Here is a 453,844-nt window from a genome sequence, read left to right as displayed (position 1 = left end):
GCCAAAGACGCCGTAGTAGTTGAACTGGGCGTCTTTTTGCCAGGCACCGCGGCTCATGCTGCGATGGGTATTGGTTTGGCTATCCACGCCGCTTTCCAGTTTTACCGCCTGCCATTGCCAGGTGCCCATCACGCGGCCGCCGACGGTGCGCCGATCCAGCTGCATCGTCATGCCGGAAGCCATGCCCATGCCATGATGGCCGCTCATGCCGCCATGCCCCGGAGAGCGCAGGCTGGTGTTGTCCATGATGTGATTGGCATGGTGGTAATAGACCTGCGCCTCCAGCTTGTCGAACACCTGCCCGAGGTTGGATTTCTCAACGCGCATGCCCAGGCTTTCGCGTTTGAACTGCGAGCCTTCCATGCTGCGGCCCGCATAACGCGCTTCACCGTTGCCGCGGCCCATGGTCACCTCCAGCAGGGTATCGTTGTCGGGCGTCCAGCCCAGCGCCAGATCGCCGTTCCATTTATCCCAGCGCGAGGGAACCCGGGCGTGATCGCCATCCCGGTAGTCGTCGGAGCGCGATTTATTGGCCATCAGCCGCAGGTAGCCTTGCTCGGCGCCGAGGCTGGCGTCGATATTTTCGTCCCAGCGGCCGTTGGAGCCGGTCAGCACGCTGGCGTTGGCCTTGACGCCGGGTTTATCGAAGCGCGGGCGTTCACGCTCGAAGCGCACCGTGCCGGCCGAAGATCCCGGCCCCCACAGCACCGTTTGCGGCCCTTTGGTGATGGTCAGCAGGTCGTAGCTTTCCGGCGAAATGTAGGAGGTGGGCGCATCCATCCTGGCGGGACAGGCGCCCAGCATCTCTGATCCGTCGGTGAGGATTTTCAACCGGGAGCCGAACATGCCGCGAAACACCGGATCGCCGTTGGTGCCGCCGTTGCGGATCTGGGCAAATCCCGGGACGGTTTTCAGGTAGTCGGCGCCGTCGCTGGCCGGCACCGGCTGCCGCGGGGTTTTCGGCGAGGTGACGATGGTCAGCGGGGAGTAGAGCGGCGCGCTGACGGTGATGACCTCGTCGTCATTGGTTTTGGCGGCGCCGTCGTGCCGAGGCGGTTGAGCGGCCTGGCCCTGGAAGGCCGCCAACAAAAATAGCGGCATGGCGGCGGCGATGGAGCGGCTTACGGCGTTCTTTTTATAATCTGCAGCGAGTGTGGACATCATCTTTCCTTAATGTAAAAACGGTTTCCGTCGGTGGCGGTAAATAATTCAGGCACGGGGCGGCCTGGCGATAAACGCCACCGTAAATACGGGGTCAATCCAATTCGCTGACTGGAATAACCTTAAGAATAGGGCGTGCGACGCTATTTTATTCAGGCGAATTAAATCGGCCCGGTTGAAACCTTCAACGGAAATAATAGGGCGACGGTACGGCTATTTTTAAATCAGCGGGAAAGACGCGGGCGGGGCGCGGGGCTGTAATTCGGTATGAATGACGTGGGCAAATAAAGGGAATAGGGCGTATATCGGCGGCGGGCGGGAGGTGAGCGACCCGGACCAGAACAGCGGCGCGCCGCTCAAATCCAGCAGCGGCGCGTGGATCAGCAGCACGCAGTAGCCGCAGGCGCTGTCGTCCATCATCATCGCCATGGTGTGGCTGCCGGCGCCAGCGTGCGCCTGCGGCGGCACCGGCTGATGGTGCATCGGCATTTCCATGCCGCAATCCGCCATGACGGTCGTTTCAGCGCTGCCGACGCGGGCATGCTCCAGGGATCGCGAGACCACCGGAGCGATGAACAGCATCAGAATAGCAAAGATCCCTAACCAGGCGGGCGCCAGGCTTCGCGATGCATTGGTCTGAATTAACGACACATTTAACCTAAATACAGGGTTAACATAGGGTAGGTAATTGTACTGGTTTATGCTGCAAATGTTAAAACATTTTATGCCGGGTCAACGGCGTGTAGATTAATATATTTTTATGTTGTCTGAATAATGAGCCGATTAATTTTTCCGGCATAAAATATGCCCGGAAAAATAAGCGGGAGAGCGGCACATTGACGCTCTCCCGGCAGAGATTAGCGGTTTTGGCCCGCCATCAGCACGTATTTCACATGCACATATTCTTCGATGCCATAGTGGCCGCCTTCGCGACCATAGCCGGAATGCTTGATGCCGCCAAACGGCACCGAGGCGCTGCCGACCGAACCGGAGTTCAGTATCACCATTCCGGCCGCCAGCCGTTTCGACAGGCGGAACGCCCGGCCGAGATCGCGTGTCCAGGCGTAGGCCACCAGGCCATATTCGCTATTGTTGGCATTGCGGATGGCCTCCTCCTCGTCGCTGAAGCGGTAAATCGCGAACACCGGCCCGAAAATCTCGGTGTTATGCACGGCAAACGTCTCGTCCAGACCGCAGAGTATGGTTGGCGGGTAGAACAGGCCACCTTTCTCGTGCGGCTTTCCGCCCAGCCGCACCGTGGCGCCTTTCCCGACCGCATCATCGACCAATGAAACGACTTTATCCAGTGCCGCCCGGTTGATGAGCGGGCCGACGACAAACTCCTGTTGCATCCCCTGATCAACGCGAATTTTGGCCACTGCGGCAGCCAGTTGATCGAGGAACCGTTCGTAAATGCCATCCTGAATGAAAATGCGATTAGGTGAAATGCACACCTGGCCCGAGTTGCGCAATTTGGCGCTGACCAGAGCGGCGACCGCTTCTTCGATCGGACTGTCGTCGAAAACAATAAACGGCGCGTTGCCGCCCAGATCCAGGGTCATGGTTTTCAGCGTGGCGCCGCAGGCTTGCGCCAGCAGTTTGCCAACGCGGGTTGAGCCGGTAAATGAGATTTTGTGTATGCGCGGATCCTGGGTAAAGGCTTCGCCGATGGCGTTGGCATCGCCGGTCACCATCTCAAAAACCCCTGGCGGAATGCCCGCGCGCCGGGCGTATTCCAGCAGTTTGTAGGCGGTTAACGGGGTTTCCTCCGCCGGCTTGATGATCATGGTGCAACCAGCCGCCAGCGCGGTAGCGATTTTGCGCGTGATCATCATGAACGGAAAGTTCCACGGCGTGATGGCGGCCGTGGGGCCCACCGGTTCTTTCATCACCAGCACCGAAGCATCGGGATCGTGGGAGGGCAGAATATCTCCGTTCAGGCGCTTGGCTTCCTCGGCATACCATTCGATAAAGCCCAGTCCATACTCGATCTCCCCCAGGGCTTCGCTCAAGCATTTGCCGTTCTCTTTCACCATGATTTCGGCGAAAATTTGCCGGTCCGCACGGACCAGCTCGTACCAACCGCGCAACAGATCGCTGCGTTGTTTTGCGGTTTTAGCCGCCCAGGCCGGAAATGCGTCGCAGGTACGGGTAATGGCCGCCGCCACTTGTTCGTTATTCATAAACGGGGCTTGGCCGACGATGCTACCGTCGGCAGGGTTGATGACTTCAATCATTAGGCGTGATTCCTCAGCAGGTTGACGCCACCGATAATGCGGCGTTAGCTTTTTAGCCACAATCGATTAAAATCACCCGATTGTTGAGAAAAACTAAATGGTCAACGCTGATGCGCGATCTCCCGCCGTTAAATGCATTGCTAGCCTTTGAGTACGTGGCCAGAACGGGCAGCGTACGAGCCGCCGCCGAGGGCATGTCGGTGACGCCTGGCGCGGTAAGCCGGCAAATTCGCCTGCTGGAAGCGCATTTCGGCACCGCGCTTTTTCAGCGGCATGGGCGCGGCCTGGTGCTGACCCCGCCCGGCAGCGTCTATTTCCAGCAAATCAGTGAGCATTTCGCCGGCCTGCGCCGCGCCGGGCAACAGCTTTATCGCAATGCCGGCCGCGCGGTGATTCGGCTGCATTCCTTCACCACCTTTGCCACTCGCTGGCTTATCCCCAGGCTGTCTAACTTCCAGCTGGCCAATCCTGATATTGACGTGCGGTTGACGACGGCGTCCGAGTGGGACGACGGGGTAGACTGCGACGCGGCAATTCGACTGGGTGAGGGCGACTGGCCACCGAATCGCGCCGCGGCGTTAGTCAAAAACCTGTTGGTGCCGGTTTTCCGCCCTACGGAGGCGGGCGGGGCGAGGCTGGCGTTGGCGGATCTGGCGCAACAGACGCTGCTGATGGTGCGCGGTCGCCCGGATGACTGGCGACGGTGGTGCGAAGCCTACGGTGTGGACATGGCGACGTTGACCCGGCGGCGCGACATGGAAAGCTCGGCGTTAGCCTATCAGGCTGCGCTGGCAGGGCAAGGCATCGCACTGGCGCAGCGAGTGCTGGTCGAGGATGAGCTCAACGCCGGCACGCTGATGGCGATGGACGAAAATCAATGGGACTGTGGAAACCTGACCTATTATCTGGTGTGGAACCCGGCCAGCCCGAAAGCGGCAACCATCATGCGATTGGAAGCCTGGCTCACCGAACCACACAGGTGACGATGTCACTGATTAAATAAAGGGCGTTGCCCTTGGGCAACGCCCGCAGCGGCTTATTTTGCGCTGACGCGCCAGACGCTGTTGCCGACGTCGTCCGCCACCAACAGCGCGCCTGATTTGTCGATTGCCAGCCCGACCGGGGCGCCGCGCAGCTCTTTTTCATCGTCAGAGACAAAGCCCGTCACCACCGGCCTGGGGGTGCCGACCGGCTTGCCTTGCTCAAAAGCGACGTAGGCCACCCGATAACCGCTCAGCGGCGAACGATCCCAGCTGCCATGCTCACTGATAAAGGCGCCGCCACGATAGCCGGCCGGCAAGTTTTCGCCGGTATAGAACAGCAGGCCAAGCGGCGCCACGTGCGAGCTGATGGCATAGTCCGGCTTGATGGCTTTCTCCACCAGATCCGGGCGCTGCGGTTTCACGCGATGATCGATATGCTGCCCGAAATAGCTGTAAGGCCAGCCATAGAAGCCGCCGTCCTGCACCGAGGTGAGATAATCGGGCACCAGGTCGGCGCCAATCTCGTCGCGTTCATTGACGATGGCCCACAGCTTGCCGGTCCGCGGCTCCCACTGCAGCCCGGTAGGGTTACGCAACCCGCTGGCGAAAATGCGGCTGGCGCCTGAGGCGGTATCGACTTCCAGCACCGCCGCGCGGCGATACTCAACCGCCAGACCGTTTTCGGTAATGTTGCTGTTGGAGCCGACGCCGACATACAACTTTTTACCGTCCGGGCTGGCCAGCAATGCCTTGGTCCAATGGTGGTTGATGGTGCCCGGCAGGTCCGCCAGCACTTTGCCGGGATCGGTAATCTGCGTTTCCCCTGACTGATAAGGATATTGCATGATGTTGTCGGTATTGGCGACGTACAGCGTATTGCCGACCAGCTGCACGCCGAACGGAGAGTTAAGGTGCTGCAGAAAAGGGTGTTTTTCCCATTGCCCCTCGGCGGTTTGCCGCAGCAGGGTAATGCGATTGCCGCCTTTGCCGCCCTTGCCGGATTGGCCTTTGACCAGCCCGCCAATCAGCTGTTTGGGCGTAGTGACGGCCTCGGTGCCGGGCCCGTTGGACTCCACCACCAGGATGTCGCCGTTGGGCAGGGTCAGCAGCTGGCGCGGGTGCAGCAGGCCGTCCGCCACTTTTTCAATTTTCAGGTCTGCGGCGACCTTGGGCATTTGATCCGCCTGCCAGCCTACGCCTTTTGGCACCTGCATGGGCGGCATTAAAAAGTTCTGCGCCGCAGGCAACTCGGGATCCGGCCCTATCTGCCGCTCAGGATCGATAGCCGCTTTATTGTCGCAGCCGGCCAGCATCAAGGTGGCTGAGATGGCGATCGCCATGGTGGTTATTTTCATGTGGAATCTCCTTATTTTGCGCGCGCGCCGACGGCCAGCAGTATGTTGGCGATGCTCAGTAAAACGACAACGATTACCGACAGAACAACGCCTTGCGGTACAACGGCGTAGGCGTCCCGGCTATGCACGAAGGCGTTGACGATGGCGAGCGCGATAGCCAGCAAATTCAGCCAGAAATGGAGCTTTACCGGCGAGGATGGCGGCCGGGATGCGCCAACCCATACCTGAACCAGATTTATCAGGCGCGGGATAATGGCCAGGACCAGGCCGATAGCGATCAGCCAGCTGGCGGCCTGTACCCAGAGGATCTCCGCATTGCAGGCATAGATGATGTCGAAAATCATCGCCGCCGTAAAAAATCCATAAGGCAGCGGATTCAGCCATTCATAAACCGCTAGCGCGAATGCTGAGTGCCGTGCTGTTGCTTGCGTCGTCATTCAGGTATCTCCATGAAAATGATTTTTAAAGGATTGCAGCCTTTAAAGCATTGTTCACTTTCGCGGGTTTGAACAATTTGCGACGATTTTTTAGCACCGGATGTTAAACATTTAGCGTTTAAATTTAACTTACGCGGACATAAAATAACCTTATTCGCTATTCACATTGATTCGGCTGGGGAGTTGTCTAATGAAGACGGCGGGGGGCAGAGACTGGGTCAGGCTCCAGCGCGATGATGAAACCGGCATCGAAAGCGTACACGCGCATTTTCGCGGCCACGCTTACGATCCGCACGATCACGACGAGCTCCTGGTAGGCGTAACGCAGCAAGGCTTGCAACGCTTCAATTGCCATCGCGCGTTGCACACCAGCCGCCCCGGCCGAGCCATTCTCATCGAGCCCGGCGCGGTGCATGACGGCCACGCGCCCGAGGCCGAGGGCTTTACCTATGCGATGCTCTATCTGCCGCAGGCCTGGGTATCAGACCTCATGCAGCGCCGCGGCCTGGGCGATATCTCTGCGATCGAAGCGGCTTTTCGCAACACGCTCGCCGACGATCCCTTGCTGAGCACGGCGATACAGCAGGCTTTTTTTGCCGTTCATCACCGGGAAGGCCGCCTGGCGCGCGATCAGGGTCTGGACCACCTGATGACGCTTTTGGCGCGCCATATTCATCTGCGGCCAGCGTCTCAACGGAACGATTCCCTCGTTCAAATGAATCTGGTCAGGGATTACCTGCACGAGCGGATGGCCGATGATATCGGGCTGGAGGCGCTTTCGCGTTACTCGGGCATCGATCGATTCCGTCTCAGCCGGCAGTTCAAGCAGGCTTTTGGGCAATCGCCGCATGCTTATCTGGTGCGCCTGCGCCTGCGCGCCGCGCGTTTGCTGCTGGCTCAGGGGACTGAGCCCGCCGTGGCCGCGCTGCAGGTGGGGTTTGCCGACCAAAGCCACCTGGGGCGTTGGTTCCAACGCGCCTACCGGCTGTCACCGGCGGCCTATCAGCGCCAGTGCACAAACGTTCTATACCGATCGGCGCGCGATCTCCGAACATGCTGTTTTAAGTATGACGGAGAGTGATACAAGATGTTCGATACCAAAATTGCCTTTATCGTGCGTGATGATCTGCCGGCCTGGCAAAGATTGAACGTGGTGGCGTTTCTCGCCACCGGCATTGCGGCCGCAGCGCCTGAAATCATTGGCGAACGCTATGTGGATTCGCTGGGGCGCCAGTACGGCAGCATTTCCGGCCAGCCCATGCTGATCTTCGAGGCGGATCTGGCCAAGCTGCAGGGCGCGCATCGCAAGGGGCTGGAACGCGAGCTGACGCTCATTCCTTATGTGCACGCCATGTTTTCAACCGGGCATGATGAAGCCAATCGGCAGGTGTTCCTTGCCGAACGGCCGGACAATCTGGACCTGGTCGGCCTGGCAATCCATGGCCCCAAAAAGGCGGTAGATAAGGCCATCAAGGGAATGGCATTGCATCGGTAAGCGGGGATTGAGGTAGGCGGCTGCCATGAACAGAGCCGGGCGGCCGCCGAGATGTTGTGACGACGTCACGAAATTATGTTAAATAAAGGACGTTTTAGCCGGTTCCTACGCAGCGCGATCAAAAAGCAGGGTGATTTCGTCGCATCAGGTAAAAACATGTCCGTTCATCACAATGTAAATACAGTGGCTATAGGCGGAAAAGCTATGCGATCGCGGCCGGCATCCAGACTTTTGATTATCGAACCTGCAGGAAAGGTTTTACTGTTCAGATTCACGCACGGTTCGGACGCGCTGGCGGGAAAATCATATTGGCCTAGTGGAAGCGAAGCTACAAAAAGCGACATTTAGTGGGGGGCTGAGTAGCCCCCCTCTGATACTGTATATATTAAATAATGCCTCCAAAAATGATGGAGGACTCATTTTTATCACAATGCAAAAATATTTATATAACAGTCTGTAATACTGTTTTTTTGAGTTGAAATCCATTGCAATAAATTAGAAATTATAAGTCAGCTTGTTTATCCTGCATGCGACACTGTGAATAATCTCATATCTTTTATTTTTCAACTGAATAGCCCTAAAAACATCACTCATGTGAGCCTTCCCCCTAGAGAGATAGTAATAAGATCATATTCAGCCGTTGGATTCAAATTTCTGAATATTTCATTGTATTGTAAAGAATAGTTATTAATTAAGTCACCTGGCAGCTTAATTTCCACAGGGGGCAAAGGATACCCTTGCAGTAAGTGAAATACTTTTGTGCCTATTGATGGTCTGTTTTCCTCACTATTAAAATATAAAGTTACACCATTAGGTACATAAATTACTCCAGAACCATGCCTTATAAAATCTCGGCGCGGAGTATATCCCCCATGTGATAGTATTAGAGCTTTTCGAGCATTAAAATTCAGAGATTTGATAACTACATTTTTAATTGACAATTAAATATTCTCCAATGTGATTTTATTCTAAATTACGAGGGTAGTGGAGGCTTTTACTCTCAGAATAGTTTGTCGGGTAGTATTGAATTCACGGGCCACGTCACTCACAGTTATCCCCATGCTGAGCCGTTCTAGGACCGATTTCTTCTGTTCATCATTCAGCACAGAGGGGCGTCCGAAGCGTTTCCCTGATGCCCTGGCCCGTGCAATACCAGCGTGTGTGCGCTCGATTAGCAGATCCTTCTCAAATTCCGCTACGGCAGAAATCACCTGCATGGTCATTTTCCCTGCCGGGCTGGTGAGATCCACGCCGCCCAGTGCCAGGCAATGAACCCGAATATCTGATGCAGCCAGCTGTTCCACCGTTTTTCTGACGTCCATAGCATTTCGTCCAAGACGATCCAGTTTGGTGACAATCAGCACATCGCCATTTTCCATTCTGTCGAACAGACGGGTAAATCCCGGTCGCTCGCTGGCAGCAACGGAGCCACTGATGTGCTCCTCGATCAGACGCTGGGATTTGACGGCAAAACCAGCTGCTTCAATTTCTCTGCGCTGGTTTTCCGTGTTCTGTTCCAGAGTGGAGACGCGACAGTAAGCAAAAACGCGTGACATAATGAAATTTCCGTCCGAAAAGGATGTACGGATTATAATGCATGTCCGAAACAAATTTCACTTACTTTCGGACAGTGTTGAGATCCAGTGTACGAAACCGAACGGTTCCGGACATTATCAGGCTGCCAGCGCCAGTCGTTGATCCATGTTCAGCTCGATACGGCCATACGGATTAACATGGTGATATATCAATGGAGTCAAACCACGCCAGTCTTCTTCGGTCATTCGCTGCTGCCAGACCGGTTCCGACAGCACATTCTGGATCAACAACGTATTGATGTAGACCAGACTGATTTGCAACAGATGCAATGACAGCATCGATATTTCCTGATCCGCTGTCCGGTTGCTGGTAAATTCACCGTGCTCGCCATAAAAAATAAAATCATTGGCGCTGTTCCAGTTTTCCACGACGTTGAGACCCGCATTAATTTCACAACGCAGCGACTCATCCTGCAAATACCGGCAGAGGAAGATGGTCTTAATCGCTTTGCCCAACTCCGCTAATGCCTTATAGGTTGGGTGCTGGATGTTATTGCGGGTGAATCGCCTCAATATTGCCTCGGGTTCGGCCGTTCCTGTTTTCAGTGCCGCTGTATATTTGATTATCTCGTCATACTGTTGTGCAATCAGCTCCCAGTCGATCCCACGGGTTAAAACCGGGGTCAGGTGCGGGTACAACGGTGCATCTTCTTTTTCACACACATACAGTTTCTGTCGGGCGATCGCTTTCAGACGGGGCAGTAAATCGAACCCCAGCACATCACTGAACGCAAAGGCCACCTCACTTTGCCCATGGCTGTCCACATACTGGTGGTTGATTTCCATGTCGGTACAGTGACGCAGCACGCCCTCCATCATGGCGGCCACCTCCGATGAGGAACAGCGACGCAATTGCGAATAAATACATGTTGAGTGTGTATCCACATGCCAGTAAATCATTACGCCACGCCCGCCATAGCGGGCATGCCATTCTGTCATCATATTCTGATCATAGGCACCAAACTTCCGGGAGTCTGCGGCACAGGATGTTGTCGCATTCCCCCAGATGGCAGACTGGCGAATACGGAAAATACCGTTCACGATATGTGAAATCGCTGAGCGCAAAGCATCTTTTTGAATAAATCGCCGTTTAACGTAACGCAATTCATCATAATTGACGCGAGGTTGCTGACTGGCGATGCGTTTCAGTCCTACATTGGTACCGAGGCCAAACAGACATAACAACAGGCGACGTTGCAATACCTCAGGTTCAAGAACTTCCCGACTGGCAGATGTACGAAATAACGACGAGAAATGTTCCCGTAAATCCACCTCCTTGAGGATGTCTATCAACTCCAGATCAGCCCAGCGCAGGCCAATCTCCTGTTTCAGCGCCGCTGTGTTGGGTGGCTCAATCTGTTTACCCAGCGGCGTCAGGTGGATACGATTTTTTCCCTGTTCCCTGATGCGAAGTTTGGGATTATCTGGCAGCCCATTATTTAGCGTACCGAGCCAGTGGCGCATCCTGTCTTTGATTTGAGTAATAAAGGTTGTCGCATCACTGGGAGCCTGTAGCAGGGAATAATAATAGGCCCGATTAGTGGCAAAGTCGGCCGGGAGATCCTCTGCCGGATCACGATAACGGTCTGCGCCTGTTACCCAAATTTCTTTGTTACGCAGACTTTTACGTAAAGCCCGTAAAACACAAATTTCATAATTGATACGATTGATCCGTTCTTCACCGGATTTGCCCTGGATGATGACAATATCCCGCCATTTTTTCTGAATAATACCGTCAACAGGCACATCACCCACCGCATAGAAATGCTGATTGCTGGCTCTGTTTGCCTTAATAATCTGAATGGCATCAATAACAGGTCGATGCAGGGCATTGCCAGACTGAAACTCAAGCCGATCCAGCACCGGCATCAACATCCGGCGATAGTGGCTACCGTAAGAAGAACGCATGGATTCCTGTACTTCCTGCTCGGTATCTACTCCCAGTGTTTTGAATTCATCGACCAAATTTTGCAGCATTTTCTGTGAGACAACAGGATAGACAACCTCCTTTATGACGCCGTCCGGCTGGTCAACGGTAGCCTCGGCCATACGGAACAGCAGACGCGCCTTACCCCGGACTTTTTTAAACGCCGCAAACTGCTTTTTATCGACCTTTTTTTCTGCCCGTGTGCCGAGGTTATGGATCAGCACCATCAACATTTCAATCAACGCATCGGTCAGCTGTTGCCAGCGACGCCAGCAAAACATGGCCACCATACTGTAACGGATCGCCGAAGGGTGGCGACGAAGCTCCCTGATTGACTCACTGGAACACCGTTGTTGAAACTGCACGATGAATTTAGGGGATATTCCCTGAAAAATATTCGACTGTAGCGCAACGCAATCAAGACATTTTAGCTGAGAGATGACGGAGAGGACGTTTTCCAGACTGGGTCTTCCCGGGTCAGCTTTGAGGCCGCTCAATGTGACTCCGACCACTCTGGCAGTGCCAGGTTCTTCGGCCGACAGTAAATGGTTGATGGCCACCTTACTGTCGAGTGAAAGTCGGGTAAATATGATGTTTTGCTGTTCTGTTTCGAACTGGTGTACGGCTGAACGAATAATCCGCTCCAGGTGATCGGCTGCTGGACGCTCAATCTGCTGCGCCTGACACCAGTCAGTAACAAGTTCACTGCCGTGTACAGCCTGCGGATTTAACGGGAGGATAAATTCGGTTAACCAGGCGGTGAGCTGCGCTATATCGGTTTTGTTGGGGAGTCTGACGCCCAAATAGCGACGAATATTTTGTCGGTGCCGCTGGGCCTGCCGCCCCTGAAGAGGGTAGTTTTCAAGGGATACAGAAGTGCATCCGATCTGTTCAGCAATAGCATGCACAATACCTGGAGGGAATTCGTTTATTGATTCCGGGTAATGGCCCTGTACCTGTCGGAATTTCAGTTGAATGGCAAATCCTAAACGACCCGTATCGGTCATACCAGGGAGCAGGGAAAGCTCGTCAGCAAGCAAACTCCACACGTCCCTGTCATCAAACGTCTGATCCTGTGACAACATTCCAACTCCCTGAATCATCAATGGCCATCGCTATGGCAACCATTTCACAGGTGAGTAATTTTTACGCAGATCCAGTTCAAAAAAGTCAGATGTCGCATTTTGCAGCTTCGCTCCCACTGGGCCTAGTTGACAATTCGCCCGTCGTGACAAACCCAAAGAAGAACCAATGCCAGGCAAAATCATATCCTTTTGCAAAAATTTTCCGGCACACGGCGTCGTAACGCAAAGCTGAGCGGGAAATCAGACAAAAGGGGGGCAGTTTGGAGATCAGAAATTGTTGTACGGTAAACTTGTTTTTTGAACAGGCTAAGTTATCGCAATAGGGTGTACCAAAATGAAACACTTAACACGGCTATTGGGGAAAAGTTGGTTTGTCTGAAAAAACCGATACTTCAGGCTAAGGCCATTAACTGGAACAGCTGCAGGTGCATCTGTTCCAGATTATTTGTTTATTAAACAACTTGCTTAACAAGATCCACTAAATCAGAAACCGGTTCAGTTACTGGCTTGAGGACAGGGGACCAATTTCCTACTTCATCAATAGTACGACCCCATCCATCAAGGACGCCATCAACTGCATCCCCCACAATCGGAACAGAGTCGAGTAATCCTCCACCAGAGACCTCATTAATTTCTTCTGTATTCAGTTCACGAATATCATTCATCATCATATTCCCCCTAGTTAACTCATGGATAATAGCTGTGTTGAACGATATATATAATCAATCGTATCGCTGAACACATCTTCGTTTACAGATAGGAACAAACCGAATCAGTATGATTATAGCCAATGGGGAATAGTTTTCATGTTGAGGGTATACAAGCAGAAATAGCATTCTGATTTTTTTAGGAAAATATACTATTTATTTTCACTCTACGTCTTTCTTGTTAAATGTTTTAACTCCGTTTAATCTCACGCCAGCACGACTGTCCTGGATAGCTGTTGACTGGGGGTATCCAGGTACTTCCTGATGTTCTGTCCCGGTTGGCAGCCCTCGACTTCGGTAACTACAGTTGATATGACTTATTTATCAGCAACAACCGGAGTGTCCATGCTCTTTCGCCGTGAAGTCAGTGACCATCAGCAGGCCCACCACGACGGTCAGGTTCTGCTAATGACCGGATGGCCCCTGTGGGTCACCCTGTCTGCCACCGCAGCGTTGATGACAGGGATGGTGCTGTTCCTGCTGTACGGCTCCTTCACCCGCCGCGTCACCGTCAGCGGCGAAATCATCACCTGGCCACACACTGTGAACCTGTTCGCTCCGGCGCAGGGCGTGGTATCCCGCCTTCTGGTCAGCACGGGACAGGTGGTGGAGTCCGGTACGCCGCTGTACCGGCTGGATACCAGCCAGGTCTCCCCGGACGGCAACCTTTCCGCCACCACGCTGGCCCTGCTTCAGGGGCAGCTCCGCCAGGCCGATGAGGTGATAGCCCAGCTGGAGAAAAACAAAAAAGCGACGCTGGATGGCCTGCAGCAACAGCTGGAGCAGACGCAGCAGGCGCTCAGCACCTCCGATACGATGGTGGAATCGGCTCTGGAAGGGATGCGCGTGATGCGTAAAAACATGGATAACTATGACCACTACCGCCTGCGGGGTTTGATTACCAGCGACCAGCAGAATAACCAGCGCTACCTCTACTACCAGCAGCAGAGTGTCTGGCACAGTCTGAACGCCCAGCGTCTGCAGCAGAATCAGCAGCTCCTGTCGCTGCGCAGTGACAAGGTGACCAAGGCGGCGGATTTTGACGGCCAGATTGCGCAGTACCGTATTCGCCGGGAGGACACGGCACGCCAGCTGGCAGAAGCAACCGCCGGGGGGGCTCGCCTGATTACCGCCCCCTCGGCCGGGCTGATATCGTCTCTCAGTGTGACAGAGGGCCAGATGGTCAGCAGCGGCGACAGCCTGGTGCAGATGGTGCCGGTGAAAAATCCGGTCAGGCGCCTGGTGCTCTGGCTGCCGGGAGACAGTATTCCCTTCGTGCATCCGGGGGACCCGGTCAATATCCGCTATGCAGCCTATCCTTCCGATAAATACGGGCAGTTTCCCGGCACCATTGACACGGTGTCCTCTGCGCCGGTTCCGCCAGGAGAACTTGCCGGCCAGGGCAGTGCGCCGCGTCAGCCTGACGGGAAGGTGGCAGACGGCTGGTTCAAGGCCGTGGTGAACATTAACGCTGACGGGATGGTCCGCCAGGGCCGGCGGCTTCCTCTGACTGCGGGGATGCAGGCACAGGCCACGTTGTTTCTGGAAAAACGTCCGCTCTGGCAGTGGATGTTCACCCCGTACTATTCACTGAAAAACAGCCTTGCAGGACCCGTACATGACCCGAAATGACCTGAGCGCGCTGGCGGCCCGCCTGCACTTGCCACTGCGTCACCGGGTGCCGGTGATTTTGCAGACCGAAGCCGCAGAGTGCGGGCTGGCCTGTCTGGCGATGGTGGCCGGCAGTCACCGTCTGCCGGCAGACCTTCCGGCGCTGCGCCGCCTGTCCGGTTTTTCATCGCGGGGCGCCACGTTGCGGGCAATAATGCATGTCGCGGCTGCCACCGGGCTGAAATCCCGCGCCCTGCGTCTGGATATGGAAAATCTGAAGGACCTGAAGACACCCTGTATCCTGCACTGGGACCTGAACCATTTTGTGGTGCTGGTCAGGGTGCGCCGTAATACCGTCATCATTCATGACCCCGCCGCCGGAAAACGGGTTATGGGGATGAACGAGGTGTCTTTGCATTTCACCGGCGTGGCGCTGGAGCTGTGGCCGTCCGGTGAGGCGGCAACCGTTTCATCCCCAGAGCCGGCAGTGTCCCTGTGGTCGCTGACCGGACGCATCAGCGGGCTGGGCGTCACCCTGACGAAACTGTTCTGTTTCTCCGTATTGATTGAATCGGCAGGGCTGTTGCTGCCGGTGGGGATGCAGCTGACCATGGACCACGTTATCCCGGCTGCCGATATCAGCCTGCTGACGCTGATATGCCTCGGTCTGCTTCTCTCTGTCTTGTTCAGTACCACCGTCAGTTTGCTGCGTGCGCAGACCTCACTGATGCTGAATACCCTGACAGATGTCCAGTGGAAAGCCCGGCTGTTTGACCGGATGCTGTCACTGCCGCTGGATTACTTTGAAAAGCGGCGTCTGGGGGATATTCAGTCCCGGTTCATCTCGCTGGACACGTTGAGAACTACCCTGACCACAAATGTGGTCAGCAGTATCATCGATGGCCTGATGGCGGTGGGATTACTCATTATGCTGACGCTGTATGGCGGCTGGCTGGTCCTGGCGGTGCTGGGGATTACGCTGGTGTGGTGTATTTTTCGTCTGGCTACCTATACCCCTTACCGCCGGGTATCGGAAGAGCAACTGGTCAAATCAGCCCGCAGTAGCTCGCATTTTATGGAGACGTTGTACGGCATCGCCACCCTGAAAGCACTGGGACTGTCGGCATCACGTTCACAGCACTGGATGAACCTGAACATTGATACAGCAAACGCCACGGTACGCAGGACGCGCTATGAAATGCTGTTCAGCGGTGGCAGCACGCTGATTGGCAGCCTCGGACAGATACTCATCCTGTGGCTGGGGGCTGACCGGGTGATTGACGGACAAATGACGCCGGGGATGTTTGTGGCCTTCATGACCTACCGCACCCAGTTTGCCGGACGGGCGGCAAACCTGCTGAATATGTTACTGCAGCTGCGTATGCTTTCCCTGCATAAAGCCCGCGTGGCCGATGTCGCGCTGGCAGAGCCGGAAACCACCGCCACTGGCCCGGTCAGGCCGCTGGTCCCTGCCGGCGAACCGGCCGCCCTCAGCACGCAGGGGCTGGCCTTTCAGTATGACCCGCTGTCCCCGCCGCTGTTCAGCCATCTGGCGCTGGATATTGCCGCCGGCGAGAGCGTGGCCATCACCGGGCCGTCCGGTCAGGGGAAGACCACTCTGATGAAGATTCTGGCGGGGCTGCTGAAGCCGTCTGCCGGCGAGGTCCAGGTAAACGGCATCAGCATTGCGGCCTCCCCGGAAAACTGGCGGGCCAGTATTGCCTGCGTACTGCAGGACGATACCCTGTTTGCCGGGTCGGTGGCAGAGAATATTTGCGCATCAGACAGCCAGCAGGATACAGCCTGGATGGAACAGTGTGCCCGATTGTGCTGTATTCATGACGATATCTTGCGGATGCCGATGGGGTACCAGACGCTGGTCAGCGAGCTGGGCGGCAGCCTGTCGGGTGGGCAGAAACAGCGCCTGCTGATTGCCCGGGCACTTTACCGCCGTCCGGCGGTGCTGTTTCTGGATGAGGCAACCAGCCATCTGGATGAGGAGAATGAGGCGCGGATAAATGCCGCCATCCGGGAGCTGAAGGTAACCCGGGTGATGATAGCGCACCGGCCATCGACGATTGCCAGTGCTGACCGGGTTATCCGGCTAGGGCCTTGAAGGGGTGTAAAGGTGGTCGGCGCTTAATCCATTCGTGTGCGGGGAAAGCATCCGGGTATCATTTTTCGGTGGGCTCTGAATGTGTAGAGTCGCTAAAAATACATGCTGTTACCGTCGCAAAGGCGTTGTGCCTTTTGCACATGTCGGCACTGTGACTTCTGTGGCGACACTTTGTTTTTCAGGTGGGTATCAGGGGTAAATCCAGACTCAGTAACCCTCCCCTCGGGTAGTTGCCCCGAGAGGGGGAGAACCAAGGGCGGTAACCCGGGGTGTTTAGTCATTACTATCGCCCGGAGGGAGTGATGGCCGCCGGAATATATCGCCTGACAAAATAGAGTCCAGTATCTTCTCAACAGACAAGTTTAAGATAGTGTTATCCGGGTCAATAAGAGTAGGGGGCAGCTCACCTAAAATCCGACCAATATCAATAACACCGCCGGCCACCAATTCGGTTTCTACGGCACTCAGTTCGCGAAAAGCATTCATTGTTTCCTCCTGCTTTTACTGGCACACAGATACGATGATTAATCAGGGTAACGCCAGGTGACCAGCACCGGGCGTTACCTCCCTTCACGACAGGTTCGTAATTCACTGCACAATGACTGAAAGGAAATTAAAGTATAGATAATTATTAGTAATGTGCTGCCAAATGGGATCCTACGCCGGGTAATAACTACGATTAGTTGAATGTAAAAAACTGAAAGAAAAGGGCACGGTTGCAAAGTTCGCGGTGAGTAGCCTGATGTGTTGTTGAAAGCCTTAAATTTCAAATGCTCTGCTCACCAGGCGCATCTCGCCCAGGGGATCACCGTAATAAAATCGTGAGGCCTGTCCTTTGCGCAGTGCACGCATCACCTCAATACCCTTGATTGTGGCGTAGGCCGTCTTCATCGATTTAAATCCCAGCATGGCGCCGATTATCCTTTTCAGCTTGCCGTGATTGCATTCAATGACGTTATTCCGGTACTTAATCTGTCGGTGTTCAACGTCAGACGGGCATTGACCTTCGCGTTTGAGTAGCGCAAGCGCACGGCTATAGGTGGGCGCTTTATCCGTGTTGATAAATCGCGGGATCTGCCACTTCTTCACGTTATTGAGGATTTTACCCAGGAACCGGTATGCGGCTTTGCTGTTACGACGCGCGGAGAGAGATAAATCGACGGTGCGGCCCCTGCTGTCGACGGCCCGGTAAAGATAAGCCCAGCGGCCATTCACCTTCACGTACGTTTCGTCAATGTGCCACGGACAAAGATCGGAAGGGTTACGCCAGTACCAGCGCAATCGTTTTTCCATTTCAGGTGCATAACGCTGAACCCAGCGATAAATGGTGGTGTGATCGACATTCACACCGCGTTCGGCCAGCATCTCCTGCAGCTCACGGTAGCTGATGCCGTATTTGCAGTACCAACGCACAGCCCATAGAATGATGTCACGCTGAAAATGCCGACCTTTGAATGGGTTCATGCGCTGCTCCGTCAGCAAAAGGTGGCCATAATTTTATCACCTCCACATTTTTGCAACAGTGCCCTGTCACGTCCGGTTCCGTGGGAGCTCAGGGGGGAAGTTCCCTTGGACCCGATAACCCCTATCAAAATCAGGTAGATACACAAATGTCTAAACAGGCTCACATCCCCCCACAACGCTTATCCAGCGATACAGCTGCTGATTGTTCCTCAGATTCAGCCGTCTCATCGCATTGCGCTTATGCGCACTCACCGTCTTTTCGCTTACTCCCAATATTCGCCCTATACATGCCCCAGACATTCCACGGGCTACATACCGTAATATCTCCCTCTCCCGTAGCGTCAGCTGTACCCCGATACCCGATACCTCATGGCACCGCTGCAATACCCCTCGGCAGTGCCTTTCCAGTTGCTCATGTGCCCGGGGCAGATCAACTCGCCGGTCCCAGTAGTGCAGCCACGGCTGCTCCCATAATGCATTTCCCTCCTTGTCATCCATGAGGCACAGGCATCGTATCCCTCCCACACCGTCAGCTGCCAGCTTGAACGGCAGATTAAACGGCGCCCCCGGCGTAAAAAAAACCAGCGCAGGTTGGCGCAACTGCGACGAGGCACTGATAAACCGGAGCTCGATGTTGTGCATCTCAAAATGCTGGCAGATCGTCACCTGCAGCCCCGCCGCATAAAACCGGTTATTGTCCAGTATCATGACCGTCAATGTCGTGCTCATTGCCCTTCCTCCTTGCTGGGCACCGCAAAGCGGCGGTCATCAGGGAACAGGTAGCCGGCCTCACGGCGGTGTTGCGTTGCCTGCGCCACTTTTCCTTGAGCACGCTCGATGGCAATGAGATTGGCGTACACATTGCGGTCGATACGCGCTGCCAGATAGCGCTGCGCCCACTGGCGATAACCTTCAAGCCGTTGAGGGCCCCGGGTACGGTTGAACGTCAGTAGACTGTGGACCTGACTGTCAAATGCCCCGCGCTCGGTGTTTATGATGGGGTCGTAACGCATAGCCTGAGCCGTCTCGTCCGGTACCTGCCGGCCCTGTCGCTCAAACCGGATCAGCGCCCGCCCGCTGTTCAGACCCGGCAAAAAACAACCGGCCACCACAACCAACATTATGGCCGGTAGTCCCCACCGGGCTGTGTTCGTCACAGGGCGCGAGAGTGCCATTGCGCCGGCCCTGGGCAGTGTCTGTCGGTCAAGCAGCGCCTGCAGCAGAATAAACAGCAACCAGTGCGGCGTTGACAAGTAAAACGGATATTCGGTCTGTGCATGGATGCCTAGCAGGACCAGCGCCAGGACCAGCGGAAATTCGCGATATCGCGGTGACCGAAAACCCCTGACCTGCCGCAGCAATATCCACGCAACCACTCCGATGGCAGTGACAGCACCGCCGTCAACCAGCCAGTACAGCTGTTCACTGCCGGCGCGCGGAGGCTGTTTGTCGAGGCCGATCTGGCCAGCCTTGTCGCAGAAATCGTTCAGCATGAGCTGCACGCTGTCCACGGTCATTCCTTACTCCCCGTCCGGTTCAGGGAGGGGGGCGGTGGACAACACTCTCCACTGCCCGGCAATGTATTTCCGGAAATCATGAAAGAGTTTTGAATAGTTATCGCGGCTGCGCCATACCAGCCAGAGCGGCATCTCCGGCAGCTGCCAGTCCGGCAGCACGGGCGTCAGGGCCCCGGCCTGCACGTGCTGCCGGGCCAGCCAGTCCGGCAGGGCCAGGCACACGCCGGCCCCCGACAGGGTCATCTTCAGCAGGGCGGGGAGGTTGTTGGAAGCCAGACTGGTGGTGTTCGCGATGGTCAGCTCAGCGGTATCGGCCCCTCTGGTGAAGGTCAGGGGATAGCGCAGAAACGGGTGAGCAACCTTCATGATCCGGTGGCGATTCAGATCATCCGGGATATCCGGTGCCTGGTGTTTACGGAGATACTCCGGGCTGGCATACAGCGCGAACCGGACATTCCCGATGGACTGGTGCACCAGCTCAGGCGAGTCGGACATCCCGCTTTTTAACACCAGGTCATCAAATTCCGGTGATGCCACGGTGAGCTCCGTCCGGTCACGGGACAACAGCTGAATTTCTGCGCCCGGATTGCGGCACATGTAGTCAAAGACCCAGTGACAGGCTGCGAGCTCACAGAGCACCGACGGGGCGGAAAAGCGCATTTTCCCCCTGATGCAGTCATCCCGGTTACTGATCTCAGAAGACAGCTCCTGCCAGGACTGCCGGATTTCTTTGGCCCGGAGATAGGTCACCTGCCCGGCGGCGGTGACGTCCACCTTATGGGCGTTTCTGCTGAGCAGTATGACGCCCAGCGTCTCTTCCAGCCGGGAAATGGACTTGCTGACCGCTGCTATGCTGCAGTGGAGTTTCCGGGCGGTAGTGGTAAAACTGCGCGCTTCCACGACCGTGATAAACACCACCCAGTCGCGCATAATCCGGTTACTGATATCTCTCATGGATCCCTCCTTTATCAATAAGTGATTGGTTGCTGCCCCTGTACGGCGGCCTGCCGGGATGACTTCCTGTCAGCGCCGCCTGCCGGTTTCAGGGGGACTGGCTGTTATCGATGCGCAGCTGATACACCATCGTGGCGCCTGGCGGTACCTTGGGCGGATAGCCGGTGTCGCCGTACGCCAGCTCAGGGGGCACCACCATCGTCATCGAGCCATGATCCTGCAGGTGGCTCATCGCTTCCCGGAAGAGTGGCGGAAAGGCCGATAACGGCTGCGACAGCACTTTACCGCTGAGACCCATGTCCTGGATCACCGTACCGTTCGTCAGTTGCTCTTTCACAATCACATCGACGATGGTATCCGCAGTCAGCGCGCCTTTTCCGGCGTAATCCACCCGGTACCAGAAGCCCATATCCGACTTCTTGACCCCTTTCTGTTTGCTGAACTTGGCCAGGTAGTCTTTGCCCTCCAGCTGCTGTACGCGCAGTTGTTCGGCCCGCGCAGCCCCGGCGGCGTTGTCTGCCTCGGTCTTCAGCTGCTCCAGCTGTGCCTGCGGCAGCAGCAGGTGGCCCGATACGCTGTCAAACACCCCGGCGAACAGCGCAGTCTTTTCAACCGGGACGCCCTGGCTTTTCCGCTCATCCAGCAGCGCCAGAATATCACCGCCCAGCGCACTGCCGGCGGCGTAGGAGAGGCGCAGCTGTGCATTCTGCTTCAGCTGTTCCGCGGTAACGGCCCAGGGGTGTTGCTCTTGCCGGGTCGGTAACTTTTTCTGCCCGGCCAGCTCCTGTTCTTTATCCCTGATGATCCCCCGCAGGCTATCCTGCGCCTTCCGGTCCGCCTGCCGTTGCGTATCGAGCGTCTGCTGTGCGGTCTCGGCTTGTTGTCTGAAGGCCGCTGACTGCCGGCGGGCAAGCTCTGCGTCCTGTTTCGCGCCGGCGAGGTCCTTTTTCATCGTTTTTAGCAGGAATGCGGTACGAGCCTCATCCGGCGTTGCACGCCAGGCTCGCCCCAGCTCTGCGGCCCACTGCCGCAGTAGCGTCGGTTCCGCCAGCGCCGGCGTAGTGGTCACGGGGGCGGCCTTTTTTTCTGCCCGCAGCCGTGTCACCTCCTGGTGCAGGGCATTCAGCTCCGCCTGCAGGCGCGCCAGCTGCTGCTCCCGCGCCTGGAGATCTCTGCGCAGGCTGAATGAGCCGCCGTCACGCTGCAGGAGGGGGCGGGGCGGCGCATCCGGTTTTTTCCGCGCCGCTACCGCGGGCCGGCTTTTTTTCTCCGTGTCGTCGGCCGGCTTTTCCGCCGCCGGAGGCGTGTGCCCCTGTTGATATTTTTCTGCGAACTGCAGCAGGGCGGGCATGCCGTCATCCGCCCGCGCCACGCCGGCAAACGTCAGGATCAAACAGCCGGTACCTATCCATCTTCCCGCTCTCATTTCACCTGCCCCGCCAGCCCGGTTAACACCGCATTGTCCACCCCGGCGCACAGGTAGCTCACTTTATACCGGTACAGGGCGTCCACCGTATCCTGGGTGTCACTGTTCACCCGGGTACGCAGCCCCGCATATTGCGAGGCACCGCTCATCAGGCTGTCGAAGGCCTGTTTGTAATGCTGGTACTGCTTGACATCAATATTGTGCAGCGCACTCAGCTGTTTGTGGCACAGCTGCAGCCGGTCTTCTTCACGCTGTCTGCGTGCGGCGTCGTCGGCTACCCGCTGCGTGGTTTTGCTCTGCCCGGTAACCGAAAGGGGATTCAGTTTCTGTTTCTGGCAGGCGGTAATACTCAGTGCCAGCAGGCACACAATAGCGGTACGGACCGTGAATACGGTGGCTTTCATCATCGTTTTTTCCTTGTTCCTGGCACAGTCCTGCATCTGGCCGGTCAGGTGGGCACGCTGTCCTGATGACGGGGCGCTGTGCGGCCCACCACGCGATATCGTCCCAGGGGATAACCGGATACCAGCGCAGGGATTTCTTGCTGGTGATTCTGCTGGCGATGACCCGTCCCCGGGTGGCTAGGCCAAGTAACAGCAGACGGGACTTGTAAATACTGATGCCATGGACATCAGCAATCTGTCGGGTGACAGGCCATTCGGCCGGTGGGGGTAACGGACTGCCTGCTGCCGGTGCGGCCAGTCTGAATAACGTTCTTAATATTTCCCGCTCCAGATTATCCGGGCTGGAATATATTGCCGAATAATGCATTTCCATCACCCCGCCCTCACGCTCTTTCCGTTCTGGAGATAATAAATCAACCAAAACAAATAAAAGTTTAGATTTCCATTTGGTTAATAAACCTCTGATTGCTATTTGTCTGGAACCTTTATCACACCCACCAATACATCAGGAAAGCCGGCTGCGGCCTGTTTTACTGATATTGAGTCATTATCGTGGCGTGGTTGTCTCGACATATTGTATCGGAAGAAAGTCGTTTTCACTGGTTAATTTTGTTGGTGCGCGATTAATTGAAGTGAAATGTTGAGTTGTTGCTTTTAACGATCCAATATTCTTTATATTGCCTGCAAATTTGTGGTGTTCAGAGTTATGTTGCGTTTTTCCTTGTCTTACTTGTTTTTTATTTACTAAATCCATTTGTTTTGTGAGTATTTGCGATGACAAATGTCTGGAATATTCTTTGTGGCAATATGGTTGGTGAGTGTTCTAAATGTTGAATCGCACCCCATATTCCGGTGATTTATTCCCTGACTTTGTTAATGAAAAGAAAAGTAATTTTCACAAAACAGAAAACAAGGAAATTAATAAATATGTCCGTAAAGTTAAATAAAGCGGCGCTTGCCGCACTGGTGGCGTTTGGTCTGGCGGCAAATATGGCCAATGCCGCCGATCAGGGACACGGCAAAGTCACCTTCACCGGTTCTGTCGTGGATGCGCCGTGCTCCATCCACCCGGATTCTATCGACCAGACCATTCCACTGGGCCAGATTTCCAATGCGGCACTGAAAAATGGCAGCACATCCATCGCGCGCCCTTTTTCCATCAAGCTGGAAAACTGCACCTTCGGTACGCCTGCCACCAAGAATAAGGTAACCGTCACCTTTACCGGTTCGGAGTCTGATGCCGTGGCAGGGCTGTTGGCTACCACCGGCCAGGCCAAGGGTGTGGCCGTGGCCATCACTGACAATTCAGGTGGCGTGGTTAAGCTGGGCAAAGCCACCAAAGAACAGCAACTGCAGGAGGGCAGCAACACCCTGAGCTTTGCGGCATATGTGCAGGGGGCGGCGGGCACAAAGGATAAACCGGCCGTTATCACCGAAGGTGACTTCCAGTCCGTGGCGGACTTCACGCTGGCCTATAACTGATCACTTCAACGTCTGATATCACTGCAATGCATGCGGCGGCTCACATGCATTGCAGATGACGGTTAAACAGCGAAAGGAAGACTGTGAAAAATAACCGGAAGAATGTGCTTTTTTGCTTTCTTTTTACGGCGGCATTCGCTGCGCAGTCGGCGCCGTTTCAGGGCAATCACGGGCGTGTCAGCATGCAGGGGGCGGTTATCGATTCCGCCTGCGCCATTGCGGTTGAAAGCCGGGAGCAGACCATTGATATGGGCAGGGTGCCGCTGTCGGATATTATCCGCAACGGGCAGGGGCGCAGTAAAGACTTCGCAATTAAACTGATTAATTGCGTCCTGGAGCGACCGGGGAAAATAAACTGGCGCCAGTTCAGGATTGTGTTTGACGGTGATGCGGATGGCGCATTATTCGGTGTTCACGGGCAGGCTTCCGGCGTGGGGTTACAGATAACCGCCGATGACGGACGCGTTATCACGCCGGGGGCAGTCGTCCCGGCAACGGATATTGTTCCCGGCGACATGCTGTTAAATTATACCCTGAAACTGGTTGCGAACCGCCATGCCCTGAAGGCCGGTGATTATTCTTCGATAATACGATTTCGGCTGGATTATTTCTGACTGCGCTGCGGTGCCGGATGCGGTACCGGATTATGAAAGTGGATATAACGGAATAATAATATGAAACTGTCGCCAGGCGGGAAATTCGTACGCATTCAGACGTCGGCATTATGTGTAGCTCTGGCACTGGGATGCCCGGTCACCGTCGTTTATTCGGCAGAGAATATTCAGTTTAATACCGATGTGCTGGATGTTAACGATCGAAATAACATTGACCTCAGCCAGTTTTCCCGTGGCGGCTATATTATGCCGGGCAATTACGGGATGGTGGTGCATGTCAATAAAAGTGAATTGCCGGAACAACCTGTTCCTTTTTACGCCCCGGAGGACGACCCGAAGGGCAGCCGGGCCTGTATCGGAAAGGCGCTGGCCGGTCAGCTGGGCTTCCGGGACGCCGTATTGAAAAAACTGAATTGGTGGCACCACGGGGAGTGCCTGGATGAACGCAGCGTTCAGGGGATGTCTGTCCGGGGGGAGCTGGCCACCTCGTCGCTGTACCTGAGCATTCCGCAGGCGTTTCTGGAATACACGGCCGATAACTGGGACCCGCCGTCCCGCTGGGACGACGGCATTCCGGGGGTGTTGTTTGACTACAACGTCAACCTGCGCACCCAGAAACAGCAGGATAGCGGTGCCGGGAGCTATGCGCTCAGCGGCAACGGCACGGCCGGCGCCAACCTGGGCGCCTGGCGACTGCGCGCGGACTGGCAGGCCAACCTTGACCACCAGACCGGCTCGCAGCGCCCGACGCAGAAGCGGCTCGACTGGAGCCGTTACTACGCCTACCGGGCCGTCACCGCCCTGCGTTCGAAGCTGTCGGTGGGGGAGAGTTCTCTGGATTCCGGCATGTTTGACACCTTCCAGTTCACCGGCGCCAGCCTGGTATCGGACGACAACATGCTGCCGCCCAACCTGCGGGGCTATGCGCCGGAAGTGAGCGGGGTAGCCCGCACCAATGCCCGGGTGGTGGTCAGCCAGCAGGGGCGGGTGCTGTACGAGACCACGGTGGCCGCCGGGCCGTTCCGCATTCAGGACATCAGCAACTCGGTCAGCGGCCGGCTCGATGTGCGGGTTGAAGAGCAGGACGGTACGGCACAGGAATTCACCGTCAATACCGCGAATGTCCCTTACCTGACGCGCCCGGGCTCCGTCCGCTTTAAAGTGGCGGCGGGGAAACCCTCTGATTTTGACCACCGTCTGCAGGGGCCGATGTTCGGTACCGGAGAGTTTTCCTGGGGGGTCAGTAACGGCTGGTCGCTGTACGGCGGCGCGCTGGCCGGCGGCAACTACAACGCGCTGGCGCTGGGGACCGGGCGCGACCTGCTGGCGCTGGGTGCGCTCTCCTTCGACGTGACGCAGTCTCGGGCGAAGCTGCCGCAGGAGAAGGCGGCGCTGACCGGGGGCTCGTACCGCCTGAGCTACTCGAAGAACTTCGATGAGTACGACAGCCAGGTGACCTTTGCCGGCTACCGCTTCTCCGAGCGCAACTTCATGAGCATGAGCGGATATCTGGACGCCCGTCAGTACGGGCAGCGGGCGGGGAGCGGCAAGGAGATGTACACCGTCTCCTTTAACAAAAACTTCCGTGACCAGGGGCTGAGCGCCTACCTCAACTACAGCCATGAGACTTACTGGGACCGGCCGGAGAGCGACCGCTACAACCTGACGCTGTCGCGCTACTTCGACCTGGGGCGGCTGCGCAACCTGAGCCTGTCGCTGTCGGCGTACCATAACGAATTCAATGGTACGAAAGACGACGGGGGCTACCTGTCGCTGTCGGTGCCGTGGAGCGACCGCGCCACCGTCAGCTACAGCGCCACGGCCAGCCGTTCGGACACTACCCACCAGGTGGGGTACTACGACCGGGTGAATGAACACGATAACTATCAGCTGAGCGCAGGCGCGTCCCGCCGCGGCGGCAATGCGGCGGCGTATTACAACCATGAGGGCGATATTGCGCAGGTCAGCGCCAATGCCGGCTATCAGGCGGGCAGCTACAGCGCCCTGGGGCTCTCCGCGCAGGGCGGGATGACGCTGACGGCGCAGGGCGGGGCGCTGCACCGCAGCGGCGTGAATGGCGGCACCCGGATGCTGGTCGATACCAGCGGCGTGCCGAATGTCCCGGTCCATGGTTACGGCAGCACCAGCCGGAGCAACGCCTGGGGCAAGGCGGTCATCAGCGATATCAGCAGTTATTACCGCAACAACGCGAGTATTGACCTGAACCAGCTGGGTGACAAAGCGGATGCCACCACGTCGGTGGTACAGGCCACGCTGACGGAGGGGGCCATCGGCTACCGGAAGTTTGACGTTATCGCCGGCGACAAGGCGATGGCCATCCTGCGGCTGGCCGACGGCAGCCGGCCGCCGTTTGGCGCCACGGTCATGAATGCCCGCAAGCAGGTTACCGGCCTGGTTAATGACGGCGGCAGTGTGTACCTGACCGGCATCAACGCCGGTGAAAGGATGACGGTGCACTGGAGCGGCGCAGCCCAGTGTGAGGTGCGTTTACCCGCTCCGTTGCCTGCCGGCATGTTAGAGAAGGCGCTATTACTGCCCTGCCATCCCCTGCGTGCCGGGGAGGCACACACCTTAAAAGAGAGAACAGAGTAATGAAACAACACATCAGCGGCAGAGACGCCGTGCGCTCCACCCCGGTGAAATCCGCTGCGGCGGGGCTGTTGCTGGCGGCGCTGGTTGGCCAGCAGTGCCAGGCGGCGATAGCACTGGACCGTACCCGGGTGGTTTTCGATGGCGCCATGAACTCGGTGAGTCTGGACATCAGCAACCAGAACAAACAGCTGCCGTACCTGGCGCAGGGGTGGCTGGAAGACGAGAAGGGCAACAAAATCACCAGTCCGCTGACGGTTTTGCCGCCGGTACAGCGGATTGAGCCGGGCAAGCCGAGCCAGATAAAAATCCAGGCGCTGCCGGCGGCCAGGCAACTGCCGCAGAACCGGGAAACGCTGTACTACTTCAACCTGCGCGAAATTCCGCCGAGAAGTACCAAGCCCAATACCCTGCAGATTGCGCTGCAGACCCGCATCAAGCTGTTCTACCGCCCGGCGCCGGTCGCGGTCGACAAGAATGCCCCGCCGCCGCAGGAGCAGCTGACGCTCAGCCGCCAGGGGGACAGGTATACCGTCAATAACCCGACGCCGTATTACATCACCCTGGTGGATGCGGGCAGCCGTAAGGGCGCCGCCGGGGCGAAGGATTTTGAACCGGTGATGGTGCCGCCAAAGGGAACGCAGCCGCTGTCGGTCAGCGCCGCCGGTTTGGGGAGCAGCCCCGTGCTGACGTACGTCGATGACTACGGCGGCCGTCCGCAGCTGACCTTTAACTGCGCCGGGGAGTCATGCCGCGTGGTGCCGGATAAAGCACACCAATAACCACCGGACAGGATTTATTACAGGAGTGGAGGGCTATATGACCACAGGAACAGCTAAATGGCCGGTAGTGCAGACGGCGCTGGTCGCCGGAATGCTGCTCTGCCTGCTGCCCCCGGCGCAGGCCGTGGATAACGGGCAGGTTGAAGGGGCGCACGGCCAGCTGTACGTCCATGGCGTCCTGACGGAGAGCGCCTGCCGGCTGGCGATGAACAGCGCGCGCCAGGACGTGGCGCTGGGCGAGACCGGAACGGGGCGGCTGCGTTCGCCGGGCGCGCAGGGCCACCCGGTGTATGTCGAGCTGCGGCTGGAAGACTGCCTGCCGGGGCAGGCCGCGGTGCGGGATGACCGTACCGGCGGGCTGACGCGGGCGGCGGGGCAGCCGGCGGTCTCGGTGAGTTTTCAGGCGCCGCGCGACGCGGACAACCCGGCGCTGGTAAAGGCGCAGGGGGTCTCCGGCCTGGGGCTGCGGCTGGAAGACGAAAACGGCCAGGACGTGCGCCTGGGCGAACGCGGGAAGCCCCTGTCGCTGACGCCCGGGCAAAACACCCTGCGTTATATCGTGACCCCGGAGCGTACCCCGGCGGACCTGGTGGCGGGCAGCTACCGCGCCGTGGTGGATTTTCACCTGAGTTATGACTGAGGCGGGCCGTATGGGCAAAACAGTAACAGGGCGGAAGCGACGCTACCTGCTGGCCGGGGTGCTGTGTGCTGCCCCCTGATGGCGCAGGCCGTCACCAACGTGACGGTGAAGGTCACGGTGACCGCGCCCCCCTGCACGGTGAACGATAACAAGGCCATTGAGGTTAACTTTGGCGATGTGATGACCACCCGGGTGGACGGCACGAACTACCGCAAACAGATCGGCTACAGCCTGTCGTGTGAGGGCGGGGGAGGCAAGGCGATGAAGCTGCAGGTGCAGGGCACCGCCGCCGGGTTCGACAGTGCGCTGTTGGGCACCTCGGTCTCCGGGCTGGGTATCCGGCTGCAGAACGGCAGCAGCAACCTGTCGGTGAACGGCTGGGTGAACTTCACCTATCCGAACAAGCCGGCGCTGTGGGCGGTCCCGGTGCAAAAATCCGGCGTGACCCTGGCCGGTGGTCAGTTTTCCGCCGCCGCGACGTTGAAAGTGGCGTACCAGTAAAAGGAGCCGGCAATGAAAAAACACGCAATAACCCGCATCGCCCTGCTGATCGGCATCACCCTGCTGGCCGGCCCGGGCGTGATGCCGGCGGCACAGGCGACGCCGGGGGAGGTCGCCATGAATTTTCATGGCACGCTGGTTTCGCCGCCGCCCTGCACCATCAGCGAGGGTAACCAGATTGACGTTAATTTTGGTGAGCGCATCGGGATTAAAAAGATAGATGGAGTGAACTACCGGCGGACGCTGAACTACCGGATAACCTGCGAAAAGGGCAGTAGTGCCTGGGTGCTGAAACTCACGCTGGGCGGAAACGCGCCCAGTTTTGACAGCAACGCGCTGAAGTCAAACAGGACCGGGCTGGCTATCCGGATGTACCAGAACGATAAACCGTTCCCACCCAACAGCACGCTGACCATCAACCTGAACAATCCGCCGGCGCTGGAGGTGGTGCCGGTGAAAGATTCCGCAGCCGCACCGACAAAAGGCAGTTTTGATGTATGGGCAACGTTGAAAGCCGACTACCAGTGAGGAAGGGTTTTATGATTCGCCAGACTATCAGGCAGCGCCTTCAGGGGCGTCTGCGCGCCGGAATTATCGCACTGCTGTGGGCACCGGTACTGGCTGCCGGTCCGTTCGTCAGCGCGCAGGCGGCCGGCGGAACCTATGTGCATATGTATGGCGCGCTGGTTTCGGAGCCGTGCGTCATTCCGCCGGGAGAGGATGAAATCACCCTGGGCTTTGGCACGGTGGTGGAGAAGTTTTTGTATAAGTACAGCCGTACGCCGGCGCAGCCTTTTTTCATTCATTTGGCGGAATGTGACCTGTCGCTGGGCTCAACGGTCAGGATGACCTTTTTGGGCACGGAGAGCGCGGCTCTGCCGGGGTTGCTGGCCATGGATGCAGGCAGCGGTGCCAAAGGGATAGCGATAGGCATCGAAACGCCGGAGGCAAAGGCGGTAAAAATCAACAAGGCGAGCGATAAATTTGCGCTGCAGGCCGGGGATAACCGCATCCCGTTCAGAGCCTGGGTGCAGGGTGAGCCGCAGGCGATTACGCAGCAGAAGATAACCCCCGGGGCGTTCAGCGCCACGGCGACCTTTGCGCTGGAATATGAATAAGGCGGCAGTCTTCTACTCGGATGAAATTTTACAGGAAGCACCATGTGATAAACGTACAGAGAATGTCCGGCGGCCCTGCCAGGCCTTGCCGGGTATACGGTTTGGGACAGACAGGTCCGCCTGGCCACAGTGGGCAATAACCTCATCGTGAGCGACGTTTTTTGATCTGGCCTGCAACGAAAATAATGACATTCCGTTGCAGGTGCGGGCGTACGCAACACGGTGATGACAGCGGGCCAACGGCTGCCCGGAATTAAACAAAACGTGTTGTGGGCCATAAGCACAACAGATTGGCTTTATGCCAAAACTACCCCCCGTGTAGGGATGCTCTTCATCATATCCATCTACATTTTTGAGAGATTACATGCCTAAGCCAAAAATCTTAAACCTATTATTCGTAACCTTATCGTTGTTCACCTTTAACGCTGCAGCGGCCCCCACGGTTGTGCCCCATATTGACTCTTTGGAAATTGTTTATGCTAACAAATGGAGTCCTTTAAATTACGCTGACGTTAAAGTGTCGTATCCAGACAACCCCGGGGCAGCATCCATCCGACTTGACGCCGGCGGGTTCGGATTCGGCTGGTACTATTCAGACGACCTAAGGTGGGATCCAGAGATGTCCCCGGATTCACGGTATAATCAAGACTTTAACGTAATTTTGCCTAAACCTATGACCTTTGGCGAAGCTACAGAATATGCGCGTAAACAAGGCGCTCTGGATACATGGTATTACCTCTATCTGCCCCATTGGGGGATGCCACTCGAAGAAATGTGCATTTGTATCCGGAACAATAATCATTGCATAACAAGGCAATTGTGCTCTGGTGGTGTTAACCCTCCTATAATAAAATGCGACATGCCTGCAACAATTGAAATTACGCATCCCACTACCCAGGCCGGTCGTGATTCTTCCGAAAACAAAAATATAAATATATCATGTACGCAACCTGGGAATGTAATAATATCACTATCCAGGAGCACAGTGGATCTTGGCGGCGGAATAACCAGCTCGCTGAGTATGAATGTTGGGACGGGAGGCGTGTTCTCTGTTATTAAAGGGAACAACCCTTTAACCATAACCAGCAACCTGCATGTGCCTTCCGGTACTTCCCCCGGCAACTACCAGGGCAGCACAACGCTGACGCTTGAATACCCGTAAATTGTCTTTATCAAAGTGGCCCCTGCCGGTCTTGTGGTAGGGGCTTTTTTGGGTTCAGCATGCTTTACTAGGGAACGTTGCTTTGATTTTCAGGACGAACGGTCTGTGTACTCGCAGGCTGACTTGGTTTCACGACTCATTGAAAATGTTAAAAAGGTACACATAATGTATATTATGTTAAATTGAATCGAAGGATACGCACCGGGCCGTTCCTCCAGGCTCTGCCTCTCCTCACCTTCAATCTCTTGCCAGTTTCTTCTGCAGAATTTGCTCAGGCGCATCCTTGCCCGTGGTCCTGGTTTAGACCTTTCTGATCTCACTCATCGATCGCCGTGCCCTGATGAAAACGCAGCTGCCAACGACCGCCGCTTGCTGATGGCGATAGCAGCCAGTTTGACGAACGCGCTGTGCGACGAACCACCTTGCCGTCGGCATCACGTTGAAAACTTTGATACCTCAACAACGCAACGCCCTCGGCAATCATCGCCAGCCTGAACACTCCTCGGCGAAAATCTGCGGATGGTCAATTTCCATTTGCAGCGCGGCAACGGTTTGTCGTTTGTCATAGCACTGTCCCGAACGGCCGGTTTCTGCATTCGTCGACGATATTCGCATCGCAACGCGTCGCCGGCAGATGGAGCCGAGCCTCCAGTGATTGCAGTACGGGCAAAATCCCGGTGGGATCGGTCAAAACGCCCTCCTTTTTTGATCGCGCTACGTGAAATCTGAAATGAATTGGCTATCATATACTTGCAGATTTCTCCAAAACGCACCGTAAAAACCCCCTAAATCAGCCGATACATCAGCACTTCATCACTGTAGCCATCGGTATTCTTTAATGCCCGGGGTTCTTCGCCGTAGCAAGTAAAGCCGACGCGCTGATACAAGCTGATGGCCGACCGGTTTTCTTTTACTACCGAAAGCGTAATCTGTACTACCTGCGGGTCCAACCGCGCGAGCAATTCCGTGATAAGCCGTTCGCCTATCCCCAAACCTCGGTGTTTATCACTGACGTAAAGCCCCCAGATATAGCCTTTGTGTCGGGTTTTTGCCGTTTCCCCCTGATTAAAACCAACAGTGCCGACGAGCGAATCGTGCTGATAGGCACCGACAACCAGCCTGTTTTTGAGCCGGTTGGCAGTATCCTGACGGCTTCTGGCCAACTCTTCCTGGTAAAGCATGCCGAAAGCCTCAGGGGCGTTTTGCAACGCGCTCAGGCGAAACGCCAGAAAATCATCCGCGTCATCTTCATCTAATTGCCTAAATAATATGGAGTTATTCACTTATACGCACCATCTGGAATTTAACATAATACAGTGACATTGTCACCAGCCATGGTGCTTGCCGCTCTGCGCCAGCGCGCCGTCACCTGCCCGGTTCCCTATTGGCCACTGTCATGAGGCTGTTTTTTGCTGGGTTCCCGCAAAGTATGGCGAATGATTGAAATGCTCGATCAGGATTTCGGTCAGCGCACGTATCCTGCGTGCAGGATACTGCCCTGGCGGACGGATGATATAGGCGCCCGCCGGCGGAGGTGAATGCCGCGCCATCAGTGGGATAAGCTTTCCCGCGGCGATATGTTCGTGGGTAAGGCAATCTGGCAGATAAGCGATGCCGAGCCCGGCGAGTGCCGCTGCCACCAGAGCTACCCCGTTGTCGGCTTTGAAGCGCCCCTGGGGATGAACGGTGATGGTCTTGCCGCCATCCGTAAGCTGCCAGGCCTCCGTGCCTTGCATCAGCGCCTGGTGGGCGATCAGTTCTTCAGGCTTTTCGGGTTGGCCATGGGTCTTGATATAGTCTGGGCTTGCGACCAGCCGGCCATAAATTGGACCAATGCGTCGCGCAATCAAATTGGAATCCGCTAGATAACCCACCCGTATCGCACAGTCGTAACCTTCCGCGATCAGGTCGACGAAACGGTCGCTGTAGCTGGTTTGAATGTGAAGCAACGGATGCCGGCGCGCCATTTCCGCTATCACGGGTGCGAAGTGCGTCGGACCAAAGGAAATCGGCACGGCGACCCGCAGGCGGCCACGCAGCTCGCCATCGGGAGAAATCGTCTCTTTGGCCACCTCGATCTCAACGCAGACCCTGGCGGCATAGTCCCGAAACGCGGCCCCGGCTTCTGTAAGAACCGTTCCCCGGGTAGAGCGCGTAAGCAACTGGGTACCCAGCTCCATTTCAAGCCGCGCTAGCCGGCGGCTGACGATCGACTTGGACACGCCGAGCCGAAGCGCCGCGGCAGAAATGCCGCCGGCATCGGCAATGTCGACGAATGTCTGCAGTTCTTCAATGTTCATTCAGCGTTCCCCATCGTGCAACACGACTTTCCACAGAATGGCACTACCCTATCAAATATGCGGGCAGCACAATACTGATTCCAGAAAACGTCGCCGCAGGTGCATGTTGCTGGAAGCCCCATCCCACTAAAACAACAGAGGAAACCAACAATGACCTTTCGTAATGGCCTTGATTCGCTTCTCCGCCCCGAAGACTCTGTACTCGTTTTGATTGACCACCAACCTTACCAACTGGCTAACCTGAACAGCCACGAGCCGCAGATGGTTGTCAATAATGCGACGGCGCTGGCGAAGACCGCCAAGACCTTTGGCGTTCCGACAATCCTGACTAGCGTGATTGCCGATCGCGGCGGGGTGATCTTTCCTCAGATCACGGAGGTGTTTCCCGAACAGCAGGTCATCGACCGAACCTTTATCAATACCTGGCAAGATCCGAAAGTGGTCGATGCGGTCAAGGCGACCGGCCGCAAACAGCTGATCATCGCGGGTCTGTGGACCGAGATATGCGTTGCGATGCCGGCGATACAGGCGCTTGGCGAAGGATGGGATGTGACCGTCGTTACCGACGCCTCGGGCGGAGTGTCCGTCGAGGCCCATGAAGTCGCTATCCAGCGCATGATCGCCGCCGGCGCGAACATAATGACCTGGCTGGCGGTCGCGTCCGAGTGGCAGCGAGACTGGGCCCGTACCGAGCATGCGGCTGCTCTGGCGGATATACTGAAATACCATGTGGGTGGCAGCGGCATCGCCTTGCTGTGGGAGCAACAGTTGCTCAACACCCCGGCGCCTGGCACCGGGCGCTGATGCCGGTAAGATAGGTCGACAAGCCTGGCATGCGCGCCCTGTTCAACAAGCGACAGCTCGCCATTCCAGGCTTGTTCCGAATGACGCGATGCCGAGCCAGGCGCGGTTGCTGATGTTCCAACGGGAGAAAACCATGAAAGCGGCGGTCTATGACGAATGCGGAGCACCCGAAGTTCTGAACTACAAAGAGGTTCCAGACCCTAAACTGAGCGCGTCGGATATATTGATCGACGTGGAGGCCATCTCCATAGAAGGCGGCGACCTTTTCAATCGGCGATTAACGCCGCCGCCAAAACCTGATTACATCGTCGGCTATGCCTCTGCCGGAACGGTTATTGCGGTGGGGAACAAGTCACCTCACGCAAGGTCGGCGATCGTGTGACGGGGTTTGCAAGTGACGGTTCGCATGCCTCCCTGCGCGCCCTGCCCGTTAATCAAACCTGGCTGGTGCCAGACGGCGTCGCTTTAGCTGAAGCAGCCGCCGTGCCGATTTCATTCGGCACGGCCTATCACTGCCTCTTCGCGCGGGGCGCGCTTCAGGCCGGTGAAACCGTGCTGGTTCAGGCGGCCGCGGGCGGTGTCGGCCTGGCTGCGGTGCAGCTGGCGAAAAATGCCGGAGCCAGGGTTATCGCCGTCTCAAGCGGTGCTGATAGATTGTCAACGCTACAATCGCTGGGTGTTGATCACGTGATAGATCATCACCGCAGCGATGTCGCTGAAGCCGTGCTCGAATTAACCGCCGGCGAGGGCGCCAAGCTGGTTGTCGACCCGGTTGGTACAACGCTGCCCGCCTCTTTGAGGGCGCTCTCATCGGATGGCCGGCTGGTGTTCGTGGGCAATGCCGGAGGCGGGGATCTCACCCTCGACCTCTGGCCTGCACTGCAGGCAAATCAGGCGCTTTTCGGCGTTTTTATGGGCACAAAATTCACCGTTCCGCAAGTCAGCGCCACTGTGGATACCCTGCTTTCGCAAGTCGCCCAATCGAAGTTCAGGGTTTTCCTGGACAAGCAATTTCCGTTGGCTTCAGCGGCCGCGGCTCACGCCTACGCCGAATATGGCAGGCCATTCGGCCGGGTTATCTTGCTGCCGCGCCAGGGAGCCTTGGCTTAGCGGCGCTTCAGGGCCATTTTTGCCGGTGCCGCTGCGGTTTTGTTGCCCGAGTAGATAAAATAGAGGGCAATCCCCAGACAGGCGACGGCACCAAGGCGCGTCGGCGAGAAAGGGATCGCTTCATTACCCAACCAGCCGAAATTATCGATAATCATGCTCATCGCCAGCTGGCCGAAAATCACCGCCACGGTCGCCACCGCCGCACCGATGCGCTGAACGGCCAGCACCATAATAACGATATAAGGCACGCCGCATAACGCGCCAAGCAGCTGCCACTTAGGCACGTCCACCAGCGTGACGGCCTGCTTGGGGGCAAAAAAGAAAATCAACAGGCCGGTAACCAAAGCGCCCAAGGCGAAGGTCAGAAAAGCGCTGCGAAACACGCCGACCTTATTCGCCAATTGCCCATTGATCGCCGCCTGAATGCTCAGAACCGCCCCGCCGATAAACGCCAACGTTATCATTAAAATAGTCATAAACTCACCTCAGCCTTTCGCCACCAGCATCAGAGCGGCAATAATAAAAACAAGCGCAATCATTCGCTTGCTGTCAATTTTCCGATAGCCGGCGCCAAACAACGCATAGTGATCGATAATCAGGCTTTTGAATACCTGGCCGGCCAAAATGCCAATCATCGTCATCGCGATGCCGATGTGGGGCACCGCCACGGTCAGAATAACCACGTAAACCGGCCCCAGCACGCCGCCCAGCAGCTGCCATCCCGGCTGTGCAAAGAACGACGGGCTGTTGCGTGGGCTGAAGAACAGCATCAACAGGAATGTCAGCGCGGCGCCGACGCCAAAAATGCTGAACGTCGCCCATAAGTCGCCAACCTCGCTGCCCAGCGGCCCTAATAACCCGGCCTCGACCGACAATCCCATCCCGCCGGCAACGACGAGCAATATCAATAAAAGTTGCATAGAAACAAGCCTCTCGTGAATTCGCCGTGATGATAAGGCAACGTGGAGTATTGAAAAACGGTATAATTCAGGAAACACCTTTGCAGGATCCGAGATAATGCATGATTCCAGCACCATTAATTTTCGCGCCCTGTCATTTTTTATCAGCGTCTTCGAAGCGCAAAGCTTCTCCGTGGTGGCGCGGCGGGAAGGCGTCTCCGCCTCGATGATTTCACGCGTTATTCTTCAGCTTGAAGACGCGCTGGGCCAGCAGCTGTTTTATCGAAATACCCGAGCGGTGATCCCGACTGAAGCCGGCCGCTTATTCGTCGAGTATGCCCGCGCCATGACCGAGCAGCTGAGTGAGGCGCGCAAAGAGCTGCTGGACAGGTCACTGGAGCCTGCGGGCACCGTCAGGATCAACGCGCCGGTTTTCTTTGGCCAGCGTCATATCGCCCCTTGGTTGCCGGCCCTCTCCCGCCGCTACCCACGCCTGGCGATTGAGCTGACGCAGACCGACGACTATATCGATCCGCACCGCGAAGCCTCGGACGTCATTTTCCGCATTGGCGCGCTGACCGATTCCTCTTTCCATGCCCGGGTTTTCGGTACGCAGCGTTATCATCTGGCGGCTTCTCCGGCCTATCTGCAACGGCACGGGGAGCCGGCCGCCCCGGCCGATTTGCATCATCACCGGTCGCTGGTCTACCGCGGCTCGTCAGGCCCGAACCGTTGGCTGTTCCGGGAGCCCGACGGCGCCTGGATCCACTCGCCGATTTCTGCGTTGCTCATCTCCAACAATGCGGAATCGTTATTGACCGCCGCGCTTGGCGGCATGGGGATGGTGCTGTTTCCCGACTGGCTGATCGGCGACAGCATCAAAAAGGGCGAGTTGGTCCGGTTGATGCCGCATTACCAGGCGGCAATCAACACCGAGCCGCTGCAGATCGCCGCCATATATCCTCATGCCCGCCATCCGCCGCTCAATGTCCGGGCGGTGATCGACTATTTTGTCGAGGTTTACGGCGCGCCGCTTTATTGGCAGTTCGACTGAGTCTGCGGCTGCGCGGGGCCCGATTAACGCATCCGGCCAACGATTGACCCGATTTCATCGAATTGTGCCCTGAGTTCATGTCACAGCCTGGAACAGGGTATTGAAGATCGGGTTATTATTCCGGAAGATGGTGAAAGCATGATTTTCTGATAAACCGCCGCGGCCGGTTGTCAGCCGGTTTCATCAGGGCCGTAAAGCGGCAGAAAATAACGACGGCGAGGTTAAACATGTCCGCACTGAAAGTTGCTGTAATTGTTACCGATGGGTTCAGTCCATTTCATTTCTCAGTGCCCTGCATAGTGTTTGGTTCCGCCATGCCGGAGCCGGATTTGTTCCAGCTGGATATCTGCACCGAAAAACCGGGCGAGGTGATGTCCGATATAGGCTTGCCCCTTCACGTGGAACAGGGGCTGAAACAGCTTGATGCCGCAGACATCGTTATCGTGCCTTACTGGCGCCATCCTGATGAAAGGCCCTCTCAGGCGCTGCTCGATAAGCTAGTAAGCGCATGGCAACGCGGGGCCGAGGTGGTTGGCCTCTGTCTGGGCACCTACGTGCTGGCCTATTCCGGCTTGCTGGACCAGCATCGGGCCGCCACGCACTGGGAATTCGAAAGCGACTTCCTCGGGCGCTTTCCCGCGGTTCGTCTCGACAGAAACGCGCTGTATACCAATGATGAACGTCTTATTACTTCAGCCGGCACCGCGGCCGGGATCGACTGCTGTCTGAACGTCATTCGTGATCATTACGGCAGCGCAATCGCCAACAGGGTAGCGCGGAGGATGGTTATTCCCCCCTACCGTGAAGGTGGGCAAGCCCAGTTCATCGAGCGCCCCATTCCTGTTACAACCCGGGACAGCAACATGAATGCGTTGATGGACTATCTGCGACGCAATCTGGATAAGCCGCACGATCTCGACTCACTGGCCCGGTTTGTCAGCATGAGCAGGCGCACGCTGACGCGTCATTTTCTCAAGGCCACCGGCACCACGCCTGGAGAATGGCTGACCGCAGAACGCCTTCAAAGAAGCCAGGAGTTGCTGGAAACCACGGCCAACAGCATTGAAAGCGTGTCCGAACTGGCCGGGTTTCAGTCGCCAATTTCGTTCCGGCAGAGTTTTAAGGCTAGATTCGGTGTCAGCCCACGCGAATGGCGCCGGGCGTTCCGTGGACCGACACCGCTCAATCAGGAAAAGATCTCCGACGCCGCTAAAGCTCATCACCGTCGGTGAGTTTCATTATCGGCTACTCTGCAACCGGCCGCCGCCCGAGGGCCGCAGCCCCCTTTTCATCGCCGGGCGCTATTCTACGGCAATCGGCGTTTCCACCAATTTCGGTGATTGGTCTCCTTGCAGCGCCTTGATTTTTTTCTGATACTCGCCCACCTGTTCGGCATCTTTAAGCAAGGTGTAGCTCAGGTCGAAATCGGTGCTTTGTCCCGGCTGCAGCTGTTTGATGCGCCCCTGTTCCCGTTCAATTTTCACCGGATACGCATAGTTGGTACCCGGTTCGATGCCGGTTACGTAGCCCTGGCGCTCGGTGTCGGTATTTTTCCACAGCGTCAGCAGCGGCAATTGCCGGGTATCAAAACCTATCGCCACCCCGCGGTCTCCGCGCCGGTTATGCAGCATGGCGAGCGTTTTGCCTTGCGCATCCGCGTAGGGTTCGATGTTAAACACCATTTCGTCAAAGCCTTTGGTCGGCCCTTGATAGGTCGCCCAATTCTTCAGCCCGGCCCTGGCATAGTCATTAAACGGTGAAATTTGTTTGATGGGCGCGCTGAAGACGGCTCCTTCTTCCAGCAACGGCTTGCCAAAATTGCTGTGGTAAATAATTTGATAGTCACGCGGGTAATCCGCACGGTTAGTCACACGATCATGAATCGAAAACGTCGGCGAGCCCGGGGTATAGCGCAGTTCGGTCCAGGTTTCCAAATTGCTCTTTTTGAAGGTGTTTTCTTTCAGCAGTCCGCGAATGCGGATTTCATGCGGGGCCGCGTCGGCGATGTCGACAACCACTTTGGAGGCCGGCGTATTGCCGGCGCGGCCGTGCAACGTATACAGCGTGCCGTTTTCGACGCCGGGATGCCCGGTCCATTCATAGCCACAGCGCACCATCATTTCATTAAAGCCGTCCAACCACCCCAATCCGTTGCGACTCTCCAGGTTGATATAAGCGGGATTGACCACCTCGGTGACCGGCGAATCCCAGCCCAGACGGGCGTCAAAACCCTCAACATGCAGAATATCCATCCCCCGGGTGGGGCTGAGGGTAATGGTCAGCCCCGAACTGGTTAAGGTGAGTACCTTGGAGCCCTCCTGTTTACCGCCGCGCAGCACCTGTTGTTGCAGGCTGAAACGAGGCCCGGCAATGTTCAGCTTTTGGCTATCGGTCTGCCAGTTGCCTTGTTCTATGCCTTTTTCAGTATCGGTCAATACAAAGGTCTGAGCGTTTACTGCGCATGAAATCAACGAGATAACTGCAGAGAGTGAAACCAACTTCTTCATGATGTCGTCCTTATCGTTAGCTGAAAGGTTTAAGCTATAACGATTAAAAAATAGAACTCTACCGCCCATGAAAAAGAGATGCCGCTCACTCTTCCGGCAACAATCAATTAACCTTTAGGAATAATGCGATGAAAATCGATTAAATATGAAAAAAATAGATTGTATGTGCAAAATTAAGTGATCTTCATCACCCAGTACCTTGAGTTTGCTGTAAGGTTTCAGCTAGTGAGCCGAGGCATGGGGTTCCCTGATTGAAGGGACAATCTAAAGGATGCATTCTCAGGTTTGTGGCCAATGATACCCATGGCCAAAAAATCTATTAAGGGGATAAGCTGCGCAGTACCAATGCGGAAAGCAGCACCGCCGCCTCGCTGGCGGTATCCAGGTTGTATTGCAGCTGTACCGGGTTGATATAGGGCCGCATCGTCAGATAGATGGCGCCGGCGGTTTCATCCAGCGGGGTCTTGCGTTCGAACTCGCCCGATTCACGCCCTTCCCGCAGGATCTGCTCGATGACGCGCAGCAGCCGGGCTTCATGCTCCTGCGCCGAAGGCCATTGATCGCGTGCGGCCACGGCGGCGATGTCATAGAGCTTGCGGTCATGGAAGAATAAGTCGCTGCCGGTCTCTGAGAGCGTTCGGAACAGGCGCCTCAGCTTCTCTGTGGCGCTGGGCGCATCCGCGATCGCCGCGTTGACCACCGCCATGATCATCGCCAACCGGTTGCTGCAGATCACTTCGCCGATGGCCTGCTTGGACTCAAAGAATTTGTAGATATAAGCCTTGGAGAAACCGATAGCCTTGGCCAGGTCGGACACCGTGGTTTTTTCGTACCCGTAATGCCCGAAATAGGCCGTGGCGGCCTCCACGACCTGATCGCGAATGCCGTGATCCACGGGGCCGCGCGTGCTGAGTGCGTTGTTTTTTCTCGTCATGCCCCTAGCTTAACGCGGCATACTTTGATTGACAACGAGTGACCGATTTATAAATTAGTCAATCGTTGTGCCCGCCTTCACTCAGGGCGATATCGGCAGATAACCGCCATCGCCGCGGTCGCTATAGCGTGCCGGAATTTTCGCGCACGAACGCCTCGTAGGTGCGCAAAGGTTTCCCGAGCATGGCCTGCAATCGTGCCACTGCGCCTTCATCAGCTTGCATGCCGTGCTGCTGAATGCCCGCCATCATCAGGCTCATGTCGTAAGCCAGCCAGCCGGGGCCGTACGCTGCGAGTTGTCTTTCAAAAGCGGTGACGTCATCCCCTCCGTAGGCCACCTCACGCCCCAGGGCAGCGCCCCAGATCTTCGCCACCGATGCGCCGGTGAGCGCCTGCGGCCCAATCAACTCCAGCGTGACTCGGTCCAGCGCGGAAGATGCGCTGTCGCGCCGCAGCAGTTCTGCCACGGCGATATCCGCTATATCGCGCGCATCGATCATTGATACGCCCGCAGAGCCGATGGGCATCGGATACATCGAATGGTCCCGGATCCCCTGCTTAACCAGCAGATCGTTTTGCATGAAGTAAGCCGGGCGCAGAATGGTAGCGGGTAGGTCATGACTTTCTATCATGCGTTCAACCGTATGCTTGCCGGTAAAGTGCGGTACGTTAGTGAATTTGTCGGCATGGATCACCGACAGGTAAACGATGCGCTCGATGCCGGCCTCGCGTGCGAGGTTCAGTGCGATCAGCGCCTGCGTGATCTCATCGGGCGTAACCGCATTGAGCAGAAACAGCGTACGCACCGATGACAGCGCGACGCGCATCGAAGCGACATCGGTGAGGTCGGCAACGATCTCCGTGACCCCTGCCGGGAACCGGCGTTTACCTGGCTGGCGCACAAGGGCCTTGACCTCGGCGCCGGCGTCGGCCAGCCCCTGAATGATGAGTGAACCTATAGTGCCCGTGGCACCCGCAACGAGAATGCTCATGTTTGACTCCTGTGGAAAAGAGGTAGGTTAACGAGAAAAATCTGCAACGACCTTCCCGGTCCGGGAAAGGGTGCGATTGCGTTCTATTGCTGCCGGAATATCAGCAAAACCCACTACGTCGCCAATCCTGGACTGAAGCGTGCCGCTGGCGACTTCGTTGGCCAGTTTCTCCAGCAATGCGGGATCCGGTTTATTCATAAACCAGAGGCCACGGCGGTTTGCGGGCGTGCGGGCCAGAATGTCCGGTGATGCGGTGCTGACCACGACGCCGTCCTGCGCCAATACTTGCCAGGAGCGGTCCAGCACCTCCCCCCCGACGTAATCAAGCGCCAGGTTTATATTCAGGGCAATGTCCTCGAAACGTTGAGCCTGATAGTCAATGACGTGATCGGCGCCGAGGCTGCGCACAACGTCCCGATCGGCAAGGCTCGCCGTCGCGAAGATCTCTGCACCTGCCTGGCAAACTGCACGGCGTAAGCGCCCAGGCCACCCGCCGCGCCATGAATGAGGATCCGCTGGCCCGGATAGAGCGGCCCTGCGTGTTGCAAACTGTTCCAGGCAGTGACGGCCGCAACGGGTATGGCGGCGGCGCGGACATCGTCCAGCCCCTCAGGTACGGGCGAAAGGCTCGTTTCATCGAGCGCCACGAATTCGGCGTACGCGCCCAGACCGGCCATTGCCCCCATAACGCGGTCGCCCACGCGGAAACGGGACGTATCGGGACCGACTGCGTCGACAATCCCAGCCATTTCGGCGCCCAAGATGATGGGTAACGGCAGCGGGAAGGCATTTCGTACATGCCCTTCACGTACTTTCCAATCGATACTGTTCACGCCTGCGGCGCAAACCCGAATCCGAACCTGACCTTGCCCCGGCGCCGGTTTTTCGACGCTGGCCAGTTCTGCGGCATCAGCGCCGCCATAGTGTCGGATCAACACCGCACGTTGCAGGTTGTTCATTGCAGTTTCTCGCATATTGTCGGATAACGAGACAGTATTCTGTTGCAATAAAAAAACAAAGATCATAAAAAATAGACACCTTGTTTTAAAAATGAAACACCATGAATCTGAACGCGCTGTCTGACTTTATACTGGTCGCCACCAATGAAGGATTAGGAAAAGCCAGCCGTGCGAGTGGCATTTCCAAAGCCACCTTATCGCGACGGATCGCCGACCTGGAGGAACAGCTGGGCGTGCGGCTGATCGAGCGCAGCGCTCGCGGCCTAAAGCTTACCGAGGCCGGCGAAATGCTGATGTCCCGAACCGAAGGTCTGCTGAGTGAGGTCAACGAAGCCATGACGGCGGTCGGAGACGGCGTTTCAACGCCTCGCGGCCGCTTGCGAATCGCTGCGCCGGTGCTGTTTTCCCAGCTGGCGATGGGCCGCATTGGCGCAGAATTCTGCGCCGCCTATCCGGAAATCGAGCTTGAAGTCGTGGCGGAAGACCGCATGGCAGATCTCGTTGAGGAGCAATTTGACGTCGCCATTCGGATCAACCCCAGTCCCGACAGCCGTTTAGTCGGGCGTTGCTTCGCCAAAGACCGGTTGGTTGTCGTGGCCGCGCCTGACATTGTCCGGCCGCAGCCCGGTGCCGTCCGGACAGTTCCAGGCATCGTAACCCTGGGTTTCCAGCCTACCCGATGGGTGCTGGATGAAGGGCGGTTGATCCTGGAGCCACTCCCGAGACTGCGCTTCTCTTCGTTATTGATGGTTCGCGATGCCGCTGTCGCTGGCGGTGGAGCCGCCCTCATTCCGCAGTCCATCGCCTGGAATCAGCTTGCCCGCGGCGATTTGGTTCAGTGGGGCACCGTGTCGGGTGCCGATCGCACGCTTTGGGTTCTGCATACTTCCCGGCGGCTCGCGGCGCCGAAGGTGCGCGCTTTCGTCAATTTTCTGTGCGACAGATACCCGGATATGTCGCTTGTCCTGACGGGCTAGTTGCGTCGGGCAGCTGTTGTCAGTGCCGGCGACTGGCGCATAATCTATGCCATATCACCATAAAATACGGGAGTGACCATGAAAAGAGAGGCGTTGTTCAGCTATGCGCGGGAACATTTTAATTCTGAGCCGGAATATCTCTGGAGCAACCTTCCGGGCTATGCCGTACTTCGTCATCACGACGGAAAAAAATGGTTCGGCATCGTGATGAACGTGCCGGGAACAAAGTTGGGTCTGAAGACCGACGACGACGTAGATGTGCTCGAAGTTAAAGTCAGGCCGGAGCATATCGGCTCGTTGCGTAAAAAAGACGGCATTTTACCCGCTTACCATATGAACAAAGAGCACTGGATCAGCCTGCTTCTTTCCAGCCCACTCGCTCCAAAAGAAATACACGAGCTGCTCGCCGACAGCCATGAACTGACAAGAACATAGGCGCGCGCGGGGATCTTTTCCCGCCCTCACTTTTCGTTCACAACCCGAGGGATCGCGGGTTACACTACCCGCCTGATCGAACGCCTCAACCCGGGTTATCCTCACGCGATGAGAATGTCACGCCTCCGACAGCAGCGCCTTACCGCCTGCACCGCCATTCTCGCGGTGCTGCTGCTGTTTGTGGCGCCGACGGTGTCGAAATCGCTGATGCATCATCAGGGGATGGGCAGCGCAAACCCGGCCGAAGCGGCCAGCGCCGTAACGCCGGCGGACGATGCCCCCGCCATGTCGCATATGGCCCACTCACACCCCATGGCCATGCCGGATCCGCCCGCCGGGACCGGCCATCATGCGATGGGGATGGGCGAAGACATCGCCTGCGGTTATTGCGAACTGTTGATCCACGTGCCGCTGCTGCTGTGGCTTTTTGCGCCGCTGCTTTGGCTGATGACGCGCATCGCTCAGGCGCCCCGGCCGGTGCGGCTCCTGCCGCCTTCGATACGCCGTTTAGCCCTGCGCCAGCGCCCCAGAGCGCCGCCCGCCCCGCCGTTTTTCTTCGTTTCCTGATACTGGGTAAATCCGCCCGCTTGATTGCGAGGGGTCTGCCTGCGCACACCTTTTGAAAAACGAGAACGGCCATGTCTTCTTTCGCCACACCGGCCGCGCCGCAGCGCGGTGCAATGCTTAACCTCATCCGACGACTGCATTTTTATATCGGTCTGTTCGTCGCCCCTTTTATCTTGATTGCCGCCCTCACCGGCACGCTGTACGTTCTGACCCCGCAGCTCGAAAACGCGCTGTATCGGGACGCGCTGTTTACCCAGCCGCAGGGCCAGGCCAAACCGCTGGCCGGGCAGATCGCCGCCGCTCGCCGTCACGTCGGTCCCGAAGCGCGAATCTACGCCATCCGGCCTGCGCCGGAGGCGACGGATACCACGCGAGTGCAGTTCGTCGACCCCGCGCTCGGCGCTTCAGAGTCGCGGGCGATATTCGTGGATCCTTACACTCTGGCTATCCGGGGCGATATGGCGGTATACGGCACCTCCGGCGTATTGCCGCTGCGTACCTGGCTGGATAAGCTGCACAGCAGCCTGCTGCTGGGCGATCCGGGGCGCAATTACAGCGAGCTCGCCGCATCCTGGCTGTGGGTGGCCGCGCTGGGCGGCGTAGCGTTGTGGCTGGGCACGCGGCCTCGCCGCAAAGCCAGGCGCGTTAACGGCCGCTTCGCCGTCAGCCGGCATTGGCACATCACGCTCGGCATCGTGCTGCTGGCCGGGCTGCTTTTCTTCTCGGCAACGGGGTTAACCTGGTCGCAGTGGGCCGGCGGCAATATCGACGCCCTGCGCTCTGGCCTGGGCTGGCTGACGCCGCAGGTCAACACCAGCCTGCGTGACGATGCCGCCACGCCCGCCGATCCCCATGCGGAACATCGGGGGGCGGATATGGCCGGAATGGTGATGCCGGTCAACGCCGCGAACGGCGACTGGGAAAAGGCGCTGCAGGCCGCCCGCGCCGCCGGCATCGATGCCGCCAGGGTGGAATTGCGCCAGCCTAAAGGGGAAGGCAAGGCCTGGACGGTAAGCGAAGTGGATCGCAGCTGGCCCACCCAGGTTGACGCCGTGGCGCTGGCCCCCCGCCATTTTTCGGTTATCGATCAGGTCCGGTTCGATAAATTCCCTCTCATCGCCAAACTGACCCGCTGGGGGATTGACGCCCATATGGGCGTCTTGTTCGGCCTTGCCAACCAGCTGATGCTGGCCGCCTTTGGCCTTGGCCTGTGTGTGATGATCGGGTTGGGATACCGCATGTGGTGGCTACGCCGCCCTGCGGCGGGGGAAGCGAATCCGGTGCATACGCTGTTCGCCGCCTGGCTGGCGCTTTCGGGCGCGGGGCGTTGCGTTACGCTGCTGGTTGCGTTAACGCTGGGCTATGCTCTGCCGCTGATGGGCGGCAGCCTGCTGGCATTTATGTCGGCCGATGTTTTGCGCTGGCGCAGCGGGCGCGCCGCACCGTTATCCGCCCGGCAATCGGCGGCGCGCAAATTCCTGCTCGCCGTGGCGACCGTCGCCGTGATTATCGGCGGCATATTGGGCAAAGCCATCCTCGGCGGCATGGTTGATCAGTATCAGGTGCCGTTCGGCGACTGGAGCGCACAGATGTATGTGATGCAGAGCATGATGGTGCTGCTCTATACGTTGGTGTTTACCGGGCTGCTGTCGATACCCTTGTGGTATTTCTTCCTGGGAGAAAACCAAGCGCGGTAAGGCGGCGTTGTGGTATTGCGGATCCTTGCGCCGGCAGCTTGTCGCTGCCGGCGAGAGCCGGTCTTCAGCGGGCCAGCTCCACCCCGTCCAGTTCGGAGATCGCCAGGCAAATGACCTCGGTGACGGCATCCACCGTGTAGGCGGTGTTAGCCGGGATCATCAACATTTCATGAGACTGCAACGTTTGTTCGCCAATCTTGAGCTCACCGCTCAGAACCATCAGCTTGACCCAGCCCGGATGCAAGCGGGCTGATTGGTGGCTGCCCGCATCAAGTTTCAACAGCGCCGTATGTCCTTGCCCCTCACGTTTCAATATGTGGTAATGCACCCCAGCGTAAGGCATGTTCTCGTAGTGCAGTGACGCCAGCGTTCTTTTATGCATGATAGTTCCTCGTAACCTGTGAATGGGTGTTCCTCTCCCGGGACGCGGCCAAGACGCAATATTGTCCTTACTGCCTGGCCGTCGCTGCCGAAAGCACATGCTCCGTCAACATCTTTGCAAACTGATTAAACTGGCCTCTGACGCACTGATGCGCTTGCCTGATTCAGAGCCTGCTAATAAATATATAGGACCTGCGCCATAGGCGCAAAAATCCCGTCGGCGAGATCCCTGCCCCATCCTGCCGCTGCGCGAAATCTGAGATAAATCGCCGCCAGAGATGCCGGCATTTTTTAATCAGGAGCCGGTATATCCAATACAAATATTACGTATATAACCCGGCTGTCGCGACGCGCCCGGGCCGACAAAACCGAATATTTATTTTCTATTTCTGTTATTTACGGAAAAAGTCCCCTCAAGAATAAAACAGATTAACTTCATGCTCGAACCGGCGGCGGGGAGGATTTTCGTGCCATGTTAAACAATTGTTATGTTTTAACGGGCGAACGAACGGTCAATAAATCAACAACCTATTGATTGCCATAGGAAAAATCTAAACAAATCAACACAAAATAAGCTATTGAGTCCCAGACTAAAAAGCCATATATTGGTCGCGTTTTTCACAGGGTAACTATTTTCTTAATTTTATTAATTCAATCAGGGCGTACTGATACCCCCGGTTGTAGGAGAGATATGATGACGGATAAAGTCCGTATTGACACTTTAGTTGCGAATTCATTAAATGGAAACAATGAAACCTATTTGGCAAGACAGGCCGAATTTGAGTCTAATGTCAGGAGTTATCCACGCAAACTGCCGTTGGCAATTGCGCAGGCTCAGGGCGTCTGGATCACTGATGTTGAGAATAATCAATATCTTGATTGCCTGGCTGGGGCGGGAACGCTGGCGCTTGGCCATAACCACCCTGACGTATTGCAAAGCATCCAAAATGTCATTACCAGCGGCTTGCCGTTACATACCCTTGATCTGACCACGCCGTTAAAAGATCAATTCTCCGATTACCTGCTCTCGCTGTTGCCAGGACAAGGCAAAGAGTATTGCCTGCAGTTCTGCGGCCCTTCCGGCGCCGATGCGGTTGAAGCCGCGCTGAAGCTCGCCAAAAAATACACCGGCCGTTCCGGCGTGATCAGCTTCTCCGGCGGCTACCACGGCATGACCCACGGCGCGCTGTCGGTCACCGGCAACCTGTCGCCGAAAGAAGCGATCAACGGCATGATGCCGGAAGTGCAGTTTATGCCTTATCCGCACCTGTACCGCTGCCCGCTGGGCATCGGCGGCGAAGCGGGCGTCAAGGCATTGACCTACTACTTCGAAAACCTGATCAACGACGTCGAGAGCGGCGTGCGCAAACCTGCCGCGGTGATCCTGGAAGCGGTTCAGGGCGAAGGCGGCGTCAACCCGGCCCCGGCCGAGTGGCTGCAGCGCATTCGCAAAGTCACCCAGGAACACGGCATTTTGCTGATTATCGACGAAGTTCAGGCTGGTTTCGCCCGCACGGGCAAGCTGTTCGCCTTCGAGCACGCCGGCATTGAGCCAGACATCATCGTGATGTCCAAAGCGGTCGGCGGCGGCCTGCCGTTGGCGGTATTGGGCATCAAGAAGCAGTTCGACGCCTGGGAACCCGGCCACCACACCGGCACCTTCCGCGGCAACCAGCTGGCGATGGCCACCGGCCTGACCACGCTGAAGTACCTCAAGGAAAATCAGGTCGCCGATAAGGTCGCCGCCCAGGGCGAATGGCTGAAAGCCCGGCTGGCCGAGCTGCAGAAACGCTATCCGGTCATTGGCAACGTGCGCGGCCTGGGCCTGATGATCGGCATCGAGATCGTGAAGCCGAACGAAGCCCCGGACCACATGGGCAGCTACCCTGCCGACGGTGCGTTGTCCGCCTTGCTGCAGAAAAAATGCTTCGAAGCCGGTCTGATCCTCGAGCGCGGCGGCCGTAACGGCTGCGTGCTGCGTCTGCTGCCTTCGCTGCTGATCACCAACGACGAATTGGGTATTTTCCTGGATAAATTTGAACACGCCCTGTTAGCCGCAGGCATCAAACCGGTGTGATGGAGTAAGAGCTTAATGTCCAAGTTAAACCCTATTCTGGCGGCCTCGGCGCAAAGCACCGAGGCATACCAGCAGGCGATCGCCCAGAGCAGCCAGGCGGTGGTGCAGTGGCTGCAACAACCCGAGATGTATCAGGGGAAAACCGTTGCCGAACTGCGCGAACGCATCCAGCTGGATTTCAATCCGCAGGGCCTGGGCAACCAGGCGGCTATCGAACGCGCGATCGAGTACTTCCTGAAGGACAGCCTGTCGGTGCATCACCCGCAGTGCGTCGCGCACCTGCATTGCCCGAGCCTGGTCGTCAGCCAGGCCGCCGAAGTGCTGATCAACGCCACCAACCAGAGCATGGACTCCTGGGATCAAAGCCCCTCGGCCACCCTCATCGAGATGAAGCTGATCGAATGGCTGCGCACCCAGGTCGGTTATCAGCCTGGCGATGCCGGGGTGTTCACCAGCGGCGGAACCCAAAGCAACCTGATGGGCCTGATGCTGGCGCGCGACGCCTTCTTCGCGCGCCAGGGTCACTCTGTTCAGCAGGACGGTTTGGCGGGTGACCTGCGGAAGATTAAAGTGCTGTGCTCGGAAAACGCCCACTTCTCGGTGCAAAAGAACATGGCGCTGCTCGGCCTGGGGTATCAGTCCGTTACGCTGGTGAAAACCGATCAATTCGCGCGGATGGACCTGAACGATCTGGCCGAGAAAGTGGCGCAGGCGCAAGCCAATGGCGAACAGATCCTGGCGATCGTCGCCACCGCGGGCACCACCGACGCCGGCGCTATCGATCCGCTGCGCGCGATCGCCGCCCTGGCGGCGGAACACCAGATCTGGGTGCATGTGGATGCGGCCTGGGGCGGCGCGCTGCTGCTGTCTGAAAAATACCGCGACTATCTGGACGGCATTGAGCTGGTGGACTCCATTACGCTGGACTTCCACAAGCAATTCTTCCAGACCATCAGCTGCGGCGCCTTCCTGCTGAAAGAAGCCCGCCACTATGAGCTGATGCGCTATCAGGCGGCCTACCTGAACTCCGAGTTCGATGAAGCTCAGGGCGTACCGAACCTGGTCTCCAAATCGCTGCAGACCACCCGCCGCTTCGACGCCTTGAAGCTGTGGATGGGGCTGGAGGCGCTGGGCCAGAAGCAGTACGCCGAGATCATCGATCATGGCGTCACGCTGGCGCAACAGGTTGCGCGCTATATTGCCGATTGCCCGGCGCTGGAGCTGGTGATGCAGCCGCAGCTGGCCAGCGTGCTGTTCCGCTATCGTCCGCAGCGGCTGGACGTGTGCGGCAGTTCGGCGGTGGCGTTTGTCAACCAACGCATCGGCGATGCCCTGCTGGAATCCGGCCGCGCCAACGTCGGCGTGACCGAGTTCAACGGCGTCACCTGCCTGAAGATGACGTTGCTGAACCCGACGGTCACTCTGGAAGACATCAAGCTGCTGTTGGCGCTGGTCGAAACCACCGCCGAGCAGTTGCCGGCCGCGTAATCCCTCCGCGCTGCCCTGCTCTCTGGCTAAAAGCCGATACCCGCTGCGGGTATCGGCTTTTTTGTCGTAGCGGAAATATATCTATGCATAATAGATGACGGCAGGCACAGCATTTGCACTTATACCTTGCATCAGCCGCCGCCCCAGGTTTTCTTTGGCTCAGGAGTCCGCGACATGGCTGAACCCGATCTTAACTTGCTGTTCGCTCTCGAGGCGTTGCTGACGGAGGCCAGCGTTGTCGGCGCTGCGCGGCGCCTCGGATTGAGCGCCTCGGCCATGAGCCGCACGCTCAGCCGCCTGCGCAATGTGACCGGCGATCCGCTGCTGGTGCGCGCCGGGCGCACTATGGTGCTGACTCCCTATGCCGAAGCGATACGCGAACGAACGCAAACCGCGGTGTTTGAAGCCCGCGGCGTGCTCCGCCCCGACGCCTCGGCATTGAGCCCGGCCGAGCTGGAACGCACGTTTATCCTGCGCACCAACGACGGCTTTGTGGAAGCCTTTGGCCCGGCGCTGATCGCCGCGGCGGCCAAAGCGGCGCCCCGGGTGCGGCTGCGTTTCGCCCCCAAACCGGAGAAAAGCTCAGCGCCGCTGCGCGCGGGCCAGGTCGATCTTGAAATCGGCGTGCTGGGCGATATGGGGCCGGAAATTCGCCTGCAGGCGTTGTTCAGAGACCGGTTCGTCGGCGTGGTCAGAAAGGGGCATCCGTTGATGGCGGAGGCGGAGATCGCCGCCGGGCGCTATGCCGGCTGCGGGCACGTTGTCGCTTCGCGCAGCGGCAGAATAACCGGGCCGGTGGACGAGGCACTCGCTGAGCTGGGGTTGCAGCGCAACATCGCCGCCGTAGTGCCGAGCTTTCCCGCTGCGCTGGCCGTGGCTCAGGCTTCGGATCTGGTGGCGTTGGTGCCCGCCTCTTTCCTGCGCCATCAGCCGTCAGACCGGATCTGGGTATTTGAGCTGCCGGTAAAAACGCGGGGAATTACCGTTTCACAGATGTGGCATCCGCGCGTGGAGGCCGATCCCGCTCATCGCTGGCTGCGCCAGCTGGTGCTGGACGTTTGTCGCCCGCAGCACCGTTAATCGCCGTCACCTTGCCCGATGCCGGACAGAAACGCCGGGGTTAAGGGTTGCCCGCCGTCAGCCGATCGGCGAACATAATGGAAATTCTGCCTGACGCGGTGCGACTTTCTATGCCACTCCCTCTCCAGCCCGTCTTTGACGGGCACAACGATCTGCTGCTTAAGCTGTGGCTGGAACATGCCGCCGACCCGGTCGACGCCTTTTATTCCCGGGTGGAAAACGGCCACCTGGATTTTCCGCGCATGCGGCGCGGCGGTTTCTTCGGCGGCCTGTTCGCGGTGTTCATTCCGCCGGCGAGCTATATCGCCCAGATCAGGAACCAGCCCGAGTCCGAGGTGCTGGCGGACTACGATCCCCTCGCCATCACCGAAGCGCAGATCGCCATCATGCATCGGCTGGCGCAGGCCTCCGAAGGGCGACTGCGCATTTGCCGCACGGTGAAGGACATCGAAAGCTGCCGGGTCAACCGGCAGATCGCCGCGGTGCTGCATATCGAGGGCGCCGGCGCGCTGGATCCCGCGCTTTCGCGCCTCGAGCATTTTCATGCGCTGGGCGTGCGTAGCATCGGGCCGTTCTGGAACCTGCCGAACGCCTTCGGCGAAGGCGTCAGTGGGCCGTTCCCCGGTTCACCCGACACCGGCGCCGGCATGACGCCGGCCGGCAAAGCGCTGATCCGCGCCTGCAACCAACGCCGCATCATGATCGACGTTTCGCACATGAACGAGAAAAGCTTCTGGCAAACTGCGGCGCTGAGCGATGCGCCGCTGGTCGCCACCCACTCCAATGCCCACGCGCTGTGCCCGCAGCCGCGCAATCTGACCGACGCGCAGTTGAACGCCATCGCCCGAAGCGCAGGGTTTGTCGGGGTTAACTTCGGCACCGCCTTCCTGCGCGCCGACGGCAAGCGTGACAGTGCAACGACCTCGTTGACAGAAATTGTTAAACACGTTGAGTATTTGATCGCTAAACTTGGTGAAGATCGCGTGGGCTTTGGCTCCGACTTCGACGGCGTCAACGTTCCGCAGGCGCTGGGCGATGTCGGCGGGTTACCGCAGCTGATGCAGGCGCTGTCGCAGGCCGGATTCGACCGGCGGATGCTGGAAAAGCTGGCCTGGCGCAACTGGCTCGGCGTGCTGGCGGCCACCTGGGGCGAATAAACTTTTACCCTTTAAAGGTTGCGAACTCCATCACATTTCGTCAACATCGGCGCGCCGGATGCGATCGCGTCTCATTCGGCACGATATACCACGATTCACACAACAGGAGCACTGCTTATGACCACCTGGACTAAACCTGAGTTTGTTGACCTGCGCTTGGGCCTGGAAGTGACGCTGTACATTTCCAACCGTTAATCGCCCGTCCGCCCGCCTTTCGTGCGGGCGTTTCTTTCCTTACTTTTCCTGGTTTCTACATGCAGATAAAAGTTCTCGGTTCCGCTGCGGGCGGTGGTTTCCCCCAGTGGAATTGCAACTGCAAAAACTGTCAGGGCGTGCGCGACAACAGCATCAAAGCCTCGCGCCGGACGCAGTCCTCCATCGCCGTCAGCGACGACGGTAAAAACTGGGTGCTGTGCAACGTCTCACCGGACATTTGCCACCAGCTGCTCGCTTCGCCTGAATTGAATAACCCCGACGTGCTGCGCGGCACCGGCATCGGTTCGATCATCCTGACCGACAGCCAGATCGACCACAGCGCGGGCTTACTCAATTTGCGTGAGGGATGCCCGCACCAGGTCTGGTGCACCGCTGAAGTGCATGACGATCTCAGCAGCGGCTTCCCGCTGTTCACCATGCTGTCCCATTGGAACGGCGGCCTGGTCCATCACCCGGTCACGCCGCTGGCGCCCTTCCAGGTGGCGGTATGCCCGAGCCTGCGTTTTACCGCCATTCCGCTGTTGAGCAATGCGCCGCCTTACTCCCGCTATCGCCACCGGCCGCTGCCGGGCCATAACGTCGCGCTGTTCATTGAAGACGCCGCGCGCGGCAGCAACCTGTTGTATGCCCCGGGGCTGGGCGAGCCGGACGAGGCGCTGTTGCCCTGGCTGCAGCGCGCCGACTGCCTGCTGATCGACGGCACCCTGTGGCGCGATAACGAGCTGGCCAACGCCGGCGTCGGCCGCAATACCGGCAAAGACATGGGGCATCTGGCGCTGGCGGAAGAACAGGGGTTGGCGGCATTGCTCGGCACCCTGCCGGCCAAACGCAAAATCCTGATCCACATAAACAACACCAACCCGATCCTCGATGAAGACTCCGCGGAGCGTCAAAGCCTGACCGACGCCGGCATAGAAGTGAGTTGGGACGGGATGAACATCGAACTGTAGGTATTGACCATGACAACACAACCATCCCCCTCTCCGCGCAGGCGTTCGAAGCGGCGCTGCGGGCCAAGGGCGCCTATTATCATATTCATCATCCGTATCACATCGCGATGCACAACGGCGAGTCGACGCCCGAGCAGATCCAGGGCTGGGTCGCCAACCGGTTTTATTACCAGACCAGCATCCCGATCAAGGACGCGGCGATCATGGCCAACTGCCCGCAGCCGGAAACCCGCCGCAAATGGGTGCAGCGCATTCTGGATCACGACGGCTACGGCGGCAGCGAAGGCGGCATCGAAGCCTGGCTGCGCCTCGGCGAGGCGGTGGGCCTGAAACGCGAAACCCTGCTATCCGAGGAGCTGGTGCTGCCGGGCGTGCGTTTCGCGGTGGACGCCTACGTTAACTTTGCCCGCCGCGCCTGCTGGCAGGAGGCGGCCTGCAGCTCGCTGACCGAGCTGTTCGCTCCGCAGATCCACCAGTCGCGTCTCGACAGCTGGCCGCAGCACTACCCGTGGATCGATGCGGCGGGCTACGACTATTTCCGCAGCCGCCTCGGCCAGGCCAACCGCGACGTGGAACATGGGTTGGCGCTGGCGCTGGAGTATTGCGACAGCGTGGAAAAACAGCAGCGCATGCTCGAGATCCTGCAGTTCAAGCTGGATATTCTGTGGAGCATGCTGGACGCCATGAGCATGGCCTATACCCTGAACCGCCCCCCGTACCACAGCGTGACCGCCGCGCGGGTATGGCACAACCAGAGGCTGGTGTGATGACCCTCGATCCTGAACAAACCCCGGTCTTCCGTCGCGGCTATCGCCTGCAGTGGGAGCAGGTGCAAAACAGCCACGTGATCCTTTATCCGGAAGGCATGGCTAAACTGAACGAAAGCGCCGCCCTCATTTTGCAACAGGTGGACGGCAAGGCAACGTTGAATGACATCATCGGCCAGCTGAACGCCCGCTTCCCGGGGGCGGAAGGGCTGGCGGAGGACGTGCTGGAGTTTTTCCAACGCGCCTACGAGCAAAAATGGGTGATCTTCCGTGACTGAACCAAGCGCAACGCCGGCGGTGAATCCCCCGCTTTGGCTGCTGGCGGAGCTGACTTACCGCTGCCCGCTGCAGTGCCCCTACTGTTCCAACCCGCTCGACTTCGCCGCGCAGGAGCAAGAGCTGACCACCGAACAGTGGATTGAGGTGTTCCGCCAGGCGCGGGCGATGGGCAGCGTGCAGCTGGGCTTCTCCGGCGGCGAGCCGCTGGTGCGCAAGGATTTGCCGGAACTGATCGCCGCCGCCCGCGACCTCGGTTTTTACACCAATCTGATCACCTCCGGCATCGGCCTGACCGAGAAAAAGCTGCAGACCTTCGCCGACGCCGGGCTGGATCATATCCAGATCAGCTTCCAGGCCAGCGACGAAACGCTGAACGCCGCGCTGGCGGGCTCCGCCAAGGCGTTCCAGCAAAAGCTGGCGATGGCCAAAGCGGTCAAGGCGCTCGGTTATCCGATGGTGCTCAACTTCGTGCTGCACCGGCATAACATCGATCAGATCGACCGCATCATCGAGCTGGCCATTCAGCTGGACGCCGACGACGTCGAACTGGCGACCTGTCAGTTCTACGGCTGGGCGCACCTCAACCGCGAGGGGCTGTTGCCGACCCGCGAGCAAATCGCCCGGGCGGAAGAGGTGGTGAAGCGCTACCGCGAAAAAATGGCCGACGGCGGCAATCTGGCCAACCTGCTGTTCGTTACCCCCGACTACTATGAGGAACGGCCAAAAGGCTGCATGGGCGGCTGGGGCGCCATTTTCCTGAGCGTGACGCCGGAAGGCATGGCGCTGCCCTGCCACAGCGCCCGCCAACTGCCGGTGAAGTTCCCGTCAGTGCTGGAGCACGACCTGCAGCATATCTGGTATCACTCCTTCGGCTTTAACCGCTACCGCGGCTATGACTGGATGCCGGAGCCCTGCCGTTCCTGCTCAGAGAAAGAAAAAGACTACGGCGGCTGCCGCTGCCAGGCCTTTATGCTGACCGGCGACGCCGACAACGCCGATCCGGTGTGCTCCAAATCCGCGCATCACGGCACCATCCTGGCGGCGCGCGAGGCGGCAAACCGCACGCAGATCGGCATCGACCAGCTGCGTTTCCGCAACCGGGTCAACTCCCAACTGATTTTCAAGGGCTAAGGCATGTCGCGAAGCACCGCAACGCTGCGCCTCGATAACGGGCTGCGGGTCCGGCTGATCGGCGATCCGCAAGCCGGCCGTGCCGCGGCGCTGATGCGCATCGAGGTCGGCAGCCTGGACGAACCGCCCACCTGGCCGGGCCTGGCGCACCTGCTGGAGCACCTGCTGTTTCGCGGCAGCGAGGGCTTTGCCGCCGAGGAAGGCCTGATGCGCTGGGCACCCGCCCACGGCGGGCGGCTGAACGCCACCACCCAGGCGACCCAGACCGCTTTCTTCTTTGAGGTGGACGCCGAATGGCTTGAGGCGGGCGTGGCGCGCTTGATCGATATGCTCGGCGCCCCGCTGCTGGCGGCCGAGGCGGCGGACCGGGAGGCCGAAGTGATCGACGCCGAATACCGCTTGCTGCGCGCGGATGCCGAAACCCGCTGTGAGGCCGCGCAGCGCCAGGCGTTTAGCGGCATTGACGGCCTGCATCGTTTCCATATCGGCAGCCGCGCCGCCTTTGGCGCCGATGCGGCGGCCCTGCGGCGCGCGCTGCGGCAGTTCCATCGGCAAGGCTACCGCGCCGCCGGCATGACGCTGTGGCTGCAGGGGCCGCAGCCGTTGCCGCAGCTGGCCGCCATCGCCCGGCGATTCGCCGGGGGCATCCTGGGCGGTCCGGTTACGCCCCGCGCGCCGCAGCCGCCGTTGACCGCCCGGGGAGATTATCGCCTTGGCCTGGCCGGCGCGCCGCAGCTGCGCCTGACCCTGGCGTTGAATCGCGCCCCCTGCCGCGGCGCGCTGCGGCTGCTGGAGAGCTTGCTGCTGGATGAAGCCCCCGGCGGTTTGTTGGCCTGGCTGCGTGCGCAGGAGCTTTGCGATGCGGTACGCCTGACGCATGAGCGCTGCGGCGATGAACGCTGGCTGCTGAGCTGGATCTTTACCGTCAATCGGGGCACCGCCGATGAGGCGGCGACCCTCGAGCGCGCGCTGTTCGGTTGGCTGCACCAGCTGGCGGGCCTCGGTGACGCGCCGCTGGCGCATTATCGCCAATTGGCGAATCGGGCTTTCGACCGCCTGGCGCCGCTAGAACAGCTGAGGGAACGGGCCTTTGGCCTGCCGCCGGTGGAACACACCGCCGGCTGGGCGCAGCAACTTTCGGCGCTGCTCACCGCCCCGCTGAGCCGTTTGACGGTGCGCCCAGAGCCTGGCGCCGCGTCCCGCGAGGTTCAGGGGCTGCCTTTGTCGCTCACGGCGTTGGAAACGGCGCCGCAGCCGCCGAGCGACGTGCCCCGCTTCCATTTCTTCTCGCCGTCGGCCACGCCACCGCAAGCGCCGCAGCTGCCGCAGGAGCGCGCGCCGCTGCGCCATCGGCTAGCCGGAGCACCGCGGCCGGTATTGCTGCTGCGGCCGGTGCCGCAGGCGCCCTTCAGCGACGAGCAGGGTTATCGCCTGCAGGCGGCGCTGCGCACCACGGCGGCGACGCTGGCGCACCGGCACGGCCAACTGAGCATTGAGCGCTTCCAGGGCGTGTGGCAGCTGCAGCTCGCCGGAGATGATGCCTTGATGTGTCACGGCATGAGCGCCATCAATCGCGCGCTGTCGGCGCTTTCGCCCGCCGTGCTGCGCGATGCCGCGCGAACCTTGCGGCGGGAGCGGCTGCGCGAACAGGGCGACATCGCCATTCGCCGGCTGCTGGCGCAGCTGCCGGCGGCCTTGAGCGCCACGCCGGCGGCGCTGAGCTGGCGCGCCACGCTGATCGGCGGCCATGCGCCCTTGCAGTCGTCGCTGTCCCGGCTACTGAGCGACTTCCCCTACCCGATCACCGCCGCGCCGCAGGCGATGCGCGGCCACGCCCCGGTCAGGCTGTCGGAAAGCGGCGACGAAAGCGCGCTGCTGTTATTTTTCCCGCTGCCGGAAATCACCGCGTCGGGGCGCCTGGCGCTGCGATTGTTGGCGCAGCTGTACGCGCCGCATTATTTCCAGCGGCTGCGCGTCGAACGGAATATCGGTTACGTGGTGCAATGCGCCTTCCACCGCTGTGCGGACATCGAAGGTATTTTCTTTGGGTTGCAGTCACCCCGGTTTACCCTCGAGCAACTGCATCGGTTCACCCTCGAGTTTCTGCAGGATATGACCGCGACGCTGGCCTCATTAAACAGGACCCAGTGGGATCGGGCCAGACAGACCCTGATGCAGAGCCTGCGCCAACGCAGTGACGACCCCATCCGGCGGGCGCGTGAAACCGTGCTTGAAAACAGCGAGTTAGAAGCGGAATTAGCGCAATTTTCCCGCGAGGCGCTGCAGTTTTGGCAGCGCAGGATTTTCACTTCCCGCTAAAAGTCACAACAATTCTTTCCGGCAGCAACATATCCTTAACCACCTAACGAATCAAATGGTACAATCTGCGGCATTCATCGTTTGATTGCCGTTTGCCGCCTTTCTCATTTCCGGAAAGAAGGCCAAACGGCTATTACGCTTGGTAAACCAAAAGCCAGAAACATTATTTTCGGAGAGTGCCAGAATATGTCTGATTCAACTACCCGGCCGGGTATAAAACGTAAGCTATGGTGTTGCCTGCTGGGGATCATCCTTGCGGCTACCGGCCTGTTCTTCGCCATCGCCGGCGGAAAACTGGTTTCGCTGGGCGGCAGCAGCTACTTCCTGATCGCCGGTATCGTCACCCTGCTGTCGGCCATTCAATTCTTCCGCGGCAAATCCTCCGCGGTGTGGCTCTACCTGCTGGTGTTTATCGGCACCCTGATTTGGTCGGTGCTCGACGCCGGCTTTGATTTCTGGCCGCTGGTATCGCGCCTGATGGTGCCGACCGGCCTGATGCTGCTGGCCTTCCTGACCTGGCCCGCGCTGCGCAAGCCGGAAGGCAAAGCGCCGCTGGCCAAGCCGTCTTACCTGCTGGCCGCCGTGCTGGCCGTCGGCATGGTCGGCACCTTCTACCAGATGTTCCAGCCGCACCCGACCGTCGCTTTCAGCGGCCAGCCGCTGCCGCTGATCCCGGTAGATAAAGCCAAACAGCAAAAAGACTGGGACAACTACGGCAATACCCCGGGCGGCAGCCGCTTCGTGGCGCTGGACCAGATCACCCGCGATAACGTGAAAGATCTGAAGGTGGCCTGGACCTTCCATACCGGCGACACCCCGCTCAGCCCGGACGGCAACGGCGCCGAAGACCAACAAACGCCGCTGCAGATCGGCAACCGCATCTTCCTGTGTACCCCGCACAACAACGTGATCGCCGTCGACGCCGACAGCGGCAAAGCGATCTGGAAGCGCGAAATCAACGCCAAATCCCAGGTCTGGAACCGCTGCCGCGGCCTGGCCTATTTCGACGTCAACAAGCCGCTGCCTGAGCCGACCGTGCCGGGTTCCACCCCTGCCGCGCCGGTGGCGCTGGCCGCAGGCGACAGCTGCCAGCGCCGCATTCTGATGAACACCATCGACGCGCGCCTGGTGGCTATCAACGCCGACAACGGCGAGTTCTGCCAGAACTTCGGCCGCCAGGGCGTGGTCGATCTGAAGGCCGGCCTGGGCGACGCCGCCGATCCGAAATATCAGCTGACCTCGGCGCCGACGCTGGCCGGCACCACCGTGGTGGTCGGTGGCCGCGTGGCCGATAACGTGCAAACCGACATGCCTGGCGGCGTGCTGCGCGGCTTCAACGTGATCACCGGCGAAATGCGCTGGGCGTTCGACCCGGGCAATCAGCAGCCGAATGCGGCGCTGAAGCCGGGCCAGACCTTTGTGCGCAGCACCCCGAACTCGTGGGCGCCGATGTCCTACGATCCGGCGATGAACACCGTATTCCTGCCGATGGGCAGCTCCTCCGTCGACCTGTGGGGCGCCAACCGCAACGCGCTGGATCATAAATACAGCGCTTCCATCCTGGCGCTCGACGCCACCACCGGTAAGGAAAAATGGGTTTACCAGACCGTGCATAACGATCTGTGGGACTTCGACCTGCCGATGCAGCCAAGCCTGATCGACTTCCCGATGAAGGACGGCACCACCAAGCCTGCGCTGGTGATCGGCGCCAAAACCGGCCAAATCTTCGTGCTGGATCGCCACACCGGCAAGCCGCTGACCGAAGTGAAAGAGCTGCCGGTGAAAACCCGCAACATTCCTAACGAACAGTATTCCTCCACCCAGCCGTTCTCGGTGGGCATGCCGTCGATTGGCGCGGACAAGCTGACCGAGTCCGACATGTGGGGCGCCACGCCGTTCGATCAGCTCATGTGCCGCATCAGCTTCAAATCGATGCGCTACGACGGGCTGTTCACCGCACCGGACACCGACGTTTCCCTCAGCTTCCCGGGCTCGCTCGGCGGCATGAACTGGGGCGGTCTTTCCACCGATCCGAACAACCATTACATCTTCGCCAATGACATGCGCCTCGGCCTGTGGGTGCAGATGATCCCGCAGAAAACCGACGCCAATACGCCGGCCAGCAACGGCGGCGAATCGGTCAATACCGGCATGGGCGCGGTGCCGCTGAAAGGCACGCCGTATGCGGTCAACAAAAACCGCTTCATGTCGCCGCTGGGCATTCCATGCCAGAAGCCGCCGTTCGGCACCCTCTCCGCCATCGATCTGAAAACCCAGAAGGTGGTGTGGCAGGTTCCGGCCGGCACGGTGCAGGATACCGGGCCGTTCGGCATCAAGATGCGCGCGCCGATGCCGGTCGGCATGCCGACGCTGGGCGGCACCCTGGCGACCCAGGGCGGCCTGGTGTTTATCGCCGGCACGCAGGACTATTACCTGCGCGCGTTTGACTCGTCAACCGGCAAGGAAGTGTGGAAAGCGCGTCTGCCGGTCGGCAGCGGCGGCACGCCGATGAGCTATGTCTCACCGACCACCGGCAAGCAGTATGTGCTGATCTCCGCCGGCGGCGCCCGCCAGTCGCCGGATCGCGGCGATTACGTCATCGCCTACGCGCTGGATAAATAACCTTAGCGCTACCATCGCCAAGCCCCCGTCGCCACCATGGGGGCTTAATGATATGGTCACCCCCACCCTGTGAGCGGTACGCTGACAGGGTGTTTTTCTTTCTGAAGGGGATCATAATGCAAAACGTTACGCTCATCGGTATCGACCCCGGCAAGCGCTCGTTTCATGTCCATGCTCAGGATAAAAGCCGGGCATGCTTTACTGCGTAAGAAGTTTTCCTGTACGCAGCTAGCTGGGTTGGCGGCGCGCCGCCAATAGCCGAATTCGTTCCAAGAAATCCTTTGTCGTTGTTCCCCATAGCTCCGGCACAACATCGTTCCCCCAGCGCGAAATAAACTCATCATCAAGCGTATCAGGGTATGCGGCTTCAAATTCAGCCACATCTGCAATCAGCGTATTGATCTGTGATGGAGGATTGTCCTTAAGATAGAAGTCCATGACACCTGAAAGGGTCGTTGCTCCAGTGATTTCATAGCTATCCTGCCCGAAATAAATTTGTATCAGATGCTCGAGTGCGGAAAAGTTACCCATTATTTTCATGGTGCGATCTCAAAAAGTGGGGTGGGCAGTGAGGATGCAATAGGGTTTGCCGTGGAAGACTTCAAAGCGTATCCGCTCATCATGTTTTTTCCAAGATTAGTTATTTAATTTTGTTAGTTCACAGACTTACCCCCATCAGAGATAGTGCAGTGACCGCCTCTCAATATAATAATGAAGGTAATTAACATAATGATATATAGCAAAAAACTGGCAATCATCGCGGCGCTGTTGGGCTTTTCGGCCGTGGTTGACGCCGCGCCGGGCGTCGATATCGTGGCGAACGAAACCCCCATCCATACGGTGAAAAACGCCGACGCCGTCGCCAAGATCCCCGCCGGATTCAAATTTGTCGAGCCCGGCACGCTGACGGTGGCGATCTCGCTGCTAGGCAGCGGGCCGCCGTTCGGGCTCTACGCCCGCGACAACAAAACGGTGATCGGCAGCGAATCGGACATTGCGCGGCTGGTGGCCGATGGCTTGGGCCTGAAGCTCAAACTGGTGCCGACCTCGTGGGAGGACTGGCCATTGGGGGTGAGTTCCGGTAAGTACGACGCGGCCATCTATAACATCACCGTGACCAACGAGCGCAAAACCAGGTTCGATTTCGCCACTTACCGCCAGGATACGCTGGGCTTCTACGTGAAAAGCGACAGCAAAATCACCGCGATAACTTCGGCGCCGGACATCGCCGGCAAGAAGATTATCGTCGACTCCGGCACCAACCAGGAGGCGGTGCTGCTGGCCTGGGATAAAGAAAACCGCGCCAAGGGCCTGGCGCCGCTGCAGCCGGTGTATGTTACCGACAAAGCGGCGTCCACGCTGGCCATTCAGTCCGGCCGCGCCGACGCCACCTTCGGGCCGAACGTTTCCGGCGCCTACCAGGCCAAGCTGACCGGCAAAACCCGCCTGGTGGGCATCGTGCCGGGCGGCTGGCCGAAAACCGCCAACATCGCCGTCACGCTGAAGAAAGGCAATGGGCTGGCGGCGGCGGTGCAGGCCTCGCTCAACGGCGCCATCGCCAACGGCAGCTACCTGCGGGTGCTGGAGCGCTGGGCCGAAAGCGACGAGAAAATTGCGCATTCGGAAATCAATCCGCCGGGGCTGGGGGACTGAGGCGAAAGAAAAGCCCCGCCTGGCGGGGCTGGTTGCGGCATAGCTAAGGGCTGGCGGCGGCGAACTGCGCCAAATTGGCCTGGGTGATGGTTTTATACGGCACCCACAGGTAAGGCTCGGTCGGCTGTTTGTCCAACAGCGCTTTGGTTACCTTAACCGCGCCGATCGCCTGTCCTTTGGCGTCCTGGAAGATGGTCAGCGCCATGCCGCCGTTTTTGATAAACTGCAGGCCGTCCGGCGTGCCGTCGATGCCGGCCACCAAAATGTTTTTATTCTTCGCCTGGTTGAGCGCCATGATGGCGCCGATGGCCATTTCGTCGTTGTTGGCGGCGATGGCGTCGATCGGGCTGCCGTTGAGCAGCCAGCCGGAGACCACATCCACCGCTTCGTTGCGTTGCCAGCGCGCGCTCTGTTTCTCCAGCACCTTCATGTCCTTATATTTGGCGATCACCGCCTCCACCGCCCGGGTGCGTTCGCGCGCCTCTTCGTTGGACAACGCGCCCATCAGGATCGCCACGTTGCCGCGGTAGTTCATGCGCTTCGCCAGCGCCTCCATCTGCATTTCTCCGCCCACCGCGGAGTCGGAGCCGACGTAGGCCATCTCCTGCTCCAGCTTCACCTCCGGCTTGCGGTTAACGAAGATCAGCGGAATGTCGGCCCGTTTGGCCGCCGCCATCATCGGCTGCACGCCCTGGGTATCCACCGGGTTGAGGATGATGGCGTCGACGCCGAGGTTGATGAAGTCTTCCACCTGCTGCACCTGCAGCGCCACGTCGCCTTTGGCGTCGACAAACTGGCCGTCCATTTGCTGCTGTTTCAGTTCGTCGGCCATTTGCGTACGCAGGATGGAGACGAAGTTAAGATCGAAATTAGCCAGCGCCACCCCGACGCGATAGCTCTTCGCCTCGGCGCCGAAGCTGATGGCGATACACAACATTATCCACAGTAGGGTTTTGATTTTCATAACGATGTCCCGTTTGTTATCACGTTGTTATTGTTATGCCGGGCACAGGCGCATGCCCGGCGTCACGCTGGCTTACAGGGTGAAATGCTCGCGGAACTGCCGCAGCGCTTCGGTGCTGTCGCCGGCGGCCCAGCCCTCCAGCGCCACCACGCCCCGGTAGTCCATCTCCGCCAGCGCGCGGGCGATGGCGCGGTAGTTGATTTCCCCGGTGCCGGGTTGGCGGCGCCCCGGCACGTCGGCCACCTGGATCTCGCCGATCGCCGGGCCGCAGCGCCGCATCAGCGCGATCAGGTTGCCTTCGCCAATTTGCGCATGGTACAGGTCGAGATTCATCTTCAGCCCCGGGCTGCCGACCGCTTCAACCAACGCCAGCGTATCGCTGGCCCGGGCGAACGGCGTGCCCGGATGGTCGACCTCGAGGTTGAGGTTTTCCAGCGTAAACACCCGCCCGCTGCGTTCACCCCACTGCGCCAGCCGCCGCAGGGTGTCTGCCGCCTGCAGCCACATTGCGCCGCTCACCCGTTCGACCGGCCGCACCGGCAACCCCTTCCCGTCCAGCCCGGTGCCGTGCAGGTTGAGGTTGGGGCAGTTCAGCCGCTGCGCCACCGCCAGCGAGGCTTCCGCGCTCTGCAGCAGTTCGGCGATCCGATCGTCATCGGTCAGGTTGCCGCCGAGATAGCCGGTCATCGAGGTGAAGCGCGCGCCGGTGGCCGCCAGGGCATCGATGTCCTTATCGGCCCAGCCCCAGATTTCAACGCCAAATCCCAATTCGGCGATGCGCTGTACCCGTTCGACGAACGGCAGCTCGAGAAACACCATCTCGGCGCACACCGAGAGCTGATAACCGGCCATCAGCGCCCCCCAGCCGCACCGGGCTGCCCTGTTGAACCGACTCGATGCAGGCCAGCGCAATTTCCAGCGCGTTGCGCGCATCCTGCCCGGTGGCGCGCGGCCGCTCGCCCTGCCTAATGCAACGGGCGAACGCCGCCAGCTCGGCCGCGTAGGCCTCGCGCAACAGGTCGGTGTCCTGTCGCGAGGTGTCGATGGCGATGCCGCCGGCGTGATAGCGCACGCAGTTGTTGAGGTTGATGTTGCCGGCCTGCAGCATTCCCTTGCTGCCGAACACCTCGCCGCGCACGTCGTAACCGTATACCGCCTGGAAGCTGGCTTCGGCGGTGGCGATGGCGCCGTTATCGAAACGGATCGTCACCACCGCGGTATCGAGCAGCCCGCGCGCCTTGAAGTCCGGCCGCACCAGCGCATCCGCCAGCGCGTAGACCTCCACCGGGCGGCTGCCGGGGTTGAAATGCAGCAGCGTATCGAAATCGTGGATCAGCGTTTCGAGGAAAATGGTCCACGGCGGGATCGGCGTGGGGTCGCGCAGCTGCGGATCGCGCGTTACCGAGCGGGATAACTGCGTCACGCCGTTCTCGCCGCTCTCGATCGCGGCGATCGCGGCGGCGAAGCCGCCGACAAACCGACGGTTAAAACCGACCTGCAACACCACGCCCGCCCGTTCGGCGGCGGCGATAGCCCGATCGGCCTCCTCCAGCGTGATGGCCATCGGCTTTTCACAGAACACGTGTTTGCCGGCCTGCGCGGCGGCGATCACCCATTCCGCATGGGTGCGCGCCGGGGCGGCGATGACCACCGCGTCAATCTCAGGATCATCCAGCAGGTTCTGCAGGTCGCCGTAGGCTTTGGCCACGCCCAGCCGCGCCGCCAGATCCGGCGCGGCGCCGGGCATCGGGTCGGCCACCGCGGCCAGCACGGCGCCCGGTACCCGCCAGGCCAGCGACTCGGCGTGAAAACTGCCCATGCGGCCGGCGCCGATCAGCCCGACGCGTACATTGTTGCTTAGCTCACTCATAAGATCTCCCGTTGGTGGTTATGGCGTTGATAGGTGTTCGCCCTGGAGCTATTGCAAGGCGGATGCCAACGGCACTGGCCGGGATTCTGTGAGACGTTGCACAAATAGCGGCGACAAAATGGAAACAAAATGGACATGTCAACTTTGCATGTCCATAAAATGAACATTCCAATTCGTACCGGAGAACCAGATGGACGCCGCGGGACTCAAACCCATCAAAGACGAAAGCGACCCGATCTTCAGCCTGCCCGAGGGCGCGGAGGCCGCTGAGTGGGACAACCTGCTCTGGCAAGGCTGGCGCGCCTTTAACGCCGGGGAGCGGCCGGGTTGGATACGCGCCTCCATCCTGAGTTCCTGGCAGCGTTCGCGCCAACGGGGCATCGATCCCGACGACTTCGTCTATTGCGCCCCGCCCGCCGACGCGCTGGCGGCGATCCTGGCGGCCAACGCCGACCTGATCGCCGTGGCGCGCAGCGTGATGGAAAACCTGCTGGCCTATAACCCGGACGGCCACATCAACCTCACCGACGCCGACGGCGTCACCCTGCATTACTGCGGCGCCGACATCACGCCGGTCGGCAGCATCCTGCGCGAAGAGGTTCAGGGCACCAACTGCACCGCTCGCTGCCTGCTGGAACAACGGCTGGTCTACGTGTTGAGCGGCGAAAACTGGAAGATTGGCCTGCGTCAGCGCCACCGCCAGTGCGCCGCGGCGCCGGTGCGCAATACCGAGGGAGCGATGATCGGCGTGCTGACGTTGACCGCCACGCCGGACAACTTCAACGCCCATACGCTCGGCACCGTGCAGGCGGCGGCGGAGGCCATCGGCCAACAGCTGCAGCTGCGGCGGCTATTGGCCGAGCAACAGTCGATTTTGGAAACCCTGAATGAAGGGGTGATCGTCTGCGACGCCGCCGGGCGGCTGACCATCGTCAACCGCTATGCGCGCCAGATTTTCGGCGATCTGGAGCCCGGCGGCGGGCATATCGATGCGCTGTTGCGGCCGCAGTCCGCTTCGCTGCTGACCATGCCGTTCTGCAACGATCGCGAGATGACGTTCTGCCCCGACGGCAAACGCCCCCTTTCCTGCCTGATTTCGCTGATGCCGGCACCGGACAACGGCCGGGTGCTGTCGCTGCGCGAAGACCGACGCATCCGCGCCATCACCCGCCGCGTGATGGGCGTCAGCGCCAGCTACACCTTCGAAATGATCCGCGGCCATTCCCCCGCCATTCAGCAGGCGATCGCCCAGGCGCGCACCAGCAGCCGCAGCCACAGCACGGTGCTGCTGCGCGGCGAAAGCGGTACCGGCAAAGAGCTGTTCGCGCAGGCGATCCACAACGCCAGCGCGCGCAGCGGCGAGCCTTTTGTCGCGGTCAACTGCGGCGCGCTGCCGCGCGATTTGGTGCAGAGCGAGCTGTTCGGCTATGTCGACGGCGCCTTCACCGGCTCCCGTCGCGGCGGCTCGGCCGGCAAATTCGAACTGGCGGACGGCGGCACGCTGCTGCTGGACGAGATCGGCGAAATGCCGCTGGAGGCGCAAACCAGCCTGCTGCGCGTGCTGCAGGAAAACGAAGTGCTGCGCATCGGCGCCGCGCAGCCGGTGAAGGTGGACGTGCGCATCGTGGCGGCCACCCACTGCGATCTGGCGCTGGCGGTGGAGAGCGGCGCGTTTCGCCGCGATCTGTATTACCGGCTGAACGTGATCTCCATCGCCATCCCGCCGCTGCGCGAGCGCCAGGACGACATCGCCGGGCTGATCACCGGCTTTATTCGGCAGCTGTGCGCGCGCATGAAGAAAATCCCGCCGCAGGTATCGCCGGCGGCGATGGCGCGCCTGCAGGCCTGGCGCTGGCCCGGCAACGTGCGCGAGCTGGAAAATCTGGTGGAGCGGATGGTCAATCTGTGCGAGGGACTGCTCATTGACGTCGAGGATTTGCCGGCCGAGATGATCGCCGCTACGCCGCCGCTGCCGGCCGCGCCCGCGCTGCGGTTGGAAGACAGCGAGCGGGCGCATATTCTGCAGGCCATCGAGGCGCACGCCGGCAATCTGCGCCGCGCCGCCGATCAGCTCGGGCTGTCGCGCACCACGCTGTACAACAAAATTAACCGCTGGCGCATCGATGTGCGCCAGTTCCGGCAGTAACCCCGCTCGGCGGGGTTATTCCAGATAAAACACCGGCTCCAGCGTTTCGCTCAGCGGGCTGTTGTCGGGGTTGCCGGGCATCAGCTCGCGCATCGAGAGCCACCAGCGCCGGCAAACGTCGGTGTCGGCCACCGCCTGCCAGCGCGCCTCGGACTCGATCTCCACCACCGCGAACAGCAAATGACGCCGCGCATCGAGAAAAATACTGTAGCGATGCGCGCCGTGCTGCTTCAGGGTTTGCGCCAGCTCCGGCCAGATGGCGGCGTGGCGCTGCCGATACGCCGCGTGCGCGTGCGGGTACACCGGCATCACGAAGGCCTTGCGGATCATAACGCTCGTTCCGCGTCCAGCGCCGCCTGCCACGGCGTCACTTCAAACCGTTTCCCCAGCGCAATCAGCTGCGGCGTGCTGATGGTCTGCCGCATGCCGCCCATCGACAGCACCTTGACCAGCACCTGCGCCGACTTCTCGGCGGTGTCGATCAGGCCGAAGGCGTCGTCCAGCGACGGGCCGCTGGCGAAAATGCCGTGGAACGGCCACAGCACCAGCGTGTGGCTGCGCATCTGTCGCGCGGTCTGCTCGCCGATGCCGTCGGTGCCGGGCACCATCCAGGGCACGATGCCGACGCCGTGCGGGAACACCACCAGGCATTCGGTGCTGCCCTCCCACAGCAGGCGGGTAAAGCTGGCGGCGTCCAACTCCAGCACGTAGCTGAGGGCGATCAAATGGGTGGCGTGGCAGTGCATGATCACCCGATCGGCGCCGTCGGTCAGCGTTTTGCGCACGCAGTGCGACTGGAAGTGCGACGCCAGCTCGGAGGTCGGCAAACCGCCGTGGCTCAAGCCCCAGTGAATGCTGTAGGCGTGGCCGTCTTCGCTGACCCGCAGCAGCGCCAGGCTGTCGGCGGGATCGAGCTGCACGTTGCGGAAAAACTTGCCCGAGCCGGTGACCAGAAACCAGCAGTTGGCCAGTTCGACGGCCGGCTGGCTCAGCTCGACCCGGCGCGGCTGCGGGGTGAAATCGCCCTGATACGGCCGCACTTCTTCGTCCAGCAAGCGCAGGCTGATATTGCCGCCGTTGCGTTCATCCCAGCCCTTCAGCCACATGTCGGCGGTGGCTTTCACCATGCCCTGCACAAACCATGAAGAAAGAATACCTTGCATGCTGCCCCCTTAGCGTTGATTGAGTTGTTCGTAACGGCGGACGTCTTCCAGCCAGCCGGCCCCGACGGGCACGTCGTGACGCAGGCAGTAACCTTCCCAGATAGCCTGCCACGGCAGCGACTTCTGCTCTTCCAGCAGCGCCAGCCGCGCGGTGTAATCCCCCGCCGCCTCCCGCTGCCGCAGCAGCTCGACCGGCTCCAGCAGCGCCCGCAGCAGCGCCTTGCGCACGTTGCGGGTGCCGATCACCCAGGCGGCGATGCGGTTGATCGACGCGTCGAAGAAGTCCAGGCCGATGTGAACCTTGTCGAACAGCTGATGGCGCACGATCTCCTGGGCGATCGCCTGGGTTTCGTCGTCCAGCAGCACCACGTGGTCGCTGTCCCAGCGCACCGGGCGGCTGACGTGCAGCAACAGCCGCGGCACATACAGCATCGCGGTGGAAATCTTGTCGGAGATCACCTCGGTCGGATGGAAATGGCCGGCGTCGAGCGTCAGCGCGATCTGGCGGCTGGCGGCATAGCCCAGACAGAATTCGTTGGAGCCGACGGTGTAGCTCTCGGCGCCGATGCCGAACAGCTTGCTTTCCACCGCGTCGATGTGGTGGCGCGCATCCAGCGGCTCCGCGAGCACCTCATCCAGCGCGGTCATCAGCCGGCGCCGCGGCGCCAGGCGATCGACGGTCAGATCCTTCATGCCGTCCGGCACCCAGATGTTCATTACCGACGGCGTGCCGAGCTGCTCGCCAAAGTGGGCCGAGATGCGCCGGCTGGCCTGGCAATGCTCAATCCAGAAGCGGCGGATGGCCGGATCGGCGTGCGCCAGCGTGAAGCCGTCGCTGCTGAGCGGGTGCGAGAAGCAGCTCGGGTTGAAATCCAGTCCCAGGCCCTGGCTTTTGGCCCATTCCACCCAGTGGCTGAAGTGTCTGGGCTCAATGGCGTTGCGCTCGACCGGGCGCTCGCTTTCCAGATAGATCGCATGCAGGTTCAGCCGTTTCGGGCCGGGGATCAGTGAAAACGCCCGCTCCAGATCGGCGCGCAGCTGCGCGGCGTTGGTGGCGCGGCCGGGATAGCCGCCGGTGGCCTGGATGCCGCCGGTCAGCGCGCCCTGCGGGTTTTCGAAGCCGCGCACGTCGTCGCCCTGCCAGCAGTGGACGGAAATGGGCAGGCGATCGAGCAGGTCCAGCGCGCGCGCAACGTCGATGCCAAGATCGCTGAAGCGCTGTTTCGCCAGGTCAAACGCCTGTTCAATGGATCGGGTCATAAGCAAGGTTCCTTTGTCGACAGGCTGATAGCCTGGAATCGGTTGCGGTTGGCGACGAGTTCGCTGTCGGGATTGGGCGAAAACACCGCCGGCGTAAAGTTGCGGGCGACGATGCGGCGGAAAGCGGCGACGTCCGCCACCTCCCCCAGCGCGATCAGCTGGCAGCCCATATTGCCGAGGATCGAGGCTTCGACCGGGCCGGCATGCAGTTCGATGCCGCAGGCGTCGGCGCACAGCTGGTTGAGCAGCCGGTTCTGGCTGCCGCCGCCGACGATATGCAGGCGGCTGAAGGCGCCGCCGCGCAGCGTCTGCAGCTCCTCCAGCACCTGCCAATACAGCAGCGCCAGGCTGTCGAAGATGCAGCGCGCCAGCGCCGCGGCGCTTTGCGGCGCCGGCATGCCGTGGCTGAGGCAGGCGTCCTGGATCTCGCGCACCATGCTGGCCGGATTGATAAAACGCGGGTCGTTGGGGTCGATCAGCGCGCGGCAGCCCGGCAAGCGCGCCGCCTGGTCGATCAACGGCGGCAGTTCGGCTATCTCCAGCTCTTCGCACACCCGCTGCAGCAGCCACAGCCCCATGATGTTCTTCAGCACCCGAAAACGCCCCTCCGCGCCGCCTTCGTTGGTGACGTTGGCCGCCAGCGCCGCCGCGTCGGTATAGGGCCGGGCGCTTTCAAAGCCCATCAGCGACCAGGTGCCGGAGCTGAGGTAGGCGGCTTGCACGTCCTGCAGCGGCGCGGCCAGCACCGCGCTGGCGGTGTCGTGGCTGGCGACGGCGATCACCGGGATCCGTCTGCCGGCGGCGCTGCGCCAATGCCCCAGCTGATTGCCCGGCGGCGTCGGTTTGCCGAACCACGCCGGCCGCGCGCCGGCCCATTCCAACAGCGCCGCATCCCACTCGCCGCTGCGGATGTTCAACAGCTGACTGGTGGTGGCGTTGGTGTATTCCCAGTTCAACTGGCCGGTCAGCCGATAGTGCAAATAATCCGGCATCATCAGCAAGTGAGCGACGCGCGCCGCCTGCTGCGGATGGCGCTGCGTGAAAGCCCGCAGCTGATACAGGGTGTTGAACGGCAGAAACTGAATGCCGGTGCGCCGGTAGATCTGCGCCGCGCCCAGCGCCCGGCTGGCCTGCTGCATCAGGCCGTGGGTGCGATCGTCGCGGTAGGCCACCGGCAGCCCGACCCGCTGCCCGTCGGCGTCCAGCAGCACATAGTCCACGCCCCAGGTGTCGACGCCGATGCTGTCCACGCCGATGTTCTCGGCGTCGAGCCGCTGCAGCCCCTGCAGGATCGCCCGCTCCAGCGCATCCACATCCCAGCAGTCATGGCCCTCGATGCGCCGCAGGCCGTTGCCGAAGCGCACCACTTCCCGCAGGGTGATTTCCTGTTGCTCCGGCCGGTAGCGGCAAAGCATCACCCGGCCGCTGGAGGCGCCGAGATCTATGGAGACAATATGGCGAAGTGTCATGGGCTTGCTCCTGATGAATCGATGGCGACAGTTTAAAACCCTGGGGAAACGGCACCTTATCGCCACTGCCAGTCTGGCGCCCGCGGCTGGCAATCAGGCAAAGATGAACGTGATGCGCTTCACGCTTTGCGCTTTTGGCCGCGGTGTGACCCGGCGCGCAATTTTGTCTTTTTCCGGCGCATTCTTGAAAAAATGACCGCCGGAGCGGCGCTGACGCGTCGTAATTTCAAGGCGGCCCGCCGACGCCTCCTCTAGTATTTGTTGCAAAATGGTTAACGGAGATGAAGAGATGGCAATGTTGCGCGGCAGTGACTTTTTCGCTTCAAGCCCTTACCCGGTGACGATCGAGCCGCGGGTCCCGCAGTCCGGCTTTCCCGAGCATCACCATGATTTTTACGAAATCGTGATCGTCGAGAGCGGCGCAGGCACCCACGTGCTCAACGGCCAGCCTCAGCCGCTGTACGGCGGCTGCATCTGTTTTGTCCGCGACAGCGATCGTCACCTCTATGAACAGACCGACAACCTGCATCTGACCAACGTGCTGTATCGCGGCCCCAACGCCTTTCGCTTTCTCTCCGGGCTGGATCAGCTGCTGCCGCAGGCGCAAAGCGCCCACTGGTGCATCAGCAGCAAGCTGCTGGAGCAGGTGCGCGCGGTGGTCACCCGGCTGGCGCAGACGCCCGCCGCCTTCGGCCTCGAACATCTGGCGCAGCAAGAGCTGTTGTTCATGCAGCTGCTGGTGTTGCTGCGTCAGGGATCCGTCGCCGCGGCCGCCGACGATCCCGAGGGCCGGCTGCGCCTGCTGCTGGACTGGTTGGCGGAGCACTACAGCGACGAAGTGGACTGGGATTGGCTGGCCGATCGCTTCTCGCTTTCGCTGCGCACCCTGCACCGCCAGCTCAAGAAGCACACCGGCAGCACGCCGCAGCGCTACCTTAATCGGCTGCGGCTGCTGCAGGCGCGCCAAATGCTGCGCCATGAGGATACGCGCATCACGGATATCGCCTACCGCTGCGGATTTGGTGACAGCAATCACTTTTCCACGCTTTTCAAGCGCGAGTTTGGCTGTTCACCCCGTACTATGCGACAAAACGACTTCTGACCCCGAGGTGTCCCGGTGAACTCCCCGCTGCTGCTGGCCAAAACAGATTATCTGCCCTCTGAGCTGATGCCGGTGGCGGTCGCCGATCGGGCGCCTCAGCCCTCGTTTCCGCCGCACACCCACGAATTCAGCGAGATAGTCATCGTCTGGCGCGGCAACGGCCTGCACGTGCTCAACGACCGGCCCTGGCGGGTCACCTGCGGCGACATCTTTTATATCCGCGATCGCGATTGCCACAGCTACGATTCGGTCCACGATCTGGTGTTGGACAATATTCTGTATTGTCCGGAGCGTTTCCGGTTGGCTATCGACTGGGCGGAGCTGCTGCCGCCCGACGTTCGGCAGCACCAGTCCCACTGGCGGCTGACCACCCGCGGCATGGCGCTGACGCGCGGCGTGATCCAGCAGCTGGCGCAGGAAAGCCGCAAGACCGACCAGCTGTCGATCCAGCTGACCGAAGCGCTGTTCCTGCAGCTGGCGCTGATCCTGCGTCGCCACCGTTACGCCCCCGAACAGCACGGCCAACTGCCCGAGGGGGAACAGCTGGATCTGCTGATGGCGGCGATCCAGGGCGATAACGGCGGGCGCTTCGAGCTGGGGGCGTTCTGCTTGCAGCATCGGCTGGCGGAGCGCGGGCTGAAGCAGCTGTTCCGCCAGCAGACCGGCATGACCATCGGCCACTATCAGCGCCAGCTGCAGCTGTGCCGGGCCAAATATTTGCTGCGCCGCAGCGACTGCCTGATCGGCGAGGTCGCCGCCCGCTGCGGCTTTGACGACAGCAACTACTTTTCGGTGGTGTTCACCCGGGAAACCGGCGTCACCCCCAGCGCCTGGCGCCAACGTTTTGAACGGGGCCGGCGCCCGACGGCGGAGGTGAAGCTGTGATCAGCCCGCCATGCCGAGGCCGACGATGTTGGCCGCCAGGATGATCACCAGGCAGCCGACGCTCAGCACCGCCACCGGACGTCGGCCGGCGTTGTTCCACTCCTTCAGCAGCAGGCCGACCAGGCCGCCGCACAGCACGTAGAAACTCATGTGCAGCATCCAGCTGATAAAATCATACTGCGCCGGAATGCGCGCGTGCCCCCAGGCGTAGAAGAAGAACTGCAGGTACCACATGGCGCCGCCCAGCAGCGAAAACAGCAGGTTGGCCAACAGCAGCGGTTTGGCGCGCGAGAAATCGACCCGCACCGACAGCTCCGGCTTGATAGCCAGACGTGCCAGGCAGTAACCCAGATTGATCAGCGCCCCGCCGCCCATGATCACCACGTAGCTGGGCAAGGCGACATACAGAGGATCGATGCCCAGCTGCGCCGCCGCCTGATGCATCGGCTTGGCCGCATCCATGGCGAACGACATGCCGGCGGAAAAAATCCCGCACAGCACCGCCAGCACCAGCCCCTTGCGCAGGTTGAACTCTTCGGCGCAGATGCCCATCGCCCGCTCCTTCAGCACCCCGGCCCAGCTGACGATCGCCACGCCGACCAGCGCCACCAGAACGCCCAGCAGCGTCATCAGCCCGCCGGCGGAGCCGAACAGCGCAACGAAGCGGCCCTGCAGCAGCGGCGTCATCAGCGTGCCGACCACCAGGGTGATGCCGATGGCGATGCCGATGCCCATCGACATGCCCAGATAGCGCATGGTCAGGCCGTAGTTCACGTTGCCGATGCCCCACATGGCGCCAAACAAAAACACCGGCAGCAGCGTGCTCGGGCTGAAAGAGCGGTAGTACTGCCAAAAATCCGGCAGCAGCAGCCAGCTGACGGCCCACGGCAGGATCAGCCAGGACATCAGCCCGCCGATCGACCACATGGTTTCCCATGACCATTGCCGCACCTGCTTGAACGGCGCATAAAAACAGGCGGCGCTGGCGGCGCCGACCAGATGCCACAGTATTCCCAACAGAATGACGTTATTCATTGTCATGCCTTCCTTCGTAGCGTGTAAGAGGACAAAAAAACGACACGAAGGAGTCTATCGGGCTTGCCTGCCCGCCAACCTTAGCCTGACTGCCAGCTCTGACGTAAGTTGGCAAAATACAAGGGGTGACGCCGGGCGGGATCACAGTTCCCCGCACTGACGCGCGGGCAATGCGAAAAATGGCGGCGGCGATCGGCGCGATCCGCGCAGGGCTGCCAGCCGCGCGCCTTCGGTGGCACTGGCGCAAAGGTTATTAACATCAGGAATTCATTAATCTGACAATTCGTTAATCACCATCCCCTGTGGAGCCCTGCCATGAATAATCCTCAAAAACGCATGTATATCGACGGCGAGTTCACCGTCGCCCGCAACGACCGCTGGATCGAGGTGATCAATCCCGCGACCGAACAGACCATCCTGCACATTCCGCAGGGCGACGCCGCCGACGTCGAGCGGGCGATCGACGCCGCCGCCCGCGCCCAGCCGGATTGGGAGGCGCTGCCGGCGGTGCGGCGCGGCCAGTGGCTGCGCGATATCGCCGCCGGCATTCGCCAGCGTGAGGCGGCGCTGAGCGCGATGATCGTCGCCGAAGGCGGCAAGACGGCGGCGCTGGCGAAAATCGAAGTGCTGTTCACCGCCGACTACCTGGACTACATGGCCGAATGGGCGCGGCGCTATGAGGGCGAAATCATCCAGAGCGACCGCCCTGACGAAAACATCTTTATTTTCAAGAAGCCGATTGGCGTCACCGTCGGCATCTTGCCGTGGAACTTCCCGTTCTTCCTGATCGCCCGCAAGGCGGCGCCGGCGCTGCTGACCGGCAACACCATCGTCATCAAGCCCAGCGAGCTGACGCCGGGCAACGCGGTGATGTTTGCCGAGATCGTTCACCAAATCGGCCTGCCGAAAGGCGTGTTCAATCTGGTGACCGGCTACGGGCCGGAAGTGGGCCAGGCGCTGGCGGCCAGCCCGAAGGTCGGCATGGTCAGCCTGACCGGCAGCATCGGCGCCGGGGTCGCCACCCTGCGCGCCGCCGCCGACAACGTCACCAAGGTGTCGCTGGAGCTGGGCGGCAAAGCGCCGGCGATCGTGATGGCCGACGCCGATCTGGAGCTGGCGGTACGGGCCATCGTCAGTTCGCGGGTGATCAACAGCGGCCAGGTGTGCAACTGCGTGGAGCGCGTTTACGTGCAGCAGGCGATTTACCCGCAGTTTATCGCCCGGCTGACCGAGGCGCTGCGGCAGGTGACCTTCGGCGATCCGCAGCAGCGGAGCGGGCTGGACATGGGGCCGCTGATCAGCGCCGCCGCCTTGCAGCGGGTGGAGGACAAGGTGGCGCACGCCGTCAGCCAGGGCGCCGAGCTGGTGTTGGGCGGCAAGCGCGAGCCGGGAACCGGCTATTTCTTCCCGCCGACCCTGCTGACCCGGGTGCGGCAGGATATGGCGATCATGCATGAGGAAGTGTTCGGCCCGGTATTGCCGGTGGCCACCTTCGACACGCTGGACCAGGCGATCGCTATGGCCAACGACAGCGAGTACGGCCTGACGTCTTCGATCTTCACCCGTGACCTGAACGTGGCGATGACCGCGCTGAAGCGGCTTAAGTTCGGGGAGACCTATATCAACCGGGAGAACTTCGAGGCGATGCAGGGTTTCCACGCCGGCTGGCGCAAATCCGGCATCGGCGGCGCCGACGGCCGCCACGGGCTGGAGGAGTATCTGCAGACTCAGGTGGCCTACCTGCAATATCGATAGTCCCGCCCAGGCTAAAACCGCCCGGGCGGCGGTTTTAGCCGTTCGGGGCCGCCAGGCGTCGTTTATCCATCCTGCGGTACAGCGTGCTGCGCGAAATGCCGAGCGCCTTCGCCGCCAAACTCAGGTTGCCGTCGGCCTTCCTGATCGCCTCCTGCAGGTCCGGCGCGCCCGGCGCCGGTTTCGGCGGCGCGGTTATCGCCGGCGGCAGATCGTCGGGGGTGATGACGCCGCGGTCATCGGCCAGCGCCAGCAGCACCTTCAGGGTGCTCAGCAGCTGGCGCACGTTGCCCGGCCACGGGTAGCGCGCCATCAGGGCCAACGCCTCGGGCGACAAACGAATGCCGCGCCGCTCGCCGCCCAGCTCTCGCCACAGCTGCAGAATGAAGCGCTGCGGTTCCGCCCGCTCCCGGAGCGGCGCGACGTTCAGGCTGTATTCCTGAATGCGGTACAGCAGATCCTCACGAAACGCCCCCGCCTGCACCCGCTGGGCAAGATCGTGGTGGGTGGCGCAGATCAGCGAGAAATCGACGGCATAGGCGCTGCGGCTACCCAGCGGCGTCACCGTTTTTTCCTGCAGCACCCGCAGCAGCCGGGTTTGCAACGTCAACGGCATATCGCCAATTTCATCGAGGAACAGTACGCCGCCGTCGGCCTCCCTGATTTTGCCGAGATAGCCTTTGGGGTTGGCGCCGGTAAATGCGCCCGGCGCATAGCCGAACAGTTCGGATTCGATCAGCTGTTCCGGCAGCGCCGCGCAGTTGATCGCCACGAAGTTGCCGCGGCTCCAGCGGCTTTCCCGGTACAGCCGACGGCTAAAGTGCTCTTTGCCGCAGCCGGTCTCGCCGGTGATGCACAGCGCCAGCCCGGCGTTGAGGATGCGCAGCGCTTTCTGATGCTGTTGATCCTGTTTTTCCGCCGGCTGCGCGCGCGCGCCGACGGCGACTGAACCGCGCGGCGGCGCTTCCAGCAGCGAGTAGTAATGGCGGTCGTTGCAGGCCTGCGTCCGGCGCGGCGCACCGGACGGCTGCCGGGGCAGCAGCGGAAACAGGCTGGCGAAGCCGGTGGCGCCGAACGACGCCGGCGACAGGTTGAATTCCCGCATGGCGAGCCGGTTGGCGGCGATCAGCACCTCATCGCGGAACACCAGCAACAATTCCTGCGCGCTGCCGAGGCTGCGGGCGTCGGCATGCAGGCTGAGCGTCCAGTCGTGCGCGGAGACCAGGCTTTTCACCCAGCGGTGCTCGATATGCCTGACCGCCTGCAGGACCAGCGCTCGCGCATCGCGATAAGGATTTTGCGCCGGCGCCGAAATATCCAGCACGCCGGCAATCAGGCCGTCGGGGCGGTAAATCGGCGCCGCGGTGCAGTAAAGCCCGGCATTCTGCTTGAGAAAGTGCTGGTCGCCGTTCACCTCGCAAAACTCGCCGAGCGCCAGCGCGGTGCCGATGGCGTTGGTGCCCCGCACCTGCTCGCCCCACAGGTTGCCGGGCGCCAGAGCGAAACGCGACGCCCGATGCAAAAAGTCCGTATTGCCGCAGGTTTCCAGCACCAGCCCGGCGGCGTCGGAGATCACGACGATCGACGGCTGGCGGTTGATTTCCGATCCCAGTTGCTCGATGAACGGCCGCGCCAGCTGCGGCACCCAGGCGTTTTCACCGCGCAGCTCGCTGAGCAAGGCCGGCTTGATAAAGGGGATGTGGTCGTCGGCGCGCGTCAGGCCGTAACGCCGGCTGCGCTGCCAGGATTCGTTCAGCGGGCTCGGGAGAAGCCGGTTATCACCGGCCGAAGCCTGGCCCGGGCGGGCCGCTCGCTCTTTCTGCAACATGCGCTTCTCCACCGAATAAGAATGTTGCAAGTTTGTATCACGACCGTGTATCAGGTGTTGCGACACGGGACACAAAAAATAACCGCCGGGCCTGGCGGATCGGAACGGCGAGGTAACGAAACTATTTTAACGACAAATCAATCGATTGATATTAAAGCATTTGCTGAAATGAAGAGATAGGTGAAATCAATCTGGCATAGGGAATGCTTATGACTCACTGCGGCGACATGTCGCATTCGCAGGCGCAGCCCAATAGCGTCGGTTATCTTCTGCAGAGAGGTGCACAACATGAAATATGTCCATCCCGGTTTGCCTGGCTCGCTGGTTTCCTTCAAAAAGCGTTATGGCAATTACATTGGCGGCAAATTTGTCGAACCGGTTGCCGGCAACTACTTCACCAACACCTCCCCGGTGACCGGCCAACCGATCGCCGAGTTCCCGCGTTCGGACGCCAAAGATATCGAGCTGGCGCTGGATGCGGCGCATGCGGCGGCCGACGCCTGGGGCAAAACCAGCGTGCAGGAACGCGCCAACCTGCTGCTGGCCATCGCCGATCGCATCGAGTCGCGGCTGGAAATGCTGGCGCTGACGGAAACCTGGGACAACGGCAAACCGATCCGCGAAACCCTGAATGCCGATCTGCCGCTGGCGGTCGATCACTTCCGCTACTTCGCCGGCTGCCTGCGCGCGCAGGAAGGCAGCGCGGCCGAGATTGATCAGAACACCGTGGCCTACCATATCTATGAACCGCTGGGCGTGGTCGGCCAGATCATCCCCTGGAACTTCCCGCTGCTGATGGCCGCCTGGAAGCTGGCGCCGGCGCTGGCGGGCGGCAACTGCGTGGTGTTGAAACCGGCGGAGCAAACCCCGCTCGGCATCAGCGTGCTGATGGAGGAAATCGGCGATCTGCTGCCGCCGGGCGTGCTCAACGTGGTGCAGGGGTTCGGCGCCGAAGCCGGCGAGGCCCTGGCACGCAGCAAACGCATCGCGAAAATCGCCTTTACCGGTTCCACCCCGATAGGCCGGCGCATCCTCGCCTGTGCGGCGGAGAACATCATTCCCAGCACCGTCGAACTGGGCGGCAAATCGCCCAACATCTACTTTGAAGACATCATGCAAGCCGAACCGGAGTTTATCGACAAAGCGGTTGAAGGGCTGGTGCTGGGCTTCTTCAACCAGGGCGAAGTCTGCACCTGCCCTTCGCGCGCGCTGATCCAGGAATCCATTTACCCGCAGTTTATCGAGAAAGTGCTGGCGCGCATCGCCACCATTCGCCAGGGCGACCCCTTTGACACCGACACCATGATCGGCGCTCAGGCCTCGAAACAGCAGTACGACAAGATCCTGTCCTACATCGACATCGCCAAAAACGAAGGCGGCAAGATCGTCGCCGGCGGCGAACGCGTGACCCAGGGCGATGAACTGCAAAACGGTTTCTACCTGCAGCCGACGCTGATTACCGGCAACAACAGCATGCGTTTCTTCCGTGAAGAGATTTTCGGACCGGTGATCGGCGTGGCCAGCTTCAAGGACGAGGCCGAAGCGCTGGCGTTGGCCAACGACACTGAGTTTGGGCTGGGAGCCGGGCTGTGGACCCGCGACATCAACCGCGCCTATCGCATGGGCCGCGCCATCAAGGCCGGCCGCGTCTGGACCAACTGCTACCACCTGTACCCGGCGCACGCCGCGTTCGGCGGATACAAAAACTCCGGCATCGGGCGCGAGACCCACAAGGCGGCGCTGTCGCATTATCAACAGGTGAAAAACCTGCTGGTGAGTTACGACGCCAAGCCGCTGGGGCTGTTCTGATCGACGAAGGGCCACCGCTGGCGGTGGCCCTTCGTTGGCGGCGGCCGCAGTTACGCGGACAGGTCGATCACCATGCGGCCGCGGATTTTCCCCGACTTCATTTCTTCGAAGATGTCGTTGATGTCGCCCAACGGACGCTTGGTGACCTTCGGCGTCACCTTGCCTTCGGCGGCGAACTGGAACGCCTCTTTCAGATCTTCGCGGGTGCCCACCAGCGAGCCGACCACCTGAATGCCGTCCAGCACCAAACGCGGAATGCTCAGATCCATGTTCTCCGGCGGCAGCCCCACGGCCACCACTTTACCGCCGGCGCGCACCGCATTCACCGCCGAGTTGAAGGCCGATTTGGCCACCGCGGTAACGACCGCGGCATGGGCGCCGCCCACCTGCCGCTGGATAATTTCTTCGGCGTTTTGGTGCTGCGGATTGATGGTCAGGTCCGCGCCGATTTCTTTGGCGAAGTCCAACTGGCCGTCGTTGACGTCAATGGCGATCACCTTGGCGTTGAACACGTTCCTGGCGTACTGCAGCGCCAGGTTGCCCAAGCCGCCGAGGCCGTAGATGGCGATCCACTGGCCTGGCTGGATGCCGGAAATCTTCACCGCCTTGTAGGTGGTCACCCCGGCGCAGGTGATGCTGCTGGCGGCGAACGAGTCCAGGCCGTCCGGCACTTTTACCGCGTAGTCCGCCACCACGATGCACTCTTCCGCCATGCCGCCGTCTACGCTGTAGCCGGCGTTTTTGACCGCGCGGCACAGCGTCTCGTTGCCGCTGACGCAGTATTCGCAGTGGCCGCAGCCCTGATAGAACCAGGCGACGCTGGCTCTGTCGCCAACCTTCAACGAGGTGACGCCGTCACCGACCGCGCTGACCACCCCAATGCCTTCATGGCCGAGCGTAATGCCGGGAACTTCGCCAAAATCGCCATTTTTAACGTGCAGATCGGTATGGCACACCCCGCAGCACTCCATCCTCAGCGCCGCTTCGCCGTGCTTCAGCGGGCGAAGCTGTTTGTCCTGAATGTCCACGGTATGGTTTTTGGTCACTACGGCAGCTTTCATGGTGGTTTCCTCAGCTGAAATGAAAAGGTCACCTGTAACTGTAGTGACTGAGTCACCAGAGGGCAAATCGGGTATTTTTATGTAAAAACAAATAATTAAATATGAAAGATTTTGTCGTTTCCTTGAGGGGCAACCCACAGAGCGGCCAATTGACAAAGACGGGTGCGGCATCCGATGATAGCGGCAACGTTAATTTGCCGGCGACCCTACGATGAAAACCGCCCCTGCCGTTACCATTCATTACTGTTCACAATGCAACTGGCTGCTGCGCGCCGGCTGGATGGCGCAAGAGCTGCTCAGCACCTTCGGTGACGATCTCGCCTCCGTCACGCTGATGCCCGGCACCGGCGGGGTGTACCAAATCAGCGTCGGCGGCGTGATGATCTGGGATCGAAAAATAGACGGCGGCTTTCCCGATGCGGCGCAGCTGAAACAGCGCCTGCGCGACCACTGCTTTCCCGATCGCTCGCTCGGCCATAACGACGGCAAAAGCGCCAAGCATTGAGCCCGCTTAGCGGCCGGGGGCCTGAACCTCTCCCCGGCGCGGCGCCGGGGAGGATTTCAATTCGGCTGCTGAGCGCGCATGAAGCGGGAGCGCCAGGGTTTCAGCACCCACAGCGCCAATCCTGCGGTGATAAAGTCCAGCGCAATCGCGCAGCCGAAGACCACATGCCAACCCTGAGTGTGCTGATACAGCAGCGCCGCCAGAGGGCCGCCGAAAATCGAACCTATGCCCTGCGACATATACAGCCAGCCGTAGTTGGCGGTCGCATTTTGGCTGCCGAAGGTGTCGGTCAGCGTCGAGGGGAACAGCGAGAAGATTTCCCCCCAGCCGAAGAACACCACGCCGGACAACAGCACAAACAGCAGCGGATCCTCACGGCACATCAGCCACAGCGTCATTGCGCAGCCTTCCAGCGCGAAGGCGATGAACATGGTCTTTTCCCGCCCATAGCGGTCGGAGATAAAGCCAAACAGCGGCCGCGTCAGCCCGTTGGTAAATCTGTCGATGGTCAGCGCCAGCGGCAGCGCCGCCATGCCGAACACCACCGCGCCGCTGATGCCGAAGTCATGGGCGAACACCGCCATTTGCGAGGTCACCATCAGCCCGGACGTGGACATCATCGCCATCATCAGGAACATCAGCCAGAATAGCGGCTGCCGCAACATTTCCCGCGAGGCGAACTGTCGCTTGCCCTGTTCGAGCCTGACGCTGCCGGGCAGCGAAGCGGCATTGGCCGGCACCCTCAGCCCCTGGCTCGCCAGCAACCCGACCAACGCAAACGCGCCGCCGAAGACCATCATCGTCTGCTCCACGCCGTAGCTGCCCAATGAGAGGGAAATGGGGAATGTGGTCAGGATCGCCCCCATGCCGTAGCCCGCCGCGACCGCCCCGGCGGCGAAACCGCGATTGTCGGGGAACCATTTCACCATCAGCCCGACGATGCCGACGTACACGATGCCGGTGCCCAGGCCGCCCAAACAGCCGTAGACCACATACAGCGCCAGCAAACCGTTGACCTGCGATGACAGCACCCAGCTGAGCCCGGCCAGCAGCGTGCCGAGGGAAATCAGCCGGCGCGGGCCGAAGCGATCGATCAGTTTGCCCTGGAACGGCGAAAAAAAGGTTTGCAGAATAATCAGCAACGAGAACGTCACCTGCAGTTCAGGCAACCCCACGCCCAATTTCGCCGTCAGCGGCCCGGTCAGCAGCGTCCAGACATATTGCGGGCTCGATATTGAAGCCATGCAAATCAACCCGAGCAACAGCTGGGTCCATTTGCCGTATTTGCTCGCCTGCAGCGATTCGGTCAGTACCGTCATTATTTATTTCTCCCCGAGTGCGAATGTCATTACCGCGCCGCAGCGGCGGAGCCGATGCGATTGGCGCTTTATCGTATTTTTGACGTCGTGCGGCGATAGCCGCAGAAACTCAGGAAGCAGCAATCATGCCACCCCGACGACAGGGGAAATAAACAAGCCAGATATCAATTAGTTATATTAATATTTAATTATAATTAAATGGCCATTAATAAATTCGTTAAATATTCCCAGCCATAATGCACCGCCGTAGTGCCGAAATAGTCAATTGACGCACCAGTATATTCGTTAATTCGGGCCATTAATGAATTAAATAAATAGCTTTATTATTCCGCTCGCTTTATTTAACCCTTAATTGCCGTATCCCTGTGCGCAACGCCGCCCTCCCTCGGCGCGCCCTTTCCCCTTCATGCCGGTTGATTTCTCCCGGCCCATCTGAGCTATACTGTGGGCCCTTTGGTAACAAACTCAGATAACTATGGAACGTTTGATAGAAAACGCGATGTACGCCTCACGCTGGCTGCTCGCCCCGGTCTATTTCGGCCTGTCGCTGGCGTTGATCGCCCTGTCGATCAAATTCTTTCAGGAAATTCTCCACGTCCTGCCCAATATCTTCGCGGTGGCCGAAGCGGATCTGATCCTGACCCTGCTGTCGCTGGTCGACATGGCGTTGGTTGGCGGCCTGCTGGTGATGGTGATGTTCTCGGGTTACGAGAACTTCGTCTCGCAACTGGATATCAACGAAGGGAAAGAGAAGCTGAGCTGGCTGGGGAAAATGGACGCCACCTCGCTGAAAAACAAAGTGGCGGCCTCCATCGTCGCCATCTCCTCCATTCACCTGCTGCGGGTGTTTATGGACGCCAAAAACGTGCCGGACAACAAGCTGATGTGGTACGTGATCATCCACCTCACCTTCGTGCTTTCCGCCTTCGTCATGGGCTACCTGGACAAGGTCACCCGTTCCAAACCCTGACCCCTTCCCGCACCCGGCCGTCGCCGGGTGACTTTCACCTCGCCTTCTCGCCGCATCGCTTTTTCATCTGGCACATTCAATGATAATTTTATTATAATGTTATTACACTCCACTTAGACTGATGCCGCCAGCCTGGCCGGCGTCGCTCCGCTGACAGGACCGGAATCACCCATGCCGCTGAATGGTAACCCACTGCAATTTCAGGATATTCAATCTATCCTGCCTCATCGGTACCCCTGTCTGTTGGTCGATCGCGTGCTGGCCGCAGGCACCTGCGTCGCAGAAGGACGCCTGAGCGCCATCAAAAACGTCACCGCCAACGATCCGGCGCTTTGGCCTGCCGGCGGTGCCTTTCCGGGGGTATTGATGGTCGAAGCGCTGGCGCAGAGCACCGGCCTGCTGGCGCATTATTTCCTCGGCGCGCTGCAGGAAGGAGAGCACTATTACTTTGCCGCCATTCAGCGGGCGCGGTTTTATCGGGCCGCGCGCCCCGGCGATCGGGCCCATCTGGCGGTGACCTTCGTGCGCAAGCGCGGCGCGATCGCGCGCTTCCGCGGGCTGGCCACCGTTGATGGCCGCCGGATCTGCTGCGCAGATTTTATGTGCGCCCGCAAATAGACCCACAGGAGCCACAGCAAAACCATGTCTCTGGTTGACAGCTTACTCAGCACCCTCGATTTCTCGCCGCGCGGCCAGGTGATCGCCCGCCTGGAAGACGCCTGCGGCGAGATTATCGTCTCTGACCACAAAGACTACCGCACGCTGCGTTTCGACGGCATCTGCGAGCAGAGCAAAATGAGCCTCAGCAATCCGGCGCTGCCGATCCACAACTACATCAAGGCGATGCTGATGGCGGTCGCCTGGCAGCCGCCGGCGTCGGCGTTGATCCTCGGCCTGGGCGGCGGCAGCCTGGTGCGCGCGCTGCACGCCAGCGATGCGCATATGCGGCTGGAGGTGGTCGAGCTGCGCGCCGCGGTGGTGTCGGTCGCCGAACGTTACTTTACCCTGCCCGGCGCCGATGCCGTCGCGCTGCACACCGCCGATGCGGTGGAGTTTGTGCGCACCGCGCATGGGCGGCGCTATGACCTGATTTTTTCCGATCTCTACTCGGCCTTCGCCATGGATCCTCAGCAGGGCAGCCAGAGTTTTCTGGAGAACTGCGCCGCCCGACTGAACGATGGCGGCTGGCTGGTGTTGAACTATCATGAAGTGCCCCATGCCGATACCCTGCTGTATCACAGTCTGCATCGGGTTTTTGACAGCGTGCTGTTCTGCGTCGCACCGAGCGGCAACGTGATCATTTACGCGTCGCCGGCGCGCGTCACCTTGCCGCTGAGCCAACTGCGCGAGCTGGCGCGCGCCAGCGGGGAAATCTTCGGCTGCGATCTGGGCTACCTGTCGCGCAAAATAGAACGGCTGCATTTCAACTGAGCACCGGCAATGCAGCGCGGTTGGCCGATTCGGTCACGTGGTATTATCATTTAATTATCATTCTCTGGAGGACCCTGATGGAAAAGAAAACGGCGCGGCTGACCATACTGATCGACCCGGACAAGAAAAAAGCCCTGGAAGAACTGTGCCTGCAGCAGGATGTCACGCCCTCCCAGGTGGTCCGCCAGCTGATCCGCGATTACCTGCAAAAACATCAGGTGGATTACCCCAGCCAGCCGACGCGCGCCAATCCGCGCGTCGACAACGCCTGACTGTTTACCCAGCCGGCGAGCGCTTCCCCCGCGGGAAACCGTGGCGGCTGGCCGAATAAGCGATCCCCAACCCGATCAGCGCCATCGCCAGCGCCGCCCAGGGGAACGACAGCACGCCGAAATGCCCCAGCAGCAGGCCGCCCAGCATGCCACCCGCGGCTATCGCGCCATTCCAGATAACCACGTTCATCGACAACGCCGCGTCTGCGCCTTCGCCGGCGCTGTCCGCCAGCGCAGTCTGCAACAGCGTGGCCGCGCCGCCGAAGCTCAGGCCCCAGAAGGCGACCGCTCCCCATACCAGCTGCGGCGAGCGCAGGGATAACCCCAGCAGCAGCGTGGCGGCGGCGAAAACGCCGAGGCTCAGCAACACCGACCGGCGCAGATGACCGTCGACGGTGCGCCCGGTCAGCCAGATGCCGCCCAGCGCCGCCAGGCCAAACACCAGCAGCACCGCGTCGACATCGGCGCTCAACCCGGCCGGGGCCACCAGGGGCGCGACATAGGTATACAGCAGGTTATGCGCCAGCATCCAGCACATCACCACCGCCAGCACCGGCCGCACGCCGGGCGTGCGCCAGACGCGGCGCAGCGGCAGGCGCCTGGCGCCGGCTTGCCCCGGGTAGTCCGGCACCTTCAGCACCACCCACGCCATTAATATCACCGACAGCAGCGACATGGCGCCGAACGCCGCGCGCCAGCCGATGGCCGCCCCCAACCAGGTGCCGAGCGGCACGCCAAGGGAAAGCGCTACCGGCGTGCCGACCATCGCCACCGCCATCGCTTTGCCCTGCTGCGGCGGCGCTACCATGCGGCGGGCGTAACCGGCCAACAGGCTCCAGGCCAGCCCCGCCGATGCGCCGGCCAAAAAACGCGCCAGCAGCGTCAGGGCAAAGCTGGAAGACCAGGCGGTAATCGAGTTGAAAATCAGAAAGCCGGCGATGGTCAACAACAGCACGTTGCGGCGCCGCCAGCCCTGGGTGGCGAGCGTCAACGGGATCGCCGCCAGCAAGGATCCCAACGCATAGGCCGTCACCATCTGGCCGGCCAGCGCCGGCGATACCTGCAGACCCGGCGCAATTTGCGGCAGCAAGCCGGCGGGCAGCGTCTCGGTCGCGATGCAGATGAAACCGGTCATGGCCAGCGCCAACAGCGCCGCCAGCGGGAAATGCGCGTCTTCACGCGGCGGCGATAACGGGTCACAACAAGGGGAAGTCTGGCTCATGGCGCCTCTTTATATACCGATCGGTATAAATATGGGTAAATTTAAGCCGCATCGGATAAATCCCCCCCTGACGCGGCCGTTACGGGCCAATTGATTTATATATCGATTGGTATAATAATGCTAAGCAGACGGCATCAGGCTGTCAATCACATTTATAGCGATCGGTATAAATATTGGGAGGCCGCTATGGCACAAATGGGACGCCCACGCCGGTTCGACCGCGATGAAGCGGTACGACAGGCGCTGCACCTTTTCTGGCAGCATGGCTACGAATCCACCTCGCTGGCTCAGCTTAAGGCGCATATCGGCGGCGGCATCACCGCACCCAGTTTCTACGCGGCCTTTGGTTCCAAAGAAGCGCTGTTCCGCGAAGCGGTAGCCTGCTACCTCGACAGCCACGGCCGGGTCAACGACGCGCTGTGGGATGAATCGCTGCCGCCGCGCCGGGCGATTGAAATTTCGCTGCGGCGGTCGGTCAACATGCAGTGCGGAGCGGATCATCCCAAGGGCTGCATGGTGGCGCTGGGGGTGATGGCCGGCGGCGCAGAGGACGCCGCGGTGCTGCAGCCGCTGGCGGACTCGCGCCGGCGCACGCTGAACGGTTTTATATTCTGCGTCGAACGCGGCATCGCCGCCGGCGAACTGGCGGCCGACGTTCAGCCCGCCGTGCTGGCGACCGTTTTCGACAGTTTCCTGCTCGGCGTTTCCACCCTGGCCCGCGACGGCGTCAGCCACCAGGCGCTGGACGATGCGGTAACCCGCCTGCTGTCGGTATGGGATGCGCATCGCCCGAACGACTAGCCGGCGACATATCAGGAATGCTGCTAATGTTGTCATCACTACACCATGACCGAGAGGGATCAGGATGTTCAGCCACATTACCGTTGGCGTCAGCGATTTGGACGCTGCAGCCGCATTTTACGACGCCATCTTGCTGCCGCTGGGGCTGCGGCAGCGCGAAGTGACGCCGGATGACGGGCCCGCGGCCCGCTGCTGGATTATTCCCGGCCAGACCTTGCCCCGTTTCTATGCCTATCAGCCGTTTGATCGCCGGCCGGCCAGCGCGGGCAACGGCAGCATGGTGGCGTTTCTCGCGGCCGATGAGCAGCAGGTGCGGCAAGCCTACGCCGCCGGAATGCAGGCGGGCGGCGGCAGCGAAGGCGAGCCCGGCGAACGCCCGCACTACGGCAAAGGCTATTTTGGCGCCTACCTGCGCGATCCCGACGGCAACAAGGTTCACCTGGTTTATCGCGGCGATCTGGCCGCCGAATAACGCGTCATCAGCGCCCGGCCGCCGAGGGTAATGCCCAACGCGGCCAGCGCCAGCAGCGCCGCCGCGCCGTAGGTAACGCGCATGCCGCCGGCAACCGCCGCCGCTTCGGCGGCGTTGATGTCACTGCCGCCGCACGCCAGCACAAACAGCGCGCCCATCGCCGAGGCGCCGGTAATGCCCCCAGATTGCGCGCCAGATTGAGCATCCCGGCGATCGCCCCGCGCCGCTGCGGAAACAGTTCTTTCATCAGCGCCGTATTGTTGGCCACCTGAAACAGCGCGTAGCCGGTGGTGAGCAGACACAGCGGCGCGATATAGCCCCAAATCCCCTGCCTGGCGGCGGTCATCGACAGCATGCCGACGCCGCAGGTCAGCGCCGCCAGACCGATAACCGCGATGCGCTGCGCGCCCCAGCGGTCCACCAGATAACCGGCGGGCACGCCGGTCAGAATGGCCATCGCCGGGCCCGCCGCCATCGCCAGCCCGACCTGCATCGCGCTCAACCCGATACCCCGCGACAGGTAGAAAGGACCGACAACCAGCGTGGTGGTCATCACCGTCATCACCAGCGCGCTGCTCGCCAGCCCCGCCGCCAGCGCCGGGTGGCGTAACATCGCCGGCGCGATCAGGGGAGACGCCGCCCGCCGCTCCACGCCGACCAACAATGCCCCCGCCAGCGCGGCGGCCGCCAACAGCGCCAGGTTGAGCGGGCCAAAATGACCGCGCCCGAGCGTCATCGCCAGCGAGTAACAGAGCAAGGCGACCCCAGCAGCGCGGCGCCGGCGCCGTCGAAATCCGCCGGTTTTTCCGCCCGCCGCAGGTTGGGCAAAAAGCGCCGGCTTAACAGCCAGGCCAGCAGCCCCAGCGGAACGTTGAGCAGGAATATCGCCCGCCAGCCGAAAACGCCGATTAACGCCCCGCCGAGCGACGGCCCCAGCGCGGTGCCCACCGCCGACATGGTGCCGAGCAGCCCCATCGCCCGGCCGGTTTTTTCCGTTCCCAGCGTCTCGCCCGCCAGCGTCATGGCGATCGACATCATCGCCGCCGCGCCCAACCCCTGCGCCACCCGCGCCGCCAGCAGCAGCCAAAGATTCGGCGCCAGCGCGCCCAGCAGCGAAGCGCAGGTGAACAAGGCGATGCCGGCCAGCAACAGCCGCCGGCGGTTCATCCGGTCCCCCAGATAACCGACGCCGATCACCGCGGTAGTGACGGTCAACAGGTAGCTGAGGATCACCCACTGCACCGCCTGAAACGAGGCGTCGAACGCCAGCGCCAGCGCGGGCAGCGCGACGTTGGCGATGCTGATGCCGAGCGAAGACAGCAGCATGCTGAGGGAAAGGCTGGCGAGAATGCCGCGGATCGCCCGCGGAGAAGAGTTTAACGACATGATGGTGCCTCCTGAAATACGCTGTCTGCAGCCTATGTCAGGAGGCGGTATGGCGGAAGACGCACGGGATGCAGTTAATCAATGCATGCGGCGCCATGCCAAACGCGCGCGGCGTATTACCAGGCGGCGATTTCCGCGGCGGTGAGCGGCAAGGTTTCGGTCGCGCCGGTGCGCGCCGCCGTTTCGGCCGCCTCCAGCACCGCCATGACCGCCAACGCCTGCAAAGCGGTGACCGGGTTGGCCCCGTCGCCGCGCAGCGCGTCGCGCAGCCGAATATAATATTGGCGCTGGTCGCCGTCCGGCGTCGGCAGCGTGCGCACCGGCTCGGTGCCGACGAACAGGCTCAGCGCGTCGTCGTCTTTGCCCCAGCCGGCCGATCCCGGGATCACCCCGGCCAGCAGCTGGCTTTCCTGGCCGTCGGCCCGTGCCTTGACCACGCTGCCCTGATCGCCATGCACCGTAAAGCGCGATACGCCGCCGGCGACCAGCATGCTGCCGTGCAGGATCACCTTATGCGACGGATAATTCAGGATCACGTGCGCCCAGTCGTTGACTTCGGCGTTGGCGCGCAGCGTGGCGATATTGGCCTGAACGCTGAGCGGCAACCCGAACAGCTGCAGCGCCTGATCGACCATGTGCGGGCCCAGATCGAACCACAGCCCGCTGCCCGGCAGATTCTGCTCGCGCCAGCGCACCCGCACTTGCGGGCGATAGCGGTCGATATGGGACTCGAAATGCGATACCTGGCCAATCAGCCCCTGCTCGATCACCTGCTTGACGCCGAGATAATCGCTGTCCCAGCGGCGGTTCTGGAATACCGACAACAGCCGGCCGTGTTTTTCCGCCAGGGCGATCAGCTCGCGCGCTTCGGCCAGATCCAGGGTAAACGGCTTATCCACCACCACGTCTTTGCCCGCCGCCAATGCCGCTTTGGCCAGCGGCGCATGGGTGGCGTTCGGCGAGGCGATAACCACCAGATCCACCTGCGGATGGCGGATCGCCTCCAGCGGATCGGCGATCACCTGCACCTGCGGCAGGTCGGCGTGCACCTTGTCGGCGTCGCGCGACGACACCACGCTCAGTTCCAGCCCCGGCACCGCGTTGATCAGCGGCGCATGAAAAGCCTTGCCGACAAAGCCGTAACCTATCAGCGCCACCTGCAGCGGCGCGGCGTTATCATTCATCATGGTTCTCCTCTAGCGGTCGTCGGCGACGACACAAAGTTCAATCGGCAATTGGTCGTCCAGGCTGTCCCATGGACGATCGGTAAAGATGCGTTGGATCTGCGACAGTTCGGCTACCCGGTGCGGCTCGCAGCGATCCAGCTTCATATGGTCGGTCACCAGCCAGTGCTGACCGCTGGCGGCCAGCATGGCGCGTTTTACCGCGGCATCGGCCTCTTCGCTGGCGCTGAGCCCCAGCTGAGCGTGCACCGCACAGACCCCCAGCAAGGCGATATCCGCGCGGTAGCGTTCCAACAGCGACAGCGTGGCGCTGCCGGCGAACAAACGCTGGCGCGCGTCCCACTGCCCGCCCAGCAGGATAAGCTGAATCTCTGGCCGGTCGCTCAGGCACTGGGCGATGTCCAGCGAAGCGGTGATCACCGTCGCCGGGCCGCGCAGTTCACGCGCCACCGCCAGCAGTGTACTGCCGGCGTCCAGCATCAGCGTGCTGCCCGGCGGGATCTGCGCCGCCACCGCGCGGCCAAGGCGCCGCTTGGTTTCCGGCAGCAGCGCCTCGCGCGCCTGCCGCTTCATCTCCGGCGGATCCAGCGCTATCGCCCCGCCGTGATTCTTTTGCGCCAGCCCCTGGCGCGCCAGATCGGCCAGGTCGCGGCGCACGGTATCGACGGAAACCCCGATGGCGCCGGCCAGATCGGCCACCGCCGCCTGCCCGCGCTCGCTGAGCAGATCCAACAAATAACGCTGTCGCGCCGCTTTGTGCATGCTTCGACTCCGCAATAACAGGCTTAAAAATGCAATATACAGCAGAAAACAGCAAAAAAGATATCGCCGCCGCAGCGCATTTAACATCAAGCAGCGAAAAAACGCCGGGAAGATAATCGATTCGACACCAACAAGGAGATGTTATGAAAATCGATCTGATGTTCGATAACGCAGCCACCAGAGCTGTGCAGTACAACGCCCGCGCCTCGGTGGAAGACTTTGACGCCTGCATGACGGAATACGCGGCGCTGGCGCGACAGGCCAGGGAGCAAACGCCGGGGATTTACGACCTGCATTACGGCATGGGGGCCGCCGAGCGCCTCGATCTGTTCCCGGCCATCGGCCAACCGGCGCCGCTGCTGGTGTTTGTCCACGGCGGATATTGGCACTCGCAGCGCAAGGAAGAAGCCTGCTCGATGGCCGCCGCCTTCGCCCGCCGCGGCGTCGCGGTCGCCACCCTGGAATACACCCTGGCGCCGGAGGCCACGCTGGCCGAGATCGTGCGCGAAGTGCGCAGCGCCATCGCCTGGCTGTATCACCACGGCGGCCAGTACGGCATCGACCCCGAACGCATTTACGTCAGCGGCAGTTCGGCCGGCGGCCACCTGAGCGGCATGCTGATCGCCGACGACTGGCAGCAACGCTACCGGGTGCCGGTGAACGTGATTAAAGGCGCGCTGGCGCTGAGCGGCCTGTACGACCTGCGCCCGCTGTGCGATACCTATATCAACGGCTGGCTGCACCTGACGCCCGAACAGGCGCAGAGCCTCAGCCCGCTGTTCATGCTGCCGCAAAAGCAGCATGCGCCGCAGATCCTGCTCGACGTCGGCGCCAAAGAGACCCAGGGTTTCAAAAACCAGACCCAGGCCTATTACGCCGCCTGCGTCGAACAGGGGTTGAACGTGCAACTGTTGAACGACCGCCACAGCAACCATTTCAGCCTGGTGAACGAGCTGGCCAATCCGGACAGCGCGATGTTCCGGCAGGTTATGGCGATGATCCGCTCAACGCAGCGGTAACCTGGCGGTAAAACCGCAGCCTGGCGGTGACGGTCATCACCGCCAGCGCGGCGAACAGCGCGCCGCAGAGCAGACAGCCCCGCAGGCCGAGCGCATCGATAAACCAACCGCTGACCACCGCTCCCAACGCCACCCCCAAATTGATGAAGGCGATATACAGCCCGGTGACGAACTCCGGCGCCTGTGGCGCCTGCGACGTCAGCCAGACTTGCGTCACGATCAGCCCGCTGGTATGCGCGGCCCCCCAATACAGACAGATGACGATCATCGGCCCCATCTGCGCATCGGCGTAGCGATACAGCAGCAGGTAGGCCGCGGCCAGCGCCAACGGATGCAGCAAGGCGGTCGCCGTTTTATGGCGCTGCAGCAGCCTGCCGGCCAGCAGATTGCCGGCGACGCCCCCCAGACCGAAAATCACCAGCAGCAGCCCGATAGCCGCCTCGCTGACGCCGGTTTCACGGCTGAGATACTCGGCGGCATAGGCGTAGACGGCGAACATGGCGGCAAAAATCAGCACGCAGGTGCCGATGCTCAGCCACAATGCGCCGCTGCGCAGAATAGCCAGCTGCTTGCGGTAGCTGAGCCGCTGCGCGGCCACGTCCGGCAAACGCAGCAACAGCCCCGCCGCCGCCAGCAGGTTAATCAGCGCGCAAAAGCGAAATGAGGCTTCGTAGCTGATTTGCCCGGCGATCCAGTGGGTCAGCGGAATGCCGAGCACCATCCCCATGCTGGTGCCGACAAACGCGTAGGCGGTCGCCCGGGTTCGCTGTTCCGGCGGGTAGAGCGAAGCCGCCGCCACCATCGCCAGCGAAAAATAAATGGGGTGAAACAGCGCCGGCGCAATGCGCAGCAGCATCAGGGCGGCGAAACTGTCCACCTCGGCGGACCACGCGGCGGCGATCGCGAAAACGCACAGGGAAAGCAGCAGCATTCGCTTGCGGTTATAGCCTGAGGCCAGCAGCACCAGCGCCGGCCCCAGCAGTGCGATGGTCAGTGCGAACACCCCGACCAGCCAGCCGGCCTGGGCGGTTGAAATGCCATAGCGTTCGATAATCATCGGCAGAATGCCGACCACGCCGAACTCGATGCAGTAAACGCCGAACAGACCCAGCGCGAGGAAGAAAATCGGCGGCAACAGTTTCATCGCCGCCCCCCGATAGCCGTATAAACCGCTTGGCATAGCTCCCCGACGAAGGCGCCCGACATGCCCTCCAGAGCGGTATTGGTGAAGGCGACCACGCTCAATTGCCGCCGCGGATCGACGAACCAGGAGTGGCCGTAGGTTCCCCCCATGCGCCAACTGCCGGCCGACTCCGGCGTTTGCGCCGCCCGTGGATCCTTCAGGATGGTGATGCCCAGGCCAAAGCCGCGCCCCGGCCAGAACGGCATCGACAGGTCGCCGATCTGATTGCGGGTCATCGCCCTGACCCATTCGGCCGGCAGCACCGGAGCGCCGCCCTGGCGCAGGGCTTCCAGCAAACGCAGGAAATCTTCGGCCGACCCCACCATGCCGGCGCCGCCGGAGGCGTAGGCGTCAGCATCCAGCGCCCGCGCCGGAGACAGCCTGAAACCGGCCGTATGCTCGAGAAACGGCAGGCGATCGGGCTGTTGCAGCGGCCGGGGCGCGGGATGATGGTTAGCGTAAGCCACCGTCAGCCGCCGCGCATCCGTGGCGATAAACCCGGTGTCCCGCATCGCCAGCGGCCCGGTCACCAACTGCGCCACCGCCGCCGCCAACGGCACGCCGCTGGCCTGTTCCATCACCGCGCCCAGCACATCGGTGGCTATCGAATAACGCCACTCGGTTCCCGGCGCCGACAGCAGCGGCGCCGAGGCAATGCGCTGCAGATTCTCCGCCAGGCTGAGCCGATCGTCATCCATGCCGTCCGACACCCCGGCCTGCGCGTAGGCGCCCTGTTCCGGTTGGAAAAAACGGTAACTCAGCCCGGCGGTGTGGGTCATCAGGTGGCGCACCGTCATGGGCGGCTCGCGGCCGTCCGCCGTTCGCGGCCGGAAAGCCGGCAGCCAGCGCGTGACCGGATCGTCCAGCCCCAAACGCCCCTGCGCCATCAGCGCCAACGCGGCGGTGGAGACGATCGGTTTGGAAACCGACGCCAGCCGGAACAGCGCGTTGGCGCGCATCGGCAGGCCCGCTTCCCGATCCGCCATGCCCGCCGCGCGGCGGTAGAGTATCTCGCCGCCCCGGGCCACCAGGACCACCGCCCCGACCAGCCGCCGCTGCTCCAATGCCCGCTCCACCGCCCGGTCAATAATCTCGGCGTCCAATGGGTATTCACTCATGATTCACACTCCAGGTAGATAGTCATTCTGCCGCTACCGAGAATAGAGTTTGGCGATTAGCGGAAAAACAGGCTAGATTTCCCTTCATAACGGACTATGGTGTCCGCAATGAGGAAAACCGATGGATAATCTGGCCGGCGTCTCCGCCTTTGTGCAGGCCGCCGAGACGCTCAGTTTTGTGGAGGCCGGCCGCCTGCTGGGCGTTTCCGCTTCGGCTATCGGCAAAAGCATTGCCCGGCTGGAGACGCGTCTGGGCACACGGCTGTTTCACCGCAGCACCCGCAGCATGACGCTGACGGCGGAAGGCACGCTTTTCTTGCAGCGTTGCCAGCGCATTCTGGGAGAAATGGCGGCGGCGGAACAGGAACTCAGCGATGTGCGCAGTGCGCCGCGCGGCAGGCTGCGCGTCAGTTTGCCGCTGGTCGGCGGTTTGCTGAACCCGGTGCTGGCGGAGTTCACCCGGCAGTATCCGCAGGTTGAGTTGGAGGCCGATTTTTCCGATCGGCGGGTCGAGGTGATCGAGGAAGGCTTCGACGCGGTGATCCGCGTCGGCGACACCGAGGATTCCCGCCTGATGAGCCGCCAACTGGGGGTTTTCCATCTGCAATTGGTGGCGTCGCCGGACTACCTGCGGCGGGCGGGGGTCCCACGGCGGCCAGCAGACCTGTGCGGCCACGCCTGCCTGCTGTACAAGTTCCCCACCACCGGCAAGGTCGAAAGCTGGCCGGTGGAAGGCTGGGATAAACTGCTCGGCGCAGGCCTGGGCTCGCGCATGGTATGCAACACCGTCGATACGCTGATTTATCTGGCGGAACAGGGCCAGGGCATCGCCTGCCTGCCCGATTTCGCGGTGCGGCGGGCGCTGGAGCGGCAGCGGCTGCAGCCGGTGCTGGGCGACCACTGCCGACACAGCGGCAGCTTCAAAATTCTTTGGCCCTCCAGCAAACACCTGACGCCGCGCCTGCGGGCGTTTATCGACATCATGAGCGCCCGCCTTTTCCCCGCCGGATCCGGCTGAGCGCGCTAGAGCAATTTCAGCATTGCTTTGCACAAAATTAGCTAAAGCGCAGGCCGCCACGCCGGCGACCGGCTTTGGCGGCGACGCGGAACGGTGGTGATATTCCATTTTGGAATATGAAAGTCCCGTTCGTTCTTTCGGGGCGACGAAAATCGCCACACAATGCCTTTCAACCCGCAACCCTCGTGCATAACCGCATATAAAATCAGGTTTTAACCCCTTGTCATCGCCGATAACCGCCCGATTCGCTCATCAGATATTGCACAGCCGGCCGGATGAAGCCGCCCTGTCAGCCGCCCGCCGCGGCGTGAAAGACTATTTCGCCTGCGCACTGCCGATTGCCCGCGGCGCGTTGAGCGATGCCGGCCTGGCGGCGGTCGCCGCGGTGTTTCCGCCGAACGGCAGCGAGAACCGCGCGCTGCGCTATGGCTATGTCAGCCACTCGCTGGACTTCGATGATTATCATCCCGCGCTGCGCGGCCATCCGACCACCGTGGTGCTGTCCGCGCTGCTGGCGTTGAACGACAACAGTGACGATGTCACCGAATTGTTGTCCGCCTATGCCATCGGCGTGGAAGCCGCTGGCCGACTGGGGTTAGCCGCCGGCACCCAGCATTACACGCTGGGTTTTCACAGCACCGCCACGCTCGGCGCGGTAGCCGCCTGCGCCGCGGCGGCGCGTTATCTGCAGCTCGGCCAACGGCAAACGCAGATTGCGCTGGGCCTGGCGGCGACTCAGGCGGCGGGCCTGCGCAGCCAGTTCGGTTCGGCGGCCAAGCCGCTGCACGCCGGATTGGCGGCACGCAGCGCGGTCAACGCCGCCCTGCTGGCTCAGGCCGGTTTTATCGGCCAGCCGGAGGGGGTGCTGGACAGCTTGCTGAGTTCTCACGGCGACGGCCGGCAGCAGCCGGAGCTGCTGACCGCCGATTGGGGCGCGCCCTGGCGCATTCTGCAGCCGGGGCTGGAGTTCAAGCGTTATCCGACCTGCGGCGGCACCCACAGCGCGGCCGAGGCGGCGTTCGCCCTGCGCGCCCGCCTGCAGGACATGGGGCTGTCTGCCGCGGCTATCGCGCATATTCAGGTCAGCTTCCCGCCCGGCGCCGACACCGCGCCCTACATTCGCCGACCGGCCACCGGCGTGGAAGCGCGCTTCAGCCTGGAATACGTAATAGCCGACGCGCTATACCACGGCGAGGTCCCGCTGACGCACTACGGCGAACGGGAGGTTGATGAGGCCGTCGCCGCCCTGGCCGCTAACGTCGAGCGCCACGCCGATCCCGCAGCGCCGCCGGACGCGCTGGATCCGGAGCTGCGCTTCCATCGCCTGACCCTGACGCTGCAGGACGGGCGACAGTTAAGTGACGTCGTCACAAGAAAGCAAACCGCCGCCCGCCCGACGGACCTCGACGCCAAGCTGCGCGCCATTCTGCAGCTGCTGCCGGGCCTCGACGGCGAAAGCGTTATCCGCGACTGCGCCCTGGCGTCCCCCGGCGCGCTGCCGCGACTGATTGCCTTGTTAAATTAATAATAAAATAGGAATAATTATGAGTACTTCACCTTCAACACCATCGCGTCAACTTCGTCTCGGTCTGTTTGTACAGGCGCTGGGGCACCACGTCGGCGGCTGGCGCGCGGCAGGCGCCAACGGTTCGCCGACCGATATCGACTGGTTCACCTGGATCGCCCAAAAAGCCGAAGAAGGCACCTTCGACATGTTCTTCGTCGGCGACGCGCTGGCGACCAGCGTGCACCGCCTGCCCTCGACGATGTCGCGGCTGGAGCCGCTGACGCTGCTGGCGGCGCTGGCGGTCAACACCCGCCATATCGGGCTGGCGGCCACCGCCTCCACCACCTTCGATCAACCCTTCCACCTGGCGCGCGCCATGGCGTCCATCGACCATATCAGCCACGGTCGCGCCGCCTGGAACGTGGTGACCTCGTTCTCCAGCGATGCGGCGCGCAACTTCAGCCGCGACGATCTGCCTTCGCACGCCGAGCGCTACGAAGTGGCGCGGGAGTTCCTCGAAGCCAGCTGCAAGCTGTGGGACGGCTGGGAAAAAGACGCCATCGTGCGCGACAAGCAAAATGGCGTGTACGCCCTCGACGAGAAAATCCACGCCGCCAACCATAAGGGCAAGCATTTCTCGGTGCAGGGCCCGCTGAACATTTCCCGTTCGCCGCAGGGGCGCCCGGTGATCATCGAGGCCGGCTCTTCCCCGGCCGGGCAGCAGCTGGCGGCGGAAACCGCCGAGGTGGTGTTCACCGCCGCCGCCACGCTGGAAGAAGGACAGGCCTTCTACCGCAGCCAGAAACAATACGTCGCCGCCGCCGGCCGCAACCCGGATCACCTGCTGATCCTGCCGGGCGTGATGCCGATCATCGGCCGCACCAAAGCGGAAGCGCAAGAAACCTGGTATCAGCTGAATCAACTGGTGGATATCGATAACGGCATCGAGCAGCTGTCGGCGCGCTTTGGCTTCGATCTCGGCGATTACCCGCTGGACGGCCCGGTGCCGGACGTCGGCGCCACCGAAGGCGGCCAAAGCCGGGTGAAACTGCTGACCGATCTGGCGGCGCGGGAAAACCTGACGCTGCGCGAACTGGCGGCCGTCGCGGCCGGCTCTCGCGGCCACCGGGTGGTGGTGGGCACCGCCGAAGAGATCGCCGACGATTTCCAGCTGTGGCTGGAACAGCAAGGCGCGGACGGCTTCAACATCATGCCGGCGGTGTTGCCGAATCAGCTGGAGCTGTTCGTCGAGCTGGTGATCCCGGAGCTGCGCCGCCGCGGCCTGTTCCATGAGGAATATCAGCATGCCACCCTGCGTGAAAACCTGGGCCTGCCGGAACCGGCAATCAACTTCGCCAACGTAAAATCGGCTTAAGCCGCAGGGGAAACCATGATGAAAAACACCTTCAAACGCACCGCATTGTCCCTGCTGTTGGCTTCCGCCACCCTGGCGCCGTTGGCCGCCGGCCATGCCGCCGAAGGCGATGTGCCCTTCAAGGCGGCGGTGAAAGCCAGCGCCGATCCGGCGCTGCACGACAGCCTGCCCGAGGCGATCAAAAAGGCCGGCTACATCGTCGCCGGCACCAACCCGAACACCCCGCCGACCACCTTTTACCAGGCGGACAACAAAACGCTGGCCGGGCGCGAGATCGACGTGATGAGCGCGATCGCCGATCGCCTGGGCGTGGCGATCCACTGGAAGGACACCGGCGGTTTCGACAACATCATCCCGGGCCTGAAGTCCGGCCGTTACGACGTCGCGCTGGCCAACATCGACGCCAACAAGAAGCGCTTCCAGCAGGTGGACTTCGTCGGCTATTACAACGCCTCCAAGCTGGCGCTGATCGCCCGCAAAGACGCCGCGCTCGGCCCTTACACCGAGCTGGCCCAGCTGTGCGGCCAGACCGTCGGCGCCGGCGCAGGCACCTCGCAGATCACCCGCCTGCAGCAGGCCAGCGATCAATGCGTCGCCGCCGGCAAGCCGGCGATCGCCATTCCGATCTTCCCGGACCGCCCGGCCGGGGTGCAGGCGGTGATCAGCGGCCGCGTGCCGATGTTCTTCGGCCCGTATGAAGGGCTGCGCTATCAGGCCACCCACGTCAAGCCGCTGGCGCTGGCCGGCGACATCAACATCGACGGCACCACGGTGGCCATCGCCCTGCCGAAAGGCTCCGAACTGGTGAAACCGGTGCAGGCGGCGCTGAACTCGCTGATCGCCGACGGCAGCTACCAGAAAATCCTCGACGGCTGGGATATCGGCTTCGGCGCGGTGAAAACCGCCGGCATCAATGAAGAGATCGCAAAATGAGTGGGCAACACCCTGACGACGACGCGGCGCTGAGCATCGTCGGCCAGCGGCATTACGGGCGCTGGTTCAGCGCCCTGATCGTGCTGTTGATCGTCGGCCTGATCGCCAATTCAATGCTGCACAATCCGCGCTTCGAATGGTCGGTAGTGGCGGAAAACCTCACCGAGGCGTCGATTCTCAACGGCGTGGTCATGACGCTGAAGCTGACGGCGATCTCGGTGGTGTTCGGCTTCGCCGGCGGCGTGCTGCTGGCGCTGATGCGCCTGTCGGCCAATCCGGTGCTGGTGGCGGTAAGCTGGTTCTACACCTGGTTCTTCCGCGCGGTGCCGATGCTGGTGCAGCTGTTCCTGTGGTACAACATCGCCGCGCTTTATCCGCGCATCAGCCTGTGGCTGCCGTTTCTGGGCGAAGTCGCCAGCGCGCCGACCAATACCATCATCAGCACCTTCAGCGCGGCGGTGATCGCGCTGGTGATGCATCAGTCGGCCTACGCCGCAGAGATCGTGCGCGCCGGCATCCAAAGCGTCGGCAGCGGCCAGCTGGAAGCCGCCAAAGCGCTGGGCTACCGCCGCGGGCAAATCCTGTGGCGCGTGGTCCTGCCGCAGGCGATGCGCACCATTTTGCCGCCGGCGGGCAACGAGGTGATCGGGCAGCTGAAAACCACCGCGGTGGTGTCGGTGATCGCCCTGCAGGACGTGTTGTATTCGGCGCAGATCATTTATCAGCGCACCTACGAGGTGATCCCGCTGCTGCTGGTCGCCACCCTGTGGTACCTGGTGATGACCTCGATTCTGTCGATTGGCCAGTACTACGTGGAGCGCTATTTTGGCCGCGGCACGCAGGCAACGCGCAGCGGCGGGTGGTTCCGCAGCCGCAAAGCCCCTCAGGGAGGTGAACAATGAGCGCATCGATCCACATCAATCAGGTGCGGAAATCCTTTTCCGGCACCGAGGTGTTGAAAAACATCAGCCTCTCCATCCCGGCCGGTTCGGTCACGGTGATCCTCGGCCCTTCCGGCTCGGGAAAATCCACCCTGCTGCGCTGCATCAACCATCTGGAGAAGCTGGACGCCGGCACCATTCGCGTCGGGGAGCAGCTGATCGGCTACCGGCAGAAAGGCCGGCATCTGTACGAGCTGAAAGAATCCGAGGTCGCCGAGCAGCGCAAAAGCATCGGCATGGTGTTTCAGCAGTTTAATTTGTTTCCGCATCGTACCGTGCTGCAAAACGTCAGCGACGCGCCGCAGCTGGTGAAGAAGGAAAAAAAGGCGGTGGTGCAGGAGCGCGCCAAACAGCTGCTGACGCGAGTCGGGCTGGCGCACCGCATCCACGCCTGGCCGCGCGAGCTGTCCGGTGGCCAACAGCAACGCGTCGCCATCGCCCGCGCGCTGGCGATGAATCCGCAGGTGCTGCTGTTCGATGAGCCGACTTCCGCGTTGGATCCCGAACTGGTGGGCGAAGTGCTGCAGGTGATGAAGGATCTGGCGCATTCCGGCATCACCATGGTGGTGGTCACGCATGAAATCGGCTTCGCCCGCGAAGTGGCCGACCAGATTATCTTTATGGATCAGGGAAAGGTGGTTGAAACGGGCAGTGTGCAACAGGTGCTGGATGCGCCGGAGCATGAAAGGACGCGCAACTTCCTGGCGACGGTATTGTAACGGAGCGCCGGGGGGATAGCGCCCCCCGGCGTGCAAATTCAGCCGTTGTTCTTGCGGCCAATGGCGGAAAACAGGTTGAACAGTTCACCCAGGCCGTAAATCGTGCCGAGCAAAACGGCCACCATTACCGGCACCAGGATCACCACGGTCGCCAAACTCTCAATCATCTCTAACATCTTGTCTCCTGGTTTATAGGCAAAGCAAACCTGCGCCGGCAGAAAACCCGCCGACAGTCAGTGCAAATGTTGTGGGGAGCACTACAGAAACGTGAGCTACATCACACTTGATGCGAGCTAATGTAACTTACACAATTACATTAAAGCAATGCAAAAAATGCTCTGCGCAACAGGCTGATTTGAGAGGGGATTTACGGCGTAACCGCTTGTGATGCTGCGGTACAGGGGTAGCATCGCTCTACCCCGGCGGCCATATCGGCGATGCGGGTTTCCGCCAGGCCGAGCAGATTGTCAACCCGGACGGTGGCGCTTCAGTTTTCGATGCGGATTTCGTCTACCCGGTCAGGATAAAACGCCAGACGGTCTTTGATCGCCACCACCGCGTTGTAGGGCATTTCATAGCTCCAGACCGCGTTTACCGAACGCTGCCCGCCCGCCGCAATGGAAAAATAGCTGCACTCTCCCTTATACGGGCAATAGGTGGCGTATTCGGTTTTTTGCAGCAACGCCATGTTCACGTCGCCGCGCGGAATATACAGCACCGGCGGGTAGTTGGCCTCCTGCAGCGCCAGCGCGTCGCGGCTGTCGGCCAGGGTCTGGCCGGCCACGCTGACGATCACCCGCCCGGGCTGCGGAGCTATGTCGATGGGATGGTCCGGGCCGGGAATTTTCACCGGTTTGCCGGATGCCGGGGTCAGTTCAGACATCGTCGCCTCCAGGTTGGCGCCCTGCGCCTGCAGGGCATCCCCCCAGTATAGTCAACGACGCTCAGCGCGTTCGTTCACCGCTGCGCCGGCGTTAAAACAGCAATTGGCTGGCTCCTCCCAATCTTTGTCCGCGGTTTAACGGTTCATCGGCGGCTGTGCTTTTTTTGCCCATTACGCCAATGGCTAAAAATAAGGCATCACAAAATTAAGAATTTTTACCTGTTCTATTTTCTTGCGGAGGAATACATTCATCTCAACTTCTACCGACGGATTAATTGAAAGGTTTTTTTAACCGTTAATCGGTCAATTTATCAGGAAAACTCTATGAACATTAAACGTGCCGCCGGCGTGTTGGTTGTCGTAATGGCAACGCTTTCCGTAACCGCATGTGGACATATGTCCAACCGCGATCGCAATACCGCCATCGGCGCCGGCGTGGGCGCAGTGGGCGGCGCCGTTCTGACCGACGGCAGCACCCTGGGCACCCTGGGTGGCGCGGCGTTGGGCGGCATCATCGGCCACCAGACCAGCCGTTAATTCCACCGTTAAAATAAAGCCGCAGGCCGGTTATTCTTTGCTTGAAAAAGAATCGGCCTGCGGTTTATTTAGTCGACCGCACCCTATTCCCCACCCGCTATTAACACGCATACCGCTTATTTTATTTTCACTTTTAATATACGCATAAAAAAGCATCAGGCGTTTTCGAAGCCTGAAGGTTGTCTCGTGCAAGGTCAGTCTTTTTTTAGCACCGCCGCCAGCAACGACGTGAAAACGGCCCCTGCCCGCGTGCTGCTCTTCCCGTTTAATGTCCTTAAAGCGCGCCAACGCGGCGGCTGCGCTACTGGCCTGTTCCCGATGCCCACTCGCCAGCAGGCGCGCTTATGCGGCTCAAATTCGGTTGCGGCACCTACTTTTTATCATTTTTAATCCGCCGCCGAGAGGCCGCGCAATGCCGTAATCTCGCCACGCATTTCTTATCTTTATTTCTTGACTTGCATTATGTCGGGATTATAGTTTTTACATTAAAAAGAAACAATGTTTCATATTTGAAACCGGCGGTGATTAAGATAATAAACACTTAAGACAAACTTGTCTCACAGATAAAACAAAGCTGACTTCGCCCCTATTATCATTAGGGTGGGACCGGTACGTCACAAAGAAACCATTAAATAGTCAAATTATTCAGGGGAAAGCCATGCGCAAAATAGTTCTCGCAATTTGTCTAGCTTCACCAATAAGTTACGCCGGCAGCGCCGTTTCGCCGCCGGAACGGGAAAATACCTCCGCTCCCGCCGTTAAAAACAAATCGCCCTTCCCCCATCTGCATTGGCAAAGCGCCGACAATAAGAAAAACCTGGATATCGGCGGCGCATTGCGCGCCAATTATCGTTATGAAGACTGGGGCAGCAGTAATTATCGCCACCCGCCGCATTTGCGCTTTGACGCCTTTCGCATCGATACCAGCGCCAATTATAACGACGCCTTTTTCGATTCCGGGTTCTGGTTCCAGGACCGGAGAAAATACGCCATCGACCGCGCCTATGTCGGCTATCGCCTGACCGGCAATTCGGCTATCCAGCTCGGCGCGCCGTTCAAGCCTTTCGGCCTGATGCCCTATCCGCAGTTCGGCTGGTCCTACGGCATTCCGTTTTATCTCGGCTTCGGCGTCAATACCGGGCTGGGCGCCAGCTACCAATACCACGACCGTAACTGGACGCTCGACGCGGCCTATTTTCCGCGCATGATGCCGGCGGACGTGCGCTATGCGCCGGAGGTGGGCAATTACGACGATCTTAAAAACACCCAATACGGCTCGCAGCATCTGCAAGCCAACGAGAAGCGCGATCAGGTCAACCTGCGCCTGACGCGCGCCTTCCAATCGGGCGACTGGCGCAACGAAGTCGGCGGTTCGCTGGCGGCTTCCCGTCTTTACAATCATGCCACCGATGATAACGGCAGCTTTTGGGCGGCGGGCCTGCACGCGCTGGTGAACAACGATCCCTGGCATCTGTCCAGCCAGCTCATTCGCTATTCCTACCGCGCCAAAGGCCCCGCCGGGGCAGACAACGCGACGATCCTGATGGGCGGCAACGGCCTGACCCCGGCCTATTTGATCCCGGCGCAGGCCACCACCGCGTCGATAAACCTGGCGCGCGACGTCGAGGTGCCCTGGGGAGCGGTTAAAAAGCTGCGCTTTTATAATGACTACAGCGTGCTGTGGAAAGATAAAGACGGCGGGTCGGACTCGAAAATGAACACCCTCGGGGTGCAGATATTCGCCATGCCGGTGATGATCTGGGTGGATTTGACCTGGGCGCAAAACGCCAACCCCTGGGGCGGCGCGGAAAACGCTACCGGCTGGACCCGCGCCCAATCGCCGGGCAGCGATAAATGGTATTTCCGTTCCAACGTGAATATCGGCTATTACTTCTGATGTGGCCGCCGGAAGCCCCTCCGCCGAGGGGCTTCCAGGGTTACCCCTTGACCTGCGACACCACGTTCAACGGTTGGGCGTCCGGCAGGATGTTCATGTGCTCCAGCACCTGCGCCATGATCTTGCCGAACACCGGGCCGGCCACCGAGCCGCCGAAGTGCTTGCCGGCTTTCGGGTTGTTGACCATCACCACCAGCGCCACCTGCGGATCGCTGGCCGGCGCCACGCCGGCGGTGTAGTTGATGTAGCCGCCGTCATATTTGCCGTTGGCGCCCATTTTCTCGGCGGTGCCGGTTTTGATCGCCAGCCGGTAACCCGGCACCGCCGCGCTCACCCCGCTGCCGCCCGGCAAGGCGTCGCTCTCCATCATGTGCACGACGGTTTTGACCGTGTCGGCCGGCAGAATGCGCTGCCCCATCACCGGCGGCGTCACCTTGGTGATCGACAGCGGGCGGTAAACGCCATAAGAACCGATGGCGGCGTATTCGCGCGCCATCTGCAGCGGCGTTACGCGCAGCCCGTAGCCGAAGGAAAAGGTCGCGCGTTCGATATCGGCCCAGCGTTCGCGGTGCTGCGGCAAATAGCCGCTGCTCTCGTTGCCGATGCCCAGATCGGTCGGCCGGCCCAGGCCGAAGCTCTTGTACACCGTCGGCAGCACCGTGGCCGGCAGCGCCAGCGCGATATGCGACACCGCGATGTCACTGGATTTTTGCAGTACGCCGGTAATGGTCAGCTTCGACCAATGGCCCACGTCCTTGATCAGGTGGCCATTCACCCGGTACGGCGTGGTGTCCAGCACGGTGTCGGGCTTGATCAGCTTGTGCTCCAGGCCGACCATCACCACCACCGGTTTCACCGTTGAGCCGGGTTCAAAACTGTCGCTGCTGCAGACGTTGCGGATGTCCTTCGCCGGCGTATTGGCGTAGTTGTTGGGATTAAACGACGGATAGCTGGCCATGCCGAGGACCTCGCCGGTATTGACCTTCACCAGCACCGCACAGCCGGAGTCCGCCTGGTTGGCGATCACCCCGTCGCGGATCTGCGCAAACAGCACGTACTGAATAAACTTGTCGATGCTCAGCGTCACGTTCGGCGGCGGCACCGGATCCACGTTCTTCAGCACCCCGATCACCGCGCCGCTGCCGTCTTTCTGATAGACCCGCAGGCCGTTCTTGCCCTGCAGCAGATGGTTAAAGCCCAGCTCGATGCCTTCCAGCCCCTGGTTGTCCTGGCCGACGATGCCGATCAGCCCGGCGGCGTCCTGGCCCATCGGGTAAAAGCGGCTGAAGTCCTGTTCGGTGCTGACGCCGGTCAGATGCAGCTTGCTGATGTAGGCGGCGTTGTCGTCCTCCACCTTGCGCGCCAGATAGACGAAGCGTTTGCGGGCATTGTTCTGAATGATCTTCTGCACGTCCGCCAGCGGCATCTTCAGCACGTTGGCCAGGCTCTGCCAGCGTTCGTCGCCGGTGTCGGTGCGGGTGTCGATAATGTGCTTCGGATCCAGCACGATGTCGCGGGAAGAAACGCTGACCGCCAGCGCCTCATCGTTGCGATCGGTGATCATGCCGCGGTTGGTCGGCAGCACCTGGGTGCGGATCGAGCGCTGGTCCGCCTGGTCGGCCAGCTGTTGGTGCTCCAGCAGCTGCAAATAGCCGACCCTGAACGCCAGCAAAAAGAAGCAGACCAGCATGCCGGCGCAAATCCAGCCGAAACGTAATGTGGAGTAGTTTTTACCGCTCTTTTTAGTCGATGGCGCCACTGTTGTGTTAACCCTGCGTTTTTATTCGGTTTATGGTGTTATTTCAGTCTACCCTGACGGAAATATTCAGAAGATTGCAGTTTGTAAGAAAGTAAAACCAATGCCGTTTAGCCCTGCACGTCCGCACTGTCGTTTAACTGCGGTTTAACTTGCGCCGGGTTACCGGGCTGCGGCGCATTGGCCGGGTCGAAAATATGATCGAGGATCGCCCGCGCGGTCGGCCCCGCCACCACGCCCTCGCCGCCGCCGTTTTCCAGAATCAGCGCCATCGCCACCCGCGGCTGGTCATACGGCGCGAACAGCGTATAGAAAATATGGTCGCGCAGGCGCACCGGGATCATTTTGGCGTTGTAGGTCTGGTTCTCCTTCAGGCTGAAGACCTGCGAAGTGCCGGACTTGGCGGCGATGTGATACGGCGCGGTATGGAACAGCTTATAGCCGGTGCCGTTCGGCAGGTTGGCCATGCCGTACATGCCGTTGCGCACGATGCCCCAGTACGGCGATTTGGCGTCGCCGATCTGCGCCTCTCGCGCCGGCGGCTGATAGCGGCTGACCAGATTGCCCCGCTGCATGGAATACAGCAGGTGCGGCGTTTTGACCCGCCCGTCGTTGATCAGCGTGGTCAGCGCCTTGACCATCTGGATCGGCGTAGCGACCCAGTAGCCCTGCCCAATGCCCACCGACACGGTGTCGCCCTGATACCAGGGTTTTTTATGCACTTTCTGCTTCCAGTCGCGGCTGGGCAGCACGCCGCGGTACTCTTCATGCAGATCGATGCCGGTCAGTTGGCCGTAGCCGAACCGGCTCAGCCAGCTGTGGATGCGGTCGATGCCCATTTCGAACGCCACCTGGTAAAAGAAGGTGTCGGCCGATTCTTCGATGGCCTTGGTCACGTTCAACATGCCGTGGCCGGTCTTCAGCCAGTCGCGATAGCGCCGCTGGGTGCCGGGCAGCGTCCAGGTCGGCGCGCCGAAGAAGGTGGTGTTGGGGGTGATCACGCCGGCGAACAGCGCCGATGTGGCCATGTAAGGCTTCACCGTCGAAGCCGGCGGGTACAGCCCCTGGGTGGCGCGGTTGATCAATGGCAGGTTCGGGTTGCTCAGCAGCGATTTGTAGGCCTTATAGCTGATGCCCTTAACGAAAGGATTGGGGTCATAGCTGGGGCTGGACACCATCGCCAGAATGCCGCCGTCGCGCGGGTCTTCCACCACTACCGCCGCGCGCTGGCCCTTCAGCACCGATTCGATGTACTGCTGCAAATGCAGATCCAGCGTCAGGTAAATGTTTTTGCCGGCCTGCGGCGGCTGCTCCTTCAGCAGGCGGATCACCCGCCCGTGGTTATCCACCTCCACCTCCTGATAACCGGTGGTGCCGTGCAGCTCGGACTCGTAATAACCTTCGATGCCCTGCTTGCCGATATTGTGATCGGCGGCGTAGTTTTCGCTCAGCCCCGCCTTATCCAGCCGCTTCAGGTCGCCGTCGTTGATTTTGGAAACATAGCCCACCACGTGCGCCAGCTGCGCGCCGTATGGATATTCGCGCTGCTGATAGGTATCGATGGCGACCCCGTCAAAACGGTACTGATTGACGGCGAAACGCGCCACTTCGGTGTCGTTCAGCCCGGCTTTCAGCGTCACCGGCTTATAGCGGCTGTTGTGGTGCATCTCGTCGCGAAAGGCGCTGATGTCCTCCGGCGTCAGATCGACGATCGGGGTTAATGCCTGCAGCAATGCGGCCATGTCGTCGATTTTGCTCGGGGTCACTTCGATCTGGTACAGGGTGATGTTGCGCACCAGCGGAATGCCGTTGCGATCGAAAATCAGCCCGCGGCTGGGGGCGATCGGCAGCATTTTGATGTCGTTCTGGTTAGAGCGCGTTTGGTAGAAGGCATGCTGCTTAACCTGCAGCCGATACAGGTTAACGATCAGCGCGCCGAAGCAGAAAATCACCAACGCCAGCGCGATGCCGGCCCGGCGGATAAACAGCATTTCTTCGGCGGAATGGTCGCGAATTTTTTCTTTTAATAGGGCCATGCGGTGCCGGATACCTTCTTGCGTCACATTTTCCCTGCTAAATCAGGGAAGTGAAAAGCCGGCAAGCATAGCGTTATTGGTTCGGCCCCCCCATTAAAAGGTTGCTAATGAAATGGCATAAATGTTTCAGCATGTTGGAATGTTACCGATGGCCGATTTTTAGCCGGTTCAGGCATTGAGCGGGCCTTTATTCCGGTGCTACAATGTGACGCAGATCACACCAAACCCACTTATTGCTCCGCATTCACCTACCGGCGCCCTGCCGGAATGCGGCTTTTGTTACCAAGGATCGAGTTCGATGAGTACCATTGCCACCGGTTTTATCATGATGCGCTGGGAGTTGCTGAGCGCCGTCATGATGTTCATTGCCAGCCAGTTAAACGTCGTTTGCCGCAAAGCCAGCCGCAACGGCATGGCGTTCATGTTCAGCAGCCTCGGGCTGTTCACCACCTTCTGGTTCGTGATGGGGCTGATGGGCATCAGCTTCAGCCTGGAAGCCTTTACCCAGTTCTGGTCCAACGCCTGGGACATGTACGTGGAAGTGGTCAGCAATACCCCGACCGACTGGCCGATGCCTTAACGAACGCTCAGACCGGCGGCCGGCTTTCATGCCTGGCCTGTCGCCGGACATTGTCTGTCGCTCATCACATCCCATTATTCCCGAATGGTTCAGTAAATAAATAAAATATAACCTGATGGTCTGAGCGCTGTCGGGGAGTATGCTGACGCCATGTAACGGCATAAGGCCAATCGGCCTGCTCCGCTCTTTCCGTTTTTATCCTCATTAATCCAGGATCCGGCTTAATAACCCACCGATGACAGGCTGGCTGATGGATACGCCCAGCGCCCCATCAGGAAATATCATGATTTCTCCTTCTGCCCGCATCGCCGCCAACAGCGTGATCGAACCGGGCGTGATTATCGGCCCCGGCGTCAGCATCGGCCCCTTTTGCGTGATTTCCGCCGGCGTGGAGATTGGCGCAGGTACGGCGATAGCCTCCCATGTGGTGATCAATGGGCGAACGCGCATCGGCCGCGACAACGTCATTGGGCAATTCTCCTCGATCGGTGAAATGAATCAGGATCTGAAACCGACCGATGACGATGTTTCGCTGATCCTCGGCGACCGCAATCGCATCGGCAGCCGCGCCACGCTGCATCGCGGCAGCCCGCAGGGCGCCCGATGCACCGCCCTCGGCAATGACAATTTGTTGCTGGATAATGTGCACATCGCCCATGATTGCCGGGTCGGCGACCGCACCCGCATCGGCAACAACAGCGGCCTGGCCGGGCACGTAACGCTGGGCGATGCGGCCTGGATCGGCGCACTGTGCGGGGTGCATCAGTTTTGCGTTATCGGCCCGCACGCGCGGTTGGCCGACGGCGCCTTTCTGGTGCAGGACCTGCCGCCGTTTATCGATGGCGGCGGCGGCGGCCACGCCAGGCCGCAGGGAGTACATCAGCTGGCGCCGGCATTTCAAACCGCCGACGCGCAACAGCAACGGGTGATCCTCAGCCTGTACGATATGCTCTACCAGCGCTCGATGGCGCTGGAAGACGTCAGGGAGCAGGTCGCCAGGCTCAGCGTGGAATACCCGTTGCTGCGCCTGTTCGCCGCGTTCTTTTCCCAATCGACTCGCGGCGTGATCCGTTGAAAACGGCGCATTACGCCTTATGGCAGCGCACCGCCGCCCCGCTCGGGCTGGCCCGCAGCGCCTGCGGCCGTTCGCAGCCTTCGCCGGCATAGGGGCAGCGCTCGCGGAAATAGCAGCCGGTCGGCAGTTGACGATTGCCCGGCAACTCTCCCTTGCGGTCTTCGATGGCGCTGTCGCTCAACGCCCGCCCGGCGCGCGGCACCGAATCCAGCAGCAGCCGGGTATAGGGATGCTGCGGCCGGCGCAGCACCTGCTCGCTGCGCCCCAACTCCACGATTTGCCCCAGGTACATCACCGCCACCCGGTCGCTCATGTGCCGCACCACCGCCACGTTGTGCGAGATCAGCACGTAGGTCAGGTTGCGCTGCCGCTGCAGCTCGACCAACAGGTTGAGGATCTGCGCCTGTACCGAGATATCCAGCGCCGAGGTCGGCTCATCCAGCACGATGATGTCCGGCGCCGAAGACAGCGCGCGGGCTATGGAGATACGCTGCCGTTGCCCGCCGGAAAACTCGTGCGGCAGCCGGTCGAGGGTTTCCGGCCGCAGCCCCACCTGCCGCGCCAGCTCAGCCGCCAACGCCTTGCGCTGCGCCGCGCCGCTGCGTTGCCGCACGTAGACCGGCTCGGTGATGATGCGCCACACCGGCAGGCGCGGATCGAGCGACGACTGCGGATCCTGAAACACCATCTGCATGCCGCCGCCGCTGGCGCGATCGTGCAGCAGTTCGCCGCTGCTCGGCTTCAACAGCCCGATCAACAGCTGCGCCAGCGTGCTTTTGCCGCAGCCGGACTCGCCGACGATGCCCAGCGTTTCGCCGCGCATAATGTTCAGATCCAGCCCGTTGAGCGCATGCACATACTCGGTCGGCTTGCCGCGCCAGTTGTAGCCGGCGGGAAAACGCAGCCGCACGTCGCGCAGTTCCAACAGCGGTTCAATATTCATTGCGCACCTCCAGACTGACCCGTTGCGGATGCCAGCAGGCCGCGCGCCGTTGCGCATCCTCAGCCAGCGGCGTTAACGCCGGGGTTTGCCGACAGCGTTCGTCGGCGTGGCGACAGCGGTTGCTGAAGGCGCAGCCCGGCGGCAGCGCGCTCAGGTTGGGCACCGTGCCCGGAATGGCCTGCAGCATGCCGCGCGGTTCGGCGCGCTCCGGCGCCGCCTGCAGCAGCCCGATCGAATACGGGTGGGCCGGATGGTTGATCACCGCCGCGGTCTCGCCGCTCTCGATCACGTGCCCGGCGTACATCACGTACAGCCGGTCGCACAGCTGCGACACCACCGCCATGTCGTGAGTGATGAACAACACCGCCGTGCCGCTGGCGCGCGCCTTCTGCTGCAACAGCCGCAGCACCTGACGCTGCACCGTGACGTCCAGCGCGGTGGTGGGCTCATCGGCGATGATCAGCTCCGGTTCGCAGGAAAACGCCATGGCGATCAACACCCGCTGGCGCATGCCGCCGGACAGTTCGAACGGATAACGCTCCATCACCCGTTCGGCGTCGGCGATCTGCATCTCGCGCAACAGCTGGATAGCCTTGTCGCGCGCCGCGCGCGCCGGCAGCCGCTGATGCAGGCGGATCACCTCGCACATCTGGCGGCCGATTTTGCGGGTGGGATTCAGCGCGCTCATCGGCTCCTGAAAAATCATCGACGCCCGCGCGCCGCGCAGTCGGCGCATCTGGCGTTCGCTGGCGTTGAGCACGTCGACGCCCAGCAGCTGCACCGCGCCGCCGGTCACCCGATACCCCTCTTCGGCCAGCAGCCGCAGGGTCATCATCGCCGTCACCGACTTGCCCGAACCGGATTCGCCCACCACGCCGACGATTTCACCGGCGTTGACCTGCAGCGAAACGCGATTCAGCGCCCGGACGCTGCCGCCGTAGACCGGAAACTCCAGCTGCAGTTCGTTGATTGACAGTATCGTTGCGTCGTTCATCAGCGCCCCCGGGTTTTAGGATCCAGCAGGTCGCGCAGACCGTCGCCGAACAGGTTGAAGCCGGTGGCGGTGATCAGGATCGCCGTGCCGGGAAAGGCCGAATACCACCACTGGTCCAGCACATAGTTGCGGCCGTTGGCCACCATGGCGCCCCACTCGGCGGTCGGCTGCTGAGCGCCGAGGCCGATGAAGCCCAGCGTGGCCGCCATCAGGATGGCGGTGCCGATATCCAGCGACGCCTGCACCACCAGCGGCGGCATGACGTTGCGCAGCACGTGCCAGGCGATCAGATGCCGGCGCGAAGCGCCAAAGGTGCGCGCCGCCTGCATATAGGCCTGATGCCGCAGCGTCAGCGTTTGCCCGCGCGCCAGCCGCACGTAAAAGGGGATGCGCACCACCGCGATCGCCAGCATGGCGTTGAACAGGCTGGGCCCGAGCGCCGCCGCCAGCGCCATGGTCAGCACCAGCGACGGCACCGACAGCATGATGTCCATGCAGCGCATGATCAGCGCATCCACCGCGCCGCCCATCACGCCGGAAAAACAGCCGAGCAGCGAGCCGATGCCGCCCGCCAGCACCACCACCGCCAGCCCGGCGGCCACCGATTGGCGGCTGCCGACCAGCACCCGGCTAAACAGATCGCGGCCCACTTCGTCGGTACCGAACCAGTGCTCGGCGGAAGGCGGCAGCAGCCGGGCGGCCAGGTCGATGGCGTCCGGGTTGTGCGGCGCCAGCCACGGAGAAAACAGCATCAGGAACAGCACCGCCGTCATGATCGCCGCGCCCAACAGCGTCAGCGGGCTGCGGCGCACCCGGTACCAGCCGCGGCGCATGCCGCCAAAGCGCGGCGCGGTTTCCGCCGCCAGCGGCCGTTCGATTTGAGACATGGTCATTACCTCTCGCGCCCCATTCTTGGGTCAATCCACAGATAGAGCAGATCGACGATCAAATTCACCACCACGTAGGCGAAGGACACCACCACCGCGAAGCCCATCACCGCCGGGAAATCCAGCGCCTGGATAGAGTCCACCACGTAGGCGCCCATGCCCGGCCAGGCGAACACCGTCTCGGTCAACACCGCGCCGTACAACAGATCGCCCAGCGCCAGCCCCAACACCGTCACCGAGGGGATCAGCGCGTTCGGCAGCGCATGGCCGAGGATCACCCGCCAGCGCGACAGCCCGTTGGCGCGCGCGGTGCGGATATAATCTTCGCCAAGCTGCTCGAGCATCGCCGAACGGATCTGCCGCGCCACCACGCCCAGGTGGACGAAGGCCAGCGTCATCGCCGGCAGGATCAGGTGCTGCAGGCTGTTCCAGAAAACCTCGCCGTTGCCGCTCAGCAGCGAATCCAACAGATAAAAGCCGGTGATGTGGCTGGGCGGGTCGAGCCAGTCGTCCAGCCGCCCGCCGCCGGGCAACAGGTCAAGCTGGCCGTAAAACAGAATGATCACCCCCAGCCCCAGCCAGAACGCCGGGGTGGAGATGCCGGTGACCGACAGCAAACGCACCAGATGATCGGGCCAGCGGTTGCGATATACCGCCGACAGCACGCCCAGCGGCACGCCCAACGCGATCGCCAGCAGCAAGGCGCAGAACGCCAGCTCCAGCGTCGCCGGGAAAAACGCCCGCAGGTCGTCAAGCACCGGCCGGCCGGTGCGGATCGAGGTGCCCAGGTCGCCGTGCAGCAGCGCCGTCAGATAACGGCCGAACTGCACGTACAGCGGCTGATCCAGCCCCAGCTGCCGGCGCATGTGCTGAACTATCTCCTCGCTGGCGCGGTCGCCGGCCAGCAGCCGCGCCGGGTCGCCGGGGATCAGGTGCGAGATGACGAAGGTGATCACGCACACCCCGAACATCACCAGCACCAGCCCCCAGCAGCGCTGGCGGATAAGTCTCCAAACGTTCATGACTGATTTCCCCTGGCGGAGGGGCGGCCAAACGGCCGCCCGAAATGCGTTACTTGCTCATCTGGCCGACGTTGAACACCTGCTCCAGCATCGGGTTATACACAAAGCCCTTCACCTGTTTGTTCATCGCCACCTGGTAGTTCTTTTGGAACAGATAAACGTAGGCCGCCTGATCGATAACGATTTTCTGCGCCGCCTGATAATCGGCGGTGCGTGCCTGCTGATCGGACACCGCTACCGCCTTTTTCAACAGCGCATCCACCTGCGGATTGCTGTAGAAGGCGCGGTTGCCCGGCAGCCCTTTTTTGTCCGACTCGAACCAGTAGTTCATGAACATGTAGGGGTCGGCGAAGTCCGGGCTCCAGTTGCCGATGGCGATGTCGTAATTGCCCTGGCCGATGCGATCGCGCAGGGTGGCGTTGGCCAGCTTCTCCAGCTTGACGTTGATGCCGACGCTCGCCAGGCTGGCCTGCACCGACAGCGCTATCGCCTCCCAGTTGGGATCGTTGACCGAATACAGGAAGCTCAGCGAGGCCGGCAGGTCTTTGACCTTCGCCAGCTCCGCCTTGGCCTTGGCCGGATCCAGGCCGTACTGCTGCGCGCCGGCATCAAAGCCCCACATGCCTTCAGGGATCGGGCCGCGCATCTGCTTGCCGTTGCCGCCGAGTATGCCCTTCACCATGCCCTGATAATCCACCGCATAGGAAATCGCGCGGCGCAGATCGACCTGGTTCAGCGGCGCCTTGCCGTTGTTCAGGTACAGGTAGGTCACGCGCAGCGACGGATACTCGTTCACCGCCACCTTGTCTTCGCTCTTCAGCGCCGCCAGTTGGTCGATCGGCAACGACTCGGCGATGTCCAAATCGCCGCGCGTCAGCTGCAAACGGCGGGTGGCGCTTTCCCCGATGATTTTCACCGTCACCCGTTTGAACGCCGGTTTGTCGCCGCCGTAGTGCGGGTTCGGCACCAGCACCAGTTGCTGGCCCTTCTGCCAGCGATCCAGCCGGTACGGGCCGGAGCCGGCGGTATGGTTGGCCAGCCAGGCTTTGCCTTCGTCGGCGGGATTGGCCTTGGCGATCGCCGGATTGACGATGCCGGCGCCGTCGTTGGCCAGCGTATAGAGGAACGGCGCGAACGGCGTTTTGAGGGTGAATTTCACCGTCAGCGGATCCACCGCCTCGACCTGCAGATCTTTCGGGAAGGCTTCCGACGGCCCCTGGCCAATCTTCATCAAGCGTTCGAACGACCATTTCACCGCGGCGGCGTTCACCTCGCTGCCGTCGTCGAATCGGTTGCCCGGCCGAAGCCTGAAGGTCCATTCCCGTTGGTCTTCCGAGGCGCTCCAGCTCTCCGCCAACTGGCCCTCGACCTGGGTGGAGCCCTGGCCGCCCTCGGTTTTGTACTGCACCAGCCGCTGATAGGCCGGATAGGTCACCGTCCAGTCGTTGTTGTCGATGGTGACCGCCGGATCCAGCGTTTGCGGATCGGCCGCCTTGCCGATCGCCAGCATGTCTTTCGGCACCGCCGCCTGCGCCGCGCCCATCGCCGCCATGCCCAAGGTCACCGCAGCCGCCAGCGCGGCATATTTGATTCGGTTCATAACTCAGCTCCTGATGTGTGAAATGCCTGTTGTTTTAGTCGGGGGAAAAACAGCCGAAACGATCGGCCAACAGCGGGTAATCGCCGGCGTTGGGCAGCTCAAAGTGCCACCATTCGCTGGCGATGCCGCGGAATCCGCCGGCGGCCATCACCGCGCTCAGCAATAGCCGATTGCGTTGCACCTCTGGCGAAAAATCGGGGTAAAACGGGTGGGAACGCGCGCTCATCTCATCGAAGCCGGTGCCCATATCCAGCGCCATGCCCGCGGCGTCCTGCAGCGTGACGTCGACGGCCACGCCGCGGCTGTGATGAGAGCCGACCTCCGTCGCGGTGACATACTGCGAGTCCGGGCAGGCCAGCCACAGCAGCGCCTGCGCCTGCTGCGGGCGGTAGGCGTCGAACACCCGCAGGGAATAGCCGGCCAGCTGCGCCACCCGCAGGCAGCGCGCCAGCCCCTGCGCCGCATCGGGATGCAGCAGGCAGCGGCTCTCGCGGTAAATCGCCCGCCCGGTCAGGTTATCGGCGCTGGCGTATTTCAAATCGATGCACAGGCCGGGAAAGCGAACGGCCAGGTCCACTAACGTTACATTGTCACTCATTGCGTTATCCCATGGCGGTTAAGATTCAAATTGCCCCAGCTCTTTCTGCAGGCTGCGGTTGTTGGCCAGCCGTTGCTCCACCGCTGCGCCGCCCTGTTCCAGCACCGAAGACAACAGCAGGTTGAACAAGCAGCTGAGCGGCGCCAGCGAATCCCAGAACTGCCCGGTGTCGGTTTTCACCTGCAGCAGATCCAGCGGATAATCGCGCGCCCACGGGCAGTAGATATCGGTGATCAGCGCCAGCCGCAGCCCGCGCGCGCAGGCCGCCCGGCAGTATTTTTGCGCGATGGTGGAATAGGCGCGGGTGTCGGTCAGCACCAGATAAGGCGCGCTGAATTCGGAGTTAAGCGACTCCACGTAGGTGCCGGACTGCCCGTCGGCGTAGTAAACCCTGGGCCGCAGGTATTCCAGGTGGCTGTAGAAGGCGTTGGCGATGCCGCGCGTCGACTGAATGCCGACCACAAACACCGCCTCCGCCTGCGCCAGCTGGCGGCCGACCTGGGCGAAAGCTTCGCTGCCCGCCAACTGATAGACGTGTTCGATCGCTTCCAGCTCCAGCGTCAACGCCTGGCGCAGCTTTTGCGGCTGCGGCTGTGCGCGCCGCTGCCGGTAGGCGCCCAGGCGATCGGTAACCCCCCACGGCTGGTACAGGGCGGCGCCCTGTTCACGCAGCGTGCGCTTCAGATGTTCGAGGTTTTGGTAGCCCAGGCTGCGCAGATAGCGACCGACCGAAATGCCGCTGGTGGCGGTGCTGCGCGCAATGCTGTCGGCGGTTTCAAACGGCACCTGCGCCAGGTTGGCCAGCAGATAACCGGCAATGCGCTTGCCGGTCGGGGTCTGCACCGCAAAAGACGCTTCTATCTGTGCGATCACATCAGGATGGTCTGCCATAGTTCGCCCGCTGTTGTTGAGTTGTCACCAAAGCCCCTTTGTTACCCGAATAACAAAGGGGGATGATGACAATGCATGGCCTGTGCCAAATGCGAAGCTGGGGGGAATGAATCACGCTCGGCGGCGTACGGCGGCGCAGAGAAGGCAGACTCTGCGTTCACAACACAGTCATCAGCTGATAACTATTGCACAACAATTGGGCGACACCCGGCGAAACGCACCACCGCGTGCCACAGATTTTCAATTTTATGACAGCGCCTGCGAAACCAATGCAAAAGTCTGCACGCCGTCGGCATCCGGGCTATGAGGCGTTCCGCGCACCATGAGCGTCGGCGTATCGATGCAAGGCAGGCCGCGCTGCGTCAGCCAGTCGCTCAGGCCGCCGTTCGGCGTATCCACCCGCACAAACTGCCCGGCGCAGGCCTGCAGCAAGGCATCAGTCAGCACGACCGCCGCCTGAAGCCGCGGCGCGATCACCGGGCCGATAAGCTGTCCATAGCCAAAACGGCGGCGTATGGCGAAGCCGAGCATTTCGCCCTGCCGCTCCAGCACCAGCGCCTGCTCGTTGCCACTCAGCAACGCCTCGAACAGCGGCCGGCGCTGCATGCCGCTGGCGGCGGCGTCCAGTGCCGCCAACGCCGCCAGATCACGCGGCAGCGCCGGCCGCAGGCTCTGGCCGGCCGCTAAAGGCCGGGGCGCCCGCTGCGGCAGCTCGGCGCACTGGTGCTGCGCCAATGGCCCGAGCGCGGCGAACCCCAGCTTTTGATACAGCGGCCTGCCCTGTTCAGACGCCGCCAGATGCAGATGACAGGCGGGCACCGACGCCATCAAGCGGCTCATCATCGCCTTGGCGATCCCCTGGCCGCGCCAGGACGCGGCGACAATCACCAGCCCCAGCGTGGCGCGCGGGCCCCAACGCCAATGCAGCGCACAACCGATCGTTCGCCCATGGCCTACGGCAACCACACCGCCGCCCAAGGCCCAGGCCTGCCGCCAGTCTTCCAGCCGGTGCGGCCAGCGCACCTGTTGCGACAGTTCAAAGGCCGCGGCCAGGTCCGCCTGCGTCATCTCTCGCACACCGAACGTCATAAAAGTTTTCTCCTGCCCTACGCTGATTTTCGTTATAGCACCACGATCGCGCGGCCGCTGGCAACCGGCAAACTTGCGGCGAACGCCATTAGCCGTTAGGGTTAATTGTGACTTGCGTCACACTTCTGACGATGCCGCGACGGCCGCCGCCCGCGCGGCCGCCTAAGCCCGAGACAAAGTAATCCGTCTGTTTATCAACGAGCTGTATGCGATAAAACGGAGATGAAATGCTAACGCCAAATCAGCACCTGCTAATTTTCACCGATCTGGACGGCTCGCTGCTGGATCACGACAGCTACAGCTGGCGGGCGGCGCAGCCCTGGCTCGATCGCCTGGCCGCGGCGCAAACGCCGCTGATTATCGCCACCAGCAAGACCGCGGCGGAAGTCGCCCCGCTGCGCCAGCGCCTCGGCCTGCAACAGCAGCCGTTTATCGCCGAAAACGGCGCGCAGACGGTGTTCCCTGCCGGCTGGCGCGAGGCGCCGCTGCACGCCGGCGCAACCTACCCCGAAATTTGCGCCATTCTGGCCGCGCTGCGCGAACGGACCGGCTTCGCCTTTCAGGGCTTCGCCGACGCCGACGACGCCAGGGTCGCCGAATGGACCGGCCTATCGCCGGCCGAAGCGCATCTGGCGCGGCGGCGCGCCGGTTCCGAGCCGCTGCGGTGGTCCGGCACCGATGAACAGCTCGCCGCCTTTCGCACCCTGCTGGCGTTGCACGACCTGCGCCTGACGCAGGGCGGCCGCTTCCACCACGTCATGAGCCGGCAGGTCAGCAAAGGCGAGGCCGCGCGCCGATTGGTCAAACGCCTGCAGCACCGACGGCGCCGCCCCTTGACCACGCTGGCGCTCGGCGACGGCCCCAACGATATCTCGCTGCTGCAGGCCTGCGATCTGGCGGTGCTGATCCGCGGCCGCCAGGCCAAACCGCTCGCGCTGCCGGGCGAATTTCCCGGCCGGCTGTACCGCACGCGCCGACAGGGGCCGCAGGGCTGGAGCGAAGGACTGGACCATTTTCTGTCAAACGGGGGATCTGACCATGAGTGAGTTCTATCAGGACGGCATCATCACCAACTTCCACAATCTGGCGCAGCGCGACCTGGCCGAGCTGGAGTATGAGCTGCAGGTATTTTCCGGCCGCAACAGCATGGGGCTGATACTGCCCTCGCTGTATTCCGAACTGCAGGGGCCGGCGCTGGACAAGATCGTCGACATTCTGGCGCAGGTGCCCTATCTGGAGGAGATCGTCATCGGCCTGGATCGCGCCAGCCCCGAGCAGTTTCAACACGCCCGCGCGTTTTTCTCGCGCCTGCCGCAGCGCCACCGCATCCTGTGGAACGACGGGCCGCGCCTGAGCGCGATCGCCGCGCAGCTCAGCGCCGAGGGCCTGGCGCCCAACGAGCCGGGCAAGGGCCGCAACGTGTGGTTCTGCGTCGGCTACACTCTGGCTTCGCGGCGCACCAGCTGCGTGGCGCTGCACGACTGTGACATCGTCACTTACGATCGCCGCATGCTGGCGCGGCTGCTGTACCCGCTGGCCAATCCGCAGTTCCACTACGATTTCTGCAAGGGCTATTACGCCCGGGTGGCCGGCGGCAAGCTGAACGGCCGCGTTGGGCGGCTGCTGGTGTTCCCGCTGTTGAAATCGTTGCAGAAGGTATACGGCAACTCGGAGTTTCTCGACTACCTGCGCAGCTATCGCTACCCGCTTTCCGGCGAGTTCGCCATGCGCACGCACATTCTCAACAACCTGCGCATCCCCAGCGACTGGGGACTGGAGATTGGCGTGCTGTCGGAACTGCACCGCACCACCGCCACCAGCCGCATTTGCCAGGTGGATATCGCCGATAACTACGATCACAAGCACCAGCCGATGTCGGAAGACGACCCGCATAGCGGCCTGCAGCGCATGGCCGGCGATATCACCAAGGCGCTGTACCGCAAGCTGGCGATCCAGGGCGTGCCGATCACCAGCGATTCGTTCCGCGTGCTGCGCGCCACCTACTACCGCACCGCGCTGGACATGATCGACGCCTTTGAGCACGACGCGAAAATGAACGGCCTGGCGTTCGATCGCCACAGCGAAGAGTCGGCGGTCGAGCTGTTCTCGCGGGTGATTTCCCAGGCCGGACACGCGTTCAGCGAAAGCCCGGGCGACAAACCCTTCGTACCCAGCTGGAACCGGGTGCAGTCCGCCTTTCCGGATATTCTGCAGCGGCTGTACGACGCGGTGGAACAGGACAATCAACAATAACCCCAGCCCGCCGCCCGGCGGGTTTTACGTTTTCTCACGCATTTCCCCCACGCCGGCTGATTAGCGGTGTTATTATTAACCTGCTCAATAATTCCCTTCTAAATTCAAAGTGGTACGACAAGTTGATGGAAGCGTGGAAAGTCAATCTGATCTCAGTCTGGCTCGGCTGTTTCTTCACCGGGCTGGCGATGAGCCAAATCCTCCCTTTTCTGCCGCTGTATGTCGAACAGCTCGGCGTTACCGGCCATCAATCGCTCAGCCTGTGGTCCGGCCTGGTGTTCAGCGGCACTTTTCTGGTTTCGGCGCTGGTTTCACCGCTGTGGGGCAGCCTGGCCGACCGCAAAGGCCGCAAGCTGATGCTGCTGCGCGCCTCGCTGGGGATGGCGGTGGTGATCGCGCTGCAGGGCCTGGCGACCAACGTCTGGCAGCTGTTTGCGCTGCGCGCGCTGATGGGGCTGACCTCCGGCTACATACCCAACGCCATGGCGCTGGTCGCCACCCAGGCGCCGCGCGATAAAAGCGGCTGGGCGCTGGGCATGCTGTCCACCGGCCAGATCACCGGGGTGATCGCCGGGCCGCTGCTGGGCGGGCTGATGGCCGACCATCTCGGCCTGCGGGTGGTGTTTTTCGTCACCGCCGGGATGATGTTCGTCAGCTTCCTGATCACCTTGTTCCTGATTAAAGAACGGCGCATCAGGGTGAAAAAGGCCGATCAGCTGAGCGGCAAGGCGGTGTTCCAGTCGTTGCCCTACCCGGCGCTGATCGTCACTCTGTTCGTTTGCACCCTGATGATCCAGCTGGCCAACTCGTCCATCAGCCCGATCCTGACGCTGTTCATTCGCGAGTTATCCGGTGATGTCAGCAATATCGCCTTTATCAGCGGCATGATCGCCGCCGTGCCCGGCATTGCCGCACTGATTTCCGCGCCGCGCCTCGGGCGGCTTGGCGACCGTATCGGCACCGCGCGCATTCTGATCGCCGCGCTGATGCTGACCACCCTGTTGTTCGCCGTCATGGCCTGGGTGGAAACCCCGCTGCAGCTGGGCATTCTGCGCTTCCTGCTGGGCTTTGCCGACGGCGCGCTGATGCCGGCGGTGCAGGCGCTGCTGCTGCGCTACTCTTCCGATCGGGTCACCGGCCGAATTTTTGGCTACAACCAATCGTTTATGTATCTGGGTAACGTCGTCGGCCCGCTGTTGGGCTCGGGCATCTCGGCGCTGATGGGATTTCGCTGGGTGTTCGCCGTTACGGCGCTGCTGGTGCTGATCAATGCGCTGCAGCTGCGCCGCCAGATAACGGCGGTGGAACGGGCGCGGGAGCGACAAGACGGGAAATAAGCGGGTTACCGTAGACAGTACTGGGACAATGACGCCCAATCAACCGTGCCAGTACTGCCTAAGGCGGGCCGTAGCCTACTAGAGGAAACGTCATTTGTGTATTTTAGTAATTAAATAAAGCGGTTTATTTATATCGGGCCGCCGGATAAGCCAGCGGCCAGAGGCGGGTTACTCACCGGGGCCAAACCCGGCGATAAACAACACGCCAAGCCCGGCGAACTGCTGTTCCATATGATCTCCTTGTGGCATCAACGCCCCTGCCGCATCTGCAGCGGAGCGAATCCGTAGGCCGCCTTGAAGCGGTTGCTGAAATGACTGGCGGAGCTGAAGCCGCAGTCCAGCGCAATCTGCGTGAGCGGCAGCCGGCTGTGGCGCAGCAGTTTTTCCGCCTGCCGCAGCCGGGCGCGCATCACGAACTGGTGCGGCGCCAGGCCGGTATCGTGCTTGAACATCCGCGCGAAGTGGAACTCGCTCAGCCCGGCCTGCGCCGCCAGATCCGCCAGCAGCAGCGGGTGGTCCAGATGGCCGTCGATATATTCTTTGACGCGTTTCGCCACCGCCGGCGCCAGGCCGCCGCGCACCCGCGGCAAGGTCCATTGCAGCTGGGTATAGCGCTGGATCATGTGCGACATCAACAGGGTCGAGGCGCTGCTCAGCGCCAGCTGATTGGCGCGATCGCGCCAGTCGCGATTGAGCAAGAATTGGCGATACAGCAGCGTAATCTGCGGATCTTCGGCAAACGCGCGCTGTTCGACGTTGATTGACGCCGGGCTGCGATCCCAGGTTTGCTCTGCCAGCTGGCGCAGGTGGGCGTCGGTGCAGTAGAGATGCACGAAGGACAGATCGCTGCGCACGTCCCAGGTGGATTCATACTGCCGCGGCATGATGCAGAAGCGATCCGGCCCGCCGCCGTTTTTCCAGCCGCCCGGCACTTTTTGGTAGCACTCGTAGCCGTCGGCGACGTACAGGCTCAGGGTGTGGTGATCGGCGCTTTCCTGAGTGATGCGGTCGTTGCAGTTGGACCAGGCCGCCAGCTCTACGCCGGAGCCCAGCCGGATGCTGTCGTGCAACTGCGCCTTGTGCTTGCTCAGCGTTTCAAACGCCTGATATCTGGACATTGCCGGCCCCGTTTTCCTCAATCTCTGCAGTGTAAAGAGTGGCGCCGCCGCGCACCAGTCGCCACCCCACGCTTTTGCCAAAAAAAGCGCAAGAATATGCAACTGGGCGCAAAGCGCTGAAAGCGACGGCGCAGGCAACGGCGGATACTGCGTTCATCTGTTTTTAGCGGAGTCGATTATGAACGCGCTGTTGTACCTTGCCGTGGTGTTGATTTGGGGCACCACCTGGATTGCGATTACCCTGCAGCAGGAAGGCCCGGTGGCCATTCCCGTCTCGATCGGTTACCGCTTTATGATCTCCGCCGCGGCCATGTTCGCCGTGCTGCTGCTGGCGCGCCGCCTGCGGCGCATCGCCGTGCGCGACCACCTGTTCTGCATGCTGCAGGGCTGCTGCGTATTCGGTTTCAACTTCTACTGTTTCTACCACGCGGCGGTCTATATCAGCAGCGGGCTGGAATCGGTGATTTTCTCGATGGCGGTGCTGTTCAACGCCGTTAACGGCATGCTGTTCTTCCGCCAGCGCCCCAGCGCCAACCTGCTGCCGGCGGCGGTCTTGGGCCTGACCGGCATCGTTGCGCTGTTCTGGCAGGATCTGGCGGCGAGCCGGATGGCGCCGGAGCTATTGAAAGGCATCGGCCTGAGCGCGCTCGGCACCTACGGCTTTTCGCTGGGCAACATGATCAGCGCACGCCACCAGCGGCGCGGGCTGGACATTCTCTCCACCAATACCTACGCCATGAGCTACGGGGCGATCCTGATGGCGCTGATAGCGCTGGCGCAGGGCGCCTCGTTCCAGATTGAATACAGCGGCCGCTATATCGGTTCGCTGCTGTATCTGGCGATTTTCGGTTCGGTGATCGCCTTCGCCGCTTATTTCAGCCTGCTGGGGCGCATCGGCGCCGGCGCGGCGGCCTACAGCACCCTGCTGTTCCCTCTGGTGGCGCTGACCATTTCGACGATTTACGAAGGTTACCAGTGGCACCTCAATGCGGTGATTGGCCTGTGCCTGATCCTGCTGGGCAACCTGGTGATGTTCGCCAAACCGGGCATGCTGTGGCGACGTCGTGCGGCATAAGCGGGACTGCGCGATGGTGCAGTTGCCCGCTTATGCTGGTGCACTATAGTGCACAGGGTTATTCAGCCCTTTAAAAATCAACAGGTTAAAAGTTGGCATGGTTTCTGCCTGTTCTCCCTGACGTTTTTCAACAAGGAGATCAGACAGATGCAAGAAAGCAGCACCCTAAACCTGAAACGCAGACAGCTGTTGAAACTCTCCGGGGCCCTGGCCGGCGGCGTAGCGCTGGCGGGGCTGAGCCGCAGCTCGCTGGCGGACGCCATGCCCGGTTCGCCCGTCTTTACCGCCCCCACCGCCGCCAACCCCATTCGCATCAACTTCAACGAAAACCCGCTCGGCATGTCGCCCAAGGCGCAGGCGGCGGCGCGCGACGCGGTGGTAAAAGCCAACCGCTACGCCAAGGACGAGATTATCGCCCTGCGCAGCAAGCTGGCCAGCCAGTATCAGGTGCCGGAGAGCGCCATTTTGCTGACCGCCGGTTCCTCGGAGGGGATACGCGCCGCCGTGGAAGCCTACGCCACGCTGGACACCCAGCTGGTGATCCCGGCGCTGACCTACGGCGACGGCGAACACTTCGCCAAGATTGCCGGTATGAAAATCACCAAGGTGCCGATGCTCGACGGCTGGCAGTTCGACATCGAAGGGCTGAAACGGGCGGTGGCAGAGTACGGCGGCCCTTCGCTGGTGTATCTGGTCAACCCCAACAACCCGACCGCCACCATCACTCCCGCCGATCTGATTGAACCCTGGATCGCCAGCCAACCGGCCGACACGATGTTTATCGTCGATGAGGCTTATGCCGAATTCGTTAACGATGCGCGCTTCCGCTCGGTCGGGCCGATGATTAAGCAAGGCGCGGGCAACGTGATCCTGCTGAAGACCTTCTCCAAGATCTTCGCCATGGCCGGCATGCGCGTCGGTTATGCGGTGGCGCAGCCGGCGGTGATTGCCCGCCTGGCTAACCGCGTTGCCGGCGAGAAGATCAACTTCTGCGGCGTGGATGCGGCGCTGGCGTCGCTGGAGGACCAGGCTTTCATCACCTACAGCAAAAAGAGCAACGACACCTCGCGGCAAATCCTGCTGCAGGCGCTTAACGCGCTCAACCTGAGGTGCCTGCCTTCCGAAGGCAATTTCGCGTTCTTCCAGCTCGGCGTGCCGCTGGCGCAGTTTCAGCAGCAGATGAAACAGGCCGGGATCCTGGTGGGCCGCGCCTTCCCGCCGGCCGACGGCTGGTGCCGCATCTCGTTCGGCACGCCGCAGGAGATGACCTTTGTCGCTAAAACGCTGCACGAATTCCGCAGCAAGGGCTGGGTGTAAACGGGGAATATTTGCGGGCGGCTGGGAGCTTCACGCTTCTGGCGTTGCCCGCAGCATGGGGAGTAAGGCTGGGGTTATTGTCTACGGTTTTATGTAACAAGACGAACATTTTAAAATTAGCAAATCGAACTCAGATTAGTAATCTTTATAACTAATTTTTAAGCAACGATACAAACTCTTTAAATGCTTCTATTACACTTTCTTCACTTGATAATTCTCTTCGCTCATTAATTATATAGTTCCCGGTTTCAACATCAATGTTCTCCAGCATACAAGATGCATCATCCCATACGCTGAAGCGTGCAATCTTCGTATCATCATCTATATCAACAACCAGAGTATCTGTAAAATCATTAACATTGTACTTAACTTCATAATGGCTATTAGACAAGATCCAATCACTTATTTTTTTGAGCATGTTGAAATTCCTGATTCTGTTTTATGGGCCTTACCTCAATGTTTTTCACAGTCGGCATTTCTGGTACTGCTCGTCCCTTACGTTTGGCTAATCGACCCTCCAACGAGTCCGGAGCAACTATTTTTGTCCAGCCTTCATTGGTCTTGATTAAAGATCGTTCAGGCACTTCGAATTCAACGTACATAGTACCCGGTTTAGCTTGTTTTCTAAACGCATCAATATCTGCAGGTGATGCTACATGCGTTGTTCCCGTTGTACTTTGCACAACCTTACCTGTGGAAACCATTTTTTCGTATTCTGCTGGTCCCATCCAGCGACCAACAGTAACCTCTGTCACCCCCAGCGGATCCACCCACATCAGCGGGTTCGGCGCATACTGATACAGGTTCAACCCGCCACGCGGCCCGATCAGATCCTGGGTGGTAAAGCGCCCTACCTCCGGCTCGTAGTAACGGAACAAATTATAGTGCAGGTCGCTCTCGACGTCCTGGTACTGCCCGGCGTAGCGCAGCGGTTGATCGTACTGCGCGCCATTGCGCCTGGCCGCGCCCTCTACCGTTTGCCCCTGCAGCTTGCATTTGCTCTCCCTCTATTATCACATTTCAAACATCTTCATCCTTTACGTCTTGACTCAATTAATTGTAACTGTTTAGAGAAATCAATTGGATAAAGATGAGTACTATTTTTTGCAAAATTTTCAAGCAAGGATGCGTTATCCTTTTTCACCACATGATGATTTATATATGAATAGTCATCATCTATATGCCCCCCATATATAATAAAAAACCTCTCAGCAGACAATGTCTCGCCAAAATAAACTTTAAATATATTCTCCGCACTATTATTATAACCTTTTATAGCATCAAGTAGTGAGACGGAAAATACGCGCTCAGGTTTATTATCCAATAGAAAATAAACACCCACTCCGTTATATACATTGTTATATATGGTTTTTACAACATCTTCACTTAAATCACCATTAATCAAAGCCATATCGATGAAGTAATTATTATCATTGATTTTTACATCCTCTTTTTTTATTATATGCTTTTTAAGATCCATTAATCCTATCTTACCTACTGCACGTTTTATTGCTTTTAACTTATCACTTACACTAGTCGTGTAATAATCATCCTCGAAAAATAAAATCCTTTTTCCCTTGAAGGAGTTTATTATACTATGTAAACTTTCGATGTATAAATCATACTCTGATGATGAAAATACATAGGTTAAAGATAAACCGGCATTATTTGCATCGACACCAATTCTTTCCAGGCTCGTCTTACCGTTCGTGGCTAGTTCACTTTTCATTAGAAACACCGATCCCCTTTATATTTATTCGTATTTCTTGGATGGCCTTTTTCATAAGAGAAATGCTCCCCTTTAGTACCATGATAGTGCGGCTTTTCGAACGTATCAAAATAATGTGTCGAAGACCAATGCCATGAAGAGCATCACATCAGTCAGTGATCTGATTACCATGAAACAAGCGTAATGTCTTTTATGAGCCCGATACGCTTCAGGTACTCATCACCAACCAACATAGGTCTATAAGAGAAGCCTTTGAAATCATCTGCCTTCTTTGCTAAAACTCCTCCTCCACCGTCCTTGAGTCCCTGCAATAAACACAGTGTAGTGGTCAATGTTAAATCAATGACTTCATAGGTTGGAAGCGTCAACCAAGCATGAATATTGATTGTGGGTTCATGATGACCATTTTCTAATTTATTTTTAATATCATCATCATCAAAACGAAAGATCCCTTTCGGACTGCCATCATCTACCCAACCCAATGTGTAAAAAACAGGACAAGATAACCAATCCTCAATAACGGATTTGGCTGCTAGATGGACCTGAAGGCATTGCCCAACAAGCTGTTCATAACTTGTAAACCCCTCAAGGGCCGGTTGCAGTACTTTATTCATGTGTCGCAACCTTTTATCATTCAGGAGTCCTTTCCCCTCCATTTCAACAAACGTAACCGGATACTCGAACCCTAATCTCTCAGTTCTTTGGAGCGCATTTTCCCATTCTTTTTTGTACATCGCCTCTCCCTCATACATTGACACTCATTCAACTAGTACTCACCAGTCCCCTTGGTTCTACGCAAACAACTCACCAATAAAATCAGAAAAGGAATCAGCCACTTCCTCTAGTTCCTTTTCATCCATTAAAAATACAAAAACCCTGCCAAATGAATCATCTTCTTTCTTAAGCGACAAAAGAAAGCTGTTCCCACCCTCATCATAAGCAAACGGCACCATATCCTTTAGTTCAGCAAAGGACTCCGTAAGATCTTGATAAATTACCTCAATCGGCAAGTCACCATACTTTATTGGGTTAAAGCCACCTAACATGAAGATATTTCCCTCTTCGTTATCAATGGGATAACCACCATTATTCTTGAGAAAGAAATCTTTAAAAGAATCAGGCAAATCGTTATTAAAAAGCGCATTAAAGGAATCCATCTCCTCTACTGACAGCGTTTTTTCCGAGTCTGAGAGATACATTAACAGTTTCCTCCAACAAGTTTACGGACGCGATTTCTCGCAGGGAAGGTATATGCTTTTCCAGTTGCCGCCTTATACTGACTTACCCCCCCTACATGGGAGATACCTTGGTGTGCTTTTTGTTTCACTAGCTGCATGGTCCCCATATTAGTCTCGTGATTATAATCATCCAGGTGATGCCAGACATAACCACTCGGTGTTGTTTTCTGGTTAAGCCCTGCTTTTATGTTAGCCGCAGTGAAGTCCTGAAGGTAGTCCCCTGTATATTCAATTTTCACAATGGGGTTAACTCCTTCCCTTAGATTATACAGGGCATCACTCCCTGAATAATCGAGTCCTCCGGCAGGTGTCTTAACAACACCACTAAATCCCCGATCCTCCAATTTTGCTATAGGATCAACAGCCAATCCTAGCGGGTCAATCCACCCCAACGGGTTCGGCGCATACTGATACAGGTTCAACCCGCCGCGCAGCCCAATCGGATCCTGGGTGGTGAAGCGCCCCACCTCCGGCTCGTAGTAACGGAACAGATTATAGTGCAGGCCGCTCTCGTCGTCCTGGTACTGCCCGGCGTAGCGCAGCGGTTGATCGTACTGCGCGCCATTGCGCCTGGCCGCGCCCTCTACCGTTTGCCCCTGCAGCTTGCCGAAGGTGTCGTATTGCCCGGACCAACGCAGGTTGCCCGCCGCATCGCTCACTTCCAGCGGCGCGCTGTTCAGATCCGTGTGGTACCAATACATCTCCGCCGAACGGCTGTCGCCCGCCTGCTCCAGCGCCGCCAACGGGCTCCACGGGCTGGCCGGATCGTAGCTCCAGCTGCGGCGGCTGCCGTCTGCCCGCTGTTCCTGCAGCAACCGGTAGCCCTGCCACACAAAGCGCGTAGTCTGCGCCGCTTTCCCCTTGTAGCTGACCGTCTTGCGCGTGCGGCGCCCCAGCGCGTCGTAGTGATACTGCGCGTCGAACTCGCCCTGCGGCCCGCGGCCGCGCGCCTGTATCAGCCGGTTATCGGCGTCGTAACGGTAGAACAATTTCTGCCAATGCATCAGGCGGTTGTCGGCGATCGGCGCCAACGGCAGGTGCGCGTCAATGTCGTTCTGCGGGCGCAGGTAAAAACACCCTGAAGGCCAACTCGATTATTGCTCTTGTGGTTTATTTTTTAAAGAGCGTAAATATATTCAAAAATCTAAAACGACTTTCTTTACTCCTGATATATCAGGTTCTTCCTTATCAATTTCAAGACGATAAATAAAATCTTTCAAATCGTAAGCAGCTAGTGACAATCCTGCAATTACGTGATTTTCATCATATAAAGGATCTGCTTCATGATCCCAGAACCAAATTTGCCCAACCATTTTCCCAGTTAGGCAAAGACATATTTGATTGCCGCCATCTGATGATGCTATAGGCAGCCATTGTTCTCTAAGATCATCCTTATACATTTCAATGAACTCAAAGATATCACCTCCCCCCCCTTCTGAGTTACTTAATCCATAAAAGTATTCCAGTGAATCATATCCATCTTTACTTGCCCATGGAGACGCTTCAATTCCTTTATAAACGATTAAAGAGTCAAACTCAGCCCCTTGGCTAAAGTTAGCCAGAAAATCACAATATTCCTTCGGCAAAATACCTGAGTACCCTTCAAGTCTTTTTAATAAAGGATTGTCTACCCCATTCGGTAGCTTACTCAGAGAAACACCAAGTTTCTCTAGCTTTTTCAACATTTTTTTCCATTCCTCATATCTGATGCAGACCCTATATGTGGTACGTTCCCATGCAATCCACGAGGTACCAGTATTATCTCTGTATTACTAAGATGGTGTGGCGTTAGTTTATTTTTACGCAATAATTTTTGTGCAGCACTTTGCGTAATTCCCTTTTCTTTAGCTATTGCTTTGTATACCTTAGGAAAATCCTTTTCAGTGCCATCCAGAACATTATTTTCAAAAGTTATGCTTCCTTTTGACCATGGAGAAAAATCTGGCCGCCCATTAGAGAATGGTATTGGCTGATTATTTGTAACGGCATTTACCGCTGGCTTATAAGAATACCAATTACTTTCACCAGGGACGCCGTCCCAATGGCCATTTGTCCTCGGAATTCGAGTTCCAGATAACCCAAACGGATCCACCCACCCCAACGGATTCGGCGCATACTGATACAGGTTCAACCCGCCGCGCAGCCCGATCGGATCCTGGGTGGTAAAGCGCCCTACCTCCGGCTCGTAGTAACGGAACAGATTATAGTGCAGGCCGCTCTCGTCGTCCTGGTACTGCCCGGCGTAGCGCAGCGGTTGATCGTATTGCGCGCCATTGCGCCTGGCCGCGCCCTCTACCGTTTGCCCCTGCAGCTTGCCGAAGGTGTCGTATTGCCCGGACCAACGCAGGTTGCCCGCCGCATCGCTCACCTCCAGCGGCGCGCTGTTCAGATCCGTGTGGTACCAATACATCTCCGCCGAACGGCTGTCGCCCGCCTGCTCCAGCGCCGCCAACGGGCTCCACGGGCTGGCCGGATCGTAGCTCCAGCTGCGGCGGCTGCCGTCTGCCCGCTGCTCCTGCAGCAGCCGGTAACCCTGCCACACAAAGCGCGTAGTCTGCGCCGCTTTGCCCTTGTAGCTGACCGTCTTGCGCGTGCGGCGCCCCAGCGCGTCGTAGTGATACTGCGCGTCGAACTCGCCCTGCGGCCCGCGGCCGCGCGCCTGTATCAGCCGGTTATCGGCGTCGTAGCGATAGTGCTGCTCATAAATGCCGTTGCGCCGGCTGATCAGGTTGCCCCAGGCGTCGTAACGGTAGAACAACTTCTGCCAATGCGTCAGGCGGTTGTCGGCGACAGGCGCCAGCGGCAGGTGCGTTTCCACGTCGCTGTTGGGGCCTTTTTCCCCCAGCAGGTTATCCGCCATGTCGTACACCAACCGGCTACCCGGCTTGCCCTGCGCGGGTTCGCGATGCTGCAGCAGGCGGCCTTCGGCGTCGTAGCCGTAGTGCACCTCGCCGCGCAGCGCATCGCTAACGCCGGCCAGCTCGCCGCGCCCGGTATAGCGGAATGCCCGCCACAGCGCGCCGTCTTCCGGCCGGGTCAGCTTGTCGTGGCCGAAGGCGCTGCTTTGCCAGCTGCGGCGCCCCATTTCGTCATAGCGCCGCTGTTGCTGCAGCGCGCCCTGGCTGCGGCCGGTTTCCCGGTGCAGGCGATCGCGGGTGAACTCGCTCACCACCTGCTGGTTGAATTTGATGGCGCTGGCGTGGCCGGAACCGTAATACAGCCACTGCAGCCGGTCGCCCTGCGGCAGGGTCAGCGCCTGCAGGTTGGCCAGCGCATCCCACTGGTACTGCAGCTCGCCGTTTACGCCCTGTTCGCTGAGCAGCCGCCCGGCCGCGTCGTAGCGCATGCTGACGCTGTCTTCCTCGATGCCCTGCGTCACCCCAAGCGCCGTCGGGGTGCGGCTCAGCCGGCTCAGCCGCCCCATGGCGTCAAAGCGATAATGCCATTCCGCGCTGGCGTTGCCGCGCCACGCCAGCTGCCCGGCTTCGTCGAAGCGAAAGCGCTGCACGCGCTGCGTCAGTTCGCCGGCGCCGCCCGGCAGGCCGACCTCGCGATGTTCTTCCAGCAATCCCGCCGCGCCGTAGCGGTAATAATTGCTGACCTGGTCCGGCCGCTGTTCGGCCAGCACGCGGCCCACGGCGTCGTAGCTGAATCGATATTCGCCGCCGTTGCCGTTTTCCAACCGCGTCAGCCAGCCCTGCGGGCTGTAGTGGTAACGGCGGGTGCGGTCGATGCGGTCGGTCACGCTGCTCGGCAGGCCCAGCGCGTTGTATTGCCAGCGGGTCAGGCTGCCCAACGCATCCTGATGCTCGGCCAGCTGGCCGCGCTCATTCCAGTTGAAGCGCTCTTCGCTGCCGTCCGGCTGGATCAGGCTATGCAGCCGCCCGCCGTGGTCCCATTGGTAGCGGGTCACGTGGCCTTCGGCATCGGTCTGCGCGCTCAGCTGGCCCTGAGAGTCATAGGCGTAGGCGGTCACGCTGCCGGAACAGTCGGTATAGCGCGTCAGCAGCCCGCGCGCGTTCCACTCCAGCTTCACTTCGCCGCCCAGCGCATCGATCACCCGGCTCGGCAGGCTCTCTTCGTCATCCGGGTAGTGATAGAGCGTGGCGTTGTCCAGCGCGTCCACATAGCGGGTCGGCCGGCCCAGCGTATCCCAGTGCTGGCATTCGCGGCTGCCGTCGGGATAGGTGACGGAGAACAACCGGCCGCTGTTGCGGGAATACTGATAGGTCGTTTTGCGGCCGAGCGGGTCGGTTTCACTCAGCAGGCGGCCGTAGGCGTCCCATTCGCTCTGGCGCTGGGCGCCGCCGGGCAGCAGCACGCTGCACAGCTCGCCGTTTTGATAGATAAAACCGTAGCGCCGCTGGTCGAAGTCGGTGAACTGCGCCACGTTGTCGTCGTCATCCAGCTGCCAGTCCGCCCGCTTGCCGTCTTCGCGGGTGGCGCTGCGGCGGCCACCGGCGAAATCGTAGCTGAAGTCCAGCCGTTCGCCGGCGCTGTTGCGATACGCCACCACCCGCGGCACACCCTCAATCTCCTGCCACAGGTATTCGTTCAGCAGCCCGGCGGCGTCCTGGTGGCTGGCCATCAGGCCGTCGCGCCAGCTGAAACGCCGCGTCACCTCGCCGGCGCGGTTGCTCACCGTCACCAGTTGGCCATGCTCATCGTAGCCATAGTGCGCCAGCGGCAGCTCGCCTTCGGCGGTTTGCAGCGCCACCTCGCTCAGGCGACCGTTCAGGTAGCGGCACGCCAGGCGTTGCCCGCCGCTGTCCACCAGTTCGAGCAGCCGGCCGTCGTCGTCGTAAAACAACGAGCTGGCGTTGCCGATGGCGTCGGTGACCATGCTGAGGCGGCTGGGCTGGTCGCCCGCCAGCGGCGGGTAGTGATAAATCTGTTCGCCGACGTCAAACAGCTGCCAGCTGCCGTCGGCGTTGTGCATCAGCCAGCACTTTTCGGCTTCGCAGTAGGTTTTGTGCCCGCGCGCTACCATCGGGAAGGCAACATAGTCACCGGAAGGCGCGCGCCACACCAGGCCGTCCTGCCAGGTCTGCAGGCTGCTCTCCCAGAACAGGCTCCAGCCGCGCCCCAGCACGCTGTCGCCGGGGTTGCCGCTGCGCCAGTAACGTTGCCAGGCCACCGGCAGGCGCGACGGCAGCACGAAATCGAGTTCGTCCTCGCCGTCGAGGAATTTTTGGCCGCTGACGATATCCACCGGCCGGGCGATGATGCCGGCCGCGGCGGTGGCGGTCATCAAGGTGCCAAAACGGCAGGCGACGCGCCCCAGCTTGTTGATGCCGGGCAGCTTGCCGAGCATCTTGCCCAATGCGCCCAGCTTGCCGACGGCGCCGCCCACGCCGCCCACCAGGCCGGCGAACAGCAGCGTCAGGTCGGAAGCCTTGTACAGCCAGTCCGGCACTTCGGGTTTAATCGGCAGCGTGGTCACCGTGCCGCCGCCGATGAACACGTTGGGCGAGCCTTCCATCACCTGCGCGTCGCAGTTGGTTTTATCCCCCACCCGCGCGGCCGGCTGGCCGTTGATGCTGACCTTGTCGGAGCCCTGCGCCATCTGCATGCTCGGGCCGTCGTCGCTGCACGCCACCTGGCTGACGGTGGCGATGGCCGCCGGTTTGCCGTTGATGAAGACGTTGGGCGAACCGGTGACAATCTTGCCCTTCGGCGTCAGGCTGCCGGCCCCGGCGTCGGCAATGCCGTCACGCGCCGCGGTGGCCGCCTCGCCGGTGAGATAGCCCACCGCCAGGCTGGCGCCGATCAACAGCACGCCCACGCCCACGCAGGATGCCGCCAGGCCGGCGACGAACAGCGCGCCCGCCGCCACCGCGCCGGCGGCGGCGATCAGGCCGCCGACGAGGGTGCCGGCGATCATCCCGGCCAGGGCGTGCGAATGCCCGATGGTATCGCCGACGCGCGCCGCTTCGGTCATGGTAAGTTCCTTTTACGCAGGGTCATCATGATTCAGGCCGCCCGATAGCTGTTCAGCACGTGCTGCAGCAGCGCGTCGTCCTGCGGCGACAGCTTGCGCGCCATCGCCAGGGTAAACACCAGCACCCGGCCATCCGCCTGCGCAAATACCGCCTGGCTTTGCCAGATGCGTTTGCCGTCGCGCAGGTAGCTGGCGCGCACCCATTCTCCGGCCAGCAGGTCGCCGCCCAGCATCGCCGGTTCGCGGCTCTTGAACGCCCAGCCCTTCAGGCTTTGGCCCAGCGCTGCCAGCTGACGGCTGACGTAGCCGTCGAGGGCTTCCGCCGGTTGCAACGCATCGCGGGAAATATTGATCGAGGGGGAAACGTCATCGCCGGCCAATAGCACGTTGACGGTGCGGTCGGCATAGCCTTCCGGCAAGGCAACGCTGCCCTCGGTAAAAGCGCAGCGGGAGAGATCGGACATGCGAGGATCCTTTTGCATAAATAATGCTTAAGCATCGCATAACTTAGCCCTGAAATAAAACCGTCATGCCATGCCAATATTGAACGGCGTGACCACGTTCACCCTTGAGAATGCCGGTCCGGCGACTTCGCCCGAAATAAACCCGTGGTATTGCAGAATTATCTGAAAGGTACTGCGCGCATCTCGCTGTAAATCATGGTCGATTACCGCGTCGATTTTCTCCTGCGCCAGCAGCTGGCGATTCTCGCGATCCAGATCGTGGCCGATAAACACCTTTAACGGCCGCCGCAGCCGTTCGAACGCCGCCACGATGGCGGAATTGCCGCCGCCGACGCTGTAGACGGCGTGGATATCCGGGTAACGCCGCAGGGTATCCGTCACCCGCTCCAGCGTCGGCGCGTGCACTCCCAGCCCGCCGCTGATCTCCAGCACCCGCAGCTGCGGCGCCCGCTCCCGCAACCATTGCCGAAAGCCGCTCTCGCGCTCCTCTTCGCCGCGAAAACCCTGGCTGCTGAGCACCACCGCCACCCGCTGCGGCTCCGGCGGCAGCCAGCGCGCCAGCAGATAGGCCGCGGTGCGCCCGGCGGCGCGGTTGTCCATGCCGATATAGCTGATGCGCCGGCTTTGCGGCAGGTCGGTCACCAGCGTCACCACCGGAATGCCCTGCTGCCAAAGCCGGTCGACGGCGTCGTTCAGCCGCTGTTCATCGCTCACCTTGAGGATCACGCCGTAAGAGCCCAGCGTGCGGCAGCGCTCCAGCGTATTCGCCAGTTCTTCGGTGCTCGCCTGCTCGAAAATATGAAAGCGCAGCGTAACGCGAAACGGCGCAAAGCCGCCTAGCTGGCTGCAAAGCGCGTCGCTCACCAGCTGGCTGAAACGCTGCGGCGTATGCAGCACCACGTCGATCGTCAGGGTGCGGCCGCTGGCCAACAGGCTGCGCTGCTGGCTTTCCAAATCCTGCAGCGCCTGCTCGATGCGCCGCAGCGTTTGCGGGTGCACCTTGCCGCGCTGGTGCAGCGCGCGATCCACCGTCGCTTTGCTGACGCCGGCCTGCGCGGCGATCTGCTTGATAGAGAATTTCATTGCGCCTCCGCATGAGGTCTTTTTGAGGTTTTAGTGAGGTTTTGTTAACCAAATGTAGATGCTAGGGTTATCGATAGCAAGACCACACACAAAAACAACCAATTGATTTTTAAAATTAAAAATCAACGGAGGCTAATGCGATGAGTGAAGATGTAAATAAAATGTTTTCCGGTAACTATTACGTCGTGACCGGCGGCACCCAGGGGCTGGGCGCGGCGGTGGCGCAGCTGCTGGCGGAGCGCGGCGCCGCCGGGCTGATGCTGTGCGGGCGTAACCGGCAGGCCGGCGCGGCTCAGGTGGATAAGCTGCGCGCGCTCGGCTGCAACGCCCACTTTATTGCGGCGGACATCGCCGATCCGGCGGCCTGCCGCAAGGTGATCGCCGAGGCGGAGCGCAGCTTCGGCACCTTGCACGGCCTGGTGAACTGCGCCGGCATGTCCGACCGCGGCACCATCCTCGACACCACCCCGGAGCTGTTCGACGCCATCTTCGCCGTTAACATCCGCGCGCCCTTCTTCCTGATGCAGGAAGCGATCAAAGTGATGATCAAACATCGGGTGGCCGGAGCGATCGTTAACATCGTCACCATTACCGCGCACGGCGGCCAGTCGTTCCTCGCGCCGTACGCCGCCTCGAAGGGCGCGCTGATCACCCTGACCAAAAACGTCGCCTTCAGCGCGATGCGCAATCGCATCCGGGTCAACGGCCTCAATATCGGTTGGATGGATACGCCGCACGAAAATGAAATTCAGCGTCAATACCATGACGCCAATGACGACTGGCTGGCTCAGGCCGAGCGGGAACAGCCGTTCGGCCGGTTGCTGAAACCGCGGGAGGTGGCGCGAGCGGTGGCGTTTATGCTGTCTGAAGAGTCCGGCATGATGACCGGCGCCGTCGTCGATTTTGACCAGGGGGTGATCGGCTGCGGCGACGGCGGCTCACCGAAACCAGAACGGCCGCTGAGCCTGTAACGGGGGGACCACCATGAATAACACGCTGTTTTTGCACCCGGATCGGCTGTCGGTCAGCGAGTTTGCGGCGTTATGTGAGCAACCGCTAACATTAAGCGATTATCCGCTGGCCGCCGATGCGCAGAAAAAGGTGCTGATTTACCGCGCTCAGACGCTGCTCGACAGCGCCCAAACCGACAAAGTCGCGGTATTCAGCGAACTGCACCGCGCATTGTCCAGCGGCCCCGGCGTGCTGGTGATTAAAAACGCCTACCCGGATCTGGCGGTGATTGCGCGCCATAACCGGGTGTTCGAGGCGATTTTTCAGGCGGAATCCGCCAACGGCGGCGGTGGCGATCACTTCGCCGCCGCCGGCAGCAACGGCCGCATCTGGAACTCGCTGCAGAAAGCGGCGGAACAGGATGCGGACGCCTTTATCGACTACTACGCCAACCCGACGCTGGCGCTGGTGAGCGAGGCCTGGCTTGGCCCCTGGTACCAGATGACGGCGCAGGTCAACGTCGTGCGCCCCGGCGGCAAAGCGCAGCAGCCGCACCGCGATTATCACCTGGGCTTTCAGGAAAACCGCGACGTGCAGCGTTTCCCGCTGCCGCTGCAGCAGCTGTCGCAATATCTGACGCTGCAGGGCGCGGTGGCGCATTCGGCGATGCCGCTGGAGTCCGGCCCAACCCAGCTGCTGCCGTTCTCGCAGCGCTATGCGGGCGGTTACCTGGCCTGGCGCCAACCGGCGTTTATCGACTATTTCCAGCGTCATGCGATCCAGCTGCCGCTGGAACAAGGCGACGCGCTGTTTTTCAACCCGGCGCTGTTCCACGCCGCCGGCGACAACCTCACCGCCGATCGGGTGCGTATCGCCAACCTGCTGCAGATCTCGTCGGCATTCGGCAAACCAATGGAGACCGTTAACCGGCTGCGCCTGCTGCAGGCCATCTACCCGGCGCTGCGGCAGCGCCATCGGCAGGGAGGCCTGGGCGAAGCCGGGCTGGCGGCGCTGGTGGCCGCCGCCGCCGACGGGTATTCCTTCCCCACCAACCTCGACAGCGATCCGCCGATCGGCGGGCTGGCGCCGCAGACCCAGCAGCAGCTGTTGCTGCAGGCGCTGGACGAAGACTGGGACGCGCCGCAGTTCACGCAGCGGCTCGAGCGGCAACGGCAGCTGCGCAGCGCCTGACGCCGCGCCGTCGTCTGGCTTTCGGCGGCGGCGCTATTGCGGCTATACTCGGCTCTTGTCCGTTTTCATCAGGAGTTAAGGATGCTGAAATTGACCCGCTGCGCGCTGCTGTTCGGCGCGCTGGCCGCGTTCACCGCCGCGGCCGCCGACCAAACGCCGAAGTACGGCCCCGAGCTGCAGGGCTTCCACTACCCTTACCCGCTGCAGCAATTCAGCTTCAGCTCGCAGGGGCAGCAGTTGAAGATGGGTTACATGGACGTGCCGCCGGAGGGGGAAGCCAACGGCCGCACCGCGGTGCTGATGCACGGCAAAAACTTCTGCGCCGCCACCTGGCAGGACAGCATCAAGGCGCTGAGCAAGGCCGGTTACCGGGTCATTGCGCCGGATCAGATCGGCTTTTGCTCCTCCACCAAGCCGCAGCATTATCAGTACAGCTTCCAGCAGCTGGCGCAAAACACCCGCGACCTGTTGCAAAACCTGAAAATCGGCAAGGCGATAATCGTCGGCCATTCCACCGGCGGCATGCTGGCGACGCGCTACAGCCTGATGTACCCGCAGGCGGTCGAACGGCTGGTGATGGTCAACCCGATCGGGCTGGAAGACTGGAAGGCCAAAGGCGTGCCGTGGCGCAGCGTCGATCAATGGTTCGAGCGCGAGCTGAAAACCTCTGCCGAAGGCATTCGCAGCTATGAGCTGAAGACCTATTACGTCGGGCGCTGGAAACCGGAGTACGATCGCTGGGTGGACATGCTGGCCGGGTTGAACAACGGGCCGGGGCACCGGCTGGTGGCCTGGAATTCGGCGCTGATCTACGACATGATCTTCACCCAGCCGGTGTACTACGAATTCAAAGATCTGCAAACCCCGACCACCCTGATGATCGGCACCGCCGACACCACCGCCATCGGCAGCGACGTCGCCCCGCCGGCGGTCAAGGCGACGCTCGGCCACTACGAGGTGCTGGGCAAACAGGCGGCGAAGCTGATCCCGCACGCCACGCTGGTCGAGTTCCCGGGGCTGGGCCATGCGCCGCAGATGGAACAACCCGAGCGGTTTAACCAGGCGCTGCTCAAGGCGCTGCGGCCTTAGCCGACGGATTGGCGATGCCGGCCCGCCGCGGCTAAACTTTGAGCAGTGATTGCACTGCAGGAGACAGCCATGCGACACATTATCGTCGGCGCGTTCATCAGCCTTGACGGAGTTATGCAGGCGCCGGGCGGACCGGAAGAAGACCTCACCGGCGGTTTCCGCTTCGGCGGCTGGACGGTGCCCTATTGGGACGACGCCATCGCCGAAGCCATGGGCGAGACCTTTGCCCAGCCTTTCGATTTGCTGTTGGGCCGCCGCACCTACGACATTTTCGCCGCCTACTGGCCGCATATCGCCACCGAGCCCGACGCGGAAGGCTTCGAGCGGCTCACCGCCGATATCGCCAGGACCTTCAATCAGGCGACCAAATACGTCGCCACCCATCACGGCGAGACGCTGGGGTGGCAAAACAGCCAGTGGCTGGGGCGGGACATCGTCGCCCGCCTGCACGAGCTGAAAAACGGCCAGGGGCCGGCGTTGTTGGTTCAGGGCAGCAGCGAGCTGGTCCAGCTGTTGCTGGCGCACGATCTGGTGGACGAGCTGCGCCTGCTGACCTACCCGCTGATGCTCGGCGGCGGCAAGCGGCTGTTTGGCGACGACGCGGCGCCGGCGGCTTTCAGGCTGGCCCGCTCCATCGTCTCGCCCACCGGCGTGATCCTCGCGCACTATCGGCGCGACGGCGATGTCGCCACCGGCTCCTTTGCGCTGGAAACCGCAGAGGTTGAACAGTGAAGTGACAAAAGGGCCGAATGGCCCTTTTTCTGATTCTTATCAGCCGATCAGGCAAACAAAATATCGCTCTGCTCCACCTGCCCGACCACCTGGATCTTGAAGTCGGCGGCATAGCCGTGGTTTTGGGTGTTCAGCAGCAGATCGGTGGTGCCGCTGAAGGCGTCGAAGTTGAGCTGGATCTCCCCTGACCGGCCGCTGAATCCGCTGTCGGCGTCGATAAAGCGCAGCTCGCTCAGGCTATCGTTGAAGCGCAGACCGGAGAGATCGATCTTGTCGATGCCGTGTTCGAAATCCTCAATCACGTCGAACGCCGTCGGGGTGGACTCTTTGGCGCTGAGATAAACAAAATAATCGGTGAAGTTATTGGCGTCTTTGCCGCCCCACAAATGATCGGCGCCCAGCCCGCCGTACAGCACGTCGGAACCGGCGTTGCCCGCCAGCAGGTTGTCCTGATCGTTGCCGATAATCACGTCGCGGCCGCTGCCGCCAATGGCGTTCTCGACGATCGCGCCGCGGGCGATGGCCACGTTCTGCTCACCGCCGCCCACGCTGGAAAAGGCGCCGTCGTTCAGATTGATCGTCTGCTGTTGGCCGTAGCCGGAGAAATCCAGCGTGTCGTTGCCGCCGGCGTCCCACACCGCAAAGTTGACCGGCTGGCCGTTATCCGCCGTCGCCGTCAGAAAATCGCGCCCGGTGTTGGAATTGAAGCCATAGACGGTATCGCCGGTGCGGGTGCTCATATTGGCGCCGTACAGTTTCTGGATGGCGGCGATGTCATCGACCATCGGGCCGTAGCCGTAGACCCCTTTGGCGTCCGCGCCGGTGTAGGAGGCGTCGAAATAGCTCATGATCGAGTATTGCAGCGAGTCCTGGTAGTACTCGGCGTCATGTTGGTAACTCGGGTTGCCCCGCGCTGCGTCGTAGGCCCCCGGGTGCGACAACCCCAGCGCATGCCCCAGTTCGTGGGTAAACGTCTGGCTGCTGAAGTCGCCGGAAACCGGTGCCTGGTGGGTGGCGAAGTTCTTGTTGAACCACACCGTGCCGGCGTCGCTGTTATCCGCGCCGGGCCGTGAAGTGGGCGGATAGTAGGCATAGGCGTTGATGGCTTTCTCACCGCTGCCTGCCGCCACGCTGCCGTCGGCGCGCAGGGTAAAGTAGGCGAAGGTGATGTCCGCCCGGTGATTGAGATCGGTCGACGGCGCTTCGGTAAAGGTGACGTTCGCCACGTCGGCCCAGGCCTGCATCGATTTCAGCGCCTGCGCCTGCGCCGCCTGGGTCAACGGCTGTAGCCCCTTGTCGCCGTCGCCGGTCTGGCCGATGCGGTCTAGCGCGCTTTGCGTCAGAAACGAGTAGGTCAAATCCACCGACTGGTGATCAACCCGATCGCCGTTATGCGTCAGGCCGCTGCGCGTCAGCTGATCGGCGGCGCGGTCGAAACCGTAGTTGTCGCGGTTTTTGCCGAGGTTAGCGATCGGTTCGCCGCCGCGCTGGTTGCTGTAAAGGTTGGCGTTGCCCAGCGTCAGCACCGCGCCGTAGCCGAAGCCGTCGTAGATGCTGCCGGGCTGGTGATAGTAGAACCGATCGTTATGATCGTCGGGGGATGTGGCGGCCAGGCTGGTGAACTCATCGTCATCTTGCAAAATGTCATGCTGGTTACGGCTCATTGCATTCTCCTTGTACACAACGGAACCCACGGGATCGGTAAGACTATTCATCAGTACCTCTAATGCAAGCTTGCGCTTACGGATGTCCAGTATAGTCAGCGGGCCAGGAAATGCGGCTGCAGCGCCGGGATTACAAGGTTAAAATTCGCTGGCCGGCTCGAAATAAACTGCCGACACGACAATGAATTAATAAGAGTACATTAACAAAAGTCTGATAATGGCTCGTTTTTCAGCCGCATTTTCTCAATGTTCACTCAGAATAAACGAGGTTTAAAATGGCCTGCCCTTCGCTCACCGGCGCCCCGGTAACGTGCTAAGGTGTGTACGGATAGCCGAAAGGAGTGACCGATGCCGACCTTTTTCCCTGCGCGCGCGTTACGCCGCGCCCCCCTGACAGGAGTCGTTATGAGCTTATTGTGCAGCAGTGCGCTGGGCAGTTCACTGCCGTTGCCGGAACCTTCCGCGCTGAAAGGCCATTGGCGGCTGAGCGCCATCGACGGCGGCGGCGTAGCCTGCGACGTCGAGCTGAGCGACGAAAAAGTGGCGGACACCAACGCCTATCGCTTCAGCGCTTCGCCGCAGTGCCTGCAGCCGCTGGCGCTGAAAGAAGCGCCGGTCGCCTGGCGGCCGACGCCGGACGGCATGACGCTGACCAACGCCGACGGCGGCATGGTGGCGTTTCTGGCGCTGACCGCGCCAAAACGCTATGAATTGGTCGACCGCAACGGCCCTTCACGCTTTATGCTGACCCCGCGCTAACGGCGCTCAGGCCATCAGCAGCCCGAGCGCGGCGCCGCCGGCCAACACCCACAGCGGGTGAATGCGCTTGCTCATGCTCAGCGCGGTGGCCAGCGCAACGATCGCCGCCAGCGGCCAGTTGGGCGCCGAGGCTTCGGCGATCAACACCCCGCTGGCCGCCACCAACCCAACGGTCAGCGGCACCAGCCCGGCCTGTACGATGCGCCGCCACGGCCGATCCTTGAAGCGCCGCCAGGCGCCCATCACCAACAGCGTGACGATCGAAGACGGCCCGAATTTGGCGACTGAAGACACCAGCAGCCCCGCCCAACCGGCGACGTGCCAGCCGACCAGCGGCACGATCATCATGTTCGGCCCCGGCGCGGCCTGCGCCATGGCGAACAGCGCGCTGAACTCCCGGGCGCTCATCCACTGATGCACCTCCACCACCTGCCGCTGCATCTCCGGCAGTATGGTCATGCCGCCGCCGAACGCCAGCAGCGAAAGCTCGGTGAAAATCATCGCCAGCGCGATCAGTACGCCGATCATGACGGCATCCGCCACATCAGCAGAATGCTCAGCGGCGCCAGCACCAGCATGGTCGGCAGCAGCGGCAAGCGCAGCCAGGCGATGGCGACCAATGCCAGCGCGACAATCGCCAACGCCGGCCATTTACCGCGCAGCGGCAGCAGCATTTTCAGCCCGGTGGACAGCAGCAGCCCGGCCGCCGCCGCCGCCAAGCCGGCAAAAACGTGCTGGACATGCGGGTCGTCCTGAAAGCGGGCGTACACCATGCCCAACCCCACCACGATCGCCGTCGGCGCGCTGATCAGCCCGAGCAAGGCGCACAGCGCGCCGCGCAGGCCGCGGAACTCCATGCCCACCGCCACCGACAGGTTGATCACATTGCCGCCGGGCAGAAACTGGCACAGCCCGAGCAGCTCGGTAAACTGTTCGCCGCTCAGCCAGCGCCGTTGCTCCACCAGCATGCTGCGCGCCAGCGGCAGCACGCCGCCAAAGCCAATCAGGCCCAGCCACAAAAAACCCAAAAACAGCTCGCCGTTGCCCGGCTTGCCCTGCGGGCGGTTGTTTAACGCATTCGCATCAGACATTGCAGTTCCACATCGCTTATTTTTGATGGCTGGTATCATGCGCGCCGCCATGCCATGATGTCTAATGCATTTCAGATAAACCAAGGATACCCTGAAGGTATGGCAGCCATTGAACTGCGGCGCCTGCGGGCGTTCGTTACCGTAGTGGAAGAAGGCAACATCACCCGCGCCGCCGAGCGGCTGTTTATTCAGCAGCCGCCGCTGACCCGCTTGCTGCAGGGGCTGGAAGACGAGCTGGAGGTCAAGCTGCTGCAGCGGCTGCCGCGCGGGGTGCGCGTTACCGAAGCGGGCAAGGTGCTGTTTGACGAAGCGCGCACCCTGCTGGCCCGCGCGGAACATCTCACCGAGGCGGTGCGCCGCGCCGCGCGCGGTGAACAGGGGCATATCGCCATCGGCTTCACCAGCTCCGCCGCGCTGCATCCGTTCGTGCCCAACCTGCTGCGCCGCTACCGCGACATTTTGCCGGGCATCGCCACCCAGCTGGAAGAGGCCGGCAGCGGTGAATTGATGGACGCCCTGGTGGATCAGCGGCTCGACGTCGCCTTCGTGCGCTCGCCGGCCAGCGGCATTCCCGGATTGACCGTCGAGCCGGTGCTCAGCGAACCGATGATCGCCGCCCTGCCGGTGGGCCATCGGCTGGCGGTGGAAAGCCCGGCGCCGCTGCCGCTGGATGCGCTGGCCCACGAAGCCTTTATTCTCTACCGTCGCCCGGCCGGCCAGGGGCTGTACGACGCCATTCTGGCCGCCTGTCACCGCGCCGGTTTCAGCCCGCGCATCGTGCAGGAAGCGCCGCGCCTGCCGGCCACCCTCAGCCTGGTCGGCGCCGGTTTGGGCCTGTCGATCGTACCGGCCTCCATGCGCCGGTTAAGCGGCGACGGCATCGTTTACCGCGCCATTGCCGCAGATGCGCAGCTCAGCGCCCCGCTGTATCTGGCGCTGCGCAGCAACCAGACCTCGGCCATGGTTGAACGCTTTCGCCAATTGGTGGCCGAGACGGCTCTGGCCGATTACTCCGCCTGACTGGCGATGCGCGTCAGGTGGATCACCAGATACAGCAGTTCGTCGTTCGACATCTCCATCTGCAGCAAATTCTTCACGTAATCGCGGATCAATAACGCCCCGCGATAGGCATGCGGGTACTCCGCGGTCACCTGAGAGAAGATAAAGTCGTCTTTCGAGCGCACCTGCTGGCCTTCGATCATGCGTTGAATGAAAAACTGCATATGCAGCAAAAAGCGCGCGTAGTTCAGGGAATCCGTATCGATATCGATGCGAAAGTGATACTTGATGATGTTGAAAATGTCTTTCAGCATCTTCACCGCCAGCAGCGTATGCTCCATGTTTTGCACGTCGGTCTGGCCGTTAACCAGATGAAAGGCGATATTGCCCGCCTCTTCTTCCGGCAGGGTGATCTTCAGGCGCCGGTTGATGTGCGCCAGCGCCCGCAGCCCCACCGCAAACTCCTGCGGATAGAAGCGTTTAACCTCGAACAGCAGCCGATTTTGAATGGCGATGCCCTTGTGATAGCGCTCGATGGCGAAGCTGATATGGTCCGCCAGGGTGAAGAAAATCTGTTCGTTGATTCTGCCGTTAAGCTGCCGGTTGGCTTCATTGAGGATCATCTGCACGATCTCGATGTGCTCTTCCGGCGCGCTTTCAATCAGCCGCAGATAATCGCGGCCCTTTTGGCCGTCCTGCACCACATAAATTTTCTCAATAACGGCCGGATCGAGAACGTCACCCGCTTTGCTGTTAAAGCCGATACCCTTACCCATCACGATAGCTTCGCGGTTATCGTCGTCCGCCGTTAACACCAGACTGTTATTGAGCACCTTAATGACTTTCATCGTCTCCGCCGCAACCCTCTGTTTTATCGGTCAAGCCGGCCATTGGCGGCAATCAGCCGCTGATACCAGCCAAAACTGCGTTTCCTGATGCGCCGCAAATCCTTCAGATCCTGCTCTCCGCGGTTCACGTAGATGAACCCGTAACGCTTGGCGTACCCCTGATGCGTGCTGACCACGTCGATAGCCGCCCACGGGCAGTAACCGAGCAAGTCCACGCCGTCGTTGATCGCCAGCAGCATCTGTTCGACATGCCGGCGCATAAACTCGATGCGATAATCGTCGTCGATTGTACCATCGGCCTGCAACTCATCCGGCGCGCCGATGCCGTTTTCGGTGATTAATATCGGCAAATGATAGCGTTCATAGGTTTTGCGCAGCGTCAGCCGCAGCCCGACCGGGTCGATCACCCAGCCGTAGCGTGTTTTGCCGACAAACGGATTCTCCGCCGCGCGATACACGCCCGGTTCACCCAGCATGATTTGCTGATCGCCGGCGCGCGCGCTCACGTCCGAGCCGTCGCCGCGGCTGGCGGCGATGGTGGCGGTGGAATAGTAATTGATCGCCACATAATCCGGCTTTCCCGCCTGCAACAGCGCCGCATCTGCCGGCGCCATCTCCGGCGCCAGGCCGCGATCCTGCAGATAGCGCCAGGCCAGCGGGTTGTAACGGCCGTGCACCGCCACGTCGAGAAAGCTCCAACAGCGCAGCGTTTCCCAGTTGTGGGCGGCGATGGCGTCCAGCGGATGGCAGGTTTCCTGATACATCGAGGTGGTGTTGATCGCCGGGCCGATTTTCCCGCCGGGGCAGCGCTGATGGCACAGGGCCATCACCCGGGCCTGGGCCACCAGCATATGGTGACTCTGCTGATACAGCACCCGTTTGGCGGGCAGCGCGCCGCCCTTGGGCATGCCGATGGCCCCGGGGTGCAGGATCATGGTGTTCTGTTCATTGATGGTCAGCCAGTATTTCACCCGGTCGCCGAAGGCGTCGAACAGCACGCCGGCGTAGGCGACGAAAGCGTCGATGGTAGCGCGATTCGACCAGCCGCCCTGTTGCTCCAGCACGTAAGGCAGATCGAAATGGTACAGCGTCACCACCGGCTCTATGCCATGCGCCAGCAGCACATCGATCAGCTGGCGGTAAAACGCCAGCCCGGCCGGGTTGACCTCGCCGGTGCCCGCCGGCAGCACGCGGGTCCAGGCGACCGAGAAGCGGTAGGCCTTCAGCCCCAGTTCGGCGAACAGCGCCACGTCTTCGCGAAAGCGGTGATAGTGATCGCTGGCGACCTGAAAATCCGCCGTCCCCTGCGGGTGATCGAGCATATCAACTATCGACGGACTTTTGCCGTCTTCATCCCAAGCCCCTTCCACCTGATAGGCGGAGGTCGAGGCGCCCCACAAAAAATCGGCGGGGAAATCGTTCAGCCGTTGATAAATCATGCCTGCTCCTTGCGCGTATTCAGGGTAATAATCAGGTCGCCCGCGCCGACCGCGCCCGGCTTATGTAGCTTCTGCCGCGGGAACTCGTCGCTGTTGACCACCAGCACCGGCGTCGTCAGGTCGTAACCCAATTTGGCGATCGCCGCGATATCGAAGCGCACCAGCTCATCGCCCACCTTGACCCGATCGCCGATCTGCAGCCCGGATTCGAAGTGCCGCCCGCCGAGGTTGACGGTGTCGATGCCGATATGCAGCAGCAGTTCGACGCCGTTGTCGCCCTTGATGCCCACCGCGTGTTTCGATGGCAGGAAGGTCACCACTTCGCCGTCCAACGGTGCGCGCAACACGCCTTCCCGCGGCACCACAGCCACGCCCTGACCTAATAATCCCTGAGAAAACACGTCGTCGTTGACCTGCTCCAGCGCCACCAGTTGGCCGGTCAGCGGGCTGAAGATCGCGGCTTCGCCTGCCCGCTCCGCCGCCTGCGGCATCGCGTCGCCCTCCTCCTGCGGATCCTCAAAGCCGAGGATCCAGGTCAGGGCGAAGGTCACGACGATAGCGATGGCGCAGGTAATCAACGCGTGGACGATGTTCATCGGGTTCTCGCCGATAAACGCCGGCAGCGCCGCCAACCCCGGAGAAACGAACGCGTAGCGCACCAGGCCGCTCAGCCCGGCATAAATGCCGGCGCAGCCGCCGCCGATCATCGCGGCGATCAACGGTTTGCGCAGCTTCAGCGTCACCCCGTACAGCGAGGGCTCGGTGATGCCCAACAGCGCGGTAAACCCGGCGGAAGACGCCAGCTGACGCAGATTTTTATTCCTGGTGCGCAACGCCACGCACAGCGTCGCCGCGCCCTGCGCGATGTTGGACGCCAGCATGCCCGGCCCGTTAATCATCTCGAAGCCGTTCCGGGTCAATTGCCCGGTGGCGATCGGCGTCATCGCCCAGGCGGTACCGGTGATCACCAGGAACGGTTGCAGCCCGCCCATCAGCATCGGGATCAGCCAGCTGGCCTTGCCGTCGATGATCGCCGCGCCGGCGGCCACCAAATCGTTGAGGAAAATGCCGAACGGCCCGACCACCACCAGCGCCAGCGGCGCGGTGACCAGCAGGATGATCATCGGCTTGGTGAAGAATTTTATCATCGTCGGCGAGACCTTCTCGGCGAATCGTTCGATATAGGACATCAGCCACACGGTGAAGATTATCGGCAGCACCGAGCCGGCATAGTCCGCCAGCCGCACCGGAATGCCGATAAAGTCAATCGCCGCGCCCGCCGCCAGCATCTGCGCCAAATTGGGGTGCAGCAAGGCGCCGGCGATGGTCATCGCCAAAATCGGATTGCATTCGAACTTGATCGAGGCGCCGTAGGCCAGCAGCACCGGCAGGAAGAAAAAGGCCGCGTCGGCGACGGTATCCAGCAGGCGGTAAGTCGGGCTGGCGGGATCTATCGCCCCGGTCAGCTTGAGGATCGCCAGCAGCGCCTTGATCATCCCCGCCCCGGTGATCGCCGGTATCACCGGGGTGAAGGTGGTGGAGATCACGCTGATAATCCGCGAAACAACCCCGCCTTTCGGCCGCGGTTGCCGGCGGCCCGCCGGTGGCTCGCCGAGCTCTTTTTGCAGCGCGCGGAAGGTTTGCTGCACATTGTTGCCGACCACTATCTGGAACTGGCCGCCGCGCTCCACCACGCTGATCACGCCCGGCAAGGCTTCGATCGCCTTCGCCTCTACCTTGCCGTCGTCGTTGAATTCCATGCGCAGTCGGGTCGCGCAGTGCGTCAGTTTGCTGACGTTGCCCTTGCCGCCGACACGCGCCAGTATTTCCAAGCCAAGTTGTTGGTAATCCATCGTTTTCCCCGGTAAAAAAACAAAAAAAAAGACCAAAATGGAAATGCGCCTCGTCACAAGGAGAAGTGCATTCCTATTTTGGTCTTGCCTGCCTGAGCAGTAACACGCCGCAATAAAAATGGTTGTGCGGCCTGGCTGGCCGCGGCAAAAGTATCGCCATACTCGCCAATATTCAGCAATAGCCTTAAGCCAGCTTTGTGAATGTCATCACGCTTTAACGAAAACGCACTGCAATGTGGCCGCGCGCCCCGTTTTGGCGCAATGCCCTATTGCCAACCGAAAAATATAACAATAAAAATAACCACCGCACCGCATAAAAATGAGCTGCGTTGATTGTTCATTTATTTTTAATGGCGATTATTTTAATTGATCGCCGTGATTAATTTAAATTCCAGCCAATAATTAAACCATCGTTAAACCAGCAACGAAAGCAAACAAATAAAATCTGCCGAGATAAAAATTAATCACTAGGATTTAATGGTCGCCGCCATGAGTGTCGGTAACGAAAATCATTTTAATTAAAATCAAACCGTCCCTGCCGTCTGCCTTTGGCGGACGTTCGGTATTATACTGGAGAAAAGAGATATGTTATCGCGTCGTGATATATTAAAGGTCTCCGCCGTGAGCGCGGCGGCCGCAGGCGTTATGGGCAGCATGATTAAATCCGCCGCCGCCGACGACCATCGCAATATCGTGCCCCCCAGCGGCTATCAGCCGCCTGCCGATGCGCAGCATCTCTATAAATACAAGTTCACCGACAGCAAAAAACGCAGCCTGCCCAGCGGCTGGGCGCGCGAGGCCACCGTCGAGCAATTTCCGATCTCCGAGGGCGTAGCCGGCGTAGACATGACGCTGGAGCCGGGCGGCGTGCGCGAGTTGCACTGGCACGCCATCGCCGCCGAATGGGCATTTATGCTGGAGGGGCACGCGCGCATCACCATTATCGATCCGCAGGGCAACTGCGAGGTGGCGGATTTCGGCCCCGGCGACGTCTGGTACTTCCCCAAGGGCTATGGCCACTCCATCCAGGCGTTGGCGGACGGCGCGCATTTCGTCCTGACCTTCGATAACGGCCACTTCTCTGAATTCGGCACCTTCAGCATTACCGATTGGGTGGCGCATATGCCGAAAGAGGTATTGGAAAAAAGCGTGAACATGCCGGCGGCGGTATTTTCCAAAGCCAAACAGGGCGAGGCCTATATTGTCGGCGGCGCGGTGCCGCCTGCATTGCCGCTGCCCGCCAACGACGGCGGCCTGAATAATTCCCCGCTGACTCGCCGCTATGAATTAATGAAGAAAAAGCCCTTCTTTGAAAATGACGCCGGCAGCGTGCATTTGGTTTCTTCGAAGGAATTCCCGATTTCCACCACCATCACCGGCATTATCGAAATCGTTAAGCCCGGCGCGGTGCGTGAATTGCACTGGCACCCGAACGCCAACGAATGGCAATATTATATTTCCGGCAAGGGCCGCATGACGGTATTCAGTTCGCACGGCCATGTGCAGACCGAGGAATATGCGCCAACCGACGTCGGCTATGTGCCGCAGGGCTTCGGGCATTATATCGAGAATATCGGCGATGAGGATCTGAAAGTGCTGATCGTGTTGGATAACGGCATTTACCAGGACATCTCGTTATCCGACTGGCTGGCGAAAACCCCGGCCTATCTGCTGGCGGACAACTTCAACAATCGGCCTGACGACTGGCGGGATCGGCCGAAAGACAAGCTGGTGATGTCGCGACGTCGCAGCTGATCCCGCTGGCGAGGGGGCCTGCCGCCCCCTCGCCGTGCCGTTACTGTTTGCGCTGTTCAGCCACCTGCCCGGCGGTGACCGTCCCCTGCTTGTCGCCAAAGTGGCCGACCACAAAGTTGGCGACCGCCGCCACTTCCTCGTCAGAGTAAGCGTTGCCGAACTGCGGCATCACCTCATGCTGTTCGCCAATGCTGATGCGCGTGCCTTTGAGAATGGCCTGCACCACGCTGCGGCCCTGCGGATCGTTCACCGCGGTGCTGCCGACCAGCGACGCATATTTGCTCTGGCGGCCCGGGCCGTTCCACTGGTGGCAGCCGCTGCAGTCTCCGGCGAACAGCCGGCGGCCGAGAGACCGATCCTGCCCGCCCGGCAACACCGGGCTGGAGCCCAGGGCGCCCTTCGGCTGCAGGTTGACCGCGGCGGCGCTGTCGCCGGCGATCGGTTCGATATCGCGCAGGTATTTCACCAGCGCCAGGTTATCCTCCGGCGTCAGGAACTGCAGGCTGTTCTCCACCGCTTCCGCCATCGGCCCGGCGGCGCTGCTGCGCCCTTCGGCATGCCCGGTCGCCAAATACTGCGACAGCTGCTGTTCGCTCCAGCCGCCGATGCCGGTCTGTTTGTCCGGGGTGATGTTGGCGGCGAACCAGCCCTGGATCACCTCGCCGCTGAGGTGCTTGCTCTGGTTGATGCCAAACGCCAGGTTGCGCGGCGTGTGGCATTCGCTGCAGTGGCCCAGCGCCGTCGCCAGATAGGCGCCGCGATTCCACTGTTCATCCTTGTTGAGATCCGGTTCGAAGCGTTTTTCATCGAAGAACGCCAGGTTCCAGAACTTCATGCCCCAACGCTGGTTGAACGGGAACGGCAGATCGTTGTGCGGATTGGCCTGTTTCACCGGCGGCAGGCTGAACAGATAGGCCTTGATCGCCAGCACGTCGTCGCGGCTCAGGCCGGTATACGACGTGTAAGGCATCGCCGGGTACAGGTTGCCCTGCGGGCCAACCCCCTCGCGCACCGCACGCACGAACTGCTCGTCGCTCCAGTTGCCGATGCCGGTCTCCGGGTCGGCGGTGATGTTGGTGCCGTAGATCGTGCCGAACGGCAGCTTGAAGGCGAAGCCGCCGGCAAACGGCGTGCCGCCCGGTGCGGTGTGGCAGGCCACGCAGTCGGCGGCGCGCGCCAGGTATTCGCCGCGCGCCAGCTTATCGGTAATGCCGGCCGGCGCGCCGGCGATCGGCGCCGCAGGCTCCGGGCCGGTCGGCCGCAGCAGGGTGTAGAGCGCATAACCGCCCGCGATCACCACCACCGCGACAATCAGCCATAACAGCCCTTTCAAGGCGTTGCTCATCGCATCTCTCCCTAGTCCAGCGCCTTGGCGGCCTGATGGATGGCGGCGCGAATGCGCACGTAGGTCGCGCAGCGGCACACGTTGCCGCTCATCGCCGCGTCAATGTCCGCATCGCTCGGATTTTTGCTTTGCGCCAGCAGCGCGCTGGCGCTCATGATCTGTCCGGACTGACAGTAGCCGCACTGCACCACGTCCAGATCGACCCAGGCCTCCTGCACCGCCTTGCCCGCCGGCGTTGCGCCTATGGCTTCGATGGTGGTGATTTTCTTGCCGACCGCGGCGGAAACCGGCGTCATGCACGAGCGCACCGGCACCCCGTCCAGATGCACGGTGCAGGCGCCGCACATGGCGATGCCGCAGCCGAATTTGGTGCCGGTCAGCCCGGCTTCATCGCGCAAGAACCACAGCAGCGGCATATGGGGATCGCCGTCGAAGCTCAGCGGCTGGTCGTTTACGGTTAAGGTCATCATGCGGTTCTCTCCTTGTCAGACGCCGGCGTCGCGGTTGGGTTGATGTAACGGCAGGCTGAGCGAGGTGCGCGGCCGCCCGAGCAGCGCCAGCGCATTGCCGACCGCCGGCGCGATGGTCGGCACGCCCAGTTCGCCGACCCCGGTCGGCTTCTCGCTCGAGGGCACGATAATCACCTCGATCTCCGGCATTTCATCGATGCGCAGCGGGCGGAAATCGTTGAAGTTGGATTGCTCGATCACCCCGTCTTTCAGCGTGATGTTGCCGTACAGCGCCATGCTCAGGCCGTAGCCGATGCCGCCTTCAATCTGCGCGCGGATCACGTCGGGATTCACCGCCACGCCGCAGTCCACCGCGCACCACACCTTGTGCACCCGCGGAATGCCGCCTTCGCCGATAGACACTTCCGCTATCTGCGCCACCCGGGTGTCGAACGCCTTGGCGACGCCCACCCCGCGCGCGCGGCCGTCCACTACCCTGGCGCCCTGCCAGTTGGCGGCCTTGGCCACCGCCCGCAATACCCCGGCTTCGCGCGGCGCGTCGCCCATCAGCGCCAGCCGACCCTCGACCGGATCCTGCCCGGTCTCCTGCAGCAGCTGATCGATGAAGCTCTCCACCGCATGGCCGGTATGGGTGCTGGCGACGGAACGCAGCGAGGTGGTCGGCACCTTGCCCGGCACGATGTGCGCGTCGCAACGGAAGGCTTCGAAGGTATAAGGCAGCTCGCTGGCGCCCTCGACCATCATCAGATCGAGGCCGTTGACCACCAGCGCGGTCATCGCACTGTTGAGCGTCCAGGAATGCCCCACCACGGTATCGGTCCAGCCCACCACTTTGCCGCCGCGAATGGCGCCGCGCAGCCGGTGCAGGATCATCGGCCGGTACCAGCCGTTGCGGATGTCGTCCTCGCGCGTCCATACCACCTTCACCCCGTGCCCGGGGCCGATAGCCTTGGCCGCCGCCGCCATGTCCGCCGCCAGATCCGGCCCCAGCGTCGGGTTGCCCAGATCGATGCGTCGGCCGAAGCTGCCGCCGGCCAGAATGGTGTCGATTTGCACTTTTTCCGGCGGCAGCTGGAACAGATCGCACAGCTGCTTGTGGTCGAGAGTCTGGATCTGGCAGCCGTAGCGCGCCCTGACGCTTTCGCCGTCCCAGAACAGGTAACCGTCCAGCGGCTCCATCGGCGCATGCGCCACATACGGGAAGGTATATTCGGCTTCGATCACCCTGTCGGCCTTATCGAAGATCTCGTCCGGTTTGCCATGGCTCTTCGCCAGCACGCCGGTTTTTTGCGCCACCCGGCGGAACTCGGCGTAGATTTCCCCGGTGTTGCGCCGCTCGGCCTGCGCGTCATCCCACTCCACCCGCAGCCGATCGCGGCCCTGGATCGCCGCCCAGGTATTTTTGGCGTACACCGCCACCCCGGTGTCGGTCTGCTTCACCGCCACCACGCCCGGCACCGCCAGCGCGCGGCTGGCGTCAAACGACGCCACCCGGCCGCCAAAACGCGGCGATTTCTTGATGGTGACGGTCAGCATGCCCGGCTCGTGGATGTCCTGCGAGAACTGCGCGCTGCCGTTGGTTTTCGCCAGCGAGTCGACGCGGTGCAGCCCGCCGGCCTTGCCGATCAGGGTGAAATTGGCCGGGTCCTTCAGCGGCAGGCTGGCGGGATCGGGCGGCGGCAGCGTGGCGGCCAGCGCGGCGAATTCGCCGAAGCCCGCTTCCCGGCCGCTGGCGGCGTGGCGGATCCTGCCCGCCTGCACGGTGATTTCCTGCGCCGAGGTTTTCCAACTTTGCGCGGCGGCCTGCACCAGCAGCGCGCGCGCCATGGCGCCCATGCGGCGCATCTGCTCATAGGCGTTGGCCACCGAACTGGAGCCGCCGGTGCCCTGGAAGCCGAACGACAGGTTCTTGTAGACGCTGGTGTCCACCGGCGCGGCGACGACGCGCACCTGCGCCCAGTCGGCGTCGAGCTCTTCGGCGACCAGCGTCGCCATGCCGGTGTAGACCCCCTGGCCCACTTCGGTGTGTTTACTGATCACGGTGACGATGCCGTCGGCGCCGACCTGCACGAAGGCGTTGGCGTCCAGCGCCGGGGCGCCTGGCGCAGCTGCGGCGCTCGTTCTGGCCAGCGCGCCGGTGGACGGCAGATACGCGCCGATCACCAACGCTCCGGCGCCGACGATAAACCGCCGCCGCGAAAGCGGGACTTGCGATATTGTCATTGCTCATAGCTCCAAAATGCCGCACTGCGTCAATGCGTACGGCGAGAATCATTTTTTTATGGGAATCGTCGGCTGCGCTCGCGGGTGAACATTGAGCAACAGGTTAATAGTTAGCGTAGCCTATTATTCAGGCAGATTAATGTCAGGAGGGAATTTTCCGTTGTGGGATCGTGCTGTGCCGGATCGTCGTCGAAGCGATCCGGCGCCGGTTAATGCGGGCCGCAATCGGCCAAACGATCGAGCAGCGGCCCCAACGCCGCGCGCGAATGCTGCTGGAAACCGCTGACGCTCTCGGCGCTCAGCAGCGCGTCCAGCACCGCATATTCGGTGGCGTCCGCGGCGGCGGCGAACAGCGGCTCCAGCCGTTCATCCGGCAGCGCCGCGCCCTGCAGCCGGGTGGAAAACGCCAGCGCGATATCGCCGGAGCCGTGCCCCCAATGGCTGCCGACCCGGCCCAGCCCCGCGCCGGCGCGCTTGGCGATGCGGCCCAGTTGCCGGCTGTCCAGCACCCGATCGCAGGCGATAATGATGATGATCGACCCGGCGTCCACCTGCGGCGGCGGATCCGCCAACTCGGCGGCCAGCGCCGGCCCCACCCGCACGCCGCTCAGCGTGAGCGAGTCGAGGGTGCCGAAGTTGGCCAGCACCAGCACCCCCAGCGTCGCCCCCAGGCCCGGGCAGTAGCGCGAGGCGGTGCCGATGCCGCCCTTCAGGCCAAAACTGCTCATGCCGCGCCCGGCGCCGACGCTGCCGCGATCAAAACGGCTCGAGAGATTATCCAGCGCGCTGAACACGTGCTCTTCGCGCACCGCCATGGCCTGAATGTCGTTCAAATAACCGTCGTTGCACTCCAGCACCAGCGGATTGAGGGTGGCGCCGCCGCGGCCAATCTGCGGATAACGTTGGCAGCTGCGCCGCACCATGGCGTTGAACAGCGTGCCGACGGCGAAGGTATTGCTCAGCAGGATCGGCGTTTGCAGCACCCCCAGCTCATTGAGCTGCACCAGCCCCAGCGGCTTGGCGAAGCCGTTGAGCACGGCGCTGCCGCAGGGCAGCGGCTGGCCGAACAGCTCACCCGGCGGCATGATGGCGGTGACCCCGGTCTGGCAGTCGCCTTCGTTCAGGGTATGATGCCCCACGCTCACCCCGGCCACGTCGCTCAGGCTGTCGGTCGGGCCGGCCGGATAACGCGCGCCCGGCAGGCGGCGGTGTCGCCGCCAGTAGCCCAGCAGATTCTCCAGGCCCTGTCGTTCAAACGCATGGCTGTCTGTCATGGTTCCCTCCTCAGGCATGACCCAGTATGGCGCCAGAATATCGCGCAATGCCGCGCGCCGTAAATTGAAAGCCGCGGGCGGCGAGAAAAATAACCTTGCCCCGTCACGGCTCAGCGGTTGCACCAATTTGCGTCAGCCCGCCGCCTTCACCCCGCCCGCCGCCGCGCCGGCAGGTTGGTACGGAAATTGCTGCTTCCGGTAATAGCCATCAGGAGAACAACCAAATGAAAGCAATCGTCATTGGCGGCGGCATCGGCGGCCTGTGTGCCGCCATCGCCCTGCAGCGGGCCGGTATCGACAGCGAAGTGTATGAGGCGGTGAAGGACATTCGGCCGGTTGGCGCGGCCATTTCCATCTGGCCGAACGGCGTGAAGTGCCTGAACTACCTGGGCATGAAAGAGCCGCTGCGCCGGCTGGGCGGCCCGATGCGCTACATGGCTTATCAGGAATACCTGCACGGCCGGACCCTGACGCGTTTCAGCCTGGATCCGCTGATCGCCGGCGTCGGCGAACGCCCCTACCCGGTGGCCCGCGCCGAGCTGCAGGCCATGCTGCTGGATACCTACGGCCGTGACCGGGTACGTTTCGGCAAACGGGTGTGCGGCATAGAAGAAACGCCGGACGGCGTGACCGCCTGGTTTGAAGACGGCAGCCAGGCCAGCGGCGATTTCCTGATCGCCGCCGACGGCACCCACTCGGCGGTGCGCCCTTACGTGCTGGGCCACGCGGTGGAGCGCCGCTACGCCGGCTATGTCAACTGGAACGGGCTGGTGACCATCGACGAATCCATCGCGCCGGCCGACCAGTGGACCACCTTTGTCGGCGAAGGCAAGCGGGTATCGCTGATGCCGGTGGCCGACAACCGTTTTTATTTCTTCTTCGATGTGCCGTTGCCGACCGGGCTGGCGGAAGACCGCAGCACGGTGCGCGCCGACCTGCAGCGCTACTTCGCCGGCTGGGCCGACCCGGTGCAGAAGCTGATCGCGGCGCTCGATCCCGCCAGCGTCAACCGCATTGAGATCCACGATATCGAGCCCTTCGAACAGCTGGTGCGCGGCCGCGTGGCGCTGTTGGGCGACGCCGGTCACAGCACCACCCCGGATATCGGCCAGGGCGGCTGCGCGGCGATGGAAGATGCGGTAGTGCTGGCGATCGCGCTGCAGACCAACTCGCTGGGCATTGAAGACGCCCTGCTGCGCTACCAGGATAAACGCAGCTATCGGGTGAAGGATCTGGTGCTGAAAGCGCGCAAGCGCTGCGACGTGACGCACGGCAAAGAAATGGCGATCACCCGCAGCTGGTATGAAGAACTGAAAACCGAAACCGGCGAACGCATTCTCGCCGGCATGCAGGAAACCATTTTGGGCGGGCCGCTGGCCTGAGCCTGCCGTGCGGTTATGCAATCCGCCCCGCGCGCAGTTCGATAACCCGGTCGGCAGAGGCGATGGTTTCCGGCCGGTGGGCGATCAGTAAAATCGGCAGGCCAAGCTGGCGCAATGCGGCGCTGACCCGCATTTCATTGGCCACGTCCAGATGGCTGGTCGCTTCGTCCAGGAGCAGCAGCTTCGGCCGCTTGTAAAGCGCCCGCGCCAGCAACAGCCGCTGCTTTTGGCCGGCGGACAGGGTGCCGCCCATCTCGCCGACCAAAGTTTGATAGCCCATCGGCAGCCGCGCGATCTCATCGCTCAGCTGCGCCAGGCGTGCGCATTCGGCAAGCAGCGCCATGTCTGCCTGCGGCGCGAACAGGGTCAGGTTGTCGGCTATCGAACCGCGAAACAGCTGGTCTTCCTGCAGCACCACGCCGATCTCCCGCCGCAGCGCCGGATAGCCCGGCTGATGATGCGCCACCCCCAACAGGCTCAGCACGCCGGCGGTAGGCCGGTAGAGCCCCAGCACCAGCTTGGCCAGCGTGGTTTTTCCGCCGCCGGACGGCCCCACCAGCGCCACCACCTCGCCGGGCATGACCTGCAGCGAGACCTGCGACAGGATCTCCCGCTCCCCCGCGGCATAGCTGAAACTCACCCGATCCAGCCGCAAAACGGCGCGGTCGGCCGAGGGCGCGGGCGCGCGCTCATCCCCGCCCGCCGCCGCATCCTCGCGGGCGGTCAGCACGATATCGGCCAGCCGCTGGTTGTAGACGTCGAGCATCCGATAGGCGAACACGTTGTCTATCAGCCCGTTGATGCTGGCGGAAAATCGCCCCTGAAAAGACAGGTAAGCCACCAGCATGCCCACCGAAAACTGCCCGGCCAGCACCGCGCCGGCGCCCTGCCACAGCACCGCTGCGCCCACCAGGCTGCCGAACGAGGTATGCATGATGCCATACACCATCATCAGTTTGCTTTCGCGCAGGTGGGCGTTGCGCCGGGCGACGTTCAGGTTGCGCCACGCCGATTCCCGCCGCGCCAGCGCCCCGTTCACCCGCAGGCTCAGCACCCCGCGCAGGCTTTCCAGAAAGTGACTCGACTCCTGGGTATCGGCGCTCCAGCTGTCTTCCGCCGCCTTGCGCAGCGTGCTGAACCAGCATAGCCGCAGCAGACCGTAAATCAGGGCGGCCCCCAGCGCGATGGCGGTAAGCTTCGCGCTGTATAACAGCATCATGCTCAGCGTGCCGACCACCAGCAGCAGATCGAGAAAGGCCTCCAGCAGCGTGGTGGTGAGGGTTTCCTGGATGGTGTCGACGGCGTCGAACTTGGCGCTGATGTCGCCCATATTGCGCGCCTCGAACCAGCCGATCGGCAAACGCAGCAAGTGATGAAAAACGTTGGCCGTCCACTGCAGGTTGAAATTGACCGCCATGCTGAGGGTCGCCCACTGGCGCGCCAGCTCCAACAGCATCTGCATCACCGCCAGCAGCAGCATGGCGATGACGATCAGGCTCAGCAGATTGGCGTCGAGCGCTACCAGCACTTCGTCGATCACCAGTTGGTTGATCAACGGGCCAAGCAGCGCGAACGCCTCCAGCGCCAGCGCAAAACAGAAAATCCTCGCCAGCGCCGCCTTCAGCCCCTGAGTTTGGCCGATCAACGCCGTCAGGCGAACCTTTCGCCGGCGATCGCGGATGTCGAATTGGTGGGTGGGCGTCAGCTCCAGCGCCACGCCGGTAAAATGACGGTTCGCCTCCCGCAGGCTCATTTTCACCAGGCCGCGGGCCGGATCGTGCAGCTCGATGCGGGTGCCGCGCACCCGCTTCAGCACCACAAAATGGTTCATGTCCCAATACAGAATGCAGGGCGTCGCCAGCAGCCGCAGTTCCTCCAGCTCCAGCCGCACCGCGCGGCCGGCCAGGTTCAGCCGTTCGGCGCAGCCGGTCAGCTGCGTAAAGGTCATGCCGAGCTGCGAGGCGTTAAGCTGCTGGCGCAGCGTGGCTAAATCGACCCGGTGCCCGTACCAGCCGGCAATCATCGCCAGGCAGGCCACGCCGCACTCCGCCGCTTCGGTCTGGCGGATCAGCGGCAGGCGCTTGCGCCATGCCCAGTTAAGACTTTCCTTGTCGTGGCGCATCACATTCTCCCCTTCAGGCTCCACAAGGGTTCCAATAGCCATTCATACAGGCGGCGGCTGTCCAGCTCGACGTCCGCCGCCACCGCCATACCGATGCGCAGCGGCTCCTGGCGGCCATAGGCGGTAATGGCGGTTTTATCGAGCGCCACCGTTACCCGGTAGTGCCCTTCGTTTTCTTTCCAAACCATCGGGTTTTGCGGCATGGCGTCGGCCGCGCTCAGGCTGGCGCGAGTGATGGCCTGGATATGGCCGTACTGCACGCCAAACTTTTCGTAGGGAAACGCGGCGAATCGCAGGCCGACGCGCTGCTGCGGTTTGATAAATCCCGCCGCCTTGCTCGGCGCATAAAGCTCCACCTGCAGACGCGCACCTTCAGCGACCATCATCAATAAGGCATCGTGCTGTTTGACCGTTTGCCCGACGCGGGCCAGCACCGCAACTATCTGCCCGTCCACCGGCGCGGTCAGGGTATTTTCCGCCTGGGCGGCCAGTTCAATCTGCTGCTGGTGCAGGCCGTGCAGCTGGCGCGCCAGTTCGGCATCCCGCCCCTGCAGCTGTTCTCGCATTGCCTGCAGCTCCGAAGCCGCGGCGGAGAGATCGCGTCTTAGCCGCAGCTGTACCTGCCGCTGGATTTCCACCCGCTCCAGCGCGGCGGAGAGTTCGATCCGTTTTTGCTGCAGTTCGATCGCGGAAACGTACTTTTTGGCACTCAGCAGCCGGTAGCGGTCCATCACCGAACGCGACAGCTTCGCCTGTTGTTGCGACAGCGCCAAGGCGGAAGCGGCGCTGCCCAACTCGTCTTCCAGCTGCGACATACGGCGCCGAATGCCGGCCTGCTGCGAGGCGCCGGCGGAACGCTCCTGCGCCTGCTGCTGCTCCAGCATCCGGTATTGCTGGTTTAACGATGCCGAGACAGCGGCCAGCGCGCCCGCGCCGCGCCCGTTGAAATGCTCGCCGCTGAGACGATACAGCGGCTGGCCGGCCTTTACCGACTCGCCCTCCGCCGCCAGCCCGGCGCTAACCTGCCCGCCGCTGCGGGCCATCACCTTGATCAGCCCGGTAGAAGGCATCACCACCCCCTCCAGCCGCGCCTTGCGGGTGTACTGGCCCAGCAGCAGGAACGCCGCGATGGCCAGCAACAGCGCCACGCTGGCGCAGGCGTAGGCGGTTAAGCTGAGGCTGGGGGGAATAATCACCTCGCCTTCGGCATTGCTGGCCTGTGCAGCGAAATATCCCTCACGGTAAAGCTGCGGCGGACGTCCTGTCATGGCAATGACACCTTAAGGCCGGTTTATAAACCGGCGGTTATTTTCCTTTCCCCGCACGGATACACCAACATGGCGCAACATAAAGGCATGTTATTGTAGCGACTATGCCTGCCGACACGCGGAACATAATAATATAACCATACTTTCGTTTTTCAATGCGCCAGAAAAAACAGACAACCACGAAGACCAGGCCGCATTAAAAATGGCCACTTAGGGTTAAATCACCAAGCCATACGAAATCAACTATATTTCAAGCCAATGATCACCTGAAGTTTATAAATTAAACTCAAACATTCAACAACCACTTAAGCCATCATAAAATTATAATGACTTGCTTTTAGATTACGGCTTAGCCGAAAAAAAAGACTATTGCCATAACAATAACACAAATAGAACAGAGTAATGCGTCACCGGAAAAATCCTTTAACGAGCCCAAATAAGCATTGCTATTTTCATTCAGTATATCAACGGCTTGATTTTCATTTTCAGCCTCCACTTCCACAGGGTGCTTTCTAAACCCCTGCAGCTTCAGCTCCTTGATTACCTCCCGTGTAACCCCTTCTTTTTTCACCACCCTGGAAGCGCCACTCTTTATAAAAACAACATATCTATTCATCGCATACTCCATAAAAGCACGAATTTTCTGGCCTATCCCGATCCTGCCAGCCACCCGACACCGCAGCCAATTGGCCGTTTAAAATTCACTCCATCAATATTATTCCATGGATTTATTGTGTTTTTTTGGAAATCCCTGTGACGGCAAAAGTAAAACATACTGACAATAGTCCATCACTTTCTTGCACTCATTAATGCAATAAAACAATAAAAGCGTATTTTCAATATAGCAACCCATCATATTGGAATAAAACCCAGAATAATATACCTACTCTAATTACATGTAGATGCTATCGATTTAGCTAATTGAACGCCAGGCAAGCTCAACGCCCAGGATGAATAACCCGATAAAGAAAAGGCGGCGAAACAGCTGCGGGCGGCAATGGCGGCGCGCGATGCTCCCCAGCCACATGCCGGCCAACGCCGGTACCAGCGCCAGCAATGAGCTGCCCAGCGCCGCCCCCGGCAACGCCTGGTGCCACGCCAGCCCCGCCGCCAACGCCAGCGTGGAAACGGTAAACGACAGCCCCAGGGCCTGCACCAGATCGTCGCGCGCCAGTCCCAGCGCGTTCAAATAAGGCACCGCAGGAATAACGAATACCCCGGTGGCGCCAGTCACCAGCCCGGTCAGCAAGCCACACAGCGGCCCCAGCCAGCGCTCGGCCGCCGGTGCTGCGCGCCAGTCAAAACGGCTGGATCCCAGCAGCGCGTAAAGGATAAGGCAAATACCCAGCGCCAACGGCGCCCAATGGCCGCCGCCGGAAAGCGTTCCGGCGCTCACCAAGGTGCCTGCGGCGATCGACAGCATCATCAACCACAGCCTGCGGCACAGCGCCCGCCACTGCGGCCCGCACATCAGCTGCCACAGGTTGGTGATCAGCGAGGGAATCAGCAGCAAGGCCGCCGCCTGCCCCGGCGGCATCAGCAGGCTCAGCAACCCCATCGACACCGTGGGCAGACCGAGGCCAATCGCGCCTTTTACCGCGCCCGCAAGGACAAAGATACCCGCCAGGGCGAAAACTTCAGGTAACGTTGGCGTCATGCGTCTATCATTCCTTCATTGCGAATCAGTGGCCTGATTGTGCGCAGCCCTGGCCGGCCGCACAATGCGGCAATGGCTGAGCCGGCCTGTGGCAAAGACAGAGGGAAAAGGATGCATTTTGATTTTACCGATCTGCGGCTGCTGGTGGCGGTGATCGAAGCCGGCAGCATCACCGCCGGCGCCGAACGCACCGGTCTGTCGCTGCCTTCGGCCAGTGCGCGCATCCGCGGGCTGGAACAGCAGGCGGGCGTGCAACTGCTGGCGCGCGGTGCGCGCGGCGTGCGGCCGACGCCGGCCGGTGAACGGCTGCTGCCGCATGCGCGCCGGCTGCTGCGACAGCGCGAACGGCTGCGCGGCGAAATGGCCGAGTTTGCGCCCGGACAACGCAGCCGGCTGCGCATAATCGCCAACACTGTCGCCGCCGAGGCCTTCCTGCCGGAGCTGCTGGCGGACTTCCTGGTGCAACACCCCTATACCGACATTGCGCTGGAGGAGCTGCCCAGCACCGCCATCGCCCAGGCGCTGGTCGAACAAACGGCGGATATCGGCATCGTTGCCGATCACGCCGACCTGCGCGGGTTGGAAAGTTATCCGTTTCGGGCCGACCGCCTGGTGCTGGCGCTGCCGCCGGGCCATGACCTGTGCGGCCGCGCCAGCGTCGGCTTTGCGGAAAGCCTGCGTTATGAATTCATCGGTTTATCCGCGGACAGCGCGCTGCAGCGGCATCTGGAGCAGTTGGCCATGCGCAGCGGCGGCTCAATGCGGCTGCGGGCGCAGGCCGGCAGCTTTGAGGTGATTTGCCGCATGGTCATGCGCGGCGCCGGCATCGCCGTGGTGCCCGAAGAGCTGGCCCGGCAACTGCCGGGCATTCGGCAGCAGGTTATCGCGCTGGAAGACGACTGGGCCACGCGCCGGCTGTCGATCGCGGTGCGCAAGCTGGCGCAGTTGCCGCTGCCGGCGCAGCGGCTGGTGGCTTTCCTGCAGCGGCCGTAACGCCGTTAATGGCTGCCCGGGTTGGCGCGCAGCCGCGCCACCTGCGCCTCCACATCACGCCAGGCCGGTTTGTCGCCGGCGTAGCGCTGGCGCAGATAGTTCACCAGATCGGTCACCTGCCGATCCGAGAAGCTGTCTTTAAAACCCGGCATAAAGCCCAGCCCGGCGGTGGCCGGCTTGGAGATCCCCTGCAGGATCACGTTGATCAGGTTATCCGGCCGCTCACTGAAGATATTGGTGTTGGCGGCCAGATCCGGGCTGACGCCGAACAGCTGCGGCCCGCCGGCGGCGGCGCTGTGGCAGGCCTGACAGGCGCCCTGAAACAGCCGCTCGCCGGCCTGCTGCGAAAACGCCGGCTTAACGCGGGCGGCCAGCTGCGCCTGCGGCTCCACATTCAGCGGCGCCGGGTCGCTCAGTGAAATCAGGTAGTTGGCCATCGCCCGCACGTCGGATTCGGGCAGCGTCGCCAGCTCGCCGACCACCGGCCCCATCGGCCCGGCCGCCACGCCGTGTTCGCTCGAGTGCCCGCTGCGCAGGTACTGGAACAGCTGTTCTTCGCTCCAGGGTTTATCCGCATTGGCCAACTGATTCAGCGCCGGCGCTTCCCAACCGTCGACCATCGCGCCCGCCAGAAAACCCGCGCCGCCCTTTTCAGCGCCCAGCAGATTGCGCGGCGAGTGGCAGGCTGCGCAGTGGCCGAGGCCGTTGACCAGATAGGAGCCCCGGTTCCACTGCGCGGTCTGGGCGGGGTCGGGCTGAAACTCGCCCTGCCGCAGAAACAGCGCGTTCCAACCGGCCATCAGCGGCCGCATGTTGAACGGAAAACGCATCTGATTGGCCGGGTTGCTTTGCGATACCGCCGGCTGCGACATCATATAGGCGTACAGCGCCTGCATGTCGCCGTCGGTCATTTTACTGAACGCGGTATAAGGAAACGCCGGGTACAGATGGCGGCCGTCGCGGCTGATGCCCTGCCGCATCGCCCGCTCAAAGGCGGTAAACGACCAGTTGCCGATGCCGGTTTCGACGTCCGGCGTGATATTGGTGCTGTACAGGGTGCCGAACGGCGTTTCCATCGCCAGCCCGCCGGCGTTGGTCGCCCCCTCGGCGGCGGTGTGGCACACCGCGCAATCCCCGGCGGCGGCCAGCTGACGGCCGCGCTCCAGCGTGGCGGCTGACCAGGTGCCCGCGCCCGGCGTGGCGACCGGCGCGATTTCGGCGCGCCAAGGCAGCGCGGCGCCGGCGATGCCCAACACCGCGCCGAACAGGCCGGCCGCGCCGCCGAACCACCATTTGCTGCGCCGGGATTTGGCCGGCGGCGGCGCCTGCCGGGCGCTGTCCGGGCCGTTCAGCGCCTCACGCAGGCGATCCGAGGTGATCGGCAGCTCGCGAAACCGGATGCCGGTGGCGTCGAACACCGCATTGGCGATGGCCGCCGCGCTCGGCACCGAGGCCGATTCACCGGCGCCCAGCGGCGGATCGTACGGGCGCGGCATCATCACCACGTCGACTTCCGGCACCTCGGGGAAAGTCAGGATCGGATAGGCGCCCCATTCCTTGCTGGACACCGTCGACTCTTCGAAGGTCACCCGCTCCTTCAGCACCCGGCTGGTGGACTGGAGCACGTTGCCGTGGATCTGGTGGCGCACGCCGTCGGGATTCACCATCATGCCGGCGTCATGCCCCACCACGATGCGCGTTACCGCCACTTCGCCGCTGGCTTTGTCGATCGCCACGTCGGCCACCCAGGCCGCCCAGGCGGCGCCGAAACCGGGGAACTTGCTGTGGATATAGCGCGCATAGGCAAAGCCGCGCCCGCGCAGCACCCCGTCTTCCGCCGGGGTCTGCATCGGTTCGGTGTGCGGCGTCCAGCCGGCGCGTTCGGCGGTGCTGCGCATCAGTTCGCTGGCGCGCTCGTCGCTGATATAGCGCAGCCGATACTCCAGCGGATCGACGCCGGCGGCATGCGCCAGCTCGTCGATGTAAGATTCGTGCGCGAAGGTGTTCGGCAGCGCGGAAACCCCGCGCATCCAGGAGGCGCGCACGATCGGCGCCATGTCTTCGATGCTGACGCGCAGCGCCGGATAGTCGTACGGCGGCACCGAGGTGCGGTCGCCCATCTCATAGGCCACCGGCAGCGGCTCTACCCGGCCGGTCAGCAGCAGCGCCAGCGTCGGCGCGCCGTTGGAGGGGTAATAGGTGCGGAAATCGTAACCCACCGGATGGCCGGCGGCGTCCAGCCCGCCGTCCACCTCCATCAGCTGCGCGGTGCCCTTCGGCTCCCACAGGTGCTCCTGCTCGCGCGTGAGCTGCACCCGCACCGGCCGCCCCACCGCGCGCGACAGCAGCGCCGCGTCGGCGCAGACGTCATCGGCGCAGTTGCGGCCATAGCAGCCGGCGGCCTCCATGCGAATAATTTCTATCTGTTGCTCGGGGTACTCCAGCAGCCAGGCCAGATCGGCGCGCAGCAGATGCGGGTTCTGGCTGCCGGACCACACCTGCAGCCGCTCCGGTCGATAGTCCGCCAGTGCGCAGGAAGGCCCGATCGAGGCATGCAGCTGATACGGCCACAGGTAGCTGCGGGTCAAGCGCCGGTCGGCCGCCGCCAGCGCCGCATCGACGTCGCCGGTGTCGTGCACCACCCGGGTCGAGCGCGGATTGTCGCGCAGCGCCTGCGCCACGTCGGCCAGCTGCGGCAGATTGCGCCGCCAGTCCTTCCAGCTGACCTGCAACGCCTGCGCCGCCTTGATCGCCTGCTCTTCGCGCTCGGCGACGATGCCGATGAAATCGCCGATCGTCACCAGCTTGACGATGCCGGGAATATGGGCGATCGAAGCTTCATCCACCGCCAGCAGGCTGGTGCCGACGAATTCGCCGCTGTCGTAACCGGCGTACGGCGGGCGCACCACCCGGCCATGCAGCATGTTCGGCAGGCGCATGTCGTGCACGTAGGTGGATTCGCCGGTGGCCTTGGCCGGAATATCGACCCGCGCGGCGCTGGTGCCCACCAGCCGGTATTCGGCCTGAGGTTTGAGCGGCGCATCGCCGGAAATCGCCAACTCGACGTGCCCGCCCGCCACCAGCTCGGCGTAGCCGAGCGTCTGCCCCTGCGGGTTGCGGATCCGTCCCTCTTCCAGCGTCAGCTGCTCTGCCGGCAGGCCAAAGCGCTGCGCCGCCCGCTGCAACAGCCAGCGGCGCGCTTCGGCGGCGGCGTTGCGCAGCGGCACGGCGGAAATCTGCAGCGTGGCGCTGGCGATGGTGGCGCCCTGATTCGGCGCGCGCTCGGTATCGCCCAGCACCATGCGCACCTGATCCATGCGCAGATACAGCTCTTCGGCGACTATCTGCCCCAGCGCGGTGCGTACGCCGGTCCCGAGATCGACATGGCCGTTGAAGGCGTAGATTTCGCCGCTGTCGCACAGGGCGATGAACAGCCCCTGCTCTTTGGGTTTCAGCGTCGGCGTTTGGCCTTTCGGCACCAGGCCCGGCGGCGGTTGAATGCTGTCGATAATCAGCAGCACGCCGTCGCGCTGCAGCAGCTCGGCCTGGGTCGGCAATGGGGAATGGGCGTCAGTCATCGGGCTGGGTTTCCTCATCGCGGCAGAGAATGATGGCGCGCTGAACCGCACGCAGAATTTCGATATGGGTGCCGCAGCGGCACAGATTGCCGGACAGCGCCTGGCGGATCTCCGCGTCGCTCGGCGACGGGTTGCGATCCAGCAGGGCCTTGGTGGTCATGATCATGCCGTTCAGGCAGTAGCCGCACTGGGCCGCCTGTTCTTCGATAAAGGCGCGCTGCACCGGGTGCGGGTGTTCCCGGTCGCCCAGCCCTTCCAGCGTGACGACCGCGCGGCCGGCAATGCCCAGCGCCGGGATCACGCAGGCGCGCGCCGCCACGCCGTCAATCAGCACCGTACAGGCGCCGCACTCGCCCAGGCCGCAGCCGTACTTGGGGCCGTTGAGCGCCAGATCGTTGCGCAGCACCAGCAACAGCGGCGTGTCCGCCATTACCCGGGTATGGATGTTTTCGCCGTTCACCGACAGCATCAGCGGATGCTCCGTCAGCGTTTTTATCGCGCCCTCCCTGGACGATTGCACTTCAGATATCGCCATGTCGCGTCTCCGCCTGCGCTCTGGTTGTCTTTTGTGGGCCGAGAACCGCGCCGCCGACCGCCAGACAACCGAAGTTGCGATGGCGAGTCAGCCGGGCTGCGGATCCTCCAGCATTTTATTGAGCAGGAATATCAGCGCTATACGTTCGGCCGGATTCAGGGTGCCAAAGGTCAGTTCTGTGATCTTCGCCGCATGCGGCAGCGTTTCAGCCAGCAATGCCGCGCCGGCGTCGGTCAGCCCGACCACCACCTTGCGCCGGTCGATCGGATCCGGCATGACGGTGATCAGCTCGCGCGCCTTCAACCGCTCGACGATGCCGCGAATGGTGGCCTGATCGACCGCCGTCACCTGCACCAGCTCGGTCAGCGAACTCGGCCCCATGTCGCGCACCGCGCACAGGGTGATGAACTGCACCGCGGTCAGCTGCGAATCGCCGACGTTGTGCTGAAAAATAGCCACGTGGCGCTGATAAACCTTGCGCAGCAGGTGCCCGACCTGTTCGGTAAAGTGATAGTTTTCAGGCTTGCCGCTCTCTGCAGCCGGGTATTCGGGGGGCGTCATTGCGTTACTCTCACCGTCTATGGAATTCACCGAGAATAGTACAAACCCCCGCGGTTAACAGCAACGGTTAACCCTGGCGCACCCGCGACGCCGCCGGCGCCACCACCTCGCCGTCCGCCACCACCGTCTGGCCGTCGAGCGCGATATCGCAGCGGCGCAGCGCAATGTCCATATGGCAAGGCGTTTTGCGCGTGCCGCCGACTTCGGTATTCGGCCCGGTGGAGAACAGGAAATTGCCGTAAAACGCGCGCGCATCCATACACATGCCGTCGTTTTTATCGTGCAGGCCCATCGCCGTCCACTGGGCGCGCGGCTGCAGCCCCCAGCCGATGTGCGAGATGCCGTACACCTCCGGATCGTTGAAATACTTCATGTATTCCCGCAGATACTCCGCCTCGAAGCCGCCGTGAATGCGGGTCACGAAGCCTTTTTCGATCTCCAGGGTGATGCGTTCGCGCGCATAGCTCTTGAACGGCAACAGAATGTCGCCCACCTCCAGCACCAGCACCCCTTCCGCCTGCTCTTCGTTAGGCCAGGTGAACAGGAAACCGCTCGGCCAGTGGTCCCAGCGCCCCGGTTCATCGGCATAGCCGTATTCGGTCACCGTCGGGTACTGCCCCAAAGGCGCGCGAAAATCGCTGCCGGCGGCGGATTTCACCTGCATCAGCTGCGCCTGCTCCAGCACCGCCGCGGCGGCCAGCACCCGCGCCTTGTCCTCAGCATCAGGCAACATCCGTGCCAATACCTCCGGCGGTTCGACCGCCAGCAAAATGCGCGTGCCGGTTTTCAGGATCTGTTCCTGCTCCGGCGAATGCAGCAGCATCATGGTGTCGACGATCAGATCGGCGGCCTCCAGCGCGCGCTGCGCCGCAGGGTTGCCGGTCAACGCGGTGTCGCCGCAGTAGGCGGTCATGTCGTTGCCCATCGCCCGCGGGTGGTTGAACGACGGCAGCTCCACCGCATACACCTTGGCGCCGAGCCGCAGCGCGGCATCGGTGGCGGCGCGCACCGTGCGCGCATCGGAATAGTGGCTTTTCAGGATCGCCACGCTCTGCGAAGCATCGACCTTCGACAGCGTTAGCACCTGTTCGAACAGTTGAACCAGCTGACTATCATTGACCGCCATGATGTATCTCCTGTTGCGTCAAGGGTGACCGACGGCCCACGGGCGGCCGGCGATATTTTGCACGAATTAAAGCGAACACACTCTTTTATCATATAAGACCAAAATTCAACGGGAAGCAAGACGTCGCTCGCATCCATAAGAAAGTCCTATTTCACGCCCCATCAATCCTGTGATTACCCTGAGATTAACAGAAGTTAACCGCCAATTAGCGTGAGCAAGATCTAATTTAACACTTGTGCAACTTTGCGTTATTTAGCGTATACACTATAAATCAGTCGTCCGACACCGCGTTGGGCGCAAGAGTGAAAAAGCCAACAGACAGGGGAAACATGATGAGCAAACAACAACGCATCGCCGTGGTCGGCGCAGGTTTGGGCGGGGCCGCCGCCGCCGGGCTGCTGCAAAAAGCCGGCTTTACCGTCGATCTGTATGAGCAGAGCCCGGCGTTTTCTCGGCTGGGCGCCGGCATCCACATGGGGCCGAACGTGCTGAAGATTTTCCGGCGCCTCGGCATCGAACAGCCGCTGGAGCAGATGGCTTCGCACCCTGATTTCTGGTTCAGCCGCGACGCGGAAAGCGGCGATTACCTGTCGCGCATCGAGCTGGGCGCCTTCGCCCGCAAGGAATACGGCGCCGCCTATGTGACGGTGCACCGCGGCGATCTGCAGGCGCTGCAGCTGTCGGCGCTGCAGCCCGGCACGCTGCACTTCGGCAAGTGCCTGAGCCAGATTGAAGACCGCGGCGACGGCGTGATGCTGAACTTCGCCGACGGCAGTTCGGCCCAGGCCGATATCGTGATCGGCGCCGACGGCATCAACTCGCGCATTCGCGAGCACCTGCTGGGTGCGGAAGCCCCCACCTACAGCGGCTGGGTCGCCCACCGCGCGCTGATCCGCGGCGAGACGCTGGCGAAGTACAACCTGAGTTTCGAAGACTGCGTGAAGTGGTGGTCGGCGGACCGCCACCTGATGGTTTACTACACCACTCAAAAACGTGACGAATATTATTACGTCAGCGGCGTGCCGCACCCGGCCTGGGATTTCCAGGGCAGCTTTATCGACAGCAGCCGCGAGGAGATGTTCGACACCTTCGCCGGCTACCACCCGATCGTACAGGCGCTGATCGAGTCCAGCGAACAGGTCACCAAATGGCCGCTGCTCAACCGCAAGCCGCTGCCGCTGTGGAGCGAAGGCCGGCTGGTGCTGCTGGGCGACGCTTGCCACCCGATGAAACCCCATATGGCGCAGGGCGCGGCGATGGCGATCGAAGACGCCGCCATGCTGACCCGCTGCCTGCAGGAAACCGGGCTGAGCGACTACCGCACCGCCTTCCAGCTGTATGAGGCCAACCGCAAGGAGCGCGCATCAAGGGTGCAGGCGGTATCCAACGCCAACACCTTCCTGCGCACCCAGGAAGATCCGGCCTGGGTCTACGGCTACGACCTGTATGCGCAATCGCTGAAATCGGAGAACGCCGCATGAGCACTTTCCTGTATGGCGCCAATGTGCAAGCCAACGGCATCCGCCAGCACTACCTGCGCTACGGCGGCCGCGGGCCGACGCTGATCCTGATCCCCGGCATCACCAGCCCGGCGATCACCTGGGGCTTCGTCGCCGAACGGCTGGGCGAAAAATACGACACCTACGTGCTCGACGTGCGCGGCCGCGGCCTCTCCTCCAGCGGCCCGGAGCTGGCCTACGATGCCGAAACCTGCGCGCAGGACGTCAACGCCTTCGCCGCCGCGCTGGGGCTGCAGAGCTACGCCCTGCTCGGCCATTCGATGGGCGCGCGCTTCGCCCTGCGCGCCGCGGCGCTGCAGCCGGCCGGCGCACGGCGGCTGGTGCTGGTCGATCCGCCGGTGTCCGGCCCCGGGCGGCGCGACTACCCGGGCAAGTGGCCGTGGTACGCCGATTCGATCCGCCAGTCGCGCCAGGGGATGGACGCCGAACAGATGCGCGCCTACTGCCCGACCTGGAGCGAAGAGCAGCGCCGGCTGCGCGCCGAGTGGCTGCATACCTGTTACGAGCCCGCCATCCAACGCGCCTATGACGATTTCCACCAGGTCGACAGCCACGGCGACTACCCGCGGCTGACCATGCCGACGCTGCTGATGATCGCCGGCAAAGGCGGGGTGATCCTGCCGGAAGATCGCGAGGAAATCCGCGCGCTGCAGCCGGAAATCGCCATCGTCGAGGTCGAGAACGCCGGGCATATGATCCCGTGGGACGACGTTGACGGTTTCTTCCGCGCCCTGGGCGACTTTCTGGATTAATTGAGGAATGCCAATCATGAGCAACAACTACCGTATCGGCCAGATAGTGCCCAGCTCCAACACCACCATGGAAACCGAGATCCCGGCGATGCTGACCGCGCGCCAGCTGATCCGCCCGGAACGTTTCACCTTCCACTCCAGCCGCATGCGCATGAAGCACGTCAACAAAGAGGAACTGGCGGCGATGGACGCCGAATCCGATCGCTGCGCGCTGGAGCTTTCCGACGCCCGGGTCGACGTGCTCGGTTACGCCTGCCTGGTGGCCATCATGTCGATGGGCCTGGGCTACCATCGCGAATCGCAGGCCAGGCTGGCGCAGGTGACGCAAAACAACAACGCCGCCGCGCCGGTTGTCAGCAGCGCCGGCGCGTTGGTCAACGGCCTGAAGGTGCTGGGCGCCAAACGCATCGCGCTGGTGGCGCCCTATATGAAGCCGCTCACCCAGATGGTGGTGGACTACATCCAGCACGAAGGCATCGAGGTCAAGGTGTGGCGCGCGCTGGAGATCGCCGACAACCTCGAGGTCGGCCGCCACGATCCGGCCAGGCTGCCGGGCATCGTCGCGGAGATGGACCTGAGCGACGTCGACGCCATCGTGCTTTCGGCCTGCGTGCAGATGCCTTCGCTGCCGGCGGTGCCGGCGGTTGAGGCGCAAACCGGCAAACCGGTGCTCACCGCCGCCATCGCCACCACCTACGCAATGCTGACCGCGCTGGAGCTGGAGCCGATCGTGCCCGGCGCGGGCGCCCTGCTTTCCGGCGCTTACTGAGGAGGCACCATGAGCGAATCGCTTGCCGATAACTACAGCGGCGTCTGGGGCCGGCGCATCGGTTTCGGCCAACGCCCGGCGCTGCTGGCGATCGACTTCATGCAGGGCTACACCACGCCGGGCGCGCCGCTGTTCGCGCCCGGCGTGGTCAGCGCGGTCGACGAAAGCGTGGCGCTGCTGGCCTGCGCGCGCCAGGCGGGAATTCCGGTGATCCACACCAATATCCGCTATCATGCAGGCCATTTTGCCGATGGCGGCATGTGGGTCAAAAAAGCGCCGGTAATGAAAGACATGGTCGAAGGCAATCCGTTGGCGGCGTTCTGTCCGCCGGTGGCGCCGCTGGCCGATGAAGTGGTGCTGAGCAAGCGGTACGCCAGCGCCTTTTTCGGCACCGCGCTGGCGCCGCTGCTGGTGGCGCAAGGGATCGACACCTTGCTGTTGATCGGCTGCTCCACCAGCGGCTGCATCCGCGCCAGCGCGGTGGATGCGGTACAGCACGGCTTTCGCACCATCGTGGTGCGCGAGTGCGTCGGCGATCGCCACCCCGGCCCGCATGAGGCCAACCTATTCGACATCGACAGCAAGTACGGCGACGTGGTGAGCAAACGGGAGGCGATCGATTACCTGAAACGGCGCTGAACCGGGCTTCACCTGCAACAACAATAACGAAGGCGCGAAAAGCGCCTCACGCGACCGCCCGAAACAGGCCGGCGCAACGCAAACACAACAGGCACCTCCTCCGGAGGCCACAACGCACCACCTGGAGACATCATCATGGCCATTGTTGACACCCCGTCAGCGGGGAAAGCGGGCGCAGAATCGCTGCTGCTGTACCGCAAAATCACCTGGAAGCTGATCCCGTTCCTCTGCCTGTGTTATCTGGCGGCCTACCTTGACCGCATCAACGTCGGGCTGGCCAAGCTGCAGATGACCGACGCGCTGCAGCTGAGCGAAGCGGCCTTCGGCCTGGGCGCCGGGCTGTTTTTCGTCGGTTATATCCTGTTCGAGGTGCCGAGCAACCTGATCCTGCAGCGCGTCGGCGCCAAGGTGTGGATCGCCCGCATCATGATCACCTGGGGGCTGCTGTCCGCCGCCACCATGTTCGTCACCACCCCCAACCAGTTTTACGCCATCCGTTTCCTGCTCGGCGTGGCGGAGGCCGGCTTCCTGCCGGGGGTGCTGTATTACCTGACGCTGTGGTTCCCCACCTACCGCCGCGGCCGCATCATCGCGCTGTTCATGATTGGCCTGCCGCTGTCTAGCGTGCTGGGCGGGCCGATTTCCGGCTGGATCATGGGCCACTTCGACATGCGCCACGGGCTGCACGGCTGGCAGTGGCTGTTTCTGCTGGAGGGCATTCCCAGCGTGTTGCTGGGCGTGCTGACCTTCTGGGTGCTGCCGAACACCTACCAGCAGGCCAAATGGCTGACGCAGGAAGAAAAAGGCCGCATCGCCGAGGATCTGGCGCGCGACGACGCCGAAGCCAGCCACAGCAAGCACAGCTTCCGCGACGGTTTCTTTAACCTGAAGGTGTGGATGCTGGGCGGCATCGACTTCGCCATTTTGCTCAGCGCCTACGCCATGGGCTTTTGGATGCCGACCTTTATCAAAACCGCCGGCGTGACCGACATCACCACCATCGGCTACCTCACCGCCATACCGAGCGTGGCCGCCCTGTTGGGCATGCTGTTGATCGGCAGCAGTTCGGATCGGCTGCGCGAACGGCGCTGGCACATTATCGTGCCCTTTATCGTCGGCGCGATGGCGATGGCCGGCAGCACCTTCTTCACCCATAATCTGGTGGCCACGGTGCTGCTGTTTTCCGTCGCCCAGGCGGCGATCATCGGCGCGGTGCCGGTATTCTTCAGCCTGCCGGCCACCTTCCTGCGCGGCACCGCGGCGGCCACCGGCTTCGCGCTGGCCTGTTCGCTGGCCAACATCGCCGGGCTGGTGAGCAATTCGCTGATGGGGCTGGCGCTGGATCTGACCGGCAAAAGCGGCGGCGCGCTGTGGGCCTTCGCCGGCTGCCTGCTGCTCAGCTCGCTGCTGGTGGTCGCCCTGCCGGCCAAGGTGGTGAATCGCTGATCCCGGCCACTGACGGGCGAAGCCATCGCGGAAGTGGTGAATAGCCTGCATTGCGGCATTGCCGACGGGAGCCGGTGGAATTGCTGGTGTTTTGTCGGCATCCCGCTCAGCGTTGTCTGCGAGGCAAAAAAAAACCGGAGCCGCGGCGGCTCCGGTTTTGCGGCTATCGCAGGCGATTACTCGTCTTTCAGCCCGCGGTTGATCAGCATGGGTTCGATGCTCGGCTCTTTGCCGCGCCAGTCGACGTACAGCTTCTCCAGATCCTGGCTGTTGCCGCGCGACAGCACCATGTCGCGGAAGCGCTGGCCGTTTTCCGCCGTCAGGCCGCCGTGCTCGCTGAACCACTGGAAGGCGTCGTCCGCCAGCATTTCGGTCCACAGGTAGGCGTAGTAACCGGCGGCGTAGCCGTTGCCCCAGATATGCTGGAAGTAGCTGGAACGGTAACGCGGCGGCACATAGCTGAGGTCGACCTTGTCTTTCTGCAGCGACTCGGCTTCGAACTTGTCGACGTCCTGCTGCGGCTGGTCGGCGGTCAGCATATGCCAGTGCATGTCCAGCAAGGCGGCGGACAGCAGTTCGGTCATGTCATAGCCCTTGTTGAACTTGTCGGCCTTCTTGATTTTGTCGACCAGTGCCTGCGGCATCGCTTCGCCGGTTTGGTAATGCCTGGCGAAGTGCGCGAACACTTTCGGATCGCTGGCCCAGTGCTCGTTGAACTGCGACGGGAACTCGACGAAGTCGCGCGCGGTGTTGGTGCCGGACAGGCTCGGGTATTCCTGATCGGCGAACATGCCGTGCAGCGCATGGCCGAACTCGTGGAACAGGGTGATCACGTCGTCATAAGACAGCAGCGCGGGCTGGCCCGGCGCCGGCTTGGTGAAATTGGCGACGTTGTAAATCACCGGCCGGGTGCCGTTGAGCTTCGACTGATCGACGAAGTTGCTCATCCAGGCGCCGCCGCCCTTGTTGTCGCGCTTAAAGTAGTCGGTATAGAACAGCGCCAACGATTTGCCGTCTTTATCGAACACCTCATAAACCTTGACGTCCGGCTGATAAACCGGGATGTCCTTGCGCTGCTTGAAGCTGATGCCGTACAGCAGGTTGGCGGCGTAGAACACGCCGTTGTTCAGCACGTTATCCAGCTCGAAGTAAGGCTTGATCTGCGACTCATCCAGATCGTACCTGGCCTTGCGCACCTGCTCGGCGTAGAACTGCCAATCCCAGGCCTCGACCTTGAAGCCGCCTTTCTGCCGGTCGATCACCGCCTGAATGTCTTTGGCCTCGCGCCCGGCGCGCGCGGTGGCCGCCGGCACGATGTTGCGCATAAAGCTCAGCGCCGCATCCGGCGTTTTGGCCATCTGGTTTTGCAGTTTCCAGGCGGCGTAGTTCGGGAAACCCAGCAGCCTGGCCTGCTCGGCGCGCACCTTGGCCAGGCGAGAGATCGTCTGGCGAGTATCGTTGCCGTCGCCCTTTTCCGCCCGCGTCCAGGAGGCGTCGAACAGCGCCTTGCGCGTCTCGCGATCTTTCAGGCTCTGCAGGTCCGGCTGCTGGGTGGTGTTCTGCAATACCAGCAGCCACTGCTTGTCCAGCTTGCGTTCGCCGGCGGCCTGCGCCGCCGCGGCCAGTTCGCCCTCGGACAGCCCGGCGAGCTTAGCCTGGTCGGTGACCGCCAGCGCGCCGTTTTTGCTCGCCGCCAGCAGTTTGTTGGTGAATTGGGTGCTCAGCGTCGCCGCTTCCTGATTCAGCGCCTTCAGCTTGACCTTATCGGCATCGGACAGATTGGCGCCGGCCAGTTCGAAGTTCTTGTAAGTCACCTCCACCAGGCGGCGCGACTCCGCATCCAGCTTCAGCGCGTCGCGCTGCTGATAGATGGCCTTGATGCGCGCGAACAGTTTGCCGTTCAGCATGATATCGTCGTTCAGCGCCGCCAGCTTCGGCGAGCTTTCCTCATCCAGCTTTTGCAGCGCGTCGCTGGTGTTGGCCGAGGTCATGGCGCCGAACACGTTCATCACCCGCGTCAGCAGCGCGCCGGACTGCTCCAGCGCGATAAAGGTATTCTTGAAGTTGGGCCTGGCCGGGTTATTGGCGATTTTTTCCACCTCTTCCCGCTTTTGCCTGATGCCCGCGTCGATGGCCGGCGCATAGTCGCTTTCTTTGATCAGGTTGAACGGCGGCGCCTGGAACGGCAGGCGGCTCTGATAGAAGAACGGATTGGCGTTCTTTTTATTCTCGTGCTGATTGGCTTCACCGGTCACGTTAGCCTCCTTCGCCTGGCCGCTGGGCAGTGCGCTGTGGTCGGCGTGCGGGTGGGTTTCTGCCGCCTGAGCCTGCGTGCCCAGCGCCATGCCGATCGCCAGCACCAATGTCGATAAACGCATCAAATCGAAACTCCTCCATGTTCACAGAATAAGTTCGCGGGGAGCGGACGCCCCCGCCGAGTCACATCCTAGCTTAGGCGCAGTTATCAGTTTGAGCAAAAACAAGTGATTAGAAGTCAAACATCCGAGCCAGACCTTGATTTATGCCCATAGCAGGCCACAATCTCTCCGGCCACCGCCACCGCGATTTCCGCCGGCAGCTTGCCTTTTACGTCCGGCAGGCCGAGCGGGCAGCGCATGGCGGCGATCGCCGTTTCGCCGAGACCGCGCTGGGCAAGCTTATATTCGAAGCGTTTGCGCTTGGTCAACGAGCCGATCAGGCCGAAATAGCCGGCGTCGCCGCGCCGCAGGATGCGTTCCGCCAGCGCCAGATCCAGCGCGTGGTCGTGGGTCATCACGATGAAATAACCGCCCGCCGGCATGGCGTCGACCTCCTCGAGCGGATCTTCGCTGACGATGCGGCTGACCCCGGCGGGAATTTGCGCCGGGAATTGCTCCGCGCGGGCGTCTATCCAGCGCACCCGGCACGGCAGCGTGGCGAGAATGTTCACCAGCGCGCGCCCGACATGGCCGGCGCCGAACAGCGCAATCTGCGGGCGCGGCGGGATCAGCGGTTCGAACAGCACGCGGGTGGCGCCGCCGCAGCACTGGCCGAGCCGGGCCGCCAGCGGGAAACGCTCCAGCCGCAGGCGGCTGACGCCCTGCCGCAGCATGTCGCGCGCGATCGCCAGCGCCTGAAACTCCAGGTGGCCGCCGCCGATGGTATCGACCGCCCCTTCGGCGGTCACCAGCATTTTGGTGCCGCGGTTGCGCGGCGTGGAGCCAAGCTCATCCACCAGCGTGACCAGCACGCAGGGTTCGCCGCGTTGCCGCAGCGCGGCCAGCGCCTCAATCCATTCATCCATCGCCGTTCTCCCGCACCGCGGTCAGCATCTGCTGTACGCCCCACAGCACCCGTTCCGGCGTGGCCGGCGCGTCGATGGCGGGCTGCCGGCGATAGTCCGCCAGGCTGGCCACCGCGTCCTTGATGGCGCACCACACCGAGATGCCCAGCATAAACGGCGGTTCGCCCACCGCCTTGGAATGAAATACCGTGTCTTCCGGGTTTTGGCGGTTTTCCAGCAGCCGAACGCGCAAATCGGCCGGCACGTCGCCAATCGCCGGGATTTTGTAGCTGGCCGGGCCGTTGGTCAGCAGCTTGCCCTGCTCATCCCACACCAGCTCTTCGCTGGTCAGCCACCCCATGCCCTGCACAAAACCGCCCTCCACCTGGCCGATGTCGATCGCCGGGTTCAGCGAATCGCCGACGTCGTGCAGGATGTCGGCGCGCAGCAGCCGGTATTCGCCGGTCAGCGTGTCGATCACCACCTCCGCGCAGGCCGCGCCATAGGCGAAGTAGTAAAACGGATGGCCGCTGGCTTGGTCGCGATCGTAGAAAATTTTCGGCGTGCGGTAGTAACCGGTGCTGGCCAGCGAAACCTGATTGAAATAGGCCTGCTCGACCACCTGCTCAAAGCTGAAGTAGCGCTCGCCGACCCGCACCTGGCCATTGCTGAACGCCACCTGGTCGGCGCTGACGGCATGCTGTTTGACCAGCATGTCCACCAACCGCCGTTTGATGATCTGCGCGGCGTTTTCCGCCGCCTTGCCGTTCAGATCGGTGCCGGACGAGGCGGCGGTCGGCGAGGTATTGGGCACTTTGCCGGTGTCGGTGGCGGTGATCTGAATGCGCGCGATATCCACCTGAAACACCGCGGCGACAATCTGCGCCACCTTGGTGTTCAGCCCCTGGCCCATTTCGGTGCCGCCGTGGTTGAGCTGGATGCTGCCGTCGGTATACACCAGCACCAGCGCGCCGGCCTGGTTCAGGAAGCTGGCGGTAAAGGAAATGCCGAATTTGACCGGCGTCAGCGCCAGCCCTTTCTTCAGGATCGGGTTCTGCGCGTTGAAATCGCGGATCGCGGCGCGGCGCGCCCGATAGTCGGCGCTCTGCTCCAGCTCGGCGGTGATCTCCTGCAGCAGGTTTTGCTCCACCGGCTGATGGTAATGGGTGACGTTGCGCCGGTCTTTGCCGTAGTAATTGATTTTACGCACCGCCAGCGGATCGCGCGCCAGATAGCGGGCGATGCAATCCATGATTTCTTCGATGGCCATCATGCCCTGCGGCCCGCCGAAGCCGCGGTAGGCGGTGTTGGAGGCGATGTGGGTCTTGCAGCGGTGGCCGACGATCAGCACGTCCTGCAGAAAATAGGCGTTGTCGGCATGGAACATCGCGCGGTCGACGATCGAGCCCGAGAGATCGAGCGAGTAACCGCAGTTGCCCGCCAGATCGATTTTCACCCCGTTCAGCAGGCCCTCGTCGTTGAAACCGACGTCGTAGCGAATATAAAACGGGTGACGTTTGCCGGTGATCAGCATGTCGTCGCGGCGGTTGAGGCGCATTTTGACCGGCCGGCCGGTAAGATGCGCGACGACGGCACACAGGCAGGCCGGGCCGCCCGCCTGGGTCTCCTTGCCGCCAAAGCCGCCGCCCATGCGGCGCATGTCGACGGTCACCCGGTGCATCGGCAGATTGAGCACCGAGGCTACCAGCTTCTGGATTTCGGTCGGGTTTTGGGTCGATGAATAGACCAGCATGCCGCCGTCCTCGGTCGGCAGCACCGAGGCGATTTGGGTTTCCAGATAAAAGTGTTCCTGGCCCCCGACGTGCAGCTCGCCCTGCAGGCGGTGCTGCGCCTGCGCCAGCGCGGCATCGGCGTCGCCGCGCTGATGGCGGTGCGCTTCCTGTACCAGATAGCCTTCGCGCAATGACCGGGTGACGTCCAGCTGCGCCGGCAGATCCTGATACTCCACCCGGATCGCCTGTGCGGCGCGCCAGGCGATTTCCGGATCCTCGGCCGCCACCACCGCAATCACCTGGCCGAGGTACTCCACCTCATCTTTCGCCAGCAGCGGGTCGCCCTGGGTCAGCGGCGCGATATCCAGCTCGCCCGGTACGTCTCGCCAGGTAATGACCCGCACCACGCCGGGGAAAGCCGCACAGGCGGAAACGTCCAGTTTTTCGATCCGCGCATGCGCCCGCTCGCTCAGCTTCGCCGCCAGGTGCAGCTGATTGGGGAACTCCAGCCGATCGTCAATGTAGTGCGCCTCGCCGCTGACGTGTTTGTCGGCGCTTTCATGCTTGCGGCTGCGGCCTGCGCCGCTGCTCAAGCCCTGGTGGAAAAGCGCGGCCAGCTGTTGCTGGCTGTACTCGATGCGTTTAGCGTGGCTCATGGGCGGTCACCTCGATTGCCGTTTGCGGCGCCGTCAGCGCGATAAAATAGCGGCGCAGCAGGTTTTGCGCCACCAACAGCCGGTAAGCGCTGCTGGCGCGGAAATCGCTCAGCGGGGTGAAGTCCTGCGCCAAGGCCTGCGCCGCCAGCTCCACCGTGGCCCTGCGCCAGGGTTGGCCCACCAGCCGTTGTTCGCAGCGCAGCGCGCGCTGCGGCGTGGCCGCCATGCCGCCGAACGCCACCCGCGCCTCGCGCACCACCCCCTGTTCGATGGTCAGATTGAATGCGCCGCACACCGCGGAGATGTCATCCTCCCGCCGTTTGGACACTTTCCAGGCGCGGAAGTCCGCCGGCGCGTCGGCCGGCAGCGAGATGCTTTCGATAAATTCGCCGGGCTGCAGCGCGGTTTGCCGATAGCCGAGGAAGAACTGGCGCAGCGGCAGCGCGCGCCGCCGTTCGCCGCAGCGCAGCATCAGCTGCGCATCCAGCGCCAGCAGCAGCGGCGCGCCGTCGCCGATCGGCGAAGCGTTGGCGATATTGCCGCCCAGCGTGCCCTGATTGCGGATCTGCTGCGAGGCGAAGCGCGCCAGCAGCTCGCCAAAGGCCGGATGGTAACCCTCCAGCAGCGGGTACAGGTCGCTCAGCGTCGCCCCGGCGCCGATCGTCAGCCTGCCGTCCGCGCGCTGCGTCCGCTTCAGCTCGGCCACCTGGCCCAGCGCGATCAACAGCGGCAGATCCTGATGGCGCTGGGTGATTTCCAGCGCCAAATCGGTGCCGCCCGCCAGCAGTTTGGCCTGGGGGTGTTGCCGATACAGCGCCGCCAGCTCGTCGAGGGTCTGCGGCATCAGGCAGCGCTTGCCGGCCGCCTCCTGCGATTTGGCGGGCTCGATAGCCTGCAGCTGCCGCAGCGTCCGTTGCCGTTCCAGGTCGAAGCCGTCGGGGGTTTGCCGTTCACAGGCCTGCTGCGCCGCCGCCAAAATGGGGCGATAGCCGGTGCAGCGGCACAGGTTGCCGGCCAGCGCCTGCTGCGCCGCTTCGCGCCGATAATCGGCGCTATTTTTTTGCAGGCAGAACATCGACATTACGAAGCCCGGCGTACAAAACCCGCACTGCGAGCCGTGGCAGTCCACCATCGCCTGCTGCACGCCGTGCAGCCGGCCGTTTTGTTTCAAATCTTCCACGGTAATCAGCTGCCTGCCGTGCAGCGCGCTGACCAGCGTCAGGCAGGCGTTGACGCTGCGGTAGCGCAACTCGCCGTCATGCGGCTCCGCCAACACCACGGTGCAGGCGCCGCAGTCGCCCGAGGCGCAGCCTTCTTTGGTGCCGCAACGCCCCAGATCGCGGCGCAGGTAGTTGAGCAGCGTGGTGTTCGGGTCGAGCGCCGCCTCGCTTTTCAACCTGTTATTGAGCAGAAACCGGATCATGCCGCCTCCTCGCGCGCAGGCGCCTGATACACCACCTTGCCGTCGACGTAGGTGCGGTAAATGTTGCGGTCGTCCCCCAGCGTCATCAGCACGAACAGCTGGTCCGCCAGCGCGGGGCTGTTTTCATGCCGCAGCTTCTGCAACGCCGATACCGCCGGATCCAGCACCACGAAATCCGCCTCTTTGCCGGGGGTGAAATTGCCGATCTTGTCGTCCAGCGCCAGCGCCCGCGCACCGCCCAGGGTAGCGTGGTAAAACGCCTCGCAGGCGGAGAGCTTGTAACGCTGCAGCTGCCCCACTTTATAGGCCTCGCCCAGCGTCTGCAGCATGTTGAAGGTGGTGCCGGCGCCCACGTCGGTACCGATACCCAGCTTCACCCGCTTCTGCCAGGCCTTTTGCAGGTTGAACAGCCCGCTGCCGAGGAACAGGTTGGAGGTGGGGCAAAAGGCGATGGACGAGCGGGTTCGGCACAGGCAGTCCCACTCCTGTTCCTCCAGATGCAGGCAGTGGGCGAACACGCTTTTGCCGCCGGTCAGCCCGTAGCGGTGGTAAACGTCCAGGTAGCTGCGGCTTTCCGGAAACAGTGCTTTCACCCAGGCGATTTCATCGGGGTTCTCGCTCAGGTGGGTGTGCAGATACGCGTCCGGAAACTCTTCGCGCAGCCGCTGCACCTGCGCCAGCAAGGCCGGCGTGCTGGTCGGCGCGAAGCGCGGCGTAATGGCGTAGCTCAGGCGTTGCCTGCCGTGCCAGCGTTCGATCAGCGCCCGCGTTTGGCGGTAGCTCTGTTCCGGGGTCTCCAGCAGCGCCGGCGGCGCATGGCGATCCATCATCACCTTGCCGGCGATCAGGCGCATGTTCAGCGCCGCCGCCTGGCTGAACAGCGCCTCCACCGACTGCGGATGCACGGTGCCGAACACCAGCGCGGTGGTGGTGCCGTTGCTCAACAGCTGCCGCAGAAAGAAGGCGCTCATTTCACCGGCGTGTTTTTCGCAGGCAAAGCGGCTTTCCGTCGGGAAGGTGTAGTTTTTCAGCCACCCCAGCAGTTGGTCGCCATAAGCGCCTATCATTTCGGTTTGCGGATAATGAATGTGGCTGTCGACAAACCCCGGCACGATCAGCTTGTCGCGATAATCGGTCACCGCAAAACCCGGCGGCAACAGCGCCTCGCCCTGCCGCCAGCTGCCGTGCCAGACGATCGTCCCCTCGTTCAGCAACAGCAGGCCGTCGGGAATATGCCGCAGCTGCGCGTCCAGCCGCTGCGGTTCATCCACGCAGGCGGCGATATCGAAAAAATTGCCACGGATAGCCGTGGTGAATTGCATGCTCATTTGCCGTTCCTTTTCTGGCGACCAGCGCACAGCATCCGGCTGAGTGAGCTCAGCCCGACGAAATATGGCGGTCTTTTAACGATCGCAGGTGTTGATTCAAGAATAGCAAGCGGCGTGCCAGTTGGTTTTTTATTGTAATTTTTTTATTTAAAACAATGAGATATTAATTATTCGAAAAATATTGTCCGGCGAAAGAAATAAGAGAAATATAAGCAAACGGTTGCCTTGAAATAGCAACCGTTTGCTTAATTGGCTTAATCCGCGGGTTGCACCAATAATGGGCAGGAATAGCCCAACCGGAACAGAAAGCGGTTATTTCAATAACACTTCATAGCGCGGGTTGAATTCATCGAACAGCGGCAACGCCGCCGCCCCCAGCGCCGCCGTATCGGCGCCGGTGGTGCCCAGCCGCACCCGCAGGCCGTCGAGGTATTTGCTGCGCACCGAACGGTGCAGCGGCGTCAGCCGTTTAATCAGCTGCCCGACCAGGCTTTCCGGCATCAGGCCGCCGATAATCACCGCTTCGGCGTCGAACATGCATTCGATGATGTTGATCGCCTGCCGCAGCGGCGGCGCCGCCAGACCCAGCCAGGTATCGAGCTTTTCCTGCGGCAGCGCCAGCAGATCCTGCGGCATGGCGCGCATCGGATCCAGCCCGCAGCTCTCGTAGGCCGCCTGCAGCGAAACGTAACGCTCCAGGCAGCCCCGGTTGCCGCAGTAGCAGTCTTTGCCGCCCGGTTGCACAATCATGTGGCCGACCTCACCAGCATTGTGCGCATGGCCGGTGTAAATTCGCCCGTCGGTGAAGATCCCCGCCCCCAACCCGGTGCCGAGATACAAATAAATAAAGGAATTGAGCCGCTTGGCCACGCCGTGCAAACGCTCGCCGATGGCGGCGACGGTAGCGTCGTTTTCCAGCGTTACCGGCAGCCCGCTCTGCGCCGCCAGATCGGCCACCACGTCGGTATTCTCCCAGCCGTTGAGCGTGGTCGGCCCCACCGAGGAAATCCCCTCCACGCCAAACGGCCCCGGCATCACCACGCCGATGCCGAGCATTTTGCCCCACGCCAGATCCGGCTGCTGGCGCATTTCTTGCAGTACATCACAAATCAGTTTCAAGGTGGCGGCAGGCTGGGGCTTTTGCACCATAATCAGCCGGTGGAAGCGAACGCTGCCTGATAAATCGACGACGATGATCAACAGCGTCTGGTGATCCAGATGGATGCCGATGGAGTACGCGCTGTTCGGGTTCAGGGTCAGCGGCGTCGCCGGTTGGCCCCTTCCGCCGGCGCGGCGCGGCAGGTGCGAGGAGAGAATGCCGGCCCGTTCCAGCTCCGTCGCGATATTCGAAACGGTTTGCGGCGTCAGTGACGTCAGCCGGGCAATTTCGGCGCGGGTCAGCTCGCCGTGCAAACGAATAGCCTCTATCACTACGCGCCGGTTATGTGCGCGAGCATGTTCAAGGTTAGTGCCGGATGTCGTCATAACTGCCTATGCAGAAAGGGAAATCGTCTTAGCAGTATGGTGCCCTCCATTAAAGCAATCAAATTGATTTAAGTAACCGGCGCCTGGTTTGCCCAAGGGTTCCGGTTCAACGCTTGTTAACACCGGAGAACGCACGAATGAAAAGCCAACCCCTTGCCGCCACGGCGGTCTGTACCCTGTCCGCCCTGGCGTTCGGCGCTTCCTGCGCCAACGCCGCCCCGACGCGCATCAACGCGCTGTTCATGACCCAGGCGGCCTACAGCGAAAACGACATCCGCGCCATGACCGCGGACTTCAGCAAACAGCACCCGGATATCGCCGTTAATCTGGAGTTCGTGCCCTACGAAGCGCTGCACGATAAAATCGTCGCGGCGCGCGGCGCCGGCAGCAACGGCTACGACGTGGTGCTGTTCGACGCCATCTGGCCGGCCGAATTCACCAAATTCGGCCTGCTGCAGGACGTCACCTCGCGCATCAGCGCCGCCGACAGCGGCAAGATCTTCGACGGCGCCATGACCACCGTCACCTATAAGGACAAGCGCTGGGGCATGCCGTGGATCCTCGACACCAAATACCTGTATTACAACAAAGCGATGTTGGCCAAGGCCGGCATCAGCGCCCCGCCGAAAACCTGGCAGGAGCTGGCGCGGCAGGCGGAAATCCTCAAGCAGAAAAATCTGGTCAAGTACCCGCTGGTATGGAGCTGGTCGCAGGCCGAAGCGCTGATCTGCGACTACACCACGCTGGTGTCGGCCTTCAAGGGGCAGTTCGTTCAGCAGGGGAAAATCAGCTTCTCCTCCCCCGGCTCGCTGCAGGCGGTCAACTACATGAAAGACTCGCTGGACAAGGGACTGACCAACCCGAACTCGCGCGAATATCTGGAAGAGGACGTGCGCAAGGCCTTCTCCAACGGCGACGCCGCCTTCGCCCTCAACTGGACCTATATGTACAACATGGCCAACGATCCGAAACAGAGCAAAGTGGCCGGCGATGTCGGCATCGTTCCGGCGCCGGGATCGGTCGACGGCCAGGTCGCGGCGGTGAACGGATCGATGGGCCTCGGCATCGCCAAGGCCAGCGCCCATCCCGATCAGGCCTGGCAGTACATCAGCTACATGACCTCGCAGCCGGTGCAGGACAAATACGCCAGGCTGAGCCTGCCGATCTGGAAGTCTTCCTATGATGATCCGGCGGTGCAAAAAGGCCAGGAGCCGCTGATCGCCGCCGCCAAACAGGCGTTAAACGTGATGTTGTCACGCCCGGAAACCGCCGATTATTCAAGGATGTCCAACGGACTGCAGCAGAATCTGCAGCAGATCCTGCAGGGCAAGGTCACGCCGCAGGAAGGGCTGGACGCGGCGAGCGAAAGCGCCGCGCGGCTGCGTTGAGGAATGAGCATGCTCACACTGCCTCAACGTGAGCGGCGTCAGGCATGGGTGCTGCTGGCGCCCATGCTGCTGACGATGCTGCTGCTGACCGCCTGGCCGCTGTGCCGCACCCTGTGGCTGAGCTTTACCGACGCCGCGCTGGTCGGCGACGGCGTGGCGCCCGCCTGGGTCGGCGCGGACAACTTTCTGTATGCCCTGACCGACCCGGACTTTCGCGCCGCGCTGTGGCGCACGCTGTATTTCACCCTGGTGTCGGTGGCGTTCGAAGGCGTCATCGGCGTGCTGGTGGCGCTGCTGCTCAACCAACAGTTTCACGGCCGCAACCTGCTGCGGGCGCTGGTGATTTTGCCCTGGGCGCTGCCGACCATCGTCAACGCCACGATGTGGCGGCTGAACTTCAATCCGGACTACGGCAGCATCAACGCCCTGCTGACCCAGCTGGGGCTGATCGGCCAGTATCGCAGCTGGCTCGGCGATCCGGCCTCGGCGCTGAACGCGGTCATGCTGGCGGACATCTGGAAGAACTACCCGCTGATCACCCTGCTGACGCTGGCGGCGCTGCAGTCGATCCCGGACGATCTGCATGAAGCGGCGCGGCTGGACGGCGCCTCGGCCTGGCGGCGATTCCGCGCCATCACCCTGCCCGCCATCCTGGCGCCGCTGGCGGTGGCGCTGGTGTTGCGCACCATCGACGCCTTCAAGGTGTTCGACATCGTTTACGTGATGACGCGCGGCGGCCCGATGGACAGCACCAAAACCCTCGGCTTCTTCGTCTATCAGGAGTCGTTCAGCTACCTGCGCGCCGGCAGCGGCGCCGCCTACGCGGTGCTGATGACCTTGCTGTGCGGCCTGCTGATCGCCCTGTACCTGCTGATGCTGTTCCGCCAGCGCGGAAGGAGCCTGAATGATGAAGCGTAATATTCGGCGGCTGTTGCGTTACGGCGCCGCGCTGCTGCTGGCGGCGTCGATTCTGGCGCCGATGCTGTGGCTGTTTCTGATGAGCGTCAGTTCATCCGCCGATTTGGCCCGGGTGCCGCTGGAATGGCTGCCGCGCCGCTGGGATTTCTCGCGCTATCTCAGCCTGCTGTCGCTGCAGCCCGGCCAACCCGGCGCGCTGTTTCTGCATGCGCTGTTCAACAGCCTGCTGGTGGCCTGCGGCGCCACGCTGATCTCGCTGCTGCTGGCGATCCCGGCGGCGTTCGGCTTTTCGCGTTACCCGGGGCGCGACGCTTGGCTGTTCGCCAGCCTGGCGATTTACATGGTGCCGCAGGTGGCCTTCGTGCTGCCGCTGTACTTTATCCTGCAGCAGCTGGCGCTGCTCAATACCCATCTCGGGTTGGTGCTGGTCTACTGTTCGCTGATCCTGCCGTTTCTCACCTGGATGCTGAAGAACCAGTTCGACGCCCTGCCGATCGATATCGAACAGGCGGCGCGGCTGGATGGCTTGCGCCAGTGGCAGGTGCTGCTGCGCATTACCCTGCCGCTGGCCAAGCCGGCGCTGGGCGCTTCGGCGCTGTTCGGCTGGCTGCTGGCCTGGGACGAATTTTTCTACGCGCTGCTGTTTACCAGCAATATTCAGGCGCAGACGCTGCCGGTGACCATCGCCGGTTTTACCGCCGGGCGCGCCACCGACGACGGGCTGATCGCCGCGGTCGGCATTTTGGCCGCCGTTCCGCCGCTGTTTATCGCCCTGTGGCTGCAAAAGACGCTGGTCAGCGGGTTGACCAGCGGCGGCAGCAAAGGCTGATTTCAAAGGGAGAATTTTCGCATGATGAATACCAATACCAGACCCACGCTGTACGTGGTCGGCAATATCAACGTCGACGTGATCATGAGCACCCTGCAGCAGTGGCCGCAGAAAGGCACCGAAGCGATGCTCGACCGCAGCGAGCTGCGCCCGGGCGGTTCGGCCGGCAACTGCGCGCTGGCGCTGGCGGCGCTGGAAACGCCCTTTCGGCTGGTGGCCAATCAGGGCAACGATTACTTCAGCCCCTGGCTGGCGCAGCTTTTTCCGGACAGCTCGCCGTACTGGCCGACCTACAGCTGCGAAACCTCGCTGACCTTCGGCGTGACCCACCCGGACAACGAACGCACCTTCTTCAGCAATCAGGGGCATATCACCCGCCTGAGCCAGGACGACGTGCTGCACCAAATCCCGCTGTTCGCCGGCGGCGGCGACACCGTGCTGCTGTGCGGCACCTTCCTGTGCACCGCCTTGCTGGCGGACTACCCGGCGCTGCTGCACACCCTGCGCCAGCGCGGCTATCGCATTGCGGTCGACACCGGCTGGCCGCCGCAGGGCTGGAGCGAACCGCTGCGCGCGCAGATCGCCGACTGGCTGCCGTTTTGCGATATTTTGCTGCTCAATGAGGTGGAAACCTGCGGCATGGCGGGCAGCGAAGACCTGTACACCGCCGCCCGCACGCTCAACCGCCGACAGCCGGCCGACGCCGCCTGCGTGGTGAAATGCGGCGCGGACGGCGCCCGCCTGTGGTGCGGTGAGCGGCAGCTGCAGGCCGCGGCGCACCCGATCGCCGTGGTGGACACCATCGGCGCCGGCGACAGCTTCAACGCCGGCTTCCTGACCGCCTGCCTGCACGGCCACTCCGCCGCCGTGGCGCTGCGCTGGGGCATCCGCGCCGCCAGCCACGCCATCAGCAGCTCGCCGCGCCAGTATCTGGACTGGCAGACCCTGAAAACCTGCGCCGGGGAGATGATCTGATGGCAAGCGTAGAACTGGTGCAAGTGGCCAAACGCTATGGCCGGCAGCGGGTGCTGAACCCGATCGACCTGACCATTCCGGACGGCAGCTTTACCGTGTTGGTCGGCCCCTCCGGCTGCGGTAAATCGACCCTGCTGCGGCTGCTGGCCGGGCTGGACAGCCTGTCCGGCGGCGCTATCCTGCTGGATAATCAGAAGATCAACGACCTGGATCCGGCCGATCGCGATATCGCCATGGTGTTCCAGAGCTATGCGCTGTACCCGCACCTGACGGTGGCGGAAAACCTGGCGTTTCACATGCGGGTGATGAAGGTCGCCAGGGCCGAACAGCAGAGCAAGGTGCTGCAGGCGGCGCGCATTCTGGCGATCGAGCCGCTGCTGCAGCGCTACCCGCGCGAGTTGTCCGGCGGCCAGCGCCAGCGGGTGGCGATGGGCCGCGCCATGGTGCGCAACCCGAAGGTGTTTCTGTTCGACGAACCGCTGTCCAACCTCGACGCCCAGCTGCGCATGGAGCTGCGCGCCGAAATCAAGGCGCTGCACCAGCAGTTCCATACCACCACGGTGTACGTCACGCACGATCAAATCGAAGCGATGACGCTGGCTGACCAGATCGTGGTGATGAAGGACGGCGACATCGTGCAGCAAGGCAAACCGCTGGCGATCTACGATGCCCCCGCCGACACCTTCGTGGCGCGCTTTATCGGTTCGCCGCCGATGAACCTGCTGGAGGGCGTGGTCGCCGCGCGCGATGGCCGGCACGGCGTGAGCTGCGGCGAGCTGTGGCTGCCGCTGCCGGACAAATGGCGACGGGCGGCGCCGGGCAGCCGGGTGATCCTCGGGCTGCGCCCGCATGACTTTCGTCTGGCGGACGGCGGCGAAGCGCCGGCGGCCGAGCTGCGCCTGATGGAGGTGACGGGCGACGTCAGCCTGCTGCACCTCGACTGGGGCGGTTTCCGGCTGCACGTGCAGCTGGCCGGGCGAATCGAGGCGGCGGCCGGCCAGCCGCTGTGGCTGGCGCCCCGGATTGACGCCGTCCACCTGTTCGACGCCGCCAGCGGCAAGCGGCTGAACGAAAGCTGAAGGTCTGCGCGCCAGGGAAGGCACTCGACTTGAAACGATAACCATTCTCAATTATCATCCGCGCATCTTTCCTGACCAGCAACGCGAAAATCATGTCTGCCACCGCCTCAGCCCCCATGACGCCCTGTCGCGTCTTTACGCCACCCATCACGCCTGGCTGCAGGGATGGTTGCGCCGCCGGCTGGGGTGTGCCTTCGACGCCGACGATCTGGCGCAGGACACCTTCCTGCGCATTCTGAAGAGCGATGCGGCCGCCGCGATCCGCGAGCCAAAAGATTTTCTGGTCACCGTCGCCAAGCGGGTGATGGTCGATTTCTTCCGCCGCAAGACGCTGGAACGCGCCTACCTGGAGATGCTGGCGCTGATCCCGGCAGCCTATGCCCCGTCGCCGGAGCAGCGGCAATGCCTGCTGGAAAGCCTGCAGCAGATCGACAGCATGCTCGACGGCCTGGGGCCAAAGGTGAAACAGGCTTTTTTGCTGTCGCAGCTGGAAGGCCTGGGCTACGCCGAGATCGCCCTGCGGCTCGGCGTTTCCGTCAGCTCGGTCAAAAAATACATGGCCAGGGCCACTGAACACTGCCTGCTGTTCAGCCTCGAAAACGCCGCACCTTGATGAGCCACCCGATCACCCCCGAACAGCGCCAGGCGCTGAAAACGGCCGCCCAGTGGTTCGCCCTGCTGTGCGACGAAAACGTCACCGCGCGCCAGCGGCGGCAGTGGCAGGCCTGGCACCAGCAGCACGAGGTTCACCGCTGGGCCTGGCAGCGCGTCGAGGCGTTGCAAAGCCAGCTGCGGGGCGTACCGGGCAAATTCGGCTATCGCACGCTCGATCAGGCCGGCAAACAGGCGGCTCTGGATCGCCGCACCCTGCTGAAAAGCCTGCTGCTGTTGCTCGGCGTGGGCGGCGGCTGGCTGGGTTACCAGTCGCCGCTGGGCCGCGAGCTGCGGGCCGACTACCGCACCGCCACCGGCGAGATCAAACCGGTGGTGCTCAGCGACGGCACGCGGATGGTGCTGAACACCGCCAGCGCGGTCGACGTGCATTACGATGCGCAGCAACGGCTGATCCGTCTGCACGCCGGCGAAATCAGCCTGATTACCGGCCGCGACGCCCGGCCGCTGTGGGTAGCAAGCCCGCAGGGCGCAATGCGCGCGCTCGGCACCCATTTTCTGGTGCGCGAAAGCGGCGGCGAAACGCGGCTGACGGTGCTGGAGCATGCGGTCGAAGCCCAGCTGGCGCAGCGGCCGCAGGAGAAGCGCCTGATTGACGCCGGTGAACAGGTTAGCTTCAGCGCCGGGGCCTTCGCTGCGAAACAGCCCGCGGCGGCAAGCGACGATTGGACCCGCGGGGTGCTCAGCGTCAGCCAGTGGCGGCTGGATCGGGTGGTTGCCGAACTGGCACGCTACCGCCGCGGCCGCCTGAGCTGCGATCCGGCGGTCGCCGGCCTGCGCGTCAGCGGCAGCTTCCCGCTCAACGACACCGATCGCGCCCTGGCCCTGCTCGGCCAGACGCTGCCGGTGCGCCTGCAAAGCTTCACCCGCTACTGGCTGCAAATCGTCCCCGCCTGAATTTTTCAAATGAAAATGATAAAAAATCGCATTCTTGATTGTCCCTTGCCGTTTTTCATCCGACTCCAGATAAAACACCGCAGCAATAATTAAAATGATGAGGAGAAGGTATGCACCACTTTTGGGGAAAACGGGTTACACCTTTGGCGATCGCCGTCGGGCTGGCGTTCGCCTCGCCGTCGATGGCCGCCAGCGCCGCCGCGGCTTATCGCATCCCGGCCGGTGAGCTGGATGGCGCGCTGAACGCCTTCGCCGCCCAGGCCGGCATTGCGCTGTCGGTCGACGGCGCGCTGACCGCCGGCAAACGCTCGCCGGGGCTGAGCGGCAACTACGGCGTCGACGACGGCCTGAATGCGCTGTTGGCCGGCAGCGGCCTGCAGGCCAGGGCGCTCGGCAATCGGGGTTACACGCTGGTCACGCTGCCCGCGCCGCAGAAAAAAGAAGAAGAGGTTACCGTGGTCGGCGACTGGCTGGCGGAGGGCCGCCAGATTGACGTGTTCGAACACCCCGGCGCCCGCGACGTAGTGCGCCGCGAAACCTTCGCCAAAACCGGCGCCACCACCCTGCGCGAAGCCCTGAACCGCGTGCCGGGCGTGGTGGCGCCGGAAAATAACGGCACCGGCAGCCACGACATGGCGCTGAACTTCGGCATTCGCGGCCTCAACCCGCGGCTGGCCAGCCGCTCGACGGTGCTGATGGACGGCATCCCGGTGCCCTTCGCGCCCTACGGCCAGCCGCAGCTGTCGCTGGCGCCGGTCTCGCTCGGCAATATGGACGCGATCGACGTGGTGCGCGGCGGCGGCGCGGTGCGCTATGGGCCGCAAAGCGTCGGCGGCGTGGTTAACTTCGTCACCCGCGCCATTCCGCAAACCTTCGGCATCGAGGCCGGCATGCAGGGCCAGCTCAGCCCGACCTCCCGCCAGGATCACCCGAAAGGCACCGGCAACCTGATGATCGGCGGCACCGCCGACAACGGCCTCGGCGCCGCGCTGCTCTACTCCGGCACCCGCGGCAGCGACTGGCGCGAGCACAGCGCCACCAAGATCGACGACGTGATGCTGAAAAGCCGCTACGCGCCCAACCAGGTGCACAGCTTCAACAGCCTGCTGCAATACTACCAGGGCGAAGCGGAGATGCCGGGCGGCCTGAGCCGGGCAGACTACGACGCCAACCCGTTCCAGTCGACCCGCCCGTACGACAAGTTCTGGGGCCGCCGCCAGCTGGCGAACTTCGGCTATCAGTATCAGCCTGACCAGCAGCATAAATTCGACGTGCAGAGCTTCTATACCTATACCCTGCGCAGCGGCTATCTGGATCAGGGCAAGAACCTGACGCTGTCGCCGCGCGAATACTGGGTACGCGGCGTGGAACCGCGCTACAGCCAAAGCTTCCGCTGGGGATCCTCCGCGCATGAGGTCGGCGTAGGCTACCGCTACGTCAGCGAATCCACCCACGAGCTGCGTTACTACAGCAAGGCCAGCGGCGGCAAACTGCCCACCGGCAGCAGCCCGTACGACCGCGATACCCAGTCCGGCACCGAGGCGCACGCGTTCTATATCGATGACCGCATCGATATCGGCGACTGGACCATTACGCCGGGCATGCGCTACGAGCACATCCGGTCGTATCAGAACAACTACATCAAAAACAATCGGCTGGACGTCAGCTATAACGCCCCCCTGCCGGCGCTTAACGTGATGTATCACCTGAACGAATACTGGAACCTGTACGCCAACACCGAAGGCTCGTTCGGCACGGTGCAATACAGCCAGATCGGCAAGGCGGTGGACAGCGGCAACATCGAACCGGAAAAAGCGCGCACCTGGGAACTGGGCACCCGCTACGCCGGCGACGCGCTGACCGGCGAGATCGGGCTGTTCCTGATCAACTTCAACAACCAGTACGACGCCAACCAGGTCACCGACAGCGTCACCGCGCGCGGCAAGACCCGCCACGCCGGGCTGGAGGGCAGCCTGCGCTATGACCTGTCGCCGCTGACGCCGCGGCTGGCAGACATGACGATTTACGCCAGCTACGCCTACGTGAACGCCACCATCCGCGAGGACGGCGCCTACAAGGGCAACCAGGTGCCGTTCTCGCCGAAGCACAAAGGCACCCTGGGGCTGGACTATACCCCGGGCAACTGGGCGTTTAACCTCAACGGCGAGTTCCAGTCCAGCCAGTTCGCCGACAACGCCAACACCGTGGCGGAAAGCGCCGACGGCAGCACCGGCCGCATTCCGGGCTATATGCTGTGGGGCCTGCGCGCCGCCTATGACTTCGGCCCGGAAATGGCCGGCCTCAATCTGGGCGTTGGCGTGAAAAACCTGTTTGACCAGCGCTACTTCACCCGCGCCTACGACGACAACAACAAAGGCCTGTACGTCGGCCAGCCGCGCACTGTCTATCTGCAGGGCTCGGTGAAGTTCTAACCCCGCCGGCGGGCGCAGGCCCTGCGCCCGCCAATTATCACTTGATTAACATCTTTTTAACCCGTCGCCGATGCGCTATGCTCGAAAACTCCTCCGGCGTCAGCTTTTTTGAAACGGGATTTCTTTTATGCCTGCAATTTGCCTGCGTTCCGCCACGAGCGTGCCGTTATGAGCGTGTTTTCCCGCGCCAGCGCGCTGCCGCTGCTGGTGGCCGGCGCCATGTTTATGGAAAACCTCGACGGCACGGTGATCGTCACCGCCATGCCGCAGATGGCGGCTTCGTTCGGCGTGCAGCCGGTAGACATGAATATCGGCATCACCGCCTATATTCTGGCGCTGACGGTGTTCATTCCGGCCAGCGGCTGGATCGCCAACCGCTTCGGCGCCCGCACGGTGTTTTCCGTCGCGGTGGCCATCTTCACCCTCGCCTCGGTCCTGTGCGCCCTCAGCCCCAGCCTGCCGCTGTTCACCGCCGCGCGCATCCTGCAGGGGATCGCCGGGGCGCTGATGGTGCCGGTCGGGCGACTGATCGTGCTGCGCAACGCCGCCAAGCAGGATCTGATCAAGGCCATCGCCACCATCACCTGGCCGGCGCTGGTGGCGCCGATCCTCGGCCCGCCGGTCGGCGGCTTCATTACCACCTACGCCTCCTGGCATTGGATCTTCATCCTCAACGTGCCGCTCGGGGTGGTCGCGCTGATCCTGGCAGGAAGGCTGATCCCGCGCGAAACCGCGCAGCAGAGCGCGCCGTTCGATATCCCCGGCTTTGTGTTGACCGGCGTCGCCTGTTTCGGCCTGATGTTCGGGCTGGATCTGATCAGCCATCCGCAGCTTTCCTGGCTGGTGCCGGTGCTGTGCGTCGGCGGCAGCCTGGCGCTGGGCCTGTTGGCGGTGCGTCACGCCAAACGCAGCCCGCACCCGCTGGTCGAGCTGTGGGCGATGCGCATAAAAAGTTACGCCGTCACCATATGGGGCGGCACGCTGTTCCGCATCGCCATCGGCGCGGTGCCCTTCCTGCTGCCGCTGATGTTCCAGCTGGCGTTCGGCCTCAACGCCTTCGATGCCGGGCTGCTGGTACTGGCGGTGTTTGCCGGCAATCTGGCGATGAAACCCTTTACCTCCGCGGTGCTGTTCCGCTTCCCGTTCCGCACCATCCTGGTGGGCAACGGGCTGCTGAATGCCGCCACCATTTTCGCCTGCGCCTTGCTGACGCCGCAGACCCCGACCTGGCTGATTCTGGCGCTGTTGTTCGTCAGCGGCCTGACGCGTTCGATGCAGTTTACCGCCCTCAATACCCTGGCGTTTTCCGAAGTGCCGCAGCCGCGGATGAACGGCGCCAACACGCTGTTCAATATGGCGCAGCAGCTGGGCGGCGGCCTGAGCATCGCCATCGGCGCGCTGGCGCTGCGGCTGGCGGAGATGCTGTTTCCCGGCCGCAGCGCCGCCGTGCCGCTGGCCGATTTCCAGCTGGCGTTCGTGGCGATCGGCGTCGTCGCCCTGCTGGCGGTGGTGGACAGCTTTACGCTCAACCGCGACGCCGGCAGTGAAATCCGCCGGAAAAAAACCGCTACGCCGGCGCAGCGCGGCAATGCGTCGCCGCCCCTGCAGCAAAAATAAGTCGCATCTGCCGCCAATCCACGTAGTATCGACGATCCGCCTCATTTTTCCGGGGGCGGATTTTTGCCGTTTCAGGCCTGAAAAGCGAGGTAATAATAATGAATCACAGTGACCTTTCTCAGTGCCGCGTTGACACCGACCGTTTGTTGATTGCCCCTTTCACCGCAGCAGACGCCGACGATGTTTACCAGGCGATTACCCCTACGTTGACGCGCTTTATGAATTTTGAGCCGGAAGAGTCGCCGGAAGCGTTCGCCAACGTCTGGCAAGGTTGGCTGCCGCTGATCCGCGAAGGCGAGGAAGCGATGTTTATCGCCCGCCTGCGCGACGGCAAAGGGTTCGTCGGCATGGGCGGCGTGCACAATCTGCACAGCGCTACGCCGGAGCTGGGCATCTGGGTGAAAGAAAGCCTGCATGGCCAGGGCTATGGCCGGGAAATCGTGCAGGCGATGGCCCTGTGGGCCAGCGAACGCTACCGGCCGCAGCATTTCCTCTATCCGGTGGCCGAGCAGAATGCCCCCAGCCGGCGCATCGCGGAGTCTTTGGGCGGCGTCGTCGCCGGCCGCCGCGAAAACATCAAGTACGACTGCGTGGTGTACCACCTGCCCCCACAGCTGTAACCCCCGCTAACGGGCCGCTTCGCCGGCCCGGTTTTCGCCTTTTTCTCTTTCCGCCGCGATAACCGCTGCCACTGCGTGTGGGTTTATGCTAATGATATGCGGATGTAGGGTAAAAACAGTTGAGGAACAGCAACATGATCATTTTTGTCACCGGCGCCACCTCCGGTTTCGGCGAAGCTATCGCGCGCCGTTTCATTCATGAAGGCCACCAGGTCATTGCCGCCGGCCGCCGTATCGAACGTTTGGAAGCGTTGCAGGATGAGCTGGGCGAAGCGCTGCATATCGTGCGGCTGGACGTGCGCAACCGCGCCGCCATTCAGCAAGCGATTGAGGCGCTGCCGGCCGCGCTGCGCCAGATCGACGTGCTGGTCAACAACGCCGGGTTGGCGCTGGGGCTGGAACCGGCGCACAAGGCCAACGCCGACGACTGGGAAACCATGATAGACACCAACACCAAAGGGCTGGTGAACATGACCCGCGCCCTGCTGCCCGCCATGGTGGAACGCAATCTCGGCCACGTGATCAACATCGGCTCCACCGCCGCCAACTGGCCGTACGCCGGCGGCAACGTTTACGGCGCCACCAAGGCGTTCGTCAAGCAGTTCAGCCTCGGCCTGCGCGCCGACCTGCACGGCACGCGCATCCGCGTGACCGACATCGAGCCGGGCCTGGTGGGCGGCACCGAGTTCTCCAACGTGCGCTTCAAGGGCGACGGTGGCAAGGTCGGCAAGACCTACGAAGGCGCGGACGCGCTGACGCCGGAGGATATCGCCGAGTCGGTATTCTGGGTGGCGACCCTGCCGGCGCGCGTCAACATCAACACGCTGGAAATGATGCCGGTCAGCCAGTCGTTCGCCGGCTTGAGCATTCACCGCGAGTCCTGATCCCGTGCGGCGGGGGCGACCCCGCCGCCTTGGCTCAGGCGGCGCGCCAGCCGGCAACGATAATCAGCATCCCCGCCAGCGCCACCCCGGCGCCGAGCCAGTCCAGCGCCGACAGCTTCACCCCGTCCACCACCCGCAGCCACAGCAACGCCGTCGCCACGTACACGCCGCCATAGGCCGCATAGACGCGCCCGCTGGCCGCCGGATGCAGGGTCAACAGCCAGACGAACAGCATCAGGCTGGCCGCCGCCGGCAGCAGCAGCCAGGCGCCGGCGCCCTTCTTCAACCACAGGTAGGGCAAGAAACAGCCGACTATTTCGGCCAGAGCGGTAGCGAAAAACAGCAGCGTGGTTTTTAACATCGGGAACGGTTTTCTCTCGGTAAATTAAACGAAACGGCGCTTAACTGGTGCAGCCCAAAGGCACGGTGGTATATTGTCCAGTACGCCTGCGGGCGAGGTAACGCCGGTGTCGCCATCATCAGGCCACACTAACTTATAAGGATGAAACGATGAAAACACTTTCGACCCAACGACTGCTGCGCGGCATGCTGCCGATCGCCCTGCTGGCGCTGATCGGCGCCTGGCAGGCCCCGGCGCTGGCCGCCACCTGCACCCAGGGCAGCACCTGCGTCACCGTCGACGGCAAAAACGGCGCGATGAGCACGGAAGAAGCGCGGCAGAGCAAAGAGCAGTGGAATGATACCAAATCCCTGCGCCACAAGGTTAACACCCGCGTGGAGAAAGAGTTCGACAAGGTCGACCGCGCGGCCGACGACGAAGATCGCTGCAACGACAGTTCCAACGTCAATGCCTATTGGGAGCCGGGTACCCGCAAATGTCTGGATCGCCAAACCGGGCGTCGGATTAATCCTTAATCCGCCGGCGGCCGGCCGCGAGCGTTAAACTCGGCGGCCGTTGCTGCTATGCTGATAGAGGAAGTTCATTGTCAAATAAGGACGACATGATGAAAAAAGCGCTTGTATTAGCTGCACTGCTGCTGGCCGGTGCGCCGCTGGCGGCCCTGGCGTCTTGCGAAAGCGTGAAGGCGGAAATTTCGCAAAAAATCGTCAATAACGGCGTACCCGAATCCGGCTTCAAGCTGGACATCGTGCCTAACGATCAGGCCGATCAGGCCGGCGGCCAGGTGGTTGGCCATTGCGAAAACGACACTCAGAAGATCGTCTACACCCGTTTGAACAACGGGGATGACAGCGGTGACGCGGCGCAGACCGGCACCAGCCAGGACACCTCAAACCCACAGTAACAGCGACCTCAGGGCGCACCAGCGTTGCGCCCTCTCTCCCTCAGGCCTGTTGTTCCGCCTCTTCGCCTTCGCCCTGCGGCCTGCAGCGCGCCGGGATCAGCATCGCCGCCGCCAGCGCCAACAGCGAAACCAACGCCGACGCCAGAAATACCCAGTGCAGCGAAGCCGCCACCTGCTGCGTCAGGTGGGCCAGCATGTCCGGCGCCATGGCGCGACGCGTCGCCGGCTCCATCAGCTGCTGCACCGGATCGGCGATTTGCGGCAGCCGCAGCTGCAGATTGACGTTCAGCGTGGCGCCTAAAATGGCGGTGCCGATGGCCGACCCCATCATGCGGGTAAACACCGTGCAGGCGGTGGCGATGCCGCGGATGCTGTAATGCGCCGCGTTTTGCACCGAAACCAAAAAGGTGGTGTTGCATAACCCCATGCCGGCGCCGACCATAAAGGCCGCCACCCGCCCCCACAGCAGCCCGCCGTGCGGCTGCAGCATCAGCAGGATCAGCCCGCCGGCCAACAGCAGCAGCGCGCCCAGCAAGGCGGTGGTGCGATAAGAGGTCAACAGCATCAGGCGGCCGCTCAGCGTGCTGGCCAGCGGCCAGCCTATCGACATCAGCGCCAGCGTGGTGCCCGCTTCCAGCGGCGTGCCGCCCATCACGCCCTGAATAAAGGTCGGCAGAAAGGCGCTGATGCCCATCATCGCCGCGCCGATGACCAGACCGCCGATGTTGCCGGCGACGATCACCCGGCTTTGCCACAGCGCCAGCGGGAACAGCGGCTCCGGGGTGCGGCGTTCCTGACGGATCAGCAACGCCAGGGCGGCGGCCGACAGCGCCAGCAGCGGCACCACCCACCAGCCGAAGGTTTCCACCTGCAGCAGCGCCAGCAGCAACGTCGAGACGAACAGGGTCAGCCAGGCGGTGCCCGCCATATCCAGCGCGTGTTTGCGCAGCTGCTGATGCGAGGGCAGAAAACGCCACAGGAAAAACATCGCCAGCAGGCCGATCGGCAGATTGACCCAGAACACCAGCGCCCAGGGCAGATGTTGCACGATAAACGCGCCCAGCAGCGGCCCGGCGATCGCCGATACGCCCCATACGCTGGACAGGTAGCCCATCACCTTCGGCCGCTCGGTGGCGCTGTAGATATCGCCGATAATGGTGGAGGCGATCGGCATGATGGCGCCGGCGCCCAGCCCCTGCAGCAAGCGGAAGCCGATCAGCCAATACATGTCCGGCGCGAAGCCGCACAGCACCGATCCCAGCAGAAACAGCGATGCGCCGAAGAAAAACACCCGCTTGCGGCCATAGAGATCGGCCAGCCGCCCATAGATGGGAATGGTGATCGCCTGCGACAGCAAATAAACCGCAAACACCCACCCCAGCAGCGAGAAGCCGCCGAGATCGCCGATGATGGTCGGCATGGCGGTGGCGACGATGGTGGCCTCGATAGCGGACATGAACATCGCCAGCATGCAGGCGATGAGGATCAGCGGACGGTGGGCGATGGCTGCAGATGAAGCGTGAGTTGTCATGGCGTTGCGATTCGATTCCGGCTTTTGTTTTCACCAGTTTATACCAGCGCGGCGCAAGCGCGCCGTTACCGACGTCCACTTCTCTGTTTTTATTGACGAAAAGCGCACCATTTGAACCGATAGTTACGGCGTAACGCACAGGAGGCGAAATTTTTTCAATTCGCCCTCGCCCCAGCGCTGATGCGGCCTGAGACGAAAATAAACGCCCGCTCAATCACCTGATTTTGCTCATGAAACTTGTCATGCAAAACCGCAGGATGCTATACCTTTTCCTAGCCGCGGCCATTGCGCTTCGTGCTTTCCGAAATTTAATTATCAGCATCTTATGCTGATAAATTCACGTATTGAGCCACCGTTCAGCATGCCATGCCGAACGCCCCTTCGCTCGATATCGCAACCTCATGCGAAACGCCCGTTTTGTACCGCCACGCCGTCCGCGGCAGTGGGTAACAATCAGAGTGGAACCGCGCCGCGCCGTCGGCCTTCCGCATAACGGAGGACGCAACATCATGCAAAAGTCAGCGCAATACCAGCGCCTGGCCCTCGGCGGCCTGCTGTTTATCGCCGTCATCGCCCTGCTGGTGTACGGCATTGGCTGGGACACCATCAAGGGGCGCCAGGAAGATTTGGCGTATCTCGGCAAGCAGCATATGTTTTTGGTCGGCTGTTCGATGCTGCTGTCGCTGCTGGTCGGCATCCCCAGCGGCATTCTGCTGAGCCGCCCGTTCGCCCGCCGCTGGGCCGAATACGTGATGCAGGTTTTCAACGTCGGCAACACCCTGCCGCCGCTGGCGGTGCTGGCGTTGGCGATGGTGATCATCGGCATCGGCGACAAGCCGGCGATCGTGGCGCTGTTCCTGGCCTCGCTGCTGCCGATCGTGCGCAACACCTACTCCGGGCTGTGCTCGGTGCCGCCGGCGCTGATCGAGGCGGCCAACGGCATCGGCATGACCGCCGGCCAACGCCTGCGTCAGGTAGAGCTGCCCAACGCGCTGCCGGTGATTTTATCCGGGGTGCGCATCGCGATGGCGATCAACGTCGGCACCGCGCCGCTGGCCTTCCTGATCGGCGCCAGCAGCTACGGCGAGCTGATCTTCCCGGGCATCTACCTGAACGATTTCCCCACCCTGATCCTCGGGGCCGCCGCCACCGCGCTGATCGCGCTGCTGCTCGATCTGGCGCTCGCCGGCCTGGGCCGCTGGCTCAGCCCGCACACCGCATCCTGACAGGAGAAAACGCTATGGCGACATGGTTGCTACGAACCCGGAACGCGCTGCTGCTCTCCCTGCTGCTCGTCAGCGCCGGCGGCTGGGCCGCCCCGCTGACCCTGGCCAGCAAGAACTTTACCGAGCAGCGCATTCTGTCGGCCATTACCGTGCAATATCTGCAGGCCAAGGGCTTCCAGGTACAGCCCAAAACCAACCTGGCGACGGTAATCACCCGCAATGCAATGATCAACAAACAGATCGACATGACGTGGGAATACACCGGCACCTCGTTGATCATCTTCAACCACATCAATAAGCGCATGTCGGCGCAGGAAACCTACGACACGGTGAAAAAGCTCGACGCCAAACTCGGCCTGGTGTGGCTGCAGCCGGCGGACATGAACAATACCTACGCCTTCGCCATGCAGCGCAAACGCGCCGAGAAAGAGCAGATCCGCACCCTGTCCCAGCTGGTCGCCAAGGTGGAGCAGGTGCGGCGCACCGATCCGAAACATAACTGGATGCTGGGTCTGGACCTGGAGTTCGCCGGCCGTTCCGACGGCCTGAAACCGATGCAGCAGCTGTACAACATGCCGCTGGACCGCCCGCAGATCCGCCAAATGGATCCGGGGCTGGTGTACAACGCCATCCGCGACGGCTTCGTCGACGCTGGGTTGGTGTACACCACCGACGGCCGGGTCAAGGGCTTCGATCTGCAGGTGCTGGAAGACGACAAGGGCTATTTCCCCAGCTACGCCGTCACCCCGGTGGTGCGCGCCGAGGTGCTGAAAAACACCCCGGGGCTTGAGCAGGCGCTGAACACCTTGTCCAAACAGTTCAATAATCAGGTTATTACCGAGCTCAACGCCAAAGTCGATATTGAATATCAGACGCCGCAACAGGTCGCCGACGCGTTCCTGAAGCAGCGCGGCCTAATCTAGGAGGCACGATGGATACCTTAATCTACGCCTGGCAAAACTGGGCCTACGTCGGCGGTCTGACGCTTGAACACCTGCTGCTGGTCGGCGTCGCCGTCGGCATGGCGATCCTGATCGGCGTGCCGCTCGGCATCCTGATCGTGCGCCACAAGTGGCTGGCCACGCCGGTGCTCAGCCTGGCCACCATCGTACTGACCATTCCGTCCATCGCCCTGTTCGGGTTGATGATCCCGCTGTTCTCGCTGGTCGGCCACGGTATCGGTTACGTACCGGCGATCACCGCGGTGTTCCTGTATTCGCTGCTACCGATCGTGCGCAATACCCACACCGCGCTCGACAACCTGCCCGGCGGGCTGCGCGAAGCCGGCCGCGGCATCGGCATGACCTTCTGGCAGCGCCTGCGCTGGGTGGAAATTCCGGTGGCGCTGCCGGTGATTTTCGGCGGCATTCGCACCGCGGTGGTGATGAACATCGGGGTGATGGCGATAGCCGCGGTGATCGGCGCCGGCGGCCTCGGCCTGCTGCTGCTCAACGGCATCAGCAGCAGCGATATCCGCCAATTGATTACCGGCGCGGTGATGATCAGCCTGTTGGCTATCGTCCTCGACTGGTTGTTGCACCGCTTGCAAATTGCGCTTACGCCCAAGGGGATTCGATAATGATTAAATTAGAAAATCTGACCAAACAGTTTATGCAGAAGAACGGCAAAACCTTCAACGCCGTCGACAACGTCAGCCTGGAAGTGCCGGAAGGCGAAATGTGCGTGCTGCTCGGCCCTTCCGGCTGCGGCAAAACCACCACGTTGAAAATGATCAACCGACTGATCGCCCCCACCAGCGGCACCATCCTGATCAACGGCGAAGACACCAGCGGGCTGGATACCGTCAGCCTGCGCCGCAAAATCGGCTACGTGATCCAGCAGATTGGCCTGTTCCCCAACATGACCATCGAAGAAAACATCACCGTGGTGCCGCGCATGCTCGGCTGGGACAAAAAACACTGCCGCGCCCGCGCCGAAGAGCTGATGAGCATGGTGGCGCTGGATCCGAAACGCTTTCTGCACCGCTACCCGAAAGAGATGTCCGGCGGGCAGCAACAGCGCATCGGGGTGATCCGCGCGCTGGCGGCCGATCCGCCGGTGCTGCTGATGGACGAACCCTTTGGCGCCGTGGACCCGATCAACCGCGAGACCATTCAGAACGAGTTCCTCGACATGCAGCGCCAGCTGAAGAAAACCGTAATGCTGGTCAGCCACGACATCGACGAGGCGCTGAAGCTGGGCGACCGCATCGCGGTATTCCGCCAGGGCAAGATCGTGCAGAACGCCAGCGCCGATGAGCTGCTGGCGCGGCCGGCGGACGAGTTTGTCGCCTCTTTCGTCGGCCAGGACCGTACGCTGAAACGCCTGCTGCTGGTGCAGGCCGGCGATGTGACCGACCAACAGGAAACGGTGACGGTGCGCAAGGATACGCCGCTGGCCCAGGCATTCGGGCTGATGGACGATATCGATGCCCGCTCGGTGACGGTGGTCGACGAGGACGGCAAACCGCTGGGCTTCGTCAAGCGCCGCGAGGCGCGCGGCGCTCAGGGGGTGTGCGCCGACAGCCTGCACCGCTTCCGCGTGACCGCCCGAGCCGAGGAAAACCTGCGCGTGGTGCTGTCGAAGCTGTATGAACACAACACCTCGTGGATGCCGATCGTCGATGAAGAAGGCCGCTACAGCGGCGAAATCTCACAGGATTACATCGCCGACTACCTCAGCTCCGGCCGCACCCGCCGGGCGCTGAACCCGCAATAACGCCGCCGGGGGCGTTCCTCGCCCCCGCAATCCCCTGCGCCGCATAAAGATTCGCTGGCCTTCGGCCGGGCCGCCAAGCACAATGTTCGGCCGACCCTTTCATTTTTCACCAAATTTTGCCGACGCATGAAAAGACTGGTCCACCTGCACCACTACCGCGCCCTGCTGCGCAGCCTGCTCATCGCCGTGTTTCTCGGCATCGCCGCCGCATTCGCCGTTTGGCTGTTCCACCGTTCGATGATCGGCCTGGAATGGCTGCTGCTCGGTAATGGCGACGGCAGCCTGGTGGCCGCCGCCGCCGCGCTGCCCGGCTGGCGGCGCGCGCTCACGCCGGCGCTGGGCGGGCTGGCGGCCGGTTTGCTGCTGTTCGTCTATCAGCGCTATCGTCACCAGCGGCCGGCGGCGCCGACCGACTATATGGAAGCGATCGAAACCGGCAACGGCAAGCTGGACGTCAACGCCAGCCTGGTCAAGTGCCTGGCGTCGCTGCTGGTGGTGTCGAGCGGCAGCGCCATCGGCCGCGAAGGCGCGATGATCCTGCTGGCGGCGCTGGTCGGCTCGGTGTTCGCCCAGCGGTTTACCCAGGAGAAAGAGTGGAAGCTGTGGGTGGCCTGCGCCGCCGCCGCCGGGATGGCCAGCGCTTATCACGCCCCGCTGGCGGGCAGCCTGTTTATCGCCGAGATCCTGTTCGGCACCCTGATGCTGGCGTCGCTCGGCCCGGTGGTGATCGCCGCCGTGAGCGCGCTGTTGATGACCAACCTGCTCAACGGCGGCCAGGCGCCGCTGTATCTGGTGGAGCCGCTGGCCGCGCCGCTGCCGGTGCAGTATCTGCTGATGGCGCTGGTGGGCGTTGCGGCCGGCGCCTGCGGCCCGCTGTTTCTGTGGGCGATGTCGGCCAGCGGCCAGGCGTTTCGCTCGCTGCGGCTGAAGCCGCCGCTGCAGCTGGCGCTGGGCGGGTTGATCGTCGGATTGCTCTCTTTGCTGTTCCCTGAGGTCTGGGGCAATGGCTACAGCGTGGTGCAGTCGTTGCTCGTCGCGCCGCCCGGCGTGCTGTTGCTGGGCGCTATCCTGGTGTGCAAGCTGTTGGCGATCCTCGCCAGCAGCGGCTCAGGGGCGCCCGGCGGGGTATTCACCCCGACGCTGTTCGTCGGCGCCGCGCTCGGTTCGGTGATCGGCCAGCTGTGCGGCTTCTGGCCGGAGCTGGGCGCTGCCGTGCCGCTGTTGCTGGCGCTGACCGGCATGGCCACCCTGCTGGCCGCCACCACCCATGCGCCGATCATGGCGGCGCTGATGGTGTTCGAAATGACCGGTGAATACGCCCTGCTGCCGGGCATTCTGCTCGCCTGCGTGATCGCCACCACCGTGTCGCGCGGCCTGCGGCCGGTATCGGTCTATCACAACGCCTGACGATCGAGCAGCGCGGAAATGTCGAGGTAGTGCGCCAGTTCGCGCTGCTCCGCGCGCGGCAGGTACGGAATTTCACCCAACAACGGCGCCGGCAGGCGCTGCTGCAGCGCCGCGATGGTTTCGGCATAGTGCGCCAGACCCGGGTTGATGCGGTTGGCCACCCAGCCCAGCAGCGGCAAGCCGTCGTTGAGGATCGACTGCGCGGTCAGCAGCGCATGGCTGACGCAGCCCAGCTTGATGCCCACCACCAGCACCACCGGCAGCTGTTCCTGCACCACCCATTCGGCGTAAGGGCGCAGATCGTTCATCAGCACCCGCCAGCCGCCGCTGCCCTCCACCACCACCGTGTCCGCCCGGGCCGACAGCGCCTGCAGCCCGCGGCTCATCAGGCCGTAGTTGATGTCGTCGGTGGCATGCGCGTGGAACACCTCATCCAGGCAGGTAATGGGGTTGATCTCGTCGTAGGTCAGCGGCAAGGTCGAGGAGGCCTGCAGAACCAAAGCGTCTTTATTGCGAATGCCTGCGCTGGTTTCCTGACAGCGCGCCGCAATCGGCTTATAGCCGGCCACCGAGCGGCCGTCCGCCGCCAGCGCCTGCATCAACGCACGGGAAACGACGGTTTTACCGACGTCGGTATCCGTTCCTGTAACAAATAAACGCTTTAACATGAAAGAAATGCCCCGGAATGATCCGTTAACTAAAGTATCGCCGGCCGTGCGGCGAGGAAGTCGAACGGGAAAATTCTAGGGGATACGGAAAGCGCGGGGCTTGAGATAGCTCAATCTTTTGTCGTTAATTAATAAGAAGTTCTGATGTCAGCCCTGTAACAGCTGCACCAGCAGTGAACCGTTGTACAAGGCTTCCTTCACCAGCGCCGCGCCGGGCATGGTGCCCTGATTGAAGAACTGGGTGGACTCCACCTGCACCTGTTCGCTGTAGGCCGGCAGCGACTGCTGGCGAATGCATGAGGCGATGGCCGGGTGCAGAATTTCCGCCGCGCGATTCAACGGCGAACCCACCAGAATTTTTTCCGGATTGAACAGATTGACCATGATCGCCAGAATGCGCCCCACGCTATGGCCGACGCCAAGAATGATGTCCCTGGCCAATTGGTCGCCCGCCAGCGCGGCGTCGCACAGCGATTCGACGGTCAGCGGCGCGCCGTGCAGGCTGGAGCTCATCGAGGTGCCGAGGCGCTGCTGGGCGATCTCCAGCATATTCTCGATGCTGGCGACGGTTTCCAGGCAGCCGTGGTTGCCGCAGTAGCAGCGCTTGCCATAGGGATCGACCTGAGTATGGCCGATCTCCACCACGCTGTGGCTGCCGGCGTGCAGCACGCGGCCGCCGGTGATCACGCCGGCGCCGACGTTATGGTCGATCACCACCTGGATGACGTTTTGGCTGCCGCGCGACGCGCCGTACAGCGCTTCCGCCATGGTCCAGGCGCTGATGTCGTGCTGCAAATAGACCGGCAGGCCGGTGCGGGTTTCCAGCGCCGGGCCGAGCGGCATCTCCAGCGCGTCGTAGAACGGCATGCGGTGCACCACGCCGGACGCCACGTCGATAATGCCGGGCAAGGTGATGGCGATCGCCGTCAATCGTTCGAGCTTGCTTTGGTGGCGGATAAAGAATTGATCGACTTCGGAGAGAATGCGCTTCAGCAGCGGATCGGGGTGTTCGGCGGCCAGCGGCAGCTGCTCCTCCACCACCAGCTTGCTGCTGATGTCGCGCAGCGCCAGCGTGATGCTGCCGCGGCTGATGCGGGCGGAAAGGTAGTGCCAGGCTTCGGTGTCCAGCACCAGGCCAACCGCCGGCCGGCCGCGGCTGCCGACTTCCTGATACTCGGTTTCCTTGACCAGATGCGCTTCCAGCAGCTCGCGCACGATCTTGGTGATGCTGGCCGGCGCCAGCTGCGCGCGCTTTGACAGTTCAATGCGCGAAATCGGGCCCAGCTGATCGATAAGCCGATAAACCGCCCCCGCATTGGTCTGCTTGATTTGATCGATATGCCCAGGTTGCCCAACCGCAATCACAAACCTGCTCCTACTATTTTTCGCGCTTCTAAATAAAGACTAAAGGCTATGGTGGGGCTTTTGTAATACAGCGTCAACTATTTGATTCGTTATGTGATTTGCAGCACAAATTCGCTGCGTTTCGCCGCCGGATCGCGTTTTATTTGCTCAGCCACGGCTCAGGGCAACATCAGCGCCATCAGCGATTTGGCCGCCGCCGTCAGCGGCCGTTGGCGATGATGCACCAGCCAAACTTCGGTCATCGCATCCGGTTCCGCCAGCGGCAGATACTTCACCCCGTCGATCCGCACCCGGCTGAAAGACGCCGGCAGAATAGAGACGCCCAGCCCGGCAGCCACCAGGCCGATGATGGTCATCGCCTCGCCCACTTCCTGCGTGATGTAGGGGGTGATGCCCGCCTTGCCCAACAGCAGCAGGATCTCGTCATACAGCGCGGTGCCCACCTCGCGCGAGAAAAACACGAAGGGCTCTTCGGCCAGCTGCTGAAAACGCAGCGCGCCGGGCGCCACCCGGGTTAATGGGTGCCCTTCCGGCACCACCGCCACCAGCGGCTCGCACAGCAGCAGTTGGTGCTTGAGCGCGTCCGGCAGGCGGGTGTTGCGCATGACGCCCAGATCCAGTTCGCCATTCAACAGCGGTTCAATCTGCTGCTTGGTGTTGATCTCGCGCATCTTGATATGCACCTGCAGATGCTGCTGGCGAAAAGTCCGCAGGCTGCGCGACACCCAGCTGATAAAGGGCGCGGAAGAGGTGAAGCCGATGGTCAGCTCGCCCAGTTCGCCGCGCTCCAGCCGCGCCGCCTTCTCGGCCGCGCGCGCGACCTGATCGACCACCTGGTAAGCCTCCCTGAGGAACATATCCCCGGCCTGGGTCAGGCTGACGTTGCGGTTATTGCGCGCCAGCAGCCGCGCCCCGACCATTTCCTCCAGCGCCTGGATCTGTTGGCTGAGCGGCGGCTGCGAGATGCGCAACCGCTCGGCGGCGCGACCAAAGTGCAGCTCTTCCGCCACGGCGATAAAGTAACGCAGGTGTCGCAATTCGATATTCATATGCAAAACGTCTTAATTTGAATTATTAATATATTAGACAAAAAAATCCCCGCTCCCTATCATTTTGTCAATTCAAACCCGTCTGTTATCTCTCCCGAAGTTCGGTAAGGAAACGCTGTGACAACCCCCGTGCGTTCTGCGGCCGTGATGCCGTCGACGCTGGCCGCCAATGATGAGGCGGCCGCTGCGCCAAAAGCGAAACGTTCCACCCTCAACAATAAACTTCCCTACATTGAACGCGGCACGCCGCAGTTTATGCGCGTGACGCTGGCGCTGTTCTCCGCCGGGCTGGCGACCTTCGCACTGCTGTACTGCGTGCAGCCGATATTGCCGGTGCTGTCGCAGGACTTCGGCGTTTCGCCGGCGGAAAGCAGCCTGTCGCTCTCGGTGTCCACCGGCCTGTTGGCGCTCGGGCTGATGTTTACCGGCCCGTTGTCCGACGCCATCGGCCGCAAATCGGTGATGGTGGTGGCGCTGCTGCTGGCGGCGGTCTGCACGCTGATCTGCGCGTTTATGACCAGCTGGCACGGCATCTTGCTGATGCGCGCGCTGATCGGCCTTTCGCTGAGCGGCGTGGCGGCGGTCGGCATGACCTACCTGAGCGAAGAGATCCACCCGAGCTTCGTCGCCTTTTCGATGGGGCTGTATATCAGCGGCAACTCGATCGGCGGCATGAGCGGCCGCCTGGTCACCGGGGTGCTGACCGACTTCTTTTCCTGGCGCGTATCGCTGGGGGTGATCGGCCTGTTCGCCCTGGCCGCCGCCTGCATGTTCTGGCGCATCCTGCCGGCCTCGCGGCATTTTCGCGCCAGCTCTCTGCGGCCGCGCACCCTGTTGATCAATTTCAAGCTGCACTGGCACGATAAGGGGCTGCCGCTGCTGTTCGCCGAAGGTTTTCTGCTGATGGGCAGCTTCGTCACCCTGTTCAACTATATCGGCTATCGCCTGCTGGCGGACCCCTACCATCTGAGCCAGGCCATCGTCGGCCTGCTGTCGGTGGTGTATCTCACCGGCTCCTACAGCTCGCCAAAAGCCGGTGCGTTGACCTCGCGCTTCGGCCGCGGCCCGGTGCTGCTGGCTTCCATCATCATTATGCTGATCGGCATCCTGATCACCGCGCTGGCGCCGGTGCCGGTGATATTTATCGGCATGATGCTGTTCACCGCCGGCTTCTTCGCCGCCCACTCGGTGGCCAGCAGCTGGATCGGCCGACGTGCGCGCCGCGCCAAGGGCCAGGCTTCGTCGCTGTATTTGTTCTGCTATTACGTCGGCTCCAGCGTGGCCGGCACGCTCGGCGGCGTGTTCTGGCACAGCTTCGGCTGGAACGGCGTGGTGGCGTTCATCAGCCTGCTGCTGCTGCTGGCCCTGTTGGTGGTGCACTACCTGAAACGCCTGCCGGAAGCGGCGCGCGTTTGACGCCATCTCCGCCCCCTCCCGCGCGAGGGGGCCTTCGCCAATGTTCCCCTGCCGAGCCTGGACCGCACCGGGGCCGCCGCCGCCCCGTTTGCCGATGTTGCCCTTCCGTTTGCCATTCTCATAGAGTATGTTGTAACTAAAATGGAGGTGGGAAATGGGTAAGCACGACTTAATTGGCCGAATGAACGCCTGCTTCAATGCGTTGGAACAGGCGCTGGGCGCGCTGCAGCAGCAGATCGCGCCGCTGCGCCTGCTGGCGGCGCGGGTGTTCAGCCTGCCGGAAATCGAGAAAGGCCAGGAGCACCAGGCCATCGAGCGCATCGCCGTCGAGCAACACCTCGGCCAGGCGGCGCGGGCATTGGCGCTGGAGCACTACCAGCGGCTGTTTATCCATCACCATCGGCAGAATCTCAGCAGCAAGGCCGCGGTGCGCCTGCCCGGGGTGATGTGCCTGGCGGTGGAGCCGCCGGAATACCGGGCGCTGCAGGCGCAAATCGCGCTGATTAACCGACTGAAGGGCGAGCTGGAACAGATTATCACCCTGGAGTCGGGCCTGGCGCCCGAGCAGCGTTTCGAGTTTGTGCATACGCATCTGCACGGTCTGATCACGCTCAGCGCTTACCGCACCCTCACCCTGCTCACCAACCCGGACTCGGTGCGCTTCGGCTGGGCCAACAAGCACGTCATCAAGAACGTCAAACGCGACGATGTCCTGGCGCAGCTGGAGAAAAGCCTGAAGGCCGGCCGGGCGGTGCCGCCGCATACTCGCGAACAGTGGGCCGCGCTGGTCAGCCGGGAAATCGACGACGTCGGCCGCCTGCCGCAACACGCGACGCTGAAGATCAAGCGGCCGGTGAAGGTGCAGCCGATCGCCCGGGTGTGGTACCAGCAACAGCAAAAGCAGGTGCAACACCCTTGCCCGCTGCCGCTGATCGCCCTGTGCCAGGTGGAAAACGGCGCGGCGGTGCCGAAGATTGGCGAGCTGCTCGACTACGACGCCGCGGCGGTAAAGCACCGCTACAAGCCGGACGCCCGGCCGCTGCGGCTGCTGGTGCCGCGCCTGCACCTGTATACCGACGCCCCTACTCGCTGAGGGTATAGACCCGCAGGCGGTGGCCGTCCGGATCCTGCGCCACAAAGCTGTAGCCGAAATCCAGCTCTCGCGGCGCCTGGGCGATGGTCAGCCCCATTTCACTCCACCGGTTATAAAGCGCATCCACCTGCTGCGGCTGCTCGCACATAAAGCAGATTTCCCCGCCGCCGCCGCCGGCCGTCGCCGCCGGTTCTACCCCCTGTCTCGACCACATCCCCAGCTTGAAGCCGTTGTTCAGCACGAACAGGGCAAAGGTGGCGGACTGCTCCACCGGGGCCTGGCCCAGCAGCCGCTGGTAGAAGGCGACGCTGTTTTGCGGGTGGTCGACGTACAGAATAATCATGCCGGGAGTGGTCATCAGAAAGTCCTTCAGGCTGAGGGGAACCGGCCGGTTCCCGATAACCGCAGGCTACGCCGCCCCGCTGACAGTTTTTGGCAGCAGCGATTACTGCGCGCCGATGCCTTCGCTCTCTCGCCACTCCTTGAGCAACCGGCGGCGCCCGCGCGGATAACGCTGCGCCAACGGCGTGGCCTGGCCGATGCGATCGAGACGAAAATGGCGAAACGCCTGGCGCAGTTCACACCAGGCGATCAGCACCTGAACCTGTTCGAAATAGCCGAGCGCGAACGGCCACAGCGTGCGCTCGCTGGCGGTGCCCGCCAAATCGAGATAGCGCACGGCCAGCTTGCGCTCCTGGCGGATAACCTCGCGGATCAGCACCCGGATATCGTCCGCCACTTCCGGCGCCGGCACCGGGCCAATCAGCAGCGTGCTGGCGTCCAGCTCCTCGCGCAGCGCCGCCGGCAGCACGCCGGCGATTTTAGCCAGCGCGTTGTCGGCCGCCGCGGCCTGCTGGCTGTCGCCGCGCCGGCTGACCCAGCGCATGCCGAGCACCAGCGCTTCGATTTCCTGCTGCGAGAACATCAGCGGCGGCAGCGTGAACCCCGGGCGCAGCACGTAACCGACGCCCGCCTCGCCGGCGATCTCCGCCCCCTGCTGCTGCAGCGTGGCGATATCGCGGTACAGGGTGCGCATGCTGATCCCCAGCTCCTGCGCCAGCGCATGGCCGGCCACCGGGTAACGGCGGCGGCGCAGCAGCTGCATCAGATCGAGCAAGCGCTGAGTGCGTGACATCCGATTTCTCCATAAAAAAGGGCTTACCTCAGTAAGCCCTTCTCCGCGCCGGCAAGCAATTATTTCTTCATGCTGCCGACCATATCCTCTGGCCGCACCCACAGCGCGAACTGCTCTTCGGTGAGATAGCCCAGCTTCAGCGCGGCGGCCTTCAGCGTCAGCCCTTCCTTATGCGCCTTCTTGGCGATTTCCGCCGCCTTGTCGTAGCCGATGTGGGTGTTGAGCGCGGTCACCAGCATCAGCGATTCGTTCAGCAGCTGCGTGATGCGGTCGCGGTTCGGCTCGATCCCCACCGCGCAGTGCTCGTTGAAGCCCTGCATGCCGTCGGCCAGCAGGCGAATCGACTGCAGGTAGTTGTGGATCACCATCGGACGGAACACGTTCAGCTCGAAGTTGCCGGAGGCGCCGCCGATATTGACCGCAACGTCGTTGCCCAGCACCTGGGCGCACAGCATGGTCATGGCTTCGCACTGGGTGGGGTTTACCTTGCCCGGCATGATGGAGCTGCCCGGCTCGTTTTCCGGGATCGAGATCTCGCCGATGCCGCAGCGCGGGCCGGAGGACAGCCAGCGTACGTCGTTGGCGATCTTCATCAGCGAGGCCGCCAGCCCTTTCAGCGCGCCGTGGCCTTGCACCAGCGCGTCGCAGGTCGCCAACGCTTCAAATTTGTTGGGGGCGGTAACGAACGGCTGCCGGGTCAGATCCGCCAACGCTTTGGCGACGCGCACCGCGTATTCCGGGTGGGTGTTCAGGCCGGTGCCGACCGCGGTGCCACCCAGCGCCAGCTCGCAGATATGCGGGATGCCGGCTTCGATATGCTTCAGGTTATGCTCCAGCATCGCCGCCCAGCCGGAAATTTCCTGGCCCAGCGTCAGCGGCGTGGCGTCCTGCAGGTGGGTGCGGCCAATTTTAACGATATCGCGGAAGGCTTCGGCCTTGTCGCTCAGCGTTTTGTGCAGCACCTTCAGCTCGGGGATCAGGTGTTCGCGCAGCGCGATCACCGCCGCCACGTGCATGGCGGTCGGGAATACGTCGTTGGAGCTTTGGCTCTTGTTGACGTCGTCGTTCGGGTGCACCTTGCGCTCTTCGCCGCGTACGCCGCCCAGCAGTTCGCTGGCGCGGTTGGCCAACACCTCGTTCATGTTCATGTTGGTCTGGGTGCCGGAGCCGGTTTGCCAGATTGACAGCGGGAATTCGTCCGCGTGCCGGTCCGCCAGCACCTCATCGGCGGCCTTGACGATGGCGTCGCCGCGTTCGGTCGGCAGCAGGCCCAAATCCATATTCACGGCGGCGGCGGCGCGCTTGGTCAACGCCAGCGCGTGGATCAGCGCGGTCGGCATTTTCTCGCTGGAAATGCGGAAATGCGCCAGAGAGCGCTGGGTCTGCGCCCCCCATAGCCGGTCGGCCGGCACTTCGATGGGTCCCATGGAGTCTTTTTCAATACGAACGGCGGCCATCACTGTCTCCTTAGCATAAGGTCTCGGAATGCAGGGTTACGCCAACGCGCTCACGCCCGTCGGCACGCTCAACCAGTATAGTGACATAATAATTATTCGCATTAAGAGAGTTTTACGTCGGACCAGGCACATAATGATCATCCGCCGCCTGACTTTTGAGAGGCTCGCTATCAGGCTATACTGCGCTGAACCCATTATTTGATCGCGCCCCGCTTCACCGCCGCGGAAACGGGGTATGATGGCTGCTTGCAGGTTATGTTTTTAACCGTATAAAATCAGCCAGTTACTCGGCGAATGCAAAGGATGTTGACCAAGATGCAAAAAATGACCAATTCGGTGCAAAACTACGCCTGGGGCAGCCACGACGCGCTGACACGGCTCTACGGCATCGCCAATCCCAACCGCCAGCCGATGGCCGAATTGTGGATGGGCGCTCACCCGAAAAGCCCTTCCCGCGTGCCGGGCGCCGACGGCGGCTTGCAATCGTTGCGCGATCTGATCGATGCGGACCAGCCGAAACTGCTGGGCGCCGAGGTCGCCGGCCGCTTTGGCGAGCTGCCGTTCCTGTTCAAAGTCCTGTGCGCCGATCAGCCGTTGTCGATTCAGGTGCACCCCAGCAAAAGCGCCGCCGTCGCCGGCTTCGCCAAAGAAAACGCCGCCGGCGTGCCGCTGGATGCGGCGGAGCGCAACTATAAAGACCCCAACCATAAGCCGGAGCTGGTGTTCGCCCTGACGCCGTTTCTGGCGATGAACGGCTTCCGCGAGCTGGCCGATATCGTCGCCCTGCTGCAGCCGATCGCCGGCGCGCACCATGATATCGCCGCCTTCCTGCAGCAACCGGACACCGCCCACCTGGCCAGCCTGTTCGCCAGCCTGTTGGCGATGAGCGGCGAGCGAAAATCGCTGGCGCTCGGGGTGCTGAAAGCCGCGTTGAACAACCAGCAGGGCGAACCCTGGGACACCCTGCGCTTTATCGCCGGTTTCTATCCGGACGACAGCGGGCTGTTCGCGCCGCTGCTGCTGAACGTGGTGCGGCTTGAGCCGGGCGAAGCGATGTTCCTGTATGCCGAAACCCCGCACGCCTACCTGAAAGGCGTGGCGCTGGAAGTGATGGCCAATTCGGATAACGTGCTGCGCGCCGGTCTGACGCCGAAATTCATCGATATTCCGGAGCTGTTGGCCAACCTGCAGTTCCGCCCGCAGCCGGCGTCCGGCCTGTTGACCCAGCCGGAACGGCGCGGCGACGAGCTGTTCTTCCCGATCCCGGTAGAGGATTTCGCCTTCTCGCTGCACGATCTTTCCGCAGTGCCGCAGACCCTGGCGCAGAACAGCGCGGCGATCGTTTTCTGCGTTGACGGCGAGGCGACGCTGGAGAAACCGGGGCAGCAGCTGGTGCTGAAGCCGGGCGAGTCCTGCTTTATCGGCGCATTTGAGTCGCCCGTCAGCTGCAGCGGCAGCGGCCGTCTCGCGCGGGTTTACAACCAGCTGTCGTGATCTCTCGGTAAATTTCTGCAAATTGGTTGCTGAAAGAGAGGGTTACCTTCACAATTGAACGCCTGTGGGCGTTTTTTTGTTGGCCCTACTTTGCCCAGCCCTCGGCAACAGACCGAGGGGTTAATAAAGGATGAACAGAACTATGAAAAAATCGTTAGTCGCTGTCAGCGTCATTGTGGTTCTTGGCGCAGCATGGACCGGGGCTTCCTGGTACACCGGCAAACTGATCGAACAACGGATGGGCGAAGTGGTTGACAACGCCAACAGCCAGTTGAAGGTCTACCTGCCGAAGGCCGGGGTCAAGCTGGGTTACGAGAACTACCAGCGCGGCGTCTTCAGCAGTCAAATCCGCTATGTGCTGCGCGCCGACGGCAGCGTGACCACCGACGACGCGGCGCTGAAGCCGGGCGACGAAGTGGCCTTCCTGGAAACCATCGATCACGGCCCGTTCCCCTTCGCGCAGCTGAAAAAATTCAACCTGCTGCCGAGCATGGCGTCGGTGCATACCGAGATGGAAAACACCCCGGCGGTGAAAAAGCTGTTTGACATCACCAAAGGCAAGTCGCTGTTTACCGCCGATTCGCGCATCTCTTACAGCGGCGATACCTCGTCGGCGATCGACGTGATCCCGCTCGAATACCAGCAAGACAAGTCCGCGCTGAAATTCAGCGGCGCCACCATCAACGCCGACGTTTCGAGCGACATGAAAGCCATCGCCCTGGACGCCAGCAGCGACAGCGCGGTATTCAGCGGCCCGAACGAATTCGGCCAGACCGAGCAGATCAGCTTCCAGGGCGTAAACCTGAAAGGCACCAGCCACGCCAGCCAGTTCGACGTCAACCTCGGCGACCAGACCCTGACCATGAAGCAATTCAAGGTGGCGGTCGACGGTAAAGACACCGTCGCGCTGGACGGCTTCAACCTGGTGAGCAAGTTCGGTGAAACCGGCAGCAACATCGGTGGCCAGGTCGATTACACCATGGATGCGCTGAAGGTGCAGGGCAACGATTTCGGCGCCGGCAAACTGACGCTGAAAATCGACCGGCTGGACGGTAAATCGCTGAAAGAATTCGCCGATCGTTACAACCAGCAGACCATGGCGATGCTGCAACAGGGCCAAAGCCTGGATCCGGCCGCCTACGAGCAGCAGACCACCGACATTCTGCTGCAGAATCTGCCGCTGCTGCTGAAAGGCAACCCAACCGTCAGCATCGCCCCGCTGAGCTGGAAAAACAGCAAGGGCGAGAGCAGCTTCACCCTCGATCTGGCGTTGACCGATCCGGCGCAGGCCGGCTCCCCGGCCGAATCGCCGGACCAGCTGCTTGCCCGGTCGGTTAAAAAGCTGGACGCCAATCTGACCATTCCGGTGGCGATGGCGACCGAAACCACGGCGCAGACCGCGCTGCTGCAGGGCTACAATGCGCAAGACGCGCAGAAGCTGGCGCAACAGCAGGTGCAAGGGCTGGCGGCGATGGGCCAGATGTTCAAACTGACCACCCAGAAAGACGGCGTGATCGGCAGCAGCTTCCACTACGCCGACAATCAGGTCGATCTGAACGGCAACAAGATGTCGCTGCAGGAGTTCATCGGCATGTTCGGCCTGTTGGGCGCGCCGGCGGAAGAAGGCGCACCGGCGCAGGACGCCGTTCCGGCTCCGGCACAGTAATCTCTCTTCAGGGGCCCCTTCGGGCCCCTGCTTCTATCTGGTCCGATACACCGCGTCGCGGATCTGCTGCGGATACAAACCGCACATCCCCTCGAAGGCGGTGTTGGTTAAGACCACCACGCTCAGTTCTTCTTGCGGATCGCAGAACCAATTGTGCCCGTAGACGCCGCCCCAGGTCATGGTCCCCGCACGCTGCGGCGTGGTCGCCAGCCGCTCATCCACCAGCAGCGCGCCGCCAAAGCCGAAGCCCCAGCCCGGCCCCTGCGTTTGCGCCTCTGGCCCGACGTGCGGGCTGCGCATCAATGCCAGGGTTTCCGGCTGCAGGATCCCCTCTCCGCCGTTGCGCAGCGTTTCAACCAGCCGCAGCACGTCATCGGCGTCTCCCACCATGCCGGCGCCGCCGGATGGATAGGCGTTTGGGTTGAGGGCGCGCGAGGGTTGAAACTCCACGTCGGCGCCGAACCCTTCCGGCAACGCCACCCGCTGGCCGTCGCGCAGACGTTGCGGCCCCCCGGCGGTGTTGTAATACGCCGTCGCCAGGTTATCCGCATCCCGGGTATAAAACCCGGTATTGCCCAATCCCAGCGGCTGCGCCACCCAGCGTTCGAACAGCTGCGGCAACGTTTCGTCCGCCGCCTGCTCCAGCACCGCCCCAAGCACGTCGATCGCCAGCGAATAGTTGAATGCGCTGCCCGGCGCCGCCAGCAGCGGCGCCTGCGCCAACAGCCGCAGGTTCTGCTCCAGCGACAGCGCGGACAGCTCCAGGCCGTCTTTGATCCCCAATCGGTGGTAGTCGCCGCCGGCCGGCTGATTCAGGCGATAATCCAATCCGGCGGTATGGCTCAGCAGGTGGCGGATTTTAATTTCCGGCCGCCGGCCATCGGCCAGCGCCGGGGTGAACCACGGCAGCCAATCGCTGACCGCATCGTCCAGGCCGAGCCGGCCTTGTTCAATCATGCGCATCGCCGCCAGCGTGGCGTAAGGTTTGGACACCGACGACAGCCGGAACTGCGTTTCGCGCCGCATCGGCCGCCGTTGCTCGCGATCGGCATAGCCGCAGGCGGAAGCGAAAACCGTTTCGCCGCGCCGGGCGACCAATACCACGCTGCCCACGATGCGGCCCTCAGCGATGGCCCGTTGGCTGGCCGCCGTTATCCGTTGTGCCAATGACTGCTGTTCTGCCGACATGATTTTTACTCTCTGAAGGGGAAGTTAAATCAGTCTAAAGGGGTGACCGTAAAATAAAATAGTCCATAATTTAATGCATCATTAAGCACGGGTTATCAATCCATGAGTTCACTGTTGCAGCTGCTGCCGTTCTTTGAAGCGGTGGCGCGCCTGGGCAGCTTCACCCAGGCGGCCAATCAGTTGGGAGTAACGCCGCCGGCGGTGTCGCAAAATATTCAGGCGCTGGAAAGCCGGCTGGGCGTGCGGCTGTTTCATCGCACCAGCCGTTCGGTGCGGCTCAGCGACGAGGGGCGCATCTTTTACCAACGGGTTTCTCCGGCCATGAGCCAGATAGACGTGGCGGCGGACGACGTGCGCGCCCTGCGCGCTCAGCCGGCCGGCCTGCTGCGCATTACCCTGCCGCAGCTGGCCGCCTCGCTGTTGGTGATGCCGCATCTGGCGGAGTTTCAGCGTCGCTACCCCGAGGTGCAGCTGGAACTGTTTACCGACGATCACTTTTCCGATCTGGTGTTGGGCAGCTTCGATGCCGGTATTCGCATGCACGCCATGCTGCAAAAAGACATGGTGGCGGTGCCGATCGACAACGGCCAGCGGCGGGTGCTGGTCGCCTCGCCGGCTTATCTGGCGCAGCGCGGCGCACCGCAAACGCTGGAAGCGCTGGCCGAACACCCGTGCCTGCGCTATCGCTTCCCGGGCAGCGGCAAGCTCGAGCCCTGGTACTTCAACCTGGGCGGCGCACAGCGGGCTTTGGAGGTCAGCGGCAAACTGATTTTCAACGAGGATCGCCTGCTCAAGGACGCGGCGCTGGCGGGTATGGGCATCACCCAGCGCTTTCACGGCACGGTGCTGCGCGAGCTGGCACAGGGGCAACTGGTGGAGCTGCTGGCAGAGTGCGCCAGCGAGGCGCCGGGATTTTACCTCTATTTCCCCGCCGGCCGCCATCTGCCGCTCAAGCTGCGGGTGTTTATCGACTTTATGCGCGAACGGCAGTGAACGGCCCAGGGGCTGGCGCCCCTGGGCGTGCAACAATCAGCGCTTATCCAGCGCCTGAACGATGCGGTAGGTCGCCGCAACGCGATCGTCGTTGGGGAACCATTTATTGGCCAGCATCACCACGCCGATCTTCCTGGCCGGGATAAACGCTGCGTAGGTCGAGAAGCCGCCGGTCGAGCCGGTCTTGTTATACCAGCCGGCGGTTTGTTCCGGCTGCGGCGGCGTGATGGCGGTCGCCGGGGTGCCGTTCATGATCATGCCGGCGTTGTTGCCCTCGGTCAGCCGCGCCAGCTCCACCGGATACGGGTAGTTCTCCCACATCAGATCCTGAGTGAACGCCCCGGCCTTGTAATAGCCGATGTGGGTGGCGGCCAGCGCGCTGCGCCATTTATCCGCCACCTTGACCTGCTGCATATTGGCGTCCAGATAGCGGATCAGATCCTGCGCGTTGGATTTGATGCCGTAAGACTCGGCGTCCAGCGGGCCGGGATTGACCCGCACCGGTTTGTCTTCCTTGTCGTAGCCTTGGGCGTAATTGGCCATCTGATCGGCCGGCACGTGGATATAGGTGTGGCTCATGCCCAGCGCCGGCAGCAGCCCCTGCTCCATTGCCTGAGCAAACGGCTGGTCGAGGCTTTTGGCGGTGATCATCCCCAGCATGCCGATGCCGAGGTTGGAATACACCCGGACGCTGCCCGCCGGCTGCTGCGGCCGCCAGTTTTTGTAATAGGCCATCAGCTGCGCGTCGTTGGTGACGTCATCCGGCACGAACAGCGGCAGGCCGGAGGTGTGGGTCGCCAGGTTCAGCAGCGTGACGCCGTCGAACGCGCTGCCGCGCAGCTGCGGCAGATAGCGGCTGGCCGGTTCGTTGAACGACAGCTTCCCCTGCTGCTGCGCATAGGACGCCAACGTGGCGGTGAAGGTTTTGCTCAGCGAGCCGATCTCGAACAGCGTTTGGTTGGTGATTGGCTGGCCGGTCTGCTTCGACGCCACGCCGTAGTGATAGAACTGCTGCCGGCCGTCGACCGTCACGGCGATCGCCATGCCCGCTACGCCGTACTTTTTCATCAGCGGCCGGACGATGGCGTCGATATCCTGTTTTTCGGCGGCGTGGCCGGCCGGCAGGATCAGTGCGGCGAGCAACGCGGCCGCCAGGCGGTTCATTTTCGTCATGATAGAAGCTCTTTGGTTGCAGGATACCGGCCGATGACAAAAGATTTTATTGTCATTCTACAGCGGCGCGTCCCTGGATGATGGTGTAGTTCCCTCGCCGATTGCGCTATTACGCAAACGATGCGCAAAATATCGGGGTTTGACGCCGGGTTGACAAGCGATAATAATTTCAGCCAGCATAAAGAAAAACTTATGGCCAATCCGATGCGCAACCGACTTCCCCTCAACGCCCTGCGGGCATTCGAATCCTCCGCCCGCCACCTGAACTTTACCCGCGCCGGGCTGGAACTGAGCGTTACCCAGGCCGCCGTCAGCCAACAGGTGCGCGCGCTGGAGGAACAGCTGGGCATTCAGCTGTTTCGTCGCCTGCCGCGCGGCCTGGATCTGACCGAAGAAGGCCAGGCGCTGCTGCCGGTATTGAGCGACGCCTTCGACCGCATCGAGTCGGTGCTGCAGCAATTTGAGGGGGGGCATTTCCACGAGGTGTTGACGGTGGCGGTGGTCGGCACCTTTGCCGTCGGCTGGCTGATGCCGCGGCTGGCGGCGTTCAGAGAGGCGCATCCGTTTATCGACCTGCGGGTATTGACCAACAACAACCTGGTCAACCTGTCCGCCGACGGCATGGACTTCGCCATTCGCTTCGGCGAGGGGCTGTGGCCCGCCACCCATAACCTGAAGCTGTTCGACGCGCCCCTGACCGTGCTGTGCCCGCCGGCGGTCGCCGCGCGGCTGCAGCGCCCGCAGGATCTGCAACGCGAGCTGCTGATGCGCACCTACCGCAAAGATGAATGGGAGCGCTGGTTCGCCGCCGCCCAGGTGGCGCCCTGGCGCATCAACGGGCCGGTGTTCGACTCGTCCCGGTTGATGGTGGAAGGGGCGATGCAGTGCGGCGGCGTGGCCCTGGCCCCCGCCCGCATGTTTGCCCGCGAGCTGCGGGAAGGCTTGCTGCAGCGGCCGTTCGCCGCCGAAGCCGGCCTCGGCGCCTATTGGCTGACCTACCTGAAATCGCGCGATCTGACCCCGGCGATGAAGACGTTCGTCGGTTGGCTGCGTCGGCAGGCCGAAGAGGAGCTGGAGGGGGGCTAAGCGGAGCCGCGCCGGATCAGCGTCGGCGGCAAAATGACGTTTTGCGGCGGCAAATCGGCGTCGGCGATGCGCTGCAGCAACCGGGTGGCGGCGCTGCGCCCCACTTCGCGCGCCGAGCTGGAAACGAAGGTCAGCGGCGGTTCGGTCAGTTCGGCCTCAGGCACGTCGCCAAAGCCAATCAGCGCCACCTGCTGGCCGTAATAGGCGTCGACCCCCTCCGAGCCGATGCTGCGGCCGCTGCGCACGATGCCGAAATAAGCGCCGAGCGCCACCGAGGCTTTATGGCACACGATGGCGCTGACGTTCGGGTGCTGACGCAGCAGATTTTCCGCCGCTTCCGCCGCATGGCGCTGATGGCAGTCGCATTCGACGATCCAGTCGCTGCGAAACGGCAAACCATACTGCAACAGCGTGGCGCAAAATCCCCCGAGCCGTTCGGCGCGGGTCAATGAATCGCTCTGGCCGCCGAGGTAGGCAATCTGGCTGTGGCCGCGCTTGATCAGGAATTCGGTGGCCATTTTGGCCGCCTGCATGTTGTCCGGGCGCACGACGTCCACTTCGTCCAGGCCGTTGGAGCGCGCCACGCACACCAACGGCACCCCCTGCTCGGCGGCTTTCTCCTTCAGCCCGCCGGCCGAGCGGATGCCGCCCGCCAGCACCATGCCGTCGACGCCGTGCGCCAACAGGCTGTCGAAACAGCGCATCAGCCCCTGGCCGTCGCGCCCGCTCTGGGTCAGGAACAGCACCTTGTCGTGCGCCTCCAGCGCCTCGCTCAGCCCGGCGGTCATTTCCGCGTAAAAGGGCTCGCAAATGTCGCGCAGGATCAGGCCGATCACCCCCGATTCGCCGCCGCGCAGCGTCGCCGCCTGGCGATTGCGCACGTAACCCAGCCTTTCGATCGCCTGATTCACCCGTTCCACCGTGGTCGGTGAAATGCGTCCCTTGCCGCTCAGCACCAGCGAAACCGTGGTGACCGAGACGCCGGCCTGTTGCGCGACATCGGTGATAGTGATCTTTTTGATGGTCATAGCCTCTGCGAACCCGATCCTGGGCAAACTGCGCCTTGATAACCCATGGTATACCGAACCTGTTTGGCCAGTAAAACGATTTACTGGCGCCGACATTGTCGCCGCAAATCCTGCGCCGGAATTGTGATTCGCGGCGCATTTTTGCTAGGTAAAACGTTTTATCTTATTTTTACCTAACAGGGTATCCCTCACTTTTGCACGACTTTTCGCCAGGAGCCGTCGGTTATGCCAGCGTCTAAAAAACAAAAAATCACCCTCTGGGAGTTTTTCCAGAGCCTGGGCAAGACATTCATGCTGCCCGTGGCCCTGCTGTCGTTCTGCGGCATCATGCTGGGGATCGGCAGCTCGCTGAGCAGCCGCGACGTCATCAGCCTGCTGCCGTTTATCGGCCACCCGATCTTCCAGCTGATCTTCACCTGGATGAGCAAAATCGGCTCCTTCGCCTTCAGCTTCCTGCCGGTGATGTTCGCCATCGCCATCCCGCTGGGCATGGCGCGCGAGAACAAGGGCGTCGCCGCCTTCTCCGGCTTCGTCGGTTTTGCGGTGCTGAACCTGGCCACCAACTTTTATCTGACCACCGCCGGCATTCTGCCGACCACCGACCCGTTGGTGCTGAAGGCCAACAATGTGCAAAATATCCTGGGCATCCAGTCGATCGACACCGGCATCCTCGGCGCGGTGATCGTCGGCATCATCGTTTATCAGCTGCATGAGCGTTTCCACACCATTCGCCTGCCGGACGCGCTGGCGTTCTTCGGCGGCACCCGCTTCGTGCCGATCGTCACCACCCTGGTGCTGGGCCTGTGCGGCCTGGCTATCCCGCTGATCTGGCCGTGGTTCGCCGCCGGCATCACCGGCCTGGGCTGGGTGATCAACAGCGCCGGCGCCTTTGGCCCTATGCTGTTCGGCACCGGCGAGCGCCTGCTGCTGCCGTTTGGCCTGCAGCACATCCTGGTGGCGCTGATCCGCTTTACCGAAGCGGGCGGCACGCTGGACGTTTGCGGCCACAGCGTCAGCGGCGCGCTGACCATTTTCCAGGCGCAGCTTTCCTGCCCGACCACCGCCGGCTTCGCCGAAAGCGCCACCCGCTTCCTGTCGCAGGGCAAAATGCCGGCGTTCCTCGGCGGCCTGCCGGGGGCGGCGCTGGCGATGTACCACTGCGCCAGGCCGGAAAACCGCCACAAGATTAAGGGCCTGCTGATCTCCGGCGTGGTGGCCTGCGTGGTCGGCGGCACCACCGAACCGATCGAGTTCCTGTTCCTGTTCGTCGCGCCCTTCCTCTACCTGATCCACGCGCTGCTCACCGGTCTGGGCTTTACCCTGATGGCGCTGCTGGGCGTCACCATCGGCAATACCGACGGCAACATCATCGACTTCGTGGTGTTCGGCGTTCTGCACGGCACCGCCACCAAGTGGTATCTGGTGCCGGTGGTGGCCGCCATCTGGTTCGCCGGCTACTACACGCTGTTCCGCTTCGCCATCCGGCGTTTCAACATCAAAACCCCGGGTCGCGAAAGCGACACCGCCGCCGGCCAAAGCGCGCCGCCGGGCGCCGTCGGCAAATCCGGCTACAACGCGCCGGCGATCCTGGCGGCGCTGGGCGGCGGCGGCAATATCGTGACGCTGGACAACTGCATCACCCGCCTGCGGCTGTCGGTCCACGACATGAGCAAGGTGGACGACGCCGCGCTGAAGGCCAACCGCGCCATCGGCGTGGTGCACCTCAACGAACATAATCTGCAGGTGGTGATCGGCCCGCAGGTGCAATCGGTGAAGGATGAATTAGACTCACTGATAGCCGCGGCGCAACCTGCCGCGGAACTGCAGGGAGCGACACATGTTTGATTTTTCCACCCCGGTCGATCGGCACGGCACCTGGTGCACCCAATGGGATTACATCGCCGACCGCTTCGGCAGCGCCGATCTGCTGCCGTTCACCATCTCCGACATGGACTTCGCCACCGCACCCTGCATTCTCGAGGCGCTGCAACAGCGCCTGCGGCACGGGGTGTTGGGTTACAGCCGCTGGCAGCACGAGGATTTCCTCGGCGCGCTGCGCCACTGGTACCAGCAGCGCTTCACGGCGGCTGTCGATACCGCGAGCGCGGTGTACGGCCCCTCGGTGATTTACATGGCGGCGCAGCTGATCCGCCAATGGTCGGCGCCGGGTGAATTCGTGGTCACCCACACCCCGGCCTACGATGCCTTCTACAAGGCGATCCTCGGCAACCAGCGCCAGCTGCTGTCCTGCCCGCTGCACCAGGACGGCGACGACTGGCGCTGCGATATGGCGCATCTGGAGGCGCTGCTGGCGCGGCCGCAGACCAAAATTCTGTTGTTGTGCAGCCCGCACAACCCGACCGGCAAAGTGTGGCGCCGCGAGGAGCTGCAGCAGATGGCCGAGCTGTGCGAACGCCATGAGGTGCGGGTGATCAGCGACGAGATCCATATGGACATGGTCTGGGGCGAGCATCGCCACACGCCGTGGAGCCAGGTGGCGGCCGCGCCCTGGGCGCTGCTGACCTCCGGTTCCAAAAGCTTCAATATTCCGGCGCTGACCGGCGCCTACGGTTTTATCAGCGACGACGCCAGCCGCGAGGCCTATTTCCAGCAGTTGAAGGCGCGCGACGGGCTGTCTTCGCCGGCGGTGCTGGCGGTGGCGGCGCATGTCGCCGCCTATCGTCACGGCGCCCCCTGGCTGGACGCGCTGCGCGACTATCTGCAGGACAACCTGCGCTACGTCGCTGAGCGGCTGAGCCGGGCCTTCCCGACGCTCGGCTGGCGGCCGCCGCAGGCCACCTACCTGGCCTGGATCGATCTGCGGCCGCTGGCGATTGACGATCGGGCGCTGCAGCAGGTGCTGATCGAGCGCGAAAAGGTGGCCATCATGCCGGGCTTTACCTACGGCGAAGAGGGGCGCGGTTTTTTGCGGCTCAACGTCGGCTGCCCGCGCAGCAAGCTGGAGGCCGGCATGGACAAGCTGATTGCCGGCCTGCAGTTTGTTCGGGATGGCGCCTAAGCCCGCCGTTTTTACCGCACCGCCTGCGGGATCTCCTCCAGGCGGCGATACACCGCCAACCCCCACTCGTCGGCCACCTGCAGGTCCTTGTCCGCGCCGGCGGAAGCGCCCTCGATGCGGTACACCGCCTGGCACTGGGCGATCAGCCGGTGGGCCACCGGATAAAGGTACTCTTGGCAGATAGCGTCGCCATGCTCGGTCGAACCGGCCGCGGCCGCCAGCGGCAGCGCCAGCCATTCGCCGATCACCGGCACATGGCCGCGCTGATACACCTGCAGCGCCGCCTGCTCCAGCCGCCGCAGATTGGCGGCGATGCGTTGCGGATCGCCGTCGGTGCCGCTGCGATAAGGGCCGGCGATCAGGATCAGTTGCGCTTTCATGGCGTCTCCTCCAGGGTGCGGTTAAGGGCGACATACTGCAGCAGCATGATGGTCTTGGCGTCGACGATGGTCCCCCGCCGAATCGCCTGCAGCGCTTGCTCCAGCGGCAATTCCAGCACCTCCAGATCTTCCCCCTCGGCCTCCACCCCGCCGCCGCCGTCAATCCGATCGGCGGCCCGGTATTCGCCGAGGAAAAAGTGCAGCTTTTCGGTCACCGAACCGGGGCTCATGTAAGCCTCGAACACCTTCTGCACGTTTTGCACGCGATAGCCGGTTTCCTCTTCCACTTCGGCGCGGATGCGTTCTTCCGGCGAGGCGTTGTCCAGCAGCCCGGCGGCGGCTTCGATCAGCATGCCGTCGTGGCCGTTGACGAACGCCGGGAAGCGGAACTGACGGGTCAACACCACCGTCTGCGCCTGGCGATTGAACAGCAAAATAGCGGCGCCATCGCCGCGGTCGTAGGTCTCGCGGCTTTGCCGCTGCCAGACCCCGTCGCGCCGCAGATAATCGAAGGTGGTTTTTTTCAGCAGGTACCAGTCGTCGGACAACACCCGGGTTTCGACAATGCGAACCCGATCTTTGGTGGCTATCATTGATGCAACTCCGTCATGCAGGAAAGGAAATTGATACTATCGTGCAATTTCGTGTATGATCAAGATATTTCGTGCAAACAAGATTTAAGGACGTCGCATGCTCACCAGCCAGCGCAAAAAAATCATTCTGGAGAAACTCGCTCAGGACGGCCAGGTGCTGGCCAAGCAGCTCAGCGAAATGTTCGGCTTATCGGAAGACACCCTGCGGCGCGATCTGCGCGAGCTGGACGCCGAAGGCCTGTTGCAAAGGGTGCACGGCGGCGCGCTGCCGGTGTCTTCCGCCATCGCCAGCTTCGCCGAACGCAATAAGCTCGAGTCCGGCGCCAAGCGTGCGATAGCCAAGGCCGCCGCGGCGATGATCCTGCCCGGTCAGGTGGTGATTATCGACGGCGGCACCACTTCCGCCGAGTTGGTGAAACAGCTGCCGCCCAATCTGAACGCCACCATCGTCACCCACAGCCCCAGCGTGGCGGTCGGGTTGGTTGAGCATCCCTCGGTGGAGGTGATCCTGATCGGCGGCCGGTTGTACAAACATTCGATCGTCAGCGTCGGCGCCGCCGCGGTGGAGGCGATGTCGCATATCCGCGCGGATATCTACTTTATGGGCGTTACCGGGGTGCATCCCACCGCCGGGCTGAGCACCGGCGATCTGGAAGAGGCCTATATCAAACGCGCGTTGGCGGCCCGGGCGGCGGAAACCGTGGTGCTGGCCTCGGCCGCCAAGCTCAACGCCGCTTCGCAGTATGCGATTGGCGATATCAGCCTGGCGCAAACCATCATCGTCGAACGCGCCACCGACGACGCGCTGACGGCGCCGCTGCTGCAGGCCGGCGTTAGCGTGCTGAAAGCCTGATGCGCCGCCTGCCGGGCCGCCCGCGTGCGGGCCGCAGGCGCAATCCGGCGCTGCATAGCGGCTAAGCCGCGATAAAATGCGAGTAATATCACAATTCTTTCACCCGACCGGTCGCCGCCGGATTATTTTTCCCTTCCCGTGCGCCATTCAGCCAATGATTGGCTCAACCCAATGATTTAAATAAAAATTCCGTTTCCATTCATTTACCCGACCGCGGATTAAAATGTGACTGATATCACTTAAATGCGGCTGACGCAGAGGCTGTCAAGCCAGCGCGGAACTATTTTTGTGATTGTTTTGTGATGTCGCCTGCAAATTTTGCCCATGCCAAAAATAACAATGGCGTCAACGGAAATTGCGGGAGAAATCAGAATGAAGCTCGGCATGATAATAAGCGGTGGCGACGTCACCGGCATTAACAACTTTATTTTCCAGCTCGCCAAGCTGACCCAGGCTGAGATGGTTTTATTCGATGGTGGAATATCCGGACTTTTAGCCAATCGGCACCATTCCATTTCGTTTCGCGATCTGGCTGACTTTTCCATTTCGCCGATGCCGGTTATTTCTTCGGGGCGCACCGAGCGAAAATTGCAGGCCGCTGAATATGAAACCATCGCCAAACAGCTTAAAACCTTGCATGTCGACGTGCTTATTATGGCCGGCGGCGACGGCTCGCTGCAGTTCCTGAATACGCTCAGCGAATTCGGCGTCAATTGCTTCGGCGTGGGCATGACCATCGACAACGACGTTTACGGCAGTTGCTACACCATCGGCTTTTCCACCGCCTGCGAGCAGATCGTCAAAGAGGTCTCCAGGCTGCGGAACACCGGGCGCGCCCTGCCGGGCCGGGTGTTTATGGTCGAGCTGCTGGGCGGCTACTGCGGTGAGCTGACGCTGCAGTCGGCCATCAAATCCAACGCCGACTTCGCGCTGATCCCCGAATGCCAACAGCCGCTGCAGGCGCTGGCGGACAAGGTGAAGCGCCGGCTGGAACAGCAAAACAGCGTCGTCATCCTCTGTTCCGAGGGCTACACCAAAGAATACTCGCCCGGCTTTCAGGGCGCTATCGACACCATGATAGCCAGGCTGGAACCGAAGATCGGCGTGCGCATCCGCAAAACCATCGTCGGCTACGGCCTGCGTAACGGCGATCCCACTGGAGAAGAAATTTATCAGGGCACAATCATGGCCAGCGAAGTCGTGCGCTGCATTAATTCCGGAATGAAGAACAAGGCGGTGATTATCAACGCCAGCAATCAACCTATTCCGATCGATTTAATCAGCATGCAAAAACGCTTGGTTAATACCGAAGGACACCATTACAAACTCGCCAGGCAATTAAATATAATCTGAGGAGATGTCCCATGCTTAAAATATTGTGTGTTTGCGGCTGCGGCTTAGGCTCCAGCTTCGCTATCGAAATGAGCGCAAAAGCGGTGCTGAAAAAGCTTGAGATAGATGCCGATATCGATCACACCACGATCTCGGAGGCCGGCGCCTTTAAGTCAGATATTATTCTCACCCAAAAAACCTTCGCGGATATTTTAAACGCCGACGCCAGCGAGGAAGAAAAGAAACGCGTCATTATTCTGAACCGGCTGACGGACAAAACGGAAATAGAACAAAAGATCGTGGCATTTCTAAAAGAACGGGACAGCAAGGAAACGCCTAATGAATAGCCTGATTGATTTTATCGTCCGCGATCTGCTCGGCCAGGCGTCGATCCTGATCGCTTTCATCGCCATGCTAGGGCTGCTGCTGCAGAAAAAATCCCCCGGCAAAGTGGCCGAAGGCACCTTCAAAACGCTGCTCGGCTTTCTGATCATGATGGCCGGCATCAATATCATCGTCAGCGCGCTGAGCTATCTGAACAGCATTTTCACCCAGGGTTTCGGCATGACCGGCTACATCACCGACGTCGCCGCCATCGCCGGCCTGGCCAACCGCGAGCTTGGCTCCGAGGTCGCTCTCACGCTGATGACCATCTTCGCGGTCAATATCATCGTCGCTCGTCTGACGCCGTTCAAATACATCTTCCTGACCGGCCAGGCGCTGCTGTGGATGGCTACCATCGGCGCGGTGATCGGCTATAAAGCCGGGCTGACCGGCATGCCGTTGATCCTCACCGGCGGCGTTTTCGGCGGCGTGATGGCGGTGTTGATGCCGGCATTGGCGCAGCCGGTGGTGCGCAAGATCACCGGTTCCGACGAGGTGGCGCTGGGGCATTTTTGCACGCTCGGTTATCTGGTGCAGGCCGCCGTCGCCAAGGTGGTGGGCAAAGGCTCCCGCTCGACGGAAGATCTGGAGCTGCCCGATAATTTCAAATTCCTGCAGGACACTTACCTGTCGATGGCGGTGGTGATGATCCCGATGTATCTGATCCCCGCGCTGGCCGCAGGCCCGCAGTATATCGCCCAGTTCGCCGGCGGCATGAATTACCTGATGTACAGCTTTATGCAGGCCATTCAGTTCGTCGCCGGGGTATTCATTCTCTACAGCGGCGTGCGCCTGCTGTTGAACGAGCTGGTGCCGGCCTTCCGCGGCATCGCCATGCGCATCGTCCCGGACGCGCGGCCGGCGCTGGATTGCCCGGTGCTGTTCCCCTACGCGCCCAACGCGGTGATCGTCGGTTTCCTGGCCACCACGCTCGGCTCCATCATCGGCATGTTGGTCTTCCCGATGTTCGGCCTGGCGATGATCCTGCCGGGGCTGCTGACCAACTTCTTCGCCGGCGGCACCGCAGGCATCTTCGGCAACGCGCTCGGCGGGCGACGCGGCGCGATGATTGGCGGCGTGGTGCACGGTCTGTTCATCACCTTCCTGCCGGCCATCCTGGTGCCGATGCTGGAGAGCTACGGCTTTGTCGGCGTGACCTTCAGCGATTCCGACGTCATCGGCAGCGGCCTGGTGCTGGGACACGCCTTCCAGGGCAACTGGGGCCTCATCGCCCTGTTCATCGTCTTCATCACGCTGCTCGCGTGGTTCGTCAACGGCAAGTCAACCCAACACCATGAGGAAAAAATCCATGACACTCTATAACTTCAATGAGCTGCTGCCGGTCGCCAGACAGCGCCACTTCAAGGCCATCGGCTCGTTTAACCTGCACTGCCTGGAAATGCTGCCGGCCTTTTTCAAGGCGGCGCGCCTGACCGACAGCCCGTTGATGATCCAAATCTCCACCGGCACCGCCGAGTATCTGGGTTACCGGCTGCTGGTTGACGCGGTGCGCTCGCTGGCGCAAAGCGAGGGGGTGCCTACCTGCCTGCACCTTGACCACTGCTCGGACATCGCCGCCATCCAAACGGCGATCGAGGCCGGCTTCAGCTCGGTGATGTACGACGGCTCGCACCTGGAAATGGCGGAAAATATCGCCAACACCCGCCGGGTGATCGACCTCGCCCGCCAGCACAATGTGTCCGTAGAGGCCGAACTGGGGGCCATCGGCGGCGCCGAGGACGGCAAGGCGGTGGCGGAAGAGGATATTTGCTTCACCACGGTGGAAGACGCCAGGCGCTTTGTCGATGAAACCGGCGTAGACATGCTGGCGGTCTCGGTCGGCACCGTACACGGACTGTATACCGGCAAGGCGCATATCCAGCACCAGCGGCTGGCCGAAATCACCGCCGCCACCCGCACGCCGTTGGTGCTGCATGGCGGCACCGGCGTCAGCGATGAAGATATGCGCCGGGCGGTGGCCGGCGGCATCGAGAAGGTCAACGTCGGAACGGAAATGAACGTTCAGTGGGTCGACAGATGCAAACGCACCTTCGAACAGGGAAAGGTGAACGACAGCGTGCGCAAATTTCTGATCCCGGCCAATGACGCGGTCACCCAGGTGCTGACGGAAAAAATCAACCTGTTCAAATAACGCATCATCAACGCAAATACGTTCAATCATTCAATAAACCCTGGTGCCCCGGCACCCGTCGGGGCTGGAGACGATCATGTTTGAATTTATCAAACGTCGGCGGGAACGGCATGCAACGTCCGCCGCAGAATATGATGCCGAAGCCAGTAAAATAGCGGACGAGATCAAACGGTTGGAATTGACATTGGCGCAAAACCCGCGAGACGGGGAATGCCAAAAACGATTAATGCTGGCATATAACCGCGCGCTGAAAATTTACGCCAAGAGCCTTGCACATCGCCAGGGTATCGATGAGCTGTTCGTCAAAATGGATGAGCTGCGCAATATCATCAGGAAATCACTCTGAGGGAACATGATGACGATAAAACAATTATTGGTCGAGGCCGGCGCCATTCAGGTCGGGGTGCGCGAAAGCGACTGGCGGGCGGTGATTGCCCTGGCGGCGCGCCCGCTGGTCGAACAAGGCTATATCCACCCTTCTTATTATCAGGCGGTGATCGGCAATACCCTCGACCATGGCGCTTATTATGTCTTTGACGAAGGGATCGCTATTCCCCATGCTCGCCCCGAATGCGGCGTCATCAAAAACTGCTTCAGCCTGGTATTGCTGGAACAGCCGATTGCCTTTCAGGACAGCGAGAAAGCCGACATCGTGATCCTGTTTGGCGCGACCGACGGCAACCGGCATATTCAGGACGGGATACGCGCCATCGTCGAGCTGCTGGATAATCAGGAACGTCTGGCAAAACTGCGGGCGGCGACGCACTGGCGGCAGGTGGTGGAGATATTATGAGCCGATTCGTTTCCCCCGCCGCCGGCAAGAGCGTCATTTTGGTCAACGGCGTGCCCGCCTCGGGCAAGAGCACCGTCGCCCGCGCCCTGTCGCAGCGCTTTGCTCTGCCCTATTTGACGCTGGACGGCATCAAGGAGCCATTTATGTCCTGTCTCGGTGACATTGACCGCGCGCAGAACCGCGCGCTGGGCTGCGCCGCCTATCAGGCTATCTGGTCGGTGGTGGCGCAGGGGCCGCAGGGCTGCGCCTGGGTAATCGACGCCTGGTTCGGCTTCCAGCCCCGCGAAGCGCTGAGCCGCTACCTGCGGGAAGCGGGCGTCACCCAGGTGCTGGAGGTGTGGAATCAGGTCTCCGGCGCCCTGGCCGCCGAACGCTACGCCAGCCGGCTGGGGCAGCGCGTCAAGGGGCACCCCGGCGAAGAATATCTGCCGGAGCTGCGTGCGCTGGCCGAGCGGGCAACGCCGATGGCGCTGGGGCCGGTGTTCCTGGTCGAACAGGGGCCATCGCCGGATATCGACGGCCTCGCCGATTGGCTCGCCGCCCATGCGACGCAACGCGACCGGCGGCCAGGATGCCGATGCGAATGAACGGCCGAAAATGCGGCAAACGCCGCATTATTTGTGATTGTCATCACTTTTTTATGTAACGCAATGGCAATTTTCATCCATTTGTTTTTATACTGATATGCACTTTACCTACAACAAAATAACGAGTGCCTATCATGATCGACTCCCGCCTACCGCTTACCGATATCCACCGCCATCTCGACGGCAACATCCGCGCGCAAACCATTCTCGACCTTGGCCGCCGGTTCAACCTCGCGCTGCCCGCGGACGAACTGGAGGCGCTGCGCCCGCACGTGCAGATCACCCATGCCGAACCGGATCTGGTCAGCTTCCTGCAGAAGCTGGACTGGGGCGTGGCGGTGCTGGGCGACCTGGAGGCCTGCCGCCGCGTCGCCTACGAAAACGTCGAAGATGCCGCCAACGCCGGCCTGCACTACGCCGAGCTGCGTTTCTCGCCGTACTACATGGCGATGAAACACCGGCTGCCGGTGGCCGGCGTGGTAGAAGCGGTGATCGACGGCGTTCGTTCCGGCAGCCGCGACCGCGGCATCGATATTCGTCTGATTGGCATCATGAGCCGCACCTTCGGCGAGGCCGCCTGCCTGCAGGAGCTGGAGGGCCTGCTGGCGCACCGCGACGGCATTACCGCGCTGGATCTGGCGGGCGATGAGCTCGGCTTTCCCGGCAGCCTGTTCCTCAGCCACTTCAACCGCGCGCGCGACGCCGGCCTGCGCATCACGGTGCATGCCGGCGAAGCCGCCGGCCCGGAGAGCATCTGGCAGGCGATCCGCGAGCTGGGCGCCGAGCGTATCGGCCACGGAGTGAAGGCCATCGAAGATCCGGCGTTGATGGATTTCCTGGCGGAGCACGCGATCGGCATCGAATCCTGCCTGACGTCCAACATTCAAACCAGCACCGTGCCGTCGCTGGCGCAGCACCCGTTGGCCCAGTTCCTGCGCCATGGCGTGCTGGCGTCGATCAACACCGACGATCCGGCGGTTCAGGGCATCGAGATCGAACACGAATACCTCGTCGCCGCGCCGCAGGCCGGGCTGACGCCGGCGGAGATCCGCACCGCGCAGGAAAACGGCCTGAAAATGGCGTTCCTCAGCGAGCGGGAAAAGCAGGCCCTGCGCGACAAAGTGCAAGCCTGATGGCAATGGGCGCGAAAATCGCGCCCATGTTTCATTTCGCCGTCAGCGCTTCCGCTTCCGCCCGCTGTTTGGCGGTTTTACGCGCATAGCGCTGCGCCAGCACCGCGCACACCATCAGCTGCACCTGATGGAAAATCATCAGCGGCAGCACCATCGCCCCCACCGCCGCGGCCGGGAACAGCACGTTGGCCATCGGAATGCCGTTCGCCAGGCTCTTTTTGGAGCCGCAAAACACGATGGTGATCTCGTCGGCGGTATCGAAGCCCAGCCAGCGCGCGGTGTAGGTGTTGATGATCAATACCACCGTCAGCAGCACCAGCGACATCACCAGAATGGTCAGCAGCGACCAGCCGTCGATCCGCTGCCAAATGCCTTCCACCACCGCCGCGCTGAAGGCGGTATACACCACCAGCAGTATCGATGACCGGTCAGTGAGATTGATCAGCTTGCGGTGGCGATCGACCCATTTGCCGATCAGCGGTCGCGCCAGATGGCCGATGACGAACGGCACCATCAGCTGCAGAACTATCGAACCGATGGCGTGCAGCACGTCGGTGTTGCCGCCCTGGGTATGCATCAGCGCGCCCACCAGCAACGGCGACAGGAACACGCCGAGAATGCTGGAGGCCGAGGCGCTGCAGATCGCCGCCGCCACGTTGCCGCCCGCCGCCGAGGTAAAGGCGATGGCCGACTGCACCGTCGCCGGCAGCGCGCACAGGTAGAGGAAGCCAAGGTAAACCGTCGGCGTCATCAGGCCCGGCACCATCAGGTTCATCGCCAGCCCCAGCAGCGGGAACAGCGCAAAGGTGCTGAGAAACACCACCAGGTGCAGCTTCCAGTGGCTCATGCCGGCGATGATCGCCTCGCGCGACAGCTTGGCGCCGTGCATAAAGAACAGCAACGCAATGGCGGCGGTGGTCAGACGCTCAAAAAAGGTTTTCCATATCCCTTCGCAGGGGAATACCGACGCGACCGCCACCACCAGAACCAAAACCAGCAAAAATTTATCAATACGCAGACGCTGCAACCAGGACATTAAGCGGATTTCCTTGCATTAAACGATAAAAAGGCCCGGCGCAGCGCCGGGCCGACAACGGAGGGCCATGCTCAGGCCACCGGCAGCGCCTGCTGCCGACGGGCCGATTCGATGCCCAGTTCGATCAGTTCCATCACCGCGATGGCCTCGGCGGCCGGCACCGGATTATCTCCCGCGCCGGTGATGGCGTCGCGGATGGCGGCGTAATAGGCCGGGTAATTGCCGGGAACGTTCAGCAGCGGCTGCTCGGCCAGCAGGTCACCACGTGACAGCGTCACCACGCCGTCGCGCATATCGTACCCCCAGTCGGCCTGCGGCAAGCGTTCGCCGGCCTTCAGCCGGTCCTCCTGCGGATCCAGCCCGAATTTGATATAGCTGCCGCGGGTGCCGTGCACAATATAGCGGGCGCTTTCCGCCGCCGCCAACATCGTGGCGTGCAGCACCACCCGACGCTGGCCGTAGTTGAGCAGCGCATGGAAGTAATCCGCCGCCCGGGCGCCGGGCCGCAGCTCGCCCAGATCGACCAGCAGCCGGTCGGGCTTGCCGAACAGCTGCAGCGCCTGATCGAGCAGGTGCGGCCCCAGATCGTACCAGATGCCGCTGCCGGCGCCGCCCTGTTCGCGCCAGCGCTGGCGCACTTCTGGCCGGAAACGGTCAAAGTGGGATTCGAAGTAAACCACTTCGCCCAGGGAACCGTCCTTCAGCAGCGCCTTGAGGGTCAGAAAATCGCTGTCCCAGCGGCGGTTGTGAAACACCGAAAGCAGCAGACCGCTCTGTTGCGCCTGCTGCCGCAGGGCCTGCGCCTGTGACAGGGTCAGGGTAAAGGGTTTGTCCACCACCACGTGCTTGCCGGCGGCCAGCGCCTGTTGCGCCAGCGGATAGTGGGTGTCGTTGGGGGTAGGAATGACGATCAAATCGATCGAGGGGTCGTCGAACAGCGCCTGCGCCTCGCCGACCACCGGCATCGACGGCCAGTCGGCGTGCACTTTTCCGGCATCGCTGCTGGCAACCGCCGCCAACGCCAGGCCCGGGGTGCCGGCGATCAACGGCGCATGAAAGGTTTTGCCGGCGTAGCCGTAGCCGACCAGCCCGACGCGAATGTTCTCAGCCATGGTGTTTCCTCTACAGGTTACTGACTCCAGACAGACCCTGTCGATTTGACACCATGACGCCGGACGGAACAAGAAGTAAATTAAATGTTAATTCGAGGCGGCGCGCGCCGGTTCGCGCTGATTTTTCGCCGGGTAGTTGATCTCCAGGCTGCGGCGCCGGAAATCGCTTGGGCTGACGCCCACCCGTTTGCGGAACACCCGCGAGAAATAGAGCTGGTCGTCATACCCCACCACCCGGCCGATGGTGGCGATCGATTCCTGAGTGGTCTGCAGCAGCAGCTTGGCGCGGATCACCCGCTGGTCCTCGCGCCAGCGCAGGATATTGATGCCCACCTGTTCGCGGAATAAATGCGCCAGCCGCGACGGCGACAGGCAGACGTGGCGCGCGACTTCGTCGATGCGCAGCTCGCCGGCCAGGTTGCCGGTAATGAACTGGCAGGCTTCAATCACGCGCGGATCCATGATCTTCTGCGGGCTGAGCGGATCCTCCTCCATCGCCCGCAGCAGCAGCCGCTCCAGCAGGTTCATTCCCAGCTCTTCGGCGAAGCGGCGGCCGGAACGCTGGGTGTGTTCGATATTGGCGAACAGCCGGTCGAATTCCAGCAGCAGGTTGCTGTTCGGCAGCGTCAGCCGCCCCACCTGATGCGCCTTGCTGTGCCACTCCAGCCAATCGGCCCAGTAGGCGCGCGGGCGGAAATAGACCCAGCGGTGATACCAACAGTCGCTGTCCGGCGAACGGCCGTAATAATGCGCCGCCTTGGGCGGGAACAGCAGCAGATCGCCCGGGTTGCAGTACAGGGTGTCTTCGCCGTCGAACACCTTGCCCTGGCCCTTGATGGTCAAATTGAGGATATAGCCCTTCATGCCGCCGGGACGGTCGATAAAGAAATCCAGCGGGCCGTCGGCCACGATCGGCGTCAGCCCGGCCACCAGATAGGCGTTGAAGGTGTATCCCGGCAGCAGCGGGTTGGGCTGCGGTTCCTGAGCCATGCGATGGTACATCGGTCCTCCTCAAGTGGCTTGCGTAACGACCCTATGGCCGGTGGATGTCACGTTGCGGCCCCGGCGCCGGCAAGGCGGCGGGTATCAACCAGTGTATCGGCCCGGCGGATTACTGCGCGGGCCGATGGCGGAACTGTGAGCCGCCAGACGCTTTGCCTAGGCCGCTCGCTTGGCTTTCTGTTTGTAGCGGTCGAAGATCACCGCCGCCAGCAGGATCACCCCGCGCACCACGTACTGCGAGAACGGCGAGATATTCAGCAGGTTCATGGCGTTTTCCACCGTGCCGAGGATCAGGATGCCGGCGATCACATACGAGATCTTGCCGATGCCGCCTTTCAGCGACACCCCACCCAGCACGCAGGCGGAGATGACGATCAGCTCATAGCCGATCGAGGTCATCGGCTGGCCGCTGGTCATGCGCGAAGCCAAAATGATGCCGGCGGCGGCCGATACCAGCCCGGACAGCACGAAGATCACAATCTTGGTGCGCACCACCGGCACGCCGGCCAGCCGCGCCGCCTCTTCGTTGCCGCCGATCGCCAGCGTATTGCGGCCGAAGGTGGTCTTGTTCAGCAGAAAACCGAACAGGATCAGGCAGGCGACGGTGATCCAGATCGGCGCCGGCAGGCCCAGCCAGTTGGCGTAGCCGAGGGTGAAGAAACGCTCATCTTCGATGCCGACCGCCTTGCCGTCGGAGATGATATAAGCCAGCCCGCGGAAAATTTGCATGGTGGCCAGGGTGGTGATCAGCGCGTTGATCTTCAGGCGCGCGATGACGAAGCCGTTGATCAGTCCGGACGCCACGCCGAGCAGCAAACCGGCGGCGACGCCGATCCACAGGCTTTCGGTCAGGTTGATCACCACCGCGGTGGTGACCCCGGCGCAGGCGATCACCGAAGCGACCGACAGGTCGAAGTCGCCGGAGGCCAGGCAGAACAGCATGCCGCAGGCCACCATGCCGGACATCGAGATCGCCAGCCCCAGCCCTTTCATGTTGATGAAGCTGCCGAAATTGGGCACCAGCAGCACGCAGGCGATAAACAGCACCGCGAACACCACCAGCATGCCGTAGCTGTCCCAGATGCGCGCCAGCCCCAGGCCGCCGCGGTTCTTCACGGAATTGGTCGTCATGGTCGACATCTCTTTCTCCTTCACAGTCGGGCCACCGTCGCCGTGGCGTCCGGGGCGATATCGGGGGTGCGCAGCATCGCCAGGCTGAGCGCCTGTTCCTCGCTGGCGCCGTGGTGCGGCAGTTCACCGGCGATGGCGCCTTCGCGCATCACGATGACGCGGTCCGCCAGCCCCAGCACCTCCGGCAGGTCGCTGGAGGCGAACAGCACCGCGATGCCCTGCTGCGCCAGCTGGTAAATCACGTGGTAGATCTCGTGCTTGGCGCCGACGTCGATGCCGCGCGTCGGCTCGTCCAGCAGGATCACCTTCATTTCCTCCGACAGCCAGCGGCCCAGAATGGCCTTCTGCTGGTTGCCGCCGGAGAGGTTCATGATCAGCTGTTCGGCGCTGGGCGTTTTGATGTTCAGCGCGCGGATATGATGCTGCGCGTTGCTGACTTCCCAACCGTTGTTGATCAGGCAGCCGGCGCGAATGCTTTTGCGCCGCGCGCTGATGTTGATGTTGTCGCGCACCGAATGCACCGGGATGATGCCGTCCGCCTTGCGATCCTCCGGGCACAGCATGATGCCGGCGCGGATGGCGTCGATCGGCGAACGCACCGCCAGCGCCTGGCCGTCGAGCGTCAGGCGGCCGCCGCGCACCCGGGTGGCGCCGAAAATGCCCTTCATCAATTCGCTGCGCCCGGCGCCCACCAGCCCGAACAGCCCGACAATCTCGCCGGCGCGCACGCTGAGGCTGATGGGCGTTTTCACCCCTTGCGCCTGCAGCCGGTCCAGCTGCAGGCGCACCGCGCCCAGCTCTCGCGGCTGGTAGCCATAGACGTCGCCGAGATCGCGCCCGACCATCGCCTGCACCAGCTGAGCGTGATCGACCTGGTTCATGTCGGCGAAGGTGCGCACGTAGCGGCCGTCCTTGAATACCGTAATCGCATCGCTGAGGGCGAAGATTTCCTCCATGCGGTGCGACACGTACAGGATCACCCGCCCTTCGGCGCGCAGCTCGCGGATCACCCGGAACAGCTGTTCTATCTCCCTGGCGGACAACGAACTGGTCGGCTCGTCGAAAGCGATCACCTTGGCGTTGCGCGCCAGCGCCTTGGCGATCTCCACCATCTGCCACTGGCCGATCGACAGGTATTTGAGCGGCGTATCGGGATCGATATCCAGCCCGAGATGTTCCAGCTGCAGCCGCGCCTCGTAGCGCAGCAGTTTGCGATCCACCATGCCGCGCCGGGTCGGCAGTTGGCCCAGGTAGATGTTCTCCGCCACGGTCATTTCCGGCACCAGGTGCAGCTCCTGGTAGATGATCGCCACCCCGGCGTTCAGTGCGTCGGTGGCGTGGGCGAACTGCACCGGCCGCCCGCGAAGATGGATTTCGCCCTGGCTCGGGGCATAGTTGCCGCTGAGAATTTTCAACAGCGTCGACTTGCCGGCGCCGTTCTCGCCCATCAGGGCGTGGACCTGCCCGGCCTGACAGTCGAAGCTGATATCATCCAGCGCCTTAACGCCGGGGAAACTCTTGCCTATGCCTTTGAAAGCCAGATACGGCGTCGTGGCTGTCATCGCGCTGTCCTCATGCTTGCGTTGAAAACGCCGCCCGCGCCAGCAGGCGGCGCACCGGTTACATCAGGCCTTTTTTCTGCAGCTCGGCCTTGAAGTTGTCGCGGGTGATCAGCACCACGTCGGTCACTTCGGTGAACTTCTGCGGTTCGACGCCCTTTTCCACCCAGTCGTGCAGCATCTGGATGCTCTTGTAGCCGTGGATGTCCGGGCTGGGCAGCAGCGAGCCGTAGAAACCGGTGGCCTGCGCCTTGGAGAGTTCGCTCACCGCGTCCACGCCGTTGATGCCGATGCCGATCACGTTCGGCGCCTTGAAGCCCTGGCCTTCGGTGGCGCGCACGCCGCCCAGCACGGTGTTGTCGTTCATGCCGACGATCAGCCAGTTTTTCACTTCCGGATGTTGCACCAGCATCGAGTTGGCGGCGTCGAAGGCGCCGGGAATGTCATTGGACTTGGTCGGCACCCGGTAGATTTGCTTTTCCGGGAAGCCGGCGGCCTTCAGCGCATCCATCGAACCGCCGGTGCGGCGCCGGGCGGTATCCAGCTCATCGGCGGTGATCGCCATCACCGCGGTGTCCGCCACTTTCCAGCCGCGCTGGTTCATCTCTTTCCACAGCTCCTGTCCCTGACGCTCGCCGATTTTGGTCGCCGCCATCATCACCAACGGCACGCTGTCCATCGGTTTGCCCTTGGCGGTGACGAACTGATCGTCGACGGCGATCACCTTCAGGTCATAGCTGCGCGCCTTGGCGACGATCGCCGAGCCGAGCTTCGGATCCGGGGTGCAGATGACGAACCCCTTGGCGCCGCTGGCCGCCAGGCTGTCGATGGCGTTCAGGGTCTTCTCGCCGTCCGGCACGGCGATTTTGATCACTTCGAAGCCGAGATCCTTGCCGGCCTTGTCGGCAAACTTCCACTCGGTCTGGAACCAGGGTTCTTCCGGTTGTTTGACCAAAAAGCCCAGCTTCATGGTTTCGGCGGCAGCCGAATGTGACATAACGGCCGCCAGTCCCAGCGCCGCCAGCGCCTTAGTGAATTTATGCATGATGCTCTCCGCGGTGTCGTTCTCGTTGGCGGGGAAAATGCCGCCACTGTGAAAACGTTATCATTAGGGTATCTGTGGTCGGATAAGCGCTTATGCTGCGCTATTGACCGACGTAAAGAGTAAGACGGAATAAGTTTTAGCGGGAATTTGTTGCCGAAATGTAGAGCGCTATCACATCCAGGGATTACAGCAGATATGTGCATATATTTAGCCGATTCGGCCAAGCGGCGACATTTGACAGCCATCACAAAACCGCTGGCCGAAGCAGAAAAGTGCATACTTCCAGCCAATGGATCCTCACGCCGGCGGCCCGCACGCTCCTATCGTTAACCCCTGTGTAACAACCGATAAGGAGTCAGCATCATGACCGCAGGCGCTATCGCCCTGGGATTGGACTTCGGCAGTGATTCGGTACGGGCGCTGGCGGTGGATTGCCACAGCGGCCGCGAACTGGATACCGAAGTGGTGTATTACCCGCGCTGGCAGCGCGGCGAATTCTGCGACGCCGCGGAAAACCGCTTCCGCCACCACCCGCTCGACTATATCGACGCCATGGAGCAGGCGATCGTCGCGGTGGTGCAGCGCATGCCGCCGGCCAGGCGACTGCAGGTGGCGGGCATCGGCGTCGACTCCACCGGCTCCACCCCGGCGCCGATCGACCAACAGGGCCGGGTGCTGGCGCTGCGGCCCGAGTTCGCCGCCAACCCGAACGCCATGTTCGTGTTGTGGAAGGACCACACCGCCGTCGACGAGGCCGACGCCATCAACCGCCTGTGCCGCAGCGGCGAGTTCCCTGACTATTCGCGCTATATCGGCGGCGTTTATTCGTCGGAATGGTTCTGGGCCAAGATACTGCACGTTTCGCGCCAGGACGCCGAGGTGCGGCGCGCCGCCGCCTCCTGGGTGGAGCTGTGCGACTGGGTGCCGGCGCTGCTGTCCGGCACCACCGCGCCCGACCGGCTGAAGCGCGGCCGCTGCAGCGTCGGCCACAAAACCCTGTGGCATCCCGACTGGGGCGGCCTGCCGCCGAAGGCGTTTTTCGCCGCGCTGGATCCGCTGCTGGTAGAGGACTTGCCCTGGCCGCTGTTTACCGAGGCGCAGACCGCCGATCTGCCGGTCGGCACGCTGACCGCCGAGTGGGCCGCACGGCTGGGGCTGCCGCAGAGCGTGGTGCTGTCCGGCGGCGCCTTCGACTGCCATATGGGCGCGGTGGGCGCCGGCGCTCAGCCCTATACGCTGGTCAAGGTGATCGGCACCTCCACCTGCGACATCCTGATCGCCGACCCTCAGCGGGTTGACGGCCGCGCCATCGAGGGCATCTGCGGCCAGGTCGACGGCAGCGTGGTGCCTGGCATGATCGGGCTGGAAGCCGGGCAATCGGCCTTCGGCGACATGTATGCCTGGTTCAGCCGCCTGCTGAGCTGGCCGCTGCGCGAAGCGGCGAAAAACCAGCCGGCGCTGGCGCCGCAGCTGCGGCAGATAGAAGCCGGCCTGCTGACCGACCTCACCGACGCCTGGGCCCGCGCCCCTTCCCTCGATCACCTGCCGGTGGTGCTGGACTGGTTCAACGGCCGTCGCACCCCTTACGCCAATCAGCGCCTGAAAGGCGTGATTGCCGAGCTGAATCTCGGCACCGAGGCGCCGGCGCTGTTCGGCGGTTTTATCGCCGCCACCGCCTTCGGCGCCCGCGCCATCATGGAGTGCTTCGAACGGCAGCGGATCCCGGTCGACAACGTGCTGGCGATGGGCGGCATCGCCCGTAAATCGCCGGCGATCATGCAGGCCTGCGCCGACGTGATGAATCGCCCGCTACAGATTGTCGCCTCCGACCAATGCTGCGCGCTGGGTGCGGCGATCTTCGCCGCCGTCGCCGCCGGCTGCTTCGCCGACGTGCCCGCCGCGCAGCGGCGAATGGCCTGCGGCATCGAACGCACGCTGCAACCGGACGCCCGGCGCGCGGCGCGCTATCAGCAGCTTTATCAAAACTACCAGCGCTGGTGCCGGGCGGCCGAGCCGCGCTACGCCGCCGCTGACCACGCCTAACCACCGATACTCAGGAGTCTTTGATGGACGCATTCAAGCAGCTCGAAGTCTGGTTCGCCGTCGGCAGCCAGCATCTGTATGGCCCGGCGACCTTGCAACAGGTCAGGGCCCACGCCGAACAGGTGGTGGCCAGCCTCAATAGCGAGGCCGGATTGCCGGTGAAGCTGGTGCTGAAGCCGCTGGTCACCACGCCGGATGAAATCACCGCCCTGTGCCGGGAAGCCAACTACGCGCAGAACTGCATCGGCATTGTCACCTGGCTGCACACCTTCTCGCCGGCCAAGATGTGGATAGCCGGGCTGACGCAGCTCGACAAACCGCTGTTGCAATTCCATACCCAGTTCAACGCCGAAGTGCCGTGGGACAGCATGGACATGGACTTCATGAACCTCAATCAAACCGCCCACGGCGGCCGGGAGTTCGGCTTCATCGGCGCGCGCATGCGCCAGCAGCACAGCGTGATCGCCGGCCACTGGCGCGACGGCGAAGCGCAACGGCGCATCGGCCAGTGGATGCGCGTCGCCGCCGCCAGGCAGGAAAGCCGGCAACTGAAGGTGGCGCGCTTTGGCGACAATATGCGCGAAGTGGCGGTAACCGAAGGCGATAAGGTCGGCGCGCAAATCCAGTTCGGTTATTCGGTCAGCGCCTACGGCATCGGCGATCTGGTCGGCGCGATCGATGAAATTGGCCGCGGCGAGGTGGATGCGCTGATAGAAGAGTATGAGGCCAGCTATATTCTGAGCGCGGCGGCGCAGCACGGCGGCGCCAAACGCGAGGATCTGCTGGACGCGGCGCGCATCGAACTGGGCATGAAGCGCTTCCTCGAGCGGGGCGGTTTCCACGCTTTCACCACCAACTTTGAAGATCTGCACGGCATGAAGCAGCTACCGGGGCTGGCGGTGCAGCGCCTGATGCAGCAGGGCTACGGCTTCGGCGGCGAAGGCGACTGGAAGACCGCCGCGCTGCTGCGCATTCTCAAGGTGATGGCCGGCGGGCTGCAGGGCGGCACTTCCTTTATGGAGGATTACACTTATCACTTCCAGCCGGGCAACGATCTGGTGGTCGGTTCGCACATGCTGGAGGTGTGTCCGTCGATCGCCAAAGAGGCGAAGCCGCTGCTGGACATCCAGCCGCTGGGCATCGGCGGCAAGGCCGATCCGGCGCGCCTGATCTTCTCCACCCCGGCCGGCCCGGCAGTCAACGCCAGCCTGATCGACATGGGCGACCGTTTCCGCCTGCTGGTCAATCAGGTTGATACCGTCGAACAGCCGCAGCCGTTGCCCAAACTGCCGGTGGCGCGCGCCATCTGGCGGGCCCAGCCCAGCCTGGCCACCGCCGCCGAGGCGTGGATCCTGGCGGGCGGCGCGCACCACACCGTGTTCTCTCAGGCGCTGGACGCCGATATGCTGCGGCTGTACGCCGACATGCACAACGTCGAATTCCTGCTGATCGACAACGCCACCACGCTGCCGGCGTTCAAAAATGAAATCCGCTGGAACGAAGCCTACTATCAGCTCAACCGCCGTTAATCCGCCGGCGGCCGGTGTGAAAACCGGCCGCCGGTAGCCAAACGTGCTGCCCGCCCCGCTTTGCCGCCCGCCATCCGCTTGATACTGATGACGAAGCCCGCATTAACCGCTAAGCTATGCCGCCTGTTACCTCTGTTTCATTCAGGAAGCCGTTTATGTCTCAAGCTGAATACACCCGTATCGGCGGTTGGTTGCTGGCCCCGATGGCCTATCTGATCGTCACCCTGCTCAGCGCCAGCCTGATGCTGCTCCTGTACGCCATGGCGATCTTCATGCCGGAATCGCGTGAATATCTGCTGACCAACGCCCAGGCGTTCACCCTGCAATGGTATTTTTCGGTGCTGACCACCCTGGCGATGTGGTGTTTCACCCTGTGGCTGCTGTGGCTGTTCTGCCAGCGCTCGCGGCGTTTCCCGAAACTGTTCCTGCTGTGGCTGCTGGTGACCGTGGTGCTGGCGATCAAGGCCTTCGCCTTTGCGCCGGTGCCGGATGAAGTGGCGGTGCGCAGCCTGGGTTGGCCGCTGCTGATGGCGGCGCTGCTGGTGCCCTACATCAAACGCTCCCAGCGGGTAAAAGGCACCTTTACCGAGGGCTGAGCGCGCTGTAGCACGTTTTATGCGAATAATTGTGTAAATTTTCGCCAAAAATAGCCAAAAAGGGCAATACCCCTGCTATTCATATGTTGTCGTCCGGCCGCCGATTCCCGATAATAGGCGGCTTTTATTTTTTTAGGCATCGCAATGACCGAATACCTGCTCCTGTTTGTCGGCACCGTACTGGTGAACAACTTCGTCCTGGTGAAGTTTCTTGGCCTGTGCCCGTTCCTCGGCGTATCCAAGAAGCTGGAAAGCGCCATCGGCATGGGGATGGCCACCACCTTCGTGATGACGCTGGCCTCCGTCAGCGCCTGGGTGATCAACACCTTTATTCTGGTTCCGCTGGATCTGGTGTACCTGCGTACGCTGTCGTTCATTCTGGTGATCGCCGTGGTGGTGCAATTCACCGAGATGGTGGTGCGTAAAACCAGCCCGGCGCTGTACCGCCTGCTGGGCATCTTCCTGCCGCTGATCACCACCAACTGCGCGGTGCTCGGCGTGGCGCTGCTCAACATCAACCTCGGCTACAACTTCCTGCAGTCTGCGGTGTATGGCTTCAGCGCCGCCGCCGGCTTCTCGCTGGTGATGGTGCTGTTCGCCGCCATTCGCGAACGTCTGGCGGTGGCCGACGTTCCCGCTCCGTTCCGCGGTTCGTCGATCGCGTTGATCACCGCCGGGCTGATGTCGCTGGCCTTTATGGGCTTTACCGGGCTGGTGAAATTCTAATGAGCGCGTTGTGGATCGCTATCGCGGCATTGAGCGCGCTCGGTTTGCTGTTCGGTCTGGTGCTGGGCTACGCCGCGCGCCGCTTCGAGGTGGAAGAGGATCCGGTCGCCGAGCAGGTCGACGAGATCCTGCCGCAGAGCCAGTGCGGCCAGTGCGGCTACCCCGGCTGCCGCCCCTATGCCGAAGCGGTGGCCAACGGCGAGATGATCAACAAATGCGCGCCGGGCGGCGAACAGGTGATGCTGAAGCTGGCTGAGCTGCTCAACGTCGAACCGCAGCCATTGGGCAGCGAAGTCGCCGCCGAACCGGTGCGTAAAGTGGCCTATATCGACGAAGCCAACTGCATCGGCTGCACCAAGTGCATTCAGGCCTGCCCGGTGGACGCCATCGTCGGCGCCACCCGCGCCATGCACACCGTGATTACCGACCTCTGTACCGGCTGCGATCTGTGCGTCGCGCCGTGCCCTACCGACTGTATTGAAATGAAACCGGTCGCCGCCACCACCGCCAACTGGAAGTGGGATATGAAGACGATCCCGGTGCAAGTGATCCACGTGGAGCAACATGCTTAATCTGTTCGCCGCCTTTAAAAAAGACCGGATTTGGGATTTCGACGGCGGGATCCATCCGCCGGAGATGAAGACCCAGTCCAGCGGCGTGCCGCTGCGTGTCGCTCCGTTGCCCGATACCTTCATCATTCCGCTGCAGCAGCACCTGGGGCCGGAAGGCGAACTGTGCGTCAGCCCCGGCGATCGGGTGCTGAAAGGCCAGCCGCTGACCCTGGGCCGCGGCCGCACGGTGCCGGTGCACGCGCCGACTTCCGGCACCGTCAGCGCCATTAAGCCGCATATCACCGCCCACCCCTCCGGGCTGGCCGAGCTGTGCGTGATCATCGAAGCCGACGGTGAAGACCGCTGGTGCGAACGCGAGCCGCTCGCCGATTACCGTCAGCACGGCGCCGCCGAGCTGATTCAGCGCATCCATCAGGCGGGCATCGCCGGGCTGGGCGGCGCGGGCTTCCCGACCGCCAGCAAGCTGCAGGGCGGCATGAGCGGCGTGGAAACGCTGATCCTCAACGCCGCCGAGTGCGAGCCTTATATCACCGCCGACGATCGCCTGATGCGGGAACACGCCGATCAGATCATCGAGGGCACGCAGATCCTGCGCCACCTGCTGCAGCCGAAAATCACCCTGATCGGCATCGAAGACAACAAGCCGGAAGCCATCGCGGCGCTGAAACAGGCGCTGCGCGGCCAAACCGACATCGCGCTGCGGGTGATCCCGACCAAATACCCGTCCGGCGGCGCCAAACAGCTGACCAGGATCCTGACCGGCAAGGAAGTGCCGCACGGCAAACACTCCTCCGCCATCGGCGTGCTGATGCAAAACGTCGGCACCGCTTTCGCCATCAAACGGGCGATCGTCGACGGCGAACCGCTGATTGAACGCGTGGTGACCCTGACCGGCGAGGCGCTGAGCCAACCGGGCAACCTGTGGGCGCGCATCGGCACCCCGGTGCAACACCTGCTGAACTTTGCCGGCTTCCGGCCGCAGGCCCAGCAGATGGTGGTGATGGGCGGCCCGCTGATGGGCTTTACCCTGCCCGCCCTCAACGTGCCGATCGTTAAAATCAGCAACTGCATCCTGGCGCCGACGGTCGACGAAATGGCGCCGCAGGAACAGGAGCAGTCGTGCATCCGCTGCGGCCTGTGCGTGGACGCCTGCCCGGCGGGCCTGTTGCCGCAGCAGCTTTACTGGTTCAGCCGCGGCCAGGAGCACGACAAGGCGCGCAATCACAACCTGTTCGACTGCATCGAGTGCGGCGCCTGCGCCTTCGTGTGCCCCAGCAATATCCCGCTGGTGCAGTATTACCGCCAGGAAAAGGCCGAGATCAAGGCCATCGATCAGGAAGCGGCGCGCACCGCCGAAGCCAAGGCGCGTTACGAAGCCAAACTGGCCCGCCTGGAGCGCGAGAAGCTGGCGCGTGAAGAGCGCCATAAAAAGGCCGCCGTCAAGCTGACCGACAACGATCAGAATGCGGTGCAGGCCGCGCTGGCGCGGGTACGCAGCAAGAATAACGAAGCGGCGGTCGTTGCCGTCGACGGCCAGCAGCCGGACAACAGCGAGATGATCGCCGCCCGCGAGGCGCGCAAGGCACAGGCGCGCGAACGCCGCGCTCGGCAGGAAACCCAGGCCGCGCCGGCCGCCGCCGCGCCGGCCGAAGACGAGGATCCGCGCAAGGCTGCGGTTGCGGCGGCCATCGCCCGCGCCAAGGCCAGGAAAGCCGCCGCGCCGGCCGACCCAGCGCCGACGGCGGAAGAAGATCCGCGCAAGGCGGCGGTTGCCGCCGCTCTGGCCCGGGTGAAAGCCAAGAAAGCCGCCGCCCAGGCGGACGGCGCCGCGCCGGCCGACCCTGCGCCGACGGCGGAAGAGGATCCGCGCAAGGCCGCGGTTGCCGCCGCTCTGGCCCGGGTGAAGGCCAAAAAAGCCGCCGCCCAGGCGGACGGCGCCGCGCCGGCCGACCCTGCGCCGGCGGCGGAAGAGGATCCGCGCAAGGCGGCGGTTGCCGCCGCTCTGGCCCGGGTGAAGGCCAAAAAAGCCGCCGCCCAGGCGGACGGCGCCGCGCCGGCCGACCCTGCGCCGGCGGCGGAAGAAGAGGATCCGCGCAAGGCCGCGGTTGCGGCGGCCATCGCCCGCGCCAAAGCCAAAAAAGCCGCCCGGGAAACGGCGGCCTCAGACGCGGACAATAAGTGATGGGGTAACGCCTTGCAGGCCGCAAGGCGTTATTCAGTCGATGGAGATCAGATAGGTGTAATCAACTTCAATCTGGCGCATTTTCGATTCCGGCGTCCACTCCTTGAGTTGAATGATCTCCATTTCCATGCTGCCCTTCACCTCATGCCGCAGCCCCGGCATCACATGAGAAATCAGGTAACCGAAAAACTGCAGGCACTCTTTGGCCGAGCCCTGATGGGTGATCGAAATGTACTCGCGCCCCGGAATGTGGATATTGTCGATTTGATGCCCGGAAACGATATCCTTTTTGTTTTCCGGATCGACCGCCATCACGTGGGTCGATGAAAACCCCGCTTCCGCGCCGCTCAGCTCCGAATGAATGCTGTAAACCCGGTGGCAGTCCACGTTCAGGCCTTTGAAGAAATCGTTGAAAATCTCATCCTTCATCGCCATGCAGGACGCGTGTTCGATTTCCTGCTCGGCGCTGAAGTCCAGCTGGCGCGAGAAACCCACCAGCTGCATGTCCGGCAGCATCAAACGCTTCACCTCCGGGTAGTAGCCCGCGCCGTAGCTGGCTTCGAAATTGAAGCGCGGCATCAGGTTTTTAACGTCCCACTGTTCCATGGAGCGGTAGCGGTTAGGCGTGGTGCCGAAACGCTGCTTGAACATGCGGGTAAAGGTCTGCTGCGAGTCAAATCCCAGCTCGTCGGAAATGTCGATAATGGAACGGCGGGTAATGCGCAACGCCACCGCCGCGCGCGTCAGGATGCGCGAACGGATATAGGTGGCGAGCTGAATGCCGGTAATGCGTTTGAATTTGCGCTGCAGATGCCACTTGGAGTACCCCGAAATGCGGGCGACTTCGTCCAGGTTTGGCCTCTTCTCCAGATGTATCTCAACCCACTCTATTAGCTCTTCAATAAAAAATATGTCTTCATTTGTCATTATTATGCTTTCACTAACTCAGTTATAGTCGGGATAGTAACCTACATGGATTATGCAAAAGTTGTTATTTTGTGCGAAAAAACGTACCGAAAATCACATTCCATTCATGTGGTTATGCCCGTTATCCCGCCGCGACGATTTTGCGCAAATCGTCGCCTCAGGCAGCCAAACTAGCGCATTTTTATGACGGAAAAAAATCCGATCGCGCCATGCCGCGGCATTAGCCCTTACAAAGCGTGCTAAAAACCCAATACCCTTATTATTAAGGCGTACTCCCCCAAGCGCGAATCAGGTAGAATGCCCGGCTATCATTTTTTAACAGCGCCCTGTCGTGCGGCGCGATGAAACTGCCGCAGGCGCGGCAAAGAAGGTGTCGTTACTCTATGAAGTTCAGGCCGGTATCACCCACAGCCGCCAAAGGCTTACACATCGCCAGCTCACCTTTCACCCATAATCAGCAAAGCACCAGCCGTATCATGCTGTGGGTGATGCTGGCCTGTATTCCCGGCATCGCCGCGCAGCTGTGGTTTTTTGGCTACGGCACGCTGATCCAGACCGCATTGGCCATGATCGTCGCGCTGCTGGCGGAAGGCGCCATTCTGGCGCTGCGCAAGCTGCCGGTACGCAGCCGGCTGGCGGACAACTCCGCGCTGCTGACCGCCCTGCTGCTCGGCATCAGCCTGCCGCCGCTGGCGCCCTGGTGGATGATCGTCATCGGTACTTTCTTCGCCATCGTGATCGCCAAGCAGCTGTACGGCGGTTTGGGGCAGAACCCGTTCAACCCGGCGATGGTCGGCTACGTGGTGCTGTTGATCTCATTCCCGGTGCAGATGACCAGTTGGCTGCCGCCGGAGGCGCTGCGCGCCACCGCGCTGTCGTTCCAGGATACGCTGCTGGCCATTTTCAGCGGCCATACCGGCCAGGGCGCCACCATTCATCAGCTGCAGATGGGCTTTGACGGCATCAGCCAGGCGACGCCGCTCGACGGTTTCAAAACCGGCCTGCGCAGCGGCCACAGCGTCGATCAGGTGTTGCAGCAACCGCTGTTCGGCGGCGTGCTGGCGGGGATCGGCTGGCAGTGGGTCAACCTCGGTTTCCTGGCCGGCGGCCTGTTCATGCTGGGGCGCAAGCTGATCCATTGGCAAATTCCGTTCAGCATGCTGGCGGCCATCGCCTTTTGTTCCGGACTGGCCTGGTGGATTGATCCTGCGCAGCAGGCGTCGCCGTTGATCCATCTGTTCTCCGGCGCCAGCATGCTCGGCGCGTTCTTTATCGCCACCGACCCGGTCAGCGCCTCCACCACGCCCAAGGGCCGGCTGATTTACGGCGCGCTGATCGGCGTGCTGGTCTGGCTGATCCGCGTTTATGGCGGCTACCCGGACGGCGTCGCCTTCGCCGTGCTGTTGGCCAACATTACCGTCCCGTTAATCGACCACTACACGCAGCCGCGCGTGTACGGCCATCGCTGAGGAGCCATGATGCTGAAGTCAATGAGAAAGCATGGCACCACGCTGGCGGTGTTTGCCGCGGTGACCACCGGCCTGACCGCGGTGGTCAACGGCCTGACGCAAAAAACCATCGCCCATCAGGCGACGCTGCAGCAAAAAGCGCTGTTCGATCAGGTGGTGCCGCCGGAATACTACGACAACGACATGCAGGCCGAGTGTTTCCTGGTTAGCGATCCGGCGCTGGGCAACGGCGCGCCGCATCGCCTGTATCTGGCGCGCAAGAGCGGCCAACCGAGCGCCGCGGCGCTGGAAACCACCGCGCCGGACGGCTACTCGGGCGCCATTCAGCTGCTGGTCGGCGCCGATTTCAGCGGCACCGTGCTCGGCACCCGGGTGATCGAACACCATGAGACCCCCGGCCTCGGCGACAAGATTGAGCTGCGCATTTCGAACTGGATCGCCTTCTTCAGCGGCCAGAAAATCGAAGGCCCGGACGACAAACGCTGGGCGGTGAAGAAGGACGGCGGCATGTTCGATCAATTCACCGGCGCCACCATCACCCCGCGTGCGGTAGTGAACGCGGTGCGCCGAACGGCGTTGTATATGGAAACGCTGCCGCCTAAACTTGAGAGCTTACCTGCCTGTGGAGCCAGCGAATGAGTGAAGCAAAAGATCTGATTGTCCAGGGGTTGTGGAAAAACAACTCCGCCCTGGTGCAGCTATTGGGGATGTGTCCGCTGCTGGCCGTGACCTCCACCGTGACCAACGCCCTCGGCCTGGGCCTGGCCACCACGCTGGTGCTGGTGCTGACCAACAGCTCCATCTCCGCGGTGCGCCGCTGGGTGCCGAGCGAAGTGCGCATCCCGATCTACGTGATGATCATCGCCGCGGTGGTGAGCATCGTGCAGATGCTGATCAACGCCTACGCTTTCGGCCTGTACCAGTCGCTGGGGATCTTTATTCCGTTGATCGTCACCAACTGCATCGTGGTGGGCCGCGCCGAAGCGGTGGCCGCCAGGAAACCGGTCGGCCTGTCGGCGCTGGATGGCCTGGCCATCGGCCTGGGCGCCACCGGCGTTATGGTGACGCTGGGTTCGATGCGCGAACTGCTGAGCAACGGCACCCTGTTCGACGGCGCCGACATGCTGCTGGGCAGTTGGGCCAAGGTGCTGCGTATCGAAGTGGTGCACTTCGACAGCCCGTTCCTGCTGGCGATGCTGCCGCCGGGCGCCTTTATCGGCCTGGGGCTGCTGCTGGCGGTGAAATACCTGATCGACGAAAAAATGAAGGCGCGCAAGGCTCAGGCCACCGTGAACCCACCCGCGCTGCAGCCGGGACGCGCGGAGAAGGCCTGATGAACAAGCAAAAACGACTGGAAATTCTCACCCGCCTGCGGGACAACAACCCGCACCCGACTACCGAACTGGTGTACACCACGCCGTTTGAGTTGCTGATCGCGGTGCTGCTCTCCGCGCAGGCCACCGACGTCAGCGTCAACAAGGCCACCGCGAAGCTCTATCCGGTCGCCAACACCCCCGCCGCCATGCTGGCGCTGGGCGTCGACGGCGTGAAGGAATACATCAAGACTATCGGCCTGTTCAACAGCAAGGCCGAGAACGTCATTAAAACCTGCCGCATGCTGCTGGAGCTGCACGGCGGTGAAGTGCCGGAAGACCGCGCCGCGCTGGAAGCGCTGCCGGGGGTGGGCCGCAAAACCGCCAACGTGGTGCTCAACACCGCCTTTGGCTGGGCGACCATCGCCGTGGATACCCATATCTTTCGGGTGTGCAACCGCACGCGCTTCGCGCCGGGCAAGAACGTCGATCTGGTGGAGGAGAAGCTGCTGAAAGTGGTGCCCGCCGAGTTCAAGGTCGACTGCCACCACTGGCTGATCCTGCACGGCCGCTATACCTGCATCGCGAGAAAACCGCGTTGCGGCTCCTGTATTATCGAAGACCTGTGCGAGTTTAACGAGAAGGTTTACCCCGACGCCTGATCCTGCGGGCGCCATGTGCGCCCCGTCCCGCCTCTGGCGCTCAGCGCCTTATTTTTTATCAAAAATGTGATATCACGCAGCAGTAACCCCGGCGTTATCGCGGATTTCAGCGAAAATCCCATCTCAGAGTTATTTTCAAGCGGAAAATTAGTTAAAAATTGCGGTCGGCATCACGCTTTAACGATCACAATGCGTTCACAAATGCCAGCCCACCGCGTCTTGTTTTTCATAATTTTGCCAAATCCACTATATGCACAACAATTCAATGGATTATTCACCACCACCACTTCGATGAACCAAAAAAACGCATCTCAGCAGAATATATCCCTGTTTAAATTTCGTATAGCTTTTAATCGAAATAAAAAATCGGCAAAGCAGACAAACTCAAACGTTAATACTGCATAACATTTGCAACATCGCTGCATAATCCCGCCGCCGTTATATGTAACCGAATATGACAAACTGCTTGCCTCGTTGACAAAGATAGTGAACATTAACCGCCGTCATTCCATCCTATAACAACGCAGAAGGATGCAGTTCCGCATCACCTTTTGCACTTTCCCGTCTGCTTGAGTCGGGCTGCGAAAAAACAGAGGTACCAGTGTCAACAGCAAACAACAACAGCAAACAACCGGAGAGCGTGAGTCTCAACGCCTTCAAACAGCCTAAGGCGTTCTACCTGATCTTCTCGATCGAACTCTGGGAACGCTTCGGTTATTACGGCCTGCAGGGCATCATGGCGGTTTATCTGGTCAAGATGCTTGGCCTGAGCGAAGCCGACTCCATCACCCTGTTCTCTTCTTTCAGCGCACTGGTGTACGGCTTCGTCGCCATCGGCGGCTGGCTGGGCGACAAGGTGCTGGGCTCCAAGCGCGTGATCGTGCTGGGCGCGCTGGTGCTGGCCGCCGGTTACGCCATGGTGGCCTACTCCGGCCACGAGATCTTCTGGGTTTATCTGGGCATGGCGACCATCGCCGTGGGCAGCGGCCTGTTCAAGGCCAACCCGTCGTCCCTGTTGTCTACCTGCTATGAGAAAGACGACCCGCGTCTCGATGGCGCGTTCACCATGTACTATATGTCGGTGAACATCGGTTCCTTCTTCTCGATGCTGGCCACCCCGTGGCTGGCGGCGAAATACGGCTGGAGCGTCGCCTTCTCCCTCAGCGTGGTGGGCATGCTGATCACTCTGGTCAACTTTATGTTCTGCCACAAGTGGGTGAAACAGCACGGTTCCAAGCCGGACTTCAAGCCGCTGCACCTGCCAAAACTGCTGATGGTGCTGGTCGGCGTGGTCGCGCTGATCCTGGTGTCCAGCTGGCTGCTGCACAACCAGACGATAGCCCGCTGGGCGCTGGCGATCATCTCTGTCGGCATCGTCATCGTGTTCGCCAAAGAGACCTTCGCGCTGCACGGCGCCGCACGCCGCAAGATGATCGTCGCCTTCCTGCTGATGCTGGAAGCGGTGGTATTCTTTGTGCTGTATAGCCAGATGCCGACCTCGCTGAACTTCTTCGCCATCCACAACGTGGAGCACAGCATCCTCGGCATCGCCTTTGAACCCGAGCAGTATCAGGCGCTGAACCCGTTCTGGATCATGCTGGCCAGCCCCATTCTGGCCGCGCTGTACAACAAGATGGGCGACCGCCTGCCGATGCCGCACAAGTTCGCCTTCGGCATGATCCTGTGCTCCTGCGCCTTCCTGGTGCTGCCATGGGGCGCCAGCTTCGCCAACGAACAGGGCATCGTCTCGGTTAACTGGCTGATCCTCAGCTACGCGCTGCAGAGCATCGGCGAGCTGATGATCTCCGGCCTGGGCCTGGCGATGGTGGCGCAGCTGGTGCCGCAACGCCTGATGGGCTTCATCATGGGCTCCTGGTTCCTGACCACCGCCGCCGCCGCACTGATCGCCGGCAAGGTGGCCGGCCTGACCGCGGTGCCAGACGACATCAACGATGCGCATGCTTCGCTGGCCATCTACAGCCACGTGTTTATGCAAATCGGCATCGCCACCGCGGCGATCGCCATCCTGATGATGCTGACCGCGCCGAAGCTGTACCGCATGACGCTGGATACCGCCGAAGACGCTAACCAGAAGGCGCAGGAAGCCGCTGCCGCCAACTGATCGCCTCTGGGCGCTAATCATGACCAACGGGGCTTGTCGCCCCGTTTTTTTTGCCGTTGCCTAGCCGCAACGGAATGCGTCGCCCTGACGCTGCGATACAGCGCAGATTACCGGTCGGCGGCGGGCAATTCGACCGGATTGGCGGACCTATCCATCTGATAATCGTTTAATCATCCCCTGCCGTTTAACGAGAGAGCCGCCACGCACTTTACCCAAGCCATTACCCACCTTCCCGCCGACAGCTGCGGCGTATCCCGATGCCCACTTTGTGGAAGATACCGCGGTGGTGCTGCCCGAGCGGCGGCGATTGCCGCGGCTCAGGCCGGTTTGCCGCTCAGGCTGGCCCACATAAATTCGCTGACCAGCGCGCTGTGGAACGCCGCCTGCTTCTTATCGGCCGCCGCGCTGTGCCCGCCCTCGGTATTCTCATAGAAATACACCTGCTGGTAGCCCATTTGCTGCATGCGCGCCGCCATCTTGCGCGCGTGCGCCGGGTTAACCCGGTCGTCGCTGGTGGCGGTGTAGAACAGCACCGGCGGGTAGGCCACCTGCGTCTTGATGTTATGGTACGGCGAGAAGCTCTTGATATAGGCCCACTGCTCCGGCCTGGACGGATCGCCGTACTCGGCAATCCACGAGGCGCCGGCGGAAAGTTGGGTGTAGCGCTGCATGTCGAGCAGCGGCACTTCGCAAACGATGCAGCCGAACAGCTGCGGATACTGCGTCAGCATGTTGCCGACCAGCAGCCCGCCGTTGCTGCCGCCGCGCGCCCCCAGATGCTGTGACGACGTCACCTTTCGCGCAATCAGATCTTCCGCCACCGCGGCGAAGTCCTCATAGGCGCGGTGGCGATGCTGCTTGAGCGCCGCCTGGTGCCAGGCCGGCCCATATTCGCCGCCGCCGCGGATATTGGCCACCACGTACACCCCGCCGCGCTCCAGCCAGGTTGGCGCCTTGCTGCCCATGTAGCCCGGCAGCAGCGGCACTTCAAAACCGCCGTAGCCATACAGCAGCGTCGGATTGCTGCCGTCCAGCCTGAGCGCTTTGGCGGCGATCTGGAAGTACGGCACCCGGGTGCCGTCTTTCGAACGGGCGAAGTGCTGGCTGACCTGATAGCCGCCGGCGTCGAAGTCCTGCGGCCCCTGCTTCAGCAGCTCCGCCTCACCGCCGTCGAGGTTGCCCATGTACAGCGAGGTCGGCTGCAGGAAGCCGCCGATGGTCAGGAAATAATCGTTGGTTTCCTCATCGATGCCGCCGGCGGAAATGGTGCTGATGGCGCCCGGGTTGCCCAGTGGCCGCCGCTGCCAGCCGTCGCCGTGCGGCGTCAGCACCTCCAGGCGGTTCACCACGTTATCCATAATGCTGAGGATCAGACTCCCGCGCGTGCCGCTGTAACCGCTCAGCGCCATCTGCTCATTGGGGGTGAACAGCACCTGCAGCTCACGCTTGCCGGCCAGATAGTCGTCGAAGTTGGCCGCCAGCAGCGCGCCGGACGGATAGCGCTTGCCGCCCACCTGCCAGTCGCTGCTCGGCTTGATCAGCAGCCATTCGCGGTGGGTATCGAATTCGGCGTCTTCCGGGATCTCAATCTTGATCTGCCGGCCCTGCGCGGTCAGCAAGAAGCTTTCGCGACGGTAAAAATCCAGGCTGCGGCCAACGTAGTCGCGCTCGAAGCCCGGCGTGCGATCGTGATAGGCGAATACCGCCATATCCTCCGGCTGCGCCTGGTACAGGGTTTCGGCGGCGCTCAGCGGCGTGCCGCGGCGCCAGCGCTTGGCGATGCGCGCGTAGCCGGACTGGGTCATGGATCCGGGGCCGAAATCGGTGGCGATAAACAGCGTGTCTTTATCGATCCACGACGCCTGGCTTTTGGCCACCGGCAGCCGGAATCCGTCCTTCACGAAGGCCTTCGCGATCAGGTCGAACTCGCGAATTTCGGTGGCGTCGCCGCCGTCCGGCGACAGTTCCATCAGGCAATAGCGGTATTCCGGCGCCAGCGGCTGCGAACCGTGATACACCCAGTCCTTGCCCTCCGCCTTGCCCAGCGCGTCGATGTCCAGCACGGTTTCCCACGCCGGCCTGGCCTTGCGGTATTCCGCCAGCGTCGTGCGGCGCAGCAGGCCGCGCGGGTTGGCCTGATCCTGCCAGAAGTTGTAGTAGTAGTCGCCGCGTTTGCTGATCCAGGGGATCTGGGTGTCCTTATTGAGGATATCCAGCACCTGCCGCTCCAGCTGGTGGAAGCCCTCTCCCTGCGCAAAACGCGCGGCGGTGCGCTGGTTTTCCCGCTGCACCCATTGCTGCGCGGCCTTGCCCTGCAGCTCTTCCAGCCACAGGAATTCATCGCCGGCGGCGCTGCCGCCTTCCGCCGCCATCGCCAGGCGAATACTGTTGGGTAATGAAGTCATCGCGAATACGGCTCCTGCGGTTTGTGCGCTGAGTTTAATAAACTGACGTCGATTGCTGACCGGCAAAATCAAGCTCCTTTTGGCCGAGAAATAAGAGTCATTTTCAACAAGGTAGGCGTTTGGCGGCGCAGAGTCAAAGGCTGCGCCCAGGGCGTTGAGTCAGGATTTAGGATAGTGGATCAGATCGTGAATGCGCACCGATTGCTGGCCGGCATTGCGGTAGGCGTGCGGCCGATCGGCCTGAAAACGCATCGCCTCGCCGGCGGCCAGACGGTGCCATTGGCCGTCGATCGCCAGCTCCAGCCGGCCGCTGATGACGATCACGTGCTCGATGACGCCCGGCTCATGGGGCGAAGATTCGCTGAGCGCCCCGGGCGCCAGATCGATGACAAACATGTCGAAACCCAGCTGCCTGTCGAACGGGAACAGCGGCACCACGCGCATATCGGCATTGTGCTGGTCGAACACCGGCAAATCGCCGTAGCGGTGCAGCGCGGCCTGCTGCTGCAGCGGCGCAGCCTCGAGAAAGGCCGAAAACGCCACGTTGAAACCGGTGGCGATCTTCCACAACGTCGCCACCGTCGGGCTGGACTCGCCGCGTTCAATCTGCCCGAGCATCGCCTTGCTGACGCCGGTATGCGCGGCCGCCTGCGTCAGGCTCCAGCCGCGCTGAGCGCGCAGCGTGCGAAGGGTGTGCGCCAAATGGCCGGTCAGTTCCTGCATAATGTCTCCCCCTGCTTTTGGCGGCGATTATAGCCACTTGTGCGCTATAACGCACGATGCTATGCTGATTTTCGCTGTGCGTTATAACGCACGAATCATCATTCCCGGAGCCCGCCATGCGCCCAGCCCTTTCCCTGCGTCATCTGACGCTGCCCGCCGTCATGGCCGGTTTTGTCGCCGTGCTGGTCGGTTACACCAGCTCCGCCGCGATCATCTTCCAGGCCGCCGCCGCCGCGGGCGCCACGCCGCTGCAGATCGGCGGCTGGCTGAGCGCGCTGGGGCTGGGGATGGGCGTCACTTCGCTTGGCCTTTCGCTGTATTACCGCACGCCGATCCTGACCGCCTGGTCGACGCCCGGCGCGGCGCTGCTGGTGACCAGCCTGCCCGGCACCCCGCTAAATGAGGCGATCGGCGTCTTCATCTTCGCCTCCGGGCTGATCCTGCTGTGCGGCGTGACCGGCCTGTTCGCCCGGCTGATGGACTTTATTCCGCAGGCGATCTCCGCCGCGATGCTGGCGGGCATTTTGCTGCGCTTCGGCCTGGACGCTTTCGCCTCGCTGCAGGTTAACTTCGCCCTCAGCGCCGGCATGGGGTTGGCGTACCTGCTCAGCCGCCGCTATCTGGCGCGCTATGCCATCGTCTTGACCTTGCTGAGCGGGTTGGCCATCGCCGCGCTGCAGGGCAATATTCACCTGGCCCAACAGCCGTGGGCCTTCGCCATGCCGGAATTTATCACCCCGCACTTCAGCGCGTCGACGCTGCTGGGCATCGGCGTGCCGTTCTTCGTGGTGACCATGGCGTCGCAAAACGCCCCCGGCATCGCCACGCTGAAGGCGGCCGGCTACAGCGTGCCGACGTCGCCCCTGATCGGCTGGACCGCGCTGACCGCCCTGCTGCTGGCGCCGTTCGGCGGATTCTCGGTGTGCATCGCCGCCATCACCGCCGCTATCTGCATGGGGCCGGACGTGCACCCCGACCCGCAGCGCCGCTATATGGGCGCGGTCGCCGCCGGCGCCTTCTACCTGCTGGCCGGGCTGTTCGGCGGCGCCATCGGCATGCTGTTCAGCGCGCTGCCGGCGGCGCTGATCCAGACCATCGCCGGGCTGGCGCTGCTGGGCACCATCGGCGGCAGCCTGCAACGCGCCCTGCACGACGAGAGGCAACGCGACGCGGCCTTGATCGCCTTTTTGATCACCGGCTCCGGCGTGACGCTGCTGGGGGTCGGTTCCGCTTTTTGGGGCATTATCGGCGGCGCCATCGCCCACCTGCTGCTCTCGCTGCCGCGGCGCACGCCCGCGCCGTGAAAAACGTGCACATGACGTTGACAAGACACGCGGCGGCGCCTTCACTTGAGGTGCTCAGCAGCGATTTACCTGAAGACGGGGGACGGATTTGCCCTCGCCATCGTCAACCGGCAGGTGACAGCGTCACGAGAGAACCTATGAATGAGAAAGCCGCGCAGTTAGCCCAGCGCCTGATCCGCAATTTCGATCGGGCAGAGACACGCCGCGAGCAACGGGCGCCGCTGTATGACAGCGTCGGCGCCCGTCTCGGCACCGGCACCGCAGCAGAGAAGCTGGGCGCCTCCATCGATTGGGTGGCGCCGGGCATGCGTTCCTGCCCCTACCACTTTCACTACGCGCAGGAGGAGATGTTCATCATTCTGCAAGGCAGCGGCACCTTGCGGGTTGCCGGAGAGCGGCTGCCGATCGTCAGCGGCGATATCATTTTTATCCCGCCGGGCCCGGAATATCCGCATCAAATCATCAACACCTCGGATGCGCCGCTGAAATACCTGTCGGTCAGCACCCGGGAGCAGCCCGAACTGGTGGAATATCCGGACTCAGGCAAATATCAGGCTAGCGGGCGCGGCGGCGACGGCGAACCGGTGCGGTATCTGCAGCGCCCCTCAGCCTCGCTCGATTACTGGCAGGATGAACCCTGAATCACCGTCCGGCAGCGCCAGGCCCAGCGCGCGCGCCGCCAGCTCGGCCACGCGGAAGTCGATGTCGGCCGCTTCGCCGTCCTCCATAAACCAGGCGGCGGAGAGCCCCGACCAGGCCAGGATCCACTGCAGCTGACGGCGGCGATCCAACCCCGCCAGCCGACAAATCTGCTCCACCCGGCGCTGAAAAACCGCCGGGTCGGTGGCGATGCCGTAATTGGGATTGCAGAAAATATTGGCGTAATCGAAACCGCGCTCGCCGTACAGTCGTTTGGGATCGATCGCCAACCAGCCGCGTTCGCCGAAGTCCAGCACGTTGTCATGATGAATATCGCCGTGCAGCACCCCTTCCTCCCGCGGGCTGGTCAGCAACTCGGCCGCCGCGGTGGCGCTGAGGCGCAGCATGCCGCCGTGCGCCTGCGCCGCAGGCCACAGCGAGTTGAACCACTGGTGCAGCGGGATCAGTTCCGGCAAGGGTTGCGGGCGGGGAGCATGCAGGCCGGCGATGACCCGGCACAGGATCGCCGTCGCCTGGGCGTCATCGCCGTCGCGTACCAGCTGCGCCAGCGAACCGCTGCCCTGGGCGCGCTCCAGCAAGATGCCGTCTTCATGCCATGCCAGCACCCGCGCCGCGCCTTCGCCCCGCCACCAGCACATCAGCCGGCCGCCAAATTTCTCTTCCTGTTCGCGGGCGATTTTCAGCATGGCGGCGTCCCCGCGATAGCGCACCGGCATCAGCAGGCTGCTGTGGGTTTCGAAGGCCTGGCCGTCCGGCTCCAGCCGCCAGCGTTGCATATAGGGTATAAATGCCCGGTTCATTGGCCCCTGACCTTGTTGCGGTGATCCCCGCCGATTGCTCATTGCGTGAAGCGGACGGCACAGGAAAACAGATGTGAGTGATACGATAGATCGCCGCGATTTACCGGCGTTGCGCCAGTTATCCTAACCAAGTTTGCCGCTTTTTTTAATAAATCTCGCGAGGGGTTTTACCATGACGTCATTAAAACGCATTAATTATCCGCAGTTGCCCACGCCGGGCGGGCCTTATGTGCACGCGGTGCGCCACGGCGATCTGCTGTATGTCTCCGGCTTGACGGCGTTCGCCACCGAGGCGCAGGGCCAGGCTGCGGCGCAGCAGACCCAGGCGATTCTGGAACAGCTGGCGACCATCGCCGCGGAAGAAGGCACTAATTTGAAGGCGCTGATCAAGATCGGCGTCTTTTTGACCGACATCGCCGCGCTGCCTGCGGTGCGCCCGGTGCTGTTCGATTATTTTGACGGCGCGCTGCCGGCCTGTTCCCTGATGGCGGTCAGCGCCCTGTTTTCGCCGCAGGTCAGCGTGGAGATAGAGGCGATCATGGCGTTGTGATGCCGGCGCTATCGTGCGGCGGCCTGCGTTAACCTTTGCGGCGCTCGGGCGGATTCTGCTAATTTATCGCCAAGACAATTACTAGACGAGACGTTATGCAACCGAAGCCGGTGCTGCACGAGGCCAGACAGTTAAAGCGACTTAACGCCGCCACGCGGCGTCAATCCCATATGTACAAATGGATTGCCTTTATCGCTGCGCTGGATGCGCTGCTGGTGTTTTGGTATGACCGGGATATGCGCAACGTCACCTTTTCGGGGGCGGTCGCGCTGGTGTGCGGCTATTTATGGATCCGCGATCGCAACCGCGCCCGCGGCTACCGGCGCGAATACGACCGCAAATTCGGCAAGCGCAGCGGCCTTTAGGGCCGCATGGCTTCCAGCACTTTGGCGCTGTCGACCACCTGCACGAACTTGACTATCTTGCCGTCGCGCAGCGTATAAATATGCGCGAACGATGCGCTGAAGGACTTGCCGGTAGCCCGATAGGTGCCATGATAGAAACCCTGGGCAATCACGTTGTCGCCGGCGTCATAGAAGTGGTCGACGTCGGCGCGGTAACCCTGCCACTCGGTGCCCAAACGCTGATGCACATTTTTGACGATCGCCTCCGGGCCCACGTAGGTGCCGGCGTAGGGGAATCCGGCGGCTTCGGTCCACTCGGCGTCGGGCGCCAGCGCCGCCAGCAGGTTGCGGCCATTCTCTTCGGAACTGCCTTCATAGGTGGCGCGGACGACCTCAAGATGGGTTGGCATGTCTTTTCTCCTGTGGCTTTGCGGGATATTCCGGCCAGCCGCCGCAGACACAGTGCTAACACCAAGCGGCACCGACCGGAATCACGCCATTGTAGGTTGCTTATTCCATGATAAAAACCGTGGATATGGCAATAGTCCGTTGCAATAGGGTAAACAATACGCCGCCCTCAGCGTCATTTTTATGGCATCTGCGGCTGCCATGATTATTGACGATTTCCGCCAACCAGGAGCAAAACGTGCATTTATCCCCTCTTTCGCCAGCGCTGCTGCAGCCGTTCTCGCCCTATGAGACGCTGGCGCAGGCCCTGCTGCCGCTGACCCTCGACTCTGACGACGGCTCGCACGACGTGGCTCATCTGCACCGGGTATGGAAGAACTGCCGCCATATCAGCGAGCGGGAAGGCGGCGATCGTCGCCGGCTCTGCGCCGCGGTGCTGCTGCACGACTGCGTGGCGGTCGAAAAGAACTCGCCCCAGCGGCACCTGGCCTCGCGCATGGCGGCGGAAAAGGCGTCGCTGACCCTGGCGCAGCTGAGCTGGGAGCCGCAGGATATCGCCGCTGTGGCCCACGCCATCGAGGCGCACAGCTTCTCCGCCGCCATTGCCCCGGAAACGCTGGAGGCGAAAATCTTGCAGGACGCCGACCGCCTCGACGCCATCGGCATGATTGGCGTGGCGCGCTGCTTTTATATCGGCGGCCGCATGCGCAGCGCGCTGTACGACGCCGGCGACCCGCTGGCGCAGCTGCGTCAGTACGACGATAAGCGCTTCACCCTCGACCATTTCGAAACCAAGCTGTTCAAGCTGCAGGAAGGGTTCCAGACCGCCGCCGGGCGGCGGCTGGCGCAGCAGCGCACCGAGCGCATGCGGCGTTTTCTCGGCGAGCTGCTGGACGAGATATAACGCCGCGTTTCGCCCTGCCCGGCATTTCCGTTACGTCGACAACATCTTCCGTCAAATAAATCCTGTACACTGACGGTCAACTTCACCGAACGGGCTGCATAGATGAAAAAACTGACGCTGAAAGAAATGACCGAAAGCGAACAACGTGAAGTAAAAACCGAACTGGACAAGGCGCGCAAGCAGCAGGGCCGCCCGCTGACCAACGCCGAGCAGAACAAGATCAAGGACGAGGTGGTGGCGCGCATCATGGCCGCCAGAGAAAAAATCGCCAAGGCGGCGCGCGCCGAGCGCAAAGCCAATCGGGTCAAGCCCAGCGGCGAAACCTACAGCTGGTCCGCCTCGATCAGCACGCGCCCTCCGCGTTAATCGCTGCGCCGAAAATCCCCGCCGCCGCGGGGATTTTTCATTTATTAGCTAAACTCATCTGCCCAAGCGCATCATGAATAACAATGTTATCAAGCTGTTGTAAATTGACAGCATAATGAAGAATATTCATTATCAGCCGACATCCACTTTTCATGAGACCGCCATGACTGACTTGCGCCATTCCGATGCATCCCGTACCCCGGCGTTGGCCATCGGCGCGCTGTCCCGTCAGATGCGCTGACAGGCCGGTACGCAACGCTGCCCCCTGGTATTCTCATCCGGCTTCTCTCTCGGTCACACAAAAGGAACATTATATGGCCTCATTTTCCGGTATTTGGGTTGCGCTGGTGACTCCCTTCAATAACGACGCCGTCGACCTGCCGGCGGCCAAACGGCTGGCGCAGCACCTGCTGGCCTCCGGCGTCTCCGGGCTGGTGGTCTGCGGCTCTACCGGCGAGGCCGCCGCGTTAAGCAAGGAAGAGCAGCTGGCGGTGCTCGATGCGGTGCTGGAGGTGGCGCCTGCGCACCAGGTGGTGATGGGGCTGTCCGGCAACAACATGGCCGCCACCCTGCAGATGCAGCAGGCCATTCAGCTGCGCGACATCGCCGGGGTGCTGATCCCGGCCCCCTATTACATTCGCCCGTCGCAGTGCGGCCTGGTGGACTATTTCACCCAGTTGGCCGACGCCGCCAGCGTGCCGGTGATCCTGTACAACATTCCGCAGCGCACCGGCATCGCGCTGGAGCTGGCGACCCTGCGCCAGCTGGCCCGTCACCCGCGCATCGTCGCCGTTAAAGACTGCGGCGGCAACCCGGACGCCACCATGGCCTTGATCGCCGACGGCGAAATCGACGTGCTGACCGGTGAAGACAACCTGATCCTCACCACCCTGTGCCTGGGCGGCACCGGTGCCATCTCCGCCTCTGCGCACCTGCACCCCGAGCGTTTCGTCCAGCTGGTGCAGCAGGTGGCCAGTGGCGATCTGGCGGCGGCGCGCAGCAACTTTTATGCACTGCTGCCGATGATCCACCAGATGTTCAGCTTCCCTAACCCGGCGCCGGTCAAGGCGGCGTTGGCGCAGCAGGGGCTGATCCGCAACGAGCTGCGCTCGCCGATGCAGGTCGCCCCGCAGGCGCTGCAACAGCAGATCGCCGCCACCCTGGCGCAGTTGCAGCCGGAAGAGGCGCTGATCGGCTAAATTTGTTAGCTAATCCGCTGTAATTTTAACGTTATGGAACTAGGATGAGAGGTTAAGCATGCCTGTCAATCATCACTATCAAGGAGCTTCCGATGAAACTGTTCTATAAAGCCGGCGCCTGTTCGCTCTCCCCGCACATCGTGCTGCGCGAGGCCGGCCTGGATTTTACGGCGGAAAAGGTCGATTTGGCGCAAAAGAAAACCGAAAGCGGTGCGGATTACCTGAGCATCAACCCCAAAGGACAGGTGCCTGCGCTGGTGCTTGATGACGGCAGCCTGCTGACCGAAGGCGTGGCTATTGTGCAATACCTGGCCGACCGCGTGCCGGATCGCAACCTGATCCCGGCGGCCGGCACCCTGTCGCGCTACCATGCGATCGAATGGCTGAACTACATCGCCACCGAGTTGCACAAGGGATTCAGCCCGCTGTTCAACCCCAAAACGCCGGATGAGTACAAGGCCATCGCGCGCGCCAGGCTTGAGCAGCAGTTCAGCTACCTGGATTCGGTGTTGGCCAGGCAGCACTTTCTGTTGGGGAGCCGTTTCAGCGTAGCGGACGCCTATCTGTTTACCGTGCTGCGCTGGGCGATCGCCCTGCAGTTTGATATCCGACAGCATGCCCACCTGGCGGCCTGGTTCGACAGCGTCGCGGCGCGCCCGGCGGTGGAAGCGGCGCTGAGCGCCGAAGGACTGAAATAATCGCGCGCCCCGGCGTTTTGCGCCGGGGCGGCATACGGCGTTACAGTTTTACCGCGCTGAATGCGCTGCGGGGATGCACGATGCGATCCTGCGCCGCCACCACCTGCAGTTCATATTCGCCCATTTCCTGGGTAGTCAGCATCACTTCATAGACCGCGGCGGTGACGTGTTCCAGCGCTTTATCCAGCGCCTCGCCTTGCAGCAGGTTAACCAACAGCAGGCCGCTGGTCAGGTCACCCACGCCCACCGGCTGGCGTGCGCCGAAGTCCACCAGCGGGCGGCTGATGTGCCAGGCCTCGTCCGCGGTCACCAGCAGCATTTCGAAGCAATCCGGATGATAACCGGCGCGGCTCAGATGTTTGACCAACACCACTTTCGGCCCTTTGGCGATCAGCTCGCGCGCCGCACTCACCGCCTGAGCGACATCGGCGACGTCGCGCCCGCTCAGCAGTTCCAGCTCCAGCAGGTTTGGCGCAATCATGTCGCTGCACGGCAACGCCTGCCGGCAATGAAATTCAGCCACGCCCGGCGCCACGATGCAGCCCTTTTCCGGATGGCCCATCACCGGATCGCAGAAATACCAGGCGTTCGGATTGGCCAGCTTGACCTGCCGCACGATCTCCAAAATATGGCCGCCCTGCTCCGGCGAGCCGATATAGCCGCTCAGCACCGCGTCGCAGCGTTTCAATTGATCGATATCCGCGATCCCCTGCGCGATCTCGCTCAGGTGGCTGGCCGGCATCACGCAGCCGGTCCATTTGCCGTACTGGGTATGATTGGAAAACTGCACGGTGTTCAACGGCCAGACGTTAACGCCCATGCGGCGCATTGGGAACTCCGCCGCGCTGTTGCCGGCATGCCCAAACACCACATGCGACTGAATAGAAAGAATATTTTTCATATTACCCTGCATACCCAAAAAATAAAGGGGCCACCGGGGCCCCTTCTCGTCGTTAGCGTATTATTTCCAGTCCACCAGGCAGTAATGCTTCTTGCCGCGGCGCAGCAGCGTGTAGCGGCCGAACAGGCGATCCGCTTCGCTGAAAGCGTATTCCGCGTTGGATTGCTTCTCGCCATTGACGGTGACCGCGTTGGAGCCGATCATGGTGCGCGCCTGGCCGCGCGACGGCACCAGCTCGGCGTTCACCAGCGCCTGCTGCAGGTCGGCGTCGCCATCCAGTCTGATGGTCGGCATGCCGTCCTGCGCCAGCTGGGCGAAGTCGGCCTCGGTCATCTCGTGCAGCGCGCCGGAGAACAGGCTCTGGGTGATGCGCTTGGCCGCAGCCAGGCCTTCCGCGCCATGCACCATGCCGGTCACTTCTTCCGCCAGCACGTACTGGGCGCGCGGCGCCTTGCCGCTGTTCTTGTCTTCTTCTTCCAGCGCGTTGATGTCTTCCAGGCTCATGAAGGTGAAGAACTTCAGGAAACGGTAAACGTCGGCGTCGGCGGTGTTGATCCAGAACTGGTAGAACTTGTACGGGCTGGTTTTTTCCGGCGCCAGCCAGACTGCGCCGCCTTCGGTCTTGCCGAACTTGGTGCCGTCCGCTTTGGTGATCAGCGGCACGGTCAGGCCGAACACCTGCTTCTGGTGCATGCGGCGGGTCAGGTCGATGCCGGAGGTGATGTTGCCCCACTGATCGGAACCGCCGATCTGCAGCTCAACCTGATGGCGGTTGTACAGCTCGGAGAAGTCGAAGCCCTGCAGCAGGTTGTAGGAGAACTCGGTGAAAGAGATGCCGGAGTCGTCGCGGTTCAGACGCTGCTTGACCGCTTCCTTGTTGATCATCTGGTTGACGGAGAAGTGCTTGCCGATATCGCGCAGGAAGGTCAGCACGTTCATGCCGCCGAACCAGTCATAGTTGTTGGCGGCGATGGCGCTGTTGCTGCCGCAGTCGAAATCGAGGAACGGAGAAACCTGCTTGCGGATTTTCTCCACCCACTCATTCACCGTATCGGCGGTGTTCAGCTTGCGCTCGGCCGCCTTGAAGCTCGGATCGCCGATCAGACCGGTGGCGCCGCCCACCAGCGCGACCGGCTGATGGCCGGCCAGCTGGAAGCGCTTCAGGCACAACAGAGGAACCAGATGGCCCAAATGCAAGCTGTCGGCGGTCGGATCGAAACCGCAATACAGTGCAATTGGCCCTTGCGCCAGTCGCTCTGCTAACGCTTCCTCATCCGTAACCTGGGCAACGAGGCCCCGCTCTTGCAGTTGTTTAATCAAGTTGCTGCTTGCCATCAAAGACTCCATGTATAAACGAATGCACCTTTGCCGGTACACGGCCTTTCGCCCAGTGGCGAAATACAAAAATTCAGGGTAGCGCATAGAATAAAGCGCCGGCGACGTCAGTGCCAGCGCTTAGAGGGGATTTTCCGATTTCAGGGTGCCAGTCGGTCAATTTTCCAGTCATTCCCGTCCCGCTGATACAGGAAACGGTCATGCAGGCGGTTGGCGCCGCCCTGCCAAAACTCGACGGAGTCGAAATCAACGCGGAATCCGCCCCAGAAACTCGGCAGCGGTACCTCGCCCTGTTGGAATTTTTGCTTCAGCTCGAGAAATTTGCTCTCCAGCACGCCGCGCGCGGAAATGCGCGAGGACTGCTGGGAAACCCAGGCGCCGATCTGGCTGTCCTTCGGCCGGCTGTGGAAGTACTTCAGCACCTCCAGCGTCGACAGGCGCTCGGCCTTGCCCAGGAAGATAACCTGACGGTCAAGCATGTGCCAGGGGAACAGCAGGCTGATATGCGGGTTCTGCGCCAGCTGCTGCGCCTTGCGGCTGCCGAGGTTGGTGTAGAACACCAGCCCTTTGTCATCGACGTGCTTCAGCAGCACGATGCGCTGATAAGGCTGGCCGTTTTCGTCGACCGTCGCCACGCACATCGCGGTAGGATCGGCCAGGCGAGCAGCGCAGGCCTGTTTCAGCCAGCGTTCAAACAGCTCGAGCGGATTGGCGGTCAGATCGTTGCGGCGCAGGCCGCCCCGGGTGTATTCACGGCGCAGGTCCGCAACATCAAACTCGTTCTTTTCAATCATCTGGTTTATCAACCAACCGAAAAATCTGTCGTTACATTCTGCGCCTGCGGCATCAGGATCTCAATCGTTCTGACGCCGCCCCGGCCGATCAGTTGGCCTGCACGCAGTCGCTCATAATCACCCTGTCGTTACGCTCGACGTAGGCATTTTGGCCCTTGGACCAGAAAGTGTACTTGCCGTCGCTGTACTTGGCGCCGGTCATCGCCAGCACCTGCTTCAAATGCAGCTGCTCGCCGTCCATCAAGAAGCTGACCTCGCTCGCCTTGCCGTCCAGCGACACCGTCAGCGGCGTGGTGCCGCACTGATAATGCAACGTCTGGCTGCTTTGCGGCAGGAAGTAGCTGCAGCCGGACAGCGCCAGCGCGCCTGCGGCAAGAATGACCTTTTTCATCTTGTTGCTCCTTAGGGAAATCAATCCATTTCTATCCTAACAGAGCTGACGAGGGGCCAAAGGCAAAACCGGATAAATCCCACCCAGCAGGGTTTCGCGGCTGGCGCCGGTCACCGACGGCAGGTTGCCGGGCTGGCCGGACAGCGTGCGGAACGCCAGCCAGGCGAAGGCCAGCGCCTCCATGTCGTCGCCGCTGACGCCGAAATCGTCGGTCAGCCCCACCTCGGTGCCCGGCAGCATCGCCGCCATGCGCGCCATCAGCAGGCCGTTGCGCGCCCCACCGCCGCACACCAGCAGCCGCTCGCAGCCGCCGGCCAACTGCACCTGTTCGCAAATGGTGACGGCCGTCAGCTCCGTCAGGGTCGTCTGCACGTCGAGCGGGCTGACCGCCGGCAAGCCGGCCAGCTGTCGTTCCAGCCAGGCGGCGTTGAAATACTCGCGGCCGGTGCTCTTCGGCGCCGGCAGCGCAAAATACGGATCCGCCAGCATCTGCTGCAACAGCGGCAGGCAAACGCGCCCCTGCATCGCCCAGGCACCGTCCTTGTCGTAAGGCTGGGAAAGATGACGCCAAACCCAGGCGTCCATCAGCATATTGCCCGGGCCGGTGTCGAAGCCGCGCACCGGCGTGCCGGGCAGCAGCAGGGAAAGGTTGGCGATGCCGCCGATGTTCAGCACCATGCGGCGCTCGGTCGGATGCGCCAGCAGCGCCTGATGGAACGCCGGCACCAGGGGGCGCCCTGGCCGCCGTAGGCCATATCGCGCCGGCGGAAATCGCCGACGGTGGTGATGTCCGTCAGCGCGGCGATGCGGTTGTTATCGCCCAGCTGCATCGAGAAGCGCGCATCGCCCTCGGGTTCGTGCCATACCGTCTGGCCGTGGCAGCCGATGGCGGTAACGTGCTGCGGCGGAATGCCGGTCTGCTTCAGCAGCCCGAGCACCGCTTCGCCAAACAGCGTGCCCAGCTGCGCATCCAGCCGGCCAACCGCGGCCAGCGTGGTTTGCTGCCCCTGGCACATGGCCAAAATATCCTTCTTCAGCTGGATCGGCATCGGGTGGCTGTAGCTGGCCTGTTGCGCCACCATACGTTCGTCGATCGCGGCCAACACCACGTCGACGCCATCCAGACTGGTGCCAGACATAACACCTATATAGCGGCCTGACTTCATAGCAACATCCTTTAACCCGCACGGGGAAGCAAACATTTAACCTGACAAATAAACCAGAATTAAAAGATTAACGCCATGAATTATGATGCCTTTTTTCAGCGTTGTGAGCGCGGCGCCCGTTTGCCGGGGTTCGGCGACGGGGATAATCGGCGTTAAACCGCGCCTCAACCCGAAACGGAAAGCGCGGCGATGCTGTCATAAAGCTAAACAGCGGTTTATTATTGGTTGAACAGAGGAAAGTTAAGCTGCATGCAGCGATAGGTATGGAAAATGGTGATATTCGTGGCTTTAAACCATACTTTGTCTATTATTTTCACTGAATCTGGCCTGGAAAGGTTCCCCAGGTTATGGACTACCACAATCAGGAGTTTTATATGATCAAGCGTCTTCTCGTCGTTGCCATCGCCGCCGTTACCCTGGCGGGGTGTTCCAATGATTCCATGTCCGGCGACGTTTACAGCGCCTCACAGGCCAAACAGGTGCAGACCGTACGTTACGGCACGCTGGTTTCTGTGCGTCCGGTCAAGATCCAGGGCGAAGGCGGCTCCAACATGATTGGCACCATCGGCGGTGCCGTACTCGGCGGCTTCCTCGGCAATACCATCGGCGGCGGCACCGGCCGCAGCCTGGCGACCGCCGCAGGCGCAGTGGCCGGCGGCGTAGCGGGCGACCAGATTGGCGCGGCCGCCGGCCGTACCGACGGCGTTGAGCTGGAGATCAAAACCGATCAGAAAGACAACGTCGTGGTGGTTCAGAAGGCCGGGGCGACCAAGTTCAGCCCGGGGCAGCGCGTGCGTATGGCGCAGATGGGCGATACCATCACCGTTTCGCCGCTGTAAGCCGGCCGAACGAAGTAAAACCGGAGGCGATGGCCTCCGGTTTTTTTATTTCTGATGCTGTGAAATGTAATCGTAAAAGAAAAGAATATTATTGTTTGTTCTGCAGTTCGGTGATGTTCTGTTCCAGCTTGCCAATCAGACCTACCAACAGTTGCACTTCATCGGCGGTAATGCCGCTCAAGATTTCGCTGCGCGTCGAGGTGATGACGCTGTCCACTTCCCTGATGATCGGATCGGCCGCTTCGGTCAGCTTGATGCGCTTCGCTCGGCGGTCATTGGCACAGGTGTGGCGAGTAATCAGCCCCTTCTCCTCCAGTTGGTCCAGCGTGCGGACCAGTGACGGCTGCTCAATGCCGATCGCTTTCGCCAGCTGGATCTGCGACTGCTCCGGCGGTAAGCGATTGATATTGTGCAAGGTGACCCAATGCGTTTGGGTCAGCGCCAGCGGCTTGAGCCGATGATCGATGAGCGCGCGCCAAACACGAACCAATCGTGCTAAATCTGAACCTAATGTTGACTCCACTTACCCCTCCTTATAATTAGCATGCTAACATTATCTCCCAGAGTTTAGTCTATTTTGGGTAACTCACATTAAAAACACAAATGTATATAATGTATATTGTGGAAATAGCCACTATTTTTGTCAGTTATTGTTTAATCGTTATGCAAATATTCAACATATTCACCCTTAGGGATTGTTAATGTGAATACATCATGGCTACAGGCTTCGTCTCCCCTGCCCGATTTGGTGTTGGGCGCATCGCTTTATTTTCCACCGATATTTAAAGCTTTTTTGCTGGGGCTGGTTTTATGGTTGCTGATACATCACCTGTTACGAGACTGGATTTATTCCGGCGAGATCTGGCATCCGATGCTGATGGATTTGTCTATTTTTGTTCTGACCCTCAGCGGTTCCTTATGGATTTTAGCGAGTTGGTAACCCATGAAGCGTAAAACATTGAAATATTTTTCGACGGTGATCGTTTGCGCCGCGGCCGTTTGCGCCGGTTGGTGGCTGTGGAATTATTATATGCAATCCCCCTGGACCCGCGACGGAAAGGTGCGCGCCGAACTGGTCAATATCACGCCCGAAGTTTCTGGAAGATTAGAGAAAATAGGCGTTCATGACAATCAATTCGTACCTGCGGGAAGTCTGATTTTTACCCTCGACCCGGTGCCTTATCAAATCGCGCTCGACAATGCCGAGGCGGCGTTGGCAAAAGCGCGCTCCGACATGGCCAAGGCGGACCACGAAGCCGCGCGCCGCCGCGGGCTGCCGCGCAGCGTTATTTCCGCGGAGGATATGGACGAGGCGAATTTAACCGCGCAGGCAATGAAAGCCGCCTATAAAGCCGCGCAGGCGACGCTGGAACAGGCTAAATGGAATTTAAGCAAAACCCGAATTTACGCCCCGACGGACGGCTACATCACCAATTTACAGGCGCGGGCAGGAAACTATGCCACCGCGGGCACCCCGCTGGTGGCGCTGGTGGACGTTCATTCTTTTTATGTGCTCGGCTATTTTGAAGAGACCAAGCTGAAGCATATAAAAGAGGGCAATAAGGCGGACATCGTTTTATATAACGGCAACATTCCGCTGCAGGGTCAGGTGGAGAGCATTGGCCGCGCCATTTACGATCAGAGCGCCGAAAGCAATGGCGATCTATTAATGGACGTCAAACCCAACGTGCCCTGGGTCCGTCTGGCCCAGCGAGTGCCGGTGAGGATAAAATTGCTCAACGTCCCCGCCGACTTGCCGCTGGTGGCGGGCACCACCTGCACCATTTCGATTCATCAGCAAGGCTAAAGTGTGAACCTGCCTTTTCTTGAGTGGAGCCGAACCCCCTGGGGCAAAGCGACCGGCGGCCAATGGCGTTATGCGCTGCGCAATTCGCTGGCGATGTGCCTGGCGCTGTGGATTGCCTTCGTGCTCAACCTCGACGAACCTTACTGGGCGCTGACCTCGGCGGCGGTGGTCAGCTTCCCCACCGTCGGCGGGGTGATCAGCAAAAGCATCGGCCGCATCATCGGCAGCCTGCTGGGCGCCGCCGCGTCGGTGGCGATCGCCGGCCATTGCCTGAACGATCCCTGGCTGTTCACGCTGTTTATCGCCGCCTGGATCGGGCTGTGCACCTACGTCTCCAACCATTATCAGAACAACGTCTCCTACGCCTTCGCGCTGGCGGGCTATACCGCCGCCATCATCGCCTTCGCCACGGTCAACGTCACCGATACCCAACAGATTTTCGATATCGCGCAGGCGCGGGTATGCGAGGTCATCACCGGCATTTTGTGCGGCGGCCTGATGATGATGATCCTGCCCAGCACCTCCGACGGCGAAACCCTGCTGACCTCGCTGCGCCGCATGCAGCTGCGGCTGCTGGAGCACGCCGCCATGCTGTGGCAGCCGGAGGTGACGGCGCAGATACGCATCTCTCACGAAGGGGTCATCGGCCAGATCCTGACCCTGAACCTGCTGCGCATCCAGGCCTTCTGGAGCCACTATCGGCTGCGCCGCCAAAACAACCTGCTCAACTACCTGCTGCACCAGCAGCTGCGCATCACCAGCGTTATCTCCAGCCTGCGCCGCATGCTGCTGAACTGGCCGGACCGCCCCGCCAATCTGATGCCGGCGCTGGAACGGCTGCTGGCCGAACTGCGCGATCCCGCCACCGACAAATACCGGCTGGCGCGCATTCTGCAGCAGATTGCGCCGCAGGATGCCGCCGATTACCGCCACCGCGCCTTCTGGCTGCGGCTGCGCCATTTCTGTTGGCTCTATTTGCGCAGCAGCCGCTGGCTGCAGCGGCTGGAAAGCGCCACGCCGATCAGCGATATTCAACCGCCGCGCGTCACCTCGCTGGCGCGCCATACCGACAGCTACGAAGCCGCCTATAACGGTCTGCGCACCTTTTTGTGCATCATCATCGGCTGCGCTTACTGGATCAACACCCAGTGGGACGCCGGCAGCTCGGCCCTGACGCTGACCGCCATCAGCTGCGTGCTTTATTCTTCCACCCCTTCGCCGATCAACAGCGTCGCCACGCTGCTGAAGGCCATACTGCTGCTGTCCGTCGGCTGTTTTGTGGTCAAGTTTGGCCTGATGATCCAGATTGACGACTTTTGGGTATTCTGCGCCTTCCTGCTGCCGATCCTGGTCACCATGCAGATGCTCAAGCTGCAGAACCCGCCCTACGCCGCGCTGTGGGGGCAGCTGATCGTGTTCATGGGCTCGTTCCTTACCGTCACCAATCCGCCCAGCTACGATTACCAGTCGTTCATCAACGACAACATCGGCAAGATAGTCGGCGTGCTGTTGGCCGGCCTGGCGTTTCAAATCCTGCGCCCCAGTTCGGACAAACGCAAAAGCCGGCGCATCATCCGCGCGCTGCGGCGCGATTTTATCGACCAGTTGAGCGATCGCCCGCAGCAGAGCGAAAGCCAGTTCGAATCGCTGATCTACCACCGCATCAGCCAGCTCAACCAGAGCAAGGATCAGGAAGCGCGCGGTTGGCTGCTGCGCTGGGGCGTGGTGCTGCTCAACTGCAGCCATATCGTCTGGCAACTGCGCGACTGGCAGACCCGTTCGGATCCGCTGTCGGCGGTGCGGGACCTGTGCATACACTGCCTGCGCGGCATCATGACGGAGAAAGGCGTGCAGCACGGCTCGCTGAACGCCACGCTGCAGGAGCTGCTGCGCATGAGCAACTCGCTGGCGCACCACCCGGAACAGGCGGCGCGCGATTTGGCCGGTTTGATTTGGCGGCTCTATTGTTCGCTGCAACAGCTGCAGCAGGCGTTCGGCCAGCCCGCGCCGGCCGCCGCGGGGCGGTGATTACTTGATCACGCCGCAGGCGAAACGCTCGCCCCCGCCGCCCAGCGGCATCGGACTATCCGAGTGATTGTCGCCGCCGGCGTGCACCATCAGCGCCTTGCCTTCGATTTCGCTGATTTTTTTCAGCCGCGGCGCCAGCACCGGGTAGCTGGCCGTGCCGTCGTCGGTCACGTAGATAGCCGGCAGGTCGCCCAGATGGCCATCCGCATAGGGGCCGAGATGTTTGCCGGTTTTTTGCGGATCGAAGTGACCGCCGGCCGCCAAAGCCGCCACCGCCTTGCCGTCTTTCATGCCCGGCTCGCAGCTGCCTTTCTCGTGCACGTGAAAACCGTGCACCCCGGCCGGCAATGCCTTGAGCTGCGGCGTGAACAGCAAGCCGTACGGCGTTTCGCTGATGCTGACCTTGCCGATATCCTGACCGATGCCCTGCCCGGTGACCAGGTTCAACTCGACATCGACCGGGGCCGCCTGAGCCGCGCCGCAGGCCATCAGGCCGAGCGCCGCATACCAATAACGTTTCATCAATCAATCTCCTTATGGGGCGTGTGAACCTTCAGTATAGGAGAATGTGCGCCGCCGCCGCCCTGAACCCGCCCCATCCCCCCTTTTAATTCGCATTATTAATATTTCACGCTAATAATAATTTTACCGATGTTGGTCCTCCGACCAGCTGTCGTTCGGCTCACTCTGTACCTCCTGCACTCGCCGCCGGCGCCATTCCAAAACAATACCGGCCAGGCGGCATACTCATAAGGAACTGATATGGGCATCTTTAACTACCAAGATCGCGATGAGGCCGAATCAAAAGCGCTGTTTTCCGACGCCATGGCGATCGCCACCTACGCCTACCACAATATCGACAATGGCTTTGACCAAGGCTACCACCAGACCGGTTTCGGCCTGGGCCTGCCGCTGACGCTGGTTACCGCGCTGATCGGCAGCACCCAGTCACAGGGCGGCCTGCCCGGCATTCCCTGGAATCCGGACTCGGAACAGGCGGCGCTGGCGGCGGTGAATAAAGCCGGCTGGTCGGTGATCGGCGCCGAACAACTGGGCTATGGGGGCAAAACCGACGCCCGCGGCACCTACTACGGCGAAACCCTGGGATATACCACCGCCCAGGCCGAAGTGCTGGGCAAATATGACGGCGACGGCAATCTCACCGCCATTGGCATCTCTTTCCGCGGCACCAGCGGCCCGCGGGAATCCCTGATCGCCGATACCATTGGCGATGTGATTAATGACCTGCTGGCGGGCTTCGGCCCAGACGGCTATGCCGACAATTACACCCTGAAAGCCTTCGGCAACCTGCTGGGCGACGTGGCGACGTTCGCCCGGGCCAACGGCCTGAGCGGCGACGACGTCCTGATCAGCGGCCATAGCCTGGGCGGGTTGGCGGTCAACAGCATGGCGGCGCTCAGCGACGCCAACTGGGGCGGCTTCTACTCCCAATCCAGCTATGTGGCCTTCGCCTCGCCGACCCAGTATGAAACCGGCGGCAAGGTGATCAATATCGGCTATGAAAACGATCCGGTGTTTCGCGCGCTGGACGGCACCACGCTGACGCCGGCCTCGCTGGGGGTGCATGATGCGCCGCAAGACTCCGCCACCAACAACATCGTCAACTTCAACGACCACTACGCCTCGGCCGCCTGGAACCTGCTGCCGTTCTCGATCCTGAACGTCCCCACCTGGCTGTCTCACCTGCCGTTCTTTTATCAGGACGGTTTGATGCGGGTGCTGAACTCGGAATTTTATTCGCTGACCGAGAAAGACTCGACCATCGTCGTTTCCAACCTGTCCGACGTCACCCGCGGCAATACCTGGGTGGAAGACCTGAATCGCAATGCCGAAACGCACAGCGGCCCGACCTTTATCATCGGCAGCGACGGCAACGATCTGATCAAGGGCGGAACCGGCAACGACTATCTCGAGGGCCGCGACGGCAATGATATTTTCCGCGACGGCGGCGGCTACAACATCGTTTCCGGCGGCAAGGGCGACAACGTGCTGGACACCCGGCAGGCGTTGAAAAACACCGAAGTGGCCTACGACGGCGACCGGCTCTATCTGCGCGACGCCAAGGGCGGCATCACCCTGGCGGACGATATCGGCACCTTGCGCAGCAAGGAAACTTCCTGGCTGGTGCTCAGCAAAGAGGTGGACCACCGGGTGACCGACGCCGGGCTGAAATCGGACGCCGGCCTGAAGGCCTACGCCGCCTCCACCAACGGCGGCGCGGGCGATGACCTGCTGCGGGCCAAAGACGGCGACGCCTGGCTGTTCGGCAAGGACGGCAATGACCAGCTCATCGGCCACGCCGGCGGCAATCTGACCTTCGTCGGCGGCAGCGGCGACGACGTGCTGAGCAGCGCCGGCGGCAACAACACCTTCCTGTTCAGCGGCGATTTTGGCAGCGATCGGCTGGTTAACTTCGGCGCCAGCGACAAACTGGTGTTTATCGGCACCGAAGGCGCCAGCAGCGACATCGGCGACTACGTTTCCCAACGGGATAACGATCTGGTGTTGGCCTTCGGCGCCAGTCAGGTGACGCTGGTCGGGGTTGCGTTGGATCACTTCAATGCCGATCAGGTGGTGCTGGCCTGATCCACCGGCAAAAAAAAAAGCCGGGCGGCCCGCGCTGCCCGGCTTTCCCTTTCCCGATTTAAGGCACGTCGTAGCCCAGCGCGGCCTTGCGGATGCGGAACCACTGCTGGCGGCTCAGCGCAAGGCGCTGCGCTTTCAGCGCCGAACGTACGCGCGCTATCTTGCCGGAGCCGATAATCGGCAGCGGCGCGGACGGCAGACGCATCACCCAGGCATACACCACCTGCTCGATGGTCTCGGCGCCGATTTCCTGCGCCACCGCCTGCAGCTCGTCGCGCAGGGGCTGGAATTCGGCGTCGTTGAACAGGCGCCCGCCGCCCAGGCAGGACCAGGCCATCGGTCTGATGCGCAGCTGCTGGCACTGATCGAGGGTGCCGTCGAGGATCGCCGGCTGGTGGATCGGCGAAATCTCCACCTGATTGGTCACCAGCGAGAACGGCAGGCGCGACTGCAACAGCTGGAACTGCGCCGGAGTGAAGTTGGAAACGCCGAAGTGGCGCACCTTGCCGCTCTTGTGCAGCGCCACGAAGGCTTCCGCCACCTCATCCGCGTCCATCAGCGGGTCCGGGCGGTGGATCAGCAGCAGGTCGAGATAATCGGTATGCAGGTGCTGCAGCGAGCGTTCGGCGCTGTGCACGATATGGTCGCGATCGGTGATGTAATGGCCGATCGGGTTGCCCGGCCTGGCGGTAGTGGCGATGCCGCATTTGGACACCAGCTCGAGCGACTGGCGCAGCGCCGGCTTCAGCCGCAGCGCCTCGCCGAACGCCTGTTCGCAGGCATAGCCGCCGTAAATGTCCGCATGATCGGCGGTGGTCACGCCCAGTTCGATATGCTGTTCAATAAACCCCAGCAGTTGCTGAGGGGTCATGCCCCACTCCATCAAACGCCAGTAACCGCAAATCATGCGGGAAAATTCAGGCCCCTGCGGCGCGAGTCGAATACGATCTACCATTGCGAAAACCTCATGACATAAGTTAACGCCAGCATACACAAGCGGATAAGGCGCTGGGAAGCGGAAAGCCGCCCGAACGTGCGGCAGATCGGGAAAGGGTTAAAACAGCGACGGCTGTTCCGGCTGCGGTTCATCGGGCGGTTTATTGGCCCGCTGCAGGCGCAGCAGGCGTTGGCGACACAGGCGCAGCACGTCGCGCTTTTGCGCGTCGCTCATTTGCATCCAGCCAAAGCGCTCCTCGCGGCTGCGCAGGCAGCCGCGGCAGAAACCGCGCTCATCGGCCTGGCATATGCCGCGGCACGGGCTGGGGATGTCGAAAAACTCAAGCTGCTGCGCCACGGGGCCCTCCTGCACTCTCTTGCTAATTGAAGACGCCATCGGCGCCGCTGGCAAGTGACTTTTCGCCGTTGCGGCGAAAATAGTCGCGCAAATAGCGCAGCGCCTGGCGATTTTTCTCCGGCATCGCCCGCTCCAGCGTCAGAGCGTGCAGCCGCAGCGGCGCAGGGCGCCATTCCGGCATCAGCGGGATCAACTCGCCGCGCTGCAGCTCGTCGCCGATTTCATACAGCGGCTGAACTGAAATGCCCAATCCGGCGCGGGTAAAGGCGCGCATGACGTTCATGCTGTCGCTGACAATCTGGCCTTCCGCCAGGCGCAGCTTCACCTGCTCGCCGGACTGGTGATGCAAATCCAGATGCGCGCCGCCGTAGCCGCTGGAGATCCAGCGATGCTGAGCCAAATCCTGCGGTTTTTCCGGCACCCCGTGCTGGCTGAGGTAGCGCGGCGCGGCGCACAGCACCATCGGCCATTCCGCCAGCGGGTGGGCTATCATGCTGGCGTCCGCCAGCTGGCGATTGACCCGCAGCGCAATGTCGACGCGGTGTTCAATCATATCGACGACGCGGTCATCCGCCAGCACCCGCAGCCTCAGCTTGGGATGCGCCTGCAGCAGCGGCGCCAGCGCTTCGGCCAGCGGCCGGCCGCCAATGCCGACGGCGGCGGCGATGCGCAGCTCGCCCACCAGCGTATCCCGCAGCGCCGCCAGGCGCTGTTCGGCCTGCTGCGCCTGAAACAGCATCGCCTCGCAGCCCGGATAAAAAGCCTCGCCCGCTTCGGTCAGCGCCAGCCGCCGGGTGGAACGGTGCAGCAGCGGCACGCCGAGCGCCTTTTCCAGCGAGCGCATATGCTGGCTGACCGCCGACGGCGTCATGCCCAGTCGCCGGGCCGCCCCGGCCAAGGTCCCCTCCGCCACCACGGTGGCGAATACCGCCATTCGATTGAGTTTATCCATGATTATGAAGTTTTACTTAATCAAGAAAGCATGAATATGGCACTAATCAGGACTATTGTTAAGTACTAGAGTAGTTCCCAGCAGCAGGCCACAGGGTCTGCCCATCATACCGACCCATTTCAGACAGGAGCACGCAGATGAAAGTAGCCATTATTGGAGCAACGGGGTTTGTCGGCCGCCGCGCAGTGGACGAAGCCCTGGCCCGCGGCCTGCAGGTCACGGCCATCGCCCGGCAAAAAAAGGACCTGCCGAACCACGCCAACCTGACCGTCGCGCTGGGCGACGTGGCCGACACCCCGTGGCTGACGGCGCAGCTGAGCGGCCAGGATGCGGTGATCAGCGCCTATAACCCGGGCTGGGCGGAAGACCATCTGTATGAAAAGACCCGGCGCGGCGCGCAGCAGATCCTCGACGCGGTGGCGAAGGCCGGCGTGAAGCGCCTGCTGGTGGTCGGCGGCGCCGGCAGTCTGGAAGTGGCGCCCGGCGTCGAGCTGGTCGATACCCCGCAGTTCCCGGAAAACATCCGTCCGGGCGCGCAGGCGGTGCGCGATCTGCGCAACAAACTGCGCGACGAATCATCGCTCGATTGGACCTACCTGTCCCCCGCGGCGCTGCTGGAGCCGGGCAAGCGCACCGGTCAGTTCCGCCTCGGCACCACTCAGCTGCTGATGAACGGCCAGGCGCCGGCCAGCATTTCGGTGGAAGATCTGGCGGTGGCGATCGTCGATGAAATCGAAAAACCGCAGTTTATCCGCGCGCAGTTCACCGCCGCCTATTGAGGATGTGGGCCGGGCCCCGGCCTGGCCCACATCAAGCGCCCCGCCAGTAATCTGATTCTCTAAGGTTTTCTTAAGTTTCATCCTGTAGATTTCAGCGCATTACCTCCTCTCAGGATCCAGATTTGGCAATGTGGTTACGTCAACGCTTACAGTGCAACAGCCTCGGGTTTGTCCTCGCCAGCGCCCTGTTTTTCACCCTGTTCCAGAACGCCTTGTTTCTGCATAAGGCCTGGTCGTACATCAGCTTCGATAGCATCCGCAGCCTGATTTTCGCCGCCACCCTGCCGCTGGTGATCTTCTGCGCGCTGAACATTATCTTCAGCGTGCTGGCCTTGCCCTTCCTGCGCAAGCCGCTGATGATTTTCTTCCTGCTCGGCAGCGCGGCGGCCAACTACTTTATGTACAGCTATGGCGTGGTGATCGACGGCAACATGATGCAAAACGCCTTCGAGACCAACCCGCAGGAAGCCACCGCGCTGCTGACGCCGCGCATGGGGCTGTGGCTGACGCTGCTCGGCATCGTGCCGGCGGTGGCGGTCTGCTTTACCCGCATCCGCAAAACCCGGCCCTGGTGGTACATGCTCGGGCTGCGCGCCGCCAACGTGATGCTGTCGCTGGTGGTGATCCTGATTATCGCCGCGCTGTTTTACAAGGATTACGCTTCGCTGATCCGCAACAACAAAAGCGTGGTGAAAATGCTGACGCCGTCCAACTTCGTGTCCGGCACCCTCAAATTCACCCAGCAACGCTATTTCACCCGCCACCTGTCGCTGGTAAAAATCGGCGAAGACGCGCATAAAGGCCCGTTGATCGCCGGGCAGCAAAAGAAAACGCTGGTGATCCTGGTGGTGGGCGAAACCGCCCGCGCCGAGAACTTCTCGCTGGGCGGCTATGCGCGCGACACCAACCCGCGCCTGAAACAAGACAACGTGGTGTATTTCAAGAACGCCAGTTCCTGCGGCACCGAGACGGCGATTTCAGTCCCCTGCATGTTCTCCAATATGCCGCGCAAAGATTACGACGCCACGTTGGCGACCCACCAGGAAGGGATGCTCGACGTGCTGGCGCACGCCGGCGTCAACGTGCTGTGGCGCGAGAACGACGGCGGCTGCAAGGGCGCCTGCGACCGCGTGCCGCATGTGGACATGACCAAGATGAAACTGCCGCAGGATTGCGACGGCGACGTCTGCCTGGACAATGCGCTGCTGTACCGGCTGAACGACTACATCGACGGCCTGAAGGGCGACGGCGTGATCGTGCTGCACCAGATGGGCAGCCACGGGCCGGCTTACTTCCGCCGCAGCACGCCGGCATTGCGGAAATTTTCACCGACCTGCGACAGCAATCAGATCCAGGACTGCACTCACGAGCAGCTGGTGAACACCTACGACAACTCGCTGCTGTATACCGATGCGATGCTGGACGACACCATCAAGCTGCTGCAGCGATACAGCGACAAATTCAATACCGCGCTGGTTTATCTGTCCGATCACGGGGAATCGCTGGGGGAAAACGGCATGTACCTGCACGGCACGCCTTATCTGTTCGCGCCGAGCCAGCAAACCCACGTGCCGTTTCTGATGTGGATGTCGGCCGACTACCAGCGCAATTTCGGCATCGATCGCCAATGCCTGACTGCCCTGGCGGAAAAGGACGACGTTTCGCAGGACGATCTGTTCCACACCCTGCTGGGCATGCTGAACGTGCAAACCCGCGAATATCAGTCGCAGTTGGATATCCTGCAGCGCTGCCGCAGCGGCGCATAGGGGCTTAACTTCGCGGCGCCGTTGAGGCAAAATACCCTTCTGACCACCGGCGCCGCGACGCCGGTTTTTTTATTGCCCTTGACCTAGACCGATCGGTCTATTATGCTCAACCCCATTATGACCAAATCAACGCATTGCACCGTGGACACACGTGAACATCTGCTCGCGACCGGCGAGACCCTCAGCCTGCGCCTGGGCTTTACCGGCATGGGGCTGAGCGAACTGCTGGCCACCGCGGGCGTGCCCAAGGGCTCGTTCTACCACTATTTTCGCTCGAAGGAAGCCTTCGGCGAGGCGATGCTGCAGCGCTATTTCATGCATTACGACGCCGAGATGCAAAAGCTGTTTACCGACGGCCACAGCGATGCGCGCCACCAGCTGCTGAGCTATTACGCCCAGGCGATCAGCTACCATTGCCGCAGCGAATGCCACAACGCCTGCCTGGCGGTGAAGCTTTCCGCCGAGGTGAGCGACCTGTCGGAGCCGATGCGCCACGCGCTGGAAACCGGTACCGCGCGGGTGATTGGCCATCTGCAGGACGCGATCGAACGCGGCATGCGCGAAGGCTCGCTGACGATCGCCATGAGCCCGGCGGCCACCGCGGAAACGCTGTATTCACTGTGGCTCGGCGCCTCGCTGCGCGCCAAGATCCGCCGCTCGGTCGCCCCGCTGACCAGCGCGTTGGAGAGCATTGAGTTGCTGTTGCGCCCGCCGCAGCCGTAACCGAAATACCCTGATTTACCCAGAAAACCATGGCGATGGGGTTTTGTCGCCGCGTAACTAGTCGACCGGTCTATTCAAAATAGGATGCACCATGAAGATTGAAAAATTATTCTCCCCGCTGAAGGTTGGCGCCGCTACCCTGCCCAACCGCGTATTTATGGCCCCGCTGACGCGCCTGCGCAGCATCGAGCCGGGTGATATTCCCACCCCGCTGATGGGCGAGTACTATGCGCAGCGCGCCAGCGCCGGGTTGCTGATTACCGAAGCCACGCAGATTTCTTTCCAGGCGAAGGGCTATGCCGGCGCGCCGGGGCTGCACACCCCGGAGCAGATCGCCGCGTGGAAAAAAATCACCCAGGCGGTGCATGACAAAAACGGCCATATCGCCGTACAGCTGTGGCACGTGGGGCGCATCTCCCACGACAGCCTGCAACCGGGCCAGCAGGCGCCGGTAGCGCCATCCGCGATCAATGCCGACACCCGCACCACGGTGCGCGACGAAACCGGCGCCTGGGTGCGGGTGCCAACCTCGACGCCGCGCGCGCTGGAGACCGCGGAGATCCCGGGCATCGTTAACGATTTCCGCCAGGCGACCGCCAATGCGCGCGAAGCCGGCTTCGACTACATCGAGCTGCACGCCGCGCACGGCTACCTGCTGCACCAGTTCATGTCGCCGGCCTCCAACCAGCGTACCGACCAGTACGGCGGCAGCATCGAAAACCGCACCCGCCTGACGCTGGAAGTGGTCGACGCCGCCGTGGCCGAATGGGGTTCAGAGCATGTCGGCATCCGCATTTCACCGCTGGGTCCGTTCAACGGCCTGGACAACGGCGAAGATCAGGAAGAAGCCGCGCTGTACCTGGTGGAAGAGCTGAACAAACGCAATATCGCCTTCCTGCACATCTCCGAACCGGACTGGGCCGGCGGCAAACCTTACTCCGAGGCTTTCCGCGACTCGGTGCGCGCCCACTTTAAAGGAGTGATCGTCGGCGCCGGCGCCTATACAGCCGAAAAAGCCGAAGAGTTGATCAACAAAGGCTATATCGACGCCGTGGCCTTTGGCCGCAGCTACATCGCCAACCCGGATCTGGTGGAGCGCCTGCAGCAGAACGCCGCGCTGAACGAGCCGCAGCCGGAAACCTTCTACGGCGGCGGCGCCGCGGGTTATACCGATTATCCGTTTCTGGCCGACTAGTTAACCTTACTCCGCCCGGCGGCCATGATGTTGCGATGGCCGCTTTTTTATCGGCCGGCAAATGTGACGGCGTCACCCATTCGCCGCGTTGAAATCCCTTGCGTGACAAGGCTATACTGAATTCAGCTTCATTCTTTTCCATCGCCGTACGCCACGGCACAGCCAATCAGAGGAATTATGCGCTTACTCCATACCATGATCCGCGTCGGTGATCTGCAACGCTCCATCGACTTCTACACCAAGGTATTAGGCATGCGCCTGCTGCGCACCAGCGAAAACCCGGAATACAAGTACTCGCTGGCGTTTGTCGGCTACAGCGACGAAAGCGAAGGCGCGGTGATTGAACTGACCTACAACTGGGGCACCGACAGCTACGAAATGGGCACCGCGTTTGGCCACCTGGCGCTGGGCGTCGACGACGTGGCGGCCACCTGCGACAGCATTCGCGGCGCCGGCGGCAAGGTGACCCGCGAAGCCGGCCCGGTAAAAGGCGGCACCACGGTGATCGCCTTCGTCGAAGATCCGGACGGTTACAAGATCGAACTGATCGAGAACAAGCACGCCGGCCAGGGCCTCGGCAAATAAAGCTTATCCAGGGCGCAGCGGCGCCCTTCTTTTTATCCGCGTGATAAGCGCCTGCAACCGGGCGTAAAATTTGCCATAATGCGCGCTGCATTCGATGAAGATAAGAAACTGATGGCCGAAAAAAGTGATCTTAACGCCCTGAGTGGTCGTTTTCGTGGGTTTTATCCCGTAGTTATAGATATTGAAACCGCCGGTTTTAATGCCAAAACCGACGCGTTGCTGGAGATTGCCGCGGTCACGCTGAAGATGGATGAGGACGGCTGGCTGCAGCAGGACGAGACCCTGCACTTCCACGTCGAGCCTTTTGAAGGCGCCAACCTGCAGCCGGAAGCGCTGGCGTTCAACGGCATTGACCCGCACAACCCGCTGCGCGGCGCGGTCAGCGAATACGATGCGCTGCACGCCATTTTCAAAGCGGTGCGCAAAGGCATCAAGGATCGCGGCTGCAACCGGGCGATCATCGTGGCGCACAACGCCAACTTCGATCACAGCTTCCTGATGGCCGCCGCCGAACGCGCCGGCCTGAAGCGCAATCCGTTCCATCCGTTCGCCACCTTCGACACCGCCGCGCTCAGCGGGCTGGTGCTGGGCCAGACGGTATTGGCCAAAGCCTGCATCGCCGCCGGCATGCCTTTCGACAGCAGCCAGGCGCACTCGGCGCTGTACGACACCGAGCAAACCGCCCTGCTGTTCTGTGAGCTGGTCAACCGCTGGAAGCGCCTCGGCGGCTGGCCGCTGGCGCTGCCCGAGTCCGACGCGTGACAAAAAAATCGGGCGGCCCAGTTCGCACTGGCGCCGCCCGATATTCTATGGCAACAAGCCCCGCCGATTAAGGCTGCTGGTCTTCCTGCTCTTTGTATTTCTCTGCGGTTTCTTTGATCAGCTGCTGCAGCTCGCCGCGCTGATACATTTCGATGATGATATCGCAACCGCCGACCAATTCACCGTCAACCCACAGCTGCGGGAAGGTCGGCCAGTTGGCGTACTTGGGCAGCTCGGCGCGGATGTCCGGGTTCTGCAGAATATCAACGTAGGCGAAGCGTTCGCCGCAGGCGGACAGCGCCTGCACGGCCTGTGCGGAAAAACCGCAGTTCGGCAGTTTTGGCGAGCCTTTCATGTACAGCAAAATAGGGTTTTCAGCGATCTGGTGCTGAATTTTTTCAATCGTCGTCGTCATTTATTGCTTCCTCAAGCCACATCTCATGGCTACAACATGCATCACACGGGCTATTGTAGCGGCTGGAACAGTCGCAAGAAAACGCCATCTTTTGCAAGGACATTCGCCCTGTGCCGATCGCGCCTCACCGGCAACGCCATTCCGGTTAAAACTTAGGCTCAGAATAACATTTTTAATCCGACCATTTCACTAATATATTTCGTCGCCCCCCGCCCGGCGTTTAATTAAAACCGCAACGCGAGACTGATGATTTTTCATACATCAACGGGCTGATTTTAAACCAAAAAAAAGGCTATTAACGTTTTCTCACAATATGGATTATTATTTATGAGTTCTCCGCTGTTTTATATGGCGAAATTCGGGAATACTGTGACTCTTTCGATATCCGTTTCGGGGCCAAGGCTGGTGACGTCGACATGCGTTTAATTCTTACGCTTTTTGTGCTGTTGTTTACGCAGCTATTCTTCAATCTGGCGCACGCTGCGCCGCAGGCGCGTATTGCCGCCGAGCAGCGCAAGAGCCATGTCAATGAAGCGCGGCCGGACGATCGCAAGAAAAAGAAAGCGGTCAAGGCCAGCAAAAAAGTGAAAGTGGCGGCCCCAGAGAAAAAAACCAAGGTCGCCAAGACCAAATCAGAGAAAACGGCCAAAAAGATCGTCAGCGCCAAATCGAAAACCAAATCCCAAAAAATCGCCAAAATTAAGGTGACCCCACCGAAGAAGGGTTACAAAAAAGGCTACGGCCGCCACCGCAGTGCCGGGATGGCTACCGCCAAACTGGTGCACGACGATAAGCCGCTGAAGCTCAGCCCGGCGCATAAAAAACGCTATCAACACGCCAAGCAAACCGCCATGGCCAAGCTGATGGATCAAATGGGCAAGCCTTATCGCTGGGGCGGCAGCTCGCCGCGTACCGGCTTTGACTGCAGCGGCCTGATTTATTACGCCTATAAGGACGTGGTGAAAATCAAGATGCCGCGCACCGCCAATGAGATGTATCACCTGCGCGACGCCGCGCCCATCAAGAAAAGCGAGCTGGAAAGCGGCGATCTGGTGTTCTTCCGCATCAACAACCGCGGCGTGGCCGATCACGTTGGGGTTTATCTGGGCAACGGCAAATTCATCCAGTCGCCGCGCACCGGTGAAGAGATCCGCATCAGCCAGCTCGACAACGACTACTGGCAGAACCACTATATCGGCGCGCGCCGGGTCGTCACGCCGAAAACCATTCGTTAATACTTAGCGCGGCCGAAGTGGCCGGAGAACCTCCAGGCGTTGGCGAACGGGACGTTTGTTGCAGAAGAACGGGGATAACCGCGGGGAAAGCGACGAGGCGCAGCAAGCTGCGCCTGTTAATGCCGGGAATTCAGTTCAGCGCAGCGGTGAAGCTGAAGGCAATGATCACGGCCAGCGCACACAGGGTGGTGAACAGCGACATCTTCAGATCGGTATCCATTACTACTCCTTCTCAGATAGGCTTTCCCAAGGATAAAAGGCGTACAATTAGTACGTCAAATCATTTTCCCACAGTTCGCCAATAAAATCTTGTTATCATTTCCCGGTTTATAATGCCGATTACCTCTTCCCCTTTTGCTCAATATGCGACAAAATTCGCAGTTCACAACTGCGTACCGGCAACAATGCCCCTCCTGACCAGCGCTGAAGACTTCAACACATTAAAAACTCGGTTTTCGCTTCTCTGGAGAAGGATCTACGCAGGCAAACGATTAACATCACACTTACATGCTGCAACATGTGAGTTCAGGAGTCATTTCTTACATGGCAACGATTAAAGATGTGGCCAAACGCGCTGGCGTTTCCACCACCACCGTTTCGCACGTCATCAATAAGACTCGTTTCGTCGCCGAAGAAACCAAAGCGGCCGTATGGGCCGCGATCAAAGAATTGCATTACTCGCCGAGCGCCGTGGCGCGCAGCCTGAAGGTCAATCACACCAAGTCGATCGGCCTGCTGGCCACCTCGAGCGAGGCGCCCTATTTTGCCGAAGTGATCGAAGCGGTGGAGAACAGCTGCTACAGCAAAGGCTACACGCTGATCCTGTGCAACTCGCATAACAACCTGGACAAGCAGCGCGCCTATCTGGCGATGCTGGCGCAAAAGCGCGTCGACGGCCTGCTGGTGATGTGCTCGGAATACCCGGACCAGCTGTTGGGCATGCTGGAAGACTACCGCAATATCCCGATGGTGGTGATGGACTGGGGCGCGGCGCGCGGCGATTTTACCGACACCATCATCGACAACGCCTTCGAGGGCGGTTATCTGGCCGGCCGTTATCTCATTGAGCGCGGCCACCGCGACATCGGCGCCATTCCTGGCCAGCTGGCGCGCAACACCGGCGGCGGGCGACATCAGGGCTTTCTGAAGGCGATGCAGGAAGCCAATATCGAGGTGCGCGACGAATGGATCGTACAGGGCGACTTTGAGCCGGAGTCCGGTTACAAGGCCATGCATCAGATCCTGTCGCAGAAACAGCGTCCGACCGCGGTGTTCTGCGGCGGCGACATCATGGCGATGGGCGCCATCTGCGCCGCCGACGAACTGGGGCTGCGGGTGCCGCAGGACATTTCGGTGATCGGTTACGATAACGTGCGCAACGCCCGCTACTTCACGCCGGCGCTGACCACCATCCACCAGCCGAAGGAACGCCTGGGCGAAATGGCCTTCACCATGCTGCTGGATCGCATCATCAGCAAGCGTGAGGAATCGCAGGTGATCGAGGTGCATCCGAAACTGATCGAGCGCCGTTCGGTCGCCGACGGCCCGTTCGTCGACTACCGCCGTTAATCCCCGCCGCCGGAAGCCCGCCCGGCCTCCGGCGCCGCTTCGCTCAGCCATTCCTGATTCAGGGTTTCGCTGTCCCCCAGATAGTCCAGCAGCCAGGCCATCGCCGGCGACGGCTTATCCTGCTGCCAGGTCAGGCAGCACGGGCTGGCGGGAAAAGGCTGCTGCAGCTGCAGCGCCGCCAGCTCCCCGCGCCGCACCAGCGGCAACGCCCGATGGGCCGGCATCATGCCGACGCACAGCCCGGCGCACAGGCAGTCCAGCGCCGAGGTCCAGTCCGGCGCCACCAGCCGCCGTTGGTTGTCCAGCGTCCAGGTCACGCGCTTCGGCAGGCTGCGCGAGGTATCTTCCAGGCACAGCGAAGGATAAGGCCGCAGCTGGTCGTCATTCAGCGGGCCGCTCAGCAGCGCCAGCGGATGCTGCGGGCTGACCACGCACAGCCAGTTCATGTCGCCCATGTCGCGGAAGGCGAAGCCGCCGCCGACCGGCACCGCGCGCGTTGCGCCGATCGCCATCTCCGCCCGCCCGTCGACCAGCGCATCCCACACGCCGTTAAACACCTCCGGCTGCATCAGTAATTCGACATCGGGAAAGTGACGATAGAAATCCAGCACCAGCTGGCGACTGCGCTGCGGTTTGACGATGATGTCCACCGCGATTTTCAGCTGGCCGCGCCAGCCGTTGGCCACCTGCTGGCACTGGCGGCGGGTGTCGAGCATTTTTTTGATGACAACCCGCGCATCCTTGATGAACAGCGCGCCGGCCGGCGTCAGTTCCACATCGCGATGGCGCCGTTCAAACAGCGGCACCGCCAGCCATTGCTCCAGCTGACGCACGGTATAGCTGACCGCCGAGGGCACCCGGTGCAGCTCCTGCGCCGCCGCGCTGAAACTGCCGGTGCGGGCCACCGCGTCCACGACTTCCAGAGAATATTCAGACCACATCGTCTTGCCTTCAATTTTTTTAACAGCAGTTTGCAAATATTACCGTTTCACAAGCAGAGATCCAGCCGGATACACTTGCCGGCGCTAAAAACCTGCGACAACAAAATACCAACGAGAAATACCATGCGAAATTCCTTTGGCTTTATGTTCTATCTCGCCGGCCTGAGCATGCTGGGTTATCTGGCGACCGACATGTACCTGCCGGCCTTCGGCGCCATGCGGGAAGAGCTGCAAATTTCCGCCGGCGCCATCAGCGCCAGCCTCAGCATCTTTCTGGCCGGCTTCGCCTTTGCGCAGCTGCTGTGGGGGCCGCTCTCCGACCACCTGGGCCGCAAGCCGGTGCTGCTGATCGGCCTGGCGCTGTTCGCCCTCGGCTGCCTCGGCATGCTGTGGGTGCAAAATGCCGTGCAGCTGTGGTCGTTACGCTTTATTCAGGCGATCGGCGTCTGCTCCGCCGCCGTTACCTGGCAGGCGCTGGTGGTCGATCGCTACCGCGACGGCAAGGCCAACCGCGTGTTCGCCACCATCATGCCGCTGGTCGCGCTGTCGCCGGCGCTGGCGCCGCTGCTGGGCGCCTGGCTGTTGAACCACGCCGGCTGGCGGATGATCTTCGCCGTGCTGCTGGGCATCGCCCTGCTGCTGCTGCTGCCGACCCTGCTGCTGAAAGAAAGCGCCAGGCCGCAGCCCATCGCGGCCGAAAAGAACCGCGGCGTCAGCTTCTGGCAGCTGTTGAAATCCCCGCTGTTCAGCGGCAACGTCGCCATGTTCGCCGCCTGCTCGGCCGGATTTTTCGCCTGGCTGACCGGTTCGCCGTTTATCCTCGGCGACATGGGCTACGGCCCGAACGATATTGGCCTGAGCTATGTGCCGCAAACCCTGGCCTTCCTGTTGGGGGGCTATGGCTGCCGCACCGCGTTAAAGCGCATCAACGGTACAACCTTGCTGCCGTGGCTGTTGGTAACCTATGGCGCTAGCATGGTGGCGTTGTATCTGGTGGCCACCCTGACCGAACCGACCCTGACCAGCCTGCTGATCCCGTTCTGCATCATGGCCCTGGTCAACGGCGCCGGTTACCCGATTATGGTGGCGAATGCGCTGACGCCGTTCCCGGAAAGCAGCGGCAAGGCCGCGGCGCTGCAGAATACCCTGCAGCTGGGCCTGTGCTTCGTCGCCAGCATGCTGGTCTCGGCGTTTATCGCGCAGCCGCTGCCGGCGACGGTAACGGTGATGGTGTCAACGGTGGTATTGGCCGCGTTGGGCTATTGGCTGCAGCGCGGGAAAGCGGCCGATGCGGGGCAGCGCGCGCCGCGGGAACATGCTAACTCTGCGTCATAATTGCCAGAGTTAATAGTCACTTAAAGAATATTTTTGCCGAGTGCGATTTACGGTTGAGTAAGCGCCTCGGCACGCCTATACTCAAAAACAACCTTTTAAAGTAACACTTTATAATCTCTATATCTCAAGTAGCTATTGTGTTCGCGTATTGCGTCACACTTTTTTAAGGATGAGTTTTTCCCGCGCCCCTTGCGCTGGAGCCTTCTTAAAATTTTCCTCTGTTCATAGTCGGATATCAGACGCCGCGGGTAATTTTACCGTCGGGAAACGTATGCACCCGCAAAAATTGTCTAAGCTTTTTCCTAGCGGGTCATCAGTCAGAAGAAGGTGATGGAGAAGCTATGAGTTCATCGTGTATAGAAGATCTGAGCATCCAGGACAACCAATGGTACCGTATCGCACATGAAATGCTCGGCATGGCCGGTATTGAAATAAACGGATCGCGGCCCTTCGATATTCAGGTCAAAAACCCCAACTTTTTTAAACGCGTGCTGCAGGAAGGATCTCTGGGGCTGGGCGAAAGTTATATGGACGGCTGGTGGGAATGCGAACGGCTGGATATATTCTTTCAACGCGTGGTCAATGCCGGGCTGGAAAGGAAACTCCCCCACCATCTTAAAGACACGCTGCGTATCGCCGCCGCGCGATTAACCAACCTGCAGTCGAAAAAACGCGCCTGGATAGTCGGCAAAGAGCATTACGATTTAGGCAACGATCTGTTTACCCTGATGCTCGATCCTTATATGCAATACTCCTGCGCTTACTGGAAGGACGCCGCCACGCTGGAACAGGCGCAGGAAGCCAAACTGCGCATGATCTGCGAGAAACTGCAGCTGCAGCCGGGAATGAGGCTGTTGGATATCGGCTGCGGCTGGGGCGGCCTCTCCGCCTTTGCGGCGAAAAACTACGGCGTCTCGGTGGTCGGCGTGACCATTTCCGCCGAGCAGCAGAAGCTGGCGCAGGAACGCTGCGCCGGGCTGGAGGTGGAAATCCTGCTGCAGGATTATCGCGACCTGCATCAGCAGTTTGACCGTATCGTTTCCGTCGGCATGTTCGAACACGTCGGGCCAAAAAACTACCGCACCTATTTCAACGTGGTGGAGCGCAATTTAAAACCGGACGGTTTGTTCCTGCTGCATACCATCGGTTCCAACCGGACAGATATGAATGTTGATCCCTGGATCAACAAATATATCTTCCCGAACGGCTGCCTGCCGTCGGTCACCCATATTGCCCAGGCCAGCGAGGGACATTTCGTGATGGAAGACTGGCACAATATCGGCGCCGATTACGATCGCACGCTGATGGCCTGGTACGAACGTTTTAAACAGGCCTGGCCGCAGCTGGCTCAACGTTATTCCGAACGTTTCGAACGCATGTTCAGCTATTATCTGAACGCCTGCGCCGGCGCCTTCCGGGCGCGTGATATTCAACTGTGGCAGGTGGTATTCAGCCCTAAAGGGGTCGAAGGCGGTATTCGCGTCTCGCGCTGAGCGGCTGCGCGCGATAAAAAACGGCCCCGGTTAATCGCCGGGGCCGTTTTTATTTACCAGGCGCCGAACCGCGCATCAGCCGCAATAGACGCGGATGATTTTATCGTCGCTGTCGCCGAGGAAATTCAGGCGGCGCAGGTTGAAGTCCATGGTCACCGCCGAGTTGTACGGAATTGCCCGCACCTGGGACTCAATCCGCAGGCCCTCGAGCGAGGACATCGGTTTGCCGACATAGCTCTGATACTGCGCAGCGCCGCAGGTATCGTCCGCGTCGGTCGCCTGAGCGGTTGCGCCCTTCTCCGGTGAACTGCTGCAGGCGCTCAGCGCCAACAGCGCGGTTAACATCAACGTTTTCCCATAAAACTTCACGCGTTTCTCCTCTCTGGTTAGGATGCGATCCCGGCGTCAACGCCCGAACCGCGGTCAGTCTTTATGCGCCGGCGCCATCGCCGCCGCCAGGGTCGCCTCGCGGCTGGCCAGCACCCGCTCGACGGTGTCAACCACCGCCTGCGTCTGCGGGTCGATTTCGATATTCACTTTATCGCCCAGGCGCTTTTTGGCCAGCGTGGTGCGCTCCAGCGTTTCCGGGATCAAATGCACGCAGAAACGGTTATTCACCACTTCGCCGATGGTCAGGCTAATACCGTCGATGCCAATAAACCCTTTATGCAGGACATATTTCATCAATTCGGCATTCGGCATGCGCAGCCACACCTGGCGATTATTTTCCGAGGTGTAAATCTTGGCGACTTCTGCCGTGCAGATAATATGGCCGGACATCAGATGGCCGCCAATTTCATCGTTGAATTTCGCCGCGCGCTCAATGTTGACCACGTCGCCCAACGCCAGTTCGCCAAGGTTGGTCAGGCGCAGCGTTTCCTTGATCAAATCGAAACTGACGCGGTTGCCTTCGACCGCCGTCACGGTAAGGCAGCAGCCGTTGTGGGCCACCGAGGCGCCCAGCTCCAGCCCCGGCAGCAGCTCGGTCGGCATTTCAATCACGTGGGTGCGGAAGTTGGGTTTTTCATCAATGGCGACCAGCGGCGCTGTGCCCTGTACGATACCGGTGAACATGTAAGCCTCTTCTTGCTGAATGTGTTAAAAGCGCTTCCGGCAGTTTGCCCCAGTTGGCGCGGAAAACCAAATCCGCCGCGGCAAAAAATCTGCGTCTGCGCATTTAATAACTATTCGATCACAACGTTGGCTTAACCACGCCGAGCAGGTACACTCTTTTTGACAAAATTCCGCTATTTTTAATTGTTGTCCTCTCGCGACGACCCTCCCTCCATCATAAATAATAGAAAAGGTGTATGCGTGCAGAAGTACTTAATTGAAGCGCGTAGTTTATTGGCTCTCGCCATTCCGGTAATCATCGCGCAAATATCGCAAACCGCCATGGGCGTGGTGGATACCATTATGGCCGGGGCCTACAGCGCCACGGATATGGCGGCGGTGGCGGTTGGCACCTCTATCTGGCTGCCGGCGATCCTGTTCGGCCACGGCCTGCTGCTGGCGCTGACCCCGGTGATCGCCCAGCTCAACGGCGCCGGCCGCCGCGATCGCATCGCCCACCAGGTGCGCCAGGGATTCTGGCTGGCTTCCGGCGTCTCGGTGCTGCTGATTGCGGTGCTGTACAACTGCAAGTTCGTCATCGACATGATGCACAACATCGATCCGCAATTGGCGGACAAGGCGGTTGGCTATCTGCACGCCATCATGTGGGGCGCGCCGGGCTATCTGTTCTTCCAGGTGATGCGCAACCAGTGCGAAGGGCTGTCCAAAACCAAACCGGGCATGGTGATCGGCTTTATCGGCCTGCTGGTGAACATTCCGATCAACTATATCTTCATCTACGGCAAGTTCGGCATGCCGGAGCTTGGCGGCGTCGGCTGCGGCGTGGCCACCGGCAGCGTCTACTGGCTGATGTTCCTGATGATGCGCTGGTACGTCAAACGCGCGCCGTCGCAGCGCGACATCAAACGGCTGGAAGGCGATCGCGGCGGCCCGGACTGGGCGGCGCTGAAACGCCTGATCGGCATCGGCATGCCGGTGGCGCTGGCGCTGTTTTTCGAGGTGACGCTGTTCGCCGTGGTGGCGCTGCTGGTGTCGCCGTTGGGGATAGTGTCGGTCGCCGGCCACCAGATTGCGCTCAACTTCAGCGCGCTGATGTTCGTGCTGCCGCTGTCGCTCGGGGTTGGCGCCACCATTCGCGTCGGCTACCGGCTGGGTGAAGGCTCGGTCGAGGGCGCGCGGGTGGCCGCCTACTCCGCCATCGGCGTCGGCATCGTCATGGCCACCTGCACCGCGCTGTTCACCGCCGCCTTCCGCGAGCCGATCGCCCTGCTGTACAACGACAGCCCGGCGGTGGTGGCGATGGCGTCGCAGCTGATGCTGTTGGCGGCGATTTACCAGATCTCCGACTCGGTCCAGGTGATCGGCAGCGGCGTGCTGCGCGGCTATAAAGATACCCGCGCGATCTTCTTCATCACCTTTATCGCCTACTGGGTGCTGGGGCTGCCGAGCGGCTATCTGCTGGCGCTGACCGACATGCTGGTGCCGGCGATGGGGCCGAGCGGCTTCTGGATCGGCTTTATCATCGGGCTGACCTTCGCCGCCATCATGATGGCGCTGCGCATGCGCTGGCTGCAAAAGCAGCCGACCGCGCTGATCCTGCAGCGCTCCACCCGCTAAGCATGCCACCGGCCGGCGCCTGCCCGGCCGGTGGCTTCCTCATCAGAGTTTGCGGAAAAAACCGCCTTACTGCACACAAGCGCAGCAATCGCGTGAAATACCGAATGAAATTGCGTTTTTCCCCTTGCCAGCGCGCAGGTAGCTCGTTAATATTCGTCCCCGCTGTCAGCCATGACAGACAGGAAAATATGCGTCCGTAGCTCAGTTGGTTAGAGCACCACCTTGACATGGTGGGGGTCGGTGGTTCGAGTCCACTCGGACGCACCAAATTCCTGAAGCAGTTCAGTGCGTCCGTAGCTCAGTTGGTTAGAGCACCACCTTGACATGGTGGGGGTCGGTGGTTCGAGTCCACTCGGACGCACCAAATTCTGAAGCAGTGCAGTGCGTCCGTAGCTCAGTTGGTTAGAGCACCACCTTGACATGGTGGGGGTCGGTGGTTCGAGTCCACTCGGACGCACCAAAAATTGCTTTCTCCGGTTCTCTCCCGCGTTTGCAAGATTTCCGTTAATCTGTCCCGACTCGACCCCGTCATCCGGCACGTCGTTACCCTTCCGACCCTCGCCTATCAGGAGCGCACCATGACCACATTTATCGCCAAGACCGCGTTTCAGCCGCTGGACAATGGCCTGGCCCGGCGCGAAGGCACCATGAGCGACGGCCTGGCGGCGGTGGAAGTGCGCTTCGACGCCGGCGCTTTCGGCCAGCTGCAAAAACGCGACTGCGCGCTGCAAACCCGGGTGCTGTCAGGCGAGTTCGAATTCACCGTCGGCGGCGATCAGCACCTTCTGACAGCCGGTGAAAGCATCGAGATTGCGGCCCGCGTCGCCAGCGGCTGCTTCTGCCTGGCCGCCGGCTCGCTGCTGGAAATAATCCGGCCGCGGTAAAGACTTCATTCACAGCAAGGTTATTTGCGCAACAACTGCCCCCTGCCGATTTGCATTTGCGCCACATTTGCTGCCGATTTGACGGATCCGGCCCCGCCGCTCGGTTTTTTATTTTGTTTCCCGCCGCTTAGCCTTTATAATGCGCAACGTCTTTCAGTTGAATGGTTTCAGCCCTTGATCTGCGAAAACGCAATAACAACACATTTTCATCTCATCCCGTTGCGCAGCATCCCCGCACCCCGGCGCGGGCCGAATTTTTCCGCACCACTTCGACTGTCGTCACCTATCCTTAACTATGTTTTGCACCACCAGGCACGACTCAAATTCCATACCCGTGGTTCCACCACTGGTTTTATTCGTTTTTTTATCCATCACAACTTGTAGAAAACTCCGTCATGAAAAAGACCAAAATTGTTTGTACCATCGGTCCAAAAACCGAATCGGAAGAAATGCTGACCAATCTGTTGAACGCGGGCATGAACGTCATGCGTCTCAACTTCTCCCACGGCGACTATGAAGAGCACGGCAACCGCATCAAGAACATGCGCGCCGTGATGGCCAAAACCGGTATGAACGCCGGCATCCTGCTGGATACCAAAGGCCCGGAAATCCGCACCATGAAGCTGGAAGGCGGCAAAGACGCCTCTCTGGTCGCCGGCCAGACCTTCACCTTCACCACCGACCAGAGCGTGATCGGCAACAACGAACGCGTTGCGGTGACCTACGCCGGCTTCTCCGCTGACCTGAAAATCGGCAACACCGTGCTGGTGGACGATGGCCTGATCGGCATGGAAGTCACCCACGTGACCGAAAACGAAGTGGTCTGCAAGGTGCTGAACAACGGCGACCTGGGCGAAAACAAGGGCGTTAACCTGCCGGGCGTGTCCATCCAGCTGCCCGCGCTGGCTGAAAAAGACAAGCGCGACCTGATCTTCGGCTGCGAACAAGGCGTCGACTTCGTTGCCGCTTCGTTTATCCGCAAGCGTTCCGACGTGCTGGAAATTCGTGAACACCTGAAGGCCCACGGCGGCGAGCAGATCCAGATCATCTCCAAGATTGAAAACCAGGAAGGCCTGAACAACTTCGACGAAATCCTCGAAGCCTCCGACGGCATCATGGTCGCCCGCGGCGACCTGGGCGTGGAGATCCCGGTAGAAGAAGTGATCTTCGCTCAGAAGATGATGATCGAGAAATGCAACCGCGCGCGCAAAGTGGTGATCACCGCCACCCAGATGCTGGATTCGATGATCAAGAACCCGCGCCCTACCCGCGCGGAAGCCGGCGACGTCGCCAACGCCATTCTGGACGGCACCGACGCCGTCATGCTGTCCGGCGAGAGCGCCAAGGGCAAATATCCGCTGGAAGCGGTCGGCATCATGGCGACCATCTGTGAGCGCACCGATCGCGTCATGCCGAGCCGCATCGACAGCCTGAACGACAACCGCAAGCTGCGCATCACCGAAGCCGTCTGCCGCGGCGCGGTCGAAACCGCGGAAAAACTGGACGCGCCGCTGATCGTGGTCGCCACCAGCGGCGGCAAGTCTGCCAAATCGGTGCGCAAATACTTCCCGAACGCGGTGATCCTGGCGCTGACCACCAACGAAGTCACCGCCCACCAGCTGATCCTGAGCAAAGGCGTGATCCCGCAGATGGTGAAGGAAATCGCCTCTACCGACGACTTCTACCGCATCGGCAAAGAAGCCGCGCTGGCCAGCGGCCTGGCGCAGAAAGGCGACGTGGTGGTGATGGTTTCCGGCGCTCTGGTGCCGAGCGGCACCACCAATACGGCCTCGGTTCACGTGCTATAATATAAAACGTGACATAATTTCCTTGATCAAAACGCCGCTTTGCGGCGTTTTTTTTAGCAGTAGTAAACTATTTTCTCAAAAACGCAACCGCACGCTGCTCATTATTTGGCTAATTGCAAATAGGAGTTGTCCCATGGAATCCGGCTGTTTTCCCTCGTTTTTTTAACCATTTTGTCAAAGCAGATGTAAGTTTGAGCGAACGATCAAAATAAAGCACTCCAATACAAAAAAATTATTCTCTTTCGAAAAAAGTTTGTGTAATACTTGTAACGCTACATGGAGATTAACTCAATCTAGAGGGTGTTATAATGAATCGTACTAAACTGGTACTGGGCGCGGTAATCCTGGCTTCCACTATGCTGGCAGGCTGCTCTAGCAACGCTAAAATCGATCAACTGTCTTCTGACGTTCAGACTCTGAACGCTAAAGTTGACCAGCTGAGCAACGACGTGAACGCAATGCGTTCTGACGTTCAAGCTGCTAAAGACGACGCAGCACGCGCTAACCAGCGTCTGGACAACCAAGCACACGCTTACAAAAAGTAAGTTAGCTTCGGTTATTGAAAACGGCGCACACTGTGCGCCGTTTTTTTTCGTTTGCGCCATGCCCCCCTCTCCAGCGCAAAAAAAAGGGTTCAGCAAGCTGAACCCCGAGTCAGTCAATCCGGCTTAATTCACCGAGCTGATCGGCGCGCCGCCTTTGAATGGGCTCTTATTCGCCGCAGGCGCCGCTTCAGGCGTCAAACTCACCTCAGAGGGGTTCTGCCCCACGTTAACCAGTACCGGCATGCCAGAGCGGCGTACAACCGCGCTGTCGAATACGCCCCGATCGGTCTGCCCGTCGGCGGCGAAGGCTTTCTCGTCCTTCGACAGGGCGATCGGCATGGTCTGCGGATCGTCGTTCTCGACGCGCGACAGCGGCTGGTGCACTTCCACATAGCGTTTGCCGTCCGGCTCCATCGAGATTTTCACCGGATCGTTGATCACCTGCACGCGGGTGCCGCGCGGCACCATGTTGAACAGCGCTTCGATATCATCCGGACGCAAGCGAATGCAGCCGGAGCTGACGCGCATGCCGATGCCGAAGTTGGCGTTGGTGCCGTGGATCAAATATTCGCCGTGCCCCATCGCCAGACGCATGGCGAACAGCCCCATCGGGTTTTCAGGGCCGGCCGGCACCACCGCCGGCAGGGTTACGCCCTTGGCCTGATAGCGCTTGCGGATGTTGGCGGTTGGCGTCCAGGTCGGGTTGGGGATTTTCTGGCTGACCGAGGTCACCTGCAGCGGCGTATGCATGCCGGTCTGGCCGATGCCGATCGGATAGACAATCACCTTGTTCTCGCCTTTCGGATAATAGTAAAGACGCAGCTCGGCCAGGTTGACCACGATGCCTTCGCGCTTGGTGTCCGGCAACAGCATCTGGGTCGGGATGGTCAATACCGTGCCCGGCTTGGGCAGGAACGGATCGGTGCCCGGGTTGGCCTCCAGCATGCCCAGCAGGCCAATCTTGTAATCGGCGGCAATCGCTTCCAGCGGCCGGCCGTCGTTCGGCACGGTATAGGTGGTGTTTTCGCCGATCAGGCGGCTGTCCGGCGGCGGCAGCGGATATTCGGTCGCGCTGGCGGCTTGCGTGCCGGTCAGAACGGTGGCGAACAGCATGCCCATTAAACTCAACGCACGTTTCATTATCATCCCTATATTTTTATTACGGTTCGGCCTCAAGGCTAACGAGCACTTGGCTGTGGGTAAATCAGACAATACCTGATTAATACTAGCAACGCTGGCAACAAAGGCAATAACTCCTCTAAAAATCAACACGTTATAACGTAATCACCCTGCGTGATTGTCAGCGGTTCGTCAATGGGTAAGCTGCTGAAATGTCAATGGTTTAGCCCGCACTGCGGGACAGCGGAGAGGGATTGTAAAGACTCATTGACAAAGAAAATGCATCAACGAGTCTTGGTAGCTTCGATGGGAAGCGGCTCAGAGCAACTGAGCGGCCTTGTTGCGGATGGCGCGGATCATCGCTTCCAGCCCCTGGGAGCGCGACGGCGTCAAATGCTGGCTGAGCGCCAGTTCGGCGAAGAACGGCCGCACGTCGAGTTCGACAATTTGCTGCGGGGTCAGCTGACGATAAAGAACAAACACCACCGCCAACAGCCCTTTGACGATCGCCGCATCGCTGTCGCCGTGAAATTCAACCTGCCCCTGTTCATCGGTGCTCATCACAATCCACACCTGGCTCTGGCAGCCGGAAATCAGGTTGCCGGGCTGCCGCTCGGCGTCATCCAGCGCCGGCAGCTTGGCGCCCAGTTCGATCACGTACAGGTATTTCTCCTCCCAATTCAGGCAACGGGAGAAATTACGTACCAATTTATCTTTGTCCGGCAAATTCGCCATGAGGATCCTTTCAGTCATGCCGGGGCTAACCCCGGCCTAGCCCAACAGCTGATGAATACGCTGCAGACCGGCCACCAGCCGATCCACCTCTTCCCGCGTATTATATAACGCCAGCGAGGCGCGGCACATGCTCGGCACCTGATAAAACGCCATCAGCGGCATAGCGCAGTGATGGCCGGTGCGGATGGCGATGCCGTACTGATCGAGGAAGCTGCCGACGTCGTAGGCATGGTGTTCGCCCAGATTGAAGGCTATCACCCCGGCGCGAGCCGTCGGGCCGTAGATTTTCAGCGTCGGCACCTGCCGCAGCGCCTCGAGCGCATAGTGCATCAGCGATTGCTCGTAGTCGTGGATCGCCTCCAGCCCCAGCGCATTGACGTAGTCGATCGCCGCCCCCAGCCCCATGATGCCGGCGGTATTGGGCGAACCGGCCTCAAAGCGCCACGGCGGTTCGGCGAAGGTGGTGCCGTTGGTCAGGCTGACCTGTTGGATCATCGCCCCGCCGCCTTCCCACGGCGGCATCTGCTGCAGCAGCGCCTGGCGGCCGTACAGAATGCCGATGCCGGAAGGCCCGTACAGCTTGTGGCCGGAGAACGCGTAAAAATCGCAGTCCAGCGCCTGTACGTCGACCCGTTGGTGCATCACCGCCTGCGCGCCGTCCACCAGCACCTTCAAGGCCGGCGCCAGCGCCTTAGCCCGGGCGATGATCTCGCGCACCGGGTTGACGCTGCCCAATACGTTGGACACCTGAGTGAGCGCCAGCAGCCTGGTCGACGGATCGATCAGGCCCGGCAGCTGCGCCAGATCCAGCGTGCCGTCCGGCTGCAGCGGCCAGACCCGCAGATCCAGCCCGCGCTCCTGCGCCAGCATCTGCCAGGGCACGATGTTGGCGTGGTGTTCCATCTCGGTGATGACGACGCTGTCGCCCGGCTGCAGCAAATGGCGGCCGAAGCTGTTGGCCACCAGGTTGATGCCCTCGGTGGTGCCCTTGACGAACACGATCTCTTCCGCCGAGCCGGCGTTGATAAAGCGCGCCGCCTTTTCACGCACCGCCTCCATCTCCTGCGTCGCCTCGGCGCTCAGGGTATGAATGCCGCGGTGCACCGCGGCGTAGCCGTGGCGATAGAAGTCCAGCTCGCGATCGATCACCGCCTGCGGCTTCTGCGCGCTGGCGGCGCTGTCGAGGTAGGCCAACGGTTTGCCGTTGACCTCGCGCGCCAGCAGCGGAAAATCGCTGCGCACGCGCTCAATCGGATAACTCATGCGGCCTCCCCCGGCAGGCGCTGCGCAATGCGCGCCAGCACCCATTCGCGGATGGTTTCATTGGCGATGCCTTCGGTCAGTTCGGCGGCGAAGGCGAAGATGATCATCTGCTGCGCCGCGTGCTTGCCGATGCCGCGCGACTGCAGATAGAACAGCTGTTCCTCATCGATGCGCCCGACGGTGGCGCCGTGGCTGCACTTGACGTCGTCGGCGTAGATCTCGAGCTGCGGCTTGGTGTCCACCTCCGCCACCTTGCCCAACAGCAGGTTGTGGTTGTTCATCTGGCCGTCGGTCTTGATCGCGTGCTTGGCCACTTTGATCATGCCGTTGAACACCGCCCTGGCGCGGTCACTGACCACGGTTTTATGCAGCTGGCGGCTTTCGCAGTAGCCCTTGTTGTGCTCCAGGTAGGTGCGGGTATCGCATACCTCTTTGCCGACCGGCAGCACCAGGCTGTTGATCGCCAGCTCGCTGCCTTCGCCGTTCAGCTGCGCGCTGGTGTTGTGGCGGGTCAAGCCGGCGCCCAGCAGGAAGCTGTCGCTTTTCACCCGCGCGTCGCGGCCGATCACCAGATCGTTATGCGCGAAGTGATAGCTCGGCCGGCTTTCGAACGCCAGCTTGCAGTGACGCAGCCCGGCGTTGTCCGCCACGTTGGCGGTCAGGCGCGCGCCGGTGAAATGCGCGGCGCCGTCCAGGCTGACATAATGTTCGATCACCTCGGCCTCGGCGCCGCGCGCAATCTCCAGATGATGGCGATGATGCACGGTATTCACCTCACCCTCGCCGCCGCGCCCGCTGCTGATATGCAGCAGGTACAGCGGGCGTTCGGCGACCTTGCCGGCAGCCAGGCGGATGATGCTGGTTTCCTGCGCCAGGCTCTCGGTCAGGTGCAGGAAAATCTCCGGCTGAATCGGCTCCGGCAGCGCCTGCGGAATGCCGTAGGCGGCCAGATCGAACTGGTAATCGCCCAGTTGGCTGTCGCTGAGCGCTTCGCTGTAGCGGCCGTCGACAAACACCAGTCGGTAAGCGTCGATATCCAGCGCCAATGCGTCGCGCTGCGCCGCGCTGACCGCCTCGGCCTGCGGTTCGAGGAACTGCTGCTCCAGCAATCCTTCCAGCGGCGTGTATTTCCAGTTCTCATGCTTGCGCGTCGGCCAGCCCAGGCGCAGCGCCTGCTGCCAGTGCGCCAGCGCATGGGCGGAGTGTTCGCCGCCGCGGGCTTCAAACAGGCTGTACAACTGCTGCAGCGCGCGTGAATTATTGTTCGTCGGCAAGCCAGCCATAACCCTGCTCCTCCAGCTGTTTCACCAGCGAGAAATCGCCGGATTTAACGATGCGTCCCTGGGACAACACGTGTACGTAGTCCGGCTTGATGTAATCCAGAATGCGCTGATAGTGGGTGACGATAATGAACGCGCGTTTGCCGTCGCGCAGCGAGTTGACGCCGTTGGCGACGATTTTGAGCGCGTCGATGTCCAGGCCGGAATCGGTTTCATCCAGGATGCACAAATCCGGCTCCAGCGCCGCCATTTGCAGGATGTCGTTGCGTTTTTTCTCACCGCCGGAAAAGCCGACGTTGACCGAACGGGTCAGCAGATCGGGCGGCATATCCAGCAGCGCGATTTTCTCTTCGATAAAATCGGCGAAGTCGAAGCGGTCCAGCGGCTCCTGCTGGCGATATTTGCGCACCGCGTTGACCGAGGTCTGCAGGAAGAAGTGGTTGCTGACGCCGGGAATTTCCACCGGATACTGGAACGCCAGAAACACCCCTTCACCGGCGCGATCTTCCGGATCCAGCTCCAGCAGATCCTTGCCCTTGAAGCTGACGTCGCCTTCGGTCACCTCATACTCTTCGCGCCCGGCCAGCGTAGCGGACAGCGTGCTCTTGCCCGAGCCGTTCGGCCCCATGATGGCGTGCACTTCACCCGGTTTGATCTCCAGGTCCAATCCCTTGAGGATCTCGTTGCCTTCCACGCTGACTTTCAAATTCTTGATACTTAACATGCTGTGTCCTCAGGTAGCGCTGTTGCGCTAAAATTTCGGCGGTTAGCCCACGCTGTGTTCCAGGCTGATGGCCAGAAGTTTCTGCGCCTCGACGGCGAACTCCAGCGGCAGCTCGGAGAAAACGTCCTTACAGAAGCCGTTGACGATCATCGAGATGGCGTCGTCTTCGCTGATGCCGCGCTGCAGGCAGTAAAACAGCTGATCGTCGCCGATCTTCGAGGTGGTGGCCTCATGCTCCAGCTGGGCGCTGTTATTGCGCGCCTCGACGTACGGGAAGGTATGGGCGCCGCTGTCCGGCCCGATCAGCATCGAGTCGCACTGGGTGAAATTGCGGGCGTTTTCCGCCCCCGGCAGGATTTTCACCAGGCCGCGGTAGGTATTCTCGCTGTGTCCGGCGGAGATGCCTTTGGCGATGATGGTCGACTTGGTGTTTTTGCCGATGTGGATCATCTTGGTGCCGGTATCCGCCTGCTGATGGCCGCTGGTCAGCGCCACCGAGAAGAATTCGCCGATCGAGTTGTCGCCCTGCAGGATCACGCTCGGGTATTTCCAGGTGATCGCCGAGCCGGTTTCCGACTGGGTCCAGGACATTTTGGAGCCGGCGCCTTCACACAGCGCACGCTTGGTGACGAAGTTCAGAATGCCGCCCTTGCTCTCGCCGCCGGAGAACCAGTTCTGCACCGTCGAATATTTCACCTCGGCGTCCTTGTGCAGGATCACCTCCACCACCGCCGCGTGCAGCTGGTAGCTGTCGCGCACCGGCGCGGAACAGCCCTCGATATAGCTGACGTAGCTGCCCTCGTCGGCGATCAGAATGGTGCGTTCGAACTGGCCGGTTTTGGCGGCGTTGATGCGGAAGTAGGTCGACAGCTCCATCGGGCAGCGCACGCCCTTCGGCACGTAGACGAAGGTGCCGTCCGAGGCCACGGCGGCGTTCAGCGCGGCGAAGAAGTTATCGTTGGACGGCACCACGCGGCCCAGGTACCGGCGCACCAGATCCGGGTATTCCTGAATGGCTTCGCCGAACGAGCAGAAGATCACCCCGCTCTCCGCCAGCTTTTCGCGGTAGGTGGTGGCGACGGAAACCGAGTCGAAGATGGCGTCGACCGCCACTTCGCTGCCCTCGCGCACCGGCACGCCCAGCTGGTTGAACGCCAGCTCCACTTCGCTGGTCAAATAACCGCTGTCGGTGGCGGCACCCGGCTGCTGCTCCGCGCCGGGCTGCGAGCCGCAGGCGTCGTCGCAGCTGCCGCAGGACGGCGCCGAGTAATAGCTGTAATCCTGATAGTTCAGGCGATCGTAGTTGGCCTTCAGCCAGTGCGGCTCTTCCATCTGCAGCCAGGCGCGATAGGCTTCGAGGCGGAATTCGAGCATCCACTCCGGCTCATTGCGCTTGGCCGAGATCGCCCGCACCACGTCTTCGTTGATGCCTTTGGCTAACTCATCGGTGGCCAGCTGGGTGAAAAAACCTTCTTTATAGCGACCTTCGCTGACCCAAGCCTGTACTTCATTAGGCATTTCTACATTGCTTCGTGTCATGTTGATTGCATCGCTCAAACGCCAAAACTCTCGCCGCACCCGCAGGCATGCTGAGCTTTAGGGTTATTGAATTTAAATATCTGATTCAGCCCTTCGCGGACAAAATCCACCGTGGTGCCGTCGATAAACGGCATGGCTTTCAACGGCACGTAGAGTTTGGCGCCGTCGCGCTCGAACAGCAGGTCGTCTTCGGCGGGTTCGCGCGTCAGATCCAGCACGTAAGCGAACCCGGCGCAGCCGGATTGCTTCACCCCCAGCTGCAGCCCTTGCACCTGCGGATCCTGCTGCATCAGTTTTGTAATTTGTTGTACGGCGCTGTCGCTGAGCGCAATGCCTTGCCAGACATTTTCATCCAGAGAAAAAGTGCCGACATTTTCCGTTTGCATAGGGTCTACCTCACACTCGTGTTTGACCACAGCCAATCTGGGTTGCTTATATGTTAGTGATAACGATTATCACTTCAACCGTTTGTTTTGCGGGGGTATCCGCCGCGGGCGCGGTTTTTCGCTGCGGCGTGCGGCAAGCGCGCGGGACAGTCGCGGCGCGCTGCGCGGTCCGGCGGCCAGGAGCTCATTTTATCCCTATGAATTTACTGCATATCCTGCATCACCGTACCGCTTTCCCCGGTGGCCCGCAGGCTTTACAGCGCTGCGGAACTTTGCCGATTTAAACATTCATAGAAAATACCTATTTCTGCATTTTGTCTGTCGTAAAAATGCGTTTATCGGCCATAACCGGCATTTTCGGCCATTGGGCCGCGCCGGCGGGCGGACCGACAGGCCGCCCATTGATTAAAGTTTAGTCGCTACTGAGTATATTGGGCCGCCACGCGGCGATTGCACCCCGCCGGCCAATAAAAAACTCAACAGAACGATTGATCGCGAACGCAGCAGCAAATATGATAATGATTATCATTCAATTGGTATTTGAGCGCGGGCAAATGACTATTTCGATCAATGCATGGCTGCTGGGCAAGATTGATGACTACAAATTCAGCGTGCGTGACGCCACGGTAGACTTCTACATGGCCGAGGCCGCCCTCAAGCGGCCGGAATGCAACGTCAACCACCTGAAGCGCTACAACAACGTCAGCCTGGCGATGGCGAACCTGTGTCTGGAAAACGGCGACGACGAGAGCTACCTGCATGCGCTCAGCAAACTGCACAACCGGCTGATCGTCGAGATCAACAACCCGCAGCGTTGCCAGCTGTTCCGGGTGCAGAGCTACCATTTCGCGCGCCACACGCTGACGCTGATCTGTCAAAAATATGCGATGGAAGGCACCTGGGAAAAAGCCAACGCCTTCCAAAAGGACTTCGTCAAGCGGGTGCCGTTTCAGCTGTAAAAAACCGGCCTAAGCCGGTTTGAATGCGATGCGTGATGAAACATCGAGAGTGGGCTATCGCCATGAGGCGTTATCTGCCGGGGAGCTTTGCATTCTCATCAATATTTCCCGCTGACTCGCGCATCAGGTTCACCTCGGCCCGATTGTCTACCCAATAGTCGGCCTGCTTGATCCCGAGCTTCTCTGGGTGAAATACCGGGTCGACACCTTCAGCCAGCTGCTTTTCATAATCCTTCAGGCAGACGAAAGCCGTATTCCGCAGCAGCAAAATGGCGACGATATTAAGCCAGGCCATCAGCCCCACCCCAATATCCCCCATACCCCATGCCAGGTCAGCCGTCTTGACCGTGCCGTATACGGCGGATGCCATCAAGCCGATCTTCAGCACAAAGGTAAGCCACGGGCGATGTATCTTCCGGTTGAGATAGGCAATATTGGTCTCGGCAATATAGTAATAGGCAACGATGGTGGTGAAGGCAAAAAAGAAAAGCGCAATGGCGACAAAATAGCTGCCGAAGCCGGGCATCATGCTCTCCATCGCCGTTTGCACATAGCCGGGACCGGCGGCAACGCCGGCTATCCCGGTATAGAGCGCGCCGCCATCCGGCCCTTGAACGTTATACAACCCGGTAATAAGCAACATGAAACCGGTGGCAGAACAAACGAACAATGTGTCGATATAAACCGAAAAGGCCTGCACCAGCCCTTGCTTCGCCGGGTGACTGACCGCCGCCGCGGAAGACGCGTGCGGGCCGGTCCCTTGAGCCGCCTCGTTGGAATACACCCCGCGTTTTACTCCCCACATGATAGCCAGCCCCAAAATGGCGCCAAACCCGGCATCGAGACCAAACGCGCTCTTCCAGACCAGCAGAATGACACCCGGCAGTTGATCGATGTTGAGCGCGACGATCACGCAGGCCACGATGATATAACCCAGCGCCATGAACGGCACGACGGTGCCGGCAAAACTCGCAATCCGTTTCACGCCGCCGAAGATGATGAATCCCAACAGCATCGCCAACAGCGCGGCCGTTACATTAGGGCTTATCCCAAACGCGATATCCAGGCTGGCCCCGATAGAGTTGGCCTGCACTCCCGGCAACAGCACACCGCAGGAAAAAATGGTAACGATGGCAAAAATCCAGGCATACCATTTCATGCCAAGCCCTTTCTCTATGTAGAACGCCGGGCCGCCGCGATACTCGCCATCAAGCTTTTCTTTATAAACCTGGCCCAGTGTCGACTCCACGAACGCGGAACTTGCGCCAAGGAAGGCAACCATCCACATCCAGAACAACGCGCCCGGTCCCCCAAAGGTAATGGCGGTTGCCACCCCCGCGATGTTGCCGGTCCCTACTCGCCCCGCCAGGGTCATGGAAAGAGCCTGGAATGAAGAAACACCGGCGGCGTTGGCCTTGCCCTGGAATATCAAACGCACCATGCCCTTCAGGTGGCGCAGTTGCAGAAAGCGGCTGCGCAAAGAAAAATAGAGGCCGGTCCCCAAACACAGATAGATGAGCGCCTGGCTCCAGATCACGCCATTGACGGCATTGACAAATTCATTCATGCAATCCAACTCCTTCGTTGATGCCCGGGCAATGCGTGCAGTTGAGCTGCCTGACACCGGGCTGCTGCCTATATGCGCCGTCGAACGTGAGATTTATCCTGTGCAAACGGGTATAGTTACATTTCGCAACTAATCCACACATGGCTAAACTGTCGTAAAGTCTCGCCGTTTGCAAGCGTAACCGTGTGGAATACCTCGCATATTTAAACTATTTCTTTGCATGCACAAGCTCGCAACACGCGTGAATCAGCGCGATTTTCTCGTGTGATTGATTGATTAATTAACAGGCGAGTAACCATCAAGAACGCTGCGATATCCCTATAAACCGTCGATGAGAACAGCCTGGATATAGCCGCAAAAAAACCGGCCGAAGCCGGTTTGGATGAAGGACGGTGTCGGGGTGACGTCGCCGTTGCCTGTCATCATATCACGAGCATCCACACCCGGCGCTCCCCTGCAAGGATGGAGGAAATTTTGCTACAGTAGAATCGGCATCCCCCTCATCCAGGGCAGTTTTTACATCAAATGGAATGAATACAATATATGAGTGAGACTGATACAATCCCAAAGAAGTCAAAGAGCCAGATTAACAAAGCAGTATTTTTCACTTCTGCTTTGTTAATTTTTCTTCTGGTCGCCTTTGCGGCGATTTTTCCTGACCTCGCAGACAGGAATTTCAAACTTCTCCAGCAGCAAATCTTCACCAACGCCAGTTGGTTCTACATTCTGGCCGTCGCATTGATACTCCTCAGCGTCACATTTCTCGGCCTTTCCCGCTACGGTGACATTAAGCTTGGGCCAGATCATGCTCAACCCGACTTCAGCTATCATTCTTGGTTCGCCATGCTGTTTTCAGCGGGGATGGGAATAGGATTGATGTTCTTCGGGGTCGCCGAGCCAGTGATGCACTACCTTTCACCGCCGGTAGGCACGCCAGAGACCGTTGAAGCGGCCAAGCAAGCTATGCGCCTGACGTTCTTCCACTGGGGGCTTCACGCCTGGGCCATCTATGCGATTGTGGCGTTGATTCTGGCATTTTTCAGCTATCGTCACGGTCTGCCTCTGACGCTCCGTTCCGCACTCTACCCCATCATTGGCGATCGTATATACGGCCCCATTGGCCACGCCGTGGATATTTTTGCCGTTATTGGCACCGTATTTGGGGTGGCAACCTCTCTGGGATACGGTGTGCTGCAGGTGAATGCCGGACTCAATCACCTCTTCGGCATTCCCATTAATGAGACTGTTCAGGTCATACTGATCGTGGTGATTACCGGACTGGCGACAATATCCGTGGTTTCCGGTCTGGATAAAGGAATACGCATTCTCTCAGAGCTGAACCTTGGATTAGCCTTGCTGCTGCTGACGCTTGTGCTGCTGTTGGGGCCCACGATTCTGCTGCTGAAGTCTTTTGTAGAAAACACGGGGGGCTATCTGTCGGAACTGGTCAGTAAAACGTTCAACCTGTACGCCTATGAACCCAAATCAAGCAACTGGCTGGGCGGATGGACATTGTTGTACTGGGGATGGTGGCTTTCCTGGTCTCCGTTTGTCGGTATGTTTATCGCTCGCGTTTCCCGTGGCAGAACAATTCGCGAGTTTGTCACTGGCGTGCTGTTCGTCCCGGCAGGTTTCACGCTCATGTGGATGACGGTGTTTGGCAACAGCGCCATTTATCTCATCATGACCCAAGGTGCGACCGATCTGGCAACGACGGTCCAGCAAGATGTCGCACTGGCCCTGTTTAATTTTCTTGAACACTTCCCGTTCTCCAGCATCCTTTCGTTTATCGCTATGGCGATGGTGATCGTTTTCTTTGTTACCTCGGCGGACTCCGGTGCGATGGTGGTGGATACCCTGGCCTCTGGCGGAGCCAGCAATACGCCGGTCTGGCAGCGGATTTTCTGGGCAGCGCTGATGGGCGTTGTGGCGATTGCACTGCTGCTTGCCGGTGGACTGAGCGCTCTGCAAACGGTCACTATCGCCAGTGCGCTTCCTTTTTCGGTGATCCTCCTTATTTCCATATATGGGTTGCTCAAGGCGCTGCGCCGGGATCTTACCAAACGGGAAAGCCAGAGCATGGCCACAATTGCGCCCACGGCGGCGCGCAATCCCATCCCCTGGCAGCGCAGATTACGCAATATCGCCCACCTGCCGAAACGCTCACTCGTCAAACGTTTCATGGATGAGGTTATACGGTCCGCTATGACGTTGGTACAGGAGGAGCTGAATAAGCAAAGCACGCTCAGTCATATCAGCGACGCTTCCGAGGATCGCATCCGCCTGGAGGTGGACTTGGGGAATGAGCTCAATTTTATCTACGAAGTCAGGCTACGTGGCTACAACTCGCCAACGTTTGCACTTGCCGCAATGGACAACGACGAGCAGCAGGCCGAACAGCATAAATACTATCGTGCCGAAATCTATCTGAAAGAAGGCGGGCAAAATTATGACGTTATGGGCTGGAATCAGGAGCAGTTAATTAACGATATTCTTGACCAGTATGAAAAACACCTTCATTTCCTGCATCTGGTGCGATAGTACGATAATGCCGTCCTTCAGGGCGGCATTCATTTGGCTGCAAGGGAAAGGCCATGCGCAGCCAATCGCGGCGACGGCAAAGAACAAGAGATAAAAAAAACCCGCACATGGCGGGATGAAAGATGTTACATGAATCCATTCATTGTTGACGTTCGAGGCTGTTATTGTCGTCAATTGACGACAGTACTGTAATGGTTTGGCATCGGCAAGCGAGTTGACGGTAAAAGTAAGAATATTCTGTCTTGCCGCCCTATCCCGAGTAAAAAAACTGTTTCAACCTGCTGACTGGCCAATATTATGAGGGTGTACATACTGCCGCAGCATCAGAGACGTATCCCTTCTTCACCGCGGCGTATGCTGCGTTCCATGGCGACCCAATCCCCTCGGGTAAACGCCCCTCACATCGGTCGGGATCTCTTCCAGGAAAGGAAATACCGGTAGCGATCGCCCTTAAAACCAGACGTTCAACATCCCCCCAGCCAAACCGCCGAAAACCAGCGAGCCAGCGCGATAGAAAACGTCAACCATAGACAGCGGGCCCCCTGGAAAATAGGGTGGCAACGACCGGACCGACGCTTTTTGGCGGCTGCGAGGGAATTATCTGGCCACACGCCGCCCTTGCGCGTCTATTACCTTTTCGCCGTCTTCTTTGGTGAACTCGCCTTTTTGCGCATCCGGCAAGATATCCAGCACCGCTTCCGAAGGTCGGCACAGTTTGGTGCCTAACGGCGTCACGACGATGGGCCGATTAATCAGAATCGGCTGCTGAAGCATGAAATCAATCAATTGCTCATCGTTCCATTTCTCTTCGGCTAGCCCTAACCGTTCATAAGGCTCCACATTTTTGCGCAACAGGGCGCGCACGCCGATATGCATATCGGCGATGAGCTTCACCAGTTCATCACGGCTTGGCGGCGTCTCCAGATACAAAATGACCCTTGGCTCCGCGCCGCTGTTGCGGATCAGCGCCAGAGTATTGCGTGAAGTGCCGCAAGCCGGGTTGTGATAAATCGTAATGGCGCTCATAAATCACTCTCTTTAGAATGGGTCAGCGCCGTACGGTGCCGACAGTTGACCGAGTAAAAGGGGTATTTCTACGCCGACAAACGCAATGCCAGCGCCGCCAGCGTGACCAACAGCACCGGCAACGTCATGACGATGCCCACCCGGAAGTAATATCCCCAGGTGATTTTGATGTCCTTTTGCGCCAACACGTGTAACCACAGCAGGGTGGCCAGGCTGCCGATAGGGGTGATTTTAGGGCCCAAATCGCTGCCAATGACATTGGCGTAGATCATCGCCTCCTTGATCACACCGGTGGCTGCGCTGCCGTCGATGGACAACGCCCCTACCAATACCGTGGGCATATTGTTCATGATGGAAGACAGAAGCGCCGTGAGAAAGCCGGTGCCCAGGGTGGCGGCCCAAAGCCCATGCTCGGCGAAGCCGTCGAGTATCGCTGACAGGTAGCCGGTAAGCCCGGCATTACGCAGCCCGTAAACCACCAGGTACATGCCCAGCGAGAAAATAACGATCTGCCAGGGCGCGCCGCGCAGCACTTTGCCGGTATTGATGACATGCCCTTTCTTGGCCACGACAAACAGCAGCAAGGCGCCGGCCGCCGCCACTGAACTGACGGGCACGCCCAGCGGCTCCAGCCCAAAGAAGCCAACCAGCAACAGCGCCAAAACGCCCCAGCCGGTTTTGAAGGTTTGCGCATCGCGGATCGCCTGCCGTGGGGCTTTTAATTTGGCTGGTTCATAGGTCGCCGGGATATCTTTGCGGAAAAACAGATGCAGCATCACCAGCGTGGCGATAATCGCCGCGATATCGACCGGCACCATCACCGCAGCGTACTCGTTGAATCCCAGCTGAAAGAAATCGGCCGAGACGATGTTGACCAGGTTCGACACGATAAGCGGCAAACTGGCGGTATCCGCGATAAACCCCGCCGCCATCACAAACGCCAGCGTAGTCCCCTTGCTGAAGCCCAGCGCCAACAGCATGGCGATCACGATAGGTGTCAGTATCAATGCGGCGCCGTCATTGGCGAACAGCGAGGAAACCGCCGCCCCCAACAACACAATATAAGTAAACAACCAGCGCCCTCGCCCATTGCCCCATCGCGCAACGTGCAGTGCCGCCCATTCAAAGAAGCCGGACTCGTCCAGCAACAGGCTGATGATAATCACGGCGATAAAGGTCGCGGTGGCGTTCCAGACGATATGCCACACCGTGGGAATATCACCGAAGTGCACCACGCCGGACAGCAAGGCGAGCACCGCGCCCAGCATCGCGCTCCAACCGATCCCCAACCCCTTCGGCTGCCAGATCACCAGAACAATAGTCAGGACAAAAATCGCCGCAGCCAACCCCATACAACCTCCGTAGAACGATGGGCGATAGCCTCGGCCTCCCCCATCAAAATGGCATAGCGCCGATACGAATTCGAATAACCAAATATGAAAAGATAAAATTTTTATCCGTTAGAGACAGACCGCCTTGCCGCCGCTTGTGGCGTTGCTGCGAGAAACGCGGCGCGCCAATTGGGTGACTTCGTCTTTCTGACTCAGATAGGCCTGTTCAATCACGGCCGCAGCCCAGGCCGGCATATGCGGCGAAAGCCGATAATGGATCCACTTGCCATCACGTCGATCAATCAACAAGCCACTTTCACGCAGCATCGAAAGATGCCGCGAGATCTTGGGTTGCAGCTCTTCGAGCGAACCGGTCAGTTCGCAAACGCAGAGCTCGCCCAATTCTCTCAGGAGCAAGACTATTTTCAACCGTGTTTCGTCGGACAGATTCTTGAACAGTCGCAGGGCGGTTAACGCCATATTCATTTCCTCAGGCTACTTCTATCCATAGTATTGTTTTTTCCCTTAATGTCAATTTCATATTCGTAAAATCGAATTTGTAAAAGTGGAGCGGCGGGCGGTCATGCCCGTGGCGCCAAAGGCTTTCCCGCAGGCGAACCGCCTGCGGGAAAGGCAGGCTCAGTCGATCACCGCGGTGGTCAGGCGCGACGTGCAGCACAGGCGATCGCGCGGATCGAAAATCTCGATCTGCCATACCTGATGGCGCCGGCCGACGTGCAGCGCGCGGCACACGCCGCGCACCTGGCCGTCAAACACCGCCCGCAGGTGGTTGGCGTTGATTTCCAGCCCCACCACCTTTTGCTCGCCTTCGCTGCACAGATAGCCGGCCATCGAGCCCATCGACTCCGCCAGCACCACCGAAGCGCCGCCGTGCAGCAGCCCGAACGGTTGCCGGGTGCGGCTGTCCACCGGCATGGTGGCTTCGAGAAAGTCTTCCCCCAGTTGGGTAAACTCGATGCCCACGTGGCTGACCATGCAGCCGTCACCGGCGCGGTTCAGCTGCTCCAGCGATGTTTCACGTTTCCACAATTTCACACAATCATCTCCAGAAGTGCCTGTAATGGGTGGCGCACGCCGTTGCCCTCGATGCGCTTCACCTGGCTGCGGCACGAATAGCCGGTCGCCAGGCAGCGTTGCCGCGGCAGACGCTGCAGCGCCGGATGCCATGATAGCTCATAAATGCCGAGCGAGTTTTGCAGGTTCTTCACCTCGTGCCCGTAGGTACCGGCCATGCCGCAGCAGCCGACGCTGACGTTTTCCAGCCTGGCGCCGAAGCGGGAAAAGATCGCCGCCCACTGTTGGCCGCTGGCCGGCAGCGCGGTGGTTTCGGTGCAGTGCCCCAGCAGATACCAGGGCTCGCCGGTCGCCGGCTGCTCGGCGCGCTCCGCCACCAACTGCTGCAACCATTCGTGCACCAGCTGCACCTGGAACGCGCCGCGATGTTCACCGAGGATCTCGTTGTATTCATCGCGGTAACACAGCACCAGCGCCGGGTCGACGCCCACCAGCGGCATGCCGAGCTGCGCCACCCGGTTGAGGAAATCGGCGGTCTTGCGCGCGGTGCGGGCAAAACGCGTCAGGAAACCTTTAATGTGCTGCGCCTTGCCGTTCGGCGAAAATGGCAGCAGCACCGGCTGGTAGCCGAGTTTTTCCACCAGCCGGACAAAGTCCGCCACCACTTTGGCGTCATAATAACTGGTGAACGGATCCTGCACGATCAGCACGTGATTTTCGCGCTGCGCGGCGCTCAGCCCTTCCAACTGCTCCAGCGTCAGGGTAACGGCGGCGTGCCCGGAGAGCTGCTGGCGCAGCGTCGGGCTCGACAGCATCGGCAGATCGACCATGCCGATGGCGTTGCGGCTCAATTCCCGCACCCAGGGCTGCCGGAAGAAGAAGTTGAACACCTTCGGCGCCTTGGCCATCAGCGGCGTGTAGCTTTCCACTCCGGCCACCATATAATCGCGCGCCGGGCGCAGATAGCGGGTGTGATACAGCTGCAGGAAGCGCGAGCGGAAACCCGGCACGTCTATTTTGATCGGGCACTGGGTGGAACAGGCTTTACAGGCCAGGCAGCCGGACATCGCCTCTTTCACCTCGTGCGAGAAGTCGTATTCGCCCTTGCCGGCGTACCAGCTATTGCGGGTTTTCTCGATCAGCGTACGGAAGCTGAGGCGCTGCTGCGGCAGCTGTTTTTCCAGCGCCAGCGGATCGACGCCCTGCTCGGACAGCAGCCGCAGCCATTCGCGCACCAGCGCCGCACGCCCCTTCGGCGAGTGAATGCGGCTGCCGGTGATCTTCATCGACGGGCACATCGGGCTGCGCACGTCAAAGTTGAAGCACAGGCCGTTGCCGTTGCACTCCATCGCGCCGCGGAACGAGGTGCGGATCGCGATCGGGATCTGGCGATCAAAGGTGCCGCGCTTGACCGCGTCCACCTGCATCATCGGCGCATCCAGGCTCAGCGGCGAACAAATCTTGCCCGGGTTCAGCCGATTGTCGGGATCGAACGCCGCCTTGATGCGGCGCAGCTCTTCGTACAGCGTTTCGCCGAAGAATTCCGGGCTGTATTCTGCGCGGAACCCTTTACCGTGTTCGCCCCACAGCAGGCCGCCGTACTTGGCGGTCAGCGCCACCACCTGGTCGGAAATCTGCTTCATCAGCACTTCCTGCTGCGGATCGCACATGTCGAGCGCCGGCCGCACGTGCAGCACCCCTGCATCGACGTGGCCGAACATGCCGTAGCTGAGGTTATGGCTGTCCAGCAGCTGGCGGAACTCGACGATATAGTCCGCCAGATGCTGCGGCGGCACGCAGGTGTCTTCGGCGAACGGGATCGGCTTGGCCTGCCCTTTGGCGTTGCCCAGCAGCCCGACCGCCTTCTTGCGCATATTGTAAATGCGTTCGATGCCCGCCAGATCGCCGCAGACCTGATAACCGATCACGCCGCCCTGCCGCCCGGCGATCAGCTCATCCAGCCGCCGGCACAGGCTTTCCATCTGCCCGTCGATCAGTTCCTGGTCGTCGCCGGCGAATTCCACGATGTTCAGACCGAGCATTTCCTTATCCGGCACGTTGGTGATCAGTTCGCTGACCGAATGCCAGACGATGTCTTCGCGCGCCAGGTTCAGCACCTTGGAGTCGATGGTTTCCACCGACAGCGCCTTGGCCGCCACCATAAAGGGCGCATTGCGCAGCGCGGAATCGAAGGAGTCGTATTTGACGTTCACCAACCGGCGCACCTTCGGCAGCGGCGTAATGTCCAGGCGCGCCTCGGTGATGAACGCCAGCGTTCCTTCGGCGCCGGTCAGAATGCGCGTCAGATCGAAGGTTTGCAGGTCGTCGCTCAGCACGTGGCGCAGGTCGTAACCGGTCAGGAAGCGGTTGAGCTTGGGGAATTTTTCCAGGATCAGCGCGCGCCGGTCGCGGCAGCTGTTCAGCACCCGATGGTAGATGCGCCCTTCGGCGCTGTCTTCCTGGGCAATCGTTTCCGCCAGCGGCGTCGGCATGGCGCGGGTGTCGATCATTTCACCGCCCAGCAGCACCGCCCGCAGGCCGAGCACGTGATCGGAGGTTTTGCCGTACACCAGCGAGCCCTGGCCGGAGGCGTCGGTGTTGATCATGCCGCCCAGCGTGGCGCGGTTGCTGGTGGAGAGCTCCGGCGAGAAGAAATAACCGAACGGCCGCAGATACTGGTTGAGCTGGTCCTTGATGACCCCGGCCTCCACCCGCACCCAGCCCTGTTCGACGTTAATTTCCAGAATGCGGTTCATGTGGCGCGACATGTCGACCACGATGCCGGTATTGAGCGACTGCCCGTTGGTGCCGGTACCGCCGCCGCGCGGGCTGAAGGTCAGCGCCTTGAAGCGCTCTTCCGCCGCCAGACGGGCGATCAGCGCCACATCGCTGGTGGAGCGAGGAAACACCACCGCATCGGGCAACAGCTGGTAAACGCTGTTGTCGGTGGCCATCGTCAGCCGGTCGGCATAGCTGGTGGCGGTATCGCCGTTGAATCCGTTGTGCTTCAGTGCTTCCAAAAAGTCGAGCACCCGTTGAACGAGGCCGGGCGCCTGAGAAATCTGTGGGATCATTCGCTTTTTTGACCCTGTCTGTCTAATTTTTATGCGCTGAAAACGCTGAATCAGGTCTTTATTCAGACCCACCCTATTTTTTATTGATGGTAAAAACTAACATACTCGTTTAGTGAAGGCATTCACATTATTGCCCTTATCGCCGCACCGCCGGCTGCGCGGAAAAACGCGCCGGCGGGCTGTGAAAATCGGCCGGTATGCACCATGATTAAAAGGTGCCAAGGATTTAACTGACCAGGATGAGAACCCACTGATGCCACTTCCGCACTCGCGTTACGACTTACCGCGAATTATTTTCGGCGTGCTGTTTATCGCCATCATGATCGTCGCCTGTTTTTGGGTCATTCAACCCTTCATTCTCGGCTTTGCCTGGGCGGGCATGGTGGTCATCGCCACCTGGCCGTTGTTGATCAAGCTGCAAAAACTGCTGTGGGGCCGGCGTTCGCTGGCGGTGGTGGTCATGACGCTGCTGCTGATCCTGCTGTTCATCCTGCCGATTTCGCTGATGATCAGCAGCCTGGTGGACAACAGCGCGCCGGTGATCGCCTGGGCCAGCACGCCCGGCAAGCTGCATATCCCCGATCTGGCCTGGCTGCAGTCGATCCCGATGATCGGCAATAAGGTCTACAACAGCTATCACACGCTGGTTAACGCCGGCGGCGCGGCGCTGCTGGCGAAAGTGCAGCCGTATTTCGGCCAAACCGCCACCTGGTTCGTCGCGCAGGCGGCGCATATCGGCCGCCTGCTGCTGCACTGTACCCTGATGCTGCTGTTCAGCGTGCTGCTGTACGCGCGCGGCGAACAGGTCGCGTTGGGCATCCGTCACTTTGCGGTGCGCCTGGGCGCCGAACGCGGCGACGCGGCGGTGCTGCTGGGCGGCCAGGCGATCCGCGCGGTGGCGCTGGGCGTGGTGGTGACGGCGCTGGTGCAATCGGTGCTGGGCGGCATCGGTCTGGCGGTGACCGGCATTCCGGCCGCCACCCTGCTGACGGTGCTGATCTTCATCTGCTGCGTGGCGCAGCTGGGGCCATTGTTCGTGTTGGTGCCGGCCATCATTTGGCTCTATTGGAGCGGCGACACCACCTGGGGCACCGTGTTGCTGGTGTGGAGCTGCGTGGTCGCCACGCTGGATAACGTGCTGCGGCCGGTGTTGATCCGCATGGGCGCCGATTTGCCGATGCTGTTGATCCTGTCGGGCGTGATCGGCGGCCTGCTGGCCTTCGGACTGATCGGCCTGTTCATCGGTCCGGTGGTGTTGGCGGTGTCTTATCGCCTGCTCACCGCCTGGATGGACGAAGCGCCGGAGCCGAGCGCCGACCTGAAAGAGGTGGAGAAAAATCTGGAAGAGATGTAACCCTTCCGCCTGCCGCCCGGTTCGTCGGGCGGCATATCACGCCCCCTCCCTGCATTATTGATTGCCGACGCCTTTAAGGCATATTCGCCGAATAGCCTTCGGGTTAAATCAATTCCCGTCGGCGGCCAATTAAACATGCCGATTAAAGACATCTTTTCCGATCAAACAAAAATCCAACGCAGCGCAAAATAAAAAGATAACGTCGCTATCGATTAGGATGATTCTTAATGACTAATGGCGCCGGAATACCTAGTATTATGGCCATCTATTGCTTCAAATCACTGATTTTAAAGCAAGCTTTCCAAACAATGTAATGCCATACATGTGAATTGCTGTGTGTAGTCTTTGCCCATCTTTTGATGGGCTTTTTTTTATTCTTTTTCCGCCGACATGCTTATTTTACCGCCGGCTTTTTACATGCGGAAATAAAAAAGCCGCGACCTGAGCCGCGGCTTTTAGCGAAAACGTCAAATAGCCCCGAGGGCGTTACTTTTTCTTCGACAGATTAATCCATGTTTGCACCACGGTATCCGGGTTGAGCGACAGGCTGTCGATGCCCTGCTCCATCAACCACTCGGCGAAGTCTTCATGGTCGGATGGCCCCTGGCCGCAAATACCGACGTATTTGCCGTGGCGCTTGGCCGCCTGGATCGCCATCGACAGCAGCGCCTTCACCGCCTCGTTGCGTTCGTCGAACAGCTCGGAAACCACGCCGGAGTCGCGGTCCAACCCCAGCGCCAGCTGGGTCATGTCGTTGGAGCCGATGGAGAAGCCGTCGAAGTGCTCGAGGAACTGGTCCGCCAGCAGGGCGTTGGAAGGGATCTCGCACATCATGATCACTTTCAGCCCGTTCTCGCCGCGTTTCAGCCCCTGGCGCGCCAGCTCGGCCACGACCGCCTCCGCCTGCGCCACGGTGCGCACGAACGGCACCATGATTTCGACGTTGGTCAGGCCCATCTCGTTGCGCACGCGTTTTACCGCCTCGCACTCCAGCGCGAAACAGTCGCGGAAGCTGTCCGCCACGTAGCGGCCGGCGCCGCGGAAGCCCAGCATCGGGTTCTCTTCATGCGGCTCATACTTCTCGCCGCCCACCAGGTTGGCGTACTCGTTGGACTTGAAGTCGGACAGGCGCACGATCACCCGCTTAGGCCAGAAGGCCGCGCCCAGGGTGGCGATGCCTTCGGTCAGGCGACCGACATAGAATTCGACCGGGTGGTCGTAGCCCTGCATCAGCGCGCGAATTTCGTTCTGCAGCGCCGGGGTTTGCCGATCGAACTCCAGCAGCGCCCGCGGGTGCACGCCAATCATGCGGTTGATAATGAACTCCAGCCGCGCCAGGCCTACGCCTTCGTTCGGCAGGCGCGCAAAGTCAAAGGCGCGATCCGGGTTGCCGACGTTCATCATGATCTTCAGCGGCAGATCCGGCAGTTCGGTCACTTCCGAGCTCTGCACGGTGAAGTCGAGCATATCGCTGTACACGAAGCCGGTGTCGCCTTCCGCGCAGGACACGGTGACCTTCTGGCCGTCTTTCAGCACGTCGGTGGCGTGGCCGCAGCCCACTACCGCCGGGATGCCCAGCTCACGGGCGATGATCGCCGCGTGGCAGGTGCGGCCGCCGCGGTTGGTGACGATGGCGGCGGCCTTCTTCATGATCGGTTCCCAGTCCGGGTCGGTCATGTCGGTCACCAGCACGTCGCCGGCCTGGATGCGGTCCATTTCGCTGATGTCGTGGATCACCTTCACCGGGCCCGCGCCGATACGGTGGCCGATAGCGCGCCCTTCCACCAGCACCTTGCCGGAACCGTTAAGCTGGTAACGCTCCATGGTCTGTTCGTTGGAACGCACGGTTTCCGGACGGGCCTGCACGATCAGCAACTTGCCGGTGTGGCCGTCTTTCGCCCACTCGATGTCCATCGGGCGGCCGTAGTGTTTTTCGATCAGGATCGCCTGCCGCGCCAGCGCCTGCACTTCGTCATCGGTCAGAGAGAAACGGGTGCGCTGCTGTTCCGGCACGTCTTCGATGCGCACCTGCTTGCCGTGATCCTGCGATGGCGCGTACACCATGCGGATCTTCTTCGAGCCCATGTTGCGGCGCACGATCGCCGGATTGCCCTTCAGCAAGGTCGGTTTGTGGACGTAAAACTCATCCGGGTTCACCGCCCCCTGCACCACCATTTCGCCCAGGCCGAAGGCGGAGGTGATGAAGACCACCTGGTCGAAACCGGATTCGGTATCGATGGTGAACATCACGCCGGAAGAGGCCAGGTCGGAACGCACCATGCGTTGCACCCCGGCCGACAGCGCCACGCCGCGGTGATCGTAGCCCTGATGCACGCGGTAGGAGATCGCGCGGTCATTGAACAGCGAGGCGAAAACGTGCTTGATCGCCACCATCACGGCGTCGATGCCCTGCACGTTGAGGAAGGTTTCTTGCTGGCCGGCGAAGGAGGCGTCCGGCATGTCTTCGGCGGTGGCGGAGGAGCGCACGGCGAAGGAGGCTTCCGGTTCGCCGTCGGCCAGCTGTTGGTACGCCAGATTGATTTCGCGCTCGAATTCCGCATGGAACGGCGTGTCGATCACCCATTGGCGGATTTGCGCGCCGGCCTTGGCCAGCTGAGCAACGTCGTCAACGTCAGTTTGATCCAGTAACTGATAGATGCGCTGGTTAACACCGCTTTGTTCGAGGAAATCGTTAAACGCCTGCGCGGTGGTGGCAAAACCGTTTGGCACGGCCACGCCCAAATCGGAAAGATTGGTGATCATTTCACCGAGGGAGGCGTTTTTGCCGCCGACACGGTCAACGTCGTGCATGCCAAGCTGGTTGTACCAAAGCACATTACGCAAGTCTGGGCCATTGTTGGACATCGAGACAATCCTTATTGCTATCAGTAGGGTATAGACGGATTTAATTCGCTTGCTTTAAAAGCGCCGCTAAAAACGGAGCCGAACCAGACTAGCACAATGATCCATAGGAAATGGAAAGGTGAATCGATCAACCCGCCGCAGAAAGTGGATTTTAAGAGAATTACCTAAGCGGCTGATTTTCATGGGAACCGTTCCCAATGGCACTAAAAGCTTAATTCTCAACAAATTAAGTAGTTTTTAAACTGCAAATTTAAAGGCCATGCAAACGATACCCTTTTTGGCGAAAATAGCGCCAAAACCTCAGACCGACGGCGCCGGACACCATGAAACGCCCCTTGATAAAAAATGAAATATTATTTCAATATCGTCCAGGGCGCGCTGCGGCCGCCGCGCGCAATCCCCGCTGTCGTCACAATTTTTTTACCCGCCCCTTTACCGACCGATCGTCCGCAGCACATGATGGGGCCAGCGATTACAGCAGGAACACCGTTTTCAGGTAAGGAGCCTCGGGTGGAAAGAAGCGTTTTTTATATTTCGGATGGTACGGCGATCACCGCTGAAGTGCTGGGGCATGCGGTATTGTCACAGTTTCCGGTTACGGCCACGACCTTCACGCTGCCGTTCGTGGAAACCGAGGCGCGCGCGCGCGCGGTTTGTCAGCAAATCAACGATATTTATCGGGCCACCGGCGTCAGGCCGCTGGTGTTTTATTCGATCATCTCGCTGGAGGTGCGCGACGTCATCGTGCAAAGCGAAGGCTTCTGCCAGGATATCGTGCAGGCGCTGGTCGGCCCGCTGCAGGACGAACTGGAGGTGGAGCCGACGCCGGTGCCGAACCGCACCCACGGCCTGACGGCCAGCAATCTCGGCAAATACGATGCGCGCATCGCCGCCATCGATTACACGCTGGCGCACGATGACGGCATCTCGCTGCGCAATCTCGATCAGGCGCAGGTGATCCTGCTGGGCGTCTCGCGCTGCGGCAAAACGCCCACCAGCCTGTACCTGGCGATGCAGTTCGGCATTCGCGCCGCCAACTATCCGTTTATCGCCGACGATATGGACAATTTGCACCTCCCCGCGTCGCTGAAGCCGTTTCAGCACAAGCTCTTCGGCCTGACCATAGATCCGGAGCGCCTGGCCGCCATCCGCGAAGAACGGCGTGAAAACAGCCGCTATGCCTCGCTGCGCCAATGCCGCATGGAAATCGCCGAGGTCGAGGCGCTGTTTCGCCAAAACCAGATCCGCTACCTGAACACCACCAACTATTCCGTCGAGGAAATTTCGACCAAGATCCTCGATATCCTCGGCATGAGCCGCCGCATGTTCTGAGCTACGGCGGCAGGAAGCCCCTGCCGCACGCCGTTGATTTCACCGCCGCCGGCGTTTTTCGTGCTTTTTTTAGCGGCTTTGATCAACAGAACATCATCTCTACGGTTGAATTCAGCGATTTTTGCGTTATTGTGATCGCCATCACTTCCCGGCACTCCGCCGCAGAGAAGAACAGTTTCCAGAGATAATCATGCACAAAACAGATGAACTGCGGACCGCGCGCATCGACAGCCTCGTCACGCCGCAAGCGCTGGCCGATAAGCTGCCGATCTCGGCGGATATCGCCGATAACGTGACCGCGTCACGAAAACGCATTGAAAAAATCCTGACCGGTGAAGACCGCCGCCTGCTGGTGGTGATTGGCCCCTGCTCCATCCACGATCTCGACGCCGCCATCGACTACGCCGGCCGGCTGAACGCCCTGCGCGCTCGCTACCAGGATCGGCTGGAAATCGTGATGCGCACCTACTTTGAGAAACCGCGCACCGTGGTGGGCTGGAAAGGCCTGATTTCCGATCCGGCGCTGGACGGCACCTTCCAGGTTAACCGCGGCATCGAAATGGCGCGCCGCCTGCTGCTGGAGGTGAACCAGCTCGGCCTGCCGACCGCCACCGAGTTCCTGGATATGGTGGTCGGGCAATACATCGCCGATCTGATCAGCTGGGGCGCCATCGGCGCACGCACCACCGAAAGCCAGATCCACCGTGAAATGGCTTCCGCGCTGTCCTGCCCGGTCGGTTTCAAAAACGGCACCGACGGCAACACGCGCATCGCCATCGACGCCATTCGCGCGGCGCGCGCCGGGCATATGTTCCTCTCGCCGGACAAAAACGGCCAGATGACCATCTACCAGACCAGCGGCAACCCTTATGGCCACATCATCATGCGCGGCGGCAAAACGCCGAACTACCACGCCACCGACATCGTGGCCGCCTGCGACAACCTGCGCGAATTCGACCTGCCCGAACAGTTGGTGATCGACTTCAGCCACGGCAACTGCCAGAAGCTGCATCGCCGCCAGCTGGAAGTCGCCGAAAACGTCTGCCAGCAGATCCGCGCCGGCTCCGCCGCCATCGCCGGCGTGATGGCGGAAAGTTTCCTGGTGGAAGGCACGCAGAAAATCGTTGCCGGCCAGCCGCTGACCTATGGCCAGTCGATCACCGATCCCTGCCTGAGCTGGTCCGACAGCGAACAGCTGCTGGCGATGCTGGCGGACGCGGTCGATACGCGTTTCTGACTTCGCAGCCGGGGCGCCCTCGCCCCGGCTTTTCCGCCTTCCCCCGCTCATCTATACTGATAACCACCACCGCAGCCCCCAGGCAAGGATCGGAGCCCCGGCATGATTCATTCACTGTTATCCATCCCCTGCGTCACGCTGCAGGGCGAACATAAAACGCTGGGCGACTTCCCCGCCCGCGCCTATCTGGTGGTCAATACCGCCAGCAAGTGCGGTTTCACGCCGCAGTACCGCGGGCTGGAGAACCTGTGGCAATACTACCGCGAGCGCGGCCTGATGGTGTTGGGCTTCCCCTTCAATCAGTTCGGCGCCCAGGAGCCGGGCGACCCGCTGGAGATAGCCGACTTCTGCACCCTGAATTACGGCGTCAGTTTCCCGCTGTTCGGTAAAATCGAGGTCAATGGCCCCGGCGCCCACCCGCTGTTCAATGAGTTGAAACGCCTGGCGCCCGGGGTGCTCGGCAGTCGGCGCATCAAGTGGAATTTCACCAAGTTCCTGCTCACCGCCGACGGCCAGCGGGCCACGCGCTTCGCCCCGATCACCAAGCCCGAACGCCTGTTCGACCGCATCGAAACCCTGCTGAAATAACCCGATACCTCGCGGGCCGACGCCCCCGGCCCGTCGCCAGACGCATTTCCTGCAAAAAGGTTCAATCGGTAAGAAAATTTCCCTTGATGTAACCTTTCGTTCACATGATAATGATTATCACTTTGATATTAATTACCATTTAATGGTCTGTTTTATAAACGAATGACGATGGATAATCCCAACAACAACCTGCCCGCCGCCGGCGTTCCCGCCGGACGCAGCGCAGAACCGCACCCTTGTTATGACAGCGCCCAGCTGCTCGGCGCCGACGGCGTGGCGGTTATTACCCATCAGGGCCAGCGCTATCAGCTGCGGCAGACCAAAGCCGGAAAATTGATCCTGACCAAATAATAAAGATCCCCCAAACGCCAGCCACCCCGATCCTTTTGATCCAGGCAGCCAGCAAATCTATTGATATGTTAAAAACATACGGAGAGTTGCCCCATGCCTCTGACAATTTCCACCCGGCTGCGTTTTTCCGCATTGAGTCTGGCGATTGCCTGCGCTCTGCCTACGGTGGCTCTGGCACAAACCACCAGCACCACTTCTTCTACTTCTGCCGCCGCGGAAACCGACAAAAAAAAACCGGCCGCCGACGAAACCCTGACCGTGGTCACCACCGGCAATCAGCGCAGCAGTTTTGAAGCGCCAATGATGGTGACGGTGATCGAGGGCGATACGCCCGAAAGCCAAACCGCCGCCACCGCCGCCGATATGCTGCGCCGCGTACCGGGCATTAGCGTTACCGGCACCGGCCGCAGCAACGGCCAGGACCTGATGATGCGCGGTTACGACCGCCGCGGCGTGCTGACGCTGGTAGACGGTATCCGTCAGGGCACCGATACCGGCCATATCAACGGCACCTTCCTGGATCCCGGTTTGGTGAAGCGTATCGAAGTGGTGCGCGGCCCTTCCGCCCTGCTGTACGGCAGCGGCGCGCTGGGCGGCGTTGTTTCCTATGAAACCGTCGACGCCGCCGACCTGCTGTTGCCGGGCCATGATAGCGGCTACCGGGTTTACGGCACCGCCGGCAGCGGCGATCACAGCCTGGGCATGGGCGCCAGCGCCTATGGCAGGACCGACAGCCTCGACGGGCTGCTGTCGTTCGGCACCCGCGACGTCGGCGACCTGCGGCAGGGCAACGGTTTCGATGCGCCAAACGACGAAACCATCAGCAATGTGTTGGCCAAGGGCACCTGGAAAATCGACGATAACCAATCGCTGACCGGCAACCTGCGCTATTACAACAACGGCGCCCAGGAACCGAAGAACCCGCAGGAATCCGCCAGTTCAAGCGGTAACCTGATGACCGACCGTTCAACAATTCAACGCGATGCCGCACTGAGCTATAAGTTGAAACCCGTGGGTCAGGAGTGGCTGGACGCCGAAGCCAAAATCTATTACTCCGACGTGGAAATCAACGCGCATGCCGCCGGCAGCGAAGACGAAAACCGCAAACAAACCACCCGCGGCGCCAAGTTGGAAAACCGCACCCGCCTGTTTGCCGATACCTTCGCCTCTCACCTGTTTACTTACGGCACCGAAGCGTACAAGCAGGAACAAACCCCGGGCGGCGCGACCGAAAGCTTCCCGCAGGCGAAAATCAATTTCGCTTCCGGCTGGCTGCAGGATGAGATTACGCTGCGCGACCTGCCGGTCACCCTGCTCGCCGGCACCCGTTATGATAATTACAAAGGCTCCAGCGACGGTTACGCCGATGTCGATGCCGATAAATGGTCGTCTCGCGGCGCCATCAGCGTTACCCCGACCGATTGGCTGATGCTGTTCGGCTCCTATTCCCAGGCGTTCCGGGCGCCCACCATGGGTGAGATGTACAACGACTCCAAGCATTTCTCGATTCCTATGGGGCCAACCACCATAACCAACTATTGGGTACCCAATCCGAATCTGAAACCGGAAACCAATGAAACGCAGGAATACGGTTTTGGGTTGCGTTTTGACGATGTGCTGTTAGCCAGCGACAGCCTGCAGTTCAAAGCCAGCTATTTCGACACCAAGGCCAAAGACTACATCACCACCGACGTCACCATGGAGCTGGGGCGTGGCCCGCGCGGCCCGTATTGCATCAGCTGCACCACCTTCTCAACCAACATCGACCGCGCAAAAATCTGGGGCTGGGATGCTACGCTCAGCTACAAGACGCCGCTGTTTGGCTGGGATCTGGCCTATAACCGCACCCGGGGGAAAGATGAGGCGACCGGCGACTGGCTGAGCACCATTAACCCGGACACCGTCACCAGTTCGCTGGACGTGCCGCTGGGCGAAACCGGCTTGTCCACCGGCTGGGTGGCCACCTTCGCCCAACGTTCCACCCATGTTGCCACCGGCGTCGCCGAACAGGCGGGCTATGGCGTCAATGATTTCTATCTGAGCTACAAAGGGCGCGATCGCCTGCAGGGCGTCACCACCACCCTGGTGCTGGGCAACGCCTTCGATAAGGAATACTACTCGCCGCAGGGCATACCGCAGGATGGCCGCAACGCCAAGCTGCTGGTCAGCTACCAGTGGTAACTTTTTGACTACCGGGCGGACAAGCGGCTTGTCCGCCGTTTGCATCACAGCGCAGGAGAACAACGCATGAGCAATACCCTGTATGAACGCTACCAGCAGGCCAAAATCGACAATCCGGGCAAATACGCCCGCGACCTGGCGGAGATCCTCGGCGTCAGCGAAGCGGCGCTGACCCACGCCCGCGTCGGCCATGACAGTCGCCGCCTGCAGGCCGACGCCCGCACCCTGTTGACCGAGCTCGAACAGGTCGGCGTCACCAAATCCATTACCCGCAACAGCTATGCGGTGCATGAACAGATGGGCCGCTACCGCAACCAGCACCTCAACGGCCATGCCGGGCTGATCCTCAACCCGCGCGAGCTGGATCTGCGCCTGTTCCTCAACCAGTGGGCCAGCGTTTTCGCCATGAGCGAAACCAACAAGCGCGGCGTGCGCCACAGCATTCAGTTCTTCGATCATCAGGGCGATGCGCTGCATAAGGTGTACACCACCGACGAAACCGATCTGGCGGCCTGGATGTCGCTGATCGAGCGCCACCAGAGCGCCGAAAATCCGCCGCTGCAGCTGCAGCCCGTCGCGGCGGCCGCCGCCGACGATGCCGCGACCGACGCGGACCGGATCGACCGCGAATGGCGCGAGATGACCGACGTGCATCAGTTCTTCCAACTGCTGAGCCGCAATAAGCTGACGCGCCAACAGGCGTTCCGCGCCGTCGGCGACGATCTGGCCTACCGGGTAGACAACGGCGCGCTGTCGCAGCTGTTAAACGCCGCGCAGCAGTTGCAGAACGAAATCATGATCTTCGTCGGCAACCGCGGCTGCGTGCAGATTTTCACCGGCCAGATCGAGCGTCTGATGCCGCAGGAAGGCTGGATTAACGTGTTTAATCGCCGCTTCACCCTGCACCTGATCGAAGGGGCGATCGCCGAAAGCTGGATCACCCGCAAACCGACCAAAGACGGCATCGTGACCAGCCTGGAGCTGTTCGCCGCCGACGGCACGCAGATAGCCCAGCTGTACGGTCAGCGCACCGAAGGACAGCCGGAGCAAACCCAATGGCGTGAGCAGGTTGCCGCGCTGGAAGCCAAGGACATCGCCGCATGAAACCTTCATTGACCCGTTGCCTGGCGCTGGCCATCGCGCTGGCGCTGCCATTAAGCGCCGCCGCCGCGCAGCGTATCGTCTCGATAGGCGGTGACGTCACCGAAATTGCCTTCGCACTTGGCGCGGGCGATGAAGTGATAGCCCGCGACAGCACCAGCCTGCATCCGGAAGCGGTGAAAAAGCTGCCGGACGTCGGCTATATGCGCCAGCTGAACGCCGAGGGCATTCTGGCGCTGAAGCCCACGCTGGTGCTGACCACCGAACTGGCGCAGCCGGCGCTGGTGCTCAGGCAGCTCGAAGAGAGCGGCGTCAAGGTGGTCAGCGTGCCGGGCGACACCACCCTGCAGGCGGTGCCGAAAAAAATCGCCGCGATCGCCGAAGCGCTGCAGCGCGCGGAACAGGGCAAGCGGCTCAGCGCCCGCTATCAGCAGCAGCTGGCGGCGGTCAACACCAGCCCGCTGCCGGTCAAGGTGCTGTTTGTCATGAGCCACGGCGGCATTACGCCGATGGCCGCCGGGCAGCATACCGCCGCAGACGCCGTGATCGTCGCCGCCGGATTGAAAAACGCCATGCAGGGTTTCGACCGTTATCGCCCGCTGTCGCAAGAGGGGGTGATCGCCAGCGCGCCGGATCTGCTGCTGGTCACCACCGACGGGGTACGCACGCTCGGCGGGCTGCGGCAGCTGTGGTCCCTGCCCGGGCTGGCGCTGACGCCGGCCGGCCGGAATCACCGCGTGCTGATCGTCGACGATATGGCGCTGCTGGGCTTTGGCCTGGAAACGCCGGCGGCGCTGGCTAAACTGCGCCAAGCGGCGGAGCAAAAGTAATGCGCTGCCGCACTTCCCCGCAGTGGGCCATTGCCGGCCTGCTGGTGCTGCTGGCCCTGCTGGCGCTGGCCGCCGCCAATATGGGCGCATTGACGCTGTCGTTTCGCACCCTGTGGCGCGAACCCTTTAGCGACACCTCCTGGCATATCTGGCTGAACATCCGCCTGCCGCGCGTCCTGCTGGCGGTGGTGATCGGCTGCGCGCTGGCGGTGTCCGGCGCGGTGATGCAGGGGCTGTTTCGCAATCCGCTGGCCGATCCCAGCCTGTTGGGCATCAGCAGCGGCGGCGCGCTGTTTGTCGCGCTGATTATCGTCATGCCGCTGGCGCTGCCGCCGATGGTCGCCCTGTATGGCCATATGCTGGCGGCCTTCTTCGGCAGCCTGCTGGTGTCATTGCTCATCTACGCCATCAGCCGCAGCGGGCACGGCAGCCTGTCGCGCCTGCTGCTGGCCGGCATCGCCATCAACGCGCTGTGCATGGCGGCGATCGGCGTGCTGTCCTATCTCAGCAGCGATCAACAGCTGCGCCAGTTTTCGCTGTGGATGATGGGCAGCCTCAGCCAGTCGCAATGGCCGACGCTGATGGTCGCCGCTTCGCTGATCCTGCCGGCCGCGCTGATGACGCTGCTGCAGGCGCGCCGCCTGAACCTGCTGCAGTTGGGCGACGAAGAGGCCCACTACCTGGGGGTCAACGTCCAGCGCGCCAAGCTGCAGCTGCTGTTGCTGAGCGCGCTGCTGATCGGCGCCGCAGTGGCGATGAGCGGCGTGATCGGTTTTGTCGGGCTGGTGGTGCCGCATCTGGTGCGCATGCGCCTGGGCGGCGATCACCGCTGGCTGCTGCCCTGCTCCGCGCTGGGCGGCGCCTGCCTGCTGCTGGTCAGCGATACGCTGGCGCGCACGCTGGTGGCGCCGGCCGAAATGCCGGTCGGTCTGATGACCAGCCTGATCGGCGGCCCTTACTTCTTGTGGCTGGTGATGCGCCAGCGGGAGCGTCCGGGTGGATAATACCGCAAGCCTGACTGCTGAACAGCTGCGTTACAGCCTGGGTTCACGCCGTTTGATCAGCGACGTTTCGCTCCGCATCGCCAGCGGTGAAATGGTGGCGATTATCGGCCCGAACGGCGCGGGAAAGTCGACGCTGCTGCGCCTGCTGACCGGCTACCTGCTCCCGGGCTGCGGCGAGTGCCGGCTGCTCGATCGGCCGTTGGAACAATGGCAGCCGCAACAGCTGGCCAAGGTCCGGGCGGTGATGCGTCAGCACAGCGATTTGGCCTTCCCTTTCACCGTGGAAGAGGTGGTCGGCATGGGCCGTTCGCCGCACGGCAAACGGGACCGGCAACGGGCGATAAAACAGGTGATGGCGCAGACGGATTGCCTGGCGCTGGCGCAGCGCGACTATCGCCAACTGTCCGGCGGCGAGCAGCAGCGGGTTCAGTTGGCTCGCGTGTTGGCGCAGCTGTGGCAGCCGCAGCCGTCCCCTTCCTGGCTGTTCCTCGACGAGCCCACTTCGGCGCTGGACCTGTACCACCAGCAGCACACCCTGCGCCTGCTGCGCTCGCTGACGCGCCAACAACCGCTGGGCGTCTGCTGCGTGCTGCACGATCTCAACCTGGCCGCACTGTACGCCGATCGGATTCTGCTGTTGCATCAGGGCCGCCTGGTGGCGAGCGGTACGCCGCAGGAGGTGCTGCAGGCGGATATCCTCACCCGCTGGTATCAGGCCGATCTCGGCGTGGTACATCATCCCGAAGTGCCGCTGCCGCAGGTCTATCTGCGGCAATAAAAATTCAAGGGCGCCATTAGGCGCCCTTTTTCATCTCAGCTGGAGCAGGAAATCTCCAGATGCTTGCCCCAGTCCGGCGGCAGCGCGGCGAGATCGTCATATTCAGGCGCGTCGGCGAACGGCGTCAACAGCGCCCGATGCAAACGCGCCAGCCGGCCGACCTCATCCTTTTCAGCGTCTTCAATCGCCTGCTGCGCCAGATAGTTGCGCAGGATCAGGCGCGGGTTCACCGCCTTCATCGATCGTTGCCGATCCGCATCGCTCACCTGCTCCTGTTGCAAACGCTGACGATACTGCCGATACCAGTCGTCGAAGGCCGCGCGATCGATAAACTCATCCCGCAGCGGCGACTGCGCCTGCTGCTGTTCGGTTTCGCTCAGCAGGCGGAAGGTGCGGGTATAATCCCGCCCTTCCTGCGCCATCAGGCTCAGCAATCCGGTAAGCAGGTCGTTATCCTGCGTCGATTGAGTGAAGAAACCGAGCTTGGCGCGCATTTGTTCGCCATAGGCGCGCATCAGCGCCGGTTCGTAGGCCGACAGCGCCTGCTGCAGCTGTTCGGCGGTCATTAGCCCGGACAGCGTTTGCGCCAAACGATGGAGGTTCCACAACGCCACCGCCGGCTGATTGTCAAAGGCATAACGCCCCTGATGGTCGGAATGGTTGCAGATGTAACCCGGCTGGTAGTCATCGAGGAAACCGTAGGGACCGTAATCGAGGGTGATGCCCAGGATCGACATGTTATCGGTATTCATTACGCCATGCGCAAAGCCCACCGTCTGCCACTGCGCCATCAGGCGCGCCGTGCGTTCCACCACCTCGGTGAACCACAACAGGTAGCGTTCGCCCTGATCCTGCAGCTGCGGCCAGTGGCGCGCGATAACGAAATCCGCCAGCTGCCGCACCTGTTCGGGCTGTTGGCGATAATAGAAATGCTCGAAGTGGCCGAAGCGCACGTGGCTTTCCGCCACGCGCATGAGCATCGCGCCGCGTTCAGGCCGCTCGCGGAACACCGGTTGTTCGCTGGTCACCACGGTCAGCGCGCGGGTGGTGGGAATGCCCAGATGGTGCAGCGCCTCAGAGGCCAGGAATTCGCGGATCACCGAACGCAACACCGCGCGGCCATCGCCCATGCGGGAATACGGCGTCAGCCCGGCGCCTTTCAGGTGCCAATCTCTGTGGCTGCCGTCCGCCAACACCTGCTCGCCGAGCAAAATGCCGCGGCCGTCGCCCAATTGCCCCGCCCAAACGCCGAACTGGTGGCCGCTGTAGACCTGCGCCAACGGCTGCATGCCCGGCAGCAGCGTTTCCCCGGCCCAAATGGCGGTTTTATCCTGGGTAAACCAGCTTTCATCCAAACCCAGCTCCCGCGCCAGCGGTTCGCTGTGATACAGCAGGCGCGCGCCCTTCAGCGGCGTTGGGTTTAATGCGGTATAAAAACCGGCTAACTGTTGATGGTAAGCGTTTTCGAACTGCGGCATAGGCCCTCCGTTTCAGCCTAGTGTAGAGCCTGAGCGGCGGGATTAACACAGAGGAAATGCAAGGAGAACGCACCCGCCCGATGCCAGGGCCGATGCGGGAAGATCGGGGGGCACGCCGCGGCTTGCTTGGATGCCTTGCTGCGCCGATTAAAACAATATTTACCCGCGAGAAAGCGAGAATGAATAACAGCGCCGGACCGGCCACCGCCCGGTTCGTTATTTCCCCTGAATGCGGCGTATTTTATCCGTCATGGCGATTGAACTCGCCGGGCGTCGCCCGCAGAGCCGACAGGTTGTCCACGCCCACGCTGGGCCATAAAAAGCCTTGCAGACCAAAAACGCCGGCGTGTCTGAGCTTATTAAAATACTCTTTTTTCTCTATTCCCCCGACGATCACGCCCTTGCACAGCAGGTTGATATTTTTTAACAGCGAGTCGATCACCACGTCATATCCCTGGTGGGTAAACAGCTGCCAGTAAAAACGCTTGTCGATCTTTACATAGTCAAACAGACCGTCGTACAGTGCGGTCAGCGTCGCCTTGCCCGAACCGAAATCGTCCAACCACAGCGTAAACATTTCGCTTAATCGGCTGACGCTCTCATTTTTTTTCCCGGCGGAAAGATTCGGAAAACCCTCACTGATTTCAAACGCAATAAAGGGGCATTGCCAGATGCGCTGGCGCAACCGGGAGTCGGAAAGAATCAATTCAACCACGATTTCTTCAATATTGATGGTCAGCAACACCTGATGCTGGTTAAACCAGGCGGCGTTCTGCTGCGCCAGTATCAATTGCTCATTAAATAACTCAATCCTTTGCTCGGGGCTCAATAAATTAATCCCAATGTCGGCAGGCATGGCCAGGTCGCCGTCCAGGCTATTGAAACGGCTTAACATTTCCACCGCCAGCAGCCTACCCTCCATTGAGTAAACAGGTTGAAAAACATAGCTACTAATAAAGTCAGCGTCGAATTGAATTTTCATTTTAATGCCACAGGCTGAATGGCTAGCTTCTCATCGTATATCAATATATTTTATCGATCAATCCTTCTGGGATTAATCGGAAATATCAATGTAAATACCAATAAGTTATCATTTAATTGATAGTTTAAAGCTATATGAGCTTACTGAAATGCAGTCGGAAAAACAGGCTGGCTTATGGCGATTGACTCACTGCACGCCAGATATTAAAAGATATTTAACTTAAGAGATATAACTTCGCTGAAAATTTGACTTATCGCTGTTGTTTTTGTTAAGAAAAATCCTATTTTGTAAAAACCTCCCTGCCGCCGCGCCGCGCCTTTCGCTGACGGCCCAACGAAAACCGATTAAATTTAATAACGCATCAATTGAGCGTCTTATTCAGCGCATTGAAAAGGCAAAAAAATGCCGCCTTGATTTTTCAGAAATCTGTGCCAAGCCGGATGATGGTTTTTTTCGCCGCCGGCGGCGACATGGCGCCAAATGACAGGCATAAAAAAGGATGAGAATGCTCTCATCCCGCCACGGCAGATAGGAGATTATTTGACGGTCTCGACCAACCATTGCCGCAGTTCGGTCAGCTCAGCCGCCCGCTGCGGGAACGCGGCAATCAGACGATCGCAACAGGCGGCCAGAGCGTCACTGCGATAGGCGCACCCCACCAGCATGTCAGCCAACGCTTGCAGCGGCGCCGGATCCAGACTGTCGGTAAAGATCTGCGCTCGAACCAGCGCGCCTTTCTCGACGTCAAAGAAAATGTCTACGCCGCCCCACACGAAACGCTCATTCAACAAGTGGCTGAAGGCCGGCGCTTTGCCGAAGTTCCATTCCCAGCTGCTCTGCCGGGCAAACTGTGCGGCAAAATCCGGCAGGTCGGGAAACACGTCCGGCGAAATGATCTCGGGTTCGGCGCTGGCGCCATAATGGCTGAAGAAGGCCTGTATGATGGCGTCGCACACCTGCTGATGGCTGATGTCGGGCAGCAAGTCCGCCAGGTTGGCCACCCGCGATCGCACCGAGGTGATGCCCTTGGCCTGCAGCTTTTTCGGATCCGGATTGAGATAATCCGCCAAACGGTCAAGATTGGCGTTCAGCAACAACGTGCCATGATGAAAGCCGCGATCCTGGGTTTCGCGGTAGGCCGAACCCGAGATCTTGCGCGGCCCCTCCGGGGTTGCCATCACCAGATCGTTACGCCCCGAGGCGCTGGCCGTAACCCCCAGCTGCGACAGGGCCTGCAAGATAATCCCGGTCGACACAGACTTGTCGTAGCCCGGTTTGCCGGCCATGAAGGTAAAGCAGGTATTGCCCAGGTCGTGAAATACCGCCCCGCCGCCGCTGCTGCGGCGCGCCAGGCGAACGCCATCCTGCTCCATGCGCCGGGTATTGCATTCTTTCCATGGGTTTTGCGACTGACCGATCACCACCGTTTCGGCATTGCGCCATAAGAACAGGATTTTCTGGCTGGTCATTTCGCGGAAGATGCACTCCTCCACCGCCAGGTTGAACCAGGGGTCGTAAGAGTCGGAAATCAGTAAGCGTAAGGCGGTCATGGCGGTCACCGTTAAAGACGTGATGCCGCCATGATACACCAAATCAACGGGTTAAGGCTAAATGCGCCGCGCCTGCCAGTAAACCCGTTTCCAATAGACGTTATCGAGCGAGGAGCGAATCACCCCGCGGCTGGTCGACGCGTGGATAAACTGATCGTTGGTGTCGTAGATGCCGACGTGCAGGCCGTTTTCGCCGCCGCCGGTTTTGAAGAATACCAGATCGCCCGGCATCAGTTCGTCGCGGGAAACCTTGGTGCCGAGCGAGGTCTGCTCTTCGGTCGAACGCGGCAGCCGCATATCGAAACGATCGCGGAAGGTGCGGTAAACAAAGCCGGAGCAATCGACGCCGCCGCGATCCATGCCGCCGTAACGATAAGGCGTGCCGTACCATTGGCGCAGCTGTTCATTCAGCTGGGCCACCACCACGATAGAATCGGCCAGCTGCCCGCTTGGCGGCGGCGCATGGCTGCTGCAACCGGCAAGGATCAAACTGGCTAATAAAAACCACACTCGCATCCGCATAATATCCCTTCATCGAACCCGTTGCGCATCATGCCGTCCGGTACACCGCACCGACTGCGAGGCAAAGCCGACGCCAGGTAAGGAGAACGCTGTTTGGCGTTAATTTATCTCCCGCGCGGGGAAAAAGGCAAGCGCCATGCAGGAGATAATAGCATTAACGCCGGTTTTGCCCCTATTTTGGCGTTTTTACTGCGGCTTTGCCGTTAATCAGCCACACGCCAAACAAAATGCACAGCGTACCCAATGATTTCAGCAGGGTGGCGGATTCGTTAAACCAGGGCAAGATCACCGCCGCCAGATACACCAGCGCGTAACTGACGCTCAGCAGCGGGTAAGCGCGGTTAAGCGGCAGATAGCGCAGCGCGCAAAACCAGCACAGCATCGACAGCGCGTAGCCGAAGATGCCGCCGCCGACCGCCAGGAGCGGCAGCCAGTAATCCCCCAGCAGCGCGGGGGTGACGTCGGCGAACGACATCAGCGGAATTTGCACCATGCCCCACTTCATCAACAGCTGCGCCAGCGTGACCAGCAGCACGCTGGCCGCGCCCCAGGCATAGCCCCTCACGATTGCACGCTCATCAGCAGGATCCCCAGCATGATTGAGGCGACGCCACACCAATGGCGCGCGGTGGTCGGCTCATTAAACAGCCAGCGCGCCGCCAGCGTCACCAGCACGAAGTTGAGGCTGAGCATCGGATAAGCCAGGCTGAGCGGCAGGCGCTGCAGCACGTTAAGCCATACCGCCATGCCGAGCGCCAGCAGCAGCACCGCCAGCGCCAGCCAACGCAGGGTTACCTTCAACCGCACCGCCGCCGGCAGCCGCCAGCAGCGCGCCGCCTGTTTCTGGCACAGCTGCCCCCCGCAGGTGAGCAGGCTGACCAGGATGATCAGCAGGAAGCCCATCATGGCTGTTGCTGGTACCACACCAGCGCCAGGCGGTTCATCTCAACCACCTTGTCCGCTGCAGGCAGATTTTGCGGCACCCGATCTCCTCGCGACAGCTGCAATACCAATGAAACGTCACCCTGCTTGCGCGCCTGCGCCAGCCACTGCGGGAAGTCGGCGTCGCTGACGAAGCTGCTGCGGGCGTCGACGTAGTCCAGCCCGTAGGCCACTTCGCCCTTCTCGCTGAACATGATCACATCGCTGCGCTTCAGCTCCCAGGCCAATCCGGCCGCCACTCCGGCGCTGTCGGTCAACACAAAGCGGCTGTGCCCCAGTTCGGCCATGTTAACGCGAATAAAGTTCTGCGGCAGCTTGGAATCGATCACCCGCTGCGGAATAGCGTAGCCGATCAGCAAACACAACAGCAGCGGGCAGGCCGCCGCCCAGCGCCAACGTTGCGCCCTGTCGCCCGCGGAGAAAATCGCCAACGCCAACCAGCCGCCGAAAGCGACGAGACCAATCGCGACTTTCGGCCATTCTGCCGCGGTAAACACCTCCGCCTTCGGCAGCAGGCCGGAACCCAACGCCAGCAGCGCCAGCACGCAGATCAGTCCGAACAGCCCATTCAGCACCGCGTTGACCTTGAAGACCTTGCTGCGCAGCGAAGCGGCGTAGTCTTCCGCATAGGCCGCCATCAGCAACGCCAGCGGCGCCATGCACGGCAAGATATAGGTCGGCAGCTTGCCCTTGGCGACGCTGAAGAAAATCAACGGCATCGCGACCCAGCTGAGCAGGAAAAACAGCTCCGGGCGCTGCGCGCGTTCGCGCCACCCCTTCAGCAGCGCGCCAGGCAGCAGCGCCAGCCAGGGCAATACCGCCGCCATCAGAACCGGAATGTAATACCAGAACGGCGCCTTGTGCTGCGCGTTATCTTCGGCGAAGCGCTGAATATGCTCCACCCAGAAGAAGTAGTTCCAGAAGTCCGGCTCGCGCTGGGCGATGGCTATCGCCCACGGCAGGCTGAGCAACACCGCCACCAGGACAGCCAGCGGGCCGAACAGCAACAGCTCCTTGATGCGCCGCTGCTGGATAACGATCGGGATCACCGAGATCACCGGCACCGCCAGCGCCAGAAACCCCTTGGTCATGAAGCCCATGCCGCAGGCCAGCCCCAGCAACACGTAACCGCCCAGCTTGCCCTTGAGCGTGGTGGCCTGCAGCGTCAGGTAATAGCTGGCCATCGCCGCCGTCAGCCACAGCGCGATCATCGGATCCAGCACGCTGTAGGTGCCGATGCTGAACACCAACACCATCGACAGGAAAATCAGCGCCGACAGGCTGGCGCGCCGCGCATTGCGCCACATCAGCATCGCCAGCGCAAATACCAGCAGCGCGCTGACGCCGGTGCTGAATACCGAACCGAAGCGCACCGCAAAGTTGCCTTCGCCGAACAGCCACTGGCTGATGTTATTGAACCAGTAACCGGCGACCGGCTTTTCAAAATAGCGCAGCCCCAGCAGGTGCGGCACCACCCAGTCGCCGCGCTGCAGCATTTCACGGCTGATCTCGGCATAACGGGTTTCATCCGGCTGCCACAGCAGGCGGCCGTTGAGCGGAATCAAATAAACCAGAGCAAAAAAAACGGCCAGCACAATGGCCCATGATCCTTTTAGCGCCTTCATGAATCGTCCTTCACATCGGTTTGACAACCCAGCCAACCCTCGCGGCCGGGGAAAGGAGCGCGCTCGATGCGGCCCAACGGCAATGACGCCAAATCCTGCGGCAGCAATTCACTCAGCGGGCAGAATTCGATGCCCTGCCGCTGCGCCCGCTGCAATAGCCGTTCAAACATCGCCGCCTGCGACATCCCCTCCACCTCGGTATGAATGGTGTAGACCGGCACGCCGCGATCGTTTTCGATCGCGCGCAGGATGTAGTCGTTGAAATCGGCCATGCTGACCTCGCTGCCGATCACTTCGTCAAAAGTGGGCAGCGTGACGGGAATTTGCACCGTGCCCAGCCGATTGTCGCTCAGCAGCGGCCTGAACGGGTGGGTGCCGCGGCAATCGCTGTTGTAATGAAAGCCGAAGCGCTGCTTCACCTCCAGTACCCGCGTATCGGCCCGCCATCCCGCCGCCGCGGAGCATTTGACCGGCTGGCCGATGCAGGCGCTCAGGGCATCGACGCCCAGTTGAACCTGCCGCGTCAGCTGCGCCTGGGACCAACGGCCGACCTTGGCCTGCCAGCCCTGGTGGTCCCAGGCGTGCAGCCCCACTTCGTGGCCGGCTTCGGCGGTGCGCTTCATCAAAGGCCCCAGCGCGCGCGCAATATTGCGGCCCGGCCAGGCGGTGCCGGCCAACAGGATGTCCCAGCCATACAGCGAAGCGGCGTTCGAGCGCAGCATTTTCCACAGAAATTTCGGACGCAAAAGGCGCCAAAGATGGCGCCCCATATTGTCCGGTCCCACGCTGAAGAAGAAGCTGGCCTGAATGTCGTACTTCTCAAACAGATCCAGCAACTGCGGCACCCCTGCCCGGGTGCCGCTGAAGGTATCTACATCAACCCGCAGACCGACCTTCTTCATGCACCCTTACCTTCCTGAACGGTAGTGCGCAGGAAATAATCCAGCGTATCGGCGACGGTTTGCTTCATCTCGATCGTCGGCTGCCAGCCCAGCAGGCGGCGGGCGTTTTTGATGCTCGGCGTGCGGTGCTCAACGTCCTGATAGCCTTTGCCGTAGTAGCTGCTGCTTTCCACATCCTTGAAGCCGGCGAACGGCGGGAAGCGATCGCGCAGCGGGTGGTCGTTGAAGCTGGCCAGCAGCATTTCGGCCAGTTCGCGGATGCTCGCTTCGTTGGTCGGGTTGCCGATATTGACTATCTGGCCGTCGCACAGGCCGTCGCGGTTTTCGATAATGCGGAACAGCGCCTCAATGCCGTCGTTGATGTCGGTGAAGCAGCGTTTTTGCGCCCCGCCGTCCATCAGCTTGATCGGCGAGCCTTCCACCAGATTGAGGATCAACTGGGTGATGGCGCGCGAGGAGCCGATGCGCGCGGCGTCCAGGTTGTCCAGGCGCGGGCCCATCCAATTGAACGGCCGGAACAGCGTGAACTTCAGCCCCTCTTTGGCGCCGTAGGCCCAGATCACCCGATCCAGCAGCTGCTTGGAAACCGAATAGATCCAACGCTGCTTGTTGATTGGCCCGACGATCAGGCGCGAGTGGTCCTCGTCGAACTCTTTGTCGTCGCACATGCCGTACACTTCGGAGGTGGACGGGAAGATGATGCGCTTGTTGTACTTCACGCAGTCGCGGACGATTTTCAGGTTCTCTTCGAAGTCCAGTTCGAACACCCGCAGCGGGTTGCGGGTGTATTCGATCGGCGTGGCGATCGCCACCAGCGGCAGCACCACGTCGCACTTCTTGATGTGATACTCGATCCACTCGGAGTGGATGCTGATATCCCCTTCCACAAAGTGGAAGCGCGGGTTATCGAGGAAGCGGCTGATGGCGTCGGAACCGATGTCCAGACCGTAAATATCGTAACGGTCGTCCCGCAGCAGGCGCTCGGTCAGGTGGTTGCCGATAAAGCCGTTAACCCCCAGGATCAGCACGCGGGTGCGGCGCTGCAGCACCGCGTTCGGCTTGGCCGCCAGCCGCACGTCGGTGACGATGCCCATTTCCTGCGCCAACCGGCTACCCTGAACGTACAGGCCGCTTTCGTTCTGGCCGGAGACGATTTCCAGCGCCCCTTCGCCGCAGGCGATGACCAACGGAGAGGTGCTCAGCACGGTGCCCGGCAGTTTGTCGTGCCGGACATCCAGCGCGCGGGAACGCCAGACGATCAGCTTGCGCTGGCCAAGGTAGCTGAACGCGCCCGGATAAGGTTCGGTGACCGCGCGCACCAGATTGTTGATCTCGCGGGCGGATTTATGCCACAGGATCTCGCCGTCGGCCGGAGTGCGGCGGCCGAAATAGCTGGCCTCGGCTTCGTTTTGCGCGGTGAAGGTCGCCGTGCCGTTTTTCAGCTTCGGCAACGCGTTTTTCAGCAGGCCCTGGGCGGCCTCCAGCACTTTCTTGTGCAGCGTCAGCGCGGTGTCATCCTCGGCGATCGCCACCTTGCGCTGCTCGACAATATCGCCGGCGTCAGGGCGCCTGACCATTTTATGCAGCGTGGCGCCGGTTTCGGTTTCGCCGTTGACCAACGCCCAGTTTATCGGCGCGCGCCCGCGATAATGCGGCAACAGGGAGCCGTGCAGGTTGAATCCGCCCTGCGGCGCCAGCGACAAAATTTCATCGCTCAGCATATTGCGGTAGTAGAAAGAGAAAATGACGTCCGGCTGCAGTTGGCGAATGCGCTCGGCCCACAGCGGGTGATTCACGTCTTCGGGAGCGTAGACCGGCAGATCCAGCTCTGCGCCCAGCCGCGCCACGGAGGAGAAGAAGTTGTTTTCACCAGGATCGTCGGTATGCGTGAACACCGCCTGCACGTCATAACCCGCTTCAGTCAGCGCTTTCAGACCTGCGCAGCCAATATCATGGTAAGCAAATACAATAGCTTTCATCATTCTTCTTCCTGAGTATTGTGGGTCTGCTGTTCGCCGACCACTTTCTGAACAAAATAACGGGGACGAGCGCGCACGTCGGTGTAGATACGGCCGATGTATTCCCCCAGCAGGCCCAGGCCGACAAACTGGGCGCCGATGAAGGTGAACAGCACCGCGAACAGGGTGAACACCCCGCCCGCCGCCCATTCAGGCCCGAGGATCAGACGCAGCGCAATCAGCACCAGCGCCAGTACGAACCCGGAAAGCGCCACCACGCTGCCGACGACGCTGAGCAAGCGCAGCGGCGTGGTGGTCAGGCAGGTAATCAGGTCGTACATCAGGTTGATCAGTTTCATCAGGCTGTATTTGGAATCGCCAAACTCGCGTTCGGCGTGGCGCACGTCAATTTCTGTGGTACGTCTGGCGAAGGTGTTCGCCAGGATCGGAATAAAGGTGCTGCGTTCATGGCAGTGCAGCATCGCCTCGACGATGTGGCGGCGATAGGCGCGCAGCATGCAGCCGTAGTCCCCCATCGACTTGCCGGTGGCGCGCTGGATCATCATGTTGATCACCCGGGAAGCGCTTTTGCGGAACCAGGAATCCTGGCGGTTGGCGCGTACGGTACCGACCACGTCATAGCCTTCCTCCGCCACGCTGACCAGCCGCGGGATCTCTTCCGGCGGGTTTTGCAGGTCGGCATCCAGCGTGATGACCAGATCGCCGCTCACCTGGTTGAAACCGGCCATGATCGCCGAGTGCTGCCCATAGTTGCGGTTCAACAGCACGGCGATCACGTGGCTGCCCGGCCGTTCCGCGGCGGCGGTCAGCATCTCGGCGGAATCGTCGCTGCTGCCGTCGTCGACCAGGATGATTTCATAGGGTTGAGCCAGCTGTTTGCAAGCGGCGGTGGTGCGTTCAAGCAAGGCAGGCAAACTTTCCTGCTCGTTGTAGACCGGGATCACCACCGACACTTTTTTTATCGGTTCAATGCGAGGCACGTAACGACTCCACGACAGAAGACAAGGCATTGACCACGCGATCGACATCGGCGTCGGTCATATCAGGGAATAAGGGCAAGGTGCACAGACGCGCCGAGTTCCATTCGGTGTTGGGCAGCGACAGTTGCGGATAACGCTCGCGGTAGAATTTCTGGGTATGCGCGGCACGGAAATGCAGACCGGTGCCGATGCCCAGCGCTTTCAGGCGCTCCATCAGCTGGTCGCGGTCGATGCCGCAGCGCTCTGCGTCGACGCGCACCATAAACAGGTGCCAGGCGTGATCGTGCGGATAATCCGGCAGCCCCAGCGGCTGGAACGGCGAGCCTGCGAGCGCGTTCAAATAACGCTGCGCCAGCGCCTGCCGGCGGGCATTCAGCTGCGGCAACCGCGCCAGCTGCACCACGGCTATCGCCGCATGAATATCTGAGAGGTTGTATTTGTAGCCCGGCTCCACCACCTCAGCCTGCGGCCTGCGCCCCAGCTGCTGGCGATCGAAAGCGTCCACCGCCAGGCCGTGAAACTTCAGACAGCGCACGCGCTCCGCCAACGCGTCGTCGTCGGTGGCGATCAGGCCGCCTTCGGCGCAGGTCAGGTTCTTGATCGCGTGAAAAGAGAAAATCGCCGTGCCGCGCGCCCCTACCCATTCGCCGTTGAAACGGGCACCCACCGCATGGGCGGCGTCCTCGATCAGCGGCAGTTGGTGCCGGGCGGCCACCTCGCGCAGCGCATCCATCTGCAGCGGCGCGCCGGCATAGTGCACGGGAACAATGGCTTTGGTTTTTGGCGTAATCGCAGCTTCCACCTCGGCGGCGCTGACCATCAAGGTTTCACGGTCGACGTCGATCATTACCGGCGTGGCACCGAGCAGCACGATCATGTTGAGGGTGGAGACCCAGGTTTGCGAGGGGGTGATGACCTCATCGCCAGGCCCGATGCCCAGCGCCATCAGGGTGATGTGCATGCCGGCGGTAGCGGAACAGACGGCGATGGCGTGCTTGCAGCCGAAGGTAGAACAAAATTCGCTTTCCAGCCGCTGATTCTGCGGCCCGGTGGTGATCCAGCCGGAGCGCAGCACCTTTTCAACCGCCGCGATTTCTTCATCGCCGATCGCCGGGCGAGAGAAAGGTAAAAATTGATCCATAGTTAACCCCAAACGTATCGAACTTCTTTTAACGACACTGTAAAACTCTTTCATTTAACGAATATTAAACGCCAGAGAGAATCGTTCCCGATGGATTAACTGCCAATGTACGGCCGCAAGCTTAACTAAACCTTAAGACGATAGTTATTATCCGTTGGATAATCGGATAGGAGGGAGCCAGCATAATTAATTATAAATTATTAACAAAATCAAATAACTATAAATATTAACAATTATTTTCTTATTTTGTTTACAGTAAGAAAAGCCTAGCACGCCAGCGACGGTTTTCAAGAAAAAGCGGGAGGAAAGGGATAAAACGGAATAATAGCCGGTCATTATCCGGCTATTTATATCAACTACGTTTAATTTTCGTTTAGGCTGCATTGCGCTGACGCGGCCTTATGCCGTTCGGGTCATGATCCAGCGCTGGTCCCCTACCGCCTGCAGGTGGAAATCCACGTCATAAATCCGTGAAAGCAGCGTCGGCTCCATCACTTCGCCGGTGGGGCCTTCCGCCACCAGCCGGCCGGCATGCAGCAGCCACACGCGATCGGCCTGCTGCAGGGTATGGTTCAGATCGTGGGCGCACACCAGCGCGCTGCGCCCGCTTTGGCAAAACTCCCGCAGCAGGCGATCCAGCGCCACCTTTTGCGCCACGTCCAGGCTGTTGGTCGGCTCGTCCAGCAGCAGCAGTTTGCTGTGCGGATTAACGCTCGGCCACACCTGCAGCAGCACCGCAGCCAGCCGCACCCGCTGCCATTCGCCGCCGGACAGCTGGGTCAGCATGCGCGGCAGTTTGTCCAGCAGCTTGAAGCGCCGGCAAAGATAAAGGATCGCGTGCTCCAGCGCCGCCTCCGCCGCGCCTGCGGGCTGATGCAGCGCCAAATACTGAAACACCGGCATCAGCGCCACCGGCGGCTGCTGTTGGCTCAGGTAGGCCCGATGCAGCGCCAGATCCTTCCCCTGATAGCCGGGCAGCGCTTGCCCGGCCAAGGTTATTTCGCCCACCCCCGGCAGCATGCCCGCCAGGCGCGCCAACAGCGTGCTCTTGCCGGCGCCGTTCGGGCCGATCAGATGCACCTGCACCCCGGCGCCCACCTGCGCCGAAAAAGGCGCCAAACGCCCCGTTACCCCAACCTGAACCAGCTGCAGCATGTCAGATTACCCGGCCAGCGCCTGTTTTACCGCCGCCACCAGCGCCGGATCTTCCGGCGTCGTATCCGGTGAGAAACGCTGGATCACCGTGCCGTCGCGGGCGATCAGGAATTTTTCGAAGTTCCACAGGATATCGCCGGTTTGCTTCGGCGCGCGCCCTTTGCTGGTCATGCGCGCCAGGAACTCGCTGCCCTCCGGCGCCTGCGCATGCGGCTGCGCGGCAACCAACGCCTGATACAGCGGGTGGCGGTTTTCGCCGTTCACCTCAATCTTGGCGAACATCGGGAACTGCACGCCGAAGGTGCCGCGGCAAAACGCCAGGATCTCTTCATTGCTGCCTGGCTCTTGCCCCAGAAACTCGTTGGAAGGGAAACCCAACACTTCAAATCCCTGCGCGCGGTAGGTTTCGTACAGCGCTTCCAGCCCCTCGTACTGTTTGGTCAGGCCGCATTCAGAGGCGACGTTGACCACCAGCAGCACCGAGCCACGGTAGGCTTCCAGCGTGGCGTTTTGATTCTCGATGGTTTGCAACGGCAGGCTATAAATTGACTGGCTCATCAGATCTCATCCTATGGTTTTATTGGCAGGTGAAACGAAAAACTACCTTACGCTTTTTACCCGGATCAGTAACCAGATAAATAGCGGCGCCCCCAGCGTGGCGGTCACCACGCCGATCGGCAACTCGGCCGACAGCAACGTAATGCGCGCGATCACGTCCGCCGCCAGCAGCACCCCGGCGCCGGCCAACGCGCAGCCCGGCAGCAGATAACGTTGGTCGGTCAGCCCGCTGAGGCGCAGCATATGCGGGATCACCAGCCCGACAAAGCCGATCACCCCGGCCAGCGCCACGCTGACGCCGACCAGCCAGCCGATCGCCAGCACCAGCAGGTTGCGCCACAGGTGCAGCGAAAGCCCGAGCTGACGCGCCTGGGTCTCGCCCAGCGCCATAAAATTCAGCGCGCGCCCCTGGCAACACAGCCACAGCAGCACCGGCAGCAGCGCCAGCACCAGCCATTTCTGCCGCCAGTCGACGCCGCCAAAACCGCCCATCATCCAGTACATCAGCTGGCGCAGATCCAGGCTGGAGCTGAAATACACCGCCCAGGTCATCACCGCGCTGCACACGATGCCCAGCGCCACGCCGACCAACAGCAGGCGGGCATTGGTCAAACGCCGCCGGCGGGCAAAGCCGAGCAGCATAAAGGTCATCAGCAAGGCCCCGGCGATCGCGCTCAGGCTCATCAGCGCCGCCGGCAACAGGCCATTGCCCAGCAGCACCGTCAGCACCAGCGCCACCCCCGCGCCGTTCGCCACGCCCAACAGGCCGGGCTCCGCCAACGGGTTCTCAAACAGCGCCTGCATCACCGCTCCGGCCACCGCCAGGCTGGCCCCCACCAGCATCACCGCCAGCGCGCGCGGAAAACGCAGTTGCCAGACAAACAGCTGCGCCCGATCGCTGAACCATTGCGACGGCCAGATCCAATGATCGCCGGCGCTGAGGCTGAAAACGAAGGCCACGGCCACGCCCAGCGTCAACAGCGACAGATGGCGTTTATCGCGATGGCGCTGACGATGCAGCAATAAGGTAAAGGTCTGGCTGGTAGGCATAGGCGCGGCGATCCCCTGCAGGCCGTGGCAGCGGCCGGATAATTAACGTCTGGGTCGAATATTAGGGGGTTAACGCCGGAAGGGAAAGTATTGCGTACGCAACAGCGCAGGAAAACGGCGGCCGGCCCTGCCCGTCACCGCCAAGTGATGGCAAAACCCGCCGCCGTGCGGTCAATTAACGGCGCGGGCCGTCGTTGTTTTGCGGATAAGGCTGGCCTTTGCCATGGCCGTTGTCGTTCCCCCGGCCGCCATTGCCGCGATCGTTGTCGTTGCCGCGATCGTCACGGCGATGATCATTGTCGCGACGATCGCCATCGCCGTGGAACGGGTTGCCGCCGCGATCCGGCGCCCGATGCTCATAACCGCGCGGTGCGGAGTGCTGCCAGCGGCCGCCGTCCCAATACATGCCGCGCTCGTTGCGCTCCCCGAGGCCGCGCCCCTGGTGAGCGTGCCACCACTGCGGCGGCCGCCAGTCGTAGCCGTCCCAGTAATAGCCGCGCCGGTCTTGGTCGCCCAGATGCAGCGAAACGCCCGGTACGTTGATATCGATAGAGACATCGGCCTGTGCCGCCATCGGCAGCAGCAGCGGTAAACACACCAGCAACAGGATTTTTTTCATTTTGCGCTCTCACTTTATTTTCTCGCTGGAGTGGTTATATCAGCGCGATTATTTGTCGCCTATCTCACCGATGCCTATTTTCAGATCGTTTTCGGCGTCCTTACGCAATCCATACACTCTTTTTTTTGCCTGTTAATTATTATGAGCGCTACCACGCTTAATCCATATCTGACGTACCGCAACCGCGCGGCTATTTATCATTAAGCTGACGCCACCAAAGAGGCATTATTATGATTAAACGCATTGGGCCGTTGCTGACCCTGGTGGTGCCGAGCTCAGCGCCTGCTGCTTTGGCCCTCACGGGGGCGGTGGGCACCGCGGCTGCGGACCGGGGCATTATTACCATCATGGCTGAAGCGGAAAATAATCACCTCAATTGAAAAACCATTTAATATAAGAACATTCCGTAATCATCATTCGTTTTATTTCCTTAACGCGAGATCGGCTTCCGCATTTAATCCCGCAGCGGCTAATTAGGAATAAACTGAATTTTTAGCCACCAAAGAAAAAGGCCGCAAAAGCGGCCTTTTTGGGTTTCACGTTGCTTACTCTTTCGGACTGGCGTTCTCCACCCGACTTTTCAGCTTTTGACCTGGACGGAAGGTGACCACGCGGCGCGCCGTAATCGGAATGTCTTCGCCGGTCTTCGGGTTACGCCCCGGACGTTGGTTCTTGTCACGCAGATCAAAGTTGCCAAAACCTGACAGTTTTACCTGTTCGCCGTTCTCAAGAGCCCGACGGACCTCTTCGAAAAACAGTTCCACCAGGTCTTTGGCATCCCGTTTGCTAAGCCCAAGCTTTTCAAACAGGTGTTCTGACATTTCAGCTTTAGTAAGCGCCATAGGTTCAATCCCTCAAGGATGCTTGGAATCGCTGTTTTAAAGCCTCTACGCATTTTGCAACGGTAGCGGCTATCTCCTCTTCTTCCAGTGTACGAGCGGTATCCTGCAATACCAGACTGATAGCCAGGCTCTTATAACCCTCTGCCACGCCCTTGCCACGGTACACATCAAACAAGTTTACGCCAACTACCTGATTTGCGCCAACTTTCTTACACTCTGCCAAAATATCTGCTGCAGCGACGTTTTCAGCCACTACCACAGCGATATCGCGGCGGTTTGCCGGGAAGCGAGAAATCTCCCGCGCCTGAGGCACGGCGCGGCTTGCGACCTTGTTCCACTCCAGTTCGAACACCAGGGTGCGGCCGTTAAGATCCAGTTTACGCTCAAGTTCCGGATGAACCACACCGATGAAACCTACGCGTTCGCCGTGCAAATAAATCGCCGCACTTTGCCCCGGGTGCAATGCCGGATTGGCTTCCGCCCGGAACTGAATTTCGGATAATTTACCGGTCAGTTCGAGAACGGATTCCAGATCCCCTTTTAAATCATAGAAGTCGACCGGCTTGCGCGCCAGATCCCAGTGTTCATCATGCGTATGGCCGGCGATGACGCCCGCCAGCATGACATCCTGACGGATCCCCAGATTCGCCGCAGTATCAGGCACAAAGCGCAGGCCGCTTTCGAACAGGCGCAGGCGGGTTTGCTGGCGGTTCTGGTTATACACCACCGCAGACAGCAGACCGGTCCACAGCGACAGGCGCATGGCCGACATTTCCACCGAAATAGGGCTTGGCAAAATCAGCGCTTCTTCGCCCGGGTGCAGCAACGCCTGCACTTTAGGATCGACAAAGCTGTAGGTGATGGCTTCCTGGAAGCCGTGATCGACCAGCAGGGTTTTCACGCGCTTCAGCGTCAGGTCGGCCTCGCGGTGCTTGGTCATCACCAGATCGGCGCGTACCGGCACGTCGGGAATATTGTTGTAGCCGTAAACGCGCGCCACCTCTTCCACCAGGTCTTCTTCGATTTCCATATCGAAACGCCAGCTCGGCGCGACCGCCAGCCAGTTGTCGCCCTGTTCGGTGACCTGGCAACCCAGGCGGCGCAAAATGTCGCTGACCTGCTCGCTCGGCACCACGTGGCCAATCAGGCGATCCAGCTTCTCGCGGCGCAGCTGGATGGTGGCGCGCTTCGGCAGCTCATTTTCATGAGTCACGTCGATCACCGGGCCGGCCTGGCCGCCGCAGATGTCGATCAGCAGGCGCGTCGCGCGTTCCATCGCCTGGTACTGCAGCGCCGGATCCACGCCGCGCTCGTAGCGGTGAGAGGCGTCGGTGTGCAGACCCTGGCGGCGCGCGCGGCCGGTGATCGACAGCGGGCTGAAGAAGGCGCATTCCAGCAATACGTCCTGCGTCTCGTCGTTCACCCCGGAGTGCTCGCCACCGAAGATGCCGCCCATCGCCAACGCTTTTCGATGATCGGCGATCACTAGGGTATCGGCGCTCAGCTTGGCTTCGTTGCCGTCCAGCAGCGTCAGGGTTTCCCCTTCTTCCGCCATGCGCACCACGATGCCGCCTTCGATGCGGTTCAGGTCAAAGGCGTGCATCGGCTGGCCAAGTTCCAGCAGCACGTAGTTGGTGACGTCAACCACCGCATCGATGGAGCGAATGCCGCAGCGACGCAGTTTTTCGCGCATCCACAGCGGGCTGGCGGCTTTGACGTTAATGCCTTTCACCACGCGGCCGAGGTAACGCGGGCACGCCTGCGGCGCGTCGACGCGGATCGGCAGCGTGGCGTCGGTGGTGGCGGCAACCGGGCTCATGTCCGGCGCGGTCAGCGCCACCTGGTTCAGTACGCCCACGTCGCGCGCGACGCCGATAATGCCCAGGCAGTCTGCGCGGTTCGGCGTTACGCTGATTTCGATGGTGTTGTCGTTCAGCTGCAGATAGTCGCGAATATCGCTACCGATAGGCGCATCCTGCGGCAGCTCGATAATGCCGTCGTGATCGTCGGAAATACCCAGCTCGGAGAACGAGCACAGCATGCCTTCGGAAGGCTCGCCGCGCAGCTTGGCCGCCTTGATTTTAAAGTCGCCCGGCAGTACCGCGCCCACGGTCGCCACCGCCACTTTCAGGCCGGCGCGGCAGTTAGGCGCGCCGCAGACGATGTCCAGCAGGCGGTCGCCGCCGACGTTGACCTTGGTCACGCGCAGTTTGTCGGCGTTCGGGTGCTGGCCGCACTCGACCACTTCGCCCACCACCACGCCGTTAAAGGCGCCGGCGACCGGCTCCACGCCGTCCACTTCCAGGCCGGCCATGGTGATTTGATCGGATAATGCTTCGCTGCCGATGGCCGGGTTTACCCACTCGCGCAACCAGAGTTCACTGAATTTCATGTGATATTCCCGCCTTACTTAAACTGTTTGAGGAAACGCAGATCGTTTTCGAAGAACGCGCGCAGGTCAGTGACGCCGTAACGCAGCATCGTCAGGCGCTCCATGCCCATGCCGAAAGCAAAGCCGGAGTAGATTTCCGGGTCGATGCCAACGTTGCGCAGAACGTTCGGGTGAACCATGCCGCAGCCCAGAACTTCCAGCCACTTGCCGTTTTTACCCATGACGTCCACTTCTGCCGAAGGCTCGGTAAACGGGAAGTAAGACGGGCGGAAGCGAACCTGCAAATCTTCTTCAAAGAAGTTGTTCAGGAAATCGTGCAGCGTGCCCTTCAGGTTGGTGAAGCTGATGTCTTTATCGACGATCAGGCCTTCCATCTGGTGGAACATCGGGGTGTGAGTCTGATCGTAGTCGTTGCGATAGACGCGGCCCGGCGCAATGATGCGGATCGGCGGCTGCTGGTTCTTCATGGTGCGGATCTGCACGCCGGAGGTCTGGGTGCGCAGCAGGCGCGTGGCGTCGAACCAGAAGGTATCGTGATCGGCGCGCGCCGGGTGGTGCCCGGGGATATTCAGCGCGTCGAAGTTATGATAATCGTCTTCGATTTCCGGGCCGGTCGCCACGGAGAAGCCCAGCTCGCCGAAGAAGGTTTCGATGCGATCGATGGTGCGGGTCACCGGATGCAGCCCACCGTTTTCCATACGGCGGCCCGGCAGAGACACGTCGATGGTCTCGGCAGCCAGGCGTTCGTTCAGCGCTGCGGTTTCCAGCGCGTTTTTACGCGCGTTCAGCGCATCCTGCACCGCCTGCTTCGCCTGGTTGATCACCGCGCCGGCCGCCGGGCGATCTTCCGCCGGCACGTCACGCAGAGACTGCATCTGCAAGGTGAAATGACCTTTCTTGCCTAAATATTCGACGCGTACCAAATCCAACGCGGCAACATCCTGGGCATCTTCTACGGCTGCCTTGGCATTGGCAACCAGCTCTGCGAGATGTGGCATTGCTTTCCTCTTCCTTTGGCCGATATGGCCCTAAGTAATGACTGATAATTTATGTTATCTGGCCTAAATCATACCCACAGGATTTCAAGCTACAGCCAGGCGGCAAGTGGGCGAATCCCCGGGAGCTTAGATAGCTAAGTGACCGGGGTGAACACACGCGGCCAACGCCGCTGTAGTTTGAAAGACAAAGGGTATGACCAAAAACAAAAAAGCCTCCACAGGGGAGGCTTAGGCGCTACTTTTCGTTTCTTTTCTTACGCGCAAAGCCTCCTGAAATCAGGCGCTAAAGTAAAAAAAGAAACGAAAAATAGCAGCGTACATGGTTGCGTTACCTTGTCGATGATTGTCTACCAGTGATATAGCGGCAGGCAATAAAAGTCAATATTGGTGGCTGAAAACAAAGATTAAAAGAGGGAGCAAGCTCCCTCTTCCACTGACTTACGCCAGAGCTGCTTTCGCTTTCTCGACCAGTGCGCCGAAGGCCACTTTGTCGAAGACTGCGATGTCAGCCAGGATCTTACGGTCAATTTCAATAGAGGCTTTTTTCAGGCCGTTAATGAATTTGCTGTAAGACAGACCGTTCTGACGAGCAGCTGCGTTGATACGTGCAATCCACAGCTGACGGAACTGACGCTTACGTTGACGACGGTCACGGTAAGCATACTGGCCTGCTTTGATTACTGCCTGGAAGGCAACACGATATACGCGCGAACGGGCACCGTAGTAGCCTTTCGCCTGCTTCATAATTTTCTTGTGACGTGCGCGTGCAATTACACCACGTTTTACGCGAGCCATATGCTCTCTCCTAAAGTCTTATTCTAGATTCAAAAAAATGGCTTATGCGTACGGCAGGCACGCGGTAACCAGGACCAGATCGTTTTTAGACACCATGCCTTTCGGACGCAGGTGACGTTTACGCTTGGTTGCTTTTTTGGTCAGAATATGACGCAGGTTAGCATGTTTACGCTTAAAACCACCGCTGCCGGTTTTTTTGAAGCGTTTGGCTGCACCACGTACAGTTTTAATCTTTGGCATTTTAATTAAATCCACTTCGCATTGTTAAACAACGAATCAGTTGGGCGAATAAAACCCACACAACGCAGGCGTTGCGCGGGTTCGATTACTTGGAAGCCTTACTGTTTCTTCTTCGGTGCGAGCACCATGATCATCTGACGGCCTTCGATCTTCGTAGGGAAGGATTCGACAACGGCCAGATCAGAATCTTCGCACAGGTCTTTACGGACGCGGTTAAGCACTTCCATACCGATCTGTTGGTGCGCCATTTCACGCCCGCGGAAACGCAGGGTGATTTTGGCTTTATCGCCATCTTCCAGAAAGCGAATCAGGTTGCGTAGTTTGACCTGATAGTCGCCATCATCGGTGCCAGGACGGAATTTGATTTCCTTGACCTGAATAACTTTTTGCTTCTTCTTCTGTTCTTTGGTCGACTTGCTCTTCTCGTAGAGGAATTTGCCGTAATCCATGATTCGGCAAACTGGCGGTTCGGCATTTGGGCTGATTTCTACTAAATCAACACCCGCTTCCTCAGCTTTTTCAAGAGCTTCATTCAGACTGACAATACCAATCTGCTCGCCATCGACGCCGGTTAGGCGAACTTCTTGCGCGCGAATTTCTCTGTTAATGCGATTAGGACGCGCCGGTTGAACTCGTTTTCCGCCTTTAATACTTTATTCCTCCAGTTGATGAAGACTACGGCTGCGGATCTCTTTCAGCAGCTTGTCTACGACTTCGTTTACGTCCAGGCTTCCCAGGTCTTTGCCACGGCGGGTACGAACGGCAACTTTGCCTGCTTCGACCTCTTTATCACCGCACACCAACATGTAAGGGACTCGACGTAAAGTATGTTCGCGAATTTTAAAGCCAATCTTCTCATTTCTCAAGTCCGCTTTGACGCGAATACCTGCATCCTGCAATTTTTTGGTCAATTGCTGGACGTAATCAGACTGGCTGTCGGTGATATTCATCACCACCACCTGCACCGGAGCAATCCAGGTCGGGTAGAACCCGGCGTATTCTTCGGTAAGGATACCGATGAAACGTTCCATGGAGCCCAAAATGGCGCGGTGAATCATTACCGGCACTACGCGATCGTTGTTTTCGCCAACATACGACGCGCCTAAACGGCCCGGCAAGAAGAAATCGAGCTGCACGGTACCACATTGCCATGCGCGATCCAAACAATCATGCAGGGTAAATTCAATTTTTGGTCCGTAGAAGGCGCCCTCACCCGGCTGATATTCAAACGGAATACCGTTTTCAGTCAGCGCGGCGGCCAGGTCCTCTTCCGCACGAGTCCACATATCGTCAGTGCCGATGCGCTTCTCAGGGCGGGTAGACAGCTTCACCGCAATCTTGTCGAAACCGAAGGTGCCATACACATCATAGACCATGCGGATGCATTCGTTCACTTCGGCGCGCACCTGCTCTTCGGTACAGAAGATGTGGGCGTCGTCCTGAGTGAAGCCGCGCACGCGCATCAAACCGTGCAGGGAACCCGATGGCTCGTTGCGGTGGCAGCTGCCGAATTCGCCCATGCGCAGCGGCAAATCACGGTACGACTTCAGGCCCTGATTGAAGATCTGCACGTGGCCCGGGCAGTTCATCGGCTTGATGCAGTACTCGCGGTTTTCCGACGAGGTGGTGAACATGGCGTCTTTGTAGTTTTCCCAGTGGCCGGTTTTTTCCCACAGCACCCGGTCCATCATGAACGGCCCTTTCACTTCCTGGTACTGGTACTCTTTGAGCTTCATGCGCACAAAGGCTTCCAGCTCGCGGAAAATGGTCCAGCCGTCGTTGTGCCAGAACACCATGCCCGGCGCTTCTTCCTGCATATGGTACAGGTCGAGCTGCTTGCCGATCTTGCGGTGGTCGCGCTTGGCCGCTTCTTCCAGACGCTGCAGATAGGCGTTCAGCTGCTTCTTGTCTGCCCAGGCGGTGCCGTAGATGCGCTGCAGCATTTTATTTTTGCTGTCGCCGCGCCAGTAAGCGCCGGAGGTTTTCTGCAGCTTGAAATGATGGCAGAAACGCATGTTCGGCACGTGCGGGCCGCGGCACATGTCGACGTATTCTTCGTGGTGATACAGGCCAGGACGGTCGTCATGGCTGATGTTCTCATCCAGGATCGCCACCTTGTAGCTTTCGCCACGCGCGGCGAAGGTGTCGCGGGCTTCTTGCCAGCTGACCTTCTTCTTGATGACGTCGTAATCCTTGTCGGCCAACTCATGCATCCGCTTTTCCAGCAGATCCAGGTCTTCCTGCGTCAGGGTGCGGTCGATGTCGACGTCGTAGTAGAAACCGTTGTCGATCACCGGGCCGATGGCCATTTTGGTGTCCGGCCACAGCTGTTTGATGGCGTGCCCCAACAGGTGCGCGCAAGAGTGGCGCATGATTTCCAGGCCTTCGGCGTCTTTGATGGTCACGATCGCCAACTGCGCATCGGATTCAATCAGATCGCCGGCGTCGACCAGCTCGCCGTTGACGCGCCCGGCAATGCAGGCTTTCGCCAGGCCAGGGCCGATGTCGCGGGCAACGTCCAGAGGGGAAACGGGGCTTTCGAAATGACGCTGACTTCCGTCAGGAAGAGTAATAACGGGCATTAATAATTCCTTATCTACAGTGGTGACCCACACGACAGATCACATGCAGTACGAAAATTGATTTTGGATTTAGTCAGTTAGGTTTCGGATCTCGCCCACAATTGCCAGATTGATACCTAACTTGGTACACAGAATGGAAAGCATACCTTCGCGGCCGTATTCGGCTAAGTGAATAGTATCACTAAAATTGTTCCGGATAAATAAACCGCCGCCTCGCCCGCGCTTCAGGGTTTGGCCGCATCGGCGCCGGCCGGGCTCTTCATATAGTCCAGCGTCGCCACCAGGCAGAAAGCATATCCCATCAGCTCGCAGCCCTCCTCCACCATGTTTTTCACCACCCGGTTGTAGCCCTCCAGCATCAGTTCCTGCCACAGCGCGTTCATGCCGAACAGCCGCGAGAACACCAGAATGCACAGCAGGCCGGCGCACATCATGCCGTAGCCGGGATGGGTCGTAAAATACACCAGGCCGCGCAGCGTGGCGGCCCGATGGCGCACGCCATACGCCAGGCAGGCCAGGGTCACCGCCAGGGCGAACCACACCCAGGCGCCATGCCACAGCAGGTCGAAGGCGAAATCCATCTCGCGGATCAGCATGCAGAGAAAAAAGCCGCCGACCAGCACCCATGCCGGCCGGTAAGCGACGTCTCGGCAGGCGGCGATAAAGAAGCTGGCCGAGATGGTAGCCAGCATCAGCTCCTGCGCAATCTCGGTCAGCGAGGTTTCATAGACGAAGTTATGCAGCCAGTGAACGTCGATAAAGATCAGGCCCGCCAGCGCCGCCAGAAACGCGCTGCAGAGCAGAAAACGACGAACTTTCCCCAGTAAAATAGACAGATCATGTTTCATGGCAAGACTCATTATTATTTAAAGCGCGCCCATGGTAGCGTCCCGGTCACGGCGGTCGTGGCAATTGGTGCGCAATAGCCGCGCTTCACCCTGCCCCCCGGTGAAAACGCCATAAATAACAAAAGCCCCGCCACCGCGGCGTTGCCGACGCCGGCGAGGCAGGCTACTCTTTGCTTTGCCGTCGCACGGCGGCTCACACTTTGCACAGGGAATCTGATGACATGACGAGTATTCTGCAGTTATTCCAGGCCATCGGACTGGGTTTGGTGCTGCTGCTGCCGCTGGCCAACCCGCTCACGACGGTGGCGTTGCTGCTCGGGCTGTCGGGCAACATGACGCGCGAAGAACGCAATCAGCAGTCGTTGATGGCGTCGGTCTACGTGTTCTTCATCATGACGGTGGCGTTCTACGCCGGTCAGGTGGTCATGAACACCTTCGGCATTTCCATTCCCGGCCTGCGCATCGCCGGCGGGCTGATCGTCGCCTTTATCGGCTTCCGCATGCTGTTCCCGCAGCAGAGCGCGGACGAGGCGCCGGAGGTGGAAAGCAAAACCCATGAGCTGCGCCAAAAAACCTCGACCAATATCGCCTTCGTGCCCTTGGCGATGCCCAGCACCGCCGGGCCGGGGACCATTGCGATGATCATCAGCTCCGCGTCGAGCGTCAAAGAAAACACGCTGGGATTCGCCCACTGGGTGCTGCTGGTGGCGCCGGTGGCGATCTTTCTGGCGGTGGCGGTGATCCTGTGGGTCTGCCTGCGCAGTTCCGGCGCCATCATGCGCCTGGTGGGCAAAAGCGGCATCGAGGCTATCTCGCGGCTGATGGGCTTCCTGCTGGTCTGCATGGGGGTGCAGTTCATTATCAACGGCGTGCTGGAGATTATCTCCACCTACGCGCCGGGCGCCGCCTGAGCAGAAAAAAGGGCGCGATAAATCGCGCTCTTTCTCGTCTATCCGCCGGCGGCGGCGGCGAACATCACACCAGGCCGTAAATCAGCGCCGACAGCGCAATCAGCCCCATCACCAGCACGAACGCGTTGCTCAGCGCCCGATAGCGGCGCATCGCCGGCACCGCGCGCACCGCATACATCGGCAGGATAAACAGGATCGCCGCAATCAACGGCCCGCTGATGGTCTCGATGATATGCAAGGCGCTGGGGTTCCACACCGTCGCCGCCCAGGTCAGCAGGAACAGCGCCACCGCAGAGATGCGGTGAGTCACCCGCGAGCTCAGCGGCTTGCCGACCGCGCGCGTCAGTCCGTCGATCAGGCTGGTCGCCCCTTCGGTCACGCCCAGCGAGGTGCCGAGGAAGGATTTGGCCATCGCCAGCATCGCCATCACCGGCCCGAGATAGGCAATCAGCGGATTGGAAAACTTGTTGGCCAGCGTCGTCAGCACGGTGATGTTTTGATCTTTCGCCTGCTGCATTTCCTCATGCGACAGGCTCAGTACGCAGCTGAAGACGAAAAACAGCACGGTGACGCAGATCAGCAGATAGCTGTAGCGCATGATGCGCGCGCAGCGGCGCTCTGCCAGCTCGCCATACAGGCTTTTTTGCGTGGAGGCGAAAGACGAGATGATCGGCGCATGGCTGAAGGAAAACACCATCACCGGCACCGCCAACCACAGCGAATGCCACAGCGCCGGGCTGTCGAACCGGGTATTGGCCAGGCCGCTGGCGAAGTTGGCGGTATTCCAGGTCGGCATCAGGTACAGCGAGATGCCCATCAGGAACACCAGCAGCGGGAACACCAGCATGCCCATCGCCGCCACGATGCTGTCCTTGCCGCGCAGCAGCACCAGATTTAACACCGTCACCACCGCCAGGCTCAGCCAGATGCGCGGCAACGGCGTCAGGTGGAACTGATGGATCAGGAAGCTGTCCAGCGCGTTAGTGATCGAAATGCTGTACACCAGCACGATCGGGAAAAACGCCATCAGGTACAGCACCATGATGATCTTGCCGGCCAGCACGCCGAAGTGTTCGACCACCACGTCGTGGATGTTGCCGTCGCGGCTCGAACCGGAAAGTACGAAGCGGCTCAGCGCCCGGTGCGGCAAATAGGTCAGCGGGAAAGCGAACAGCGCCATCAGCAACAGCACCAGCGGGCCGTTCAGGCCGGCGTTGATCGGCAGGAACAAGGTGCCTGCGCCCACCGCGGTGGCGTAGAGGCCGAACATCCAGACGGTGTCGGTCTTGTTCCATTTATTGGCCTGCTGAGCGGTCGCCAGCCGGCCTGAATCGGGAGAAATCGTACTCATGAGACAGTCTACCTTAATCTGCAGCGACAACGATTGCGCTTAACGGGATATCCTTCTCCGCGAGTTTTTTAATATTAATCAGATGATTAAAGCAATATTTCATACTTTTGCCTGACGGAAGGACGGCAAAGAATAATGAAAAATGCCGCCCGGGTCTATGTTTTGTCGGCTGACTGGGTGATTTGCGAGCAGAAAATGCTGTCAAAACCGGCTGAAGGCCGCAAAAACGGAGGGCCTCTTGCGAGGCCCTCAACAGGAGGTTACTTGTTGGCGTCCGGGTGATCCGGCACCGCGGCGCTGCCCATTTCGCGCTCGTCGCGGATCATCGAGCGGTCTTTACGCACGTCGGCCACGTCGGAGGCGCTCACCGGTTTGGCGCTGTTGCCCCAGCTGGAGCGGATGAAGTTCACCACATCCGCCACCTGCTGATCGTTCAGCCGCCAGCCGAACGGCGGCATGGTGATGTTGGATACCGCCCCTTTCACCGCCGGCGTGGTGTTGCCGGTCAGCACGATGTGGATCAGCGAAGTGGCGTCTTCGGTTTGCACCACCGGATTGCCCTTCAGCGCCGGGAAGGCGCGTTTGTAGCCCACGCCGTCGGTGCGGTGGCAGGCCGCGCAGTTATCGACGTACAGCGCCGCGCCCGGCTTGCTGTCGTTGCCGCGCCACAGGTCTTTGGCGACGCTGTCTTCCACCGGCGCCGCCTGCGGCTGGCCGCCTTTCGGCGGCAGCGATTTCAGGTAGCGCGAGATCGCCGTCAGATCTTCATCGCTCAGGTACTGCAGGCTGTGCTCCACCACGTCGCTCATGCCGCCGAACACGATCGACTTGTCGTTGCGGCCGGTTTTCAGGAACTCGGTCAGTTCGGCTTCGCTCCAGCTTCCCAACCCGTCTTGGCGATCGCTGCGCAGGCTCGACGCCACCCAGCCGTCGATCGGCGCATTGCTGCCGGACAGATAGTCGTCGCCGTCGTTATTGCTCAGCGCCTTCTCCTGCATGGTGATGCTGCGCGGCGTGTGGCAAGCGCCGCAGTGGCCCAGGCCTTCGACCAGATAACGGCCGCGTTCGATTACCGGGTCGGCCTTGGCGTCAGCCACAAAATCCGCCGGCGTCGGGGCAAAAATGCCGCGCCAGATGCTCAGCGGCCAGCGCATCGACAGCGGCCAGGGGATATCGGAGTCCTGGTTGGCCTGCTCCACCGGCGGCACGCCGTGCATGAAATAGGCGTACATGGCGCGCATGTCGTCCTCTTTCACCAGCGCGAACGACGGATACGGCATCGCCGGGTACAGGGTACTGCCGTTTTTGGCCACCCCTTTGCGCACCGCGTTGTCGAAATCTTCGAAGCTGTAATCGCCGATGCCGGTTTTCTTGTCCGGCGTGATGTTGGTGGAGTAAATGGTGCCGATCGGCGTTTCCATCGCCAGACCGCCGGCGAAGGTCTTACCGCTCTTGCCGTTGGTGTGGCAGGCCACGCAGTCGCCGGCGCGCGCCAGATACTCGCCGCGCTTGATCAGCTCGCTGCTGACCGTCGCGTCCTGCGCCCACGCGGAAAAACTCAGTGCACTGAGAACCAGTGCCGGTACAAATGCTTTCATCGCTCGCCGTCCTTATGCCTGCACCAATGGGCCCGGGTTCTTCAGATACTGCTCACGAATGGCGCGCGCAGACCAGTAAGCCAACGCGGCCACGGTGCCGGTCGGGTTGTAGCCCAGCCCCTGCGGGAAGGCCGATGCGCCGATCGAGAACACGTTGTGCACGTCCCAGCTCTGCAGATAGCGGTTCACCGCGCTGGTCTTCGGATCTTCCCCCATCACCGCGCCGCCGTTCATATGGGTGGTCTGGTAGCTGGTGGTGTCGAAGTGGCTGTTGGCGTTTTTCGGGCTGCCGGCGATCAGTTTCGGGTTCATCGCCTTGGCGATCGGCGCCATCTTGTCGTACATGAACTGCGCCATCTTGACGTCGTTTTCCTGCCAGTCGAAGGTCATGCGCAGCAGCGGCTGGCCAAACACATTCTTGTAGTTGGGATCGAGGTCCAGATAGTTGTTGCGGTACGACTGATGCGCGCCATGGGCGTCCATCGAGATGTGGTGGGTATAGGCATCCGCCACCGCCGCCTTCCACTTGCTGCCCCAGGCTGGGGTGCCCGGCGGGGTCGGCAGGCCGGAGATCGGCTTGGTGCCCGCCTGGTTGACCCAGAACGGCGAACCGCCGACGAAGCCTTCTTTGGCGTGGTCGAAGTTGTCGGCGTTGAAGTCGTCCACGCCCACGCCGTTGCCGCCGGCGCCGATGAACGGGTTGGTGAACACGTCCTTATCGAAGAACGCCTTGATGGTGGTCATGTTCTGGTAGGCGAAATTGCGCCCGACCACCCCTTCGCCGGTCACCGGATCGTAAGGCTTGCCGATGCCCGACAGCAGCATCAGGTGCACGTTGTGGAACTGGAACGCGCCCAGGATCACCAGCTCGGCCGGCTGTTCGATTTCACGGCCCTGCGCGTCGATATAGTTAACCCCGGTGGCGCGGGACTTGTCGTCGGTCAGGTTGACCTTCAGCACGTTGGCGTTGGTGCGCAGCTCGAAGCGTTTCTCCATGCGCAGCGCCGGCAGAATGTTGACGTTCGGCGAAGCCTTGGAATACATGTAGCAGGCATAGCCGCTGCAGAAACCGCAGAAGTTGCATGGCCCCATCTGCGCGCCGTACGGGTTGGTGTACGAATCGGAGGTGTTGGCGGAAGGCAGGTTATAGGGATGATAGCCCACTTCCAGCGCCGCCTTCTCGAACAGCTGGGCGGAGAAGGTATTCTTCTGCGCCGGCAGCGGGAAATCGCTGGAACGGTCGGCCGCGAAGCGGTTGCCGCCCTTCTGCGCTACCTTCTGCCCCTTGATGGTCCAGGCGGTGCCGGAGGTGCCGAACACTTTTTCCGCCTTGTCGAAGAAGGGTTCCAGCTCGTCGTAGGTGACGCCGAAGTCCTGAATGGTCATGTCCTTCGGAATAAAGCCTTTGCCGTAGCGTTCTTCGTAGTGGCTGCGCATGCGCAGCTCGATCGGATCGACGCGGAAATGCACGCCGGACCAATGCAGCCCCGCGCCGCCCACGCCGGTGCCCGGCAGGAACGCCGCCAGCTGGCGGTAAGGCACCGCGGTCTGGCTGCCGTTGTGGCGAATGGTCACCGTGCTTTTCGACAGATCCTGGAACAGCTTGCGGCGGATGTTATAGGTCAGTTCGTCGATCACCTGCGGATACGAGCCGTCCGGGTAGGTGTCGCGCATCGGGCCGCGCTCCAGCGCCACTACGTTGAGACCGGCCTCGGTCAGCTCTTTGGCCATGATCGCGCCGACCCAGCCGAAGCCGACGATCACCGCGTCTACTTTTTTCATTACCGTTGCCATGGTTAGCCTCTCTCCCCACGAATTGATACCGGTGGGAAGGGATATCGCTCCCCTCGCTCAACCCAGTCCATAAAGTCGGCGCGCGCGCCGGGAAAATTAATCAGCTTCCAGCCGACCATGTCTTTATTGCCGCCATGGATCGGATCGCTGAAGAAACCTTCGCGGGCGTTTTGCAGCAGGTAAGAGAAAAACAGCTTGGCGGGCAGCTGGTCGAATTGCGCATCGCCGGACTCAAACTTCTGCAGCATGGCGTCTTGCTGCGCGGCGTCCAGCTCGGCAAACGGCTTGCCGGCGGTTTTTTTGCTGTAGGCGTCGGCGTCGGCGATGCCGAGGTTGTAAATCTGCTTCGGCACCAGCGGCAGCTGGTAGCCCATTTCCTTCGGCGCGTCCGGGTTGAACGGCCCCTGCATATACCAGATCGATCCGGTGGCGTACGGGGTGTTCATCTGGCGATCGATAAACTCCGGCACGCCGGCTTCCAGCGCGCCGGGGCCGCGCTCGTCGGCCGGGATCAGCCGCGCCACGGCCGCCTTGACGAACGCCCACTCTTCAGGGGTGAAGAAGGTCGGTTGGTAATCGGGGTGTTTTTCGGTGTCTGTTGCGGCAACCGCGGGGGCCGAGGCCGTCAGGGCGCTAACGCCGCTGCCGCCGATCACCGCCGCGGGAATTAAGGTCATCGATTTCAGCAGGAAATCGCGCCGTGAATTGTTAGTTTTATCGTCCGACATGTCACATTCCATCCAAAGATAATCACAACTATTTAACCTCAACCTTGCGGTCGATACGGGTTTTTAAAATAATTTGTTACTTATTTGTATATTTATTGAAGACCAGAATGTGAGCGACGGCAAAAATGTTACCGGTAACTTGCTGAATAAACGTAAAGATTTTGTCGTTAATGTAAATTTAACTTTTCGTGCGGTTTTTCAGGTAACAGGATGGGAAATAACAAGAAATGAGAGATGGGTCGCTATTTTGCCGGTGATTGAACCTAAAAACGGCCGCTTGAAGCGGCCGTTTCTTGCACTGGATGGGGTTACTGCGACATCGCCTGATAGGCGGTGGTCACCTTCCACAAATAGCGCGGCGCCTGCGGGGCCGGGTGCTTTTTCTGGATGTGCTGATAAAACTCATCCGGGCTCATCTGGTTGATGCGGTTCACCGCCACCCGCTTGTCGGACGAAAAGGTGCGCAGCATGGCGCCCGCGCCGTTGACATAAGAAACGATGGTCGCGTAACGCAGGGTCTGTGGGTTGTTGATCCCGGCTAGCTGCTGGCTTTGAAGAATATTGATATAGGCCGTTCCCAGATCAATATTGACCGCCGGATCCTTCAACTCGCGCGAGCTTGGCTGCCCGTTCCTTCCCTTCATCCGATAGGCGTCGCGCCCGGCGGTAGACGCCTTGAGCTGCATTAATCCCACCGCGTTCGAGGTGCTGACCACATTCGGGTTAAACCCCGACTCCACCTGAATAATCGCCTTAATCAAGGTTTCATCAACGCCATAGTTGCTGGCGGCCTGACGAATATAATCGTTATAGGCTACCGGCGTGCCCGTACGGTTTACCGGTGCCTGCGGCGGGGGCTGCTTTAGCCAACCGCCGCGCGGGGTGCCACTGCCTGAAATGGTACTTGCCGTTTGCGGGTCTTTGGCGCACCCCGACAAAAGCAGAATTGCCGTCAGACAACCTATTTTTGTTTTCACAGAATCCCTCACTCCTTTCAATGAGTTGCGTAGCATATACAACTTGTAAGGACGCCTGCATTAATTTTTTGGACTAATATCAAGCTATCCATATACCAAGAGGTGATTTATGAGTCAATCCGCAACAACGTGCTTTGTGGTGACTTTTCACTACCAGGAAGCAGGATTAACCGATTTGGCCAAGCTGACCGGGCAATTGACCCGCGAAGGATTTGTCACGTCGGTGACAGACGAAAGTGGCGTTCACCACGAACTGGGCAGCAACAGTTTTGGTTTTATAACCGTGTTGAATCAAGAAGATGTGCAACAGCTGGCCCAGGGCCTCGGGCAGGTTGCCCTGGGAAAAACGCCGGAGGTGGAGATCTTCACCTATGATGACTACGTTAAGCGGTTACATACGGATACATAAAATGCTATAACTCACCTGACGGTATCATTTTTTTCAGTTGGGGAAATAACCTGCCGTCAACCTGCAGGTGACGCTTGACTTTGCTTTAATTGATATTGATAATCATTTTCATTTGAGCCAGGAGATGTCACCATGCTATTGAAAAGTTGTGCCTTTCCCCCTAGTCGCCCGCCGCGCACCGCGGCTGTTTTTCGCCCTTTCGCCCTGCTGTGCCTGTTGCTGAGCGCCGCGCTGGTCAGCCAAACCGCGTTGGCGGAGAAAAAGCTGCGGGTGGTGACCACCTTCACCATTATTCAGGACATCGCGCAGAACGTCGCGGGCGACGCCGCAGTGGTCGAATCCATCACCAAACCGGGCGCCGAGATCCACGATTACCAGCCGACGCCGCGCGATATCGTCAAGGCGCAGCACGCCGACCTGATCCTGTGGAACGGCATGAACCTGGAACGCTGGTTCCAGCGTTTCTTCGAAAACATCAAACAGGTGCCGGCGGCGGTGGTGACCGACGGCATTACCCCGCTGCCGATCCGCGAAGGCCCGTACAACGGCAATCCGAACCCGCACGCCTGGATGTCGCCGAGCAACGCGCTGGTGTATATCGAAAACATCCGTAAAGCGCTGGTGCAGCACGATCCGGCCAATGCGGAAATCTACAACCGCAACGCCAAGGCCTACGCCGCCAGGATAGGCGCGCTGGACGCACCGCTGCGCGAACGCCTGTCGCGTATTCCGGCGGCCCAGCGCTGGCTGGTCACCAGCGAAGGCGCCTTCAGCTATCTGGCGAAGGATTATGCGCTGAAAGAAGTGTATCTGTGGCCGATCAACGCCGATGAGCAGGGGTCGCCACAGCAGGTGCGCCGGGTGATCGACGCGGTGCGCGCCCACAGTATTCCGGTGGTGTTCAGCGAGAGCACCATTTCCGACAAGCCGGCCAGGCAGGTGGCCAAAGAAACCGGCGCCAAATACGGCGGCGTGCTGTATGTCGACTCGCTGTCGGCCCAGGGCGGCCCGGTACCGACCTATATCGATCTGCTCAAGGTCACCGTAGAAACCATCGCTAAAGGATTCAATCAATGAGCACCGAGGTTTTTGTTCGCCCTGAGCTGAGCGTGGACGACGTGACCGTGACCTACAACAATGGCCATACCGCGATCCACAACGCCAGCTTCAGCCTCAGCGGCGGCTCGATCTGCGCGCTGGTCGGCGTCAACGGCAGCGGCAAGTCGACGCTGTTCAAAAGCATCATGGGGCTGGTCCGCCCCACCGCCGGGCGGGTGCTGCTAAGCGAAAGGCCGGTGGCGGACGCGCTGAAGAAAAACCTGATCGCCTACGTGCCGCAAACCGAGGACGTCGACTGGAACTTTCCGGTGCTGGTGGAAGACGTGGTGATGATGGGCCGCTACGGCAAGATGAACTTTCTGCGCATTCCCTCGAGGGAAGATCGGCTGAGGGTCGACAAGGCGCTGGAGCGCGTCGGCCTGAGCGATCTGCGCACCCGGCAGATCGGCGAGCTGTCCGGCGGCCAGAAGAAGCGCGTGTTTCTGGCGCGGGCGCTGGCGCAGCAGGGCACGGTGCTGCTGCTCGACGAGCCCTTCACCGGGGTTGACGTCAAGACCGAAAACGCCATTATCGACCTGCTGCGGGCGCTGCGCGACGAAGGCCACCTGATCCTGGTCTCTACCCACAACCTCGGCAGCGTACCGGAATTCTGCGACCGGGTGATCCTGATCAACCGCACGGTGCTGGCCGCCGGCCCGACCGAAACCACCTTCACCCAGAGCAACCTGGAGCAGGCGTTCGGCGGCGTGCTGCGCCATATCAACCTGTCCGGGCCGGACCTGCATGACGACAACGATCCGCGCACCGTCACGGTGCTGACCGATGACGAGCGGCCGGCGGTGTTCTATGGCCACACCAAGAGCGATCCGCCGACGCAAAGCCAGCAAAAGGAGAAACAACCCTGATGCTGGAACTTCTGCTGCAACCCTTCAGCTACAACTACATGGTGAAAGCCATCTGGGTCAGCGCCATCGTCGGCGCCGCCTGCGCGTTCCTGTCGGCCTACCTGATGCTGAAAGGCTGGTCGCTGATGGGCGATGCGCTGTCGCATTCGGTGGTGCCCGGCGTGGCCGGCGCCTATGCCCTCGGCCTGCCCTACGCCGCCGGCGCCTTCTTCACCGGCATGCTGGCGGCGCTGGCGATGACGCTGGTGCGCCACGTCACCCGACTGCGGGAAGATGCGATCATCGGCTTCATCTTCTCCACCTTCTTCGCCGTCGGCCTGCTGATCGTCTCGCTCAACCCGACCTCGGTCAACGTGCAGTCGATCATTTTCGGCAATATCCTCGGCATCGCCGACGAAGACGTGCTGCAGGTCGAGATCATCATCGGCGTTTCTCTGCTGATCCTCTGCCTGGTGTGGAAAGACCTGCTGGCGGTGTTCTTTGACGAAAGCCACGCGGTGTCGATCGGCCTGTCGCCGCTGCGGCTGAAGATCCTGTTCTTCACCCTGCTCAGCGCCTGCACCGTGGCGGCGCTGCAAACCGTCGGCGCCATCCTGGTGATCGCCATGGTGATCACCCCGGGGGCGACCGCCTACCTGCTGACCGACCGTTTCAGCCGCTTGGTGATCACCGCCATCGTTATCGGCTCGCTGACCAGCGGCATCGGCGCCTACCTGAGCTTCTTCCTCGACGGCGCCACCGGCGGCGTGATTGTCACCCTGCAGACCCTGGTATTCCTGGCGGCGTTCTTCTTTGCGCCCAAGCACGGCCTGCTGGCGTCCAAACGCCGCGTAGCGCGCGAACACACCGGAGGCCACTGATGGAAAACCTGTATCAACTGCTCAGCGAGCCTTTCGCCTACCCGTTTATGCAGCGGGCGATTATCGCCGCCATCGTGACCGGCGTGGTATGCGCGGTGCTGTCTTGCTATCTGGTGCTCAAGGGCTGGTCGCTGATGGGCGACGCCATCTCGCACGCGGTGTTGCCCGGCATCGTGGTGGCGTTCGTGGTCGGCATTCCCTTGGCCATCGGCGCGTTTCTCTCCGGCATTTTCTGCGCGGTGGCCACCGGCTACCTGAAAGAAAACAGCCGGGTGAAGGAAGATACGGTGATGGGCATCGTCTTCTCCGGCATGTTCGCCTTCGGGCTGGTGCTGTTTTCGCGTATCGATACCGATCAACACCTGAGCCATATCCTGTTCGGCAACATGCTGGGCATCACCGACGGCGAGCTGAAGCAAACGTTGGCGATCGCCGGCATCACCCTGGCGGTGGTGCTGCTGAAGCGCAAAGACTTTATGCTTTACTGCTTCGATCCCCATCATGCGCGGGTGATTGGCCTGCCGGTGAAAGCGCTGCATTACGGGCTGCTGTGCCTGCTGGCGATGACCATCGTCGCCTCGCTGCAGGCGGTGGGGGTGATTCTGGTGATCGCCATGCTGATAGCCCCGGGAATTATCGCCTTTATGCTGTGCCGCAGCTTCGACCGCATGCTGATCGCCGCGACGGTCGTTTCGGTTATCTCCTGCGTGCTCGGCACGTTGATCAGCTTCCACATCGACGGCGCCACCGGCCCCTGCATCGTTATCGTTCAGGCGATTTTCTTTGTTATCGCTCTGTTTTACAGCAAGCTACGCCCGTTACAGCGTCACCAAAATCCGCTGGTTAACCGCAAGTCCTGATGGCGCCGCAGCGGCGGGTTCCCGCCTCAGCCGCTGCGCGCCCCGCCAACCGCGACCAGAGTTGCGCGTAAAACAATCAATAGGGTATATACTTTGTGCAGGCGCGCTGATGAAAAAATCGCCGCCCGTTGGCGCCAGCTGTGCGCCACGTCGAGTTTTCACCCAGGGAAAGACGCTAACCTAATGAATTCACAGGCAGCACAGAGGGGGATACCATGTGGCAAGCCGTTAGCCGTCTGTTAAGTGAACATCTTGGCAGCGCAGAGATCCGCGAAAGGACTGAACTGCCCGGGGGAGACATTCACCCGGCGTGGCGCGTGAGTTACGGTGATAGCGAGGTGTTTGTGAAATGCGACGCCCGCGAACAACTGCCGATTTTTACCGCCGAGGCCGACCAGCTGGCGCTGCTGGCGCGCAGCAAGACCGTGCGGGTGCCGGAGGTGTACGGCGTCGGCAGCGACCGCGACTACAGCTTCCTGCTGCTGGAGTATCAGCAGCTCAAACCCCTCGACGCCCATGGCGCCTATTGTCTCGGCCAGCAGTTGGCGCACCTGCATCAGTGGAGCGAACAGCCGCAGTTCGGCCTCGATTTCGACAACGACCTGACCACGACCCCGCAGCCCAATGCCTGGCAGCGCCGCTGGTCGGAGTTTTTCGCCGAACAGCGCATCGGTTGGCAGCTGCAGCTGGCGGCGGAAAAAGGCATGACCTTCGGTGATATCGAGGAGATAGTCGATTTGGTGTACCTGCGGCTGCAGCACCACCAGCCGCAGCCCTCCCTGCTGCACGGCAATCTGTGGCCGGCCAACTGCGGCATGACGGCCGACGGCCCGATCCTGTTCGATCCGGCCAGCTACTGGGGCGATCGGGAGTGCGATCTGGCGATGCTGCCGCTGTACCCGGAACTGCCGCCGCAGATATACGACGGCTATCAAAGCGTTTGGCCGCTGGAAAGCGGGTTTATCGATCGCCAGCCGCTGTATCAGCTGTATTACCTGCTCAACCGCAGCAACCTGTTTGGCGGCCAGCATCTGGTCATCGCGCAGCGCGCGGTCGATGCGCTGCGGCAGCAGGAAACGCAGTAAAGCGCGACGGGGCGCCGTTGGCGCCCCGTCGCGGGTGATCAGGCCGCGCCGGCCAGTTGCCCGAGCAAGCGGATCACGAACCAGGCGACCACCGCAATGACCACCGGCAAGATATACAGCGGGAAATACTGCAGGAAAATGCTGTGGTGCGGCAGCGTGATGCGCGCTTCAAGCTGCTCGCGGGTATGCCCTTCGCTGCCCTTGGCCTGCTCCAGAATCATCTGGTCCTCCAGCCCTTCGCGGATGAACTTCACCTGGCGCGACATGCGCGCGCCGGAGGCACGCAGCGCCAGCCCAACGAAGATCAGAAAATAAATGATGATGAACATCAGATTGGCGCCGCTGAACAGGCTTTTATCCACGTCGGGCACCGGCGAGTTGTACCAGAAGAGGTTAAGGAATGGCGTATTGAAGCGCACCATGTCCACCATCACGTGCACGAAATCCAGCATCACCGCGTTGATGCCCTTGGTTTTTTCACTGTGCTGATAAACAAACCCCAGCAGCGAAATCAGCGTCGACAGCAACGCCGGGATAAAAACCACCCACCCGAGAATGCGTTTCACAATGGCGATGCGCCCGGCCTGTTGATACGTCATGTGTTCCCCTTGTTAGCGACGTAACCTAATCGGCTAAGTCTACCCGTAGTTGGCAAGACTCGCCCACCGTTTTCTTTACTTCGGCTGTGCCACCCGCCTGGCCAGAGAATTCGAAATCAACCGCTTACCCGCAACCGCACCGCCAAAAGCGTTATGCCATTTGAACCCACCGGTGTCGATGCTAAAGTAACGGGCACATTCACCGGCATCGGCAGGAGTTCACCGTTAATGGCCTATTCGCAACGCATTGAAACCGCAATTTTTGATATGGACGGCTTGTTGATCGACTCGGAGCCGCTGTGGCTGCAGGCCGAATTGGACATATTCGGCGCGCTGGGGCTGGATCTTTCCGATCGCCACAAGCTGCCGGACACCCTGGGCCTGCGCATCGATTTGGTGGTGAAGATGTGGTACCAGGCGATGCCGTGGCAAGGCCCGTCGCTGGAACAGGTTTCCGCGCGCATCATCGAGCGTGCCATCGAGCTGGTGCATGAAACGCGTCCGCTGCTGCCCGGCGTGCGCCAGGCGCTGGAGCTGTGCCGCAGCCAGGGTCTGAATATCGGCCTGGCCTCCGCCTCGCCGCTGCATATGCAGCAGCAGGTGTTGAAGATGTTTGATTTGGCAGGCTACTTCGATCAGCTGGTGTCCGCCGAATATCTGCCCTACAGCAAGCCGCATCCGGAAGTGTACCTGATCGCCGCCGAACGCCTGGGCAGCGATCCGCTGCGCTGCGTCACGCTGGAGGACTCGTTCAACGGCATGATCGCCACCAAGGCGGCGCGCATGCGCTCCATCGTCATTCCGGCCGCCGAATACCGGCAGGACCCGCGCTGGGCGCTGGCGGACCACCGGCTGGACAGCCTGGAGCAGTTGACCCCCGAGTACTTCGCCTGATCCCGCGGCGCCGGCCGGCGCCGCCTCCCTCTCCCTGCTCGCCCCTTCATTTTCAGAAAAAAGACTTACGTCAAAAAATAAATAAAACATTATTTCATTTTTATTGAATTAGCATGCCGAGGCCTCTATGCTGAAGGCAACAGGAAAGCGCCGGGCGGCGGGAGGCCGTTGTCACTGCCACGCAGCGCCGCCGGTTGCCCGGTTGCTTTCCCTACACACCTTCACTCTGAGAGGCATTGCGATGGACGTCCGTCAAAGCATTCACAGCGATCACGCCAAACAACTCGACACCGCCGGCCTGCGCCGTGAGTTTCTGATTGAAAAAATATTCGAAGCCGATACCTACACCATGACCTACAGCCATATCGACCGCATCATCGTCGGCGGCATCATGCCGATCGGCAAAGCGGTCAGCATCGGCGGTGAAGTGGGCAAACAGCTGGGCGTCAGCTATTTTCTGGAGCGGCGCGAACTGGGCGCGATCAACATCGGCGGCGCCGGCAAGATTGTCGTCGACGGCGAAAGCTACGAAATCGGCCCGGAAGAGGCGCTGTATGTCGGCCAGGGCGCCAAAGAGGTCGAATTCAGCAGCCTGGATCCGGCCAGGCCGGCCAAGTTCTATTACAACAGCGCACCGGCCCACACTCACTACCCCAACAAAAAAATCACCCTGGCCGAGGCTTCGCCGCAGACGCTGGGCGATGACGCCACCAGCAATCGCCGCACCATCAACAAGTTTATCGTGCCGGACGTGCTGCCGACCTGCCAGCTCACCATGGGCCTGACCAAGCTGGCGGAGGGCAACCTGTGGAACACCATGCCGTGCCACACCCATGAACGCCGCATGGAGGTCTATTTCTACTTCGATATGGACGACGAAACCGCGGTATTCCACATGATGGGCCAGCCGCAGGAAACCCGGCATCTGCTGGTGCACAACGAGCAGGCGGTGATCTCGCCGAGCTGGTCGATCCACGCCGGCGTCGGCACCAAGCGATACACCTTTATCTGGGGCATGGTGGGCGAAAACCAGGTATTTGGCGACATGGACCACCTCGCCGTCAGCGAACTGCGCTGATCTCCTTTTCCCCGATAACCGGCCGCACGGCGCCTTGCCGTGCGGTGAGAGAGCATGGCTATGATCCTTGATTCCTTCGACTTAAGCGGCAAAGTGGCGCTGGTGACCGGCTGCGATACCGGGCTCGGCCAGGGCATGGCGGTGGGCCTGGCGCAGGCCGGCTGCGACATTATCGGCGTCAACCGCAGCAACCCGCAGCAGACCCGAGAGCAGGTGCGCGCGCTAGGCCGCCGTTTCCTCAGCCTGAATGCCGATCTGAGCAGCATCGCGGTGATCCCGCCGCTGATCGAGCAGGCGGTGGCCGAATTCGGCCGCATCGATATTCTGGTGAACAACGCCGGCATTATTCGCCGCGAAAACGCCATCGATTTCAGCGAAAAGGACTGGGACGATGTGATGAACCTGAATATCAAGACGCTGTTCTTTATGGCGCAGGCGGTGGCGCGGCAGTTTATCCGCCAGGGCGGCGGCGGCAAGATCATTAATATCGCCTCGATGCTGTCCTACCAGGGCGGCATCCGCGTGCCCTCTTATACCGCCTCCAAGAGCGCGGTGATGGGCGTGACGCGCCTGCTGGCCAACGAATGGGCGCAGCACGGCATCAACGTCAACGCCATAGCGCCGGGCTATATGGCCACCAACAACACGCAGCAGCTGCGCGCCGATGAAGAACGCAATCAGGAGATCCTCGAGCGCATTCCCGCCGGGCGCTGGGGTCTGCCGCAGGATATGGGGGGCCGGCGGTGTTTTTGGCGTCGGCGGCCTCGGACTATGTCAACGGCTACACGCTGGCGGTCGACGGCGGCTGGCTGGCACGCTGAAAATACGCCGTCTGGCGACGCCGCTTCGAGCCCTGCATGCAGGGCTTTTTTATTTGCGCGACGCCAAAAACGGCCACGCGTTAGTCAACGGAGTAACAACCTGTTGTAAATCCGGGGAAAATAAACAATTGGTTACAGGGTAACTGCTTCCACTACTGGGAATTTTCCCATATACTGGATAAATTAACAGTTTACCAGCCGGAATAGCAACAGCATGACCGCGGAAGGACACCTTATATTCTCTGTCGCTTGCGCGATCTTCGCCAAGAAGGCCGAGGTCACCCCGGAACTGGCCACCGGCGACTGGTGGCACATCATCCCGGCCGCGCTGCTGACTTCGCTGCTGCCCGATATCGATCACCCCAAATCGGTGCTGGGCCAGCGCCTGCGCTGGATAGCCATTCCCATCGCCCGCGCCTTCGGCCACCGCGGCTTCACCCACAGCCTGCTGGCGATCGCCGGCGGCATGGCGCTGTTCCAACTGGACGTGCCGCGCAGCTGGCCCATCCCACCCGACGTGTTGCACGCCATGATCATCGGTTATTTCAGCCACCTGCTGGCCGATATGCTCACCCCCGCCGGCGTGCCGCTGCTGTGGCCCTGCCGCTGGCGTTTTCGCCTGCCGCTGCTGAATTCGCAAAAAGGCAATCAGCTGGAGCGCGCCCTGTGCCTTTGCCTGGTCGCCTTCGCCATCTATTGGCAAGGCGGATGCACCATCCCGGTGCAATCGTATTTCGAGCAGATAAAAAATATCAAACTGTGATCGCGATCGCCGACTAATTAATCATCAGAAAGAATATTAATTAAACAAATATAAACAAAAAGCTATATCAAATTCCATTTGGATATAAGTAGGCCATTCACCAAACTGTTAGGATATTGGCATCGCTACAGGCTGGTGCGTAGCCATTTTTATATAAGAAAAGATTATTGGAGACATTGGGGATGAATCTTCCGCTCGTAATTAACGTGGTGGTCTTTGTCGCCCTCCTTTTGCTGTTGGCGCAAACTCGCCACAAGCAATGGAGCCTGGCGAAAAAAGTATTGGTCGGTCTGGCGATCGGCGTGGTGTTCGGTCTGGCGCTGCAGCTGGTATACGGCTCCGACAACCCGGTACTGAAAGAGTCCATCAGCTGGTTCAACATCGTCGGCAACGGCTATGTGCAACTGCTGCAAATGATCGTGATGCCTTTGGTGTTCGCCTCGATCCTGAGCGCGGTCGCCAAGCTGCATAACGCGTCGTCGTTGGGCAAAATCAGCTTCCTGACCATCGGCACCCTGCTGTTCACCACGCTGATTTCAGCGCTGGTCGGCGTGTTGGTGACCAACCTGTTCGGCCTGACCGCCGAAGGCCTGGTGCAGGGCGCGCAGGAAAGCGCGCGTCTGTCGGCGATCCAGAGCAACTACGTGGGCAAACTGGCCGACCTGACCGTACCGCAGATGGTGCTGTCCTTTATTCCCAAAAACCCGTTCGCCGACCTGACCGGCGCCAGCCCGACCTCGATCATCAGCGTAGTGATCTTCGCCACCTTCCTCGGCGTGGCCTCGCTGCAGCTGCTGAAAGACGACAAGCCGAAAGGCGAGCGCGTGCTGGTGGCTATCGATACCCTGCAGGCCTGGGTAATGAAGCTGGTTCGCCTGGTGATGAAGCTGACCCCGTACGGCGTGCTGGCGCTGATGACCAAAGTGGTCGCCGGCTCCAACATCCACGACATCGTCAAGCTCGGCAGCTTCGTGATCGCGTCCTACCTCGGTCTGGCGATCATGTTTGCGGTACACGCCGCGCTGCTGGCCTTTACCGGCGTCAATCCGATGAAGTTCTTCCGCAAGGTATGGCCGGTCATCACCTTCGCCTTCACCAGCCGCTCCAGCGCCGCCAGCATTCCGCTGAACGTTGAGGCGCAGACCCGCCGTCTGGGCGTGCCGGAATCCATCGCCAGCTTCTCGGCTTCGTTCGGCGCCACTATCGGCCAAAACGGTTGCGCGGGCCTGTACCCGGCGATGCTGGCGGTGATGGTTGCGCCGACCGTCGGCATCAACCCGCTGGATCCGGTGTGGATCGCCACCCTGGTCGGCATCGTCACCATCAGCTCCGCCGGCGTGGCCGGCGTTGGCGGCGGCGCCACCTTCGCCGCGCTGATCGTGCTGCCGGCGATGGGCCTGCCGGTCACGCTGGTCGCCCTGCTGATTTCGGTCGAACCGCTGATCGACATGGGCCGCACCGCGCTGAACGTCAACGGCTCCATGGCTGCCGGCACCATCACCAGCCAGCTGATGAAGCAGACCGACAAAGCCATTATGGACAGCGAAGACGAAGTGGAACTGGCGCACCGCTAAGCCCGCGTCTGCCGAAATAAAAAACCGGGGCCATCCCCGGTTTTTTATTGCCTGCAAATAACGCTATGGCCGCTCGCCCGCCGCCAACCGCCGGTTGATATCGGCGATCACCCCCGGCAGCTGCGCCAGCGTATCGATCACGTAGTGCGCACCCGCCGCGTACAGTTTGTCCGCCGCCGCCGCACGCCGCCGTTCCACCTCCGCCGCCGCCATCCGCCGGTACTCCCGCAGGCTGGCGCCAAATTCGTTGCCGGACACCGCCAGGCCAACGCTCCACATGCCGGCGTTCAGCCCCTCGGCGATGCCGGGCAGCGCATCGTCCACCTTCACGCAGTGCGCCACCGCATCGACGCCCAGGGCTATCATGTTTTGCAGCGCCATCCAGGGGCCAGGGCGGCCGCCGGCGGCCAGATCGTCGGTCGCCACCCAATAATCCGGCGCGTAGCCGCGCGCCGCCGCCGCCGGCGCCAGCACCTCCATCACCGCCCGCGGGTAGCCGGAACAGGAACCGATCTTGATGCCCTGTTCGCGCAGCCCGGCAATCACCTGCGGCACGCCGTCGATCGGATCGGCGAAATCGGCCACTTTGGCTTGCTGCAGCGGCATAAAGGCCTGATACAGCGCGTCGATGTCCTGCCGGCTCATCGAACGCCCCAGCCGTCGCCGCCAGCGTTCATCCACCGCCGCCAGCTTGCCCAGCGCCTCAATGTGCTGCCACTTCCCCAGCCCCATCGGAATGCGCGCTTCCGCCAGGCTGATGTCGATATCGAAGGTCTGTTTGAACGCCTCGACAAAAATCTGCGTCGGCGCGAAGGAGCCGAAATCCACCGTAGTGCCGGCCCAGTCGAGAACCACTGCGTTAATCTTGTTCATGCTCATCCTTACCGCTCCCAGTACATCGCCTGCCCGACCGCGGCCAGCAAAAGTTCGATATCCTGCAGGTAAATCTCGCCGATGTTGCCGATGCGGAAGCAGTCGCTTTGCGACACCTTGCCGGGGTAAATCACGAACCCCTGCTGCTTCAGCCGCCGATAGAACTCGGCGAAGCGGTAGGTTGGCGCCTGCGGGGAATGAAACGCGGTGATGATCGGCGAATGTAGCGCATCATCCAGCAGAGGGGCAAAGCCCAGGCCGCGCATGCCTGCCACCAGCCGCCGCTGATTGGCCTGATAACGCCGGTGGCGCGCCGCGACGCCGCCCTCCTGCTCCAGCTCGCGCAGCGCCTGCGCAAAGGCCAGCACCGTGTGGGTCGGCGAGGTGAAACGCCATTTGCCGCCATGGTCCTCCATGCAGCGCCACTGCGCATACAGGTCCAGCGACAGCGAGCGCGAGCGACCGGCGCACTTCTCCAGCTCGCGGCGGCGCGCGATGACGAAGGCGAAGCCCGGCACGCCTTGAATGCATTTGTTGGCGGAGCTGATCAGGAAGTCGATGCCGAGCGCGTCCACGTCCAGCGGGATGCCGCCAAAGCTGCTCATGGCGTCGACGATAAAGGTTTTGCCGTTGCGCGCCGCCAGCCCGGCCACCTTCTGCAGCGGGTTAAGCATGCCGGTGGTGGTCTCACAGTGCACCATGGCGATATGGCTGATGCGCGCGTCGCTTTTCAGCACCGCCTCCAGCGCCGCGACGTCGGGTTCGTTCACCTCGCCGCAGTCAAAGACCCGATGCCCGATATCCATCAGCCGCGCCATTTCGGCCATGCGCGCGCCGTAGGCGCCGTTATTGACGATCAGCAGCTTGTCCTGCGGGCCGATGACCGTGCCCAACACGCCCTCCACCGCGAAGCTGCCGCTGCCCTGCAGCAGCACCGCGGTGTAACCGGCGGATTGCGTCGCCAGCGCCACCAGCTGCCGGCGAATGCTCTGCACCACGCCGAGGTTATAGTCTTCATCCCAGGTGCAGCTGTCGAACAGCATCGTCTGTTTCACCCCGTCGGAGGTGGTCAGCGGACCGGGAGTTAACAGCAGGTAGTTACGATCGGACATGTTTTTCACCAATTGGTCTATACCAGATGGCGATGATTGTGGCGGTAAATTCGCCCCCGGGTCAAACGGCAAAGCGCGGTGAAACAAAAAATTCATCAGCGGATGTATAATAGGCGCGTGCCGGAATGCCATAGCGAGATGAAATGAAACAACATCAGGGCGAGATGCCCCACTACCTGCAGATCAAGGATCAGCTCCAGGCGCGCATCAGCCGCGGCGCACTGCAGGCCGGCGACAAGCTGCCTTCGGAGCGCGAACTGTGCGCCCTCTTCTCCACCACCCGCGTCACCATCCGCGAGAGCCTGGCGCAGCTGGAGGCCACCGGCGTCATTTATCGCGCCGATCGCCGCGGCTGGTTTGTCACGCCGGCGCGGCTATGGCTGGATCCCACCCAGAACACCAACTTCCACAGGCTGTGCCAGGAACAGGGGCGCACGCCGCGCACGGCGCTGTTGTCCGCCGAGCGAACCAGGGTGCCGCCCGAGGTGATGCCGCCGCTGGCGCTAGAGCCATTCGATCACATCTACCTGCTGCGTCGGGTGCGTTACGCCGATGAGCGCGCCATCTGCTATTGCGAAAACCACTGCCTGCCGCAGCGGGTACCGGAACTGCTCGGCCGGGATCTCAACGGCAGCCTGACCGAGATCTATCAGCAGCACTACGGTCTGATCTACAGCAGCATGCACCTGTCGTTCTATCCGACCGCCTTGCCTTACGGCGCCGCCCGCGCGCTGGGAGCCATGGTCGGGCTGCCGGCACTGCTGCTGCGCCGGCTGAACTACGACCAGCACGGCCGCATTCTCGACTTCGATATCGAATACTGGCGCCACGACAGCCTGCGCATCGAGGTCGATACGCTGTAGCGCTTGCGCGCGCCATTGGCCGGGGCAAAAAAAACCGACGCGCCGTGGGTTACGGGGCGTCGGCGGTATCTTGAACGGCTCTGCCGGTCAGAACGGGTAGTCGTGGTAACCCTGCTGCTCGGAAATGTTGCGCGCGGCGGTATGCAGCCGCTTCACGTAATCGGCCTTGGCGTCTTCGGAGAAGCGCAGCGTCGGGAACGAGATGCTCAGCCCGGCGGTCACCACGCCAAAGCGGTCGAACACCGGCACCGCGATGCAGCGCAGCCCTTCCTCCTGCTCTTCCACATCCTCGCCAAAGCCCTGCGCGCGCACCTGTTCCAGCACCGGCAACAGTTCGGCGGCGCTGCCCAGGGTATGCGCGGTGCTGCGGGTGAACTCGACCTGCGACAGGATCTCGTCCACCTCCGCGCGATCGCGCCAGGCCAGCAGCACCTTGCCGATCGCGGTGCTGTGCAGCGGGTTGCGGCGGCCGATGCGCGAATACATGCGCAAATTGTACATCGAGTCGATTTTATGGATATAGACGATGCTGTCTTCATCCAGCGCCCCGAGGTGAATGGTTTCGCGGGTATGGTTTGACAGCTCGCGCATCTGGACGTCGGCGCTGCGGATCAGATCGACGTTTTGCAGCGACTTGGCGCCCAGTTCAAACAGCTTCAGCGTCAGCGCATACTTTTCCGACTCGCCTTCCTGCGACACATAGCCCAGCGATTTCATGGTCTGCAGAAAACGGTAGACGGTGCTCTTGGACATCATCACCCGCTGGGAAAGCTCGGTAATGCCAATCTCGCGCTCGTCGCCGAGCGCCTGCAGGATACCGAACACCTTCATTACTGATGAAACAGAATCCGGCTGTTTGTCTGTATCAGTGATAGCCATGGTAAATATCCTACGCTGCTGTTTCTGTTTTAAGAAATTTGAACACGGGTTTCAGTATAAGCGGAACGCCCAACGCCGCGCAATGCGCGGGCCGGATAAATGCCTGAGGTTAAATGGATAAACCGCCATCGGCTAACCGGCGCTTACAATTATCCGCATAATGGGCATGCAATCGCAGACCAAGATGATTAGCATGGTAATACTCCCCCGGATTAACACCTTCGAGACCAACATGCGTTCTTGTACCGACGGCCTCCCCGTCCCGCAGCGCTATGGCGCCATTCTCGCCATCGCCCTGGGCATCACCGTTTCCGTACTCGACGGCGCCATCGCCAACGTGGCGCTGCCGACCATCGCCCGCGACCTTAACGCCAGCCCGGCCAGCTCCATCTGGGTGGTCAACGCCTATCAGTTGGCGATCACCATCTCGCTGCTGTCGCTGGCCTCGCTCGGCGACCTGGTCGGCTACCGCCGCATCTACCAGGCCGGCCTGCTGGTATTCAGCATCACCTCGCTGTTCTGCGCCCTGTCCGATTCGCTGGTCACCCTGACCATCGCCCGGGTGCTGCAGGGCTTTGGCGCCGCGGCCATCATGAGCGTCAACACCGCGCTGATCCGCATTATTTATCCGCAGCGCTTCCTCGGCCGCGGCATGGGCATCAATTCGCTGATCGTGGCCTTTTCCTCGGCGGCCGGGCCGACGGTGGCGGCGGCTATCCTGTCGGTGGCCTCCTGGCAATGGCTGTTCGCCATCAACCTGCCGATCGGCATCGTCGCGCTGCTGCTGGGCATGAAGTTCCTGCCGGCCAATAGCCAGAAAAGCAGCAATCAACGCTTCGATCCCACCAGCGCGTTGCTGAACGCCCTGACCTTTGGCCTGCTGATCACCGCCATCAGCGGTTTTGCCCAGGGCCAAAGCCTGGCGCTGATCTTCGGCGAGATCGCCGCGCTGCTGGCGATTGGCGGGGTCTTCGTCCGCCGTCAACTGCGTCAACCGTTCCCGCTGCTGCCGGTCGATCTGCTGCGCATTCCGATCTTCGCCCTGTCGATGGGCACCTCAGTCTGTTCATTCGCCGCGCAGATGCTGGCGATGGTGTCGCTGCCGTTCTTTTTGCAGGGCACGCTGGGGCGCGACGAGGTGGCCACCGGGCTGCTGCTGACGCCGTGGCCGCTGGCGATTATCGTGATGGCCCCCATCGCCGGCCGGCTGGTAGAACGCGTGCACGCCGGGCTGCTGGGCTGTATCGGGCTGGCGGCGTTCGCGCTGGGGCTGTTCCTGCTGGCGCTGCTGCCGGACCGCCCGTCCGATCTGGACATCATCTGGCGCATGGCGCTGTGCGGCGCCGGCTTTGGGCTGTTCCAGTCGCCCAATAACCACACCATTATCTCCGCCGCGCCGCGCAACCGCAGCGGCGGCGCCAGCGGCATGCTCGGCACCGCCCGCCTGCTGGGGCAAACCTCAGGCGCGGCGCTGGTGGCGCTGATGTTCAATCTGTTCCCCAGCGCCGGCACCCACGCTTCGTTGATCCTGGCGGGCGTATTCGCCAGCCTGGCGGCGGCGGTAAGCAGCCTGCGCATCACTCAGCCGCGGGCGCAGCCGGCCGAAGCCCCTCAGCAAAGCAAATAGCGGCGATAAAAAAACCCCGGCAAGCCGGGGTTTTTTCACGTTTGGGCGATTATTTCAGGTACTGGCCGGAACGCAGCGCTTCGATGCGCTTGTCGAGCGGCGGGTGCGACATGAACAGCTCGCTGAACGACTTGGATTTGCCGTTGATGCAGAACGCCATCATGCTGCCCGCTTCCTGCGGCTCATAGCTGGTTTTCAGACGCTGCAGCGCGGCGATCATTTTCTCGCGGCCCACCAGCTTGGCGGAGCCGGCGTCGGCGTAGAACTCGCGGTGGCGCGAGAACCACATGGTGATAATGCTGGCCAGGATACCGAACACCAGTTCCAGCACCATCGACACCGCAAAATAGATCATCGGGTTGCCGTTGCCTTCCCCTTCGCCGTCGCGGTTGCCCAGGAAGCCGGCGGCCACCTGCGCGATCAACCGCGAAATGAAGATAACGAAGGTGTTCACGATGCCCTGGATCAGCGTCATGGTCACCATATCGCCGTTGGCGACGTGGCTGATCTCATGCGCAATGACCGCCTCCGCTTCGTCGCGGCTCATGCTCTGCAGCAGGCCGGTGCTGACGGCGACCAACGAGGCGTCGCGGCGCGCGCCGGTGGCGAAGGCGTTAATGTCCGGTGCGTGATAGATGGCCACCTGCGGCATGGCGATGCCCGCCTGCTGCGACTGACGGCGCACCGTTTCCAGCAGCCAGTTTTCGGTTTCATTACGCGGCTGTTCAATCACCTCTCCGCCAACGGAGCGCAGCGCCATCCATTTGGACATCAGCAGCGACACGAAAGCGCCGCCGAAGCCGAACAGACCGGCCATGATCATCAGGCCCTGAACGCTACTGGATTGGATTCCTGTCAGGCTGAGCACCAGCCCGAAAACCAACATCACCGCCAGGTTGGTGAGCAGGAACAGAGCTATACGCATCATAAAATGGTTACTTCCTCATAAATGTTAACAAAACGCGGTTGCCGATACCCTAGATCGTATGGGCATTCGTCACAGTTTCAAGAGTTGCGCGCCATTAACCTACTAAAAATACGAAACTTTACAAAAACGGCGCGCCATCGGGGTTCGGCAAATTGTAAACGATTGTTGCGCCTTGCGGCGGGTTTTTTAGCAAAAAATCCGCCGCGCGCTTCAGCCGGGTCGGCGACAGCGTCGGGCAGTTCAATCCCGCCGCCATAAAAAAACGCACCCGAGGGTGCGTTTTTAGCGGTAAATCCCGCGGCCTTACTTGACGGCCGCCGGTTGCTGGGCCGGCTGGGCCTTTTCTATATGGGCCAGATCCAGCGCTATGTGCACGGTTTCATCCAGGTACGGATCCGGTTCCTGGTAATCCTTCGGCAGATCGTCCAGCGACTTCAGCGGTTTTTTGCCGGCGCGCTGCAGGCGATCGTTGATGCGCTGCAGGCGGGTCGCGTCGTCATCGTGGTTCTCTTTCTCGCGAACCGCCAGATTGAGCGACACGATGTTGCGTTTGTCCTTCAGCGCCTTGTAATGCGCGATGTCCTGCGCAATGTACTGGAACTCGGGATCTTTGGCGATGCGCTGCTGGTGATCCTTCAGCAGTTCAGGTTCGAACGCCGCCGTATCGCCGGTTTTGGTATAGGTGGCCGCGTTGATGCTGTCCCACGGCATGGCGTTGTCTTCAAACGCCTCGCCGGTTTCCGCCGGATCGACGCCGGTCGGCATCAGAATGTCCGGGGTCACCCCTTTACGCTGGGTGCTGCCGCCGTTGACGCGGTAGAACTTCTGGATGGTGTACTGCACCGAACCCAGCGCCGGCCATTCGGGACGCAGCATCTGATCGTAAATGCGGTTGAGCGAACGGTACTGCTGTACGGTGCCCTTGCCGAAGGTCGGCTCGCCGACGATCAGCGCGCGGCCGTAATCCTGCATCGCCGCCGCGAAAATCTCGGAGGCGGAGGCGCTGAAGCGGTCAACCAGCACCACCAGCGGGCCTTTATAGTAGGTCACGCCGTCGGTGTCGGCGTCTTCACGCACTTTACCGTTGTTGTCGCGCACCTGCACCACCGGGCCGCTCGGAATGAACAGGCCGGACAGCGAAACCGCTTCGGTCAGCGCGCCGCCGCCGTTGGTGCGCAGATCGATGATCACGCTCTTGACGTTTTGCTTGGCCATCTTCTGCAGCTGAACTTTCACATCATCGGTCAGCCCCACGTAGAAGCCCGGGATGTCGAGCACCGCCACCTTCTCTTTGCCGACGCTCTTGATGGTCATTTTCACCGCGCGGTCTTCCAGGCGGATGCGCTCGCGCGTCAGGGTGACCACGCGGGTTTTGGTGCCTTTGCCGGCCGGCAGGATCTCCAGACGCACCTTGCTGCCCTTCGGCCCCTTGATCAGGGACACCACGTCGTCCAGACGCCAGCCGATCACGTCCACCATGCCTTTGCCCGCCTGGCCGACGCCGACAATGCGGTCACCCACGGTGATCGCCTTGCTCTTCGCCGCCGGGCCGCCCGGCACCATGGAGTTGATCAGGGTGTAGTCGTCGTCCATCTGCAGCACCGCGCCGATGCCTTCCAGCGACAGGCTCATCTCGGTATTGAACTGCTCGGTATTGCGCGGGGACAGATAGTTGGTGTGCGGGTCGATTTCATGCGCGAAGGCATTCATCGCCAGCTGGAACACGTCTTCGCTGTTGCCCTGCGTCAGGCGCTTGATGGCGAACTGATAGCGCTTGGTCAGGGTGTCGCGGATTTCTTTTTCGGTCTTGCCGGTCAGCTTGAGGTTCAGCTCGTCATAGGTGACTTTCGCGTCCCACAGGCTGTCCAGCTCCGCCTTGTCTTTCGGCCACGGCGCTTTGCTGCGGTCGAGATCGATAGTGCCGTTGCCGGTGAAATTCATAGGCTTCGCCAGCAGCGACAACGCATAGGTATAACGCTCAAAACGGCGTTTCTGTGCCAGATTGTACAGCGCGTAAAACGTATCCAGCTTGCCGTTTTTCAGCTCTTCGCCCACCTGGGTTCTTCTGTCGGCGAACTGCGCCACGTCGGAGGCCAACAGCACGTTATGGCTGTAATCCAGCATATTCAGGTAACGATCGAAGATCTTGCCCGAAAAGTCGGCGTCCAGGGCAAACTGGCGATAATGAGAGCGAGTGAAGCGCGAGGTAACGCGCTCACTCACGGTAGCGTGCTGAGGTTCCTGATGCAGCTGAGGCAGTTGATCGAGGCGGATGTTGGCTGTTTCCGCTCCGTAACTGACACCCGCCCACAACAGGCTCGCGACCGCCGTTAATCTGACAAATTTGTTCATGCCTTGGTTGGCCTCCGTATCAGAACTGCAAGTGTTCTGCGCGCACAATCATCGCCAGACCGGAAGAGAGCTGCACACGTACGCCATCTTTAGCGATTTCGAGTACGGTTGCATCCATCGCGCTCTTGCCTGCTCTGACTTTGATTTCCTGGCCAATTTGCAGTTTAGAGATATCCGTGACTGGCGCATAACGCGGCTGGCTTTCCTCTTTTGCTGCACGAGGTTGACGAGCTTGCTGTGGGCGAGTTTGTGGGCGCGGTTTGCGGTTCTCCGGCGCGGCTCCGCCTTCGCGACGCGCCGCGGGCTTTTTGCCGGCTGGGCGCGGACGACGCGGCTCGGCGTCGGCGGATCCACCGGCGGCTTCGCGTTTTTTGGCGTTTTGTTCGGCACGCTGTGCCTGAACGCGCGCTTTGGCTTCTTCAAGCTGCTGGCGAGCATGGTCTACATGCTGCTGTTCCAGTTCACCGCACGGGTTGCCGTCCAGGTCGACGCGCTGGGCGCCCACCTTGACGCCGTACAGGTAACGCCAGCTTGAGGTGTACAGGCGCAGGGCAGAACGCAATTGCGTCTTGCTGAGGTTTTCTTCCCCCTGCACGCGCTCTACCAAATCCTGAAAAATACCGATTTTCAGCGGGCGAGCTTCGCCTTCGGCGCTAAAGCAGAGCGGAAAACGCTCGGCAAGAAAAGCAATGACTTCTTTACTAGAGTTCAACTTAGGTTGATTTTCCATGAAATTTCCTGATTACAACGGGTTTGCCAACCAGCGCAGGCATGAACAGGCGTCATTATAATGACGCCATCGGTAAATGCCACGTTAACCGTAGATCAACTTGCCGTTACAGTGACATATTTCGCACTATCACACTGTTCGAGCTGCGCGCAAAGCCCCGCCACCACTGCTTTCAGGCCCAATTCGTCCTCTTCGTCGAAGCGTTGATAAACCGTGCTGTCGATATCGAGAACGCCGATGACCCGGCCGCCGACGAACAGCGGCAGTACGATTTCTGCGTTACTGGCCGCATCGCAGGCGATATGGCCCGGAAACGCATGGACGTCGCCGACCCGCTGCACGCGGTTTTCCGCCACCGCGGTGCCGCACACGCCCTTGCCGACCGGAATGCGCACGCAGGCGATTTTGCCCTGGAACGGCCCCAGCACCAGCTGGTTGCCGTCCATCAGGTAAAAACCGGCCCAGTTCACGTCATCCAACCGCTCGTTGATCAACGCGCTGGCGTTGGACAGCGCGGCGATAAAGTGGGTTTCCCCATCAAGCAGCGCACTCAAATCACGTTTTAATTCCGCGTAGAATTGTTCTTTTGTCATGTGTTAACCATTAAAACAGTGAAGATGGCCAGAAGCCCAAGGCTTAGGCCCTATAAAATAAGCATTAAATGCGTATAGCCACAAGGTTAATCATCTGTTGCTTCACAAAACCCCGCCCGGCAGGGTATGTTTGCCGCTCAGAAACCCTGTTTACCCTGTTTTGCCGCCCGTTGCTTAACCTTATAAGGCACTGGCTGGTTTATTTTTCAGCTACGCTAACAGTTCCGGCGGGCTCAAGGGCAGCTTTTGTCATGATGAAGATACACGCGATCACCGGCCCCCTTTCCAAAGCGCGCCATCAGCGCTGTTGCGAATGCGACCTGCTGTTTGTGCTGCCGCCGCTGAGCGGCAATCAGGCCGCCTACTGCCCGCGCTGCAACGCCAGGGTGGTGCACGGCCGCGACTGGTCGATGACCCGCCTGACCGCCATGGCGATCGCCATGCTGCTGCTGATGCCGTTCGCCTTTGCCGAACCCCTGATCAGCATCCGCCTGCTCGGCACGCGCATCGACGCCAGCCTGCTGGAAGGCATCTGGCAAATGAGCCGCCAGGGCGACCCGCTCACCGCCAGCATGGTGGCGTTCTGCACCATCGGCGCGCCGCTGACCCTGTCGCTGTCGCTGCTGTATCTGCGCGTCGGCCACGCGCTCGGCATGAACCTGCGCCCGGTGCTGCTGATGCTGGAGCGGTTGAAAGAGTGGGTGATGCTCGACATCTATCTGATCGGCATGGCGGTGGCGGCGATCAAAGTGCAGGACTATGCCGACATTCAGCCCGGCAACGCGCTGATCGCCTATCTTTCGCTGACCGTATTGAGCATCCTGACGCTGATCCACGCCAACCTGGAGCAGCTGTGGGAGCGTTACTACCCGCAGGAGCAAGCGGAAGGCCCGCCGGCGGCGCTGCACGTTTGCCTGTCGTGCCACTATACCGGCTACCCGGATGAGCGCGGGCGCTGCCCGCGCTGCCATATTCCGATGTGCCACCGCCAGCCCTACAGCCTGCAGAAGGCCTGGGCGGCGCTGATCGCGGCGATGATCCTGCTGATCCCGGCCAACCTGCTGCCGATCTCGATCATCTACGCCAACGGCGCGCGCATGGAGGACACCATCTTCTCAGGCGTGGTATCGTTGGCCACCTCCGGCAACGTGCCGATCGCCGCCATCGTGTTTATCGCCAGCGTGCTGGTGCCTTTCACCAAGGTCATCGTGCTGCTCACCCTGCTGCTGAGCATCCATTTCAAGACCTCGCACAGCCTGAAAACGCGCATTCGCCTGCTGCGGCTGGTGACCTGGATCGGCCGCTGGTCGATGCTCGATCTGTTCGTCATTGCGTTGATGATGTCGCTGGTCAATCGCGACCAGCTGTTGTCTTTTACTATGGGGCCGGCCGCCTTTTATTTTGGTTCGGCGGTCATTTTAACTATTCTTGCCGTCGAGTGGCTGGATAGCCGATTGATTTGGGATGCACATGCAACAGGAAACGCCGACTACACCGACTGAAGCGCGGGTCAAAAACAAGCGCCGCATTTCGCCATTCTGGTTACTGCCGTTTATCGCCCTGCTGATCGCGGGGTGGCTGGTCTATAACAACGTCCAGGAGCGCGGCACCACCGTCACCATCGACTTCCAGTCGGCGGCGGGCATCGTCGCCGGCCGCACCCCGGTGCGTTATCAGGGGGTTGAAGTCGGCACGGTGCAGAAGATCAGCCTGAGCAAAGATCTGCGCAGCATCGTGGTCGAAGCCAGCATCAAGAGCGATCTGGAGGATTCGCTGCGCGACGGCACCCAGTTCTGGCTGGTGACGCCCAAGGCTTCGCTGGCCGGGGTTTCCGGGCTGGATGCGCTGGTCGGCGGCAACTACATCGGCATGATGCCCGGCAGCGGCGAGCCGCAAACCCATTTCACCGCGCTCGATACCCAGCCGAAATACCGGCTGAACACCGGCGAGCTGATGATTCACCTGCACGCCGACGATCTCGGTTCGCTCAACACCGGCTCGTTGGTCTATTACCGCAAGATCCCGGTCGGCAAGGTGTATGACTACACCATCGCCGAAGACAACAAGGGCGTCACCATCGACGTGCTGATCGACCGCCGCTTCGCCAAGCTGGTGAAGGGCAGCAGCCGGTTCTGGAACGTTTCCGGCTTCAAGGGCGACTTCAGCCTGTCCGGCGCCTCGGTGCAGATGGAAAGCCTGGCGGCGCTGGTGAACGGCGCCATCGCCTTCGATTCGCCGCCCGACGGCCAACAGGCCAAGGCCGACCAGAGCTACACCCTGTACCCGGATCTGGCCCACAGCCAGCGCGGCGTCAACATCCAGCTGGATCTGCCGAGCGGCAACAACCTGAGCGAAAACCGCACGCCGCTGATGTATCAGGGGCTGCAGGTCGGCACCCTGACCAGGTTGACCCTGCAGCAGGACAGCAAGGTCACCGGCGAGCTGACCATCGATCCGTCGGTGGTCGATCTGATGCGCAGCGGCACCCGCATCGTGATGCGCAGCCCGCGCATCAGCCTCAGCGACGCCAAGCTGAGCCAGCTGCTGACCGGCACCACGCTGGAGCTGGTGCCGGGCGACGGCGAACCGCAGCAGCACTTCAACGTGCTGGACAGCAACGAGACCCTGCTGCAGCAGCCGGGCGTGCTGACGGTAACGCTGAACGCGCCGCAAAGCTACGGCATCGACGTCGGCCAGCCGTTGATCGTGCACGGCGTCAAGGTCGGGCAAATCATGAGCCGCACCCTGACCGGCAGCGGCGTGGTGTTCACCGCGGCGGTAGACGCCCAGTATCGCGGCCTGCTGCACAAGGACAGCAAGTTCGTGGTCAACAGCCGCGTCGACGTCAAGCTGGGGCTGGACGGCATGGAAGTGCTCGGCGCCAGCGCCCAGGAGTGGATCGACGGCGGCGTGCGCATCATACCCGGCGGCAAAGGGGAACCGGGCGGCCAATACCCGCTGTACGCCAACGCCGAGAAGGCCGAAGCCGGCATCGTCGGCAATAATCCGACCCCTACCCTGACGCTGAGCGCCGTCAGCCTGCCGGATGTGCAGGCCGGCTCGGTGGTGCTGTACCGCAAATTCCAGGTGGGTGAAATCGTCAACGTTCGCCCGAAGGCCAACGAATTTGAGGTGGACGTTTACATCAGCCCGGAATACCGCAAGCTGCTGACCCGCGAAAGCATCTTCTGGGCCGAAGGCGGCGCCAAGGTGCAGCTGAACGGCAGCGGCCTGACGGTGCAGGCTTCGCCGCTCAACCGCGCGCTGAAGGGCGCCATCAGCTTCGATAACCTGCAGGGCGTGACGCTGAACAAGGGCGCCAACCGGGTGCTGTACGCCAATGAAACCGCCGCCCGCGCGGTGGGCAGCCAGATCACCCTGAAAACCTACGACGCCAGCAAGCTGTCGGCGGGCATGCCGCTGCGCTACCTCGGCATCGACATCGGCCAGGTGGAATCGCTGCAGCTGGCGCCGGAGCGCAACGAAGTGTTGGCCAAGGCGGTGCTGTATCCGGAGTACGTGCAGACCTTTGCGCGCTACGGCGCCCGTTTCTCGATCGTCTCGCCGGAGATCTCCGCCGCCGGGGTCAGCAACCTCGACACCCTGCTGCAGCCTTATATTAACGTGGAGCCGGGCCGCGGCCGCGAACTGCGCACCTTCGAGCTGCAGGAAGCCAGCATTACCGATTCGCGCTACCTCGACGGCCTGAGCGTGATCCTCGACGCCGCCGAAACCGGTTCGCTGCAGATCGGTACGCCGGTGCTGTTCCGCGGCGTGGAAGTCGGCACCATCACCGGTTTCTACCTGGGCGCCATGTCCGACCGGGTGCACGTCGCGCTGCGCATCAGCAAGAAATACCAGCACCTGGTGCGCAACAACAGCGTGTTCTGGCTGGCTTCCGGCTATAACCTGCAGTTCGGCCTGACCGGCGGCGTGATCAAGAGCGGCACCTTCCAGCAGTTCATTCGCGGCGGCATCGCCTTCGCTACGCCGCCGACCATGCCGCTGGCGCCGAAGGCCGCGCCGAACAAGCATTTCCTGCTGAATCCGGAGGAGCCGAAAGACTGGAAAGAATGGGGCACCGCCATTCCGCGCGATTAATCCTCACTCCGCCTCGGGGGCCCGGCATGCAGGGCCCCCGTCGTTTCCGCTTTGTGGTAAACTCCCGCCCTTGTCATTACTGCTGCCTGAGAATTCACCCGTGGCCAAATCCACCGCCGTTTTTTTGCCCCCCGCGTTCCTCGACGCGACCCGCGCCATCATGCCCGCCGCGCTGTCGATGGACGACTTTATCGCCGCCTGCCAGCGCCCGCTGCGCCGCAGCCTGCGGGTCAACACCCTGAAAATCAGCGTCGCCGACTTTTTGACGCTGGTGCGGGATTATGACTGGCGGCTGGAGCCCATCCCCTGGTGCGCGGAAGGTTTCTGGATCGAACGCGAGGATGAAGAACTGCGGCTGGGCAGCGCCGCCGAGCACCTGAGCGGCCTGTTTTACATTCAGGAAGCCAGCTCGATGCTGCCGGTCAGCGCGCTGTTCGCCGATCGCCAAACGCCGCGGCGGGTGCTGGACGTAGCGGCGGCGCCGGGATCCAAAACCACCCAGATCGCCGCGCTGATGAACAACCAGGGCGGCATCGTCGCCAACGAATACTCCGCCAGCCGGGTGAAGGTGCTGCACGCCAACGTCAGCCGCTGCGGGGTGAAAAACGTCGCGCTGACCCATTTTGACGGCCGGGTGTTCGGCGCCGCGCTGCCGGAAAGCTTCGACGCCATTCTGCTGGACGCCCCCTGCTCCGGCGAAGGCGTGGTGCGCAAGGATCCGGACGCCATGAGCAACTGGTCGCCGGAAAGCGTCGCCGCCATCGCCGAAACCCAGCGCGAGCTGATCGACAGCGCTTTCCATGCGCTGGCGCCGGGCGGCGTGATGGTCTACTCCACCTGCACCCTCAACGCGCAGGAAAATCAGCAGGTGGTCGCCTGGCTGCTGGCGACCTACGGCGATGCGGTGAGCGTCGACCCCCTGGGCGAGCTGTTCCCCGGCGCGCAGCAGGCGCTGACCGCCGAAGGGTTCCTGCACGTGTTCCCGCAGATCTACGACAGCGAAGGCTTCTTTGTGGCGCGCTTGCGCAAGAATCATGGCGTCGCGCCGCTGCCCAAGCCGAGCTACAAGCTGGGTAAATTCCCGTTCCGCCCGCTTTCCGGCCAAGACGCGGCCGAGGTTGCCAGGGCCGCGGCGGCCTCGGGATTGGCCTGGGACGAGAGCGGCCGGCTGTGGGCGCGCGACAAAGAAATCTGGCTGTTTCCGGCAGAGCTGGAGCCGCTGGTCAGCAAAGTGCGTTTTTCACGTATCGGCCTGAAGCTGGCCGAACGCTTCCCGAAGGGCTTCCGCTGGCAGCATGAGGCGGCGATCGCGCTGGCGGTCGCCGACGGCAAGCCGCGGTTTGAGCTGGACGCCGCGCTGGCGCAAGAGTGGTATCACGGCCGCGATCTGTACCCGGAGCAGCCGCCGGAGAGCGATGAATGCATCGTCACCTATCAGCAGCAGCCGTTGGGCATCGCCAAGCGCATCGGCAGCCGGATTAAAAACAACCTGCCGCGTGAGCTGGTGCGCGACGGCGCGCTGGATTTTCATCTGTAACGACGCCGAGGCATAAAGGGAGCTGGCTTCGGCGATGCTCCCGCACCCCATGCCCCCTTTAATATCATTGATGTAAACTCGAACCTCTGCATCCTGTTATCGCGATATCAGGATGCATCTCGGCCGAATAGCCAACGCTGTCGCAGTGAAAACATGCCGCACAAGGTAGTCCTCACAATTTTATAGCGGAATACTGAGCGCCGCCGCGAGTCGCGGCCTGCAATTGTTGCCGGACTGTATTTTTTATGTGGCATTTTTTGCTCGTTTGGTTATGCTCATACGGACGACCGCTAACTGGTCTTACCTCCTACCACCTGGCAGAGCAAGGAGTTCCCATGGGCAAAACCGTCGTAAAAATAGGCAGTTTCGAGGTCGATGACGCACATCTGAGCGCGTCTTCCGAGCGGGCCAGCACCCTGACCATTCCGTGCAAATCGGATCCCGACCTGTGCATGCAGCTGGACGGTTGGGATGAGCACACCAGCATTCCGGCCACGCTCGACGGCAAGCAGTCGCTGCTGTACAAACAGCATTATGACCGGCAGGCGGACGCCTGGGTGATGCGGCTGGAATGATCCTCTATCGATATCCAGCATGACGCGCCGTTTTTTTGCCGAAAACAGCGCGTTTTTTTATGCGATGGCGATGCCGCGGCCGGCGAAAAAGCGGCCAAAGCGTTCCAACGACAGCTTCACCTGCTGACGCGTCGCCGGGCTGTCGCCCGAGGGGTTGTGAAACGTTACGCCGTGCGGCTCTGCGGCGGTAACCAGCACCAGATGCCCGCCGCGCTGCGGCGGCGGCGTCTCCGGCCGGCGAATGGCCGGATGCACCGAGGCGATGAAATAGCGGCAACGATCCAACAGCGCCGGTAGCTCCCCGCTCTCCAGGCCGACCTTCACCTCGGCCTGCAGCGCAAACTGTTCGCGCACGTAGTCGACGAACGGGGCGTAGATCAATCCCTTGATCCGTTCCCCTTCGCGCAGGTAAGCGCCATACGGCAGGCTGCGGCGCGCCAGCTCCAACAGCGGCGGCGCTTCGCCGTCGCGGTGGCTCAGCACCATTTTCAAACAGGCCATGCCGCACACGTGATTAGCCCATTCGATGTATTCCGCCCTGTCGCGGGCGCCGCTGCGCGCCCAGTTGGCATCGTCCGCCAGGGTCGCGCGGCCGGCGATCAGATCGGCGGCCAGCTCGGGCGTCGCCCACTGGCAGACATAGGGAACGGCGCGCATGATTTAAAAGGTGTCGACCACTTTGAAATTCATCAGCACCAGCGTCATGTCCGGCGAGAACAGATCGTATTCCTCAAAGAAGCGCTGCAGCTCTTTGCGCCAGTGCGCCAGCGAGCGGTCGCCTTCGCCTTCGGCATAGGCGTGCGCTTCATCCACCTGATCGTAGGTTTTCATCTCCACGGCGGTCAGCTCTACCGCGCAGACCGGATCGCCCTTGCCATTGACCACCAGGAACACGTCGCCGGCCAGCGGGATGCCTTCCCCGTCGAGGTTGGAACAGGTCGCCGTTTTGGTGCCGTTGAGGATCAGCTGCACCACGTCGTCGGCCTGCTGTTCGGTGTCGCCGAATGCCCAACGCTCGGTGTGTTCGTATTTCTGCGGAATTGCCGTCGCCATTGCTTTACCTTATTGAGAGAGTCATCACTGCAAACAGAATAGTACAACGTATCCATGGCCGTCTGCACCTGTCGCCGCAACGCCCGCGCACTCTATTCCCACAGCCTTTACGGGTTTTTACGGTAAAGCGCTGGGCCTCGCTCGGCGCAGCAGGCATACTGGAGCTAATATTCACTCCATGACGCAAAGTCAGGCGGTAAAATGAAGCAAGACGACAAAGACCCCGATGACACCTTCAGCGATTTATTGAAAGTCATTGCGCTGGTAGCGGTGGTGGCCATCGTGGCGATTGGCGGCTGGTATTTCAGCTAAGAGGTAGGCATGGCAACCAAAAGAATGCGCACCAAACATTGGAAAATGTTCCTGATCCTGCTGCTGATCTGCCTGGCCTTGCTGCTGCTGCGCTGGGCGGCGATGGCGTTCGGTTAACGCTGATTCGGCCGCCGGCTTTCCGGCTCCAGCAGTTCGCGCAGATAGGCGATGCGCGCCTCCCCCTGCGGCAGCCACAGCCGGCACAGCCGATTCTGCACTTCGGCCTTGCGGCTCAGACGGTAATAGTCCGCCAGTTGATCGACCAGTTTCATCATTCGCCCTCCTGATATTTGACACCACAAGTATTGAGCGTAAAAACCAGAAGAAATACTGATGGCTTGTTTTTTATTCTTCCGGTTTTAGCGACGGCGGCCGCTGCGGTGGCGAAGCATCGGCTCAGCTGCTACATTGACCAAAAATCACCCAGCCGAGGTAAACGATGATGTTCTCGGAGCAGGAGATAAAGCCCGTATGGGATGAAGTCGCCCGGCTGATTGGCGACGGCGTGATGCAGCTGCGTCACCGCGGCGAGGTTTTATCGGTAGAAACGCTGGCCAAACATCTGGCGCAGCAGCTGGCGGACAGCAACGATATCGAACGCCGCATACTGATCGGCGCGGCCATCAATATGCTGAAAGATGGAAAGTGAATCGCCAACCGAAATGGTTGGCGATCCGGCAGAAGCCCGAGGTATGCAAGCCCGGCCTTCTGCGCGCTACTATGTCAGGCTAATATGACGGAATTAATAGGAATTGTCGGGTTTTAGCCCAAAAAGCACGATTTCCATTGCCTGCGGCCGTCATATACCGCGGATCCGCCGACAAAAATAAAAAAAACCGGGGCAATCCCCCCGGTGAGCCGTAACAAGAATCGGACTCAGACTAACCAACCGAGCAGCAGCGTGGCGCCGATCACCGTGGATGCGCCGCCGATGCGCGTGGCGATTTGCGCGAAGGGCATCAACCCCATGCGGTTGGACGCCGACAGGATCGCCACGTCGCCGGTGCCGCCCAGGCCGCTGTGGCAGCAGGTGACGATCGCCGCCTCGACCGGGAACATTTTGAGATAGGGCGCGATCAGGAAGCTCACCAGCCCCATCGACAGCACCACGGAACCGCACACCACCACATAGCCCACCGAGAAGACCGCCACCACGCTTTCCAGCGGCACGTACAGCATGCCCAGGCCAATCATCAACGGCCATACCAGCGCGGTGGAAACGAACTTGTAGAAGCTGTGCGCGCCGGTCTCCATCGAGGCCGGGATCACCCGGCAGTACTTGCACAGCACCGCAAACAGGATCATCAGCACCGGGCCGGGAATATGCAGGATATGCTCGAACAGGCCACCGACGATAAAGAAGGCGCAAATCACCAGCAGCCCGCCGCCCATCAGCTGGAAGTCGACGTGGCCGCCGCTTTCCTTGATGGCGAACACCGCGTTTTCCTGGGCGGAGCGAATCAGCATGCCGTCGCCGCTCAGCGCCTTGCGCTGCATGCCGATGCGCGCCAGCACGCCGGCGGTGACGATGGCGAAGATATTGCCCAGCACCGCCGCCGGCGCCAGCTGCGCGACATACACATCCGGCGCGGAGCCCAGAATGGCGGAGTAAGCCAGCGACAGCGGCAAAATGCCCTCGCCGATGCCGCCGCCGATGATCGGCACGATGATGAAGAAAAAGGTGTGATAGAAGCTGAAACCAAACAGTTTGCCCACCAGCAGGCCAGTGGCCACCGCCGTCACCGTGCCCACCACCAGCGGCACGAACATGCGCACCATGCCCTGGATCAGGATCACCCGGTTCATGCCGAGGATGCTGCCGACCACCAGGCTGGCGATGACGAAATACAGCAGGTTGGCGTCTTTCATCAGCAGATGGACGGTGCTCATCACGTTCGGCTGAAAGACGTTGAAATACACCAGCACCGACGGCACCATCAGGCAAAGGATCGCCGGGCCGCCGATATCGCGCAGCAGCGGAATACTTTTACCCAGCTGCGCCAGCGCAAAGCCCAGCGTCATTATCACCGCCAGTCCGCCGATCATATTCTTCGGCAGGAAGTTGGCGTAAGCCGAAACGGAGACAATCGCGCAAATAGTGACAAACAGCGCTATCGGCACTGCGCCGATATCTATATGTCGAATTTGGTTAATTATTCCTGATGTATCAGGCGCCGCGGTATTTTTCTCGCAGGCCATTTCTGCATTTATCTGTTTCATTATTCACCCTGCTGACAAGTGTTCGGTGCGGGACGGCTCGCCTAACGGCATATGAATGACGTTACCAAGCAAAAACAATCGATTACGAAAAATCCTATTGTGGAAGCCGTTTTTTCTAATTGGGAATAAAACGCTAGACAGCACTGACGATATGATAAAAAATAAAAATGACGAACTAAATTACGCCGCCGGCATTCAATATTGTGAGCCTAAGCTAATGTTAGTTTTAATTAATTATCGTCAGCATTTTGTAATTAAAGTAAGCAGGTTTAAATTCGCTGCTATGCTATAGGGGGACGTCAGAGCCTCCCGTTTTATTAATGAGAACCGGAAACGCAATTAGCTGAATCCGGTCAGCTGTACCCGAACCTTAATCCTGCGCGCGGCACCGCTCAGCTTTAAGGCATAATATGACTAATAAGGAAGTAGAATATGTCTTCACGCGCTGTTACCCCACAAACCCTTGCCCGCTACGGCATTTCCCAGGCCGCCGAAATCGTCCATAACCCCAGCTACGAGCAGCTGTTCGCCGAAGAAACCCGCGCCGATCTGCCGCCGCTGGAACGCGGTACGCTGACCGCGCTCGGTGCGGTCAACGTCGACACCGGCGAATTTACCGGCCGCTCGCCGAAGGACAAGTACATCGTCCGCGACGACACCACCCGCGACACCGTGTGGTGGTCCGATAACGGCACCGGCAAAAACGACAACCAGCCGCTGTCGCCGGAAGTCTGGCAGCATCTCAAGACGCTGGTGGGCAATCAGCTTTCCGGCAAACGCCTGTTCGTGGTCGATGCATTCTGCGGCGCCAACGCCGACACCCGCCTGAAGGTGCGCTTCATCACCGAGGTGGCCTGGCAGGCGCACTTCGTGAAAAACATGTTTATCCGCCCGACCGACGCCGAACTGGCCGATTTCGAGCCGGATTTCGTGGTGATGAACGGCGCCAAGTGCACCAACCCGGACTGGCAGCGGCAGGGCCTGCACTCCGAGAACTTCGTCGCCTTCAACCTGACCGAGCGCATCCAGCTGATCGGCGGCACCTGGTACGGCGGCGAAATGAAGAAAGGCCTGTTCTCCATCATGAACTACCTGCTGCCGCTGCAGGGCATCGCTTCGATGCACTGCTCGGCCAACGTCGGCGAGCAGGGTGACGTGGCGGTGTTCTTCGGCCTGTCCGGCACCGGCAAAACCACCCTGTCCACCGATCCGAAACGCCAGCTGATCGGCGACGACGAACACGGCTGGGACGACGACGGCGTATTCAACTTCGAAGGCGGCTGCTACGCCAAAACCATCAAGCTGTCGCCGCAGGCGGAACCGGAGATCTACCAGGCCATCCGTCGCGACGCATTGCTGGAAAACGTCACCGTGCTCGCCGACGGCAGCATCGACTTCGACGACGCCAGCAAAACCGAAAACACCCGCGTGTCCTATCCGATCAACCATATCGACAACATCGTCAAACCGGTGTCGAAAGCCGGCCACGCGCGCAAGATAATCTTCCTCACCGCCGACGCCTTCGGCGTGCTGCCGCCGGTATCGCGCCTGACGCCGGAACAGACCCAATACCACTTCCTGTCCGGCTTCACCGCCAAACTGGCGGGCACCGAACGCGGCATCACCGCGCCGACGCCAACCTTCTCCGCCTGCTTCGGCGCGGCGTTCCTCACGCTGCACCCGACGCAGTACGCCGAAGTGCTGGTGAAACGCATGGAAGCCGCCGGCGCGCAGGCTTACCTGGTGAACACCGGCTGGAACGGCAGCGGCAAACGCATCTCGATCAAGGATACCCGCGGCATCATCGACGCCATCCTGAGCGGGGAAATCGAAAACGCCGATACCTTTACCCTGCCGATCTTCGGCCTGGAAGTGCCGACCGCGCTGCCGGGCGTCGATCCGTCGATTCTCGACCCGCGCAAGACCTACGCCGACGAGTCGCTGTGGCAGGAAAAGGCGCAGGATCTGGCGCAGCGCTTTATCGACAACTTCGCCAAATACACCGTCACCCCGGCGGGCGAAAAGCTGGTCGGCGCCGGCCCCACGCGGTAAAACCTTCCCCCGTTTCATCCGGGCGCCTGATGGCGCCCTTTTTTATTTCCGCCTACCGTAAATAAACAAAACTCATACCTCGTTAATCATTTTCCGGCAGACACTCGCCGCCACAGCCCCTAAGTTGGTAGCTGAGCCGTCGGTAATTATTTTTATAATTCCATGTTTTAAATAAATAAAATGATATAAATATTCTAACGACACGCGCTGGCGCTCATTTCTTACGTTTCCGGCCTGCGGCCAAAGTTTTAATCCGATCACAGATTAATAAAAAAAACAGAGAGCGTACCCGATGAGCAACCACAACATTGTCGACGTCAAAGCGTGGATCGACTCCCGCCCCATCTCCGGTTACCAGTGGCTGGTGCTGCTGCTGTGCTTCGCGATCATCATGTTCGATGGTTATGACGCCGCGGTGATGGGCTTTATTGCGCCTGCGCTGATCGAAGACTGGGGCATTTCGCGCGCCGAAATGGGCCCGATCCTCGGCGCCGCCATGTTCGGCGTGGCGTTGGGCGCACTGATCGCCGGCCCCTATTCCGACCGGTTCGGCCGCAAAAAAGTGCTGCTGCTGTCGATCCTGTGCTTCGCGCTGTTCAGCCTGCTCAGCACCTTCGCCCGCACCCCGCTGGAAATGGCGCTGTTGCGCTTTCTTACCGGCCTGGGGCTGGGCGCGGTGATGCCCAACTGCGTGACGCTGGTGTCGGAATACATGCCGGAGCGCCGCCGCGGATTGATGATCACCCTGATGTACAGCGGCTTCAACATCGGCTCCGGCGCCGGCGGGTTTATCGCCGCCGGCATGCTGCCGCACTACGGCTGGAAGGCGGTGCTGTTCTTCGGCGGCGTCATGCCGCTGCTGATGCTGCCGCTGCTGATCTGGATCCTGCCGGAATCGACGCTGTACATGGTGGTGCGCAACCACCACAAGGACAAAATCGCCCAGATCCTGCGCCGCGCCGGCGGGGTATTCAGCGCCGGCACCACCTTCGTGCTGAAAACGCCGGTGATCCCGAAAAAAGCCCGGGTGCTGCAGCTGTTCAGCAACGGCTACGCCAAGGGCACGCTGGTGCTGTGGCTGACCTACTTTATGGGGTTATTCGTTATCTACCTGCTGAACGGCTGGCTGCCGACCATCGTGCGCGGCGCCGGCTTCTCGCTGGAGCGCGCCGCCATCATCGCCGGTCTGTTCCAACTGGGCGGCACCCTGGGCGGGCTGATGGTCGGCGGGCTGATGGACCGCTTCGTCGCCAAACGGGTGATCGGCCTGTTCTACCTGATGGGCATGTGCTGCCTGCTGTCGCAGGGCATCTGGGGCTTTGGCCCGACGGTGCTGGCGGTGCTGGTGTTCGTCAGCGGCGTGTGCATCAACGGCGCGCAAACCGGCCTGCAGGCGTTCTCCCCGGCGTTTTATCCGACCGAAATGCGCGCCACCGGCGTCAGCTGGATGCACGGCATCGGCCGCAGCGGCGCAATCATCAGCTCGTCGATGGGCGGCGTGCTGCTGGGAGTCTTCCCCGGCGCCACCAGCATTTTCATTATTCTGGCGATCCCGGCGTTGCTGGCGGCGATCACTATCATTAATCATCAGAAAGCGCACCCGGCGGAAATGGTCAAAGGCATCGGGCTCAACGATTTGCCCGCGCTGTCGCGCACCATGAACAACCGGTAATTCTTTGCAAACAGAGGTACAGAATGGCTAAGATCATTGGCGGACTGGCGGTGTCTCACACCCCGACCATCGGCTTCGCGGTGGACCACAACAAGCAGCACGAGAGCGCCTGGGCGCCGATTTTTGACGGCTTCGCGCCGATGCGGCAGTGGCTGGAAGAGAAAAAGCCCGACGTGCTGCTGTACGTGTTCAACGACCACGTCACCTCGTTTTTCTTCGATCACTATTCGGCGTTCGTGCTGGGCATCGACGACAGCTATGCGGTGGCCGATGAGGGCGGCGGCCCGCGCGACCTGCCGCCCATTCAGGGCCATGCGGCGCTGTCCCAGCACATCGGCGCCAGCCTGATGGCGGACGAATTCGACATGTCGTTTTTCCAGGACAAGCCGCTCGACCACGGCCTGTTTTCGCCGCTTTCCGCCCTGCTGCCGTGGCAGGACGGCTGGCCGATGCAGGTGGTGCCGCTGCAGGTCGGCGTGCTGCAGTTCCCCATTCCCTCCGCCCGCCGCTGTTTTAAACTCGGCCAGGCGCTGCGCCGGGCGATCGAAAGCTTCCCCGAGGACCTGAGCGTGGCGGTGGTGGCCACCGGCGGCGTTTCGCACCAGGTGCACGGCGAACGCTGCGGCTTCAACAACCCGGAATGGGACGCGCAGTTTATCGACATGCTGGTCAACGACCCGGAACGTCTGACCGAAATTACCCTGGCGGAATACGCCACCCTGGGCGGGCTGGAGGGCGCCGAGGTGATCATGTGGCTGATTATGCGCGGCGCGCTGTCGGCCAACGTCGAAAAACTCCATCAGGCCTATTACCTGCCGTCGATGACCGGCATCGCCACGTTGATCCTCGAGAACCAGGCGCGCGAAGCGCCGGTTGACGTACACCAGCGCCAGCGCGACAAAATCAACCTGCAGCTGGCGGGCGTGGAGCAGCTGCCGGGCACCTATCCGTTCACCCACGCCCGCAGCCTGAAGGCGATCCGCATCAATCGCTTCCTGCACCGGCTGATCCAGCCGGCCTGGCGCCAGCGCTTCAACACCGCGCAACAGGCGCTGTTCGACGAGGCGCAACTCAGCGCCGAAGAGCAGCGGCTGCTGCGCGAGCTCGACTGGCGCGGCCTGATCCAGTACGGCGTCAGCTTCTTCCTGCTGGAAAAACTCGGCGCGGTGGTCGGCGTCTCCAACCTGCACATCTATTCGGCGATGCGCGGCCAGACGCTGGAGGAGTTCCAGCAAACGCGCAATCAGCAGGTGCTGTATTCGGTAGCGGGGAAAGCGGCGAAATGAACATTTTCGAGCAGCCTAAAATCGACTGCCACCATCACATCTTCGACCCGCAGCGTTTCCCCTACGCGGCGGACAGCGGCTATCGCCCGGCGGGCCACGAGCTGGCCACGCTCGAGCATTACCGCGCGGTGATGCAGGCCTACGGCATCCGCCATTCGCTGATCGTCGGCCCCACCTCGGCCTACAACACCGACAACCGCTATCTGTTGGCGGCGCTGGCCGAAGGCGCAGGCCGCCACAAGGGCATCGCGGTGGTGCCGCGCGACGCCGACAGCCCAACGCTGGCCTGTCTGCAAGCCCAGGGGGTGGTGGGCATCGCGCTCAACGTGGCGATGCTCGGCGTCGAGCCTTTTCTGCAGCTGGACGCGCTGATGGGCCGCCTGGCGGAGCTGGGCATGTACGCGCAAATTCAGGTGCAGGACGACCAACTGCCGGCGCTGATGCCGCTGCTGACGCGCAGCCGCACCCGGCTGCTGTTCGATCACTCGGGGCGGCCGGACGTGCGCGCCGGCCTGCGGCAGCCGGCGTTTCAGGCGCTGCTGTCGCTCGCTCAGCGGGAGCACACCTACGTCAAGCTGTCGGGCCTGGCGAAATTTTCGCGCCAGCGCTATCCGTTCAGCGACGGCCACCCTTACCTGCAGGCGCTGTTGAGCGCCTACGGCGGTGAAAAATGCATGTGGGGGTCGGACTGGCCATTCCTGCGCGCCACCGAGCGGATGGATATGGGCACGCTGCTGATGCTGGCGGAGCAGCTGTTCCCTGACGCCGCCCCCCGTCGACAGATTTTGTGGCAAACGCCGCAGCGGCTGTTTGGCTTTGGCGACTAACCCGGAGAAAAACCATGAAAACCATTTACGTGCTCAACGGCCCCAACCTCAATCTGCTGGGTAGCCGCGAACCGGAAACCTATGGCCGCGACCGGCTTTCGACCATCGAACAACTGTGCCGCGACACCGCCGCCGAACTGGAGGTCAACCTCGAATTTCGCCAGACCAACCACGAGGGGGAAATGATTGACTGGATCCAGCAAACCCGCGGCCAGGCGCAGGCGTTGGTGATCAACCCGGCGGCCTGGACCCACACCTCGGTGGCGATACGTGACGCCGTCACAGCAGTGGCGCTGCCGCTGTTCGAGGTGCACATCACCAACGTGCACAAGCGGGAGCCGTTTCGCCACCATTCCTATCTGTCCGACGTGGCCCACGGCGTGATCTGCGGTTTCGGCATTCAGGGCTACCGCTACGCGCTGATGCAGGCCGCGCGGCTCTAAGCGGCGCAGACCCGGCGCAGGCAGTCGATCAGCGCCTGCGCCGCCGGTGAATGCAGGCTGCCGGTGCGGCAGGTCAGCCCGATGGCGCGTTCGGTATCGGGCAACGCCAGCGGCAACCGCACCAGTTCGCCGGAGGCCAACTCATGCTCCAACTGGTGCGCGGAAACCGCCGCCAGCATGTCGGAATTCAGCAACAGCCCGCGCACCAGCGCCAGATCGCCGGTTTCCACCACCGGGTTGGCCGCCGGGATATCCATCGCCAGAAAGCAATCATCCAGCAAACGCCGCGCCGGCGTGGCCGAGCGCGGCAATACCCAGCGCGCCTCCTTCAGCTGTCCTGGCTGCAGGCCCGGCTGCGCCAGCGGATGACCGCGCCGCGCCAACAGCACCATCGCCTCGGTAAACAGCGTTTCGTTGTAAACGTCGGCGGCGTAATCGCTGGCGCGCAGCGCGCCGAAGATGAAGTCGATATCGCCGGAACGCAGCTCGCTGGCCAGCGAATCAAACGCGCTTTCGTTGGTGACCACGCTGACGCCGGGGTAACGCGACGTCAGTTGCACAATGGCCTGCGGCAGCAGCCGGGTACGGCCCAGCGGCAGCGCGCCGACCCGCACCCGCCCTTCCAGCACCCCGCGACGCGCGGCGATGTCGGCGGGAATGTGCTGCAGCTCATTCAGCGCGCGGCGCACGTTGGGCTCGATCTCGCGCCCGGCCAGCGACGGCACCATGCCGTGCGGCGTGCGTTCCAGCAGCGCCACCCCGGCGCCGTTTTCCAGCACCTTCAGCGCGGCGCTGATCGCCGGCTGGCTCAGGCCGAGCAGCGTGGCGACGGTTTGCATATGGCGGGTTTCGCACAGGCAGACAAAAATCTGCAGCCGCCGCACGTTGAACAGGTACAGCGGCTCGGCGTCGCCGCGCGCCGCCCCTTTGCCCTGCAGGCGCTGCAGCAGCGCCGGGATCTGATGCAGCTCGGCTATCGCCCGCCGGGCGCGCGGCAGCACGCACTTGCCGAAGTCGGTCAACAGCATGCCGCTGGCGTGGCGCTCGAACAGCGGCACCGCCAGCCGCAGCTCCAAATCGCGGATCGAACGGGTGATGGCCGACTGAGTTCTGAATAGCTCGTCGGCGGCGCGCGATACGCTGCCCTGCGTCACCACCTGGCTGAATGCCCTGATTTGCATCAGGTTTGTCAGCTCACTTTCATCATATTCCATTCTGTCCCCTCCGCTTCGGCCTGCTGGCAATATAAATAAAACGCATACCTGCTGCAATCAAATGAATTATCCGCCGCCGGCCGGAACTGCCAGCATGGAGTAAACCCCCGAGACCGAAGGAATCCGAAAATGAGTGATGCAACCCCGAAAAAAACCGCCCTGGTGGTCAGCGCCCATTCCGCCGACTTTGTCTGGCGCGCCGGCGGCGCTATCGCGCTGCACAGCCGGCTCGGCTATCAGGTGCACGTGGTCTGTCTGTCGTTTGGCGAACGCGGCGAATCCGCCAAGCTGTGGCGCAAGGGCGAGATGACCGAGCAACGGGTGAAGGCTTCGCGCCGCGAGGAGGCGCAGGCCGCCGCCGAGATCCTCGGCGCCAGCATCGAATTCTTCGACCTGGGCGACTACCCGCTGCGCGCCGACAAAGAGGCGCTGTTCCGCCTGGCGGACGTGTTCCGCCAGGTGCAGCCGCACTTCGTGCTGACGCATTCGCTGAAAGATCCCTATAACTACGACCATCCGCTGGCCACCCACCTGACGCAGGAAGCGCGCATCATCGCCCAGGCCGAAGGCTACCGGCCAGGTGAGCCGATCGTCGGCGCGCCGCCGGTCTACCTGTTCGAGCCGCACCAGCCGGAACAGTGCGAGTGGAAACCGGACGTGCTGCTGGACATCACCGAGGTGTGGGACAAAAAATACCGGGCCATCCAATGCATGGCCGGCCAGGAACACCTGTGGGAGTACTACACCCGCGTCGCCCAACAGCGCGGCGTGCAGGCCAAGCGCAACGTCGGCATCACCAGCAGCAAAAACATCATCTACGGCGAAGGCTATCAAAGCATCTTCCCACGGGTTACGGGGGAGCTGGCATGAGCATCATCGGCAAAAAAGGCGTGGTTATCCGCAACATCCCGCGCGCCGGCGGCAACACCCTCGACGGGTTGGCGGCGTTCGGCGTGGCGACGGTGCATGAGGCGCAGGGCCGCAAAGGGCTGCTGGATCCGGCCATCCGCCCGATCCAGCAAGATCTGGCCATCGCCGGCAGCGCGGTGACGGTGCTGGTGGCGCCGGGCGATAACTGGATGTTCCACGTGGCGGTGGAACAGTGCCGGCCGGGCGACATTCTGGTGGTCGCGCCGACCTCCCCCTGCGGCGACGGCTACTTCGGCGACCTGCTGGCCACCTCGCTCAAAGCGCGCGGCGTGCGCGGCCTGGTGGCCGACCTCGGCGTGCGCGACACCCGCACGCTGCGCGAAATGGGCTTCCCGGTATGGTCACGGGCGGTTTACGCCCAGGGCACGGTGAAGGAGACGCTCGGCTCGGTCAACGTGCCGCTGGTGTGCGCCGGGCAGCTTATCTACCCCGGCGACGCGATCGTCGCCGATGACGACGGCGTGGTGGTGGTGCGCCAGCTGGAAGCCGAGAACGTGCTGGCGGCCAGCCGCCAACGCGCGGAATTGGAAGAGAGCAAACGGCTGCGCATGGCCAACGGCGAACTGGGGCTGGATATCTACCGGATGCGGCCGCGGCTGGCGGAAAAAGGCCTGAAATATTACGACTCTGCCGATCTGCTGGAGGATTGATATGCGCCAACGCCGGATCCCTTGCCTGCTGATGCGCGGCGGCACCTCAAAAGGCGCCTTCTTCCTCGCCGACGATTTGCCCGCCGACCCCGCGCAGCGTGACGCCGTGCTGCTGGCGGTGATGGGTTCGCCGGATCTGCGGCAAATCGACGGCCTCGGCGGCGCCGATCCTTTGACCAGCAAGGTGGCGATCGTTCGGCGTTCGGCGCGCCCGGACGCCGACGTCGACTACCTGTTCGCTCAGGTCGGCGTCGATCGGCCGCAGGTCGACTACGGCCAGAACTGCGGCAACATTCTGGCGGCGGTCGGCCCCTTCGCCATTGAACGCGGGCTGGTCAGCGCCGGCGGCGCAGTGACCGAAGTGCGCATCTTTATGCAGAACACCGGCCAGACCGCGCTGGCGCGCATCGCCACGCCCGCCGGTGAGGTGCGCTACGACGGCGAGCTGGCGATCGACGGCGTTCCCGGCCGCGCGGCGGAAATCGCGCTGACCTTCAACGACATCGCCGGCTCCAGCTGCGGCGCCCTGCTGCCGACCGGCCGCCCGCAGGACAACTTTGACGGCGTCGCCGCGACCTGTATCGACAACGGCATGCCGGTGGTGCTGGTGCGCGCGGCGGATCTGGGCCGCAGCGGCTACGAAAACCGCGAGCAGCTGGATGCCGATGCGGAACTGAAGGCGCGGCTGGAAAGCATTCGCCTGCAGGCCGGGCCGGCGATGAACCTGGGCGACGTCAGCCAACGCACGGTACCGAAAATGACCCTGATCGCCGAGGCGCGCCACGGCGGCGCCATCAGCAGCCGAACCTTCATCCCGCACCGCTGCCATGCCTCGATCGGCGTGCTCGGCGCGGTCAGCGTCGCCACCGCCTGCCTGATCCCCGGCAGCGTGGCGCAGGGGCTGGCCCGCGTTGGCGACGCCGCCGAACTGCGCCTGAGCGTCGAGCACCCCAGCGGCGAATTCGGCGTGCTGCTGCGGCGCGATCCGGCGCGCGAAGGCGCCGATTCGCTGCAGGGGGCCGGGCTGCTGCGCAGCGCGCGGCTGATTTTTGCCGGCCAGGTCTGCATCCCCGGCGCGGTATGGCCAGAATAATCCAGGAGACCTTATGAACTCGACTCTACCTTCAGTGACGCTGATCGGCTTCGGCGAAGTGGGCGGCATTCTGGCGCAGGAGCTGCGGGCGCAACACCTTGCCGTCTGCGCTTATGACAGCCAGCCTTCGATCGCCATGGCGCAGAAAGCGGCGGCCTGCGGCACCCGGCTGGCCTCTTCGCTCCCGCAGGCGCTGGAAGGCGCCGAGCTGGTGTTTTCCGCCGTCACCGCCGCCAACGCGCTGGCGGTGGCGCAACGGTGCGCGCCGCTGCTGCGGGCGGGCCAAACCTGGCTGGATCTCAACTCCGTCGCGCCCAATACCAAACGCGCCGCCGCGGAGGCGGTGACCGCCGGCGGCGCCGGTTATATCGACGTGGCGGTGATGGCGCCGGTGCCGCCGCAACGCCTTAAAACCCCGCTGCTGCTGGGCGGTGCCGATGCGGCGGAAATCGGCGCGCGGCTGAATGCGCTAGGGTTCAACAGCCAGGTCTACAGCACCGGCGTCGGTGAAGCCTCGGCGATCAAAATGTGCCGCAGCGTAATGATCAAAGGGTTGGAGGCGCTGACCACCGAATGTCTGCGCGCCGCCCAGCGCTACGGCGTGGAGCAGCCGGTGCTGGCGTCGCTGCACGCCAGCTTCCCGTCGCTCGGCTGGGACGAAAAGCTCCCCCACTACCTGATCAGCCGGGTGGCGGAACACGGCAAGCGGCGGGCCGAAGAGATGCGCGAGGTGGTGCAGACCCTGCGCGACGTCGGGGTAGAACCCCACCAGAGCCTGGCCAGCGTCGAAACGCAGCAGGGGCTGGTTGACGCCATGCGGGCGCAAAATATCGCCTATTCGCAACTGACGCCTTTCGTTTGGCAGACGGCGCTGAACAAAATTTACCCGCCCGGTGATTAACATCAAAAAAACCATAATTTTTCATACGCAAACCGTTGTTAACAACTCTGCAACTGCGTATTTTGTACCAAACGATTCATAGCAAGCTAATTATAATATCACTCCGGGGAAGCCTGGCTTCCCTTTGCACTGGAAAAACAACGCATGAAACATCTCATCCCTCTGAGCGCCGCAGCCTTGCTGGCGCTGGCCAGCGGCCATGCCGCAGCCGCCCTGCACCCGCAGTTGGACAACGCCCAGGCCAACCAGGCGATCGCCAGCGTGCAATCCAGCCTGAAAGCGCAAAACAGCACCGGCTGTGCGGCGGTGGTCGATAGCGCCGGCCGCCTGCTGGCCTTTCAGCGCTTCGATGGCGCGCCCCCCGGCTGCGTCGACGCCTCGATCGGCAAAGCGCGCACCTCGGCGCTGTATCGCACCCCTTCGCTGAAATTTATGCAGCGCCTGCAGGGCGGCGAAACCACCGTGCTGAGCATTCCGCACGCGGTCGCGCTGGGCGGCGGTTACCCGCTGACGCTGAACGGTGAAGTGGTCGGCGCGATCGGCGTCAGCACGCCGAAGCAGGAGATCGACAACCAGGCGTCCGCCACCGCAGCCGGAGCGCTGAAATAACCACGGACTGACTACTCAGCTCAAGGAACCCTCCCTTATGATCACGCTTTCTCGCCGCCGGCTGGTGCTCGGCTCGGCGGGCCTGTTGGCGGCTGGCGCCGTCGGCCAGAGCCTGCTGGGCCGCATCGCTTTCGCCCTGCCGCAACCGGCCGCCATGCCGGAAAATTTTTTGGCCATTTCCCGTCTGCTGACCGGCATTCCGCTGCCGGACCCGCGGCTGGCGCAGCGGCTGCACGCCGCGTTGCAGCCGCTGTTTCCACGGCTTGAACATCAGATAACCCTGCTTGGCGAGCTGCTGGCTCGGCATGCCGATCTGCGCGGCGAAGCCTTGCATGCGCTGATTGAACAACAGCCGGAACGCCTCGCCGACCTGTACGAGGCGCTGATGAGCGGCTGGTATCTCGGCGTGGTCGGCGATCCGGCCAAACCGACCTGCATCGCCTTTGAAAACATCGTCAGCTATCAGCTGGTGCGCGACTCCCTGACGCCGCCGAGCTACTGCCCCGGCGTGCCCAATTTCTGGACGCAACCGCCCCGCAAGGAGAACGCGCATGTCTGATTCATTAAGTGCCGATATCGTGGTGATCGGCGCCGGCATCGCCGGTTCCCTGGCGGCGTTGAAAATGGCGCAGGCCGGCGCCTCGGTGCTGATGCTGGAATCCGGGCCGGAGATCAAGCGCGATGAGGCGGTCGAGCGGTTCCGCAATTCGCCGTTCAAAGGGGATTTCACCGAACCCTTCCCGCCCGAGCCCTGGGCGCCGCAGCCGAAGTTTGTGCCGAGCGATAACGACTATCTGATCCAAAAGGGGCCGGATCCCTACCGCGCCCAGTATCTGCGCGGCGTGGGCGGCACCACCTGGCACTGGGCCGGGCAGGCGTTCCGTCTGCTGCCGAACGACATGCGGATGAAAACCCTGTACGGCGTCGGGCGCGACTGGCCGATCGGCTATGAGCAGCTGGAACCTTACTACTGCGAGGCGGAATACCAGATGGGCGTTTCCGGCGACAGCAGCCTGGATTCGCCGCGTTCGCGCCCGTATCCGCTGCCGGGCATTCCGTTGCCTTACGGCTTCGAACGGCTGAAACAGCGCGTCGCCGGCCTGGGCTATGAAGTGGGCATCGGCCCGCAGGCGCGCAACAGCGTGCCCTACGACGGCCGCCCGGCCTGCTGCGGCAATAACAACTGCATGCCGGTGTGCCCGATAGACGCCCAGTATCACGGCGGCATTTCGGCCCGCAAGGCGCTGGCGGCCGGGGTGCGCATCCTGGCCAATGCGGTGGTGCACCGCATCGAGGCCGACGGCCGGGGCAATATCGTGGCGGTGCACTATCTCGACCGCAACAAGGCCAGCCACCGGGTCACCGGCAAACGCTTCGTGCTGACCGCCAACGGCATCGAAAGCCCGAAAATCCTGCTGCTGTCCAGCAGCGAACGTTACCCGAACGGCATCGCCAACGGCTCCGGCATGGTGGGCCGCAACCTGATGGACCATCCCGGCAGCTCGGTGGAGTTCTACGCCGACGAACCGGTCTGGTTCGGCCGCGGGCCGATGCGCCCCGGCAGCATCAACAACCTGCGCGACGGCGCCTTCCGCGCCGAACGCTCGGCGCTGCGGGTCGACGTGGCCAATACCTCGCCGGTGCGTTACCTCACCGAACGGCTGATCCGCCAGGGCTATTACGGCAAGGCGCTGAACGACAAGCTGGCGTTTCAGGCCGAACGTTACGTGCTGCTGAAGTGCCTGCTGGAAATGCTGCCGGAGCCGGAAAACCGCGTGCAGCTGAGCAAGACCGAAAAAGACGCCTGGGGCATTCCCAAGCTGGAGGTGTATTACAAATTCCCCGAATACGTGCACCGCGGCTATGACCAGTCGATGATCGATTTCCAGCGCATCGTCAAACAGATGGGCGGCACCGAAGCGGCCTACAGCAAACGCGGCGTCTACGACAACAACCAGCATATCACCGGCACCATGATCATGGGCGCCGATGGCCGCGACTCGGTAGTGGACGGCGACTGCCGCAGCCACGACCACCCTAACCTGTTCATCGCCGGCACCGGCGTCATGCCTTCCGCCTCCACCGTCAACTCCACCCTGACCGGAGTGGCGCTGGCGTTGCACATGGCCGATCGGGTACTGGACAGCCTGAAAGGAGGCATGGCGTGAAAAAGACCTTACTGGCGCTGTTGCCGCTGCTGGTCAGCGGCCAACTGTGGGCGCAAAGCGGCGCCGAGCTGATCAAACGCGGCGAATACCTGGCGCGCGCCGCCGACTGCACCGCCTGCCATACCGCCCCCGGCGGCCCGGCGTTCGGCGGCGGCTACCCGGTCAGCACGCCGTTCGGCGTGATTTACGGCACCAACATCTCCGCCGATAAACAGTACGGCATCGGCGGCTGGAGCGACGACGAATTTGTCGCCGCGGTGCGCGACGGCGTTGGCAAAGACGGCCAACAGCTGTATCCGGCGATGCCGTATGACGCCTTCACCAAAATGAGCCGTGCAGACGTGCTGGCGATCAAGGCCTACCTGCTGGCGCAGCCGGCGGTGGCCCAGGCCACGCCGCAAACCGATCTCGCCTTCCCGTTCAACCAGCGCTGGGGCATGCGCTTCTGGAAATGGTTCAACTTCACGCCTGGCGAACTGCGGCCGGATGCGACGCAGAGCGCCCAGTGGAACCAGGGCCGCTACCTGGTGGAGGCGCTGGCGCACTGCGGCACCTGCCATACGCCGCGCACGCTGACCATGGGCATGGACCAGGACAAGGCGTTCGCCGGCGGCGATCTCGGCGGCTGGGTAGCCTATAACATCACGCCGGACCGCAACGCCGGCATCGGCAGCTGGTCGCAGCAGGACCTGGTCGATTACCTCAAGTCGGGCCAGGTGCCGGGGCGCGCTTCGGCCTCGGGCCCGATGGCGGAAGCCGTCGAGCACAGCCTGCAGTACCTGCCGGACGCCGATCTGCAGGCGATGGCGGTGTATCTGCGCAGCGTGCCGGCCATCGCCGATGAACGGCAAACCCGGCCGCGCGATCGCTGGGGCGCCCCGTCGCAAGACGTGTTTGCGCTGCGCGGCAGCGACGAGCATCCGCAAACCGGCGCCACGCTGTTCAGCGGCAACTGCGCGACCTGCCACGGCATGGACGGCGCCGGCAAGGGCAGCGGCTTCCACGCTTACCCGTCGCTGTTCAACCACGGCAGCACCGGCGCCGCCGACGGCAAAAATCTGGTGTCGGTGATCCTCAACGGCGTGCATCGCGACATGCGGCAGGGCGAGATCCTGATGCCGTCGTTCGCCGAAGAGCTGAACGACGCGCAGATCGCCGAACTGAGCAACTACGTCAGCCGCCAGTTCGGCAACCCGGCCGCCGCCGACGTCAGCGCCGACCAGGTGCGGAAACTGCGCGCCGACGCCAACCTGCCCGCGCCGCCGGCGGTGCCGCAGGGTGATACCCCCTGATCATCCCCCGGCCCCGATCCCGGCGCGCAACGCGCCGATGATTGGGGCCTCACAGTTCCCGCTGAAAATAATTGATTGTTTTGTCATAAGAATTTAGAACTGACTGACAATAATTCGAATGTACGGGAACGGGGATGAACCAACACACTATCGACGCGCGCCAGTCGCGGCAGGCATTGCTGGCCGGCTCGGTCGGCAATTTCATCGAGTGGTACGAATTCGGCGTCTATGGCTTCCTGGCCACCGTCATCGCCGCCAACTTTTTCAGCCTGCAGGGTGAAAGCGAAATCACCAGCCTGATCCTGACCTACGCCGCCTTTGCGTTGGCGTTTTTCTGCCGACCGATAGGCGCGGTGATCTTCGGCCGCATCGGCGACCGCATCGGCCGCCGGCCCACGCTGATCGCCGTGCTGCTGCTGATGACCCTGGCCACCGCGCTGATCGGCGTGATGCCGACCTATGCCGCGATCGGCGTCGCCGCCCCGCTGCTGCTGACCCTGCTGCGCATGTTTCAGGGGCTGTTCGCCGGCGGTGAGTTCGGCGGCGCGGTCTCGCTGATGACCGAATTTGCGCCCAAGGGCAAACGCGGGCTGTTCGGCGCCTGGCAATCGCTGACCGTGGCGCTGGGGCTGTTGGCCGGCGCCGGTCTGGTGGCGCTGCTGGCCGCGTTGCTGACCCGGGAACAGCTGCATGACTGGGGCTGGCGCATTCCCTTCCTGCTGGCGCTGCCGATGGGCGCCGTGGCGCTGTGGCTGCGGCTGAAGCTGCAGGAGACGCCCACCTTCAGGCAGGCTCAGCAGAAGGATGCGCCGGGCGCCCCTGCGGCGGCGGAAGTGACGCTGGGCAGCGTGTTGAAGACCATCGTGCTCGGCATCGGCCGCATGATGGGCTGGTCCGCCGCCGGTTACACCTTCCTGGTGGTGATGCCTTCTTATCTGCAAACGTCGCTGCACGCCAGCTTCCAGCAGGCGCTGGTGGCCACGGTGCTGGCCAACGTCGGCTTCGCCCTGACCATTCTGCCGGCCGGCATCCTCAGCGATAAGCTGGGGCGCAAGACGGTGATGCTGACGGCGGTGATCGCGGTGATCCTGTTCACCTTCCCGCTGCTGCACCTGCTGCAGGACCCGCAGGGTTCACTGTTCGCCAAAGGCGCCGCGGTACTGACCGCCGGTGCGGTGGTCGGGCTGCTGGCCGGTCCCGGCCCGGCGATGCTGGCGGAGATGTTCCCGACCCGGGTGCGCTACACCGGTCTGGGGCTGGCCTATTCGCTGTCCAACGCGGTGTTCTCCGGCTCGGCGGGCCTGATCATCACCGGCCTGATCAAGCAAACCGGCAATATCGATATTCCCGCCTATTACGTGGTCGCCACCTCGCTGGTCAGCCTGTTTGCGCTGATGACCCTGCGGCGCGACGATCATTTGCGCTCGCTGAGCGAGCGTTGATTTCCCGGGGCGCCGGCCGCCCCGCCCGCAGCAACCCGTGACGCCGCTCACAAAGCAGAGATGTTAACGTTAACTTTTGTGATTAACATCGCAGTCGCCACATAAGGGTGCTTTCTCAGGCCGGAGGTTAACGTTAACAATGAGGCACTCTACTTCATCAGGGCCTTCCACATGAACCGCGAAACCAAAAAATATTATGTGCTGCTCAGCGGCCTGCTGTTCTTCTTCTTTTTTACCTGGTCGTCCAGTTTTTCTCTGATCTCGCTGTGGCTCAACCAAAAGATCGGCCTGAAAGGCGCGGAAACCGGGTTGATTTTCTCCGCCATCTCGCTGGTGGCGCTGTGCGCGCAGCCGCTGTACGGGTTTATTCAGGATAAACTCGGGCTGCGCAAGCACCTGCTGCAGTTTCTCGGGGTGATGCTGCTGCTGACCGGCCCGTTCTTCATCTACCTCTACGCCCCGCTGCTGGCGCACAGCCTGCCGCTTGGCGCGCTGGTCGGCGGGCTGTTTATCGGCGCCACCTTCTTTGCCGGCATCGGCGCGCTGGAATCCTATACCGAGCGCGTCAGCCGCATCAGCGGCTTCGAATTCGGCCGCGCCCGCATGTGGGGCTCGCTGGGCTGGGCCTGCGCCACCTTTCTGGCCGGCTTTATCTTCAATATCGATCCCAACATCAACTTCTGGCTGGCTTCCGCTTCGGCGGTGGTGTTCCTGCTGCTGCTCAGCCAGGTGCGCGAGCTGAAACCCAACGCCATGGCCGGCCTGGCGTTCGGCAAACCGGAGAACCTGAAGCTGCAGGACGCGCTGGCGCTGCTGCGCATGCCGGGCTTCTGGGCGCTGGTGGTGTTCGTGCTCGGCATCAGCGTCTATAACGTGTTCGACCAGCAGTTCTCGGTCTACTTCGCCTCGCAGTTCAGCTCCCGCGCGCAGGGCAACGAAATGTACGGCTTCCTTAATTCGCTGCAGGTGTTCCTCGAGGCCGGCGGCATGTTCCTGGCGCCGCTGTTGGTCAACCGCATCGGCGCCAAGCGGGGGCTGCTGCTGGCGGGCGGCGTGATGGCGCTGCGCATGTTCGGCTCCGGGCTGGTCAGCGGCGCGCTGATGATCTCGGCCATGAAGCTGCTGCACGCGGTGGAGCTGCCGATCCTGCTGATCGCCATCTTCAAGTACATCGCCACCCGCTTCGACAGCCGCCTGTCGTCCACGCTGTACCTGGTGGGCTTCCAGTTCATCACCCAGGTGATGGCCAGCTTCCTGTCGCCGCTGGCGGGTTACGGCTATGACCGCATCGGCTTCGCCGACACCTATCTGCTGATGGGCTGCGCGGTCGCCGCCACCACGCTGATCTCCTGTTTGCTGCTGCGCGGCGAGAACGCCGCCGCTACGCCCCACTTTCAATCCGTAATAAAATCAAGCGAGTCTGTTCAATGAAAAATGCCTTAGCTCAAGCCGACCATGCGGTCGAAGCCCTGCGCGCCGAGCGCCGGGACGATTACTACCCGCAGTTTCATCTGGCGCCGTCCGCCGGCTGGATCAACGATCCCAACGGCCTGATCTGCATTAACGGCGTTTACCACGCGTTCTACCAGCATCATCCCTACGACGAAAACTGGGGGCCGATGCACTGGGGCCACGCCACCAGCCGCGATTTGGCGCACTGGCAGCACCAGCCGATCGCCCTCGCGCCCGGCGAAGACGACGACAAGGACGGCTGCTTCTCCGGCTGCGCGGTGGACGACGGCGGCGTGCTGACGCTGATCTACACCGGCCACGTCTGGCTGGGCAAGGCCGGCGACGATGACCAGGTGCGCGAAGTGCAGTGCCTGGCCACCAGCGAAGACGGCGTGCATTTCGTCAAGCACGGGCCGGTGCTGACGCCGCCGGACGGCATCCAGCATTTCCGCGATCCGAAAGTCTGGCGCGAAGACGGCGAATGGTGGATGGTGGTCGGCGCCAGGGAAAACGGCCTGGGGCAGGCGCGGCTGTATCGCTCGGCCGATCTGCGCGACTGGCGCTTCGACCGCCTGCTGGGCGGCGCGCAGGCGCCGCATCAGGGCTATATGTGGGAGTGCCCGGACTTCTTCCCGCTGGGCGAGCAACACCTGCTGCTGTTCTCGCCGCAGGGCCTGACGGCGCAGGGCTACCGCAACCGCAACCGCTTCCAGAGCGGTTACCTGCTCGGCCACTGGCGGCCGGGACATGACTTCACCCCGACCCAGCCTTTCTGCGAACTGGATGCCGGCCACGACTTCTATGCGCCGCAAACCTTCACCGCCGCCGACGGCCGCCGCCTGCTGTTCGCCTGGATGGACATGTGGGAATCGCCGATGCCGAGCAAGGCGCACCGTTGGGCGGGCGCCCTCACCCTGCCGCGCGAGCTGACGCTGGGCGCAGACGGCACCGTGCGGATGAACCCGGCGCGCGAGCTGACGGCGCTGCGGCGCGAACACCGAACGCTGATCCCGCTCAAGCTGCGCAATCAGCGGCGGCCGCTGGCGGAAGCGCTGCAGGAGCTGCAGTTGACGCTGGATCTGGCCGGCAGCGACGCCGAACGCTATGGCGTGGCGATCGGCGGCGCGGCGCGGCTGTACGTCGACAATCAGGCGCACCGGTTGGTATTGGAGCGATTCAGCGAAGATCCGGGGCTGTGCGGCTGTCGCAGCGTAGCGCTGCCGGCGGGAGAGCGGTTATCGCTGCGCTTGTTCATCGACCGTTCATCGCTGGAGGTGTTCGTCAATCAGGGCGAGGCCTGCCTGACCAGCCGCATCTACCCGGCCGACGGCCGACGCGACCTCAGCCTGTTTGCCGAAGGCGGCCAGGCGCAGTTTGGCGATATGGAGGGATGGCAACTGGAGAGCATCTGGGCCTAAGCCCGACGAACGCAGACAGGGCGCGCCGCCGTGCGCCCTGCCGGCTAAAGTGAGCCGCGCTCCAGCAGCGGACACGCCACCTTCACCTGGTTGCGGTGTTCCCGTTGTTCAATCAGATGCAGCGCCGCCTGGCGACCCAGTTCGTAATGCGGCAGCTGCACCGTGGTCAACGGCGGCAGGAACAGCTCGCCGATGCCGACCATGTTGTCGTACCCCAATACCGCCACCTGCTGCGGTATTTTCCACCCCTGCGCCAGCAGCACCTGATACACCAGGAACGCCACCCGGTCATTGCCGCACATCACCACGTCGCAGTCGCGCCGGCCGGCGGAGAAATGCCGCTCCAACAGGGCCACGCAGTCGCGGTAACGCTCGTCGCCGTCGCTCAGATCGAGATGATACTGCCGCAGCTGGGCCAATTCGCCGCCCGCCTCGCGCCAGGCCCGCTCCAGCCCGCGGCGGCGCAGCCCGGCCGCCAGCGTGCTTTCGGGCAGGTGAATGCACAGCGGCGCGCGATAGCCCTTGGCGAGCAGCGCGCGCGTGGCCTCGTACTGCCCCTGTTCGTCGTCGGGAATATAGCTGGCAATCTGATAATCCGGGCTGACGCAGTTGGCCAGCACCAGCTTTTTATCCAACAGCCTGGCCGGCAGCTTGACGTGGCGCAGCCCCATGGCGGTGAAGATCACCCCGTCCGGGCGGTGCGCCAGCAGCAGATCGACGGTCTGTTCGGCGCTGTCGTCGGCGAACAGGTTGACCACAAAGCTGTTCCAGCCGTGTTCGCGCGCGGTCTTTTCGATCGACAGGATCATTTCAACCGAGAACGGCGTGGTGGCGGTGTCCAGCGCCAGCACCCCCAGCGTTTGCACCCTGTTGCTGTCGCCGCGGATGCGACGCGCCGACAGATCCGGCACGTAATCCAGCTGATCGATCGCCTGTTTGACGCGCTGGTAGGTCTCCGGCCGCAGCTTGCCGGGTTCGTTGATGGCGCGGGAAACCGTCATCAGCGATACTCCGGCGAGTTTTGCGACGTCTTTCAGCGAGGCCATGCGCCCTTCTCTCGTTATCGAATGGGAAAGGCGAATAATCCCACAACCGGGCCTCGGACTCTACTCCGGTTTAGCAGGCTGTGATGTCGGCCCACAGGATTGCGCACTCTTTCGCCAACGGCGCCAGCGTGCCGCCGAAGCCGCCCGCCGGCCACCAGGCGCCCTGGCGGGCGCGCAATGTGACCTCGCCCGGCAAGGACCATTCGCCGCTCAGCGCGTAGAGCACCCCGGCGTGCCCGGCCGGCAAGGCGACCGCGGCGTTAATCCGCCGCACCCCGGCGGCATGGCGCCCGCGCCGGGTCATGATATTGAAATCCCGGCTGCCGCCGCCCAACAGCCTGGCGTCCAGCGCCACATCGCCGGAGAAAGCGAAAGGTTCGCCGACCTGCGCCAGCGCATGGTCGATGCGCCCGGCGCTGAACAGATGCACGCCGTCGCCTTCCAGCAGGGTGATGGAGCGGTCAATGCCGGCAAAGGCCGAAAACGGCCCGTCCTGCGCGATGGTGGCGATGCTGGCGCGCCAGTCGAAATCCTGCGCGCCCGGCGGCCAGCAGGCGATCTCGCGGGTTTCCCCGCCGCCGTTGCGCCACGGGCTGACCGGCAGTTCGGCGAAGTCAAAAAGGTGCAGGCTCATCACGCCTCCCGCTGGAAGGTTTTCAGCACCTGCAGGAACTCGGCGGCGCTCTGCTGCTGCAGCGCATGCCGGCCCTGCTCAATGACCTGACGTCCGCCGACGTACACGTCGCGGATCTGTTCCTTGCCGCCGGCGAACAGCCAACGGTTGAGGATCGAGGCGTCCGGCGCGGCGGCCAGGTACGGGTCATCGCCGTCCAGCACCAGCCAGTCGGCGCGGAAGCCGCGCTGCAGCCGGCCGATCGGCGCGCCGCAGGCCTGAGCGCCGCCCTGCAGCGCCTGTTGATACAGCACGTCGGCCACCGCCGGCTGCTCCGGCGTGGTCAGGCGGTTGCGGCGCTGATCGCGCAGCCGCTGGCCGTATTCGAACCAGCGCAGCTCCTCCACCACGTTGAGCGATACGTGGCTGTCGGAGCCGATGCCCCAGCGCCCCCGCTGATGCAGGTACGCGTCGCCGGGGAAAATGCCGTCGCCGAGGTTGGCTTCGGTGGTCGGGCACAGACCGGCCACCGCCTGGCTGCGCGCCAGCGCCTCCAGCTCTGCGCGATCCAGATGGGTGGCGTGCACCAGGCACCAGCGCGCGTCCACCGGCAGATGCTCATACAGCCAGGCCACCGGGCGCTGGCCGCTCCAGGCCAGGCAGTCGTTCACCTCTTTTTGCTGTTCGGCGATATGAATATGCACCGGCAACGCGCTGTCCGAAGCGGCCAGGACGTGCCGCATCTGGCTCAGATCCACCGCCCGCAGCGAGTGGAAGCACAGCCCCTGGTTTTGCAGCGGCTGCTCGGCCAGCTGACGCGCAATCACCTGCTGCTGCTGCAGATAGCCGTCCGCATCCTGAATAAAGCGTTTCTGCCCCGGCTGCGCCGGCTGCGCGCCAAACCCGGCGTAGCTGTACAGCACCGGCAGCAGGGTCATGCCGATCCCCGCCTGCTGCGCCGCCTGGCTGAGCCGGCCGGTCATTTCGCCGCGATCGGCGTAGGGATTTCCGTCGGCGTTGTGATGCAGATAATGGAACTCGGCGACCTGGGTGTATCCGCCCTTGAGCATTTCGATATACAGTTGACGGGCGACCACCTCCACCTGCTCCGGCGTCAGCCGCTGCACCAGGCGGTACATCAGATCGCGCCAGGTCCAGAAGCTGTCCTGCGGGTTGCCGGCCACTTCCGCCAGCCCGGCCATCGCGCGCTGGAATGCGTGGGAATGCAGGTTCGGCATGCCCGGCACCGCATCGCCGTGCAGCCGGATGCAGCCTTCCGGCTCGGCATTGGCGGTGACGCCGGTCAGGTAACCGCGCGCATCGACGTCCATCCGGACGTTATGCGCCCAGCCCTCAGGGAGCAAAGCGCGTGGGGCAAAATAAGCAGGCATGGCAGGATTCCACTGTTGGTGTAACGGCAAATGACGCGCGGTGATGGCGCGCATCCAGGAAATTTTGCGGCCGTCGGCTAAAATCTGGCGCGGCGGCCCCTAGTTGTATATACATATACATACGCCGACATCAACAGTAAACTGGTGTTATTATTTTTTTATTTGACGAGGTTAACGTCGTGGTTGATCAACAGACCCTGTTACAGCTGGCTGCTGCAATGAGCGATACCCCCGCCCCGATCTACCAACGGGTCAAACAAGCGATCGTAAACCAGATCCGTGCGGGGCATTGGCAGCCGCACCAGCGCGTGCCTTCCGAGAGTGAACTGGTGGCGGAGCTCGGCGTCAGCCGCATGACCATCAACCGCGCGCTGCGCGAGCTGACCAGCGAAGGTTTCCTGATCCGCATGCAGGGGGTCGGCACCTTCGTCGCCGAGGCCAAAGCGCACACCGCGCTGCTGGAAGTGCACAACATCGCCGATGAAATCGCCGCGCGCGGCCATCGCCACAGCAGCAAGATCCTCGAGCTGAAGGCGCGCCCGGCCAGCGAAGAAGAAGCCGCCGCGCTGGGCATCCCGCCCGGCCAGCAGCTGTTCTACTCGCAGATAGTGCATTACGAAAACGACGTGCCGGTGCAGGTGGAGGACCGCTGCGTCAATCCGCTGGTGGCGCCGGACTACCTGAAGCAGGACTTTGACCGCGTCACGCCCTACACCTACCTGACGCAGGCCGCCCCGCTGACCGCCGGCGAGCACATCGTCGAGGCGGTTATCCCGACGCAGCGCGAGAGCGAACTGCTGCAGCTGGAGGCTCACGAGCCCGGCCTGCTGATCCATCGCCGCACCTGGTCCGGCAAAACCGTGGTCACGTCGGCGCGTTTGCTGTATCCCGGCAGCCGCTATCAGCTGTTCGGCCGCTTCACCACCGAGGTTTAAACGCCGGGCGGGCGCAGCCCCTGCGCCCGCGTCCTCCGCTGTCGATCACATCCCGATAACAAATTTTCTCCCGCCTCTTGTGACATCCCGATGAATGCGCTAGGTTGTTTTTAATTGTATATACAACCATGTGGGAGCTGCGGCTCCGGCGGAGGAACACGATGACGTCTGAGATTCACTGCGACAGCCTGTGGCACGGGGCCGACATTGTCACCATGCGCGACGGCAAGTATCACACCCTCAGCGACGGCGCGATCGCCGTGCGCGCCGGCAGGATTGTCTGGATCGGCGAATACGCGGCGCTGCCGCCCGGGCTGCTGGCGGATGAAACGGTGAAATTCGACGGCGGCATCATCACCCCGGGCTTCGTCGACTGCCATACCCACCTGGTGTTCGGCGGCAACCGCAGCGGCGAGTTCGAGCAGCGCCTGAACGGCGCAAGCTACGCCGAGATCGCCGCACAGGGCGGCGGCATCATCTCCACCGTAAAAGCCACCCGCGACGCCGACGAAGCGCTGCTGCTGGAACAGGCGCTGTTCCGCCTGCGGCCGCTGCTGGCGGAAGGCGTCACCTGCGTGGAAATCAAGTCCGGCTACGGCCTGAGCCCGGAAAGCGAGCTGAAAATGCTGCGGGTGGCGCGCGCGCTGGGTGAACGGCTGCCGGTCGAGGTGAAAACCACCTGCCTGGCCGCCCACGCGCTGCCGCCGGAGTACGCCAACCGCGCCGACGACTATATCGAACTGGTGTGCAACGCCATCATTCCTCAGGCCGCGGCCGCCGGGTTGGCGGATGCGGTGGACGCCTTCTGCGAACATCTGGCGTTCTCTCCGGCGCAGGTCGAGCGGGTATTCGCCGCCGCCGAAGCCGCCGGCTTGCCGGTCAAGCTGCACGCCGAACAGCTCTCCGCCCTGGGCGGCAGCGCGCTGGCGGCCAGGCACCACGCGCTGTCCGCCGATCACCTCGAATACGCCACCGAGCAGGACGCCCGCGCCATGGGCGACGCCGGCACCGTGGCGGTGCTGCTGCCCGGCGCTTACTACCTGCTGCGCGAAACCCAATGCCCGCCGGTCGATCTGTTCCGCAAGCACGGCGTGGCGATGGCGATCGCCAGCGACGCCAATCCGGGCACCTCGCCGGCGCTGTCGCTGCGCCTGATGATCAACATGGCCTGCACGCTGTTCCGCCTGACGCCGGAAGAAGCGCTGGCGGGCGTCACAACCCACGCCGCCAAGGCGCTGGGGCTGCAGCACAGTCACGGCACGCTGGAAACCGGCAAGGTCGCGGATTTTGTTCACTGGCCGCTGTCGCGCCCGGCCGAGCTGGCTTATTGGTTGGGCGGTCAACTGCCCTGTACGGTAATTTTCCGAGGAGAAGTACGTTAATGACCCTGCGCGATCCCTTGAGTTTCCAGGTCGGCAGCCTGCCGCTGCTGATCAGCATCCCGCACGCCGGCACCCGGCTCACGCCGACGGTGGAGGCCGGCCTGACCGACGACGCACGCCAGTTGCCGGATACCGACTGGCACATTCCGCAGCTGTATGACTTTGCCCGGGCGATGGGGGCCAGCGTGCTGGTCGGCAACTATTCGCGCTTTGTCATCGATCTGAACCGCCCGGCGGACGACAAACCGCTCTACAGCACCGCCACCACCGGCCTGTATCCCGACGTGCTGTTCGACGGCCGCCCCAGCTTCCTGCCGGGCAAGGCGCCGTCGGAGCAGGAACGCGCCGGCTATCTGCAACAGGTTTGGCAGCCCTATCACCGGCAGCTGCAGGACGAGCTGGCGCGCATCAAGGCCAGGCACGGCTATGCGCTGCTGTTCGATGCGCACTCCATCGCTTCGGTGATCCCGCGGCTGTTCGACGGCAAGCTGCCGGATCTCAACCTCGGCACCAACGGCGGCGAAAGCTGTGCGCCGGCGCTCAGCGATCGCCTGGTGAGCTGCTGCGAACGGCAGCGGCAGTATACGCACGTGCTGAACGGCCGCTTCAAGGGCGGTTACATCACCCGCGCTTACGGCCGGCCGCAGGAGCGGCAGCATGCGATCCAGCTGGAGCTGGCGCAGGTGAACTACATGTCCGAACAGTATCCGTTCGCCTTTGAGCCGCAGCGCGCGGCCTCGCTGCAGCGCCTGCTGAAGCAGATGATCGAAAACCTGCTGGAAGGCGCAGCCCAGCTGCGTTGACCCCGGCGCAGGCGTCGCTGATGGCGCCTGCTCCCCTCTCCCTCACGCGGCCAACGGCGCAATGTGCGCTCTGCATCAAATTTTCAGTGAAATTCCCCGCCGCGGGTCCGAACAGCGCACAAAACAGCGGCCCGCGAATGTCGCGCTGCGCCACAATCGGCCGAAAAGCCCGGCGCGCTGCGTCGGCCATAATCCCGTATCCCCTTCTTGCGTCAGCCCGGCGCCCGTCGTGAAAGGCCAGGCGAAAAGAGGCCGATAGGGCCCATGTTGAACGCCATCTCTGGAGGTCACTATGTCTGAAACCCCGCTAAACTGGCGCGCCGCAGGCGCGGCTGCCGAACGATTGCTGGCCGGCTGGCGGCAGGAAGGTGAACCCGGCGGCGCGATAACCCTGTTCGACGCCGGGAAAATCCGCGCCACCGCCTGCGCCGGCCTGGCCGATCTGGCGCAAAACACGCCGTTCAGCGCCGACAGCGTGGTGCGCTACGCGTCGGTCACCAAGCATATCTTCGCCGCGCTGGCGCTGAACGCCACCGGCGACGCCGTCAGGCTGGATCAGCCGCTGGGCGAGCTGCTGCCCGGCCTGCAGCCGGCGCTGGCGGCGGTGACCGTCGGGCAAGCGCTGGATATGACCAGCGGGTTGCCCGACGTGCGCGAAACGCTGGGATTATTGGGCATTTCGCTGCACGCCGTCAGCGATGCGCAGCCGGTCTTGCAGTTCGTCGAAGGTCTGGAGCGGCTTAATTACGCCGCCGGCAGCGAGGTCGCCTACACCAATACCGGCTACCGGCTGGTCGAGGCGGCGCTGAAGGCCAAGGGCCATGATTTCGACCAGCTGGTGCAACAGCATATCGCCCGCCCGCTGCAGGTGCAGCTGAAGGCGCCGGAGAGCTGGTTCGACGTGGTGCCCGGGCTGGCGCCGGGGTATTGGCGGGCGCCGCGGGGATGGCAGCTGGCCAGCGCCGGGCTGCATCTGTCGGCCTCCGGCAGCCTGACCGGCAGCGCCAACGCCCTCACCCGTTGGCTGCAGACGCTGCTGGCCGACCAGGGGCCGGGCCGCGGCGTGCTGGCGCAGCTCAGCGCCCCGCGGCACCTCAGCCAGGGGCAGCTCAGCGACTACGGCCTGGGCCTGGCGCATACCCGGCTCGGCCAGCATCGGTTGCTGGGCCACGGCGGCTCACACGCCGGGTACAAGACCTACTTCCTGCTGACGGCCGATCGGCGAGCCGGGGTGGCGCTGGTAGCCAACCGCGAAGACTGCGACAGCTTCGACATGGCGCTGCGGGTGATGGCCGCCCTGCTGGGCGCAACGCTGCCGCAACGCAGCGACGCCATCCCGGATGGCGTGTACGCCACCGTAGCGGAACCCTACTGGCTGGAGGTGAAAGAGGGCAACCTGGCCTACCTGGGGATCGGTGAGCCGCTGTATCGGGCCGATGACGGCTATGCGGTGTCGCTGTCCGCCCATATGCCGATCCGCTTGAAATGGACCGGCGCAGCGGTCGAAGGCGAAGTGGGCCACGTCAGCCGCAGCTTTCTGCCGGTAAGCGCCAATCACGACTGCCTGCGGCACGTTCAGGGGCTGTGGTACCACCCGCAGTACCGCACCGCCTTTGAGATCTGCGGCGATCGGGTACATATCGGCGTCGGCCCGGCGGCGCAAACCGGCAGGCTCACGCCGCTGGGCCAGGGCCGCATGCTGGTGGAAAGCAGCGACGGCCCCTGGCTGAAGCGCTTTTGCCTGTATTTCAGGGGGTACAGCGTGGATTTGATCGCCAATCGCAGCCGGGTGCTGACCTTCCGGCGCAGCGGCGTCGGCCGCGACTAGCCTCAGCCCGCCTTGCCGGCCTTGACCGCCAGCAGGGCGTCAAACAGGCGCTGTTTATCCGCCTCGCCGAGATTGACCTGGTTCATCGCCTGCACGAAAGCGCCGCGCTCCGCCTCGGTCAGCGGCCCGCTCTGCAGGCGCCGGGCCAGGCGTTGCAGAATACGGCTGCTCAATTCGGCTATCTGCGGCCGCACGCCGTCCAGCGGACGCGGCTGCCAACCGCTCTCCGGCGTCGCCAGCCAGTCGGCGCGATAGCGATACTGAATGGCCTTGGCCGCGTCCATCTGGGCGACAATAAACGGCCGCACCGACGTCGGTTCCAGGCCCAGACGCCCGGCCTCAGCCTGGCTGCTGGCCAATACCCTGGCCTCCTGCGTCAAGTCCTCGATCGGCAAATGCCGTTGCGCCTTATACCCGGCGACGTCCTTCATCAAAGACAGCCGCTGGTTCAGCAAATCGCCGATGGCGGCGGCGCTGTCCGCCAGCGCCGGGCAGCTGGTCAAACAGCAGGCTATCAGTAGCGCCCTGAACATAACGATTCCCTTACTGGCTTTAAAAAAAGTGAGGAAACAGAGTTCACCACGATCGCCCCGCATCAGGCAAATAAAAAAGCCCCGCCGAAGCGGGGCTGATATCGGTACGGTGCGGCGTTAGTCGAACACGCCGTTGATCACCGAGGCCACAATGGCGGTGCTGAGCGCCACCAGCACCAGATCGTCGCCGGCGATGCGCCATTCGTAACCCGGATAATGCGGCAGGTCACGCAGCATCGAGGACGGCACCATTTTCTTGGCGATGCCCGGCGGCAGCGGTTTGCCGCGCGCCAGATTTTTGGCGATGCCCGGCGGCAGTGAACCATAGCCGGTCAGGCCGTAGTTCAGCGCCAGCGAACGCGCGCGCTCACGGGAGATGCTGACGGAAACCAGGTCCCGATCGCCGCCTTTGTTTTTGCCTTTGTTGCCCTTGTTGCCTTTGTCATGATCGCCGCTGTTGCCATGGTTGCCATTATTGCCATGGTTGCCGCTGTTGCCGTGACCGTTACCGCCGCCGTTGCCATTGCCGCCCTTGTCGGCCAACGCCGGAGCGGATGACAGCCCCAGCGATGCAATCAGCGCCAGAACCGTAAGAGTAGTACGACGTTTGCTCATGTTGTGACTTCCTGCGTGGGATATTGCTTTTACTATAGCCTCATTTCTCCCCACAAAGCTTGCGGAAAACTCTGAGATCGTCGGCGCTGGGCGCCCGGTTCTTTTCCCGCTGGACCAAAGGATGTCGCAGCGCAAAACTATTCGAAAATCCCGAATTTCCAATCAGATTTTTCTTGCAGCGAAATAAGCGATCCGGTAGCTTGGCTGTGTAATAAAAAAGAGTTAGCGTGCTCTTTTTCGTTGCACCTCAAATCATATTCTTATCATCCAGAATGATAATACTGAATGCTTCCCGCCTCTCCGTGCGGGATTCTTTTTTCTGCTTCACCGGCGCTAATGCACCAAGCTGGTGCTTTATGTTGAGATTTGGTTGCCAATACTTTAAATTCGCTGTCTGAGAAACCTTAACCTCCCACGGTGGCCAGTCTGGCAACGGGTGGGCGTTCAGGAGCAAAAGACATGCAAATGACCCTCATGGAATACATCAAGCAGTACTTTAACGGCGATCTTCACCGCTTTGCCCAGTCCGAAGGCGTGAGCAGCGAACAGATCATCAGTTGGATTGATAATGAATGCCACGTGATCAAAGGCAGGCTCTTTATGCCGGTGAAGCATTTACCCGTTGAACAAGCGCAATAATGATGAAAAAAACCCCGCCGATGCGGGGTTTTCTGTCTCTGATACCACGGAAAATCAGAAGTTATAACCGGCGACGATGTAGTAACCCCAGCCGGTGGATTTGATCGCGCCGTCCGGGTTGCCGATATCGGCCCCGTCCTGCCATTGGCCGCCGTTATGGAAGTAACGCGCCACGAAGGAATAGTGCCAGTGATCGTAGTTCAGCGCCAAAATGTGGCTGGAGGCGATCGAGTTGCTGCTGCGCACCTGCTTGCCGGTGCCGTCGGTCCAGTGGCTGTCTTTGCCCAGATCGGAACCGAAGTCGAAGTTGGTGAAACCGATGTAGCTCAGATTGCCGCCCCACAGCTGGGTCAGGGGCACAAAGTATTTCACCTTGAAGCGATAGCCATCCCAGCTGTTCTCGTTAGCGGCCTGGTAGTTCTCCCACTGGTATTTGGCATAGATATTCAACGACAGGCTCATCGGCAGGCCGGTATCGATGTCGGTGCCCAGACCCATGTACCAGGTGTTCTGGCGGCCGTCCGCGTTGTGGCCCAGATCGTAGATGTAGTTATTGGCGAAGTACCACTCTTTGAACGGACCGAAGCTCAGATCGGTGCCGGTCAGCTTATCGATGGAGAAACGCGGTTCGATCTCCATAAACAGCGGCGAACCTTTGTCCCAGATGCCGCGATCCGGGGTATTGCCCACGCCGAAGAACTTCGGCACGTCGACGTAACCGTAGAAATCCAACCAGTCTTTCTTGGCGAAGGCTTCGTATTCCAGATACAGGTCGTTGTTGCGCTGCGGCCCGAAGCGGGTGTGGTAGCTGCCCACCACGTTGACGCTCTGGTGCCACCAGTCGGAGACGTATTGACTGTCTTTGCTATCAGCCATTGATGATGCACTGTATGACGCGGCGAGCAGTACACCTGCTGCGAGAGCTATTTTTTTCATTTTATTACCACATGCTTAAAGGGCCATTTCCTGCCCGTTAGAAAAGATGACAATGAGTCTGACGACACCTGGCGTTGCCTTGGCGAACAAATTCGGGCGACGCGCGCATTATAGAAATCACTGACTGTAAGAATCTGTGATCCAGTTAGGCATTTCGCGAATAGGTAATCGATTGCGTTCACATTTGTCAAATTATGTTTCATGCAAATTCACGTTAGCTGTGATTTTTGTCATGCACGATGATTTTTAAAGCAGTTTTTGTGCCAATTGTGACCAGCGGAGAAAATTAACGCGGGAGGAGACTGAACGCCGGATGCGCCCTCAGAGCGGGCATTTTCCGTTCGCTGACGCGCCTGACAGGGAGACGCCGGGGAATGGGCGCAGCGAAACGGCTACAGGCCGCACGCAGCCTGTTTTGCCGGGGCCGCCTCAGCCGAGCAGGCCACCAAACACGCGCTGCAGGAAAGGCTTCTTCTTGCGCGTGATCGGGTTGCCGTCGTACTTCCGCTGGGATTGCTTATTGAAGCTGCCGAACGGCGGCACGTTGCGGTACCGCTCCAGGGTATAGCCGGCTTGCAGCGCTTCCTGATAGTACTGCTCGAACAGCTCGCTCAGATCGTCACGATAATGGCGATAGATCTTGCCGTCGAACCAGTGGCTGCGGTTCTCGGCCTTAAGTCGCGGCATCGCATAACGATGGGAAAACTGACTGCCCATGTCGGAATAATGCAGCGCTTTCAGCGATCCCAGCGGCAAATCATCACCGTCGAGATTGCTGTACTCCGGCTTCAGCGGTTCGACCAATTCGGGATGCTGTTCAAAGAACTGCTGCATCTTTTTATGGCCCAGACGATCGCCGCGCAACGCCTCCAGCGGCGGCAAAAAGCGCGCGGCGGCCTCGCAGTCCCACAACATCTCGCCCAGACGCAGATCCTGGCCGGAACCGGCGGCCAATATGGCTTTCCCCTCCCCCATCGGATGACGCCAAATCTCGGCGATATCGCTGAGGTAAAGCACGTCCGCATCGGAATAGAAAGCGCGCCCCTGGAAATTGCAAAAGGCGGGAATGCCCCAACGGAAAGCCGAAAACGGCGTTGCCCAGCATTCGGTTGTCCAGCCTTCGCCTGCGGCGTTCGAATACCAAAAGTCGGCGGGATCGCGTGAAAGGCGCATCCATTCGATCTGAACGGGTATCGATGCATGTTTGCGCAGGCTGTACTCCAGAACCATCATCTGTTCCAGATCGCAGTCATTCGGGTCGCAGCCGACAAAAACGCGAGCAATATCCGTAGGTTGAGTCATAACTATAATATCCCTATCTGAAGCCACATCATTTCCGCAATGTTACCAATAACTATCAGAGTATTCTAATAGCAAATACAATTCCTTCTTATTTGGCAGAATAAAAATCGTGGGAATAATAATTAATCAATTGATTATAGTGAAACTAGCGGGGTTTGCAGCAAAGGCCCGGCGTTGGGCAACGCCGGGTCGAGTCACGCGGCTCAGCGTACCCCCGGCACCGCCCGGGCGATGTTTTCCTGGCGGAATTCCACCTCTTCGCCATTCCTCACCTCCCAGCTGGCGACCGGAATGTCCGTCTTGGGCGCCGCCGCCACCACCGAGCCGTAAATTTGCTTGTCGTCGCGGCGTAAAATATAGACGTCCAGCTGATATTCATGCCGCAAATTCGCCGTGGTCAGGCGCACGGTATCGCCGCGCTCGTAGCGGTGTCCGTCGATCTCGGGCTGCTGGATAAATTGGATATCGTTTCTCATCGCTTACGTTCCTTCAGGCAGAATCGCTAGTTAAATTCTAGTTCAACATTGCGCCCGCAACTGAGAATTTCCGTTAATTTCCGCGAGTTGCCCGCCAGCAGATCAGCGAGCCCAGCGTCACCATCAGCACCCCTTGCCAAAAATTGAGGGTCAGTGAGGTATGCAGCACCGCGGCGGCGAACACCGCCGACAACACCGGCGTAAAGTAGGAGACGGTGGCCAGCAGCGTCATGTTGCCGTGCAGAATGCCGACGTTCCAGGCGGCATAGCCGGCGCCCATCGCCACGCCGGCGCACAGCAGCGTCAGGGTAACGCCGGGCGTGAACTGCATGCCGCTTTCCGCGCTGAAGGCGTATTTCAACCACAGCGCCAGCGCGGTCAGCGTGATGAACAGCACCACGCCGTTGCTGCCCTGGGCGATTTTCTTGGTCAGGTTGCAATACAGCGCCCAAATCACCGCGCCGCTGAAGGCCAGCCCATAGCTGAGCGGATTGCCCTGCACATTAGCCAGCATCTGCGCCGGCGACCAACCGCCCTCGCCGCTCATGATCCAACCAATGCCGAACAGCGACAGCAGCAGGCCGGGGAGCAGCCACCATTTGGCCTTCTGCCCGTTGAGCCCCAGCGCCATCAGCACGGTGAAACAGGGCCACAGGTAGTTGATCATCCCCACTTCGATCGCCTGCAGGCGGGTGCTGGAGTAGCCCAACGACAGCGACAGGCAAATTTCATAGCTGACGAACAGCAGGCTGCCGACGATCAGATAAGGGCGCGGAAAACGGCGCAGCGGCGGCATGCCCAGCGTCAGCAGCAAAAACGCCGCGCTGACGCTGTAGATCATCGCCGCGCCGCCGATCGGCCCCAGCCCCTCGCTGACGCTGCGGATCAGCCCCACGACGCTGCTCCACAGCAGGATCGCCAGCAGGCCGCACAGCGTCGCCCTGCTTCGGTTGGGCGCAGAAGACATAAAACACATCCAATGGGTTATTTTTTATCGGATTTTCACTCTACTGCCGGGAAGGATAAAAAGAAAGGCGGGAAGATCCCGCCCGGTTGACTTACTGCTGCGGCTGGCGCTCCAGCTGCGGCGGCGGTTGGCGGAAGCGGCGGGTGAGATAGGCCAGGTAGCCGAAGCCCAGCATCGCCCAAATCAGGCCCATGGTGAGCGAGCTTTTCTCCAGGTTCAGCCACAGCACGCCCACGGTCAGCGCGCCGACCAGCGGCAGGAACAGGAAGTTGAAGCGGTCCTTCCAGCTCTTGTTGCGCCCTTCGCGGATAAAGAAGTGGCTGATCACCGACAGGTTGACGAAGGTAAAGGCCACCAGCGCGCCGAAGTTGATCAAGGCGGTGGCGGTCACCAGATCGAAGGACAGCGCCGACAGCGCCACCAGCCCGACCATCAGCACGTTCAACGCCGGGGTGCGCCACTTCGGATGAATATAGCCGAAGAACCGTTCCGGGAACACGTTATCGCGCCCCATCACGTACAGCAGGCGTGAAACGCTGGCGTGCGAAGCCAGGCCCGACGCCAGCGTATTGATAAAGGTTACGCACAGGAATATCGACTGGAACAGCTTGCCGCCGACGTACAGCGCAATCTCCGGCAGCGCCGCATCGGGCTGGTGAAAACGCTGAATGGTGGGGAAAAACAGCTGAATGAAGAAGGAGACGCTGATGAAGATCACCCCGCCGTACAGTGCGGTGAGGAAGATGGCGCGCGGGATCACCCTGGCGGCGTCGGGCGTCTCTTCGCACAGCGTGGTGACCGCATCGAAGCCGAGGAACGAGAAACACAGGATAGTGGCGCCGGTGATGATCGGCAGCAAGTGCGCGTTTTCGGCGATAAACGGCTGCAGGCTCCACACCGTGCCCAGCCCTTCGCCATTGTGCAGGCCGCGTACCACCAGATAGATGAACACCAGGATGATCGCCACCTGGGCCAGCACGAACAGCGTATTGAAGTTGGCCACCAGGTTGACGCTTTTCAGGTTGATGGCGGTAATGATGATCACGAAGCCCACCACCCAGATCCACGGGGGCACTTCGGGGAACAGCGCGGTCAGATAAATCTTCGCCAGCAGGGTATTGATCATCGGCAGGAACAAATAGTCGAGCAGCGAAGACCAGCCCACCAGAAAGCCGACGTGCGGGTTGATGGCCTTCTGGGCATAGGTATAGGCGGAGCCGGCGGTCGGAAACTGGCGCACCAGCTTGCCGTAACTGATGGCGGTAAACAGCACCCCGGCCAGCGCCAGCAGGTAAGAGGCCGGCACGTGGCCGTCGGTGATGCCGGAGACGATGCCGAAGGTGTCGAATACCGTCATCGGCGTCAGATAGGCCAGCCCCATCATCACCACCTGCCACAGCTTCAGGGATTTGCGCAGCTGCGGTTTGCCCGCCTGATCGCACTCGATGGCTTTAATCGTCATGGCATTTCCCCTCTTGGTCCTCTGCTGTTAACCGTTTAACGTCATTCAGAGAGGCCGCGGGGAAACTGCTGCTCGGGCGGCGGGACAAGCGATGCGAAATCAAGGCAATGCGGCCGCGGGCCGGCCCGTATTCACTGCGGCGCAGGCCAACGCCTGCGCGTACTGATTGAACGGTCATGGTTATTTCCTCGCCGGCGTCCTGTACGCCAAGATGGAAGAAATTCTGTACCGCTGCGCGCAGCCTCGCAGGCCACAGGATAGCCGGCGAAATGCGCTGAACGCGCGCGGTCGTCACGGGATAGAGCGGTCAGGCGTTTTTCAGCATCCACTCGATTTCGGTTTCGGTGATCAGGCGCTCAAACTGCACCAGCTCATCGGTTTTGCAGGCCAGATAAACGTGGCTGAACCTTTCGCCCAGCAGCGCATTCAGCACCGGTTGATGTTCGAACTCGTACAGCGCGTCGCTTTGGCGGATCGGGAACGGCAGCCCGTCCTGCTCCAGCCCGTTGCCGGTGACCGGCTCCTGCAGCGGCAGCGTGGTTTCCAGGCCGTAAATGATGCCTGCCAGAATAGTGGCCATCACCAGATACGGGTTGGCGTCCGCGCCGGCCACCCGATACTCCACCCGGTGGCTGTCGCGATCGCCGCAGGGTATGCGCAGGGCGACGGTGCGGTTGTTGTGGCCCCAGGAGGCCTGAGTCGGCACGTACATGCCCGGCTGGAAGCGGCGATAGGCGTTGACGTTCGGCGCCAGCAGCGCCATCGAGGCCGGCATCAGGGCGATCATGCCCGCCAGCGCCCGTTTCAACAGCGTGGAATCTTCTCCGTCGTCGTCGGCGAACACGTTGCCGCCCTGCGCGTCCAGCATGCTGATGTGCACGTGCATGCCGCTGCCGGCGTGTTCCTCGTAGGGTTTGGCCATAAAGGTGGCGTGCATGTTGTGATTTTCCGCCACCATGCGAATCAAACGCTTCAGCGCCAGCGCATGGTCACAGGCTTGCAGCACGTTGTCGGTATGATGCAGGTTGACCTCGAACTGGCCGGGCGAGGCTTCGGCCACGGCGCCGTCGGCCGGGATGCCCTGCAGCCGGGCCAGTTCGTCGATCTCGCTCAGCACGTCGGCGAAGTGATTCAGGTTATCGACGGAATACACCTGGCTTTGGGTGTTGCGCTCCTGGGTGCCCGGCGCGCACGGCGGCTGCAGGTAACCTTCCGGATCGCGCTGGCGATCGATGAGATAGAACTCCAACTCTACCGCTACTACGGGGGATAGCCCGCGCTGGCGCAAGCGCTGCCACACTCGGTTCAGCACATTGCGCGGTTCAACGTCAAAGGGAGTGCCATCTTCATCCAGCATGGTGAGCAGCACCTGCGCGATATACTGCGGATCCGCCGCCGACGGCGTCAGCGTGCCCAGTACGGGAACGCAGACATGATCCGGCTCGCCCAGCTCCTGCCCCAGCCCGGCTTCTTCCACCACGTTGCCGAGAATATCCATCGCAAATACCGACGCCGGGAAGTAGCAGCCTTTTTCCAGCTTGCTCAAGCCGCCGACCGGGATGCGTTTGCCGCGGAAGCTGCCGTTAAGATCGGTCAGCAACACGTCGACGTGCTGGGTCAACGGATAACGCTCCAGGTACTTCTTCACTTCGCGCTGGAACGCGCTACTTCGTCTCTCGTCATTGTGTTGAACAAAGTTTTCCACTGCTACGATGTTGGTCTGCATGATTCACCCGCCGTTTGTGTTTTGTCTGTCGTGATGTTTATTGACCATCTTGCTCAATATAATGTCCACAAATGAAACGTAGATGAAACAATTTTGTTTTGCAAGTGTTACTTTTGGTTTGAATATTGCCCATTCCACTGCTAGATTTATAGAATATTGAACGAAAACGGCAGTGGAGAAGCTTATCGTTCATAATTTCGAACATACCAAGGGGATAGCATGGGCAATATATTTAACAGACCAGTCATCGGCGTGGTGATGTGCAGGTATAGGTTAAACGGACACCTCACACAGACCTTGCAAGAAAAGTACCTGAATGCGGTGATCACCGCCGGCGGGCTGCCAATCGCCCTGCCGCACGCGCTGGCGGAGCCGGAATTGCTGGCGGAGCTGCTGGAACGGCTCGACGGCATTCTGCTGCCGGGCAGCCCCAGCAATGTGCAGCCGCACCTTTATGGTGAAAACGGCGATGAGCCTGACGCCGATCCCGGGCGAGATGAATTGAGCCTGGCGCTAATCCGCCATGCGCTCGACAGGCGCATTCCCCTTTTCGCCATCTGCCGCGGCATGCAGGAACTGGTGGTCGCCAGCCAGGGCACCCTGCACCGCCGGCTGTACGAACTGCCCGAGCTGCTCGAACACCGTGAAGATCACGACCTGCCGCTGGAACAGCAATACGCCCCCGCCCACGAAGTCATCGTTCAGGAAGGGGGACTACTTTCGCAACTGATACCGGATTGCAACAGATTCTGGGTGAATTCACTGCACGGCCAGGGCGCCAAAAGCCTCGGCCCGGAGATCCGCATCGAGGCCCACGCCGCCGACGGGCTGGTGGAGGCGATCAGCGTGCGCGATCGGCCTTTCGCGCTCGGCGTGCAGTGGCACCCGGAGTGGAACAGCGAAGAGTACGCCCTGTCGCGCCTGTTGTTTGATGGTTTCATCGCCGCTTGCCGGAACTATCAAAAGGAAAAACGCCCATGAGCAACGTCAGCTTGGCACCGGGAAAACGTCTGTCGCAGATCCGTCAGCAATTAGGGTTGTCGCAGCGCCGGGTCGCCGAACTGTCTGGATTAACCCATAGCGCCATCAGCACTATCGAGCAGGATAAGGTCAGCCCGGCCATCAGCACGCTGCAGAAGCTGCTGACGGTGTATGGGCTGTCGCTGTCGGCGTTTTTTGCCGAGCCGGAGAAGCCGGATGAGCCGCAAATCGTGATCGATCACGAAGATCTGATCGAGATCGGCAGCCAGGGGGTGTCGATGAAGCTGATCCACAATGGCGACCCCAACCGCACCCTGGCGATGATGATCGAAACCTATGAGCCGGGCACCACCACCGGCGAGCGCATCAAGCACCAGGGGGAAGAGATCGGCACGCTGCTGGAGGGCGAAGTGATGCTGCAGGTCAACGGGCAGGCCTATCACCTGCTGGCCGGGCAGAGCTACGCCATCAACACCGGCATTCCCCACAGTTTCAGCAACACGTCGGCGCGGATTTGCCGGATTATCAGCGCCCATACGCCGACGACATTCTGATCAACGGAGCAAGGTATGGATTTCCACCACCTGCAGTACTGGCAACACCGGGCGCAAGCCCTGCATATTGAGAACCGACTGTTTATTAATGGCCGTTATCAATCGGCCGCCGAAGGGGAAAGCTTCGCCGTCGAAGATCCCGCCGGCCGGCGCGAGCTGACGCAGGTGGCGCGCGGCGGCGGCGCCGATATCGATCTGGCGGTCAGCGCGGCGCGCGGCGCATTCGAGCGCGGCGACTGGTCGCAGGCGGCCCCGGCGCAGCGTAAAGCCACCCTGCTGCGCTTCGCCGAACTGATGGAACAGCACCATGAAGAGCTGGCGCTGCTGGAGACGCTGGACACCGGCAAACCTATCCGCCACAGCCTGCGCGACGACGTGCCGGGGGCCATCCGCTGCATTCGCTGGTACGCCGAAGCCATCGATAAGGTGTACGGCGAAATCGCCCCCACCGGCCGCGACGCGCTGGCGTTGATCGAACGCGAGCCGATTGGCGTGGTCGGCGCCATCGTGCCCTGGAACTTCCCGCTGCTGCTGGCCTGCTGGAAACTCGGTCCGGCGCTGGCCGCCGGCAACAGCGTGATCCTCAAGCCGTCCGAGAAATCGCCGCTGTCGGCCATCCTGCTCGGCGCGTTGGCGCAGCAGGCCGGTTTGCCGGACGGGGTATTGAACGTGGTTCCCGGCTACGGCCATGACGCCGGCAAGGCGCTGGCGCTGCATAACGACGTCGACGCCCTCGCCTTCACCGGCTCCACGCTGGTGGCGAAACAGCTGATGATCTACGCCGGCGAATCCAACATGAAGCGCGTCTGGCTGGAGGCCGGCGGCAAAAGCGCCAACATCGTCTTCGCCGATTGCCCGGATCTGGACAAAGCCGCGCAGAGCGCCGCGGCGGGCATCTTCTACAATCAGGGGCAGGTGTGCATCGCCGGCACCCGGCTGCTGGTGGAAGAAAGCATCCAGCAAGATTTTCTGCAGGCGCTGCGCAAGCATGCGGCGGCCTTTGCGCCGGGCGACCCGCTCGATCCCGCCACGGCGATGGGCACGCTGATCGACAGCGGCCACTGCGCGAAAGTGGCGGGCTATATCGAACAAGGGCTCAGCCAGGGCGCCGCGCTGTTCCTCGACGGCCGCCAACATCCGCAGAGCAATCACGCCGGTTACCTAGGCCCGACCATCCTGACCCAGGTGGACAACGGCATGAACGTGGCGCGCGACGAGATCTTCGGCCCGGTGCTGGCGGTAACCGCCTTCAACGGCGAGCAGCAGGCGCTGGCGTTGGCCAACGACAGCGAGTACGGCCTGGGCGCCGCGGTCTGGACCCGCGATCTGGCCCGCGCCCACCGGCTGGCGCGCCAACTGAAGGCCGGCACGGTATTCGTCAACAACTACAACGACGGCGACATGACCGTGCCGTTCGGCGGCTACAAGCAAAGCGGCAACGGCCGCGACAAATCGCTGCACGCGCTGGACAAATTCACCGAACTGAAAACCACCTGGATTTCGCTGGAATAAGGGCCAACATCATGACTGAACATGTAAAAAGCTACTATGCGGCCTCGGCCAACGACCATCGGCCTTATCCGCAGCTGAATGAATCGATCGAATGCGACGTCTGCGTGGTCGGCGGCGGCTATACCGGCCTGTCTTCGGCGCTGTTCCTGGTGGAGGCCGGGTACGACGTGGTGGTGCTGGAATCCGCGCGCATCGGCTTCGGCGCCAGCGGCCGCAACGGCGGCCAGTTGGTCAACTCCTACAGCCGCGACATCGACGTGATTGAGCAGCGTTACGGGCCGGAAAGCGCCCGGCTGCTCGGCAGCATGATGTTTGAGGGCGCAGAGATCATTCGCAGCCGCATCAAGCGATACGCCATCGAATGCGACTACCGCCCCGGCGGCATCTTCGCCGCGCTGAACAATAAGCAGTACCACGCGCTGATCGAGCAGAAGCAAAACTGGGAGCGCTATGGCAATACCCAGCTCGAACTGCTGGGCGCCGATCGGGTGCGGCAGGAAATCGCCAGCGATCGCTACGTCGGCGCGCTGCTGGACCACAGCGGCGGCCACATTCACCCGCTCAACCTGGCGCTCGGCGAAGCCGAGGCGATCCGCCTGCAGGGCGGCCGCATCTTCGAGCAGTCGGCGGTGACCGGCATCCGCCACGGCGAACCGGCGGTCGTCAGCACCGCCGCGGGCCAGGTGAAGGCTCGCCACGTGATCGTCGCCGGCAACGCCTACCTGGGCGACAAGCTGGAGCCGCGCCTGGCGAAGCGCAGCATGCCGTGCGGCACCCAGGTGGTCGCCACCGAGCCGCTGGCGCCAGAGGTGGCGCAGGCGCTGATCCCGCAAAACTACTGCGTCGAAGACTGCAACTACCTGCTGGATTATTACCGCATCACCGGCGATAACCGGCTGCTGTACGGCGGCGGCGTGGTCTATGGCGCGCGCGATCCGGACGACATCGACAACCTGATCCGGCCGAAGCTGCTGAAAACCTTCCCGCAGTTGAAGGGGGTGCGTATCGATTACCGCTGGACCGGCAACTTCCTGCTGACGCTGTCGCGCATGCCGCAGTTCGGCCGATTGGAGAATAACGTCTATTACATGCAGGGCTACAGCGGCCACGGCGTCACCTGCACCCATCTGGCGGGCAAGCTGATCGCCGAACTGCTGCGCGGCGACGCGGAGCGCTTCGACGCCTTTGCCAAACTGCCGCATTTGCCGTTTTTCGGCGGGCGCAACCTGCAGATCCCGTTTACCGCCATCGGCGCCGCATATTACACGCTGCGCGATCGCATTGGGGTGTGATCAAACAAGGCCCGGCGACGCCGGGCCAGATGGTCAACGCTTAAACGATTTTCGGCTGACCGTCCGAGGCGGTCGCCCCGCCGTCGACCGGAATGTTGGCGCCGTTGATAAAGCTGGCGTCATCGCTGGCCAGAAACGCCATCACCGCCGCCACTTCTTCCGGCTCCGCCGCACGGCCCAACGCAATGCGCTCGTTGAACTTGTCGCGGATCTCCTGCGGCCAACCGTTGGTCATGTTGGTTTTCACCAGGCTCGGGCACACCGAGTTGACGCGCACGCCGTCGCCGCCGTGATCCAGCGCCATGGCGCGCGTCAGGTTGACCACCGCGCCCTTCGCCGCGCAATAATATGCCGCGCCCCAGTCGCCGCCCAGGCCGGACACCGATGCGGTGTTGACGATGCATCCCTTGGTTTTCAGCAGGTACGGCAAGGCGAACTTGGAGCAGAACACCACGCCGTCGATGTCGACCCCGGCGATGCGCCGCCAGTCGGCGACGCTGGTTTCCAGCACGCTGCCCGCCACGTGTACGCCGGCGTTGTTCAGCAACACGTCGATGCGGCCCAGCTTCTCCGCCACCTCATTCATCATCTTCTCGACCGCAGCCGGGTCGGAAACGTCGATATGCACCGCCAGCGCCCGGCCCTGCGGCAGCGAAGCGGCCACCCGATCTACCGCGTCCTTGGCCCAGTCGGCCAGCACCACGATGGCGCCCTCGGCGGAAAAACGGCGCGCCGCCGCCTCCCCCATCCCGTTGCCCGCACCGGTGATGACCACCACTTTGTTGTCGAAACGCATGAGACCTCCTCCATGTAAATGTATTCAGATAAGTCATACAAATTCTCATTACCTCGAGGATAAAACTCATGGGCGAACGGGGCCAGTCAAAACGTGCGGTTTGTTAACCAAAAAGAGGTATCAAGAGCAATTTCAATGCGCTGGGACATGCATTCTCGGAATTAAGCCAAACTATTGATGGATATAATAAAATTTACCCTGGTGACTATTTCGATGGGGGGTGTTGCGATGGAGACCCCTCGCCGGGCGAGGGGCTGCGCTATTTTTTGTCGATGGGGATCACCAGCAGATCGACGTTCAGATCGTTGATCGCCTGACGGGCCGAAGACACCAGCCGGCTCCAGACATCGTGGTGATGGCCGAAGATAACCAGATCAAACCCCTTTTCCTTGGCCGCCCGGTTCAGCTCTTGCGTCAGTTCGCCGCGGCTGACGATCACCTCTTCCACCGGGTAAGACGATTGGCCGCGGATCGCATTGAGCATGTTCTTGACCCGCTCCGAGAAAGTGCGGTCGGTGTAGTTGTATTCGCCCACCCCAAGCTCGGCATAATAACCGGTGCGGTGGATATCGATATAGATCAGGGACAGTTTGGCGTTGAGCGCGGCGGCCAGCCTGGCGCCCTTGCCCAGCAGGAACTCGGCGTCTTCGCTGAGATCCGTGGCGACAACGATATGTTGATAAGCCATGATGGCGGCCCTCCGCATAGAGCTGGTAAACAGAATGGCGCTCCCTGCCCGGCTTTCCGCATGGTTCTCATGCAGTTTAAGTTTAGTCCAGCGTCGAAATGATCGCCTGTCGCACCATCGTTCCATTTATGGAACGATGCATCCCGCCTTTACCCTCTAGTGCAATTCAGCCGTGCGCCTAAACTAAGGGCAAGTGATGAGGTTCATCCTTGGTTATTCACCATTGATTGTTATCTCGCGATCCGACTACAGAGGGAAAAAACCATGAGCGCCCCAGCAAACTTCAACGGTCAGCGTCCTGTTATTGATGCCAATGATGCCGTAATGCTGTTGATTGACCACCAGAGCGGCCTGTTCCAGACCGTCGCCGATATGCCAATGACCGAGCTGCGCGCCCGCGCCGGCGCATTGGCCAGCATCGCCACGCTGAGCAAACTGCCGGTGATCACCACCGCCTCGGTGCCGCAAGGCCCCAACGGCCCGCTGATCCCGGAAATCCACCAGAATGCGCCGCATGCGCAGTACGTCGCCCGCAGAGGGGAGATCAACGCCTGGGACAACCCGGAATTCGTGGCGGCGGTGAAGGCTACCGGCCGCAAAACCCTGATCGTCGCCGGCACCATCACCAGCGTGTGCATGGCCTTCCCGTCCATCAGCGCGGTAGCCGAAGGCTATAAGGTGTTCGCGGTGATCGACGCCTCCGGCACCTATTCGAAAATGGCGCAGGAAATCACCCTGGCGCGCGTCGTGCAGGCCGGCGTCGTGCCGATCGACACCGCCGGCGTGGCCTCCGAGCTGCAGGGCAGCTGGAACCGCGAAGACGCGCAGCAATGGGCGGAGGTCTACACCAAAATCTTCCCGGCCTATCAGCTGCTGATCGAAAGCTATCTCAAAGCCCAGGACGTGGTGACCCACCACGAACCGCTGGACTCCCAGCGCTGATCCGCAGGCATAAAAAAGCCCCGGCGCAGAGCCGGGGCTATCAAATATGTGCCGGTTACTTTCCCGGCCGTCATGTTATGGCGCAAGCGTCCATCCAACACTCCAACGTTACGCAGCTTAAGCACAACTTTTTCACAACAGAAAAATAGACTGAGGCGCCGCTTTATTATTTATGCGCCAATCCGTTTTGCTGTTGCCAATAATAAATTATTGGAACGTCATCGAGGAATCGAACCCCAGTCCGCCAGTAAATAAATTCACCGCCGCTCTTCCTGCTGAGCTAATGACGTATTCATTAATACTCCGGGCGAACCCGGAGTTTATTCAGGCAGAGGTTTTTATTTCTTATCCGCTCCGGCTTAAACCATCATCGCTATCGTAAGAAACCGCACCTCAGCTGAAAATTACAACGCGACCACGTTGCCGGCAGAAGGACCCTTCATGCCATTTTCGATAGTGAACTCAACCTGTTGGCCTTCGTCCAGCGTTTTGAAATCGTTGCTCTGGATCGCAGAGAAGTGCACGAACACGTCTTTGCTGCCGTCTGCCGGGGAGATAAAGCCAAAGCCTTTACCTGCATCAAACCATTTTACCAAACCAGTCATTTTAGTAGACATCGATATTTCCTTTCTATTTTTGAGACGCCATAAGGCGATAGAGGTCTGTTTTTATTGGAAACTTATGGGGCACTAGAGAAGGAAATTCGCGGGAGAAGAGGTATCTGAGGATATCGCTAATACTGAGAACTGCTTTACTAAAACTGCTTTCATAAGGTCTGTACTACAAACCGATGACGCTATTTACACATAGCTGGATTATTTAAGCAAGGGATATTTTAAATTATATTCATAGCGCGGATAAATTTATTACGCCGCACCGCCGCGGCGGGCGGTAAAAAAAGCGCGATGCGGTGGAGACCGATCGCGCCTGCGGCGCGTTGATTATCGGCCTGGGCATCAGGCAACGGCTCAGCCGATAATCGCGATCCCCAGCCTCTCCATCAGTTGGGCGGCCTGATAGCTGTCCAGCTTCACGCCCTGCAGATCGGTATGGCGCAGATCCAGCTCCCCCAGCTCGGCATTGCTCAGGTCGCAGTGGGTGACGTTGGCCGCACGCCAGTCGAAGCCGGAGAACTCACCGCCGGACATATCGGAGCCGCTGAAGCTGGCGCCGAGGATCTGCGCCCCATTCCAACGGTTTTCCCACAGCTCGCACTTCTCCAGCACCACCTTGGAGAAATTGGCGTAGCTCAGATTGCTTTTGGTGATATAGGCGCTGCAAAACCAGGTGCGGCTGGTGATCATATTCATAAAGCTGGCGCCGCGAAAATCAGCGCCCTGCGCCCGGCACTCGCGGATTTCGAGGCCCAGCGCGCTGGCGTTTCTGAAATCGGCCATCGACAGATCGCAGCTTTTAAAGCTGGCGTCCTTCAGCAACGCGCGGCTGAAATTGGCGCCCAGCCCGCTTTCGCGATCGTAAAACCGGCAGCCGATAAACTCGCTGCCGGTCAGATCGGCGCCCGAAAAATCGCAGTTAATAAAGTTGCCGTTTTCGACCTTCTCGCCGGTAAAACGGTTACGGTCGATTTTCTCACCCTTCAACGACAGGCTCATTACGCACCCCTGTTTATTTATACAGTCGATGCGGCATTATAGACATAATCGGCTTTTGTAGGGAACCCACCGGCGGGCGGCAAACGAAAAAAAACGCGGCGGATTGGGCGCTAGCGCAGTTTAACCTGTATCCGGTTCATGTTAAGACCGGCGCTCTGCGCCTGCAGCGTCCCTTGCGCGATCAGCGCATACAGACGGAAATTGAGCAAGGTATCGCCGACCGGATAGGGGGAATTGACCATCGCGGCGCCGATCACCCGCGAACCCTGGGTATAATCGGCCGGGCAATGCGCCAGCAGCAGCGAGTCGTGAAAATCCTGCGCTTTGCCCTGCAGCTTTTCCTGGGCAAAAATGCGCACCGGCGCATTTTCCGCCAGCAAACGCCGCCAGTCGGCGATCAGCGCGCTCTTTTCCGCCGCGGACAGCTCGCGGCGGCGGATCCACAGCGGCTCCAGCATTTCCACCGAGCACCAGCCGGTGGCGTCCCGGCCGGCCAATTCGCTGACGTTCACCACGAACACCCGGCGCTCGGCCAGCAGCGGCATCAGCGCGCGCAGCATCAGCTGCTCGTCGGCGTTGTCGCCGAGCCACAGGGTCACCTGCCCGGTCAGCCTGGCCAGCTGCTGCCGAAGCTGAACGATACGCGCCGACATCTGTTCGCCGTCGTGCCATTCCGGCGCGTGGACAGATTGGTACATCTGCTGCAGCCAGCGGAGGCGCTGCGCCAACGCCCGATCGTCGTCCAGCGCATACAGCGGGCCAAACGACAGGGTATCGGGAAACTCCAGCACCACTTCGCCCGGGTACGCCAGCCGCACGCAGCCGTTTAACGGTGCGATATGCACATCCCTCATCGACAGTCTCCTCACGCCATTCCCTAAGATAATCCTGGGGATTCTGCCAACTTTTCTTCGGCGTCACTATACAAACAATCCGAATCTTGCCGACGCGAAGACACAAAAAAACCGCCCGCGTGAACTGACCCCATAAAGTTGGACGGTTTATATTAGGCGGCTATCTGAGCCTGGGTTCGGTACTCTACCGGACTCAGGCCTTTTAATTTCTGTTTTATTCTTTCGTGATTGTAATAGTCGATATATTCGTCAATAGCTACGCGTAATTCACTGATACTTTTATGCTCTTCCAGATACAGGCATTCCACCTTCAGCGTGCCAAAGAAGCTTTCCATCACCGCATTGTCATAGCAGTTTCCTTTGCGGGACATGCTCTGTTTCAACCCTGCGTCCCTGAGCCGTTTCTGATAGTGCCCCATCTGATACTGCCAGCCCTGATCTGAATGCAGCAGCGGATGTTCACCTTCACTCAGCACTGACTGTGCCTTAGTCAGCATATCGTCCACCATCGATAGATGCGGACGAGCTTCCATCTGATACGCGACGATCTCACCGTTGTACAGGTCAAGAACCGGTGATAAATAGAGTTTTTCACCGTTAATTTTAAATTCAGTAACGTCAGTTACCCACTTCTGGTTCGGTTTGTCCGCGCTGAACTGGCGGTTCAGAACATTGCCTGCGGCTTTGCCATAATGACCTTTGTAGGAGGTATATTTCTTCCTTCTGATACAGGATGTTAACGCCAACTGCTGCATCAGCCTTTGAACCGTTTTATGATTCAGCTGACTTCCTTCCCGGCGAACGGCAAGCGTTATCCTGCGGTATCCATACCGTCCTTTATGCTTATGAAATAGCGTCAAAATCTGACGCTTATCGTCGGCGTATTTGTCTTCCTTTTTGCCGCTCGTCATCTGCCAGTAAAAAGTACTTCTGGCTAATCCGGCAGCTTTCAGTAAGCGAGCCAGAGGAAACAGCAGCCTTAACTCATTCACGACCTGCGTTTTATCTCGCGCTTTGGTGTGTTCTTTTCCCTGAGTAAGGCCTGCAGCTTTTTTAAATAGGCCACCTCAACGCGTAGCTGCTCAAGTTCTTCACGTTCGTCCGAGCTAAGCGAGTCTTTGGAAGGGAGTACTGACTTATTTCCAGAGATTTCCGGCATCGTTTTTTTCCTGCGACGATTGTCTGTGAGGGCTTCTATACCGCCTTCATCATACAGTCGTTTCCACTGACAAACCGAGGAAAAAGCAGGGATAGTGAACTTTGCACAGGCTTCGCGAACAGACATCTGGCGTTCACGCATATGCAGGATAACGGACTCTTTGAAAGCAGGAGAATAGATGAAATGTCGGGTAATCAGTCCGGCTTCACCATGAAGTTTCCAGGCAACAGACCACTTACGAACGGCGCTGTGGTCGATACCAAAGCGCTTTGCCGTCGCCTTCTGCCCTTCCAGCCCGGAAAGATAGTGCTGCACGACCTGAAGCTTAAAGCTAAGAGAATATTTGCTCATAAAAAACTGCACCTTACTCAGTTGGGTGTCCAACTTTTGGGGTGCAGTTCACGCGGGCGGTTTTTCACCAGGATAAAGGGTTACTTCAATGCTTCCTGAATGGCGTCGGCCATCGGGCCAATGTGTTTCTCCGCCGCCTTCAGCTGGAAATCCACCCCGTTGCCGTCGTTGGTGTCGGACAAGGTGGCCTTGATCAACTCCAGCGCCGCCTGCACCGCCACCAGCCTCTTATGCTGCTCGTCCGTGACCGGTTTGGAGCCCATATTGCTCGGGTAATATTGCTCTAACATCCTGCTCTCCTTTTTGATGACGTCAGCGGTTAACTTAACAGAAACCCTCTGACTTATTAAGGAGACAAAGCTGGGCTCCGGCGCCGCTCAGCCGAACGTCACCCAGCCGGCGCCGGCATCGGCTGAGCGCACGCAGTTTTCCACCCAGCGCACGCCCAGGGTGCCGGCGTGCACGTCGGGGTACCAGAAGTCCGCCAGGAAAGCCGCATCCCGCCTGTCGGTGGCGTCCATCGCCAGCGCAAAGCGCCGATACAGATTCGACCAGGCCTCGAACAGCCCCTCCGGATGTCCGCCGCCGATGCGGTCGTCGGCCAATGCCGCCGGATCGAGGTAAGACATGCCGCGCTCCAGGATCCTCACCGGTTCACCCTGCACTTCAAAGCGCAGCTGGTTGGGCTGTTCGTCCCACCATTCCAGGCTGGCCTTCGAGCCGACGATCCGTATTTTCTGCCCGTGCATCGAGCCGCAGTTGACCGCGGAACACCACAGCGACCCCACGGCGCCGTTGTCGTACTCCATCAGCACGTAAGCGTTGTCTTCCAGCGGCGCGCGCGATTTCACAAAGCTCTGCCGGGCGCACATCAGCCGCCGGATGTTGAGCTGCGGCGCCATGGTCTCCGCCAGAAACAGCGTATGGGTAGCCAGATCGCCCAGCACGTAGCTGGGGCCGACAAAATGCGGATCCACCCGCCAGCGGGTGCTGGGGTTCTCCAGCTCCACCGGCTCGGCGTGAAAACCGTGGGAAAACTGCATATTGACGATGCGGATATCCCCCAACCGACCTTCGGCGATCATCTGCCGGGCCTGCAGGATCAGCTGATGCCCGGCATAGCCGTAAGTCACGCCCAGGATTTTGTTGTGCTGCCGGCAGAGCGCTTCCAGGGTTTGCGCCTGTTCCACGGTGAAACACAGCGGCTTTTCGCACACCACGTGCAGGCCGGCCTCGAGCGCCGCCCGGCAGATGGCGTAATGGGTATTGTTGGGCGTGGCGATCGACACCGCCTCAATGCCGTCCGGCCTGGCGGCCTCTTCGCGAAACAGCGCGGCGTAATCCGCATAGCAGCGGTCCGCCGCCACGCCCAGGCTTTGCCCGAAGCGGCGGCCGCGCTGCGCGTCGATATCGAACGCCCCCGCCGCCAGGGTGAAGGTGCCGTCGCGCAGTGCGGCCGAGCGATGAATATAGCCAATCTGGCTGGTGCCGCCGCCGCCGACCATGCCCCAGCGCAGGGATCTTGCCAGAGGTTTGCTGCCGTTGATCATGCTGTGTCTCCCGATTAAAAACCGACGCTGCGCAGGTAGCCCAGGCTCTCGGTCACGTCACGCAGGCTGCCCTGCACATTGCGCGGATCGCGCTCCTGTTCGATGGTGATCCAGCCCCGATAACCGCGCCGCGCCAGCAACGCCCGCAGCTGCGGGTAGTCGATCGCCCCTGTGCCCAGCGGGCACATTACGCCTTCGGCGCAGGCGGTGAAGAAATCCACCCCGCGCTTCAGCACCTCTGGGTAGACCTGCGGATCGACATCCTTGAAATGCAGGTAATCGAGGCGCGCGAAATGCTTCTCCAGCCAGGTGGCCGGATCCATGCCGGAGTAATACAGGTGCCCGGTATCCAGGCAAAGCCCGGCGGTCCGATGCGGAATATCCGCCGCCAGCCGGTCGATTTCATCGGCGAACTCGATGCAGCCGCCGGCGTGCGGATGCACGACCGCCCGCACGCCGTATTCGAGCCGGGCAATGTCGCTGATGCGCTTGATATGCCCGATCATCCTTTGCCAATCCGCGGCCGACACGCGCGGCGCCAGGGCGGGCTGCCCGGCGAACCTGGCGCGCTGCGGGTCGCCGAAATCGATAATCACCAGATAGGGCGGCGTATTTTCACCGGCCGCGCCCCGCGCCTGGGGCGCCTGCGACAGGTTGCGGCAAATGTTGTGGGTCAGGGCGAGGATAGAGGCGAAATTCTCTTCGCTGACCAGATCGTCAAAAATGGTGCCGGCCACCAGCGACAGCCCCTGCCGCCGCAACGCGGCGCTCAACGCCGCGGTTTCGGTGGGCAAATAGCCCCAGGGACCCAGCTCAATGCTGCGGTAGCCGGCGGCGGCCGCCTCCTGCAGCACCTTGGCGTAAGGCGGCAAATAGGGATTTTTCGGGTCGTCCACGCCCCAACTGCAGGGCGCATTGGCGATTGGCAGGTTCATCTCGGCGGTTCCTTATGGGGAAAACATGGCGGCAGTATCAAACAAATATTTCGAAACCGACAACGATGAAACTTTCATTTTTTGATGGAGATCGCGTTAATTTTGATAGTTTAAATGATAGTTTTCAATCAAACCGAGACGCCAAGCGGCCTGGACGCCAGGCCGACTATCTGCGGTTCAGAGGTTTTCTTTAGTGATGAGATCGAAACGGTTGAGTACCTGCAGCTGCCCGCCCTGCTCGCCGTTGGCGGCCGCGGCGACGAAGGTATCGATGATGGCGGCGGCGAACTCGGCGATGCGGTGAGACAGCATCAGATCCAGGGTGCCGTCGATCAACGCCATTTCCGCGCCGGCCACCGGGCCGTGGCAAACCAGCATCACATCCTGCTGCCGGCCGCTCTCGCGCAGCGCCCGGAAGATACCCTCAACGCCGCCGCTCGGCGCATACAGCGCCACCAGTTCGGGGTGCCGCTGCAGCATCTCATGCGTCACCCGGTGCGCGGTTTCCGCATCCTCATGGCTGCGCACCGGTTCCAGCACGCGCTGGCCGCTCATCTGCTCGCGCAGGTAGGAGCGAAAGCTGCTTTCGCAGGCCTCCTGACACAGAAAGCGATTATCGCCGATGATCACCCCCACCTCACCCTGGCGGCGACACAGGCGATCCACCGCCCAGGCGGCGGTGCGGCCGGCCTGCTGATTGTCCAGGCCGATAAAGCCGGCGCGGCCGTGCACCGAGAGATCCGACAGCAGCGCGAAAACTTTCGTCCCCGCCCGGCAGGCCTCTTCCACCGCATAACGGATCAGCGCGTTATCCAGCGCCAGCACCCCGATGACCTCCACCTCACGGCTGAGCCGCGTAATGGCGGCGGCGGTTTCGCCGACGGCGTTGATATCCTGAAAAACGAACTGCGGCGGCTGCCCCGGCTCATGATAAGGGCTTGCCTGCGCCAACAGGGCGTCGGCCAATTGGGCATAAAACGAGTGTTCCCGGCGCAACAGGATAAATCCCATCTTCAGCCGCCGTTCAGGCGGCCCCGCCAGCGCCGACAGGTAATGGGACTTTTCCAACGCAAACCCCAGCTTTTTCGCCGCTTCAATCACCCGCCGCTCCGTCGCCGGACGTACCGGCGAGCGCCGGTTCATGACCCGATCGACGGTGGCGATGCCGACCCGCGCTTCTCTGGCGATAGCCGCCATCGTGGTTTTTTTACCTGACATCATCGTCTCCATGATGGATTTGATGAAAAATTATCATAACTGGCCGCCGGCAAGAAACCCGCCGTGGCCGGTTATGTGAGTTGGCGCGTACCTGGCCGGCTGTACATGCTCTTCTCCTTGATATAGGCAGCCCGTCTTATCTTATCCGACGCTACTCGCAATGGTCTGAATCGGCGGATCAAACGCCAATAAAGCTCGAAATGTAAGGTTGTGCCGGCCGGCAGAGCAATAATTGAACTGCCGCAGCCGCGTTCCCGGCGCATAGTCTGCATTTCACCGCCCCGGAGATTGCCATGACCGCCATAAAACCTGAAGCGCTGGACTCTGTTCGCCTGACGCCCGCCACCCAATGGGCCGCCGTGGCGAACGTGCTGTTCGCCGGCATTGCCGCCGCCCTGCACGTGGGCAAGGCAACCATCGCCCTGCCGGAACTGCAGCGGGAGTTCGGCCGTTCGCTGGAGTCGCTGAGTTGGGTCATCTCGGCCTTTCCGTTCGTCGGCGTATTCGGCGGCATCGTTGCCGGCCTGCTGGTGCGGCGCTGGGGCGACCGACGCCTGCTGATACTCGGGCTGCTGATCGTCAGCGCCGCCAGCTTCGCCGGCGCCGCGCTGCACGGCTTTAACGGGCTGATCGCCACGCGCTTTATCGAAGGGATTGGCTTCGTGATCGTGGTTGTCGCTTCACCGGCGGTGCTCACCCGGGTGGTTGATCCGCAGCGGCGCAACCTGGTGTTCGGCATCTGGAGCACCTTTATGCCGGCCGGCATCGCCATTTCGCTGTTTTTCGGCCCGCACTTCACCGGCTGGCAGCAGAGTTGGCTGGCCGGCGGCGCCCTGACGCTGCTGACGGCGCTGCTGCTGCCGCTGACCACCCGCCGCAGCCCGAGCATCGCGCCATCCGCCGCCCCGTTCCTGCTGCGCCAGGCGCTGGGCCGCATCCTGCGTGCGCGGCAGCCCGCGCTGCTGGCGCTGATGTTCACCGCTTATAACCTGCAGTTTTTCTCGGTGATGACCTTTCTGCCAATCTTCCTGATGCAACGCGTCGGCCTGACGCTCACCGCCGCCGGCGGCGTCAGCGCGGCGATCGTCGCGGTGAATATCATCGGCAATCTCAGCGCCGGGTTGCTGCTGTCGCGCGGCCTGCGCGCCAGAACCCTGCTGGCCGCCACCAGCCTGTTGATGGGGATAACCGGAGCCGGCATTTTTCTTAGCGCCACGCCGGCCACTGTGCTGATCCCGCTGTGTTTCGTGTTTTGCGCCATCGCCGGCATGCTGCCCGCCACCCTTCTGGCGGCGACGCCGGCGGCGTCACCGGATCCGACGTTGATTCCGCTGAGTTTGGGGCTGGTGATGCAGGGCAACTACCTCGGCCAGGTGATCGGGCCGCTGGCGCTGAGCGCCATCGTCGCCTATGCCGGTTGGTCCGCTCCCGCCGCGCTGGTGTTGGCGGCCGCCGTGGCGGGCGCTGCGCTGGCGTTCGCGTCACAGGCCAAAGCCTGAGTGAAAAGAAGAGGAAGCAACATCGAGTGCGGGGCCTGCGGTTATTTTTATAAGAAAGCTTAATTATTCCCTGGCGAATGATGCATCTGCTATCTGGAAGGATACGGCCAGTGGTGATCCAAACCGGATAATGACAGCGCGCCGGTCGCCGCCAGATAGATCAGCAGGCCGGCAAAGACGATCAATACCGCCTTCTCGATGATCTTCAGTCGCTTGTGTTCAGTCACTTGCATACCCTCTTGGTTGTTTCAAAGAAATGTGATCCAGTTAAAACTTAGGTAACACCGGCCGCATCATCAAGCGCGCTTCACAAAATGAAACAAAAACCATAAAATTTGTTAATGGTTAATCCCGGAAGCCCATCAACGGCTCCCGCCGCCAATCGGGTAAACTTCGCTGTTTCACTGCAATAATTCCGGCTATCCACTAGAATTCTCCGGGGCTCCGGCGAAAAAAAATCCGCTACCGGTTAAGCGTTGGTGATGATAGGGTTGCTGGCAGTTAGCGCCGATGATTGGCGGATTTATCATTTGAGGGATGAATATGATGTCTAAAGGTATTTCAAAGGGATTTTTTATTCTGATCCTTTTTATCGTGACGGCCGCATTTCTGGACGTACTGGGCCCCTACTACTCCTCCGTGCTGTGGGCCATTATCCTGGCGGTGATTTTCCACCCGCTGAAGAAAAAGCTTAAACAATATCTGGGTGAGAGAAACGGGCTGGTATCGCTGTTGACGGTCGCGGTGATCTGCCTGATCGTATTTACGCCGTTGGCGATCATCGCCTCTTCGCTGGCGATGGAATTCAACGTCATCTACACCAAGCTGCAAAATAACGATACCCAGCTGCCGGTTATTCTGGCCGAGGTCCTGCAGCATCTTCCGGGCTGGGCGCGCCATTTCCTGGCGGAACACAACCTCGACAATGCGGCGGATATCCAGAAACAGCTTTCCGAAGTGGCGCTCAAAGGCGGGCAATACCTGGCCGGCAGCGTATTCCTGATCGGCAAGGGCACCTTCAATTTCTTCGTCGGCTTCGGCGTGATGCTGTATCTGCTGTTCTTCCTGCTGAAGGACGGCCCGTATCTGGTCAACCTGGCGCTCGAAGCCCTGCCGCTGTCCGAGCATGTTAAACACCACCTGTTCGTCAAGTTCGCCGCCGTTTCGCGCGCTACCGTTAAAGGCACGGTGGTGGTGGCGATAGTGCAAGGCGCGCTCGGCGGCCTGGCGTTTTACTTTACCGGCATCGACGGCAGCCTGCTGTGGGGCGCGCTGATGGCTTTCCTGTCGATCATCCCTGCGGTGGGCTCGGCGATTATCTGGGTGCCGGCGGCAATCTATTTCTTCGCCAGCGGCATGCTGTGGAAAGGCCTGTTCCTGGTCGGCTTCTTCGTGGTGATTATCGGGCTGGTGGATAATATTCTGCGCCCGCTGCTGGTCGGCAAGGACACCAAAATGCCGGACTACCTGATCCTGATTTCTACATTGGGCGGCATGGAGATTTACGGCATTAACGGCTTCGTCATCGGCCCGTTGATCGCCGCGCTGTTCATCGCCTGCTGGAATATCCTTTCCGGGCGCGACAGCAAAGAAACCACCGATGAAATCGACGAAGAGTTTATCGAGGAAGGCAAAAACCACCCCGACGCCAGCTAAGCGCGTCGAAAATGGTCGGTAGCAAAGAAAAGCCGGGAGGATCTCCCGGCGTTATTCACAGCATCTCGGCCGACGCCATCTTGAATCGCACGGTCATATCAACGTCCTTATAAGGCTGGTTCTTCTCAAAGCGCCACTGGGCCATGGCGGCGATGACTTTGTCTTCAAACAATCCCCGCGGCTGTGCATCCAATATCCTGACTTCGCTGACTTTGCCATCAGCGCCTACGTCGTACCGCAGTTTGACATAGCCCTCGATCTTATTGTCAACGGCATAGACGGGATAATTCGGATTCAGCCGGGATATGGGTTTCGGCTTAGGCCCCTGGGGGGCGTTGGAAGCCGTACAGGCGCAAAGCGCCAGAGCGATTGAAAGCATCAGTGGCTTGAACATGGCAACGTCCTGTTGAAAGTACTGCCGAATTTTAGCTTATCCCGGGGAAAATGAAAATGATTCTCAATTGAAATCAAGGTGCGGAGCGGATGAGGCAAGATAAAAATGTGGCGGGAAGATAGCGGCCATGGCGAGGTCAGTTTTACGCGCCTCTGCGCGGGTAAAAAAACACCAGTTCGGGATCGTTTTCATCGAGGTTTTCAATATAGCCGCTTTCGATAAATCCGGCCTTCAGGAGCAGCGCCCGCATAGGCAAATTCGAACGGTTGGTTGAGGTGAACAGCTTGGGCTGGGGGCAACGGGAGATCAATGCGGCTATCATCCTGGCCCCCGTGCCATGGCGCCTGCCGCCTGCGGCGACCATCAGCATTTCGATAAAGCCGCAGCCGAAGAAGTGGCCGTTCAGCACGCCATAGGCCATCAACTGCCCTTCTTCGCCTTCAGCCAGGTAGCAGTTGCCTGCCATGCACCATTGGCGGATCTGAACGCGACGATGCGCATCCTGGGGTGCGACGCTATCAATGGCGATCAATGCCGCAACATCTGCCTCGGTGGCAGGGCGAATCCTCATTGCAGACTCCGGTATTGCTGTTAATGCTGTTATTGAGCCCCTGGCGGGCGGAACTCCAATACGCTAGTTTTAAAGGTATCATAAACTGCGGGTGTCGGGGGCTTGGGAAGTCGAGCATGGGTAAGCGCCTTGACCGCGGCGCGGCAAAGCGCCGGATCCCCTCCTTCAGACTGTACGTTTAACAACAGCCCGTCAGGAGCCAACATAATCTTCAGGGCGCAACGTTTACCGGCATAAGAGTCGGCATCGTTCAAATGACGTGCAATAGCGGATCGCAACTGAGCGGCGTAATCATTCGCCTCAGAGCCAGGAGCGGGGGCCGCTTTGTTTTCGAGGGAAGCAAAAAGGTCATCGACCTCTTGGTTAATCGGATCGGCTTGGTGCGCGGAGGCGGCTTTGGCCCCTGCGGTTAACGTCAATGCGCCAATGATCAACAGCAATGAAGAAACGCCGGTTTTACATCCTAAATAGGTTACTTTCATATCCCTTTCCTTATGGATAATTCCCAGTAGGCCAGTCAAATAACGCCCACGCCAATATTTTATATTGAATAAAAAAGGGAGCCCTGAGGCTCCCGTTATCATTTGACGCTAAAACACCCTTACATGTGCTTAACGATAGCGTCGCCAAACTCTGAACATTTCAGCAGTTTAGCGCCATCCATCAGGCGTTCGAAGTCATAGGTCACGGTCTTGGCGGCGATGGCGCCTTCCATGCCCTTAACGATCAGATCAGCCGCTTCGAACCAACCCAGGTGACGCAGCATCATTTCTGCGGACAGGATGATGGAGCCTGGGTTCACTTTGTCCTGGCCGGCGTACTTAGGCGCGGTGCCGTGGGTCGCTTCGAACAGCGCGCAGTCGGAGCCGATGTTGGCGCCCGGCGCGATGCCGATGCCGCCAACCTGGGCAGCCAGGGCGTCGGAGATGTAGTCGCCGTTCAGGTTCATACAGGCAATCACGTCGTATTCCGCCGGGCGCAGCAGGATTTGCTGCAGGAAGGCGTCGGCGATCACGTCTTTAACCACGATCTCTTTGCCGGTGTTCGGGTTCTTGATCTTCAGCCATGGGCCGCCGTCGATCAGCTCGCCGCCGAATTCTTCGCGCGCCAGCTCGTAGCCCCAATCCTTGAAGGCACCTTCGGTGAACTTCATGATGTTGCCCTTGTGAACCAGGGTCACGGAATCGCGGTCGTTGGTGATGGCGTATTCGATCGCCGCACGCACCAGACGCTTGGTCCCTTCTTCAGAACATGGCTTAACGCCGATGCCGCACTGCTCTGGGAAGCGGATTTTCTTCACGCCCATTTCGTCGCGCAGGAATTTGATCACTTTGTCCGCTTCGGCGGAACCGGCTTTCCACTCGATGCCGGCGTAGATGTCTTCGGCGTTTTCGCGGAAGATCACCATGTCGGTCAGCTCAGGCTGTTTAACCGGGCTTGGGGTGCCCTGGTAGTAACGCACCGGACGCAGACACACATACAGGTCCAGCTGCTGGCGCAGCGCCACGTTCAGGGAGCGGATACCGCCACCGACCGGGGTAGTCAGCGGGCCTTTGATGGCGACGCGGTAGTCACGGATCAGATCCAGGGTTTCGTCCGGCAGCCACACGTCTTTCCCGTAAACGTGAGTGGATTTTTCGCCGGTGTAGATTTCCATCCAGGAGATTTTACGTTCGCCGTGGTAGGCCTTTTTCACGGCCGCATCAACCACGTGAATCATAGCAGGGGTAACGTCAACGCCAATGCCGTCGCCTTCGATAAACGGAATGATCGGGTTATTCGGAACAACCAGTTTACCCTGGGCATCGACCGTAATCTTTTTACCTTCTGCCGGAACAACTACTTTGCTTTCCATCAACCTCTCCTTCAAGCGCAATTTTTGTTAATGCTTTGTAAGATGCGTGTAGATACTACTTGAATATTCGCTCCGCGCCAATCCGAAACGGATTCGGTTATAATGCGCCTATCATCCGTAATCTCAACCGTTATGAAAAAATTCCCTGTTAGAAATCACGGCGTTAAACGATTCAGCAAACCCAATGCCGCCAAACCCGCGGCGGCGCACGGCCCGCGCCGGGTGGTGTTATTCAACAAACCCTTCGACGTGCTGCCGCAGTTCACCGACGAAGCCGGCCGCGCCACGCTGAAAGAATTCATTCCCTTCCCCGACGTTTACGCCGCCGGGCGTCTGGATCGCGACAGCGAAGGCCTGCTGGTGCTCACCAACGACGGCAAGCTGCAGGCGCAGCTGACCCAGCCGGGCAAGCGCACCGGCAAGGTGTATTTCGTGCAGGTGGAGGGCGCGCCGCAGGACAGCGATTTGGCGCCGCTGCGCAGCGGCGTCACGCTGAAAGACGGCCCCACCCTGCCCGCCGGCGTGGAGCGGGTGGACGAGCCGCACTGGCTGTGGCCGCGCAACCCGCCAATTCGCGAGCGCAAATCCATCCCCACCGCCTGGCTGAAAATCACCCTGTTCGAAGGGCGAAATCGCCAGGTGCGTCGCATGACTGCGCATATCGGGTTCCCTACCCTGCGCCTGATTCGCTACAGTATGGGTAATCTTTCATTGGGTGAACTGCAACCCGGTGAATGGAAAAGCCTTGATTCCCTGTAGTTCGCCAAGGAGCCGCCATGAAAAAAGCATTAACCGCGCTACTGTTCACCGGCCTGCTGTTGGCCTCTGCGGCGCAGGCCGCCAGCTTCGACTGCGCCAAAGCCGTCAATGCCGACGAGAAAGCGATTTGCGCCAGCCGCACGCTGAGCGATAAGGACGTGGAAATGGCCACCAAATACCAATTCCTGCGCGGCCTGTTCGCCATGGGCGCCCGCGGCGCGATGCAGGACCGCCAGCAGGGCTGGCTGGAACAACGCAGGCTGTGCGGCAGCGACGCCGGCTGCCTGGCGCAGAGCTATAAAGTCCGCATCGCCGAGCTGGATGACATTTACCAACGCATCGACAAACCGCTGTAAGGGGCCGCCATGTTCAAACCGCACGTCACCGTCGCCTGCGTAGTGCACGCCGCCGGCAAATTCCTGATCGTCGAAGAAACCATCAACCGCAAAGCCCTGTGGAACCAGCCGGCCGGCCACCTCGAGGCCGACGAAACCCTGGTGCAGGCCGCCGAGCGCGAGCTGTGGGAAGAGACCGGCATCCGCGCCACGCCGCAGTCGTTCCTGCGGTTGCACCAGTGGATCGCGCCGGACCGCACGCCTTTCCTGCGCTTCTGTTTCGTCATCGAACTGGAGCGGCAGCTGCCGACCGAGCCGCACGACAGCGACATCGACCGCTGCCTGTGGCTGAGCGCCGAGGAAATTCTACAGGCGCCCAACCTGCGTTCCGCGCTGGTGGCGGAGAGCATTCGCAGCTACCAACAGCCGGAGCGTTACCCGCTGTCGCTGGTCGGCAGCCATGACTGGCCGTTCTCGGCCTAAGCACAATAAGAGCAGTGCGCAGGCCCGCCCGACGTGATAAAATCCTGCGCTTGTTTTTATCAGCACGGTTCGTGTTCAAGTTCGTGAGAATCCCATGTCAGACAACAGCCAGAAAAAAGTAATCGTCGGAATGTCCGGCGGCGTCGACTCTTCCGTTACTGCCTATCTGTTACAGCAACAGGGCTATCAGGTCGCTGGGCTGTTTATGAAAAACTGGGAAGAGGACGATGACGAAGAATACTGCTCCGCCGCGACCGATCTGGCCGACGCGCAAGCGGTATGCGACAAGCTGGGCATCGAACTGCATACGGTAAACTTCGCGGCGGAGTACTGGGACAACGTATTCGAACTGTTCCTGGAAGAGTACAAGGCCGGCCGCACGCCGAACCCGGACATCCTGTGCAATAAAGAAATCAAATTCAAAGCTTTCCTGGAGTTCGCCGCGGAAGATCTGGGGGCCGATTTTATCGCCACCGGCCACTACGTGCGCCGCCAGGACGTGGACGGCAAAAGCCGCCTGCTGCGCGGCGTCGACGGCAACAAGGATCAGAGCTACTTCCTGTACACGCTGGGCCACGAGCAGGTGGCGCAAAGCCTGTTCCCGGTCGGCGAGCTGGAAAAACCGGAGGTGCGCCGCATCGCCGAGCAGCTGGAGCTGGTCACCGCCAAGAAGAAAGACTCCACCGGCATCTGCTTTATCGGCGAGCGCAAGTTCCGCGACTTCCTCGGCCGCTACCTGCCGGCGCAGCCGGGGCCGATCGTCAGCGTCGACGGCCAGGCCGTCGGCGAGCACCAGGGGTTGATGTATCACACCCTCGGCCAGCGCAAGGGGCTGGGCATCGGCGGCATGAAAGACAGCAGCGAAGATCCCTGGTACGTGGTGGACAAAGACGTGGCCAACAATGTGCTGGTGGTGGCGCAGGGGCACGACCATCCGCGCCTGATGTCGGTCGGCCTGATCGCGCAACAGCTGCACTGGGTCGATCGCCTGCCGCTCGGCGGCCCGTTCCGCTGCACGGTGAAAACCCGCTATCGCCAGCAGGACATCCCCTGCACCGTTACGCCGCTCGACGATCAACGCATCGAAGTGCGCTTCGACGAGCCGGTGGCCGCCGTCACGCCAGGCCAGTCTGCGGTGTTCTATCAGGGTGAAGTCTGCCTTGGCGGCGGCATCATCGAACAACGCCTGCAGTAACGGCTCGCCCCCCGCTATGCGAAAGGCGCTGCGGTGATTGCAGCGCCTTTTTCATTCAGAACTCCACCTGCGCGCCCAGCTCTATCACCCGATTGGGCGGGATCTCAAACAGATCCGGCGCCCGCAGCGCGTTGCGTTGCAGCAGCTGGAACACCCGGCCGCGTATCCGCAGATACCAGGGCCGTTTACCCAACACCAGCGTATCGCGCGACATAAAGAACGAGGTTTCATTCATGGTGAAACTCATCCCCTCCAGCCCGCAGCGGTAGAGAATGTCGGTGACGTTGGGCGTCTCGCGCCAGCCGTAGCTGGCCACCACGCGCCAGAAACTCGACGACAGCTGCTCGATGGTCACCCGCTGCACGTTGTGCACATAGGGCATGTCGGTGGTGGTGATGGTCAGCAGCACCACCCGTTCGTGCATCACCTTGTTGTGCTTCAGGTTATGCAGCAACACCAGCGGCACCGCATGGGGCGTGCGCTCCATGAACACCGCGGTACCCGGCACCCGCTGCGGCGGCGCTTTCTCCAGCGATTCGATCAATGCGGTCAGGCCCTCCTGATTGTCGCGCAGCCGGCGGATCAAGCGCGAGCGTTCGGTTTTCCACGTCAGCATGATCAGCAAAATGACCAACCCCAACGCCACCGGCAACCAGCCGCCGGACACCAGCTTGATCAGGTTGGCGCCGAACAGCGGAATGTCGACCGCCATCATCGCCAGCAGCATCGCCACGCCCCAGTAGCGCGGCCAGCCCCAGTTTTTCACCGCCACGATGCTCAGCAAGACAGAAGACAACAGCATGGTGCCGGTCACCACGATGCCATACGCGGAAGCCAGGTTGCCGGAATGCTTGAAGCTGACGATCACCACCAGCACCGCGGCGAACAGCAGCCAGTTAACCACCGGGATGTAGATCTGGCCAGACTCCTGATCGGAGGTGTAGATGATGCGCATCGGCGGCAGATAGCCCAGGCGCACCGCCTGACGCGTTAGCGAGAACACGCCGGAGATCACCGCCTGCGAGGCGATCACCGTCGCCAGCGTGGCGATCACCAATAACGGGATCAGCGCCCAGTTCGGCGCCAGCAGGAAAAACGGGTTATCGATCGCCGCCGGATTAACCAGCAGCAGCGCGCCCTGGCCGAAATAGTTCAGCACCAGCGACGGCGCCACCAGGGTAAACCAGGCGAGGCGTATCGGCTTTTTGCCGAAGTGGCCCATATCGGCGTACAGCGCCTCGGCGCCGGTTACCGCCAGCACCACCATCCCCAGCGCAAAAAACGATACCGCCCGGTATTCCAGAAAGAAATTAACCGCCCAATAAGGATTCAACGCCCGCAGCACCTCGGGGTGACGCAGGATGCCGCCAACGCCCAACAGCGCCAGCGTCAGAAACCAGACGACCATCGCCGGCGCGAACAGCTTGCCGACGCTGCCGGTGCCGCGCTTCTGGATCACGAACAGCAGGGTCAGAACCAGGATCGCCAGCGGGATGATAAAGCGGTCCAGCTCCGGCGCGATAATCTGCAGCCCCTCAATGGCCGAAAGCACCGAAATGGCCGGGGTGATCACCCCGTCGCCATAGAAAAAGCTGCCGCCCACCAGGCCGATGAGCACCGCCGCCGGCACCCAGCGCGAGTCCAGCCGACGCACCGCCAGCGACATCAGCGTCAGCACGCCGCCTTCGCCGTCGTTATCGGCGCGCATCACGAAGCAGACGTATTTGATGGACACCACCAGCGTCAACAGCCAGAAAATCAGCGACAAAAAACCGTAGATCGACGCCGGCGTCATGGCGATGCCTTCTTCGGCGGTCAGACACTCGCGCAGGGTATACAGCGGGCTGGTACCGATATCGCCGTACACCACGCCGATGGCCGCCAGCGTTACCGCCGGCAGCGGCTGCTTGTTTTTTACATGCATAAAGGGGTCTTTTTTAAGGGGTCACGTTGGCAGTATAGATGCCGCCGTTCAACTTTATTCATTGCCGCAACAATAAGTTCGCCCCCCCGTTCCGAGGATTTCCGCTGCATGTTTGCGCAGTTCCGCGCCGCGCGGCCAATCTGCCCCCGTGTCGGCGTATTAGACGCTGGGTTTAGCCCCGATTTTGTGGCATGATCTGTAACATTCGTTGTCATCGTTGTCACAGCCACGCCCGATCGTCGCCGATCCGCGGCCGCCGCCGTCACCCTTTCGATACGCGCAACCTTATGCAGTAAGCCATGTACCGTTAACAGCGTTTACAGGAGTAATCGTGGCGAAGAATTATTATGACATCACGCTGGCGATGGCTGGAATCAGCCAGTCGGCGCGACTGGTGCAGCAGTTGGCGCATGAAGGCCAATGCGACCGCGAGGCCTTCCATACCTCGCTGAGCAGCCTGCTGCAGATGGACCCGCCTTCGACGCTGGCGGTATTCGGCGGCGAAGAGCGCAAGCTGAAGGTTGGCCTCGAAACGCTGATGGGCGTGCTCAACGCCAACAACAAAGGGCCGGGCGCCGAACTGACCCGCTACACCATCAGCCTGATGGTGCTGGAGCGCAAGCTCAACGCCAACAAGCAGGCGATGAATACGCTCGGCGAACGCCTCGGCCAGCTTGAGCGCCAGCTGGCGCATTTTGACCTCGAGTCAGACACCATCATCAGCGCGCTGGCCGGCATTTATGTCGACGTGGTCAGCCCGCTCGGGCCGCGCATCCAGGTCACCGGTTCACCGGCGATCCTGCAGAATCCGCAGGTGCAGGCCAAGGTGCGCGCCACCCTGCTGGCGGGCATCCGCGCCGCGGTGCTGTGGCAACAGGTTGGCGGCAGCCGCCTGCAGTTAATGTTTTCCCGTAATCGTCTGTTCAAACAGGCGCAAAATATCGTTGCTCATTGTTAATAGATCCCAGGAGTTGCTACCGATGGAATTATCCTCACTGACCGCCGTTTCACCCGTTGATGGACGCTACGGTGATAAAGTCAGCGCACTGCGCACCATTTTCAGCGAATACGGTCTGCTGAAATTCCGCGTGCAGGTTGAAGTACGTTGGCTGCAAAAACTGGCCGCCTGCGCAGAAATCAAGGAAGTTCCCGCTTTTGACGCCGACGCAAACGCTTTCCTCGACAAAATCGTCGCCGAGTTCAGCGAAGAAGACGCGCAGCGCATCAAGACCATCGAGCGCACCACCAACCACGACGTGAAAGCGGTGGAGTATTTCCTGAAGGAAAAAGTGGCGGCGATCCCCGCCCTGCACGCGGTGTCCGAATTCATCCACTTCGCCTGCACCTCGGAAGACATCAACAACCTGTCGCACGCGCTGATGCTGCAAACCGCGCGCCAGGACGTGGTGCTGCCGCACTGGCGCAGCATCATCGACGCCATCAAGGGCCTGGCGCTGGAATACCGCGACATCCCGCTGCTGTCGCGCACCCACGGCCAGCCGGCTACCCCGTCTACCGTCGGCAAAGAGTTCGCCAACGTGGCCTACCGCATGGAGCGCCAGTTCCGTCAGCTGGAGCGCGTGGAGATCATGGGTAAAATCAACGGCGCGGTCGGCAACTACAACGCCCACATCGTCGCTTACCCGGAAGTGGACTGGCACCGGTTCAGCGAAGGCTTCGTCAGCTCGCTGGGCATTACCTGGAACCCGTACACCACCCAAATCGAGCCGCACGACTACATCGCCGAGCTGTTCGACTGCGTGGCGCGTTTCAATACCATCCTGATCGACTTCGACCGCGATATCTGGGGCTACATCGCCCTGAACCACTTCAAGCAGAAGACCATCGCCGGTGAAATCGGTTCGTCCACCATGCCGCACAAGGTCAACCCAATCGACTTCGAAAACTCCGAAGGCAACCTGGGCCTGGCCAACGCGGTGCTGGGCCACCTGGCCAGCAAACTGCCGGTTTCCCGCTGGCAGCGCGACCTGACCGACTCCACCGTGCTGCGCAACCTGGGCGT

428 protein-coding genes, 4 tRNA genes, 7 pseudogenes and 1 other annotated feature (2 of these 440 cut by a window edge) are annotated in these 453,844 nt (G+C 61.2%); of the genes and pseudogenes, 224 read left to right on the top strand and 215 right to left on the bottom strand.

The features are described 5' to 3' along the window. From D7I37_RS20380 to D7I37_RS20370, 3 genes are all read right to left on the bottom strand, one after another. On the bottom strand, nt 1-1,164 hold the 5' portion of the coding sequence (locus D7I37_RS20380; protein ID WP_129544248.1) for a TonB-dependent copper receptor. Its footprint begins 888 nt before the window's first position; only the first 1,164 of its 2,052 coding nucleotides appear in the window; it begins with the start codon at nt 1,162-1,164; its stop codon lies off the left edge, out of view. A 216-nt stretch (nt 1,165-1,380) separates the two neighbouring features. Beyond that, a complete protein-coding gene (locus tag D7I37_RS20375; protein ID WP_129544247.1) occupies nt 1,381-1,812 on the bottom strand; it encodes a DUF2946 domain-containing protein in 432 nt (143 codons plus the stop codon). Between the two features lie 206 nt (nt 1,813-2,018). Next, nucleotides 2,019-3,398: an NAD-dependent succinate-semialdehyde dehydrogenase gene (locus D7I37_RS20370; protein WP_129544246.1), complete on the bottom strand. Its 1,380-nt coding sequence runs from the start codon at nt 3,396-3,398 to the stop codon at nt 2,019-2,021. Between the two features lie 110 nt (nt 3,399-3,508). Here D7I37_RS20370 and D7I37_RS20365 point away from each other — a divergent pair, with 110 nt between their 5' ends. Then, nucleotides 3,509-4,381 carry a LysR substrate-binding domain-containing protein gene (locus D7I37_RS20365; RefSeq protein WP_061795283.1) on the top strand — a complete coding sequence of 291 codons (873 nt, stop codon included), beginning with the start codon at nt 3,509-3,511 and terminating at the stop codon, nt 4,379-4,381. Between the two features lie 53 nt (nt 4,382-4,434). On the opposite strand, the gene D7I37_RS20360 is transcribed toward D7I37_RS20365, so the two are convergent. After that, nucleotides 4,435-5,736: a sorbosone dehydrogenase family protein gene (locus D7I37_RS20360; RefSeq protein ID WP_083950336.1), complete on the bottom strand. Its 1,302-nt coding sequence runs from the start codon at nt 5,734-5,736 to the stop codon at nt 4,435-4,437. A gap of 11 nt (nt 5,737-5,747) precedes the next feature. Continuing rightward, nucleotides 5,748-6,173 (bottom strand): DUF2231 domain-containing protein, encoded by a 426-nt coding sequence (locus D7I37_RS20355; protein ID WP_061795284.1) that lies wholly within the window; start codon nt 6,171-6,173, stop codon nt 5,748-5,750. A 190-nt stretch (nt 6,174-6,363) separates the two neighbouring features. Between D7I37_RS20355 and D7I37_RS20350 the strand changes: the two genes are divergently transcribed. From D7I37_RS20350 to D7I37_RS27450, 3 genes and pseudogenes are all read left to right on the top strand, one after another. Next, entirely contained in the window at nt 6,364-7,254 is an 891-nt protein-coding gene (locus tag D7I37_RS20350) for an AraC family transcriptional regulator (protein WP_061795285.1), read from the top strand. Between the two features lie 6 nt (nt 7,255-7,260). After that, on the top strand, nt 7,261-7,668 hold the full coding sequence (locus D7I37_RS20345) for a DUF2000 domain-containing protein (RefSeq protein WP_061795286.1): 408 nt from the start codon (nt 7,261-7,263) through the stop codon (nt 7,666-7,668). A 204-nt stretch (nt 7,669-7,872) separates the two neighbouring features. Continuing rightward, a pseudogene (locus tag D7I37_RS27450) lies at nt 7,873-7,980 on the top strand (DNA mismatch repair protein MutT); the annotation flags it as partial. A 278-nt stretch (nt 7,981-8,258) separates the two neighbouring features. On the opposite strand, the gene D7I37_RS27735 reads toward D7I37_RS27450, so the two are convergent. The 4 genes from D7I37_RS27735 to D7I37_RS20325 all read right to left on the bottom strand — a co-directional run bounded on the left by D7I37_RS27735 (nt 8,259) and on the right by D7I37_RS20325 (nt 12,946). Next, on the bottom strand, nt 8,259-8,609 hold the full coding sequence (locus D7I37_RS27735) for a putative adhesin (protein WP_371415234.1): 351 nt from the start codon (nt 8,607-8,609) through the stop codon (nt 8,259-8,261). Nucleotides 8,610-8,636: 27 nt separating this feature from the next. Next, nucleotides 8,637-9,224, bottom strand: a complete 588-nt coding sequence (locus D7I37_RS20335; RefSeq protein WP_129544245.1) for a recombinase family protein — start codon at nt 9,222-9,224, stop codon at nt 8,637-8,639. A gap of 117 nt (nt 9,225-9,341) precedes the next feature. After that, the gene (locus D7I37_RS20330) at nt 9,342-12,293 is read right to left on the bottom strand and encodes a Tn3 family transposase (protein WP_129544244.1); all 2,952 of its coding nucleotides are present in this window, start codon (nt 12,291-12,293) and stop codon (nt 9,342-9,344) included. A gap of 434 nt (nt 12,294-12,727) precedes the next feature. Then, a complete protein-coding gene (locus D7I37_RS20325; RefSeq protein ID WP_129544243.1) occupies nt 12,728-12,946 on the bottom strand; it encodes a hypothetical protein in 219 nt (72 codons plus the stop codon). Between the two features lie 381 nt (nt 12,947-13,327). Between D7I37_RS20325 and D7I37_RS20320 the strand changes: the two genes are divergently transcribed. Both D7I37_RS20320 and D7I37_RS20315 read left to right on the top strand, forming a co-directional pair. Further along, complete coding sequence (locus D7I37_RS20320; RefSeq protein WP_129544242.1) at nt 13,328-14,614, top strand: HlyD family secretion protein; 1,287 nt, start codon at nt 13,328-13,330, stop codon at nt 14,612-14,614. Beyond that, nucleotides 14,601-16,709, top strand: a complete 2,109-nt coding sequence (locus D7I37_RS20315) for a peptidase domain-containing ABC transporter (protein ID WP_129544802.1) — start codon at nt 14,601-14,603, stop codon at nt 16,707-16,709. Before D7I37_RS20320 ends, D7I37_RS20315 begins: the two co-directional genes overlap by 14 nt. A 273-nt stretch (nt 16,710-16,982) precedes the next feature. Here the strand turns inward: D7I37_RS20315 and D7I37_RS20310 are convergent, their stop codons facing one another. The 7 genes from D7I37_RS20310 to D7I37_RS20280 all read right to left on the bottom strand — a co-directional run bounded on the left by D7I37_RS20310 (nt 16,983) and on the right by D7I37_RS20280 (nt 22,477). Continuing rightward, nucleotides 16,983-17,195 carry a hypothetical protein gene (locus tag D7I37_RS20310; protein WP_129544241.1) on the bottom strand — a complete coding sequence of 71 codons (213 nt, stop codon included), beginning with the start codon at nt 17,193-17,195 and terminating at the stop codon, nt 16,983-16,985. Nucleotides 17,196-17,468: 273 nt separating this feature from the next. Continuing rightward, nucleotides 17,469-18,173, bottom strand: coding sequence for an IS6 family transposase (locus tag D7I37_RS20305; protein ID WP_129544240.1), 705 nt, complete (start codon nt 18,171-18,173; stop codon nt 17,469-17,471). A 150-nt stretch (nt 18,174-18,323) separates the two neighbouring features. Beyond that, on the bottom strand, nt 18,324-18,902 hold the full coding sequence (locus D7I37_RS20300) for a helix-turn-helix transcriptional regulator (RefSeq protein ID WP_129544239.1): 579 nt from the start codon (nt 18,900-18,902) through the stop codon (nt 18,324-18,326). Next, nucleotides 18,899-19,690 carry a Wzy polymerase domain-containing protein gene (locus D7I37_RS20295; RefSeq protein ID WP_129544238.1) on the bottom strand — a complete coding sequence of 264 codons (792 nt, stop codon included), beginning with the start codon at nt 19,688-19,690 and terminating at the stop codon, nt 18,899-18,901. The genes D7I37_RS20300 and D7I37_RS20295 overlap by 4 nt, the downstream gene beginning before the upstream one ends. A gap of 3 nt (nt 19,691-19,693) precedes the next feature. Next, on the bottom strand, nt 19,694-20,644 hold the full coding sequence (locus tag D7I37_RS20290; protein WP_129544237.1) for a LysR family transcriptional regulator: 951 nt from the start codon (nt 20,642-20,644) through the stop codon (nt 19,694-19,696). An 88-nt stretch (nt 20,645-20,732) separates the two neighbouring features. Continuing rightward, complete coding sequence (locus D7I37_RS20285; RefSeq protein ID WP_129544236.1) at nt 20,733-22,070, bottom strand: FKBP-type peptidyl-prolyl cis-trans isomerase N-terminal domain-containing protein; 1,338 nt, start codon at nt 22,068-22,070, stop codon at nt 20,733-20,735. Further along, complete coding sequence (locus D7I37_RS20280) at nt 22,067-22,477, bottom strand: hypothetical protein (RefSeq protein ID WP_129544235.1); 411 nt, start codon at nt 22,475-22,477, stop codon at nt 22,067-22,069. The genes D7I37_RS20285 and D7I37_RS20280 overlap by 4 nt, the downstream gene beginning before the upstream one ends. 924 nt (nt 22,478-23,401) lie before the next feature. Between D7I37_RS20280 and D7I37_RS20270 the strand changes: the two genes are divergently transcribed. The 9 genes from D7I37_RS20270 (at nt 23,402) to D7I37_RS20230 (ending at nt 31,383) form a co-directional block, all read left to right on the top strand. After that, the gene (locus D7I37_RS20270) at nt 23,402-23,956 is read left to right on the top strand and encodes a fimbrial protein (protein ID WP_129544234.1); all 555 of its coding nucleotides are present in this window, start codon (nt 23,402-23,404) and stop codon (nt 23,954-23,956) included. Between the two features lie 83 nt (nt 23,957-24,039). Then, nucleotides 24,040-24,570, top strand: a complete 531-nt coding sequence (locus D7I37_RS20265; RefSeq protein ID WP_242502709.1) for a fimbrial protein — start codon at nt 24,040-24,042, stop codon at nt 24,568-24,570. Nucleotides 24,571-24,630: 60 nt separating this feature from the next. Further along, entirely contained in the window at nt 24,631-27,183 is a 2,553-nt protein-coding gene (locus D7I37_RS20260; protein WP_129544097.1) for an outer membrane usher protein, read from the top strand. Further along, nucleotides 27,183-27,962 (top strand): fimbria/pilus periplasmic chaperone, encoded by a 780-nt coding sequence (locus D7I37_RS20255; protein WP_129544098.1) that lies wholly within the window; start codon nt 27,183-27,185, stop codon nt 27,960-27,962. The genes D7I37_RS20260 and D7I37_RS20255 overlap by 1 nt, the downstream gene beginning before the upstream one ends. 37 nt (nt 27,963-27,999) lie before the next feature. Continuing rightward, on the top strand, nt 28,000-28,602 hold the full coding sequence (locus tag D7I37_RS20250; protein ID WP_129544099.1) for a fimbrial protein: 603 nt from the start codon (nt 28,000-28,002) through the stop codon (nt 28,600-28,602). A gap of 78 nt (nt 28,603-28,680) precedes the next feature. After that, nucleotides 28,681-29,103, top strand: a complete 423-nt coding sequence (locus tag D7I37_RS20245; RefSeq protein ID WP_129544233.1) for a fimbrial protein — start codon at nt 28,681-28,683, stop codon at nt 29,101-29,103. A gap of 12 nt (nt 29,104-29,115) precedes the next feature. Beyond that, nucleotides 29,116-29,631, top strand: a complete 516-nt coding sequence (locus tag D7I37_RS20240; protein WP_242502719.1) for a fimbrial protein — start codon at nt 29,116-29,118, stop codon at nt 29,629-29,631. Nucleotides 29,632-29,642: 11 nt separating this feature from the next. Then, nucleotides 29,643-30,221: a fimbrial protein gene (locus D7I37_RS20235; protein ID WP_129544232.1), complete on the top strand. Its 579-nt coding sequence runs from the start codon at nt 29,643-29,645 to the stop codon at nt 30,219-30,221. A 364-nt stretch (nt 30,222-30,585) separates the two neighbouring features. After that, on the top strand, nt 30,586-31,383 hold the full coding sequence (locus D7I37_RS20230) for a DUF4402 domain-containing protein (RefSeq protein WP_129544231.1): 798 nt from the start codon (nt 30,586-30,588) through the stop codon (nt 31,381-31,383). A 785-nt stretch (nt 31,384-32,168) separates the two neighbouring features. Here D7I37_RS20230 and D7I37_RS20220 read toward each other — a convergent pair. Beyond that, nucleotides 32,169-32,666 (bottom strand): GNAT family N-acetyltransferase, encoded by a 498-nt coding sequence (locus D7I37_RS20220; protein ID WP_083950337.1) that lies wholly within the window; start codon nt 32,664-32,666, stop codon nt 32,169-32,171. A gap of 111 nt (nt 32,667-32,777) precedes the next feature. Continuing rightward, entirely contained in the window at nt 32,778-33,683 is a 906-nt protein-coding gene (locus tag D7I37_RS20215) for a LysR family transcriptional regulator (RefSeq protein ID WP_129544230.1), read from the bottom strand. Between the two features lie 150 nt (nt 33,684-33,833). Here D7I37_RS20215 and D7I37_RS20210 point away from each other — a divergent pair, with 150 nt between their 5' ends. The 3 genes from D7I37_RS20210 to D7I37_RS20205 all read left to right on the top strand — a co-directional run bounded on the left by D7I37_RS20210 (nt 33,834) and on the right by D7I37_RS20205 (nt 35,597). Next, nucleotides 33,834-34,487 carry a hydrolase gene (locus tag D7I37_RS20210; protein WP_061795289.1) on the top strand — a complete coding sequence of 218 codons (654 nt, stop codon included), beginning with the start codon at nt 33,834-33,836 and terminating at the stop codon, nt 34,485-34,487. Nucleotides 34,488-34,620: 133 nt separating this feature from the next. Further along, nucleotides 34,621-34,869: a hypothetical protein gene (locus D7I37_RS27445; protein WP_242502718.1), complete on the top strand. Its 249-nt coding sequence runs from the start codon at nt 34,621-34,623 to the stop codon at nt 34,867-34,869. Continuing rightward, the gene (locus D7I37_RS20205; RefSeq protein ID WP_242502717.1) at nt 34,866-35,597 is read left to right on the top strand and encodes a zinc-binding dehydrogenase; all 732 of its coding nucleotides are present in this window, start codon (nt 34,866-34,868) and stop codon (nt 35,595-35,597) included. Before D7I37_RS27445 ends, D7I37_RS20205 begins: the two co-directional genes overlap by 4 nt. On the opposite strand, the gene D7I37_RS20200 is transcribed toward D7I37_RS20205, so the two are convergent. Beyond that, the gene (locus D7I37_RS20200; RefSeq protein ID WP_095097549.1) at nt 35,594-36,073 is read right to left on the bottom strand and encodes a DMT family transporter; all 480 of its coding nucleotides are present in this window, start codon (nt 36,071-36,073) and stop codon (nt 35,594-35,596) included. The genes D7I37_RS20205 and D7I37_RS20200 overlap by 4 nt on opposite strands. Nucleotides 36,074-36,082: 9 nt before the next feature. Then, on the bottom strand, nt 36,083-36,517 hold the full coding sequence (locus D7I37_RS20195; RefSeq protein ID WP_061795291.1) for a DMT family transporter: 435 nt from the start codon (nt 36,515-36,517) through the stop codon (nt 36,083-36,085). 97 nt (nt 36,518-36,614) lie between these two features. On the opposite strand from D7I37_RS20195, the gene D7I37_RS20190 reads away from it, so the two are divergent. Together D7I37_RS20190 and D7I37_RS20185 are read left to right on the top strand one after the other, a co-directional pair. After that, the gene (locus D7I37_RS20190; protein WP_095097547.1) at nt 36,615-37,550 is read left to right on the top strand and encodes a LysR family transcriptional regulator; all 936 of its coding nucleotides are present in this window, start codon (nt 36,615-36,617) and stop codon (nt 37,548-37,550) included. A 227-nt stretch (nt 37,551-37,777) separates the two neighbouring features. Beyond that, nucleotides 37,778-38,782 carry a GlxA family transcriptional regulator gene (locus D7I37_RS20185; RefSeq protein ID WP_129544229.1) on the top strand — a complete coding sequence of 335 codons (1,005 nt, stop codon included), beginning with the start codon at nt 37,778-37,780 and terminating at the stop codon, nt 38,780-38,782. 69 nt (nt 38,783-38,851) lie between these two features. On the opposite strand, the gene D7I37_RS20180 is transcribed toward D7I37_RS20185, so the two are convergent. From D7I37_RS20180 to D7I37_RS27435, 5 genes are all read right to left on the bottom strand, one after another. Continuing rightward, entirely contained in the window at nt 38,852-40,057 is a 1,206-nt protein-coding gene (locus tag D7I37_RS20180; protein WP_061795294.1) for an aldose 1-epimerase family protein, read from the bottom strand. A 319-nt stretch (nt 40,058-40,376) separates the two neighbouring features. Continuing rightward, a complete protein-coding gene (locus D7I37_RS20175; RefSeq protein ID WP_095097541.1) occupies nt 40,377-40,991 on the bottom strand; it encodes a TetR/AcrR family transcriptional regulator in 615 nt (204 codons plus the stop codon). A gap of 121 nt (nt 40,992-41,112) precedes the next feature. Continuing rightward, entirely contained in the window at nt 41,113-41,982 is an 870-nt protein-coding gene (locus D7I37_RS20170) for an NmrA/HSCARG family protein (RefSeq protein ID WP_129544228.1), read from the bottom strand. A gap of 27 nt (nt 41,983-42,009) precedes the next feature. Then, complete coding sequence (locus tag D7I37_RS27440; protein WP_242502716.1) at nt 42,010-42,390, bottom strand: zinc-binding dehydrogenase; 381 nt, start codon at nt 42,388-42,390, stop codon at nt 42,010-42,012. Beyond that, nucleotides 42,324-43,007, bottom strand: a complete 684-nt coding sequence (locus D7I37_RS27435; RefSeq protein WP_242502715.1) for an NADP-dependent oxidoreductase — start codon at nt 43,005-43,007, stop codon at nt 42,324-42,326. Before D7I37_RS27435 ends, D7I37_RS27440 begins: the two co-directional genes overlap by 67 nt. Before the next feature lie 35 nt (nt 43,008-43,042). Here D7I37_RS27435 and D7I37_RS20160 point away from each other — a divergent pair, with 35 nt between their 5' ends. The 4 genes from D7I37_RS20160 (at nt 43,043) to D7I37_RS20145 (ending at nt 46,617) form a co-directional block, all read left to right on the top strand. Further along, nucleotides 43,043-43,918 (top strand): LysR family transcriptional regulator, encoded by an 876-nt coding sequence (locus D7I37_RS20160; RefSeq protein ID WP_129544227.1) that lies wholly within the window; start codon nt 43,043-43,045, stop codon nt 43,916-43,918. Nucleotides 43,919-43,996: 78 nt separating this feature from the next. After that, complete coding sequence (locus tag D7I37_RS20155) at nt 43,997-44,353, top strand: MmcQ/YjbR family DNA-binding protein (protein WP_129544226.1); 357 nt, start codon at nt 43,997-43,999, stop codon at nt 44,351-44,353. A 114-nt stretch (nt 44,354-44,467) separates the two neighbouring features. After that, nucleotides 44,468-44,920, top strand: coding sequence for a DUF2946 family protein (locus tag D7I37_RS20150; RefSeq protein WP_061795296.1), 453 nt, complete (start codon nt 44,468-44,470; stop codon nt 44,918-44,920). 71 nt (nt 44,921-44,991) lie between these two features. Then, entirely contained in the window at nt 44,992-46,617 is a 1,626-nt protein-coding gene (locus D7I37_RS20145) for a DUF2534 family protein (protein WP_061795297.1), read from the top strand. 64 nt (nt 46,618-46,681) lie between these two features. Here D7I37_RS20145 and D7I37_RS20140 read toward each other — a convergent pair whose 3' ends face one another. Beyond that, a complete protein-coding gene (locus D7I37_RS20140) occupies nt 46,682-46,999 on the bottom strand; it encodes a cupin domain-containing protein (RefSeq protein ID WP_061795298.1) in 318 nt (105 codons plus the stop codon). Nucleotides 47,000-47,692: 693 nt separating this feature from the next. Here D7I37_RS20140 and D7I37_RS20135 point away from each other — a divergent pair. The 12 genes and pseudogenes from D7I37_RS20135 to D7I37_RS20080 form a co-directional block, all read left to right on the top strand. Beyond that, the gene (locus D7I37_RS20135) at nt 47,693-49,075 is read left to right on the top strand and encodes a diaminobutyrate--2-oxoglutarate transaminase (protein ID WP_061795377.1); all 1,383 of its coding nucleotides are present in this window, start codon (nt 47,693-47,695) and stop codon (nt 49,073-49,075) included. 15 nt (nt 49,076-49,090) lie between these two features. Next, complete coding sequence (locus D7I37_RS20130) at nt 49,091-50,563, top strand: aspartate aminotransferase family protein (protein ID WP_061795299.1); 1,473 nt, start codon at nt 49,091-49,093, stop codon at nt 50,561-50,563. Nucleotides 50,564-50,737: 174 nt separating this feature from the next. Further along, entirely contained in the window at nt 50,738-51,643 is a 906-nt protein-coding gene (locus D7I37_RS20125) for a LysR family transcriptional regulator (protein ID WP_129544225.1), read from the top strand. Between the two features lie 110 nt (nt 51,644-51,753). Continuing rightward, nucleotides 51,754-52,800: a dipeptidase gene (locus tag D7I37_RS20120; RefSeq protein WP_174524328.1), complete on the top strand. Its 1,047-nt coding sequence runs from the start codon at nt 51,754-51,756 to the stop codon at nt 52,798-52,800. A 117-nt stretch (nt 52,801-52,917) separates the two neighbouring features. Beyond that, entirely contained in the window at nt 52,918-52,995 is a 78-nt protein-coding gene (gene pqqA, locus D7I37_RS20115) for a pyrroloquinoline quinone precursor peptide PqqA (protein WP_004937827.1), read from the top strand. A gap of 59 nt (nt 52,996-53,054) precedes the next feature. Beyond that, nucleotides 53,055-53,966 carry a pyrroloquinoline quinone biosynthesis protein PqqB gene (pqqB, locus tag D7I37_RS20110; RefSeq protein WP_061795302.1) on the top strand — a complete coding sequence of 304 codons (912 nt, stop codon included), beginning with the start codon at nt 53,055-53,057 and terminating at the stop codon, nt 53,964-53,966. 2 nt (nt 53,967-53,968) lie between these two features. Next, entirely contained in the window at nt 53,969-54,733 is a 765-nt protein-coding gene (gene pqqC / locus D7I37_RS20105) for a pyrroloquinoline-quinone synthase PqqC (RefSeq protein ID WP_371415264.1), read from the top strand. Further along, on the top strand, nt 54,733-55,011 hold the full coding sequence (gene pqqD, locus D7I37_RS20100; protein WP_061795304.1) for a pyrroloquinoline quinone biosynthesis peptide chaperone PqqD: 279 nt from the start codon (nt 54,733-54,735) through the stop codon (nt 55,009-55,011). The genes pqqC and pqqD overlap by 1 nt, the downstream gene beginning before the upstream one ends. Beyond that, nucleotides 55,004-56,143 carry a pyrroloquinoline quinone biosynthesis protein PqqE gene (pqqE, locus tag D7I37_RS20095; RefSeq protein ID WP_095097529.1) on the top strand — a complete coding sequence of 380 codons (1,140 nt, stop codon included), beginning with the start codon at nt 55,004-55,006 and terminating at the stop codon, nt 56,141-56,143. Before pqqD ends, pqqE begins: the two co-directional genes overlap by 8 nt. Nucleotides 56,144-56,146: 3 nt before the next feature. Beyond that, nucleotides 56,147-58,462 (top strand): pyrroloquinoline quinone biosynthesis protein PqqF, encoded by a 2,316-nt coding sequence (gene pqqF, locus D7I37_RS20090; RefSeq protein ID WP_129544224.1) that lies wholly within the window; start codon nt 56,147-56,149, stop codon nt 58,460-58,462. A gap of 186 nt (nt 58,463-58,648) precedes the next feature. After that, complete coding sequence (locus D7I37_RS20085; protein ID WP_129544223.1) at nt 58,649-61,084, top strand: glucose/quinate/shikimate family membrane-bound PQQ-dependent dehydrogenase; 2,436 nt, start codon at nt 58,649-58,651, stop codon at nt 61,082-61,084. Nucleotides 61,085-61,200: 116 nt separating this feature from the next. Then, nucleotides 61,201-61,315 (top strand): annotated as a pseudogene (locus D7I37_RS20080) (IS110 family transposase); the annotation flags it as partial. Here the strand turns inward: D7I37_RS20080 and D7I37_RS20075 are convergent. After that, a complete protein-coding gene (locus D7I37_RS20075; protein WP_061795378.1) occupies nt 61,313-61,615 on the bottom strand; it encodes a contact-dependent growth inhibition system immunity protein in 303 nt (100 codons plus the stop codon). The pseudogene D7I37_RS20080 and the gene D7I37_RS20075 overlap by 3 nt on opposite strands. Nucleotides 61,616-61,813: 198 nt before the next feature. Here D7I37_RS20075 and D7I37_RS20070 point away from each other — a divergent pair, with 198 nt between their 5' ends. Continuing rightward, nucleotides 61,814-62,737, top strand: a complete 924-nt coding sequence (locus tag D7I37_RS20070; RefSeq protein WP_083950341.1) for an ABC transporter substrate-binding protein — start codon at nt 61,814-61,816, stop codon at nt 62,735-62,737. A 43-nt stretch (nt 62,738-62,780) separates the two neighbouring features. Here D7I37_RS20070 and D7I37_RS20065 read toward each other — a convergent pair whose 3' ends face one another. The 3 genes from D7I37_RS20065 to D7I37_RS20055 form a co-directional block, all read right to left on the bottom strand. Further along, a complete protein-coding gene (locus D7I37_RS20065) occupies nt 62,781-63,701 on the bottom strand; it encodes a substrate-binding domain-containing protein (protein ID WP_129544221.1) in 921 nt (306 codons plus the stop codon). Nucleotides 63,702-63,773: 72 nt separating this feature from the next. Next, nucleotides 63,774-64,553: a TIM barrel protein gene (locus D7I37_RS20060; protein ID WP_129544220.1), complete on the bottom strand. Its 780-nt coding sequence runs from the start codon at nt 64,551-64,553 to the stop codon at nt 63,774-63,776. Continuing rightward, nucleotides 64,453-65,571, bottom strand: coding sequence for a Gfo/Idh/MocA family oxidoreductase (locus D7I37_RS20055; RefSeq protein ID WP_129544219.1), 1,119 nt, complete (start codon nt 65,569-65,571; stop codon nt 64,453-64,455). The genes D7I37_RS20060 and D7I37_RS20055 overlap by 101 nt, the downstream gene beginning before the upstream one ends. A gap of 190 nt (nt 65,572-65,761) precedes the next feature. Between D7I37_RS20055 and D7I37_RS20050 the strand changes: the two genes are divergently transcribed. Further along, nucleotides 65,762-67,717 carry a sigma-54-dependent Fis family transcriptional regulator gene (locus tag D7I37_RS20050; protein WP_061795312.1) on the top strand — a complete coding sequence of 652 codons (1,956 nt, stop codon included), beginning with the start codon at nt 65,762-65,764 and terminating at the stop codon, nt 67,715-67,717. A 15-nt stretch (nt 67,718-67,732) separates the two neighbouring features. On the opposite strand, the gene rhaM is transcribed toward D7I37_RS20050, so the two are convergent. The 4 genes from rhaM to rhaB are packed head-to-tail and all read right to left on the bottom strand — an operon-like array spanning nt 67,733 to nt 71,609. Then, on the bottom strand, nt 67,733-68,047 hold the full coding sequence (gene rhaM / locus D7I37_RS20045) for an L-rhamnose mutarotase (RefSeq protein ID WP_061795313.1): 315 nt from the start codon (nt 68,045-68,047) through the stop codon (nt 67,733-67,735). Further along, nucleotides 68,044-68,880: a rhamnulose-1-phosphate aldolase gene (gene rhaD, locus D7I37_RS20040; RefSeq protein WP_061795314.1), complete on the bottom strand. Its 837-nt coding sequence runs from the start codon at nt 68,878-68,880 to the stop codon at nt 68,044-68,046. Before rhaD ends, rhaM begins: the two co-directional genes overlap by 4 nt. Nucleotides 68,881-68,889: 9 nt before the next feature. Further along, nucleotides 68,890-70,140 carry an L-rhamnose isomerase gene (locus D7I37_RS20035; protein ID WP_095097517.1) on the bottom strand — a complete coding sequence of 417 codons (1,251 nt, stop codon included), beginning with the start codon at nt 70,138-70,140 and terminating at the stop codon, nt 68,890-68,892. Beyond that, entirely contained in the window at nt 70,137-71,609 is a 1,473-nt protein-coding gene (rhaB, locus tag D7I37_RS20030; protein ID WP_129544218.1) for a rhamnulokinase, read from the bottom strand. The genes D7I37_RS20035 and rhaB overlap by 4 nt, the downstream gene beginning before the upstream one ends. Here rhaB and D7I37_RS20025 point away from each other — a divergent pair. From D7I37_RS20025 to rhaR, 3 genes are all read left to right on the top strand, one after another. Then, on the top strand, nt 71,608-71,805 hold the full coding sequence (locus D7I37_RS20025) for a hypothetical protein (protein WP_061795317.1): 198 nt from the start codon (nt 71,608-71,610) through the stop codon (nt 71,803-71,805). The genes rhaB and D7I37_RS20025 overlap by 2 nt on opposite strands. 93 nt (nt 71,806-71,898) lie before the next feature. Beyond that, nucleotides 71,899-72,711, top strand: a complete 813-nt coding sequence (gene rhaS, locus D7I37_RS20020; protein WP_061795318.1) for an HTH-type transcriptional activator RhaS — start codon at nt 71,899-71,901, stop codon at nt 72,709-72,711. A 15-nt stretch (nt 72,712-72,726) separates the two neighbouring features. Next, nucleotides 72,727-73,596 (top strand): HTH-type transcriptional activator RhaR, encoded by an 870-nt coding sequence (rhaR, locus tag D7I37_RS20015; RefSeq protein WP_095097515.1) that lies wholly within the window; start codon nt 72,727-72,729, stop codon nt 73,594-73,596. On the opposite strand, the gene rhaT is transcribed toward rhaR, so the two are convergent. Then, nucleotides 73,597-74,631 carry an L-rhamnose/proton symporter RhaT gene (gene rhaT, locus D7I37_RS20010; RefSeq protein ID WP_095097512.1) on the bottom strand — a complete coding sequence of 345 codons (1,035 nt, stop codon included), beginning with the start codon at nt 74,629-74,631 and terminating at the stop codon, nt 73,597-73,599. 315 nt (nt 74,632-74,946) lie between these two features. On the opposite strand from rhaT, the gene aldA reads away from it, so the two are divergent. Continuing rightward, nucleotides 74,947-76,386 carry an aldehyde dehydrogenase gene (gene aldA, locus D7I37_RS20005; protein ID WP_095097509.1) on the top strand — a complete coding sequence of 480 codons (1,440 nt, stop codon included), beginning with the start codon at nt 74,947-74,949 and terminating at the stop codon, nt 76,384-76,386. A gap of 34 nt (nt 76,387-76,420) precedes the next feature. Here aldA and D7I37_RS20000 read toward each other — a convergent pair whose 3' ends face one another. After that, nucleotides 76,421-78,211, bottom strand: coding sequence for a sigma-54-dependent Fis family transcriptional regulator (locus D7I37_RS20000; protein ID WP_129544217.1), 1,791 nt, complete (start codon nt 78,209-78,211; stop codon nt 76,421-76,423). Between the two features lie 288 nt (nt 78,212-78,499). On the opposite strand from D7I37_RS20000, the gene D7I37_RS19995 reads away from it, so the two are divergent. Further along, nucleotides 78,500-80,020 (top strand): aldehyde dehydrogenase family protein, encoded by a 1,521-nt coding sequence (locus D7I37_RS19995; protein ID WP_061795322.1) that lies wholly within the window; start codon nt 78,500-78,502, stop codon nt 80,018-80,020. A gap of 50 nt (nt 80,021-80,070) precedes the next feature. On the opposite strand, the gene adhP is transcribed toward D7I37_RS19995, so the two are convergent. Continuing rightward, the gene (adhP, locus tag D7I37_RS19990; protein WP_061795323.1) at nt 80,071-81,081 is read right to left on the bottom strand and encodes an alcohol dehydrogenase AdhP; all 1,011 of its coding nucleotides are present in this window, start codon (nt 81,079-81,081) and stop codon (nt 80,071-80,073) included. Nucleotides 81,082-81,292: 211 nt separating this feature from the next. On the opposite strand from adhP, the gene D7I37_RS19985 reads away from it, so the two are divergent. Beyond that, on the top strand, nt 81,293-81,586 hold the full coding sequence (locus tag D7I37_RS19985; RefSeq protein WP_061795324.1) for a SelT/SelW/SelH family protein: 294 nt from the start codon (nt 81,293-81,295) through the stop codon (nt 81,584-81,586). Nucleotides 81,587-81,642: 56 nt separating this feature from the next. On the opposite strand, the gene oxlT is transcribed toward D7I37_RS19985, so the two are convergent. Further along, nucleotides 81,643-82,905 (bottom strand): oxalate/formate MFS antiporter, encoded by a 1,263-nt coding sequence (oxlT, locus tag D7I37_RS19980; protein WP_095097502.1) that lies wholly within the window; start codon nt 82,903-82,905, stop codon nt 81,643-81,645. A 475-nt stretch (nt 82,906-83,380) separates the two neighbouring features. On the opposite strand from oxlT, the gene D7I37_RS19975 reads away from it, so the two are divergent. The 4 genes from D7I37_RS19975 (at nt 83,381) to D7I37_RS19960 (ending at nt 85,578) form a co-directional block, all read left to right on the top strand. Further along, on the top strand, nt 83,381-83,875 hold the full coding sequence (locus D7I37_RS19975) for a TIGR00645 family protein (protein ID WP_061795326.1): 495 nt from the start codon (nt 83,381-83,383) through the stop codon (nt 83,873-83,875). Between the two features lie 171 nt (nt 83,876-84,046). After that, the gene (gene fabZ, locus D7I37_RS19970; protein WP_129544216.1) at nt 84,047-84,493 is read left to right on the top strand and encodes a 3-hydroxyacyl-ACP dehydratase FabZ; all 447 of its coding nucleotides are present in this window, start codon (nt 84,047-84,049) and stop codon (nt 84,491-84,493) included. Nucleotides 84,494-84,517: 24 nt separating this feature from the next. Then, entirely contained in the window at nt 84,518-85,306 is a 789-nt protein-coding gene (locus D7I37_RS19965) for a spermidine synthase (RefSeq protein WP_095097496.1), read from the top strand. A gap of 77 nt (nt 85,307-85,383) precedes the next feature. Further along, entirely contained in the window at nt 85,384-85,578 is a 195-nt protein-coding gene (locus tag D7I37_RS19960) for a ribbon-helix-helix protein, CopG family (protein WP_061795329.1), read from the top strand. A 4-nt stretch (nt 85,579-85,582) separates the two neighbouring features. On the opposite strand, the gene D7I37_RS19955 is transcribed toward D7I37_RS19960, so the two are convergent. Continuing rightward, entirely contained in the window at nt 85,583-86,800 is a 1,218-nt protein-coding gene (locus tag D7I37_RS19955) for an MFS transporter (protein ID WP_061795330.1), read from the bottom strand. Between the two features lie 186 nt (nt 86,801-86,986). Between D7I37_RS19955 and D7I37_RS19950 the strand changes: the two genes are divergently transcribed. Both D7I37_RS19950 and D7I37_RS19945 read left to right on the top strand, forming a co-directional pair. Further along, nucleotides 86,987-87,601 carry a TetR/AcrR family transcriptional regulator gene (locus tag D7I37_RS19950; protein ID WP_061795331.1) on the top strand — a complete coding sequence of 205 codons (615 nt, stop codon included), beginning with the start codon at nt 86,987-86,989 and terminating at the stop codon, nt 87,599-87,601. Nucleotides 87,602-87,665: 64 nt separating this feature from the next. After that, a complete protein-coding gene (locus D7I37_RS19945) occupies nt 87,666-88,073 on the top strand; it encodes a VOC family protein (RefSeq protein WP_061795332.1) in 408 nt (135 codons plus the stop codon). Here D7I37_RS19945 and D7I37_RS19940 read toward each other — a convergent pair. The 3 genes and pseudogenes from D7I37_RS19940 to D7I37_RS19930 all read right to left on the bottom strand — a co-directional run bounded on the left by D7I37_RS19940 (nt 88,046) and on the right by D7I37_RS19930 (nt 91,405). Beyond that, a pseudogene (locus D7I37_RS19940) lies at nt 88,046-89,459 on the bottom strand (MFS transporter). The gene D7I37_RS19945 and the pseudogene D7I37_RS19940 overlap by 28 nt on opposite strands. Before the next feature lie 116 nt (nt 89,460-89,575). Continuing rightward, nucleotides 89,576-90,643: an oxidoreductase gene (locus tag D7I37_RS19935; RefSeq protein WP_129544799.1), complete on the bottom strand. Its 1,068-nt coding sequence runs from the start codon at nt 90,641-90,643 to the stop codon at nt 89,576-89,578. Nucleotides 90,644-90,655: 12 nt separating this feature from the next. Continuing rightward, on the bottom strand, nt 90,656-91,405 hold the full coding sequence (locus D7I37_RS19930) for a DeoR/GlpR family DNA-binding transcription regulator (protein ID WP_095097487.1): 750 nt from the start codon (nt 91,403-91,405) through the stop codon (nt 90,656-90,658). Between the two features lie 143 nt (nt 91,406-91,548). Between D7I37_RS19930 and D7I37_RS19925 the strand changes: the two genes are divergently transcribed. After that, nucleotides 91,549-92,424 carry an alpha/beta hydrolase gene (locus D7I37_RS19925; protein ID WP_061795336.1) on the top strand — a complete coding sequence of 292 codons (876 nt, stop codon included), beginning with the start codon at nt 91,549-91,551 and terminating at the stop codon, nt 92,422-92,424. Here the strand turns inward: D7I37_RS19925 and D7I37_RS19920 are convergent. Together D7I37_RS19920 and D7I37_RS19915 are read right to left on the bottom strand one after the other, a co-directional pair. Further along, a complete protein-coding gene (locus D7I37_RS19920; RefSeq protein ID WP_061795337.1) occupies nt 92,393-93,568 on the bottom strand; it encodes an MFS transporter in 1,176 nt (391 codons plus the stop codon). The two genes, D7I37_RS19925 and D7I37_RS19920, sit on opposite strands and share 32 nt — an antisense overlap. Next, the gene (locus D7I37_RS19915) at nt 93,565-94,725 is read right to left on the bottom strand and encodes a serine hydrolase (protein WP_095097481.1); all 1,161 of its coding nucleotides are present in this window, start codon (nt 94,723-94,725) and stop codon (nt 93,565-93,567) included. The genes D7I37_RS19920 and D7I37_RS19915 overlap by 4 nt, the downstream gene beginning before the upstream one ends. A gap of 121 nt (nt 94,726-94,846) precedes the next feature. Between D7I37_RS19915 and D7I37_RS19910 the strand changes: the two genes are divergently transcribed. The 6 genes from D7I37_RS19910 to D7I37_RS19885 all read left to right on the top strand — a co-directional run bounded on the left by D7I37_RS19910 (nt 94,847) and on the right by D7I37_RS19885 (nt 101,218). Further along, on the top strand, nt 94,847-95,743 hold the full coding sequence (locus D7I37_RS19910; RefSeq protein ID WP_129544215.1) for a LysR family transcriptional regulator: 897 nt from the start codon (nt 94,847-94,849) through the stop codon (nt 95,741-95,743). A 220-nt stretch (nt 95,744-95,963) separates the two neighbouring features. Then, nucleotides 95,964-97,268, top strand: a complete 1,305-nt coding sequence (locus D7I37_RS19905) for an MmgE/PrpD family protein (RefSeq protein WP_061795340.1) — start codon at nt 95,964-95,966, stop codon at nt 97,266-97,268. 19 nt (nt 97,269-97,287) lie between these two features. Beyond that, nucleotides 97,288-98,625: an LLM class flavin-dependent oxidoreductase gene (locus tag D7I37_RS19900; protein ID WP_129544214.1), complete on the top strand. Its 1,338-nt coding sequence runs from the start codon at nt 97,288-97,290 to the stop codon at nt 98,623-98,625. Nucleotides 98,626-98,643: 18 nt separating this feature from the next. Further along, nucleotides 98,644-99,558 (top strand): ABC transporter substrate-binding protein, encoded by a 915-nt coding sequence (locus tag D7I37_RS19895; protein ID WP_061795342.1) that lies wholly within the window; start codon nt 98,644-98,646, stop codon nt 99,556-99,558. Next, nucleotides 99,555-100,460, top strand: coding sequence for an amino acid ABC transporter permease (locus D7I37_RS19890; RefSeq protein ID WP_061795343.1), 906 nt, complete (start codon nt 99,555-99,557; stop codon nt 100,458-100,460). Before D7I37_RS19895 ends, D7I37_RS19890 begins: the two co-directional genes overlap by 4 nt. Beyond that, nucleotides 100,457-101,218: an amino acid ABC transporter ATP-binding protein gene (locus D7I37_RS19885; protein ID WP_061795344.1), complete on the top strand. Its 762-nt coding sequence runs from the start codon at nt 100,457-100,459 to the stop codon at nt 101,216-101,218. The genes D7I37_RS19890 and D7I37_RS19885 overlap by 4 nt, the downstream gene beginning before the upstream one ends. A gap of 38 nt (nt 101,219-101,256) precedes the next feature. Here the strand turns inward: D7I37_RS19885 and D7I37_RS19880 are convergent, their stop codons facing one another. Then, nucleotides 101,257-101,394 (bottom strand): AcrZ family multidrug efflux pump-associated protein, encoded by a 138-nt coding sequence (locus D7I37_RS19880; RefSeq protein ID WP_073970234.1) that lies wholly within the window; start codon nt 101,392-101,394, stop codon nt 101,257-101,259. A 311-nt stretch (nt 101,395-101,705) separates the two neighbouring features. Continuing rightward, a complete protein-coding gene (locus D7I37_RS19875; protein ID WP_061795345.1) occupies nt 101,706-102,101 on the bottom strand; it encodes a DUF427 domain-containing protein in 396 nt (131 codons plus the stop codon). 324 nt (nt 102,102-102,425) lie between these two features. Here D7I37_RS19875 and osmB point away from each other — a divergent pair, with 324 nt between their 5' ends. Next, nucleotides 102,426-102,638, top strand: coding sequence for an osmotically-inducible lipoprotein OsmB (gene osmB / locus D7I37_RS19870; RefSeq protein WP_004940700.1), 213 nt, complete (start codon nt 102,426-102,428; stop codon nt 102,636-102,638). Between the two features lie 658 nt (nt 102,639-103,296). Beyond that, entirely contained in the window at nt 103,297-104,535 is a 1,239-nt protein-coding gene (locus tag D7I37_RS19865; protein ID WP_129544213.1) for a hypothetical protein, read from the top strand. 40 nt (nt 104,536-104,575) lie between these two features. On the opposite strand, the gene D7I37_RS19860 is transcribed toward D7I37_RS19865, so the two are convergent. After that, nucleotides 104,576-106,294: a penicillin-binding transpeptidase domain-containing protein gene (locus tag D7I37_RS19860; RefSeq protein WP_061795347.1), complete on the bottom strand. Its 1,719-nt coding sequence runs from the start codon at nt 106,292-106,294 to the stop codon at nt 104,576-104,578. 107 nt (nt 106,295-106,401) lie between these two features. Further along, nucleotides 106,402-108,327, bottom strand: a complete 1,926-nt coding sequence (gene mrdA, locus D7I37_RS19855; protein WP_165283113.1) for a penicillin-binding protein 2 — start codon at nt 108,325-108,327, stop codon at nt 106,402-106,404. A 298-nt stretch (nt 108,328-108,625) separates the two neighbouring features. Between mrdA and D7I37_RS19850 the strand changes: the two genes are divergently transcribed. Then, on the top strand, nt 108,626-108,907 hold the full coding sequence (locus D7I37_RS19850) for a YjcB family protein (RefSeq protein WP_061795349.1): 282 nt from the start codon (nt 108,626-108,628) through the stop codon (nt 108,905-108,907). A gap of 283 nt (nt 108,908-109,190) precedes the next feature. Then, the gene (gene lpxA / locus D7I37_RS19845; RefSeq protein ID WP_061795350.1) at nt 109,191-109,982 is read left to right on the top strand and encodes an acyl-ACP--UDP-N-acetylglucosamine O-acyltransferase; all 792 of its coding nucleotides are present in this window, start codon (nt 109,191-109,193) and stop codon (nt 109,980-109,982) included. 10 nt (nt 109,983-109,992) lie between these two features. Here lpxA and D7I37_RS19840 read toward each other — a convergent pair whose 3' ends face one another. The 8 genes from D7I37_RS19840 to D7I37_RS19805 all read right to left on the bottom strand — a co-directional run bounded on the left by D7I37_RS19840 (nt 109,993) and on the right by D7I37_RS19805 (nt 118,006). Continuing rightward, nucleotides 109,993-110,925 carry an ABC transporter ATP-binding protein gene (locus tag D7I37_RS19840; RefSeq protein ID WP_061795351.1) on the bottom strand — a complete coding sequence of 311 codons (933 nt, stop codon included), beginning with the start codon at nt 110,923-110,925 and terminating at the stop codon, nt 109,993-109,995. Then, nucleotides 110,915-111,919: an ABC transporter ATP-binding protein gene (locus D7I37_RS19835; protein ID WP_095097469.1), complete on the bottom strand. Its 1,005-nt coding sequence runs from the start codon at nt 111,917-111,919 to the stop codon at nt 110,915-110,917. The genes D7I37_RS19840 and D7I37_RS19835 overlap by 11 nt, the downstream gene beginning before the upstream one ends. Then, on the bottom strand, nt 111,919-112,806 hold the full coding sequence (gene ddpC, locus D7I37_RS19830; protein ID WP_061795381.1) for a D,D-dipeptide ABC transporter permease: 888 nt from the start codon (nt 112,804-112,806) through the stop codon (nt 111,919-111,921). Before ddpC ends, D7I37_RS19835 begins: the two co-directional genes overlap by 1 nt. A gap of 5 nt (nt 112,807-112,811) precedes the next feature. Then, nucleotides 112,812-113,828 carry an ABC transporter permease gene (locus D7I37_RS19825; protein WP_061795353.1) on the bottom strand — a complete coding sequence of 339 codons (1,017 nt, stop codon included), beginning with the start codon at nt 113,826-113,828 and terminating at the stop codon, nt 112,812-112,814. A gap of 49 nt (nt 113,829-113,877) precedes the next feature. Then, nucleotides 113,878-115,428, bottom strand: a complete 1,551-nt coding sequence (locus D7I37_RS19820) for an ABC transporter substrate-binding protein (RefSeq protein WP_095097463.1) — start codon at nt 115,426-115,428, stop codon at nt 113,878-113,880. 34 nt (nt 115,429-115,462) lie between these two features. After that, the gene (gene ddpX / locus D7I37_RS19815) at nt 115,463-116,026 is read right to left on the bottom strand and encodes a D-alanyl-D-alanine dipeptidase (protein ID WP_061795355.1); all 564 of its coding nucleotides are present in this window, start codon (nt 116,024-116,026) and stop codon (nt 115,463-115,465) included. Nucleotides 116,027-116,044: 18 nt separating this feature from the next. Beyond that, entirely contained in the window at nt 116,045-116,917 is an 873-nt protein-coding gene (locus D7I37_RS19810) for a MurR/RpiR family transcriptional regulator (protein WP_061795356.1), read from the bottom strand. A gap of 246 nt (nt 116,918-117,163) precedes the next feature. Further along, the gene (locus D7I37_RS19805; protein WP_242502714.1) at nt 117,164-118,006 is read right to left on the bottom strand and encodes a GNAT family N-acetyltransferase; all 843 of its coding nucleotides are present in this window, start codon (nt 118,004-118,006) and stop codon (nt 117,164-117,166) included. A gap of 227 nt (nt 118,007-118,233) precedes the next feature. Between D7I37_RS19805 and D7I37_RS19800 the strand changes: the two genes are divergently transcribed. The 3 genes from D7I37_RS19800 (at nt 118,234) to D7I37_RS19790 (ending at nt 121,596) form a co-directional block, all read left to right on the top strand. Continuing rightward, a complete protein-coding gene (locus D7I37_RS19800) occupies nt 118,234-119,052 on the top strand; it encodes a mannosyl-3-phosphoglycerate phosphatase-related protein (RefSeq protein ID WP_061795358.1) in 819 nt (272 codons plus the stop codon). Continuing rightward, nucleotides 119,045-120,259 carry a hypothetical protein gene (locus D7I37_RS19795; protein ID WP_061795359.1) on the top strand — a complete coding sequence of 405 codons (1,215 nt, stop codon included), beginning with the start codon at nt 119,045-119,047 and terminating at the stop codon, nt 120,257-120,259. The genes D7I37_RS19800 and D7I37_RS19795 overlap by 8 nt, the downstream gene beginning before the upstream one ends. A 125-nt stretch (nt 120,260-120,384) precedes the next feature. Beyond that, nucleotides 120,385-121,596 carry a multidrug efflux MFS transporter gene (locus tag D7I37_RS19790; RefSeq protein WP_061795360.1) on the top strand — a complete coding sequence of 404 codons (1,212 nt, stop codon included), beginning with the start codon at nt 120,385-120,387 and terminating at the stop codon, nt 121,594-121,596. A 248-nt stretch (nt 121,597-121,844) separates the two neighbouring features. Here the strand turns inward: D7I37_RS19790 and D7I37_RS19785 are convergent, their stop codons facing one another. Continuing rightward, the gene (locus tag D7I37_RS19785; RefSeq protein ID WP_095097447.1) at nt 121,845-122,714 is read right to left on the bottom strand and encodes a helix-turn-helix domain-containing protein; all 870 of its coding nucleotides are present in this window, start codon (nt 122,712-122,714) and stop codon (nt 121,845-121,847) included. Nucleotides 122,715-122,892: 178 nt separating this feature from the next. Here D7I37_RS19785 and D7I37_RS19780 point away from each other — a divergent pair, with 178 nt between their 5' ends. After that, a complete protein-coding gene (locus tag D7I37_RS19780; RefSeq protein WP_129544212.1) occupies nt 122,893-123,789 on the top strand; it encodes a DMT family transporter in 897 nt (298 codons plus the stop codon). A 147-nt stretch (nt 123,790-123,936) separates the two neighbouring features. Further along, on the top strand, nt 123,937-125,106 hold the full coding sequence (locus D7I37_RS19775) for a histidinol-phosphate transaminase (protein WP_061795363.1): 1,170 nt from the start codon (nt 123,937-123,939) through the stop codon (nt 125,104-125,106). Nucleotides 125,107-125,257: 151 nt separating this feature from the next. Here D7I37_RS19775 and D7I37_RS19770 read toward each other — a convergent pair whose 3' ends face one another. From D7I37_RS19770 to D7I37_RS19725, 10 genes and pseudogenes are all read right to left on the bottom strand, one after another. Further along, nucleotides 125,258-125,524 (bottom strand): hypothetical protein, encoded by a 267-nt coding sequence (locus D7I37_RS19770; RefSeq protein ID WP_129544211.1) that lies wholly within the window; start codon nt 125,522-125,524, stop codon nt 125,258-125,260. Next, nucleotides 125,505-126,098, bottom strand: a pseudogene (locus tag D7I37_RS19765) (RHS repeat-associated core domain-containing protein); the annotation flags it as partial. The pseudogene D7I37_RS19765 and the gene D7I37_RS19770, both read right to left, overlap by 20 nt. Before the next feature lie 38 nt (nt 126,099-126,136). Continuing rightward, complete coding sequence (locus D7I37_RS19760) at nt 126,137-126,835, bottom strand: hypothetical protein (protein ID WP_129544209.1); 699 nt, start codon at nt 126,833-126,835, stop codon at nt 126,137-126,139. A 164-nt stretch (nt 126,836-126,999) separates the two neighbouring features. Further along, the gene (locus D7I37_RS19755; protein WP_129544208.1) at nt 127,000-127,569 is read right to left on the bottom strand and encodes a hypothetical protein; all 570 of its coding nucleotides are present in this window, start codon (nt 127,567-127,569) and stop codon (nt 127,000-127,002) included. A 57-nt stretch (nt 127,570-127,626) separates the two neighbouring features. After that, complete coding sequence (locus tag D7I37_RS19750) at nt 127,627-128,034, bottom strand: SMI1/KNR4 family protein (protein WP_129544207.1); 408 nt, start codon at nt 128,032-128,034, stop codon at nt 127,627-127,629. Beyond that, nucleotides 128,034-129,128: pseudogene (locus D7I37_RS27635) on the bottom strand (RHS repeat-associated core domain-containing protein); the annotation flags it as partial. The pseudogene D7I37_RS27635 and the gene D7I37_RS19750, both read right to left, overlap by 1 nt. A gap of 81 nt (nt 129,129-129,209) precedes the next feature. After that, nucleotides 129,210-129,758, bottom strand: coding sequence for an SMI1/KNR4 family protein (locus D7I37_RS19740; protein ID WP_129544206.1), 549 nt, complete (start codon nt 129,756-129,758; stop codon nt 129,210-129,212). Then, on the bottom strand, nt 129,752-134,014 hold the full coding sequence (locus tag D7I37_RS19735) for an RHS repeat-associated core domain-containing protein (RefSeq protein WP_242502713.1): 4,263 nt from the start codon (nt 134,012-134,014) through the stop codon (nt 129,752-129,754). Before D7I37_RS19735 ends, D7I37_RS19740 begins: the two co-directional genes overlap by 7 nt. A 32-nt stretch (nt 134,015-134,046) precedes the next feature. After that, nucleotides 134,047-134,478, bottom strand: a complete 432-nt coding sequence (locus D7I37_RS19730) for a DcrB-related protein (RefSeq protein ID WP_129544205.1) — start codon at nt 134,476-134,478, stop codon at nt 134,047-134,049. A gap of 63 nt (nt 134,479-134,541) precedes the next feature. Beyond that, entirely contained in the window at nt 134,542-135,561 is a 1,020-nt protein-coding gene (locus D7I37_RS19725; protein WP_095097432.1) for a LacI family DNA-binding transcriptional regulator, read from the bottom strand. A 140-nt stretch (nt 135,562-135,701) separates the two neighbouring features. Between D7I37_RS19725 and D7I37_RS19720 the strand changes: the two genes are divergently transcribed. From D7I37_RS19720 to D7I37_RS19705, 4 genes are all read left to right on the top strand, one after another. Further along, the gene (locus D7I37_RS19720) at nt 135,702-136,532 is read left to right on the top strand and encodes an SDR family oxidoreductase (protein WP_061795675.1); all 831 of its coding nucleotides are present in this window, start codon (nt 135,702-135,704) and stop codon (nt 136,530-136,532) included. A 13-nt stretch (nt 136,533-136,545) separates the two neighbouring features. Further along, nucleotides 136,546-137,703, top strand: coding sequence for a phytanoyl-CoA dioxygenase family protein (locus D7I37_RS19715; RefSeq protein WP_061795674.1), 1,158 nt, complete (start codon nt 136,546-136,548; stop codon nt 137,701-137,703). A gap of 81 nt (nt 137,704-137,784) precedes the next feature. Then, nucleotides 137,785-138,792: an alpha/beta fold hydrolase gene (locus D7I37_RS19710; RefSeq protein ID WP_061795673.1), complete on the top strand. Its 1,008-nt coding sequence runs from the start codon at nt 137,785-137,787 to the stop codon at nt 138,790-138,792. A gap of 69 nt (nt 138,793-138,861) precedes the next feature. Beyond that, on the top strand, nt 138,862-139,524 hold the full coding sequence (locus tag D7I37_RS19705; RefSeq protein ID WP_095097426.1) for a dihydrofolate reductase family protein: 663 nt from the start codon (nt 138,862-138,864) through the stop codon (nt 139,522-139,524). Between the two features lie 47 nt (nt 139,525-139,571). Here the strand turns inward: D7I37_RS19705 and D7I37_RS19700 are convergent, their stop codons facing one another. Beyond that, nucleotides 139,572-141,188, bottom strand: a complete 1,617-nt coding sequence (locus D7I37_RS19700) for a serralysin family metalloprotease (protein ID WP_095097423.1) — start codon at nt 141,186-141,188, stop codon at nt 139,572-139,574. 405 nt (nt 141,189-141,593) lie between these two features. On the opposite strand from D7I37_RS19700, the gene D7I37_RS19695 reads away from it, so the two are divergent. Beyond that, nucleotides 141,594-141,947: a protease inhibitor Inh/omp19 family protein gene (locus tag D7I37_RS19695; protein ID WP_061795671.1), complete on the top strand. Its 354-nt coding sequence runs from the start codon at nt 141,594-141,596 to the stop codon at nt 141,945-141,947. A 6-nt stretch (nt 141,948-141,953) separates the two neighbouring features. Here the strand turns inward: D7I37_RS19695 and D7I37_RS19690 are convergent, their stop codons facing one another. Continuing rightward, nucleotides 141,954-142,475 carry a chromate transporter gene (locus D7I37_RS19690; RefSeq protein ID WP_061795670.1) on the bottom strand — a complete coding sequence of 174 codons (522 nt, stop codon included), beginning with the start codon at nt 142,473-142,475 and terminating at the stop codon, nt 141,954-141,956. Next, complete coding sequence (locus D7I37_RS19685) at nt 142,472-143,038, bottom strand: chromate transporter (RefSeq protein ID WP_061795669.1); 567 nt, start codon at nt 143,036-143,038, stop codon at nt 142,472-142,474. The genes D7I37_RS19690 and D7I37_RS19685 overlap by 4 nt, the downstream gene beginning before the upstream one ends. A 99-nt stretch (nt 143,039-143,137) precedes the next feature. Here D7I37_RS19685 and D7I37_RS19680 point away from each other — a divergent pair, with 99 nt between their 5' ends. Then, a complete protein-coding gene (locus D7I37_RS19680; protein WP_129544204.1) occupies nt 143,138-144,058 on the top strand; it encodes a LysR family transcriptional regulator in 921 nt (306 codons plus the stop codon). Here D7I37_RS19680 and licT read toward each other — a convergent pair. The 3 genes from licT to D7I37_RS19665 are packed head-to-tail and all read right to left on the bottom strand — an operon-like array spanning nt 144,046 to nt 148,177. Continuing rightward, entirely contained in the window at nt 144,046-144,885 is an 840-nt protein-coding gene (gene licT, locus D7I37_RS19675) for a BglG family transcription antiterminator LicT (RefSeq protein WP_061795667.1), read from the bottom strand. The genes D7I37_RS19680 and licT overlap by 13 nt on opposite strands. Nucleotides 144,886-144,908: 23 nt before the next feature. Then, nucleotides 144,909-146,324, bottom strand: coding sequence for a glycoside hydrolase family 1 protein (locus tag D7I37_RS19670; RefSeq protein ID WP_129544203.1), 1,416 nt, complete (start codon nt 146,322-146,324; stop codon nt 144,909-144,911). After that, entirely contained in the window at nt 146,321-148,177 is a 1,857-nt protein-coding gene (locus D7I37_RS19665) for a beta-glucoside-specific PTS transporter subunit IIABC (RefSeq protein ID WP_061795665.1), read from the bottom strand. Before D7I37_RS19665 ends, D7I37_RS19670 begins: the two co-directional genes overlap by 4 nt. 585 nt (nt 148,178-148,762) lie before the next feature. Here D7I37_RS19665 and D7I37_RS19660 point away from each other — a divergent pair. After that, a complete protein-coding gene (locus D7I37_RS19660) occupies nt 148,763-149,932 on the top strand; it encodes a cupin domain-containing protein (RefSeq protein WP_129544202.1) in 1,170 nt (389 codons plus the stop codon). 40 nt (nt 149,933-149,972) lie between these two features. Here D7I37_RS19660 and D7I37_RS19655 read toward each other — a convergent pair whose 3' ends face one another. The 4 genes from D7I37_RS19655 to D7I37_RS19640 form a co-directional block, all read right to left on the bottom strand. Next, on the bottom strand, nt 149,973-151,277 hold the full coding sequence (locus D7I37_RS19655) for a cytochrome c (RefSeq protein ID WP_095097405.1): 1,305 nt from the start codon (nt 151,275-151,277) through the stop codon (nt 149,973-149,975). 11 nt (nt 151,278-151,288) lie between these two features. Then, on the bottom strand, nt 151,289-151,747 hold the full coding sequence (locus tag D7I37_RS19650) for a (2Fe-2S)-binding protein (RefSeq protein WP_061795662.1): 459 nt from the start codon (nt 151,745-151,747) through the stop codon (nt 151,289-151,291). A 15-nt stretch (nt 151,748-151,762) separates the two neighbouring features. Then, nucleotides 151,763-153,970 carry a molybdopterin cofactor-binding domain-containing protein gene (locus D7I37_RS19645; protein WP_095097402.1) on the bottom strand — a complete coding sequence of 736 codons (2,208 nt, stop codon included), beginning with the start codon at nt 153,968-153,970 and terminating at the stop codon, nt 151,763-151,765. Between the two features lie 209 nt (nt 153,971-154,179). Further along, the gene (locus D7I37_RS19640) at nt 154,180-155,244 is read right to left on the bottom strand and encodes a P1 family peptidase (RefSeq protein WP_129544201.1); all 1,065 of its coding nucleotides are present in this window, start codon (nt 155,242-155,244) and stop codon (nt 154,180-154,182) included. Nucleotides 155,245-155,468: 224 nt separating this feature from the next. On the opposite strand from D7I37_RS19640, the gene hpxO reads away from it, so the two are divergent. After that, the gene (hpxO, locus tag D7I37_RS19635; protein ID WP_095097396.1) at nt 155,469-156,626 is read left to right on the top strand and encodes an FAD-dependent urate hydroxylase HpxO; all 1,158 of its coding nucleotides are present in this window, start codon (nt 155,469-155,471) and stop codon (nt 156,624-156,626) included. A gap of 13 nt (nt 156,627-156,639) precedes the next feature. On the opposite strand, the gene D7I37_RS19630 is transcribed toward hpxO, so the two are convergent. The 4 genes from D7I37_RS19630 to D7I37_RS19615 form a co-directional block, all read right to left on the bottom strand. Then, nucleotides 156,640-158,748, bottom strand: a complete 2,109-nt coding sequence (locus D7I37_RS19630; protein ID WP_129544200.1) for a peptidase domain-containing ABC transporter — start codon at nt 158,746-158,748, stop codon at nt 156,640-156,642. Continuing rightward, nucleotides 158,748-160,016 carry an HlyD family secretion protein gene (locus tag D7I37_RS19625; protein ID WP_061795657.1) on the bottom strand — a complete coding sequence of 423 codons (1,269 nt, stop codon included), beginning with the start codon at nt 160,014-160,016 and terminating at the stop codon, nt 158,748-158,750. The genes D7I37_RS19630 and D7I37_RS19625 overlap by 1 nt, the downstream gene beginning before the upstream one ends. 349 nt (nt 160,017-160,365) lie before the next feature. Then, nucleotides 160,366-160,632 (bottom strand): hypothetical protein, encoded by a 267-nt coding sequence (locus D7I37_RS19620; protein WP_129544199.1) that lies wholly within the window; start codon nt 160,630-160,632, stop codon nt 160,366-160,368. A 297-nt stretch (nt 160,633-160,929) separates the two neighbouring features. Continuing rightward, nucleotides 160,930-161,673, bottom strand: coding sequence for a sulfite exporter TauE/SafE family protein (locus D7I37_RS19615; protein ID WP_095097387.1), 744 nt, complete (start codon nt 161,671-161,673; stop codon nt 160,930-160,932). Between the two features lie 111 nt (nt 161,674-161,784). Between D7I37_RS19615 and D7I37_RS19610 the strand changes: the two genes are divergently transcribed. Further along, complete coding sequence (locus D7I37_RS19610) at nt 161,785-162,666, top strand: LysR family transcriptional regulator (protein ID WP_061795655.1); 882 nt, start codon at nt 161,785-161,787, stop codon at nt 162,664-162,666. Between the two features lie 5 nt (nt 162,667-162,671). Here the strand turns inward: D7I37_RS19610 and D7I37_RS19605 are convergent, their stop codons facing one another. The 4 genes from D7I37_RS19605 to D7I37_RS19590 all read right to left on the bottom strand — a co-directional run bounded on the left by D7I37_RS19605 (nt 162,672) and on the right by D7I37_RS19590 (nt 168,466). Then, nucleotides 162,672-166,244 carry a molybdopterin cofactor-binding domain-containing protein gene (locus tag D7I37_RS19605; RefSeq protein ID WP_129544198.1) on the bottom strand — a complete coding sequence of 1,191 codons (3,573 nt, stop codon included), beginning with the start codon at nt 166,242-166,244 and terminating at the stop codon, nt 162,672-162,674. Beyond that, complete coding sequence (locus D7I37_RS19600) at nt 166,237-166,779, bottom strand: (2Fe-2S)-binding protein (protein ID WP_061795653.1); 543 nt, start codon at nt 166,777-166,779, stop codon at nt 166,237-166,239. The genes D7I37_RS19605 and D7I37_RS19600 overlap by 8 nt, the downstream gene beginning before the upstream one ends. A gap of 87 nt (nt 166,780-166,866) precedes the next feature. Continuing rightward, the gene (locus tag D7I37_RS19595) at nt 166,867-167,340 is read right to left on the bottom strand and encodes a MarR family winged helix-turn-helix transcriptional regulator (protein WP_061795652.1); all 474 of its coding nucleotides are present in this window, start codon (nt 167,338-167,340) and stop codon (nt 166,867-166,869) included. A gap of 67 nt (nt 167,341-167,407) precedes the next feature. Then, complete coding sequence (locus D7I37_RS19590; RefSeq protein ID WP_061795651.1) at nt 167,408-168,466, bottom strand: 2,5-dihydroxypyridine 5,6-dioxygenase; 1,059 nt, start codon at nt 168,464-168,466, stop codon at nt 167,408-167,410. Nucleotides 168,467-168,795: 329 nt separating this feature from the next. Between D7I37_RS19590 and D7I37_RS19585 the strand changes: the two genes are divergently transcribed. The 5 genes from D7I37_RS19585 to D7I37_RS19565 all read left to right on the top strand — a co-directional run bounded on the left by D7I37_RS19585 (nt 168,796) and on the right by D7I37_RS19565 (nt 173,592). Further along, the gene (locus D7I37_RS19585; RefSeq protein WP_061795650.1) at nt 168,796-169,947 is read left to right on the top strand and encodes an FAD-dependent monooxygenase; all 1,152 of its coding nucleotides are present in this window, start codon (nt 168,796-168,798) and stop codon (nt 169,945-169,947) included. Next, nucleotides 169,944-170,738: an alpha/beta fold hydrolase gene (locus D7I37_RS19580; protein WP_129544197.1), complete on the top strand. Its 795-nt coding sequence runs from the start codon at nt 169,944-169,946 to the stop codon at nt 170,736-170,738. Before D7I37_RS19585 ends, D7I37_RS19580 begins: the two co-directional genes overlap by 4 nt. A 16-nt stretch (nt 170,739-170,754) precedes the next feature. Continuing rightward, nucleotides 170,755-171,507: an Asp/Glu racemase gene (locus D7I37_RS19575; protein ID WP_061795648.1), complete on the top strand. Its 753-nt coding sequence runs from the start codon at nt 170,755-170,757 to the stop codon at nt 171,505-171,507. Nucleotides 171,508-171,516: 9 nt separating this feature from the next. Further along, nucleotides 171,517-172,146, top strand: coding sequence for an N-carbamoylsarcosine amidohydrolase (locus D7I37_RS19570; RefSeq protein ID WP_061795647.1), 630 nt, complete (start codon nt 171,517-171,519; stop codon nt 172,144-172,146). A 135-nt stretch (nt 172,147-172,281) separates the two neighbouring features. Further along, a complete protein-coding gene (locus D7I37_RS19565) occupies nt 172,282-173,592 on the top strand; it encodes an MFS transporter (protein WP_061795646.1) in 1,311 nt (436 codons plus the stop codon). 176 nt (nt 173,593-173,768) lie between these two features. Here D7I37_RS19565 and dcp read toward each other — a convergent pair whose 3' ends face one another. From dcp to D7I37_RS19535, 6 genes are all read right to left on the bottom strand, one after another. Further along, nucleotides 173,769-175,970: a peptidyl-dipeptidase Dcp gene (gene dcp, locus D7I37_RS19560; protein WP_129544196.1), complete on the bottom strand. Its 2,202-nt coding sequence runs from the start codon at nt 175,968-175,970 to the stop codon at nt 173,769-173,771. Nucleotides 175,971-176,086: 116 nt separating this feature from the next. After that, nucleotides 176,087-176,875 (bottom strand): xanthine dehydrogenase accessory protein XdhC, encoded by a 789-nt coding sequence (gene xdhC, locus D7I37_RS19555; RefSeq protein ID WP_061795644.1) that lies wholly within the window; start codon nt 176,873-176,875, stop codon nt 176,087-176,089. Beyond that, nucleotides 176,868-179,243, bottom strand: a complete 2,376-nt coding sequence (gene xdhB / locus D7I37_RS19550; RefSeq protein WP_129544195.1) for a xanthine dehydrogenase molybdopterin binding subunit — start codon at nt 179,241-179,243, stop codon at nt 176,868-176,870. The genes xdhC and xdhB overlap by 8 nt, the downstream gene beginning before the upstream one ends. Beyond that, a complete protein-coding gene (gene xdhA / locus D7I37_RS19545) occupies nt 179,230-180,666 on the bottom strand; it encodes a xanthine dehydrogenase small subunit (protein WP_061795642.1) in 1,437 nt (478 codons plus the stop codon). The genes xdhB and xdhA overlap by 14 nt, the downstream gene beginning before the upstream one ends. Then, nucleotides 180,663-181,994, bottom strand: a complete 1,332-nt coding sequence (gene guaD, locus D7I37_RS19540) for a guanine deaminase (RefSeq protein WP_129544194.1) — start codon at nt 181,992-181,994, stop codon at nt 180,663-180,665. The genes xdhA and guaD overlap by 4 nt, the downstream gene beginning before the upstream one ends. 312 nt (nt 181,995-182,306) lie before the next feature. Further along, nucleotides 182,307-183,479, bottom strand: coding sequence for an ROK family transcriptional regulator (locus D7I37_RS19535; RefSeq protein WP_129544193.1), 1,173 nt, complete (start codon nt 183,477-183,479; stop codon nt 182,307-182,309). 137 nt (nt 183,480-183,616) lie between these two features. On the opposite strand from D7I37_RS19535, the gene D7I37_RS19530 reads away from it, so the two are divergent. The 11 genes from D7I37_RS19530 (at nt 183,617) to ydfG (ending at nt 195,790) form a co-directional block, all read left to right on the top strand. Next, nucleotides 183,617-184,867 (top strand): extracellular solute-binding protein, encoded by a 1,251-nt coding sequence (locus D7I37_RS19530; protein WP_061795639.1) that lies wholly within the window; start codon nt 183,617-183,619, stop codon nt 184,865-184,867. A 9-nt stretch (nt 184,868-184,876) separates the two neighbouring features. After that, nucleotides 184,877-185,785, top strand: coding sequence for a carbohydrate ABC transporter permease (locus D7I37_RS19525; protein WP_061795688.1), 909 nt, complete (start codon nt 184,877-184,879; stop codon nt 185,783-185,785). Further along, a complete protein-coding gene (locus tag D7I37_RS19520) occupies nt 185,775-186,614 on the top strand; it encodes a carbohydrate ABC transporter permease (protein WP_061795638.1) in 840 nt (279 codons plus the stop codon). The genes D7I37_RS19525 and D7I37_RS19520 overlap by 11 nt, the downstream gene beginning before the upstream one ends. A 21-nt stretch (nt 186,615-186,635) precedes the next feature. Continuing rightward, entirely contained in the window at nt 186,636-187,589 is a 954-nt protein-coding gene (locus tag D7I37_RS19515) for a carbohydrate kinase family protein (RefSeq protein WP_083950346.1), read from the top strand. Next, complete coding sequence (locus tag D7I37_RS19510; protein ID WP_129544192.1) at nt 187,589-188,668, top strand: ABC transporter ATP-binding protein; 1,080 nt, start codon at nt 187,589-187,591, stop codon at nt 188,666-188,668. The genes D7I37_RS19515 and D7I37_RS19510 overlap by 1 nt, the downstream gene beginning before the upstream one ends. Before the next feature lie 124 nt (nt 188,669-188,792). Further along, entirely contained in the window at nt 188,793-189,281 is a 489-nt protein-coding gene (gene fecI / locus D7I37_RS19505) for a ferric citrate uptake sigma factor FecI (protein ID WP_242502925.1), read from the top strand. Then, nucleotides 189,281-190,237, top strand: a complete 957-nt coding sequence (fecR, locus tag D7I37_RS19500; RefSeq protein ID WP_061795635.1) for a ferric citrate uptake sigma factor regulator FecR — start codon at nt 189,281-189,283, stop codon at nt 190,235-190,237. The genes fecI and fecR overlap by 1 nt, the downstream gene beginning before the upstream one ends. A 110-nt stretch (nt 190,238-190,347) precedes the next feature. After that, complete coding sequence (gene fecA / locus D7I37_RS19495; RefSeq protein WP_129544190.1) at nt 190,348-192,669, top strand: TonB-dependent Fe(3+) dicitrate receptor FecA; 2,322 nt, start codon at nt 190,348-190,350, stop codon at nt 192,667-192,669. Nucleotides 192,670-192,837: 168 nt separating this feature from the next. Then, the gene (locus D7I37_RS19490; protein ID WP_061795633.1) at nt 192,838-194,286 is read left to right on the top strand and encodes an MFS transporter; all 1,449 of its coding nucleotides are present in this window, start codon (nt 192,838-192,840) and stop codon (nt 194,284-194,286) included. Nucleotides 194,287-194,384: 98 nt separating this feature from the next. Further along, nucleotides 194,385-194,906, top strand: coding sequence for a GNAT family N-acetyltransferase (locus tag D7I37_RS19485; protein ID WP_061795632.1), 522 nt, complete (start codon nt 194,385-194,387; stop codon nt 194,904-194,906). Nucleotides 194,907-195,040: 134 nt separating this feature from the next. Continuing rightward, a complete protein-coding gene (gene ydfG / locus D7I37_RS19480) occupies nt 195,041-195,790 on the top strand; it encodes a bifunctional NADP-dependent 3-hydroxy acid dehydrogenase/3-hydroxypropionate dehydrogenase YdfG (protein WP_061795631.1) in 750 nt (249 codons plus the stop codon). A 34-nt stretch (nt 195,791-195,824) separates the two neighbouring features. Here the strand turns inward: ydfG and D7I37_RS19475 are convergent, their stop codons facing one another. Further along, entirely contained in the window at nt 195,825-196,151 is a 327-nt protein-coding gene (locus tag D7I37_RS19475; protein WP_061795630.1) for a YnfA family protein, read from the bottom strand. Nucleotides 196,152-196,300: 149 nt separating this feature from the next. Between D7I37_RS19475 and D7I37_RS19470 the strand changes: the two genes are divergently transcribed. Both D7I37_RS19470 and D7I37_RS19465 read left to right on the top strand, forming a co-directional pair. Then, nucleotides 196,301-196,666 carry a DUF1283 family protein gene (locus D7I37_RS19470; protein ID WP_061795629.1) on the top strand — a complete coding sequence of 122 codons (366 nt, stop codon included), beginning with the start codon at nt 196,301-196,303 and terminating at the stop codon, nt 196,664-196,666. 89 nt (nt 196,667-196,755) lie between these two features. After that, entirely contained in the window at nt 196,756-197,055 is a 300-nt protein-coding gene (locus D7I37_RS19465; protein WP_129544189.1) for a DUF1161 domain-containing protein, read from the top strand. Nucleotides 197,056-197,095: 40 nt separating this feature from the next. Here D7I37_RS19465 and D7I37_RS19460 read toward each other — a convergent pair whose 3' ends face one another. Next, nucleotides 197,096-198,586 (bottom strand): MDR family MFS transporter, encoded by a 1,491-nt coding sequence (locus tag D7I37_RS19460; protein WP_061795628.1) that lies wholly within the window; start codon nt 198,584-198,586, stop codon nt 197,096-197,098. A gap of 509 nt (nt 198,587-199,095) precedes the next feature. Here D7I37_RS19460 and D7I37_RS19455 point away from each other — a divergent pair. From D7I37_RS19455 to clcB, 5 genes are all read left to right on the top strand, one after another. Continuing rightward, the gene (locus D7I37_RS19455; RefSeq protein WP_095097361.1) at nt 199,096-199,812 is read left to right on the top strand and encodes an ABC transporter permease; all 717 of its coding nucleotides are present in this window, start codon (nt 199,096-199,098) and stop codon (nt 199,810-199,812) included. 14 nt (nt 199,813-199,826) lie between these two features. Beyond that, entirely contained in the window at nt 199,827-200,735 is a 909-nt protein-coding gene (locus D7I37_RS19450; protein WP_061795626.1) for a glycine betaine ABC transporter substrate-binding protein, read from the top strand. An 8-nt stretch (nt 200,736-200,743) separates the two neighbouring features. Continuing rightward, nucleotides 200,744-201,391 carry an osmoprotectant ABC transporter permease OsmW gene (gene osmW, locus D7I37_RS19445; RefSeq protein WP_061795625.1) on the top strand — a complete coding sequence of 216 codons (648 nt, stop codon included), beginning with the start codon at nt 200,744-200,746 and terminating at the stop codon, nt 201,389-201,391. After that, a complete protein-coding gene (gene osmV / locus D7I37_RS19440; RefSeq protein ID WP_129544188.1) occupies nt 201,391-202,530 on the top strand; it encodes an osmoprotectant ABC transporter ATP-binding protein OsmV in 1,140 nt (379 codons plus the stop codon). Before osmW ends, osmV begins: the two co-directional genes overlap by 1 nt. Nucleotides 202,531-202,656: 126 nt before the next feature. Continuing rightward, a complete protein-coding gene (gene clcB / locus D7I37_RS19435; RefSeq protein WP_129544187.1) occupies nt 202,657-203,937 on the top strand; it encodes a voltage-gated ClC-type chloride channel ClcB in 1,281 nt (426 codons plus the stop codon). On the opposite strand, the gene bioD is transcribed toward clcB, so the two are convergent. The 3 genes from bioD to D7I37_RS19420 all read right to left on the bottom strand — a co-directional run bounded on the left by bioD (nt 203,925) and on the right by D7I37_RS19420 (nt 207,019). Next, the gene (bioD, locus tag D7I37_RS19430) at nt 203,925-204,605 is read right to left on the bottom strand and encodes a dethiobiotin synthase (RefSeq protein WP_129544186.1); all 681 of its coding nucleotides are present in this window, start codon (nt 204,603-204,605) and stop codon (nt 203,925-203,927) included. The genes clcB and bioD overlap by 13 nt on opposite strands. 147 nt (nt 204,606-204,752) lie before the next feature. Beyond that, nucleotides 204,753-205,970, bottom strand: a complete 1,218-nt coding sequence (locus D7I37_RS19425; protein ID WP_061795620.1) for an ROK family transcriptional regulator — start codon at nt 205,968-205,970, stop codon at nt 204,753-204,755. Nucleotides 205,971-206,128: 158 nt separating this feature from the next. Beyond that, a complete protein-coding gene (locus D7I37_RS19420; protein WP_061795619.1) occupies nt 206,129-207,019 on the bottom strand; it encodes a LysR family transcriptional regulator in 891 nt (296 codons plus the stop codon). A gap of 147 nt (nt 207,020-207,166) precedes the next feature. Between D7I37_RS19420 and D7I37_RS19415 the strand changes: the two genes are divergently transcribed. Continuing rightward, nucleotides 207,167-208,435: an MFS transporter gene (locus tag D7I37_RS19415; RefSeq protein WP_207205571.1), complete on the top strand. Its 1,269-nt coding sequence runs from the start codon at nt 207,167-207,169 to the stop codon at nt 208,433-208,435. 154 nt (nt 208,436-208,589) lie between these two features. Then, complete coding sequence (gene tus / locus D7I37_RS19410; RefSeq protein WP_061795617.1) at nt 208,590-209,528, top strand: DNA replication terminus site-binding protein; 939 nt, start codon at nt 208,590-208,592, stop codon at nt 209,526-209,528. On the opposite strand, the gene D7I37_RS19405 is transcribed toward tus, so the two are convergent. From D7I37_RS19405 to fumC, 3 genes are all read right to left on the bottom strand, one after another. Further along, the gene (locus D7I37_RS19405) at nt 209,518-209,886 is read right to left on the bottom strand and encodes a VOC family protein (protein WP_129544184.1); all 369 of its coding nucleotides are present in this window, start codon (nt 209,884-209,886) and stop codon (nt 209,518-209,520) included. The two genes, tus and D7I37_RS19405, sit on opposite strands and share 11 nt — an antisense overlap. An 87-nt stretch (nt 209,887-209,973) precedes the next feature. Continuing rightward, on the bottom strand, nt 209,974-210,663 hold the full coding sequence (locus tag D7I37_RS19400; RefSeq protein WP_061795615.1) for a YafY family protein: 690 nt from the start codon (nt 210,661-210,663) through the stop codon (nt 209,974-209,976). A 59-nt stretch (nt 210,664-210,722) separates the two neighbouring features. Next, nucleotides 210,723-212,120 carry a class II fumarate hydratase gene (gene fumC, locus D7I37_RS19395; RefSeq protein ID WP_095097346.1) on the bottom strand — a complete coding sequence of 466 codons (1,398 nt, stop codon included), beginning with the start codon at nt 212,118-212,120 and terminating at the stop codon, nt 210,723-210,725. Nucleotides 212,121-212,435: 315 nt separating this feature from the next. Here fumC and manA point away from each other — a divergent pair, with 315 nt between their 5' ends. Both manA and D7I37_RS19385 read left to right on the top strand, forming a co-directional pair. Beyond that, nucleotides 212,436-213,614, top strand: coding sequence for a mannose-6-phosphate isomerase (gene manA, locus D7I37_RS19390; protein ID WP_095100132.1), 1,179 nt, complete (start codon nt 212,436-212,438; stop codon nt 213,612-213,614). A gap of 142 nt (nt 213,615-213,756) precedes the next feature. Then, nucleotides 213,757-215,280: a YdgA family protein gene (locus D7I37_RS19385; protein WP_061795613.1), complete on the top strand. Its 1,524-nt coding sequence runs from the start codon at nt 213,757-213,759 to the stop codon at nt 215,278-215,280. 33 nt (nt 215,281-215,313) lie between these two features. Here D7I37_RS19385 and D7I37_RS19380 read toward each other — a convergent pair whose 3' ends face one another. Beyond that, entirely contained in the window at nt 215,314-216,468 is a 1,155-nt protein-coding gene (locus D7I37_RS19380; protein WP_061795612.1) for a serine hydrolase, read from the bottom strand. A 102-nt stretch (nt 216,469-216,570) separates the two neighbouring features. Between D7I37_RS19380 and D7I37_RS19375 the strand changes: the two genes are divergently transcribed. Then, nucleotides 216,571-217,461 (top strand): LysR family transcriptional regulator, encoded by an 891-nt coding sequence (locus tag D7I37_RS19375; protein ID WP_129544183.1) that lies wholly within the window; start codon nt 216,571-216,573, stop codon nt 217,459-217,461. A 36-nt stretch (nt 217,462-217,497) separates the two neighbouring features. Here D7I37_RS19375 and ampC read toward each other — a convergent pair whose 3' ends face one another. Continuing rightward, nucleotides 217,498-218,634 carry a class C beta-lactamase gene (gene ampC / locus D7I37_RS19370; RefSeq protein WP_129544182.1) on the bottom strand — a complete coding sequence of 379 codons (1,137 nt, stop codon included), beginning with the start codon at nt 218,632-218,634 and terminating at the stop codon, nt 217,498-217,500. A gap of 192 nt (nt 218,635-218,826) precedes the next feature. On the opposite strand from ampC, the gene D7I37_RS19365 reads away from it, so the two are divergent. Continuing rightward, nucleotides 218,827-219,720, top strand: coding sequence for a LysR family transcriptional regulator (locus D7I37_RS19365; RefSeq protein ID WP_181907835.1), 894 nt, complete (start codon nt 218,827-218,829; stop codon nt 219,718-219,720). Here D7I37_RS19365 and D7I37_RS19360 read toward each other — a convergent pair. Next, nucleotides 219,717-220,748, bottom strand: coding sequence for a Mal regulon transcriptional regulator MalI (locus D7I37_RS19360; RefSeq protein WP_061795609.1), 1,032 nt, complete (start codon nt 220,746-220,748; stop codon nt 219,717-219,719). The genes D7I37_RS19365 and D7I37_RS19360 overlap by 4 nt on opposite strands. 225 nt (nt 220,749-220,973) lie before the next feature. On the opposite strand from D7I37_RS19360, the gene malX reads away from it, so the two are divergent. Then, complete coding sequence (malX, locus tag D7I37_RS19355) at nt 220,974-222,593, top strand: maltose/glucose-specific PTS transporter subunit IIBC (protein ID WP_061795608.1); 1,620 nt, start codon at nt 220,974-220,976, stop codon at nt 222,591-222,593. Continuing rightward, nucleotides 222,586-223,767 (top strand): MalY/PatB family protein, encoded by a 1,182-nt coding sequence (locus tag D7I37_RS19350; protein WP_061795607.1) that lies wholly within the window; start codon nt 222,586-222,588, stop codon nt 223,765-223,767. Before malX ends, D7I37_RS19350 begins: the two co-directional genes overlap by 8 nt. 11 nt (nt 223,768-223,778) lie before the next feature. Here D7I37_RS19350 and D7I37_RS19345 read toward each other — a convergent pair whose 3' ends face one another. Both D7I37_RS19345 and D7I37_RS19340 read right to left on the bottom strand, forming a co-directional pair. After that, nucleotides 223,779-224,147, bottom strand: a complete 369-nt coding sequence (locus tag D7I37_RS19345) for a hypothetical protein (protein ID WP_061795606.1) — start codon at nt 224,145-224,147, stop codon at nt 223,779-223,781. Beyond that, complete coding sequence (locus D7I37_RS19340; RefSeq protein ID WP_061795605.1) at nt 224,144-224,740, bottom strand: NUDIX domain-containing protein; 597 nt, start codon at nt 224,738-224,740, stop codon at nt 224,144-224,146. Before D7I37_RS19340 ends, D7I37_RS19345 begins: the two co-directional genes overlap by 4 nt. Nucleotides 224,741-224,837: 97 nt before the next feature. On the opposite strand from D7I37_RS19340, the gene D7I37_RS19335 reads away from it, so the two are divergent. From D7I37_RS19335 to add, 9 genes are all read left to right on the top strand, one after another. Continuing rightward, nucleotides 224,838-225,593, top strand: coding sequence for a DeoR/GlpR family DNA-binding transcription regulator (locus D7I37_RS19335; protein ID WP_061795604.1), 756 nt, complete (start codon nt 224,838-224,840; stop codon nt 225,591-225,593). Nucleotides 225,594-225,965: 372 nt separating this feature from the next. Continuing rightward, nucleotides 225,966-226,946 carry a 6-phosphofructokinase gene (locus D7I37_RS19330; protein ID WP_061795603.1) on the top strand — a complete coding sequence of 327 codons (981 nt, stop codon included), beginning with the start codon at nt 225,966-225,968 and terminating at the stop codon, nt 226,944-226,946. An 11-nt stretch (nt 226,947-226,957) separates the two neighbouring features. Next, entirely contained in the window at nt 226,958-227,272 is a 315-nt protein-coding gene (locus tag D7I37_RS19325) for a PTS sugar transporter subunit IIB (protein WP_061795602.1), read from the top strand. Further along, nucleotides 227,265-228,632, top strand: coding sequence for a PTS sugar transporter subunit IIC (locus D7I37_RS19320; protein ID WP_061795601.1), 1,368 nt, complete (start codon nt 227,265-227,267; stop codon nt 228,630-228,632). Before D7I37_RS19325 ends, D7I37_RS19320 begins: the two co-directional genes overlap by 8 nt. Then, nucleotides 228,619-229,461: a class II fructose-bisphosphate aldolase gene (locus D7I37_RS19315; RefSeq protein WP_061795600.1), complete on the top strand. Its 843-nt coding sequence runs from the start codon at nt 228,619-228,621 to the stop codon at nt 229,459-229,461. Before D7I37_RS19320 ends, D7I37_RS19315 begins: the two co-directional genes overlap by 14 nt. Before the next feature lie 76 nt (nt 229,462-229,537). Continuing rightward, the gene (locus D7I37_RS19310) at nt 229,538-229,807 is read left to right on the top strand and encodes a hypothetical protein (protein WP_061795599.1); all 270 of its coding nucleotides are present in this window, start codon (nt 229,538-229,540) and stop codon (nt 229,805-229,807) included. 9 nt (nt 229,808-229,816) lie between these two features. After that, nucleotides 229,817-230,254, top strand: coding sequence for a PTS sugar transporter subunit IIA (locus D7I37_RS19305; protein WP_129544795.1), 438 nt, complete (start codon nt 229,817-229,819; stop codon nt 230,252-230,254). Continuing rightward, the gene (locus D7I37_RS19300) at nt 230,251-230,841 is read left to right on the top strand and encodes an AAA family ATPase (RefSeq protein ID WP_061795598.1); all 591 of its coding nucleotides are present in this window, start codon (nt 230,251-230,253) and stop codon (nt 230,839-230,841) included. Before D7I37_RS19305 ends, D7I37_RS19300 begins: the two co-directional genes overlap by 4 nt. Before the next feature lie 134 nt (nt 230,842-230,975). Then, entirely contained in the window at nt 230,976-231,974 is a 999-nt protein-coding gene (gene add / locus D7I37_RS19295) for an adenosine deaminase (RefSeq protein WP_061795597.1), read from the top strand. A 31-nt stretch (nt 231,975-232,005) separates the two neighbouring features. On the opposite strand, the gene D7I37_RS19290 is transcribed toward add, so the two are convergent. From D7I37_RS19290 to D7I37_RS19265, 6 genes are all read right to left on the bottom strand, one after another. Continuing rightward, nucleotides 232,006-233,010, bottom strand: coding sequence for a bile acid:sodium symporter family protein (locus D7I37_RS19290; RefSeq protein ID WP_129544181.1), 1,005 nt, complete (start codon nt 233,008-233,010; stop codon nt 232,006-232,008). Nucleotides 233,011-233,081: 71 nt separating this feature from the next. Next, complete coding sequence (locus D7I37_RS19285) at nt 233,082-234,122, bottom strand: oxidoreductase (RefSeq protein WP_061795595.1); 1,041 nt, start codon at nt 234,120-234,122, stop codon at nt 233,082-233,084. Nucleotides 234,123-234,209: 87 nt separating this feature from the next. Next, complete coding sequence (gene araC, locus D7I37_RS19280) at nt 234,210-235,124, bottom strand: arabinose operon transcriptional regulator AraC (protein WP_061795594.1); 915 nt, start codon at nt 235,122-235,124, stop codon at nt 234,210-234,212. 156 nt (nt 235,125-235,280) lie between these two features. Next, the gene (gene araH, locus D7I37_RS19275) at nt 235,281-236,255 is read right to left on the bottom strand and encodes an L-arabinose ABC transporter permease AraH (RefSeq protein ID WP_370671110.1); all 975 of its coding nucleotides are present in this window, start codon (nt 236,253-236,255) and stop codon (nt 235,281-235,283) included. A gap of 20 nt (nt 236,256-236,275) precedes the next feature. Further along, the gene (gene araG, locus D7I37_RS19270; protein WP_061795592.1) at nt 236,276-237,817 is read right to left on the bottom strand and encodes an L-arabinose ABC transporter ATP-binding protein AraG; all 1,542 of its coding nucleotides are present in this window, start codon (nt 237,815-237,817) and stop codon (nt 236,276-236,278) included. Nucleotides 237,818-237,875: 58 nt separating this feature from the next. Continuing rightward, nucleotides 237,876-238,859, bottom strand: a complete 984-nt coding sequence (locus D7I37_RS19265) for an arabinose ABC transporter substrate-binding protein (RefSeq protein ID WP_061795591.1) — start codon at nt 238,857-238,859, stop codon at nt 237,876-237,878. A gap of 363 nt (nt 238,860-239,222) precedes the next feature. Here D7I37_RS19265 and D7I37_RS19260 point away from each other — a divergent pair, with 363 nt between their 5' ends. From D7I37_RS19260 to rsxC, 6 genes are all read left to right on the top strand, one after another. After that, on the top strand, nt 239,223-240,902 hold the full coding sequence (locus D7I37_RS19260) for a ribulokinase (RefSeq protein ID WP_129544180.1): 1,680 nt from the start codon (nt 239,223-239,225) through the stop codon (nt 240,900-240,902). A gap of 23 nt (nt 240,903-240,925) precedes the next feature. Then, nucleotides 240,926-242,431: an L-arabinose isomerase gene (araA, locus tag D7I37_RS19255; RefSeq protein WP_061795589.1), complete on the top strand. Its 1,506-nt coding sequence runs from the start codon at nt 240,926-240,928 to the stop codon at nt 242,429-242,431. Nucleotides 242,432-242,586: 155 nt separating this feature from the next. Further along, complete coding sequence (locus D7I37_RS19250) at nt 242,587-243,027, top strand: DUF2569 domain-containing protein (RefSeq protein ID WP_095097331.1); 441 nt, start codon at nt 242,587-242,589, stop codon at nt 243,025-243,027. Between the two features lie 144 nt (nt 243,028-243,171). Further along, nucleotides 243,172-243,753, top strand: coding sequence for an electron transport complex subunit RsxA (rsxA, locus tag D7I37_RS19245; RefSeq protein WP_061795587.1), 582 nt, complete (start codon nt 243,172-243,174; stop codon nt 243,751-243,753). Further along, nucleotides 243,753-244,325 carry an electron transport complex subunit RsxB gene (rsxB, locus tag D7I37_RS19240; RefSeq protein ID WP_095097328.1) on the top strand — a complete coding sequence of 191 codons (573 nt, stop codon included), beginning with the start codon at nt 243,753-243,755 and terminating at the stop codon, nt 244,323-244,325. Before rsxA ends, rsxB begins: the two co-directional genes overlap by 1 nt. Beyond that, nucleotides 244,318-246,507: an electron transport complex subunit RsxC gene (gene rsxC / locus D7I37_RS19235; RefSeq protein ID WP_129544179.1), complete on the top strand. Its 2,190-nt coding sequence runs from the start codon at nt 244,318-244,320 to the stop codon at nt 246,505-246,507. Before rsxB ends, rsxC begins: the two co-directional genes overlap by 8 nt. Before the next feature lie 33 nt (nt 246,508-246,540). On the opposite strand, the gene D7I37_RS19230 is transcribed toward rsxC, so the two are convergent. Then, nucleotides 246,541-247,434 carry a helix-turn-helix domain-containing protein gene (locus tag D7I37_RS19230; RefSeq protein ID WP_061795584.1) on the bottom strand — a complete coding sequence of 298 codons (894 nt, stop codon included), beginning with the start codon at nt 247,432-247,434 and terminating at the stop codon, nt 246,541-246,543. Nucleotides 247,435-247,817: 383 nt separating this feature from the next. Here D7I37_RS19230 and rsxD point away from each other — a divergent pair, with 383 nt between their 5' ends. The 5 genes from rsxD to dtpA all read left to right on the top strand — a co-directional run bounded on the left by rsxD (nt 247,818) and on the right by dtpA (nt 253,000). After that, nucleotides 247,818-248,903, top strand: coding sequence for an electron transport complex subunit RsxD (gene rsxD, locus D7I37_RS19225; RefSeq protein ID WP_061795583.1), 1,086 nt, complete (start codon nt 247,818-247,820; stop codon nt 248,901-248,903). A gap of 9 nt (nt 248,904-248,912) precedes the next feature. Beyond that, a complete protein-coding gene (gene rsxG, locus D7I37_RS19220) occupies nt 248,913-249,542 on the top strand; it encodes an electron transport complex subunit RsxG (protein WP_061795682.1) in 630 nt (209 codons plus the stop codon). Further along, nucleotides 249,539-250,237: an electron transport complex subunit E gene (locus tag D7I37_RS19215; RefSeq protein ID WP_061795582.1), complete on the top strand. Its 699-nt coding sequence runs from the start codon at nt 249,539-249,541 to the stop codon at nt 250,235-250,237. The genes rsxG and D7I37_RS19215 overlap by 4 nt, the downstream gene beginning before the upstream one ends. Continuing rightward, the gene (nth, locus tag D7I37_RS19210) at nt 250,237-250,878 is read left to right on the top strand and encodes an endonuclease III (RefSeq protein WP_061795581.1); all 642 of its coding nucleotides are present in this window, start codon (nt 250,237-250,239) and stop codon (nt 250,876-250,878) included. The genes D7I37_RS19215 and nth overlap by 1 nt, the downstream gene beginning before the upstream one ends. Before the next feature lie 601 nt (nt 250,879-251,479). Beyond that, nucleotides 251,480-253,000 carry a dipeptide/tripeptide permease DtpA gene (dtpA, locus tag D7I37_RS19205; protein ID WP_129544178.1) on the top strand — a complete coding sequence of 507 codons (1,521 nt, stop codon included), beginning with the start codon at nt 251,480-251,482 and terminating at the stop codon, nt 252,998-253,000. A 317-nt stretch (nt 253,001-253,317) separates the two neighbouring features. Here the strand turns inward: dtpA and D7I37_RS19200 are convergent, their stop codons facing one another. Beyond that, nucleotides 253,318-255,405 (bottom strand): prolyl oligopeptidase family protein, encoded by a 2,088-nt coding sequence (locus D7I37_RS19200; RefSeq protein ID WP_061795575.1) that lies wholly within the window; start codon nt 255,403-255,405, stop codon nt 253,318-253,320. 159 nt (nt 255,406-255,564) lie between these two features. Next, entirely contained in the window at nt 255,565-256,128 is a 564-nt protein-coding gene (locus D7I37_RS19195) for a helix-turn-helix domain-containing protein (protein WP_061795574.1), read from the bottom strand. Nucleotides 256,129-256,244: 116 nt separating this feature from the next. Between D7I37_RS19195 and D7I37_RS19190 the strand changes: the two genes are divergently transcribed. After that, nucleotides 256,245-257,432: a benzoate/H(+) symporter BenE family transporter gene (locus D7I37_RS19190; RefSeq protein WP_129544177.1), complete on the top strand. Its 1,188-nt coding sequence runs from the start codon at nt 256,245-256,247 to the stop codon at nt 257,430-257,432. A gap of 137 nt (nt 257,433-257,569) precedes the next feature. After that, a complete protein-coding gene (locus tag D7I37_RS19185; protein WP_061795572.1) occupies nt 257,570-258,073 on the top strand; it encodes a cupin domain-containing protein in 504 nt (167 codons plus the stop codon). On the opposite strand, the gene D7I37_RS19180 is transcribed toward D7I37_RS19185, so the two are convergent. Continuing rightward, on the bottom strand, nt 258,038-258,892 hold the full coding sequence (locus D7I37_RS19180) for an aminoglycoside phosphotransferase family protein (RefSeq protein WP_095097307.1): 855 nt from the start codon (nt 258,890-258,892) through the stop codon (nt 258,038-258,040). The two genes, D7I37_RS19185 and D7I37_RS19180, sit on opposite strands and share 36 nt — an antisense overlap. Before the next feature lie 172 nt (nt 258,893-259,064). Here D7I37_RS19180 and D7I37_RS19175 point away from each other — a divergent pair, with 172 nt between their 5' ends. After that, nucleotides 259,065-259,442, top strand: coding sequence for a RidA family protein (locus D7I37_RS19175; RefSeq protein ID WP_061795570.1), 378 nt, complete (start codon nt 259,065-259,067; stop codon nt 259,440-259,442). Nucleotides 259,443-259,537: 95 nt separating this feature from the next. Beyond that, nucleotides 259,538-259,807 carry a hypothetical protein gene (locus tag D7I37_RS19170; RefSeq protein WP_061795569.1) on the top strand — a complete coding sequence of 90 codons (270 nt, stop codon included), beginning with the start codon at nt 259,538-259,540 and terminating at the stop codon, nt 259,805-259,807. On the opposite strand, the gene D7I37_RS19165 is transcribed toward D7I37_RS19170, so the two are convergent. Then, nucleotides 259,804-260,196: a nuclear transport factor 2 family protein gene (locus D7I37_RS19165; RefSeq protein WP_129544176.1), complete on the bottom strand. Its 393-nt coding sequence runs from the start codon at nt 260,194-260,196 to the stop codon at nt 259,804-259,806. The genes D7I37_RS19170 and D7I37_RS19165 overlap by 4 nt on opposite strands. Nucleotides 260,197-260,432: 236 nt before the next feature. On the opposite strand from D7I37_RS19165, the gene D7I37_RS19160 reads away from it, so the two are divergent. Next, on the top strand, nt 260,433-261,098 hold the full coding sequence (locus D7I37_RS19160; protein ID WP_129544175.1) for an HD domain-containing protein: 666 nt from the start codon (nt 260,433-260,435) through the stop codon (nt 261,096-261,098). Between the two features lie 102 nt (nt 261,099-261,200). Next, on the top strand, nt 261,201-261,464 hold the full coding sequence (locus tag D7I37_RS19155) for a DUF3811 domain-containing protein (RefSeq protein ID WP_061795567.1): 264 nt from the start codon (nt 261,201-261,203) through the stop codon (nt 261,462-261,464). A gap of 37 nt (nt 261,465-261,501) precedes the next feature. Here D7I37_RS19155 and D7I37_RS19150 read toward each other — a convergent pair whose 3' ends face one another. Then, the gene (locus D7I37_RS19150) at nt 261,502-261,720 is read right to left on the bottom strand and encodes a hypothetical protein (protein ID WP_129544174.1); all 219 of its coding nucleotides are present in this window, start codon (nt 261,718-261,720) and stop codon (nt 261,502-261,504) included. Between the two features lie 58 nt (nt 261,721-261,778). On the opposite strand from D7I37_RS19150, the gene dapA reads away from it, so the two are divergent. Together dapA and gstA are read left to right on the top strand one after the other, a co-directional pair. Beyond that, on the top strand, nt 261,779-262,663 hold the full coding sequence (dapA, locus tag D7I37_RS19145) for a 4-hydroxy-tetrahydrodipicolinate synthase (protein ID WP_095097304.1): 885 nt from the start codon (nt 261,779-261,781) through the stop codon (nt 262,661-262,663). A 92-nt stretch (nt 262,664-262,755) separates the two neighbouring features. After that, nucleotides 262,756-263,361 carry a glutathione transferase GstA gene (gstA, locus tag D7I37_RS19140; RefSeq protein WP_095097301.1) on the top strand — a complete coding sequence of 202 codons (606 nt, stop codon included), beginning with the start codon at nt 262,756-262,758 and terminating at the stop codon, nt 263,359-263,361. Nucleotides 263,362-263,401: 40 nt separating this feature from the next. Here gstA and pdxY read toward each other — a convergent pair whose 3' ends face one another. From pdxY to anmK, 5 genes and pseudogenes are all read right to left on the bottom strand, one after another. Continuing rightward, nucleotides 263,402-264,262 carry a pyridoxal kinase PdxY gene (pdxY, locus tag D7I37_RS19135; protein WP_061795680.1) on the bottom strand — a complete coding sequence of 287 codons (861 nt, stop codon included), beginning with the start codon at nt 264,260-264,262 and terminating at the stop codon, nt 263,402-263,404. 60 nt (nt 264,263-264,322) lie between these two features. Beyond that, nucleotides 264,323-265,597, bottom strand: coding sequence for a tyrosine--tRNA ligase (gene tyrS / locus D7I37_RS19130; RefSeq protein WP_061795564.1), 1,275 nt, complete (start codon nt 265,595-265,597; stop codon nt 264,323-264,325). A gap of 140 nt (nt 265,598-265,737) precedes the next feature. Next, nucleotides 265,738-266,391 (bottom strand): pyridoxamine 5'-phosphate oxidase, encoded by a 654-nt coding sequence (pdxH, locus tag D7I37_RS19125; RefSeq protein WP_061795563.1) that lies wholly within the window; start codon nt 266,389-266,391, stop codon nt 265,738-265,740. 88 nt (nt 266,392-266,479) lie between these two features. Next, the gene (locus D7I37_RS19120; protein WP_061795562.1) at nt 266,480-266,782 is read right to left on the bottom strand and encodes an MliC family protein; all 303 of its coding nucleotides are present in this window, start codon (nt 266,780-266,782) and stop codon (nt 266,480-266,482) included. A 36-nt stretch (nt 266,783-266,818) separates the two neighbouring features. Then, a pseudogene (gene anmK / locus D7I37_RS19115) lies at nt 266,819-267,948 on the bottom strand (anhydro-N-acetylmuramic acid kinase). 374 nt (nt 267,949-268,322) lie between these two features. Between anmK and D7I37_RS19110 the strand changes: the two are divergent. Beyond that, nucleotides 268,323-268,787 (top strand): glycine zipper 2TM domain-containing protein, encoded by a 465-nt coding sequence (locus D7I37_RS19110; protein WP_061795679.1) that lies wholly within the window; start codon nt 268,323-268,325, stop codon nt 268,785-268,787. An 88-nt stretch (nt 268,788-268,875) separates the two neighbouring features. On the opposite strand, the gene slyA is transcribed toward D7I37_RS19110, so the two are convergent. After that, nucleotides 268,876-269,310 carry a transcriptional regulator SlyA gene (gene slyA / locus D7I37_RS19105; RefSeq protein WP_061795560.1) on the bottom strand — a complete coding sequence of 145 codons (435 nt, stop codon included), beginning with the start codon at nt 269,308-269,310 and terminating at the stop codon, nt 268,876-268,878. A 180-nt stretch (nt 269,311-269,490) separates the two neighbouring features. On the opposite strand from slyA, the gene D7I37_RS19100 reads away from it, so the two are divergent. From D7I37_RS19100 to D7I37_RS19090, 3 genes are read left to right on the top strand one after another with little or no spacing between them, the layout of a single operon-like run. Next, a complete protein-coding gene (locus tag D7I37_RS19100) occupies nt 269,491-269,727 on the top strand; it encodes a DUF1656 domain-containing protein (protein WP_174524336.1) in 237 nt (78 codons plus the stop codon). A 3-nt stretch (nt 269,728-269,730) separates the two neighbouring features. Then, on the top strand, nt 269,731-270,594 hold the full coding sequence (locus tag D7I37_RS19095) for an HlyD family secretion protein (protein WP_061795559.1): 864 nt from the start codon (nt 269,731-269,733) through the stop codon (nt 270,592-270,594). Nucleotides 270,595-270,597: 3 nt separating this feature from the next. Beyond that, nucleotides 270,598-272,622 (top strand): FUSC family protein, encoded by a 2,025-nt coding sequence (locus D7I37_RS19090; protein ID WP_061795558.1) that lies wholly within the window; start codon nt 270,598-270,600, stop codon nt 272,620-272,622. On the opposite strand, the gene sodC is transcribed toward D7I37_RS19090, so the two are convergent. Then, nucleotides 272,623-273,144 (bottom strand): superoxide dismutase family protein, encoded by a 522-nt coding sequence (gene sodC / locus D7I37_RS19085; protein WP_061795557.1) that lies wholly within the window; start codon nt 273,142-273,144, stop codon nt 272,623-272,625. Between the two features lie 240 nt (nt 273,145-273,384). Between sodC and D7I37_RS19080 the strand changes: the two genes are divergently transcribed. Then, nucleotides 273,385-275,229 (top strand): polyurethanase, encoded by a 1,845-nt coding sequence (locus D7I37_RS19080; protein ID WP_129544173.1) that lies wholly within the window; start codon nt 273,385-273,387, stop codon nt 275,227-275,229. 58 nt (nt 275,230-275,287) lie between these two features. Here the strand turns inward: D7I37_RS19080 and D7I37_RS19075 are convergent, their stop codons facing one another. The 3 genes from D7I37_RS19075 to D7I37_RS19065 form a co-directional block, all read right to left on the bottom strand. Continuing rightward, on the bottom strand, nt 275,288-276,184 hold the full coding sequence (locus D7I37_RS19075) for an aldo/keto reductase family oxidoreductase (RefSeq protein ID WP_129544172.1): 897 nt from the start codon (nt 276,182-276,184) through the stop codon (nt 275,288-275,290). A 99-nt stretch (nt 276,185-276,283) separates the two neighbouring features. Beyond that, the gene (locus D7I37_RS19070) at nt 276,284-276,523 is read right to left on the bottom strand and encodes a DUF1289 domain-containing protein (protein WP_061795678.1); all 240 of its coding nucleotides are present in this window, start codon (nt 276,521-276,523) and stop codon (nt 276,284-276,286) included. Nucleotides 276,524-276,545: 22 nt separating this feature from the next. Continuing rightward, nucleotides 276,546-277,475, bottom strand: coding sequence for a LysR substrate-binding domain-containing protein (locus D7I37_RS19065; protein ID WP_061795554.1), 930 nt, complete (start codon nt 277,473-277,475; stop codon nt 276,546-276,548). A 137-nt stretch (nt 277,476-277,612) separates the two neighbouring features. Between D7I37_RS19065 and D7I37_RS19060 the strand changes: the two genes are divergently transcribed. From D7I37_RS19060 to rnt, 6 genes are all read left to right on the top strand, one after another. Further along, complete coding sequence (locus D7I37_RS19060) at nt 277,613-278,254, top strand: NAD(P)-dependent oxidoreductase (RefSeq protein ID WP_129544171.1); 642 nt, start codon at nt 277,613-277,615, stop codon at nt 278,252-278,254. Nucleotides 278,255-278,382: 128 nt separating this feature from the next. Beyond that, on the top strand, nt 278,383-280,020 hold the full coding sequence (gene eptA, locus D7I37_RS19055; RefSeq protein WP_129544170.1) for a phosphoethanolamine transferase EptA: 1,638 nt from the start codon (nt 278,383-278,385) through the stop codon (nt 280,018-280,020). A gap of 102 nt (nt 280,021-280,122) precedes the next feature. Further along, nucleotides 280,123-280,743, top strand: coding sequence for a TetR/AcrR family transcriptional regulator (locus D7I37_RS19050; RefSeq protein WP_061795551.1), 621 nt, complete (start codon nt 280,123-280,125; stop codon nt 280,741-280,743). Between the two features lie 91 nt (nt 280,744-280,834). Then, nucleotides 280,835-281,938, top strand: a complete 1,104-nt coding sequence (locus tag D7I37_RS19045; RefSeq protein WP_061795550.1) for an alkene reductase — start codon at nt 280,835-280,837, stop codon at nt 281,936-281,938. A gap of 177 nt (nt 281,939-282,115) precedes the next feature. After that, on the top strand, nt 282,116-282,523 hold the full coding sequence (gene gloA / locus D7I37_RS19040; protein WP_061795549.1) for a lactoylglutathione lyase: 408 nt from the start codon (nt 282,116-282,118) through the stop codon (nt 282,521-282,523). Nucleotides 282,524-282,601: 78 nt separating this feature from the next. Further along, on the top strand, nt 282,602-283,285 hold the full coding sequence (rnt, locus tag D7I37_RS19035) for a ribonuclease T (protein ID WP_061795548.1): 684 nt from the start codon (nt 282,602-282,604) through the stop codon (nt 283,283-283,285). Between the two features lie 67 nt (nt 283,286-283,352). Here rnt and D7I37_RS19030 read toward each other — a convergent pair whose 3' ends face one another. Beyond that, on the bottom strand, nt 283,353-283,700 hold the full coding sequence (locus D7I37_RS19030; protein ID WP_061795547.1) for a Grx4 family monothiol glutaredoxin: 348 nt from the start codon (nt 283,698-283,700) through the stop codon (nt 283,353-283,355). 416 nt (nt 283,701-284,116) lie between these two features. Between D7I37_RS19030 and D7I37_RS19025 the strand changes: the two genes are divergently transcribed. Next, on the top strand, nt 284,117-284,935 hold the full coding sequence (locus tag D7I37_RS19025) for a C40 family peptidase (protein ID WP_061795546.1): 819 nt from the start codon (nt 284,117-284,119) through the stop codon (nt 284,933-284,935). A 130-nt stretch (nt 284,936-285,065) separates the two neighbouring features. On the opposite strand, the gene D7I37_RS19020 is transcribed toward D7I37_RS19025, so the two are convergent. Further along, nucleotides 285,066-285,155, bottom strand: a complete 90-nt coding sequence (locus D7I37_RS19020; RefSeq protein WP_095097282.1) for a YnhF family membrane protein — start codon at nt 285,153-285,155, stop codon at nt 285,066-285,068. A gap of 323 nt (nt 285,156-285,478) precedes the next feature. On the opposite strand from D7I37_RS19020, the gene purR reads away from it, so the two are divergent. Next, the gene (gene purR / locus D7I37_RS19015; RefSeq protein ID WP_061795545.1) at nt 285,479-286,504 is read left to right on the top strand and encodes an HTH-type transcriptional repressor PurR; all 1,026 of its coding nucleotides are present in this window, start codon (nt 285,479-285,481) and stop codon (nt 286,502-286,504) included. Here purR and punR read toward each other — a convergent pair. Continuing rightward, nucleotides 286,501-287,445: a DNA-binding transcriptional activator PunR gene (gene punR, locus D7I37_RS19010; RefSeq protein ID WP_095097279.1), complete on the bottom strand. Its 945-nt coding sequence runs from the start codon at nt 287,443-287,445 to the stop codon at nt 286,501-286,503. The genes purR and punR overlap by 4 nt on opposite strands. A 123-nt stretch (nt 287,446-287,568) precedes the next feature. Here punR and punC point away from each other — a divergent pair, with 123 nt between their 5' ends. Further along, entirely contained in the window at nt 287,569-288,780 is a 1,212-nt protein-coding gene (gene punC / locus D7I37_RS19005) for a purine nucleoside transporter PunC (protein WP_061795543.1), read from the top strand. A 341-nt stretch (nt 288,781-289,121) separates the two neighbouring features. Then, the gene (gene cfa, locus D7I37_RS19000; RefSeq protein WP_061795542.1) at nt 289,122-290,273 is read left to right on the top strand and encodes a cyclopropane fatty acyl phospholipid synthase; all 1,152 of its coding nucleotides are present in this window, start codon (nt 289,122-289,124) and stop codon (nt 290,271-290,273) included. A gap of 75 nt (nt 290,274-290,348) precedes the next feature. Here the strand turns inward: cfa and D7I37_RS18995 are convergent, their stop codons facing one another. Together D7I37_RS18995 and D7I37_RS18990 are read right to left on the bottom strand one after the other, a co-directional pair. Continuing rightward, nucleotides 290,349-290,642, bottom strand: coding sequence for an I78 family peptidase inhibitor (locus D7I37_RS18995; RefSeq protein WP_174524335.1), 294 nt, complete (start codon nt 290,640-290,642; stop codon nt 290,349-290,351). Nucleotides 290,643-290,696: 54 nt separating this feature from the next. Continuing rightward, nucleotides 290,697-291,347 (bottom strand): riboflavin synthase, encoded by a 651-nt coding sequence (locus tag D7I37_RS18990; protein ID WP_061795540.1) that lies wholly within the window; start codon nt 291,345-291,347, stop codon nt 290,697-290,699. 240 nt (nt 291,348-291,587) lie between these two features. Here D7I37_RS18990 and D7I37_RS18985 point away from each other — a divergent pair, with 240 nt between their 5' ends. The 7 genes from D7I37_RS18985 to D7I37_RS18955 all read left to right on the top strand — a co-directional run bounded on the left by D7I37_RS18985 (nt 291,588) and on the right by D7I37_RS18955 (nt 296,201). Further along, nucleotides 291,588-292,964, top strand: coding sequence for an MATE family efflux transporter (locus D7I37_RS18985; protein ID WP_061795539.1), 1,377 nt, complete (start codon nt 291,588-291,590; stop codon nt 292,962-292,964). A 190-nt stretch (nt 292,965-293,154) separates the two neighbouring features. Next, a tRNA-Val gene (locus D7I37_RS18980) sits at nt 293,155-293,231 on the top strand. A gap of 20 nt (nt 293,232-293,251) precedes the next feature. Continuing rightward, nucleotides 293,252-293,328, top strand: a tRNA-Val gene (locus D7I37_RS18975). A 19-nt stretch (nt 293,329-293,347) separates the two neighbouring features. After that, a tRNA-Val gene (locus D7I37_RS18970) sits at nt 293,348-293,424 on the top strand. A gap of 118 nt (nt 293,425-293,542) precedes the next feature. After that, on the top strand, nt 293,543-293,848 hold the full coding sequence (locus D7I37_RS18965; protein WP_129544169.1) for a cupin domain-containing protein: 306 nt from the start codon (nt 293,543-293,545) through the stop codon (nt 293,846-293,848). 395 nt (nt 293,849-294,243) lie between these two features. Continuing rightward, the gene (pykF, locus tag D7I37_RS18960) at nt 294,244-295,656 is read left to right on the top strand and encodes a pyruvate kinase PykF (RefSeq protein WP_061795519.1); all 1,413 of its coding nucleotides are present in this window, start codon (nt 294,244-294,246) and stop codon (nt 295,654-295,656) included. A gap of 308 nt (nt 295,657-295,964) precedes the next feature. Beyond that, on the top strand, nt 295,965-296,201 hold the full coding sequence (locus D7I37_RS18955) for a major outer membrane lipoprotein (protein WP_061795518.1): 237 nt from the start codon (nt 295,965-295,967) through the stop codon (nt 296,199-296,201). A 123-nt stretch (nt 296,202-296,324) separates the two neighbouring features. On the opposite strand, the gene D7I37_RS18950 is transcribed toward D7I37_RS18955, so the two are convergent. The 7 genes from D7I37_RS18950 to sufA form a co-directional block, all read right to left on the bottom strand. Further along, on the bottom strand, nt 296,325-297,341 hold the full coding sequence (locus D7I37_RS18950; protein ID WP_061795517.1) for a L,D-transpeptidase family protein: 1,017 nt from the start codon (nt 297,339-297,341) through the stop codon (nt 296,325-296,327). A gap of 297 nt (nt 297,342-297,638) precedes the next feature. Next, on the bottom strand, nt 297,639-298,055 hold the full coding sequence (sufE, locus tag D7I37_RS18945) for a cysteine desulfuration protein SufE (RefSeq protein WP_061795516.1): 417 nt from the start codon (nt 298,053-298,055) through the stop codon (nt 297,639-297,641). 36 nt (nt 298,056-298,091) lie between these two features. Continuing rightward, entirely contained in the window at nt 298,092-299,318 is a 1,227-nt protein-coding gene (gene sufS / locus D7I37_RS18940) for a cysteine desulfurase SufS (RefSeq protein ID WP_095097270.1), read from the bottom strand. Next, nucleotides 299,315-300,601 (bottom strand): Fe-S cluster assembly protein SufD, encoded by a 1,287-nt coding sequence (gene sufD / locus D7I37_RS18935; RefSeq protein ID WP_129544168.1) that lies wholly within the window; start codon nt 300,599-300,601, stop codon nt 299,315-299,317. Before sufD ends, sufS begins: the two co-directional genes overlap by 4 nt. Continuing rightward, entirely contained in the window at nt 300,576-301,322 is a 747-nt protein-coding gene (gene sufC / locus D7I37_RS18930; protein WP_061795513.1) for a Fe-S cluster assembly ATPase SufC, read from the bottom strand. The genes sufD and sufC overlap by 26 nt, the downstream gene beginning before the upstream one ends. Before the next feature lie 42 nt (nt 301,323-301,364). Beyond that, a complete protein-coding gene (gene sufB, locus D7I37_RS18925; protein ID WP_061795538.1) occupies nt 301,365-302,861 on the bottom strand; it encodes a Fe-S cluster assembly protein SufB in 1,497 nt (498 codons plus the stop codon). A 14-nt stretch (nt 302,862-302,875) separates the two neighbouring features. Then, nucleotides 302,876-303,247, bottom strand: coding sequence for a Fe-S cluster assembly scaffold SufA (sufA, locus tag D7I37_RS18920; RefSeq protein ID WP_061795512.1), 372 nt, complete (start codon nt 303,245-303,247; stop codon nt 302,876-302,878). Between the two features lie 554 nt (nt 303,248-303,801). Between sufA and D7I37_RS18915 the strand changes: the two genes are divergently transcribed. Continuing rightward, nucleotides 303,802-304,206, top strand: coding sequence for a hypothetical protein (locus D7I37_RS18915; RefSeq protein ID WP_061795537.1), 405 nt, complete (start codon nt 303,802-303,804; stop codon nt 304,204-304,206). Nucleotides 304,207-304,276: 70 nt separating this feature from the next. Here the strand turns inward: D7I37_RS18915 and D7I37_RS18910 are convergent, their stop codons facing one another. Continuing rightward, nucleotides 304,277-305,773, bottom strand: a complete 1,497-nt coding sequence (locus tag D7I37_RS18910) for a sodium:alanine symporter family protein (RefSeq protein WP_095097264.1) — start codon at nt 305,771-305,773, stop codon at nt 304,277-304,279. A 543-nt stretch (nt 305,774-306,316) separates the two neighbouring features. On the opposite strand from D7I37_RS18910, the gene D7I37_RS18905 reads away from it, so the two are divergent. Then, nucleotides 306,317-308,314 (top strand): choline BCCT transporter BetT, encoded by a 1,998-nt coding sequence (locus D7I37_RS18905; protein ID WP_129544167.1) that lies wholly within the window; start codon nt 306,317-306,319, stop codon nt 308,312-308,314. A 597-nt stretch (nt 308,315-308,911) separates the two neighbouring features. Here D7I37_RS18905 and arsC read toward each other — a convergent pair. The 5 genes from arsC to D7I37_RS18880 form a co-directional block, all read right to left on the bottom strand. After that, entirely contained in the window at nt 308,912-309,340 is a 429-nt protein-coding gene (gene arsC, locus D7I37_RS18900; protein WP_095097258.1) for a glutaredoxin-dependent arsenate reductase, read from the bottom strand. A 68-nt stretch (nt 309,341-309,408) separates the two neighbouring features. Continuing rightward, nucleotides 309,409-310,692 (bottom strand): arsenic transporter, encoded by a 1,284-nt coding sequence (locus D7I37_RS18895; protein WP_061795509.1) that lies wholly within the window; start codon nt 310,690-310,692, stop codon nt 309,409-309,411. A gap of 108 nt (nt 310,693-310,800) precedes the next feature. Next, complete coding sequence (locus tag D7I37_RS18890) at nt 310,801-311,151, bottom strand: metalloregulator ArsR/SmtB family transcription factor (RefSeq protein ID WP_061795536.1); 351 nt, start codon at nt 311,149-311,151, stop codon at nt 310,801-310,803. Nucleotides 311,152-311,310: 159 nt separating this feature from the next. After that, nucleotides 311,311-311,727 (bottom strand): 1,4-dihydroxy-2-naphthoyl-CoA hydrolase, encoded by a 417-nt coding sequence (gene menI, locus D7I37_RS18885; RefSeq protein ID WP_073970241.1) that lies wholly within the window; start codon nt 311,725-311,727, stop codon nt 311,311-311,313. Then, complete coding sequence (locus D7I37_RS18880; RefSeq protein ID WP_129544166.1) at nt 311,724-314,780, bottom strand: FAD-binding and (Fe-S)-binding domain-containing protein; 3,057 nt, start codon at nt 314,778-314,780, stop codon at nt 311,724-311,726. Before D7I37_RS18880 ends, menI begins: the two co-directional genes overlap by 4 nt. Nucleotides 314,781-315,033: 253 nt before the next feature. On the opposite strand from D7I37_RS18880, the gene ydiK reads away from it, so the two are divergent. After that, nucleotides 315,034-316,134, top strand: a complete 1,101-nt coding sequence (gene ydiK, locus D7I37_RS18875) for an AI-2E family transporter YdiK (protein WP_061795507.1) — start codon at nt 315,034-315,036, stop codon at nt 316,132-316,134. 486 nt (nt 316,135-316,620) lie between these two features. Here the strand turns inward: ydiK and ppsA are convergent, their stop codons facing one another. Next, nucleotides 316,621-318,999, bottom strand: coding sequence for a phosphoenolpyruvate synthase (gene ppsA, locus D7I37_RS18870; protein ID WP_061795506.1), 2,379 nt, complete (start codon nt 318,997-318,999; stop codon nt 316,621-316,623). Nucleotides 319,000-319,458: 459 nt separating this feature from the next. Here ppsA and D7I37_RS18860 point away from each other — a divergent pair, with 459 nt between their 5' ends. The 9 genes from D7I37_RS18860 (at nt 319,459) to D7I37_RS18820 (ending at nt 328,401) form a co-directional block, all read left to right on the top strand. Beyond that, nucleotides 319,459-320,331, top strand: coding sequence for a pyruvate, water dikinase regulatory protein (locus D7I37_RS18860; protein WP_161990697.1), 873 nt, complete (start codon nt 319,459-319,461; stop codon nt 320,329-320,331). 190 nt (nt 320,332-320,521) lie between these two features. After that, nucleotides 320,522-321,568 carry a 3-deoxy-7-phosphoheptulonate synthase gene (locus tag D7I37_RS18855; protein WP_061795504.1) on the top strand — a complete coding sequence of 349 codons (1,047 nt, stop codon included), beginning with the start codon at nt 320,522-320,524 and terminating at the stop codon, nt 321,566-321,568. A gap of 102 nt (nt 321,569-321,670) precedes the next feature. Beyond that, on the top strand, nt 321,671-322,156 hold the full coding sequence (locus tag D7I37_RS18850) for a glutathione peroxidase (protein ID WP_129544165.1): 486 nt from the start codon (nt 321,671-321,673) through the stop codon (nt 322,154-322,156). 168 nt (nt 322,157-322,324) lie between these two features. Next, nucleotides 322,325-322,507, top strand: coding sequence for a hemin uptake protein HemP (hemP, locus tag D7I37_RS18845; RefSeq protein WP_371415233.1), 183 nt, complete (start codon nt 322,325-322,327; stop codon nt 322,505-322,507). A gap of 93 nt (nt 322,508-322,600) precedes the next feature. After that, entirely contained in the window at nt 322,601-324,688 is a 2,088-nt protein-coding gene (locus D7I37_RS18840; RefSeq protein WP_129544164.1) for a TonB-dependent hemoglobin/transferrin/lactoferrin family receptor, read from the top strand. Between the two features lie 66 nt (nt 324,689-324,754). Continuing rightward, nucleotides 324,755-325,792, top strand: a complete 1,038-nt coding sequence (locus tag D7I37_RS18835; RefSeq protein ID WP_129544163.1) for a hemin-degrading factor — start codon at nt 324,755-324,757, stop codon at nt 325,790-325,792. Beyond that, nucleotides 325,789-326,619: a hemin ABC transporter substrate-binding protein gene (locus tag D7I37_RS18830; protein WP_095097250.1), complete on the top strand. Its 831-nt coding sequence runs from the start codon at nt 325,789-325,791 to the stop codon at nt 326,617-326,619. Before D7I37_RS18835 ends, D7I37_RS18830 begins: the two co-directional genes overlap by 4 nt. Then, nucleotides 326,619-327,623 carry an iron ABC transporter permease gene (locus D7I37_RS18825; RefSeq protein WP_061795499.1) on the top strand — a complete coding sequence of 335 codons (1,005 nt, stop codon included), beginning with the start codon at nt 326,619-326,621 and terminating at the stop codon, nt 327,621-327,623. Before D7I37_RS18830 ends, D7I37_RS18825 begins: the two co-directional genes overlap by 1 nt. Next, nucleotides 327,616-328,401 (top strand): heme ABC transporter ATP-binding protein, encoded by a 786-nt coding sequence (locus D7I37_RS18820; RefSeq protein ID WP_061795498.1) that lies wholly within the window; start codon nt 327,616-327,618, stop codon nt 328,399-328,401. The genes D7I37_RS18825 and D7I37_RS18820 overlap by 8 nt, the downstream gene beginning before the upstream one ends. Before the next feature lie 35 nt (nt 328,402-328,436). Here the strand turns inward: D7I37_RS18820 and D7I37_RS18815 are convergent, their stop codons facing one another. Together D7I37_RS18815 and D7I37_RS18810 are read right to left on the bottom strand one after the other, a co-directional pair. Then, a complete protein-coding gene (locus D7I37_RS18815) occupies nt 328,437-329,879 on the bottom strand; it encodes a YdiU family protein (RefSeq protein ID WP_129544162.1) in 1,443 nt (480 codons plus the stop codon). Between the two features lie 241 nt (nt 329,880-330,120). Further along, nucleotides 330,121-330,861 (bottom strand): EAL domain-containing protein, encoded by a 741-nt coding sequence (locus D7I37_RS18810; RefSeq protein WP_129544161.1) that lies wholly within the window; start codon nt 330,859-330,861, stop codon nt 330,121-330,123. 265 nt (nt 330,862-331,126) lie between these two features. Here D7I37_RS18810 and D7I37_RS18805 point away from each other — a divergent pair, with 265 nt between their 5' ends. Beyond that, nucleotides 331,127-331,345 carry a hypothetical protein gene (locus D7I37_RS18805; protein ID WP_129544160.1) on the top strand — a complete coding sequence of 73 codons (219 nt, stop codon included), beginning with the start codon at nt 331,127-331,129 and terminating at the stop codon, nt 331,343-331,345. Between the two features lie 52 nt (nt 331,346-331,397). On the opposite strand, the gene D7I37_RS18800 is transcribed toward D7I37_RS18805, so the two are convergent. From D7I37_RS18800 to D7I37_RS18740, 13 genes are all read right to left on the bottom strand, one after another. Beyond that, on the bottom strand, nt 331,398-332,411 hold the full coding sequence (locus D7I37_RS18800; protein ID WP_095100129.1) for a lipoate--protein ligase A: 1,014 nt from the start codon (nt 332,409-332,411) through the stop codon (nt 331,398-331,400). Nucleotides 332,412-332,468: 57 nt separating this feature from the next. Next, on the bottom strand, nt 332,469-332,933 hold the full coding sequence (locus D7I37_RS18795) for a C40 family peptidase (protein ID WP_061795495.1): 465 nt from the start codon (nt 332,931-332,933) through the stop codon (nt 332,469-332,471). 172 nt (nt 332,934-333,105) lie between these two features. Beyond that, nucleotides 333,106-333,498, bottom strand: a complete 393-nt coding sequence (gene arnF, locus D7I37_RS18790; RefSeq protein ID WP_061795494.1) for a 4-amino-4-deoxy-L-arabinose-phosphoundecaprenol flippase subunit ArnF — start codon at nt 333,496-333,498, stop codon at nt 333,106-333,108. Then, complete coding sequence (gene arnE / locus D7I37_RS18785) at nt 333,495-333,839, bottom strand: 4-amino-4-deoxy-L-arabinose-phosphoundecaprenol flippase subunit ArnE (RefSeq protein ID WP_095097244.1); 345 nt, start codon at nt 333,837-333,839, stop codon at nt 333,495-333,497. The genes arnF and arnE overlap by 4 nt, the downstream gene beginning before the upstream one ends. Beyond that, nucleotides 333,836-335,500, bottom strand: coding sequence for a lipid IV(A) 4-amino-4-deoxy-L-arabinosyltransferase (gene arnT / locus D7I37_RS18780; RefSeq protein WP_129544159.1), 1,665 nt, complete (start codon nt 335,498-335,500; stop codon nt 333,836-333,838). Before arnT ends, arnE begins: the two co-directional genes overlap by 4 nt. Then, complete coding sequence (gene arnD, locus D7I37_RS18775; protein WP_129544158.1) at nt 335,497-336,402, bottom strand: 4-deoxy-4-formamido-L-arabinose-phosphoundecaprenol deformylase; 906 nt, start codon at nt 336,400-336,402, stop codon at nt 335,497-335,499. The genes arnT and arnD overlap by 4 nt, the downstream gene beginning before the upstream one ends. Next, nucleotides 336,399-338,381 (bottom strand): bifunctional UDP-4-amino-4-deoxy-L-arabinose formyltransferase/UDP-glucuronic acid oxidase ArnA, encoded by a 1,983-nt coding sequence (gene arnA, locus D7I37_RS18770; RefSeq protein WP_061795532.1) that lies wholly within the window; start codon nt 338,379-338,381, stop codon nt 336,399-336,401. The genes arnD and arnA overlap by 4 nt, the downstream gene beginning before the upstream one ends. Continuing rightward, nucleotides 338,381-339,391, bottom strand: coding sequence for an undecaprenyl-phosphate 4-deoxy-4-formamido-L-arabinose transferase (gene arnC, locus D7I37_RS18765; protein ID WP_370671108.1), 1,011 nt, complete (start codon nt 339,389-339,391; stop codon nt 338,381-338,383). Before arnC ends, arnA begins: the two co-directional genes overlap by 1 nt. Continuing rightward, complete coding sequence (arnB, locus tag D7I37_RS18760; RefSeq protein WP_061795489.1) at nt 339,348-340,502, bottom strand: UDP-4-amino-4-deoxy-L-arabinose aminotransferase; 1,155 nt, start codon at nt 340,500-340,502, stop codon at nt 339,348-339,350. The genes arnC and arnB overlap by 44 nt, the downstream gene beginning before the upstream one ends. A 399-nt stretch (nt 340,503-340,901) precedes the next feature. Then, nucleotides 340,902-341,657: a vitamin B12 ABC transporter ATP-binding protein BtuD gene (gene btuD, locus D7I37_RS18755; RefSeq protein WP_061795488.1), complete on the bottom strand. Its 756-nt coding sequence runs from the start codon at nt 341,655-341,657 to the stop codon at nt 340,902-340,904. 6 nt (nt 341,658-341,663) lie between these two features. Continuing rightward, entirely contained in the window at nt 341,664-342,215 is a 552-nt protein-coding gene (locus D7I37_RS18750; protein ID WP_129544157.1) for a glutathione peroxidase, read from the bottom strand. Between the two features lie 42 nt (nt 342,216-342,257). After that, nucleotides 342,258-343,265, bottom strand: a complete 1,008-nt coding sequence (gene btuC, locus D7I37_RS18745) for a vitamin B12 ABC transporter permease BtuC (RefSeq protein ID WP_129544156.1) — start codon at nt 343,263-343,265, stop codon at nt 342,258-342,260. Nucleotides 343,266-343,440: 175 nt separating this feature from the next. Next, nucleotides 343,441-343,884 carry a DUF2502 domain-containing protein gene (locus tag D7I37_RS18740; protein ID WP_061795485.1) on the bottom strand — a complete coding sequence of 148 codons (444 nt, stop codon included), beginning with the start codon at nt 343,882-343,884 and terminating at the stop codon, nt 343,441-343,443. A 230-nt stretch (nt 343,885-344,114) separates the two neighbouring features. On the opposite strand from D7I37_RS18740, the gene D7I37_RS27085 reads away from it, so the two are divergent. Beyond that, a complete protein-coding gene (locus D7I37_RS27085) occupies nt 344,115-344,264 on the top strand; it encodes a hypothetical protein (RefSeq protein WP_165283070.1) in 150 nt (49 codons plus the stop codon). A gap of 165 nt (nt 344,265-344,429) precedes the next feature. Here the strand turns inward: D7I37_RS27085 and ihfA are convergent, their stop codons facing one another. From ihfA to D7I37_RS18695, 9 genes are all read right to left on the bottom strand, one after another. Beyond that, entirely contained in the window at nt 344,430-344,726 is a 297-nt protein-coding gene (gene ihfA / locus D7I37_RS18735; RefSeq protein ID WP_004943604.1) for an integration host factor subunit alpha, read from the bottom strand. Nucleotides 344,727-344,730: 4 nt separating this feature from the next. After that, nucleotides 344,731-347,118, bottom strand: a complete 2,388-nt coding sequence (pheT, locus tag D7I37_RS18730) for a phenylalanine--tRNA ligase subunit beta (protein WP_061795484.1) — start codon at nt 347,116-347,118, stop codon at nt 344,731-344,733. Between the two features lie 14 nt (nt 347,119-347,132). Further along, the gene (pheS, locus tag D7I37_RS18725) at nt 347,133-348,116 is read right to left on the bottom strand and encodes a phenylalanine--tRNA ligase subunit alpha (protein ID WP_095097235.1); all 984 of its coding nucleotides are present in this window, start codon (nt 348,114-348,116) and stop codon (nt 347,133-347,135) included. Between the two features lie 202 nt (nt 348,117-348,318). Then, nucleotides 348,319-348,443 (bottom strand) — a sequence feature (Phe leader region). Then, nucleotides 348,393-348,437: a pheST operon leader peptide PheM gene (gene pheM, locus D7I37_RS27180; RefSeq protein ID WP_152562850.1), complete on the bottom strand. Its 45-nt coding sequence runs from the start codon at nt 348,435-348,437 to the stop codon at nt 348,393-348,395. (Overlaps the previous feature by 45 nt.) Nucleotides 348,444-348,554: 111 nt before the next feature. Beyond that, on the bottom strand, nt 348,555-348,911 hold the full coding sequence (rplT, locus tag D7I37_RS18715) for a 50S ribosomal protein L20 (protein ID WP_004931417.1): 357 nt from the start codon (nt 348,909-348,911) through the stop codon (nt 348,555-348,557). A gap of 42 nt (nt 348,912-348,953) precedes the next feature. After that, nucleotides 348,954-349,151, bottom strand: coding sequence for a 50S ribosomal protein L35 (gene rpmI, locus D7I37_RS18710; RefSeq protein WP_004931418.1), 198 nt, complete (start codon nt 349,149-349,151; stop codon nt 348,954-348,956). 98 nt (nt 349,152-349,249) lie between these two features. Continuing rightward, nucleotides 349,250-349,801, bottom strand: coding sequence for a translation initiation factor IF-3 (infC, locus tag D7I37_RS18705; RefSeq protein WP_071586675.1), 552 nt, complete (start codon nt 349,799-349,801; stop codon nt 349,250-349,252). Between the two features lie 3 nt (nt 349,802-349,804). Further along, on the bottom strand, nt 349,805-351,733 hold the full coding sequence (thrS, locus tag D7I37_RS18700; RefSeq protein WP_061795482.1) for a threonine--tRNA ligase: 1,929 nt from the start codon (nt 351,731-351,733) through the stop codon (nt 349,805-349,807). 224 nt (nt 351,734-351,957) lie between these two features. After that, on the bottom strand, nt 351,958-352,581 hold the full coding sequence (locus tag D7I37_RS18695) for a hypothetical protein (RefSeq protein WP_061795481.1): 624 nt from the start codon (nt 352,579-352,581) through the stop codon (nt 351,958-351,960). A 221-nt stretch (nt 352,582-352,802) separates the two neighbouring features. Between D7I37_RS18695 and D7I37_RS18690 the strand changes: the two genes are divergently transcribed. Further along, nucleotides 352,803-353,492 (top strand): MarC family NAAT transporter, encoded by a 690-nt coding sequence (locus D7I37_RS18690; protein WP_095097232.1) that lies wholly within the window; start codon nt 352,803-352,805, stop codon nt 353,490-353,492. A 64-nt stretch (nt 353,493-353,556) separates the two neighbouring features. On the opposite strand, the gene D7I37_RS18685 is transcribed toward D7I37_RS18690, so the two are convergent. From D7I37_RS18685 to D7I37_RS18665, 5 genes are all read right to left on the bottom strand, one after another. Further along, complete coding sequence (locus D7I37_RS18685; protein WP_061795531.1) at nt 353,557-354,843, bottom strand: hypothetical protein; 1,287 nt, start codon at nt 354,841-354,843, stop codon at nt 353,557-353,559. A gap of 260 nt (nt 354,844-355,103) precedes the next feature. Continuing rightward, nucleotides 355,104-356,441, bottom strand: coding sequence for a cytochrome c (locus tag D7I37_RS18680; protein ID WP_061795479.1), 1,338 nt, complete (start codon nt 356,439-356,441; stop codon nt 355,104-355,106). Nucleotides 356,442-356,453: 12 nt separating this feature from the next. After that, nucleotides 356,454-358,235: a GMC family oxidoreductase gene (locus tag D7I37_RS18675; RefSeq protein WP_095097224.1), complete on the bottom strand. Its 1,782-nt coding sequence runs from the start codon at nt 358,233-358,235 to the stop codon at nt 356,454-356,456. 2 nt (nt 358,236-358,237) lie between these two features. Next, the gene (locus tag D7I37_RS18670) at nt 358,238-358,963 is read right to left on the bottom strand and encodes a gluconate 2-dehydrogenase subunit 3 family protein (protein ID WP_061795477.1); all 726 of its coding nucleotides are present in this window, start codon (nt 358,961-358,963) and stop codon (nt 358,238-358,240) included. 308 nt (nt 358,964-359,271) lie between these two features. Then, entirely contained in the window at nt 359,272-359,940 is a 669-nt protein-coding gene (locus tag D7I37_RS18665) for a transglycosylase SLT domain-containing protein (RefSeq protein WP_061795476.1), read from the bottom strand. A gap of 109 nt (nt 359,941-360,049) precedes the next feature. On the opposite strand from D7I37_RS18665, the gene ghoS reads away from it, so the two are divergent. From ghoS to D7I37_RS18635, 6 genes are all read left to right on the top strand, one after another. Then, on the top strand, nt 360,050-360,349 hold the full coding sequence (gene ghoS, locus D7I37_RS18660) for a type V toxin-antitoxin system endoribonuclease antitoxin GhoS (RefSeq protein WP_061795475.1): 300 nt from the start codon (nt 360,050-360,052) through the stop codon (nt 360,347-360,349). 132 nt (nt 360,350-360,481) lie between these two features. Further along, nucleotides 360,482-361,426 (top strand): metal ABC transporter substrate-binding protein, encoded by a 945-nt coding sequence (locus D7I37_RS18655; protein WP_095097221.1) that lies wholly within the window; start codon nt 360,482-360,484, stop codon nt 361,424-361,426. Next, nucleotides 361,423-362,313, top strand: coding sequence for a manganese/iron ABC transporter ATP-binding protein (locus D7I37_RS18650; protein ID WP_061795473.1), 891 nt, complete (start codon nt 361,423-361,425; stop codon nt 362,311-362,313). The genes D7I37_RS18655 and D7I37_RS18650 overlap by 4 nt, the downstream gene beginning before the upstream one ends. Continuing rightward, the gene (locus tag D7I37_RS18645; RefSeq protein WP_129544155.1) at nt 362,313-363,173 is read left to right on the top strand and encodes a metal ABC transporter permease; all 861 of its coding nucleotides are present in this window, start codon (nt 362,313-362,315) and stop codon (nt 363,171-363,173) included. The genes D7I37_RS18650 and D7I37_RS18645 overlap by 1 nt, the downstream gene beginning before the upstream one ends. Continuing rightward, a complete protein-coding gene (locus D7I37_RS18640) occupies nt 363,173-364,033 on the top strand; it encodes a metal ABC transporter permease (protein ID WP_061795471.1) in 861 nt (286 codons plus the stop codon). The genes D7I37_RS18645 and D7I37_RS18640 overlap by 1 nt, the downstream gene beginning before the upstream one ends. A 215-nt stretch (nt 364,034-364,248) precedes the next feature. Beyond that, on the top strand, nt 364,249-365,118 hold the full coding sequence (locus D7I37_RS18635) for a fructosamine kinase family protein (RefSeq protein ID WP_061795470.1): 870 nt from the start codon (nt 364,249-364,251) through the stop codon (nt 365,116-365,118). 38 nt (nt 365,119-365,156) lie between these two features. On the opposite strand, the gene D7I37_RS18630 is transcribed toward D7I37_RS18635, so the two are convergent. Then, nucleotides 365,157-365,717, bottom strand: coding sequence for a YniB family protein (locus D7I37_RS18630; protein ID WP_061795469.1), 561 nt, complete (start codon nt 365,715-365,717; stop codon nt 365,157-365,159). 228 nt (nt 365,718-365,945) lie between these two features. Here D7I37_RS18630 and hxpB point away from each other — a divergent pair, with 228 nt between their 5' ends. From hxpB to D7I37_RS18605, 5 genes and pseudogenes are all read left to right on the top strand, one after another. Then, entirely contained in the window at nt 365,946-366,611 is a 666-nt protein-coding gene (gene hxpB / locus D7I37_RS18625; protein ID WP_061795468.1) for a hexitol phosphatase HxpB, read from the top strand. A gap of 241 nt (nt 366,612-366,852) precedes the next feature. Continuing rightward, nucleotides 366,853-367,689 (top strand): 5-dehydro-4-deoxy-D-glucuronate isomerase, encoded by an 837-nt coding sequence (gene kduI / locus D7I37_RS18620; protein WP_061795467.1) that lies wholly within the window; start codon nt 366,853-366,855, stop codon nt 367,687-367,689. Between the two features lie 60 nt (nt 367,690-367,749). Next, nucleotides 367,750-368,510 (top strand): annotated as a pseudogene (kduD, locus tag D7I37_RS18615) (2-dehydro-3-deoxy-D-gluconate 5-dehydrogenase KduD). 214 nt (nt 368,511-368,724) lie between these two features. Further along, nucleotides 368,725-369,273, top strand: coding sequence for a metal-dependent hydrolase (locus D7I37_RS18610; RefSeq protein WP_061795466.1), 549 nt, complete (start codon nt 368,725-368,727; stop codon nt 369,271-369,273). Nucleotides 369,274-369,455: 182 nt separating this feature from the next. Next, nucleotides 369,456-370,847: an L-cystine transporter gene (locus D7I37_RS18605; RefSeq protein ID WP_061795465.1), complete on the top strand. Its 1,392-nt coding sequence runs from the start codon at nt 369,456-369,458 to the stop codon at nt 370,845-370,847. Nucleotides 370,848-370,910: 63 nt separating this feature from the next. Here D7I37_RS18605 and phnX read toward each other — a convergent pair whose 3' ends face one another. Together phnX and phnW are read right to left on the bottom strand one after the other, a co-directional pair. Next, the gene (gene phnX / locus D7I37_RS18600) at nt 370,911-371,720 is read right to left on the bottom strand and encodes a phosphonoacetaldehyde hydrolase (protein WP_129544154.1); all 810 of its coding nucleotides are present in this window, start codon (nt 371,718-371,720) and stop codon (nt 370,911-370,913) included. Nucleotides 371,721-371,728: 8 nt separating this feature from the next. Beyond that, nucleotides 371,729-372,832: a 2-aminoethylphosphonate--pyruvate transaminase gene (phnW, locus tag D7I37_RS18595; RefSeq protein WP_129544153.1), complete on the bottom strand. Its 1,104-nt coding sequence runs from the start codon at nt 372,830-372,832 to the stop codon at nt 371,729-371,731. Between the two features lie 143 nt (nt 372,833-372,975). On the opposite strand from phnW, the gene phnR reads away from it, so the two are divergent. Beyond that, entirely contained in the window at nt 372,976-373,695 is a 720-nt protein-coding gene (gene phnR / locus D7I37_RS18590; RefSeq protein WP_061795463.1) for a phosphonate utilization transcriptional regulator PhnR, read from the top strand. Nucleotides 373,696-373,782: 87 nt separating this feature from the next. On the opposite strand, the gene kdgR is transcribed toward phnR, so the two are convergent. Continuing rightward, the gene (gene kdgR / locus D7I37_RS18585) at nt 373,783-374,574 is read right to left on the bottom strand and encodes a DNA-binding transcriptional regulator KdgR (RefSeq protein ID WP_061795462.1); all 792 of its coding nucleotides are present in this window, start codon (nt 374,572-374,574) and stop codon (nt 373,783-373,785) included. Between the two features lie 232 nt (nt 374,575-374,806). On the opposite strand from kdgR, the gene D7I37_RS18580 reads away from it, so the two are divergent. Then, entirely contained in the window at nt 374,807-376,201 is a 1,395-nt protein-coding gene (locus D7I37_RS18580; protein WP_129544794.1) for an MFS transporter, read from the top strand. Between the two features lie 49 nt (nt 376,202-376,250). Here D7I37_RS18580 and htpX read toward each other — a convergent pair whose 3' ends face one another. From htpX to D7I37_RS18560, 4 genes are all read right to left on the bottom strand, one after another. Next, entirely contained in the window at nt 376,251-377,129 is an 879-nt protein-coding gene (gene htpX / locus D7I37_RS18575; protein WP_033638291.1) for a protease HtpX, read from the bottom strand. 303 nt (nt 377,130-377,432) lie between these two features. Beyond that, nucleotides 377,433-379,481: a carboxy terminal-processing peptidase gene (prc, locus tag D7I37_RS18570; RefSeq protein ID WP_061795461.1), complete on the bottom strand. Its 2,049-nt coding sequence runs from the start codon at nt 379,479-379,481 to the stop codon at nt 377,433-377,435. A gap of 19 nt (nt 379,482-379,500) precedes the next feature. Beyond that, nucleotides 379,501-380,211, bottom strand: coding sequence for an RNA chaperone ProQ (gene proQ, locus D7I37_RS18565; RefSeq protein ID WP_061795460.1), 711 nt, complete (start codon nt 380,209-380,211; stop codon nt 379,501-379,503). Between the two features lie 95 nt (nt 380,212-380,306). After that, a complete protein-coding gene (locus D7I37_RS18560; RefSeq protein ID WP_095097209.1) occupies nt 380,307-380,804 on the bottom strand; it encodes a GAF domain-containing protein in 498 nt (165 codons plus the stop codon). A 254-nt stretch (nt 380,805-381,058) separates the two neighbouring features. Here D7I37_RS18560 and yebS point away from each other — a divergent pair, with 254 nt between their 5' ends. The 4 genes from yebS (at nt 381,059) to D7I37_RS18540 (ending at nt 387,017) form a co-directional block, all read left to right on the top strand. Further along, nucleotides 381,059-382,306, top strand: a complete 1,248-nt coding sequence (gene yebS, locus D7I37_RS18555; RefSeq protein ID WP_061795527.1) for a membrane integrity lipid transport subunit YebS — start codon at nt 381,059-381,061, stop codon at nt 382,304-382,306. Then, the gene (locus D7I37_RS18550; protein ID WP_129544152.1) at nt 382,275-384,905 is read left to right on the top strand and encodes a PqiB family protein; all 2,631 of its coding nucleotides are present in this window, start codon (nt 382,275-382,277) and stop codon (nt 384,903-384,905) included. The genes yebS and D7I37_RS18550 overlap by 32 nt, the downstream gene beginning before the upstream one ends. 100 nt (nt 384,906-385,005) lie before the next feature. Further along, entirely contained in the window at nt 385,006-386,442 is a 1,437-nt protein-coding gene (rsmF, locus tag D7I37_RS18545; protein ID WP_129544151.1) for a 16S rRNA (cytosine(1407)-C(5))-methyltransferase RsmF, read from the top strand. 335 nt (nt 386,443-386,777) lie between these two features. Continuing rightward, complete coding sequence (locus D7I37_RS18540) at nt 386,778-387,017, top strand: DUF1480 family protein (RefSeq protein WP_061795452.1); 240 nt, start codon at nt 386,778-386,780, stop codon at nt 387,015-387,017. Between the two features lie 57 nt (nt 387,018-387,074). Here D7I37_RS18540 and D7I37_RS18535 read toward each other — a convergent pair whose 3' ends face one another. Both D7I37_RS18535 and D7I37_RS18530 read right to left on the bottom strand, forming a co-directional pair. Continuing rightward, nucleotides 387,075-387,674, bottom strand: a complete 600-nt coding sequence (locus D7I37_RS18535) for a hypothetical protein (RefSeq protein ID WP_061795451.1) — start codon at nt 387,672-387,674, stop codon at nt 387,075-387,077. 3 nt (nt 387,675-387,677) lie between these two features. Beyond that, complete coding sequence (locus D7I37_RS18530) at nt 387,678-388,070, bottom strand: ASCH domain-containing protein (protein ID WP_061795450.1); 393 nt, start codon at nt 388,068-388,070, stop codon at nt 387,678-387,680. Between the two features lie 321 nt (nt 388,071-388,391). On the opposite strand from D7I37_RS18530, the gene yniD reads away from it, so the two are divergent. Then, nucleotides 388,392-388,499: a small membrane protein YniD gene (gene yniD, locus D7I37_RS27420; protein WP_231922139.1), complete on the top strand. Its 108-nt coding sequence runs from the start codon at nt 388,392-388,394 to the stop codon at nt 388,497-388,499. Here yniD and D7I37_RS27080 read toward each other — a convergent pair. Continuing rightward, a complete protein-coding gene (locus D7I37_RS27080; protein ID WP_157079209.1) occupies nt 388,496-388,657 on the bottom strand; it encodes a hypothetical protein in 162 nt (53 codons plus the stop codon). The two genes, yniD and D7I37_RS27080, sit on opposite strands and share 4 nt — an antisense overlap. A gap of 164 nt (nt 388,658-388,821) precedes the next feature. Here D7I37_RS27080 and D7I37_RS18525 point away from each other — a divergent pair, with 164 nt between their 5' ends. Beyond that, entirely contained in the window at nt 388,822-389,031 is a 210-nt protein-coding gene (locus D7I37_RS18525; protein ID WP_061795449.1) for a hypothetical protein, read from the top strand. Between the two features lie 227 nt (nt 389,032-389,258). Here the strand turns inward: D7I37_RS18525 and D7I37_RS18520 are convergent, their stop codons facing one another. Further along, the gene (locus D7I37_RS18520; RefSeq protein WP_095097197.1) at nt 389,259-390,602 is read right to left on the bottom strand and encodes a 2-hydroxycarboxylate transporter family protein; all 1,344 of its coding nucleotides are present in this window, start codon (nt 390,600-390,602) and stop codon (nt 389,259-389,261) included. Between the two features lie 432 nt (nt 390,603-391,034). Between D7I37_RS18520 and pckA the strand changes: the two genes are divergently transcribed. From pckA to aroQ, 5 genes are all read left to right on the top strand, one after another. Further along, nucleotides 391,035-392,654: a phosphoenolpyruvate carboxykinase (ATP) gene (gene pckA / locus D7I37_RS18515; RefSeq protein ID WP_061795447.1), complete on the top strand. Its 1,620-nt coding sequence runs from the start codon at nt 391,035-391,037 to the stop codon at nt 392,652-392,654. A 292-nt stretch (nt 392,655-392,946) separates the two neighbouring features. Further along, nucleotides 392,947-394,326, top strand: a complete 1,380-nt coding sequence (locus D7I37_RS18510; protein WP_061795446.1) for an aromatic acid/H+ symport family MFS transporter — start codon at nt 392,947-392,949, stop codon at nt 394,324-394,326. 23 nt (nt 394,327-394,349) lie between these two features. Next, entirely contained in the window at nt 394,350-395,612 is a 1,263-nt protein-coding gene (locus D7I37_RS18505; RefSeq protein ID WP_061795445.1) for a gallate dioxygenase, read from the top strand. Beyond that, nucleotides 395,609-396,439: an amidohydrolase gene (locus D7I37_RS18500; protein WP_129544150.1), complete on the top strand. Its 831-nt coding sequence runs from the start codon at nt 395,609-395,611 to the stop codon at nt 396,437-396,439. The genes D7I37_RS18505 and D7I37_RS18500 overlap by 4 nt, the downstream gene beginning before the upstream one ends. A gap of 14 nt (nt 396,440-396,453) precedes the next feature. Continuing rightward, complete coding sequence (gene aroQ, locus D7I37_RS18495; protein WP_061795443.1) at nt 396,454-396,882, top strand: type II 3-dehydroquinate dehydratase; 429 nt, start codon at nt 396,454-396,456, stop codon at nt 396,880-396,882. On the opposite strand, the gene D7I37_RS18490 is transcribed toward aroQ, so the two are convergent. Beyond that, complete coding sequence (locus D7I37_RS18490; protein WP_061795442.1) at nt 396,879-398,096, bottom strand: LysR family transcriptional regulator; 1,218 nt, start codon at nt 398,094-398,096, stop codon at nt 396,879-396,881. The genes aroQ and D7I37_RS18490 overlap by 4 nt on opposite strands. A 129-nt stretch (nt 398,097-398,225) precedes the next feature. Between D7I37_RS18490 and galB the strand changes: the two genes are divergently transcribed. The 11 genes from galB to D7I37_RS18435 all read left to right on the top strand — a co-directional run bounded on the left by galB (nt 398,226) and on the right by D7I37_RS18435 (nt 410,051). Further along, the gene (galB, locus tag D7I37_RS18485; RefSeq protein WP_061795441.1) at nt 398,226-398,966 is read left to right on the top strand and encodes a 4-oxalmesaconate hydratase; all 741 of its coding nucleotides are present in this window, start codon (nt 398,226-398,228) and stop codon (nt 398,964-398,966) included. Then, the gene (locus D7I37_RS18480) at nt 398,963-399,676 is read left to right on the top strand and encodes a 4-carboxy-4-hydroxy-2-oxoadipate aldolase/oxaloacetate decarboxylase (protein ID WP_129544149.1); all 714 of its coding nucleotides are present in this window, start codon (nt 398,963-398,965) and stop codon (nt 399,674-399,676) included. The genes galB and D7I37_RS18480 overlap by 4 nt, the downstream gene beginning before the upstream one ends. Before the next feature lies 1 nt (nt 399,677). Further along, nucleotides 399,678-400,769 carry a 4-oxalomesaconate tautomerase gene (locus D7I37_RS18475; protein WP_061795439.1) on the top strand — a complete coding sequence of 364 codons (1,092 nt, stop codon included), beginning with the start codon at nt 399,678-399,680 and terminating at the stop codon, nt 400,767-400,769. A 13-nt stretch (nt 400,770-400,782) separates the two neighbouring features. Beyond that, nucleotides 400,783-401,670, top strand: coding sequence for a DUF1932 domain-containing protein (locus D7I37_RS18470; RefSeq protein ID WP_061795438.1), 888 nt, complete (start codon nt 400,783-400,785; stop codon nt 401,668-401,670). 144 nt (nt 401,671-401,814) lie between these two features. Next, entirely contained in the window at nt 401,815-402,279 is a 465-nt protein-coding gene (locus D7I37_RS18465) for a heme-binding protein (RefSeq protein ID WP_095097182.1), read from the top strand. Nucleotides 402,280-402,316: 37 nt separating this feature from the next. Continuing rightward, entirely contained in the window at nt 402,317-402,838 is a 522-nt protein-coding gene (locus D7I37_RS18460; protein WP_129544148.1) for a sugar dehydrogenase complex small subunit, read from the top strand. Beyond that, nucleotides 402,831-404,447 carry a GMC family oxidoreductase gene (locus tag D7I37_RS18455; protein ID WP_061795435.1) on the top strand — a complete coding sequence of 539 codons (1,617 nt, stop codon included), beginning with the start codon at nt 402,831-402,833 and terminating at the stop codon, nt 404,445-404,447. Before D7I37_RS18460 ends, D7I37_RS18455 begins: the two co-directional genes overlap by 8 nt. Then, nucleotides 404,444-405,739, top strand: a complete 1,296-nt coding sequence (locus D7I37_RS18450; RefSeq protein ID WP_083950342.1) for a cytochrome c — start codon at nt 404,444-404,446, stop codon at nt 405,737-405,739. Before D7I37_RS18455 ends, D7I37_RS18450 begins: the two co-directional genes overlap by 4 nt. Nucleotides 405,740-405,873: 134 nt before the next feature. Then, nucleotides 405,874-407,181 (top strand): MFS transporter, encoded by a 1,308-nt coding sequence (locus D7I37_RS18445; RefSeq protein ID WP_061795434.1) that lies wholly within the window; start codon nt 405,874-405,876, stop codon nt 407,179-407,181. A 171-nt stretch (nt 407,182-407,352) separates the two neighbouring features. After that, entirely contained in the window at nt 407,353-408,612 is a 1,260-nt protein-coding gene (locus D7I37_RS18440; protein WP_061795433.1) for an MFS transporter, read from the top strand. Continuing rightward, a complete protein-coding gene (locus D7I37_RS18435; RefSeq protein ID WP_129544147.1) occupies nt 408,609-410,051 on the top strand; it encodes a glycoside hydrolase family 32 protein in 1,443 nt (480 codons plus the stop codon). The genes D7I37_RS18440 and D7I37_RS18435 overlap by 4 nt, the downstream gene beginning before the upstream one ends. 44 nt (nt 410,052-410,095) lie before the next feature. Here the strand turns inward: D7I37_RS18435 and D7I37_RS18430 are convergent, their stop codons facing one another. The 3 genes from D7I37_RS18430 to D7I37_RS18420 form a co-directional block, all read right to left on the bottom strand. Further along, nucleotides 410,096-411,097, bottom strand: a complete 1,002-nt coding sequence (locus D7I37_RS18430; RefSeq protein ID WP_061795431.1) for a LacI family DNA-binding transcriptional regulator — start codon at nt 411,095-411,097, stop codon at nt 410,096-410,098. A gap of 70 nt (nt 411,098-411,167) precedes the next feature. Beyond that, on the bottom strand, nt 411,168-411,731 hold the full coding sequence (locus D7I37_RS18425; protein WP_061795430.1) for a HutD family protein: 564 nt from the start codon (nt 411,729-411,731) through the stop codon (nt 411,168-411,170). Next, a complete protein-coding gene (locus tag D7I37_RS18420) occupies nt 411,731-413,101 on the bottom strand; it encodes a formimidoylglutamate deiminase (protein WP_061795523.1) in 1,371 nt (456 codons plus the stop codon). The genes D7I37_RS18425 and D7I37_RS18420 overlap by 1 nt, the downstream gene beginning before the upstream one ends. Before the next feature lie 218 nt (nt 413,102-413,319). Here D7I37_RS18420 and hutC point away from each other — a divergent pair, with 218 nt between their 5' ends. The 4 genes from hutC to D7I37_RS18400 all read left to right on the top strand — a co-directional run bounded on the left by hutC (nt 413,320) and on the right by D7I37_RS18400 (nt 418,049). Further along, a complete protein-coding gene (gene hutC / locus D7I37_RS18415) occupies nt 413,320-414,036 on the top strand; it encodes a histidine utilization repressor (RefSeq protein ID WP_370671109.1) in 717 nt (238 codons plus the stop codon). A 161-nt stretch (nt 414,037-414,197) separates the two neighbouring features. Continuing rightward, nucleotides 414,198-415,418 (top strand): imidazolonepropionase, encoded by a 1,221-nt coding sequence (hutI, locus tag D7I37_RS18410; protein WP_061795428.1) that lies wholly within the window; start codon nt 414,198-414,200, stop codon nt 415,416-415,418. Continuing rightward, the gene (gene hutG, locus D7I37_RS18405) at nt 415,418-416,221 is read left to right on the top strand and encodes an N-formylglutamate deformylase (protein ID WP_061795427.1); all 804 of its coding nucleotides are present in this window, start codon (nt 415,418-415,420) and stop codon (nt 416,219-416,221) included. The genes hutI and hutG overlap by 1 nt, the downstream gene beginning before the upstream one ends. A gap of 292 nt (nt 416,222-416,513) precedes the next feature. Continuing rightward, entirely contained in the window at nt 416,514-418,049 is a 1,536-nt protein-coding gene (locus tag D7I37_RS18400) for a serine hydrolase (RefSeq protein WP_095097164.1), read from the top strand. Nucleotides 418,050-418,051: 2 nt separating this feature from the next. Here the strand turns inward: D7I37_RS18400 and D7I37_RS18395 are convergent, their stop codons facing one another. Continuing rightward, nucleotides 418,052-418,582 carry a chorismate mutase gene (locus D7I37_RS18395; RefSeq protein ID WP_061795425.1) on the bottom strand — a complete coding sequence of 177 codons (531 nt, stop codon included), beginning with the start codon at nt 418,580-418,582 and terminating at the stop codon, nt 418,052-418,054. Between the two features lie 117 nt (nt 418,583-418,699). Then, nucleotides 418,700-419,197 carry an anti-virulence regulator CigR family protein gene (locus tag D7I37_RS18390; RefSeq protein WP_095097163.1) on the bottom strand — a complete coding sequence of 166 codons (498 nt, stop codon included), beginning with the start codon at nt 419,195-419,197 and terminating at the stop codon, nt 418,700-418,702. A 459-nt stretch (nt 419,198-419,656) separates the two neighbouring features. On the opposite strand from D7I37_RS18390, the gene D7I37_RS18385 reads away from it, so the two are divergent. Continuing rightward, nucleotides 419,657-419,836: a hypothetical protein gene (locus D7I37_RS18385; protein WP_061795423.1), complete on the top strand. Its 180-nt coding sequence runs from the start codon at nt 419,657-419,659 to the stop codon at nt 419,834-419,836. A gap of 54 nt (nt 419,837-419,890) precedes the next feature. Here D7I37_RS18385 and D7I37_RS18380 read toward each other — a convergent pair whose 3' ends face one another. From D7I37_RS18380 to D7I37_RS18350, 6 genes are all read right to left on the bottom strand, one after another. Beyond that, nucleotides 419,891-420,772, bottom strand: a complete 882-nt coding sequence (locus tag D7I37_RS18380; RefSeq protein WP_061795422.1) for a nucleoside-specific channel-forming protein Tsx — start codon at nt 420,770-420,772, stop codon at nt 419,891-419,893. 429 nt (nt 420,773-421,201) lie between these two features. Beyond that, the gene (locus D7I37_RS18375; protein WP_129544146.1) at nt 421,202-422,074 is read right to left on the bottom strand and encodes a glycosyl transferase; all 873 of its coding nucleotides are present in this window, start codon (nt 422,072-422,074) and stop codon (nt 421,202-421,204) included. Between the two features lie 203 nt (nt 422,075-422,277). Continuing rightward, a complete protein-coding gene (locus D7I37_RS18370; protein ID WP_061795420.1) occupies nt 422,278-422,550 on the bottom strand; it encodes a hypothetical protein in 273 nt (90 codons plus the stop codon). Between the two features lie 73 nt (nt 422,551-422,623). Beyond that, entirely contained in the window at nt 422,624-423,517 is an 894-nt protein-coding gene (yddG, locus tag D7I37_RS18365; protein ID WP_129544145.1) for an aromatic amino acid DMT transporter YddG, read from the bottom strand. Nucleotides 423,518-423,608: 91 nt separating this feature from the next. After that, nucleotides 423,609-424,979 carry an APC family permease gene (locus tag D7I37_RS18360; RefSeq protein WP_061795418.1) on the bottom strand — a complete coding sequence of 457 codons (1,371 nt, stop codon included), beginning with the start codon at nt 424,977-424,979 and terminating at the stop codon, nt 423,609-423,611. A 307-nt stretch (nt 424,980-425,286) separates the two neighbouring features. Then, nucleotides 425,287-426,705, bottom strand: a complete 1,419-nt coding sequence (locus D7I37_RS18350; RefSeq protein WP_061795417.1) for a glutamine synthetase family protein — start codon at nt 426,703-426,705, stop codon at nt 425,287-425,289. A gap of 219 nt (nt 426,706-426,924) precedes the next feature. Between D7I37_RS18350 and puuD the strand changes: the two genes are divergently transcribed. The 4 genes from puuD to D7I37_RS18330 are packed head-to-tail and all read left to right on the top strand — an operon-like array spanning nt 426,925 to nt 431,044. Then, nucleotides 426,925-427,686 carry a gamma-glutamyl-gamma-aminobutyrate hydrolase gene (puuD, locus tag D7I37_RS18345; protein ID WP_095097160.1) on the top strand — a complete coding sequence of 254 codons (762 nt, stop codon included), beginning with the start codon at nt 426,925-426,927 and terminating at the stop codon, nt 427,684-427,686. After that, nucleotides 427,683-428,240 carry an HTH-type transcriptional regulator PuuR gene (gene puuR / locus D7I37_RS18340; RefSeq protein ID WP_061795415.1) on the top strand — a complete coding sequence of 186 codons (558 nt, stop codon included), beginning with the start codon at nt 427,683-427,685 and terminating at the stop codon, nt 428,238-428,240. Before puuD ends, puuR begins: the two co-directional genes overlap by 4 nt. A 15-nt stretch (nt 428,241-428,255) precedes the next feature. After that, nucleotides 428,256-429,752 (top strand): aldehyde dehydrogenase PuuC, encoded by a 1,497-nt coding sequence (gene puuC, locus D7I37_RS18335; protein WP_129544144.1) that lies wholly within the window; start codon nt 428,256-428,258, stop codon nt 429,750-429,752. Between the two features lie 11 nt (nt 429,753-429,763). Further along, nucleotides 429,764-431,044, top strand: coding sequence for an FAD-binding oxidoreductase (locus tag D7I37_RS18330; RefSeq protein WP_129544143.1), 1,281 nt, complete (start codon nt 429,764-429,766; stop codon nt 431,042-431,044). A gap of 40 nt (nt 431,045-431,084) precedes the next feature. On the opposite strand, the gene D7I37_RS18325 is transcribed toward D7I37_RS18330, so the two are convergent. Then, nucleotides 431,085-431,840: an SDR family NAD(P)-dependent oxidoreductase gene (locus D7I37_RS18325; RefSeq protein WP_095097154.1), complete on the bottom strand. Its 756-nt coding sequence runs from the start codon at nt 431,838-431,840 to the stop codon at nt 431,085-431,087. Nucleotides 431,841-432,099: 259 nt separating this feature from the next. Next, the gene (locus D7I37_RS18320; RefSeq protein WP_061795411.1) at nt 432,100-432,528 is read right to left on the bottom strand and encodes a universal stress protein; all 429 of its coding nucleotides are present in this window, start codon (nt 432,526-432,528) and stop codon (nt 432,100-432,102) included. A 264-nt stretch (nt 432,529-432,792) separates the two neighbouring features. On the opposite strand from D7I37_RS18320, the gene D7I37_RS18315 reads away from it, so the two are divergent. Then, the gene (locus tag D7I37_RS18315) at nt 432,793-433,470 is read left to right on the top strand and encodes a hydrolase (RefSeq protein WP_129544142.1); all 678 of its coding nucleotides are present in this window, start codon (nt 432,793-432,795) and stop codon (nt 433,468-433,470) included. Between the two features lie 211 nt (nt 433,471-433,681). Here the strand turns inward: D7I37_RS18315 and D7I37_RS18310 are convergent. From D7I37_RS18310 to D7I37_RS18270, 9 genes are all read right to left on the bottom strand, one after another. Then, nucleotides 433,682-433,760: transfer RNA gene (locus tag D7I37_RS18310), tRNA-OTHER, on the bottom strand. 114 nt (nt 433,761-433,874) lie between these two features. Beyond that, nucleotides 433,875-434,087 carry an RNA chaperone/antiterminator CspA gene (cspA, locus tag D7I37_RS18305; protein WP_061795409.1) on the bottom strand — a complete coding sequence of 71 codons (213 nt, stop codon included), beginning with the start codon at nt 434,085-434,087 and terminating at the stop codon, nt 433,875-433,877. A gap of 351 nt (nt 434,088-434,438) precedes the next feature. Next, nucleotides 434,439-435,083, bottom strand: coding sequence for a Qnr family pentapeptide repeat protein (locus D7I37_RS18300; protein ID WP_061795408.1), 645 nt, complete (start codon nt 435,081-435,083; stop codon nt 434,439-434,441). Nucleotides 435,084-435,193: 110 nt separating this feature from the next. Next, nucleotides 435,194-435,937, bottom strand: coding sequence for a DUF3658 domain-containing protein (locus tag D7I37_RS18295; protein ID WP_061795407.1), 744 nt, complete (start codon nt 435,935-435,937; stop codon nt 435,194-435,196). A 152-nt stretch (nt 435,938-436,089) separates the two neighbouring features. Then, a protein-coding gene (locus D7I37_RS18290; RefSeq protein ID WP_129543185.1) for an IS3 family transposase occupies nt 436,090-437,447 on the bottom strand; the annotation gives its coding sequence in 2 pieces (ribosomal slippage) (nt 436,090-436,985 and nt 436,985-437,447; 1,359 coding nt in all). 80 nt (nt 437,448-437,527) lie between these two features. Continuing rightward, the gene (locus D7I37_RS18285; protein ID WP_061795406.1) at nt 437,528-437,737 is read right to left on the bottom strand and encodes a hypothetical protein; all 210 of its coding nucleotides are present in this window, start codon (nt 437,735-437,737) and stop codon (nt 437,528-437,530) included. A gap of 87 nt (nt 437,738-437,824) precedes the next feature. Beyond that, entirely contained in the window at nt 437,825-438,997 is a 1,173-nt protein-coding gene (locus D7I37_RS18280) for a Gfo/Idh/MocA family protein (protein ID WP_061795405.1), read from the bottom strand. 14 nt (nt 438,998-439,011) lie between these two features. Then, a complete protein-coding gene (locus D7I37_RS18275) occupies nt 439,012-439,932 on the bottom strand; it encodes a TIM barrel protein (RefSeq protein ID WP_129544141.1) in 921 nt (306 codons plus the stop codon). Nucleotides 439,933-440,109: 177 nt separating this feature from the next. After that, complete coding sequence (locus tag D7I37_RS18270) at nt 440,110-441,150, bottom strand: LacI family DNA-binding transcriptional regulator (RefSeq protein ID WP_061795403.1); 1,041 nt, start codon at nt 441,148-441,150, stop codon at nt 440,110-440,112. Between the two features lie 293 nt (nt 441,151-441,443). On the opposite strand from D7I37_RS18270, the gene D7I37_RS18265 reads away from it, so the two are divergent. After that, on the top strand, nt 441,444-442,649 hold the full coding sequence (locus D7I37_RS18265; RefSeq protein WP_095097139.1) for a CynX/NimT family MFS transporter: 1,206 nt from the start codon (nt 441,444-441,446) through the stop codon (nt 442,647-442,649). An 89-nt stretch (nt 442,650-442,738) separates the two neighbouring features. On the opposite strand, the gene D7I37_RS27075 is transcribed toward D7I37_RS18265, so the two are convergent. Continuing rightward, entirely contained in the window at nt 442,739-442,876 is a 138-nt protein-coding gene (locus D7I37_RS27075) for a hypothetical protein (RefSeq protein WP_165283112.1), read from the bottom strand. A 316-nt stretch (nt 442,877-443,192) separates the two neighbouring features. Here D7I37_RS27075 and D7I37_RS18260 point away from each other — a divergent pair, with 316 nt between their 5' ends. Next, complete coding sequence (locus D7I37_RS18260) at nt 443,193-444,305, top strand: AI-2E family transporter (protein ID WP_095100118.1); 1,113 nt, start codon at nt 443,193-443,195, stop codon at nt 444,303-444,305. Between the two features lie 55 nt (nt 444,306-444,360). Here the strand turns inward: D7I37_RS18260 and D7I37_RS18255 are convergent, their stop codons facing one another. From D7I37_RS18255 to icd, 4 genes are all read right to left on the bottom strand, one after another. Then, the gene (locus D7I37_RS18255; RefSeq protein ID WP_061795401.1) at nt 444,361-444,699 is read right to left on the bottom strand and encodes a TonB family protein; all 339 of its coding nucleotides are present in this window, start codon (nt 444,697-444,699) and stop codon (nt 444,361-444,363) included. Between the two features lie 142 nt (nt 444,700-444,841). Next, entirely contained in the window at nt 444,842-445,270 is a 429-nt protein-coding gene (locus D7I37_RS18250) for a GNAT family N-acetyltransferase (RefSeq protein WP_129544140.1), read from the bottom strand. Between the two features lie 29 nt (nt 445,271-445,299). Next, nucleotides 445,300-445,752, bottom strand: coding sequence for a cell envelope integrity protein TolA (tolA, locus tag D7I37_RS18245; RefSeq protein ID WP_061795399.1), 453 nt, complete (start codon nt 445,750-445,752; stop codon nt 445,300-445,302). A gap of 119 nt (nt 445,753-445,871) precedes the next feature. Further along, nucleotides 445,872-447,125 (bottom strand): NADP-dependent isocitrate dehydrogenase, encoded by a 1,254-nt coding sequence (icd, locus tag D7I37_RS18240; RefSeq protein ID WP_061795398.1) that lies wholly within the window; start codon nt 447,123-447,125, stop codon nt 445,872-445,874. Between the two features lie 132 nt (nt 447,126-447,257). Here icd and rluE point away from each other — a divergent pair, with 132 nt between their 5' ends. The 4 genes from rluE to mnmA all read left to right on the top strand — a co-directional run bounded on the left by rluE (nt 447,258) and on the right by mnmA (nt 449,897). Continuing rightward, nucleotides 447,258-447,884 carry a 23S rRNA pseudouridine(2457) synthase RluE gene (gene rluE / locus D7I37_RS18235; protein ID WP_129544139.1) on the top strand — a complete coding sequence of 209 codons (627 nt, stop codon included), beginning with the start codon at nt 447,258-447,260 and terminating at the stop codon, nt 447,882-447,884. 17 nt (nt 447,885-447,901) lie between these two features. Beyond that, nucleotides 447,902-448,240, top strand: a complete 339-nt coding sequence (locus tag D7I37_RS18230) for a lysozyme inhibitor LprI family protein (protein ID WP_129544138.1) — start codon at nt 447,902-447,904, stop codon at nt 448,238-448,240. Between the two features lie 9 nt (nt 448,241-448,249). Then, nucleotides 448,250-448,702 (top strand): NUDIX hydrolase, encoded by a 453-nt coding sequence (locus tag D7I37_RS18225; RefSeq protein WP_061795395.1) that lies wholly within the window; start codon nt 448,250-448,252, stop codon nt 448,700-448,702. 94 nt (nt 448,703-448,796) lie between these two features. Then, nucleotides 448,797-449,897, top strand: a complete 1,101-nt coding sequence (gene mnmA, locus D7I37_RS18220; protein ID WP_061795394.1) for a tRNA 2-thiouridine(34) synthase MnmA — start codon at nt 448,797-448,799, stop codon at nt 449,895-449,897. Nucleotides 449,898-449,952: 55 nt separating this feature from the next. Here mnmA and kup read toward each other — a convergent pair whose 3' ends face one another. After that, nucleotides 449,953-451,821, bottom strand: coding sequence for a low affinity potassium transporter Kup (gene kup / locus D7I37_RS18215; RefSeq protein ID WP_129544137.1), 1,869 nt, complete (start codon nt 451,819-451,821; stop codon nt 449,953-449,955). Between the two features lie 331 nt (nt 451,822-452,152). Between kup and hflD the strand changes: the two genes are divergently transcribed. Both hflD and purB read left to right on the top strand, forming a co-directional pair. After that, nucleotides 452,153-452,779: a high frequency lysogenization protein HflD gene (gene hflD / locus D7I37_RS18210; protein WP_061795392.1), complete on the top strand. Its 627-nt coding sequence runs from the start codon at nt 452,153-452,155 to the stop codon at nt 452,777-452,779. A gap of 22 nt (nt 452,780-452,801) precedes the next feature. Beyond that, a protein-coding gene (gene purB / locus D7I37_RS18205; protein ID WP_061795391.1) for an adenylosuccinate lyase crosses the window boundary here: on the top strand, nt 452,802-453,844 show its 5' portion. The gene runs 328 nt beyond the window's last position; the window shows 1,043 of its 1,371 coding nt (coding positions 1-1,043); it begins with the start codon at nt 452,802-452,804; its stop codon lies off the right edge, out of view.

Source organism: Serratia sp. 1D1416 (assembly GCF_003641105.1).
In the GTDB taxonomy this organism is placed as follows: Bacteria; Pseudomonadota; Gammaproteobacteria; order Enterobacterales; family Enterobacteriaceae; genus Serratia; species Serratia ficaria.
The sequence above is the reverse complement of the archived record's forward strand: the minus strand, read 5'-3'. Positions and strand labels throughout refer to the sequence as shown.

Bases quoted from the DNA above. Each gene is read 5' to 3' on its own strand.
- D7I37_RS20280 (WP_129544235.1), bottom strand. From the start codon at position 22,477: ATGATGAAAGCCACCGTATTCACGGTCCGTACCGCTATTGTGTGCCTG.
- D7I37_RS19315 (WP_061795600.1), top strand. From the start codon at position 228,619: ATGACACTCTATAACTTCAATGAGCTGCTGCCGGTCGCCAGACAGCGC.
- ddpX (WP_061795355.1), bottom strand. From the start codon at position 116,026: ATGAGTGACAATGTAACGTTAGTGGACCTGGCCGTTCGCTTTCCCGGC.
- D7I37_RS19885 (WP_061795344.1), top strand. From the start codon at position 100,457: ATGAGCGCATCGATCCACATCAATCAGGTGCGGAAATCCTTTTCCGGC.
- D7I37_RS19170 (WP_061795569.1), top strand. From the start codon at position 259,538: ATGCAACCGAAGCCGGTGCTGCACGAGGCCAGACAGTTAAAGCGACTT.
- oxlT (WP_095097502.1), bottom strand. From the start codon at position 82,905: ATGACGGTACTGACCGAATCGCTGCAGGCGAGCAAATACGGCAAATGG.
- nth (WP_061795581.1), top strand. From the start codon at position 250,237: ATGAACAAGCAAAAACGACTGGAAATTCTCACCCGCCTGCGGGACAAC.
- D7I37_RS20055 (WP_129544219.1), bottom strand. From the start codon at position 65,571: ATGAGTGAGCTAAGCAACAATGTACGCGTCGGGCTGATCGGCGCCGGC.
- D7I37_RS18370 (WP_061795420.1), bottom strand. From the start codon at position 422,550: ATGAGAAACGATATCCAATTTATCCAGCAGCCCGAGATCGACGGACAC.
- xdhB (WP_129544195.1), bottom strand. From the start codon at position 179,243: ATGAGCCACGCTAAACGCATCGAGTACAGCCAGCAACAGCTGGCCGCG.
- D7I37_RS18460 (WP_129544148.1), top strand. From the start codon at position 402,317: ATGATCACGCTTTCTCGCCGCCGGCTGGTGCTCGGCTCGGCGGGCCTG.
- D7I37_RS18255 (WP_061795401.1), bottom strand. From the start codon at position 444,699: ATGTTCAAGCCACTGATGCTTTCAATCGCTCTGGCGCTTTGCGCCTGT.
- D7I37_RS19570 (WP_061795647.1), top strand. From the start codon at position 171,517: ATGAGCGAATCGCTTGCCGATAACTACAGCGGCGTCTGGGGCCGGCGC.
- D7I37_RS18530 (WP_061795450.1), bottom strand. From the start codon at position 388,070: ATGGCGACGGCAATTCCGCAGAAATACGAACACACCGAGCGTTGGGCA.
- D7I37_RS19700 (WP_095097423.1), bottom strand. From the start codon at position 141,188: ATGAGCCGTAACCAGCATGACATTTTGCAAGATGACGATGAGTTCACC.
- D7I37_RS18425 (WP_061795430.1), bottom strand. From the start codon at position 411,731: ATGAGCCTGCACCTTTTTGACTTCGCCGAACTGCCGGTCAGCCCGTGG.
- D7I37_RS19715 (WP_061795674.1), top strand. From the start codon at position 136,546: ATGAATAACACGCTGTTTTTGCACCCGGATCGGCTGTCGGTCAGCGAG.
- D7I37_RS18470 (WP_061795438.1), top strand. From the start codon at position 400,783: ATGAACTCGACTCTACCTTCAGTGACGCTGATCGGCTTCGGCGAAGTG.
- D7I37_RS19960 (WP_061795329.1), top strand. From the start codon at position 85,384: ATGGAAAAGAAAACGGCGCGGCTGACCATACTGATCGACCCGGACAAG.
- D7I37_RS19375 (WP_129544183.1), top strand. From the start codon at position 216,571: ATGAGTTCACTGTTGCAGCTGCTGCCGTTCTTTGAAGCGGTGGCGCGC.
- D7I37_RS19380 (WP_061795612.1), bottom strand. From the start codon at position 216,468: ATGTCGGCAGAACAGCAGTCATTGGCACAACGGATAACGGCGGCCAGC.
- D7I37_RS19735 (WP_242502713.1), bottom strand. From the start codon at position 134,014: ATGACCGAAGCGGCGCGCGTCGGCGATACCATCGGGCATTCGCACGCC.
- D7I37_RS19790 (WP_061795360.1), top strand. From the start codon at position 120,385: ATGGAAGCGTGGAAAGTCAATCTGATCTCAGTCTGGCTCGGCTGTTTC.
- D7I37_RS18610 (WP_061795466.1), top strand. From the start codon at position 368,725: ATGACCGCGGAAGGACACCTTATATTCTCTGTCGCTTGCGCGATCTTC.
- D7I37_RS18670 (WP_061795477.1), bottom strand. From the start codon at position 358,963: ATGTCGGACGATAAAACTAACAATTCACGGCGCGATTTCCTGCTGAAA.
- ppsA (WP_061795506.1), bottom strand. From the start codon at position 318,999: ATGTCCAACAATGGCCCAGACTTGCGTAATGTGCTTTGGTACAACCAG.
- D7I37_RS19780 (WP_129544212.1), top strand. From the start codon at position 122,893: ATGAACGCGCTGTTGTACCTTGCCGTGGTGTTGATTTGGGGCACCACC.
- D7I37_RS18295 (WP_061795407.1), bottom strand. From the start codon at position 435,937: ATGAGGGATGTGCATATCGCACCGTTAAACGGCTGCGTGCGGCTGGCG.
- D7I37_RS19645 (WP_095097402.1), bottom strand. From the start codon at position 153,970: ATGACAATATCGCAAGTCCCGCTTTCGCGGCGGCGGTTTATCGTCGGC.
- rsxB (WP_095097328.1), top strand. From the start codon at position 243,753: ATGAGCGCGTTGTGGATCGCTATCGCGGCATTGAGCGCGCTCGGTTTG.
- D7I37_RS19800 (WP_061795358.1), top strand. From the start codon at position 118,234: ATGCTAACGCCAAATCAGCACCTGCTAATTTTCACCGATCTGGACGGC.
- D7I37_RS18260 (WP_095100118.1), top strand. From the start codon at position 443,193: ATGATGTCTAAAGGTATTTCAAAGGGATTTTTTATTCTGATCCTTTTT.
- sufD (WP_129544168.1), bottom strand. From the start codon at position 300,601: ATGGCTGGCTTGCCGACGAACAATAATTCACGCGCGCTGCAGCAGTTG.
- sufS (WP_095097270.1), bottom strand. From the start codon at position 299,318: ATGAGTTATCCGATTGAGCGCGTGCGCAGCGATTTTCCGCTGCTGGCG.
- pqqB (WP_061795302.1), top strand. From the start codon at position 53,055: ATGCAGATAAAAGTTCTCGGTTCCGCTGCGGGCGGTGGTTTCCCCCAG.
- D7I37_RS19785 (WP_095097447.1), bottom strand. From the start codon at position 122,714: ATGTCCAGATATCAGGCGTTTGAAACGCTGAGCAAGCACAAGGCGCAG.
- rhaS (WP_061795318.1), top strand. From the start codon at position 71,899: ATGGCAATGTTGCGCGGCAGTGACTTTTTCGCTTCAAGCCCTTACCCG.
- D7I37_RS19955 (WP_061795330.1), bottom strand. From the start codon at position 86,800: ATGAGCCAGACTTCCCCTTGTTGTGACCCGTTATCGCCGCCGCGTGAA.
- yniD (WP_231922139.1), top strand. From the start codon at position 388,392: ATGGCAACCAAAAGAATGCGCACCAAACATTGGAAAATGTTCCTGATC.
- D7I37_RS18855 (WP_061795504.1), top strand. From the start codon at position 320,522: ATGCACAAAACAGATGAACTGCGGACCGCGCGCATCGACAGCCTCGTC.
- rplT (WP_004931417.1), bottom strand. From the start codon at position 348,911: ATGGCTCGCGTAAAACGTGGTGTAATTGCACGCGCACGTCACAAGAAA.
- D7I37_RS20140 (WP_061795298.1), bottom strand. From the start codon at position 46,999: ATGCATAAAAGAACGCTGGCGTCACTGCACTACGAGAACATGCCTTAC.
- D7I37_RS20150 (WP_061795296.1), top strand. From the start codon at position 44,468: ATGTCACGCCTCCGACAGCAGCGCCTTACCGCCTGCACCGCCATTCTC.
- D7I37_RS20370 (WP_129544246.1), bottom strand. From the start codon at position 3,398: ATGATTGAAGTCATCAACCCTGCCGACGGTAGCATCGTCGGCCAAGCC.
- rhaB (WP_129544218.1), bottom strand. From the start codon at position 71,609: ATGACACTTCGCCATATTGTCTCCATAGATCTCGGCGCCTCCAGCGGC.
- D7I37_RS19880 (WP_073970234.1), bottom strand. From the start codon at position 101,394: ATGTTAGAGATGATTGAGAGTTTGGCGACCGTGGTGATCCTGGTGCCG.
- D7I37_RS19650 (WP_061795662.1), bottom strand. From the start codon at position 151,747: ATGATGACCTTAACCGTAAACGACCAGCCGCTGAGCTTCGACGGCGAT.
- ydiK (WP_061795507.1), top strand. From the start codon at position 315,034: ATGCCACTTCCGCACTCGCGTTACGACTTACCGCGAATTATTTTCGGC.
- D7I37_RS19945 (WP_061795332.1), top strand. From the start codon at position 87,666: ATGTTCAGCCACATTACCGTTGGCGTCAGCGATTTGGACGCTGCAGCC.
- icd (WP_061795398.1), bottom strand. From the start codon at position 447,125: ATGGAAAGCAAAGTAGTTGTTCCGGCAGAAGGTAAAAAGATTACGGTC.
- licT (WP_061795667.1), bottom strand. From the start codon at position 144,885: ATGAAAGTCATTAAGGTGCTCAATAACAGTCTGGTGTTAACGGCGGAC.
- D7I37_RS19595 (WP_061795652.1), bottom strand. From the start codon at position 167,340: ATGACGCCCCCCGAATACCCGGCTGCAGAGAGCGGCAAGCCTGAAAAC.
- pdxY (WP_061795680.1), bottom strand. From the start codon at position 264,262: ATGAAAAATATTCTTTCTATTCAGTCGCATGTGGTGTTTGGGCATGCC.
- pqqD (WP_061795304.1), top strand. From the start codon at position 54,733: ATGACCCTCGATCCTGAACAAACCCCGGTCTTCCGTCGCGGCTATCGC.
- D7I37_RS18650 (WP_061795473.1), top strand. From the start codon at position 361,423: ATGAGCACCGAGGTTTTTGTTCGCCCTGAGCTGAGCGTGGACGACGTG.
- D7I37_RS18300 (WP_061795408.1), bottom strand. From the start codon at position 435,083: ATGAGCCTGTCGTTGAAGGGTGAGAAAATCGACCGTAACCGTTTTACC.
- D7I37_RS19475 (WP_061795630.1), bottom strand. From the start codon at position 196,151: ATGTTAAAAACCACGCTGCTGTTTTTCGCTACCGCTCTGGCCGAAATA.
- D7I37_RS19665 (WP_061795665.1), bottom strand. From the start codon at position 148,177: ATGGATTACCAACAACTTGGCTTGGAAATACTGGCGCGTGTCGGCGGC.
- D7I37_RS20295 (WP_129544238.1), bottom strand. From the start codon at position 19,690: ATGACCGTGGACAGCGTGCAGCTCATGCTGAACGATTTCTGCGACAAG.
- D7I37_RS19095 (WP_061795559.1), top strand. From the start codon at position 269,731: ATGAAGCGTAAAACATTGAAATATTTTTCGACGGTGATCGTTTGCGCC.
- D7I37_RS18500 (WP_129544150.1), top strand. From the start codon at position 395,609: ATGAACATTTTCGAGCAGCCTAAAATCGACTGCCACCATCACATCTTC.
- D7I37_RS19200 (WP_061795575.1), bottom strand. From the start codon at position 255,405: ATGACTTCATTACCCAACAGTATTCGCCTGGCGATGGCGGCGGAAGGC.
- guaD (WP_129544194.1), bottom strand. From the start codon at position 181,994: ATGAGCATGCAATTCACCACGGCTATCCGTGGCAATTTTTTCGATATC.
- D7I37_RS20025 (WP_061795317.1), top strand. From the start codon at position 71,608: ATGGGCTTGCTCCTGATGAATCGATGGCGACAGTTTAAAACCCTGGGG.
- D7I37_RS19530 (WP_061795639.1), top strand. From the start codon at position 183,617: ATGAAAAGCCAACCCCTTGCCGCCACGGCGGTCTGTACCCTGTCCGCC.
- D7I37_RS18430 (WP_061795431.1), bottom strand. From the start codon at position 411,097: ATGGCCTCGCTGAAAGACGTCGCAAAACTCGCCGGAGTATCGCTGATG.
- D7I37_RS19415 (WP_207205571.1), top strand. From the start codon at position 207,167: ATGCCGTCGACGCTGGCCGCCAATGATGAGGCGGCCGCTGCGCCAAAA.
- D7I37_RS18265 (WP_095097139.1), top strand. From the start codon at position 441,444: ATGACCGCCATAAAACCTGAAGCGCTGGACTCTGTTCGCCTGACGCCC.
- D7I37_RS19180 (WP_095097307.1), bottom strand. From the start codon at position 258,892: ATGAACCGGGCATTTATACCCTATATGCAACGCTGGCGGCTGGAGCCG.
- D7I37_RS18395 (WP_061795425.1), bottom strand. From the start codon at position 418,582: ATGTTCAGGGCGCTACTGATAGCCTGCTGTTTGACCAGCTGCCCGGCG.
- D7I37_RS19965 (WP_095097496.1), top strand. From the start codon at position 84,518: ATGTCTCTGGTTGACAGCTTACTCAGCACCCTCGATTTCTCGCCGCGC.
- rsxD (WP_061795583.1), top strand. From the start codon at position 247,818: ATGAAGTTCAGGCCGGTATCACCCACAGCCGCCAAAGGCTTACACATC.
- kup (WP_129544137.1), bottom strand. From the start codon at position 451,821: ATGCATGTAAAAAACAAGCAGCCGCTGCCGGCGGTAACGCTGGCGGCC.
- hutG (WP_061795427.1), top strand. From the start codon at position 415,418: ATGACCCTGCGCGATCCCTTGAGTTTCCAGGTCGGCAGCCTGCCGCTG.
- D7I37_RS19820 (WP_095097463.1), bottom strand. From the start codon at position 115,428: ATGAACCGAATCAAATATGCCGCGCTGGCGGCTGCGGTGACCTTGGGC.
- D7I37_RS19835 (WP_095097469.1), bottom strand. From the start codon at position 111,919: ATGAACGACGCAACGATACTGTCAATCAACGAACTGCAGCTGGAGTTT.
- fecR (WP_061795635.1), top strand. From the start codon at position 189,281: ATGAGCCACCCGATCACCCCCGAACAGCGCCAGGCGCTGAAAACGGCC.
- D7I37_RS19175 (WP_061795570.1), top strand. From the start codon at position 259,065: ATGACGTCATTAAAACGCATTAATTATCCGCAGTTGCCCACGCCGGGC.
- arnE (WP_095097244.1), bottom strand. From the start codon at position 333,839: ATGATGGGCTTCCTGCTGATCATCCTGGTCAGCCTGCTCACCTGCGGG.
- D7I37_RS18250 (WP_129544140.1), bottom strand. From the start codon at position 445,270: ATGAGGATTCGCCCTGCCACCGAGGCAGATGTTGCGGCATTGATCGCC.
- D7I37_RS19810 (WP_061795356.1), bottom strand. From the start codon at position 116,917: ATGGCAGACCATCCTGATGTGATCGCACAGATAGAAGCGTCTTTTGCG.
- cfa (WP_061795542.1), top strand. From the start codon at position 289,122: ATGAGTTCATCGTGTATAGAAGATCTGAGCATCCAGGACAACCAATGG.
- D7I37_RS20195 (WP_061795291.1), bottom strand. From the start codon at position 36,517: ATGCAACTTTTATTGATATTGCTCGTCGTTGCCGGCGGGATGGGATTG.
- rhaT (WP_095097512.1), bottom strand. From the start codon at position 74,631: ATGAATAACGTCATTCTGTTGGGAATACTGTGGCATCTGGTCGGCGCC.
- D7I37_RS19985 (WP_061795324.1), top strand. From the start codon at position 81,293: ATGAAAACCGCCCCTGCCGTTACCATTCATTACTGTTCACAATGCAAC.
- D7I37_RS19705 (WP_095097426.1), top strand. From the start codon at position 138,862: ATGCGACACATTATCGTCGGCGCGTTCATCAGCCTTGACGGAGTTATG.
- D7I37_RS27080 (WP_157079209.1), bottom strand. From the start codon at position 388,657: ATGATGAAACTGGTCGATCAACTGGCGGACTATTACCGTCTGAGCCGC.
- thrS (WP_061795482.1), bottom strand. From the start codon at position 351,733: ATGCCCGTTATTACTCTTCCTGACGGAAGTCAGCGTCATTTCGAAAGC.
- D7I37_RS19670 (WP_129544203.1), bottom strand. From the start codon at position 146,324: ATGATTTATCAACGGCTGAACGATTTCCCCGCCGATTTTTTGTGGGGC.
- D7I37_RS20155 (WP_129544226.1), top strand. From the start codon at position 43,997: ATGAAAAGAGAGGCGTTGTTCAGCTATGCGCGGGAACATTTTAATTCT.
- D7I37_RS27435 (WP_242502715.1), bottom strand. From the start codon at position 43,007: ATGATCTTTGTTTTTTTATTGCAACAGAATACTGTCTCGTTATCCGAC.
- D7I37_RS19265 (WP_061795591.1), bottom strand. From the start codon at position 238,859: ATGCATAAATTCACTAAGGCGCTGGCGGCGCTGGGACTGGCGGCCGTT.
- D7I37_RS18315 (WP_129544142.1), top strand. From the start codon at position 432,793: ATGAGCGCCCCAGCAAACTTCAACGGTCAGCGTCCTGTTATTGATGCC.
- D7I37_RS18455 (WP_061795435.1), top strand. From the start codon at position 402,831: ATGTCTGATTCATTAAGTGCCGATATCGTGGTGATCGGCGCCGGCATC.
- kduI (WP_061795467.1), top strand. From the start codon at position 366,853: ATGGACGTCCGTCAAAGCATTCACAGCGATCACGCCAAACAACTCGAC.
- D7I37_RS18380 (WP_061795422.1), bottom strand. From the start codon at position 420,772: ATGAAAAAAATAGCTCTCGCAGCAGGTGTACTGCTCGCCGCGTCATAC.
- D7I37_RS18320 (WP_061795411.1), bottom strand. From the start codon at position 432,528: ATGGCTTATCAACATATCGTTGTCGCCACGGATCTCAGCGAAGACGCC.
- D7I37_RS20230 (WP_129544231.1), top strand. From the start codon at position 30,586: ATGCCTAAGCCAAAAATCTTAAACCTATTATTCGTAACCTTATCGTTG.
- D7I37_RS19470 (WP_061795629.1), top strand. From the start codon at position 196,301: ATGAAAACACTTTCGACCCAACGACTGCTGCGCGGCATGCTGCCGATC.
- D7I37_RS20310 (WP_129544241.1), bottom strand. From the start codon at position 17,195: ATGAATGCTTTTCGCGAACTGAGTGCCGTAGAAACCGAATTGGTGGCC.
- D7I37_RS19660 (WP_129544202.1), top strand. From the start codon at position 148,763: ATGTTATCGCGTCGTGATATATTAAAGGTCTCCGCCGTGAGCGCGGCG.
- aroQ (WP_061795443.1), top strand. From the start codon at position 396,454: ATGAAAACCATTTACGTGCTCAACGGCCCCAACCTCAATCTGCTGGGT.
- D7I37_RS19300 (WP_061795598.1), top strand. From the start codon at position 230,251: ATGAGCCGATTCGTTTCCCCCGCCGCCGGCAAGAGCGTCATTTTGGTC.
- D7I37_RS18895 (WP_061795509.1), bottom strand. From the start codon at position 310,692: ATGGGGTTGGCTGCGGCGATTTTTGTCCTGACTATTGTTCTGGTGATC.
- prc (WP_061795461.1), bottom strand. From the start codon at position 379,481: ATGAACAAATTTGTCAGATTAACGGCGGTCGCGAGCCTGTTGTGGGCG.
- D7I37_RS19320 (WP_061795601.1), top strand. From the start codon at position 227,265: ATGAATAGCCTGATTGATTTTATCGTCCGCGATCTGCTCGGCCAGGCG.
- D7I37_RS18695 (WP_061795481.1), bottom strand. From the start codon at position 352,581: ATGAAACATGATCTGTCTATTTTACTGGGGAAAGTTCGTCGTTTTCTG.
- D7I37_RS19190 (WP_129544177.1), top strand. From the start codon at position 256,245: ATGCGCCCAGCCCTTTCCCTGCGTCATCTGACGCTGCCCGCCGTCATG.
- D7I37_RS20305 (WP_129544240.1), bottom strand. From the start codon at position 18,173: ATGAACCCATTCAAAGGTCGGCATTTTCAGCGTGACATCATTCTATGG.
- clcB (WP_129544187.1), top strand. From the start codon at position 202,657: ATGAAAAGACTGGTCCACCTGCACCACTACCGCGCCCTGCTGCGCAGC.
- D7I37_RS20145 (WP_061795297.1), top strand. From the start codon at position 44,992: ATGTCTTCTTTCGCCACACCGGCCGCGCCGCAGCGCGGTGCAATGCTT.
- ydfG (WP_061795631.1), top strand. From the start codon at position 195,041: ATGATCATTTTTGTCACCGGCGCCACCTCCGGTTTCGGCGAAGCTATC.
- D7I37_RS20130 (WP_061795299.1), top strand. From the start codon at position 49,091: ATGTCCAAGTTAAACCCTATTCTGGCGGCCTCGGCGCAAAGCACCGAG.
- D7I37_RS19420 (WP_061795619.1), bottom strand. From the start codon at position 207,019: ATGAATATCGAATTGCGACACCTGCGTTACTTTATCGCCGTGGCGGAA.
- D7I37_RS19755 (WP_129544208.1), bottom strand. From the start codon at position 127,569: ATGTACAAAAAAGAATGGGAAAATGCGCTCCAAAGAACTGAGAGATTA.
- add (WP_061795597.1), top strand. From the start codon at position 230,976: ATGATCGACTCCCGCCTACCGCTTACCGATATCCACCGCCATCTCGAC.
- D7I37_RS19230 (WP_061795584.1), bottom strand. From the start codon at position 247,434: ATGACAAATGAAGACATATTTTTTATTGAAGAGCTAATAGAGTGGGTT.
- pheS (WP_095097235.1), bottom strand. From the start codon at position 348,116: ATGCCACATCTCGCAGAGCTGGTTGCCAATGCCAAGGCAGCCGTAGAA.
- xdhC (WP_061795644.1), bottom strand. From the start codon at position 176,875: ATGGATGAATGGATTGAGGCGCTGGCCGCGCTGCGGCAACGCGGCGAA.
- D7I37_RS19930 (WP_095097487.1), bottom strand. From the start codon at position 91,405: ATGCACAAAGCGGCGCGACAGCGTTATTTGTTGGATCTGCTCAGCGAG.
- D7I37_RS19405 (WP_129544184.1), bottom strand. From the start codon at position 209,886: ATGACCACTCCCGGCATGATTATTCTGTACGTCGACCACCCGCAAAAC.
- D7I37_RS19920 (WP_061795337.1), bottom strand. From the start codon at position 93,568: ATGAAACTGTTGCCGCCGATTTTCTTCCTCGCGCTGGGTCTGTTCGGC.
- D7I37_RS18655 (WP_095097221.1), top strand. From the start codon at position 360,482: ATGCTATTGAAAAGTTGTGCCTTTCCCCCTAGTCGCCCGCCGCGCACC.
- D7I37_RS19565 (WP_061795646.1), top strand. From the start codon at position 172,282: ATGGCCATTGTTGACACCCCGTCAGCGGGGAAAGCGGGCGCAGAATCG.
- punC (WP_061795543.1), top strand. From the start codon at position 287,569: ATGCGAAATTCCTTTGGCTTTATGTTCTATCTCGCCGGCCTGAGCATG.
- D7I37_RS19165 (WP_129544176.1), bottom strand. From the start codon at position 260,196: ATGCCAACCCATCTTGAGGTCGTCCGCGCCACCTATGAAGGCAGTTCC.
- D7I37_RS19185 (WP_061795572.1), top strand. From the start codon at position 257,570: ATGAATGAGAAAGCCGCGCAGTTAGCCCAGCGCCTGATCCGCAATTTC.
- D7I37_RS20365 (WP_061795283.1), top strand. From the start codon at position 3,509: ATGCGCGATCTCCCGCCGTTAAATGCATTGCTAGCCTTTGAGTACGTG.
- D7I37_RS19760 (WP_129544209.1), bottom strand. From the start codon at position 126,835: ATGAAAAGTGAACTAGCCACGAACGGTAAGACGAGCCTGGAAAGAATT.
- mrdA (WP_165283113.1), bottom strand. From the start codon at position 108,327: ATGGCCCTATTAAAAGAAAAAATTCGCGACCATTCCGCCGAAGAAATG.
- dapA (WP_095097304.1), top strand. From the start codon at position 261,779: ATGGCCTCATTTTCCGGTATTTGGGTTGCGCTGGTGACTCCCTTCAAT.
- D7I37_RS19340 (WP_061795605.1), bottom strand. From the start codon at position 224,740: ATGATAGCCACCAAAGATCGGGTTCGCATTGTCGAAACCCGGGTGTTG.
- D7I37_RS18540 (WP_061795452.1), top strand. From the start codon at position 386,778: ATGGGCAAAACCGTCGTAAAAATAGGCAGTTTCGAGGTCGATGACGCA.
- D7I37_RS19385 (WP_061795613.1), top strand. From the start codon at position 213,757: ATGAAAAAATCGTTAGTCGCTGTCAGCGTCATTGTGGTTCTTGGCGCA.
- D7I37_RS18580 (WP_129544794.1), top strand. From the start codon at position 374,807: ATGCGTTCTTGTACCGACGGCCTCCCCGTCCCGCAGCGCTATGGCGCC.
- D7I37_RS20120 (WP_174524328.1), top strand. From the start codon at position 51,754: ATGCCACTCCCTCTCCAGCCCGTCTTTGACGGGCACAACGATCTGCTG.
- D7I37_RS18750 (WP_129544157.1), bottom strand. From the start codon at position 342,215: ATGAGCCAGTCAATTTATAGCCTGCCGTTGCAAACCATCGAGAATCAA.
- hutC (WP_370671109.1), top strand. From the start codon at position 413,320: ATGAGCGATACCCCCGCCCCGATCTACCAACGGGTCAAACAAGCGATC.
- D7I37_RS19325 (WP_061795602.1), top strand. From the start codon at position 226,958: ATGCTTAAAATATTGTGTGTTTGCGGCTGCGGCTTAGGCTCCAGCTTC.
- D7I37_RS19740 (WP_129544206.1), bottom strand. From the start codon at position 129,758: ATGTTGAAAAAGCTAGAGAAACTTGGTGTTTCTCTGAGTAAGCTACCG.
- D7I37_RS19720 (WP_061795675.1), top strand. From the start codon at position 135,702: ATGAGTGAAGATGTAAATAAAATGTTTTCCGGTAACTATTACGTCGTG.
- D7I37_RS18225 (WP_061795395.1), top strand. From the start codon at position 448,250: ATGTTCAAACCGCACGTCACCGTCGCCTGCGTAGTGCACGCCGCCGGC.
- D7I37_RS20210 (WP_061795289.1), top strand. From the start codon at position 33,834: ATGACCTTTCGTAATGGCCTTGATTCGCTTCTCCGCCCCGAAGACTCT.
- D7I37_RS18325 (WP_095097154.1), bottom strand. From the start codon at position 431,840: ATGCGTTTCGACAACAAAGTGGTGGTCATCACCGGTGCGGGCAACGGG.
- malX (WP_061795608.1), top strand. From the start codon at position 220,974: ATGCCAGCGTCTAAAAAACAAAAAATCACCCTCTGGGAGTTTTTCCAG.
- D7I37_RS20260 (WP_129544097.1), top strand. From the start codon at position 24,631: ATGAAACTGTCGCCAGGCGGGAAATTCGTACGCATTCAGACGTCGGCA.
- sufB (WP_061795538.1), bottom strand. From the start codon at position 302,861: ATGACACGAAGCAATGTAGAAATGCCTAATGAAGTACAGGCTTGGGTC.
- D7I37_RS18690 (WP_095097232.1), top strand. From the start codon at position 352,803: ATGACGAGTATTCTGCAGTTATTCCAGGCCATCGGACTGGGTTTGGTG.
- D7I37_RS18840 (WP_129544164.1), top strand. From the start codon at position 322,601: ATGCCTCTGACAATTTCCACCCGGCTGCGTTTTTCCGCATTGAGTCTG.
- D7I37_RS20300 (WP_129544239.1), bottom strand. From the start codon at position 18,902: ATGAGCACGACATTGACGGTCATGATACTGGACAATAACCGGTTTTAT.
- D7I37_RS18675 (WP_095097224.1), bottom strand. From the start codon at position 358,235: ATGGCAACGGTAATGAAAAAAGTAGACGCGGTGATCGTCGGCTTCGGC.
- D7I37_RS27085 (WP_165283070.1), top strand. From the start codon at position 344,115: ATGATTAAACGCATTGGGCCGTTGCTGACCCTGGTGGTGCCGAGCTCA.
- D7I37_RS18630 (WP_061795469.1), bottom strand. From the start codon at position 365,717: ATGACGTATCAACAGGCCGGGCGCATCGCCATTGTGAAACGCATTCTC.
- D7I37_RS19770 (WP_129544211.1), bottom strand. From the start codon at position 125,524: ATGCTCAAAAAAATAAGTGATTGGATCTTGTCTAATAGCCATTATGAA.
- D7I37_RS19110 (WP_061795679.1), top strand. From the start codon at position 268,323: ATGATCAAGCGTCTTCTCGTCGTTGCCATCGCCGCCGTTACCCTGGCG.
- adhP (WP_061795323.1), bottom strand. From the start codon at position 81,081: ATGAAAGCTGCCGTAGTGACCAAAAACCATACCGTGGACATTCAGGAC.
- D7I37_RS19465 (WP_129544189.1), top strand. From the start codon at position 196,756: ATGAAAAAAGCGCTTGTATTAGCTGCACTGCTGCTGGCCGGTGCGCCG.
- D7I37_RS19605 (WP_129544198.1), bottom strand. From the start codon at position 166,244: ATGACTGACGCCCATTCCCCATTGCCGACCCAGGCCGAGCTGCTGCAG.
- D7I37_RS18830 (WP_095097250.1), top strand. From the start codon at position 325,789: ATGAAACCTTCATTGACCCGTTGCCTGGCGCTGGCCATCGCGCTGGCG.
- pqqA (WP_004937827.1), top strand. From the start codon at position 52,918: ATGACCACCTGGACTAAACCTGAGTTTGTTGACCTGCGCTTGGGCCTG.
- fumC (WP_095097346.1), bottom strand. From the start codon at position 212,120: ATGGCCGCCGTTCGTATTGAAAAAGACTCCATGGGACCCATCGAAGTG.
- D7I37_RS19995 (WP_061795322.1), top strand. From the start codon at position 78,500: ATGAAATATGTCCATCCCGGTTTGCCTGGCTCGCTGGTTTCCTTCAAA.
- D7I37_RS18350 (WP_061795417.1), bottom strand. From the start codon at position 426,705: ATGCAGACCAACATCGTAGCAGTGGAAAACTTTGTTCAACACAATGAC.
- D7I37_RS18390 (WP_095097163.1), bottom strand. From the start codon at position 419,197: ATGAGCAAACGTCGTACTACTCTTACGGTTCTGGCGCTGATTGCATCG.
- pheT (WP_061795484.1), bottom strand. From the start codon at position 347,118: ATGAAATTCAGTGAACTCTGGTTGCGCGAGTGGGTAAACCCGGCCATC.
- araG (WP_061795592.1), bottom strand. From the start codon at position 237,817: ATGACAGCCACGACGCCGTATCTGGCTTTCAAAGGCATAGGCAAGAGT.
- D7I37_RS18685 (WP_061795531.1), bottom strand. From the start codon at position 354,843: ATGAGTACGATTTCTCCCGATTCAGGCCGGCTGGCGACCGCTCAGCAG.
- fecA (WP_129544190.1), top strand. From the start codon at position 190,348: ATGCACCACTTTTGGGGAAAACGGGTTACACCTTTGGCGATCGCCGTC.
- D7I37_RS19045 (WP_061795550.1), top strand. From the start codon at position 280,835: ATGAAGATTGAAAAATTATTCTCCCCGCTGAAGGTTGGCGCCGCTACC.
- proQ (WP_061795460.1), bottom strand. From the start codon at position 380,211: ATGGAAAATCAACCTAAGTTGAACTCTAGTAAAGAAGTCATTGCTTTT.
- tolA (WP_061795399.1), bottom strand. From the start codon at position 445,752: ATGAAAGTAACCTATTTAGGATGTAAAACCGGCGTTTCTTCATTGCTG.
- arnT (WP_129544159.1), bottom strand. From the start codon at position 335,500: ATGAAGGCGCTAAAAGGATCATGGGCCATTGTGCTGGCCGTTTTTTTT.
- D7I37_RS18520 (WP_095097197.1), bottom strand. From the start codon at position 390,602: ATGAAACAGATAAATGCAGAAATGGCCTGCGAGAAAAATACCGCGGCG.
- D7I37_RS18275 (WP_129544141.1), bottom strand. From the start codon at position 439,932: ATGAACCTGCCAATCGCCAATGCGCCCTGCAGTTGGGGCGTGGACGAC.
- rsxG (WP_061795682.1), top strand. From the start codon at position 248,913: ATGCTGAAGTCAATGAGAAAGCATGGCACCACGCTGGCGGTGTTTGCC.
- D7I37_RS19680 (WP_129544204.1), top strand. From the start codon at position 143,138: ATGGCAGCCATTGAACTGCGGCGCCTGCGGGCGTTCGTTACCGTAGTG.
- D7I37_RS18740 (WP_061795485.1), bottom strand. From the start codon at position 343,884: ATGAAAAAAATCCTGTTGCTGGTGTGTTTACCGCTGCTGCTGCCGATG.
- D7I37_RS19195 (WP_061795574.1), bottom strand. From the start codon at position 256,128: ATGCAGGAACTGACCGGCCATTTGGCGCACACCCTTCGCACGCTGCGC.
- D7I37_RS19910 (WP_129544215.1), top strand. From the start codon at position 94,847: ATGGATAATCTGGCCGGCGTCTCCGCCTTTGTGCAGGCCGCCGAGACG.
- D7I37_RS18810 (WP_129544161.1), bottom strand. From the start codon at position 330,861: ATGAAAATTCAATTCGACGCTGACTTTATTAGTAGCTATGTTTTTCAA.
- D7I37_RS27445 (WP_242502718.1), top strand. From the start codon at position 34,621: ATGAAAGCGGCGGTCTATGACGAATGCGGAGCACCCGAAGTTCTGAAC.
- D7I37_RS19215 (WP_061795582.1), top strand. From the start codon at position 249,539: ATGAGTGAAGCAAAAGATCTGATTGTCCAGGGGTTGTGGAAAAACAAC.
- D7I37_RS19080 (WP_129544173.1), top strand. From the start codon at position 273,385: ATGGGCATCTTTAACTACCAAGATCGCGATGAGGCCGAATCAAAAGCG.
- D7I37_RS18435 (WP_129544147.1), top strand. From the start codon at position 408,609: ATGAAAAATGCCTTAGCTCAAGCCGACCATGCGGTCGAAGCCCTGCGC.
- cspA (WP_061795409.1), bottom strand. From the start codon at position 434,087: ATGTCTACTAAAATGACTGGTTTGGTAAAATGGTTTGATGCAGGTAAA.
- D7I37_RS20330 (WP_129544244.1), bottom strand. From the start codon at position 12,293: ATGATTCAGGGAGTTGGAATGTTGTCACAGGATCAGACGTTTGATGAC.
- D7I37_RS18835 (WP_129544163.1), top strand. From the start codon at position 324,755: ATGAGCAATACCCTGTATGAACGCTACCAGCAGGCCAAAATCGACAAT.
- pckA (WP_061795447.1), top strand. From the start codon at position 391,035: ATGTCTTCACGCGCTGTTACCCCACAAACCCTTGCCCGCTACGGCATT.
- D7I37_RS20125 (WP_129544225.1), top strand. From the start codon at position 50,738: ATGGCTGAACCCGATCTTAACTTGCTGTTCGCTCTCGAGGCGTTGCTG.
- D7I37_RS19250 (WP_095097331.1), top strand. From the start codon at position 242,587: ATGTCTCAAGCTGAATACACCCGTATCGGCGGTTGGTTGCTGGCCCCG.
- D7I37_RS18385 (WP_061795423.1), top strand. From the start codon at position 419,657: ATGCAAATGACCCTCATGGAATACATCAAGCAGTACTTTAACGGCGAT.
- rsxA (WP_061795587.1), top strand. From the start codon at position 243,172: ATGACCGAATACCTGCTCCTGTTTGTCGGCACCGTACTGGTGAACAAC.
- D7I37_RS19610 (WP_061795655.1), top strand. From the start codon at position 161,785: ATGCATTTTGATTTTACCGATCTGCGGCTGCTGGTGGCGGTGATCGAA.
- sufA (WP_061795512.1), bottom strand. From the start codon at position 303,247: ATGCAAACGGAAAATGTCGGCACTTTTTCTCTGGATGAAAATGTCTGG.
- D7I37_RS18510 (WP_061795446.1), top strand. From the start codon at position 392,947: ATGAGCAACCACAACATTGTCGACGTCAAAGCGTGGATCGACTCCCGC.
- D7I37_RS18280 (WP_061795405.1), bottom strand. From the start codon at position 438,997: ATGATCAACGGCAGCAAACCTCTGGCAAGATCCCTGCGCTGGGGCATG.
- puuD (WP_095097160.1), top strand. From the start codon at position 426,925: ATGGGCAATATATTTAACAGACCAGTCATCGGCGTGGTGATGTGCAGG.
- D7I37_RS19075 (WP_129544172.1), bottom strand. From the start codon at position 276,184: ATGGTAGATCGTATTCGACTCGCGCCGCAGGGGCCTGAATTTTCCCGC.
- D7I37_RS20085 (WP_129544223.1), top strand. From the start codon at position 58,649: ATGTCTGATTCAACTACCCGGCCGGGTATAAAACGTAAGCTATGGTGT.
- punR (WP_095097279.1), bottom strand. From the start codon at position 287,445: ATGTGGTCTGAATATTCTCTGGAAGTCGTGGACGCGGTGGCCCGCACC.
- hpxO (WP_095097396.1), top strand. From the start codon at position 155,469: ATGAAAGCAATCGTCATTGGCGGCGGCATCGGCGGCCTGTGTGCCGCC.
- D7I37_RS18475 (WP_061795439.1), top strand. From the start codon at position 399,678: ATGCGCCAACGCCGGATCCCTTGCCTGCTGATGCGCGGCGGCACCTCA.
- rsxC (WP_129544179.1), top strand. From the start codon at position 244,318: ATGCTTAATCTGTTCGCCGCCTTTAAAAAAGACCGGATTTGGGATTTC.
- arnA (WP_061795532.1), bottom strand. From the start codon at position 338,381: ATGAAAGCTATTGTATTTGCTTACCATGATATTGGCTGCGCAGGTCTG.
- rnt (WP_061795548.1), top strand. From the start codon at position 282,602: ATGCGCGCTGCATTCGATGAAGATAAGAAACTGATGGCCGAAAAAAGT.
- D7I37_RS20135 (WP_061795377.1), top strand. From the start codon at position 47,693: ATGACGGATAAAGTCCGTATTGACACTTTAGTTGCGAATTCATTAAAT.
- D7I37_RS18850 (WP_129544165.1), top strand. From the start codon at position 321,671: ATGATTCATTCACTGTTATCCATCCCCTGCGTCACGCTGCAGGGCGAA.
- dcp (WP_129544196.1), bottom strand. From the start codon at position 175,970: ATGCGTTTATCGACATTGGTGCTGGCGATCGGCATGGCGCTGGGCACG.
- D7I37_RS19310 (WP_061795599.1), top strand. From the start codon at position 229,538: ATGTTTGAATTTATCAAACGTCGGCGGGAACGGCATGCAACGTCCGCC.
- D7I37_RS18815 (WP_129544162.1), bottom strand. From the start codon at position 329,879: ATGCCGCAGTTCGAAAACGCTTACCATCAACAGTTAGCCGGTTTTTAT.
- ihfA (WP_004943604.1), bottom strand. From the start codon at position 344,726: ATGGCGCTTACTAAAGCTGAAATGTCAGAACACCTGTTTGAAAAGCTT.
- D7I37_RS19285 (WP_061795595.1), bottom strand. From the start codon at position 234,122: ATGGCTGAGAACATTCGCGTCGGGCTGGTCGGCTACGGCTACGCCGGC.
- arnB (WP_061795489.1), bottom strand. From the start codon at position 340,502: ATGGATCAATTTTTACCTTTCTCTCGCCCGGCGATCGGCGATGAAGAA.
- D7I37_RS18375 (WP_129544146.1), bottom strand. From the start codon at position 422,074: ATGACTCAACCTACGGATATTGCTCGCGTTTTTGTCGGCTGCGACCCG.
- D7I37_RS20070 (WP_083950341.1), top strand. From the start codon at position 61,814: ATGATATATAGCAAAAAACTGGCAATCATCGCGGCGCTGTTGGGCTTT.
- lpxA (WP_061795350.1), top strand. From the start codon at position 109,191: ATGATTTCTCCTTCTGCCCGCATCGCCGCCAACAGCGTGATCGAACCG.
- D7I37_RS18905 (WP_129544167.1), top strand. From the start codon at position 306,317: ATGAGTGAGACTGATACAATCCCAAAGAAGTCAAAGAGCCAGATTAAC.
- sufE (WP_061795516.1), bottom strand. From the start codon at position 298,055: ATGGCGAATTTGCCGGACAAAGATAAATTGGTACGTAATTTCTCCCGT.
- D7I37_RS18420 (WP_061795523.1), bottom strand. From the start codon at position 413,101: ATGCCTGCTTATTTTGCCCCACGCGCTTTGCTCCCTGAGGGCTGGGCG.
- D7I37_RS19345 (WP_061795606.1), bottom strand. From the start codon at position 224,147: ATGAAAGCGCAACTGATCCTGATCGCCGGCCCTTATCGCAGCGGCACC.
- D7I37_RS19630 (WP_129544200.1), bottom strand. From the start codon at position 158,748: ATGCGCCACGACAAGGAAAGTCTTAACTGGGCATGGCGCAAGCGCCTG.
- D7I37_RS18825 (WP_061795499.1), top strand. From the start codon at position 326,619: ATGCGCTGCCGCACTTCCCCGCAGTGGGCCATTGCCGGCCTGCTGGTG.
- D7I37_RS20180 (WP_061795294.1), bottom strand. From the start codon at position 40,057: ATGAAGAAGTTGGTTTCACTCTCTGCAGTTATCTCGTTGATTTCATGC.
- D7I37_RS19365 (WP_181907835.1), top strand. From the start codon at position 218,827: ATGGCCAATCCGATGCGCAACCGACTTCCCCTCAACGCCCTGCGGGCA.
- osmW (WP_061795625.1), top strand. From the start codon at position 200,744: ATGGATACCTTAATCTACGCCTGGCAAAACTGGGCCTACGTCGGCGGT.
- araH (WP_370671110.1), bottom strand. From the start codon at position 236,255: ATGACGACCAATTCCGTGAAGAACCGCGGCGGCCTGGGGCTGGCGCGC.
- D7I37_RS18535 (WP_061795451.1), bottom strand. From the start codon at position 387,674: ATGCGCGCCGTTCCCTATGTCTGCCAGTGGGCGACGCCCGAGCTGGCC.
- D7I37_RS19925 (WP_061795336.1), top strand. From the start codon at position 91,549: ATGAAAATCGATCTGATGTTCGATAACGCAGCCACCAGAGCTGTGCAG.
- D7I37_RS20075 (WP_061795378.1), bottom strand. From the start codon at position 61,615: ATGGGTAACTTTTCCGCACTCGAGCATCTGATACAAATTTATTTCGGG.
- D7I37_RS20175 (WP_095097541.1), bottom strand. From the start codon at position 40,991: ATGACGAGAAAAAACAACGCACTCAGCACGCGCGGCCCCGTGGATCAC.
- btuD (WP_061795488.1), bottom strand. From the start codon at position 341,657: ATGCTGCAGCTGGTTCAGGTTGGGGTAACGGGGCGTTTGGCGCCTTTT.
- gstA (WP_095097301.1), top strand. From the start codon at position 262,756: ATGAAACTGTTCTATAAAGCCGGCGCCTGTTCGCTCTCCCCGCACATC.
- D7I37_RS19450 (WP_061795626.1), top strand. From the start codon at position 199,827: ATGGCGACATGGTTGCTACGAACCCGGAACGCGCTGCTGCTCTCCCTG.
- D7I37_RS18480 (WP_129544149.1), top strand. From the start codon at position 398,963: ATGAGCATCATCGGCAAAAAAGGCGTGGTTATCCGCAACATCCCGCGC.
- xdhA (WP_061795642.1), bottom strand. From the start codon at position 180,666: ATGATCCGGTTTCTGCTCAATAACAGGTTGAAAAGCGAGGCGGCGCTC.
- arsC (WP_095097258.1), bottom strand. From the start codon at position 309,340: ATGAGCGCCATTACGATTTATCACAACCCGGCTTGCGGCACTTCACGC.
- D7I37_RS19360 (WP_061795609.1), bottom strand. From the start codon at position 220,748: ATGACCATCAAAAAGATCACTATCACCGATGTCGCGCAACAGGCCGGC.
- D7I37_RS19640 (WP_129544201.1), bottom strand. From the start codon at position 155,244: ATGACAGACAGCCATGCGTTTGAACGACAGGGCCTGGAGAATCTGCTG.
- D7I37_RS19725 (WP_095097432.1), bottom strand. From the start codon at position 135,561: ATGAAATTCTCTATCAAGCAGATCGCCGCGCAGGCCGGCGTCAGCAAA.
- D7I37_RS19050 (WP_061795551.1), top strand. From the start codon at position 280,123: ATGCTCAACCCCATTATGACCAAATCAACGCATTGCACCGTGGACACA.
- D7I37_RS18680 (WP_061795479.1), bottom strand. From the start codon at position 356,441: ATGAAAGCATTTGTACCGGCACTGGTTCTCAGTGCACTGAGTTTTTCC.
- osmB (WP_004940700.1), top strand. From the start codon at position 102,426: ATGAACATTAAACGTGCCGCCGGCGTGTTGGTTGTCGTAATGGCAACG.
- D7I37_RS19805 (WP_242502714.1), bottom strand. From the start codon at position 118,006: ATGACGTTCGGTGTGCGAGAGATGACGCAGGCGGACCTGGCCGCGGCC.
- arnD (WP_129544158.1), bottom strand. From the start codon at position 336,402: ATGAAGAAGGTCGGTCTGCGGGTTGATGTAGATACCTTCAGCGGCACC.
- D7I37_RS18330 (WP_129544143.1), top strand. From the start codon at position 429,764: ATGACTGAACATGTAAAAAGCTACTATGCGGCCTCGGCCAACGACCAT.
- pdxH (WP_061795563.1), bottom strand. From the start codon at position 266,391: ATGATTGAAAAGAACGAGTTTGATGTTGCGGACCTGCGCCGTGAATAC.
- D7I37_RS18465 (WP_095097182.1), top strand. From the start codon at position 401,815: ATGAAACATCTCATCCCTCTGAGCGCCGCAGCCTTGCTGGCGCTGGCC.
- D7I37_RS19020 (WP_095097282.1), bottom strand. From the start codon at position 285,155: ATGGATACCGATCTGAAGATGTCGCTGTTCACCACCCTGTGTGCGCTG.
- D7I37_RS20325 (WP_129544243.1), bottom strand. From the start codon at position 12,946: ATGATGATGAATGATATTCGTGAACTGAATACAGAAGAAATTAATGAG.
- D7I37_RS18605 (WP_061795465.1), top strand. From the start codon at position 369,456: ATGAATCTTCCGCTCGTAATTAACGTGGTGGTCTTTGTCGCCCTCCTT.
- D7I37_RS19065 (WP_061795554.1), bottom strand. From the start codon at position 277,475: ATGGATAAACTCAATCGAATGGCGGTATTCGCCACCGTGGTGGCGGAG.
- D7I37_RS18445 (WP_061795434.1), top strand. From the start codon at position 405,874: ATGAACCAACACACTATCGACGCGCGCCAGTCGCGGCAGGCATTGCTG.
- phnW (WP_129544153.1), bottom strand. From the start codon at position 372,832: ATGTCCGATCGTAACTACCTGCTGTTAACTCCCGGTCCGCTGACCACC.
- D7I37_RS19330 (WP_061795603.1), top strand. From the start codon at position 225,966: ATGAAGCTCGGCATGATAATAAGCGGTGGCGACGTCACCGGCATTAAC.
- rluE (WP_129544139.1), top strand. From the start codon at position 447,258: ATGAAAAAATTCCCTGTTAGAAATCACGGCGTTAAACGATTCAGCAAA.
- D7I37_RS18860 (WP_161990697.1), top strand. From the start codon at position 319,459: ATGGGGCCAGCGATTACAGCAGGAACACCGTTTTCAGGTAAGGAGCCT.
- D7I37_RS18230 (WP_129544138.1), top strand. From the start codon at position 447,902: ATGAAAAAAGCATTAACCGCGCTACTGTTCACCGGCCTGCTGTTGGCC.
- D7I37_RS18990 (WP_061795540.1), bottom strand. From the start codon at position 291,347: ATGTTCACCGGTATCGTACAGGGCACAGCGCCGCTGGTCGCCATTGAT.
- D7I37_RS20190 (WP_095097547.1), top strand. From the start codon at position 36,615: ATGCATGATTCCAGCACCATTAATTTTCGCGCCCTGTCATTTTTTATC.
- D7I37_RS18635 (WP_061795470.1), top strand. From the start codon at position 364,249: ATGTGGCAAGCCGTTAGCCGTCTGTTAAGTGAACATCTTGGCAGCGCA.
- D7I37_RS19850 (WP_061795349.1), top strand. From the start codon at position 108,626: ATGAGTACCATTGCCACCGGTTTTATCATGATGCGCTGGGAGTTGCTG.
- mnmA (WP_061795394.1), top strand. From the start codon at position 448,797: ATGTCAGACAACAGCCAGAAAAAAGTAATCGTCGGAATGTCCGGCGGC.
- gloA (WP_061795549.1), top strand. From the start codon at position 282,116: ATGCGCTTACTCCATACCATGATCCGCGTCGGTGATCTGCAACGCTCC.
- htpX (WP_033638291.1), bottom strand. From the start codon at position 377,129: ATGATGCGTATAGCTCTGTTCCTGCTCACCAACCTGGCGGTGATGTTG.
- hemP (WP_371415233.1), top strand. From the start codon at position 322,325: ATGGATAATCCCAACAACAACCTGCCCGCCGCCGGCGTTCCCGCCGGA.
- kdgR (WP_061795462.1), bottom strand. From the start codon at position 374,574: ATGGCTATCACTGATACAGACAAACAGCCGGATTCTGTTTCATCAGTA.
- D7I37_RS18955 (WP_061795518.1), top strand. From the start codon at position 295,965: ATGAATCGTACTAAACTGGTACTGGGCGCGGTAATCCTGGCTTCCACT.
- D7I37_RS18285 (WP_061795406.1), bottom strand. From the start codon at position 437,737: ATGTTAGAGCAATATTACCCGAGCAATATGGGCTCCAAACCGGTCACG.
- D7I37_RS20185 (WP_129544229.1), top strand. From the start codon at position 37,778: ATGTCCGCACTGAAAGTTGCTGTAATTGTTACCGATGGGTTCAGTCCA.
- D7I37_RS20250 (WP_129544099.1), top strand. From the start codon at position 28,000: ATGACCACAGGAACAGCTAAATGGCCGGTAGTGCAGACGGCGCTGGTC.
- D7I37_RS19460 (WP_061795628.1), bottom strand. From the start codon at position 198,586: ATGACAACTCACGCTTCATCTGCAGCCATCGCCCACCGTCCGCTGATC.
- D7I37_RS18505 (WP_061795445.1), top strand. From the start codon at position 394,350: ATGGCTAAGATCATTGGCGGACTGGCGGTGTCTCACACCCCGACCATC.
- araA (WP_061795589.1), top strand. From the start codon at position 240,926: ATGGACGCATTCAAGCAGCTCGAAGTCTGGTTCGCCGTCGGCAGCCAG.
- D7I37_RS19750 (WP_129544207.1), bottom strand. From the start codon at position 128,034: ATGTATCTCTCAGACTCGGAAAAAACGCTGTCAGTAGAGGAGATGGAT.
- D7I37_RS19030 (WP_061795547.1), bottom strand. From the start codon at position 283,700: ATGACGACGACGATTGAAAAAATTCAGCACCAGATCGCTGAAAACCCT.
- D7I37_RS20320 (WP_129544242.1), top strand. From the start codon at position 13,328: ATGCTCTTTCGCCGTGAAGTCAGTGACCATCAGCAGGCCCACCACGAC.
- D7I37_RS20315 (WP_129544802.1), top strand. From the start codon at position 14,601: ATGACCCGAAATGACCTGAGCGCGCTGGCGGCCCGCCTGCACTTGCCA.
- D7I37_RS20200 (WP_095097549.1), bottom strand. From the start codon at position 36,073: ATGACTATTTTAATGATAACGTTGGCGTTTATCGGCGGGGCGGTTCTG.
- D7I37_RS19305 (WP_129544795.1), top strand. From the start codon at position 229,817: ATGACGATAAAACAATTATTGGTCGAGGCCGGCGCCATTCAGGTCGGG.
- D7I37_RS19975 (WP_061795326.1), top strand. From the start codon at position 83,381: ATGGAACGTTTGATAGAAAACGCGATGTACGCCTCACGCTGGCTGCTC.
- araC (WP_061795594.1), bottom strand. From the start codon at position 235,124: ATGTACCATCGCATGGCTCAGGAACCGCAGCCCAACCCGCTGCTGCCG.
- D7I37_RS18270 (WP_061795403.1), bottom strand. From the start codon at position 441,150: ATGTCAGGTAAAAAAACCACGATGGCGGCTATCGCCAGAGAAGCGCGG.
- D7I37_RS19025 (WP_061795546.1), top strand. From the start codon at position 284,117: ATGCGTTTAATTCTTACGCTTTTTGTGCTGTTGTTTACGCAGCTATTC.
- ampC (WP_129544182.1), bottom strand. From the start codon at position 218,634: ATGACGAAAATGAACCGCCTGGCGGCCGCGTTGCTCGCCGCACTGATC.
- D7I37_RS20270 (WP_129544234.1), top strand. From the start codon at position 23,402: ATGTCCGTAAAGTTAAATAAAGCGGCGCTTGCCGCACTGGTGGCGTTT.
- D7I37_RS18910 (WP_095097264.1), bottom strand. From the start codon at position 305,773: ATGAATGAATTTGTCAATGCCGTCAATGGCGTGATCTGGAGCCAGGCG.
- D7I37_RS19615 (WP_095097387.1), bottom strand. From the start codon at position 161,673: ATGACGCCAACGTTACCTGAAGTTTTCGCCCTGGCGGGTATCTTTGTC.
- puuR (WP_061795415.1), top strand. From the start codon at position 427,683: ATGAGCAACGTCAGCTTGGCACCGGGAAAACGTCTGTCGCAGATCCGT.
- D7I37_RS19400 (WP_061795615.1), bottom strand. From the start codon at position 210,663: ATGTCACGCACTCAGCGCTTGCTCGATCTGATGCAGCTGCTGCGCCGC.
- D7I37_RS20285 (WP_129544236.1), bottom strand. From the start codon at position 22,070: ATGAGAGCGGGAAGATGGATAGGTACCGGCTGTTTGATCCTGACGTTT.
- D7I37_RS18640 (WP_061795471.1), top strand. From the start codon at position 363,173: ATGGAAAACCTGTATCAACTGCTCAGCGAGCCTTTCGCCTACCCGTTT.
- D7I37_RS20290 (WP_129544237.1), bottom strand. From the start codon at position 20,644: ATGAGAGATATCAGTAACCGGATTATGCGCGACTGGGTGGTGTTTATC.
- rhaM (WP_061795313.1), bottom strand. From the start codon at position 68,047: ATGATCCGCAAGGCCTTCGTGATGCCGGTGTACCCGCACGCGCACGCG.
- D7I37_RS18560 (WP_095097209.1), bottom strand. From the start codon at position 380,804: ATGACAAAAGAACAATTCTACGCGGAATTAAAACGTGATTTGAGTGCG.
- D7I37_RS19455 (WP_095097361.1), top strand. From the start codon at position 199,096: ATGCAAAAGTCAGCGCAATACCAGCGCCTGGCCCTCGGCGGCCTGCTG.
- D7I37_RS19685 (WP_061795669.1), bottom strand. From the start codon at position 143,038: ATGTCTGATGCGAATGCGTTAAACAACCGCCCGCAGGGCAAGCCGGGC.
- D7I37_RS19935 (WP_129544799.1), bottom strand. From the start codon at position 90,643: ATGAATGATAACGCCGCGCCGCTGCAGGTGGCGCTGATAGGTTACGGC.
- D7I37_RS19260 (WP_129544180.1), top strand. From the start codon at position 239,223: ATGACCGCAGGCGCTATCGCCCTGGGATTGGACTTCGGCAGTGATTCG.
- yebS (WP_061795527.1), top strand. From the start codon at position 381,059: ATGAAGATACACGCGATCACCGGCCCCCTTTCCAAAGCGCGCCATCAG.
- D7I37_RS19535 (WP_129544193.1), bottom strand. From the start codon at position 183,479: ATGACGACATCCGGCACTAACCTTGAACATGCTCGCGCACATAACCGG.
- galB (WP_061795441.1), top strand. From the start codon at position 398,226: ATGAGTGATGCAACCCCGAAAAAAACCGCCCTGGTGGTCAGCGCCCAT.
- D7I37_RS20160 (WP_129544227.1), top strand. From the start codon at position 43,043: ATGAATCTGAACGCGCTGTCTGACTTTATACTGGTCGCCACCAATGAA.
- D7I37_RS19710 (WP_061795673.1), top strand. From the start codon at position 137,785: ATGCTGAAATTGACCCGCTGCGCGCTGCTGTTCGGCGCGCTGGCCGCG.
- D7I37_RS20245 (WP_129544233.1), top strand. From the start codon at position 28,681: ATGGCGCAGGCCGTCACCAACGTGACGGTGAAGGTCACGGTGACCGCG.
- tyrS (WP_061795564.1), bottom strand. From the start codon at position 265,597: ATGGCAAGCAGCAACTTGATTAAACAACTGCAAGAGCGGGGCCTCGTT.
- D7I37_RS20215 (WP_129544230.1), bottom strand. From the start codon at position 33,683: ATGAACATTGAAGAACTGCAGACATTCGTCGACATTGCCGATGCCGGC.
- D7I37_RS20065 (WP_129544221.1), bottom strand. From the start codon at position 63,701: ATGAAAATCAAAACCCTACTGTGGATAATGTTGTGTATCGCCATCAGC.
- D7I37_RS19695 (WP_061795671.1), top strand. From the start codon at position 141,594: ATGAGCTTATTGTGCAGCAGTGCGCTGGGCAGTTCACTGCCGTTGCCG.
- D7I37_RS20240 (WP_242502719.1), top strand. From the start codon at position 29,116: ATGAAAAAACACGCAATAACCCGCATCGCCCTGCTGATCGGCATCACC.
- hutI (WP_061795428.1), top strand. From the start codon at position 414,198: ATGACGTCTGAGATTCACTGCGACAGCCTGTGGCACGGGGCCGACATT.
- D7I37_RS19690 (WP_061795670.1), bottom strand. From the start codon at position 142,475: ATGATCGGCGTACTGATCGCGCTGGCGATGATTTTCACCGAGCTTTCG.
- D7I37_RS19590 (WP_061795651.1), bottom strand. From the start codon at position 168,466: ATGGCGGTCAATGATAGTCAGCTGGTTCAACTGTTCGAACAGGTGCTA.
- D7I37_RS19890 (WP_061795343.1), top strand. From the start codon at position 99,555: ATGAGTGGGCAACACCCTGACGACGACGCGGCGCTGAGCATCGTCGGC.
- D7I37_RS20235 (WP_129544232.1), top strand. From the start codon at position 29,643: ATGATTCGCCAGACTATCAGGCAGCGCCTTCAGGGGCGTCTGCGCGCC.
- D7I37_RS19525 (WP_061795688.1), top strand. From the start codon at position 184,877: ATGCTCACACTGCCTCAACGTGAGCGGCGTCAGGCATGGGTGCTGCTG.
- D7I37_RS19900 (WP_129544214.1), top strand. From the start codon at position 97,288: ATGAGTACTTCACCTTCAACACCATCGCGTCAACTTCGTCTCGGTCTG.
- D7I37_RS19335 (WP_061795604.1), top strand. From the start codon at position 224,838: ATGCTCACCAGCCAGCGCAAAAAAATCATTCTGGAGAAACTCGCTCAG.
- D7I37_RS18890 (WP_061795536.1), bottom strand. From the start codon at position 311,151: ATGGCGTTAACCGCCCTGCGACTGTTCAAGAATCTGTCCGACGAAACA.
- D7I37_RS18550 (WP_129544152.1), top strand. From the start codon at position 382,275: ATGCAACAGGAAACGCCGACTACACCGACTGAAGCGCGGGTCAAAAAC.
- D7I37_RS19575 (WP_061795648.1), top strand. From the start codon at position 170,755: ATGAGCAACAACTACCGTATCGGCCAGATAGTGCCCAGCTCCAACACC.
- D7I37_RS20355 (WP_061795284.1), bottom strand. From the start codon at position 6,173: ATGACGACGCAAGCAACAGCACGGCACTCAGCATTCGCGCTAGCGGTT.
- D7I37_RS18795 (WP_061795495.1), bottom strand. From the start codon at position 332,933: ATGCGGATGCGAGTGTGGTTTTTATTAGCCAGTTTGATCCTTGCCGGT.
- D7I37_RS19825 (WP_061795353.1), bottom strand. From the start codon at position 113,828: ATGAACGTTTGGAGACTTATCCGCCAGCGCTGCTGGGGGCTGGTGCTG.
- bioD (WP_129544186.1), bottom strand. From the start codon at position 204,605: ATGTTAAAGCGTTTATTTGTTACAGGAACGGATACCGACGTCGGTAAA.
- D7I37_RS20170 (WP_129544228.1), bottom strand. From the start codon at position 41,982: ATGAGCATTCTCGTTGCGGGTGCCACGGGCACTATAGGTTCACTCATC.
- D7I37_RS19775 (WP_061795363.1), top strand. From the start codon at position 123,937: ATGCAAGAAAGCAGCACCCTAAACCTGAAACGCAGACAGCTGTTGAAA.
- D7I37_RS19895 (WP_061795342.1), top strand. From the start codon at position 98,644: ATGAAAAACACCTTCAAACGCACCGCATTGTCCCTGCTGTTGGCTTCC.
- D7I37_RS19580 (WP_129544197.1), top strand. From the start codon at position 169,944: ATGAGCACTTTCCTGTATGGCGCCAATGTGCAAGCCAACGGCATCCGC.
- D7I37_RS18645 (WP_129544155.1), top strand. From the start codon at position 362,313: ATGCTGGAACTTCTGCTGCAACCCTTCAGCTACAACTACATGGTGAAA.
- rhaD (WP_061795314.1), bottom strand. From the start codon at position 68,880: ATGCAAGGTATTCTTTCTTCATGGTTTGTGCAGGGCATGGTGAAAGCC.
- hxpB (WP_061795468.1), top strand. From the start codon at position 365,946: ATGGCCTATTCGCAACGCATTGAAACCGCAATTTTTGATATGGACGGC.
- D7I37_RS19865 (WP_129544213.1), top strand. From the start codon at position 103,297: ATGCGCAAAATAGTTCTCGCAATTTGTCTAGCTTCACCAATAAGTTAC.
- D7I37_RS20350 (WP_061795285.1), top strand. From the start codon at position 6,364: ATGAAGACGGCGGGGGGCAGAGACTGGGTCAGGCTCCAGCGCGATGAT.
- phnX (WP_129544154.1), bottom strand. From the start codon at position 371,720: ATGAACAAGATTAACGCAGTGGTTCTCGACTGGGCCGGCACTACGGTG.
- yddG (WP_129544145.1), bottom strand. From the start codon at position 423,517: ATGTCTTCTGCGCCCAACCGAAGCAGGGCGACGCTGTGCGGCCTGCTG.
- D7I37_RS20000 (WP_129544217.1), bottom strand. From the start codon at position 78,211: ATGTTGCAGAAAGAGCGAGCGGCCCGCCCGGGCCAGGCTTCGGCCGGT.
- puuC (WP_129544144.1), top strand. From the start codon at position 428,256: ATGGATTTCCACCACCTGCAGTACTGGCAACACCGGGCGCAAGCCCTG.
- aldA (WP_095097509.1), top strand. From the start codon at position 74,947: ATGAATAATCCTCAAAAACGCATGTATATCGACGGCGAGTTCACCGTC.
- D7I37_RS18915 (WP_061795537.1), top strand. From the start codon at position 303,802: ATGACTATTTCGATCAATGCATGGCTGCTGGGCAAGATTGATGACTAC.
- D7I37_RS20360 (WP_083950336.1), bottom strand. From the start codon at position 5,736: ATGAAAATAACCACCATGGCGATCGCCATCTCAGCCACCTTGATGCTG.
- D7I37_RS19875 (WP_061795345.1), bottom strand. From the start codon at position 102,101: ATGTCTGAACTGACCCCGGCATCCGGCAAACCGGTGAAAATTCCCGGC.
- osmV (WP_129544188.1), top strand. From the start codon at position 201,391: ATGATTAAATTAGAAAATCTGACCAAACAGTTTATGCAGAAGAACGGC.
- D7I37_RS20050 (WP_061795312.1), top strand. From the start codon at position 65,762: ATGGACGCCGCGGGACTCAAACCCATCAAAGACGAAAGCGACCCGATC.
- fabZ (WP_129544216.1), top strand. From the start codon at position 84,047: ATGCCGCTGAATGGTAACCCACTGCAATTTCAGGATATTCAATCTATC.
- sodC (WP_061795557.1), bottom strand. From the start codon at position 273,144: ATGAAACGTTATTGGTATGCGGCGCTCGGCCTGATGGCCTGCGGCGCG.
- D7I37_RS18950 (WP_061795517.1), bottom strand. From the start codon at position 297,341: ATGAAACGTGCGTTGAGTTTAATGGGCATGCTGTTCGCCACCGTTCTG.
- manA (WP_095100132.1), top strand. From the start codon at position 212,436: ATGCAAAAAATGACCAATTCGGTGCAAAACTACGCCTGGGGCAGCCAC.
- D7I37_RS20335 (WP_129544245.1), bottom strand. From the start codon at position 9,224: ATGTCACGCGTTTTTGCTTACTGTCGCGTCTCCACTCTGGAACAGAAC.
- D7I37_RS19655 (WP_095097405.1), bottom strand. From the start codon at position 151,277: ATGAGCAACGCCTTGAAAGGGCTGTTATGGCTGATTGTCGCGGTGGTG.
- pykF (WP_061795519.1), top strand. From the start codon at position 294,244: ATGAAAAAGACCAAAATTGTTTGTACCATCGGTCCAAAAACCGAATCG.
- pqqF (WP_129544224.1), top strand. From the start codon at position 56,147: ATGTCGCGAAGCACCGCAACGCTGCGCCTCGATAACGGGCTGCGGGTC.
- ddpC (WP_061795381.1), bottom strand. From the start codon at position 112,806: ATGTCTCAAATCGAACGGCCGCTGGCGGCGGAAACCGCGCCGCGCTTT.
- sufC (WP_061795513.1), bottom strand. From the start codon at position 301,322: ATGTTAAGTATCAAGAATTTGAAAGTCAGCGTGGAAGGCAACGAGATC.
- D7I37_RS19490 (WP_061795633.1), top strand. From the start codon at position 192,838: ATGAGCGTGTTTTCCCGCGCCAGCGCGCTGCCGCTGCTGGTGGCCGGC.
- rpmI (WP_004931418.1), bottom strand. From the start codon at position 349,151: ATGCCAAAGATTAAAACTGTACGTGGTGCAGCCAAACGCTTCAAAAAA.
- phnR (WP_061795463.1), top strand. From the start codon at position 372,976: ATGAAACAACATCAGGGCGAGATGCCCCACTACCTGCAGATCAAGGAT.
- D7I37_RS18400 (WP_095097164.1), top strand. From the start codon at position 416,514: ATGTCTGAAACCCCGCTAAACTGGCGCGCCGCAGGCGCGGCTGCCGAA.
- D7I37_RS20255 (WP_129544098.1), top strand. From the start codon at position 27,183: ATGAAACAACACATCAGCGGCAGAGACGCCGTGCGCTCCACCCCGGTG.
- D7I37_RS19795 (WP_061795359.1), top strand. From the start codon at position 119,045: ATGAGTGAGTTCTATCAGGACGGCATCATCACCAACTTCCACAATCTG.
- D7I37_RS19915 (WP_095097481.1), bottom strand. From the start codon at position 94,725: ATGAGTGAATACCCATTGGACGCCGAGATTATTGACCGGGCGGTGGAG.
- D7I37_RS19510 (WP_129544192.1), top strand. From the start codon at position 187,589: ATGGCAAGCGTAGAACTGGTGCAAGTGGCCAAACGCTATGGCCGGCAG.
- D7I37_RS18525 (WP_061795449.1), top strand. From the start codon at position 388,822: ATGATGTTCTCGGAGCAGGAGATAAAGCCCGTATGGGATGAAGTCGCC.
- D7I37_RS19120 (WP_061795562.1), bottom strand. From the start codon at position 266,782: ATGAAAAAGGTCATTCTTGCCGCAGGCGCGCTGGCGCTGTCCGGCTGC.
- arnC (WP_370671108.1), bottom strand. From the start codon at position 339,391: ATGCCTTGTCTTCTGTCGTGGAGTCGTTACGTGCCTCGCATTGAACCG.
- D7I37_RS19950 (WP_061795331.1), top strand. From the start codon at position 86,987: ATGGCACAAATGGGACGCCCACGCCGGTTCGACCGCGATGAAGCGGTA.
- D7I37_RS19155 (WP_061795567.1), top strand. From the start codon at position 261,201: ATGAAAAAACTGACGCTGAAAGAAATGACCGAAAGCGAACAACGTGAA.
- tus (WP_061795617.1), top strand. From the start codon at position 208,590: ATGGGTAAGCACGACTTAATTGGCCGAATGAACGCCTGCTTCAATGCG.
- D7I37_RS19485 (WP_061795632.1), top strand. From the start codon at position 194,385: ATGAATCACAGTGACCTTTCTCAGTGCCGCGTTGACACCGACCGTTTG.
- D7I37_RS19730 (WP_129544205.1), bottom strand. From the start codon at position 134,478: ATGTCCGATCTCTCCCGCTGCGCTTTTACCGAGGGCAGCGTTGCCTTG.
- D7I37_RS19585 (WP_061795650.1), top strand. From the start codon at position 168,796: ATGATGAGCAAACAACAACGCATCGCCGTGGTCGGCGCAGGTTTGGGC.
- D7I37_RS18440 (WP_061795433.1), top strand. From the start codon at position 407,353: ATGAACCGCGAAACCAAAAAATATTATGTGCTGCTCAGCGGCCTGCTG.
- D7I37_RS20345 (WP_061795286.1), top strand. From the start codon at position 7,261: ATGTTCGATACCAAAATTGCCTTTATCGTGCGTGATGATCTGCCGGCC.
- ghoS (WP_061795475.1), top strand. From the start codon at position 360,050: ATGAGTCAATCCGCAACAACGTGCTTTGTGGTGACTTTTCACTACCAG.
- D7I37_RS18965 (WP_129544169.1), top strand. From the start codon at position 293,543: ATGACCACATTTATCGCCAAGACCGCGTTTCAGCCGCTGGACAATGGC.
- D7I37_RS19600 (WP_061795653.1), bottom strand. From the start codon at position 166,779: ATGGCGATATCTGAAGTGCAATCGTCCAGGGAGGGCGCGATAAAAACG.
- eptA (WP_129544170.1), top strand. From the start codon at position 278,383: ATGTGGTTACGTCAACGCTTACAGTGCAACAGCCTCGGGTTTGTCCTC.
- purR (WP_061795545.1), top strand. From the start codon at position 285,479: ATGGCAACGATTAAAGATGTGGCCAAACGCGCTGGCGTTTCCACCACC.
- D7I37_RS19290 (WP_129544181.1), bottom strand. From the start codon at position 233,010: ATGTCCTGGTTGCAGCGTCTGCGTATTGATAAATTTTTGCTGGTTTTG.
- D7I37_RS19625 (WP_061795657.1), bottom strand. From the start codon at position 160,016: ATGACAGGACGTCCGCCGCAGCTTTACCGTGAGGGATATTTCGCTGCA.
- D7I37_RS19840 (WP_061795351.1), bottom strand. From the start codon at position 110,925: ATGAATATTGAACCGCTGTTGGAACTGCGCGACGTGCGGCTGCGTTTT.
- D7I37_RS20035 (WP_095097517.1), bottom strand. From the start codon at position 70,140: ATGACCCGATCCATTGAACAGGCGTTTGACCTGGCGAAACAGCGCTTC.
- D7I37_RS19520 (WP_061795638.1), top strand. From the start codon at position 185,775: ATGAAGCGTAATATTCGGCGGCTGTTGCGTTACGGCGCCGCGCTGCTG.
- D7I37_RS19515 (WP_083950346.1), top strand. From the start codon at position 186,636: ATGATGAATACCAATACCAGACCCACGCTGTACGTGGTCGGCAATATC.
- D7I37_RS19350 (WP_061795607.1), top strand. From the start codon at position 222,586: ATGTTTGATTTTTCCACCCCGGTCGATCGGCACGGCACCTGGTGCACC.
- D7I37_RS18360 (WP_061795418.1), bottom strand. From the start codon at position 424,979: ATGACGATTAAAGCCATCGAGTGCGATCAGGCGGGCAAACCGCAGCTG.
- btuC (WP_129544156.1), bottom strand. From the start codon at position 343,265: ATGCCTACCAGCCAGACCTTTACCTTATTGCTGCATCGTCAGCGCCAT.
- D7I37_RS18490 (WP_061795442.1), bottom strand. From the start codon at position 398,096: ATGGAATATGATGAAAGTGAGCTGACAAACCTGATGCAAATCAGGGCA.
- D7I37_RS20060 (WP_129544220.1), bottom strand. From the start codon at position 64,553: ATGGCCGGTTATCAGCTCTCGGTGTGCGCCGAGATGGTGTTTCTCGAG.
- D7I37_RS18880 (WP_129544166.1), bottom strand. From the start codon at position 314,780: ATGATCCCACAGATTTCTCAGGCGCCCGGCCTCGTTCAACGGGTGCTC.
- D7I37_RS19060 (WP_129544171.1), top strand. From the start codon at position 277,613: ATGAAAGTAGCCATTATTGGAGCAACGGGGTTTGTCGGCCGCCGCGCA.
- D7I37_RS18800 (WP_095100129.1), bottom strand. From the start codon at position 332,411: ATGACCGCCTTACGCTTACTGATTTCCGACTCTTACGACCCCTGGTTC.
- D7I37_RS19620 (WP_129544199.1), bottom strand. From the start codon at position 160,632: ATGAATAGATATGTTGTTTTTATAAAGAGTGGCGCTTCCAGGGTGGTG.